General features: G+C 71.5%; 330 protein-coding genes, 4 tRNA genes, 1 other RNA gene and 9 pseudogenes (1 of these 344 only partly in view). 193 read left to right on the top strand and 151 right to left on the bottom strand.

The window, feature by feature from the left end; translation table 11 throughout:
* From IE242_RS15185 to IE242_RS15195, 3 genes are all read right to left on the bottom strand, one after another.
* On the bottom strand, positions 1-720 hold the 5' portion of the coding sequence (locus IE242_RS15185; RefSeq protein ID WP_189859381.1) for a sensor histidine kinase. The gene continues 543 nt to the left of window position 1, outside the view; 720 of the gene's 1,263 nt are visible here — the first part of the coding sequence; its start codon is at positions 718-720; the stop codon falls past the left edge of the window.
* Between the two features lie 141 nt (positions 721-861).
* Positions 862-1,140, bottom strand: coding sequence for a PspA-associated protein PspAA (pspAA, locus tag IE242_RS15190; protein ID WP_189859383.1), 279 nt, complete (start codon positions 1,138-1,140; stop codon positions 862-864).
* A gap of 40 nt (positions 1,141-1,180) precedes the next feature.
* Positions 1,181-1,984, bottom strand: coding sequence for a PspA/IM30 family protein (locus IE242_RS15195; protein WP_189859943.1), 804 nt, complete (start codon positions 1,982-1,984; stop codon positions 1,181-1,183).
* 312 nt (positions 1,985-2,296) lie between these two features.
* Here IE242_RS15195 and IE242_RS15200 point away from each other — a divergent pair, with 312 nt between their 5' ends.
* From IE242_RS15200 to IE242_RS15210, 3 genes are all read left to right on the top strand, one after another.
* Entirely contained in the window at positions 2,297-2,926 is a 630-nt protein-coding gene (locus IE242_RS15200) for a DUF3043 domain-containing protein (RefSeq protein ID WP_189859385.1), read from the top strand.
* An 83-nt stretch (positions 2,927-3,009) separates the two neighbouring features.
* A complete protein-coding gene (locus tag IE242_RS15205; RefSeq protein ID WP_189859387.1) occupies positions 3,010-3,759 on the top strand; it encodes a class I SAM-dependent methyltransferase in 750 nt (249 codons plus the stop codon).
* A 99-nt stretch (positions 3,760-3,858) separates the two neighbouring features.
* Positions 3,859-4,944, top strand: a complete 1,086-nt coding sequence (locus tag IE242_RS15210; RefSeq protein WP_189859389.1) for a S1C family serine protease — start codon at positions 3,859-3,861, stop codon at positions 4,942-4,944.
* A 67-nt stretch (positions 4,945-5,011) separates the two neighbouring features.
* On the opposite strand, the gene IE242_RS15215 is transcribed toward IE242_RS15210, so the two are convergent.
* On the bottom strand, positions 5,012-5,224 hold the full coding sequence (locus tag IE242_RS15215) for a hypothetical protein (protein WP_189859391.1): 213 nt from the start codon (positions 5,222-5,224) through the stop codon (positions 5,012-5,014).
* A gap of 125 nt (positions 5,225-5,349) precedes the next feature.
* Between IE242_RS15215 and IE242_RS15220 the strand changes: the two genes are divergently transcribed.
* A complete protein-coding gene (locus tag IE242_RS15220; protein WP_189859393.1) occupies positions 5,350-6,552 on the top strand; it encodes a bifunctional adenosylcobinamide kinase/adenosylcobinamide-phosphate guanylyltransferase in 1,203 nt (400 codons plus the stop codon).
* A 2-nt stretch (positions 6,553-6,554) separates the two neighbouring features.
* Here IE242_RS15220 and IE242_RS15225 read toward each other — a convergent pair whose 3' ends face one another.
* Positions 6,555-7,502: a class I SAM-dependent methyltransferase gene (locus IE242_RS15225; protein ID WP_189859395.1), complete on the bottom strand. Its 948-nt coding sequence runs from the start codon at positions 7,500-7,502 to the stop codon at positions 6,555-6,557.
* A gap of 144 nt (positions 7,503-7,646) precedes the next feature.
* Between IE242_RS15225 and cobT the strand changes: the two genes are divergently transcribed.
* The 9 genes from cobT to IE242_RS15270 all read left to right on the top strand — a co-directional run bounded on the left by cobT (position 7,647) and on the right by IE242_RS15270 (position 20,816).
* On the top strand, positions 7,647-8,774 hold the full coding sequence (gene cobT / locus IE242_RS15230) for a nicotinate-nucleotide--dimethylbenzimidazole phosphoribosyltransferase (protein ID WP_189859397.1): 1,128 nt from the start codon (positions 7,647-7,649) through the stop codon (positions 8,772-8,774).
* A gap of 93 nt (positions 8,775-8,867) precedes the next feature.
* A complete protein-coding gene (locus tag IE242_RS15235; RefSeq protein ID WP_189859399.1) occupies positions 8,868-9,653 on the top strand; it encodes an adenosylcobinamide-GDP ribazoletransferase in 786 nt (261 codons plus the stop codon).
* 238 nt (positions 9,654-9,891) lie between these two features.
* Positions 9,892-11,442 carry a leucyl aminopeptidase gene (locus IE242_RS15240; protein ID WP_189859401.1) on the top strand — a complete coding sequence of 517 codons (1,551 nt, stop codon included), beginning with the start codon at positions 9,892-9,894 and terminating at the stop codon, positions 11,440-11,442.
* A 246-nt stretch (positions 11,443-11,688) separates the two neighbouring features.
* On the top strand, positions 11,689-13,077 hold the full coding sequence (gene lpdA, locus IE242_RS15245; RefSeq protein ID WP_189859403.1) for a dihydrolipoyl dehydrogenase: 1,389 nt from the start codon (positions 11,689-11,691) through the stop codon (positions 13,075-13,077).
* A gap of 81 nt (positions 13,078-13,158) precedes the next feature.
* Positions 13,159-15,009, top strand: coding sequence for a 2-oxoglutarate dehydrogenase, E2 component, dihydrolipoamide succinyltransferase (gene sucB, locus IE242_RS15250; protein WP_189859405.1), 1,851 nt, complete (start codon positions 13,159-13,161; stop codon positions 15,007-15,009).
* Positions 15,010-15,295: 286 nt separating this feature from the next.
* Complete coding sequence (locus IE242_RS15255) at positions 15,296-15,937, top strand: GntR family transcriptional regulator (RefSeq protein WP_189859407.1); 642 nt, start codon at positions 15,296-15,298, stop codon at positions 15,935-15,937.
* 280 nt (positions 15,938-16,217) lie between these two features.
* Positions 16,218-18,920 (top strand): pyruvate dehydrogenase (acetyl-transferring), homodimeric type, encoded by a 2,703-nt coding sequence (gene aceE / locus IE242_RS15260; RefSeq protein ID WP_189859409.1) that lies wholly within the window; start codon positions 16,218-16,220, stop codon positions 18,918-18,920.
* Between the two features lie 337 nt (positions 18,921-19,257).
* The gene (locus IE242_RS15265; protein WP_189859411.1) at positions 19,258-20,298 is read left to right on the top strand and encodes a helix-turn-helix transcriptional regulator; all 1,041 of its coding nucleotides are present in this window, start codon (positions 19,258-19,260) and stop codon (positions 20,296-20,298) included.
* On the top strand, positions 20,298-20,816 hold the full coding sequence (locus IE242_RS15270; protein ID WP_189859945.1) for a DUF4240 domain-containing protein: 519 nt from the start codon (positions 20,298-20,300) through the stop codon (positions 20,814-20,816). The genes IE242_RS15265 and IE242_RS15270 overlap by 1 nt, the downstream gene beginning before the upstream one ends.
* 87 nt (positions 20,817-20,903) lie before the next feature.
* On the opposite strand, the gene IE242_RS15275 is transcribed toward IE242_RS15270, so the two are convergent.
* The gene (locus IE242_RS15275; RefSeq protein ID WP_189859947.1) at positions 20,904-21,839 is read right to left on the bottom strand and encodes a peptidoglycan recognition protein family protein; all 936 of its coding nucleotides are present in this window, start codon (positions 21,837-21,839) and stop codon (positions 20,904-20,906) included.
* 246 nt (positions 21,840-22,085) lie between these two features.
* Between IE242_RS15275 and IE242_RS15280 the strand changes: the two genes are divergently transcribed.
* The 4 genes from IE242_RS15280 to IE242_RS15295 all read left to right on the top strand — a co-directional run bounded on the left by IE242_RS15280 (position 22,086) and on the right by IE242_RS15295 (position 26,609).
* The gene (locus IE242_RS15280) at positions 22,086-23,276 is read left to right on the top strand and encodes a MarP family serine protease (RefSeq protein WP_189859413.1); all 1,191 of its coding nucleotides are present in this window, start codon (positions 22,086-22,088) and stop codon (positions 23,274-23,276) included.
* A gap of 40 nt (positions 23,277-23,316) precedes the next feature.
* Entirely contained in the window at positions 23,317-24,042 is a 726-nt protein-coding gene (locus tag IE242_RS15285) for a TetR family transcriptional regulator (protein ID WP_189859415.1), read from the top strand.
* Positions 24,043-24,166: 124 nt separating this feature from the next.
* A complete protein-coding gene (locus tag IE242_RS15290; RefSeq protein WP_189859417.1) occupies positions 24,167-25,105 on the top strand; it encodes a TIGR01777 family oxidoreductase in 939 nt (312 codons plus the stop codon).
* A 130-nt stretch (positions 25,106-25,235) separates the two neighbouring features.
* Positions 25,236-26,609, top strand: a complete 1,374-nt coding sequence (locus tag IE242_RS15295; RefSeq protein WP_229858954.1) for an NAD(P)/FAD-dependent oxidoreductase — start codon at positions 25,236-25,238, stop codon at positions 26,607-26,609.
* Between the two features lie 70 nt (positions 26,610-26,679).
* Here IE242_RS15295 and IE242_RS15300 read toward each other — a convergent pair whose 3' ends face one another.
* The gene (locus tag IE242_RS15300) at positions 26,680-28,158 is read right to left on the bottom strand and encodes an NsdA family TPR-like regulatory protein (protein ID WP_189859421.1); all 1,479 of its coding nucleotides are present in this window, start codon (positions 28,156-28,158) and stop codon (positions 26,680-26,682) included.
* A 320-nt stretch (positions 28,159-28,478) separates the two neighbouring features.
* Here IE242_RS15300 and lipB point away from each other — a divergent pair, with 320 nt between their 5' ends.
* The 4 genes from lipB (at position 28,479) to IE242_RS15320 (ending at position 31,732) form a co-directional block, all read left to right on the top strand.
* Complete coding sequence (lipB, locus tag IE242_RS15305; RefSeq protein ID WP_189859423.1) at positions 28,479-29,276, top strand: lipoyl(octanoyl) transferase LipB; 798 nt, start codon at positions 28,479-28,481, stop codon at positions 29,274-29,276.
* Between the two features lie 156 nt (positions 29,277-29,432).
* A complete protein-coding gene (lipA, locus tag IE242_RS15310) occupies positions 29,433-30,398 on the top strand; it encodes a lipoyl synthase (RefSeq protein ID WP_189859425.1) in 966 nt (321 codons plus the stop codon).
* A gap of 279 nt (positions 30,399-30,677) precedes the next feature.
* The gene (locus IE242_RS15315) at positions 30,678-30,881 is read left to right on the top strand and encodes an SCO2195 family GlnR-regulated protein (RefSeq protein WP_189859427.1); all 204 of its coding nucleotides are present in this window, start codon (positions 30,678-30,680) and stop codon (positions 30,879-30,881) included.
* Positions 30,882-31,030: 149 nt separating this feature from the next.
* On the top strand, positions 31,031-31,732 hold the full coding sequence (locus IE242_RS15320; protein WP_189859429.1) for a DUF4191 domain-containing protein: 702 nt from the start codon (positions 31,031-31,033) through the stop codon (positions 31,730-31,732).
* Between the two features lie 179 nt (positions 31,733-31,911).
* On the opposite strand, the gene IE242_RS15325 is transcribed toward IE242_RS15320, so the two are convergent.
* Complete coding sequence (locus IE242_RS15325) at positions 31,912-32,379, bottom strand: RDD family protein (RefSeq protein ID WP_189859431.1); 468 nt, start codon at positions 32,377-32,379, stop codon at positions 31,912-31,914.
* Positions 32,380-32,577: 198 nt separating this feature from the next.
* Here IE242_RS15325 and glnA point away from each other — a divergent pair, with 198 nt between their 5' ends.
* Positions 32,578-33,987, top strand: coding sequence for a type I glutamate--ammonia ligase (gene glnA, locus IE242_RS15330; protein WP_189859433.1), 1,410 nt, complete (start codon positions 32,578-32,580; stop codon positions 33,985-33,987).
* A 266-nt stretch (positions 33,988-34,253) separates the two neighbouring features.
* Here the strand turns inward: glnA and IE242_RS15335 are convergent, their stop codons facing one another.
* The 15 genes from IE242_RS15335 to IE242_RS15405 form a co-directional block, all read right to left on the bottom strand.
* Positions 34,254-34,445, bottom strand: a complete 192-nt coding sequence (locus tag IE242_RS15335; protein WP_189859435.1) for a hypothetical protein — start codon at positions 34,443-34,445, stop codon at positions 34,254-34,256.
* A 254-nt stretch (positions 34,446-34,699) separates the two neighbouring features.
* Complete coding sequence (locus IE242_RS15340) at positions 34,700-35,974, bottom strand: tyrosine-type recombinase/integrase (protein WP_189859437.1); 1,275 nt, start codon at positions 35,972-35,974, stop codon at positions 34,700-34,702.
* An 80-nt stretch (positions 35,975-36,054) separates the two neighbouring features.
* Positions 36,055-36,294 carry a helix-turn-helix transcriptional regulator gene (locus IE242_RS15345; protein WP_189859438.1) on the bottom strand — a complete coding sequence of 80 codons (240 nt, stop codon included), beginning with the start codon at positions 36,292-36,294 and terminating at the stop codon, positions 36,055-36,057.
* Positions 36,295-36,724: 430 nt separating this feature from the next.
* Positions 36,725-38,203, bottom strand: a complete 1,479-nt coding sequence (locus IE242_RS15350) for an AICE element replication initiation protein (protein ID WP_189859440.1) — start codon at positions 38,201-38,203, stop codon at positions 36,725-36,727.
* 2 nt (positions 38,204-38,205) lie between these two features.
* Entirely contained in the window at positions 38,206-39,054 is an 849-nt protein-coding gene (locus IE242_RS15355; protein WP_189859442.1) for a bifunctional DNA primase/polymerase, read from the bottom strand.
* A gap of 87 nt (positions 39,055-39,141) precedes the next feature.
* Complete coding sequence (locus tag IE242_RS15360) at positions 39,142-39,630, bottom strand: hypothetical protein (protein ID WP_189859444.1); 489 nt, start codon at positions 39,628-39,630, stop codon at positions 39,142-39,144.
* Between the two features lie 12 nt (positions 39,631-39,642).
* Entirely contained in the window at positions 39,643-39,831 is a 189-nt protein-coding gene (locus IE242_RS15365; protein ID WP_189859445.1) for a hypothetical protein, read from the bottom strand.
* On the bottom strand, positions 39,822-40,088 hold the full coding sequence (locus IE242_RS15370) for a hypothetical protein (RefSeq protein ID WP_189859447.1): 267 nt from the start codon (positions 40,086-40,088) through the stop codon (positions 39,822-39,824). The genes IE242_RS15365 and IE242_RS15370 overlap by 10 nt, the downstream gene beginning before the upstream one ends.
* Before the next feature lie 149 nt (positions 40,089-40,237).
* Positions 40,238-42,325, bottom strand: coding sequence for a cell division protein FtsK (locus IE242_RS15375; RefSeq protein ID WP_189859449.1), 2,088 nt, complete (start codon positions 42,323-42,325; stop codon positions 40,238-40,240).
* Between the two features lie 88 nt (positions 42,326-42,413).
* Positions 42,414-42,611, bottom strand: coding sequence for a DUF6257 family protein (locus IE242_RS15380; protein ID WP_189859451.1), 198 nt, complete (start codon positions 42,609-42,611; stop codon positions 42,414-42,416).
* 79 nt (positions 42,612-42,690) lie between these two features.
* Positions 42,691-43,068, bottom strand: coding sequence for a DUF6251 family protein (locus IE242_RS15385; protein WP_189859453.1), 378 nt, complete (start codon positions 43,066-43,068; stop codon positions 42,691-42,693).
* Positions 43,052-43,399, bottom strand: a complete 348-nt coding sequence (locus IE242_RS15390; RefSeq protein WP_189859948.1) for an RRQRL motif-containing zinc-binding protein — start codon at positions 43,397-43,399, stop codon at positions 43,052-43,054. Before IE242_RS15390 ends, IE242_RS15385 begins: the two co-directional genes overlap by 17 nt.
* A complete protein-coding gene (locus IE242_RS15395) occupies positions 43,399-44,265 on the bottom strand; it encodes a protein spdB (protein WP_506417245.1) in 867 nt (288 codons plus the stop codon). Before IE242_RS15395 ends, IE242_RS15390 begins: the two co-directional genes overlap by 1 nt.
* The gene (locus IE242_RS15400) at positions 44,262-44,708 is read right to left on the bottom strand and encodes a Pycsar system effector family protein (protein ID WP_189859455.1); all 447 of its coding nucleotides are present in this window, start codon (positions 44,706-44,708) and stop codon (positions 44,262-44,264) included. The genes IE242_RS15395 and IE242_RS15400 overlap by 4 nt, the downstream gene beginning before the upstream one ends.
* Positions 44,705-44,974 (bottom strand): DUF6284 family protein, encoded by a 270-nt coding sequence (locus IE242_RS15405; protein ID WP_189859457.1) that lies wholly within the window; start codon positions 44,972-44,974, stop codon positions 44,705-44,707. Before IE242_RS15405 ends, IE242_RS15400 begins: the two co-directional genes overlap by 4 nt.
* 478 nt (positions 44,975-45,452) lie before the next feature.
* On the opposite strand from IE242_RS15405, the gene IE242_RS15410 reads away from it, so the two are divergent.
* Together IE242_RS15410 and IE242_RS15415 are read left to right on the top strand one after the other, a co-directional pair.
* Positions 45,453-46,241 carry a GntR family transcriptional regulator gene (locus tag IE242_RS15410; RefSeq protein WP_189859459.1) on the top strand — a complete coding sequence of 263 codons (789 nt, stop codon included), beginning with the start codon at positions 45,453-45,455 and terminating at the stop codon, positions 46,239-46,241.
* 3 nt (positions 46,242-46,244) lie between these two features.
* Positions 46,245-47,000 (top strand): glycosyltransferase family 2 protein, encoded by a 756-nt coding sequence (locus IE242_RS15415; protein WP_189859461.1) that lies wholly within the window; start codon positions 46,245-46,247, stop codon positions 46,998-47,000.
* On the opposite strand, the gene IE242_RS15420 is transcribed toward IE242_RS15415, so the two are convergent.
* The gene (locus IE242_RS15420) at positions 47,001-47,561 is read right to left on the bottom strand and encodes a hypothetical protein (RefSeq protein WP_189859463.1); all 561 of its coding nucleotides are present in this window, start codon (positions 47,559-47,561) and stop codon (positions 47,001-47,003) included.
* A gap of 1,263 nt (positions 47,562-48,824) precedes the next feature.
* Here IE242_RS15420 and IE242_RS15425 point away from each other — a divergent pair.
* The 3 genes from IE242_RS15425 to IE242_RS15435 all read left to right on the top strand — a co-directional run bounded on the left by IE242_RS15425 (position 48,825) and on the right by IE242_RS15435 (position 52,301).
* The gene (locus tag IE242_RS15425; RefSeq protein ID WP_189859465.1) at positions 48,825-49,430 is read left to right on the top strand and encodes an NYN domain-containing protein; all 606 of its coding nucleotides are present in this window, start codon (positions 48,825-48,827) and stop codon (positions 49,428-49,430) included.
* Positions 49,431-49,514: 84 nt separating this feature from the next.
* Positions 49,515-50,945, top strand: a complete 1,431-nt coding sequence (locus IE242_RS15430) for a DNA sulfur modification protein DndB (RefSeq protein WP_189859467.1) — start codon at positions 49,515-49,517, stop codon at positions 50,943-50,945.
* A 30-nt stretch (positions 50,946-50,975) separates the two neighbouring features.
* Positions 50,976-52,301, top strand: a complete 1,326-nt coding sequence (locus IE242_RS15435; protein ID WP_189859468.1) for an SRA domain-containing endonuclease — start codon at positions 50,976-50,978, stop codon at positions 52,299-52,301.
* A 3,166-nt stretch (positions 52,302-55,467) separates the two neighbouring features.
* Here the strand turns inward: IE242_RS15435 and IE242_RS15440 are convergent.
* The 4 genes from IE242_RS15440 to IE242_RS15455 form a co-directional block, all read right to left on the bottom strand.
* Positions 55,468-57,114 carry a hypothetical protein gene (locus IE242_RS15440; RefSeq protein ID WP_189859469.1) on the bottom strand — a complete coding sequence of 549 codons (1,647 nt, stop codon included), beginning with the start codon at positions 57,112-57,114 and terminating at the stop codon, positions 55,468-55,470.
* Positions 57,115-57,514: 400 nt separating this feature from the next.
* Positions 57,515-59,167 carry a hypothetical protein gene (locus tag IE242_RS15445; protein ID WP_189859471.1) on the bottom strand — a complete coding sequence of 551 codons (1,653 nt, stop codon included), beginning with the start codon at positions 59,165-59,167 and terminating at the stop codon, positions 57,515-57,517.
* A 207-nt stretch (positions 59,168-59,374) separates the two neighbouring features.
* The gene (locus IE242_RS15450; RefSeq protein WP_189859473.1) at positions 59,375-59,683 is read right to left on the bottom strand and encodes a hypothetical protein; all 309 of its coding nucleotides are present in this window, start codon (positions 59,681-59,683) and stop codon (positions 59,375-59,377) included.
* 408 nt (positions 59,684-60,091) lie between these two features.
* Entirely contained in the window at positions 60,092-60,400 is a 309-nt protein-coding gene (locus tag IE242_RS15455) for a hypothetical protein (protein ID WP_189859475.1), read from the bottom strand.
* Between the two features lie 175 nt (positions 60,401-60,575).
* Here IE242_RS15455 and IE242_RS15460 point away from each other — a divergent pair, with 175 nt between their 5' ends.
* The 8 genes from IE242_RS15460 to IE242_RS15495 all read left to right on the top strand — a co-directional run bounded on the left by IE242_RS15460 (position 60,576) and on the right by IE242_RS15495 (position 69,019).
* Positions 60,576-60,935, top strand: coding sequence for an arsenate reductase family protein (locus tag IE242_RS15460; protein ID WP_189859477.1), 360 nt, complete (start codon positions 60,576-60,578; stop codon positions 60,933-60,935).
* Positions 60,936-61,222: 287 nt separating this feature from the next.
* A complete protein-coding gene (gene glnII / locus IE242_RS15465) occupies positions 61,223-62,251 on the top strand; it encodes a glutamine synthetase (RefSeq protein ID WP_189859479.1) in 1,029 nt (342 codons plus the stop codon).
* A gap of 101 nt (positions 62,252-62,352) precedes the next feature.
* Complete coding sequence (locus IE242_RS15470; RefSeq protein WP_189859481.1) at positions 62,353-63,276, top strand: DUF6891 domain-containing protein; 924 nt, start codon at positions 62,353-62,355, stop codon at positions 63,274-63,276.
* Between the two features lie 327 nt (positions 63,277-63,603).
* Entirely contained in the window at positions 63,604-64,221 is a 618-nt protein-coding gene (locus tag IE242_RS15475; RefSeq protein ID WP_189859483.1) for a winged helix-turn-helix domain-containing protein, read from the top strand.
* Positions 64,222-64,283: 62 nt separating this feature from the next.
* Positions 64,284-65,297 carry an SDR family oxidoreductase gene (locus IE242_RS15480; protein WP_189859485.1) on the top strand — a complete coding sequence of 338 codons (1,014 nt, stop codon included), beginning with the start codon at positions 64,284-64,286 and terminating at the stop codon, positions 65,295-65,297.
* Between the two features lie 112 nt (positions 65,298-65,409).
* Positions 65,410-66,696, top strand: coding sequence for a sensor histidine kinase (locus IE242_RS15485; protein WP_189859486.1), 1,287 nt, complete (start codon positions 65,410-65,412; stop codon positions 66,694-66,696).
* On the top strand, positions 66,681-67,334 hold the full coding sequence (locus IE242_RS15490) for a LuxR C-terminal-related transcriptional regulator (RefSeq protein ID WP_189859488.1): 654 nt from the start codon (positions 66,681-66,683) through the stop codon (positions 67,332-67,334). Before IE242_RS15485 ends, IE242_RS15490 begins: the two co-directional genes overlap by 16 nt.
* 137 nt (positions 67,335-67,471) lie before the next feature.
* Entirely contained in the window at positions 67,472-69,019 is a 1,548-nt protein-coding gene (locus IE242_RS15495) for a DUF1996 domain-containing protein (RefSeq protein WP_189859490.1), read from the top strand.
* Positions 69,020-69,122: 103 nt separating this feature from the next.
* Here IE242_RS15495 and IE242_RS15500 read toward each other — a convergent pair whose 3' ends face one another.
* Positions 69,123-69,533 (bottom strand): hypothetical protein, encoded by a 411-nt coding sequence (locus tag IE242_RS15500; protein ID WP_189859492.1) that lies wholly within the window; start codon positions 69,531-69,533, stop codon positions 69,123-69,125.
* 126 nt (positions 69,534-69,659) lie between these two features.
* Between IE242_RS15500 and IE242_RS15505 the strand changes: the two genes are divergently transcribed.
* Both IE242_RS15505 and IE242_RS15510 read left to right on the top strand, forming a co-directional pair.
* Complete coding sequence (locus IE242_RS15505) at positions 69,660-72,785, top strand: alpha-N-acetylglucosaminidase (protein WP_189859494.1); 3,126 nt, start codon at positions 69,660-69,662, stop codon at positions 72,783-72,785.
* Between the two features lie 92 nt (positions 72,786-72,877).
* The gene (locus IE242_RS15510; RefSeq protein WP_189859496.1) at positions 72,878-73,576 is read left to right on the top strand and encodes a TetR/AcrR family transcriptional regulator; all 699 of its coding nucleotides are present in this window, start codon (positions 72,878-72,880) and stop codon (positions 73,574-73,576) included.
* Between the two features lie 13 nt (positions 73,577-73,589).
* Here the strand turns inward: IE242_RS15510 and IE242_RS15515 are convergent, their stop codons facing one another.
* The 8 genes from IE242_RS15515 to IE242_RS15550 all read right to left on the bottom strand — a co-directional run bounded on the left by IE242_RS15515 (position 73,590) and on the right by IE242_RS15550 (position 88,519).
* A complete protein-coding gene (locus tag IE242_RS15515) occupies positions 73,590-73,946 on the bottom strand; it encodes a 5-carboxymethyl-2-hydroxymuconate Delta-isomerase (protein WP_189859498.1) in 357 nt (118 codons plus the stop codon).
* 66 nt (positions 73,947-74,012) lie between these two features.
* The gene (locus IE242_RS15520) at positions 74,013-75,638 is read right to left on the bottom strand and encodes a SpoIIE family protein phosphatase (protein ID WP_189859952.1); all 1,626 of its coding nucleotides are present in this window, start codon (positions 75,636-75,638) and stop codon (positions 74,013-74,015) included.
* 73 nt (positions 75,639-75,711) lie between these two features.
* Positions 75,712-81,105, bottom strand: coding sequence for a pullulanase-type alpha-1,6-glucosidase (gene pulA, locus IE242_RS15525; RefSeq protein WP_189859500.1), 5,394 nt, complete (start codon positions 81,103-81,105; stop codon positions 75,712-75,714).
* Positions 81,106-81,219: 114 nt separating this feature from the next.
* The gene (locus IE242_RS15530; RefSeq protein WP_189859502.1) at positions 81,220-82,938 is read right to left on the bottom strand and encodes a carbohydrate-binding module family 20 domain-containing protein; all 1,719 of its coding nucleotides are present in this window, start codon (positions 82,936-82,938) and stop codon (positions 81,220-81,222) included.
* Positions 82,939-83,260: 322 nt separating this feature from the next.
* Positions 83,261-84,940, bottom strand: a complete 1,680-nt coding sequence (locus IE242_RS15535) for a glycoside hydrolase family 13 protein (protein ID WP_189859504.1) — start codon at positions 84,938-84,940, stop codon at positions 83,261-83,263.
* Positions 84,941-85,169: 229 nt separating this feature from the next.
* A complete protein-coding gene (locus tag IE242_RS15540; protein ID WP_189859506.1) occupies positions 85,170-86,081 on the bottom strand; it encodes a sugar ABC transporter permease in 912 nt (303 codons plus the stop codon).
* A gap of 13 nt (positions 86,082-86,094) precedes the next feature.
* Positions 86,095-87,096, bottom strand: a complete 1,002-nt coding sequence (locus IE242_RS15545) for a carbohydrate ABC transporter permease (protein ID WP_189859508.1) — start codon at positions 87,094-87,096, stop codon at positions 86,095-86,097.
* A gap of 154 nt (positions 87,097-87,250) precedes the next feature.
* Positions 87,251-88,519, bottom strand: a complete 1,269-nt coding sequence (locus tag IE242_RS15550) for an extracellular solute-binding protein (RefSeq protein WP_189859510.1) — start codon at positions 88,517-88,519, stop codon at positions 87,251-87,253.
* Between the two features lie 523 nt (positions 88,520-89,042).
* Between IE242_RS15550 and IE242_RS15555 the strand changes: the two genes are divergently transcribed.
* Together IE242_RS15555 and IE242_RS15560 are read left to right on the top strand one after the other, a co-directional pair.
* The gene (locus IE242_RS15555) at positions 89,043-90,077 is read left to right on the top strand and encodes a LacI family DNA-binding transcriptional regulator (protein ID WP_189859512.1); all 1,035 of its coding nucleotides are present in this window, start codon (positions 89,043-89,045) and stop codon (positions 90,075-90,077) included.
* 223 nt (positions 90,078-90,300) lie between these two features.
* Positions 90,301-91,182, top strand: a complete 882-nt coding sequence (locus IE242_RS15560) for a phosphatase PAP2 family protein (protein WP_189859515.1) — start codon at positions 90,301-90,303, stop codon at positions 91,180-91,182.
* On the opposite strand, the gene IE242_RS15565 is transcribed toward IE242_RS15560, so the two are convergent.
* From IE242_RS15565 to IE242_RS15590, 7 genes and pseudogenes are all read right to left on the bottom strand, one after another.
* Entirely contained in the window at positions 91,133-94,135 is a 3,003-nt protein-coding gene (locus IE242_RS15565) for a bifunctional [glutamine synthetase] adenylyltransferase/[glutamine synthetase]-adenylyl-L-tyrosine phosphorylase (protein ID WP_189859517.1), read from the bottom strand. The genes IE242_RS15560 and IE242_RS15565 overlap by 50 nt on opposite strands.
* Before the next feature lie 212 nt (positions 94,136-94,347).
* Positions 94,348-94,596 (bottom strand): hypothetical protein, encoded by a 249-nt coding sequence (locus IE242_RS15570; RefSeq protein ID WP_189859519.1) that lies wholly within the window; start codon positions 94,594-94,596, stop codon positions 94,348-94,350.
* Positions 94,597-94,730: 134 nt separating this feature from the next.
* Positions 94,731-95,651 carry a helix-turn-helix domain-containing protein gene (locus IE242_RS15575; protein ID WP_229858955.1) on the bottom strand — a complete coding sequence of 307 codons (921 nt, stop codon included), beginning with the start codon at positions 95,649-95,651 and terminating at the stop codon, positions 94,731-94,733.
* A gap of 495 nt (positions 95,652-96,146) precedes the next feature.
* Positions 96,147-96,290, bottom strand: a pseudogene (locus IE242_RS37715) (NADP oxidoreductase); the annotation flags it as partial.
* 170 nt (positions 96,291-96,460) lie between these two features.
* A pseudogene (locus tag IE242_RS15580) lies at positions 96,461-97,131 on the bottom strand (nucleotidyl transferase AbiEii/AbiGii toxin family protein).
* Positions 97,128-97,475, bottom strand: a complete 348-nt coding sequence (locus IE242_RS15585) for a transcriptional regulator (RefSeq protein WP_189859523.1) — start codon at positions 97,473-97,475, stop codon at positions 97,128-97,130. Before IE242_RS15585 ends, IE242_RS15580 begins: the two are co-directional and overlap by 4 nt.
* A gap of 297 nt (positions 97,476-97,772) precedes the next feature.
* A complete protein-coding gene (locus tag IE242_RS15590; RefSeq protein ID WP_189859525.1) occupies positions 97,773-97,973 on the bottom strand; it encodes a dehydrogenase in 201 nt (66 codons plus the stop codon).
* 38 nt (positions 97,974-98,011) lie between these two features.
* Here IE242_RS15590 and IE242_RS15595 point away from each other — a divergent pair, with 38 nt between their 5' ends.
* Both IE242_RS15595 and IE242_RS15600 read left to right on the top strand, forming a co-directional pair.
* The gene (locus IE242_RS15595) at positions 98,012-98,737 is read left to right on the top strand and encodes a hypothetical protein (protein ID WP_189859527.1); all 726 of its coding nucleotides are present in this window, start codon (positions 98,012-98,014) and stop codon (positions 98,735-98,737) included.
* A gap of 975 nt (positions 98,738-99,712) precedes the next feature.
* Entirely contained in the window at positions 99,713-100,804 is a 1,092-nt protein-coding gene (locus IE242_RS15600) for a toll/interleukin-1 receptor domain-containing protein (RefSeq protein WP_189859528.1), read from the top strand.
* A gap of 510 nt (positions 100,805-101,314) precedes the next feature.
* Here the strand turns inward: IE242_RS15600 and IE242_RS15605 are convergent.
* A complete protein-coding gene (locus IE242_RS15605) occupies positions 101,315-101,836 on the bottom strand; it encodes a hypothetical protein (RefSeq protein ID WP_229858956.1) in 522 nt (173 codons plus the stop codon).
* Between the two features lie 169 nt (positions 101,837-102,005).
* On the opposite strand from IE242_RS15605, the gene IE242_RS15610 reads away from it, so the two are divergent.
* The 4 genes from IE242_RS15610 (at position 102,006) to IE242_RS15625 (ending at position 104,569) form a co-directional block, all read left to right on the top strand.
* The gene (locus tag IE242_RS15610; RefSeq protein ID WP_229859002.1) at positions 102,006-103,097 is read left to right on the top strand and encodes a helix-turn-helix domain-containing protein; all 1,092 of its coding nucleotides are present in this window, start codon (positions 102,006-102,008) and stop codon (positions 103,095-103,097) included.
* Between the two features lie 13 nt (positions 103,098-103,110).
* Positions 103,111-103,692, top strand: coding sequence for an HD domain-containing protein (locus IE242_RS15615; RefSeq protein ID WP_189859532.1), 582 nt, complete (start codon positions 103,111-103,113; stop codon positions 103,690-103,692).
* Positions 103,693-103,916: 224 nt separating this feature from the next.
* Positions 103,917-104,171, top strand: coding sequence for a type II toxin-antitoxin system CcdA family antitoxin (locus IE242_RS15620; protein WP_189859534.1), 255 nt, complete (start codon positions 103,917-103,919; stop codon positions 104,169-104,171).
* Positions 104,168-104,569 (top strand): DNA-binding protein, encoded by a 402-nt coding sequence (locus tag IE242_RS15625; RefSeq protein WP_189859536.1) that lies wholly within the window; start codon positions 104,168-104,170, stop codon positions 104,567-104,569. The genes IE242_RS15620 and IE242_RS15625 overlap by 4 nt, the downstream gene beginning before the upstream one ends.
* 69 nt (positions 104,570-104,638) lie before the next feature.
* On the opposite strand, the pseudogene IE242_RS39195 reads toward IE242_RS15625, so the two are convergent.
* Positions 104,639-104,725 (bottom strand): annotated as a pseudogene (locus IE242_RS39195) (glutamine synthetase); the annotation flags it as partial.
* Between the two features lie 240 nt (positions 104,726-104,965).
* Here IE242_RS39195 and IE242_RS15630 point away from each other — a divergent pair.
* Positions 104,966-105,412 carry a VOC family protein gene (locus IE242_RS15630; RefSeq protein WP_189859538.1) on the top strand — a complete coding sequence of 149 codons (447 nt, stop codon included), beginning with the start codon at positions 104,966-104,968 and terminating at the stop codon, positions 105,410-105,412.
* 101 nt (positions 105,413-105,513) lie between these two features.
* On the opposite strand, the gene glnA2 is transcribed toward IE242_RS15630, so the two are convergent.
* On the bottom strand, positions 105,514-106,875 hold the full coding sequence (gene glnA2 / locus IE242_RS15635) for a gamma-glutamylpolyamine synthetase GlnA2 (RefSeq protein ID WP_189859540.1): 1,362 nt from the start codon (positions 106,873-106,875) through the stop codon (positions 105,514-105,516).
* Between the two features lie 319 nt (positions 106,876-107,194).
* Between glnA2 and IE242_RS15640 the strand changes: the two genes are divergently transcribed.
* Positions 107,195-108,388, top strand: coding sequence for a globin domain-containing protein (locus tag IE242_RS15640; RefSeq protein WP_189859542.1), 1,194 nt, complete (start codon positions 107,195-107,197; stop codon positions 108,386-108,388).
* Positions 108,389-108,429: 41 nt separating this feature from the next.
* Here IE242_RS15640 and IE242_RS15645 read toward each other — a convergent pair whose 3' ends face one another.
* Positions 108,430-108,879: an RrF2 family transcriptional regulator gene (locus tag IE242_RS15645; protein ID WP_189859544.1), complete on the bottom strand. Its 450-nt coding sequence runs from the start codon at positions 108,877-108,879 to the stop codon at positions 108,430-108,432.
* 220 nt (positions 108,880-109,099) lie between these two features.
* Between IE242_RS15645 and IE242_RS15650 the strand changes: the two genes are divergently transcribed.
* The 4 genes from IE242_RS15650 (at position 109,100) to IE242_RS15665 (ending at position 113,202) form a co-directional block, all read left to right on the top strand.
* The gene (locus tag IE242_RS15650; protein ID WP_189859545.1) at positions 109,100-109,753 is read left to right on the top strand and encodes a thioredoxin-like domain-containing protein; all 654 of its coding nucleotides are present in this window, start codon (positions 109,100-109,102) and stop codon (positions 109,751-109,753) included.
* Positions 109,754-109,824: 71 nt separating this feature from the next.
* Positions 109,825-110,451 carry a DUF305 domain-containing protein gene (locus tag IE242_RS15655; protein ID WP_189859956.1) on the top strand — a complete coding sequence of 209 codons (627 nt, stop codon included), beginning with the start codon at positions 109,825-109,827 and terminating at the stop codon, positions 110,449-110,451.
* A gap of 161 nt (positions 110,452-110,612) precedes the next feature.
* Positions 110,613-112,367 (top strand): NAD+ synthase, encoded by a 1,755-nt coding sequence (locus IE242_RS15660; RefSeq protein ID WP_189859547.1) that lies wholly within the window; start codon positions 110,613-110,615, stop codon positions 112,365-112,367.
* A gap of 229 nt (positions 112,368-112,596) precedes the next feature.
* Entirely contained in the window at positions 112,597-113,202 is a 606-nt protein-coding gene (locus IE242_RS15665) for a GAF and ANTAR domain-containing protein (RefSeq protein ID WP_189859549.1), read from the top strand.
* Between the two features lie 105 nt (positions 113,203-113,307).
* Here the strand turns inward: IE242_RS15665 and IE242_RS15670 are convergent, their stop codons facing one another.
* From IE242_RS15670 to IE242_RS15695, 6 genes are all read right to left on the bottom strand, one after another.
* Positions 113,308-114,057, bottom strand: a complete 750-nt coding sequence (locus IE242_RS15670; RefSeq protein WP_189859551.1) for a GAF and ANTAR domain-containing protein — start codon at positions 114,055-114,057, stop codon at positions 113,308-113,310.
* The gene (locus tag IE242_RS15675; protein WP_189859553.1) at positions 114,054-114,788 is read right to left on the bottom strand and encodes a GAF and ANTAR domain-containing protein; all 735 of its coding nucleotides are present in this window, start codon (positions 114,786-114,788) and stop codon (positions 114,054-114,056) included. Before IE242_RS15675 ends, IE242_RS15670 begins: the two co-directional genes overlap by 4 nt.
* 180 nt (positions 114,789-114,968) lie before the next feature.
* Positions 114,969-116,198 carry an MFS transporter gene (locus tag IE242_RS15680; protein WP_189859555.1) on the bottom strand — a complete coding sequence of 410 codons (1,230 nt, stop codon included), beginning with the start codon at positions 116,196-116,198 and terminating at the stop codon, positions 114,969-114,971.
* A 133-nt stretch (positions 116,199-116,331) separates the two neighbouring features.
* Positions 116,332-117,372, bottom strand: a complete 1,041-nt coding sequence (locus IE242_RS15685) for an endonuclease/exonuclease/phosphatase family protein (protein WP_189859557.1) — start codon at positions 117,370-117,372, stop codon at positions 116,332-116,334.
* Positions 117,373-117,644: 272 nt separating this feature from the next.
* Positions 117,645-118,274: a TetR/AcrR family transcriptional regulator gene (locus IE242_RS15690; RefSeq protein WP_229858957.1), complete on the bottom strand. Its 630-nt coding sequence runs from the start codon at positions 118,272-118,274 to the stop codon at positions 117,645-117,647.
* 99 nt (positions 118,275-118,373) lie between these two features.
* Positions 118,374-119,960: an MFS transporter gene (locus tag IE242_RS15695; protein ID WP_189859559.1), complete on the bottom strand. Its 1,587-nt coding sequence runs from the start codon at positions 119,958-119,960 to the stop codon at positions 118,374-118,376.
* Positions 119,961-120,158: 198 nt separating this feature from the next.
* Between IE242_RS15695 and panB the strand changes: the two genes are divergently transcribed.
* From panB to IE242_RS15710, 3 genes are all read left to right on the top strand, one after another.
* Positions 120,159-121,082: a 3-methyl-2-oxobutanoate hydroxymethyltransferase gene (panB, locus tag IE242_RS15700; protein ID WP_229858959.1), complete on the top strand. Its 924-nt coding sequence runs from the start codon at positions 120,159-120,161 to the stop codon at positions 121,080-121,082.
* A 208-nt stretch (positions 121,083-121,290) separates the two neighbouring features.
* Complete coding sequence (locus IE242_RS15705; RefSeq protein WP_189859561.1) at positions 121,291-122,328, top strand: ATP-binding cassette domain-containing protein; 1,038 nt, start codon at positions 121,291-121,293, stop codon at positions 122,326-122,328.
* The gene (locus IE242_RS15710; protein ID WP_229858961.1) at positions 122,325-123,188 is read left to right on the top strand and encodes an ABC transporter permease; all 864 of its coding nucleotides are present in this window, start codon (positions 122,325-122,327) and stop codon (positions 123,186-123,188) included. Before IE242_RS15705 ends, IE242_RS15710 begins: the two co-directional genes overlap by 4 nt.
* Before the next feature lie 35 nt (positions 123,189-123,223).
* On the opposite strand, the gene IE242_RS15715 is transcribed toward IE242_RS15710, so the two are convergent.
* Together IE242_RS15715 and IE242_RS15720 are read right to left on the bottom strand one after the other, a co-directional pair.
* Positions 123,224-126,580: an AfsR/SARP family transcriptional regulator gene (locus IE242_RS15715; protein ID WP_189859563.1), complete on the bottom strand. Its 3,357-nt coding sequence runs from the start codon at positions 126,578-126,580 to the stop codon at positions 123,224-123,226.
* A gap of 43 nt (positions 126,581-126,623) precedes the next feature.
* Positions 126,624-127,169, bottom strand: a complete 546-nt coding sequence (locus tag IE242_RS15720; protein ID WP_189859565.1) for a Uma2 family endonuclease — start codon at positions 127,167-127,169, stop codon at positions 126,624-126,626.
* A 138-nt stretch (positions 127,170-127,307) separates the two neighbouring features.
* Between IE242_RS15720 and IE242_RS15725 the strand changes: the two genes are divergently transcribed.
* Positions 127,308-128,108: a site-2 protease family protein gene (locus IE242_RS15725; RefSeq protein WP_189859567.1), complete on the top strand. Its 801-nt coding sequence runs from the start codon at positions 127,308-127,310 to the stop codon at positions 128,106-128,108.
* A gap of 10 nt (positions 128,109-128,118) precedes the next feature.
* Here IE242_RS15725 and IE242_RS15730 read toward each other — a convergent pair whose 3' ends face one another.
* From IE242_RS15730 to IE242_RS15740, 3 genes are all read right to left on the bottom strand, one after another.
* Positions 128,119-128,301, bottom strand: a complete 183-nt coding sequence (locus tag IE242_RS15730; protein WP_189859569.1) for a hypothetical protein — start codon at positions 128,299-128,301, stop codon at positions 128,119-128,121.
* A gap of 115 nt (positions 128,302-128,416) precedes the next feature.
* The gene (gene npdG / locus IE242_RS15735) at positions 128,417-129,151 is read right to left on the bottom strand and encodes an NADPH-dependent F420 reductase (protein WP_189859571.1); all 735 of its coding nucleotides are present in this window, start codon (positions 129,149-129,151) and stop codon (positions 128,417-128,419) included.
* The gene (locus IE242_RS15740) at positions 129,138-130,274 is read right to left on the bottom strand and encodes a sialidase family protein (protein WP_189859573.1); all 1,137 of its coding nucleotides are present in this window, start codon (positions 130,272-130,274) and stop codon (positions 129,138-129,140) included. The genes npdG and IE242_RS15740 overlap by 14 nt, the downstream gene beginning before the upstream one ends.
* A gap of 111 nt (positions 130,275-130,385) precedes the next feature.
* On the opposite strand from IE242_RS15740, the gene IE242_RS15745 reads away from it, so the two are divergent.
* Positions 130,386-130,988: a hypothetical protein gene (locus tag IE242_RS15745; RefSeq protein WP_189859574.1), complete on the top strand. Its 603-nt coding sequence runs from the start codon at positions 130,386-130,388 to the stop codon at positions 130,986-130,988.
* 18 nt (positions 130,989-131,006) lie between these two features.
* On the opposite strand, the gene IE242_RS15750 is transcribed toward IE242_RS15745, so the two are convergent.
* Positions 131,007-131,231 (bottom strand): hypothetical protein, encoded by a 225-nt coding sequence (locus tag IE242_RS15750; protein ID WP_189859576.1) that lies wholly within the window; start codon positions 131,229-131,231, stop codon positions 131,007-131,009.
* Positions 131,232-131,306: 75 nt separating this feature from the next.
* Between IE242_RS15750 and map the strand changes: the two genes are divergently transcribed.
* Positions 131,307-132,164, top strand: coding sequence for a type I methionyl aminopeptidase (gene map, locus IE242_RS15755; RefSeq protein WP_189859578.1), 858 nt, complete (start codon positions 131,307-131,309; stop codon positions 132,162-132,164).
* Positions 132,165-132,353: 189 nt separating this feature from the next.
* Positions 132,354-133,019, top strand: a complete 666-nt coding sequence (locus IE242_RS15760) for a biliverdin-producing heme oxygenase (RefSeq protein ID WP_189859580.1) — start codon at positions 132,354-132,356, stop codon at positions 133,017-133,019.
* An 18-nt stretch (positions 133,020-133,037) separates the two neighbouring features.
* On the opposite strand, the gene IE242_RS15765 is transcribed toward IE242_RS15760, so the two are convergent.
* Positions 133,038-133,727, bottom strand: coding sequence for a PhzF family phenazine biosynthesis protein (locus tag IE242_RS15765; protein WP_189859581.1), 690 nt, complete (start codon positions 133,725-133,727; stop codon positions 133,038-133,040).
* Positions 133,728-133,774: 47 nt separating this feature from the next.
* Between IE242_RS15765 and IE242_RS15770 the strand changes: the two genes are divergently transcribed.
* The 3 genes from IE242_RS15770 to IE242_RS15780 all read left to right on the top strand — a co-directional run bounded on the left by IE242_RS15770 (position 133,775) and on the right by IE242_RS15780 (position 136,856).
* Positions 133,775-134,902 (top strand): FecCD family ABC transporter permease, encoded by a 1,128-nt coding sequence (locus tag IE242_RS15770; protein ID WP_189859583.1) that lies wholly within the window; start codon positions 133,775-133,777, stop codon positions 134,900-134,902.
* Entirely contained in the window at positions 134,899-135,732 is an 834-nt protein-coding gene (locus tag IE242_RS15775) for a heme ABC transporter ATP-binding protein (protein WP_189859585.1), read from the top strand. The genes IE242_RS15770 and IE242_RS15775 overlap by 4 nt, the downstream gene beginning before the upstream one ends.
* Positions 135,733-135,836: 104 nt before the next feature.
* Positions 135,837-136,856, top strand: coding sequence for an SCO2278 family lipoprotein (locus IE242_RS15780; protein ID WP_189859587.1), 1,020 nt, complete (start codon positions 135,837-135,839; stop codon positions 136,854-136,856).
* A gap of 18 nt (positions 136,857-136,874) precedes the next feature.
* On the opposite strand, the gene IE242_RS15785 is transcribed toward IE242_RS15780, so the two are convergent.
* Positions 136,875-137,606 carry a bifunctional DNA primase/polymerase gene (locus tag IE242_RS15785; RefSeq protein ID WP_189859589.1) on the bottom strand — a complete coding sequence of 244 codons (732 nt, stop codon included), beginning with the start codon at positions 137,604-137,606 and terminating at the stop codon, positions 136,875-136,877.
* Positions 137,607-137,850: 244 nt separating this feature from the next.
* The gene (locus tag IE242_RS15790; RefSeq protein WP_189859591.1) at positions 137,851-138,495 is read right to left on the bottom strand and encodes a TetR/AcrR family transcriptional regulator; all 645 of its coding nucleotides are present in this window, start codon (positions 138,493-138,495) and stop codon (positions 137,851-137,853) included.
* 120 nt (positions 138,496-138,615) lie between these two features.
* On the opposite strand from IE242_RS15790, the gene IE242_RS15795 reads away from it, so the two are divergent.
* On the top strand, positions 138,616-138,795 hold the full coding sequence (locus IE242_RS15795; protein WP_189859593.1) for a DUF6243 family protein: 180 nt from the start codon (positions 138,616-138,618) through the stop codon (positions 138,793-138,795).
* Positions 138,796-138,798: 3 nt separating this feature from the next.
* On the opposite strand, the gene IE242_RS15800 is transcribed toward IE242_RS15795, so the two are convergent.
* Genes IE242_RS15800 through IE242_RS15810 form a run of 3 tightly spaced genes read right to left on the bottom strand, consistent with a single transcriptional unit; the run spans position 138,799 to position 142,369 of the window.
* Positions 138,799-139,809, bottom strand: coding sequence for a small ribosomal subunit Rsm22 family protein (locus tag IE242_RS15800; protein WP_189859595.1), 1,011 nt, complete (start codon positions 139,807-139,809; stop codon positions 138,799-138,801).
* 47 nt (positions 139,810-139,856) lie between these two features.
* Positions 139,857-141,044: a serine hydrolase domain-containing protein gene (locus IE242_RS15805; protein ID WP_189859596.1), complete on the bottom strand. Its 1,188-nt coding sequence runs from the start codon at positions 141,042-141,044 to the stop codon at positions 139,857-139,859.
* Positions 140,993-142,369, bottom strand: a complete 1,377-nt coding sequence (locus IE242_RS15810) for a multidrug effflux MFS transporter (RefSeq protein ID WP_189859598.1) — start codon at positions 142,367-142,369, stop codon at positions 140,993-140,995. The genes IE242_RS15805 and IE242_RS15810 overlap by 52 nt, the downstream gene beginning before the upstream one ends.
* A 118-nt stretch (positions 142,370-142,487) precedes the next feature.
* Here IE242_RS15810 and IE242_RS15815 point away from each other — a divergent pair, with 118 nt between their 5' ends.
* Entirely contained in the window at positions 142,488-143,495 is a 1,008-nt protein-coding gene (locus IE242_RS15815; protein ID WP_189859600.1) for a Gfo/Idh/MocA family protein, read from the top strand.
* 24 nt (positions 143,496-143,519) lie between these two features.
* Here IE242_RS15815 and IE242_RS15820 read toward each other — a convergent pair whose 3' ends face one another.
* Complete coding sequence (locus IE242_RS15820) at positions 143,520-145,199, bottom strand: alkaline phosphatase D family protein (protein WP_189859602.1); 1,680 nt, start codon at positions 145,197-145,199, stop codon at positions 143,520-143,522.
* 142 nt (positions 145,200-145,341) lie between these two features.
* Between IE242_RS15820 and IE242_RS15825 the strand changes: the two genes are divergently transcribed.
* A complete protein-coding gene (locus IE242_RS15825; RefSeq protein ID WP_189859603.1) occupies positions 145,342-146,100 on the top strand; it encodes an SDR family oxidoreductase in 759 nt (252 codons plus the stop codon).
* Positions 146,101-146,476: 376 nt separating this feature from the next.
* Here the strand turns inward: IE242_RS15825 and IE242_RS15830 are convergent, their stop codons facing one another.
* Positions 146,477-146,803 carry a nuclear transport factor 2 family protein gene (locus tag IE242_RS15830; RefSeq protein WP_189859605.1) on the bottom strand — a complete coding sequence of 109 codons (327 nt, stop codon included), beginning with the start codon at positions 146,801-146,803 and terminating at the stop codon, positions 146,477-146,479.
* A gap of 200 nt (positions 146,804-147,003) precedes the next feature.
* Between IE242_RS15830 and IE242_RS15835 the strand changes: the two genes are divergently transcribed.
* Both IE242_RS15835 and IE242_RS15840 read left to right on the top strand, forming a co-directional pair.
* The gene (locus IE242_RS15835) at positions 147,004-147,561 is read left to right on the top strand and encodes a DoxX family protein (protein WP_229858963.1); all 558 of its coding nucleotides are present in this window, start codon (positions 147,004-147,006) and stop codon (positions 147,559-147,561) included.
* Between the two features lie 209 nt (positions 147,562-147,770).
* Positions 147,771-148,064, top strand: coding sequence for a MazG-like family protein (locus IE242_RS15840; RefSeq protein ID WP_189859964.1), 294 nt, complete (start codon positions 147,771-147,773; stop codon positions 148,062-148,064).
* A gap of 313 nt (positions 148,065-148,377) precedes the next feature.
* On the opposite strand, the gene IE242_RS15845 is transcribed toward IE242_RS15840, so the two are convergent.
* Together IE242_RS15845 and IE242_RS15850 are read right to left on the bottom strand one after the other, a co-directional pair.
* Positions 148,378-149,325 carry an aldo/keto reductase gene (locus tag IE242_RS15845; protein ID WP_189859607.1) on the bottom strand — a complete coding sequence of 316 codons (948 nt, stop codon included), beginning with the start codon at positions 149,323-149,325 and terminating at the stop codon, positions 148,378-148,380.
* Positions 149,326-149,601: 276 nt separating this feature from the next.
* Positions 149,602-150,486: an NAD(P)-dependent oxidoreductase gene (locus IE242_RS15850; RefSeq protein ID WP_189859608.1), complete on the bottom strand. Its 885-nt coding sequence runs from the start codon at positions 150,484-150,486 to the stop codon at positions 149,602-149,604.
* 67 nt (positions 150,487-150,553) lie between these two features.
* On the opposite strand from IE242_RS15850, the gene IE242_RS15855 reads away from it, so the two are divergent.
* Positions 150,554-150,961: a MerR family transcriptional regulator gene (locus tag IE242_RS15855; RefSeq protein WP_189859609.1), complete on the top strand. Its 408-nt coding sequence runs from the start codon at positions 150,554-150,556 to the stop codon at positions 150,959-150,961.
* 192 nt (positions 150,962-151,153) lie between these two features.
* On the opposite strand, the gene IE242_RS15860 is transcribed toward IE242_RS15855, so the two are convergent.
* The 3 genes from IE242_RS15860 to IE242_RS15870 form a co-directional block, all read right to left on the bottom strand.
* A complete protein-coding gene (locus tag IE242_RS15860) occupies positions 151,154-151,495 on the bottom strand; it encodes a hypothetical protein (protein ID WP_189859610.1) in 342 nt (113 codons plus the stop codon).
* 152 nt (positions 151,496-151,647) lie between these two features.
* A complete protein-coding gene (locus tag IE242_RS15865) occupies positions 151,648-152,844 on the bottom strand; it encodes an outer membrane protein assembly factor BamB family protein (RefSeq protein WP_189859611.1) in 1,197 nt (398 codons plus the stop codon).
* A gap of 168 nt (positions 152,845-153,012) precedes the next feature.
* Positions 153,013-154,218, bottom strand: coding sequence for an epoxide hydrolase family protein (locus IE242_RS15870; protein ID WP_189859612.1), 1,206 nt, complete (start codon positions 154,216-154,218; stop codon positions 153,013-153,015).
* A 647-nt stretch (positions 154,219-154,865) separates the two neighbouring features.
* Between IE242_RS15870 and IE242_RS15875 the strand changes: the two genes are divergently transcribed.
* The 8 genes from IE242_RS15875 to IE242_RS15910 all read left to right on the top strand — a co-directional run bounded on the left by IE242_RS15875 (position 154,866) and on the right by IE242_RS15910 (position 162,106).
* Positions 154,866-155,417 (top strand): O-methyltransferase, encoded by a 552-nt coding sequence (locus tag IE242_RS15875; RefSeq protein WP_189859613.1) that lies wholly within the window; start codon positions 154,866-154,868, stop codon positions 155,415-155,417.
* 30 nt (positions 155,418-155,447) lie between these two features.
* A complete protein-coding gene (locus IE242_RS15880; protein ID WP_189859614.1) occupies positions 155,448-155,771 on the top strand; it encodes a hypothetical protein in 324 nt (107 codons plus the stop codon).
* Positions 155,771-156,139 (top strand): hypothetical protein, encoded by a 369-nt coding sequence (locus IE242_RS15885; protein WP_189859615.1) that lies wholly within the window; start codon positions 155,771-155,773, stop codon positions 156,137-156,139. Before IE242_RS15880 ends, IE242_RS15885 begins: the two co-directional genes overlap by 1 nt.
* The gene (locus IE242_RS15890) at positions 156,139-157,593 is read left to right on the top strand and encodes an FAD-binding oxidoreductase (RefSeq protein WP_189859616.1); all 1,455 of its coding nucleotides are present in this window, start codon (positions 156,139-156,141) and stop codon (positions 157,591-157,593) included. The genes IE242_RS15885 and IE242_RS15890 overlap by 1 nt, the downstream gene beginning before the upstream one ends.
* A complete protein-coding gene (locus IE242_RS15895; protein WP_189859617.1) occupies positions 157,590-158,363 on the top strand; it encodes an SDR family NAD(P)-dependent oxidoreductase in 774 nt (257 codons plus the stop codon). Before IE242_RS15890 ends, IE242_RS15895 begins: the two co-directional genes overlap by 4 nt.
* 165 nt (positions 158,364-158,528) lie before the next feature.
* Entirely contained in the window at positions 158,529-159,491 is a 963-nt protein-coding gene (locus tag IE242_RS15900) for a GNAT family N-acetyltransferase (RefSeq protein WP_189859618.1), read from the top strand.
* A 55-nt stretch (positions 159,492-159,546) separates the two neighbouring features.
* Positions 159,547-160,386 (top strand): ester cyclase family protein, encoded by an 840-nt coding sequence (locus tag IE242_RS15905; protein WP_189859619.1) that lies wholly within the window; start codon positions 159,547-159,549, stop codon positions 160,384-160,386.
* Positions 160,387-160,450: 64 nt separating this feature from the next.
* Positions 160,451-162,106 carry an FAD-dependent oxidoreductase gene (locus IE242_RS15910; protein WP_189859620.1) on the top strand — a complete coding sequence of 552 codons (1,656 nt, stop codon included), beginning with the start codon at positions 160,451-160,453 and terminating at the stop codon, positions 162,104-162,106.
* A gap of 57 nt (positions 162,107-162,163) precedes the next feature.
* On the opposite strand, the gene IE242_RS15915 is transcribed toward IE242_RS15910, so the two are convergent.
* Positions 162,164-162,652, bottom strand: coding sequence for a MarR family winged helix-turn-helix transcriptional regulator (locus IE242_RS15915; RefSeq protein WP_189859621.1), 489 nt, complete (start codon positions 162,650-162,652; stop codon positions 162,164-162,166).
* A 118-nt stretch (positions 162,653-162,770) separates the two neighbouring features.
* Here IE242_RS15915 and IE242_RS15920 point away from each other — a divergent pair, with 118 nt between their 5' ends.
* The 7 genes from IE242_RS15920 (at position 162,771) to IE242_RS15950 (ending at position 172,316) form a co-directional block, all read left to right on the top strand.
* The gene (locus tag IE242_RS15920; protein ID WP_189859622.1) at positions 162,771-164,324 is read left to right on the top strand and encodes an FAD-dependent monooxygenase; all 1,554 of its coding nucleotides are present in this window, start codon (positions 162,771-162,773) and stop codon (positions 164,322-164,324) included.
* A gap of 120 nt (positions 164,325-164,444) precedes the next feature.
* Positions 164,445-165,416, top strand: coding sequence for a methyltransferase (locus IE242_RS15925; protein ID WP_189859624.1), 972 nt, complete (start codon positions 164,445-164,447; stop codon positions 165,414-165,416).
* A gap of 114 nt (positions 165,417-165,530) precedes the next feature.
* On the top strand, positions 165,531-166,508 hold the full coding sequence (locus IE242_RS15930) for a quinone oxidoreductase family protein (RefSeq protein ID WP_189859626.1): 978 nt from the start codon (positions 165,531-165,533) through the stop codon (positions 166,506-166,508).
* A gap of 189 nt (positions 166,509-166,697) precedes the next feature.
* The gene (locus IE242_RS15935) at positions 166,698-167,675 is read left to right on the top strand and encodes a quinone oxidoreductase family protein (RefSeq protein ID WP_189859628.1); all 978 of its coding nucleotides are present in this window, start codon (positions 166,698-166,700) and stop codon (positions 167,673-167,675) included.
* Positions 167,676-167,901: 226 nt separating this feature from the next.
* A complete protein-coding gene (locus tag IE242_RS15940; RefSeq protein ID WP_189859630.1) occupies positions 167,902-169,467 on the top strand; it encodes an MDR family MFS transporter in 1,566 nt (521 codons plus the stop codon).
* A gap of 195 nt (positions 169,468-169,662) precedes the next feature.
* On the top strand, positions 169,663-170,703 hold the full coding sequence (locus IE242_RS15945) for a methyltransferase (RefSeq protein WP_189859632.1): 1,041 nt from the start codon (positions 169,663-169,665) through the stop codon (positions 170,701-170,703).
* On the top strand, positions 170,613-172,316 hold the full coding sequence (locus IE242_RS15950) for an FAD-dependent oxidoreductase (protein WP_373299527.1): 1,704 nt from the start codon (positions 170,613-170,615) through the stop codon (positions 172,314-172,316). Before IE242_RS15945 ends, IE242_RS15950 begins: the two co-directional genes overlap by 91 nt.
* A gap of 96 nt (positions 172,317-172,412) precedes the next feature.
* Here the strand turns inward: IE242_RS15950 and IE242_RS15955 are convergent, their stop codons facing one another.
* Positions 172,413-174,008 (bottom strand): FAD-dependent monooxygenase, encoded by a 1,596-nt coding sequence (locus IE242_RS15955; protein WP_189859636.1) that lies wholly within the window; start codon positions 174,006-174,008, stop codon positions 172,413-172,415.
* 244 nt (positions 174,009-174,252) lie between these two features.
* Here IE242_RS15955 and IE242_RS15960 point away from each other — a divergent pair, with 244 nt between their 5' ends.
* The 17 genes and pseudogenes from IE242_RS15960 to IE242_RS16035 all read left to right on the top strand — a co-directional run bounded on the left by IE242_RS15960 (position 174,253) and on the right by IE242_RS16035 (position 189,674).
* A complete protein-coding gene (locus IE242_RS15960; protein WP_189859638.1) occupies positions 174,253-174,702 on the top strand; it encodes an anthrone oxygenase family protein in 450 nt (149 codons plus the stop codon).
* On the top strand, positions 174,699-175,268 hold the full coding sequence (locus IE242_RS15965; RefSeq protein WP_189859640.1) for a PNPOx family protein: 570 nt from the start codon (positions 174,699-174,701) through the stop codon (positions 175,266-175,268). The genes IE242_RS15960 and IE242_RS15965 overlap by 4 nt, the downstream gene beginning before the upstream one ends.
* Positions 175,265-177,145 (top strand): asparagine synthase (glutamine-hydrolyzing), encoded by a 1,881-nt coding sequence (gene asnB / locus IE242_RS15970; RefSeq protein ID WP_189859642.1) that lies wholly within the window; start codon positions 175,265-175,267, stop codon positions 177,143-177,145. The genes IE242_RS15965 and asnB overlap by 4 nt, the downstream gene beginning before the upstream one ends.
* Positions 177,146-177,491: 346 nt before the next feature.
* Complete coding sequence (locus IE242_RS15975) at positions 177,492-179,408, top strand: AfsR/SARP family transcriptional regulator (RefSeq protein ID WP_268249466.1); 1,917 nt, start codon at positions 177,492-177,494, stop codon at positions 179,406-179,408.
* Between the two features lie 343 nt (positions 179,409-179,751).
* A complete protein-coding gene (locus tag IE242_RS15980; protein WP_189859646.1) occupies positions 179,752-180,123 on the top strand; it encodes a TcmI family type II polyketide cyclase in 372 nt (123 codons plus the stop codon).
* Positions 180,120-180,551 carry a cupin domain-containing protein gene (locus IE242_RS15985; RefSeq protein WP_189859648.1) on the top strand — a complete coding sequence of 144 codons (432 nt, stop codon included), beginning with the start codon at positions 180,120-180,122 and terminating at the stop codon, positions 180,549-180,551. Before IE242_RS15980 ends, IE242_RS15985 begins: the two co-directional genes overlap by 4 nt.
* Positions 180,548-181,828 (top strand): beta-ketoacyl-[acyl-carrier-protein] synthase family protein, encoded by a 1,281-nt coding sequence (locus IE242_RS15990; RefSeq protein WP_189859650.1) that lies wholly within the window; start codon positions 180,548-180,550, stop codon positions 181,826-181,828. Before IE242_RS15985 ends, IE242_RS15990 begins: the two co-directional genes overlap by 4 nt.
* Positions 181,825-183,093 (top strand): ketosynthase chain-length factor, encoded by a 1,269-nt coding sequence (locus tag IE242_RS15995; RefSeq protein WP_189859652.1) that lies wholly within the window; start codon positions 181,825-181,827, stop codon positions 183,091-183,093. Before IE242_RS15990 ends, IE242_RS15995 begins: the two co-directional genes overlap by 4 nt.
* A gap of 41 nt (positions 183,094-183,134) precedes the next feature.
* On the top strand, positions 183,135-183,398 hold the full coding sequence (locus IE242_RS16000) for an acyl carrier protein (RefSeq protein ID WP_189859654.1): 264 nt from the start codon (positions 183,135-183,137) through the stop codon (positions 183,396-183,398).
* Positions 183,398-183,853 (top strand): annotated as a pseudogene (locus IE242_RS37720) (SRPBCC family protein); the annotation flags it as partial. The gene IE242_RS16000 and the pseudogene IE242_RS37720, both read left to right, overlap by 1 nt.
* A gap of 24 nt (positions 183,854-183,877) precedes the next feature.
* Positions 183,878-184,594: an SDR family NAD(P)-dependent oxidoreductase gene (locus tag IE242_RS16005; RefSeq protein WP_229859006.1), complete on the top strand. Its 717-nt coding sequence runs from the start codon at positions 183,878-183,880 to the stop codon at positions 184,592-184,594.
* A 29-nt stretch (positions 184,595-184,623) separates the two neighbouring features.
* A complete protein-coding gene (locus IE242_RS16010; RefSeq protein WP_189859655.1) occupies positions 184,624-185,373 on the top strand; it encodes an SDR family NAD(P)-dependent oxidoreductase in 750 nt (249 codons plus the stop codon).
* 1 nt (position 185,374) lies between these two features.
* Entirely contained in the window at positions 185,375-185,701 is a 327-nt protein-coding gene (locus IE242_RS16015; RefSeq protein WP_189859656.1) for an antibiotic biosynthesis monooxygenase family protein, read from the top strand.
* Positions 185,698-186,042: an antibiotic biosynthesis monooxygenase family protein gene (locus IE242_RS16020; RefSeq protein WP_189859658.1), complete on the top strand. Its 345-nt coding sequence runs from the start codon at positions 185,698-185,700 to the stop codon at positions 186,040-186,042. The genes IE242_RS16015 and IE242_RS16020 overlap by 4 nt, the downstream gene beginning before the upstream one ends.
* 2 nt (positions 186,043-186,044) lie before the next feature.
* On the top strand, positions 186,045-187,304 hold the full coding sequence (locus IE242_RS16025) for a cytochrome P450 family protein (protein ID WP_189859659.1): 1,260 nt from the start codon (positions 186,045-186,047) through the stop codon (positions 187,302-187,304).
* A 69-nt stretch (positions 187,305-187,373) separates the two neighbouring features.
* Complete coding sequence (locus tag IE242_RS16030) at positions 187,374-188,177, top strand: SAM-dependent methyltransferase (protein ID WP_189859968.1); 804 nt, start codon at positions 187,374-187,376, stop codon at positions 188,175-188,177.
* Positions 188,178-188,183: 6 nt separating this feature from the next.
* Positions 188,184-189,674: a peptide MFS transporter gene (locus IE242_RS16035; protein ID WP_189859662.1), complete on the top strand. Its 1,491-nt coding sequence runs from the start codon at positions 188,184-188,186 to the stop codon at positions 189,672-189,674.
* Between the two features lie 87 nt (positions 189,675-189,761).
* Here IE242_RS16035 and IE242_RS37725 read toward each other — a convergent pair.
* From IE242_RS37725 to IE242_RS16055, 5 genes and pseudogenes are all read right to left on the bottom strand, one after another.
* Positions 189,762-189,881, bottom strand: a pseudogene (locus IE242_RS37725) (glyoxalase/bleomycin resistance/dioxygenase family protein); the annotation flags it as partial.
* A gap of 98 nt (positions 189,882-189,979) precedes the next feature.
* Positions 189,980-190,384: RNase P RNA component class A (gene rnpB, locus IE242_RS16040), an RNA gene on the bottom strand.
* Between the two features lie 118 nt (positions 190,385-190,502).
* Positions 190,503-191,294: pseudogene (locus IE242_RS39200) on the bottom strand (DMT family transporter); the annotation flags it as partial.
* Positions 191,295-191,313: 19 nt separating this feature from the next.
* Positions 191,314-192,147, bottom strand: coding sequence for an AraC family transcriptional regulator (locus tag IE242_RS16050; protein ID WP_189859664.1), 834 nt, complete (start codon positions 192,145-192,147; stop codon positions 191,314-191,316).
* A gap of 29 nt (positions 192,148-192,176) precedes the next feature.
* Positions 192,177-192,755 carry a Uma2 family endonuclease gene (locus IE242_RS16055; RefSeq protein ID WP_189859666.1) on the bottom strand — a complete coding sequence of 193 codons (579 nt, stop codon included), beginning with the start codon at positions 192,753-192,755 and terminating at the stop codon, positions 192,177-192,179.
* Positions 192,756-192,918: 163 nt separating this feature from the next.
* Between IE242_RS16055 and IE242_RS16060 the strand changes: the two genes are divergently transcribed.
* The 4 genes from IE242_RS16060 to eda all read left to right on the top strand — a co-directional run bounded on the left by IE242_RS16060 (position 192,919) and on the right by eda (position 195,893).
* Positions 192,919-193,689, top strand: a complete 771-nt coding sequence (locus tag IE242_RS16060) for a MerR family transcriptional regulator (protein ID WP_189859668.1) — start codon at positions 192,919-192,921, stop codon at positions 193,687-193,689.
* Positions 193,686-194,285 carry a hypothetical protein gene (locus IE242_RS16065; RefSeq protein WP_189859670.1) on the top strand — a complete coding sequence of 200 codons (600 nt, stop codon included), beginning with the start codon at positions 193,686-193,688 and terminating at the stop codon, positions 194,283-194,285. Before IE242_RS16060 ends, IE242_RS16065 begins: the two co-directional genes overlap by 4 nt.
* 73 nt (positions 194,286-194,358) lie before the next feature.
* Positions 194,359-195,159: a peroxide stress protein YaaA gene (gene yaaA, locus IE242_RS16070; RefSeq protein ID WP_189859671.1), complete on the top strand. Its 801-nt coding sequence runs from the start codon at positions 194,359-194,361 to the stop codon at positions 195,157-195,159.
* Positions 195,160-195,224: 65 nt separating this feature from the next.
* Complete coding sequence (gene eda, locus IE242_RS16075; protein WP_189859673.1) at positions 195,225-195,893, top strand: bifunctional 4-hydroxy-2-oxoglutarate aldolase/2-dehydro-3-deoxy-phosphogluconate aldolase; 669 nt, start codon at positions 195,225-195,227, stop codon at positions 195,891-195,893.
* Here the strand turns inward: eda and IE242_RS16080 are convergent.
* The 3 genes from IE242_RS16080 to IE242_RS16090 are packed head-to-tail and all read right to left on the bottom strand — an operon-like array spanning position 195,868 to position 198,780.
* On the bottom strand, positions 195,868-197,148 hold the full coding sequence (locus IE242_RS16080) for a bifunctional RNase H/acid phosphatase (protein ID WP_189859675.1): 1,281 nt from the start codon (positions 197,146-197,148) through the stop codon (positions 195,868-195,870). The genes eda and IE242_RS16080 overlap by 26 nt on opposite strands.
* 16 nt (positions 197,149-197,164) lie before the next feature.
* Positions 197,165-197,908 (bottom strand): zinc ribbon domain-containing protein, encoded by a 744-nt coding sequence (locus IE242_RS16085; RefSeq protein WP_189859970.1) that lies wholly within the window; start codon positions 197,906-197,908, stop codon positions 197,165-197,167.
* The gene (locus tag IE242_RS16090) at positions 197,905-198,780 is read right to left on the bottom strand and encodes a Nif3-like dinuclear metal center hexameric protein (protein WP_189859677.1); all 876 of its coding nucleotides are present in this window, start codon (positions 198,778-198,780) and stop codon (positions 197,905-197,907) included. Before IE242_RS16090 ends, IE242_RS16085 begins: the two co-directional genes overlap by 4 nt.
* A 219-nt stretch (positions 198,781-198,999) precedes the next feature.
* Here IE242_RS16090 and IE242_RS16095 point away from each other — a divergent pair, with 219 nt between their 5' ends.
* Both IE242_RS16095 and IE242_RS16100 read left to right on the top strand, forming a co-directional pair.
* Positions 199,000-200,415, top strand: a complete 1,416-nt coding sequence (locus tag IE242_RS16095; RefSeq protein WP_229858968.1) for a hypothetical protein — start codon at positions 199,000-199,002, stop codon at positions 200,413-200,415.
* Between the two features lie 44 nt (positions 200,416-200,459).
* Positions 200,460-200,636 carry a hypothetical protein gene (locus IE242_RS16100; protein ID WP_189859679.1) on the top strand — a complete coding sequence of 59 codons (177 nt, stop codon included), beginning with the start codon at positions 200,460-200,462 and terminating at the stop codon, positions 200,634-200,636.
* A 70-nt stretch (positions 200,637-200,706) separates the two neighbouring features.
* Here IE242_RS16100 and IE242_RS16105 read toward each other — a convergent pair whose 3' ends face one another.
* Positions 200,707-201,570 (bottom strand): MaoC/PaaZ C-terminal domain-containing protein, encoded by an 864-nt coding sequence (locus IE242_RS16105; protein ID WP_189859681.1) that lies wholly within the window; start codon positions 201,568-201,570, stop codon positions 200,707-200,709.
* A gap of 240 nt (positions 201,571-201,810) precedes the next feature.
* Here IE242_RS16105 and IE242_RS16110 point away from each other — a divergent pair.
* A pseudogene (locus tag IE242_RS16110) lies at positions 201,811-202,041 on the top strand (ABC transporter ATP-binding protein); the annotation flags it as partial.
* Positions 202,042-202,123: 82 nt separating this feature from the next.
* A pseudogene (locus tag IE242_RS16115) lies at positions 202,124-202,272 on the top strand (DNA-binding response regulator); the annotation flags it as partial.
* Here IE242_RS16115 and IE242_RS16120 read toward each other — a convergent pair.
* Positions 202,257-203,729, bottom strand: a complete 1,473-nt coding sequence (locus IE242_RS16120; RefSeq protein ID WP_189859683.1) for an MFS transporter — start codon at positions 203,727-203,729, stop codon at positions 202,257-202,259. The pseudogene IE242_RS16115 and the gene IE242_RS16120 overlap by 16 nt on opposite strands.
* 178 nt (positions 203,730-203,907) lie before the next feature.
* On the opposite strand from IE242_RS16120, the gene IE242_RS16125 reads away from it, so the two are divergent.
* Positions 203,908-204,558: a class I SAM-dependent methyltransferase gene (locus tag IE242_RS16125; RefSeq protein ID WP_189859685.1), complete on the top strand. Its 651-nt coding sequence runs from the start codon at positions 203,908-203,910 to the stop codon at positions 204,556-204,558.
* 21 nt (positions 204,559-204,579) lie between these two features.
* On the opposite strand, the gene IE242_RS16130 is transcribed toward IE242_RS16125, so the two are convergent.
* Positions 204,580-205,272: a hypothetical protein gene (locus tag IE242_RS16130; protein WP_189859687.1), complete on the bottom strand. Its 693-nt coding sequence runs from the start codon at positions 205,270-205,272 to the stop codon at positions 204,580-204,582.
* A gap of 148 nt (positions 205,273-205,420) precedes the next feature.
* On the opposite strand from IE242_RS16130, the gene IE242_RS16135 reads away from it, so the two are divergent.
* Both IE242_RS16135 and IE242_RS16140 read left to right on the top strand, forming a co-directional pair.
* A complete protein-coding gene (locus tag IE242_RS16135; protein WP_189859689.1) occupies positions 205,421-206,413 on the top strand; it encodes an N-acetylmuramoyl-L-alanine amidase in 993 nt (330 codons plus the stop codon).
* 169 nt (positions 206,414-206,582) lie between these two features.
* The gene (locus IE242_RS16140) at positions 206,583-207,449 is read left to right on the top strand and encodes a DUF5336 domain-containing protein (RefSeq protein WP_189859691.1); all 867 of its coding nucleotides are present in this window, start codon (positions 206,583-206,585) and stop codon (positions 207,447-207,449) included.
* A 78-nt stretch (positions 207,450-207,527) separates the two neighbouring features.
* Here IE242_RS16140 and IE242_RS16145 read toward each other — a convergent pair whose 3' ends face one another.
* The 3 genes from IE242_RS16145 to IE242_RS16155 are packed head-to-tail and all read right to left on the bottom strand — an operon-like array spanning position 207,528 to position 211,178.
* Positions 207,528-208,310 carry a hypothetical protein gene (locus IE242_RS16145; protein WP_189859693.1) on the bottom strand — a complete coding sequence of 261 codons (783 nt, stop codon included), beginning with the start codon at positions 208,308-208,310 and terminating at the stop codon, positions 207,528-207,530.
* Positions 208,297-209,886 (bottom strand): substrate-binding domain-containing protein, encoded by a 1,590-nt coding sequence (locus IE242_RS16150; protein ID WP_229858970.1) that lies wholly within the window; start codon positions 209,884-209,886, stop codon positions 208,297-208,299. Before IE242_RS16150 ends, IE242_RS16145 begins: the two co-directional genes overlap by 14 nt.
* Positions 209,883-211,178: a hypothetical protein gene (locus IE242_RS16155; RefSeq protein WP_189859695.1), complete on the bottom strand. Its 1,296-nt coding sequence runs from the start codon at positions 211,176-211,178 to the stop codon at positions 209,883-209,885. The genes IE242_RS16150 and IE242_RS16155 overlap by 4 nt, the downstream gene beginning before the upstream one ends.
* A 176-nt stretch (positions 211,179-211,354) precedes the next feature.
* On the opposite strand from IE242_RS16155, the gene IE242_RS16160 reads away from it, so the two are divergent.
* Entirely contained in the window at positions 211,355-211,642 is a 288-nt protein-coding gene (locus tag IE242_RS16160; protein ID WP_189859698.1) for a hypothetical protein, read from the top strand.
* Between the two features lie 51 nt (positions 211,643-211,693).
* Here the strand turns inward: IE242_RS16160 and IE242_RS16165 are convergent, their stop codons facing one another.
* Genes IE242_RS16165 through IE242_RS16175 form a run of 3 tightly spaced genes read right to left on the bottom strand, consistent with a single transcriptional unit; the run spans position 211,694 to position 214,916 of the window.
* Positions 211,694-212,767, bottom strand: a complete 1,074-nt coding sequence (locus tag IE242_RS16165; RefSeq protein WP_189859700.1) for a prenyltransferase/squalene oxidase repeat-containing protein — start codon at positions 212,765-212,767, stop codon at positions 211,694-211,696.
* A complete protein-coding gene (locus IE242_RS16170; RefSeq protein WP_189859702.1) occupies positions 212,764-213,498 on the bottom strand; it encodes a class I SAM-dependent methyltransferase in 735 nt (244 codons plus the stop codon). The genes IE242_RS16165 and IE242_RS16170 overlap by 4 nt, the downstream gene beginning before the upstream one ends.
* On the bottom strand, positions 213,492-214,916 hold the full coding sequence (locus IE242_RS16175) for a glycosyltransferase family 4 protein (RefSeq protein WP_189859704.1): 1,425 nt from the start codon (positions 214,914-214,916) through the stop codon (positions 213,492-213,494). The genes IE242_RS16170 and IE242_RS16175 overlap by 7 nt, the downstream gene beginning before the upstream one ends.
* A 225-nt stretch (positions 214,917-215,141) precedes the next feature.
* Between IE242_RS16175 and IE242_RS16180 the strand changes: the two genes are divergently transcribed.
* The 8 genes from IE242_RS16180 (at position 215,142) to IE242_RS16215 (ending at position 224,086) form a co-directional block, all read left to right on the top strand.
* A complete protein-coding gene (locus IE242_RS16180; RefSeq protein WP_189859705.1) occupies positions 215,142-215,774 on the top strand; it encodes a TetR family transcriptional regulator in 633 nt (210 codons plus the stop codon).
* 365 nt (positions 215,775-216,139) lie between these two features.
* The gene (locus IE242_RS16185) at positions 216,140-217,372 is read left to right on the top strand and encodes an SCO2321 family membrane protein (RefSeq protein WP_189859707.1); all 1,233 of its coding nucleotides are present in this window, start codon (positions 216,140-216,142) and stop codon (positions 217,370-217,372) included.
* On the top strand, positions 217,369-218,070 hold the full coding sequence (locus tag IE242_RS16190; protein WP_229858973.1) for an SCO2322 family protein: 702 nt from the start codon (positions 217,369-217,371) through the stop codon (positions 218,068-218,070). Before IE242_RS16185 ends, IE242_RS16190 begins: the two co-directional genes overlap by 4 nt.
* 5 nt (positions 218,071-218,075) lie before the next feature.
* Positions 218,076-219,212, top strand: coding sequence for an energy-coupling factor transporter transmembrane component T (locus IE242_RS16195; protein WP_189859709.1), 1,137 nt, complete (start codon positions 218,076-218,078; stop codon positions 219,210-219,212).
* On the top strand, positions 219,209-220,936 hold the full coding sequence (locus IE242_RS16200) for an ABC transporter ATP-binding protein (RefSeq protein WP_189859711.1): 1,728 nt from the start codon (positions 219,209-219,211) through the stop codon (positions 220,934-220,936). Before IE242_RS16195 ends, IE242_RS16200 begins: the two co-directional genes overlap by 4 nt.
* Entirely contained in the window at positions 220,936-221,754 is an 819-nt protein-coding gene (locus tag IE242_RS16205; RefSeq protein ID WP_189859713.1) for an ECF transporter S component, read from the top strand. Before IE242_RS16200 ends, IE242_RS16205 begins: the two co-directional genes overlap by 1 nt.
* Before the next feature lie 216 nt (positions 221,755-221,970).
* The gene (locus tag IE242_RS16210; RefSeq protein WP_229858974.1) at positions 221,971-222,387 is read left to right on the top strand and encodes an aggregation-promoting factor C-terminal-like domain-containing protein; all 417 of its coding nucleotides are present in this window, start codon (positions 221,971-221,973) and stop codon (positions 222,385-222,387) included.
* A 67-nt stretch (positions 222,388-222,454) separates the two neighbouring features.
* The gene (locus IE242_RS16215) at positions 222,455-224,086 is read left to right on the top strand and encodes a DUF8823 domain-containing protein (protein ID WP_229858976.1); all 1,632 of its coding nucleotides are present in this window, start codon (positions 222,455-222,457) and stop codon (positions 224,084-224,086) included.
* Here the strand turns inward: IE242_RS16215 and IE242_RS16220 are convergent.
* The gene (locus IE242_RS16220; protein WP_189859715.1) at positions 224,025-226,073 is read right to left on the bottom strand and encodes a bifunctional glycosyltransferase 87/phosphatase PAP2 family protein; all 2,049 of its coding nucleotides are present in this window, start codon (positions 226,071-226,073) and stop codon (positions 224,025-224,027) included. The genes IE242_RS16215 and IE242_RS16220 overlap by 62 nt on opposite strands.
* A 289-nt stretch (positions 226,074-226,362) precedes the next feature.
* On the opposite strand from IE242_RS16220, the gene IE242_RS16225 reads away from it, so the two are divergent.
* Positions 226,363-227,040 carry an O-methyltransferase gene (locus IE242_RS16225; RefSeq protein ID WP_189859716.1) on the top strand — a complete coding sequence of 226 codons (678 nt, stop codon included), beginning with the start codon at positions 226,363-226,365 and terminating at the stop codon, positions 227,038-227,040.
* A gap of 30 nt (positions 227,041-227,070) precedes the next feature.
* On the opposite strand, the gene IE242_RS16230 is transcribed toward IE242_RS16225, so the two are convergent.
* Positions 227,071-227,466: an FHA domain-containing protein gene (locus IE242_RS16230; protein WP_189859977.1), complete on the bottom strand. Its 396-nt coding sequence runs from the start codon at positions 227,464-227,466 to the stop codon at positions 227,071-227,073.
* Between the two features lie 104 nt (positions 227,467-227,570).
* Here IE242_RS16230 and IE242_RS16235 point away from each other — a divergent pair, with 104 nt between their 5' ends.
* Positions 227,571-227,993: a DnaJ family domain-containing protein gene (locus IE242_RS16235; protein ID WP_189859718.1), complete on the top strand. Its 423-nt coding sequence runs from the start codon at positions 227,571-227,573 to the stop codon at positions 227,991-227,993.
* Between the two features lie 36 nt (positions 227,994-228,029).
* Here IE242_RS16235 and IE242_RS16240 read toward each other — a convergent pair whose 3' ends face one another.
* From IE242_RS16240 to IE242_RS16250, 3 genes are all read right to left on the bottom strand, one after another.
* Entirely contained in the window at positions 228,030-228,401 is a 372-nt protein-coding gene (locus IE242_RS16240) for a hypothetical protein (protein WP_373299525.1), read from the bottom strand.
* Positions 228,402-228,415: 14 nt separating this feature from the next.
* Entirely contained in the window at positions 228,416-229,093 is a 678-nt protein-coding gene (locus tag IE242_RS16245) for a hypothetical protein (protein ID WP_189859722.1), read from the bottom strand.
* Positions 229,094-229,248: 155 nt separating this feature from the next.
* Positions 229,249-231,324, bottom strand: a complete 2,076-nt coding sequence (locus IE242_RS16250; protein ID WP_189859724.1) for an MDR family MFS transporter — start codon at positions 231,322-231,324, stop codon at positions 229,249-229,251.
* Between the two features lie 196 nt (positions 231,325-231,520).
* On the opposite strand from IE242_RS16250, the gene IE242_RS16255 reads away from it, so the two are divergent.
* On the top strand, positions 231,521-232,687 hold the full coding sequence (locus tag IE242_RS16255; RefSeq protein WP_189859726.1) for a peptidoglycan-binding domain-containing protein: 1,167 nt from the start codon (positions 231,521-231,523) through the stop codon (positions 232,685-232,687).
* Between the two features lie 48 nt (positions 232,688-232,735).
* On the opposite strand, the gene IE242_RS16260 is transcribed toward IE242_RS16255, so the two are convergent.
* Together IE242_RS16260 and IE242_RS16265 are read right to left on the bottom strand one after the other, a co-directional pair.
* Positions 232,736-233,407: an HAD family hydrolase gene (locus IE242_RS16260; protein ID WP_189859728.1), complete on the bottom strand. Its 672-nt coding sequence runs from the start codon at positions 233,405-233,407 to the stop codon at positions 232,736-232,738.
* Positions 233,408-233,675: 268 nt separating this feature from the next.
* Positions 233,676-234,257, bottom strand: coding sequence for a TMEM165/GDT1 family protein (locus IE242_RS16265; RefSeq protein WP_189859730.1), 582 nt, complete (start codon positions 234,255-234,257; stop codon positions 233,676-233,678).
* A 467-nt stretch (positions 234,258-234,724) separates the two neighbouring features.
* Here IE242_RS16265 and IE242_RS16270 point away from each other — a divergent pair, with 467 nt between their 5' ends.
* Together IE242_RS16270 and IE242_RS16275 are read left to right on the top strand one after the other, a co-directional pair.
* The gene (locus IE242_RS16270; protein WP_189859732.1) at positions 234,725-235,369 is read left to right on the top strand and encodes an HNH endonuclease family protein; all 645 of its coding nucleotides are present in this window, start codon (positions 234,725-234,727) and stop codon (positions 235,367-235,369) included.
* A gap of 86 nt (positions 235,370-235,455) precedes the next feature.
* The gene (locus IE242_RS16275) at positions 235,456-237,099 is read left to right on the top strand and encodes an alkaline phosphatase D family protein (protein ID WP_189859734.1); all 1,644 of its coding nucleotides are present in this window, start codon (positions 235,456-235,458) and stop codon (positions 237,097-237,099) included.
* Here the strand turns inward: IE242_RS16275 and IE242_RS16280 are convergent.
* Positions 237,089-237,271 (bottom strand): hypothetical protein, encoded by a 183-nt coding sequence (locus tag IE242_RS16280; RefSeq protein ID WP_189859736.1) that lies wholly within the window; start codon positions 237,269-237,271, stop codon positions 237,089-237,091. The genes IE242_RS16275 and IE242_RS16280 overlap by 11 nt on opposite strands.
* 228 nt (positions 237,272-237,499) lie before the next feature.
* Between IE242_RS16280 and IE242_RS16285 the strand changes: the two genes are divergently transcribed.
* The gene (locus tag IE242_RS16285) at positions 237,500-237,940 is read left to right on the top strand and encodes a DoxX family protein (RefSeq protein ID WP_189859738.1); all 441 of its coding nucleotides are present in this window, start codon (positions 237,500-237,502) and stop codon (positions 237,938-237,940) included.
* A 126-nt stretch (positions 237,941-238,066) separates the two neighbouring features.
* Here the strand turns inward: IE242_RS16285 and IE242_RS16290 are convergent, their stop codons facing one another.
* The gene (locus IE242_RS16290; RefSeq protein WP_189859740.1) at positions 238,067-238,768 is read right to left on the bottom strand and encodes a superoxide dismutase family protein; all 702 of its coding nucleotides are present in this window, start codon (positions 238,766-238,768) and stop codon (positions 238,067-238,069) included.
* A 258-nt stretch (positions 238,769-239,026) separates the two neighbouring features.
* On the opposite strand from IE242_RS16290, the gene IE242_RS16295 reads away from it, so the two are divergent.
* The gene (locus IE242_RS16295) at positions 239,027-239,650 is read left to right on the top strand and encodes a DedA family protein (RefSeq protein ID WP_189859742.1); all 624 of its coding nucleotides are present in this window, start codon (positions 239,027-239,029) and stop codon (positions 239,648-239,650) included.
* 1 nt (position 239,651) lies between these two features.
* Here the strand turns inward: IE242_RS16295 and IE242_RS16300 are convergent, their stop codons facing one another.
* On the bottom strand, positions 239,652-239,897 hold the full coding sequence (locus IE242_RS16300; protein ID WP_189859744.1) for a DUF2277 family protein: 246 nt from the start codon (positions 239,895-239,897) through the stop codon (positions 239,652-239,654).
* A gap of 50 nt (positions 239,898-239,947) precedes the next feature.
* On the opposite strand from IE242_RS16300, the gene IE242_RS16305 reads away from it, so the two are divergent.
* Positions 239,948-240,862 (top strand): ketopantoate reductase family protein, encoded by a 915-nt coding sequence (locus IE242_RS16305; protein ID WP_189859746.1) that lies wholly within the window; start codon positions 239,948-239,950, stop codon positions 240,860-240,862.
* Between the two features lie 192 nt (positions 240,863-241,054).
* The gene (locus tag IE242_RS16310) at positions 241,055-241,411 is read left to right on the top strand and encodes a DUF8825 domain-containing protein (protein WP_189859748.1); all 357 of its coding nucleotides are present in this window, start codon (positions 241,055-241,057) and stop codon (positions 241,409-241,411) included.
* Here IE242_RS16310 and IE242_RS16315 read toward each other — a convergent pair.
* Positions 241,408-242,052, bottom strand: coding sequence for a TetR/AcrR family transcriptional regulator (locus IE242_RS16315; protein ID WP_229858978.1), 645 nt, complete (start codon positions 242,050-242,052; stop codon positions 241,408-241,410). The genes IE242_RS16310 and IE242_RS16315 overlap by 4 nt on opposite strands.
* A gap of 111 nt (positions 242,053-242,163) precedes the next feature.
* Between IE242_RS16315 and IE242_RS16320 the strand changes: the two genes are divergently transcribed.
* On the top strand, positions 242,164-242,895 hold the full coding sequence (locus IE242_RS16320; RefSeq protein WP_229858979.1) for a YqeB family protein: 732 nt from the start codon (positions 242,164-242,166) through the stop codon (positions 242,893-242,895).
* Positions 242,896-242,973: 78 nt separating this feature from the next.
* Positions 242,974-243,198, top strand: coding sequence for a hypothetical protein (locus IE242_RS16325; protein ID WP_189859750.1), 225 nt, complete (start codon positions 242,974-242,976; stop codon positions 243,196-243,198).
* Between the two features lie 3 nt (positions 243,199-243,201).
* Here IE242_RS16325 and IE242_RS16330 read toward each other — a convergent pair whose 3' ends face one another.
* Positions 243,202-243,426 (bottom strand): cold-shock protein, encoded by a 225-nt coding sequence (locus IE242_RS16330; protein ID WP_189859752.1) that lies wholly within the window; start codon positions 243,424-243,426, stop codon positions 243,202-243,204.
* 132 nt (positions 243,427-243,558) lie between these two features.
* Here IE242_RS16330 and IE242_RS16335 point away from each other — a divergent pair, with 132 nt between their 5' ends.
* Complete coding sequence (locus IE242_RS16335) at positions 243,559-243,969, top strand: hypothetical protein (RefSeq protein ID WP_189859754.1); 411 nt, start codon at positions 243,559-243,561, stop codon at positions 243,967-243,969.
* Between the two features lie 117 nt (positions 243,970-244,086).
* Here IE242_RS16335 and IE242_RS16340 read toward each other — a convergent pair.
* Positions 244,087-244,161 (bottom strand) — tRNA-Val (locus IE242_RS16340).
* Positions 244,162-244,416: 255 nt separating this feature from the next.
* Between IE242_RS16340 and IE242_RS16345 the strand changes: the two genes are divergently transcribed.
* The 4 genes from IE242_RS16345 to IE242_RS16360 all read left to right on the top strand — a co-directional run bounded on the left by IE242_RS16345 (position 244,417) and on the right by IE242_RS16360 (position 247,866).
* Complete coding sequence (locus IE242_RS16345) at positions 244,417-245,235, top strand: DUF4097 family beta strand repeat-containing protein (protein ID WP_189859756.1); 819 nt, start codon at positions 244,417-244,419, stop codon at positions 245,233-245,235.
* Positions 245,236-245,504: 269 nt separating this feature from the next.
* Entirely contained in the window at positions 245,505-246,815 is a 1,311-nt protein-coding gene (locus tag IE242_RS16350) for a hypothetical protein (RefSeq protein WP_229859010.1), read from the top strand.
* Between the two features lie 29 nt (positions 246,816-246,844).
* On the top strand, positions 246,845-247,075 hold the full coding sequence (locus tag IE242_RS16355) for an FmdB family zinc ribbon protein (protein WP_189859760.1): 231 nt from the start codon (positions 246,845-246,847) through the stop codon (positions 247,073-247,075).
* A 110-nt stretch (positions 247,076-247,185) separates the two neighbouring features.
* Positions 247,186-247,866 (top strand): DedA family protein, encoded by a 681-nt coding sequence (locus IE242_RS16360; RefSeq protein ID WP_189859762.1) that lies wholly within the window; start codon positions 247,186-247,188, stop codon positions 247,864-247,866.
* Positions 247,867-247,897: 31 nt separating this feature from the next.
* Here IE242_RS16360 and IE242_RS16365 read toward each other — a convergent pair whose 3' ends face one another.
* Genes IE242_RS16365 through IE242_RS16375 form a run of 3 tightly spaced genes read right to left on the bottom strand, consistent with a single transcriptional unit; the run spans position 247,898 to position 252,401 of the window.
* On the bottom strand, positions 247,898-248,701 hold the full coding sequence (locus IE242_RS16365) for an HAD family hydrolase (RefSeq protein ID WP_189859764.1): 804 nt from the start codon (positions 248,699-248,701) through the stop codon (positions 247,898-247,900).
* A complete protein-coding gene (locus IE242_RS16370) occupies positions 248,701-251,193 on the bottom strand; it encodes a phosphoribosyltransferase (protein WP_189859766.1) in 2,493 nt (830 codons plus the stop codon). The genes IE242_RS16365 and IE242_RS16370 overlap by 1 nt, the downstream gene beginning before the upstream one ends.
* A 41-nt stretch (positions 251,194-251,234) precedes the next feature.
* Positions 251,235-252,401: an HpcH/HpaI aldolase/citrate lyase family protein gene (locus IE242_RS16375; RefSeq protein WP_189859768.1), complete on the bottom strand. Its 1,167-nt coding sequence runs from the start codon at positions 252,399-252,401 to the stop codon at positions 251,235-251,237.
* Positions 252,402-252,626: 225 nt separating this feature from the next.
* Here IE242_RS16375 and IE242_RS16380 point away from each other — a divergent pair, with 225 nt between their 5' ends.
* Positions 252,627-253,508 carry a TerD family protein gene (locus IE242_RS16380; RefSeq protein WP_189859770.1) on the top strand — a complete coding sequence of 294 codons (882 nt, stop codon included), beginning with the start codon at positions 252,627-252,629 and terminating at the stop codon, positions 253,506-253,508.
* Positions 253,509-253,534: 26 nt separating this feature from the next.
* Here IE242_RS16380 and IE242_RS16385 read toward each other — a convergent pair whose 3' ends face one another.
* The 6 genes from IE242_RS16385 to IE242_RS16410 form a co-directional block, all read right to left on the bottom strand.
* Positions 253,535-254,272 (bottom strand): TerD family protein, encoded by a 738-nt coding sequence (locus tag IE242_RS16385; protein WP_189859772.1) that lies wholly within the window; start codon positions 254,270-254,272, stop codon positions 253,535-253,537.
* Positions 254,273-254,393: 121 nt separating this feature from the next.
* Complete coding sequence (locus tag IE242_RS16390; protein ID WP_189859774.1) at positions 254,394-255,536, bottom strand: DUF475 domain-containing protein; 1,143 nt, start codon at positions 255,534-255,536, stop codon at positions 254,394-254,396.
* A 49-nt stretch (positions 255,537-255,585) separates the two neighbouring features.
* Positions 255,586-256,161 carry a TerD family protein gene (locus IE242_RS16395; protein ID WP_189859776.1) on the bottom strand — a complete coding sequence of 192 codons (576 nt, stop codon included), beginning with the start codon at positions 256,159-256,161 and terminating at the stop codon, positions 255,586-255,588.
* Positions 256,162-256,393: 232 nt separating this feature from the next.
* The gene (locus tag IE242_RS16400) at positions 256,394-256,969 is read right to left on the bottom strand and encodes a TerD family protein (RefSeq protein WP_189859778.1); all 576 of its coding nucleotides are present in this window, start codon (positions 256,967-256,969) and stop codon (positions 256,394-256,396) included.
* Positions 256,970-257,080: 111 nt separating this feature from the next.
* Positions 257,081-257,539 (bottom strand): peroxiredoxin, encoded by a 459-nt coding sequence (locus tag IE242_RS16405; protein WP_189859780.1) that lies wholly within the window; start codon positions 257,537-257,539, stop codon positions 257,081-257,083.
* Between the two features lie 461 nt (positions 257,540-258,000).
* Positions 258,001-258,438: a DUF3052 domain-containing protein gene (locus tag IE242_RS16410; protein WP_189859782.1), complete on the bottom strand. Its 438-nt coding sequence runs from the start codon at positions 258,436-258,438 to the stop codon at positions 258,001-258,003.
* A gap of 437 nt (positions 258,439-258,875) precedes the next feature.
* On the opposite strand from IE242_RS16410, the gene aceE (IE242_RS16415) reads away from it, so the two are divergent.
* Entirely contained in the window at positions 258,876-261,623 is a 2,748-nt protein-coding gene (gene aceE / locus IE242_RS16415) for a pyruvate dehydrogenase (acetyl-transferring), homodimeric type (protein WP_189859784.1), read from the top strand.
* A gap of 271 nt (positions 261,624-261,894) precedes the next feature.
* On the opposite strand, the gene IE242_RS16420 is transcribed toward aceE (IE242_RS16415), so the two are convergent.
* Both IE242_RS16420 and IE242_RS16425 read right to left on the bottom strand, forming a co-directional pair.
* Positions 261,895-262,200 carry a small hydrophobic protein gene (locus tag IE242_RS16420; protein ID WP_189859983.1) on the bottom strand — a complete coding sequence of 102 codons (306 nt, stop codon included), beginning with the start codon at positions 262,198-262,200 and terminating at the stop codon, positions 261,895-261,897.
* A gap of 223 nt (positions 262,201-262,423) precedes the next feature.
* Positions 262,424-264,040, bottom strand: a complete 1,617-nt coding sequence (locus IE242_RS16425; RefSeq protein WP_189859786.1) for an MFS transporter — start codon at positions 264,038-264,040, stop codon at positions 262,424-262,426.
* A 446-nt stretch (positions 264,041-264,486) separates the two neighbouring features.
* Between IE242_RS16425 and IE242_RS16430 the strand changes: the two genes are divergently transcribed.
* Together IE242_RS16430 and IE242_RS16435 are read left to right on the top strand one after the other, a co-directional pair.
* A complete protein-coding gene (locus tag IE242_RS16430; protein ID WP_189859788.1) occupies positions 264,487-265,704 on the top strand; it encodes an alpha/beta hydrolase in 1,218 nt (405 codons plus the stop codon).
* 76 nt (positions 265,705-265,780) lie between these two features.
* Positions 265,781-266,638 (top strand): DUF4429 domain-containing protein, encoded by an 858-nt coding sequence (locus IE242_RS16435; RefSeq protein ID WP_189859790.1) that lies wholly within the window; start codon positions 265,781-265,783, stop codon positions 266,636-266,638.
* A gap of 60 nt (positions 266,639-266,698) precedes the next feature.
* Here the strand turns inward: IE242_RS16435 and IE242_RS16440 are convergent, their stop codons facing one another.
* Together IE242_RS16440 and IE242_RS16445 are read right to left on the bottom strand one after the other, a co-directional pair.
* Entirely contained in the window at positions 266,699-267,724 is a 1,026-nt protein-coding gene (locus IE242_RS16440) for an aldo/keto reductase (RefSeq protein WP_189859792.1), read from the bottom strand.
* Positions 267,721-268,215: a MerR family transcriptional regulator gene (locus IE242_RS16445; RefSeq protein ID WP_189859794.1), complete on the bottom strand. Its 495-nt coding sequence runs from the start codon at positions 268,213-268,215 to the stop codon at positions 267,721-267,723. The genes IE242_RS16440 and IE242_RS16445 overlap by 4 nt, the downstream gene beginning before the upstream one ends.
* A gap of 95 nt (positions 268,216-268,310) precedes the next feature.
* Here IE242_RS16445 and IE242_RS16450 point away from each other — a divergent pair, with 95 nt between their 5' ends.
* Together IE242_RS16450 and IE242_RS16455 are read left to right on the top strand one after the other, a co-directional pair.
* Entirely contained in the window at positions 268,311-268,790 is a 480-nt protein-coding gene (locus IE242_RS16450) for a GNAT family N-acetyltransferase (RefSeq protein ID WP_189859796.1), read from the top strand.
* Positions 268,791-268,799: 9 nt separating this feature from the next.
* Positions 268,800-269,621, top strand: a complete 822-nt coding sequence (locus tag IE242_RS16455) for a serine hydrolase domain-containing protein (RefSeq protein WP_189859798.1) — start codon at positions 268,800-268,802, stop codon at positions 269,619-269,621.
* On the opposite strand, the gene IE242_RS16460 is transcribed toward IE242_RS16455, so the two are convergent.
* Complete coding sequence (locus IE242_RS16460; protein WP_229858980.1) at positions 269,587-270,069, bottom strand: ATP-binding protein; 483 nt, start codon at positions 270,067-270,069, stop codon at positions 269,587-269,589. The genes IE242_RS16455 and IE242_RS16460 overlap by 35 nt on opposite strands.
* An 83-nt stretch (positions 270,070-270,152) precedes the next feature.
* Between IE242_RS16460 and IE242_RS16465 the strand changes: the two genes are divergently transcribed.
* The 4 genes from IE242_RS16465 (at position 270,153) to IE242_RS16480 (ending at position 277,245) form a co-directional block, all read left to right on the top strand.
* Positions 270,153-271,001 carry a helix-turn-helix domain-containing protein gene (locus IE242_RS16465; protein WP_189859800.1) on the top strand — a complete coding sequence of 283 codons (849 nt, stop codon included), beginning with the start codon at positions 270,153-270,155 and terminating at the stop codon, positions 270,999-271,001.
* Positions 270,961-271,161 (top strand): DUF397 domain-containing protein, encoded by a 201-nt coding sequence (locus IE242_RS16470; RefSeq protein WP_189859802.1) that lies wholly within the window; start codon positions 270,961-270,963, stop codon positions 271,159-271,161. Before IE242_RS16465 ends, IE242_RS16470 begins: the two co-directional genes overlap by 41 nt.
* A 553-nt stretch (positions 271,162-271,714) precedes the next feature.
* Entirely contained in the window at positions 271,715-276,577 is a 4,863-nt protein-coding gene (locus tag IE242_RS16475) for a ricin-type beta-trefoil lectin domain protein (RefSeq protein ID WP_189859804.1), read from the top strand.
* A gap of 2 nt (positions 276,578-276,579) precedes the next feature.
* On the top strand, positions 276,580-277,245 hold the full coding sequence (locus IE242_RS16480) for a hypothetical protein (protein ID WP_189859806.1): 666 nt from the start codon (positions 276,580-276,582) through the stop codon (positions 277,243-277,245).
* Between the two features lie 67 nt (positions 277,246-277,312).
* Here IE242_RS16480 and IE242_RS16485 read toward each other — a convergent pair whose 3' ends face one another.
* The gene (locus IE242_RS16485; protein WP_189859986.1) at positions 277,313-277,984 is read right to left on the bottom strand and encodes a pirin family protein; all 672 of its coding nucleotides are present in this window, start codon (positions 277,982-277,984) and stop codon (positions 277,313-277,315) included.
* 88 nt (positions 277,985-278,072) lie between these two features.
* Here IE242_RS16485 and IE242_RS16490 point away from each other — a divergent pair, with 88 nt between their 5' ends.
* From IE242_RS16490 to fabF, 5 genes are all read left to right on the top strand, one after another.
* Positions 278,073-279,293, top strand: a complete 1,221-nt coding sequence (locus tag IE242_RS16490; protein ID WP_189859808.1) for a PucR family transcriptional regulator — start codon at positions 278,073-278,075, stop codon at positions 279,291-279,293.
* An 89-nt stretch (positions 279,294-279,382) separates the two neighbouring features.
* Positions 279,383-280,333 carry an ACP S-malonyltransferase gene (locus IE242_RS16495; protein WP_189859810.1) on the top strand — a complete coding sequence of 317 codons (951 nt, stop codon included), beginning with the start codon at positions 279,383-279,385 and terminating at the stop codon, positions 280,331-280,333.
* A gap of 17 nt (positions 280,334-280,350) precedes the next feature.
* Positions 280,351-281,418 carry a ketoacyl-ACP synthase III gene (locus IE242_RS16500; protein WP_189859812.1) on the top strand — a complete coding sequence of 356 codons (1,068 nt, stop codon included), beginning with the start codon at positions 280,351-280,353 and terminating at the stop codon, positions 281,416-281,418.
* An 82-nt stretch (positions 281,419-281,500) separates the two neighbouring features.
* A complete protein-coding gene (locus IE242_RS16505) occupies positions 281,501-281,749 on the top strand; it encodes an acyl carrier protein (RefSeq protein WP_004931691.1) in 249 nt (82 codons plus the stop codon).
* Positions 281,750-281,910: 161 nt separating this feature from the next.
* Entirely contained in the window at positions 281,911-283,182 is a 1,272-nt protein-coding gene (gene fabF / locus IE242_RS16510) for a beta-ketoacyl-ACP synthase II (protein WP_189859814.1), read from the top strand.
* A gap of 109 nt (positions 283,183-283,291) precedes the next feature.
* Here fabF and IE242_RS16515 read toward each other — a convergent pair whose 3' ends face one another.
* Entirely contained in the window at positions 283,292-283,786 is a 495-nt protein-coding gene (locus IE242_RS16515) for a DUF3145 domain-containing protein (protein WP_189859816.1), read from the bottom strand.
* Positions 283,787-284,079: 293 nt separating this feature from the next.
* Here IE242_RS16515 and IE242_RS16520 point away from each other — a divergent pair, with 293 nt between their 5' ends.
* A complete protein-coding gene (locus IE242_RS16520) occupies positions 284,080-284,982 on the top strand; it encodes an SGNH/GDSL hydrolase family protein (RefSeq protein ID WP_189859818.1) in 903 nt (300 codons plus the stop codon).
* A 22-nt stretch (positions 284,983-285,004) separates the two neighbouring features.
* Positions 285,005-285,991: an aldose epimerase family protein gene (locus IE242_RS16525; protein ID WP_189859820.1), complete on the top strand. Its 987-nt coding sequence runs from the start codon at positions 285,005-285,007 to the stop codon at positions 285,989-285,991.
* Between the two features lie 37 nt (positions 285,992-286,028).
* Here IE242_RS16525 and IE242_RS16530 read toward each other — a convergent pair whose 3' ends face one another.
* On the bottom strand, positions 286,029-288,554 hold the full coding sequence (locus tag IE242_RS16530; protein WP_189859822.1) for a glycoside hydrolase family 3 protein: 2,526 nt from the start codon (positions 288,552-288,554) through the stop codon (positions 286,029-286,031).
* Between the two features lie 122 nt (positions 288,555-288,676).
* Here IE242_RS16530 and IE242_RS16535 point away from each other — a divergent pair, with 122 nt between their 5' ends.
* Positions 288,677-289,264 (top strand): TetR/AcrR family transcriptional regulator, encoded by a 588-nt coding sequence (locus IE242_RS16535; protein ID WP_189859824.1) that lies wholly within the window; start codon positions 288,677-288,679, stop codon positions 289,262-289,264.
* A 104-nt stretch (positions 289,265-289,368) separates the two neighbouring features.
* A complete protein-coding gene (locus IE242_RS16540) occupies positions 289,369-290,661 on the top strand; it encodes a pyroglutamyl-peptidase I (RefSeq protein ID WP_189859826.1) in 1,293 nt (430 codons plus the stop codon).
* Positions 290,662-290,694: 33 nt separating this feature from the next.
* Here IE242_RS16540 and IE242_RS16545 read toward each other — a convergent pair whose 3' ends face one another.
* Both IE242_RS16545 and IE242_RS16550 read right to left on the bottom strand, forming a co-directional pair.
* Positions 290,695-291,510: an EI24 domain-containing protein gene (locus tag IE242_RS16545; RefSeq protein WP_189859828.1), complete on the bottom strand. Its 816-nt coding sequence runs from the start codon at positions 291,508-291,510 to the stop codon at positions 290,695-290,697.
* A 61-nt stretch (positions 291,511-291,571) separates the two neighbouring features.
* Positions 291,572-292,390, bottom strand: coding sequence for a hypothetical protein (locus IE242_RS16550; protein ID WP_189859988.1), 819 nt, complete (start codon positions 292,388-292,390; stop codon positions 291,572-291,574).
* A 254-nt stretch (positions 292,391-292,644) separates the two neighbouring features.
* Here IE242_RS16550 and IE242_RS16555 point away from each other — a divergent pair, with 254 nt between their 5' ends.
* The gene (locus IE242_RS16555) at positions 292,645-293,835 is read left to right on the top strand and encodes a serine hydrolase domain-containing protein (protein WP_189859830.1); all 1,191 of its coding nucleotides are present in this window, start codon (positions 292,645-292,647) and stop codon (positions 293,833-293,835) included.
* A gap of 72 nt (positions 293,836-293,907) precedes the next feature.
* On the opposite strand, the gene IE242_RS16560 is transcribed toward IE242_RS16555, so the two are convergent.
* The gene (locus IE242_RS16560; protein WP_189859832.1) at positions 293,908-294,930 is read right to left on the bottom strand and encodes an NADP-dependent oxidoreductase; all 1,023 of its coding nucleotides are present in this window, start codon (positions 294,928-294,930) and stop codon (positions 293,908-293,910) included.
* A gap of 132 nt (positions 294,931-295,062) precedes the next feature.
* Here IE242_RS16560 and IE242_RS16565 point away from each other — a divergent pair, with 132 nt between their 5' ends.
* Complete coding sequence (locus IE242_RS16565; protein WP_189859834.1) at positions 295,063-295,497, top strand: MarR family transcriptional regulator; 435 nt, start codon at positions 295,063-295,065, stop codon at positions 295,495-295,497.
* 52 nt (positions 295,498-295,549) lie between these two features.
* On the opposite strand, the gene IE242_RS16570 is transcribed toward IE242_RS16565, so the two are convergent.
* On the bottom strand, positions 295,550-296,353 hold the full coding sequence (locus IE242_RS16570; RefSeq protein ID WP_189859836.1) for an SCO2400 family protein: 804 nt from the start codon (positions 296,351-296,353) through the stop codon (positions 295,550-295,552).
* A gap of 280 nt (positions 296,354-296,633) precedes the next feature.
* Here IE242_RS16570 and IE242_RS16575 point away from each other — a divergent pair, with 280 nt between their 5' ends.
* The 8 genes from IE242_RS16575 to IE242_RS16610 all read left to right on the top strand — a co-directional run bounded on the left by IE242_RS16575 (position 296,634) and on the right by IE242_RS16610 (position 307,096).
* Positions 296,634-297,797 carry a mandelate racemase/muconate lactonizing enzyme family protein gene (locus tag IE242_RS16575; RefSeq protein ID WP_189859838.1) on the top strand — a complete coding sequence of 388 codons (1,164 nt, stop codon included), beginning with the start codon at positions 296,634-296,636 and terminating at the stop codon, positions 297,795-297,797.
* A gap of 31 nt (positions 297,798-297,828) precedes the next feature.
* Positions 297,829-298,833, top strand: coding sequence for a zinc-dependent alcohol dehydrogenase (locus IE242_RS16580; RefSeq protein WP_189859840.1), 1,005 nt, complete (start codon positions 297,829-297,831; stop codon positions 298,831-298,833).
* 219 nt (positions 298,834-299,052) lie between these two features.
* Complete coding sequence (locus tag IE242_RS16585) at positions 299,053-300,021, top strand: glycosyltransferase family protein (protein WP_189859842.1); 969 nt, start codon at positions 299,053-299,055, stop codon at positions 300,019-300,021.
* 200 nt (positions 300,022-300,221) lie between these two features.
* Positions 300,222-301,334, top strand: a complete 1,113-nt coding sequence (chvE, locus tag IE242_RS16590; RefSeq protein ID WP_373299526.1) for a multiple monosaccharide ABC transporter substrate-binding protein — start codon at positions 300,222-300,224, stop codon at positions 301,332-301,334.
* 32 nt (positions 301,335-301,366) lie between these two features.
* Positions 301,367-302,917, top strand: a complete 1,551-nt coding sequence (mmsA, locus tag IE242_RS16595; protein ID WP_189859846.1) for a multiple monosaccharide ABC transporter ATP-binding protein — start codon at positions 301,367-301,369, stop codon at positions 302,915-302,917.
* Positions 302,914-304,155 carry a multiple monosaccharide ABC transporter permease gene (mmsB, locus tag IE242_RS16600; protein ID WP_189859848.1) on the top strand — a complete coding sequence of 414 codons (1,242 nt, stop codon included), beginning with the start codon at positions 302,914-302,916 and terminating at the stop codon, positions 304,153-304,155. The genes mmsA and mmsB overlap by 4 nt, the downstream gene beginning before the upstream one ends.
* Before the next feature lie 62 nt (positions 304,156-304,217).
* On the top strand, positions 304,218-305,372 hold the full coding sequence (locus tag IE242_RS16605) for an aldose epimerase family protein (protein ID WP_189859850.1): 1,155 nt from the start codon (positions 304,218-304,220) through the stop codon (positions 305,370-305,372).
* 152 nt (positions 305,373-305,524) lie between these two features.
* Positions 305,525-307,096, top strand: a complete 1,572-nt coding sequence (locus IE242_RS16610) for a pyridoxal phosphate-dependent aminotransferase (protein WP_189859852.1) — start codon at positions 305,525-305,527, stop codon at positions 307,094-307,096.
* Positions 307,097-307,117: 21 nt separating this feature from the next.
* Here IE242_RS16610 and IE242_RS16615 read toward each other — a convergent pair whose 3' ends face one another.
* Both IE242_RS16615 and IE242_RS16620 read right to left on the bottom strand, forming a co-directional pair.
* Positions 307,118-308,554: a family 43 glycosylhydrolase gene (locus IE242_RS16615; protein ID WP_189859854.1), complete on the bottom strand. Its 1,437-nt coding sequence runs from the start codon at positions 308,552-308,554 to the stop codon at positions 307,118-307,120.
* On the bottom strand, positions 308,536-309,555 hold the full coding sequence (locus tag IE242_RS16620; protein ID WP_189859856.1) for an arabinan endo-1,5-alpha-L-arabinosidase: 1,020 nt from the start codon (positions 309,553-309,555) through the stop codon (positions 308,536-308,538). Before IE242_RS16620 ends, IE242_RS16615 begins: the two co-directional genes overlap by 19 nt.
* A 297-nt stretch (positions 309,556-309,852) precedes the next feature.
* Between IE242_RS16620 and IE242_RS16625 the strand changes: the two genes are divergently transcribed.
* Complete coding sequence (locus IE242_RS16625; RefSeq protein ID WP_189859858.1) at positions 309,853-310,263, top strand: ATP-binding protein; 411 nt, start codon at positions 309,853-309,855, stop codon at positions 310,261-310,263.
* 18 nt (positions 310,264-310,281) lie between these two features.
* Here the strand turns inward: IE242_RS16625 and IE242_RS16630 are convergent, their stop codons facing one another.
* The 7 genes from IE242_RS16630 to IE242_RS16660 all read right to left on the bottom strand — a co-directional run bounded on the left by IE242_RS16630 (position 310,282) and on the right by IE242_RS16660 (position 317,606).
* A complete protein-coding gene (locus tag IE242_RS16630) occupies positions 310,282-311,190 on the bottom strand; it encodes a sulfite exporter TauE/SafE family protein (protein WP_189859860.1) in 909 nt (302 codons plus the stop codon).
* A gap of 108 nt (positions 311,191-311,298) precedes the next feature.
* Positions 311,299-311,757: an RrF2 family transcriptional regulator gene (locus tag IE242_RS16635; protein ID WP_189859862.1), complete on the bottom strand. Its 459-nt coding sequence runs from the start codon at positions 311,755-311,757 to the stop codon at positions 311,299-311,301.
* Between the two features lie 93 nt (positions 311,758-311,850).
* The gene (arfA, locus tag IE242_RS16640) at positions 311,851-313,362 is read right to left on the bottom strand and encodes an arabinosylfuranosidase ArfA (protein ID WP_189859864.1); all 1,512 of its coding nucleotides are present in this window, start codon (positions 313,360-313,362) and stop codon (positions 311,851-311,853) included.
* Positions 313,363-313,443: 81 nt separating this feature from the next.
* Positions 313,444-314,412, bottom strand: a complete 969-nt coding sequence (locus IE242_RS16645) for an arabinan endo-1,5-alpha-L-arabinosidase (protein ID WP_189859866.1) — start codon at positions 314,410-314,412, stop codon at positions 313,444-313,446.
* Between the two features lie 31 nt (positions 314,413-314,443).
* Positions 314,444-315,313, bottom strand: coding sequence for a carbohydrate ABC transporter permease (locus tag IE242_RS16650; protein WP_189859868.1), 870 nt, complete (start codon positions 315,311-315,313; stop codon positions 314,444-314,446).
* Positions 315,310-316,251 (bottom strand): carbohydrate ABC transporter permease, encoded by a 942-nt coding sequence (locus IE242_RS16655; protein WP_189859869.1) that lies wholly within the window; start codon positions 316,249-316,251, stop codon positions 315,310-315,312. Before IE242_RS16655 ends, IE242_RS16650 begins: the two co-directional genes overlap by 4 nt.
* Positions 316,248-317,606, bottom strand: a complete 1,359-nt coding sequence (locus IE242_RS16660) for an extracellular solute-binding protein (protein ID WP_189859871.1) — start codon at positions 317,604-317,606, stop codon at positions 316,248-316,250. The genes IE242_RS16655 and IE242_RS16660 overlap by 4 nt, the downstream gene beginning before the upstream one ends.
* A 276-nt stretch (positions 317,607-317,882) precedes the next feature.
* Here IE242_RS16660 and IE242_RS16665 point away from each other — a divergent pair, with 276 nt between their 5' ends.
* From IE242_RS16665 to IE242_RS16675, 3 genes are read left to right on the top strand one after another with little or no spacing between them, the layout of a single operon-like run.
* A complete protein-coding gene (locus IE242_RS16665; RefSeq protein ID WP_189859873.1) occupies positions 317,883-318,530 on the top strand; it encodes a toxin-antitoxin system, toxin component family protein in 648 nt (215 codons plus the stop codon).
* On the top strand, positions 318,527-319,765 hold the full coding sequence (locus IE242_RS16670) for an MAB_1171c family putative transporter (protein ID WP_189859875.1): 1,239 nt from the start codon (positions 318,527-318,529) through the stop codon (positions 319,763-319,765). The genes IE242_RS16665 and IE242_RS16670 overlap by 4 nt, the downstream gene beginning before the upstream one ends.
* Entirely contained in the window at positions 319,762-321,165 is a 1,404-nt protein-coding gene (locus tag IE242_RS16675) for an FAD-dependent oxidoreductase (RefSeq protein WP_189859877.1), read from the top strand. The genes IE242_RS16670 and IE242_RS16675 overlap by 4 nt, the downstream gene beginning before the upstream one ends.
* A 49-nt stretch (positions 321,166-321,214) precedes the next feature.
* On the opposite strand, the gene IE242_RS16680 is transcribed toward IE242_RS16675, so the two are convergent.
* From IE242_RS16680 to IE242_RS16690, 3 genes are all read right to left on the bottom strand, one after another.
* Positions 321,215-322,075 carry an SMP-30/gluconolactonase/LRE family protein gene (locus tag IE242_RS16680; protein WP_189859879.1) on the bottom strand — a complete coding sequence of 287 codons (861 nt, stop codon included), beginning with the start codon at positions 322,073-322,075 and terminating at the stop codon, positions 321,215-321,217.
* Positions 322,072-322,845 carry an IclR family transcriptional regulator gene (locus IE242_RS16685; RefSeq protein WP_189859880.1) on the bottom strand — a complete coding sequence of 258 codons (774 nt, stop codon included), beginning with the start codon at positions 322,843-322,845 and terminating at the stop codon, positions 322,072-322,074. Before IE242_RS16685 ends, IE242_RS16680 begins: the two co-directional genes overlap by 4 nt.
* 131 nt (positions 322,846-322,976) lie before the next feature.
* A complete protein-coding gene (locus IE242_RS16690) occupies positions 322,977-323,129 on the bottom strand; it encodes a hypothetical protein (protein WP_189859882.1) in 153 nt (50 codons plus the stop codon).
* Positions 323,130-323,388: 259 nt separating this feature from the next.
* On the opposite strand from IE242_RS16690, the gene pgfA reads away from it, so the two are divergent.
* From pgfA to IE242_RS16735, 9 genes are all read left to right on the top strand, one after another.
* The gene (gene pgfA / locus IE242_RS16695; RefSeq protein ID WP_189859884.1) at positions 323,389-324,336 is read left to right on the top strand and encodes a cell envelope lipid trafficking protein PgfA; all 948 of its coding nucleotides are present in this window, start codon (positions 323,389-323,391) and stop codon (positions 324,334-324,336) included.
* A 339-nt stretch (positions 324,337-324,675) separates the two neighbouring features.
* Complete coding sequence (locus IE242_RS16700) at positions 324,676-325,824, top strand: glycosyltransferase family 4 protein (protein WP_189859886.1); 1,149 nt, start codon at positions 324,676-324,678, stop codon at positions 325,822-325,824.
* 341 nt (positions 325,825-326,165) lie between these two features.
* Positions 326,166-326,876, top strand: a complete 711-nt coding sequence (locus IE242_RS16705) for a class I SAM-dependent methyltransferase (RefSeq protein ID WP_229859014.1) — start codon at positions 326,166-326,168, stop codon at positions 326,874-326,876.
* Positions 326,873-331,324, top strand: a complete 4,452-nt coding sequence (locus IE242_RS16710) for an alpha-(1->3)-arabinofuranosyltransferase domain-containing protein (RefSeq protein ID WP_189859888.1) — start codon at positions 326,873-326,875, stop codon at positions 331,322-331,324. The genes IE242_RS16705 and IE242_RS16710 overlap by 4 nt, the downstream gene beginning before the upstream one ends.
* A complete protein-coding gene (locus IE242_RS16715; protein ID WP_189859890.1) occupies positions 331,321-332,676 on the top strand; it encodes a condensation protein in 1,356 nt (451 codons plus the stop codon). The genes IE242_RS16710 and IE242_RS16715 overlap by 4 nt, the downstream gene beginning before the upstream one ends.
* Positions 332,673-333,449 (top strand): class I SAM-dependent methyltransferase, encoded by a 777-nt coding sequence (locus tag IE242_RS16720; RefSeq protein ID WP_189859892.1) that lies wholly within the window; start codon positions 332,673-332,675, stop codon positions 333,447-333,449. Before IE242_RS16715 ends, IE242_RS16720 begins: the two co-directional genes overlap by 4 nt.
* 91 nt (positions 333,450-333,540) lie before the next feature.
* The gene (locus IE242_RS16725; RefSeq protein ID WP_189859992.1) at positions 333,541-333,768 is read left to right on the top strand and encodes a Trm112 family protein; all 228 of its coding nucleotides are present in this window, start codon (positions 333,541-333,543) and stop codon (positions 333,766-333,768) included.
* Positions 333,769-333,856: 88 nt separating this feature from the next.
* Positions 333,857-334,777, top strand: coding sequence for an FkbM family methyltransferase (locus tag IE242_RS16730; protein WP_189859894.1), 921 nt, complete (start codon positions 333,857-333,859; stop codon positions 334,775-334,777).
* Complete coding sequence (locus tag IE242_RS16735) at positions 334,662-335,258, top strand: hypothetical protein (protein WP_189859896.1); 597 nt, start codon at positions 334,662-334,664, stop codon at positions 335,256-335,258. The genes IE242_RS16730 and IE242_RS16735 overlap by 116 nt, the downstream gene beginning before the upstream one ends.
* Before the next feature lie 69 nt (positions 335,259-335,327).
* Here the strand turns inward: IE242_RS16735 and IE242_RS16740 are convergent, their stop codons facing one another.
* Positions 335,328-336,218 carry an ATP-grasp domain-containing protein gene (locus tag IE242_RS16740; RefSeq protein WP_189859898.1) on the bottom strand — a complete coding sequence of 297 codons (891 nt, stop codon included), beginning with the start codon at positions 336,216-336,218 and terminating at the stop codon, positions 335,328-335,330.
* 151 nt (positions 336,219-336,369) lie between these two features.
* Between IE242_RS16740 and IE242_RS16745 the strand changes: the two genes are divergently transcribed.
* Positions 336,370-337,443: a MerR family transcriptional regulator gene (locus IE242_RS16745; RefSeq protein ID WP_189859900.1), complete on the top strand. Its 1,074-nt coding sequence runs from the start codon at positions 336,370-336,372 to the stop codon at positions 337,441-337,443.
* Positions 337,444-337,478: 35 nt separating this feature from the next.
* Here IE242_RS16745 and IE242_RS16750 read toward each other — a convergent pair whose 3' ends face one another.
* Complete coding sequence (locus IE242_RS16750; protein WP_189859902.1) at positions 337,479-338,195, bottom strand: FadR/GntR family transcriptional regulator; 717 nt, start codon at positions 338,193-338,195, stop codon at positions 337,479-337,481.
* A 200-nt stretch (positions 338,196-338,395) separates the two neighbouring features.
* Here IE242_RS16750 and IE242_RS16755 point away from each other — a divergent pair, with 200 nt between their 5' ends.
* From IE242_RS16755 to IE242_RS16770, 4 genes are all read left to right on the top strand, one after another.
* Entirely contained in the window at positions 338,396-339,799 is a 1,404-nt protein-coding gene (locus IE242_RS16755; protein WP_189859904.1) for an SLC13 family permease, read from the top strand.
* Between the two features lie 57 nt (positions 339,800-339,856).
* A complete protein-coding gene (locus IE242_RS16760; protein WP_189859906.1) occupies positions 339,857-341,338 on the top strand; it encodes an acyl-CoA synthetase in 1,482 nt (493 codons plus the stop codon).
* Positions 341,331-342,689, top strand: a complete 1,359-nt coding sequence (locus IE242_RS16765; protein WP_189859908.1) for a carboxyl transferase domain-containing protein — start codon at positions 341,331-341,333, stop codon at positions 342,687-342,689. The genes IE242_RS16760 and IE242_RS16765 overlap by 8 nt, the downstream gene beginning before the upstream one ends.
* 198 nt (positions 342,690-342,887) lie before the next feature.
* Positions 342,888-343,925: a rod shape-determining protein gene (locus tag IE242_RS16770; protein ID WP_189859910.1), complete on the top strand. Its 1,038-nt coding sequence runs from the start codon at positions 342,888-342,890 to the stop codon at positions 343,923-343,925.
* Positions 343,926-344,627: 702 nt separating this feature from the next.
* Here IE242_RS16770 and IE242_RS16775 read toward each other — a convergent pair.
* The 3 genes from IE242_RS16775 to IE242_RS16785 form a co-directional block, all read right to left on the bottom strand.
* Positions 344,628-344,701 (bottom strand) — tRNA-Ile (locus IE242_RS16775).
* A 182-nt stretch (positions 344,702-344,883) separates the two neighbouring features.
* A tRNA-Asn gene (locus IE242_RS16780) sits at positions 344,884-344,956 on the bottom strand.
* A 5-nt stretch (positions 344,957-344,961) separates the two neighbouring features.
* Positions 344,962-345,034 (bottom strand) — tRNA-Asn (locus tag IE242_RS16785).
* A gap of 241 nt (positions 345,035-345,275) precedes the next feature.
* Between IE242_RS16785 and IE242_RS16790 the strand changes: the two genes are divergently transcribed.
* The 4 genes from IE242_RS16790 to IE242_RS16805 all read left to right on the top strand — a co-directional run bounded on the left by IE242_RS16790 (position 345,276) and on the right by IE242_RS16805 (position 351,024).
* Entirely contained in the window at positions 345,276-345,587 is a 312-nt protein-coding gene (locus tag IE242_RS16790; protein WP_189859911.1) for a YtxH domain-containing protein, read from the top strand.
* A gap of 162 nt (positions 345,588-345,749) precedes the next feature.
* Positions 345,750-347,204, top strand: coding sequence for an FGGY family carbohydrate kinase (locus tag IE242_RS16795; protein WP_189859913.1), 1,455 nt, complete (start codon positions 345,750-345,752; stop codon positions 347,202-347,204).
* 152 nt (positions 347,205-347,356) lie between these two features.
* Complete coding sequence (locus tag IE242_RS16800; RefSeq protein ID WP_189859915.1) at positions 347,357-349,090, top strand: ABC transporter ATP-binding protein; 1,734 nt, start codon at positions 347,357-347,359, stop codon at positions 349,088-349,090.
* Entirely contained in the window at positions 349,090-351,024 is a 1,935-nt protein-coding gene (locus tag IE242_RS16805; RefSeq protein WP_189859917.1) for an ABC transporter ATP-binding protein, read from the top strand. Before IE242_RS16800 ends, IE242_RS16805 begins: the two co-directional genes overlap by 1 nt.
* Before the next feature lie 1,009 nt (positions 351,025-352,033).
* Here IE242_RS16805 and IE242_RS16810 read toward each other — a convergent pair.
* The 5 genes from IE242_RS16810 to IE242_RS16830 all read right to left on the bottom strand — a co-directional run bounded on the left by IE242_RS16810 (position 352,034) and on the right by IE242_RS16830 (position 359,271).
* Complete coding sequence (locus IE242_RS16810) at positions 352,034-353,356, bottom strand: RNA polymerase sigma factor (protein WP_189859919.1); 1,323 nt, start codon at positions 353,354-353,356, stop codon at positions 352,034-352,036.
* A 154-nt stretch (positions 353,357-353,510) separates the two neighbouring features.
* Complete coding sequence (gene dnaG, locus IE242_RS16815) at positions 353,511-355,433, bottom strand: DNA primase (RefSeq protein WP_189859921.1); 1,923 nt, start codon at positions 355,431-355,433, stop codon at positions 353,511-353,513.
* A 107-nt stretch (positions 355,434-355,540) separates the two neighbouring features.
* Positions 355,541-356,806 carry an NAD(P)/FAD-dependent oxidoreductase gene (locus tag IE242_RS16820; RefSeq protein WP_189859923.1) on the bottom strand — a complete coding sequence of 422 codons (1,266 nt, stop codon included), beginning with the start codon at positions 356,804-356,806 and terminating at the stop codon, positions 355,541-355,543.
* A 244-nt stretch (positions 356,807-357,050) separates the two neighbouring features.
* Complete coding sequence (locus IE242_RS16825) at positions 357,051-358,412, bottom strand: deoxyguanosinetriphosphate triphosphohydrolase (RefSeq protein WP_229858982.1); 1,362 nt, start codon at positions 358,410-358,412, stop codon at positions 357,051-357,053.
* Positions 358,413-358,497: 85 nt separating this feature from the next.
* Complete coding sequence (locus IE242_RS16830) at positions 358,498-359,271, bottom strand: sirohydrochlorin chelatase (protein WP_189859926.1); 774 nt, start codon at positions 359,269-359,271, stop codon at positions 358,498-358,500.
* Positions 359,272-359,549: 278 nt separating this feature from the next.
* Here IE242_RS16830 and IE242_RS16835 point away from each other — a divergent pair, with 278 nt between their 5' ends.
* Together IE242_RS16835 and IE242_RS16840 are read left to right on the top strand one after the other, a co-directional pair.
* Complete coding sequence (locus tag IE242_RS16835; protein ID WP_189859996.1) at positions 359,550-360,230, top strand: SanA/YdcF family protein; 681 nt, start codon at positions 359,550-359,552, stop codon at positions 360,228-360,230.
* A gap of 106 nt (positions 360,231-360,336) precedes the next feature.
* Positions 360,337-362,433 carry a molybdopterin oxidoreductase family protein gene (locus IE242_RS16840; RefSeq protein ID WP_189859927.1) on the top strand — a complete coding sequence of 699 codons (2,097 nt, stop codon included), beginning with the start codon at positions 360,337-360,339 and terminating at the stop codon, positions 362,431-362,433.
* Between the two features lie 2,047 nt (positions 362,434-364,480).
* Here IE242_RS16840 and IE242_RS16845 read toward each other — a convergent pair.
* From IE242_RS16845 to IE242_RS38835, 3 genes and pseudogenes are all read right to left on the bottom strand, one after another.
* Complete coding sequence (locus IE242_RS16845) at positions 364,481-364,723, bottom strand: hypothetical protein (protein ID WP_189859928.1); 243 nt, start codon at positions 364,721-364,723, stop codon at positions 364,481-364,483.
* Positions 364,720-364,968 (bottom strand): hypothetical protein, encoded by a 249-nt coding sequence (locus IE242_RS38830; protein WP_189859998.1) that lies wholly within the window; start codon positions 364,966-364,968, stop codon positions 364,720-364,722. Before IE242_RS38830 ends, IE242_RS16845 begins: the two co-directional genes overlap by 4 nt.
* 159 nt (positions 364,969-365,127) lie before the next feature.
* Positions 365,128-365,751: pseudogene (locus tag IE242_RS38835) on the bottom strand (ATP-binding protein); the annotation flags it as partial.
* On the opposite strand from IE242_RS38835, the gene IE242_RS16860 reads away from it, so the two are divergent.
* The 5 genes from IE242_RS16860 to IE242_RS16880 form a co-directional block, all read left to right on the top strand.
* Positions 365,641-366,519 (top strand): helix-turn-helix domain-containing protein, encoded by an 879-nt coding sequence (locus IE242_RS16860; RefSeq protein ID WP_229858983.1) that lies wholly within the window; start codon positions 365,641-365,643, stop codon positions 366,517-366,519. The pseudogene IE242_RS38835 and the gene IE242_RS16860 overlap by 111 nt on opposite strands.
* Positions 366,520-366,522: 3 nt before the next feature.
* Entirely contained in the window at positions 366,523-366,714 is a 192-nt protein-coding gene (locus tag IE242_RS16865; RefSeq protein ID WP_189859929.1) for a DUF397 domain-containing protein, read from the top strand.
* A 307-nt stretch (positions 366,715-367,021) separates the two neighbouring features.
* Positions 367,022-367,543, top strand: coding sequence for a hypothetical protein (locus IE242_RS16870; protein ID WP_189859931.1), 522 nt, complete (start codon positions 367,022-367,024; stop codon positions 367,541-367,543).
* Between the two features lie 81 nt (positions 367,544-367,624).
* Positions 367,625-368,467, top strand: coding sequence for a DUF4097 family beta strand repeat-containing protein (locus IE242_RS16875; protein WP_189859933.1), 843 nt, complete (start codon positions 367,625-367,627; stop codon positions 368,465-368,467).
* Positions 368,468-368,576: 109 nt separating this feature from the next.
* Positions 368,577-368,882, top strand: a 306-nt coding sequence (locus tag IE242_RS16880; RefSeq protein WP_229858984.1) for an ATP-binding cassette domain-containing protein, incomplete at its 3' end; no start/stop codon positions are given.

Consider the following 368,882-nt stretch of genomic DNA (forward strand, 5'->3'; position numbering starts at 1 on the left):
CTCGCGGACGTGCGCGAGGGCCTCCTTGGCCTGGTCGGGGCGCTTGTCCATGACGTGGGCGGCCACCCCCGCCTGCACGTTGACCAGCGCGATGTGATGGGCGACGACGTCATGCAGGTCCCGGGCGATCCGGAGGCGCTCCTCGGCGACCCGTCGGCGGGCCTCCTCCTCACGGGTGCGTTCGGCCCGGTCGGCGCGTTCCCTTATGGCGTTCACGAAGGCCCGGCGGCTGCGGACCGCGTCCCCGGCCGCGGCGGCCATGCCGGTCCAGGCGAAGAGGCCGAGGTTCTCCTGGGCGTACCAGGGCAGCGGCCCGGCGAGCATGGCGACACCCGTCAGGACCACCATGGTGAGCAGGCCCACCCGCCAGGTGGTGGGGCGGTCGGTGGCGGACGCGACGGTGTACAGGGCGACGACCACGGACATCGCCAGCGGGGCGCGGGGACCGCCGGTGGTGAACTCGGCGAGGGCGAACACCACGGTGACGGCCAGCACGGGCACGGGCGAGCGGCGCCGCAGGATCAGTGCCGCCGCGGCGAGGACCATGAGCGCCAGACCGAGCGGTTCGGGCGTACGGGCGCCCCACTTCGCGCCGGCCTCCGCGTGCGGGTCGACGAACGAGCCGACGATCATGCAGACCAGGACACCGGCCGCCAGAACCGCGTCCGGCGCCAGAGGGTGCGCCCTGAGCCAGGACCTGACGCGCTGGAAGGTGCTCACGACTGCTTACGGTACGGGGTCGTCACAGGCGGCGGTGCGGAAGTACGGGCGCCCGGGCGGCCTCGTCCCCGGGATCTCCGGCCGGGAATCGGCACGCACAGGCCGGTCCGCGGCTCTTCCCTCCGTCAGCCGCCCCGGCCGTCAGCCCGGGATCAGTCCGTCACCCTGCAGCAGCTCCCTGACCTCGTCCAGGGTCGCGTCCGGCGACGGCAGGATCAGCTCGGACGGCTCCAGGGAGTCGTCCGGCAGCGGTGTGCCCAGCTCACGGACCTTGTCCAGCAGGGCATGGAGCGTACGGCGGAAGCCTGGACCGTCACCGCCCTCCATCTCCGCGAGCAGTTCGTCGTCCAGCTTGTTCAGTTCGGCGAGGTGGCCGTCGGCCAGCCTCACCTGCCCCTCCCCCATGATCCGTACGATCATGTCGCCCTCCTGAAGGCGTGGGAATCCGTACCGTGACCGGTCACTGCTTGTCGAAACGCGGGGTGTCCTGCTGCTGGGGCTGTGCCTGGGCCTGACCCTGGCCCGTGCCGCCCTCGATCGCCTGCTGCCCGGCCGTGGTGCCCCCGGCCAGCTCGGCCTTCATGCGCTGCAGCTCCAGCTCCACGTCCGTACCGCCGGAGAGCCGGTCCAGCTCGGCCTGGATGTCGTCCTTGTGCATCCCGGTCGGGTCGTCCAGGGCACCGGAGGCGAGGAGCTCGTCGATGGCGCCGGCCCGGGCCTGCATCTGGGCCGTCTTGTCCTCCGCGCGCTGGATGGCGAGGCCGACGTCGCCCATCTCCTCGGAGATACCGGAGAACGCCTCGCCGATCCGGGTCTGTGCCTGGGCCGCGGTGTACGTGGCCTTGATGGTCTCCTTCTTGGTGCGGAAGGCGTCCACCTTGGCCTGCAGCCGCTGGGCGGCCAGGGTGAGCTTCTCCTCCTCGCCCTGGAGCGTGGCGTGCTGCGTCTCCAGGTCCGTCACCTGCTGCTGGAGCGCCGCACGGCGGGAGAGCGCCTCGCGGGCCAGGTCCTCACGGCCCAGCGCGAGCGCCTTGCGGCCCTGGTCCTCCAGCTTGGAGGACTGCGACTGGAGCTGGTTGAGCTGGAGCTCCAGGCGCTTGCGGGAGGTGGCCACGTCGGCGACGCCGCGACGCACCTTCTGGAGCAGCTCCAACTGCTTCTGATACGAGTAATCAAGGGTTTCGCGCGGGTCCTCGGCCCGGTCAAGGGCCTTGTTCGCCTTCGCGCGGAAGATCATCCCCATACGCTTCATGACACCGCTCATGGGCTTCGCGCGCCCCCTTCTGACCGACTCCAGCTCCAGCGACTGCAACAGAACCAACGGTACGGGTTCTGCATCCATTACCGCACTGTTCGGGGACGGATGCGCTCCTCCCCAAGGACGACTGCGGACGGCACCGATCCGGCGCAGGGAGGACATGTCTCCCGGGTACGCATACGGGACGGGTCCCGGAAACGCTCAGGTTTCCTCCTGTTTCCCCGTGCCTCCCCGTGCGTTTCGTGTGGGACATGGCCGCTTTCGTCCCCTTTACAGACGTCCGGTGTTGCCGGATCGTTCCCCACCGGGCTGGGGTCCATGCGGGCGCACCCCGTACCCTTGGTTTTTGTGTTCCGTAGCCGTGCCAAGGATGAGAAGGCCCAGGCCGCCGCACAGGCGCCGGTGACCGACTCCAAGCAGACCCGCGACCCGCAGGCCCCCAAGGGCCGCCCCACGCCGAAGCGCAGTGAGGCCCGTACGCAGCGCCGCAGCGTCGCCAACACGCCGACGACGCGCAAGGAGGCCGCCAAGCGCAACCGCGACGAGCGGCGTGCCGCGATGGAGCGGCAGCGCCAGGCGCTGGCGAGCGGCGACGAGCGCTATCTGCCCGCGCGCGACAAGGGCCCGGTGCGGAAGTACGCGCGCGACTTCGTGGACTCGCGGTTCGCGATCGCGGAGTGGTTCCTGCCGATGGCCGTGGTCATCCTCGTACTGAGCATGGTGCGGGTGCCCGCGCTGCAGAACGTCGCGCTGCTGCTGTGGCTCTTCGTGATCGTCCTGATCGTCGTCGACTCGGTCGTCACCGGCATCCGGCTGAAGAAGCAGCTGAACACCCGCTTCCCGAACGAGAACAAGCGCGGCGCCGTCGCCTACGCGCTGATGCGCACCCTTCAGATGCGTCGCCTCAGGCTGCCGAAGCCGCAGGTCAAGCGCGGAGAGCGGCCCTGAGCGCAACGTCTTTCGCCCAGGGCGCGGCGGACACCGGGGCCGGCGGCTGGGACCGGCTGCGCGAGACGGTACGGCAGGAGCTGGTGACCCGGCAGCTCGACGAGCAGATAGCCGGGCGGTTCCCGGTCGGGCAGCGGCTGCGGGTGCTGGACGTGGGCATGGGCCGGGGCGCGCAGGCGCTGCGGCTGGCGCGTGCCGGGCACGCGGTGACCGGCGTCGAGCGGGATCCGCAGATGGTCGCGGTCGTCCGTGAGGCGCTCGCCGCGCAGCCGGAGGGCGTCCGCGGCCGGGTCCGGGTCGTCGAGGGCGACGGCCGCGACACGGGCGTGCACTTCCTGCCGGGCAGCTTCGACGTGGTGCTGTGCCACGGTGTGCTGATGCACATCGAGGAGCCGGACCCGCTGCTGGCGGGCCTGGCACGGATGCTCGCCCCCGGCGGGCTGCTCTCGCTCCTCGTGCGCAACGGGGACACCCCCGCCCTGCGGCCGGCGCTCACCGGTGACTGGGCGGGGACACTGGCCGCCCTGGACACACCCGCGCACACCCCCAGGATCCCGGCGGCGCCCGAACACGGTGAGTCCCCGTCACGGCCGGGGCTCGAGGTGTGGGCGGACCGGCTGGGTTCGCTGACGGCCACGCTCGCCGGGATCGGGGCGCCCCTGCACACCTGGTACGGGGTGCGGGTCTTCACGGATCTCACGGCGGGCGGCACGGCGCTTCCCGGAACGCCCCAGGACATGGTCGCGCTGCTCGCGGCGGAGGACCGGGCGGGCCGGACGGACCCGTACCGGCGGGTGGCGGCGCTGCTGCACCTGTGCGGGGTGCGGGGCTGACGTCCCCGGGGGCGCCGGGAGGTCCCGCGGCGTTCCCGCGGCGCCCGTTCGGGCGCACATCCCGTGCCCGGACCGCCGCCGCACGGTGAGACTCGGGCCATGGACGTATCCGTGTGCCCGCCCCGCCCGCACGCCCTCCGGCCGCTGGCCCCCGTGACCGTCGCCGCTCTCCTCCTCCTCTCCGGCTCCGGGTGCTCCGGCGACCGGGCGCCCGTCACGCGGGACGGCGCGACCACCGCCCGGGCCGCCGCGCCCCGGGCGGCCAACGGGCTGGAGGACGACTACCGCAAGGTGGTCGACGACGTGCTGCCCTCGGTCGTGCAGATCCAGGCGAGCGACGACCTCGGGTCGGGGGTGGTGTACGACGGCAAGGGGCACATCGTCACGAACGCGCACGTGGTGGGCGACGCGCGGACGTTCCGGGTGACGACGGCCAACAGCGGGGACGTGCTCAGCGCGCGGCTCGTGTACGCGTACCCCGAGCAGGACCTCGCCGTGATCCGGCTGAACGACGTGCCGGACGGGCTGAAGGCGGCGTCCTTCGCCGACTCGTCCGGAGTCGACGTGGGCCAGATCGTGCTCGCCATGGGGTCACCGCTCGGGCTGTCGTCCAGTGTGACGCAGGGGATCGTGTCGGCCACCGGGCGCACGGTGACCGAGAGCAGCTCGGGCGGGGGCACGGGGGCGACCATCCCGAACATGGTGCAGACGTCCGCGGCGATCAACCCCGGCAACAGCGGCGGTGCCCTCGTCGGCCTCGACGGCCGGGTCATCGGCATTCCCACGCTCGCCGCGACCAATTCCGGGCTCGGCGAGGGCGCGGCGCCCGGGATCGGTTTCGCCATCCCCTCGTCCATGGTGCGGACGGTCGCCGACCAGATCGTCAAGCACGGCCGGGTGACCGACTCGGGCCGGGCGGCGCTCGGCATCACCGGCCGTACGCTCGTCGGCGGCGACTACCGGCCCGTCGGGGTGGCCGTCGTCTCGGTGGAAGGGGGCGGCGCGGCCGACAAGGCCGGTCTCAGGGCCGGAGACGTCATCACGGCGCTGGACGACACCGACATCACCACCTTCACATCCCTCTCCGAGGCCCTGGCCGGCAAGCGTCCGGGCGACCGGGCGGCCGTCTCCTATCTGCGGGACGACGACAAGAGGACGGCCGAGGTGACGCTCGGGGAGCATTAGGCGCGATGCGGGCCCGCGCGGCCCGGGTCCGCCGCTCCACGAGCGGCGGACCGGGCAGCCCGTCGCCCTACGCGTTCTCCGCGTGCAGGCTCATCGGCCCGTAGATCTCCGTGGTGTCCTCGTACAGCCGGACCTGGTCCGCACCGCCTTCCAGCAGGGCCTTCCAGTGCTCGCCGATCCAGGACTCCGCGTCCCCCTGAGTGGTGAACTCCTCGGGCTGCACCGCGGGCTGGACCTCCGTCCCGTCGGCCTTCTCGAACCGCCACGTCCATGCCGCCATGTGAGCCTCCGTAAGTACCGGCCCGGCGCCGGAGGCGGTGCCGGGCAAGATCCGGTTCCTGTCCGAAGCCTAGTCGGACGCGCAAGACCTGCGAGGACTCGGCGGGACACGAGAAAATCAGCCGCGTGGAACTGACACTGCTCGGCACCGGCGCCCCCGCGGGACTTCCCCGCCCCGACTGTCCCTGCGCGGCCTGCGCGACCGCCCAGGGCACCGACGCCCGGGCGGCGACCGCGCTGCTGGTGGACGGGACGCTGCTGCTCGATCTGACGCCCGGTGCCGCCCTCGCCGCCGCCCGCTCCGGGCACACCCTGGCCGGCGTACGGCAGGTGCTGCTCTCGCATCCGCACGAGGGGCCCGCGGTCGAGGTCCCGGCGGGGCTGCCGCAGCCGGGGCGGGTGCCGGACGGGCGGGAGCTGGCGCTGATGAGCGGGCACCGGGTGCGGGCGCTGGCGTTGGACGCGCCGGGGACGGGGTACGCCGTGACGGGACCGGACGGGCAGCGGCTGCTGTACCTGCCGCCGGGGGCCGCGCCGGCCGGACTGGAGGAGTGGCCGTCCGAGCCGTACGCGATGGTGCTGCTGGACGTGATCGGGCGGCCGGACGCGCTGGCGCGGCTGCGGGCGGTGGGGGCGGCCGGCCCCACCACCGACGTCATCGCCGTGCACCTCGACCACGACGTGCCGCCGGGCGCCGAGCTGCGCCGCCGGCTGGCCGCGGCCGGGGCACGGGCCGTGCCGGACGGCACGACGCTGGACGTGGGCGCCTACGAGGACGTCCCCGACGTACCGCGGCGCACCCTCGTGCTGGGCGGGGCGCGCTCGGGCAAGTCGGTGGAGGCGGAGCGGCGGCTGGAGGCGTTCCCGGACGTGCTCTACGTGGCGACGGGCGGCACCCGGAACGGGGACGGCGAGTGGGCGGCCCGGGTCGCCGCGCACCGGGAGCGGCGGCCTGGCTCCTGGCGCACGGCCGAGACCTGCGACCTCGTACCGCTGTTGAAGGAGGACGGGCCGCCGCTGCTGATCGACTGTCTGTCGCTGTGGCTGACCGACGCGATGGACTCCGTGGGCGCGTGGGACGACGCCGAGTGGGCCGACGGCGGCGAACGCTCCCTGCGGGCGCGGGTGCGGGACCTCACCGAGGCCGTGCGGCAGACCCGCCGCACGGTGGTCACGGTGTCGAACGAGGTGGGGTCCGGGATCGTGCCCGCCACCGCCTCCGGGCGCCGCTACCGGGACGAACTCGGGCGCCTGAACGCGGCGTTCGCGGCCGAGTGCGAGCACGTGCTGCTGGTGGTGGCGGGCCAGGCGCTGCCGCTGCGCGGCTGACGTCACGCCGGCCGGCGGGCGAGGACCCGGTAGGCGTTGGAGAAGCGGGTGCGGCGCAGCAGCGGGGCGAGGGCGTGGTCCAGTGCCGTGGCGATGACCAGCAGCGGGACGCGGACCCAGGGCGGGGCAGGGTGCCGGCGGGCGAGAGCCAGGGAGAGGGCGCCGGTGAGGTCGTACGGGACGTGGGGTCCGCCGCGGTCCACGGCGACGATCGCGCAGCCGGCGGCCGCCAGCTCGGCCAGCAGGTTGGGCAGCGGCAGCAGGTGCAGCCGGCGCGGCTGGTCGTACGCCGCCCACCAGCGGCCGAGCAGCGCGCCGAACAGGCAGCCGGGGTCCGTGAGCTCGATCAGCAGGTGGCCGCCGGGGCGCAGGACGGTCAGCGCGGCGCGGAGCTCCGCACGCGGGTCGGGGCAGTGGGCCAGGTGGTGGAACATGCTGACCACGTCGTAGCGGCCGCGCAGCCGTCCGGTGACGGCCGGGTCGGTGAGCGTGCCCCGGTGGGCCTCCTCGACGCGTCCGGCCTCGCGGGCCCGTTCGACGCGCGGAGTCGGGTCCAGCCCGTCGAAGCAGGTGTACGGGTGCACCTGCCTGGCCTCCTCCGGGAAGTGCCCGTGCCCGGTGCCGACGTCGAGCCAGCTCTCGGGCTCGGCGTCCGGCGGCACCGCGCGGGCGGCGGCGCGGAGGGCGGCGGGGCGGTGGCCGCCGTGCGGACGGCGGAGGTGGAGGGCCAGAACGTCGGCGGTGAGCCGGGGGTTCTGGAAGGCGTGCGAGCACTCCCGGCACTCGTCCACCTCGAAGACGCCCGGAGCGCGCCGTACCGGGTCGGACGTACGGACCCGGGTGCGCAGCCGGGTGGAGCCGCACCAGGGACAGTCGTCCCGGCGTGGCTCACGGAACTGGTCCGCGGACGGGTCGGGCCGGGTCGGGGCGGGTCGCGGGGCGGTGGGCATGGGCGACTCCCTGCGGGGCAATGGCGAGCAAAACGGAACGTATGGGATGGCGATCATGGGTGCAACGACGTCCCGCAGCCGTGCCGCCGAAGTGACGCCGGTGTGACGCCGCCGCGTTCGACCGCGGCCGGTACTGTTCGGCGAATGAGCTCGCTGAATCTCGACGACTTCACCGATCTGATCGAGCGCCCCGACGGCGGGGTGCGCCGCGACGCCGAGGCGCGGCGGGAGCGGCAGACCGTGCCGCCCGGAGCGCTGGGGCGCCTCGACGACCTGGGCGAGTGGCTGGCGGCGGCGCAGTCCGCCGTACCGGTGCGGCCGATCACCCGTCCCCGGGTGGTGCTGTTCGCGGGTGATCACGGGATCGCCGCGCGGGACGTGTCCGCGCGGCCCGCGGGCACGGCGGTCCGGCTGGTGCGGGCGGTGCTCGACGGGACCAGCCCCGTGGCGGTGCTGGCGCGGCGGCTCGACGTGCCGGTGCGTGTGGTGGACATGGCGCTGGACTGCGACCCCGGGGAGCTGCCCGCGGACGTCGTGCGCCACCGGGTGCGCCGGGGTTCCGGGCGGATCGACGTCGAGGACGGGCTGACCGCCGAGGAGGCGGAGGCGGCGTTCCGGGCGGGAGTCGCGGTCGCGGACGAGGAAGCCGACTCCGGTACGGACCTGGTGGTGCTCGGCGATGTGAGCGTGGGCGGCACCACGGCGGCGGCCGTGCTGGTCGCCGCCCTGTGCGGCACCGACGCCTCCGTGGTCACCGGGCGGGGCGGGCGGCCCATCGACGACCTGGCGTGGATGCGCAAGTGCGCGGCCGTACGGGACGCCCTGCGGCGGGCCCGCCCGGTCCTCGGGGACCAGCTCCAGCTGCTGGCGACGGTGGGCGGGGCCGATCTCGCCGCGGCGACGGGCTTCCTGCTCCAGTGCGCGGTGCGCAAGACACCGGTGGTCCTCGACGGCGTGGTGTCGGCCGCGTGCGCGCTCGTCGCCCAGCGGATCGCCTTCCGGGCCCCGGACTGGTGGCTGGCCGGCCAGCGCAGCGGTGAGCCGGCCCAGGCCAAGGCCCTGGACCGGATGGCGATCGAGCCCCTGCTCGACCACGGCGTGAGCGTCGGCGAGGGCACGGGCGCGCTGCTGGCCCTGTCCCTCGTCCAGGCGGCGGCCGCCCTGGCGGCGGAACTCCCCGAACGGGAGGCCGAGGGCGGCGGGGACGGCGAGGACGGCGAGGACGCGGAGAAGCCCGGCGACGAGGCGCACGCGGACGCGGGCGGGAGCTGACACCCGGGCACCGAGGGATAGCCGGGCGCGAGGGTGCCCGGTGCGGGCACGGCCGCCGGAGCCGTCCCCGCGATCGCCGGGTAACCTGCGCCGGTGCGCACCACCCCCCTCCTCGACGGACTCCGCTTCGCCTTCGGCACCCTCACCGTGCTGCCCGTTCCGCTGACCCGCTGGGACCGCGGGGCCGCGCGGGCGGGGATGCTGTGCGCGCCGGTGGCCGGGGTGGTCGTCGGGCTCGGGGCCGCCGGGCTCGGCGCGGTGCTGCTCCTCCTCGGCGCCGGTCCCCTGCTCGCCGCCGTGGCGGCCGTCGCCGTGCCCGCCGTCCTCACCCGCGGCCTCCACCTCGACGGTCTCGCCGACACGGCCGACGGCCTCGGCAGCAACAAGCCCGCCGACGACGCGCTGCGCATCATGAAGCGGTCCGACATCGGCCCCTTCGGCGTGATCACCCTGGTGCTCGTGCTGCTCGCGCAGGTCGCCGCCCTCGCGCAGGCGTACGGCACCTCGTGGGCCCACGGCGCCCTCGCGGCCGTCCTCTCGGCGGCCGCGGCCCGGCTCGCCCTCACCCTGGCCGCGCGCGCGGGGGTGCCCCCGGCACGGCCCGAGGGGCTCGGCGCGGCGGTCGCGGGCACGGTTCCCGTAGGGGGCGCGCTGCTGGTCGCGGGCGCGGTCGCCGTGGCGGCGGCGGTCGCGGGCGGCGCCCTCTCCGGGACGTACGGTGCGGTGCGGGCGGTCTGCGCGGTCGTACTCGCCTGCGCCGCGGCCGAGTTGCTGCTGCGGCACTGCACACGCCGCCTCGGCGGAGTGACGGGTGACGTGTTCGGCGCGCTGGCGGAGACCGCTGCGACGGCTGCGCTCCTCGTGCTGGCGCCGGGCTGACGGAGCCCCCCGTCAGACAGCCGTTCGGCACGAACGCGCAGGCGAACGGGCCCGATCCGGCACGCAGGGCCTAGGCTCGTCCTTGGCACCCCAGGACCGGCAGAAGCCCTTGCGCAGTACCGATTCCCCCGGCCCGGCCGGGACTGCCGCACTTGGCGGATCTAGGGTCTCCCCCAGGGCCGGTCGACCCCATCCGTTCGGCCACCAGCAACTCAATCGGAAGCGAGATTTCACCACCGTGACTGCTCTCACTCTCAGCACCGCCGCCGCGTCCGGCCTCCGGGCCGACGCGATCGTCGTCGGTGTCGCGAAGGGCTCTGCATCCGGGTCCGGGGACCTGGTCGTCGCACCGGGCGCCGAGGCCGTGGACCAGGCGTACGACGGCAAGCTGGCCGATGTCCTCAAGACCCTCGGCGCCTCGGGCGCCGAGGGTGAGGTGACGAAGCTGCCCGCGCCGTCCGGCTTCAAGGCGCCGCTCGTGGTGGCGGTGGGCCTGGGGGCGGAGCCCGAGAAGGACGCCTCCTACGAGCCCGAGGCGCTGCGCCGGGCGGCCGGTGCCGCGGCCCGGGCGCTGACCGGCTCCAAGAAGGCCGCGTTCGCGCTGCCGGTCGGGGACGCGGGCGACCTCGGCGCGATCGGCGAGGGCGCGCTGCTCGGCGCGTACGTCTGGGACGCGTACAAGGACAAGGGCGACGCCAAGGCCAAGAACGGCAAGGCGAAGAACGGCAAGGGGCCGCTCGCCGAGGCGACGCTGCTCGGCGCCAAGCCGCGCGACCGCGCCCACAAGGCCGCCCTCGAGCGGGCCGTCACCGTGTCCGAGGAGCTGAACCGGGCCCGCGACCTGATCAACACCCCGCCGAACGACCTCAACCCCGAGGCGTTCGCCGCGATCGCGCAGGCCGCGGCCAAGGAGCACGGCATCAAGGTGCAGGTGCTCGACGAGAAGGCCCTCGCCAAGGGCGGCTACGGCGGCATCCTCGGCGTCGGCGCCGGCTCGTCGTCCGCGCCGCGCCTGGTGAAGCTGTCGTACACCTCCTCCAAGGCGAAGAAGCACCTGGCCTTCGTCGGCAAGGGCATCACGTACGACTCGGGCGGCATCTCGCTCAAGCCCGCCGGGCACAACGAGACGATGAAGTGCGACATGAGCGGTGCCGCCGCCGTGTTCGCCGCGGTCGTGGCCGCCGCGCGCCTCGGCCTGGAGGTCAACGTCACGGGTTACCTGGCGCTCGCCGAGAACATGCCGTCCGGCTCGGCCACCCGCCCCGGCGACGTGCTGCGCATGTACAGCGGCAAGACCGTCGAGGTCCTCAACACCGACGCCGAGGGCCGGCTGGTGCTGGCCGACGCGCTCACGAAGGCCTCCGAGGAGAAGCCGGACGCCATCGTGGACGTGGCCACGCTGACCGGCGCGATGATGCTGGCGCTCGGCAGCCGCACCTTCGGGATCATGGCGAACGACGACGCGTTCCGCACCGCCGTCCACGAGGCCGCCGAGGAGGTCGGCGAGGCCGCCTGGCCGATGCCGCTGCCGGAGCACCTGCGCAAGGGCATGGAGTCCGCGACCGCCGACATCGCCAACATGGGCGAGCGGATGGGCGGCGGCCTGGTCGCCGGCCTGTTCCTGCGCGAGTTCGTCGGCGAGGGCATCACCTGGGCCCACCTCGACATCGCGGGCCCGGCCTTCAACGAGTCCGGCCCGTTCGGCTACACGCCGAAGGGCGGCACGGGCTCGGCGGTGCGCACCCTGGTGCGGCTGGCGGAGCTCACGGCGGCGGGCGACCTGGGCTGAGGTCCGTTCCGTTTGTGTCACACGGCCCCGGGCGCCCGCCGCCCGGGGCCGTTTCGTCCCGCTTCGGCGGGCGCGTGGGGCGTCTCACACCCGGGCCCCACGTCTCGTACGCCTCCGACAAGTGCAAAGATGGGGCACGGCAGGACAGGGCCCCACCCCAGGGCCGAAGCAAAAAAGCGGCCGGACACCAGCCGCCGCCCGGTCACTGGAGACCGGCGTATGGCGCACATGCATGGAGGACGTGACGTGGCGAACGACGCCAGCACCGTTTTCGACCTAGTGATCCTCGGCGGTGGCAGCGGTGGTTACGCCGCGGCCCTGCGCGGGGCGCAGCTGGGCCTGGACGTCGCCCTGATCGAGAAGGACAAGGTCGGCGGCACCTGCCTGCACAAGGGATGCATCCCCACCAAGGCCCTGCTGCACGCGGGCGAGATCGCCGACCAGGCCCGCGAGAGCGAGCAGTTCGGTGTGAAGGCCACCTTCGAGGGCATCGACGTCCCGGCCGTCCAGAAGTACAAGGACGACGTGATCTCCGGCCTGTACAAGGGCCTGCAGGGTCTGATCGCCTCCCGCAAGGTGACCTACATCGAGGGTGAGGGCCGGCTGTCCTCCCCCACCTCCGTCGACGTGAACGGCCAGCGCATCCAGGGCCGCCACATCCTCCTCGCCACCGGCTCCGTGCCGAAGTCGCTGCCGGGCCTGGAGATCGACGGCAACCGCATCATCTCCTCGGACCACGCCCTCGTCCTGGACCGTGTGCCGGAGTCCGCGATCATCCTCGGCGGCGGTGTCATCGGCGTCGAGTTCGCCTCCGCGTGGAAGTCCTTCGGCTCCGACGTCACGATCATCGAGGGCATGAAGCACCTCGTCCCGGTCGAGGACGAGAACTCCTCCAAGCTTCTTGAGCGCGCCTTCCGCAAGCGCGGCATCAAGTTCAACCTCGGCACCTTCTTCCAGAAGGCCGAGTACACCCAGAACGGCGTCAAGGTCACCCTCGCCGACGGCAAGGAGTTCGAGGCCGAGGTCCTGCTCGTCGCCGTCGGCCGCGGCCCGGTCTCCCAGGGCCTCGGCTACGAGGAGGCCGGGGTCGCCATGGACCGCGGTTACGTCCTGGTCGACGAGTACATGCGCACCAACGTCCCGACGATCTCCGCGGTCGGCGACCTGGTCCCGACGCTGCAGCTCGCGCACGTCGGCTTCGCCGAGGGCATCCTCGTCGCGGAGCGGCTGGCCGGCCTGAACGCCGTGCCGGTCGACTACGACGGCGTGCCGCGCGTGACCTACTGCCACCCGGAGGTCGCCTCCGTCGGCATCACCGAGGCCAAGGCCAAGGAGATCTACGGTGCGGACAAGGTCGTCGCCCTGAAGTACAACCTGGCGGGCAACGGCAAGAGCAAGATCCTGAAGACCGCGGGCGAGATCAAGCTCGTCCAGGTCAAGGACGGTGCCGTGGTCGGCGTCCACATGGTCGGCGACCGTATGGGCGAGCAGGTCGGCGAGGCCCAGCTGATCTACAACTGGGAGGCGCTCCCCGCCGAGGTCGCCCAGCTGATCCACGCCCACCCGACGCAGAACGAGGCGCTCGGCGAGGCCCACCTGGCCCTGGCCGGCAAGCCGCTGCACGCGCACGACTGACCCTCGGTCGACGGTCGCGACGAGTTCGCGACGCCCCGCGACGACACAGACTTCCGCAATTCGTTAGGAGCAACAGAAACCATGGCGGTTTCCGTAACCCTTCCGGCGCTCGGCGAGAGCGTCACCGAGGGCACTGTCACCCGCTGGCTGAAGGCCGAGGGTGAGCGCGTCGAGGCCGACGAGCCGCTGCTCGAGGTGTCGACCGACAAGGTCGACACCGAGATCCCCTCGCCCGCCTCCGGTGTCCTCGCCTCCATCAAGGTCGCCGAGGACGAGACCGTCGAGGTCGGCGCCGAGCTCGCCGTCATCGACGACGGCACCGGCGCCCCGGCCCCGGCCGAGGCCCCCGCCGCCCAGGCCGCTCCGGCCGCCCCGGCCCCGACCGAGACGGCCGCCCCGGCCGCCCAGACCCCGGCCGCCCCCTCCACCGAGCAGGCCGCCCCGGCGCCGGCCCCGACCGCCGAGGCCGCCTCCGGCGGTGGTTCCGCCGAGGGCACGGACGTCGTCCTGCCCGCGCTCGGCGAGTCCGTCACCGAGGGCACCGTCACCCGCTGGCTCAAGGAGGTCGGCGAGTCCGTCGAGGCCGACGAGCCGCTGCTCGAGGTCTCCACGGACAAGGTCGACACCGAGATCCCGGCGCCCGCCTCCGGCGTGCTGCTCGAGATCGTCGTCGGCGAGGACGAGACCGCCGAGGTCGGCGCCAAGCTCGCCGTCATCGGCCAGCCGGGTGCCGCGCCCGCCGCCGCTCCGGCCGCCCCGGCTGCCGCTCCGGCCGCGCCCGAGGCTCCGGCGCAGCCCGCCCCGGCCCCGGCTCAGCCCGCCGCCCCGGCCGCCCCCGCCGCTCCGGCTCCGGCCGCCCCGGCTCCGGCCGCCCCGGCGGCTCCGGCCCCGCAGCAGGCCGCCCCGGCCGCCGCCGCCCCGGCTCCGGCGCAGCCCGCCGCCCCGGCCCAGGCCCCGGCCGCTCCGGCCGCCGCCCAGCCGGTGGACGACGGCGCGTACGTGACCCCGCTGGTGCGCAAGCTCGCCGCCGAGAACGGCGTCGACCTGGGCGCCGTCAAGGGCACGGGCGTCGGCGGCCGCATCCGCAAGCAGGACGTGCTCGCCGCCGCCGAGGCCGCGAAGGCCGCCCCGGCTCCGGCCGCCGCCCCGGCTGCCGCCGCTCCCGCCGCTCCCGCCGCCGCGAAGAAGGCCCCCGTCCTGGAGGCCTCCCCGCTGCGCGGCCAGACCGTCAAGATGCCGCGCATCCGCAAGGTCATCGGCGACAACATGGTCAAGGCGCTGCACGAGCAGGCCCAGCTGTCCTCCGTCGTCGAGGTCGACGTCACGCGGCTGATGAAGCTGCGCGCCCAGGCGAAGGACTCCTTCGCGGCCCGTGAGGGCGTCAAGCTCTCCCCGATGCCGTTCTTCGTGAAGGCGGCGGCCCAGGCGCTGAAGGCCCACCCGGCCATCAACGCCCGGATCAACGAGGCCGAGGGCACGATCACCTACTTCGACACCGAGAACATCGGTATCGCGGTGGACTCCGAGAAGGGCCTGATGACCCCGGTCATCAAGAACGCCGGCGACCTCAACCTCGCCGGTATCGCCAAGGCCACGGCGGAGCTGGCGGGCAAGGTCCGCGCCAGCAAGATCTCCCCGGACGAGCTGGCCGGCGCGACCTTCACCATCAGCAACACCGGCTCGCGCGGCGCGCTGTTCGACACGATCATCGTGCCGCCGAACCAGGTCGCGATCCTCGGCCTCGGCGCCACGGTGAAGCGCCCGGCCGTCATCGAGACGGAGGAGGGCACGGTCATCGGCATCCGCGACATGACCTACCTGACGCTCTCCTACGACCACCGCCTGGTGGACGGCGCCGACGCGGCCCGCTACCTGACGGCCGTCAAGGCGATCCTGGAGGCGGGCGAGTTCGAGGTCGAGCTCGGCCTGTAACAGGCGCGCAGGGTTCGTCCCTGGGTTCGTCTCTTCGTACGGTGCCCCGTCCGGAACTCTCCGGGCGGGGCACCGTCGTACGGCCACGTCACGGCCATGTCGGTGTTGGCGAGGTCTTGGCGAAAAGCACCGTATTGGGACTGTGTCGGGGGCGTGTAAGCCTCGTCTCACCTGCGCCGGGGCGCCTCCGTGCGCCCCTCCGCGACGGCCGTACGGCCTTATTGTCTAAAGGTCAACGCCCCGGGGGCGGTAAGCCCCTTCCGGCTCTTCCGGCTAAGGAGCCCTCATGACCGCGCCCGTCGTCCACTCGCTGCGCGAACAGATCCGCGAGCACATCGTGGAGGGGATCGTCAGCGGGCGCTGGAAGCCGGGCGAGCGGATCGTCGAGCGACGGATCGCGACCGAGCTGGAGGTCAGCCAGACCCCCGTACGGGAGGCGCTCAGGGAGCTGGAGTCCCTGCGGCTGATCGAGTCGGCGCCCAACAAGGGCGTCCGGGTGCGGAATCTGACGGCGGCCGACCTGGAGGAGTCGTACCCGGTGCGGGCCGGCCTGGAGGCCATCGCGGCGGAACTCGCGGCGGAGCGGCTGGCCGAGGACTGCTCGGCACTGGAGCCGCACGTCGCCGCGCTGTACGAGGCGGACCGCAGGGCGGACGGCACGGGCCAGGTCCGGCACACGGTGGCGTTCCACCGGGAACTGGTGCGGGCCGCCGGGAACTCGGTGCTGCTGCACACCTGGGAGGGCCTCGGCATCGAGGTGTTCACGGCCCTGTCCATCCGCTGGCTGGGCACGGTCCAGCAGTCGTACGCCGAGGAGCACGAGGAGCTGGTGGCCGCGTTCCGCCGCCGGGACCCGCGGATCGCGGAGCTGGTGAAGGCGCACGTGCTGGGATGCGCGCCCCGTACGGGCAGCGAGCCGTCGTCGTAACCCGCAAGGGTGCGCAAGAGCGCTTCCCCGCTCAAACGGGCCTCTCACCTGCGAAAACCAAGGGAAATTGCGGCACGGGGTGCCCTTTTCAAAGGCACCGCGTGCCGACTTTCTCGTGATCAAGAAGTTTTCACCGTCAACCCTTTGATCGATCATCGATCAGGGAGTTACAGTCCTCGACGGGCTCCGACCAGAGCCCTCGCCCTGTCCTGCCAAAGACCAAGGGCACCCCCACCCCTTACCGATGAGGGAACCCCCCTCCGCACCGGAAGGCGGCGCAATGACCGACCCCAACGCCATCCAGCCGAGCGAGCTCGACCAGCTCCCTGACCGCGATCCCGAGGAGACCGCCGAGTGGCAGGCCTCCCTGGACGCCGTCACCAAGGCGGCCGGCCCGCACCGTGCCGCGTACCTGATGCGCCGCACGCTGGAGCGCGCCGAGCGGGGCGGCCTGGCGCTGCCGAAGCTGCTGGAGACGGACTACCTCAACACCATCCCCACCGCCGCCGAGCCGGCCGTGCCCGGTGACGAGGCGATGGAGCAGCGGATCACCGCGTGGAACCGCTGGAACGCGGCCGCGATGGTGACCCGCGGCAGCAAATACGGCGTCGGCGGCCACATCGCCACCTTCGCCTCCGCCGCGTGGCTGTACGAGACGGGCTTCAACCACTTCTTCAAGGGCAAGGAGGGCGACGGCTCCGGCGACCAGCTGTACATCCAGGGCCACGCCTCCCCCGGCATCTACGCCCGCGCCTTCCTCGACGGCCGGCTGACCGAGCAGCACCTCGACAACTTCCGGCAGGAGGCCGGCGGCAACGGCCTGCCCTCCTACCCGCACCCGCGCCGCCTCCCCTGGCTGTGGGAGTTCCCGACGGTGTCGATGGGCCTCGGCCCCCTCTCCGCCATCTACCAGGCGCGCTTCAACCGCTACCTGACCGCCCGCGGCATCAAGGACGTCTCGTCCTCCCACGTGTGGGCGTTCCTCGGCGACGGCGAGATGGACGAGCCGGAGTCGACGGCGGCACTCGCCCTCGCCTCCCGCGAAGGCCTGGACAACCTCACCTTCGTCATCAACTGCAACCTGCAGCGCCTCGACGGCCCGGTCCGCGCCAACTTCAAGATCGTGCAGGAGCTGGAGGCCCAGTTCCGCGGCGCCGGCTGGAACGTGATCAAGACGCTGTGGGGCACGGCCTGGGACGAGCTGCTCCAGCTCGACACCACGGGCGCCCTGGTCCGGCGCCTCCGCGAGGTCCCGGACGCGCAGGTGCAGACGTACCAGACCCGCGACGCCGCCTACATCCGCGAGGACTTCTTCGGCAAGGACCCGGCGCTCGCCGAGATGGCGAAGCTGCTGAGCGACGACAAGATCCTCGAGTGTTTCCACTTCTCGCGCGGTGGTCACGAGGCCCGCAAGGTGTACGCGGCCTACAAGGCGGCCGTGGAGCACAAGGGCGCGCCGACCGTGATCCTGGCCCAGACGGTCAAGGGCCACACCCTCGGCACCGGCTTCGCGTCGAAGAACGCCAACCACCAGATGAAGAAGCTGTCGGTGGACGAGTTCAAGGCGATGCGCGACCTGCTCGAGCTGCCCATCCCGGACAGCGCCTTCGTCGACGGCCAGGTCCCCTACGGCCACCCGGGCGCGAACTCCCCCGAGGTCCGCTACCTCCAGGAGCGCCGCGCGGCCCTCGGCGGCCCGGCCCCGGCCCGCCGCACGCACGCGGTGGCACCCCTCCCCGCCCCCGCCGACAAGGCCTTCGCCGCCTTCGACAAGGGCTCCGGCTCGCAGAGCATCGCGACGACCATGGCCTTCGTACGCCTGGTCAAGGACCTGGTACGCGACAAGGAGACCGGCAAGCGCTGGGTGCCGATCGTCCCCGACGAGGCGCGCACCTTCGGCATGGAGTCGCTCTTCCCGTCCCTCGGCATCTACTCGCCCAAGGGCCAGACGTACGAGCCGGTCGACCGCGACCAGCTGATGTACTACAAGGAGGCCAAGAACGGCCAGATCCTCAACGAGGGGATCACCGAGGCCGGTTCGATGGCCGACTTCATCGCCGCGTCCACGTCGTACGCGACGCACGGCGAGACGATGATCCCGTTCTACATCTTCTACTCGATGTTCGGCTGGCAGCGCACGGCCGACCAGATGTGGCAGCTCGGCGACCAGCTCGGCCGCGGCTTCCTGGTCGGCGCCACGGCCGGCCGTACGACGCTGACCGGTGAGGGCCTGCAGCACGCGGACGGCCACACGCCCGTCATCGCGGCGACGAACCCGGCCGCTCTGACGTACGACCCGGCGTTCGCGTACGAGGTCGCGGCGATCGTCAAGGACGGTCTGCGCCGGATGTACGGCGAGGCGGCACCGGGCGAGGACCAGGACGTCTTCTACTACCTGACCGTCTACAACGAGCCGCTGCCGCAGCCCGCGAAGCCGCAGGGCCTGGGCATCGACGAGGGCATCGTCAAGGGCCTGTACCGCTTCAACACGGCGGAGTCGGCGGGCGTGGCCGTACCGGCGAACGCCCCGCGCATCCAGCTGCTCGGCTCGGGCACGGCGATCCACTGGGCCCTGAAGGCGCAGAAGCTGCTCGCCGAGGAGTGGGGCGTGGCGGCCGACGTCTGGTCGGCGACGTCCTGGACCGAGCTGCGCCGGGACGCCATGGAGGCGGACGCGGCGCTGCTGCGGGGCGAGGAGCGGGTGCCGTACGTGCGGCAGGCGCTCCAGGGCGCCGAGGGCCCGGTCCTCGCTGTCTCCGACTACATGCGCCAGGTCCCGGACCAGATCGCCCAGTGGGTCGAGCAGGACTGGGCCTCGCTCGGCACGGACGGCTTCGGCCTCTCCGACACCCGCGACGCGGCCCGCCGCCACTTCGGCGTCGACGCCGAGTCGATCGTCGTCGCGGCGCTGGCCCAGCTGGCCCGGCGTGGCGAGGCCAAGGCGACGGCGGTGAAGGAGGCGCGGGAGCGGTACGGGCTGTGACTGTGACTGTGGCTGTGGCTGTGGCTGTGTGACGGTCGTCGGGGCGGCGGGGCGGCGGGGTTTCCTCGCCCCCGCCGCCCCTTCCCGTCCCACCCCTGGGAGCTGCGCCCCCAGACCCCGCTGTCGGCCTGAACGGCCTCGTCCTCGAACGCCGGACGGGCTGGAATCAGTCATTCCTCCGGCGTTCGAGCAGCGGAGGCGGGGCACGGAGCGCCGATGGGGGTCTGGGGCGCAGCCCCATAGCCGGGTCGAAGGGGCGCAGCCCCTGGTGATGGGACGGGTAGGGGCGGCGGGGGCGAACTCCCCTCCCCGTGCGCACACCCGGCATCATGACCCCATGCGTGCTGCCCGCCTCATCAAGATGGTGCTGCTGCTCCAGTCGCGGCCCTCCATGACCGCCGCCGAGCTGGCCCGGGAGCTGGAGGTGTCCGAACGCACGGTCACCCGGGACGCGCAAGCGCTGTCGGAGGCCGGGGTGCCCGTGTACGCGGACCGGGGCCGGGCCGGCGGGTACCGGCTGATCGGCGGCTACCGCACCCGGCTCACCGGCCTCGCCCGCAGCGAGGCCGAGGCACTGTTCCTGTCCGGCGTTCCGGGGGCACTGCGGGAGATGGGGCTCGAGGACGCCGCCTCCGCCGCCCGGCTCAAGGTGTCCGCCGCCCTCCTGCCCTCCCTGCGCGACGCCTCCCGGACGGCGTCCCAGCGGTTCCACCTGGACGCGCCGGGCTGGTTCCGGGAGCCGGAGACCCCCGCCCTGCTGCCCGCGGTCGCGGACGCCGTGTGGGACGACCGGGTCGTGACCGCCCGCTACCGGCGCGGCGAGGCCGAGGCCGAGCGCTCCCTCGAACCGTACGGACTCGTCCTCAAGGCCGGCGTCTGGTACCTGTGCGCGCGGGTGCCGGAGCAGGGCTCCTTCCGGGTGTACCGCATCGACCGGTTCACGGCGGTCGCCGCCCTCGACGAACGCTTCACCCGTGACGAGGATTTCGCGCTGCCGCGGTTCTGGGAGGAACGGGCCCGGCAGTTCGCGCGGTCCATTCTGCGCGCGGAGGTCGTGGCGCGGCTGTCCCCGGACGGGGTACGCAGACTGCAGTACGCCCTCGATCCGGAGTCGGCCCGTGAGGCGCTGGAGGCCGCGGGCCCCGCCGACGGACGCGGATGGGTGACCGTCACCCTCCCCGTCGAGTCGGAAGATGTCGCGCACACGCAGCTGACGGCCCTGGGGCCGGAGGTCGAGGTGCTGTCCCCGGGGACTCTGCGCGAGCGGTTCGCGGCGGACGCGGCGCGCCTCGCGGAGCTGTACCGCCCCTACCGCCCACAACAAAACACCGCACTCCAGGTGCGCCCCACCCCTGCAGGCCCGATGCTGGAGCCGTGATGGACGAGACGGAGTTCTGGGAGCTGGTGGACTCGACCCGGGAGGCCTCCGGGGGCGACCCCGAAGAGCACGCCGACCTGCTCGTCGAGCGGCTCGTCCAGCTGGACCCGGACGCCGTGCTGGACTTCGCCCGGCACTTCGAGTCCCGCTACAACCGGGCGTACACCTGGGAACTGTGGGGGGCCGCCGCCGTGCTGCTCGACGGGGCGAGCGACGACGCCTTCGACTTCTTCCGGTGCTGGCTGATCGGCCAGGGCCGGGAGGTCTTCGAGCACGCCGTGCACGACCCGGACTCCCTCGCCGACCTCCTGGACGACTTCGACGAGGAGTTCGACGGGGACGGCGAGGAGCTGGGGTACGCGGCGGACGAGGCATACGAACAGCTCACCGGCACCGTCGCCCCGGACCTCGGCATTCCGTCCGCACCGCCCGAACCGCAGGGCACGGCTCTGGACTTCGAGGACGACTCCGTTCTCGCGGAGCGCTACCCCAAGCTCTGGGAGCGGTTCAGGTCCTGACTCCGGTACGGCGGTACGGCGACACCGCGACGTCAGGGCGCGGACCTTGACGAAGTCTGTGCGGCGCCCACGGCCTTCCTGTCACGGTCACAACCTGCCCTGCAGCCGGGCCGCGGTCTCTCTGATCTCCGGCAGGCGGGCCGCCAGGGCGGCGCCCGGGCAGCTCGTCATATAGCCGTCGCTGTGGCCCGCGAGGGCGGGCAGCAGGGCCTCGGTGCCGGCTGCGTACCGGCTGCGGTCGTTGCTGGAGACGAGACGGACACGGGAGCGCGGGTCGATGTCCGACAGGCCGAGCTTCCAGGCGGCGAGGGCGGCGATCGCGTCGGTCATCTCCCGGGGCACCGGCACGCCCTCGGTGAAGCTGCCGATGGCCGCTATGCCCGCCGTGCGGTGGTTGAAGCCCTGGGTGTGGGCGCCGGTGACGGGCCGTTCGACGCCGCCGGCGCGGCCCTCGTAGATCGTGCCGCAGCGGTCGACGAGGAAGTTGTAGCCGATGTCGTCCCAGTCCCGGGGTCCGGTCTGGCCCGCGTACAGGTGGTCGATGATGCGGGGCACGTCCGCGCAGTCGTATCCGTTCGGGGAGTCCGTGTGGTGCACGAAGACGGCGACGACCCGGTCGTCGTACCGCGCGGGCGGCGGGCGGCCATGGCGTGCGCCGTCGCCCAGCCAGCCGGACCTCGGTACGACCGGCGGCCGGGCGGCCTGGTGGACGGAGGCGGGACGGGCGGCGACGGGGCGGGCGGAGCCGGCCACCACGCGGTCCACGCCGACGGCACACAGCAGCAGTCCGGACACGGCCGCCAGTCCGGGCAGACAGCCGAGCACGACGAGGACGGCGCGCGGGACACGTGACAGCCGTCCGGCGCCTGGCCGGCGTCCCGCCCTGCCGCCACGTACGGCGCTGCCGCCGCGCACGGTTCCGCCACTGTCCACGGTCCTGCCGCCGCGTACGGCGACGGGCGGTTCCGCCCATGCGCGCTCCGGCCCCCGTCGCCTCCGCCGCGGCTGTCCGCGGCGCGCCATCCGGAAGACGCGCATATCACCACTTTGCCCCGGTTCCTCCGCTCACGCGATGTGTGGCGTGCCTCCCCCTTGGAACCGACGTCCGGGTCCGGCACGTTTTCTCCTGTGTTCGCTCCCTTGCGTACGGACGAGCCGGACGACGTCTCGGTGGCCTCCGCCTGAGACGCTCCGGCCGGGGTACCGGATCACCGGGCCGCCCCACCCGTACCAGGGGACCCGACAGGCCCGAGAGGAAAGGCGGCCGGAGTGGACGTACTCGACATCCTGCTGTTGCTGGTGATCCTGGCGTACGCGGCGTCCGGTTACCGGCGCGGTCTGGTCGCCGGCTGCGTCTCCCTGGCCGGATTCGTGGGCGGTGCCGCCCTCGGCGTGTGGATGCTGCCCTGGGTCCTGGAACTGGTGGCGGTGACGCCGGGAACAGCCGCCGCGACGGTCGCGGCCGTGCTGACGGTCCTGGCCCCCGCCGTGGTCGCGCACGAACTGGCGGGGCGGCTCGGCCTGCGGCTGCGCGGGGAACTCGACCGCGGCCCGCTGCGGGTGGCCGACGGGGTGGGCGGGGCCGCGGCCAACACGGTCGCCGTCCTGGTCGTCGCATGGGTGGCCGCGAGCGTCCTCGCCGCGTCCTCGTCCCCGCTGATCACCCAGGCGATCCGCGGCTCGTCACTGCTCGGCGCCGTGCAGAACACCATGCCGGACACCACCCCCGCCTGGTTCTCGCGGGCCACCTCCGCCCTCACGGAGGCGGGCTTCCCGCAGGTGTTCAACCCGTTCGAGACCGAACCGTCGGCGGGCGTCGCCGAGCCGTCCGGCGACAGCGTCACCCCGAGCGCGACGGAGGCCGCCCAGCGCAGCACGGTCAAGATAGAGGGCTTCTCCGGCACCCAGGGCCGCGAGGGCAGCGGCTTCGTGTACGCGTCCCAGCATGTGATGACGAACGCCCACGTGGTGGCGGGCATCGACGAGCCGACCGTGCGCGTCGGCGGCGTGGGACCGGCGTACGAGGCCCGGGTCGTGCTGTTCAACCCGGACAAGGACGTCGCGGTCCTGCACGTCCCGGCGCTGAACGCGCCCGTGCTCCGCTTCGACGACACCGCCGAGCGCGGCGACTCCGCGGTGGTCGCCGGCTATCCGGAGGACGGCGGCCTCGACCTCCAGGCGGCCACGGTCGCGAACCGCATCAACGCCACCGGCCAGGACATCTACGCCTCGGACACGGTCACCCGCGAGATCTACTCCATCCGCTCCACCGTGCGCCCCGGCAACTCCGGCGGCCCGCTCCTCACCACCGAGGGCCGGGTGTACGGGGTGGTGTTCGCCCGCTCCACCTCGGACAGCGGCACGGGGTACGTCCTGACGGCGGCCGAGGTGGCGCCCGAGGCCCAGCGGGCGAGGAACGCCACGAACCCGGTGGACACGGGCGAGCTGATCACGTCGTAGGCCCGGAAGCGGTTGTTCCGTCCCGTCGTACGCTGCTCCAGTGACCACCCAGCCCACTCCCGTACCGCCAGGTCCCGAGCCCACCACCGGCACCACGCCCACCACCGGCACCACCCCCTCTCTGACCGAGCGCCGCAAGGCCGCGACACAGCTCGAGATCGCGCGGGCGGCCGCGGCGCTGTTCCGGGAGCACGGGCCCGACGGCACGACGGCGGAGGACATCGCGCGCCGGGCCGGGGTCGCGCCCCGCACGTTCTACCGGTATTTCCGCAGCAAGCAGGACGCCGTGGCCCCGCTGCTCGCGGCGGGCGGGGACCGCTGGCGCGCCCTGCTCGCCGCGGCCCGGCCGGACGCGGCTCCGCTGCCGGAGACCCTGGAGCGGGCGGTCCGGGAGGCACTGTCCGTCCCGGAGGGCCACACCGGTGAGGGTTTCCACCAGACACGCGCGCTGCTGCGGGCGGCGGCCGGCGACCCGGCACTGCGCGCGGTCTGGTACCGCGTCAACCGGGAGTCCGAGGAGCGGCTGGTCCCGGTGGTGGCCCGGCTGCTCGGCGCCGGCGCGGACCCTCTGTACGTCCGCCTGACCGCCGCGGTCGCCACGGACGCGATCCGGGTCGCCCTGGAGAGCTGGGCGGCGACGGACGCGCCGCTGGAGGGCCCGGGCTCACCGGCCGAAGTGGCGGCGCGCTGTCTGCGCCACCTCCTCACCGGCAGGACCGCCGGAACGACGGCCGGAACGACCGAACCGCCGGCACAGCACCGATGACGGAGCCGGGCACAGAACCAGACACAGAACCGGACGCCGGACCTAGCACGGCAACCAGCACAGCATCCGGCGCCACCGCCGCCCGCCCGGTGCGCCCGGCGCCCCGGCCCGGCAGGATGGGTCCATGAAGGCTGAGGCTGAGGGCGGGACCGACGGACAGCTCCCTCCCGGTTCCCGTGTCGCCGTCGCCGGGGCGTCCGGGCTGATCGGTTCGGCGCTGGTCCGCTCGCTGCGGGCGGACGGGCACGAGGTGGTACGGCTCGTGCGGCGGGCCCCCCGCGCGCGGGACGAGGTCCGCTGGAACCCGGAGGAGCGGCGCGTGGACTCCGCGGGGCTCGCCGGATGCGCGGCGGTGGTGAACCTCGCCGGCGCCGGGGTGGCGTCACGCCGCTGGACGGACGCGTACAAGGCGACGATCCGCCGCAGCCGGGTCCTGGGTACGGCCGCGCTCGCCGAGGCCCTGGCCTCGCTCGACACACCGCCGCGCGTGTTCGTGAACGGCAGCGCCATCGGCTTCTACGGCGACACGGGCGACCGCGCGGTCGACGAGTCGGCGCCGCCCGGTGAGGGCTTCCTGCCCTCGGTGTGCGTGGAGTGGGAGGAGGCGACGGCTCCGGCGCGGGAGGCCGGGATCCGTACGGCGTTCGCCCGGACGGGGCTGGTGGTGGCCCGGGGCGGCGGGGCGTGGGGGCCGCTGTTCCCGCTGTTCAAGGCGGGGCTGGGCGGCCGGATGGGCAACGGCCGCCAGTACTGGAGCTTCATCTCGCTGCACGACGAGGTGGCGGCCCTGCGGCACATCGTCGACACCCCGGCACTGTCCGGGCCGGTGAACCTGACGGCTCCGGAGCCGGTGACCAACCGCGAGGTGACGGCGGCCATGAGCCGGGTGCTGCACCGTCCGGCCCTGTTCACGGTGCCGTCCCCCGCCCTGCGCCTGGTCCTCGGCGAGGTGGCGGGCGACGTCCTGGGCAGCACCCGCGCGGTCCCGGCCAGCCTTCTCGGATCGGGCTTCACGTTCGCGTTCCCGGGGGTGGAGGACGCGATCCGGGCGGCACTGCGCTGAGTCCCGTGGCCCGGCCGGCTCACGGTCCTGGCATATGACAAACCAGAGCCGAACTCAAGTATTCCGCACGCCTGTTGGGGGCATGACGTCTCCAGCACTCCAGCAGCCGCGCGACCCTCGGGAGGGGCACGTGCTTGAGTCGGTGCACCAGACGGAAGAGGCAGACGTCGTGGTCGTGGGAGCCGGAGTGGCCGGCCTCGCGGCCGCCCACCATCTGGCGAGAGCCGGGCTGGCCGTCGCGGTACTGGAGGCCGCTCCAGGGACCGGCGGCCGGATGAGCACGGAGAAGGTCGACGGCTTCCGGCTCGACCGTACGGCCCCGCTGCTCTTCACCTCGTACCCGGAACTGCGCCGCACCCCGGCGCTGGCCCCCCTGGCCCTGCGCTCCTTCTCGCCGGCCGTCCTGCTGCACGCGGACGGCCGGCTGCATGCCGGCCCCGCCGCCCCCGCCCACGCCCGGAGCGCGCGGGGCGCCCTCACCGCCGTACGCGCTCTCGCAAGCGTCCCGCGGCTGCCCCGTACGCAGGGCGCCGTCCGTGCGCCGCGCCCCGGTCCCCTCGGTTCGGCCGCGGACCAGTCACGGCTGGCCGTCGCCCTGGCCCGGCTGGCCGCCGCACCGCCCGAGCGCCTCCTCGCCCGTCCGGAGCTCCCCGCCGCGCAGGTCCTCGGGGCCCGCGGCTTCCCGGCGCGCTCCGTCGACGGGCTGCTGCGCCCCCTGCTCACCGCGCTGCTCGGCGACCCCGCGCTCCAGACCTCCAGCCGCCGCGCCGACCTGGCCCTGCGCGCCTTCGCGACCGGCCGTCCATGTCTGCCGGAGGGCGGCGCGGACACCGTCCCCGACCTCCTCGCCGCCGCGCTCCCGCCGGGCACGGTGCGGACCGGCGTACGCGTCCTGTCCCTCAGCACCACCTCGGTGACCACCGCGGAACACGGCACACTCGCCTGCCGCGCCGTGCTGCTGGCCACCGGCGCCCGCGCCGCCGCCGGACTCCTTCCCGGGCTGCGCGTGCCCGGCTTCCACCCGGTGACGGTCCTGCACCACACCACCGACGACCCGCCCCCGCTCACCGAGCCGGCGCTGGTCCTGGACGCCGACCGCAGCGGGCCGGTGTCGCACACGGCGGTCATCAGCCAGGTCGATCCCTCGCGCGCCCCCGCCGGCCGGGCGCTGATCTCGTCGACCGTGCTGGGCACGCCCCCGGCCGCGGCCCATCTGGACGCCACGGTCCGCGCCCAGCTGGCCCGGCTGTACGGCACGTCGACGGCCCGCTGGCAGCTCCTCGCCGTCCACCACGACGCCGAGGCGGTCCCCGCGATGCCCCCGCCGCACGACCCGCACCGCCCGGTACGGATCCTGGCGGGCCTCTACGTGTGCGGGGACCACCGTGACTCCGGCACCGTCCAGGGCGCCCTGCACTCGGCCCGGCGGGCCGCCCACGCCGTCCTCACGGACCTGGACGCCCGGCCGGCCGCGCTGGAGGAGTGCCTCGACGCGGCCGCGTGAGCGGACACGGAACGGGCGCCCGCGCGGCCTCTCGGCCACCCGGGCGCCCGCCCGCCGTACGACTGTCCCGCTACCCGAGCGCCGCGACCCGGTCCCGGTACGTGCGCACGGGCGCCGCGTCCCGGTACGGCTCGAGCCTGCGCTCGAAGTCGCGTACGTACTCGATCGCGCGCACCGACCTCATCTCCGTGGCCTGCGCCGCGGCCTCCGCGCCCAGCTGGCAGGCCTGGTCGAGCTCACCGAGCCCGAGCCGGGCCGAGGCGAGGACGACCCGGCAGAACAGGCGGCTGCGGGCATAGGCGGGCGCACGCAGCTGCAGCGAGCGCTCGGCGTGCTGGGCCGCGGCCCGGTACTGCTGGAGGTCGCGGTGGCAGTGCCCGAACTCGTCGGCGAGCTGTGCCTCGTCGAAGAACCGGGCCCAGTACGGCACGTCGTCCTCCGTCCGGGCCGCCTCCAGGGCCCGCTCGGCCCGGACGAGGGCGGCGGTGCAGGCGCGCACCTCGCCCAGTACGCCGTGCCCGCGGGCCTCGACGGCGTGCAGCAGGGCCTGCACGACGGACGGCGCAGAGGAGCCGACGCCCTGCTGGGCCACGCGCGCGAGCTGCACGGCCTCGCGTCCGTGCCCGAGGTAGACCGCCTGCCGGCTCATCGTGACGAGCACATAGCTGCCGTACATCCGGTCCCCGGCCGCCTGGGCGAGCCTGAGCGCCTGGACGAAGTACCGCTGGGCGAGCCCGTGGGCGGCGATGTCGTACGAGGTCCAGCCGGCCAGCCGGGTGAGGTCCGCGGCGGCGCCGAACAGCCGGCGGCCGGTCTGCTCGCCGTACACGCCGCGGAGCATCGGCTCGGCCTCGTGCTCCAGGTAGCGCACGAGGGCCTGGCGGGCGTGGCCGCCGCCGTAGGCGTGGTCGAGCGCGCGGAACAGTTCGCCCACGGACCGCAGGGCGGCGATGTCACCGGCGGTGACCCGCTGGCCGGGGCCGCGCTCGGTCTGGCTGCGCTGCCGGGGCAGGGGCACCGCCGGTCCGAGCGCGGCCGGGGACTTGGGAGCCGCGGGGCGGCCCTGGGCGGGGATGCGGGCGGGGCCGGGGTCGCCCCGGCCGACGCGGTCGTCGGCGCGGCCGATCAGCCAGTCCCGGCTGGGGACGACGAGTCCGGCCGGGGTGAACGCGATCTTGCGGAGCTCGGCGTGGCTGCCGGAGTCCTTGCGCCACAGCCCGCTGACGATGTCGACGGCCTCCTCGGGTCCTGCGGCGAACTCCAGGCCCGCGTACACGGGCGCGCAGGCGTCCAGTCCGAGGTCCTGTGCGGTGAGCCGGCGGCCGAGCCGTCGGGTGAACACCTCGGCGATGAGCGCGGGCGTCGTGCCCCGGGGCTGCTGGCCGCGGAGCCATCGGGTGACCGATGTCTTGTCGTATCTCAGATCGAGTCCGTGTTCGAGGCCGAGCTGGTCCACACGACGCGCTAGCCCCGCGTTGGAGAACCCCGCTTCTGCGATGAGAGCGGCGAGCTGACGGTTGGGAGTGCGCTGCGCGGGTCGTTCCGTCATCTGCGGTGCGGTCTCCTGCCTTCCTGTACTTCGGCGAGGTGTCTGGAGCGCATGTGAGCAGCCCTTTTTGCCCTCTGAACGGCGCGAATGTAGCGGAGCGTGAGCATCCGATCGCACATTCCGCCGTCCATTCATCCGATCGTGTGAGGATTGGCCACACGGCTGACGGGATTCGGCCGGGCGTACAGTGGCGTGGGCGCAGAACGCGCCTGACGCAGCAGTCGATCGCAGCGGATTGCAGTTGATCGCGGTTGATCGCACGGGGATCTCGACCGATCGCCCGCGATCGCGAGCAGTGCTTCCAGGGAGGCGCGTTTACGGTGAGTGAGCTCCGGTTCGTCCGCATGGGGTTCGGTGCCCAGGCCGTCGAGTACCAGGACGCGTGGGACGAGCAGCGCCGGGTGCACGCGGCGCGGTTCGCCGACGAGATCCCCGACACGGTGCTTCTGCTGGAGCACCCGCCGGTCTACACGGCGGGCCGGCGCACGGCCGACGAGGAACGCCCCCTGGACGGAACGCCGGTCATCGACGTGGACCGCGGCGGCAAGATCACCTGGCACGGCCCCGGCCAGCTCGTCGGCTACCCGATCCAGAAGCTGCCGCGCCCGGTGGACGTGGTGGCCCATGTGCGGCGGCTGGAGGAGGCCCTGATCCGCACCTGCGCGGAGTTCGGCCTGGAGACCACCCGGGTCGAGGGCCGCAGCGGGGTGTGGGTGCTCGGCGACCCGGTGGAGCGGCGCCCGTCGCTGGGCGGTCTCTCGCTGGACTTCGACCCGCGGCTGCAGGACGAGGAGTTCGACCCGCGCCTCAACGGGCCGGAGTACGCCCCGTCCAACGCCGGCCAGCGCCGCGAGGACCGGAAGATCGCCGCGATCGGCATCCGGGTCGCCAAGGGCGTCACGATGCACGGTTTCGCCCTGAACGTGAACCCGGACAACGCCTGGTTCGACCGGATCATCCCGTGCGGCATCCGCGACGCGGGCGTCACGTCCCTCGCCAACGAACTGGGCCGCGACGTCACCATCGAGGAGGTCCTGCCGGTCGCCGAGCGCCATCTGCGGGACGTCCTGGAGAACGCCGAGCTCAAGCCGCGCGAGATCGAGCGCGCCTCGGCCTGAGCCGGGCCGGGGGCATTCCCCGCGCCGCGGGGAATGCCCCTCACCCGCCCGAAGTTGCCTCAAGGGGCGCTGGCGGCCGGCACCCGGCCGCCCTGCCGCACAATCAACGGGCGTACGCTGAGGTACGCCCATGAATCGAAGCTACAGGGAGCCGATGTGTCCGCAGTCGCACCCGACGGACGCAAGATGCTGCGCCTGGAGGTCCGGAACGCCCAGACCCCCATCGAGCGCAAGCCCGAGTGGATCAAGACCCGGGCGAAAATGGGTCCCGAGTACACCAAGATGCAGAACCTCGTGAAGAGCGAGGGGCTGCACACGGTCTGCCAGGAAGCCGGCTGCCCCAACATCTACGAGTGCTGGGAGGACCGCGAGGCGACCTTCCTCATCGGCGGCGACCAGTGCACCCGGCGCTGCGACTTCTGCCAGATCGACACCGGCAAGCCCGAGGCGCTCGACCGTGACGAGCCGCGCCGCGTGGGCGAGTCCGTCGTCACGATGGACCTGAACTACGCCACGATCACCGGTGTCGCCCGCGACGACCTGCCCGACGGCGGCGCCTGGCTGTACGCCGAGACCGTGCGCCAGATCCACCAGCAGACCGCGGAGCGCGAGGGCGGCCGCACGAAGGTCGAGCTCCTCGCCCCGGACTTCAACGCCGTCCCGGAGCTGCTCCAGGAGGTCTTCGCCTCCCGCCCCGAGGTCTTCGCGCACAACGTCGAGACGGTTCCGCGGATCTTCAAGCGCATCCGCCCCGGCTTCCGCTACGAGCGCTCCCTGAAGGTGATCACCGAGGCCCGCGACTACGGCCTGGTCACCAAGTCGAACCTGATCCTCGGCATGGGCGAGACCCGCGAGGAGATCAGCGAGGCGCTGCGCCAGCTGCACGAGGCCGGCTGCGAGCTGATCACCATTACGCAGTACCTGCGCCCGAGCGTGCGCCACCACCCGGTGGAACGCTGGGTCAAGCCGCAGGAGTTCGTGGAGCTGAAGGAGGAGGCCGAGCAGATCGGCTTCTCCGGTGTCATGTCGGGCCCGCTGGTGCGCTCCTCGTACCGGGCCGGCCGGCTGTACCAGATGGCCGTGGAGAAGCGTGGCGCGTACGTCGCCTCGCAGGCCGTCTGAGCGGACGCGCGCGGCGGCCTGGATGGCATTGCGTGCCACTTCCCTTGTGTGAACCTGAGCACAGGGAACACCGGGCGGCAGTGGCCTGGAGGACGCGGTCCCGTCCGTCCCCGCAGTTGGGGGCGTCGTCGGGGCCGCGTCGGCGTTCGGGGACGCCGACGCAAACCTTCATTCGCGTTTGACCGGTCGGTCACGTCCTGGTAACACCAATCAGTGACCCTGGTTTCACAGCTTGTACAAACTTGGTCAGAGCTGCCATCCCGAGGGGGGACCTCCATCATGCAGGCCGCGCCTGTTCGCGCCACCGCCATTCCTTCGTTCACCGATGCACTGCGTGCCGTCGAGTCGCTGCTGATGAGCAGCGGCCAGCGCACCGCCCGCCGCAACGCCTGGACCTCCGTCATGGAGGACCGCCGCCGCGCCAAGGACCGGGTCGAGGCCCAGCGCGTCCTCGACGCCGCCGTGGCCTCGCGTCTGCCGTAACCCCCGTGGCACCGCACCGGCCGGGCTCCCCGTGCGGCCGTACGTGCCCGCCGTGATCACCATGATCACCGCCGCCGCGACCGCCACGGTCGCCGTCCCATCCGGCACCGCCTTCGTCCCCGCCTCCCGGGCCACGTAGACTTCGTGACATGGCGAGGAAGGACAACGCAGCGGACGCTGCGAACCCCGGGCGACTCAAGCAGATCGCCCTGACCTACAAGATGACCCGCAAGGCCGACAAGAAGATCGGTCTTGTACTCGCGGCTGTCGCAATCTGCATTTTCGGTGTCTTCCTCGCGATCGGTTTCCTGGTCGGTCACCCGGTCTACCTCGGGATCGCCGGCTTCCTGTTCGCCTTCCTCGGAACGGCGATCGTCTTCGGGCGCCGGGCCGAGCGGGCCGCCTTCGGGCAGATGGAAGGCCAGCCGGGTGCCGCGGCGGCGGTGCTCGACAACATCGGCCGCCAGTGGACGACCACGCCGGCCGTCGCGATCAACCGCAGCCAGGACGTGGTGCACCGCGCCGTGGGCCGGGCGGGCATCGTGCTGGTCGCCGAGGGCAACCCGAACCGGGTGAAGAGCCTGCTGGCCGCCGAGAAGAAGAAGATGGCCCGCATCGTGGCGGACGTGCCGGTGCACGACCTGGTCGTCGGCACCGGCGAGGGCCAGGTGCCGCTGAAGAAGCTGCGCACCACGATGCTCAAGCTGCCCCGCGTCCTGTCGGGCCCGCAGGTCACGGTCACCAACGACCGGCTGCGCGCGATGGGCGACCTGATGAGCAACATGCCGCTGCCGAAGGGTCCGATGCCCAAGGGCATGCGGATGCCGCGGGGTGGCCCGAAGACGCGCTGACACCACCGAGACCGTTCCTCGTACGGGGCGTCCGGGACCGTGAGGTTCCGGGCGCCCCGTCTGCATGTCCCGTTCCGTTCCGGGCGCCCCCTCGGCCTACGGCGTCGGTTCGGCCTACGGCGTCGGTGCGCGGGGACGCGTCCGCGTGCGAGGAAGGGGGGCCGGTCGCCGTACGGCGGTCAGATACGCACTTCCACCGTGCGCGCGAGGCGGTCGTGGAGGCCACGGCCGTCGCGGTCCCAGACGAGGGCCGGGATCGCCAGGCACAGCAGGACCGTGCGGATCAGGGCTCGCAGCGGGCTGACCGTGCCGGTGCCCTCGCTGACCACTCTGAGGCCGAAGAGGCGCTTGCCCGGGGTGAAGCCGATCGTGCCGACCGTGAGGACGTGGAGCACGAAGAAGATGAGCAGGGCCCAGTTGCCGGTCGCCTGGCCGTAGCCGTCCGTGATGAGACCGTATGCGATCAAGAGGCACAGGCCCCAGTCCACGGCCAGGGCACCGAGACGCCGGCCGGGGCGGGCGACGGAGCCGGGCCCGGACTCCGGCAGCCCCAGCTGCTCACCGCGGTAACCGAAGTCGACACCCGCTTGCTCCGCGGCCGCGCGCGGGCCGGACAGCCACGATCCGATTGCTTCCCTCTTGTCCACCCGTCCACGGTACTGCGCACGCACTCGTCGGCCCGCAGGCGGGTCGCCGGGGACGCGCTCCGGTTAACTTGGGCGAAACAAATGGGTCACGCCCGAGAAATCACCCGTACCTATGGTCGGGACCAGCGTGTGCCACCGCACTGGCCGCACGAACGAACTACCACCCCGGCACGGACGGCCGGGAGTAGGAGGAGCTGGATGTTCCAGAACGCCGACGAGGCCAAGAAGTTCATCGCGGACGAGGACGTCAAGTTCATCGACGTCCGGTTCTGCGACCTGCCGGGCGTGATGCAGCACTTCACGGTGCCGGCTGCGACCTTCGACCCGGCCGAGGAGCTGGCGTTCGACGGTTCCTCCATCCGCGGCTTCCAGGCCATCCACGAGTCCGACATGGCGCTCCGCGCCGACCTCTCCACCGCGCGCGTCGACCCGTTCCGCCGCGACAAGACGGTCAACATCAACTTCTTCATCCACGACCCGATCACGGGCGAGCAGTACTCCCGTGACCCGCGCAACGTGGCGAAGAAGGCCGAGGACTACCTCGCCTCCACCGGCATCGCCGACACCGCGTTCTTCGGCCCCGAGGCCGAGTTCTACGTCTTCGACAGCGTGCGCTTCAAGACCGCCGAGAACGAGTCGTACTACCACATCGACTCCGAGGCGGGCGCCTGGAACACCGGCGCGCTGGAGGACAACCGCGGCTACAAGGTCCGCTACAAGGGCGGTTACTTCCCGGCCCCGCCGGTCGACCACTTCGCCGACCTGCGCGCCGAGATGTCCCTGGAGCTGGAGCGGTCCGGTCTGCAGATCGAGCGCCAGCACCACGAGGTGGGCACCGCCGGCCAGGCCGAGATCAACTACAAGTTCAACACGCTGCTCGCCGCCGCCGACGACCTCCAGCTCTTCAAGTACATCGTGAAGAACGTCGCCTGGCGCAACGGCAAGACCGCGACCTTCATGCCGAAGCCGATCTTCGGCGACAACGGCTCGGGCATGCACGTCCACCAGTCCCTGTGGAGCAACGGCGACCCGCTGTTCTACGACGAGGCCGGTTACGCGGGCCTGTCGGACATGGCCCGCTACTACATCGGCGGCATCCTCAAGCACGCCCCGTCGCTGCTGGCCTTCACCAACCCGACGGTGAACTCCTACCACCGCCTGGTGCCCGGCTTCGAGGCCCCGGTGAACCTGGTGTACTCGCAGCGCAACCGCTCCGCGGCCATGCGCATCCCGATCACCGGTTCCAACCCGAAGGCCAAGCGCGTGGAGTTCCGCGCGCCCGACTCCTCCGGCAACCCGTACCTCGCCTTCTCGGCCCTCCTCCTCGCCGGCCTCGACGGCATCAAGAACAAGATCGAGCCGGCCGAGCCGATCGACAAGGACCTCTACGAGCTGGCTCCCGAGGAGCACGCGGGCGTCCCGCAGGTCCCGACCTCGCTCGGCGCCGTCCTGGACGCGCTCGAGGCCGACCACGAGTTCCTGCTCCAGGGCGACGTCTTCACGCCCGACCTGATCGAGACGTGGATCGACTACAAGCGCACCAACGAGATCGCCCCGCTCCAGCTGCGCCCGCACCCGCACGAGTTCGAGCTCTACTTCGACGTGTGATATCGCCCCAGGTCGGAGCGGGTAACCGCTCCCCTGGGCCGTCTGTGGGCCGTCGGCCGTATCTCCCCGCTGCGGGAGGCACGGCCGGCGGCCTTTCGCATACCCGTGTCACGGCCGCACGGCGAGCAGATGCGACGAGCACGGGCTGCCTGCCCCCAGGGACTGTCCGATGGGTCGCTCATCGCAGCGCGTCGGGCGCTCCCTTGTACCGACTTGCGATTCCTGCGACCCGCCGGACAGTGCCCGGGAGCCAGCACGCCGCGAGATCAGCCGTTGGCCTGTTCCGCAGCGGACTTAACCTGCTGGGTCTTGTCGACCATTTCCTTCGCGGTCAGCGCTTCTTGGTCTTTTTGACCTGCTTGGGCGTCCACGCGCCTCGGTGGAGTTGGCATCGGGAATAGCCGATCATCGCTGGCTTCTTGCACGGCTTGCCGGACTTGGTCTGCGTCGATCCGCACTTGACTTGCTTGCCCATTTGTCCTCCCGCCCCGTCGGTACGCTGGGTGCATTGTCAGGAGCATGTAGGGCAGTTGGCCGCTGTCTCATTCATTTCGGCAGAATCAGGACCTTACGCGGCCGAAAACCCGCGTTGTCGTCACCCAGCAGTCCGAGCTACGGCGATGTCGGCTTGGGCCCATCTAACGAACATGCCGTCGACCGTGCTGACCGCCTCTTCGGGAGGCACAGCCGCCGGCCGTTCGATCGGGCCCTCTCAGGCCGCTGCAGCTGGCGGGCTGTCGCTCCCACCCTTCCCGGCATCAGCGTCCACGCTGAAAACGGCGTCGATGGCCCTGCGCGCCCGGTCCTGGCTGTTCGGCATCAGGTGCGTGTACGTCCGTAGGGTGAAGCCCGGGTCCGAGTGCCCGAGGTATTCAGCGAGTGCTTTGATGTTCTCTCCTGCGTCCAGCAGCACCGAGGCGTAGTAGTGCCGCAGCGCGTGCATGCCATGCTCGCGCGACTGACTGAACCGCTCCCCCTGGCTCCGCTCCGGGATGACGCCGGCGGTGACCAGAGCCGGTTTCCAGAGGTACATGTTGAAGTAGTTGCGGTTCATCGCCTTGCGCTCCCGCGAGTAGAACAACAGCGGCGCCGTGACCGGAGGGCCGTCCGGCGTCTTCCACGGCAACGTGATCTCGGTGGGCGGTCGGCGAGTGATGTGCGCGGCGAGCGCATGCGACACCACGTCGGGCAGCGGTACATCGCGGAACTTGCCGCCCTTGGGCGGAGCGAACACCATGTTCGGGCCGATCAATTTGACCTGCCTGACGACGTGCACCACTCCCCCGACGAAGTCGACTTCGTCCACGGCAAGCCCGAAAATCTCGCCTTGCCGCAGGCCGCACCCGGCGCCGACGTCGACCATCGTCGCGTACTGCTCGGGGAGCCCGCTACGAACGGCGAACACCCGGTCACGGGTCCACGGCTTGACCTTCCGCGGATCCAGCTTGGGAGCCCTGACGGAACCCGCCCGGCAGGGATTCTTGGCGATGAGCCCGTCATCGACCGCCGCACCGAACACGGCTGAGACGTTCGCGAACACGGTCCGCTGGTATGACGCTGCCATTCCGGAGTCCTTTAGAGCCCGCGCCCAGGTACGGATATGGGTGGGCTGGAAGCCGTTCACGGGCCGGGTGCCGATGTACGGGAAGGCGTGCAGTCGGAACCGCAGCTCCATGTTCACGATGGTGGAAGGGTCCGTGGTCTGAGAGGCCAACCACTGAGTGGCGAACTCCTTGAACGTCACCTTGCCCGCTGACGGGTCCACGTACTGGCCACGCGTCATGTCAGCCGCGATCTGCGTCAGCCACGCCTCGGCGAGACGCTTCTGCTTGTCCGGGAAGGACTTGCTGCGCTCGGTCCCGTCCGGCGCTACGTAGCGGGCGCGGTACCGCATGCCCGTGCCGTAGCGGTCGGTCCGTACGCGTCGAGTCTTGCCGTCGGCACCGGCTTCCGTCTTGTACCAGCGGTCTTGGATGTGGCCTGCCACGTGGCGGCGGTCCTCTCTACAGCAAGCAGGAGGGGGAGCCGCTGTGTGCGGCTCTCCCTCCTGCTTGGGTGGTTGTTCGGTTAGGCGGCGTTTCGGCCGGCGGTCTTGCGTTGGGCTACGTAGGCGCGTACGTCGGCGGGGTCGTAGCGGAGGTGCTTGCCGACGCGGAAGCCGGGCGGGCCGGTGCGCTTCTTACGCCACTGGTAGACGGTCTCCTTGGGCACCTCGAACATGTCGGCGATGTCGTCGGGGGTGAGGTACCGATCGGGGAGACCGCCCCGAAGCATGGCGCGGGGGTCGGGGTCCTTCGGTTGTGCCATAGGAACTCCAGGCGAGAGGCATGGCCGCGTGTGTCCGAGGTGGGGATTTCTGCGTCACCGCGTCATCTGCGTCATTCGCACGTCTGACCTGCGGTGACGAGTGACGCAGAGATTCCGCGGGTGCGTCACCGGTGACGCAGGCTCTCGTCACCGGGTGACGCAGGTGACGCGAGGTGACGCAGCCACCGCCCCTCTGCGTCACCGCTCTTTCAGCAGGCCGCAGGCCGACTACCGGCCGTGGGTGACGCAGGTGACGCAGCGTCTCTTTCCTTCGGACAAAGGAGGGGGGTGTCTGTTGTGGTGCGCAGCTCAGAGCGTGAATGGGGAGCCGCTTCGCGGCGCGACCTCGCAGGGCGGCGCCGCCGCCGAACAGCAAGAAGAGCACGCCTGGCCGGGGTGCTCTTCTTGCTTGTACGGGCGGTGACGCCGGTCAGAACGCCGGTGCCTGCTCATGCGGGGGCGCCGGGACCGGGGGCCGGACCATTTCGATGTACCGGGCGGTCTTGGTGCGGCCCCAGTCGATGAGGACGCCCCGAGCGGCGAGGGTGGGCTGAAGGCGCTTGAGGCGGTCGGAGAGCACCTTGCCGGTGGTCGGCCAGCCTTTGGGTAGGGGGCGGCAGTCCTCGCCGCTGTAGAGGCCGGTGAGGTGGTGCAGCCACTCGGCGGACGTCATCCTCTGCTCGGTGCCCGGGTCGATGCCGGCGGCGTGCTTGAGTACGGTCTGCGCCAACAGGTCGCCCTCAATGACGTCGTCGTTGAGGTCGTCCAGGCTGGCCCGGTAGGCGGCCAGCGCTCCGAGGCCGGTGGCCGCGTCGAGCTGGGCGCACAGGTGGGCGAAGTCGGCCATGCGCAGGTCGGTGGGGATGTCCGCCTCCGCGGCCCGCACCTGGACGGTGAGGTCCAGGAGGGAGCCGAGGATGACGGGCAGGGCTTCCGCGTACTCCGCCCACAGTTCCGCCTCAGTGCGCCGGGTGCGGGGGCGTTCCAGGCGCAGCGGGAGCAGGCGTTCGGCGAGGTCGGGACGGATGACGCCGACGTCGATGCCGGTGAGCAGCAGCGGGCGGCGGTAGCGGGCGCGGACCACGTCGCCGTCGGTGTACAGGGCGCGCTTGACGGTTTCGGCGCCGGTGACGATGCAGCACATCGCGTCGGAGAGGTCCGGGCCGAGGTGGGAGAGGTTGTCCAGGGCGGTGACCCATCCGGCGGCCACGGCCGCGATCAGGTTTTCCTCGTCCTTCGGGGCCCGGCGCAGGTCGCCGCTCATGCCCTCGATGATCCGCACGAGCATCCGCCCGCCGGTGGACTTGCCCGCGCCCTGCGGGCCGGTGAGGAAGGGGGCGGGGACGGGCACGGACGGCCCCAGGCAGCCGATGAGCCAGGCGATGGCCAGGCACTCGGTCTCGGCGTTGGCGAAGTTGCACAGTCTCATCAGCAGGTCGATGCCCTTGCCGTCGGTGTCCTTGGCCGGCAGGGGGAGTTCCCCGGTGAGCTGGGTGCGGCGCCAGCACACCTCGCGCGGGTCGGGGATGGCGATGTCCCAGCCGGTGGGGTGGATGCGGACGGAGCGGCCGTCGTCGCGGCCCAGGTCCAGCCAGGTTGCGCCGTCGAATCCGGGGGCGACGCGGATGTGCACGGGCTGCACGTCCTGGCTCATCGCGAGTGCCTCGATCAAGTCGAGCGCCTCCTTCAGGGCAGTGCCGTTGAACACGCCCAGTCCGTCGTTGAACAGGCCGACCATGAGTTCCTGCCGATGGCTTCCCGAGGTGCCCTGAGAGCGGATCGGACGGGCCACGGGGTGGCCGTTCCTCTGCGCGAACACGGTCCCGTCGGCGGTCCGGAAGTAGCGGAAGTGCGCTTGCGCGTAGTCGGCGATGACGTCGCGGGCGGGGGTCTTGTCGTCGTCGGACACGGTCACAGTCCCAGCGCGGTACGGGCGTTGGTCCACGCGTCGGTGCAGTGCCGGACGGTCTCGCCCTTGGCCTGCGCGGCGGTGAACAGTCGCGTCACGTGGGCGTCGGTGAGGCAGCCGCACCGGCCGTGTGTGGACAGCACCGCGAGGAACGTCCGGTACACGGTGGCGTGGACCGTGCTGCGGGCCTCGGTGATGCGCTGTTCGGCCATGGCGATGCCCCGGGCGAGGTAGGCGGGCGTGCGGTGCGGGCACTCCCCGGTGCTGCCCCGGGCGGGCACGGCGATGGCCTGCGGCACCGGCCGGGCCGTGGCGGGGTCTTTCACGGCCAGCGCAAGCACGGTGTCGGGCAAGGCGGTCGTGGTGCCGGTGCCGAAACCGAGCCACCGGACGTAGGACATGGACGACTTGATGTCCACGCCGGGTCGAACCGCGTTGCGCGAGGTCATGGCGCCCCGGTAGATCCAGTGCTCACCGCGCGTCGTCGGCACGATGCGCGTAGCGGGCAGGTGTTCGCGGGCCCAGGCGATGGCGGCAGCGTTGTCGAAGTCGACCACGGTGAGCCCGGCGCCGCCGGGGTGATAGGCAACGGACACGGCTTCACGCCACGCGGGCGCCCATGCGGCGGAGGCGATGACTACCGGGTCGGTGGTGGCGGCGGCCCAACCGTGGCAGACGCCGGGGCACCGGCACGGCCCGGCGGTCTTCATGGTCGGCCGACCACCGCAGGCGTTGTCCGCGCAGGCGGGGCAGTTCCCGAACGGCAGCTTGCCTCGCCGCAGGGGCAGGACTGGCAGTCCGGCGGCGGCGAGTTGCAGCGCCACTCGCTGGATGCGGGTGGGTTGGGTCATGCTGAAGGTCTCCAGTTCCTCGTAGGGGTGCTGGCGAGCAAGGGCGGCCCCGGGTCTTTGGCGAGATGGGGGCCGCCCTTGGCCTTGCTACTGGTTCTTGGCCCAGTGGGCGTACTGCTGGCGGACGTAGCCGCGGGCGTATCCGGCGGCACTGCCGGACACGGGGTTGCCGGTCTGCGCCTGGTCCCGGTCGAGCAGATACAGCGCCGCCGCTACGGCGGCCTCGGTGGCGTCGCCGTGGTGGTCGCCAGGTTCGTCCAGCAGCGCGATGCGGTCGAGCACCGCGGCCTTGCGCAGGTAGAAGTCCCGGTCCAACTCGGTGAAGCATCCGGCGGCGGCGAGTGTGCGGGCGGTCCAGCCGATCTCACTCACGATGCTCGGGGCGAGCGCGTATGCCTCGTCTGGGGTGGGCCACGGTGCCGGTGCGGGGCGGTGGTCAGCGGAGACGTAGAGCCGGTGCCGGTCGGCGTCCCGGGTGGGGTACTGGCGCACGGTGCCGGTGGCGAACGCGGTGCCGAGTGCGGTGGTGATGCGGTCGGCGTCGGCGGGGTCGCAGATGACTCGGATCTCGAACACGCTGCTCCTTGTTCAGGGGGTGGGAATGGCGTGGACGACGGCGGTGGTCAGTTCGTTGATGGGCTCGGAGGCGCCGGTGGAGGCGAGGAAGAAGCCGAACATCACGGCGGTGAACGCCGCGCCGGCGCTGAGGCTGTGGTTGCGCAGCAGGAAGAACAGGACGAGTCCGAAGAGGAAGACGAGCGAGACGGTCACGGCCATGTGGGGAACTCCCGGTCGCGGTGGTGGGGGTGGGGTCGGGTGCCGGCGCGGTGGATGTCGCGGCCGGTGTTGAGCAGGCGGCGGCCGGTGCGCAGCCGGTAGCGGTGTCCGTGGCAGCGGCGGCACAGCTTGACCGTGCGGCGGGCGGGCCGGACACCGGTGCCGGAGCACTTGCGGCACCGGGCGAACGGCTGCACGGCACACAACACTGCGTAACCAGCGGAGATCAGGAAGATGGCGAGGCTAGCGAGAGCCACCAGGGCTCACATCCCTTCGCAGGGCGGTTTCAGGGTGTTTCCGCAGGCAGGCCGCTAGACGCTAGTTGCCTGATCAACGGCCATGCGGGGCGCTAGTGGAGGTGCTAGACCTAGCGGTGGCGGCTGCTAGGTCTAGCAGTGCTGCTGGGCTAGGCGGCGGCCCGATCGGCGTTACGCCGGGTGATGGCGGCGGTAAGGTCGGCGCGCTTGATGCCGCGCCGGTTGGCGCCCTCGCCGTCGTCGGTGGTGCCCCACACCTGGCCCGGCTTGATGCCCCAGGGCTTGAGCGCGGCGGTGACGTTCTCGCCCGCCCATCCGGCGTAGGTGTCGGGGTGGGCGGCACTGAGGCGGGCGGCGATCCGCTCGCACCACACCGCCTTCTCGTCGTCGGCGATGACGTCCAGGACGTCGGCGAGGATGTCCGAGCCGGTGCCGGACTTCTCCGGGCCCTTGCCAACGGCGTGCCCGGTGACGTTGCCGTACTCCTCGCGGGCCTGGCGGGCGCGGGCGACGATGCGTTCGGCGGCGACCGCGTCGACGAACGCGGAGGCCACGATGCGGGGGTCGTCGCCCTCGCCGGCCATCCAGCAGATCCCGCGGTCGGAGCGGGAGAACATGGTGGCCCGGTACCCGGACTTGTACATCGACGTGCCCAGCACCATGTCGTTGGCGGGCTGCCCCATCACCTTCAGGCAAAACCGCAGCACGGCATTGGCGCTGATGCCGGTGGGCAGCGACTTGGCGTCGGGGCGCTGGGTGCCGAACATGGCCACGATGCCCAGGGCCGGACCGCGCTTGGTCAGGTCGGTGCAGATGGCCTCGATCTCCTTGCCGTACTCCTCGTGCTCGAAGGGCACCTGGCACTCGTCGAACCCGGCCACGATCGGATGCAGCCCCAGGCTCTTGTCGCTGGCCAGTTCCGGGGTGACCTTGGATTCCGGGCAGCGGGAGCGGGGCAGCGACTTGATGACCTTGGCCCGGCGGCGCAGTTCCTCCTTCAGCTCCCGCAGCGACTGGACGACGTATTCGATGTCGTCGTCCTCCTCGCCGGCGCGGTAGCGGTGGCAGACCGGCTCCAGGGCGCCGAAGTCGCCGGTGCCCTTGAAGTCGAACGCGTAGAGCTCCGCGCGTGGGTCGAGGGCGGCGATGAGCAGCAGCAGCCGCATGAGGAAGGTCTTGCCCATGCGGGGGATGGAGCCGACGACGACGGAGGCGAACATGAGGGTGACGGCGACGTCGCGCATGCGCTGGTCGTTGCCGAACACCACCGGCTTGAACAGGTCCACCGTCCCGGTCTTGGCGAGTGGCCAGGCGGGCTTGGTGGTCTCGTTCATCGGCTTGTCGCCCACCCACAGCACCAGGCGTCCTTCGTGCTGTTCGGGGTCGGGGGCGGGCCACACGCAGCCGGTCTTGCGGCGCAGCCCGGAGGCGAGCGGCTTGCGGGCCTCCATGATGTCCTCGGGTGTCACGCCGTAGGGGAGATCGAGGTCGGCGCGGTAGCCGGGCCCGTCGCGCACGATCTCGGAGACGAACCGCAGGCCGTTCATGTCCCCGCCCTTTTTGATCGCGGCTGTGATCTTGGCGTTGCCGATCGAGTCCAGCCCGCGCAGCACGATCGAGCCGGTGAGCTTCTGCACCTCGGTCTTCAGCACCGCCGGACCGACCACCGGGGCGTCCGGCTGCTGCCCGCCCAGCCCCAGCAGCAGCACCCCGCCGGCGGCGAACGCGTACAGATAGGCAGGGGCGAGGACATAGAGGTAGAGGGCGAAGCCGACGCCGAAGACGGCCGCGACCAGGGCGACCAGGCCGCGCAGCCGGATGCGTCCGGCACGGAGGCGGGCCAGGCGCATGTACTCCTCGACGTCCTCGGTGCGCACCGCGAACGCCCGCAGGGGGGCGGCCTCGCGGTCCCACACCCACCGGTTCGTCGCGGCCACGAACCGGCACGCGCCCCGCGGCGCCATCAGGGCGAGGCGGCCGGCGTACACGGGGATGCGCACCCCGTGGTAGAGGGCGGCGTAGCCGACGTGGGCGCCGGTGTGACGGGCGGTGGCGGCGAAGTCGCGCCGGTTGGTGAGCCATCCGGCGAGGACCGGCTTGCGCTTCTCGATGCGCACCTTCGGCTCCGGCAGCGCCGGATTGTCGACCGCGACCGGCGCGGCCGGGGCGTCGTCATCGGAGGTGGGGGCGGGGGTGGGCACGGGGCGCAGGTGCGGGCCCGTCGTGCTGTCCGTCATGCTGGGTACTCCCTGCTACTCAGATGGGTGGTGAAGGGCCCGGGGGCGGCCTGTTTCCTTGGCCGGGACGACCGCCCCCGGGGCGTTGCTACTTGCTCTTGCTGGCGCGTTCGGCGCGCTTGCGGGCCTGCTCCTCGATCCGTTCGACCTTGCGCTGAAGGTCGCTCTGGTCGACTCGGCCGCCGTTCTGGCGGTCGTCGGCGAGGCCGCGCTTGGCCATCCGGGCGACGTACCAGGCGACCTTGGTCTTCTCGCCGGCGGTCAAGCGGAGTCGTTCGCTGCTCACGGTGGTCTCCCGTTCCGGGCCGGGCTGTCCGGCTCCCGACGGCCCCGGACCGCACCGGGTCCGAAACCGCGGGGAACCGTCAGCGTCGGCGGCGGGCGCGGCGGACGGTGTCGGCGGCGCGCTTGCCGTCCTTGCCACCGACCGAGCGGACGACGGTCACGACACCCCAGGCGCATACGGCCGCGAGGAACGCGAGCAGGGCGAGGTTGGCGGCCATCGCGGTGAGCGCGCCGACCAGCAGCGGGCCGAAGTAGACCCCGGCCGCCACCGCCCCGGCGCCGACGCCGGAGCCGAGCGCGATGCGCTGCACCGTGCGGTCCGGCGGCGCCTGGTGCACGTGCTGGTGGATGATCTGCGGCCCGCCGTACTGCTGCGGCGGGGCCGGACGGTGGTCGGTGTAGGTGTAGGTGCCGTCCGGGAGCTGGACGACCCGGGGCACCTCAGGCAGCGACTCCATCGCAGGTCCCTTCTGGATAGGCGCACGGCACGCACGTGCCGAGCGCGGCGGGGATGACGTAGCCCGCATCGCGATGGCAGGCGGGGCAGGTACGGCGGGCAGCGTTCGCCTTGGCCAGGGCCGCCCGCCGGGCGGGGGTCATGGGCCGGACCGGCTTGGCCAGGTCGACCCGGTACAGGTAGGCGACCAGCGGCCCCCGCTGGCGGCGGGGACGCTGCAGCTCGGCGGCCACGGGCTGACCGCCGGGCCGCAGTCCGCGGGCGCGGAGTTGGCGGCGGGTGGCGTAGCCGTCCGGGGCGAGGCGCCACCGGTATACCGGCAGCGCGCCCATCAGGCCACGCGCTTCCACGCGGCCCGCAGGCGGACTTCAGAGGCGGAGTGGCCGGCCGCCCGGAAGCGGGCGGCCATCTCCCGGTAGGACAGGGCCGGGGTCTGGCTGTGGCGGATTCTGTCGACCAGCGCGTCCAGCTCCGCATCGGTGAGCGCGGGCGCCGCCTCCAGCGCGGGCACCGGCTCGGCGGGGCCCCACACGGGGAGTTCCCAGCGGGGTGTGACGCCGGGTGTGACGGGGGTCGTCACGCTGGTCAGCGCCCTGCCGGTGTCCTCGCCGTCCCGGGCCGTCGCCAGGGTCGACCAGGCCCGGGAGAGGGTTTGTGCGGTCTTGGCCTGGACGCGTGCGACGCGCGCCCCAGCGGCCGTCACGGCCGTCAAGCGGGTCTCCTCGGTGGCTGCTTCGGCGCGGAGCCGGGCGCGGGCCACGGCCGCCTCGTCCCGGGCCTCCTGCTGGATGCCGCGGATCGAGTCGAGCGCGGACGGGGTAAGCGCGGTGCGCTCCCACAGCCCGTGCACCAGCCACAGCGCCTTGGCCGCCAGCGGCAACCAGGCGACGGCCAGCCATGCCCCGGCGGAGCCCTCGGCGGTCAGCGCGTGCGCGACCAGAACCCCGGTCGCGATGAGGCCGAAGGACCAGCCGACGGCGGTCACGGCGTTGCTGTGGTCGCCCTGCGCCGCCAGGCGGCGTTCGTAGGCGAGAGTAGCCAGCCAACCGCCGTCGATACCGAGCCCGACGACCACGGCGACCGGCCACGGCACCGCCGTGCCCAGCCACATGACGACCACGGCCAGGGTGAGGACCATGGACACGGCCGTCATGGCGACGGCGGGCAGCACGGTCTTGGCGCTTGTCTGGGCGGTCACAGCGCACCCCCTGCGGTGAGCAGGGCGGCGAGGATGAGCAGCGCGCCCCCGGCGCATGTGAGGTCGACCGCGCGGCGCAGGCCGGTGAACTTGGCGACCGCGAGCCGGGACAGACCCGCGATGTCGGCCGCCAGGTCCCCGGCAACCGCCTCGTGGATCTCCTCGGCGGTGAGGGTGGCCCACAGCGGGAAGCCGTGCTGACCGCGCAGGTTCGGCCGGGTCGAGCGCAGCAGCATGCCGGCCGCACCGACCAGCAGCGCCATCCCGAGCCCGCCCACCACCATGGCGGGCAGGTTCAGGGGCGCGTCCTTGGCGACGGTCCAGGCGCCCGCCAGAACCGCGCCGACGAACGCCAGCAGCAGCCCGGTCTTGGTGTCGGTCCGCGCGATCTCCGCCTTCACCTCGGCGTGCGCGGTCATCAGGTTCCGGTCGGCGGCGCTCATGCAGCACCCCCGGGCAGGCTCGCGGCGGCGGTGCGGTTGATCAGCGCAACCCGCGCGGCCAGCGCCCGCCGACGGGCGCGGCGGATGCGCCGCTCGTCCAGCTCGGTCGGGATGCGGTCCAGCGTGGCGATCTGCGCGTCCAGCAGGTCGACGTCCGCGAGGACGACGGGCATCTCCCGCTCGATCGCGTCCAGCTCCGCGGCCGTCGGCTCCATGAAGTCGGCGAACGCGGTAACAACGTCCTGAACAGTGACGATGTGTTCCATTGGGTCGTGTTCCTCTCCAAGGGTGAACGGCCCGAACAGCGCCCCCGGTGTTCCAGCACCGGGGGCGCGCGCCATTGAAGTCGGAAGGTCCGGCTCCCCTCAGCGCTGCTCGTGCGAGACGAGCAGCGGAGGCAGCCGGCCGCCGTTGTCGAAGCACGGCGGCGAGGCGTGGTGATGTGCTGTCTCCTTCGGGAACACGGGCTCCCGTTTCAGGCGTATGGAGACGTGACCTCTCGGTCTAAGCCCTCCGGGAGTGCAAAGGGCCCCGGGTCCCTCGCCCCCGCGTACGCGGGGCCTCATGACCCCCGAAGGGGCCCTTTAAGTGCAGGCAAAACAGGGCAGGAAGCCCTACAAGACTTCCTGTCCTCAGCTCCTCTTTAGGAGTTGCCACGACTATGACGTACCGGCATTGAGTCGTCAACTCCTCTTGAGGACTTATCCTGTACAGGCACCCCAACCGAGGGACGGTGGAGACCGAATGGCCAAGGCGTATGAGCGCATCGCTGACGACCTCAGGCAGCGCATCCGCGCAGGTGAGTGGGGTCCGGGCGAGCGTCTGCCGGCCGAGACCAAGCTTGCGGAGGACTTCCGCAAGAGCCTGCCCACCCTGCGCCAGGCGCTCGGCGTTTTGCAGGCGGAAGGGCTGATCGAAAAGCAGCACGGCCGCGGCAACGTGGTCCGTAAGGCTCGCCGTCCGGTGACGCGGACCAACGAGCGTCACCAGTGGGAAAAGGACCGGGCCCGGCAAACGCTCGAAGAGCGGCAGCAGACCGGGGCCACCGAGCGAGACACGGGTCTGACCATCTCTGACCTGGTCTTCAGCGCTGAGTTCAAAGAGATCGAAGCAGATGAGGATCTGGCCGAAGCCTTCGGCGTGCCGGTCGGCACGCGTCTACTCGAACGCGTCTATCGCACTCGGTACCGCGAGGAGGACTCGCCGTTCAACGTCAGCCGGTCCCGGCTGCTCTACGAGACGGCGGCCGCCAACCCAGACCTACTCGACCCGGACAACGAGCCGTGGCCCGGGGGTACTCAGAATCAGCTCCATACCGTGGGCATTGAGGTGGACCGCGTCGTCGAGCGCGTGACGGCCCGCCCCCCGACGTTTGAGGAGACCGAAGAGCTGGAACTGACCGCGGGTGTCGCCGTCATGGTTTTGCGGAAGACGAGTATCGACACGGACGGCCGTGTCGTGGAGGTGGCCGACGTGACGCTGCCAGGAGACCGAACCGTGCTGGAGTTCACCACGCCTTTGGTCAGGTGGTGACGCATGACCGAGACCATCACCGTCATCACGGCCGTGCACGCACCCGGAGCCGAGTATCTGCCGGACGCGTACAAGTCGCTCACCGAGCAGGAGATGCCGGCCGGTTGGGAGTGGCAGTGGGTCATCCAGGAAGACGGCGAGACGGATGCTGTCGCTCCCTTCGTGCCCGATGACGAGCGGGTGAGCTTCGGGCAGGGGCGAGCTGGCCGAGCGGCCATGGCGCGAACGGTGGGCCTTGCGCGTGCGCGCGGCCGGTACGTCAAGGTGCTCGATGCCGACGACATGCTGACGCCGGGCACCCTCGCGCGCGACATCGCCGCCCTCTCGGGCGCCAGCATCGGGTGGACCACGTCCCGTGTCCTCGACCTCTTGCCGGACGGTTCGACGGTGGGCTTCGACCAGGACCCACCGGCCGGCCCCATCGAGCGTGGAACCGTCCTCGAACACTGGAGGGCTCACGACTACCGCGCCCAGGTCCATCCCGCCACGTTGTGCGTGCGGAGGGATCTCCTCATGGCCCTCGGCGGATGGATGGCGCTTCCGGCGTCGGAGGACACGGGGCTCCTGCTCGCGCTCAATGCCGTCTCCCGCGGGTGGTTCAACGCGGAAACGGGGCTCCTCTACAGGAAATGGCCGGGACAGGTGACCAGCCAGGCAGCACACGTGCACGAGGGTGAGCGGTCCGCCCGCATGGCAGTCATCGGTGCGCGAGCGGAGATCCTGGCGGAATGCACGGGATGGCGCTTCGAGGGCGAGTGATCAGTCGTCCGACTGCCGACGGGTGGGCGGGAGCACGAGGCCTCGCGCACTGTGCTCCTCTGCCTGGAAGGCGCCTCTGACTCCGAGGTCGTTCCTCGCAGCCTCATGGAACTTGTTGATCGCTTGGAACACGGTCTCATGCAGCGCGCGCCACTCATCCAGCGTGCCATCTGTCACGCCCCGCGCTCGCCAATCGATCGCATGAACCGCGTCACCGAGGTCGTGCGCAGCTTCAACGACACCGTCCTCAGCAAGCAGCATCACCCGCTCAAACGCACGGCCGCGGTGGATCACCGTATCCGCTAGTGCAAGCGCCAGTTCCTGCTCGGTCTTTTCCATGACCCGCATCCCGTGGCGCTCCTCGTAAAGCGCTACGGACGCGTATATGGAGGTCCGGACGCGGTCAACGTACTCGGCGTACGCGTCGAGCTTCCGCTCGTCCCACCGTGTCAGCATCGTGTACTGCGTCCGCTGACGCTCCATCCGGTGATTGGTGAAGTGCGTCGTTAGCCCGCCCAGCAACACAGCAGCGATCGTGACGAGCTGCCCCAACAGATCCACGGGCCCCACCCCCTGCCTCAGACCCAGCGAGGATCATAGGGGCTCGTGTGCGCTGTGGGCCATGCGTCGTCGATGAGCACCCTGGGACCACAAAACAGTGTGCCGGTGCGGTACAACTTCCCCTACGTTCATCAAGGCTTGCTTCGCTCGCGGTCGGCCGTCCTCAGCTGCGAGCGCCGACCGCCCTCTACCTGGGACTCTTGGCCCGGTGACGCAGGGAACGCCCGTGGGGAACCGTCGCCGCGATCCGGCCTTGAAGGGGAAAACGCTTCAGCCACCGTAGGACCGTAAAGCGCACGAGCATGAAACACCCCATCAAAACCAACAGGCCCGGGCCGCTCAACGAAGTCGGGATCGATCCAAGGACCGAGGGGCCGCGCACGCGCGGCGGCGCTGTCCGTCCGTCGCCACCGCTCAGCGGCCAAGAACCCAGCACCGTGCCATGGGGTACAGGGGATTGCCGCACAGCAGGTCACAGACGCTTTGTGGTAGCGAAAAGGCCGGATCGCGGCGGCGGTTCCCAGCGGGCTACCTCGCTACCGGGTCCGGGGCCCCGTGGCTGGGGCGGTCGGCTCCGCGACTTCAACGGTCAATGCATGGGTATCAATTGACCACGATGTTCTGGCAGCGTTCGACTCAGGAGCGTCACCAGTCGGTGACGGCCGGGCCACTCAACCCGTCACCCGGTTCCCTGACCAGGTCCGATCCAAGGCGGGGATGGCTACAGATGAACCTCCAACGTGACCACCGGCCAGCTCGTCGGTAGCTACCATGTCGAGAAGCCGGCGCTGCCAACAGCAGTGTTGTTTGCTACTCTTCAGGTATCAACACCCCGCAGTGAAGGCTAGCCAAGCTAGCGCGCTGCGTATTATTGCCCCGGGGAGCCGCAAGGCTCCCCGTATTTTTTTGCCCAGCACCATCTATAACGCTCGGCACTGACCATTGCTCCGGACATCCCGCCATGAAGCAGCATTCAAACCCGAGATGTTACGCTCCGTGAGCATACATGCGCTCCTTGCGCATAGGGCGCGTCGGCCCGCTCCGTTGAGTAGCGGACTATCCCCACGGTCAAATCTTGTCATGCACACGCCATCAAGGGTGAGTGAAGGGGCCGCTAGGCTTCTGGCTCGGGACGAGTGCGATCCAACAAAAAAACCGCCAGGCTATTTTTTCGGGTACAGTGGTCAACGTTCGGCGGCTCGTCCTCATGCACTCGAGCCCCGCAGGAAGCCCCATGGGGAGAAGGGCAGGTCCGAGGTGTTAGTGCGAGCACGAGTCTTCGTCGACTTCTGGAACTTCCAGCTGGGCTGGAACGGTGCGGCAGGCTCGGGGGTGAACTGCGACTGGAAGCGACTGCCTAGAACGCTGGTCACCGCAACTCAAGATCTTCTGGCAACCACTGGAAGCAACGTGACCGTGTCGCTCGAGGAGACTCTCGTGCACGCTTCGGTCAACGAAGCGACTGAGAAGCCGCTCCAGAACTGGCTGACCAACTTCCTCGATCAGCAGCCCAGCTACGACGTGAAAGTGCGAACACGTCGCCCGAGGCCTCGAAAGGTCTACTGCCGCTCTTGCCAGACCGAGACGAGCAAGTGCTCGAGCTGCGGGGAGCCCTTCATCTCCAACGGTGAGAAGGGCGTGGACGCAGCTCTTGTCACTGACCTCTTGTCCCTCGCCTGGCAGCGTGCCTACGACGTTGCAATTCTCGTTTCCGGAGATGCCGACTACGTGCCGGCCGTCGAGTATGTGCAGAGTCAAGGACTCAAGGTCATCAACGCGGTCTGGGCCTCCAAAGGGCATGACCTGCGCAACGCCTGCTGGGGCAGCTTCCGGCTGGACGACCAGGTCGCTGCGTTGACGCGGAGCTAAGTTCTCCCGTGGGACGGCTCGACTCTCACCTCCCAGACTGAGAGTCGAGCCGTTGCAGCTCGGGGCTACATGAAGGGTGAGTACATGACGACCCAATCCAGTGATCCCACGGTTGGCGCAGCTGCAGAGGCGCTTCGAGACGGGTCTATTTCCATTCCCGCGAAGTTTGAGGCAATCGGCTTTTTGTCCAACGCCGGAACCATGCGCAAGATCACCTTCACGATCCCATTCAAGCAGGTAGCTGATCAACTCACCTTCGATCGCCTGTTGGAGCGCCACGATTTCGACGCGGAGAGCCTCACAACTCCTGGTCAGCGAGACATTAGCGAGAAACACGCAGAAAAGATCACTGCGTTCTTGCTTGAGACGGATCGACCGTATCTTGGAACGCTAACTATCGCAATGCCTGAAAGTCAAGTGGATATTGAAGTCCTGCAACCCATTGCGAAGCATGTCTCACTCGTGAAATTGGTCGTCCCCGTAACAAGCGAAAACCCGATCGTTGAGGACGGTCAACACCGAGTAAGGGGCTTGACTGACGCTTGGCGTAAAATCGCGAGTGATCCATTCTCGGAGAAATATGCTCACGCGCGCCGTACTCTAGAAAGCAGTAGCATTGAGATGACCCTTTTGCTGGAGGGTGAGCCATCCGTGCTATCCACCATCTTTGTCAAGATGGCGAGTACGCGTCCGATCAGCGCTAGCTTGATTGCAATTATGGATAGCAGTGCCGTGCAAAATCGGCTTGGTCAGCAAGTGACACGTAAGAGCCGCTACCTATCGGATCGCACTGCTTACCTCGGCGCCAAAGCAGCACAGAAGTTGGCTGCCTCCAAAGGGAAAAAGTATGACCCACTATACCCTGCTGCTGCGGTGAGGTCTGCTGCTGCTGCTATTGCTGGTGTGGGTGTACGAGACCGAACCCCCGACCAACGCGAAGATATTTTGGTTCAAATCTTCTCCCGGCGAGCGAAGCAGGAGGGATGGCCACTAGATAAAGTCATTGAGGTTACCGCTGACGAGATCGTCGCAGACCTTGACTATGCATTCACGCGCATCCCCGGATGGAATAGGATGGCTGCAGACGAGCTGTCGGCTTCAGAGTTCAAGGCCGAATATGTACATTCATCTGCGGCAGGTCTTCATGTGATTGCAAACGTCATCGCAGCCGCCAAACTCGCTGGACTTGGAACTCGGCGTGTAATCGATGAACTCGCGAAGTTGCCTTGGCGTCGAGATGACCTACGCGAGGTGACTGTGGATGGGGAGGTAACGAAGGTCCATGAGCTGTTCGAGGACACACTGGTTCGCACAGCATTCGATGTAAAGACTGGTGATTATAGGGCCGGTCAAGCGGGTGCCACACGCGGAGCCTACGAGGAGGCTATCCGTAAGGTGATCGGCGCTCTCGCTAGTAACTCCGAGGAAATGGCAACTATGCAAGCGCAGCCTGTTCAATTCACACTTGGGCTTGTGTCTGCCGGCCGTGGCAGGCCACGAAAAAAGCAGGCTTGACTCTAGTTCTTCTTCAACCCTGGGGGGGTTATGGCCACGTGGCTCTTGACCTGCAATCCTAATGTCTTCGACCTTCAGCGTTTCCGCAACGATGGGCATGTCCTCACATCGTGGACGATCTCCCAATACAAGAGAGACGTGGCCGCCGGCGACCAATTCGTGCTGTGGATGTCCGGGGTTAATGCTGGCGTCATCGCCCGCGGCCACTTCACTGGCGGGGCAACTCGCGGTATGCAAGAAACTGCTTACTGGGCGAGTGATCCAGGTGAAAAGGACTACGTTCCGCTAGAAGTCGATCAATGGCTCAATCATCACGTACCTAAAAATCAGCTTGCTGCTGATCCCCGAATGGTCCGCGCGACCATCCTCACCATGCCTGGTGGGCGTAATCCTCACAAATTGAACGCTGAACAGTGGGAGGCGATCCTCGAGGCCATTAGTAGTTCGAAAGATGAGGATTCCGAGTGGTATCTGAAACCCGGGGACGAAATTCGACGAGTTGACCTACACAAGCGTTACGGCGGGAGCTCCCAGAACGGCATCAGCCCATCCGGGAAGACGAAGAATATCCTCATCTTCACGGCAGCCAGCTCGGGTCACCAGCACGGTTACTTTGATACGTGGAACGAGGACGGGACCTTCCACTACACGGGCGAAGGTCAAGTCGGCGACCAAGAGATGATCCGGGGTAACAAGGCCATCTTGGAGCATCGTGAGACCGGCAAGCGACTGCGCTTGTTCGACGGTGCCCGGGGAACGGTGCGTTACCTCGGGGAGTGGGTTCTCGACCCAGACTGCCCATACTCCGAAGGTGAGGCGCCGGCGACCGGTGGAGGTCCCCTGCGCAAGGTCATTCGTTTTCACCTGGTACCGGTCAAAACCACAATCACCGCTCCTGAGGTTGGTGTCGGACAAGACTATGTAGCACCAGACGAAAGCGTTGCCCCGGTGTCAGCGACGCTGAGCGCTCCGGACCCTGACCTAGTGGGGCGAAACCTGTCAGCGCACCGACGGCTGCAAAACGCTCTGGCTGAGGAAGCCGAGCAATGGGGCTTCACAGCCTTGTCTCCAGACGTGTCCGACCCCAGTTTCGATATTGCTTGGCGGGACCGCGAAGGTCGAGTGACTGTCTGTGAGGTCAAGTCGCTGACGACTGCCAACGAGACTCGTCAACTTCGGGCAGGCCTCGGGCAGGTCCTCGACTACCAGGACCAGCTACGCGACCGTGTATCGGAGGTATCGGCGGTCCTGTGGGTCGAGCGGGAACCTTCCGAGGGAAGATGGGTCAACCTATGCCGACGAGTCGGCGTCACACTGGCGTGGCCGGGCCAGGAGCGCTTGGTCTTCCAAGCCTGACCGGAAGAAGGCTGAACAACAGAGCCATCAGAAGGCCCGCTCCATGACCTCTGCGGTACAGCAGCCAAGTACAGCAACCACCGCAACCGCGACCAGCCGTCACCGGCTCCAAGCAACTTTCTGACCAGCCGGAAAGACCTCAGCGCCCTCCCCGCCCGTGGTTCGCATCGAGAGGGCCAGGGCCCCAGCACAGAGGCTCGTACCTACTCTAGGAACGAGCCTCTCACCATGCGGTACAGCAGTTCCGCCGACGCATTAAGAAGCATTCTGCAGTGCGTGCCCATGCTCATGCTCCACTTGCCACACATTGTAAATTGACCTTAGCCGGCACCCCTGATCACCTGAAACACCCACTTCGCCGCTATCCTCACCGCATCGACAGCAATCCATTATTCGATTCCTGAGATGATTCGGTTTGGCGATATTTCCCCCGAGTTCCTAACCTTGCCGGCTTGACATAGCACCATCTTCCAGATGGAGTACGCGGAGATTAAATCTGCATCGAAGGTCTCTGTCTCGCCACCTTGAGGCATCTCGTCAGCAGACATGAAAGGCATATGCCCCTCGCGGCGCAGTTGCCTCAAGACGGCCTGCTCCACTTGCCAGGCATCCGCTCCAGACTGGAATTCCTCGCGCTTGAAGAGGACCCAGCCTTGGCGGGCGTGATCTGAATATCTCCTGTTCCGCGCCGCCGAACCCGCGATACCTATCTTCACCGCTCCCAACGGATGCATAAGAACATAGACGTGGGCAGGAGCCGCATAGTCGAATCCAGAGACCGCACAGTATCGACAACCAGTCCCTTTTCTAACTTTACTCCAAACGGGTGTTACTTCCCGCCCACAGGTTACACAGATACAGCGCCAAGGCTTCTCTGAACCGGGATAGGGGCCCTGTGGGATGAACCCGGCTTCCCGCATCTTTCTATCCGCATCCACTGGATCCACAGTGTGGCCAGCGCAATACTTACACCCCGCTCGTCTCACACGAACGTCGCTGAGCCGTGGATTCACTCGGCGTTGGCACTTCGTACATACACACCGCCACGGTTTACCCGCTCCCGGATACGGAGATTCCGGCTCTAGGCCTGCACTTCGCATCACCTGAATCGCCTCGTCTGCAACGACTATCATTCCGGCACAGAATTTGCAGCCATGGCCTTTTCGAACAGTGCCAAGCATGGGAGTAACCGTGTTCCCGCATGACTCGCAGAGGCATTTCCACGGCCTACCAGAACCTGGATAGGGGACCTGCGGTATCAGCCCCCTTGAGAGCATCACCAGTCTGGCATCATTTTCCGAGAGAGTTTTCTTCTTTCTCATCCTCTCCCGTCCACAAATTCTACATCCCCTACCGTTCTTGACGGTGGCATACATCGGTGACACCACGTGACCGGATGCTGCGCAGATGCTTCGCCATGGGCGAGCCGAACCCGGATATGGCTCTTGCGGAATAAGACCAGCTTCACGCATAACTCGTTCCGCTTCAACAGGGATCACCACCTGTCCCGCGCAGAAGCGACAGCCACCGCCAGAGCGAATGTTTGAATACATGGGAGTTACACGGTTGCCACAATTCACGCATACGCATGGCCAGGGCTTGGTTACAAGACCAGGGTAGGGTTCTTCCGGCTCAAGACCGGCCGCCCGCATCACTCTCTCGGCCTCGGAAGGATCAATCACGCGGCCCGCACAGAACTTGCATCGCTTTCCAGCCCGGACGGTGCTCAGCGTGGGACTAGGCTCTTTTCCACATCTCACGCACCTACATCTCCACGGCTTCCCCGCCCCAGGGTAGGGGTCCAATGGGATAAATCCGCCAGCGCGCATTTCCTGCTCGGCCTTGGCAGGTTCCAAGACTCTCCCAGCACAGAACTTGCACCCACCTCCGGCACGCACGTTAGTGAGTATCGGTGTGACTGTCTTCCCGCAGACAGTACAGATGCACTGCCATGGCTTACTTACGCCTGGATACGGAACCTGCGGCTCCAGTCCTGCTTTACGCATCTCTTGCTCAGCCTTGGCGGGTTCCAAGACTCTTCCAGCACAGAACTTGCACCCACCTCCGGCACGCACATTGCTGAAGGTGGGTGTAATCGAGTTTCCACACGCTGTACAGATGCAGTGCCAGGGTTTCTTAGACCCTGGGTACGGCTCCTGCGGCGTCAACCCCACGCTCAGCATTACTTGAGCAGCCTCTTCGTGCGAATACCTCATTTGTGCCGCACCAGGAACGCTTGCCTTCCCAGGCTGTTGCACTCGACTAGTACCTTTTCTACAGCGGCTGCACTGGCCAGGTCCTTGCTCCTCATGACCCCCCTAGGTCTCGTTCCGTCACGACGAGCTTAAACAATGCCTCTGACATCAAGCTCCGAGGCAGTATGGGCCGCTCCGGCAAGGCCACCGCTCGCGAGGATTCATGGCTGCACTCCACCAGGCCACCCGCCGCCGCCAGGTGTCTGCGGGTGACGGTGACTGGGACAGAACATGGCGCAGTTGGATGTATCGGCATATTACCGATTCTTCGAGCGGTCGGCTGTGAGCCTCTAGTGACACCTGAGGGTCCGTGGACTATCTGTGGACGGGTGAGCCCAGCCCCTGTCGGCAAGGAGCTTTGAGCTGCATACGAGCACTAGGCAGAAGAGTTTTCCGGAGTCGTGCGCACCTCAAGCCGACGCTGGTGAACTGTGCGACCGCACCGGCGACGTGGGGTGGCAATCTGCCCGTGAGACTGGGTCAAGGCGCGTCGCTCCCACGCGCCGGGAGCGGCATCAGGTGAGTATCTAACTGCGTGACCACGCCCACGAACAACGGCGAACAAGCCCGGACGTCCTGCGGACTATCAGCACAGGTAAAGGCCGCCCGAGCCCAAAAGCTGAGCCCAGACCCCAGTTGTTTCGGGACGAAGCGGCCGTCGGGCCGTCTGTGGGCCGTCCCAGGGCGGCCCACAACGACCAAGGACGACAGACAACAACAGCATCCGTGCTGGTCAGGACAGCAGCGCACGCAGTTTCCTGAGGCCGCTGAGCCTGGAGATCACTTCTTCGACGTGTGATATCGCCCCAGGTCGGAGCGGGTAACCGCTCCTCCCCTGGGCCGGCTGTGAACCGAAGGCCGGCTCTCCCAGCACGGGAGAGCCGGCCTTCGGCTGCCTCAGGGGGCCGTGCTCACTTCACGTCCACGTAGTCCTTGCGACTGTGGCTGTAGAAGTGCTGCGATTCGTCACCGTCGTACCTGGCCTGCCAGTCGCCGTCCTTGGCCGCCTTGAAGGTCCTTTTGAACTTGCCGTTCTTGTCCGTCACGGCGGTGCCGGCCTTGCTCCAGGTGGTCTTGCCCTTCGCGCGGAAGTAGATGTCGACCCGCGCGCCGGCGAACGCACCCCACTGCCCGTCGTACCAGTGCTTCTCGTTGAGCTTGCCGGCGATCGTGAGGGAGGCGCCCTTCTTGACCGGCTCGGGACTCGCGTTGAACTCCGGGAGGGCCGTCATGTCGCGGACTATGGTGTACGACTCCGGGGCGGGGCCGCCCGGGATCTTCTTGGTGCCGGAGTACTGGAACCGCCAGACACCCTCACCCGGGTAGGGCAGGTCCGCGACCTTGACCTTGCGGGAGCTGTCGCCCTTGGCCGCGGGGCTGTCGACGGTCTTCTTGGTGACCCAGGTCTTGGAGCCCGTCGCCTTGAACTGGAGCTTCACCTTCAGGGTCGTCTTGGCCGGGAGGTCGTAACTGTCGAGGACGCTCGACACCGTGACCTTCTTGTACCGGCTGACGGTGGCGTCGGGGATCCTGTGGAAGCCGGCGCTCGTCGTCGGGTCGGGGGTGTAGCGCGCGTACGCGGCCGGCAGCCATGGCGTCAGATGGACGGCGATCGCCTGCTGTCGGGTGCCGTAGATGGGAACCTGGGCGGTGAAGCGCCCGTCCTCCCCGGCGTAGAACTTACGTACGTTGTACACCGACATGAGCGTGCCGACGGGAACCGGCTGGGAGACGCCGTTGTGGTCGCGGTAGGTGGCCCGGCCGCTCAGCGGGACGTCCGTCCCGTCCGCGCCCCTCACCGTGGACGAGTCCAGCGTGATGGTGACCCAGGGCTTGTCGACCTCGACCTGGCGGGTCAGACCGTGCGCGGCGTCCTCGTCGGCCGGCCGGAGGACCACCGCGAAGTCGTCGCGCGACGGCGTCGACTTGTCCTCCTTCTCCGTGCCCGTGAAGGTGTAGGGCGTCTCGACATGGCCCGCGGCGTCGGTGGTCAGTTCCGTCTTCGCCGCGGTCGTCTCCAGCACCAGCCGGCCGTTCGCCATCGGCGTCTCGGAGTCGTCGCGCGGGTCGCGCAGCGTCGCGTCCCCCTTGATGGTCACCGTCCTGTTCACCAGGTCCGGGTCCCCGATCACCTCGAACGTCTTGACCAGCGGGATCAGGCGGTAGTCGAGGACCGCCTCGTCCTTGTGGAGGATCGTTTCGCCTTCGGTGCCGTCGTACTCGACGTCCACCGCGTACCGGCCCAGGTCCGCCAGACGCAGCGGGGAGGTTCTGACGACGGTCACATGGGGTTCGTCCCAGTCGACGTCATCGCCCTCGTCCGCCCAGTCGAGCTCGGTGATGGTCGCCACCGGGGTGTCGGTGCCCGGCTCGCGCAGGAACACCTTCAGGTCCTTCGGCAGCTTCCTCGTACCGAAGTCCAGGAAGACCGCGTTCTCGCTGGTCCGGACCGATGGACCCGACGGAAACGGATCGGCCGCCTGTGCCGCCGCCGGAACCGCGAGCACGCCACCGAGCGCGCCGAGCGTGCACAGCACCGAGAGGGTGCGTTTTCTCATGTGTTCCCCCCAGGGAATCAGAATTCGAACAACCCTCCAGACCTCTGGAAGGGCTGGAGGGTTGTAGGGGGACTAAAGCGCGTGTTGGACGGGTGTTCGCCGGGTGTTCACCGAGGTGCGTGAACGGGTGCGGTTCGGGCCGTACGGGAGGGTGTCGCCGGCCGCCGTTGCGCTGCTGCGGACCGGACGGTGCCCCGTCACCACCCTGAGGGCGGTGACGGGGCACCGTCGTCTCACCTCGCACCAGCACCAGCACCAACGAGATCGCCCCGCTCCAGCTGCGCCCGGGAGAGCCGGCCTTCGGCTGTCGGCTGTCGGCTACCGATCCTCAGCGGCGGCCGAGACAGGCCACGTCGTCGGTGAGGGCCGTCAAGGTGCTGTCACCTCATGCGGACCGTGCTCACTTGACGTCCACGAAGTCCAGGCGGCTCTGACCGTAGAAGTGAAGATAGTTGTCGCCGGCGTACCTGGCCTGCCAGTCTCCGTCCTTGGTCGCCTTGAGGGTCTTCGTGAACTTGCCGTTCTTGTCCGTCACGGCGGTGCCGGCCTTCTTCCAGGTGGTCTTGCCCTTCGCGCGGAAGTAGAGGTCGACCCGCGCGTCGGCGAACTTCTGCCACTTCCCGCTGAAGTCGTTCTTCTCCTCGAGCTTGCCGGTGATCTTGAGGGAGGCGCCCTTCTTGACCGGCTCGGGGCTCGCGTTGAACTCCGGGAAGGCCGTCATCGAGCGGGACACCATGTACGACTCCGGGGCGGGGCCCGCCGGGATCTGCTTGGTGCCGGGGAACTGGAACCGCCAGACGCCCGCGCCCGGGTAGGGCAGGTCCGCGGCCGTGACCGTACGGGAGCTGTCGCCCTTGGCTGCGGGACTGTTGATGGTCTTCTTGGTGACCCAGGTCTTGGAGCCCAGCGCCTTGAACTGAAGGTTCACCTTCAGGGTCGTCGGGGCCGGGATGTCGTAACGGTCGAAGACGGCCGACACCGAGATCTTCTTGTAGCGGCTGACGGTGACGTCGGGTTGCCTGTGGAAGCCGGCGCTCGTCGTCGGGTCCGGGGTGACGTACGCGTACGTGGTGGGCACCCATGGCGTGCCATGGAGGGCGATCGTCTGCCGTTGGGTGCCGTAGACGGGGACCTCGGTGGTGAAGCGTCCGTCATCCCCGGTCTTGAAGCTGCGTACTTCGTACACCGACATGGGCGTGCCGACGGGAACCGGCTTGGAGACGCCGTTGCGGTCGCGGTAGGTGGCCCGGCCGCTCAGCGGGACGTCCGTCCCGTCCGCGCCCCTCACCGTGGGCGAGTCCAGCGTGATGGTGGTCGAGGCCTGGTAGACCTCGACCTGGCGGGTCAGACCGTGCGCGGCAGCCGCGCCGGCCGGCCGGAGGACCACCGCGACGTCGTTCTGGTACGTCGACGTGTCGTGCTTCTCCGTGCCCGTGAAGGTGTAGGACGTCTCGACATGGCCCGCGGCGTCGGTGGTCAGTTCCGTCTTCGCCGCGGTCGTCTCCAGGACCAGTCGGCCGTTCGCCATCGGCGTCTCGGAGTCGTCGCGCGGGTCGCGCAGCGTCGCGTCCGCCGTGACGGTCACCGTCCTGTTCTCCAGGTCCGGCTCCCCGCTCACCTCGAACCTCTTGACCTGCGGTATCAGGTGGTAGTCGAAAACCGCCTCGTCCTTGTGAAGGATCGTTTCGCCCCCGGTGCCGTCGTACTCGACGTCCACCGCGTACCGGCCCAGGTCCGCCAGGCCCAGCGCGGAGGTTCTGATACCGGTCTCACCGGGGTCGTCCTGGCAGGACGGCATGCAGATGTCCTCGTCCTGCAGGACGTCGAACTTGGTGATGGTCGCCACCGGAGTGTCGGTGCCCGTCTTGCGCAGGAGCACCTTCAGGTCCTTCGGCAGCTTGGTCGTACCGAAGTCCAGGAAGATCGCGGTCTCACTGGTCCGGACCGAGGGGCCCGACGGATACGGATCGGCCGCCTGTGCCGCCGCCGGAACCGCGAGCACGCCACCGAGCGCGCCGAGCGTGCACAGCACCGAGAGGGTGGGTCTTCTCATGTGTTCCCCCCAGAGAAAGCAACAATCGATCAGCCCGTTCAGACCTGCGGAGGGGCCGGAAGGTTGTAAAGACGACGAAACCGAGCGTTGGACGGGCGTTCGCCGGGCATTCGCCGTCTGTGCCGAGGTGCGTGAACGGGTGCGCATTCCAGGGAGGCGGGCGGAGTCCCGCCACCACTCTGAGGGTGGTGGCGGGACTCCGTCGTCTCACCTCCCGCTCTTCTCGCGCTCCTGACGGCGGGCCTCCAGAGGCCGTTCACGGCGGTAACGGCGCTCCCACTTGGCCTGGCGGTCACGGCGGTCGCGATACGCGCGGTAGGTGGACGGCATGCTCTGCGCACCGCCCGCCCCGGAACCGGAGCCGGACCCGGACGAGGACCTCTTCGACGCCTCGTCGCGGGTGCGGCCGTACTGGAGGTACACGAACAGAAGGGCCACCGCGGCGAGCCAGTAGATGTGATTGCCGAAACCCAGGACGACCAGGATCAGGGTCGCTGTGAGGACCAAGGTGGCCATGACGGGCCTCCCTCCTCGTGGGCGTGGTGATGACTGAACGTGATGACTGAACGTAATGACGTGGCTGTTGACGGATGCTGACAGATGCTGATGGGTACTGACGGATGCTGGTCGGTGCTGGGGACGAGACGTCCGCCGTCAGTGTGTCGAGAGTAGTCCGGCTCCTGGGAAGTGGCGCCTGTCCTGCGGGAAGCGTGCCGGGCGGCTCGGTCCCGCCTGTCCAGGATGCTCGCCCGATGGCTTCCCGCGCATCCGAATTTGCGGCGCGTCCGCTTCCGCCGAGGGACGGTCGACCGTGGGAGCGCTTACACGGAGTCACGGAACGCGGCGGTGCCGCCCGCCCCCACGGGGCGGACGGCACCGGAACGGTCTGACGGACGGGTCGGCTGCCGGGCCGGCCGAAGCCCCTCAGCGGCTGTAGCGCATCAGCGCACGGACCATGTGGCAGGTCGTGTCCGACGGCGGGTGGACGCCGATGAGTTCGGCCGTGCTGCGGATGGTCTCGTTGCGGGCCTGGTTGGGGACGTAGACGCCGGAGTCCAGCAGGGCGATGGCGAGGCGCATCGCCTTCAGGCGGCGGTTGTGCGTGATGTACCACTCGCGGGGACGGCCCGGCGGCAGCGGGCTCTTCTCCACGGGTGTGTACGGAAGGTCGAGCAGGACCGGCCTCTTGGCCGTGGACTGGGTGGGCAGCGGCTTGAGTGCGGCAGCGGGCACAGGCATCCTCCTGTCGCGGTCAGGGAGCCGCCGGACCCCCGGCAACTCCCTCGAACACTGCTTCAATTTTACTGCCCACCACTGACAATCGCCCCTGGCCAGAGGCACTTTGGGGGACTGTGACAAGGGCGGGTGTGACAGGGGTGGCGCCCGGTGTTTCCCGTACCGTGTGGGCATGGAGATCTGGATCAATCCGGCCTGCTCGAAGTGCCGCAGCGCGATCGGCCTGCTGGACGCGGAGGGCGCCGAGTACACCGTGCGCCGGTATCTGGAGGACGTGCCGGGCGAGGACGAGATCCGGGACGTTCTCGCGCGCCTCGGGCTGGAGCCGTGGGACATCACCCGGACACAGGAGGCCGCCGCGAAGGAGCTCGGGATGAAGGAGTGGCCCCGCGACGCCGGCTCCCGGGACCGGTGGGTGCGGGCGCTCGCCGAGCACCCGAAGCTCATCCAGCGGCCGATCATCACCGCCGACGACGGCAGCGCGGTGGTGGCGCGCACGGAGGAAGCGGTACGGGACGCCCTGTCCCGGTGAGCGGTGAGCGGTGAGCGGCGGGCGGTGAGCGGTCGTCCGGGGCGGTCCAGCGGCGGCGGGGCCGCCCGCGTCCATCGCATACGAGCGGCCGCCCAGCCCCGCACGGGATCTCACGGTGTCGCCCCACCCCGGGAAGTCGCAGGTAACACGGCCTTCACACATGGGCAACGGGCGGGAAACCGCCCGTTGACAAGCTGCGGGCATCCCACGCGGCGCCCCAGTGCCGCAGCGCCGCCGCAGGCACCCGCGCGACTGCGACCCGCAGACCCACCGAAGGATGTGGCCCCGTGACGTTCAAGGCTGAGTACATCTGGATCGACGGCACCGAGCCGACGGCCAAGCTCCGTTCCAAGACGAAGATCCTGGCCGACGACGCCAAGGGCGCCGAGCTGCCGATCTGGGGCTTCGACGGGTCCTCCACCAACCAGGCCGAGGGCCACGCCTCGGACCGCGTGCTGAAGCCGGTGTTCACCTGCCCCGACCCGATCCGCGGCGGCGACGACATCCTCGTGCTGTGCGAGGTCCTGAACATCGACATGACCCCGCACGCGTCCAACACGCGGGCCGCGCTGACCGAGGTCGCCGAGAAGTTCGCCGCGCAGGAGCCGATCTTCGGCATCGAGCAGGAGTACACCCTCTTCCAGGACGGCCGTCCGCTGGGCTTCCCGGCCGGCGGCTTCCCCGCCCCGCAGGGCGGCTACTACTGCGGTGTCGGCGCGGACGAGATCTTCGGCCGGGACGTCGTCGAGGCCCACCTGGACAACTGCCTGAAGGCCGGTCTCGGCATCTCCGGCATCAACGCCGAGGTCATGCCGGGCCAGTGGGAGTTCCAGGTCGGTCCGCTCTCCCCGCTGGTGGTCGCCGACCAGCTGTGGGTGGCCCGCTGGCTGCTCTACCGCACCGCCGAGGACTTCGGTATCTCCGCCACCCTCGACCCCAAGCCGGTCAAGGGCGACTGGAACGGCGCCGGCGCGCACACCAACTTCTCCACCAAGGCCATGCGCGAGGGCTACGACGCGATCATCACCGCGTGCGAGTCGCTCGGTGAGGGCTCCAAGCCGCTCGACCACGTCAAGAACTACGGCGCCGGCATCGACACCCGCCTCACCGGTCTGCACGAGACGGCCCCCTGGGACAAGTTCTCCTACGGCGTCTCCGACCGCGGCGCCTCGGTCCGCATCCCGTGGCAGGTCGAGAAGGACGGCAAGGGCTACATCGAGGACCGCCGCCCGAACGCCAACGTCGACCCCTACGTCGTGACGCGCCTCCTGGTGGACACCTGCTGCTCCGCGCTGGAGAAGGCCGGCCAGGTCTGACCCGCTCCCCCGCTTCCCGAAGGGGCGCCCACCGGCTTGGTGGGCGCCCCTTCCGTGTCGTACGTGACCCCGTTGTCAGTGGGGCGTGCCAGGGTGAGCACATGGAGAACGACGGGGCTCTCGCCATCAAGGTGGAGACCGAGAACTGGCAGACGCACACCCGCACTTCGCCGGAGGAGCTGCGGGAGCTGGTGTACCGCATCGGGGGTGAGCACGACCGGTGGCTGGTCGTGCAGCGGATACCCGACATACCCGACGTCTTCGTCCAGGTGTGGCACGAGGAGGGCGGCGACGCCTACCAGTTGGAGTACCGGGACGGGCGGGACCGCTTCTTCGGTACGGTCGTCACGCATCCGGAGCACGTGGCCGAGGCCATGACCGGCTGGGCCCGGCGGGCGGACGGCTGGGAGGCCGGGTTCGAGTGGACCGCACTCGACCACGACCCCCCGGAAGACGTGCCGGAGCTTCCGGACGATGTGCGCGAACAGGTGGAGGAGCACACCCGCACCCTGCTGGCCTGCGGCTACGGCACCCGCGCCCAGCTGGCCGAGGCCGCCGAGCACGTCCTGGTGGACGGTGACGACCGGCCCGTGTCCCCGGCCCAGGCACGGCGGCTCGTCGACCGGTTGTGGCTGGAGCGGCTGGCCGAGCAGGAGACATGGGAGGGGACCACCGACCCCGAGCGCCTCACCCGGGCCTTCGCGACACTGGAGGCGAGCGGCATCACCGCCAGGGAGAACTTCACCTGCTGCCGTAGCTGCGGCACCAGCGAGATAGGCGCCGAGCGCGAGGACGCGCGCGGGTTCGTGTTCTTCCACTCGCAGTGCACCGAGGGAGCGGCCGCCGGTCATGGACTGTGGCTGCTGTACGGCGGGTTCGACGGATCGGCCGGCACCACGGCGGCGGTCGGCCGGGAGGTCGTGGCGGCGCTCACCGAGGCCGGGCTGTCCGCGCAGTGGGACGGCGATCCCGGAGACGCGATCACGGTCACTCCGCTGACCTGGCACAGACGACTGGTCGGGTAGGGAGGTTGTCGCCCTTGTCACGCCGCGAGGGCGTCCACTCAGTGAGAGGAGTCTCCCGGCCCGCCCCCGGTGTCTGCTTCAATGGGGCCATGGCCAGCTTCCGGAAGTACCTCGCGACGGGTCGCCATGACCTCGAGCCCTTCTGGCCTTCCCGTCAGCACCACGACTTCGACCGGGTGTGTTGCCGCGCGACGAACGCGCCGGCCCGCTGAAGCCGTACACCCCGGCCTTCGGCCCGCGCGCACGACGTACGTCCCGGCGAGCCCGACCACGAATCGCGGCCGTCGCCCTTCCGTCGAACCCCTCGCGCGAAAGAGCTGACCTCTCATGGCGACCACCCGTCCCCTCTCCACCGCCGCCCTGACCACCGCTCCCCTCACCGCCCCCGACTCCTCCCCCGCCCCCGGCTCCGCACGGCACCGGCTGCGCGCCGTCGACCGGGACGAGGCGGTACAGGTCGCGGACTTCCTGCCGCCGGGCACCACCTGGCTGCCCGCACCCCAGCACACCCTGCCCACGCTGCCGGGTCATCCGCCGATGATCGGCTACCTGGTGCTCGTACCGGCCGACCAGCAGCCGCCCGCCCTGCCGCCCGCCCTGCCGTTCGCGGTGCCGGACCGGCCGGAGACCGACGCCGAGGGCGAGAGCGGCGACTCCCTCGTCCGTGTCGACTCCGCGCAGCGCACCGCCGAGGTCGACGGACGGCCGCTGGACCTCACGTACCTGGAGTTCGAGCTGCTCGCCCACCTGGTCGCGCACCCGAACCGGGTGCACACCCGCGATCACCTGGTCACCACCGTGTGGGGCTACGGACATGTGGGCGACGGCCGCACCGTCGACGTCCACATCGCCCGGCTGCGCCGCAAGCTGGGCACCGAACACCGCAGGACGATCCAGACGGTACGGCGGGTGGGGTACAAGTACACGCCGCCGACCGGCCGTTGAGGGAATCTCCTGACAGCAGATTCCCGTTCCGTACCGGCCGCCGCTCGGGCAGAGTCGGTGTCATGAGCGGTAGGAGACTTCTGGCGCTGGGCGGGACGGAGTTCGCGGGCCGTGCCGTCGTCGAGGCGGCACTCGCCCGCGGCTGGGACGTGACGGTGTTCCACCGGGGGCGGCACCCGGCGCCCCCCGGTGCGCGGTCGCTGACAGGTGACCGCACCGCCCCCGGCGGGCTCGCGGCGCTCGCCGGCACCCCGGGCGAGTGGGACGTCGTCGTCGACACCTGGTCGGCGGCGCCACGGGCCGTACGGGACGCGGCACGGCTGCTCGCCGGCCGGGCCGGCCGGTACGTGTACGTGTCGAGCTGCTCCGTGTACGCCTGGCCGCCGCCCGCCGGGTACGACGAGAGCGTGCCCCTGGTGGAGGGCGCGTCGGCGGACGCCGGGCAGAGCGACTACGCGCGCGACAAGCGGGGCGGGGAGCTGGCGGCGCTGGAGACCTTCGGCGAGGCCCGCTCGCTGCTCGTGCGCGCGGGTCTGATCCTCGGCCCGTACGAGAACATCGGCCGCCTCCCGTGGTGGCTGACACGCCTGGCGCGCGGCGGCCCGGTGCTGGCGCCGGGGCCACGGGACCTGCCCGTCCAGTACGTGGACGTCCGCGACCTCGCCGAGTGGATCCTCACGGCGGCGGAGGCAAGGCTGAGCGGTCCGTACAACCTGGTGGGCCCGCGCGGCCGTACGACGATGGGGGCGCTCCTCGACGCCTGTGTACGGGTCACCGGCGGCGCGGCCGAACTTCGCTGGACCCCGCCCGAGGTGCTCGCAGACGCGGGGGTCGAACCGTGGACGCAGCTGCCGGTGTGGGTGCCGCCGGACAGCGAGCTGCACGGCGCCCTCCACGCCGTGGACGTCTCCCGGGCCGTACGGGACGGGCTCCGCTGCCGGCCGGTGGCGGAGACCGTGGCCGACACGTGGGCCTGGCTGCGGGGTCTGGGCGGCGTCGCGCCCCAGCGCCCGGACCGGCCGCCGGTCGGTCTCGACCCGGCGGTGGAGGCGAAGGTGCTCGGCGCCCACGGGTGACGGTGCGGGGTGCGGCCGGCGCCACCCCCCGGTGCGGGGTGCAGCTGGCACCACCCCCGGTCCGGGCCCCATCCCCAGTGTTTCCGGCCGGTCGCTCGGCCAGACTGACGGCATGAACATCGACAACACGGACAGCGGTCGCCCGCGTACGGGGGTACGGGGCGTGGCGACGGCCGCCGGGCGGGGGCTCGTGCTGGCCTTGGTCTCGCTGCCGGCGTCGGTCCTCTGCTTCTGTCTCTCCCTGGTGTCCATCGCGCTGATACCGATCGGCGTCGGCATCGTCACCACGCCCTGGGTGCTGTCCGGGGTGCGGACGTACGCGAACTGGCGGCGGGTCGTCGCGGCGGAGTGGGGCGGGGTACGGATCCCGCCGGCGTACCGGCCGATACCGGAGGACGCGAACCCCTGGGCGCGCACCTTCGGCATGCTGCGGGACCCGGCGACGGGGCGGGATCTCGTCTGGCTGCCGGCCGACATGACGGCGGGGTTCGTGACCGCCCTGCTGCCGGCGGTGCTGGTGCTCTACCCCTTCGAAGGGTTCGCGCTGGCGGCCGGGCTGTGGCGGGTGTTCACGGACGGCAGCGACGGCATCGGGTACTGGTACGGCTTCGTGCCGGTGTCGGGCCCGGTCAGCGCGCTGGCCGCGGCGGCGCTCGGCGCGGTCCTGCTCGTGGTCGCGTACGTCCTCGCCCCGCGCCTGCTGCACGCCCACTTCCTGCTCACCCGGGCCGTGCTCGCCTCCGGCCAGAACCAGCTGGCCGAGCGCGTCCGCGTCCTCACCGAGACCCGGCGCGACGCCGTGGACGCCTCCGCCGCCGAGCTGCGCCGGATCGAGCGGGACCTGCACGACGGCGCGCAGGCGCGGCTGGTCGCCATGGGCATGGACCTCGGCACCGTCGAGGCGCTCCTCGACAAGGATCCCGAGCAGGCCAGGCGGCTCCTCGCGCAGGCCCGGCAGTCCTCCGCCGAGGCGCTGACCGAGCTGCGCGACCTGGTGCGCGGGATCCACCCGCCGGTGCTCGCGGAGCGCGGGCTCGGGGACGCCGTACGGGCGCTGGCGCTGCGGCTGCCGGTCGCCACCGAGGTCACCGTGGAGCTCGACGGCCGCCGTGCCGACGCGCCCGTCGAGTCCGCGGCCTACTTCGCGGTCAGCGAGGCGCTCACCAACGCGGTCAAGCACTCCGGCTGCGACCGGGTCTGGGTCGACCTGCACCACACCGGCGGTGTGCTGCGGGCCACGGTCACCGACAACGGCAAGGGCGGCGCCCGGATCGGCGCGGGCACGGGGCTGGCGGGCATCGAGCGGCGACTGGGTACATTCGACGGCGTCCTGGCCGTCAGCTCGCCTGCGGGCGGCCCCACCCTGGTCACCGTGGAGATCCCTTGCGCGTTGTCCTAGCCGAGGACCTGTTCCTGCTCCGCGACGGGCTGGTCCGGCTGCTCGAGGCGTACGGCTGCGAGATCGCCGCCGCGGTCGAGAGCGGTCCCGAACTCACGCGGGCCCTGGCCGAGTTGCGGCCGGACGTCGCCGTCGTCGACGTCCGGCTGCCGCCCTCGCACACCGACGAGGGCCTGCAGTGCGCCCTGCAGGCCCGGCGGGAGCGGCCGGGCCTGCCGGTGCTGGTGCTCTCCCAGCACGTGGAGCAGCTGTACGCGCGGGAACTGCTCGCCGACGGCACGGGCGGGGTCGGGTATCTGCTGAAGGACCGGGTGTTCGACGCGGAGCAGTTCGTGGACGCCGTACGGCGGGTCGCCGCGGGCGGGACGGCGATGGACCCGCAGGTGATCCAGCAGCTGCTGGCGCGGCGCCAGGCGGACGACCGGCCGCTCGCCCGGCTCACCCCGCGTGAGCTGGAGGTGCTGGAGCTGATGGCGCAGGGCCGCTCGAACACGGCGATCGCGGAACGCCTCGTCGTGACGGAACGGGCCATCGCCAAACACACCTCCAATATCTTCGCCAAACTGCGACTGGAGGTGTCGGACGACGACAACCGGCGGGTGCTCGCGGTGCTCGCCTATTTGGATCACGGCCGCTGAACGGCGGTCGGAGATCCGCGTCTTCTCAAAATACTCCCGGAGCTCCTGAACACCACACCAGCCCCGTGCGTATGGGAGGGAGCCGCTTCACTCCTGTCGGGCGCCTCGCTGCCCCGCAAGGAAGTCAGAGGAGTTCCATGGGACGCAACACACGAAAACGCCGTTCGCCGCTGGCCGTGCGGGCCGTGGCCGCCTCCGCGGCGCTGGCCGTCGCGGGGGGCGGGCTGGTCTGGGCGAACTTCTACGCCTCGGCGGGCGAGTCGAGGTCCCCGGACCGGAACAGCACGCGCGCCGACACCACACAGGTGGCGACGATCGACTGCCCCGACGTCGGCCAGCAGCTGACGAGCGTGCCGGAACGCGCGCGGACGGGCGTCGACAAGGAGCTGGCGCTGCTGGACGAGCAGATCACCGAGGCCTACGCGCGTCTCGCGTCCACGCGGAACGCCCAGGCCGGTGACGCCGGCTTCGTACAGAACGCGATCCTCGGCCCGCTCAAGTCCAAGCGGACGGCGGCCATCGAGCGGATAGCGATCAACATCAAGCGCGTGGGCGGATCCGCTCCGGGCGGGCTCGACCGGCTCGCCGGCTGTACCGGGAAGACGGTGGAGCAGCCGGCCACCGACGCCGGTGAGGGCCAGGGCGGTCAGGACGACGGGCAGGGGCAGGACCAGAATCAAGGCCAGGACGGCGGTCAGAACGACGACGGTGGCCAGAACGACGGCGGCCAGGACAACGGCCAGGGCCAGGTCGGCGACAACGGCAACGGCGCCGCCGGCCCGTTCGCCGAGGACTTCGTCGACATCACCACGGTGCAGCCGAACGTCCAGAAGATCCGCACCCGGCGCGGCGGCTCGTCCGGCACCTTCACCACGACCTGCGGCGTCAACGAGAACAAGCTGTTCAACACGGACAACCTGATCGTGGCACCCGGCGTGGACAACGGTGCCCACCACACCCACGACTACGTGGGCAACCAGGGCAACGACGCCTTCGCCAGCGACGACGACCTCGCCGCCGCCGAGACCTCGTGCCAGAACCAGGGCGACAAGTCGACGTACTACTGGCCGGTCATCCGTGTCCAGGACGGCACCGCCGAGTTCGACGCGAACGAGCAGGGCGGCGGCGCGGAGGGCAACGTCGGGCGGATCGTGCAGGCCGAGCGCGCCGAGATCAAGTTCGTCGGCAACGCGCGCAGCAAGGTCGTCGCGATGCCGAAGTTCCTGCGCATCATCACCGGTGACGCGAAGGCCTTCACCAACGGCACCGCGAACGCCAACTCGGGCTGGACCTGCACCGGCTTCACGGACCGCGTGCTGACGGACAAGTACCCGCTGTGCCCCGACGGCAGCCAGGTGGTCAGGACCTTCGACTTCCAGAGCTGCTGGGACGGCCAGAACATCGACAGCGCGAACCACCGCTCCCACGTGGCCTTCGCCGACCCGAACACGGGCGCCTGCCCGCAGGGGTTCCAGGCCATTCCGCAGCTGACGATGAACCTGGTCTACGACGTGCCGCGGCCGGTCATAGAGAACGGCCAGATCCAGCAGCCGTTCGCGGTGGACGGATTCCCGGAACAACTGCACAAGCCGATCACCGACCACGACGACTTCATCAACGTATTCGACGAGAACCTGATGAACCGCATGGTCAACTGCATCAACAGCGGCAGGAAATGCAAGTGATCCACAGGTGATTCGCCGAGGTACGGAAAGGCGGTGGCGGGATCTCCCGCCACCGCCTTTCTGCCTTTCTGCCTTTCCGTCTCTCCGTCTCTCCGCCTTCCGCTCATCCGTGACCGGAGTGGTGTGAGGCCCCTTCCTCCATGTTCCCGCCCAGCCGGCCGCGCAGTGCCGTGACCACCTTCGTCCCGCCGACGGCGACCCACTTGCGGCCGACGAGGTAGTGGCCGCCGTAGTCCTTGGCCGCGTTCAGCCACTCACGCTGGCCGCGGTCGGTGGCGAAGGTGGCGAGAACGAACTTCCCGTCGGTGTTCCTGCAGATCGCCTGGCGGATCTCGTCGGCGTCCGTCTGCATGTCCGGTGTGCAGCCGGCCTCGCCCGCCAGGTGCTCCAGGCTGCCCGTCGCCGTCTCGGGCACCCGCGCCCCGCCGTCGTCCGAGCCGCCGCATCCGGCCAGTGCCAGCAGGGCCGCGACCGCCCCGGCAGCCACCGCCGAAGTCCTGCGCGTCAGTGTCATGCGTACCTACCTCAGGTGTCTCCGCGCCATGAGCGGCGACATGAACTCGCCAGCTCCGTACGCACCGTTGAGCACGGACGGCCGTCCCGTTAGCGTGCCGCATCTGTCGACACAGGGGGCACACAGATGAACTGTCCGTCGCGACGCACGGTGCTGGGCTCGGCCGGTGCCATCGGCCTCGGAACCACCCTGGGACTGATGGCTCCGGCCCACGCCGCAGGGAGCCCCCGCAGGGGCCCCGCCTTCGATACGGCTCCCGCGCGCTCCGCGCTCAATCGGCTGCTGCCCGGGCACGCCGACCAGTTCGTGCTCCGGCTCGTCGGGAGGCGGGGCGCGGGCGACCGGTTCCGGGTGACCGGCACCACCGGGCGCATCCAGGTGTCCGCGACGACCCCGGCGACGCTCCTCACCGGGGTGCACTGGTACCTGAAGTACGTGTGCGGGGCCCACCTCGCCTGGAACGGCGACCAGCTCGACCTGCCGCGCCGCCTGCCCGCGCCCGCACAGCCCCTGGAGCGGTCCACCGCGCTCCCCCACCGCTTCGCGCTCAACGACACCAACGACGGCTACACGGCCCCGTACGCGGACTGGGCGTACTGGGAGCGCGAGATCGACCTCCTCGCCCTGCACGGCTGCAACGAGGTGCTGGTCATCGCAGGTATGGAGGCCGTCTACCACCGCGTACTGAAGGACTTCGGGTACTCCGACGCCGAGGCGCGCGCCTGGCTGCCCGCCCCCTCGCACCAGCCGTGGTGGCTGCTGCAGAACCTCTCCGGGTACGGCGGCCCGCTCTCCCCCGAGCTGATCGACAAGCGGGCGCGGCTGGGCCGCCGTATCGCCGACCGGCTGCGCGAGCTCGGCATGGCGCCCGTGCTGCCCGGCTACTACGGGCATGTGCCCAAGGAGTTCGTGGAGCGCAACGGCGGCGACGCGCACGTGGTCCCGCAGGGCGTCTGGCACGGCTTCGAGCGCCCCGACTGGCTGGACCCGCGCACCGACGCCTTCGCGCAGGTGGCCGCCTCCTTCTACGCCCACCAGAAGGACGTCTTCGGCGAGGCGGCCCACTTCAAGATGGACCTGCTGCACGAGGGCGGCACGGCCGGTGACGTGCCCGTGCCGGACGCGGCGCGCGGCGTGGAGCGGGCCCTGCACGCGTTCGAGCCCGACGCCACCTGGGTCATCCTCGGCTGGCAGGAGAACCCGCTGCCCGAGCTCCTCGACGCCGTCGACAGGTCGAGGATGCTGATCGTGGACGGGGTCTCCGACCGGTACACGAGCGTCACCGACCGGGAGCGCGACTGGGGCGGCACTCCGTACGCGTTCGGCACGATCCCCAACTTCGGCGGGCGGACCACCATCGGCGCCCGCGCCCACCTCTGGGAGGAGAAGTTCTTCGCCTGGCGGGACAAGCCGGACAGCGCGCTGGTCGGCACCGCGTACATGCCGGAGGCCACCGACCGGGATCCGGCCGCGTTCGAGCTGTTCTCGGAGCTGGCGTGGGCGGAGGAGCGGATCGACCGGGCCGAGTGGTTCGCGTCGTACGCGGTCTTCCGGTACGGCGGGCGGGATCCCGAGGCGCGCAAGGCGTGGCGGGCGCTGCACGACACGGCGTACCAGCAGCACGCCGTGGAGCGCAGCGACCCGCACGACTCACTGTTCTGCGCCCGCCCCGACCTCGCCGCGAACCGCGCCGCCGAGTACGCGCCGCGCGCCCTCACCTACGACCCCGGCCGCTTCGACGCCGCGTTCGCCGGGCTGCTCGGCGTGGCGGGCGGTCTGCGGCGCAGCGCCGCCTACCGGTACGACCTGGTGGATGTGGCCCGGCAGGCGCTCGCGCACCGCAGCCGCCAGTACCTGCCGCAGCTGCGGGCCGCGTACCAGCGCAAGGACCTCGACACCTTCCGCCGCCTGGCCACGCTGTGGCTGAGGCTGATGCGGCTGTCCGACGAGGTGACGGGCACCGACCCGGCCTTCCTGCTCGGTCCGTGGATCGACGACGCCCGGCGCATGGCCACGAACGACGCCGAGCGCGCCGAGTTCGAACGGACCGCGAAGGTGCTGATCACGGTGTGGGGCGGGCGGGCCACCTCCGACGCGGGCAATCTGCACGAGTACGGCAACCGCGAGTGGCAGGGCCTGATGGCCGACTTCTACGTGCCGCGCTGGCAGAAGTGGCTGGACGCGCTGGAGGACGCGCTGGTCACCGGCACGGCGCCGGAGGCGGTGGACTGGTTCGCGGTCGAGGAGCCGTGGACGCGGGAGCGCAAGGACTATGCGCTGCGGCCGGTGGGCGACGCGTACCGTACGGCCGCGCGCGTGCGGGATGTCCTCGCGAAGGCGCCGTACCAGGGCACGCTGACCGTGACCGCCGAGCCGGCCGCCTTCCCGCCCGGCGGGGACGCGCGGGTCACGGCCGTGTTCCGCAACGTCAACGGGTTGCGGGCGACCGGGCGCGTGGACTTCGCCCTCACCGGCATCGACGCCGAGCCGGAGGGGCCCGCCTCGCTCCCGTCCGTGCCCGCCGCCGGGTCGGGGACCGTCCGCTGGCGGGCGAGCGCGCCGGGCACCCCGCTCGACGAGCCGCTGCGCCCGCTGCCGTACACGCTCACCGTCCAGTACGGGCCGCGCGGCGAGGAGCGGGTGGAGAGCCGGTTCGAGGGCACGCTCTTCGAGGCGGGGCCACTGGCCGAAGGCTGGCGGACGTACACGAACAACGGCGCCGTGTTCGGGCAGTTGGAGGACCGGTTCGCGATCGACGGGGCGGGCGCCGACCTGTGGAAGGGCACGACGGAGTTCGGGACCGTCTACCGGGAGGGGGCGCTGGGCGACGGGGCGGTGGTGACGCTGCGGGTCGACTCCCAGGCGGCGACCGGGAGCTGGGCCCGTGCGGGGATCGTCGTGCGCAACGCCCTCGGTACACCCGGTTCGCCGGGCTTCCTCAACCTGGCCGTCACGCCCGCCAACGGCGTCGTGCTGTCGTACGACTCGACCGGTGACGGCACGCTCGACACCTACCGGCGGATCACCGGGATCAAGGTGCCGGTGCTGCTGCGGCTCACCCGGGCCGGCGGTTCGTACACCGGCGCCTGCTCGACCGACGGCGGGTCGGCCTGGCGGACGGTGGCGACCGTGACCGTGCCGGGTGCGGCGGCCGGGGCGCAGGACGTGGGGATGTTCATGAGCGCCACGAACGGCGGGTCCGGGGCGCGCGGGACGGTCGGCTTCAGCGGATGGGACATCGCCGCTTCCTAGATCGCGCGAGGTGCGGAAAACGTGGTCGAGTTGTGAACGAACTAGGTGGGACCGGCCCGTTGAGGGCCGGTACCGGTCGGTAAAGTGTTCGCATGACCACCGGTGTTCGTCGAAGAATGGGTGTCGAGGAGCGGCGGCGGCAGTTGATCGGCGTCGCCCTTGAACTGTTCAGCCAGCGCTCGCCCGACGAGGTGTCGATCGACGAGATAGCCGCGGCCGCGGGCATCTCACGGCCGTTGGTCTACCACTACTTCCCCGGCAAACTCAGCCTGTACGAGGCCGCGTTGAAGCGGGCGTCGCAGGAACTGGCGGAGCGTTTCATCGAGCCGCGGGAGGGCCCGGTCGGCGCGCGGCTGCTGCGGGTGATGCACCGCTTCTTCGACTTCGTCGACGAACACGGCCCCGGTTTCTCGGCGCTGATGCGCGGCGGCCCGGCGGTCGGCTCGTCCCGGACCAACGCGCTCGTCGACGGGGTGCGCCAGGCCGCGTACGTGCAGATCCTCGCGCACCTGGAGGTCGAGAAGCCGCCCGCCCGGCTGGAGCTGGTGGTCCGTTCCTGGATCTCGCTCGCCGAGTCGACTGCGCTGCTCTGGCTGGACGGGCGCCGCGTCCCGCGCGGCGAGCTGGAGGTCCAGCTGGTGAACGACTTCGCGGCGCTGGCGGCGGTGGCCGCGGCGTACGACGAGGAGATGGCGGCGCTGGTGCGCCGTATCATCGCGGGCGAGCCGGCCGACGGCCCGTTCGCCGCCCTGTCGGCCCGCCTCGTGGCGCTGGGCGCACCGCCCGCCTGACCGGACCTCCGGATCAGCCCTCGAACTTCCGGTAGGACGCGTCCAGGTCCCGTACCTCGGCCGACGCGTGCAGCATCAGCCCGTCCGCCGGCTTGATGTGGCCGCGCAGCAGCTCCAGTACGCCCTCGGTGAGCTTCGCCTTGGTCTCCTCGGTGCGTCCCGCCAGCAGTCCCAGCGTCACATGCACGACGGCGTGCCCGTCGGCGTCGCCGCCCACGGTGGTGTCCTCGGTCGGCCGGAACTGCGTCTTGCACGCCTCCAGTCGCGCGGCCGCCGTCTCGACCACCTCGGCGTGCAGCGCCTTGACGAAGGCGCGGCGGTCGAAGGTGTCGGCGAGCGCGGCGGAGTAGTCGACGGTGATCTGCGGCATGGGGACTCCTGTTCGGATGCGTCCTCGAGGGTTCCCGGAGCGGGCGTCCGGGACGGTGATCACACCCTAGTCGTCCAGCCGCAGCGCCAGCAGGGCGATGTCGTCCTCCCGGTCGCGGCCGAAGTGCCGCAGCAGCGAGTCGCAGAGCGCGCCCGTGCCGGGCGGGGCCGCGGCGGCCGCCGTGCGCAACTGCTCCATGGACACGGCGAGATCCGTGCCCCGGCTCTCTATCAGGCCGTCGGTGACCATCAGGAGCCGGTCGCCCGGCCCGAGCACGGTCTCCGTGGGCGCCGGCCGGTCGAGACCGAGGCCGAGCAGCGGTCCGGCCGCCCGCACATACTCGGCTCCCTCCCCGTCGCGCACGACGAGCGGTGCGATGTGGCCCGCGTTGGCGATCCGGGTGCGGCCGGTGGCGGGGTCGACCAGGACGAGGCAGACGGTGGCGGTGACCTCGGGGTGGTAGTGCTGGAGCATCCGGTCGAGCCGCCGGGCGAGCGCGCCGGGATCGGCCTCCTCGACGCAGTAGGCGCGCAGCGCGTGCCGGATCTCCACCATGACGGTGGCCGCGTCCAGCGAGTGCCCCACGACGTCACCGACCGCGGTGAGCACACCCTCGCCGGTGCGCAGGGCCGCGTAGAAGTCGCCGCCGATCTCGGTCTCGCGGGAGGCCGGCTCGTACCGTACGACGACGTCGACGCCCGGCAGGTCCGGCAATCGTTTCGGCAGGAAGCTGTGCTGCAGGGTGAGCGCCACATGCCGCTCCGCCTGGTACATCAGCAGCGGTTGCGCGGCGAGCGCGGTGGCCTGGGCGAGCCGGGCGACCAGGGCGGCGGTGCCCGGCGGCGGTTTGCGGTGCCGGCGCGTGGGCGTGGTCAGGCAGACGGCCGCCCGGCCGTCCCGGGTGCGCGTCACCACCATGCGCACGTCCTCACCGGCGTCGCGCGGGAAGAGACCCGGCGGCCACAGCGGCGCGGGCACGACGGTCTCGAACACCGAGCCGGCGGCCGCCGTCACCCGCCGCACCAGCCGGGCGACGGTCTCGCGCGCACCGCTCTCCGGCGGCGCCGCGGCGGCCCGCCCGCAGTGGATGCCGCTGTACACGTGTCCGCCCTCGCCGACGACGAACACGGCGGCCGGGCCGCCGGTGAGCCGGGCGGTGCCCGCGGCGGCGACCCGGGCGAGCTCGCTCGGGCTGTGCGCGGCCTGCACGGGAAGGATCGTCTCGGACAGCAGCGTCAGGTCCTGGGCGAGGTGCTCGGCGCCGCTGCGCATCCGGGCGCCGCGCAGGGCCGCCCGGACCACGGCCTGGATCTCCTCGGGTTCGGCGGGCACCGTCAGATACGCCTCGCCGCCCGCGTCCAGGCCCCGGCACCGGTCGCTGGGCGCGACGGCGGCGGCGGAGAAATGAACGACGGGCAGCGTGGCCATCAGCGGCAGCGCCTTGAGCCTGCGGCACAGTTCGAAGCCGCTCATATCGGGCAGCCCGACGTCGACGAGGGCCACGTCGGGCAGGGCGCCCGCGCGCAGCCGCAGGTCGAGTTCGAGGAGTGCCTCACCGGCGGTGGCGACGGGGACGACGAGGTGACCCGCCCGGCGAAGGACGGCGCCGAGCGCGCAGCGGCTCGCGGCCGCGTCATCGACGACGAGGATCGTGGTGTTCTTCTGGTCGGCCCGTTCGGCCCGTTCGGCCATGGAATCCACGCGGCTGGCCCCTGAGCTGAGGTGGTGCGGACCCCCTCGGGCCCGCACCACCCACGCTAGCGCCCTATCGGGCGCTCCGGGAGAACACAGCGACCGTCCTCGCCGGGACGCTGAATATGCCAGTCTCAGCCTCGTACGACGCGAATTTGACAGTGGCATCGGCGCCCGCCGCCTGCACCGGGTGCAGCGCGTACGACGTGCCGGCCAGCGCTGACACCTTCTGGTCGCGCCGTTCCGGCGTGGCGTTGAAGACGACGACGAGGTCACCCAGCTCCATGGTGATGACACCGGGCGTCTCGTCCTTCCCGGACAGCGGGAAGGACAGCTTCGACTGCACCTCGCCCGCCGTGTCCAGCGAGAAGGCGGACTCCGTCGTACGGATCCGCAGCAGGTCCTGGTAGGCGGCCGAGGCCCCCTGGATCTGCTCGCAGCCCACCTGCACCGAGCTCAGCAGCGGCTTGGCGTAGGACCACTTGGCCTCGTTGTCGGCCGCCGGGGGCAGACCGCGCCCGAAGCCGTTGCCGTCCCGGCAGTCCCAGTGGATCGCGTTGTACCAGTCGCCGCTGTCGTAGGAGTTGCGGTCCAGGGACTTGGAGCGCAGCAGGTCGGTGCCCGCCTGGTACAGGGCGGGGCCCTGCGACAGGGTGGCCGTCGCCTGGGCGAGGACCTGCATCCGGGCCCGGTCGTCCGCCGAGGTGTCCTTCGGCAGCTTGAAGGTCAGCGCGTCGAACAGGGACTCGTTGTCGTGGGCGTCGACGTAGGCGAGGGCGTCACCGGGTGCATCGGCGTATCCGGCGGGCGCACCGTTGTAGTCGACCTCGGACCCCTTGACCTCCCGGCCACTGGTGTCGGTGAAGGTGTACGACTTCAGGTTGCCGCTCAGCCCGACCTTGACGAGGTCCTGGTAGTGCAGCAGCCGCGCCTTCTGCTCGGCCTCCGTCCCGTTGTCCTTCGAGGAGTTGGGGTCGGTGTAGAGCCCCGAGGCGAAGCCCTGCACACCCGGGTCCTCGTCGAACGGTCCGCCGCCGCGCACGGCGTCACGGGCGCGGTCGGAGAAGGTGGCGACGCCCGTCCCGGCCATGTTCTTCTGCGTGGCCTGGACGAAGCGGGCGTCGTCGGCGACCTCGCCGAAGTTCCAGCCCTCGCCGTACAGGATGATGCTCTTCCCGTCGACGCCGTCCTTCTCCACGGTCAGCGCGTCGAGTGCCTTCCGCACGGCCACGATGTTGGCCTTCGGGTGGTGGCCCATCAGGTCGAAGCGGAACCCGTCGACCTTGTACTCCTTCGCCCAGGTGACGATGGAGTCGACGACCAGCTTGCCCATCATGGCGTTCTCGGGCGCGGTGTTGGCGCAGCAGGTGCTGGTCGCCACGGAACCGTCGGCGAGGAGCCGCTGGTAGTAGCCGGGCACCACCTTGTCCAGCACGGACGTGTCCGCCTGACCGCTGGAGGTGGTGTGGTTGTACACCACGTCCATGACGACCCGCAGGCCGTCCTCGTTCAGCGCCTTGACCATCTTCCGGAACTCGACCGTGCGCCGGGTGCCGTCGGGGTCGGTCGCGTAGGAGCCCTCGGGAACCGTGTAGTGGTACGGGTCGTAACCCCAGTTGTACGCGTCCTTCGCCGCGGCCTTCGCCACGCACTCCTGCTGCTTCTCGGAGTCGGCCGGGTAGGAGGCGAGGTCGCAGTCGACGACCGCCTGGTCCGCCTTGTTCTCGGGGATGGTGGCGATGTCGAAGGCGGGCAGCAGGTGCACGTACGACGTACCGGACTTCGCCAGCTCGCGCAGGTGCTTGGAGCCGTCGCTGTCCTTGTCGGTGAAGGCGAGGTAGGTGCCCCGGTGCTCCGCCGGGGAGGTCTTGTCCTCCACCGAGAAGTCCCGGATGTGCAGCTCCTGGATCTGGGCGTCCTTGAGCGGTACGGACTTGGGCTTGGCGAGGTTCGACCAGCCGCTCGGGGCCAGGGACTTGTCACCCAGGTCGACGACGAGGCTGCGCTCGGAGTCGGTGGTGAGGGCCACGGAGTACGGGTCGGTGACCTTGTTGGTGACGATCTTGCCAACGGTCGGCGCCCACACCTTGACGACGTACCGGTACGGCTTGTTCTTCCAGGACGGGGACCCGGTGACGGACCAGACGCCCGTACCGCCGTCTCTCCTCATGGCGACCGTCTTACCATCCAGCTCCAGCGACACGGACTGCGCCGTCGGCGCCCACACGGCGAGCGTCGGCCGGCCCTTGCGGTCGAACGTCGGCCCGAGGTCCGCGTCCGTCGCGTCGTACAGGTCGTCGAGCACGCCCGCGATCTGGACGCCGGTCGCCGCCAGCACGGCACCGTTCGCGGCCCGCTGTGAGGCCACGACCTGGCCTTGGAGCGCCTCGCGCACCCGGTCGCGGTCGCGCGGGTCGACGGTCCAGGCGGTGTACGCCTTCAGGTGCGGGAACTTCTCCTTCTGCGCGTCGGTGAGCTCGGACCTCGACAGCCGGAGCACCTTCGCGTCACCGGTCAGCGTGCCGTTCTCGACCGCTATCGAACCGTCGCGCGCGTACAGCAGCTGTGTGGAGGCGGCGCTCGGGCTGCCGTCCCAGGCGACCGTGTTCCGGTCGATCCAGACCGCCTTGGAGGTGGTCAGGTCCAGGGCCGCCGCACTGCCCGCGGGCTGCGGGAGCAGGTACTTCTCCTGACCGCTCAACAGCCACACCTCGTGGCCATTGGCCTTGAGGTCCAGCGCCTGGTCGCTGGGGAGGTCCTTCTCGTCGCCCTTGTGGATGATGTAGCTGAGGTTGGTGGCACCCTCGGTGAGCGGTACTTCGAAGACAGCGCCATAGGAGTCAGTCTTCACCGGTTCGAGGGGTTTCGACCAGTCCGTCGGGTTCGCCGCGCCGCCCCAGACGTGCAGTCCCCAGCCGTCGTAGTCCCCGTCGGCGCGGTGGTAGTGGAGGACGGCCTTGGACTTGTCCTGCTCGGGGTACTCGCCGGAGGGACGCTCGGTGAGTACGGTCTCCTTGCCCTGCTCGATCCAGACCTCGCCCGTCTTCGTGACGTCGATGGTCCGGTCCGCGGAGACGTCCTTGTTGCCGTCCTTGTCGATGACGAGGAAGCCGACGTTCGAGGCGCCCGGCTTCAGCTTGACGTAGGCGAAGGCGCCGTACGCGTCACGGCCGACGAAGGGGTGGGTCTCGGGCCAGGTGGTCGCCTCACCGTCGGCGAGGTCGCCCCAGGCGTACAGGCCCCAGTCGTCGTAGTCGCCGTCCTCGCGCTTGTAGTGGACGATCGCGTAGTCACGGGACGACGCGGTGGGGATCTCCTCGGCGGGCGGGGTGCCGGTGGTCGAGGCGGCCGTCGCGCTCGCCGTACGGCCCGCCGAGTCGACCACCACGGCCTTGTAGCGCAGGGCGGTGCCGGCCGGGACGTCCTCGCCGATGGTGTGGGTGACCTTGTACGGGGCGTGGTCGGCGGAGCCGAGCACCTGCCACTTGCCGTTGCCGGTCTGGGCGGCGAAGACGACGCGGTTGAGCTGCCCGCCGTCGACATCCGCCGTGAGCTCGACGGTGCCGGTGGCGCCCGCGTCCGGGGCCTTCAGGGTGACGGACGGCTTGGTGGTGGGCTTGCCCAGCTTGCCGGCCGCCTTGAACACGACCGACGATCCGGCCGGGACCGTGACGGTGACCTTCTTGTCCGAGCCGCTCTTCACGGAGGCGTCCGTGCCGTGGATGCCGCGGAACGTCATGCCCGCGGACCCGGTCTCGAACGTCGCCGTCTTCGCCTCGTCCGCGTTGTTGAAGGCGACGACGTACTCGGTGCCGGTCTTCGCGTCCGTACGGGAGAAGGCGTAGACGCCCGCTCCGTCGGCCGCGTACCGCTCCGTCTGGACGCCGTCGGCGAGGGCCGGGTTGGCCTTGCGCAGCTTGGCGAGCGCGGCGATCTGGCGGTAGAGCGGCGCCTTGGTGTCGTAGGCGTCCTCGGCGTGGGTGCGGTCGGTGCCGAGCTGGTCGTCGTCGAGGTAGTCGGCGACCTTCGAGGCGAACAGGGTCTGGCGGGAGTCCTTGTCGCCGCCCGCGCCGGTGAAGCCCTGCTCGTCGCCGTAGTAGATGACCGGGTTGCCGCGGCTGAGGAACATCAGCTCGTTGGCGAGCTTCGCCTTCTTCACCAGCTCGGCGTCGGAGGCCCCGGCGTCGTCCTGCTTGAGGAAGGTGCCGAAGCGGCCCATGTCATGGTTACCGAGGAAGGTGACCTGCTCGTACGCGTTGGCCTTGTCGGTCGTGTACTTGTAGTCGTCACCGAAGAGCGCGGCCAGCTTCTGGGCGCTGCCGCCCTGCGAGGCGTACGCGCGGGCCGCGTCCTGGAACGGGAAGTCCAGCGTGGAGTCGAGCCGGCCCTCGGTGACGTACGGCGCGGTGACGGACGTGTCGGCGGAGTACACCTCGCCGAACATGAAGAAGTCGTCCCGGCCCTTCTTCGCCGCGTAGGCGTCGAGGGAGGTGGCCCACTGGGTCCAGAACTCCATGTTGACGTGCTTCACGGTGTCGATCCGGAAGCCGTCGATGTCGAAGTCCCTGACCCACCGCTGGTAGATCTTCTCCATGCCCTCGACGACCTCGGGACGCTCGGTCCACAGGTCGTCCAGGCCGGTGAAGTCCCCGTACGTGGCGGACTCGCCGGCCCAGGTGGAGTCGCCGCGGTTGTGGTACATCGTCGGGTCGTTCAGCCAGGAGGGGACCTTGACGTCCTTCTTGGCGGCGGGCACGGACGGCGTGTACGGGAACGAGCCGGTGCCGACGGCCGGGAACTTCTCCTTCCCGTCCGCGTAGTCGGCGTCGTCGAAGGGCTCGCCGTCCTTCGTCAGGTACGGGAACGCGCCCTTCGAGAGGTACTCGTAGGACTTCTCCTCGTAGTCGACGACGTCGGCGGTGTGGTTGGTGATGACGTCGAAGAAGACCTTCATGCCCTTGGCGTGGGCCTTGTCGATGAGGGTCTCGAGGTCGTCGTTCGTGCCGAAGTGCGGGTCGACCTGGGTGAAGTCGGTGATCCAGTAGCCGTGGTAGCCGGCGGAGGCGTTCTCGCCGGTTCCCTGCACGGGCTGGTTCTTGAAGATCGGGGCCAGCCAGATGGCGGTGGTCCCGAGGTCCTTGATGTAGTCGAGCTTCCGGGTCAGGCCCTTGAGGTCGCCGCCCTGGTAGAAGCCCTTGTCGGTGGGGTCGTAGCCGGTGGCCAGGCGCGAACCGGTCAGACCACCCTTGTCGTTGGACGTGTCACCGTTGGCGAAACGGTCCGGCAGGACGAAGTAGAACTGCTCGCGGGTGAGCTCGTGGCGGGCGGACTCGGCCGCCAGCTTCGCGTCCGAGGGGGGTGCGGGCGGCCGGGGCGCGGCGAGCGCGGGCACGGCCGGGGCCAGCGTGGCGCAGAGCGCCGCGGCGACGGCTGCGGTCGCGGTTCTTCGCAGGGGCGGGCGTCTCACGGACTCTCTCTCCTGGTAGGGGCCTGACAGGGGTAGGGGAAGAAGCGTCCGCCCGGCGCCTGCCGGTGAGGGGCGCCGGGCGGCCGCGTGGCACAACAGGCCCGAGGGGGCCGGTCAGTTGCGCCAGGTGTCGTTCAGCGTCACCTTGCCGGAGGTCGGGACGGTGGCGGTGCGGTTGGCGCCGCTCTCCCAGGTGACGTTTCCGGCCGCGTCCTTGCGGATGTACTTGTACTCGAAGGACGTTCCGGCCGGGAGGTTCACGTCGAGCTTCCACACCGGGTACGTGGCCGGGTCGAGCTTGAGGGCGCTGCCGGTGTTCCAGTTGCCGAGGGCGGACTGGTTGCCGGTGACGTAGATGTTCTGGCCGAGCTGGGTGGTGGCGTTGACGGCGAACGAGGCGCCGGACTGCGGGTCGGGGTCGGTGCCGGGGTCGGGGTTGCCGCCGCCCTGGCAGGTGCGGGCGCCGGTGTGCAGGGCGAGCGCGGTCTGCGCGCCGAGGGTGGCGGTGAACTGCCCGGAGCCGTTGACCGTCACGGCCTTCCCGCTCTGCACGTCGCAGTAGTCGCCGGAGGGCAGCGAGGTCTGGAAGGTGCGGGTGAGCGAGGAGCCCTCGTGGTTGATCGCCACGTACGCCTTGGAGCCCCGGCCGAAGGCGATCTGGTCGCCGCCGTTGTCCCACCAGTCGGTCACGGCCTCGCCGCGCGCGGTGTTGCGGAAGGCGACCATGGAGGAGATCTCGTTCCAGGCGTGCTGGCACTTCCAGCCGTCGCTGTAGCAGGCGTTCACCTGGCCGCCGCTCGGCGGGCCGGCGTCCTTGTCGGACCACTCGTAGCCGGAGTGGACGTCGGGCGAGCCGTAGGGCCAGGCCAGCATGAAGACACTGGCGAGGGTGTAGTCGGCGCCGTTCTTGTAGTTGAGGGTGTCGCCGCCGCGCTCGGTGTCGTGGTTGTCGACGAAGACGGCGGACTTGCCGGACGCCATGTAGCCCCAGCTCTCGCCGAAGTTCTTGAGGTAGGCGAGGTTCTCGTTCTGGAAGACGCGCTTGAGGTCGCGGGCGTAGCGGAACTCCTGGACGTCACCGGTGCCCAGGTACTCGCTCGGCGAGACGGCCTCGCCCGCGCCGTATATCGCCTCCTGCTTCCAGTACACGCCGGGGTCGGTCAGCTTGCCCTTGATGGCGGCCAGGTCGGCGGCGGGCATGTGCTTGGCCGCGTCGATCCGGAAGCCGTCGACGCCGAGGGAGAGCAGGTCGTTGAGGTAGCCCGCGATCTTCGTGCGGACGTACTCCTCGCCGGTGTCGAGGTCGGCGAGGCCCACCAGCTCGCAGTTCTGGACGTTGGCGCGGTCCCCGTAGTTGCTGCCGATCTGCGTGGTGCAGTCGTTCATGTCGGAGGACGAGTACAGGCCGGGGTAGTCGTACTTGGTGTAGGAGGAGCCGCCCGTGCCGGTGCCGGAACCGGCCGACATGTGGTTGATGACGGCGTCGGCCACGACCTTCACCCCGGCCGCGTGGCAGGTGTCGATCATGCTCTTGAAGGCGGCACGGTCACCGAGACGCCCGGCGATCTTGTAGCTGACGGGCTGGTACGAGGTCCACCACTGACCGCCCTGGATGTGCTCCTGCGGGGGCGAGACCTGGACGTAGCCGTAACCGGCGGGGCCGAGGGTGTCGGTGCACGCCTTGGCGACCGAGTCGAACTTCCACTCGAACAGGACGGCGGTGACGTCCTTGGTGCCGGGCGGGGACGCGTAGGCGCTGCCCGTGGGGACGGCGAGTGCCACCGACGCGGCCGCCGCGAGGGCGAGCGCGCCGGAGAGGGTTCTGCTGGCCATGCGGGGGTCCTTCTCCGTTGAAGGTGCCCATGCCCATGGGGAGGGCAGAGCAGGTGCCAATGGGGAGGGCGTTGAAGGTTCTTGCTGCAACCTGACTGAAAACTTTCAGCCGACCGAACCGTACGAGCCACTGATGCACCGGTCAACCCTCTGGACACGCCTACTTCACCGGCCCGAAACGGCCGTCCGATAAGGGGCGTTGGTCCGCCTGCCACCTGCCATGACACCCCATACGACGACAGCAGGGACCCGCCACCCGGAACGGGCGGCGAGCCCCTGCAAACAGACGTAAGCCCTTGCCGTCAGACTGATTCAGTCATCCTCAGGCAGTCGTCCACCACACGGTGGTGTCCGCGGGCAGCTTCGCCTCGTCGTCCGCCACGGTCACCTCACCGCTGGACACCAGCACCCGGCCGTACGCCGGAATCTGCACGCCCTCGCCGGTGGTGTTCGCCACGCACACGAACTCCCCGCGGCGGAAGGCGAGCACGCCCTCGGGCGCCTTGAGCCACTCCACGGAGTCGCCCGCACCGAGATCGGCCTGCTCGCGGCGCACGGTGAGCGCGGTGCGGTACAGCTCCAGGGTGGAGTCCGCGACGCCGGTCTGCGCCTCGACGCTCAGCTCGCCCCAGCCTTCGGGCTGCGGCAGCCAGGAGCCGCCGTCGCCGAAGCCGTACGAGGAGCCGGTGCGGGTCCACGGGATCGGCACCCGGCAGCCGTCGCGGAAGCCGTCCTGTCCGGCGCCCCGGAAGTACGCGGGGTCCTGGCGCACCTCGTCCGGCAGGTCCACCACGTCGGGCAGGCCCAGTTCCTCGCCCTGGTAGACATAGGCGGAGCCGGGCAGCGCCAGCATCAGCAGGGTGGCCGCACGGGCCCGGCGCAGGCCGAGGTCGCGGTCGCCGGCGCTGCGGATCTGGGTGCCGAGGCCGGCCTCGTTGCCGAAGCGCGTGGCGTGCCGGGTCACGTCGTGGTTGGACAGCACCCAGGTGGCGGGGGCGCCCACCGGGCGCATCGCGTCGAGGGTGCGGTCGATGACGGTACGGAGCTCGGGCGCGTCCCAGTAGGTGCTCAGGTACTGGAAGTTGAACGCCTGGTGCAGCTCGTCGGGGCGCACGTAGCGGGCGGTGCGCTCGACGGTCGGGGTCCAGGCCTCGGCGACGAAGATGCGCTCGCCCGAGAACTCGTCGAGGACCTTGCGCCACTCGCGGTAGATGTCGTGGACACCGTCCTGGTCGAAGAACGGCATGACATCGTTGCCCAGCAGCTTGACCTGATCATGGGAACCCAGGTCGGGCAGGCCCTCGGCCTTGACCATGCCGTGCGCCACATCGATGCGGAAGCCGTCGACGCCCATGTCGAGCCAGAACCGCAGGATGGAGCGGAACTCGTCGCCGACCGCCGGGTGCTCCCAGTTGAAGTCGGGCTGCTCGGGGGCGAAGAGGTGCAGGTACCACTCGCCCGGGGTGCCGTCCGGTTCGGTGACGCGGGTCCAGGCGGGCCCGCCGAAGATGGACTCCCAGTCGTTGGGCGGCAGCTCGCCGTCCTCGCCCTTGCCGGGGCGGAAGTGGTACCGCTCCCGCAGCGGGGAGCCCGGCCCCTCGGCGAGGGCGCGCTTGAACCACTCGTGCTGGTCGGAGGAGTGGTTGGGGACCAGGTCGACGATGATGCGCAGGCCCAGCGCGTGGGCGTCGCGGATCAGCGCGTCGGCGTCCAGGAGGTTGCCGAACATGGGGTCGACGGCCCGGTAGTCGGCCACGTCGTAGCCGGCGTCGGCCTGCGGAGAGGCGTAGAAGGGGCTGAGCCACACGGCGTCGACGCCGAGGTCGCGCAGATACGGCAGCCGGGAACGTACACCCTCGAGGTCGCCCATGCCGTCGCCGTTGCTGTCGGCGAAGCTGCGCGGATAGACCTGGTAGATCACCGCGTCGCGCCACCAGTCGCGACGGGCGGCGACGGTCGCGAGTGCGGAGGTCGGGGCCGGTTCAACGGAATGCTGGCTCATGACGTCCTTGATGCGATGGGGGGGTCCCCCCGCTCGAGCGGAGCCGAGAGGGGGGAAGGGATGTGGACAACGGTGTCTCGGGTCGGGGTGACGAGGCGGCCGCGGTGGCAGCGGGGTCGGACGGTCCCTCTGTGCTCGAATGCGCGGAGGGCACCGCGGCCGCCACCCGCGCGCCGGGGCGCGCGGGAGCCTCGGACGGGCGGTCCCCAAGGGGATCGCCCCGGGGCCGTCAGCCCTTGGTGCCGCCCGCGGTGAGGCCGGTCACCAGGTTCTTCTGCACAAGGTAGAAGAAGGCGGAGACTGGGATGGCGACCAGCACGGCGGTCGCGGCCATGTACTGCCGCTGCGCGTCGTGCTCGCTGACGAAGCTCTGCAGACCGACGGCGAAGGTGTACTTCGTGTCGGACAGCATGAACACCGTGGCGAAGGCGACCTCGCCGACCGCGGTGATGAAGCTGTAGAAGCCGGCGACGGCCAGACCCGGCCGGGCGAGCGGCAGGATCAGCCGCGCGAACGTGCCGAAGGGGCTCAGTCCGTCGACGCGCCCGGCCTCGTCGATCTCGAACGGGATGGTGTCGAAGTAGCCCTTGAGCAGCCAGGCGCAGTACGGCACCGCGGTCGTGCAGTAGACGAGGATGAGGCCGAGGTAGCTGTCGATGAGCCGCAGCTCCGACAGGATCTCGTACATCGGCACCATCAGCACGGCCACCGGGAACATCTGCGTGACCAGCAGCAGCCACATGAACTTGCGGTAGCCCGGGAAGCGCATGCGGGAGACCGCGTAGCCGGTGGTGGCGGCGACGAGGACGCCGATGACGGTGGTGCCGAGCGACACGATGAGCGTGCTCACCAGCCAGTCGGAGAAGTTCGTCTCGGTCAGCACGAACGTGTAGTTGTCGAACGTCATCTTGCCGAAGATGCGTTCGGGGTGCAGATAGTCGTCCTTGTCGGGGCCGAGCGACAGGAAGACCAGCCAGGCGATCGGGAAGAGCGCGGCGAAGCTCGCCACGATCAGGATCAGGTGCGAGACGAGGGAGCCGGCGCGGCTGCGCTGCCCGCGTCCGCGCACCTTGCGCGGCGGGGTGGCCGCCGCGGGGGCCTGGTCCACCGGCGCGGCGGTCGGGAGGGTCGTGGTGCTCATGGGGACTCCTGCCTCAGATCGCGGACTGCTCATTGCGGTCCAGCCAGCGGCGGTAGACGGAGGTGAAGACGATCAGGATGGAGAGGAGGAGGATGCCGTAGGCGGCCGACTGCGCGTAGTCGCGCGGCTGCTGGCCGAAGCCCAGCTGGTAGGCCCAGGTGACGAGGATCTGCGCGTCGGGCGCGGTGTTGCCGAAGAGCAGGAAGATCACCGCGAACTGGTTGAACGTCCAGATCACACCGAGCAGCACCACGGTGGAGCTGACGGTCCGCAGGCCCGGCAGGGTGACGTAGCGGAAGCGCTGCCAGGCGTTCGCGCCGTCCATCTCGGCGGCCTCGTACAGCGTGGAGTCGATGGACTGGAGCCCGCCGAGCAGCGAGACCATCATGAACGGCACACCGCACCAGGTGTTCACCATGACCGCCGCGAACCGCTGCCAGAAGGTGTCCTCCAGCCACATCGGCGACGGCAGGCCGATCGAGTCCAGGAAGTTGTTGATGACGCCGGAGTCGGCGAGCATGAAGCGCCAGCCGAAGACGGTGACGAAGGTGGGCACGGCCCACGGCAGCACCAGGATCAGCCGGTACAGGGTGCGGCCGCGCAGCTTCTGGTTGAGCAGCAGCGCGAGGCCGAGGCCGATGACGTAGTGCAGGGTGACGCAGAGCACCGTCCAGACGATCGTCCAGATGAAGTGCGACCAGAAGCGGTCGTAGCTGGTCGGGCCCCACAGGATGTCGGCGTAGTTGTCGAGGCCGACCCACTCGTAGGTGGCCTCGATCTCGTTCACGCCGATGGTGCGGGCCGAGTTGAGGCTGTTGGCGTTGGTGAACGTCAGGTAGAGGCCCCGGGCCAGCGGATACAGGACGAGGCCGCCGATCACGACGACCACCGGGGCGATCATCGCGTACGCGTACCAGTACTTCTGGTAGCTCTGCTTGAGGCGCTGGAAGCGACCGCGGCGCGGGCCCGGCTCACCTCTCCGCTTGCCGGTCGCTCGGTCGATGGCGACTGTCATGGTTCGACACCTTCTGCATGTTCAGGGGTACGGCCCGGGGCGGCCGTGGGGAGCCCGGGTGCGCAACGGGGCGACGTGGTGTGTGCGGCACCCGGGCCGGAGGCCGCCGCATCGCTCCGCCCGGAGCCCGGGAGGGGGTGCGGCGGCCGCGTGATCACTTGCTGAAGTCCGGCACCAGCTTGGTGATCGCGGTCTCCACGTTGGCCAGGCCCTTGTCGAGGGACTCCTTGCCGCTGGCGATCTTCGGCAGCTCGTCGTCGAGCGGCGTCCAGAAGGAGCTGTACTCCGGCAGCGCCGGGCGCGGCTGGGCGGCGGAGAGCACCGTCTGGTAGCCGGCGATGCCCGGGTCGGCCTTCACCCGGTCGGTGTAGGCGTCATCACGGGTGGGCAGCGTGGAGTTCTTCAGGGCGATGGTCTCCTGGGACTTCGCCGAGGTCATGAAGTTCACCAGCTTCAGCGCCGCCTCCTGGTGCGCCTTGTCCGAGCCCGCGTACACGGAGAGGTTGTGGCCGCCGGTCGGGGCGCCCGCCTTCCCCGCGGAGCCGGCCGGGACGGTGGCGATGCCCAGGTTCTCCTTGTTCTTGAAGGCCGAGCCCTTGTAGAAGTTCGTGATCTCCCACGGGCCCTGGATGATCGAGGCGACCTTGCCGTTGTTGAACGCGTCCTGCTGGTGGGCGTAGGCGTCGGCGGTGGTGTCGGCCTTGTGCAGGCCCTTGCCGTCGAACAGGTCCAGCCAGGTCTGGTACGCCTTCTTGGCCTCGGCCGAGGCGACAGTGATCTTCTTGCCCTCGGCGTCGACCGTGTCGGTGCCCTCGCCGTAGAGGAACGGCTGCCCGTAGTAGCCCGCGGTGGAGCCCCAGTAGCCGTCGACGCCGGTCTTGTCCTTGATGGTGGCGGCGGCCTTCTTCAGGTCCTCCCACGTCTTGGGGACCTCGACGCCGGCCTTCTCGAACAGTTCCTTGTTGTAGACGAAGGCGAGGGTGTCGGTGACCAGCGGCACGCCGTACGTCTTGCCCTCGTACTTGGCCTGCTCGAGCAGGTTGGACTTGAACTTGTCCTGCTCGGCGAGGGCCTCCGTGCCGTCCAGCGGCAGGAAGTAGCCCTTCTTCGCGAAGGCGGGGGTCCAGCCGACCTCGGCGCGCAGCACGTCCGGGGCGCCCGAGGCGCCGGCGGCGGTGTCGAACTTGTTCTGCGCCTGGTCGAACGGGACGTTGACGAACTTGACCTTGATGTCCTTGTTCGCGGCCTCGAACTCCTTCACCAAGGCCTTGTACGTCGGCGCCTCATTGGTGGCGTTGGAAGTGTCCCAATAGGTGATGGTGACCGGACCGTCGGCACTGTCGCCGCTGTCGCTTCCGCCGCAGGCCGTCGCCGCGAGGGCGAAGGACGCCACCAGCGCGGTGGCCGCTATGCCACGCCGCATGAGATCTCCTTGAGGGTGAAAGCCCGTGTGATGCGGGGACCGGCCTGAATCCGCTCCCTGCCGTCTTGCCGACTGCGCCGATGGGGGTGCCCCCGTTCGAGCGGAGCCGAGAGTGGGGGAGGCCAGCGGGCGACGTGAACGTAACAGCGATGCAACCGTTGCGAAAGACCTTGCAGAAAAAAAGTGCAAGAAACGGCGACGGTTACCCTTCCGTGACCCCGTCGCAACCGCTCGAAAACCCCTACTTGCAGCCGCTCAGCACGGCCAGGGACACTTGTGCAAGACTCTGCAAGCTCTTGCCAAGGCTTTCCTGTGCGGGAATCATCACCCTGTCAGCGCCTTGCGGAAGGCGCCCCTTTCGTACGGGACCCACCCCGTCGCCGTACGGGAAGCAGGGACCTGACACCGATCAGAGACACGAGGGACCGCGATGACGCAGCAGCCCGCGACGGGCCGCACCCCCGCGCCCACCCGGCGACGGGCCGGTGGGCAAGCGGGCACCCGCCCGGTACAGTCCGGTGCCGTGACCACACGGCTTGCCGACATCGCGGCCCAGGCGGGGGTCAGCGAAGCGACGGTCAGCCGGGTGCTCAACGGCAAACCGGGCGTCGCCGCGACCACCCGCCAGTCCGTGCTGGCCGCCCTCGACGTCCTCGGCTACGAGCGGCCCGTACGGCTGCGGCAGCGCAGCGAGGGCCTCGTCGGCCTGATCACCCCCGAGCTGGAGAACCCCATCTTCCCGGCCCTGGCCCAGGTGATCGGCCAGGCGCTGACCCGGCAGGGCTACACCCCGGTCCTCGCCACCCAGACCCCGGGCGGCTCCACCGAGGACGAACTGACGGAGATGCTCGTGGACCGCGGGGTCGCCGGCATCATCTACGTCTCCGGACTGCACGCGGACACCACCGCCGACATGCAGCGCTACGAGCAACTGCGCGCCCAGGGCGTGCCCTTCGTCCTCGTGGACGGCTTCTCGCCGAAGGTCCAGGCCCCCTTCATCTCCCCGGACGACCGCGCCGCGATGAGCCTGGCGGTCACCCACCTGGTCTCCCTCGGCCACACCCGGATAGGCCTCGCCCTCGGCCCGAAGCGCTTCGTGCCCGTCCAGCGCAAGATCGACGGCTTCGTCCGCACCATGCAGGAGCAGCTGGGCCTGGCCCCCGAGACCATCGAGACCGAGCTGGTCCAGCACTCCCTCTACACGCTGGAGGGCGGCCAGGCCGCCGCCGCCGCGCTGATGGACCGGGACTGCACCGCGGTGGTCTGCGCGAGCGACATGATGGCGCTGGGCGCGATCCGCGCGGCGCGGCAGCGGGGCCTCGACGTCCCGAAGGACATCTCCGTGGTGGGCTTCGACGACTCCCCGCTGATCGCCTTCACCGACCCGCCCCTCACCACGGTCCGCAAGCCGGTCCCGGCCATGGGCCAGGCGGCGGTGCGCACCCTGCTGGAGGAGATCGGCGGCACCCCGGCGCCGCACAGCGAGTTCGTGTTCATGCCCGAGCTGGTGGTGCGCGGTTCCACCGCCTCCGCGCCCGGCGACCGGAATCGTCCCTGAGGACGGGATCGTCCCTGAGGACGGGATCGTCCCTGAGGACGGGATCGTCCCTGAGGACGGGATCGTCCCTGAGGACGGGATCGTCCCCGAGGAGGAGAGTCCCGGTCCTGGAGGGGTACGTGGGCATGAGGCCGCACCGCCCGCCCACTAAGGAGACCGCCTGTCCGGGACCCGACCAGGGGATGATCCGTGAGCGAAGTCTTATCTGGCAGACTCTGTGCCCATGAGTGAGACGACCGTGACGACATTGGAAGGCAGGGATCGGACCGCTCCCCGGCCCGTCACGGACGTCACCGGGCGAGGGGTCCTGGCCCGGCTGCGCACCCCCCGCCGCCCGCGCTTCTGGTTCGAGATCCTGCTGATCGCCGTGAGTTACTGGACGTACTCGCTGATCCGCAACGCGGTCCCGGAGCAGAAGGCCCAGGCGCTCGCCAACGCCGACTGGATCTGGAAGGTGGAGCACCACCTCGGGATCGCCGTCGAGAACACGGTCAACCACACCGTGAACTCGGTGAAGTGGCTGATCGTCGGCATGAACTACTACTACGCGACCCTGCACTTCGTGGTGACGCTGGGCGTCCTGGTCTGGCTCTACCGCAGCCATCCCGGCCGCTACGCCGCCACCCGCCTGGTGCTCTTCGCGACGACGGCGGTGGCCCTGGTCGGCTACTACTTCTACCCGCTCGCCCCGCCGCGCCTGATGACGGGCGGCGACTTCATCGACACCGTCCTGGTCCACGAGACCTGGGGCTCCATGGCCTCCGGCGACCTGAAGAACATGTCGAACCAGTACGCCGCGATGCCCTCCATGCACATCGGCTGGTCCCTGTGGTGCGGGCTGACCATCTTCGCGCTGGCCTCGGTGCCGTGGGTGCGGATCCTGGGCCTGCTCTACCCGGCGGGGACCCTGGTGGTGATCGTCGCCACCGCCAACCACTTCTGGCTCGACGCGGTGGGCGGCGCGCTCTGCCTGGCCTTCGGCTACGCGGTGGTCCGCGTCTGGTACGGCGCGCTGCCGCAGGGGCTGCCGCGGCAGGTGACCGCCGGGCCCGTGCTCACATCCCGTAGAACAGCGCCTCCACGACACCCCGAGCGCGCCGCGTGACCCTGCGGTAGTCGTCCAGCATGTCGCCCACGTGCCCGGGGCCGTACCCGAGGTAGCGGCCCACGGCGCCCAGCTCGCGCGCGTCCGAGGGGAACGTGTCGCCGGCCCGCCCGCGCACCAGCATCACGGCGTTGCGCACCCGGGTGGCGAGCACCCAGGCCTCGTCGAGCGTGGCGGCGTCCTCCTCGGAGACCAGGCCGGCGGCGCGTGCCGCGGCCAGCGCGGCCCGGGTCCGCGTGGTGCGCAGCCCCGGCTCCTCGGCCCCGTGGCGCAGCTGGAGCAGCTGGACCGTCCACTCGACGTCGGACAGCCCGCCCCGCCCCAGCTTGGCGTGGAGCGTCGGGTCGGCGCCGCGCGGCAGCCGCTCGGACTCCATCCGCGCCTTCAGCCGCCGGATGTCCCGTACGGCGTCGTCCCCGAGCCCGCGCCGCGGATAGCGCAGCGGATCGACCAGCTCGGCGAACCGCCGCCCCAGGTCCTCGTCGCCCGCGACGAACTCGGCCCGCAGCAGCGCCTGCGACTCCCACACCAGCGACCAGCGCCGGTAGTAGGCCTCGTACGACTTCAGGGTCCGTACCAGCGGCCCGGACTTGCCCTCGGGCCGCAGGTCCGCGTCGATCAGCAGCGGCGGGTCGGTGCTCGGGATCTGGAGCAGCCGCCGCATCTCCGCGACGACCGTGTTCGCGGCCCGCGCGGCCTCCTGCTCGTCGGCGCCCTCCCACGGCTCGTGCACGAACAGCACATCGGCGTCGGAGCCGTAGCCCAGCTCGTGCCCGCCGAACCGTCCCATGCCGATCACGGCGAAGCGGGTGGGCAGCGTGTCCCCGTAGTGCTCCCGCACCACGGCCCGCAGCGTCCCGGCGAGCGTCGCCGCCGTCAGGTCCGACACCGCGTCGCCGACCATGTCCACCAGCCGGCCGTGGTCGACGTCGCCCGGCGACCCGTCGGTGCCGTACGAGCCCACGATGTCCGCGGCGGCCGTACGGAACAGCTCGCGCCGCCGCACCCCGCGCGCGGCCGTGACCGCCTGCCGGGCCCCGTCGGCGCGCCCGACCGCGGCGAGTATCTCCTGCTCGAGCTGCGCACGCCCACGCGGCTCGAGGTGGCCGCGGCCACCGTCCCCGTCGCCCAGCAGCGCGACGGCCTCGGGAGCCCGCATCAGCAGGTCGGGGGCCAGTCGGCCGGCGGACAGCACGCGCGCGAGGTTCTCGGCGGCGGCCCCCTCGTCCCGGAGCAGCCGCAGGTACCAGGGTGTCCTGCCCAGGGCGTCGGACACCTTCCGGAAGTTCAGCAGCCCCGCGTCCGGGTCCGCCGAGTCGGCGAACCACCCCAGCATCACCGGCAGCAGCGTCCGCTGGATCGCCGCCTTGCGCGACACGCCCGACGCCAGCGCCTCCAGGTGCCGCAGGGCCGCCGCCGGGTCCGCGTACCCGAGGGCGACGAGCCGCTCCCGGGCGGCACCGGCGCTCAGCCGGGCCTCGCCGGGCGCGAGCTGGGCGACGGCGTCGAGCAACGGCCGGTAGAACAGCTTCTCGTGCAGCCGCCGCACGGCGGCCGCGTGCCGCTTCCACTCACGCAGCAGCCCGTCGACGGGTTCCGTGCGCAGCCCCAGCGACCGCCCGAGACGCCGCAGATCGGCCTCGTTGTCGGGCATGAGGTGGGTACGCCGCAGCCGGTGCAGCTGGATCCGGTGCTCCATGGTCCTGAGGAACCGGTACGCCTGGTCGAGCTGCTCGGCGTCGGCCCGCCCCACGTACCCGCCGTCGGCGAGCGCCCGCAGCGCGTCGAGGGTGGTGCCGCTGCGCAGGGAGGTGTCGGCCCGCCCGTGCACGAGCTGAAGCAGCTGCACGGCGAACTCGACATCGCGCAGGCCCCCGGGCCCGAGCTTCAGCTCCCGCTCGACCTCACCGGCGGGGATGTTCTCGACGACCCTGCGCCGCATCTTCTGCACGTCGGCGACGAAGTTCTCGCGCTCGGCGGCCTGCCACACCAGAGGGGCGAGGGTCTCGACGTACTCCGCGCCGAGCTGCGCGTCCCCGGCGACGGGCCGGGCCTTGAGCAGCGCCTGGAACTCCCAGGTCTTGGCCCACCGCTGGTAGTAGGCGAGGTGGGAGGCGAGCGTCCGCACGAGCGGCCCGTTGCGCCCCTCGGGCCGCAGGTTCGCATCGACGGGCCAGATGCTGCCCTCGACGGTCGACTGTGAGCAGATCCGCATCATGTGGGAGGCGAGCCGGGTGGCGGCCTTGATGGCTTTCTGCTCATCAGCACCCTCCGCGGGCTCACCCACGAAGATCACATCGACATCGGACACGTAGTTGAGCTCGTGTCCCCCGCACTTGCCCATCGCGATGACGGCGAGCCGGCACACCGCGGCGTCGTCCGGCGCGGCGCTCCGGGCGATGGCAAGCGCGGCGCGCAGGGTGGCGGTGGCGAGGTCGGCGAGCTCGGCGGCGGTCTGCGCGACGTCTATGGTCCCGCACACGTCCCGCGCGGCGATGGACAGCAGACACCGCCGATAGGCGACCCGCAGGGACACCGGATCCCCGGCCTCGGCGAGCCCCCGCTCGAACTCCTCCACCCCCGGGTGCAGATCCCGCGGCTCGTACGTGACGAGCGCCTGCCAGTCGTGCGGATGCCGGGCGAGATGGTCCCCAAGCGCCTCGGACGCGCCGAGCACCCCGAGCAGTCGGTCCCGCAGCGGCTTGGCCGCGATCAGCGTGTCCAGCAGCTGCCGCCGCGCCGTGGGCTCGGGCTGCGCCTCCAGCAGCCGTACGAGGCCGAGCAGCGCGAGATCGGGATCGGCGGTGGCACCGAGCGCCTCGAGCAGCACGGGATCGTTCCGTATACCGGCCAGCTCCGTGCTCTCCAGCAGCCGCTCGGCGGCCGACGGATCGGTGAAGCCGTGCCGCAGCAGCCGAGTGAAGGTACTGCTCCTGCGCCCCGGCGCCGTCATGGTCGGCCTCCTTGTCGGATCCGATCCGTGCGGTTCGTCGCTCCGTCGCTCCACACGTCCGGCTCACTGTCGGATCATGGTCGTACGGGCACGAGCCTAACTCCGGAGCCCGGAAGGAGCGGCGGGCATACCGGTGTCGCCGGCACGCTCGCCGACACGACCGGTCCGTCTGCCCCCGCTGTGCTGTTCGGCGCCACCCTGCCGGGGGAGGCTCAGCGGCTGCTCCGGCCGGTCCGCCTGCGCTCCCAGGCCTCCTGGACGAAGGAGACGATCATGCCGGACACCAGCCACACGGCGCCCACCAGCACCGACTCTCCCCAGGTCAGGGGCGCCAGGAAGTGCACGGCCACGACGATCGCCCCGGCGAGGACCAGGTCCCTGCCGATCGCCGCCGCACGCGGCAGCCAACGCCGCCGCGCCTGCTTCCCGGATCTGCCGCTCGTGCCCTGCTGCTCCGTCATGGCGCCTCAAGCTCCCCCGTGAGGTACGTCCCCCGTCGGCCACCGCCCCGAGCCGGGACCGTGGCCCACGCCGGATGAAGCGTACGCGCCCGTCCCGGGCATCGTCAGTGCTTCAGACGGGGGGAACCGAGGACCTACGCGGCGGCGAATCGCGGAGCACAGTCGCGACAGTGACCCGGCTCCGTCGAGCGGAAGGCACGCTCGCGGCCGTCGCAGGTCTGGAAGGGCGCCGGACGCGACGGTCGCGGCAGGTCGGGCAGATTAGGCAGATTAGGCAGATCACTCGACCGAGGCGCGGCGGCCGGGAGCGGCGGTGGGAGCAGCGCGGTGAGGCGGTGGGCCAGGAACGCGGTCGGGTGGCGCAGGGGCTCCACGGGCAGCGATGCGCTCAGGGTGCGCCGTACGTCGGCGGAGTCGACTCCTCGTTCCAGCCAGGCGTTCACGGCGGGCGCGAGGCGGTGGATGTCGCGCTCAGACAGGAGCAGCCGGGGGTCGTCCAGGCGGAGCCGTGCCAGCAGGGCGATGGCGGCGGAATGGTGGAAGGAGTCAGCGGCGGGGGCCGGGAGGAGGGGGAGGTGTCCGGTGGGGGTCGTACGTTCGGTGCGATCCGGTGCCGACGGCGTCGGTGTCTCTGCGGTGGGTGTTGCCGTGGGTGTTGTCGCCGTGGGAGTGACCGAGTGCGTGGGAGCCGCTGGTTCGGGCTCCTCGGGCTCAGGCGCCGTTTCGGAACGCGGGGCGGCCGGAACCGGCGTACCGGTGAAGGCAGGGTTGAGCCGGGGCTGGTTGTAGGAGATCGTCCGGGTCACGATCTGGCCGGACGGCATGCGCTCCCTGGTCCGGGCCAGATAGCCGTACGTCTCCAGCTCGCGCAGGGCGGCGGCGATCCTGGTCTCGCCCTCGGGAAACTTCGCGGCGAGCGCCTTGATGCCGACCGGGGTGCCCTCGGGCAGCGACTGGATGTGGGTGGCGAGACCGATCGCCGTCAGGGACATCTCGGGGTGCTGGGCGAGGTGGTTGCCCACCACGGTGAACTGCTCGGGATGACGTGCGGCCACGAGGCCAACTCCGTTCTTGGAACGGTGACGGTGGGAACGACCGGACCGGGCGCGCGGGGGCGCGCTAAGGTGCTGTTCAGCCATCGGGAAGGTCCTGCTTCCTCGGTGGTCAGGCCCTCGCTCCGGGATTGCCGTCCCGGCGGGGGCCGTCGCATGTGCGGTTGTCGGTGTCGGTGTCACCTCGCGAGGTGAAAGTCGTATCGCAAGGCGAATCTGGCCCGACCTTGCCCCACCAACTTCCTTGATCGCCAGCCCAGTCGGCGTGGCTCACCCGTTCGAGTGAGGGGGTCGGGTGGGGTGGGGTTTGGTTGGTTCTTTCCCCGGTTCTTACTTCTTTTAGCAGCGGGCACGACCGGGTCATCGACCTGCACGACCCGGCCGAACGCGACCTCACGAGATGCACACCGGATACACGCCTTCGAGGTCGACGACGGCACGCTCGCAGCACTCAGATCCACTATCGGAGAGCCCCGTGCCGCCTTCCGCTTCCTGACGGCTCGATCCCGCTGCGTACGCCAGCGGAGATGCGATCGCTTGTGTATCCGCTCCTTCGCCGACCCACAGCGCGATGACCAGCGCGGCGGTCGCTTCCAGGAGCTCCGCACCTTCGAAACCGCCGCCGACCAGGAGCTCACAGCCACGTGACGCGACGCGGCAAGGGCGTCGTTGACGACAGCCGACTGTGGCCGCTGCCGTTCGCGCTCGTTGATGTCACCTATGGATGTCAGTGGCCGCTGTCAGGAACATCCATCTGCTGCCTGAATTTTGGCAAGCCACTGACTACGCGTCCGCCTCGCACTGGAACCCAGTCAGTCGTCGTACGAGGTGTCCACTTCAAGCAGACGCTCGGCGATGTCGTCCGCCCACGCCTGGGCCCACCGGCGCAGCTCGGTGATCGCCTGTCCATCGAGGCCGTAGGCGCCGAACTCGCTGTCGTCGATCCAGTCCGCCCCGGCGAGGCGCGCTTGGAGGTCCGTGAGCTCGAAGCCGTCGCGGGCATGGCGACGGCCGAGCTCTTCGAGTTCGGGGTGGCTCCAGCGGTCGAAGGCTGCGTGAACGTCGATGAGGTCACGAGCGAGGCCACGGTCGGCCAGGGCTCGAACCTTGGTTCCGACGACGTCTTCGAGGGAGAGAACCAAACCGTATTCCGTCTCCACTGGTGGGCGCCAGAGGGCTTCCTTGAGCACATCGACCTCGCACTCCGCGCCGCTGGCCGGGTCGGTCACGACCAGCCGTGCGGACAGAGGATCCGTCTCCAGTGCGTGTACCTTCCAGCCTCGCTTCTCCAGTCCCGCGCGCACGGCGGCGGCGATCTTCTCCATACCTTCCGGGCTCTCGGTGGCGACGTCGAGATCCTGGCTGAGGCGATCGACGAGGCCGTGCGCCTGGACGGCATAGCGTCCGGTGAGCGCGAGGGGGTAGGGGTGCCTACGGCGAGGACGTCGGCAAGCAAGCGGCGATGCAGGTCGGTGAGGTTCACGCGACGGCCTGAGCGTGCGGATCCAGTTCGGCGAAGGCGGCTTCCCAGACGGCGCGGAGGTCCCGCCTGATCAGTGTGCGCAGGGTGGGCCACATGCTGATGAGCAGGTCCCGGTTGAGGTACTGGACCAGGTCGTCGTGGAGGCCCTCGGCAAGGACGATGCGGTAGCAGCTCATGCGCAGCCGCGGCTGGTCCAGGTCGAATTCGGTCAGTCCGGACCAGGCCAGGTGCAGCGGCAGTTTCACCACCCCATGAACAGGGCCGGCAAGCTCCGCCAGCTCACCGGGCAACCGCCGGGCGAACTTGGCTCTACGAAGCTCTGGGACGGAGAGTGGTGCGGCCATGCCCCGATTATCGCCCGAGGGCTGCGTGCACGGGTGACAACATCGAGTTTCCACGCCATGTCCTAGGTCATGGACTGAGGACACCCTGAAGAGCGGCCTCTCTGAGATCAATCCGAGAGGCCCTCCAGTGCTCTGCACCTGGTCACACGCAGTGCCCCGGCAGGATTCGAGCCAGTGACACCCGCTTTAAGAGTTCGATCTTCCATCGGCCCGGTCGGGGCTCGCCTCGTGAACCGGTGCCATACAGGGCTGCTGTGTGCTGCCGCCGTCCGGGGTCGTTGATGTCAGTGTTGGATGTCAGCGGAACAGCTCGGGCATCGGGCAAGCCTCCAGCGGCTCCTCCGGCCGGTCGGCCCAGCGCCACCAGGCATGCTGACCAGTGCACCTCAACAGTGTCCGGCAGATCCGCTGGCCATCGTCCTCCCGCTTGACGAGGACGAAGCCGCCGGACTTCAGGGACTGGCTGCACTCGGGACAGGCCGGTGCGTTGTCGGTCATGCGGCGCACCATAACGGAGCGACCGCTTAAATGCTCAGGTGGCGAACTGGACGCAGATGCACGACTGTCGCGGGGATGTCGATCGCGTCCCCGCGCTTCTGGAACGGGTGGAGCTCGGGGACAACGCCGATGCATGGGAGGAACTGGGATACCGGCTGGCCCTCGAACACGACCTCGTCTTCCCCGCCGGCTTTGCCGCCCTGCCGCGCCTGGTGCGTCTTGCGTCGAGGAGCGCACGGGCGCGTGGACTGGCTGGGACGATCCTGCGACGCGCGGCAGGACACCACGGCTGCGACGATCTGCTAGCGGACTGCGCCGACGCGATCGCGGAGTTTCGCGAGCTGCTCGACCGGCACCTGCAATCGCGGCCGGCCGACTACCTCGCGACCTTCCTCGATCTGCTCGCGGCCAAGGAGGAGTATCACTGGAGTGCCGTCCTGGGGGACTTCACGGATGACTTCTACCACCTGGCCTGCCCGCACTGCGCCGTGGAAGTGACGATCGCCATCGGGAACCACGGGCGCTATTCAGCGGTCCGCGACTGGCACCTGGGTGACGTGGACCGTCGCGGCCTGCTGCCGGCGTCCTCCGAGAAACTCTCCAGCATTGGCCGGTGGATGCACGAGACTGCCGTCCGCGATGGGCACGAGGCACTCGCCGACGGAGTCGCTCACCTCTTCGGCAGGGCCGAATGCCCACAGTGTGCCAGCGTGTTCAACATCGCGGACGAGTACACATCCGCCAACCGCCCCGTCCTGCTGTAGGCCACGGTGTACGGAAGTAAGCGGAAGGGGCTTGCGAGCGGAGCCACAGCCGGACTGCGGTGACGGTGTTAGTGGGTGCTGTGGAGCCACCGCAGAAGTCGGCACTCTGGTGGTCAGCACTGACGTAAGGCGAGTAAGCGAGCACTCACCGCTTTAGGAGAGAGGCTGGGTGATCTGGCGGTTGAGCAGCGGCTTCGTCGGCCGAGGGAGCGGGCGGGTACTCGACTGCGGGGCACCGGCGTTGACCGTGACTGACTCCTGCATCTGGCACGATTGTGGCACGAACCGCAGCCGACGACAGTCAGCCACGAGGATGGGTGCGCCGACCGATCAGGCGCGCGTGTGCCTCGCTGTGCCCCCACCGGCCTCAGCCACGCTGCCGATGGCGTCGACCGAGCAAGCCCCGACGGCCGACACGTGATTACAGTGCCAGTGCCTCAGCTTGGGAAACTAGGGTGATCTAGGACTTACCGCGGGGCTGACCTGCCGCAAACGGGTGTCGGCGCGTCGTAGCGACCCTGTTCCACGGTGATCTCGTGAATTCCGCCCTACCCGGCACGCGTCGTACGACATCGTTCCGAACTATCGACTGGAAGGTCACTGCGTCCCGGGACGGGGTGTGAGGTCGGGGATCTCCAGGAGCTGCTGCCGGTCGGCTGCGGTTGCGCTACTTAGCTGCCGTACGGCAATCACCGGGCGGACGTCAGGCGAGGCGTCGGCGCTCTCGAAGATACCGCTCTAGGAGTTCGGCCCGGGGGTGATCCACAGGCCATATACGGCAGACGGGTACCGCAGTGCGCTGGGGCCGTTGTTATCCGTGGTGGTGATGATGCCCTCCATCAACGTCAAATGCAGCGAGGTAGATCGCTCCTGGGCGCCTACCTGGGACATGAGTCGAGAGTTCATTCCGGGGTTGCGGCCGAGGCTGCTTAGAGAGAGCATGGAGGAAGCGGGCGATAATTCTAGGGGGATAACGTGGGGTCGGTCAAGCCGAAAGCTCATGGCGAACCTTTGCAGGGGTTGCAAGTCTTCATAAGTTATGCGCATGTAGATCGGGACGCCGTGCTTCGCATGGCAGGTTTTCTTAATCGGCTCGGCTTGGAGACCTGGCTGGACAGCAAGGATATCGCTGCTGGCGATTATATTGTAGAAGAAGTTGCTAGAGGGATTGAACAGGTTGATCTCTATGTAGTGTTTCTTTCTCGTGCCTCGCTGGCTTCGTCGTGGGTTCGGCATGAACTGAATACAGCGTTGACGCTCGAACTGCGGGGCAAAAAGCCTAAGGTTATCCCGGTCCTTCTGGAGAAGGTGGATCTGCCAGGGTCTCTGGTCAGCCGACTGTACGTTGATGCATCTAGGTCCCTGGAGGATGGCTTCGAGTCTTTGCGCCGTCTCGTTGTGGGACATGGAGAGGAACCTTCCCCTGGACCTGCTGCCGAGCGGCAGATGTGGATATCTAGCGCCCGCTTCTCACTCTATGCGGATACCGTAAAGACTTACGGCGGACTTTCCGCGGATCACACGCAAGACGAAGTCCGTGAAGAGGCTGTGCGACTTCTGACTGAACTTCGCAAGAAAGCCAATGGGATTCTCTTGAACTTCATCCCCGTTTCCGCGATTGATTTCTCTAATCCCGCATTCTCGTTCCCAAATGGCGAAATAACAGAGCGAATAGACGATTTGGGGGGTGAGCTTGTTGGGACGATCGGGAATCGCGCAGTTCTGGATGTCGACATAGTGAATCCGGATCCGAGTCTTTTGACTAAACTCGCCTCCGCAGCCCTGAAAGATTTGGGCGTTCTAAGTGTTGGGTATCAATTCTCCATAACGCCACCCGTGAACGAGTTGCCGCGGATGGTCTTGGAGAAGTTGCGCGATGATTATTCTATCCTCTCATGGGATCCGGATTCTGGGGCGGAAGTTGCACTTCCGGATGACATGAGGATAATTGTTAGTGCGTCACCCGGAAGTATCGGTATTCGGCTGGAGACTAAGTATCCATTCCAGCTTGAGCAAAGGGCGAATAGATTTTCCATCAATCAGTTCATGGAGTGGCTGCTCCCGTAGATTACGAGGCGTAATGGTCGGCGGAGCGGATAAGGTGGAGCTGCTTGGTTCGAGTGATCATGGTCCGGTAGGCTGGCAGCGCGTCGGGCGGTCTGTCCATGTGCCCGATAAGCGCGACGTTGGTGCCAAGATCTTCAAGGTTTGCGTCAAAGTGGCTGCCTATGGCCGTGGAGCTGACCGCCCCAGCCACGACGTGCCCTTCTCTGACGCTAGGCGGCTGCTTGCTGTGTACGCGGCTCGGGCCCCGGCCGGGCTGGAGCGGGGCGGAGACTGGAGCGCAGGCCCGGCCGGGGGCCGGGCCGCGCGTGGCGAGCGTCAGCGAGCCGCCTTGAACCAGTAGAAAAGCTTGTAACTCAATGCCTGTCTGAGTGGTGTGTCTTGTCTCGGTTGTTGCTTGACGCTGTGGCCTCACTTGATGCTTGACACCGCTGGCCTCGGCCTGGCTGTGCGGGTCGTGAATGACGCATCCCCGGTCACACGCCCCTTGCGGTGCCAGCGCAGTGGGGTAATTCAGGGACCTACTGTGCTGTCCGTCGTCGTCCGACGGTGCCGGGCTTCGGTGACCAGTTGCATGACGGCGTCCGGGCTGCCCAGCGCGCCGGGGCCGTTCATCGGGACGGGCCAGTACGAGCGCCGTTCATATGGCGCTGTGTACTGGGGATGCGGCACGCCGAGGTAGCAGCGCGGACCGAGAATCCTCACGTCCGGCAGGGCTCGAGCTGCCAGTGGCGATCGACTTGCGGCACTCGCCGGAACGAGGGCGTAGTAGAGCTGGGAGGTGGTGTCGGCGATGACCGGGCCGCCCCGCAGGAAGTCCGTGAGGTATGCGTCGATCGCGTCCGGGTCCGTGGTACCGACGGCAGCCTGCACCAATCGGGCCGAGAGGCGAATCGTGGTGAAGACACCACCGCATCGCAAGAGCGTGATGCCGCTGTTCGCCCATTCGTTTCGTGCCAGGGCGATGTCATCGGCTGCTGAGAGGAGCCAGTGGCTGACCGCCAGTTCTCGTTCGGCTCGGGTGTGCACCAGCACGCGGAGTGTCGGAATGGACCGCATCAGTGACGGCCTCCCTACTAGGCTCGGCCAGGGTGCATACGACGGTAGGGATCCGTGATCCAGCCTTGAAGTGACCGCGAGTACAGGTGGTTTGCTGCCAACCCCTGGGAACGGAGTTCCAGTGCGGCCGAGCTCTCGACAAACCCTGACCGGTGGTCGGGGAACGCAATCTCGCCCCCGCGCGGGTCTGATCTCGGGGTACGTTTTCAGGGTCATACGGGAACAGCAGGGCCTCACCCAGGAGGATGTGGCCGAGCGGCTGCAGGTGTCACCGGACACGATCGCGGGTTGGGAGAGCGGTCGACGGCCGCTCACCGCGGTACCCGTCGGGCAGATGCTCGTGCACCGTCACCGGCTGATGCGGCTGGGTATTCCACCGGCTCTGCTCAAGGCTCTGGAACGGGCCCTGGAAGCGGATGTCCTCCTTGCGAGCGCGCTCGATGAGCACGTACCCGTCGACGAGAGCCCGCTCGGCACCATGGTGATGCAGCGAGACCTCGTCGAGCTCCTCGCCTGGCCGCTCAACGGCGTACCGCCGCAGCCCGTCCGCGACCTCCCCGCGCCCCCGCGCTCGCGCCGGGGTCCCGCGCCCGCCGGACCCGAGCTGACCGCTGCCGACCGCGTCCGGTTCTTCGGCCGGCTGCGGCGGATCGCCGATGAGTCCCGCGGGGACGGGCGCTTCCTGCTCCGCCGCCAGGCCCTCTACCTCTCCGGATACGACAACGCGGCCGACACCGCCCAATGGCTGGCACAACAGCAGAGCACTGAGCGGTCGGGGGACTGGCTCACCCACTGGCTCAACTCACGCTCCGTGGCGGCCGTCGCCGCTCGCCGGGGCGACCGCGACCGCATGGGCCACTTCATCGACAGGGCCCTCACCGACGACGACGCAGGGGAGGCCGCGAACCTCAACTACTGGGCCTACTGGGTCGGCGAGACACCGCACCTCGAACTCTCCGACGACTTCATCGCCGCACCCACGCCCGGCCCTTGGCCCGGACACAAACTGCTCGCCCATCTCGCCCAGGGCCTCACGCCGCATCACGGGTATGCCGATCTCAACATCCACACCGTGTGGGCTCTCCTCCAAATCCGCTCCCACCTGCTGCGTTCCGGAGCCGCTGGCCGGGTCCTGCGCGATCGGATTCCGGTGATGTTGGATAGCCAGGAGGTCTCCCCGCGCGGGCGGCGGGAGCTCGACAGCATCCGATACGCGATCCGCCTCACCGAGGCGTGAGAGGAGTCCGACGGTGGCAGAAGATCTGGACGCAGTGGCGAGGTTTTTGTACGAGGCGGGCACGCTGAAGCACACCAGCCGCAGCGGTTGGTGGATGGCCGGCGTAAGGGACCCCGAGTCGGTCGCCGAACACTCCTGGCGCACCGCCCTGATCGCGACGATCATCGCGAAGCTGGAGGGCGCCGACCCGTCCCGCGCCGCGTTCCTCGCCGTGTGGCACGACTCCCAGGAGACCCGCACCGGCGACGTGAACTACCTCGGCAAGAAGTACTCCACCGAGGCCGACCCGCAGGCGGTCACCGCCGACCAGGTTGCGGGTATGCCGGAGGTTCTGGCCTCGGCGGTGCGTGATCTCGTCGCGGAGTACGAGGCGAAGGAATCCGCCGAGGCGATCTGTGCCCGGGACGCCGACAAACTGGAGTGCCTTATCCAGGGCGTCGAGTACAAGGCCCAGGGCTACGAGAACGCCCAGCGGTGGATCGACAACAGCCGCGGCCGGCTCGTCACCAAGACCGCAAACGAACTCGCCGACGCGGTCCTGGAGACCGGATCCCTCGACTGGCTGCGCATGGCCCTCGGCGAGAAGCAGAACTGATGTCAGCCGACGGCTGTCCACCACAGACCGACTCGGCGTATCACAGGGATTGTTGTGTCATTTTGACGAGAAGTCGAGTGAAGGTACTACTCCGGCGCCGCGGAGGCGCCCGGCACACCGTCGTCCACCGGCACTCAGGGCGTCCACCGGCTTCGGCGGGCGAAAAGCCCGTGCGCCGACGCGCCTCGGGCCCACCAAGGCGCATACCCCAGTATGCTCGCCACATGTCCGCTACGACCCGCATCACTGTCACGCTGCCCACCGAGCAGGTGGCCGAGCTCAGGAAGCTGACGGACAACGTCTCCGGCTACGTGGCCGAGGCCGTGGCCCGCCAGATCAGGCACCAGTTGCTCAGCGACGACCTGCGGCGCCACCAGGAGGAGCACGGCGCCTTCACGGACGAGGAGCTGGCGGAAGCCCGCGCCAGGATTCTCGACCCCGCCGGCCCCGGCCTCTCCGGTCGCCCGGACGTTGTGTGAGCACGCACTTCGAGACAGTCGTCCTGGACTCACAGGGACTGTCGGCCTGGGTCGCCCAGGACCGCAAGCTCCTGGCGATGCTCCAGGTCTTCCACGACATGGGAGCCGACTTCGTCATCGGCGCCAACACCATCGTGGAAGTCAGCCATGCGCGGGTGAATCTGCCGCGTCTCAACTGGACGCTCTCACGGGTCAAGGTCGAACCGGTCACCCAGCAGACGGCCAAGGCGGCGGCCGAGTTGCTCAAGACGGCGGGACTGCACGGCCACAAGTACGCCATCGACGCCACCGTGGCGGAAATGGCCATGCGCCAGCCGGGCCCGGTGGCCCTGCTGACGTCCGACATCGATGACATGAGCAGGTTGTGCGGGGATCACGTACGGCTCATCGGCCTGTAGTGACCCTCGGCATGAGGGCCGACGGTCATCAACCGTCGGCCCCGTCGCCGATCATGGGGTAACCCACCCCTACAGCACCGGCAGGTTCTTCCGCAGCTCGAACGCGGACATTTCGGATCGGTACTCCTCCCCCTCCCGCCGCTTGTTGCGCAGGAAGTGTTGTGGGCCCGAGAACACCGCATCCCATCGGCGTCTCTGCAGCACTGACAGCCATCCAGGCAGTTGTAACCGGATCCGCCGGACCCGTCGGATCAAGACCGTACGGCCCGAACCCAACCGCAGAGTCGGGAGGAGAAGCCGGCGGCACCGGACAGACCGTCGTCCTGGTGGTGGCGCTCCGGGGGCTTCATCGGCTTGGGTGGGCGGGACCGGCTCGCCTGATGCGGAGGAGCAGACATGCAGTACACACTCGAAGTGATCCCGTTGCCCGTCAGCGACATCGACCGGTCCCGCGACTTCTACCGGGACAAGGTCGGCTTCCACGTCGACATCGACCAGGAGGTCCTCTCGGGCATGCGCCTCGTCCAGCTGACGCCCCCGGGCTCCGGCTGCTCGGTCCTCCTAGCCCAGGACGCCTTCTGGGACGCGGCGCTGCAGGGCCCGAAGCCGCAGCCCGGCTCCTACCGGGGCCTCCAGCTGTGCGTGTCCGACATCAAGGCGGCGCGTGCCGAACTGCTCGACCGGGGTCTGGAGGTGTCGGAGCCGGTGGAGTACGCACCCACCGACGGCGCCACGTTCATGTACTTCACGGACCCGGACGGCAACGGGTGGGCGATCCAGGAGTACCGGCAGCGTGCGGAGAAGCCGCTGCACAAGCTGCTGACCGAGCTCGCGGAGCGCTAGCGGCGGGCCTCCGGCAGGAACACTGGCCCCCCCGGGAGACCCCGGCGGGGCCGGACGCCTGCGGGCGCGCCCGCGGGAGTGGCCCCGCGGGCGGCGTACGCCTACAGCACCGGCAGATTCTTCCGCAGCTCGAACGCCGTCACCTCGGACCGGTACTCCTCCCACTCCTGCCGCTTGTTCCGCAGGAAGAAGTCGAAGACGTGCTCGCCGAGGGTCTCGGCCACCAGGTCGCTGCGCTCCATCAGCGTCAGGGACTCGCCCAGGTTCTGCGGGAGCGGTTCGATGCCCATCGCGCGGCGTTCGGCGTCCGAGAGGGCCCAGACGTCGTCCTCGGCGCCCGGCGGGAGCTCGTACCCTTCCTCGATGCCCTTCAGGCCTGCGGCGAGGAGCACCGCGTAGGCCAGATACGGGTTCGCGCCGGAATCGAGCGAGCGGACCTCCACCCTCGCCGAGCCCGTCTTGCCCGGCTTGTACATCGGCACGCGGACCAGGGCGGAGCGGTTGTTGTGGCCCCAGCAGATGTACGAGGGGGCCTCGCCGCCGGCGCCCGCGGTGCGCTCGGAGCCGCCCCAGATGCGCTTGTAGGAGTTGACCCACTGGTTCGTCACCGCGGAGATCTCCGCCGCGTGCTTCAGCAGGCCCGCGATGAAGGAGCGGCCGACCTTGGAGAGCTGGTACTCGGCGCCCGACTCGTAGAACGCGTTTCGGTCACCTTCGAAGAGCGAGAGGTGGGTGTGCATGCCGCTGCCCGGGTACTCCGAGAACGGCTTCGGCATGAAGGTCGCCTGGACGCCCTGCTCCAGCGCCACCTGCTTCATGATCAGGCGGAACGTCATGACGTTGTCGGCGGTGGACAGCGCGTCGGCGTAGCGCAGGTCGATCTCCTGCTGGCCGGGGGCGCCCTCGTGGTGGGAGAACTCCACCGAGATGCCCATCGACTCCAGCATGGTGATCGCCGTGCGACGGAAGTCCATGCCGATGTTCTGCGGGGTGTGATCGAAGTAGCCGGAGTTGTCGGCGGGGGTGGGCACCGAGCCGTCCACCGGCTTGTCCTTGAGGAGGAAGAACTCGATCTCCGGGTGGGTGTAGAAGGTGAAGCCCAGGTCCGACGCCTTGGCGAGCGCTCGCTTCAGGACATAGCGCGGGTCCGCGAAGGACGGGGAGCCGTCGGGCATCAGGATGTCGCAGAACATACGGGCGGTACCCGGGGCCTCCGCGCGCCACGGCAGGACCTGGAACGTCGACGGGTCCGGCTTGGCGATCATGTCGGACTCGTAGACGCGGGCGAAACCCTCGATCGCGGAGCCGTCGAAGCCGATACCCTCATCGAAAGCCTGTTCAAGCTCGGCCGGTGCCACGGCCACCGACTTGAGGAAGCCCAGCACGTCCGTGAACCACAGGCGTACGAACCGGATGTCGCGCTCCTCGAGCGTGCGGAGCACGAACTCCTGCTGCTTGTCCATCTCTAGCTTCCACCCATCCTTGCTGGTCAGGCCCACTGCCCCGGATCACGGGAGAGGTCCGGCACCTGAGCATCCCACCACAACACCATTTCATGCGCGTTGCGCACCTTGATCGGCTGAGCGACCGCCGCTCGAACGCCCCGCGTACGACAGGTGTACGGCTCCGGTGTCCATCTTGCCCGCTCGCTCCCGGCTCTGTAATGGACGGTCCGCGGCGGCTCCCCTCACTTCCGATTTACGACGGTTTAATTTGCATCTGAGATGCAAGTTTCAATACCGTGTGAAGAAATCGCGGAGCAGTCGAGTCCGAGGAGTCCTCATGCTGTCCGAACAGTCCGCAGCCACTGTGCGCGCCACCCTTCCCGCCGTCGGGGGCGCCATCGGCGAGATCACCGAGCTCTTCTACAGCAGACTGTTCGACGCCCACCCGGACCTGCTGCGTGACCTGTTCAACCGAGGCAACCAGGCCGCCGGCACCCAGCGCCAGGCCCTCGCCGGCTCCATCGCCGCCTTCGCCACGTACCTCGTCGAGCACCCGGACGACCGGCCCGACGTGATGCTCGGCCGCATCGCCCACAAACACGCCTCCCTGGGTGTCGCCCCCGAGCAGTACGACGTGGTGTACGAGCACCTCTTCGCCGCCATCGCCGAGGTCCTCGGCGACGCCGTCACCCCGGAGGTCGCCGCCGCCTGGACGGACGTCTACTGGCTGATGGCGAACGCGCTGATCGCGATCGAGCGGCGGCTGTACGAGGAGAGCGGCAGCCAGGGCGTGGGCCGCGAGTGGGAGGTCGTCGGCCGCGTCGAGGACACGTCCGACGTGGTCGTCCTCGAACTCCGCCCGGCCGACGGCGAGCCCGCCCCCGCCCACCGCGCGGGACAGTACGTCTCCGTCCAGGTCACGCTCCCGGACGGGGCCCGGCAGATCCGCCAGTACAGCCTCGCCGGCGCGCCCGGCTCGGAGATCCGCCGGATCGCCGTGAAGCGGATCCACGGGGGCGACGGGCCTGACGGTGAGGTCTCGAACCACATCCACGCGCGCGTGCGGGTCGGCGACCGGCTGCACCTGTCCGCCCCGTACGGCGACCTCGTCCTGGACCAGGACGCCGGGGCGCCGCTGCTGCTCGCCTCCGCCGGTATCGGCATCACCCCGATGATCGCCATGCTGGAGCAGCTGGTGGCGAGCGGCCACGAGGCCCCGGTCACCGTCGTGCACGGCGACCGCTCCGCCGCCGAGCACGCCCTGCGCGCCGACCACGAGGCGTTCGCGGCCAAGCTCCCGGACGTCTCCGTGCACTTCTGGTACGAGCAGCCGGAAGCGGGCCACCCGGCCGACCGTACGGGTCTGGTCGACCTGTCCGGGCTGGACGTTCCCGCGGGCACGCGCGCGTACCTGTGCGGTCCGCTGCCCTTCATGCGCGCGGTGCGCTCCCAGCTGATCGACAAGGGTGTGGCACCGGCCGACATCCACTACGAGGTGTTCGGTCCGGACCTCTGGCTCGCCCAGGGCTGAACCGTCCGGACCATCCGGACCAAGCAGACCAACCGGACCGCCTAGACCGGCGGCGTCCGGGAGATGTCCAGCAGCAGCGAACCGGTCGGCCCGGCCACCATGTCCGCCACCGTCAACGGGTCCAGCGAGGCGAAGAACGCCTCCTGGGCCCGTCGCAGTGCGCCGCGCAGCCGGCACCCGGAGCTCAGCGGGCAGCCCGTCGGTCCCGTTCCCTCGCAGTCGACCACGTCACCCTCCCCCTCGAAGGCGCGCACGATCCGGCCGACCGACGCCGCACGGCCCTCCTCGGTGAGCGCGAGACCGCCGCCCCGGCCGCGCCGGGCGGCGACCAGGCCCATGTGCTGGAGTTCGGCCACGACCTTGGCGGTGTGCGTGTATGGGACGTGCATGTCCGCCGCGACCTCACGGGTCGTCGGGGTGGACCCGCCGTCCGCGACGGCGAGCCGCATCAGGACGCGCAGGGCGAGGTCGGTGGAGCGCAGCAGCCGCATGCTCCCTACCGTAGGTAATCCGCATCTGCGGTTCAAAATATCCGCGCGGCACTTGCCCGCCACCTGTCCGGTACTCGCCCGGAGTGTGTCCGGTACTCGCCCGGCGCCTGTCCGGCGCTCGTCCCCGCCGGGCCATTCCTGCGGCCACCCTGCAAATCAGGCCTCAGTTGACATTACGATCAGCTGACCCGACCGTCCCAGCCTCCCCGAAGGACTCAGCATGGGTTCCGCCAAGAAGAACTCCTCGACGCGCCAGGCGCGCATAGCGGAGATGCGCCGCGCCGAGCAGGCCCGTGAGCGCCGCAACCGCCTCCTCACGATCGGCACGAGCGTCGTCATAGTCGCCGGTCTCGTCGTCGGCGGGACCTTCCTGATCCGTTCCCAGTCGGACGACGGCGGCAAGGCGGACGCCTCCAAGGGCAAGTTCGTCACCGGCTCCGACGGCGTGAAGACGTGGGACGGCGAGCTGACCCAGAACCACGTCCAGAACACGGTGGACTACCTGATGAACCCCCCTGTCGGCGGCGACCACAATGCCGTCTGGCAGAACTGCAACGGCGACGTCTACACCGACGAGCTCAAGAACGAGCACGCCGTGCACTCCCTCGAGCACGGCTCGGTCTGGGTGACGTACAACGACAAGGCGCCCGAGGCCGACGTCAAGGCGCTCACCGAGCGGGTGAAGAAGACCCCGTACAGCCTGATGAGCCCGGTCGAGGACCAGAAGGACCCGATCATGCTGTCCGCGTGGGGCCACCAGCGCACGGTGAAGAGCGCGACCGACCCGGACGTCGACAAGTTCTTCGAGAAGTACCTCCAGGGCGAGCAGACCCCCGAGCCGGGCGCCCCCTGCACCGGCGGTGTCTCCAAGTGACCGCGGTCGGTGACGGCGGACCGGCACGGTGAACACGATGAAGCGGTGGGCATGATGAAGCGGTGGGCACGATGAAGCGGGGCGTCGGCTGGATCGCCGCCGGGGCCGCGGCGGTGCTCGTCGCGGCCGGTGCGGTCACATACGCGGTCGCCGCCGGCGACGATCCCTCCATCGAGGCACCTGCCAAGGACTCCGCGGACGCGGGCTTCGCCCGGGACATGTCGATCCACCACCAGCAGGCCGTCGAGATGTCGTACATCGTCCGCGACCGCACGGACGATGAGGATGTGCGGCGGCTCGCGTACGACATCGCGCAGACGCAGGCCAACCAGCGCGGCATGATGCTGGGCTGGCTCGACCTGTGGAGTCTGCCGAAGGCGTCGGCGGACCCGCCCATGACCTGGATGGGCATGGGCGACATGCCGGCGGGCGAGGACGGCGCCCTGATGCCCGGCATGGCGACCGACGCCGAGATGGAGAAGCTCGGCAGGCTGAACGGGAAGCAGGCGGAGATCTTCTACCTCCAGCTGATGACCGCCCACCACAAGGGCGGCATCCACATGGCCGAGGGCTGTGAGTCCAAGTGCACGGTCGGCGCGGCGAAGCGGCTCGCGGGGACCATGGTGCAGGGGCAGGAGTCGGAGATCCAGCTGATGGCGGACATGCTGGAGGAGCGGGGCGCGACGGCACGTCCGTAGGGGCGCCCGCACGCCACGCTTCCGAGCAGGGGGCGCCCGCGCGCTTCGAGCAGGGCGCCCGCACGCTTCGAGTGGAGCACCACAGCGCGAGGCGCACCGGGCGCGCCCGCCGTGGTGCGCCCCACGCCCCATTGCGTCGCTCTGACGATTAGACTGGGTGTGTGCCTCAACTACGCCTCGCCCTGAATCAGATCGACTCGACCGTCGGCGATCTCGCCGGGAACGGGGAGGCGATCGTCCGCTGGACCCGGCACTCCGCCGAGCAGGGAGCCCACCTGGTGGCGTTCCCGGAGATGGCGCTGACCGGGTATCCCGTCGAGGACCTGGCCCTGCGCTCGTCCTTCGTGGAGGCCTCCCGCGCGGCCCTGACGGCCCTGGCGGCGCGCCTCGCCGACGAGGGCTTCGGGGAGCTGCCGGTGATCGTCGGCTACCTCGACTGCTCCGAGACCGCCCAGCCCAAGTACGGGCAGCCCGCGGGCGCCCCGCAGAACGCCGCCGCGGTGCTGCACCGTGGCCGGGTGGCGCTGAAGTTCGCCAAGCATCACCTGCCGAACTACGGCGTGTTCGACGAGTTCCGTTACTTCGTCCCCGGCGACACCATGCCGGTGGTCCGCGTCCACGGCGTCGACGTCGCCCTCGCCATCTGCGAGGACCTCTGGCAGGACGGCGGCCGGGTGCCGGCCGCCCGCTCCGCCCGCGCCGGACTGCTGCTGTCCGTCAACGCCTCGCCGTACGAGCGCGACAAGGACGACACCCGCCTGGAGCTGGTCCGCAAGCGGGCCCAGGAGGCGGGCTGCACCACCGCCTACCTCGCCATGATCGGCGGGCAGGACGAGCTGGTCTTCGACGGGGACTCGATCGTCGTCGACAAGGACGGCGAAGTGGTGGCGCGGGCGCCGCAGTTCTCGGAGGGCTGCGTGGTCCTGGACCTGGACCTGCCCGCCGCCCTGGCCGACGCGCCCACCGGGACCGTCGACGACGGACTGCGCATCGACCGCCTGGTGATCTCCGAGGAGCCGCTGCCCGCGTACGAGCCGGAGCTGACCGGCGGGTACGCGGAGCGGCTCGACGACGACGAGGAGGTCTACTCGGCGCTGGTCGTGGGCCTGCGGGCGTACGCGGCGAAGAACGGCTTCAAGTCCGTCCTCGTCGGCCTGTCCGGCGGCATCGACTCGGCGCTGGTCGCGTCGATCGCCTGCGACGCGCTGGGCGCGCAGAACGTGTACGGCGTCTCGATGCCGTCGAAGTACTCCTCCGAGCACTCCAAGGACGACGCGGCGGAGCTGGCCCGGCGGACGGGGCTCAACTACCGCACCGTAGCGATCGAGCCGATGTTCGACGCGTACATGGGGTCGCTCGGCCTGACCGGTCTCGCCGAGGAGAACCTGCAGGCCCGGCTGCGCGGCACCCTGCTCATGGCGATCTCCAACCAGGAGGGGCACATCGTGCTCGCGCCGGGCAACAAGTCCGAGCTGGCGGTCGGGTACTCGACGCTGTACGGCGACGCGGTGGGCGCGTACGGGCCGATCAAGGACGTGTACAAGACGTCGGTCTTCCGGCTGGCGGAGTGGCGCAACCGGGCGGCCGCCGAGCGCGGCCAGACCCCGCCGATCCCCGAGAACTCCATCTCCAAGCCGCCGAGCGCCGAGCTGCGCCCGGGCCAGGTGGACACGGACTCGCTGCCGGACTACCCGGTCCTGGACGCGATCCTGGAGCTGTACGTGGACCGGGACAAGGGCGCCGACGAGATCGTCGCGGCCGGGTTCGACCGGGCGCTGGTCACGAAGACGCTGCAGATGGTGGACCGGGCCGAGTACAAGCGCCGGCAGTACCCGCCGGGCACCAAGATCTCGGTGAAGGGCTTCGGCAAGGACCGGCGCCTGCCGATCACCAACCGGTGGCGCGAACACGCGTGATCGCGCGGAGCCCGGTGCCCGCTCCCGGTCCCCCGGGCGCCTGCACCGGGCTTCGGCCGTGCCGTGCGGTTTGGCGGCGGCTTCGGCGGACATACGCATGGTTGGATGTGCCCTCCGGCAACGGCGGGCACCTGACCGCGGGATCGCTATGGCTGACGTGTCGTCCGCAGCGGAGACAGTGCTTCAGGCAGCCGCCGCCGTCGGTGGGGGTTCGGGGTTGCCCGAGCGGGTGGCGGAAGCACTGTGTGTGGGGCTGCCGGTGGACGCGGTGTCCATGTCGCTCCTGACGCATACGCCGGACAGGCAGTTGCTGCACGCGACCAACGCGGATGCCATGCGTCTGGAAGAGCTCCAGTTCGAACTGCAGGAAGGACCCTGCCTGACGGCCTCGGCGTCCGGCCGGCCGGTCGCCGTCGAGGATCTGCACGGGACCGTGACCCGATGGCCCCTGTTCGGAAGTGTGGCGCGAGAGCGGCTGCCGACGGTGGGATCGATCTACGCGTTCCCGTTGCTGGAGGGCGAGGTCTCCTTCGGATCGGCCAACCTGCTGCGGTACGCGGCGGGACCGCTGGGCAGGAGGACGGAGGCCGCCGCCCGGCTCGCGGTGCGCGCCGTGGCGCTGGTGCTGCTCACCGGGAGGCCCACCCCGGTGGGGCAGTCCGGCTCCCTGGCGGAGACCCACTGGCAGCGGACCCATCAGGCCGCGGGCGTCCTGGCCCAGCAGCTGGGCATCGGGGTGGACGAGGCGCTCGCACGGCTGCGCGCGGAGGCGTTCGGGGCCGGGCGGCCGCTGCCCGAGTTGGCGGAGGACATACTGACCCGTTATCTCCGCTGACGCGGTGCCGGCCGGCCGCGCCCGGTGCGTCCCCCGCTCCGTACCGCCCGTCCGACGCCGGTGACGCCGCCTTCCGGATCCGGCGGTACGGAGCGGGAGGCACCGTCAGCGTTTCCGTTGCGTGCGTGCGCGTATCTCTTCCGTGTCGATGTCGCCGTCGATGATCCGCCGGGACACCTCGTCGAGGCGGGCGTGTTGGTTGCGGGCGTAGGAGCGCATGAGCTGGAACGCCTCGTCCACCCGCAGCTGCCAGCGTTCGGCGAGGATGCCCTTGGCCTGCTCGATGATGATCCGGCTGGTCAGCGCGTTCTGCAGCTGAGCGCGCTCGACGTTGCGGTGCTCGATGGTGCGGTGCTGCAGGATGGCGATGGTGGCCACGTCCGCGAGGGTCTGGCCCAGCCTGGTGGCGCGCTCGCTCAGGTCCTGCGGGGCGGTGTCGAGCATGCACAGCGTGCCGATGGCCCGCCGGCGCAGCCGCAACGGCAGCACATGGGCCCGTACGAAGCCCATCTGCCGGGCCCGCGTGCCGAACGCCGTGACCTCACCGTCCTCCTCGCCGGAGACCAGCCGGACGTTCAGCAGCGGTTCCCCGGAACGGTAGCTGCTCGGGCCCGGGCCGTGCCTGGTCTGCGCGTCGAACAGAGCCAGCATCCGCTCGCCCTCGTCCGAGGCTGCCAGCAGGTGCAGGTCGTCGTGCGGATCCGCCAGCGAAATGCCGACCGCGGCCACGTCGAGGAACTCGACGCTGCGGACACACAGTCGGTGCAGGACGTCGATCAGGTCGAAGTCCTCGACGAGCGTGTCGACCGTGTCGAGGAAAGCGCGCAATGCTCCCTCCTGCTGCACCCCGGTCATGATGTTCCCTTCCCGCCAGACCGATCCGGCTTCCATCCGATGTCCCGAAAATGAATCCGCCTCGCGACCACGTCGCCCGCGACATCCAGTACCGGCTTGCCGTGCCGGTAGGCGTGGGCCCGCAGCAACAGCATGGCCTGCGGCAGGGAGACGCCCGCCTGCACGCTGATCATGCCCGTGGCCTGGTGCACCGACGCCCGGTAGAGCACGGAAGGGTCCTCCGACGTCGCCATGCCTTCCTGTCCGAGAGCGTTGTCCAGCACCATGGAGACCAACGCACCCGCGAGAATCAGTGCGTCGTCCATCGCCGTGTCGCTCAGCGGGCCCGGTGAGCGACGGTGCAGTGTCAGTACGCCCAGGCAGACCCCACCGACCAGGAGCGGGAAACAGAAGACCGCCCTGATCCGGAACCTGCGCAACTCCGGCAGCAGTTGCGGCCACCGGTCCGCGTCCACCCGGCCCACGTCCGGTTCCAGCACATGGCTGCCCGAGGCGAGCGTATCGAGGCTGGGTCCCTGGCCGAGGGTGAACTGGAGATCCTCCAGGCGCAGGCTCAGCCCCGGAGTCGCCCACACCGGCTCGCTGGGCTCGCCGTCCGGCAGCAGGGAGACGGCGACCCCGCCGACGCCCAGGACCTCGGCGCAGAACACCGGATCGCCGCCGATGAGAGCGGCGCCGCCACGGGGGCGCAGTCCGTCGAGCACCGCAGCCATCCCCGCGCTGGTGCTCACCGCACTCACCTGCTTCCACGCCCTGGCCTCGCCGTGGCCGCCCCGCCACGGAGGTTCCGTTCCGGCAGCCTATCCCGGTCCGGCGGCGGTCAAGCGGGCTGCGCGACGGGCGTTTTCAGGCATCTGTCCGGGTGCTGTACACCCGTCCACATGCCCGCGAAGGCGACCGGAACCCGTCCCTCAGCGCAGGCCCTTCTGAGCCGTCTCCTTCTCGGGCACGTGCGTGGCGATCAGACGGCCCCCGCCGGCCCGTACCGCCTCGCCCCGGCGTACGTCCACCGCGTACGCCGCCGCCGCGACGCCGAGACCCAGTACGGCGAGTGCCGCGCCGGCGACGGCCGGGGAGGTGACGCCGAAGCCGGCGGCGAGCACGAGGCCGCCGATCCAGGCGCCGCCCGCGTTGGCGAGGTTGAAGGCGGCCTGGTTGGCGGAGGAGGCCAGGGAGGGGGCGGCGGACGCCTTCTCCATGACCATCAGCTGGAGCGGGGAACCGGTGAGGAAGGCCGCCGCGCCGAGCAGGACCACCGCGAGCGCGGCCGTCACCCCGTTCCGCATCAGCAGCGGGAACAGCGCCAGCACCACCGCGAGGGAGACGAGCCCGCCGAACAGGGTGCCCCGCAGCGCGCGGTCCGCGAGCCGCCCGCCCAGCAGGTTGCCCGCGGTCGAGCCGACGCCGAACAGGGCCAGCAGCACCGTGACGCTCGTCTCCGCGAACCCGGCGGCGTCGGTCAGCATGGGCGTGATGTAGCTGTACGCGGCGAAGAGGGCGCCGAAGCCCGCGATGGTCGTGCCGAGGGCGAGCCAGACGGGCAGGGAGCGCAGGGCGGCCAGTTCGCCGCGGAGGCCGCCCGAGGGCGCGTGGGCGTGGTCGCGCGGGATCAGCAGGGCGAGGGAGGCGATGGCGGCCAGCCCGATGGCGCTCACCCCGAGGAACGTGGCGCGCCAGCCGAGGTGCTGGCCCATCAGCGTGGCCGCGGGCACGCCCACGATGTTGGCGACCGTCAGGCCGAGGAACATCAGCGAGACGGAGCGGGCCCTGCGCTCGGGCGCGACCAGGCCGGTGGCGACGACGGCGCCGACACCGAAGAAGGCGCCGTGCGGCAGTCCGCTCAGCAGCCGGGCGGCCAGCAGCCAGTGGTCGTCGGGGGCGAACGCCGAGAGCGCGTTGCCGACCACGAACAGCACCATGAGGGCGATCAGCACCGTGCGGCGGGACATCCGGGCCGTCACGGCGGCGAGCAGCGGGGCGCCGATCACGACGCCGAGCGCGTACGCCGAGACCAGGTGCCCGGCGGACGGGATGGAGATGCCCAGGTCGTCGGCGACGTCGGGCAGCAGCCCCATCATGACGAACTCGGTCGTGCCGATGCCGAAGGCACCCACGGCGAGGGCGAGCAGGGCCAGGGGCATGGGAACAGGCCTTTCAGGAGCAGGGTCCTACATCGTAAGTTCACGTGCGGAACAAACCCTGCCCGACGGACTATTCCAGCGGGTTGCGTGCCGGTTGCGATCAGATGTGAGCAGGCGCGTACGGCGGTGCCGCTCAGGATCCGTCGAGCTGGACCCGCGCCGCCACCGGCAGGTGGTCGCTGCCCGTCTCCGGCAGGGTCCAGGAGGCGACCGGCTCCACGCCCCTGACCATGATCTGGTCGATGCGGGCCATCGGGAAGGACGCCGGCCAGCTGAAGCCCATGCCGTCGCCCGCCGCGCCCTGGGTGGACCGCATCTGCGCGGTGACGGCGTTGAGGGCACGGTCGTTCATGGTGCCGTTGAGGTCGCCGAGCAGGACCACCCGCTCGATCGGCTCGTCCGCGATGGCCTCGCCGAGGGCGTCGGCGCTCTTGTCGCGCTGCCGCGCGGTGAACCCGGCCTCCAGCTTCACCCGCACCGAGGGCAGATGGGCGACGTACACGGCGACCTGCCCCTCGGGCGTCGTCACCGTCGAGCGCATGGCGCGCTTCCAGCCCAGCTCGATGTCGACGGCCTCGGTGCCGCTCAGCGGGTACTTGCTCCACAGCCCGACGGTGCCGACCACCTCGTGGTGCTGGTACGTCGACGCGAGCGCCTTCTCGTACACCGGCACCGCCGCCTCCGTCAGCTCCTCCAGCGCCAGCACGTCCGCGCCGGACGCGGCCACGGCACGGGCCGTGCCGGAGGGGTCGGCGTTGTCCGCGTTGACGTTGTGGGTGGCGACGGTGAGGTCGCCGCCGGTGCCGGCCTTGCCGGTGAGCAGCCCGCCGAACAGGTTCAGCCAGACGGCCGCGGGCAGCACCACGGCGATCAGCGCGGTCGCGGACCTCCGCAGCAGCGCGAGGAGCAGCAGCGGCGGGACGAAGACGCCCAGCCAGGGCAGGAACGTCTCGGTGAGGCTGCCGAGGTTGCCGTACCGGTTGGGGATCCGCGCGTGCAGCAGCATCACCAGCGCGAGGATCACCGCGCACACCGCGACCAGGATGCCGCGGCGCCAGGTCCGGGGGTCGCGCCGCCAGCCGTCCAGCAGACTCAGCAGGCGCCGGACCCGGGAGCCCTCGCGGCCCGTGCTCGTGCCGCCGCTGTCCGTCTCCGTCACGTACGCCTGCGCCATACCTGTCGCCTCACAACCTGCCGTGCACCTCGTCCCCTGCGCCTAGACCCTAGGGGATGATCGCCGTCGTTCCCGCCGCCCCGTGCGGCCGTACTCGCACGAGGACGAGCAACCCGGCGCCGGGAGTTCCGCATCGGCGGGAGCGGCGGGCACCTTGTGACGAAACGCGAACATCGTGAGGGCACCCGGTGACCGGACGGTGACGCCGCCCCGGCACATGCGCACAGGACGTCCACGGCACCGTGGGCGGGGCCGCGGGGAGGGGCGGGACGCTACCGGCCGGGCGGCCGCAGTCCCTCCAGGACCGTGTCGACGATGCGTTCGGACAGCCCCTCGTCGAGCGCGGCGTCGGGGCGCATGAGGGTACGGACCAGCATGGGGCCCACGAAGAGGTCGCCGAGCAGCTCGATGTCGACGTCGGCGCGGAGCTCGCCGTTCGCCACGCCCCTGCGCAGGACGTCGAAGGTGGTACGGCGCCGGGGCTCGATCACCATGGTGTGGTACGCGGCCCAGATCCGCGGGCTGCTCTTCATCTGGGCGTGGACGTTGTGCAGGATCGCCGAGGAACGGCTCATCAGACCGCGCCGGCGGAGCGACTCCAGCAGCACGACGAGGTCGTCGCGCACGGAGGTGCCGGGCAGCTCCGGGTCCGGGGGCTCGGCGGCGCGCAGGACGTCGACGAAGAGCTCCTCCTTGCCGCTCCAGCGACGGTAGATGGCGGCCTTGCCGACGCCCGCGGTACGCGCCACCCGTTCGATGGACAGCTCCGCGAGCGGTACGCCGTCCTCGAGGAGTTTCATCACGCCCTCGATGATGGAGCGCTCCACGGCCTCGCTGCGCGGGCGCCCCCGGGCGGGACCCCCGGTTCCCTCTGCCCTGACTCGGCTGCCGGCGGGGCTCACGTTCGACTCCGTCCCTCTCGTCGCGCTGCCTCGATTCTGCCTCGTCGCCGCCGGCGCCCGGGCACCGGGCCCGGCCCCGTACGACGGTCCGCAGCCGGCCTAGCGGTCCGCCGCGGCCGGCTCGCTCTCCTCCCGTCCCCCGGGCCGCTCCGGGTCCTTCCCTGGCAGGAACAGCGCCACCACCACCGCGCCCAGCAGGGCCACGCCCGCCCCGCACAGCGCGGTGATGTGCATCGCGTGCAGGAAGGCGTCGTGGGCCGGGCCGACCAGGTCCTCGCCCCGGGCGCCGAGCCGCGCGGCGAAGGCGAGCGTGGCCTCGATGGACTCGCCCGCCTCGTGCCGGGCGGCGGGCGGCAGGTCGTCCTCGATGCCCGAACGGTACGCCGCCGACAGCACCGAGCCGAGGACCGCGATGCCGAGGGCGCCGCCGACCTGGCGGAAGGTGTTGCTGAGCGCGGACGCCGAGCCGGCCTTCTCGCGCGGCAGGGCCTGCATGACGACGACGCTCACCGGGGTCATGATGTGCGCCATCCCGGTGCCCATGAAGAAGAAGACGAGCTCCAGGATCCAGATCGGCGTGTCCGCGTCCAGCGCGGTGAACGCGGCCAGGCACACCGCGACGGTCAGCAGCCCGGCCGTGCAGACCGCTCTGGTGCCGAACCGGTTCACGACCAGCCGGGCCCGCGGCGCGAAGACCAGCTGCGCCAGGGCCAGCGGGAGCAGCAGCAGACCGGTCTCGAGGGGTTCGTAGCCACGCACGCTCTGGGTGTAGAAGACGGAGAAGAAGGTCACGCCCATGAGCGCGAAGAAGACCAGCGCGATGGCGCAGACGGCGGCCGAGAAGACCTTGTTCCGGAAGTACGCGATGTCGATGGACGGATGGTCGCTGCGCTTCTCGTACAGGACGAACAGGGCGAGCACCACGATTCCGCCCACGATCGGCAGGAGCACGTCCACACGGGTGAAGTCGCCGTACTGGCCGCCCTCGATGATGCCGTACACCAGCAGGACGAGCCCGATGACGGACAGCAGGACGCCGAAGGGGTCGATGCGCCCGGGGGCCGGATCGCGGGAGTCCGGCACCAGCCACAGCATCAGGGCCAGCGCGACGACGACGATCGGCACGTTCACCAGGAAGACCGAGCCCCACCAGAAGTGTTCGAGGAGGACACCGCCGGTGATCGGCCCGATGGCGATGGCGAGGCCGACGCCGCCCGCCCAGATGCCGATGGCCTTCGGCTGCTCGTCCCGCTCGAACACGTTCATCAGGACGGCGAGCGTGGCCGGCATCACGAAGGCGGCGCCGAGACCCATCACCGCGCGGAACGCGATCAGCTCGCCCGGTGTGCCCGACCCGGCGGCCAGCGCGGACCCGATGCCGAACACCACGAGCCCGGCCATCAGCACCCGCTTGCGCCCGAGCCGGTCGCCGAGGAGCCCGGCGGTGAACAGCAGTCCGGCGAAGACGAGCGTGTAGGAGTTGATCGCCCACTCCAGCTCGCTCTGCGTGGCGCCGAGACCGGTCGGCGCCGGGGTGGCGATGGTCTTGATGGCGACGTTCAGGATCGAGTTGTCGAGCACCACGATGAGCAGGCTCAGCATCAGCACACCGAGGATCGCCCAGCGGCGCCGGTGCACCGCTTCGGGGACGCGCCGTCCGGCGGCGGGGGCAGCGGAAGTCGTCATGGGACCACGGTAGGCGATTTTCGATACGACACCGTCTCGTATCGGAATCCTTTGCGGGCTCTTCGGCTCCTTGGAGCCCCCTTTGACGTGACCCATCTCCCTGACCCCGGTCTGGTCGCACGTGACACGAGGTGCCACCATGGAAACGGTCCGGGGACGCCGTCAGGGCGCCTCGAGATGACAGAAGGAGCCGTTGCGATGACGCAGCTTCCGGCTGCCCAGAAGCAGGCCGAACAGGCCGAACAGGCCACGCAGTCCACCCAGCCCGCACCGTCCGCGCTGAAGCCCTCCGACGGCGGCAAGGCGCTGTACGGCGGCAAGAGCACCCGCCGCATCACCGTCCGCGACATCGCCGCCGCCAAGGAGCGCGGCGAGAAGTGGCCCATGCTCACCGCGTACGACGCGATGACCGCGTCCGTCTTCGACGAGGCCGGGATCCCGGTCATGCTCGTCGGCGACTCGGCGGGCAACTGCCACCTGGGGTACGAGACGACCGTACCCGTCACCCTCGACGAGATGACCATGCTCTCGGCCGCGGTCGTACGGGGCACCAAGCGCGCCCTGATCGTCGCCGACCTGCCCTTCGGCTCGTACCAGGAGGGCCCCGTCCAGGCGCTGCGCTCCGCGACGCGTCTGATCAAGGAGGCCGGGGCGGGCGCCGTCAAGCTGGAGGGCGGCGAGCGCTCCCACCGGCAGATCGAGCTCCTCGTGGAGTCCGGCATCCCGGTCATGGCCCATATCGGCCTGACCCCGCAGTCGGTCAACTCGATGGGCTACCGCGTGCAGGGCCGCGGCGAGGAGGCGGCCGCGCAGCTGCTGCGGGACGCGAAGGCGGTCCAGGACGCGGGCGCGTTCGCGGTCGTCCTGGAGCTGGTCCCGGCGGAGCTGGCGGCCGAGGTGACGCGCGCGCTGCACATCCCCACGGTCGGCATCGGCGCCGGTCCCGGCACGGACGCCCAGGTCCTCGTCTGGACGGACATGCTGGGGCTGACCTCCGGCCGCGTGCCGAAGTTCGTCAAGAAGTACGCGGACCTCCGCGAGGTGATGGCCGGCGCGGCCCGGTCCTTCGCCGAGGACGTCGTCGGCGGAACGTTCCCGCTGGAGGAGCACTCCGTCCACTGAGCCACCGCGGCACCGCAGCGGCCCGCCGGCCTTTCTCCGCCGGCGGGCCGTTCTCCGTCCTCCGGTCGGCGGGCCGTTCCCACCGTTCCCCGTGTCGTGTCGGTCACCTGTCGGCCCGCCGCCCCCCTGTCGGCCCGCCGCCCCCCTGTCGGCTGCTTGTCGGCGGACTGTCGGCGCTCTGTCGGTGTCTCCTGACACCGTCGTTCCCATGAAGCGAAAGCCCACCGACACACACACCGACGGCGCCCGGAGCGCCGTCACCGTTCGGGGCCTGGTCAAGCACTACGGGAAGACCAAGGCGCTCGACGGCGTCGACCTGGACGTGCGCGAGGGCACCGTCCTCGGCGTCCTCGGCCCCAACGGCGCCGGCAAGACCACCCTCGTCCGCTGTCTGTCCACCCTGATCACCCCCGACGCGGGCCACGCCACGGTGGCCGGCTACGACGTCGTACGGCAGCCCCGGCAACTGCGCCGCGTGATCGGGCTGACCGGCCAGTACGCCGCCGTCGACGAGAAGATCTCCGGCTTCGAGAACCTGTACCTGATCGGCCGGCTCCTCGACCTGTCCCGCCAGGACGCCCGCCGGCGCGCCGGCGAGCTGCTGGAGCGCTTCTCGCTCACCGAGGCCGCCAGACGCCCCGCCGGCACGTACTCCGGCGGTATGCGGCGCCGCCTCGACCTCGCCGCCTCCATGATCGGCAGCCCGGCCGTGCTCTACCTCGACGAGCCCACGACCGGCCTCGACCCGCGCACCCGCAACGAGGTGTGGGACGAGGTCCGGCGCATGGTCGGGGACGGGGTCACCGTGCTGCTCACCACCCAGTACATGGAGGAGGCCGAGCAGCTCGCCTCCGAGCTCACCGTCATCGACCGTGGCAAGGTCATCGCGGGCGGCCACATCGAGGAGCTGAAGGCCCAGGTCGGCGGCCGCACCCTGCGGGTCCGTCCGGCCGACCCGGCGGAGCTGCGCCCGCTGGCGGCCCTGCTCGACGACTCCGGCCTGACCGGTCTCGCCACCGCGACCGTCGACACCGAGAGCGGCACGCTGCTGGTGCCGGTCCTCAGCGACGAACAGCTCACCGCGATCGTCGGCGCCATCACCGCGCGCGGCGTCACGATCGCCTCCATCACCACCGAACTGCCCAGCCTGGACGAGGTGTTCCTGTCCCTCACCGGCCACCGGGCGAGCACCCCGCACCCGCAGGACGAGACCGGATCCGCCGGTCACGAGGAGACCGCCGCATGAGCACCAGGACGAACACCGTCATCGAGAAACCCGGCAGCGGCACGGGCGGCACCGCACCACCCCTCCAGGGCACCGCCGACGGCCGGATCGGGCTGCGCGCCCACGCCCGTCACACCGGCGCGCTGGTCCGCCGCAATCTGCTGTGGATCCGGCAGGACCCGGAGTCGATGTTCGACGCGGTCCTCATGCCGATCGTCTTCACCCTGCTGTTCGTGTACGTCTTCGGCGGTTCCATCGGACAGGCGCTCGGCGGCGGGCAGGACGAGTACGTGCAGTACGTCGTGCCCGGCCTGATGGCGATGATGGGCATGAACATCGCCATGGCCGTCGGCACCGGCTTCAACGAGGACTTCCAGAAGGGCATCATGGACCGCTTCCGGTCACTGCCCATCGGCCGGTCCTCGGTGCTGCTCGCCAAGATCGTGGTCGAGCTGCTGCGGATGCTGGTCGCCACGGCGATCCTGCTGGTCGTCGGCGTCCTCGTGGGGTTCGACATCACCAGCTGGACCGGGCTGGTGGCGTCCGTGGGACTGGCCGTCGTGTTCGGCTCCTCCGTGATGTGGATCTTCCTCACGCTGGGGGTGACCCTGAAGAACGCGCAGTCCGTGCAGGCGATGGGCTTCCTGGTGCTGATGCCGCTGCAGTTCGGCTCGTCGATCTTCGCGCCGACCCAGTCGATGCCCGGCTGGCTGCGGAACTTCACCGACTACAACCCGCTGTCCTCGCTGGCGGACGCCGCACGCGGGCTGATGTCGGGCGGGCCGGTCGCGCACGACCTGTGGGTGACCCTGGGCTGGTCGGTGGTGCTGACGCTGGTGATGGCGCCGGTGGCCATCCACAAGTACCGGACGAAGAGCTGACGTACACGGGACCGTGCCCCGGACACGGTCCGCCGTCAGATCAGGGCGCCGGCCTCCTCCAGCGACAGGCCGGCGCCCTCGGCGCGGGCCGCCTCGTACGCCGTGTCGTCCAGCACCTCCCGCACCGCGGCCTCGGCCTGCGCCCGGCACTCGATCTCCGACGGGCCGCGGAAGTGGCCGGGCGGCAGCAGCGCGTCGGCGGCGCCCAGGAGCCGGGCCGCGTCCCGCGCGCGGGCGCCGCCGTCCACGCCCGCGACGGCGATGGCGGCCACGGTGAGGTGGCTGGAGGCCATATGGGGCATGATCATCCGGCTGATCGGGTCACCGGCCTGCTCCATCGCCCGGCGCAACAGGACCAGGGACTCGGTGAAGTGCCCCTCCAGTGCCTCCAGCCAGGCCTCCACAGCGGTGATGAAACTCGTGAAGACCACGAAGTCGGCGGCCTCGAAGTCCGTCCTGATCAGCCGGATGTGTTCGCGCGCCGCCGCCAGTCGCCCGGTGCGCAGGAGCCAGATCGCCAGGAAGAGCCGGGCGGCGGGTCTGGCCTCGGTGTTGGTGTGGCTGTCCGCCACGACCTCGGCCAGCAGCCGCTCGCCCCGCTCGGCGTCCACGCCCTCGACGAGCGCGCTGCCCAGCCGGGCCTTCAGGACGCCCAGCTGCGCGCGGGCACCGAGCCGCTCGGCGAACTCCATGGCCCGCTCGTAGTCCGCGGCGGCGCCCTCGTACTCGCCCTTGCGCTCCTTCGCCTCGCCCCGTGCGGAGAGCGCCTCGGCCGCGCCCCAGGCGTCGTCGATGCCGAGGAAGAGCTCCAGCGCCTCGTCGGCGTCCCGGGTGGCGTCACCCGCCCAGTCGCCGCGGTTGGCGAGGAGATTGGCCCGCATGTGCAGGGCCTGGCCCAGCTCCCAGGTGTAGCCGAGCTCGCGGCAGCTGCGGACGGTCTCGTCGACCACCGTGCGCACGCGGTCCATGTCACCGCCGAGCAGCACCGCGTAGAACCACAGGAAGCCGGGGAGCCGGCAGGTCTGCGGCTGTCCGGGCCGGTAGGTGCCGGCGATCGTGCGCAACTTCTCCTTGGCCTGCGGGGTCTCCCAGCCCTTCAGGTCCATGTCCATGCAGGCGAGGTGGACGAGGTGCACACCGCGCCGGGCCTCGTCGAGAACCTCGGGACGCATGGGCGGCGGGCCGTCGGTGCAGCGTTCACGGAGATCGGGAACCGGGCGGGCGGGCCCGGCGAAGGGGTCGGGGCCGAGCGTCAGGACCTCGGTGGACCACTGGCGGGCCGTGGTGCGCAGGTCGCGCATCGTCCAGTACCAGCACAGCGACAGCACCAGGCAGAGCGCTTCCTGCTCGTCGCGCGCCTCGACGGCGTGCCGCAGGGCGGTGCGGATGTTGTCGTCCTCCAGCTCCAGCAGCGCGATGGCCTCGCGCTGGCGGGGGCCGCGCAGCAACGGGTCGGTGGTACGGGCCAGTTCGCGGTAGTACGTGAGGTGGGCGCGCTCGGCGGCGGCGCGGGCGCCGGACTCGTCGAGCCGCTCGCGCGCGTACTCGGCGACGGTCTCCAGGAGCCGGTAGCGCATCCCGCCGTCGGCCGAGGGGGCGGCCACGACCAGGGACTTGTCGACGAGCGACCCCAGCGCGTCCAGGGCGGCCGGGCCGCAGACGGCCTCGGCGGCGGCGAGGTCGCAGCCGCCGGAGAAGACGGAGAGCCGCCGCAGCACGTCCCGCTCGTCCTCGTCGAGAAGGTTCCAGGACCAGTCGACGACGGCGCGCAGGGTCTGCTGGCGGGGCAGTACGGTCCGGCTGCCGCCGGTGAGCAGCCGGAACCGGTCGTCGAGCCGGTCCGCGATCTGACGGAGCGTCATCATGCGCAGCCGGGCGGCCGCCAGCTCGATGGCGAGCGGGAGCCCGTCGAGCCGCCGGCATATCTCGTCGGCCGCCTCGGGGTCGTCCGCGACGGTGAAGCCGGGCCGGGCGGCGGCCCCGCGGTCGCCGAGCAGCCGCAGCGCGTACGGCTCCGCCAGCGGCTCCACGGGCCGCAGCAGCTCTCCCGGTACGCCGAGGGGTTCCCGGCTGGTGGCGAGGATGGTGAGTCCGGGGCACCGCTGGAGCAGCTGCTCGGCGAGCCGGGCGGCGGCCTCCACGACGTGCTCGCAGTTGTCGAGGACGATCAGCATGCGCCGTCTGCCGCAGTGCTCGACGAGCCGGCTGACGGGGTCGTCGTGCCGTTCGGAGACCGCCCGCATCTCCTCGGCGCCCGCGCCGCGCAGCACGGTCTCGCGGGCGCCGAGGGCGGTGAGGACGGCCTCCGGCACGTTCCCGGGATCGTCGACCGGCGCGAGCTCGGCCAGCCACACCCCGTCGGGCACCGCATCGGCGACGGCCTCCCCCGCCTCCTGCGACAGCCGCGTCTTCCCGGCCCCGCCCGGCCCCAGCAGGGTCACGAGCCGGGCCGCCGCCAGGTCACCGCGGATGGCCCCGATGTCGTCGTCCCGGCCGACGAAGGAGGTCAGCCGGGCGCGGAGGTTGCCGGGGCGGGGGCGGGACGGCGCACCGGGGACGGGCGGCGCCGGGGAGGCTCCCGGCGCCGCCCCGGCGGCGGTACCGGACGGCTCGGGAGGGGTGCCGGGCGACCGCGGGGCCGCACCGGGGACCGGCGGCACCGACTCCGACGCGGATTCGTTGAGCAGCTCCTCGTACACCGCGCGCAGTTCGGGGCCGGGGTCCGCGCCGAGCCGGTCCGCCAGCAGGCGGCGTACGTCCGCGTAGGCGGCCAGGGCCTCCGCCGGGCGGCCCGTGTCGCGCAGGGCGCGCAGGCGCAGGACCTGGAGGGGCTCGTCGAGGGGGTGGGTGTCGCAGAGGGCGGTGAGCTCGGGGAGGGACTGCTCGGCCCGGCCGAGGGCGAGGGCGGCGGTGAGGCGGGCGCGGCGGACGTCCAGCCGGCGCGCCTCGCGGCGGGCCGCCTCGGCCGTGCGGTCGGGGAGGTCGGCGAGGGCCGGGCCGTGCCAGAGGGCCAGGGCGTCGTCGAGGACGCCGGCCGCCTTCGCCGGGTCGCCGTCGGCCAGCGCGCCGATGCCCTCCCCGGCGAGCCGCTCGAAGCGGTGCAGGTCGATGTCGTCGGGGTGGGCGGCGAGCCGGTAGCCGCCCTCGGCCGACACCACCGTCTCCGCGCCGAGGATCCGTCGCAGCCGTCCGACGAGGGCCTGTACCGCGCCGGGCGCGTCGGCGGGCGGGTCGCCGTCCCACACCTCGTCGACCAGGACGGACACGGGCACCGTACGTCCCGCCCGCAGCGCGAGCACGGTCAGCAGGGCGCGCAGCCGCGCACCGCCGACGGGTACGGGTGTGCCGTCGGGGCGGAATGCCTGGGTGGTGCCGAGGACGCGGTAACGCACGGATCCATTGTCCCTGGGGGCCCGCCCGTACCGCCTCCGGGTTTCAGACCCGCATGAACTGGGAGGAGTCCAGGACGAGGGTCTGGTCGGCGACGGGGATCTCGATGGGGTCGCCGAACACGCCGGACTCCTCGTGCCGGTACTCACCGGCTTCGGGACGGGTCATGAGGGTCCAACGAGCGGTCAGCACGTCGACGACCAGGTATGCGGGGATGCCGCGGAGCGCGTAATGATCCGGCTTGGTGCTGTAGTCGCGCTTCACGCTCTCGGGAGACACGACCTCGACCACGAAGGGCAGCAGTGTTTCGTCGATCTCGCTCTTGTCCGTGCGCACCTGGTCCAGCGGAAGCGCCGAGGCGTCCGGCTCGGGCTTGTACCCCTCCCTCGGCGGGACGACCGCGAACTCACCCACCGGAGTCCAACCGGGCAGCCGTTCCTCGATCTGGTTCTCGATGCGCCGCTGAGTCGTCCTGTGCGCATGGGTGACCGGTACCGAAGTGAGCCCGTTCCTCGTCAGCCGGAGGCGCGCGCTTCTGGGGACCTCCATGGCTTGCTGCATGGACTCGACCCAGCTCTCGGCGATCGTCATGGCCACCTCCTCAGCCGACTCGATTACAGGGTATCGACTACCAGGAACCTCGGGCCCTCCGCAGGACGTTCCCCCCACACCACCGAGTACGGTCGACCCGCCCGCGCGCATTCCACACCCCATACCAGGAGCCCTCCCATGACCACCGCCATGTCCCGCCGGAGCGACCGGAGGATCAGCCCGGTCTTCCTCGGCATCGTCGCCGTCATGGCGGTCACGGGCTGGGCCACCTGGACCGGCTTCGCCGAGGAGCCCGGGGTCGCCGTCTTCCTGTTCGTGACGTCCGCGTGGATCGTCTCCCTCTGCCTGCACGAGTACGCGCACGCGCGCACGGCGCTGCACAGCGGGGACATCTCGATCGGGGCCAAGGGCTACCTGACGCTCAACCCGCTGAAGTACACGCACGCGCTGCTGAGCGTCATCCTCCCCGTCCTCTTCGTGATCATGGGCGGGATCGGTCTGCCGGGCGGTGCGGTGTTCATCGAGCGCGGCCGGATCCGGGGCCGGTGGAAGCACAGCCTGATCTCGGCGGCGGGCCCGCTGACGAACGTGCTGTTCGCCGTGGTCTGCACGGCGCCCTTCTGGCTGGGCGCGCTGGACGGCGTGCCGTTCGGCTTCCGGTTCGCGCTGGCGTTCCTGGCGCTGCTCCAGGTCACGGCCGCGATCCTGAACTTCCTGCCGGTGCCGGGCCTGGACGGGTACGGGGTGATCGAGCCCTGGCTGTCGTACAACGCGCGGCGGCAGATGGAGCCGCTGGCCCCGTTCGGACTGCTGCTGGTGTTCGCGGTGCTGTGGATCCCGGCGGTGAACGCCGTGTTCTTCGACGCGGTCGACGCGATCCTGCGCGGTCTCGGCGTCAGCGAGCTGGAGAGCTACTGCGGCCGGAACCTGTACCGCTTCTGGCAGGAGGACAGCGGCGTCTGCACCGTAGGCCTGTAGCTCTCCCGGATCAGCCCTGGGCCGCGGCCTTGCGCGCCTTCGCCTGGCGTACGTAGTACCAGGTCATGTTGGACGACAGGCCCGCGAGCAGCACCCACACGATGCCGAGCCAGCTGCCCTGGACGAACGAGACCACGGCGGCGGCCACGGAGAGCAGGCAGACGACCAGGGTGTACAGGGCGAGGCGGGGCATGGGAGGCGGCTCCTATCGACACCGTCCCGGCGGGGGACGGAACGGTCGGACGTAGTGGTACGGCCTCCAGTGTCCCCCATGCCCCGGTTCGCCTCGCACACCGGTCGGGTGTCGCTCACACGTCGGTGAGCCGCAGCCCCGCGTGGGCCTTGTAGCGCCGGTTCACCGAGATGAGGTTGGCGACCAGGGCCTCGACCTGGTGGGCGTTGCGCAGCCGCCCGGCGAAGATGCCGCGCATGCCGGGGATGCGGCCGGCCAGCGCCTGCACGATCTCCACGTCGGCGCGGACCTCGCCGAGGACCATCACGTCGGTGTCGATCTCGTCGGTCTCCGGGTCCTGGAGGAGGACGGCGGAGAGGTGGTGGAAGGCGGCCGTGACCCGGGAGTCCGGCAGCAGCGCGGCGGCCTGCTCGGCGGCGCTGCCCTCCTCCGGCTTCAGCGCGTAGGCGCCCTTCTTGTCGAAGCCGAGCGGGTTGACGCAGTCGACGACGAGCTTGCCGGTCAGCTCCTCGCGCAGGGACTCCAGGGTCTTCCCGTGCCCCTCCCACGGCACCGCCACGATCACGATGTCGCTGCGGCGCGCGGTCTCGGCGTTGTCGGCGCCCTCGACGCCGTGCCCGAGCTCCTCGGCGGCTGCCTGCGCCCGCTCGGCGGCGCGGGAACCGATGATCACCTTCTGGCCGGCCCGGGCGAGGCGGTACGCGAGGCCCTTGCCCTGCGGTCCGGTGCCGCCGAGCACGCCGACGACGAGCCCGGACACGTCGGGCAGGTCCCAGGGGTCCTTGGCGGGGGCCTTGGCGGGCGTCTGTGCGCTGCTGTCGCTGCTCTCAGTGCTCTCAGTAGAGGTCATGGGCCGACTCTACGTGCGCGGACCGTGGCGCCGGGTGTCCGGTTCGGGTGAGTGCCGTCACGGGGATCCGGCGGAAGGTGATCGTCTCGTACGCGCTGAAGTCGCCCGTCTCGTACAGCAGGCCGACGGTGGCGTCGTCGACGCGGACGAGGTCGGAGTACGCGGCGGGCAGCCCGTCCACGGTGTGGACCGGCCGCCAGGTGGTGCCGTGGTCGGTGCTGGCGCGGATCGTCATCAGGGCCCGGGCGCCGGGGTCGGCGGGGCCGGAGTACAGCAGCAGGTCCGGGTCGCGGAGCTGGAGGACGCTGCCCTCGACGACGGGTCCGGTCAGGCCCGCCTGCGGCCGGAAGGGCTTGACCAGGCTCGCGCCGCCGTCCCGCGAGTGGGCGTCGGCGCGGGTGCCGGGGGACGGGGAGTCGTTGCGGGTGTTGAGGTAGACGCGGCCGTCGGGGAGTTCGGCCGCGGTGGTCTCGTTGACGTTGACGTAGCCGTCGGTGTCGTCGTCGGCGTACCCGATGCGCCAGGTCTCCCCGCGGTCGTCACTGAGCAGGCAGTGGCCGCCGTTGTACCGGCCCTCGGTGCCGTCGTCCGTGCCGGTGGGCGGCAGGGAGTGGTTGGCGGGTACGACGACCCGGCCGGTGCGCAGCTGGAGGGCGTGGCCGGGCGTGGTGGCGTACCACCGCCAGGACGACCGCTTGACGTCCGCGGTGATCTCCCTCGGGGCGGACCAGGTGGCCCCCTCGTCGTCGCTGTGCCGCACCCACACCCGGCGCCCGTCGGCGGCGCTCACCTCGCCGCGGCGGATGGCGGTCTCGGTGGCGGCGGCCGCGTTGCGGACGTGGACGAGCAGGACGCGGCCGGTGTCGAGGACGACGGGGGCCGGGTTGCCCGCGAGATCGTCGCCGTTGCGTGCGGCGACCTCGAGCGGGCCCCAGGTGCGGCCGCCGTCCGTGGACCGCTTCAGCACGATATCGATGTGGCCGTGGTCGTCGCGCGAGTCGACCCGCCCCTCGCAGAGGGCGAGCAGGGTGCCGGACCGTGTGGCGACGACGGCCGGGATACGGAAGCTCGCGTACCCCTCCTGCCCGGCACGGAAGGGAACACTGGTCTCGATCTCGGTCATGCGGCTCTCCTCGGCGTGCGGGAACACGGTCGAGGGGCCCCTCTGCCCCGGCCGGGCGAATTCGCGGTGAACTCCGGGTCACGAGTGTCCGGTTGAGGCAGTATGCGCCGCATGGATGCCGTACGGGTCGCCCTGTTGCGCGACGTGCTCTCCGGGACCGAGTGGCCGGCGGCCACCCGGCGGTTCGCGGGGGCGCTCCGCGGGTCCGTCGCGTCGTACGGCGGCGGGCTGCTGCTGGTGGGCACGGCCGAGTACGAGCCGTGGCACCTGGCCGCGCACCTCGTCGACGAGGCGGCCTGGTCCGGCACCCCGGAACTCGCCCCGACGCTCGTACGGCACAGGGCGCTGCCCTCCGATCCGCCGCACCTCGCGGTGGGACTGGACCGCGTGGCGGCCGCCCGGCGGGGCGAGACGCTGCTCGTGGTGTCCCCGGCTGCACCGGGCGAGGCGCTGCTGGAGCGGGTGCACGACGCCCGGCGGGCCGGCGCGACGGTGCTCGCGCTCGGCAGCGGCGACCGGGACCTGGGCACGGCGGCGCACGAGTCGCTGACGGTGCCGCCGGACGCCGGACCGGACCTGGACACGGTGCAGCACCTGGTGAGCGCGGCGGCGGGCGAGAACTCCCTGCCCGCGCCACGGGGCCGGCGCCGGCTGCGGGACCGGCTGTCCCGGCTGGCGGACCAGCTGACGTCCCCGCCGCCCACACGCTGGTAGCGCGCCCGGGAGCGACGCTCAGTCGCCCTCCTGCCGCCGGCGGTCGTGCCAGCGCGGGTCCGTCTCCCACTCGTCGTTGCGCTCACGCGCGATGTCGATCGCGTGGGCGGCCTCCTCCGGGGACGTGTACGGGCCCATACGGTCCTTGCCCGGGCACTCGGGGCCCTCCTCGACCTTCCCGTGCTCCAGGCAGTAGTACCACTCGCCCGGCTTGCCGGCCTTGCGCTTCCTGAACAGGGCCATGCCCACCGCTCCTTCCGCCAGTCGCTCCAGTCGCCAGGAACATGGTCCCCCACACCCGCTGGTTAAACTCGCTACATGTCTGGCCAGTCGCTGCTCGCACCGGGGAAGCTCTCCCCCACCCGTACCGTTCCGGGACACATCCGCAGGCCCGAGTACGTGGGCAAGCCCGCTCCCACGCCGTACACCGGACCGGAGGTGCAGACCCCGGAGACGATCGAGGCGATGCGGATCGCCGGGCGGATCGCCGCGCAGGCGATGGCCGAGGCCGCCAAGCTGATCGCCCCGGGTGTGACCACGGACGAACTCGACCGGGTCGCGCACGAGTACATGTGCGACCACGGCGCCTACCCGTCGACGCTCGGCTACCGCAACTTCCCCAAGTCGCTGTGCACGTCGGTCAACGAGGTCATCTGCCACGGCATCCCCGACTCCACGGTGCTGCGCGACGGCGACATCATCAACCTCGACGTGACGGCGTACATCGGCGGCGTGCACGGCGACAACAACGCCACCTATCTCGTCGGGGACGTCGACGAGGAGTCGCGGCTGCTGGTCGAGCGCACCCGCGAGTCCCTGAACCGCGCCATCAAGGCGGTCAGGCCGGGCCGGCAGATCAACATCATCGGTCGCGTCATCGAGTCGTACGCCAAGCGCTTCGGGTACGGGGTCGTGCGGGACTTCACGGGGCACGGCATCAACTCGTCGTTCCACTCGGGCCTGATCATCCCGCACTACGACAGCCCGCACGCCACGACCGTGATCAAGCCCGGGATGACCTTCACCATCGAGCCGATGCTCACGCTGGGCACGCACGAGTACGACATGTGGGACGACGGCTGGACGGTCGTGACCAAGGACCGCAAGCGGACGGCCCAGTTCGAGCACACGCTGGTCGTGACGGACACGGGGGCGGAGATCCTCACACTGCCGTAGCCGCCGACCGTCCGCGCCATTACCGGATCCGAGCCCGCTCTGTCAAGAGAGCGGGCTTTTTCCGTGCGCGAAGGACCGATTCCGGGTAGCGTCTTTTACCGACAGAGCGTCGGGAAGGCGTTGACTTAGGTAAGCCTAACCATAGAAGATGCCAGTGGCTCTCGTCGCTCTTCCGGCTTGGAGGTCTGCATGCACCTGGACACGCCCGTCACGACGTTCTCGACTCTCATCCGCACCGCGTCCCACGAACAGCACACGGAGGCGGAGACCACGACGTTCATGGGCGATCTGCTCGGCGGCAGACTGGGCGTGGAGGCGTACGCCCGTTACACGGAGCAGCTGTGGTTCGTGTACGCGGCGCTGGAGAGCGGGGCGCGCGGTCTGGAGAACGACCCGGTCGCGGGGCCGTTCATCCGGCCCGAACTGATGCGCCTCGCCGCGCTGGAGCGGGACCTGGAGCATCTGCGGGGGCCCGGGTGGCGGTCGACACCGGCCGCGCTGCCGGCGACGCGGGCGTACGCGGACCGGGTCGCCGAGTGCGCACGCACCTGGCCGGGCGGGTACGTCGCCCACCACTACACCCGTTACCTCGGCGATCTCTCCGGCGGCCAGATCATCCGCGACAAGGCGGAGCGGACGTGGGGCTTCGCCAGGAAGGGCGACGGCGTGCGCTTCTACGTGTTCGAGGGCATCGCCAACCCGGCCGCGTTCAAGCGCACCTACCGCGAGCTCCTCGACCGGGTGCCCGCGGACGACCTGGAGAAGCAGCGGATCGTGGCGGAGTGCAAGCAGGCGTTCGCGCTGAACACCGCCGTGTTCCGGGCGCTGGGCGAGGAGTTCCCGCTGAGCGCGTGAGCCTCCCGGCGGTCACGCTCAGCGTTCGAGGACGACCCGTCCGCCCACCTCCACCCAGCCCCCCGGCTGCGGTGCGGTGAGGATCTGGGAGCCCGCGCCCTGCCGGATGTTCAGGGCGCGGCCCAGCCGGGCGGTGAGCAGCAGGGCCGCCGCGCCCGTCGCCTCGTCCTCGTCGATCCCCCCGGTGCAAGCACCGGCTCCACCGGAGCGGCTGTCGCCGCGCTCATCGATGCGGCCGGGGAACGCCCGGGCGCGGACCCGGCCCGCCGCCTCGTCCTCCCAGGCCCACGCGTAGATCCACTCGCCGGGCGGGGGCACCGGCAGCGCGTCCACCTCGGCCGCCGAGCCGTACCGGCGCAGGGTGCGCGGCGGCGCCCACTCCGGGCGGGCCTCGATCCAGCTGAACTCGCCGTCCTGCCGGGCGCCGACGACGCCTGCGGGCGTGACCAGTTCCGGGACGTCGAGCAGCCAGGCCGTGCCCACACAGGGGTGCCCGGCGAACGGCAGCCGGAGCGTCGGGGTGTAGATGTCGACGACCCCGCGCTCGGGGTCGTCCACGAACACGGTCTCGCTGAAGCCCAGTTTGGCGGCGAACTCCTGCCGGTCGGCGGGGTCCGGCAGCACCGAGCCCTCGCGGACGACACCGAGTTCGTTGCCGTGTCCGCCGCGGGGACCGCAGAACACCCGCAGCACGTCGTAACCAGTCACCCGCGCATTCAACACCACACCCGCGACACCACCTGTCAGGAAGCCGAATGACCGTACTGGACAAGCCGGCCGACCCCGTCGGGCCGGACGGACCGGCGGAGGACGCGCACACCGCGGAGCACGCGGAGCGCGCGAAACCCGGGGCACGGCGTGCCACGCCCCTCCTCCTCACCGCCGGTCTCGTCGCCGCGCTCCTCGTGCTCGTGCCCGTGGCCGCCGGGCTCGGGGCCTACCCGATCCCCACGGGGGACGTCCTGTCCTCCGTGACCCACCGGCTGGGCCTCGGCGGGGCGGCGCTGGACCGCGTGGCGGAGTCGGTGCTGTGGAACGTACGGTTCCCGCGCATCGTGCTCGCCCTCCTCGTCGGCGCCTCACTGGGCTGCGCGGGCGCGCTGATGCAGGGCGTGTTCGCCAACCCGCTGGCCGAGCCGGGCGTCATCGGCGTCTCCTCCGGTGCGGCGGTCGGTGCGGTCGCGTCCATCTCGCTGGGGCTCACCTTCCTCGGCAACTGGACCGTCTCCGTGCTCGCGTTCCTCGCCGGGCTCGCCACCGTGCTGCTGGTGTACGCGATGTCGCGGTCCGGGGGCCGTACGGAGGTCGTGACGCTCATCCTCACCGGCATCGCCGTGAACGCCTTCGCGGGCGCCCTGATCGGCCTGTTCATCTTCTTCGCGGACACCGCGGCGGTGAACCAGATCACCTTCTGGCAGCTCGGCTCGCTCGCCCAGTCCACCTGGCCGAAGGTGCTGGCGGTCCTGCCGTGCGCGGCCGTCGGACTCGCCGTCGCCCCGCTGTACGCCCGCAAGCTGGACCTGCTCTCCCTCGGCGAGCGGCCCGCCCGGCACCTCGGTGTGGACGTGGAGCGGCTGCGGCTGGTGCTGGTCCTCGTGATCGCGCTGCTGACCGCGGCCGCCGTCAGCGTCTCCGGGATCATCGGCTTCGTCGGGCTGGTCGTGCCGCATCTGCTGCGCATGGCGGCCGGGCCCGGGCACCGGTTCCTGATCCCGGGCAGCGCGCTCGGCGGGGCCGTCGTGCTGCTCGCGGCCGACCTCGCCACCCGTACCCTCGCCGAGCCGGCCGAACTGCCGCTCGGCGTACTGACCGCGCTCATCGGCAGCCCCTTCTTCTTCTGGCTGCTGCGCAGGACCCGCCGCAAGCAGGGAGGCTGGGCATGAAGTCACTGCGTCTGCGGGGGCGTACCGCCACCCCGCCCCCGGCCGCCGCGCCCGGCGAGGTGCTCGCCGAGGCCGAGGGCCTGCACGTCCGCCTCGGCTCCCGCGAGGTGCTGCGCGGTGTCGACGTCGTCGCGCGCGCGGGCGAGGTCCTGGCGCTCGTCGGGCCCAACGGCGCGGGCAAGTCGACCCTGCTGAGCGCCCTGGCCGCGGATCTGCCGGCCACCGCCGGGACCGTACGCGTCCACGGCCGCCCGGCCGACGGCTGGTCCGCGCCCGACCTCGCCCTGCGCCGCGCCGTACTGCCCCAGTCGGCGTCCCTGGCGTTCCCGTTCACGGTCGAGGAGGTCGTACGGATGGGCCGGGCGCCCTGGGCGCACCGGCCGGGCGCCGGCGACGAGGACGACCGGGCCGTGGCCGAGGCCATGGCCGCCACCGAGGTCACGGCGTTCGGGGCCCGCCCCTTCTCCGCGCTCAGCGGCGGTGAGCGCGCCCGGGTGGCGCTGGCCCGGGTGCTGGCCCAGCGGGCGCCGCTGCTGCTGCTCGACGAGCCGACCGCCGCCCTGGACCTGCGCCACCAGGAGCTGGTGCTGCGGGTGTGCCGGGAACGGGCGCGTGCCGGGGACGCGGTGGTCGTGGTGCTGCACGACCTGGGGCTCGCCGCGGCGTACGCGCACCGGGTGGCGGTCCTGCACGCGGGCCGGATCGCGGCCGAGGGCCCGCCGGAGGGGGTGTTCACGGACGGGCTGCTGTCCGAGGTGTACCGCCAGCCCGTGGAGGTGTTCCCGCACCCCCGGACCGGGGAGGTCCTCATCACCCCGAGACGCGACTGAGGTCACCGAGGTCACGGTGTGGCCGCTTCACCCGGTCCCGGCACTCGCGCCTCTCCTTCCCCCGGTAGGGTTCGCCTCCGGGAAGGGGAAGGTGAAGGAGCCTGATGAGCAGGGATCGCGGGGTTCTCAGCGGGCGGTTCGGACGTTTCGCCCTGGTGACCGCATCGGTGACCGTTCTGTCGTTGACGGCGAGCGGCTGTGTGGTCGTGCACGGCGAGCGGGAGATCGTTCCTGCGGCGACGCAGGCCGAGGCCGCCCGTGCGCTGAAGGACTTCACCACCGCGTACAACAAGGCCGACAAGGCGTTCGACCAGTCCCTGGACGCCGAGCGGGTGGCCGGCGCGCTCGCCGCCATCGACAGCGCCAAGCTGAAGGCGGGCAGCAAGGTCAGCCCGGACGGCAACGCGTCCCACGCGCCGCTGGAGCTGACCGACGCCGAGTTCACCATCCCGGAGAAGGCGGGCTGGCCGCGCTGGTTCGTCGCCGACGCGGACTCCAACAAGGGCGCGGAGGACGCCCGCTGGCTGCTGGTGTTCACGCGGGCGAGCGCCGACGACGTGTGGGCGGTGTCGTATCTGACGATCCTGAGCACCGACGACATACCGGAGTTCGAGAAGGACGAGGACGGGAACGCGCAGCCGGTCACCGCCGACGACGCGGCGCTCGCGGTGGCCCCGGGCAAGCTCGGGAAGGCGTACGTCGAGTACATGGACTCCGCCGACGACGGCGACTCCGCGGGCGGGGCCTTCGCACCCGGGAGGTACACCTCCGAGTGGCGGACGGAACGGAGAAAGAACGAGAGCAAACCGGGGCTCGCCCGGCAGTACATCGACGAGCCGCTCACGGGCGGCGCGTACGCCCCGGTGGGGCTGCGGACGAAGGACGGCGGGGCGCTGGTCTTCTTCGCCACGCGCCACTACGAGAAGCAGACCGCCCACCAGGGGGTCGACATCCCCGTCTCGAACGCGAACGTACAGGCGCTGCTGACCGGCGACGTGAAGTCCTCGCTGACGCTGGAGCGCGTCTCCAACCAGGCGGTGCTCGACCCGGCACGGACGGCGTCGGACCAGCAGGTGCGGTTCCTGAGCCGCGTGGACGGGCTCGTCGCCGCGAAGGGCGAGTAGGCAGGCGCTGCGGGTTCCTCAGCCCCGCAGCGGCCAGGCCGCCGAGGAGTGGTCCGCGTCCTCGCCCGCGTACCGGGAGCAGGTGTCGGTGAGGATCTCCAGCAGGCTGAGCGGGTCCGGCAGCGGGTGTTCGGGGCCGCGCACCCACCGGACCCCGAGATCGCCCGGCAGCCGGGCCGGCGGTACGAGGACGTACGAACCCCGGCAGTGCCAGCGCAGTCCGGGGTGCTCGTCCATCGTCTCGGGGTGGCAGTCCAGCTCGCAGGGCCACCACTCGTCCTCGTCCTCGGGGGTGCCGCGGGTGAGGGTGAAGAACAGCATGCGGCCGTCGCCGGTCTCGGCGACCGGGCCGACGTCGATCCCGGCGGCGAGGAGCCGCTCCAGGGCCTCGTACCCGGCTTCGAGGGGGACGTCGAGGACGTCGTGCACCATGCCGGTCGCGGTGATGAAGTTGGCCTGCGGCTGGTGGCGGGCCCATCGTTCGATCTGGGCGCGGTCGGTCGTGGACTGCGTCTGCCAGGCGAAGGAGACGGGGTGGCGGGCGGGCGTCGGACAGCCGACGCGGTCGCAGGAACAGCGGTAGCCGTCGACGGGGTGCGCGGCGGGCGCGAGCGGCAGTCCCGCGGCGGCGGTGGCCAGCAGCAGGGCCTCACGTCCGCCGTCCCCGGCGTCCTGCTTGAGGCGGCGACCGCGCAGCCACTGGGAGATCCTGCCCTGCCCGCCAGGGCGGCGGCCGAACTCAGCGCTCATGTATCCCCTCGCCTCGCTGTGGTGCGGACAGCATGCCTCATGGTCCCACCATCCTGCGCTCCCGGTGACCGGAGACCGCGTCCGGGGTGGGTGGGGCGGTGCCGCCGCCCAGGCAGCGATCAAGGGCTATTGAGCGCTTTGGCGGCATTTGCCGCACCGTTGCGGGTATCCACGGTCACCTTGGTCACACCTGACGCACACCGGTCGCACGGAGGCATGGAGCGGTCGCACAGAGTGGCGGCGATCAGCGGGGCGCCAGTCCGTGCAGCGCGTAGTCGACGAGGGCGTCCGTGTACTCATGGGAGATGGGGCCGGTGCGCTGGAGCCAGCGCTGGGCGAGCGGGGAGACGAAGAGTTCGAGCGCGATGCGCAGGTCGATCCCGGGCCGGATGTCACCGGCCTCCTGTGCCGTCTCCAGCCTCCGCACATACAGCTGGAGGCCGGGTTCGAGCAGCCGGGCGACGAACTCGGTGCTGACCTTCTCGTCGGCGACGCCCTCGGCGGCCAGGGCCCGGTAGGGCGCCTCGAACTTCGGGTCCAGCAGTTCGTCGACGGTCGCCCGCAGTACGTACTTGAGGTCGGCCGCGAGGTCTCCGGTGTCCGGCAGCCCGTGCTCCAGCGACTGCTCCCCGCCACGTCCGGCCGCGGCCTCGGCGGCCTGCTCGCTCGCCTGCGCGCCGAGGTCGAGGAAGGCCTCCAGCAGCACATCGGCCTTGGAGGACCACCACCGGTAGATCGTCTGCTTGCCGACCCCGGCGCGGGCGGCGATGCCCTCGATGGTCGTCTTCGGGTAGCCGACCTCCGTGACGAGGGCGAGGGCGGCGTCGTAGATCGCGCGGCGGGACTTCTCACTGCGCCGGGCGGCGTCGGGGGCGGGCTTCTGAACCATGTTCCTCAATTTATCAGTTGACAAGACGGTGCGTCTCGCCTGACCCTGTACGGGCAAGCAAGCGAGACGGTACGTATCGTCACGCAGCTGGGGGGACTCAGAGACGAGAAGGAGCACACCATGCCCCGAGGCGGAGCCGGAAACATGCTGGGTGTCGGCGGTACGCGCAGGAACCTCGGCCGCAAGGCCATGCGCGGCGGCAACCGGGGCGCCGGCATCGGCGGCGGCCAGGACCCGGCCGCCCAGAAACGCGAGCTGCTGCGCAAGCTGCAGGAGGGCCGCCGTACCGGAACCACGTGACGGTCACTCGTCCGTCGCCGGGGGCCACGCGTCCCCCCAGTCCGCGTCACGGGCCGCCCGGTAGAGCGGTCCGTGGCGCTTGGTGACCGTGGCGCGGCGCAGGGACGGTTCGGTCTCGCACAGGTCGAGGAGGACCTGGCCCTTGCGGATCTGGGGCCTGCGCACGATGCGGGACGCGGCCGGGGCGGGCGGGAAGCGGGTGGCGGCGACGTAGGCGAACTTCTCGTCCTCGTACGCCAGGGAACCGCCCTTGACCTGGCGGTGCAGGGAGGAGCGGCTCACCCGCGCGGAGAAGTGGCACCAGTCCTCGCCGGGCACTATCGGGCAGGTGGCGCTGTGCGGGCAGGGCGCCGCGACGTGGAACCCGGCGCCGATCAGCCGGTCGCGGGCCTCGATGACGCGGGCGTAGCCGTCGGGGGTGCCCGGCTCCACGATCACCACGGCCCGGCCCGCGGCCGCTGCGGCGTCCACCACCGAGGCGCGGTCGGCGTCGGTCAGCTCGTTGAGGACGTAGGAGACGGTCACGAGGGTGTCGGTGTCCGGACCGCCGAGGTCGAGCGCCGCTCCGATCCGGGCCCGCTTCCACTCCACGGCCCTCAGGTCCGGGTGGGCGGCGGCGATCTCCCGGCCGAGCGCGAGCGCGGGTTCCGCCCAGTCCAGCACGGTCACCGGCCGCCGTCCCGCCCAGGTGGCGCCGACGGCCCAGGTCGCCGCGCCGGTGCCGCCCCCGACGTCCACGTGGCTGCCCGGCACCCAGCCGGGCACCGCGTCCGCGAAGGCCGCGAGCGCCGAGCGCACCGCCTCGAACGTGGCCGGCATCCGGTACGCGGCATAGGCGACCACGTCGGAGCGGTCCCGTAGCACGGGCGCGTCCGTCGGCGTCCGTCCCCGGTAGTTGGCGATCAGCCGCTCGACGGCCTGCGCGGCGGCCTTCGGCGGCAGCCCGTCGAGCAGCCCGGCGAGGGCGTCACGCAGGGTCTCGGCGGTCTGAGCAGGGGAAACGGGGGTGGTCACCCGTCGATTCTCTCAGCTTCCGCGCACCGCCCGCGCCGACCGCTCCCTCAGCTCCCGCGCACCGCGCGCGCCAGCCGTGTCGCCGCCGCCGCGCGCGGCCCGTGGTCCGGGACCGGCCGGCGCCGGGGGTGCACCGCGTTGGCCAGCAGCACCAGGAACGTGTCCGTCGCCGGGTCCAGGACCAGGGACGTTCCCGTGAAACCGGTGTGGCCCGCCGCGCCGCGGCCCGCCAGCTCGCCCATGAACCGGGGCCGGTCGAGCAGGAACCCGAGGCCCGGCGGGGTGAACATCAGCTCGACGAAGCCGGGGCCGAGGATGCGGGCCGCACCGTACGAGCCGCCGGACAGCAGTGTCCGGCAGAACACCGCGAGGTCCCGGGCGGTGGCGAACAGGCCCGCGTGACCGGCCACCCCGCCGAGCGCCCACGCGTTCTCGTCGTGCACCTCGCCGCGCAGCATGCCCCGGTCCGCCTTCGCCCACGGCCGCCGCTGGTCCTCCGTGGCCGCCGCGCCCGGGCAGGGCCCGAAGCCCGTCGCCGTCATGCCGAGCGGGCGGGTGATGCCGTCGCGCACGAGGCCGTCCAGGGTGCGGCCGGTGACGCGCTCCAGCAGGTGCTGGAGCAGCAGCATGTTCAGGTCGGAGTAGCGGCGCGCCGTGCCCGGCCGCGCCGTCGGCGCCTCGGCGCGCAGCAGGGCGAGCCGGGAGGCGTCCGACGCGCACTCGTAGAGCGGGAGTTCGGGCCGCAGCCCGGAGGTGTGGGTGAGGAGCTGCCGTACGGTGATGCCGTGCTCGGCGGCCGCCCGGAACTCCGGCAGATACGTCCCCACCCGCGCGTCGACGCCGAGCGTGCCGCGCTCCAGCTGCTGCACCGCCGCGACCGTGGTGAACAGCTTGGTGAGCGAGGCCAGGTCGAAGGGCGTGGCGGGGGTGGCGGGCACGCGGTCGCCCGGCGGCAGTTCGACGCCCCGGCCCGTCGTCTCGTCGTACGACGCGTAGCCGACCGCCCAGCCCATCGCCTCCTCCACCGCGACGACCGGCCCGCGCCCGGCGACCACGACGGCGCCCGCGGCCCACGGGCTCCGTCCCGCCGTGCGGGCCCGCACCTCGCGTACGAGTGCCCGCAGGTGAACGGCGTCGAGTCCGGCCTGTTCCGGGCTGCCGGTGCGCAGTCGCGGTGGTGCGCTCAGCTCCCCGCTCCCTCCTCCAAGGCCGCACGGTTCTTCCAGGGACGGCACAGTGCCACGAAGCAGCCGACGGCGACCAGTACCGCGGCCAGCTGGACGACGGCCATCGGGACGGCGGTGTCCTCGCCCGCGATCCCGACGAGGGGCGAGGCGACCGCGCCGATGAGGAACGACGACGTGCCGAGCAGCGCGGACGCGGACCCGGCCGCGTGCCGGACGCGCAGCAGGGCGAGCGTCTGCATGTTGGGCAGGGTGATGCCCATCGCCGACATCAGCACGAACAGCGCGGCGGACACCGGCACGAGGCCCACCTCGCCGAGGACTCCGGTGGTCATCAGGAGCAACGCGACCGCGGCCACCGTGACGACGCCGAGGCCGACGGCGAGCACCCGTTCCAGGCTGACGCGGCCGACGAGGATCCGGCCGTTGACCTGGCCGGCGATCACCAGCCCGACCGAGTTCACCCCGAACAGCAGGCTGAACGTCTGCGGAGAGGCCCCGAAAATCTCCTGTACGACGAACGGGCTTGCCGATACGTAGGCGAACAGCGTGGCGAACGTGAACCCGCCCGCGAGCATGTACCCGGTGAAGACCCGGTCGGCGAGCAGCCCGCGCATCGCGCGCAGGGTCTCGCCGACGCCGCCCGCGTGCCGTTCGGCGGGCGGGAGCGTCTCCGGGAGCCGTGCCCAGACGACCGCGGTGAGCGCGACACCCAGCACGACGAGGACGACGAACACGCCCCGCCAGTCCGTCGCGCGCAGGATCTGCCCGCCGATGAGCGGCGCGACGATCGGCGCGACGCCGGAGATGAGCATGAGGGTGGAGAAGAAGCGGGCCATCGCCACGCCGTCGTACAGATCGCGGACGACGGCCCGGGCGATCACGATCCCGGCCGCTCCCGCGAGCCCCTGCACCAGCCGGAGGGCGACGAGTGTCTCGACGGTCGGCGCGACGGCGCACAGCGCGGTGGCGACGACGTAGACGGCGAGCCCGGCGAGCAGCGGCCGGCGGCGTCCCCACCGGTCGCTCATCGGCCCGACGACGAGCTGCCCGAGCGCCATGCCCAGCAGGCAGGCGGTGAGGGTGAGCTGCACCGTCGCGGCGGGCGCGCTCAGCGCCTCGGTGACCTCCGGCAGGGCCGGGAGGTACATGTCCATCGCCAGCGGGGGCGTGGCGGTGAGGCCGCCCAGGACGAGGGTGACGAGGAGACCGGTGCGGCGCGAGGCCCGCAGAGCGCGGTCACCGGCCGGCGTCCGTGTGTCTGCGCTGCCCCGCGTGTCTCTGCTGTCCCGTGTGTCTTTGGTGGTGTTCGATATGTGCTGCTTCGGATCTTCCTGACGTGCCTGGTCCCGCGTGGTACGGCCACGCTCGGGCATGAGCCCCTCCCTCTGAGATCGGTCCGCCACCTATGCTCTCAGTTCGAACTACGTGATCCATCACGGAAATACGTGCGTCAGAGGCGCTCCAGGGGAGACAGGGGACACAGGGGTGGGCATGAGCGGGCCGGTCGGCGAACGCGTGCGGTGGGGAATTCTGGCGACCGGCGGGATCGCCGCGACATTCACGGCGGACCTGGTGGACCTGCCGGACGCGGAGGTCGTGGCCGTCGCCTCGCGCAGCATGGACTCGGCGAAGGCGTTCGCCGAACGGTTCGGCATACCGCGTGCGTACGGCGACTGGGCCTCCCTCGCCGCCGACGAGGACGTGGACGTGGTGTACGTCGCCACCCCGCACGCGGCGCACCGGGCGGCGGCCGGACTGTGCCTGGAGGCCGGGCGGAACGTACTCCTGGAGAAACCGTTCACCCTGAACGCGCGCGAGGCGGAGGAACTGGTCGCGCTCGCCCGGCAGCACGGCGGCTTCCTGATGGAGGCCATGTGGATGTACTGCAACCCGCTGGTCCGGCGGCTGGCCGACCTGGTGCGGGACGGTGCGATCGGTGAAGTGCGCACCGTCCAGGCGGACTTCGGGCTCGCGGGCTCCTTCCCTCCCTCGCACCGGCTGCGCGACCCGGCCCAGGGCGGCGGCGCGCTGCTCGACCTCGGGGTCTACCCGGTGTCGTTCGCGCAGTTGCTGCTCGGCGAGCCCGCGGACGTGACGGCGCGAGCGACGCTCTCGGAGGAGGGCGTCGATCTCCAGACGGGGGCACTGCTCTCCTGGGAGAACGGTGCTCTCGCCCAGCTGCACTGCTCCATCGTCGGCGGCACGTCCACGTCCGCGTACATCACGGGCTCGCACGGCCGCATCGACGTGCCGTACGGCTTCTTCTTCCCTGAGCACTTCGTGCTGCACCGCGACGGGCGCGAGCCGGAGACCTTCAAGGCGGACCCGGCCGCCGGCCCGCGCAACAGCCTCAAGCACGAGGCCCTGGAGGTCATGCGCGCGCTGCGGGCCGGCGAGACCGAGTCCCCGCTCGTCCCCCTGGACGGCACCCTCGCCGTGATGCGGACACTCGACGCGATACGGTCGCGCGTCGGTGTCCGCTACCCCGGCGAGGAGTGACGCCAGGCCGCTTCGGCAGGGGGGTCACGCCGGCTCGAGCCCCGGGTTCCCCGCCTCGGTGACGAACGACGCCGCGGTGGTGATCGCCGCACCCGGCGTCGTCACCGCCGGCACCGTCTTGAAGTCGGCGCGGGCCTCGTCCGCGCCGAGGGCGACGGTCACATAGCCGCGCCGCCCGTTGTAGAACTTCATGTGCGGGTTGGCGGTCATGTACGTGTCCCAGTTGGCCGGCTTGTCGGAGCCGTCCCGGCCGCTGCTGATCGACGTGGTGACGATCTCCGTGCCGACGGTCCGCGACGACTGATCGGCGAAGTCGCGCTTGATGTCGAACGCGTAGTGGACGTGGACGTCGCCGGTCAGGACCATCAGGTTCTCGATCCCGGCGGCGTCCGCACCGGCGAGGATCCGCTCGCGCGAGGCCGGGTAGCCGTCCCAGGAGTCCATCGACAGCTTGTAGGTGTCACCGGTGGCGTTGCGCCGCTCGGAGAAGGTGACCTGCTGCGGGACGACGTTCCACACCGCGCGGGACTTCCGCCAGCCGTTCAGCAGCCACCGCTCCTGCGTGGCGCCGGTCATGGTGCGCGAGGGGTCCTCGGACTCGGGCCCGGAGTACTGCCAGCCGTCGCCGTACGCCTGGTCGGAGCGGTACTGACGGGTGTCGAGGATGTCGAACTGCGCGAGCCGGCCCCAGTGCAGGCGGCGGTAGAGCTGCATGTCGGACCCGTCGGGGCGCTGCGGGGTGCGCAGCGGCTGGTTCTCCCAGTACGCGCGGTAGGCGGCGGCGCGGCGCAGCAGGAACTCCTCCGGCGGCACGGAGTTCTCGGGGATGTCGCCCGCGTAGTTGTTCTCGGTCTCGTGGTCGTCCCAGGTGACGACGAAGGGGTGCGCGGCGTGCGCGGCCCGCAGGTCGGGGTCCGTCTTGTAGAGGGCGTACCGCAGGCGGTAGTCCTCCAGGGTCACCGTCTCCTTGTTGAAGAAGTCGGGGAGGGTGCGGTCGGTGTAGTTGCGGTAGCCGCCGACCGCGCTGACGGCGTACTCGTACAGGTAGTCCCCGAGGTGGAAGACCACGTCCACGTCGTCCTGCGCGAGGTGCCGGTACGCCGTGTAGTACCCGTCGTGGTACGCCTGGCAGGAGACGGCCGCGAGGGTGAGGGCGGAGGCGCGGCTCCCCTGGGCCGGGGCGGTGCGCGTACGGCCGGTGTCGCTGACGAAGCGACCGACGCGGAAGCGGTAGTAGTACGCGCGCCCGGCGTCCAGGTGCCCGACCTCGACGTGCACGGTGTGGTGGAACTCGGGGTGGGCGGTGGCGGTGCCGCGTCTCACCACCCGCCGGAAGCGCTCGTCGCGGGCGACCTCCCACTGCACGCTGATCCGCTGGGCCGGCAGTCCGCTGTCGGCCTGGTACGGCTTCGGGGCGAGTCGCGTCCACAGGAGCACCGAGTCGGGCAGCGGGTCACCGGAGGCCACGCCGAGCGTGAACGGGTCCTCGGTGATCTGGGCCGCGTCCAGTTCGGCGGCGCTCGCGGCACCGACGGCCGGGAGGTTCACGGCGAAGGCGAGCGCGGCGGCGGCACCGGTGGTGGTGAGGAACCGGCGACGGCCGAAGTGGCGGGCGACGGCCCGGAGTTCGGCGTCGTGCTGGGAGATGCGGCCGGGTGCAAAGGCGTGCGACGGCTGAGACGGCTGTTGGGCTGCGGGTGTCATCTGGCCCTCCCGTGATGGTGGTTGTACGACGCATTGGAAGGGCCAGGGTCGACGCCAGGCTGTCGCGTACACAACAGTCAGATGGCGGCCACATGAGTTCCGGATGGCGTGGTCTCGCCTACGCTGCGGCCCCATGGACGACATGCGGACTGCACAACCCAAGATCGCGGCCGTGACGGGCGCGGGTTCCGGTATCGGCCGCGCCGTGGCGCGCGAACTGCTCGACGCGGGCTGGTCGGTGGCGCTCGCCGGCCGGCGCGCGGAGCGGCTGGCGGAGACGGCGGAGGGGCACGCGGCGTCCCGGGCGTTGTGCGTACCCACGGACGTGACGCGCCCGGAGGAGGTGGCCGCCCTGTTCACCGCCGTGCGGAACCGTTTCGGGCGGCTGGACTTCCTGTTCAACAACGCGGGCACGTTCGGACCGGGCGGCGTCCCGGTGGAGGAGCTGGACTACGCGGCCTGGCGGCACGTGGTGGACACCAACCTCAACGGGGCGTTCCTGTGCGCGCAGGCGGCGTACCGGCAGATGAAGGAACAGGAACCGCAGGGCGGCCGGATCATCAACAACGGCTCGATCTCGGCGCACACCCCCCGCCCGCACTCGGTGGCGTACACGGCGACCAAACACGCGCTGACCGGCCTCACCAAGTCCCTGTCGCTGGACGGCCGTCCGTACGGCATCGCCGTCGGCCAGATCGACATCGGCAACGCGGCGACGGACATGACCGAGCGGATGCAGCGGGGCGTGCTCCAGGCGAACGGGCAGCTGGCGGCGGAGCCGGTGATGGATGTGGCGGACGTGGCGCGCACGGTGCGGCACATGGCGGAGCTGCCGCTGGAGGCGAATGTCCAGTTCACTACGGTTCTGGCCACGACGATGCCGTATGTGGGACGGGGTTAGCCCGGATGTGACCGATCGGTCGTGTCCGTTTCAACCTACACAAGAGGAATGCTCAACTCCGCGCCATTCCGGCACGTGAGGGACTTATGCTCAACATCCCTCCACCGGAGCTTCACACTTGGGGCGGCGCACTTCCGCCGTCGCGTCGCCACCGCACAGCCATCGCACGAGGACCACATCGAGGGGGGATGGCGGCAGTCGTTCCGCGGACCGGACCGGGGGCGGACCTCGCTCGGGACCGCGAGGTGTGCACCGGCCGCGGAACGGCTGCCGCGCACCGGACGCGATGTGCGGCAGCGGGGCGTACGGCGGTCAGGCATTCAAGGCGGTCCGGCCCTCAAGGTAAGGCTGTCAGGCCCTCAAGGCGGTCAGGCCCTCAGGCCCCGGCGGTTTCGAAGCGGCAGATCCTGCCGTCGTCGCCGACCGTGAAGTACCAGCGGGTGCGCATCTCGCCCCAGGTGTCGTTGCGGTAGCGGGCGATGAGGGCGCGACCGCCCCGGGACTCCTTGTCCACGTGGATATGGCCGCGGGAGGCGAAGATCTCCCGCTCGGTCCAGTCGTCGAGGTCGTGTTCCGAACCGTCGTCGGACATGGTCGCGCCGGGCGCGAGGAGTGCCCTGAACGCCTCGCGGTCATGGGCGTTCACGGCGGTGACGAAGGCACGCACCGCGGGGTCGCTCAGTCTGGCCACCTGGATCGTCATGCCTGTCAGCCTCACATCGGCATCGGGGCCCCGCCACCCGAAGGCCCGCCGAGGCACTCACCCGGCCGGCCACCCGGCCAGCCACCCGGCCAGCCACCCGATCGGCCGCGCGGGACGGTCGCGGAGGGGTGGTCGGTGGGACGGTGGAGACGCGGGGGAAGGAAGTGCAGGCCTTCATCCCCTCTGCCCCGGGAGTCACCGTGACCTCTTGCTTCGACCGACGCGATCTCGGACTGCTGCTGCTCCGCCTCGGCACGGGAGGCGTCCTCGCGGCGCACGGCACACAGAAACTCTTCGGCTGGTTCGGCGGGCACGGCCTCGAAGGCACGGGAGGCTGGATGGAGTCCATCGGCTACAAGCCGGGCAAGCAGAGCGCGCTGGCGGCGGGCCTCGCCGAGACCGGCGGCGGCGCGCTGCTGGCGCTGGGCCTCGCGACACCCGCGGCCGGCGCGGCCGCCGCGGGCGCGATGGCGGGCGCCGCCGCGGTGCACATGCCCAACGGGTTCTTCGCCCAGGAGGGCGGTTACGAGTACGCGGCGGCGCTCGGCCTGACCGCCACCGGCCTCGCGGTCACGGGCCCCGGCCGGCTGTCCCTGGACCACGCCAGCGGCCACGCCCTCAACCGCGGCTGGATGGTGCCGCTGGCCCTCGCGGGGACGGCGGCGGTGACGTCGCTGGTCGTGGGGGCGCGGAACAGACGGGTGCGACAGGAGACGGAGGAGAAGGCGGGGAAGCAGGATCCGCTGCCCGAGGGCTGAGCGAGCGTGACAGGCTGCGGCGCATGAGCGACAGCAGCCGGCCTCAGCGCCTCTCCTCCGACTTCCCCCACTCACCCAACTCTCCCAACTCGCCTGACTTTCCTGACTCTCCTGACTCTCCAGACCCTCTCGGCTCTTCCGGCTCTTCCGGCTCTTCCAGCCCTCTCGATTCTTCCGGCTCTTCCGGTTCTCCCGACCTCTGGACGTCCATAGCCCGCCTCCACTCATGGCTGGAGGAGCACCGCCCCGCCGACCGCGAGGACGCCCTGCTCCTCCGGGTGCTGAAGCTCTCGGAGGAGGTCGGCGAGGTCGCCCAGGCGGTGATCGGCGCGACCGGCCAGAACCCGCGCAAGGGCACCACCCACACCTGGGACGACGTACGGTCCGAGCTGTGCGACGTGGTCATCACCGCCCTGGTGGCCCTGCGCACCATGACCCCCGACGCCCGTGAGGTCTTCGGCGCGCATCTGGAGGGTGTGGTGAAGCGGTCGCTGGGCTCGTGACATCGGCACCATGGGCTGCGCCGGTTCCGCGATGTCGGTCAGTGGTCAGCCAGTGATCACCTCGTTGTCCGCGAGGCTCTCGGTCCGAGCCGTGACCGTGCCGCTCAGGGACTTGACCGTGTCGGCGATCGCGGAGGCGTCGGCTCCCGACTGCTCGGCCTGTCCGGCGAGGGAGTCGAGCGCGTACCCGGAGGCGTAGAACTGCTCGTACAGCTTCTTGTAGGCCGCGTGGTAGACGGCGTCGAAGGCGTCCGTCTCCAGGAACCGCTCCTTGAGGATGTTGCCGCCCAGGCCACAGTGGCGCGTCGGAGCGTCAGACGGTCTCGTCGAGCAGGCGCCGGTGCTCGTCGGGCAACCGCAGGCGGGCCCCGGCGAGGGCCTCGTCTAGCTGCCCGGGGGTGCTGACGCCGACGATGGGAGTGGCACCCGGCTTCCCCCCGATCAGCCAGGCCAGGACAACCTGGTTCCGGCTCACCCCGAGCTCCCCGGCCACCTTGTCGAGAGCCGCCAGCCGCCGTGACGTACCGGGGTGCTCGTAAGCCTCGGGAAGCGGCCGGTCCGAACGGGCGTAGAAGCCGTTCAGCAGGGCGGTGTACACCCACAGGGACAGCTCCGGCTCGCTGTCGACATAGTCGACGACCTCATCGGTGACCCAGGCGAACCGGTGGTCGACGCCGGGCACCGGCACGCCGGGACGGGGCTGGAGGTAGGAGTGCCGCAACTGAAGTGCGGTGTACCCCGCACGCCCAGTCTCGCGGGCGATCTGCCGGGCCCGCTCCACCCGCCACACAGGGTGGTTGGAACACCCCAGCCGTCCCACGGCACCCTCGGCGACCAACGCGCCGAAAGCCTCGACGGACTCGTCCAGCGAGACGCCCCGGTCCTCCATGTGAGCCCAGTACAGATCGATCCGATCGGTACCCAGCCGCCGCAGGCTGCCTTCGACACCGGCTCTGATCGCCGGTGCCGACAGCCCCTCCCGGTTGGCCGGCCAGTCACCGGGACCGACCGGCTCGGCACCCACCTTGGTGCTGATGTACACCTGCTCGCGCCGACCGGGCCGACGGGCCAGCCACCGCCCGACGAGCTCCTCGCTCTGCCCGCCGCGACCACTCGGGTCGGACCAGAAGGCGTAGCAGTCGGCGGTGTCTAGCATCGTCCCGCCGGCGTCGACGAACCGGTCGAGCAGACGTGACGACGCGTCGAAGCCGACCGTGGTGCCGAAGCCCATCGTGCCCAGCGCAAAGTGCACATCGGACATTGTCCAGTCCTTCCCGACGAGTGGAGGGGGCTCGCGCAGACAGGAAGGAACCTGCCGTGCGCGCTCGTCATCCTGGCGCTTCAAGTGCGCTCGAAGGCAAGCGGGGGAACGGAGACCGGCTCACTTGCCCACGCGGCCCGGGAACCGGCCCGCTCGATACAACGCCGCTGCTCCTGCCGAGAGGCCACCCGGCGCCGCGCGGCGCACGCCCGCACCGACGCCGAGGAGGCCGTCCCTGAAGCACGACGGACCGGTCGACCCGCGGCTCAGGGCCGGTCAGTCGGTGCTTGGCCTGCTGAACTCCTCGATCAGCACCGGATACTGCTCGCCGCCGTGTCCCGCGGCGATCGACCGGTCGGCCATCGCCTTGATCAGCCTCGGCAGTTCGGCATTGACGCCCACCGCCTCGCTCTCCTCGACGAGGTGCGCCATGGCCCGCGCGTCGGTCTCCAGGGCCGACACCTCGGCCGGGAAGGAGCCGCTGTCGATCTGCTCGGCGTACCCGGGCAGCCACTCGGCCACCCCGGCCGCGATCTGCCGCGCGAACGGCGCATACGTCACGGCGTCGACACCGGCCGTCCTGAGCAGAGCGGTGCCGTGCAGCCAGGCGTTCAGGACGCTCCACATCATGGTCAGACCGGCCACGTCGTACAGGGACGCCAGGCCATGGTCCGCGCCCAGATAGGTCACGGTACCGAGCGCGGCGAGTGCCGACTTGTGCGCTTCGAAGTCCGCCTCCGGTCCGCTCTGCAGAATCTCCGCCTCGGCGGTGCCGATCGTCGCCGGGATGGCCATGACGGCGCCGTCCAGGTAGCGGGCGCCTCGCTGTTCGGCCCACCGGGCGGTTGCTCGGGCCTGGGCCGAGTCGCCCGAGGTCAGGTTGATCAACGTCGCACCGTCGAGGTCGACGTCCTTCGCGCCGAGCAGCTCGCGCACGGCCTCGTAATCGGTGACGCAGATGATCGTCAGGGAGCCTGCCTCGATCGCATCGCCGACTGTCGGCGCCGGCCGCGCCCCTTGGGCCACCAGCCGGTCGGCCTTGGAGGCCGTGCGGTTCCACACGGTCGTTCGATGCCCGGCTTTCAGAAACGCCCCGGCGAGTGCCTGGCCCATCAGCCCGAGTCCGATGACTGTCACGGGTGTAGCGGTTTCGTTGGTCATGGCAGCATCGTCAACGTTGATACCGGTGTGAAGGTCAAGCGAGGTTTCCATGCGGACGGTGCGGACGATGCGGATCGGGGAACTGAGTCGCCGGACGGGCGTCAACGCCCACCAGTTGCGCTACTACGAGGCCCAGGGCCTGCTGGAGGCAGACCGCGGCGCAAACGGGTACCGCACATATGACGAGAGCGCCGTACTGCGGGTGAGACAGATCCGCCACCTGCTCGGTGCCGGACTGTCCTCCGAGGACATCGCGTACCTGCTGCCCTGTGCGGTCGGAGAGACCCCGGAGCTGCTCGGATGTCCGGAATTGCTGGCCGCGATGCGGTCACGGCTGCAGCGACTGGACGATCAGATGGCCACGCTCGCTCAGTCCCGCACCGCTCTTGCCGACTACATCGACGCGGCTGAGCGGATGGGCAACCAGACCTACCCGCCCTTCGACGGGGCCGACCCGGAGTCCGTCCCCGCCTGAACGGCCCGTCGCGACAGCCCACCCGGACCGGCGGACGGGCGTCCGAGGCGAGGAGGCCTCACCATGTCCCGCAGACGACGTCCGCGTGACCTCGGCCCTCACCGGGCGCGTCGACCACAACGAGGCGACCGTCATCGCTCACGCGGACCGTGCCGTCGGACATCTCGACGTCGTCGTCGCGGAAGGCGGGCCTCACAGCTCGCCGAGCACTCCGCGCCAGGTCCAGCCCGACGTGAGGACGGCGTCCCGCAGGGGGTTGCGCAGGTCCGCCGCGCTGAAGCGGAAGGTCTCCGTCGCTTCGAGGTCGCCGTTCTCCCCGCGCTGGACCGTGTAGTGGCGGGAGACGGTTCTGTCGGGCCCGCGCGTGTACTCCCCTGAGATCTTGAGCTCCGGCGGGTTCCCGATCCGGGTGACCTCCCATGATTTCTCGAGGGCGCGTACCTCGTGCTTCTCCGGGACCAGGCGCATCCGGATGCGGCCCGCCCGACTCAGCTGCGACTCGACGAAGATGACCTGCCAGGCGGGCTCCGCCATCCGCCACTCCGCCACCAGCAGTCCGACAGGACATGGGGATGCTGGGACGCGGTGGCCGTGAGGACCGAGCGGATCACCGCCCGCTTCTTCGCCCGGCACCTCTCGTGCCGCGCCGCAGGAGCCTCCCCCGTCGGGGCCGGGGCGGGACGATCTCACCAGTTCTCGTAGACGGCGACCGTGTGACCTCCGCCCTCGCCCGGAGCGTCGACCACGACGAGGCGGCCGTCGCCGGTCAGGTAGGTCGTGCCGTCAGGCGTCTCCATGTCGTCGCGGAAGGTGCGCACATCGGTCTCCTCGCCGTCCTCGGTGTCGAAGACGTGGAGATCCTCCTCCGTATTGCCCTTGCCGATGGGGTCGACCACGGCGCTGACACTTCCGTCGCGGGCCTGTACGGCCAGTACGTCGTCGTCCTCGAAACCGGCCGTCCACAGGTGCCGCCCGCTCTTCACCTCGAAGGCGGCGAGCTTGTCCCGGGTGCCGTAGCCGCCCGGCTGCTGGGTCCAGGCGATGAGCCGCTCACCGTCGAGCATGACGTAGGCATCCCCGTCATCGCGCGACTGGATCGTCCCGTAGCCGCGCTCCAGGGCGATCCGTCCCCGCACCTTCCCTTCCGGGGAGTACGACAGGATGGCGTGCATGCCGCGTGCGGCGTCCTCCTCGACCTGCAGCAGCAGCGGGTCGGCGGACAGCAGGCGGACGAACGTTCCGTCGGACCGGGCACCCGGCTCGCTGGTCCAGGTCCGCTCGCCGTCGTCGAGCCGGTGAGCGGTGAGCCGGAGCCCGGACTCACAGCCGAGGACGGTGAACGCCTGCTCCTCCGAGGCGTGCACGGCCCACGGGGCGCAGTCCTCGGGAGCGGCCACCTGCCAGCGGGGCGCGCCGGTGCGGGCGTCGAAGGCACGCACGGCACCGGTGTCGTGGGTGACCACCGTTCCGCCGGCGATCGCGACCATGTCGGCTTCCTGCTCCAGCACACCCGGCTCCGCCTTCAGCGTGCGGTGCCAGCGCTCCTCGCCGGTGGCGAGGTCCACCGCGGTGACGGTGTCGCAGCCGGTCTCCTCCTCGCCGTGCGCGATGACCCCCGTGCCGTCGGCGGTAGCGCGGCTGACGGCACAGACCTCGTCCCGGCCGGGAACCGCGAGGTTCCACCGCTTCTTCCCGCCATCCACCTCGTAGGCGGTGACGGCGTCGTACCGGATCCTGACCACGGTGTCACCCGTGAGCCAGCTGCCGTTGCCGTGCTCGGCCGCGCTCTGGTCCCGTGGTGCCTTCCACACCGTACGGACCCCGTCTCCGGGCAGATAGCCGCCGCTTTCCAGGATGCTGCCGACGACGATGCCGATGACCACCAGAGGGATCGAGCACCCTCCCAGTGTCGCCAGCCTGCGTCTCCACCCCGTGGTTCTGTCGCCCGCCCCGCTCACACCCAGCCCCCTTCTGCGCGAAAAAGGAGCGCATAGTACCGAGTGGGCGATCTTCACGGCAACGGCGACCGACGCGCGGCGCTGCCGGTGCCGTCAGCGGAGCGAACGGAAGCCCGCCCGGAGTTCCCTCACGAAGAGACCCGGCTGTTCCCAGGCCGCGAAGTGGCCGCCCTTGTCGAGCCTGTTGTAGTGGACGAGGTTCGGGTACGCCTGCTCCGCCCAGCTCTTCGGGGCCTGGTAGAGCTCGTCGGGGAAGACGCTCACGGCAGCCGGGACGGAGACGCCCTTGACGCTGAAGAACGGGGTACCGGTCTGGGCGTTCTCCCAGTACAGACGCGCGGCGGAGATCGCCGTGCCCGTCAGCCAGTAGAGCGTGACGTTGTCGAGGACATCGTCACGCGTGAGGCCTTCGGGCTGTCCGGCGAAGACCCGGGAGATCAGTTCCAGACTGGCCGCGTCATGGTCGAGCATGAAGGCCGCCAGACCGGCGGGCGAGTCGGCCAGCCCGGTCAGCGTCTGCGGACGCGACCCCATCATCAGGGCGTAGGCGACATGCTTGTAGAAGAACTGCAACTGTTCGACCGCGCGCCTTTCCTCTTCGGAGAACGACAGGCCGGAGGGCAGCGGCTCGCCGGCCGCGATCGCCTGCTCGATGGCGGGCGGAACCGCGCCGGGCATGTTGGTGTGGATGCCGAGGAGCCCCTTCGGCGCCTGCACACCCATGAGATCGGTGACGAGCGCGCCCCAGTCGCCGCCCTGCGCCACGTACCTCGTGTACCCCAGGCGCCGCATCAACTCGGCCCAGGCACGCGCGATGCGCTCGGGGTTCCAGCCGCCCGCGCTCGGCTTGCCCGAGAACCCGTGTCCGGGCAGCGACGGGATGACCACATGGAAGGCGTCCGACACGTCCGCGCCGTGGCCCGCGGGATCGGTCAGCGGCTCGATGATCTTCAGCTGCTCGATGATCGAGCCGGGCCAGCCGTGCGTCACGATCAGCGGCAGAGCGTTCTCGTGCCGCGAGCGGACGTGCAGGAAGTGAATGTCCAGTCCGTCGATCTCCGTGATGAACTGCGGCAGGGCCCTCAGCCGCGCCTCGATCTTGCGCCAGTCGTACTCCGCCGCCCAGTACCGCGCGAGTTCCCGCATCGTCGCGAGCTGCGTACCCTGCGACTGGTCCTTGACGGTCTCCCCGTCGGGCCAGCGGGTGGCCAGGATGCGTGCACGCAGATCTCCGAGTTCCGCATCGGAGAACTCGAAGGTGAACGGCCGGATGGCCGACGTTTCGTTGGTGACGGGCATAGGGGTCTCCTTCGGAATCAGTGAGCCGCATACCGTGCCGTTGCCCCGCCCTTCCGCCCTGCCGCGCTGTGGCGATGGCCGCTCGGCCAGGGACTCGAACCACAGATCCGGGCAGCGCCGTGCACACGCCGCCCAGATGCGTCGTGCTCGCGCCCGTGATGTCCGGTCTAGCACCCGGCTTCAGACCCGATAAGCCGCAATCGCGCCCGGAGCCCCGCACCCCACCCGCTGCGGTGCGGTCAGGCCATCGGTACGTCGCACAGTTCCCACGGCGCACAGTTCCCACGGCGCACAGGTCCCGTGGTGCTCCCGTGGTGCTGGGCTCGGAGAGCGACCAGGTATTCGTACGCGGATCGACCTGCAGGAGAACACCGTCCACGCCGAAGCGGATCGGCTGCCCGTGCTCCAGCCGGATCACCGCCTCCTCGGCCTGCTGATTGTCTCCTTCAGGTCCGTCCGTGCCTCCGTACGACGCCGCGCGCCGCAGGGCGAGCGATCCGTGCCCCTGACCCACCAGGAGCGGGTCTGGGGCGCCGCTGGAATCCCGCTCGGGACGGTGTCCAGGGCCGTCGCTCATGGCGGCGGGCATCTGTGACGCTCGGCCGGGAGACGTCGAATGTCTCGACACTCGTGACGGGGAGTTCCGCATGCCCAATGCCGTATCTTCCGCCGGTTCATCGGTCGGATGTTCCGCCGAGCCCTCCTGCGAAACCGCCACCGGAACCCTGCTGCGGCAGTTGGTGCTGGCTGCCGGACCGCTCAATGTGCTCCAGATCGGCTGTCCGGACGAGTCGTGCACCGCCGGGCTCGCGGCGGCCATGAGCGAGAACGGGCGGGGCCGGGTCATCTGCTGCGTGCCGGAGGCCCAACGCGCCGAGGCCGTCGCGGCCGCGGTCGAGAAGGGCGGACTCGGACAGTACGCCCAGGTACGGCTGGGCAGTCCCGAGCGGCTGCTGGCGACCGTGCCCGGACCGGTCGATCTGCTGCTGCTCGGTGGTCCGCCGGAGTCCTTCCTCGCGCTGCTGAAGCTGGTGGAGCCCAGGATGCTGCCGGGTGCCGTGGTGGTGGCTCACGGAGTGCGCGACGTGTCGGCGCGGTGCGCGGAGTTCCTCGCCCATGTCCGGCTCTCCGGCAGCGGCTATGTGTCGCTGCCCCTTCCCTTCGACGGCGGCGTGGAGATGGCCGTCCGCGCCGCCTGACGACTTCGCGCATGCACCTCCAGGAGTGCCATGTCCCCGCGTCCGTTCGACCCGGAGTTCCTGCCCGAAGGGCATCCCGACAAGATCGCCGTCCCGCCCCGCCGCACCGCCTCGGGCGCTGTGTGGCGGGTGCTGGTGCACTACCTCCTGCTGCCGTCGTACCGGGGACTGGTGGCCCTGGGCTCCATGCATGTGGCCGGGCTCTGGCATCCGGAGTCCGGTCCCCTGTGCGGTCCGCCGCAGCAGGACCCGCCCGGCTACAGGGTGTTTCGAGCCGGCCTTGAGAGGCGGCCGGAAGCCTGGCCGGGACATCCCACTCCGCCCGTTCCCCCGGAGAATCGAGGAGATCTGTGATGAGCGACGCACGGCTGGTCGGTACCTGGACCACGCAGTTGGACGACGACGGGAAGACGGTCCCCGGGCTCGTCTGCTTCTCCGCGGACGGCTCGGTCGTCTCCACCCAGCTCAACACGAAGAACATCGGCCTGGGGTCCTGGCGTACCACGGGCCCGGACAGTTTCGAGTACGGCTTCCACATCCTGGCCGCCGACCCCGAGGGCAACCACGTGGGGGAGGCGCATGTCCGGGTGTCGGGCGAGTTCGTCTCGGACACCGAGTGGCAGGGCACCGGCGGCGCCGAGTTCTTCGATCCGCAGGGCACCAAGCTGCGCGGGCACGCGGGCTCCAAGGTGACCGCCGGCAAGTACGGCGTCGACGACTGATGCGTGCGGCGGCGCTGCGGGACCGGCTCGACGGCGACCTGGTTCTGCCTCACGAGGCGGGCTTCGCTCTGGCCCGACAGCTCCAGAACACCGAGTACGACACGATCGAGCCGTACGCCGTCGCGTACTGCGCCTCCGAGCGGGATGTCGCACTGTGCGTGCGCCACGCCCGGGAGCACGGGGTGCGGGCGCACATCCGGGGCGGCGGCCACAGCTTCAACGGCTGGTCTACCGGTACGGGCCTGGTCGTCGACCTGTCCCGGATGAATCACGCCGTGGCCGAGGGGCCCGTGGTGCGGCTCGCGGCGGGTGTCCAGTCGCTGGACGCGCTGGACGCCCTGCGGTCCCAGGGGCGGCAGATCGTCACCGGGACGTTTCCCACGGTCGCCGCGGGCGGATTCCTGACCGGTGGCGGGATCGGCTGGCAGACGCGGAGGTTCGGACTGGGCAGCGACCGGATCACCGCGGCTCGCGTCGTGCTCGCCGACGGCCGGACCGTCCGCTGCTCGCCCACCGAGGAACCCGATCTCTACTGGGCGCTGCGCGGTGGCGGCGGAGGCACCTTCGGGGTGGTCACGGAGTTCGAGGTGCATCCGATCGACGCCCCCGTGATGACCGGCTTCGAGACGCTGTGGGCGTACGACGACGCCGTGGAGGTGCTGACGGCCTGGCAGGAGTGGGCCGTCGACGGCCCCGACGAGCTCGGCACCTCGCTGGTGGTGCTGCCGGGCATGTTCGGGCCCGGCGGGCGTCCCGTGGTCAAGGTCTGGGGTGTGCACCTGGGCCCGGACGAGACCTTGCGCGCCGGGCTGGACGAACTGGCGGAACGGGCCGGGAGCAAGCCGCTGAGCCGGACCGTCGGTGCGCGGGGCGGGTATGCCGAGGTGATGCACGAGGCGCTGTGCGGCTCGAAGACGGTGGCCCAGTGCCGTCGTACCGGAACCGGTCCCGAGGCTGAGGGGCACCGGCATCCGTACACCCGGCAGAGCTACCGGCTGACCGGCCGGGCCGCGACCCGGGCGGAGTCGGCGGCGCTCCTCGACGCCTGGGGTCCCGAGCTCGACGCGGCGGGCCAGGAGCGCTATCTGCTGTGCATCGCGCTGGGTGGTGCGGCGAGCCGGGTGCCGAGCACCGCGACCGCCTACGCCCACCGGGACGCACGGTTCCTGATCGGCTGTCAGTTCGCCTGCCGCGAGGTGGCGGCGGACCCGGCGGCGCCGACGCGGCTGACCGCGCTGGCGGACCGTGCGGCGACGGCACTCGAGCCGCTCGCCTGCGGCTCGTACATCAACTTCCCCAGCTCACGGGTGGACGGGGACTGGGAGACGGAGTACTTCGGCGCGAACCGTCTCCGGCTGCGCGCCGTGAAGCGGGCCTACGACCCGGAGGACTTCTTCCGGCACGCGCGGAGCATCGGCCACCGTGCCCCGACGACGACCGAGGTGGAGTCATGAGGACGGATCTGCAAAACAAGGTCGTACTGGTCACCGGCGCCTCCTCGGGCATCGGCCGGGCCACGGCCGTGGCGTACGGGGAGGAGGGCGCGAAGGTCGCGATCACGTACCACAGCGATGAGGACGGAGCCCGGGAGACGGCGCGGCTGGTGACCGAGGCGGGCGGGACACCGCTGGTGGTGCGCTACGACCTCGCGGACGAGCGGTGCATACGGGACGCGGTGGGGCGGGTCGCCGAGGAGTGGGGCGGCATCGATGTGCTGGTGGCCAACGCGGTGGTCTGGAGCGAGGCGATCCCGCGGCCCGGGCAGCCGGTGCCGCACTTCGAGGACGTACCGGCGAAGCAGTGGCAGGAAGTGCTGCGCACGTCCGTCGACGCCGTGTTCCACACGCTGCAGGCGGTGCTGCCGTGGATGCGCGGGCGGCCGTGGGGCCGGGTCGTGCTGCTCGGCGCGGGCCTCGCGGACACCGGCAAGGCCGGGGCGGGGGCGTACGGTGCGGGCAAGTCCGCGTATCTCGGGCTGATGCGCAGCCTGGCCTGGGAACTGGGACCCGACGGGATCCTGGTCAACATGGTGGTGCCGGGGCAGACCAGCACCGAGACCGTGCGGGCGCACGTGCCCCCGGGCTTCCTGGAGGAGAAGGGCAAGACCCTGCCGTCGGGCCGGATGTCCGCGCCCGAGGACGTGGCCCGGGCTGTCGTCTTCCTCGGCTCGGCCGCCAACGGCAACACCGACGGCGAGACGCTCCGCGTGACGGGCGGCGCCTGACGGGTCCGATCGGCGTCCCCCGTAGTACCCGTAGTACCGGGCCCCGTCGCCTTCCAGGCAGTCCTGGAGGGCGACGGGGCCCGTCCCGTTTCCGCGCCGGTGCGCGCGCCCGGTGTCGAGTTGTCCTCGACGGTGCTTCGAGAGGTCCGGGCCACCGTGTGGGGTATGGAGATTCGTAGCCTCGACGGCGATGAGCCGGCGACCGTCGCCGCGTTGCTTCCCGGGTTCCGGGAGACCATGAGCCTGGAGCTGCCCGGTGATCCACCGGTGACGGAGGCCCTGCTGGCGCGGTTGTTCCAGCGGCGGCACGGGACCGAGCGGATCGTGCTCGTCGCGTACGACGGCGGCACCCCGGCCGGGGTGCTGAAGCTCGGGCTCGACCTGGGGGATCCGAGCGGGCCGGGACACGGTTCGCTGTGGGTGTTCCCCGGCTTCCGGCGGCGTGGTGCCGGGCGGGCCCTGGCGGCCGCGGGGCTGGCGGCACTGCGGGAGCGGGGACGGGATCTGCTGCTGGCCGATGCTCCCAGGGCGGCGGCCGGTGAGCGCTTCGCGGCGGAGCTCGGCGCGGAGCTCATCGGCGAGAGCGTGCGCCATCGGCTGCGTCTGGCCGGGCCCGCCCGTGAGGTGATGCGGGCCGCGGCGGCCCGGCCGGTCCCCGGGTACCGGCTGGTGGCGTGGCAGGGGTCCTGCCCCGACGACCTGGTGGAGTCCTATGCGCGGGCCTGGAGCGCGCTGGAGGAACGGGTCAACGGCCAGGCCCGGGTGCGGCGTCCTGCCGCCGACGACGTACGGGCGCGGGAGGCCGAGGCGGAGCGGGCCGGGCATCTGCCCCATGTGGTGGCGGCGCTGCCCGAGCACGGCACCGCGATCGTCGCGTACGCCACCGTGTTCGTGCGCAGCGGTCCGATGGCGGACGTCGGCGAGACGCTGGTGCTGCCGCAGCACCGGCGGCGTGGTCTCGCCACCTGGCTGAAGGCCGAACTGCTGCTCGGGGCTGCCCGGGAGAACAGCCGGCTCGCGCTGGTCCAGGTCTTCAACGACACCGCCAACACGGCCGTGGTCGCGCTCAACCGCAAGCTCGGCTTCGAGGCCGACTCCCACTGGTCGACGTACGCGCTCAAGGCCTGAGCGGTCGCCCTCCCCCGATCCTCCCCTTGTTCAAGAGCCGAGCCGAGAGGACCCCATGACCACCGTGATCCCCGCCGGGCAGCGCACGCGCAACGCCGAGCTGGTCCGCGAGCTGTACGGGACGCTCTACCGCGAGCGCCGCCTCGAGGAGGCGGGCCGTTTCTTCCACGCCGACTGCGTCGAGCACGACCCGGCGGGCTGGCGGACATCCGACCGTGCGTTCCCGCAGCTGCGCGCGGACATCGACCACCTGGTGGCCGACAACGACCGGGTGATGCTCTTCGCGACCTGGACCGGACGCACCCGATCGGGCGCCGAACTCCGATTGCACACCGCCGAGTTGTACCGTCTGCGGGACGGCGGGGTCGCCGAGCACTGGAACGTGGTCGACCGGGACGTGCTCGCCGCGCACGGCCTGGACGTCGGGCCGGAACAGAGCGGCCGGCCGGCCGCCCCCGGTCTGCACGGCCCGCACAGCGACATCGAGCGGGCCAACGCGGACCTGGTCCTCGGCGCGTACCGCGACGTCTTCAGCGAGCACCGGCTGGACCTGGCCGAGCGCTACTACCACCAGGACTACCGGCACCACAACATGCGTACGGACGCGGTGCCGGACGGGCTCGACGCGTTCAAGGCGTTCTTCGCGGACAACATCGCCGCCTTTCCCGACCTGGTCACCACCGTGGACCACATCGTCGCCGCCGACGACCGGGTGATGGTCTTCGTCACCTGGACCGGCACGCTCACCGGCGCATGGAGCGGGGGCGGCCCCTCCGGGCTGCCGCTTCGGATGCGCACCTGCGACCAGTTCCGCATCGAGCGCGGCAAGGTCGCGGAGCACTGGGAGGTCGTGGACTACCTGGCCCTGGGGCGGGCCGGGCTGCCGACCCCGTGAGCAGGACCGACGTCCGTTCCGAAAGCCGATGTCCGAGGCCGACACCCCAGAGAGGGACTGTGCGATGACCACCGCTTCCGATCCTTCCGACAGCGCACCCGTACTGATCGTCGGCGGCAGCCTCGTCGGGCTGTCCACCGCCCTGTTCCTCGCCCGGCACGGGGTCCGGTGCACCATGGTGGAGCGCCATCCCGGCACCTCCGTCCATCCGAGGGCCGTCGGCTACTACCCCAGGACCGGGGAGCTGCTGCGTCAGGCCGGCGTCGAGGACGCGGCCGTACGGGAGGCGGCGGGGTTCGCCACCCACCGCACTCGTGCCGGGGTGACCTCGCTGGCGGGCGAGGTGCTGTTCAGCAAGGAGGAGCTGGAGGGCGACGACGACCTGGGCGACCTCACCCCCTCCCGGCTGCTCCTGCTGCCGCAGGACCGGCTGGAGCCTCTGCTGCGGGACCGGGCCGTGGAGCTCGGCGCCGACCTCAGGTTCGGTACGGAGCTGTTGTCCTTCACGGAGGACCCGGAGGGGGTGACCGCCGTCCTCGGTGACGACGCCGGCACCCGTACCTTCCGCAGTTCCTATCTGGTGGCCTGCGACGGGCCGCGCAGCACCGTGCGGGAGGCGCTGAAGGTGCCCCGGCAGGGGCGCGGGGTGCTGTCCCGGCATGTGAGCATCGCGTTCCGCGCGGATCTGCGCCCGGTGCTCGGGGAGCGCCGCTACAGCGTGGTCCATGTGAAGAATGACCAGGTCACCGGCATCCTCGTGCATGACGACACATTGACCGGGGGCACGCTGATCGTCGGGTACAGGCCCGAGGACGGCGAAAGCCTGGAGGACTTCACCGAGGGCCGCTGTGCCGAGCTGGTGAAGGCGGCCGTAGGAGCGCCCGGGGTCGAGGTGACGATCCGTTCGCGCTTCCCCTGGGACATGGCGGAGCAGGTGGCCGAGGGCTTCGTGCACGGGCGGGTGCTGCTCGCCGGGGACGCGGCGCATGTGGTGCCGCCGACCGGGGGTTACGGAGCCAACACCGGTATCGCCGACGCCCACAACCTCGCCTGGAAGCTCGCCCTGGTGGTCGACGGCGTCGCGGGTGCCGGCCTCGTGGAGACGTACGACGCCGAACGGCGACCCGTGGCGAGCTACACGGCCGAGCAGGGGTCCCTCCAGCTCGCCCTGCGTTCCGGCACCGCCACCCCGGAGCAGCGGGCCGCCGTCGCGGACGCCGTGACGGTGACGTCGGGCCAGGCGTACCGCTCCGCCGCGGTCGTCGCGGAGCCGGGCGGCGCGGATCTTCCCGTCGCCTCCGATCCGCGGGCGCTGCGCGGGGAGCCGGGGACCCGGGCGCCGTACGCGATGCTGTCGCGGGGCGCCGAACCCGTCTCCACGCTCGACCTGTTCGGGCGAAACTTCGTCCTGCTGACCGGGGAGCGCGGCCGCGAGTGGATCTCGGCCGCCGCCTCCGCCTCCGCCGGGCTGGGCCTGGAACTCGTGGCCCGCCGGGTGGTGCCGGGCACGGGCGGCGGGGCGGGCACGCTGGCCGACCCGGACGGCACCTTCTGCGAGCGCTACGGCGGTCTGCGCCCCGAGGGGGCGGTACTGGTACGGCCCGACGGTGTCGTCGCATGGCGGTCGCCGGGCGCGGACCCGGAGGGCGAGGAGACCGCGGTGCTCACGGCGGTACTGCGCGAAGTTCTCGCACGGGGATCCCGTACGGGGCAGAGGTAGCGGACCGGGGTCCGCGGCGGTCGTCGCCGCGGGCCCTTCCGTGCGCTCGCCGGACGGTCAGGCGGAGCCGGATTCGTGCTGCAACTCGCCCACGGAGTCCACGTACTTGATGAGCAGGCGGGCGAATTCGAGCCGCTCCTCCTCCGGCCAGTCCTGGGTGATGCGCTCGAAGGCCGCTCGCTGGTGGTGGCGGAAGCGGGCGAGCGTCTCGTGCCCCTCCGGGGTGAGCTGGAGGATCGTACGGCGGCCGTCGCGCTGTGAGGCCGCGCGGATCAGATAGCCGGCGGTGATGCAGTCCGAGACCATCCGGCTCGCCACGGAGGGGTCGACGGCGAGTCGCTCGCCCACGACACCGACGGTGATCTCCTGGCCCTCCTGGTCGGGCCCGTCCTGGACGATGTTGAGAACCAGCGTCCTCGTGAGGTCTTTGCGGGACACCTGCTTCTCGACGTTCAGCGCCTGCGCACGCCGCAGTCGGGAGAAGGCGGGGCCGACAGCGTCGAGCAGATCCGCTGCCCGCGGCGGGGGCTGGGTCGAAGTGTCCATGTCCCCATTCTAAGCGAGTTGATTACGGCAGGCGAGCATCTGTATGCTCTCAATCCACTGCATGACTTAAAGCATATACCTGCTGTCGAACATCTATCACCGTCCGTCGGAGGACCCCATGCCCCATCCCGTGCCCCCCGAGTCCGATCGCGGCTTAGAGATCGCCTACGACACCGACGTCGACTTCGACGTGCTGATCGTCGGCGGCGGCCCCGTCGGCATGCTGCTCGCCGCGGAACTCCGCATCGCCCGCGTCCGGGCCGTCGTGCTCGAACGGCTGCCCGAGCGCACCCCACACTCCAAGGCCTTCGGGCTGCACGCCCGCTCCCTGGAGTCGCTCGACCGGCGCGGCCTGCTCAAGCGGTTCCGTGAGGGCGCCCGCTCCTGGAACAACGGCCATTTCGCCGGCCTCGACGAGTGGGTCGACTTCTCCACCCTCGACAGCGCGCACGGCTACGCCCTGCTCTCCGAACAGACCAGGACCGAACGCCTGCTGGAGGAGCGCGCCGCCGAGTTCGGCGCCGAGATCCGGCGGGGCCACGAGGTCACCGCGGTACGCCAGGACGCCGACGGCGTCGAGGCCGAGGTGACCGGCCCCGACGGCACCTACACCGTGCGTGCCCTGTTCGCCGTGGGCTGTGACGGTGGTCGCAGCCTGGTCCGCCGGGAGGCCGGCATCGCCTTCCCCGGTACCGGCGGCCGGGTCACCGCCCGGCTCGGTGACGTGATCCTCGCCGACCGCGAGAACGCCCCCATGGGCATGGAGCGCACCGAACGCGGCCTGCTGTTCTGCGTGCCGCTCGACGACACCTACCACCGGGTGTCCACGTTCGACTTCGAGGCGGAGCGGGAGCCCGGCGCGGAGCTCACCCTGGACGAGCTGACCGCGAGCCTGCGCGAGATCTGGGGCAGCGACCTCGGTGCGCACTCGCCGCGCTGGCTCTCCGTCTTCACCGACTCCGCGTGCCAGGCCGACCGCTACCGCGAGGGTCGGCTGCTGATCGCCGGCGACGCCGCCCACACCCACTTCCCGGTCGGCGGCCAGGGCGTCAACCTCGGCCTCCAGGACGCCTTCAATCTCGGCTGGAAGCTCGCCGCCGCGGTGCACGGCTGGGCTCCCGAGGACCTGCTCGACAGCTACGACCGCGAGCGCCAGGCGCCGGCCCGCAAGGTGCTGGCCAACACCCGGGCGCAGATCGCGTTGATGAACCCGGACCCGTATGTCACCCCGCTGCGCGAGCTCTTCACCGACCTCATGCGCAAGGAGCAGGTGAACCGGTACCTCGCCGAGATGCTCAGTGGCGTCACCGTCCGCTACCCGATCGACGGCCCCGAGCACCGGCTGCTCGGCGACTTCGCCCGCGACCTGGAGCTGAACACCGAGGACGGCGTCCGGCCCCTGCCCAAGTACCTGAAGCGTGGCACCGGCGTGCTGCTCGATCTGACCGGCGACGCGCAGATCGGCCAGGTGTACGAGAAGTGGGCCGCGGGCGTTTCCTGGGCAGGCCGGCTCCAGCACGTCCGGGCGGAGTGCGCCCAGGAGCCGCAGCTGGCCGGTCTGCTGGTCCGCCCCGACGGCTATGTCGCCTGGGCCGCGGACCGGGACATGCCGGAGGCGGAACTGCGGGAGTCACTGACCGCAGCCGTCACCACCTGGTTCGGCACCGTCTGACGAAGGCTGAGATCGGCCGGAGGGCGGTACTTCCCTGCGGCCGACGTGACACCTTCCCCAGCCCCCACAGCTCGCACGCGAGAGGACGAAGTGAGCAAGCCGCCCTGGTCTCAGGAGTTGATGGAGAAGAGCGACCTGATCACCCCCATGGCCATCAGAGTGGCCGCCACTCTGGGACTGTCGGACCACATGGCCGCCGGGGCGGTCACAGTCGAGACGCTGGCCCGTGCGGCGGACGTGGACGCGACCGCTCTGGGCCGTCTCCTCGGCCACCTGGTGAACGCCGGGATCTACCGCCCGCTGCCCGAAGGAGGCTACGAGGCGACCGAGCTCGGTGCCCTGCTGCGCCACGACGTCCCGGAGTCGGGCCGTGACTGGCTCCGCCTGGACGGCCCGACGGGCCGGGGCGAGGCCGCGGTGTTCCGCCTGCTCGACGCGGTGCGCTCCGGTTCACCCGTCTACTCCGCGCTGTACGGGCGGGAGTTCTGGACGGACGTCGAGTCGGACGGCGCGCTCGCGGAGGCCTTCGCCCGGCGGATGGCGGCGAGCATGCGCTGGGTCGTCCCCGAGCTGCTGGCCCAGGGCGACTGGCAGGCCGTACGGCATGTCGTCGACGTGGGCGGCGGCAGCGGCGACCTGCTCGCGGCCGTGGTCGACGCCACCCCGGGCGCGCGGGGCACCCTGCTCGACCTGGAGGGGCCCGCGGCGGCGGCCGAGCGGGACTTCGCGGCCGCCGGCCTCCAGGAGCGCTGCCGTGCGGTGGTCGGCAGCTTCTTCGATCCGCTGCCCGCCGGCGGCGATGTGTATCTGCTGTCCAACGTCCTGCTCAACTGGCCCGACGACCGGGCGGCCGAGATCCTTCGGCGCTGCGCCGAGGCCGTCCGTCCGGGCGGCCGGGTCATGGTCCTCGAGGGCCTGCTCGACGTACAGACCGACCAGACCGATCTGGACCTGCGGATGCTCGTCTATCTGGGCGGGCGGATGCGCACCACCGACCAGCTGCGCGAGCTGGCGGCCGAGGCCGGGCTCTCGCTGCGCCGAGTGGTGGGCCTGGGACCGGTGCGCTCGCTCGTCGAACTCACACCGGCCTGATCCGGCTCGTCCCCATACCCGCACGCCGTAACGCACGCAGGAGAAACCCCTGTCGTGCACGCCGAGGAAATTTCCGTAGTGCACCCGAGAAACCCCAGAAAGAGGAGTACATCCATGCACATCGTCCGACACCACGAATTCGGCGCCCCTTCGGTGCTGCGGCTGGAAGAGGCCGACACCCCTGTCCCCGGTCCCGGCCAGGTGCTGATCCGCACCGAGGCGGTCGGGGTCAACTTCGCCGAGTGCCAGCGCCGTCAGGGCATCCCGGTCGGCGGTCCCGCCACCCTTCCCGGCTCGCCCGGCGGTGATGTCGCGGGCGTCGTGGAGCAGGTCGGCGACGGCGTCGACCAGGTGGAAGTCGGTGACCGGGTGGTCACCGGTGTCGCCCACGACGGATACGCCGAGTACGTCGTCGCCCAGGCCGGCTGGCTGTTCGCCGTCCCCGAGGGGATCGACGCCGGCCAGGCCACCTCGCTGCCCATCCCCGGCCAGACCGCTTACCACGTGATCGTCACGGCGGCGAAGCTCCAGCCCGGCGAGTCCGTACTGATCACCGCCGCCGCGGGCGGTATCGGCCATCTGCTGGTCCAGATGGCCAGGGCGCTCGGCGCGGGGCAGATCATCGCCGCGGCCCGCGGAGCGGAGAAGCTGGCCTTCGCCGCGTCGCTCGGCGCCGACGTCACCGTCGACTACGGCGAGGACGGCTGGGACGAGAAGGTCCGCGCCGCGACCGGCGGCCGGGGCGTGGACGTCGCTCTGGAGACCGTCGGCGGGGACATCCTCACCAAGTCCGTGAACCTCACCGCACAGTTCGGGCGGACGGTCGTGTACGGCGCTGCGGGTGGCGAGCTGCCGGCCATCGAGGTCGGCGACATCTTCGACAACCGCATCGTCATGGGCTTCAGCATGTGGGGCGTGATGGGCGAGAAGCCGGACGTCATGGCCAAGGGTGCCCGGGAGCTGCTGGACATGGTGGCCTCCGGCAAGGTCCGTCCCGTCGTCCACGCCGAGCTGCCGCTGAAGGACGCCGCGGCCGCGCACGAGCTGATGGAGTCGCGTTCCCAGCTCGGCCGTGTCGTGCTCATTCCCTGACCACCTCTCAGTCAATGCACCCAATCATCGATGTGCAGTTGACAAATGCGTGCTAGATAGCATGCAATAAAGAGGCACGACAGCATGTGACCGCTGTCGGCGCACCACTCCATGTAACCCGGATCCCTGGGCGGAGCCGCGCGACGATTCGTCCGCAGCTCGACAACACCTCCTAGTTGGGAGAACACCATGCGCATCGTCCGCCACTACGAGCACGGAGCTCCCTCGGTGCTGCGTGTCGAAGAGGCGGAGAAGCCGCAGCCCGGACCGGGCGAAGTGCTGATCCGCTCCGAGGCCGTCGGCGTCACGTTCGCCGAGGTCCAGCGCCGTCAGGGCATCCCGATCGGCGGCCACGCCACGCTGCCCGGCGCCCCCGGCGGCGATGTCGCCGGCGTCGTCGAGGCACTCGGCGAGGGCGTCACCAACGTCAGCGTCGGGGACCGTATCGTCGTCGACGTCGACCACAGCGCCTACGCCGACTACGTGACCGCCGACGCCGCCTGGGCCATCACCATCCCGGACACCATGGACGCCGCCGAGGCGACCCTGCTGCCCAGCCCGGCCCAGACGGCGTACCACGCCATCAAGGAGTCCGGTCAGCTCAAGCCCGGTGAGTCGATCCTGATCGACGCCGCCTCCGGGGGTGTCGGCCACATCGCCGTGCAGATCGCCAAGGCGATGGGTGCCGGCATGGTGATCGCCACCGCCAGTACGCAGGCCAAGCTGGACTTCGTCCGTGACCTCGGTGCCGACGTCACGATCAACTACACCGACGACGACTGGGACGAGCAGGTCCGGGCCGCGACCGAAGGCCGCGGCGTGGACGTGGTCCTGGAGACCGTCGGCGGCGACATCCTCACCAAGAGCGTCGCCCTCACCGCCCAGTTCGGCCGGCTGGTCTTCTACGGCTCGGCCAGCGGTGACATCCAGCCCGTCCACCCGCTGATGCTCAGCCGGATGAAGACCGTGGCCGGGTTCGCCCTCTACGCCATGCTCTACAACAAGCCCGAGGCCATCGCCGCGGGACAGCGCGACCTGCTCGACATGATCGCCACCGGCAAGGTGCGCCCGATCATCCACGAGCGGCTCGGCCTCGACGAGGCCGTCAAGGCACACGAACTGATGGAGGCCCGGGCCCAGCTCGGCAAGGTCGTCCTCGTCCCCTGACCCGGGACCGGCGACCCGCCGCCTCCGAGGACGTGGCCGGTCACGATCATCCCCCGCTCGGGGCCGGGCCACCCGCCGTACGGCACGAGAGGCACTCGTGCCGTACGGCGCACCCCACCACGGACCACAGCGATCCCCTGACGGATCCCACACCGCAGACGACGCCGGCCGGCCCCGGCCGGCGGGACGGGGATGGCACCCACTCCAGCCCGAAAGGCGAATCACCGTGCCCTCCCGCACCACCGGGACCGACAGCCCGCTCACCGCTGTCGGCTCCCCGCCCCGGACCCGCATCCGACCCGTCATCACCGCCTGCCTGCTGGCCGTCTTCCTGGCCATGCTGGACTCGCAGATCGTGGCCACCGCGCTGCCCCGCATCGTCGGGGACCTCGGCGGTCTCGACGTGTTCTCCTGGGTGACGACCGCGTACATCATCGCCGCCAGCGTCACCACGCCCGTCTACGGCAAGCTCGGCGACCTCTTCGGCCGGAAGAAGATCTTCCTGATCGCCGTCGCGGTGTTCCTCGCCGGCTCCGCGCTGAGCGGCGCCGCGCACTCGATGGACCAGCTCATCCTGTTCCGCACCGTGCAGGGCATCGGCGCCGGCGGTCTCTTCGTCTCCGTGCTCGCCATCATCGGGGAGCTGTTCAACCCGCGTGAGGCCGCCAAGTACTTCAACCTCTTCGGTATCGTCTTCGCGCTCGCCGCACTGGCCGGGCCCGCCGTCGGCGGCGCGCTCACCGACCTGCTGAGCTGGCACTGGGTCTTCCTGCTCAACCTGCCCGTGGGCATCGTGATCCTGGTGCTGGTCTCCACCTGTCTGCACCTGCCCCGCGCCGACCGGCCCGCGCACATCGACTACACCGGCTTCGTCCTGCTCAGCGCCGCGATCGTCGCGCTCACCCTGGCCGCGAGCTGGGGCGGAGTGAAGTACGCATGGCTGGACTGGCGGATCCTCGGGCTCGCCGCGGGAGCGGTGCTGCTCGCCGTGGCGTTCGTCGCCGCCGAGCGCCGCGCCGCCGAACCCGTCATCCCGCTGCACCTCTTCCGCGACTCCACCTTCAGCGTCAGCGTGCTGGTGAGCGTCGCGGCGGGCATCGTCTTCCTCGGCTCGGTCAACTTCCTGGCGATCTACATCCAGGTGGTGACCGGCGCCAGCCCCACCATGTCCGGTGTGGTGCTGCTGCCCATGATGTTCGGCCTGGTCGCCTCCTCCGTCATCAGCGGCACCGCGATCACCAAGACGGGGCGCTACAAGTGGTACCCCGTGCTCAGCATGGCCATCGGCATCGTGGGGGCACTGCTGCTGGCCACCATGGACACCGGGACCTCCCGTGCCGTGGTCATCGGCTACATGCTGGTCTTCGGCGTCGCCGCCGGACTGAACATGCAGGTGCTCACCATGGCCGCGCAGAACACCGCGCCCCGCGACGACATCGGCGCGGTCCACGCCACGGTGTCCTTCGCCCGGCAGCTGGGCACCACCGTGGGCATCTCCCTGTTCGCCTCGATCTTCTACAGCCGGCTCACCGAGGAGATCGCCGAGCGGACGCCCGCGGACGCGCTGCGCGGCATCGACCCCGACACGCTGAACTCGACCGAGACACTGGACCGGCTCACCGAGCCCGTGCGCAACGCCGTGGAGCAGTCGTACGCCGCCGCGCTCACGCCTGTCTTCCTCACCGCCGTACCGGTCCTCCTCCTGGGGCTGCTGGCCGCCCTGACGATGAAGAACCTCCCGCTGCGCGGCGAGGACCACCGGGGTCACGAGGTGGCCGCCGAGGAAAACTGACCACCCGTCACCTACTGACCGTGAGCCGCCCTCCCGCACGGGAGGGCGGCTCACGTACGTCGGCCTCCGTGCCCCGGCCACCCTTCAGCGCCCTTCGAGCCCGAATCGACGGCTCGCGACCATCGTCGGCACTGCACAGCCGTACGACGCAGGACCCAGGCCGAAGAACAGGCAGAGGCAGACCAGGAGGCTCGTGTGACAACGACCGAAGACCCGCAGACGGCCCCGGCGGTCGACCCCGGACCGCTGATCCGGCTGACCATTGCCGACTGCGCCGCCAAGGTGCTGCACAGCGCAGTGACCCTCGGCGTGTTCGGCGCGCTCGCCGGAAGTCCCGCCGACGCCGCCGAGTTGGCCCGGCGCACCGGCACCCACCACCGCATGGTCCCGGACTTCCTGGACGCCCTGGTCGGGCTCGGTCTGCTGGAGCGCACGGAGGGCCGCTACCGCAACTCCCCGCTGGCGCAGGCCTACCTGGTGCCGGAGTCCCCCTCCTACCTCGGCGGCTTCGTCGAGCTCACCAACGAGACGCTGTACGGCACCTGGGGCCGGCTCACCGAGGCGCTGCGCTCCGGCGAGCCCCAGCACCTCGACCCGGACAAGGGCGGCTTCGTCGGGGACCGGCACAAGGACCCCGCCAAGATGAAGCGCTTCCTGGCCGGGCTGGACGCGTACAGCGACCGGATGGGCGCCGAACTCGCCCGGCGCCTCGACTGGGGCCGCCATTCCTCATTCGTCGACCTCGGCGGCGCACGCGGCAACCTCGCGGCGGTACTGGTGCGGGCGCACGCGCATCTGCGGGCGACCTGCTTCGACCTGGAGCGGACCCGGCCGCTGTTCACCGAGCACATCGGCGGCCTCGGCCTGGCCGACCGGGTCGCCTTCGCCGGCGGCGACTTCTTCACCGACCCGATCCCGCCGGCCGACGTCGTCATCCTCGGCCACATCCTGCACGGCTTCGACGCCGCCCGGCGGCGCGAGCTGCTCGGCCGGGTCTTCGAGGCGGTGCGGCCCGGCGGCACGGTCCTCGTCTACGACCGGATGATCGACGACGACCGCAGCGACCCGGAGCGGCTGCTCAGCAGCCTGCACATGCGGCTGGTCAGCCCCGACGGCTCCGAGTACCGGGTCGCGGACTGCCGGGCCTGGCTGCGCGGGGCCGGCTTCACCGACGGCGACACACAGCCCCTGCTCGGTACCCACACCCTGGTCACCGCCCACAAGGAGGCAGCATGAAGCCGCACCGGACCCCTGTGCTCATCGTCGGAGGCGGGCTGACCGGACTGTCCGCGGCCGTCTTCCTCGCCCATCACGGCGTCCGCGCCACCCTGGTGGAACGCCACCCCGACACCTCCACCCACCCCAAGGCCCGCGCCATCAACCCGCGGACGATGGAGCTGTACCGCGCGGTCGGCATGGAGGAGCGGGTACGCGCCGGGCGTTCCCCGATCTCCGGCAACACCGATCTGGTGCACGTCGAGAGCCTCGCCGGCAAGGAACGCGTACGGATGCCCAGCGCGTCCCCGGAGGACATCGGGCGGATCAGCCCCACCCGGTGGACGCTGATCGACCAGAACCAACTGGAGCCGATCCTGCGGGAGCGGGCCGTCGAGGCCGGCGCGGACGTCCGCTTCTCGACCCGGGTCGACGCGATCCAGGAGTACGTGGAGGACGGGGCGGGAGTGCTGGTCGGCACCACCGACCTGGCCACCGGCACACGTTCACAGATCCACGCCGACTACGTGATCGCGGCGGACGGCAGTCGCAGCCCCCTGCGCGCGATGCTGGGCATCGGGGCGCACGGCCGGGGCACCATCACCAACCTCGTCAGCTTCTTCTTCGAGGCCGACCTGACCGAGGCGCTGCGCGGCCGCCGGATCATCGCGGCGTACGTCAACAACCCCGAGGTTCGCGGCACGATCATCCCGATCGACAACGACCGCCGCTGGGTCATCAACGTCTCCTTCTTCCCCGAGAAGGGCCAGCGCGCCGAGGACTTCACCGAGGAACGCTGCACCGCGCTGGTGCGGGCCGCGGTCGGGGTGCCCGATATGCCGCTGAAGATCGAGTCGGTGGACATGCCCGCGTGGGACATCTCCGCGCGCGTGGCGGACACCTTCGCGACCCGCCGGGTGTTCATTGCCGGTGACGCCGCCCATGTGATGCCGCCCACCGGGGCCTTCGGCGCCAGCACCGGCATCCAGGACGCGTACAACCTGGCCTGGAAGCTCGCCCTGGTGCTGTCCGGCACGGCCGGCCCCAAGCTGCTGGAGAGCTACGACGCCGAGCGGCGGCCGGTGGCCGAGGAGACCGTCCGGCAGGCGATGCTGCGGTTCGCGGTGCGGGAGGGCAAGCAGTACCAGGAGGTCGCCGACGAGCTGTTGGACGAGACGACCATGACGTTCGGGTACTGCTACCGCTCCGGGGCCTTCGCCCTGGAGGAGGGGGCACCCGACTCGATCGTGGAGGATCCTGCGCATCCTGGCGCGCGGCCCGGTGCGCGCGCCCCGCACTTCCAGCTCGACGGTCCCGATGGGCCGGTGTCCGTCATCGACCTGTACGGCGACGGGTTCACTCTGCTCGTGGACGAGCTGGCGGGGCGGTGGACCGGGGCGGTGGAGCAGGAGGCCGCGCGGCTCGGTGTCGGCCTGAAGGTCGTCCGCATCGGCCGTGGCACCAGGCTGTGGGACCAGGACGGGTCCTTCCGCCGCCGGTACGGCCTGCTGGCCGGCGGGGCGGTTCTGGTACGGCCCGACGGGTTCGTCGGCTGGCGTACGACCGCGGGGCGCGGTGGGCCTGTCGACCGCGCGGCGATCACGGCCCTGCGGGCGATCCTGGACCGGGTGTAGGCGTTCGCTGCCCCTGGAAGCGCGCTCCGCGCGTATCGAACGGCCGCGGTGCTCCGTCCCGGAGCGCCGCGGCCGTGGTGTGGGCGAGGGCGGAACCTACGACAGGCCCTGGGGGGCCGTGCGGTGCAGCACCGTGTCCAGGGTCGTCATCAGGGACTCGGCGGGGTGCTCCGGCAGGTCGGTGCCGCGCCAGGCGATGAAGCCGTCCGGGCGGAGCAGAACCGCGCCGGTGTCCTGGACGCCGTAGCGGGCGAGGAAGCGCTCGACGACCTCGGGGGGTTCCTCCGTGCCGACGCGGTGGAAGGACAGGCCGAGCGTCGCCGCCGGCTCCTGCCAGGCGGTGCCGTTCGGGCCGGCGAGGAGCCAGAAGTCGCCGTCGAGGAGGTCGTGGAGGGGGATCTCCTTGCCCTGCCGGACCAGGGGGAGGTGGGGAGCGCGGGTGCCGGGGCGGCCGCTGGGGGTGGTCGGGTCCTCGACCACGCCGGTGCCGTCGTCGCCGGCCTCGCCGATGACGGCGTCCGATCGGTACACGTGGCCGAACAGCACCGTCGTCTCGGGACGGTGCCGGGCCGCGGCCGCCTCGTCGAGGCCGCTGCGCTGGAGGTAGCGGATGACGCCCTGGTCGACGGTGAACTCCGCGACCGGCGCCCGTTCCTGCTCGTAGGTGTCCAGCAGACCGGGACCCGCCTCTCCGCGCAGCACCCGCGCGAGCTTCCAGGCCAGGTTGTGCGCGTCCTGGATCCCCATGTTGCCGCCGAACCCTCCGGTGGGCGGCATCACATGCGCACAGTCACCGGCCAGCAGCACCCGCCCGGAGCGGAAGCGGTCCGCCACCCAGGCGGCGATCTCCCAGCTCGTCGCCGACTCCACCGCGACCGGCAGATCGGGGACCCCCACAGCGGCCCGCACCAGCTCCACGCAGTCCTCGGTGCCGTAGGCGCGGTGGTCGGCCCCGGGCGGCAGGCTCGGCGCCAGCACCCAGCGGTCGGAGTCCGCGCCGCCGAGCTTGCCGAGTACCCCCTTGACGGTCGGGTTGCTGACGAAGCAGAGGAAGAAGGTGCGTCCTGCCACGTACGGGTCGAGGTCGGCGTGGAAGACGATGTTCATCTGCCGGCCGAACACTCCCGGCCCGTGCCGGCCGATGCCGAGCGATGTGCGGACCGGCGCCCGTGAGCCGTCGGCCGCGACCAGGTACCGCGCCCGCACGGTCCGCTCGGAGCCGTCGCCCAGGTCGCGCAGGACGGCCGTGACGCCGTCCGCGTCCTGGGTGAACTCCGTCATCTCGGTGGCGAACCGGATGTCCGCGCCGAGTTCCTCGGCCCGCTCCCGCAGCACCGGTTCGAGACGGTCCTGCCCGATCAGGGTCCAGCCGGTGGTGCCCACGTCGTTCGGGTCGTGGCGGAACGGGCCGTCGAATCGTCCGAGTTCGGCCCCGGTGAGCGACTCGGCCTGGAGGATGTCGCCGTACTGGGCGTGCGGGTTCTCCCGCGCCCGTACCGCGTCCTCCAGGCCGAGCGCGCGCAGCAGCTCCATGGTCCGCGGGCTCGCGGCCTGCGCCCGGGGGTGCGCTGAGATCTCCGCGTGCCGCTCCACCAGCAGCGGCCGGATGCCCTGCCGGGCGAGGAACAGGGCCTGGGCGAGGCCCACCATGCTGCCGCCCACGATGAGTACTTCGGTCGTCTCGTCCGCCATACCGGCTCCTCGAAGGTGTGGGAATGCGTCGGGTTTCGGCGGGCCGATGCAACACCCGGGACCTCGAACCGGGCTCGCGGCGCGGGCGAACGGAACGGGTGCGGAGGGGCACGCTCCCAGGCGGATTCGAGTGCCGTCCGAGGTACGGCTGACAGGTTCGAGCCGATGGCAGGCCCTGAAGAGGCCCGGAGCAGGCTGAGAACGGGTCCTGGGGACGCGCGGGGACCGAAGGAGGGCGGAAGCGGTGGTGGAGGCTTTGAGTGTGCTGGTGCTGACGGGCACCGGCCTGGTGGCGGGGGTGCTCTTCGCGGTCGCGGTGAGCGTGATGCCCGCGCTGATCGCGATGACACCGGAGCGGTACGTGTCCACGCACATCCTGCTCGGCAGGCGCTACGACCGGATCATGCCGTTCATCGTCACCGGCTCCACGGCCGTGGACGTGGGGCTCGCGATCCGGGCCTCGGGCGGCCCCCGGGCGCTGTTCGCGGTCGCCGCCCTGTGCATGGCCGGGGTGGCCGTGGTGTCGCAGACCCGGAACGTGCCGATCAACCGGGTGGTCAAGCGGACCCGGCCCGAGGACCTGGGCCCCAGCTGGCGCGATCCCCGTCCGGCCTGGCGCGGCTGGCATCTGGTGCGCACCTGCCTCGCGGTCGCGGGATGCGCGCTGACGGCCGCCGCGGTGGTGGTGTCGTGAGCCCCGTCGTCGTACGCGATCTGCCGGAGGGCGAGGAGCGGGCCACGGCCGACGCCCGGATGCGGGAGCTGCTGTCCGCGCCCGCGCCCGGTCCGATGGCCGAGCGGCTCGCGCTGCTGCACTTCACGGGGCGGCGCAGCGGACGGCCGTACACCGTGCCCGCCGGGGTGCACACCCTCGGCGGCGCGCTGGTGGTGGCGACCGGCAGCGGCTGGCGGCACAACTTCGCGGGCGGCTCGGCGGGCGAGCTGACCTGGCGAGGGCAGCGGCGGCCGGTGCGGTTCTCCCTGGTCGACGACGCGGAGCGCACCGCGCACGGCTATCTGGAGCTGTACCGCCGCTACGGGGAGGCGGCCCCGCGCCGGCTCGGCATCGCGGTACGCGGCGAAGGGGCGCCGGGGCTCGACGCGTTCCGGGCGGCCGTGACCCGGCACGGGCTGTCGTTCGTCGAGGTCACCCACCTCCCGGCCGGGAGCAGCGCCCCCGCATCGGACGCCTCCACACCAGACACATCCACTTCGCACGCCCCCACTTCACACGCAGCGAACGAGAGGACCCCACGATGAGCGGAATCGCCGGCTGGGTGGACTTCGAGCGGGACCTGACACCGGAGGCGCCCACCGTACGGGCCATGGCGGCGGCGCTCGCGCACCGCGGTCCCGACGGCTTCGGCGAGTGGATCGAGGGGCACGCCGCGCTGGCCCACCGGCGGCTCGCCCTGCTCGCCCCGGGGCACCCCGAGCAGGTGGCGCAGCCTGCCGTGGTCGAGTCGGAGGCCGGGAGCCCGATGGCCGTGCTGACCTTGGACGGGGCTGTCACCAACCACACCGAGCTGCGCCGTGAACTGGCGGCCAAGGGGCACCGGTTCACCGGCGGCGGCGACGCGGAGGTGGCACTGCACGCCTATCTGGAGTGGGGCGCCGCGTTCCCCGAGCGGCTGGAGGGCCTGTTCGCTCTGGCCGTATGGGACGTACGACGGCAGGAACTGCTGCTGGTGCGCGACCGGCTGGGGGTGAAGCCGCTGTGCTACTTCCTGACCCCGTCCGGGGTGGTCTTCGGCTCCGAGCCCAAGGCGCTGCTGGCCCACCCGGCGCTGCGGCCGGTGGTCGACGGCGACGGGCTCCGGGAGCTGTTCGCGCACAGCCGCAAGCCGGGTACCGGGATCTTCCGGGGCACGCGTGAGGTGCTGCCCGGCCACACGATGACCGTGCGCGCCCCGGGTACGGGTCACCGGCGGTACTGGTCGCTGCCCGCCCGGCCGCACACCGACGGCCCGGACACCACCGTCGCCACCGTGCGCCGGCTGCTGTCGGAGGCGGTGGCCACGCATCTGCGCGCAGACGTGCCGGTCGGCGCGATGCTCTCCGGCGGGATCGACTCCAGCGCGCTGACCGCGCTCGCGGCCCGCGAGCGGCGGGCGGCCGGGGGCGGGCTGCGGTCGTTCTCGGTGAACTTCTCCGGCTACGCGGAGAACTTCGAGCCGCACCCGACCATGCGCGCCACTCCGGACGCGCCCTACGCGGCCCTCGCCGCCGAGCACATCGGGACCGAGCACACCGAGATCCTGCTGGACACGGCGGCGCTCGCCGACCCGAAGACGCACGCCGCCGCCCTGCGCAGCCAGGACGCGCCGTCCCCGCTCGGTGACATGGACGTCTCGCTGCTGCTGTTCTTCCGGGCCCTGCGCGGCGCCGGGATCACCACCGTGCTCTCCGGGGAGACCGCCGACGAGGTGTTCAACGGCTACTTCTGGGCGTACGACCCGGACCACAGCAACTCCACGACCTTCCCGTGGGTCTCCTTCGAGCGCGGGCACGACGCCGCCGCGGGCGGTCTCGGCTGCTCGCTGGTGGACCGCACGCTCCGCAAGGAGCTGGACTTCATGGAGTACGCCGACCAGCACTACCGCGACGCGCTGACCGAGGTCCCGCACGTGGCCGGGGAGGGCCCCGCCGAGCGCAGGGCGCGCGAGGTCACCTATCTGGCACTGACCCGCTGGGCCCCGACCCATCTGGACCGGGCCGACCGGATGAGCATGGCGCACGGGGTGCAGCTACGCCCGCCGTTCTGCGACCGGGCGCTGGTGGAGTACGTGTACAACGTGCCGGCCGAGCTGAAGCGGGTGAACGGCCAGGAGAAGAGCCTGCTGCGGGCCGCCGTCGCCGATCTGCTGCCGGAGCGGGTGCTCAACCGGCCCAAGAGCGCCTATCCGACCGTCCAGGAGGCGGCCTACGGCGAGTTCGTGCGCCAGCGCTTCGGGGACGTGGCCGCGGACCGGGCGGCCCCGGTCGCGCCGCTGCTGGACGCCGAGGCGACCCGGGCGGCGCTGGGCGCGGCGGCGGCTCCGAGCGGCGCCTTCGCTTGGGTGGAGCGGGCGAGCATGGAGATGGTGCTCCAGCTCAACACCTGGCTGGCGGAGTACCGGGTCGAGCTGGCTCTGTGAGGGGTGCCGGACGCCACACTCCGGCAAGAAATGTGCACCTTGTCATCCATGTGCGTGAAGTAATAGAATGCCGAGACAATGAACGAGAATTCGGCATTCGGCCGGCCGGAGCGTGGAATTCGATATTCCACCTCCGGGCGCCCGCACGGTTTATGTCGAATTCAACTTCTTCTTCGGCGAAACCGTTTTCGAGGGTAAAGGAGAAGCCATTTTTCCATCTATCCATGCATGGGATGTTTCGCCCGAAAACGAGTGACGCAGGAAGGTGAACAACCGATGGCCGCCACCCCACACAGGCGGCGCACTCAGGGGGGATGCAGTGATAGAGATCGGTCTGCTGGGCTCCATGCGAGTACGTAGGAACGCAGAGGACGTCACACCGTCGGCTCCCAAACTGCGTCAGGTGCTTGCCCTGCTGGTGCTCAATGCCAACTCGCTGGTCAGCGTGGATCAGCTGTGCGAGGAGCTGTGGGAGGACCGTCCGCCGCTCAGCGCGCTGACCACCTTGCAAACCTACATTTATCAACTGCGCCGCAGACTGCTGCTGGCCACCGGACAGCACGGCGCGCCTTTCGGAACCCGTCCGCCGCACGGCTGCCCCGCACTCCTGACCAGAGTGGGCGGTTACGAACTGCGCCTGGACAACAAGCAGTCGGTGGACGCCTACCGGTTCGACCAGCTCACCGAACAGGGCATGGCACAACTCCGCCGCGGCGACGGGGACGAGGCCGCCCGCACCCTGAAGAACGCCCTTTCGCTGTGGCAGGGCAGAGCCCTCGTCGATATCAGCACCGGACGCCGGCTGTCGGCCTGGTCGACCCAGTTGGAGGAACGTCGTAAGAGCGTCCAGGAGCAACGTTTCTCCTTAGAGCTCGAACTCGGCCGCCACCACGCCGTGCTGGACGAGCTGTCCGAGGCCTTCCGCGCCCACCCCACCCACGAGGCGTTCGCCGGACAGCTGATGCGCGCCCTGCACCGCTGCGGACGCCGGCCGGACGCCCTCAACACCTTCCGCACCCTGCGCAGCCATCTCGTCGAGGAACTCGGCCTGGAACCCTCCGCGCAGCTCCAGCGGCTCCACCAGGAGGTGCTCGCCGACCGCGGCCACCTCAGAGGACCGGCCGCCACGGCCAAGGCGGACACCGCACCCGGCGGGCGCCGGCTCGCGCCCGGACCGGCCCAGCTCCCCGCCGACGTCGGTGACTTCGTCGGACGGGAACGCGAACTCGACCAGCTGGAGACCTTCCTCGGCGCGGACCGGGCCAGCACCGGCATGCGGGTCGTGGAGGTGCACGGCCCGCCCGGCGTCGGCAAGAGCGCCTTCGCCGTACGCGCCGCGCACCGGCTGCGCCCGCGCTTCCCCGACGGACAGCTCTTCATCGACCTGTCCACCGTCGGCGAGGGCTCCCAGCAGCTCGCCGACGTGCTGTCGGCCTGTCTCACCGCCTGTGGCATCCAGCGCGAGAAGCAGCCCGCCGGGCTCGACGAGCTGAGCCGGCTCTTCCGCAGCTGGACCGCGGACCGCCGGGTACTGGTCGTGGTCGACGACGTGCTCACCGCCTCCCAGGTCCGTGCCGTCCTGCCGGGCGGCTCCGGCTGCGCGGTGATCGCCACCAACCGCTACCGGGCGCACAGCCTCTCCACCGGCCGCAAGATCGTGCTTCCCGCCCTGTCCCCCGAGGAGTCCCTCCAGCTCTACGACCGGGTCGCCGGGGAACGCTCCCGGCAGGAGGACCCCGCCGCCGTGCAGGAGCTGATGGGGCAGTGCGAGGGACTGCCCCTGGCGATCAGGGCGGTGGCGGGCCGGCTCACCGCGCGGCCCGGCTGGTCGGCGGCCCGGCTGGCGCTGCGGCTGCGCGGCAACCACCGGGTGCTGCTCGAACTGCCCGCCGGGACCCAGTCGTTGATGGCCACGATGGCCGCCAGCCACCGGCATCTGCTCGCCCCCTCCCAGGAGCTGCTGCGCCTGCTGCTCCAGCGTGAGCGGCCCCGATGGAGCCTTGACGAGGTGGTGGCACGGCTGCGCCCCGGCATCGGTGACGCCGAGACGCTCCTCGAGTACCTCGTCGACGTCCATCTCGTCCAGGAACACCTGACCGCGGACGCCGAGCCCCTGTACTCCGTGCCCCGGCTCACCCGACAGGCCCTGATCCTGCTCCTGCGGGGCGCGCCCGCGAGTGACGTACCGAACGGCCGGACGGGCGCCGGCGGCCGCACCGGCGCCCACGTGACGCTGATGAAGACGGCGGGCGTCCGCCGGTAGAGCCAGGCATGCCGGTGGAACCGGCAACGCCGGGTGGGAAGATCTCCGCGACGGCCCGCCGCACCCCAGGTGCGGCGGGCCGTCGTGTTGTGCCGGCTGCTCCTCGCGTCGGCCCGTCGCGCTGCGTCCGTCGCCCTTCGCGCCGGCCCGTGTCGCGCCGTGCCCGGCCGCCTCCGCCCCTAGCCGCCGCGATCTGCCCGCCCCCACCCACCGAGCCGTCGCCGCCCCCCGCCCGGCCAGGGCCCCCGCACCGGGGCCGTCAGCGGTTCTCCAGGCGCCCTCGAGGGCGTCTCGACCCCCGCCGACCAGGGTGAACACAGAACCGACAAGCCGGGAGGACATCGTGCACCGAACGCTGATCGTGGCGAGGATGGACCTCGCCGACGCCGAGGGCGTCGCGCAGGTCTTCGCCGATTCGGACAGCACCGAACTGCCACATCTGGTGGGGGTGTCGAGGCGGACGCTGTTCGCGTTCCACAACCTGTACTTCCATCTGGTGGAGGCCGAGCAGGACATCGCGCCCAACCTGTACAAGGCGCGCAGCCACCCGCTCTACGAGGAGATCAACACCCGGCTCGGCCAGTTCATCTCGCCCTACGACCCCGGCTGGCGCGAGCCCAAGGACGCCATGGCCGTCCCCTTCTACTCCTGGACGCCTCAGCAGGGCCCGCGGACCAGCGCCCCGCGCTCGGCGAACCTGGGCGGTGCCCGATGAGCGCCCCCGCCACCACCAGGGTCTCCGCGAACGAGGTCGCCGCCAACACCAAGCGCGGCGGCGACATCCGCGTCACTCTCAGCCCCAGGACCGTGGGCTGCACCTCCGGCTTCGGCGGAGTGCTGCGACTGGCCCCCGGCCACCACGTCACCGAGCACTACCACCCGTACTCCGAGGAGTTCCTGCATGTGATCCAGGGTCGCCTGGAGATGACGCTGGACGGCGGCGCCCCGGTCGAACTCGGCCCCGGCGACTCATTGCTGGTGCCCATCGGGGTGCGCCACCGCCTGGTCAACACCGGGTCCGTACCGGCCGAGGCGGTCTTCCACCTCTCCCCGCTCGCACCGCGCCCCGAACTGGGCCACGTCGACACGGAGCAGCCGCTCGACGCGTCCGCGGGCAACCCCGATGTGGGAGCGGCCCGATGACAGCGTCGCACCGCCGCGCGGTGATCACCGGGGTGGGCGCCGTCGCGCCCGGCGGGATCGGGCGGGACGCCTACTGGGACCTGCTCACCGCCGGCCGCACCGCCACCCGCCGCATCAGCCTGTTCGACCCGGCCGGGTTCCGCTCCCAGGTCGCCGCCGAGTGCGACTTCGATCCGCTCGCCGCCGGACTCACCCCCCAGGAGACCCGCCGGATGGACCGGGCCGGCCAGTTCGCGGTCGTCGCCGCCCGCGAGGCCGTCGCGGACAGCGGCGTCGAACTGCCCGGCGCCGACCCGGAACGGGTCGCCGTGAGCATCGGCAGCGCCGTCGGCTGCACCATGGGCCTGGAGGAGGAGTACGCGGTCCTCTCCGACGGCGGCCGCGACTGGCTGGTCGACCACAGCTACGGCGTTCCCCACCTGTACGGCTACATGGTGCCCAGCACCCTCGCCGTCGAGGTGGCCCGGCAGGCCGGCGCCGAGGGGCCGGTCGCGCTGATATCCACCGGCTGCACCTCGGGCCTGGACGCCATCGGACACGGCGTCCAGCTGATCGAGGAGGGCACGGCCGATATCGTGCTCGCCGGCGCCACCGACGCCCCGCTGTCGCCGATCACCTCTGCCTGCTTCGACGCCATCAAGGCCACCACGGCCAACAACGACGACCCCGAACACGCCTCCCGGCCCTTCGACGGACGGCGCGACGGTTTCGTCCTGGGCGAGGGCTCCGCCGTCATGGTCATCGAGGAGCTGGAGTCGGCCAGGCGCCGCGGCGCCACCGTGTACGCCGAGATCCTCGGCTTCGCCGGCCGCAGCAACGCCTTCCACATGACCGGCCTCAAGCCCGACGGCCGGGAGATGGCCGAGGCCGTCCGGGTCGCCCTGGACCGGGCGCGGCTCGACGCCGGCGACATCGACTACATCAACGCGCACGGCTCGGGCACCAAGCAGAACGACCGGCACGAGACCGCCGCGTTCAAGCGCAGTCTCGGACAGCGGGCCCACGAGGTGCCGGTCAGCTCCATCAAGTCGATGATCGGGCACTCGCTCGGCGCCATCGGCTCCCTGGAGATCGCCGCCTGCGCCCTGGCCCTGCGCCACCAGGTCGTACCGCCGACGGCCAACCTGTCCACGCCCGACCCCGAATGCGACCTCGACTATGTGCCGGTGACGGCCCGCGAGCACCGCATGGACCGGGTGCTCAGTGTGGGCAGCGGCTTCGGCGGCTTCCAGACGGCGATGGTCCTGGGCCGGCCCACCCTCGGGGAGGCGGCATGAGCGCCTCCGGCATACGCCCCGGCCGCCGCGGCCGGTCCGTGGTCACCGGGCTCGGCGTGGTCGCGCCCACCGGGATCGGCGCCGCCCGGCACTGGGAGTCGGTGCTCGCGGGCAAGAGCGGCCTCGGCCGGATCACCCGCTTCGACCCGACCGGCTACCCCGTCCGGGTCGCCGGTGAGGTGCCCGGATTCCGGGCCGGTGAGCAAGTACCCGGGCGGCTCGTCCCGCAGACCGACCGCTTCACCCACTTCGCGCTGGCCGCCGCCGAGGACGCCCTCGCGGACGCCGCCGCCGACCCGGCGACCCTGCCGGAGTACGAGATGGCGGTGGTGACCGCCAGTTCCTCGGGCGGCACCGAGTTCGGACAGCACGAGATGGAGAACCTCTACCAGAAGGGCTCCTCGTGGGTCGGCGCCTACCAGTCCATCGCCTGGTTCTACGCGGCCACCACCGGCCAGGTCTCCATCCGGCACGGCATGCGCGGCCCCTGCGGGGTCATCTGCGGTGAGCAGGCCGGTGGCCTCGACGCCCTCGGTCAGTCCCGGCGGCTGCTGGACACCGGCTCCCGGCTCGTGCTCAGCGGCGGCACCGACGCCTCGCTGTGCCCGTACGGCCTGGTGGCGCAGATGTCCACCGGGCGGCTGTCCACCGAGGACGATCCCGCCCGCGCCTACCTGCCCTTCGACGCGGCCGCCTCCGGCTTCGTCCCGGGCGAGGGCGGCGCCGTCCTCGTCGTCGAGCAGGCCGACGCGGCACGCGCCCGCGGGGTCCCGGCCTACGGCGAACTGCGGGGCTACGCGGCCGGGTTCGACCCCACGGCGGACGGCACCGCCGCGCGGCACTCCGTGCTGGTGTCCGTCGTCCGGCGCGCCCTCGCCGACGCCGGGCTCGCCCCGGGCGACATCGACATGGTCTTCGCCGACGCCTCCGGCACACTCGCCGAGGACCTCGCCGAGGCCCGCGCCATCACCGAGGTCTTCGGCCCCGGCGGCGTACCGGTGACCGCGCCGAAGACCCTCACCGGGCGCCTGTACGCGGGCGGCGCCGCGCTGGACGTGGCGACCGCGCTGCTCGCCCTGAGCGCCGGTGTCGTCCCGCACACCGCGGGGCTCGGCCGGACGGCCCCCGGCTGCGAGATCGACCTCGTCCTCGACCGCCCCCGCCAGACCGACCCGCGTACCGCCCTGGTCCTGGCCCGCGGCCACGGCGGCTTCACCTCCGCACTGGTCCTCGGCGCCGGCGACCGCGACGCCCGCACCAAGTGACCGGCCCACCACCACCCACGACGTACGAAAGGCGGCTCCCCATGGCGGAGTTCACCCTCGACGACATCCGGCGGATCCTGCGCGCGAGCGCCGGCGTCGACGAGCAGACCGATCTGGACGGCGAGCACTTCGCCGACACCGCGTTCGTCGACCTCGGCTACGACTCCCTGGCCCTGCTGGAACTCGTCAACCGCATCGAGCGCGAGTACGGCATCCAGATCCCCGACGGTGACCTGGCGCACACCCAGACCCCGCGCGAGGCCCTCTCCTATGTCCACGCCCGGCTCACGGAGGCCCACGTCTGATGGCAGGACACACTGACAACGCGATCGTCGTCGAGGCACCGATGGACCTGGTCTGGACGATGACGAACGACGTGGCCGCCTGGCCGCGGCTGTTCAACGAGTACGCCTCCGCCGAGATCCTCGGCCAGGACGGCGACACCGTCACCTTCCGCCTCGCCCTGCACCCGGACGAGAACGGCACGGTCTGGAGCTGGGTCTCCGAGCGCACCCCCGACCCGGCCACCCGCACCGTCGTGGCCCGCCGGGTCGAGACCGGCCCCTTCGCGTACATGAACATCCGCTGGGAGTACGAGGAGGTGCCCGGCGGCGTACGGATGCGCTGGATCCAGGACTTCGCGATGAAGCCCGACGCCCCGGTCGACGACGCCGGGATGACCGCCAGGCTCAATCGCAACACCGCCGTCCAGATGCGGCTGATCAAGGCCAAGGTGGAGACCGCGGCCCGGGCCGGCCGGCAACTCCAGGGCAAGCGCGTCCTGGTGACCGGCGGCAGCCGCGGCATCGGGCGGGGCATCGTCCTCGCGGCGGCCCGGGCCGGCGCCGACGTCGTCACCTGCTACCGCACCCCCGGCACGGCCGTCGCCACCCTGGAGGAGGAACTGGCCGGTACCCCGGGCAAGCACCAGGTGCTGCGAGCCGACGCCGCCGACGAGACGGACGTGAACCGGCTGGCCTCCGCGTGCGAGGCGAGCCTCGGCGGACTGGACGCCGTCGTCAACAACGCCGCCACCTTCCGTCCGCAGCCGTACGCCGACCTCGGGCCCGCCGAGTGGGCCGCCACCCTCCAGGGCAACCTCACCGCCACCCACCTGGTCACCCAGCGCACCCTGCCGCTGCTCTCCGCCGGCTCCTCGGTGGTCAACATCGGCTCCACGGTCGCCTTCATCGGCATGGCCGGCGGCGTTCACTACACCGCCGTCAAGTCCGCGCTGGTCGGCATGACCCGCTCGCTGGCCCGGGAACTCGGACCGCGCGGCATCCGCGTCAACACGGTCTCGCCCGGCCGTATCGCCACCGAGGCGCTCGACGAACTGCCCGCCGAGGAGGCCGAGCGGCAGCGCGCCGCCTTCGCCTCCTTCACCGCGCTCGGCCGGCTCGGCACCGTCGACGACATCGCCCAGGCCGTGCTGTTCCTCATCAGCGACCACGCCGGCTACGTCACCGGCCAGAACATCCACGTCGACGGCTGCGTCTGAGCCGCGGCCCAGCCATGGAGGGATTCCCAGTGGAACTCGCACTGCACGGCAGGAAACTGCTCGTCACCGGCGGCACCCGGGGCATCGGGCGGGGCATCGTCCTCGCCGCCGCCCGGGCCGGCGCCGACGTCCTCACCTGCTACCGGCAGGAGAGCGAGGCCGTCGAAAGCCTGACCGCCGCGCTGAAGGAGACGGCCGGCGACCACCATGTGATCCGCGCGGACGTCGGCGACACCGCCGAGGTCGACCGCCTCGTCGGCGAGGCCAAGGACCGCTTCGGGCGGCTCGACGGGATCGTCAACAACGCGGGCGTGATCAGCCACATCCCGTTCGCCGACCTGCCCGCCGACGAATGGGCGCGGATCCTCGACACCAACCTCACCGCCGCCTACCGGATCATCCAGCAGGCGCTGCCGCTGCTCGGCGCCGGCTCTTCGGTGGTCAACATCGGCTCGCGCGGAGCCGCCGCGGGCATCCCGCTGCGCGCCCACTACACCGCCGCCAAGGCCGCCATGATCGGGCTGACCCGCTCCCTCGCCAAGGAACTCGGCCCGCGGGGCATCCGGGTCAACGTGGTCGCCCCCGGCGTCATCGAGACCGAGGCCTTCGCCACCATGCCCGCCGACCGCGCCGACGGACTGCGGGCCATGTACTCCCGCAAGACCGCGCTCGCCCGCCTCGGCACCGTCGAGGAACTCGCGGGCCCCGTGCTGTTCCTGCTCTCCGACGCCGCCGCGTACATCACCGGCGAGACCCTCAACGTCGACGGGGGGATCTGACATGCCCGAGCCCGCCGAGAAGGTCTTCCGGGTCATGCTGCGGATGCAGATCAAGCCCGGCATGGAGAACGACTTCGAGAAGGTGTGGCTGGAGGTCGGCGACTCGGTCACCACCCACCCCGCCAACCTCGGCCAGTGGCTGTCCCGCAGCACCGAGGAGGACGGCGTCTACTACATCGTCAGCGACTGGACGAACGAGCCGCTGTTCCGCGAGTTCGAGACCAGCGACCGCCATCTGGAGCACCGCCAGAAGCTGCACCCGTACCGCAGCGGCGGCTCCATGACGACCATGCACGTGGTCGCCGCCCTGTCCGGCGCCGCATCGTGACCGGTGGCGCCATCGAGGTGGTGCTCTACCACCTGAGCGACGACCCGGACCGGGTGCTGTCCGCGTACCACGAGGCCAGCCGCCGGATGACGGGTACCGCCGGCCTGCTCGGCAACAAGCTGCTGCACGCCGTCGGCGATCCGCGCTCCTATGTCGTGGTCAGCCGCTGGTCGGACTGGGAGGCGTTCACCGCCTGGGAGAGCGGCCCCGCCCACAAGGACCAGACCGCCCCGCTGCGGCCGCTGCGCGACACCGGCCGGGCCCGGCCCTTCGAGATCTACCGGGAGCTCGCCAGCTACGCGGGGGACCGGGCCACCGCCGATGTCACGGAAGGAGTCTGAGAATGGCACGCATCAGCGCCCGGCAGACCGCCCCGCCGATCGACCTGTTCACCCCCGCCTTCCACCAGAACCCGCACGAGGCGCTGGCCGAGCTGCGGCGCACCGCGTCCGCCGTGCCCGTGACGACACCGAACGGCCTGCGTACCTGGCTGGTCACCGGGTACGAGCACGCCCGGGCGCTGCTCGCCGACCCCCGGCTGAGCAAGGACATGCGAGTCGGCCGGGACCTCATCCCACGGAACTTCGCCGATCCCGACAGACAGCGGGAGTTCCTCGCGGAGTCGGGCGAGCGCAGCCAGTTCCCGCACGTCCTCAGCGTGCACATGCTGGACAGCGACCCGCCGGACCACACCCGGCTGCGCCGGCTCGTCGGCCGGGCCTTCACCGCGCGCCGGACCGAGTCCCTGCGGCCGCGCATCACCGAGCTCACCGACGAACTGCTGGACGCCATGGCCCGGCACGAGCGGCTGGACCTCATGGAGGCGCTGGCCTTCCCGGTGCCGTTCACGGTCATCTGCTGGCTGCTCGGTGTGCCCCCGGACGACCGGGCCGCCTTCCGCCGCTGGTCCAACCTGCTCGTCTCCGGCGCGGGCACCGACGAGGTGCGCGAGGCCAGCGCGTCGATGATCGCTTACCTGAGGGCGCTGATCGAGGCCAAGCGGGCCGAACCGGCCGATGACATGCTCACCGACCTGGTACACGCCCAGGACGCCGGCGACCAGCTGTCGTCCGACGAGCTGATCTCCATGGCGTTCCTGCTGCTGGTGGCCGGACACGAGACGACGGTCAACCTCATCGGCAACGGCACCCTGGCCCTGCTCACCCACCCCGGGGTGCGTCAGCAGCTCGCGGCGGACGAGTCGCTGTGGCCCGCGGCCGTCGAGGAGTTCCTCCGCCATGACGGTCCGGTCACCAACGCCACGTGGCGGTTCACCACCGAGCCCGTCGAGGTCGGCTCCGTGGTCATCCCCGAAGGCGAGTTCGTGACCATCTCGCTCGGCGCCGCCGGCCGGGACCCGGCCCGCTACCCCGACCCGGACCGCCTGGACATCACCCGCGCCCACACCGCCTCGGTCGCCTTCGGCCATGGCATCCATCACTGCCTGGGCGCCCCGCTCGCCCGGCTGGAGGGACAGATCGTCCTCAGCCGCCTCCTCACGCGCTTTCCCGGGCTGCGGCTCGCCGTGGACGTGGATCAACTGCGCTGGCGCAGCAGCCTGATGATGCGCGGCCTCGAAGAGCTCCCGGTGTTCACGGCGTGACCGCAGGCCCCGCCCCGCCCCGCCCCGCCCCTACTGGAGGAGACACCCGTGGAACGTCAGGACACCGAACTGGAACGCCCCGCCTGGGCCCCGCCGGAGGTCGACATCGACACCCCGAGCATCGCCCGGGTCTACGACCACTGGATCGGCGGCACCCACAACTTCCCGGTGGACCGGGAACTCGCCCGCAAGGTCGCGGCCGGCAACCCCGACCTCCCTGCCACCCTCAAGGCCAACCGAGCCTTCCTGCGCCGCGCGGTACGCGAGCTGTCCGCGCTCGGCATACGGCAGTTCCTCGACATCGGCTCCGGCATCCCGGCCGAGGGCAACGTGCACGACGTGGCCCTCGCTGCCCACCCGGACAGCAAGGTCGTCTATGTCGACATCGACCCGGTGGCCGTCGCGCACGGCCGGGCGCTGCTCGCCGACGAACCCAGAGCGGCCGTCTTCCAGGGCGACCTGTACAGGTCCCAGGAGATCCTGGACGCGGCGGACACCCGCCGGCTGATCGACTTCGACCGGCCGGTCGCGCTGATCCTCGCCGCCGTACTGCACTTCGTCCCGGACGGCGACGATCCGCTCGCCCTGGTGCGCCGGTACACCGAGCGGCTGGCACCCGCCAGTGCCCTGGTGATCTCGCACGCCGGCGCGGAGGAGGTGCCGAGGGCGGCGCCGGAGGCGGCCGAGCAGTACCGGGGTGCGGTGAGCCAGGTGATCTGGCGCGACAACCAGGAACTCGCCGCGCTGTTCGAAGGCTTGGAGCTCGTGGAACCCGGCGTGGTCCGCGCACCGCTGTGGCGTCCCGAACCGGCCGAGACCCCCGACCCGGGACTCGCGATGCTGGCCGGGGTGGCGCTCAAACCGGGCGGGTGACCTCCGGTGGACACGTCCCTCACCCCGTCGGACGCATCGCCGACGACCGCCCCCGTCACAGCGGTACGGGCGGGGAACGGCCGCCGGCCCGGCTTCGGCACCCTGCTCGCGGTCGACCTGTGGGAGCGGTTCAGCTTCTTCGGCATGGCGGCGATCCTGGTCCTCTACCTGACCGCTGCTGAGGCTCGCGGCGGCATGGGCATGGCGCCGCAGTCGGCCACCGCGATCTTCGCGGCGTACATGTCGCTCACCTTCATGGCCGGTCTGCCGGGCGGCTGGCTCGCCGACCGGGTGCTGGGCGCACGCCGGGCCGTGCTGCTCGGCGGTGTGCTCATCACCTGTGGCCACGTGGTGCTCGCGGTTCCGGTCACGGGCACGCTCTATGCCGGGCTGCTGCTGGTCATCGCGGGTACCGGCCTGGTCAAGCCGGCCATGGCGGCCATGGTCGCGGGGGTCAGCGGGGACGGGGAGGGCCGCCGCGAGGCGGCCTTCTCGCTCTTCTACATGTGCATCCAGATCAGTGCGCTCATCGCCCCCGTCGTCACCGGGCTGCTGGCGGAGCGCGTCGCCTGGCACCTCGGCTTCGCGTCGGCCGCCTTCGGTATGACGGCGGGGCTGATCCAGTTCGCCCTCGGCCTGCGCCGGTACGGCGACGTGGGCGCGCGTCCGCCCCGCCCGGTGCCGGGCCCCGAGGCCGCCGCGATGCTCCGGGGCGCCGTCTGGGCCGCGGGTACGGCGGGAGCGCTCCTGGTGGTGCCGGCAGCGTACGGACTGCTGCCTCTTCCCGCGGTGCTCGCCGTCCTCGGCCTGACCACGGTCACCCTCCCGTTCTGGTACCTGCGTTCACTGCGCCGGACCCACACACGGGAAGCGGGCCACCAGCGTCGTATCGCCGGATTCACCGCGCTGATGACCGCGTCCGCCGCATTCTGGATGATCTTCGCGCAGAGCGGCTCGGTGCTCAGCCTCTTCGCCGAGCGGCACACCGACCGGGATCTGCTCGGCTTCGAGGTCCCCGCCAGTTGGTTCCAGTCCGTGCACCCGCTCTTCGTCCTGCTGGTCGCCCCGCTCTTCGCTCGGCTCTGGCTGCGTGCCGGTCCCCGCGTCGACGTTCCCGTCAAGTTCGCGGGCGCGCTGATCGCAGCCGGTCTCAGCTTTCTGCTGATGGCCGTCGCCGCCCGGCTCGCCGAGCATGGCCCGGTCGGCCCGCAGTGGTTGCTGCTGGTGTACCTGCTCTACTCCTGCGGTGAGATCGCGCTCGCTCCGGCCGGTCTGGCGCTGGCCGCCGCGGTCGCACCGCCCGGCAGCACAAGCCGTCTGCTCGCGGTGAACGGCATGTTCGGTGCCGTGGGTGTGGTGGTGGGAGGCCAGCTGTTCCGGCTGACCGCCGTACTGTCGCCGACGGCCTACTTCCTGCTGCTCGGGTCCTTCGTACTGGCGGTCGGCACAGTGGTCGCCCTCGGCACTCCGCGGCTGCGCCGACTGCTCACGCCGTAGCGGGGCCGGCTGGCCGGCCGCATCGGCATGCCGCTGCGGCCGGCCAGCCGGTGCAGCATCCGTCCGCGCCGGTGTCGGGGCCGGTGCAGCGAGCCCCCCGTCCGTGAGCCGGGTGGTGGCGGCGTCGACCTGGTCGGTGGAGCCGGCCTCGACGCCGAGGCGGTCCAGACGGGTTTCCGCGCCGGGCTCGCCCTCGATCAGGACAACGGCGCTCAACTCGGCGCGAACCCCCTCGGCACACACCGGGCCGGGACATCGTGCGCCTTGACAGCCCCAGCCCTCATGGGTGCGCAATCGGAGAGCGGCAGACGAGTCGGGCTGTACGCCGGGTTCTGTTCCGAGGGGTCCTCGCGGACTCCTCGGCGACGGCCATCCATCTAGGACCGGCGTTGCCGCCGGCCTCCTGCGGTCTACCCGCGGACTCGGGCGGGCAGCCCTCGAACGTCCGCGCAGAGCGCTTGTTACGGCGCTCCTTTTGACCTTGCTCCGGGTGGGGTTTACCTAGCTGCCCAGGTCACCCTGGGCACTGGTGGTCTCTTACACCACCGTTTCACCCTTACCCAGCGCCTGAGCACTGGGCGGTTTGCTTTCTGTGGCACTGTCCCGCGGGTCACCCCGGGTGGCCGTTAGCCACCACCCTGCCCTGTGGAGCCCGGACGTTCCTCGGGAAGCCCCCTAGGGGGACTCCACGCGGCCGTCCGCCCGGCTCGTCTGCCGTGCCGACCATGGTACCGGGCGGGTGTCCCTGCTCGGTCCCGCCGCTGCCGTGGCCAGCACCGAGCCCGTCAGGATCAGCGCGAAGGCCGTCAGGACCGTCGGTGTCAGGGCCTCGTCCAGGAACAGGGCTCCCACCGCCACCGCCACCGCCGGGTTCACGTACGTGATGACCGTTGCCCGGGTCGGACCGATCTCCCTGATCAGCTCCAGGAAGGCCACGAACGCCACCGCCGTGCACAGCACCCCAAGGCCGGCGAGGGAGGCGAGGGTTTCGGCGGACGGGGGCGAGGTGGGCCAGGTGATCGCGGCGGGTACTGCGTACACCAGGGCGGCCAGTGTGAGGCACGCAGTTGTGAGCTGCAGCGAGGAGACGTTCTTCAGGTGGCGGGCGGCGATCAGCGGGGCGATCGCGTAGCCCAGCACCGTCAGCAGGACTTCCGCCAGCGAGCGCGCGTCGCCGCCGGTCAGGTGCGGGACCGTGAGGACCGCCACGCCCGCCAGGCCCAGGGCCAGGCCGGTCGCCCGGCGCGGGCCCAGCCGTTCCGTGGCGCCGAAGAAGCGGGCCAGGACCACGCCGACGATCGGCACGCCCGCGATCAGCAGGCCGGCGGTGGAGCTGGACAGGTGGCGTTCGGCGTCGGTGAGGGTGAACCAGGGGACGATGATCTCGATGCAGGCGAAGGCCAGCATGGGGCGCCAGTGAGTTCGGACGGTGTGGGGCAGGGTCCCGGTTCCGGTCCTCTGGCGTATCGCGAACGGGAGCAGGAGCGCCGCGCCCAGTGCGCAGCGCGTGAACACCACCATCGACGGGGAGAGGTCCTCCACCGCCACCTTGATCATCAGGTAGGGGATGCCCCAGACCACTCCCATCAGGGAGAACAGAAACCAGCCGCGTGCAGTCATGCCCGCAGGATCGGCCGCCTCAGTGCCGGGTGTCTTGAACGCTGTTGCGGTACGCCGCCGGGGTCACCCCCAGCACCCGGCGGAACCAGCGGGTCAGGTGCGCCTGGTCGGCGAAGCCCACCAGCGGGGCGACCTCGGCGGGGCGCAGTCCGGCTGCGAGGAGGCACTGGGCCCTGTTCACCCGGTACTGGGCCAGCCAGGCGTAGGGCGGTATCCCCATCGTCGTACGGAAGGCGCGGAGGAGCTGGTAGCGGGACAGGCCCAGGTCGGTGGCCAGGTCGGTGAGGGAGGGCGGGGTCAGGAGTTCGTCCGCCAGGCGGTCGCGTACGGCGTGGGCGAGGCGGGCGGCGCCGGGGAGCCTGTCGCGGGTGGCGCGGGCCGTGGAGTGGCGGTGGGCGAGGGCCGTCAGCAGCCAGGGGATGCGGGACTCGGCCTCCAGCGGGTCGGGGTAGGTGCTGAGGTCGGTGTGGGCGCGGCGCAGGGCCGCGGCCAGTTCCGGGTCGTCGAGGACGGGTTCGCGGAAGTGCGGGAGGCCGCCGCCGTCCGCGGTGCCGTCGGTCAGCAGGGGCGGGGCTGCGTACAGGGCGCGGTAGGCGTAGCCGTCGGGGGCGGCCGGGCCGCCGGTGTGCATCTCGCCGGGTTCCAGGACGACGATGGAGCCGGGGCCGGAGTAGATGCGGTCGCCGCGGTAGGCGATGACCTCCAGGCCGCCGGTCGTGACGCCGACGGTGAATTCGTCGTGGGCGTGCGGGGCGTAACGGTGCCGGTCGAAGCAGGCGGTGAGGAGGTCGAGGGGCGGGCCGCAGCGGCCGAGCCGTGCCCTGGTCCAGCGGGCCACTTCTTGTGCGGTCACCTTTGGTCCCCCTCCCCCGCTTCAGGGGATCAGAGGAAGTCGGCGGTGTCCAGGTCGAAGGAGAAGGGTTCGGGGAGGGGGATGGGCTTGCCGAAGGGGACGGTGCGATGTTCGCGGTAGTCGCCCTTTTCCGGATCGCTGAACAAGGTGATCGACGCGGCCTTGCGATCGACCAGCAGGTACAGCGGAACGACACCACGCGCGTAACAGCGGCGTTTGGCCTCACGGTCGGCCTGGGGCCTGGTGGAAGTGACCTCGACCACCATGGCCACGCCATCGCAGGGCATCCAGGAGTTGGCGGTCCGGTAGAGCCTGAGCCGACGCGGGGCGAAAGTGCCGTCCGGGATCACATGGTCCGTGGGCCAGGCACCTCCGCTGTCCACCTTCAAGCCTTTGTTCCCGGCGAACTGCATGTCGGTCCGGGATCGCCGGTACACCTGCATCAGGATCAGCTCGATGTAGTCCTCGTGCTCCCCGTCCGGCGGCGGTGTCACAACGATCTCCCCGTCGATCAGTTCCGCCCGGACCCCGTCCGGGGTGTCCAGGGCAAGGAAGCTCTCCAACAGGACGTCTTCCTGCGTGAGCGGCTCGTGGGCCATGGCAGTCATGTCACGCCCCTCCTTCTGTCGCTCGCCAGACTGGGACACCGGGAGATCACCTGTCCGAGAGGTCGGGAACCGTTCCCTCGATCGTGGCACACGGCACCGCGGGCCGTCAGGCACGCGCCGCCCGCTTGACCCTGCCGCAACGTCAACGTTTCTACTGTTCGGCATGCGGATCGGAGAGCTCGCCGCGGCCGTCGGTGTCACCACCCGGACAGTGCGGCACTACCACCACCTCGGGCTGCTGCCCGAACCGGAGCGGCGCCCGAACGGGTACCGCGACTACACACTGCGGCACGCCGTCGTCCTCGCCCGGATCCGGCGGCTGACCGAGCTGGGGCTCGGGCTCGCCGAGGTACGGGACGTGCTGGCGGACGAGGAGGGGCGGGAGCTGGACGAGGTGCTCGCGGAGCTGGACGAGGACCTGGCCCGGCAGGAGGCCGCCGTCCGGGAGCGGCGGGAGCGGCTGCGGAAGGTGAGGGAGGAGGCCGAGCAGGGGCGGCTGCCCGCGGAGGGGCCCGTTTCCGCCGAGCTCGCCGCCCTGTTCCGCGAGATGGGCGATACGTCGCCGCCCGGACCCGAGTCCCCCATGGCCGCCATGGACCGTGAAGTGCTCGCGCTGATCGAGACCACAGCGTCCCCGGGGGAACGGGAACGCATGCTCGCGTCGTTCCGGAGCGCGTTCGCCGTGCCGGGCGGCGTCGAGCGGGCGCATCGGGCGTACGCGCTGCTGGACGAGCTCGTCGACGCGGACGTCGATGATCCGCGGGTGGAGGAGGCGGCCCGGTTTCTCGTCGGCTCCATCCCGGAGGGGCTGGTGCCGGACGTCGGCGTCGACGAGGGGCACAGTTTCCTGCAGGCCCTCTACGCCGACTTCGCCCCGGCCCAGGCGGAGGTCGTCCGCCGTACGTTGCGGATGGTCGCGGAGGGCCGGCGATGAGGGCGATGAGGAAGTCCGCGCAGGTCGCGCTCATCCTCGTACGGCATGAGCTGTTGCTGCTGGTCAGTCTTGTGCGGTGGGTGGCGCGGCGGCCTCATGGCGCGGGGGAAGGGCGGGCCTTCGGGTATGCGCGCGGGCAGGGGGCCATGATGTTCGGCTTCGGGTTCGTGTGTGTCGTCGAGACCGTGGCGATGGCCGTGCTGCTGCGGGACTTTCCCGTCGTGCACTACGCCTTTCTCGTCGTCGACCTCTATACGGTCCTCATCGTCGTCGGGATGTACGCCGCCTCCGTGACCCGGCCGCACGTCCTCACCGGCACCGCCCTGCGTCTGCGCCGCTTCGCCGTCGTGGATCTGTGGGTGCCGCTCGCCTCCGTCGCCTCGGTACGGCGCGAGCTGCGCACCACGCACGAGAAGCGGGACGGTGAGCTCGATCTCGCCGTCGGCTCGCAGACCTCGGTCACGGTGGAGCTGGCGGAGCCCGTCGAGCACGTCACCTTCTTCGGCAGGCCCCGCCCCGTACGGCTGGTGCGGTTCCATGCCGATGACGCGAACGAGCTGGTGAGGGAGCTCACAAGGGTGCGCGCGGCGTCTTAGTGCGCGGAGGCCCGGCTTCCGTCACGCCGTACGCTGGCGGAGCCCCACCCGCCCCGTACAAGGAGAACCACCCGTGCTCGTGCTGCTGCCGCCGTCCGAAGGCAAGGCGTCGTCCGGCCGTGGCGCCCCGCTGGCGCTGGAGTCGCTCTCGTCGCCGGCCCTCACCCCCGCCCGCGAGGCCGTCCTCGGTGAGCTCGTCGAACTGTGCGCGGGGGACGAGGAGAAGGCGCGGGAGGTGCTGGGCCTGAGTGAGGGGCTGCGCGGCGAGGTCGCCAAGAATGCTGAGCTCAGGACCGCCGGGGCGCGGCCCGCCGGGGAGATCTACACCGGGGTGCTGTACGACGCCCTCGGCCTCGCCTCGCTCGACACCGCGGCCAGGCAGCGGGCGGCCCGCTCCCTGCTCGTGTTCTCGGGATTGTGGGGCGCGGTCCGCGTGACCGACCGTATTCCGTCCTACCGGTGCTCCATGGGCGTGAAGCTGCCCGGGCTCGGCGCCCTCGGCGCCTTCTGGCGTACGCCCATGGCGAGCGCGCTCCCCGAGGCCGCCGGGGACGGACTCGTACTCGACCTGCGGTCCTCCGCGTACGCGACGGCCTGGAAGCCGAAGGGTGAGGTCGCGGGGCGGACGGCAACCGTGCGGGTGCTGCACTCGCAGATCGTCGACGGGGTGGAGAAGCGGTCGGTCGTCAGCCACTTCAACAAGGCGACCAAGGGGCGGATCGTCCGCAGTCTGGTGAGTGAGGGCATCGCGCCCAAGGACCCCGCCGAGCTGGTGGAGGCGCTGCGCGATCTCGGGTACGTCGTGGAGGCCGAGGCGCCCGCCAAGGCGGGGAAGGCGTGGGCGCTGGATGTGGTGGTGACAGACATTCACTGACCACAGTCATTGCAGCATGCGCAACAGCCGTTGTGCATGCTGCTCGCCCTGTGCAGGATGGCGCCATGACGGACACCTCCCCTGCCACCTCCACCTCCCTCTCCGCCTCCGTACTGGACCTCGCCCCCGTCCTCCCGGTCGTCGTCGTGTCGGATCCCGCCCGCGCCGTACCGCTCGCGCGGGCGCTGGTCGCGGGCGGCCTGCCCGCGATCGAGGTGACCCTGCGGACGCCGGGCGCGCTGGACGCCATCCGGGCGATCGCGGCCGAGGTGCCGGAGGCCGTGGTCGGGGCGGGCACGGTCGTCTCCGCCGCGCAGGTCGGCGAGGCGGTCGCGGCGGGTGCGCGGTTCCTGGTCAGCCCAGGCTGGACGGAAGGGCTGGTGCGGGCCATGCAGGCGTCCGGGGTGCCGTTCCTGCCGGGTGTCTCCACCGCTTCCGAGGTGGTGGCGCTGCTGGAGCTCGGGGTGCGGGAGATGAAGTTCTTCCCGGCGCAGGCCGCGGGCGGTACGGCGTATCTGAAGGCGCTGGCCGGGCCGCTCCCCCAGGCGCGCTTCTGCCCGACCGGGGGAATCGGACCGGACTCGGCGCCGGACTACCTCGCCCTTCCCAACGTCGGGTGTGTGGGCGGCAGTTGGATGCTCCCGGCGGAGGCCGTCGCGGGCGGCGACTGGGCTCGCGTCGAGGCGCTGGCCCGGGATGCGGCCGCGCTCAGCGCAGGTGCGACGTGTCGTTGAGCAGCCGAACCGAAGCGTTCCCGTCCCCGTAGTACGCCACCGCCGACAGCGAGGCCGCCGACAGCTCCATACGGAAGAGGGACTCCGGGGGTGCGCCGAGGGCCAGCCGGACCAGGGTCTTGATCGGCGTGACGTGTGTGACGAGGAGGACCGTGCGGCCCTTGTACGCGGTCACGAGCTCGTCCCGGGTGGCGGCGACGCGCCGGGCCACGGCCGCGAAGCTCTCGCCGCCGCCGGTGGGTTCGGCGTCCTGCGAGGCCAGCCAGGCGTTCAGGTCCTCGGGATGGCGTTCGCGCACCTCCGCGAAGGTCAGCCCCTCCCAGGCACCGAAGTCGGTCTCCCGCAGGCCGTCCTCGACCCGTACGCCGAGGCCGAGCCGGGCCGCGACGATCCCGGCCGTCTGGCGGCAGCGGGCGAGCGGTGAGGAGGCGACCGCCTGGACGGTGCCCCGGGCCGCGAGGGCGGCGGCCACGCGTTCCGCCTGGTGGCGGCCGATGCCGGAGAGGGAGGGGTCCGATCCGCCGCTGCCCGAGAAGCGCTTCTCCGGGGTCAGCGGGGTCTCGCCGTGCCGGAGGAGTACGAAGGTGGCGGGGGTGCCGAGGTCGGGCGCGGGGCCGGTGGAGGCCACGTTGCGGGCGGCGCGGAGGTCGGCCTCGGCCTTGGCTGTTTCCGCCACGGCGGACGGACGGGCCCCGGCCAGCGCCGCCCGCGCCTTCGCCGCACCGGCCGCCGCGTCCCCGGGCGGGCCCGAGGGCTCGGGCACCGAGGACTGTGCCCGTTCCCGTCCCGCGCGCGGATCCAGGTCCGCCGTCGACGCCGACGGCGACCACTGCTCCCCGCGCGCCCCCGCGTCCATCGCCTCGTTGGCCAGGCGGTCGGCGTGCTTGTTCTGTGCGCGCGGGATCCACTCGTATGTGACGCGGGACGGCGGGAAGACGGCCGCCGCCTGCATGGCAAGGGGCCGGAGATCAGGGTGCTTGATCTTCCAGCGGCCCGACATCTGCTCCACGACGAGCTTGGAGTCCATGCGGACGTGGACCCGGACGGAGTCGTCGGCGTCCGGGGCCAGTTCGCGGGCCGCTTGCAGGCCGGCGAGCAGGCCCCGGTACTCCGCCACGTTGTTCGTCGCGACGCCGAGGTACTCCGCCCGCTCCGCGAGCGTCTCGCCCGTCCCCGCGTCCAGGACGACAGCGCCGTACCCCGCCGGACCCGGGTTGCCCCGGGAACCCCCGTCGGCCTCGACGACGAACTCCACTCCGTACGCCCTGCGCCTAGATGCCGGACTCGGCCGTACGCACCAGGATGCGGCGGCAGTTCTCGCAGCGCACCACCGTGTTCGGGGCGGCCGAGCGGACCTCGTTGAGTTCGGTGATCGCGAGCTCCTGGCGGCAGCCCTGGCAGGTGCGCTGGTACAGCTTGGCCGCGCCGATGCCGCCCTGCTGGCCGCGCAGCTTGTCGTAGAGCTTCAGCAGATCGGCGGGGACGGAACCGGCGATGACCTCGCGCTCCTTGGTCACCGCGGCGGCCTCGCCGTCGAGCTGCTCGAACGCGGTGTCGCGGCGGGCCGTCGCGTCGTCGATCTTCGACTGGACGGAGGCCACGCGGCCGGTCAGCTCGGTGACCCGCTCCTGCGCGGACTCACGGCGCTCCATGACCTCCAGGACGACGTCCTCCAGGTCGCCCTGGCGCTTGGCGAGCGAGGCGATCTCGCGCTGGAGGTTCTCCAGGTCCTTGGGGGAGGTGACGGCGCCGGAGTCCAGGCGCTGCTGGTCGCGGGCCGCGCGCTGGCGCACCTGGTCCACGTCCTGCTCGGCCTTGGTCTGCTCACGGGCGCAGTCGCCCTCCTCGGTCTGCGCGGCCACCAGCAGGTCGCGCAGCTGCGTGAGGTCCTTGGTCAGCGACTCGATCTCGGCGTGCTCGGGAAGCGACCGGCGCTTGTGGGCGAGCTGCTGCAGGCGTACGTCGAGGTCCTGCACGTCGAGGAGGCGGATCTGGTCGGCGGGCGCGGCGTTCAGTTGGGGGCTCCCGGGAAATCGGTGGTGATGGACGCCGCGTGGGCGGTCCAGGGGTCGGTGACCGTCTTGGAGACATGGACCCTGAGGTCCCAGCCGTGGCGGTCGGAGATCTCGTCGAGCTGGGCGGCGGCCAGCTCGCACCAGGGCCACTCGGTGGCCCAGTGCGCCGCGTCGAGCAGCGCGAGAGGAGTGTCGGCAGTGCTGTGAGCACTGCGGGCGCGGGCTTCCGACACCGGGTGGTGGCGCAGGTCCGCGGTCAGGAAGGCATCGACGCCCGCGGCCCGTACGGCGTCGAAGAGGCTGTCGCCGCTGCCGCCGCTCACGGCGACCGTGCGCACGAGCGCGTCCGGATCACCGGCTACGCGGATGCCCTGCGCGGTGGCGGGCAGCCGCTCGGCGGCCCGGGCGGCGAACTCCCGCACGGTCAGCGGGTGGTCCAGTGCGCAGACCCGGCCGAGGCCGCGGCAGCCGGTGGCGTCCGTGGGGTCCGGCACGAGGGGGCGCACGACCCGCAGGTCCAGGGCGCCGGCGAGCGCGTCGCTGACGCCCGGGTCGGCCGTGTCGGCGTTGGTGTGGGCGACGTGCAGCGCGACATCGTTCTTGATCAGGGTGTGCACGACGCGGCCCTTGAAGGTCGAGGCCGCCACCGTCGTCGTACCGCGCAGGTAGAGGGGGTGGTGGGTGACCAGCAGGTCGGCGCCGAGCTTCACCGCCTCGTCCGCGATCTCCTGGACCGGGTCGACGGCGAACAGCACACGGGAGACGTCCTGGTCGGGATCGCCGCAGACCGTACCGACCGCGTCCCACGCCTCGGCCCGCTCGGGGGGCCAGAGGGCGTCGAGCGCGGCGATGACTTCAGACAGACGGGGCACGGGGAAAAGGCTACCTGTCTTCCTCCGGTGCCCGGCCGGCCGTCGGTCACTTGACCAGTGGCGTCCCGCGATCGCCCGCTTCCCGGCCCCGGCAGCACACCGGTCCCTGTTTGCCCGGATGAATTGCGGTACGACCCTCCTTATGTGTGAAGCGGCTGCCCTGCCGGTTCCACGCCCGCGCGTACGAAAACTAGCGTCATAGCCGGAGGTGACCGAACGATGACGGTCTGTGCATCCACCGGGGCCGGGCTCGCGGACCCGTCCGGGCAGGGGGTACCCGCGCTCCCGGCCGCCGGGTACGGCGACGACCCGTACGCGGGGCACGGTGACGGCGGCCCCTACGCGGGGCACGGCGGCCACCCGTGCCCGCGGCCCGGATGCGTGATCAGCTCCGGCGGGACGTACGCCGCGCGCCTCGCCCACGCGGGGGGTGAGTCCTGGTACCCGGAGCGCTGGACCCTGGACGGCCCCGAGCCCTACGCGGTGCCGCTGCCCGCCGGCCAGCCGGAGGAGCCCGGTACCGAGGTGCACCCGATGGGCGACGGACGGGTGCTGGTCCACCGGGTCGCGAGCGGGCGGCACATGTTCTCGCTGCTGTACCCGGCCGGTCCCGGGACCGGCGAGCTGCCGCTCGGCGGGGTCGAGTGCTCGGATCCCTCGGCCGCGCTGTGGCTGCTGCCGCCCGCCCCGGGCGGGGAGCGGGCGTACGCCCTCGCCGCGGGCCCGCGGTCGACGGCGGTGTGGCTCGTGGTGGGCGGGGCGTTCGGTCCCGAGCAGCTGGCGGAGGTGCCCGGGCACTGCTCGGGCGGGGTGTGGCTGGACCGTACGGGACGGCTCCTCGCCCTCGACCGGCTGCTGGACGGCCGGACGAAGACGGTGGTGGTGGACCTGGAGCGGGCCGGCGAGGCATCCCCGCTGCTGCAGATCGCGGACCACAGCGACGACCGGCTGCTGCTCGCGGACCCGTACAGCGGGCTGCTCGTGATCCGCTCGGACGCGCCGTCGCCGGGCCGTGCCCGCCTCGGCTGGGGGGTGCTGGGCAGCGCGCTGCCGGTCCGCTTCCCGGAGTGCCTGCGGCTGCGGGACTGCGCGGTGCTGCCGTTCGCGATCCAGCCCGGGGAGGTGCTCACCCCGGAGAACTGCGCGGTGGCCCTGCGGATCGACAGCGCGGCCGGGAGCTGGGTGGGCACCTGGCGGCCGGGCGAGGGCCGGGTGCACCATCTGCCTCCGCCCGAGGGATGGTTGACGGGTTCCGGGCTGCTGACGAGGGACGGGGTGCTCGGTCTGCCGTACGCGACGAGGGCGGTGCCGTGCGGGGTGTCCTGGGTGGGGGTACCGGCGGGGGCGGGGGCCGTTGCGCCGGGGGCCTGCGCGGGCGGTGGTACGGCGCCGGTGCAGGCGTCGCCTCCCCTCTCGGTACCGGCTTCGGTTCCGGTACCGGCTGTCCCGGAGCCGGTCGCCCCGCGGCCGGTGCCGTTGCAGGAGGCGCCGCTGCGGGGGCGCGTGGGGCTGCCTGCGGCGAACAAACCCACCGCATCCGCCCCATCCACCGCATCCGCCGCGTACGTCGCATCCGCCGCCGCGTACGCCGCACCGCACATGGGCGGCGTCGGAACCCGCACGGAGGCCCGTTAAAATCACCCGCCTGTACGAATAATGCTGTTGGGGGACATTTACAGATGAGCGACGTGCACACCACGGAACCGCCCGCCGCCCACGCCGAGTCGCAGGCCCAGGACCTCCTGGGCCACGGACGGCACCGCGGCTCGGTCAGTGCCGAGGACGCCGAGGCGACACCGCGCGGACGGCACCGCAAGCCGGCCGAGCAGCACGAACCGGCCGAGTCGGCCGCCTGAGCCGGGCGGTACGGCGCACCGGCGCCCGGCCCCGCCCGTCGTGTTCGACGACGGGCGGGGCCGTTCCCGTTCACACGTGTTCGACGACGGTGTCGGCGAGCACCGGGGCGTCGCCCCGCTCGGCCGCCGTCACCGAGACCTGGACCGTGCCCTCGCCCCGCCGCCACATCCGGACGCGCAGGGTCTCGCCCGGGAAGACCACCCCGGCGAAGCGCGTGCCGTAGGCGCGGATCCGGGTCACGTCCCCGCCGAGCAGCGTGTCGACGACAGCCTTCAGCGTGATCCCGTAGGTGCACAGCCCGTGCAGGACGGGCCGCTCGAACCCGGCGCGCCGCGCGAAGGCGGGGTCCGCGTGCAGCGGGTTCCGGTCGCCGGAGAGCCGGTACAGCAACGCCTGGTCCTCCCGGACGGGCCGCTCGACCAGCCGGTCCGGCGGGCCCGACGGCAGGTCGGGCGGGCTGCCGGACGGGCCGCGCCCGCCGCCCCAGCCGCCCTCCCCGCGGACGAAGATCCGGGCGTCGTCCGTCCACAGCGGCCCGTCCGCGTCGGCGACCTCGGTGCGCAGGACGAGCACCGCGGCCTTCCCCTTGTCGTGGACGGCGGTGATGCGCGAGGTGGTGACGGCCCTGCCCGCGACGGGGATCGGACGGTGCACGGCGATCGTCTGGCCGCCGTGCAGCACCCGCGCCAGGTCGACGTCGACACCGGGCGCCGACAGGCCACGGATCACTCCGGGGGGCCCGCCGCCCGCGACGGTGGCGAAGGCGGGCAGGACGTGCAGCCGGGACTCCAGCGTGTAACGCAGTTCGCCGGGGTCGGTCGCGGGGACGCCGGCGCCGATGCCGAGGTGGTAGAGCTGGACGTCCTCGGGGGTCCAGGTGATCTCGGCGGTGCGGGGCGGGGCGTCAAGGGCCTTGGCTGCGTCGATGGGCATGGAGTTCCTTGTACCGCCCGGTCGCCGACGACCCCAGTGGCGGGTCCGGTGACATTTGTCCTGCCCGGCTCCGTACGAGCGCATCTGCCGCGGCCCGCCCCCGGGTCCGTATGCGTCGTGGCCATGACGAAGACAGACGGGACGCGGACGCCGGAGGCACCGGCCGTGTCCTTCACGGGGGCGGTCAAGTCGTACGGCGCCGTACGGGCCGTGGACGGCGTGGATCTGACCGTGGCGCGCCGGGAGACGGCCGCCCTCGACGTGGAGGCGCGGCACGCGTTCTGGGCGTCGATGCGGGCGTACGCGGAGCGCGGCCGCACCGTGCTGTTCTCCACGCACTACCTGGACGAGGCCGACGCGTACCCCGATCGCATCGTCGTCGTCGACCGCGGCCGGGTCGTGGCCGACGGCACCGGTGAGCAGCTGCGCCGGGCGGCGGGCGGGAATCTCGTCTCCGTCGACCTGGCGGGCCTCGGCGGACGCCCTGCCGCGTAGCTCGGACTGCTGCCCGGTGGCCCGACGTGGCGCTGCTGTACATCGCCTCCGCGGTCGGGCGACCGTCGCCGACATGGCCGCGAGGCTCCACCTCCCCCAGTCCACCGTGCGCAACTACCTCTCCTCCGCCATCGGCAAGACGGGCACCCGCAACCGCATGGACGCATGGAGGCGATGCGGGAGGCCCGCCATCAGGGTTGGCTCTGAGGCCGGCCCTGAGGCTGACGGAGCTGCCGCGGCAGCCACGCCAGCATCAGCAGCGTCGCCGCGAGCAGCACGGTCCCGCCCGTACGGAACACCAGCGCGTACCCGGCCGCGAGCGCCTCCGCCGACGCCGGACCGCCGCCCGCGGACGCCGTACCCGTACGGGACGCAGCGACGGTCGACATGACGGCCAGGCCCAGCGAACCGCCCATCGTGCGCGAGGTGTTGACCAGCCCGGAGACCAGTCCGGCGTCGCCCGGCGCCGCCCCGGACGTGGCGAGCGCGGCGAGCGGGGTCGACGCCAGGCCCGCGCCCGTCATCATCAGCACGCCGGGGATCATGATCGCGGTCAGGTACGCGCCGTCCGCCGTCATCGTCGACTGCCAGCCGAACCCGGCGGCGGACACCAGCATTCCGAGGACCACGACGTGCCGCGCCCCCAGCGTCCGCATCAGCCGCGGCGCGGTCTTGGCGCCCAGCACCACCGCCAGCGAACTCGGCATACTGGCGAGCCCGGCCTCCAGCGGGGTGTAGCCGAGCACGTTCTGCGCGTACAGCGTGATGAAGTACCACATGCAGAAGGTCACCGAGCCGGACAGGAACATCGCCGCGTTCGCCGACGCCACCGACCGCAGCCGCAGCAGTTTCGGCGGCATCAGCGGTGCCGCGGTGCGCGCCTCGACGGCGAGGAAGGCACCGATCAGTGCCGGTCCGGCGAGCAGCGGCACGAGCGCCGACGCCGCCGCCCAGCCCTCGGCCTCCGTCTGCACGATGCCGTAGGCCAGGGTCGCGAGACCGGCCGTCACCAGGACCGCGCCGGGGAGGTCGAGCCGCCGCCCGTCCCCGGCCCGGCTCTCCACGAGCCACCGGAGGGAGCCGGCCAGGACGACGGCCCCTACCGGCACGTTGATGAGGAGCACCCACCGCCAGGACAGGAAGTCCACCAGAACACCGCCGACCAGGCCGCCCGCGGCTCCGCCGCCCGCGCCGACCGCCATCCAGGTCGCTATGGCACGCGCGCGTGCCGGTCCCTCCGGTACGGCCGCGGTGAGGATGGTGAGCGTGGCGGGGGCGAGCACCGCGGCGCCCAGCCCCTGCGCGGCGCGGGCCGCGAGCAGCTGCCATCCGTCCTGGGCGAGCCCGCCGCCCAGCGACGCCAGCGTGAAGACGGCGAGCCCGACCAGGAACATCCGCTTGCGCCCGTAGAGGTCGCCGGCCCGCCCGCCGAGCAGCATGAAGCCGGCGAAGGCGATCGTGTACGCGTTCACCACCCACTGGAGTCCCGTGTCGCCGAGCCCGAGGTCGGTGCGCATGGAGGGCAGGGCCACATTGACGACGGACACGTCCAGGACGACGAGGAACTGCCCGGAACACGCGAGCGCCACCAGGAGCCAGGTGGGCGGCGGCATGATACGGCTGGGGGTACGGGTTTCTGCAGCGGCACGGAGCATGCGTGTCATGTTCTCAACGACGGTCGCTCATGGCACGGGACTTTCGCCGCACGCGGACTCGTCCTCGGGAACCAGGCCGGTCGCGTCGTGACCCCCGCCGCGGGCCCGGTCCGGGGGTAGGGCAGCATGGGCCGCCGTCCCGCCCCCATCCACGGCACGCACAGCACCCGCACGACGGAGGAACCCCATGCCCACAGCACCCGAGCCGGAGATCCTCGCCGCCTTCGAGGCCGCGAAGGGGTTCATGCCCGTACGGGAGGGCCTCGCGCTGTACGAGGCGGCCGTCGGCGCGGGGCGGCTGGGGCTGCCCCTCCTGGAGGTCGGCACGTACTGCGGCCGCTCCACGATCCTGCTCGCCGACGCGGCCCGCCGGTCCGGGGTCACCGCGATCACGGTGGACCACCACCGGGGCAGCGAGGAGCAGCAGCCGGGCTGGGACTACCACGACCCGTCCACCGTGGACCCCGAGGTGGGCCTCATGGACACGCTCCCCACGTTCCGCCGCACCCTGCGCAAGGCGGGTCTGGAGGACCACGTGGTGGCGGTGGTCGGCCGCTCCCCGCAGGTGGCGGCCTTCTGGCGGTCCCCGCTCGGCTTCGTCTTCGTCGACGGCGGCCACACCGACGAGCACGCCGGCGCCGACTACGAGGGCTGGGCCCCGCACGTGGCCGAGGGCGGGCTGCTGGTCATCCACGACGTCTTCCCGGAACCGGAGGACGAGTTCACCGGCCAGGCCCCGTACCGCGTCTACCTCCGGGCCCTGGACTCCGGCGCCTTCGAGGAGGTGTCGGCGACGGACTCGCTGCGGGTGCTGCGGCGGACGGGGGCCGGGATCTGACGGTACGTCGGCAGTACCGTTTCAGCGCACGAGCAGCCACACCGTGACCGCCACCAGCACGAGCATGAGCACGAGCGCTACGGCGGCGACCGGGGAACGCCGAGCCGGCGGTGGACGGAAGACCCCTCCCGCCGGCGGCGGGCCCATCACGTCCCGCGGGGCGCCGAGTTGCACCGGATGCGGGTCGACGACGGGTGCCACCGGTGTGCGCCACCGACCCGCGCCGTCGGCACCCACCGCCCAGGACTGGAGCCGCCCGTTCGCCAGTCGGCGCCACCGCTTCCCCCCGGCGTCCGTGAACTCGGCGGAACACAGCAGCGGAGAGGGCGGCGCCTCAGTGGCGGCAACCGGAGGAAGCTGCGTCCGGACCGTCCCACCGGCCGGCAGCAGCACGCTCTGCCGGCCCAGGGGCACCCCGTCATAACAGAGCGTCACCCCTTGCAACGGTTGATTGCTGGTGTTGGCCGCCTCCAGCCACCACTGCACATAGCCGTCCACGAGCGGCGACGGGCTGCTGGTCAGCGTCATCTGGAGCATCGACGGCTGGACCAGCGTCTCCCGCTCGTCGGCTTCCTGCTCCCGCCGCTCGACACGGCGCTCGCGTTCGGCGAGCCGCTCGGCCTGCCGGACGTTGTGGCGGTGTACGGCGACGCTCAGGGCGAGCGACGAGACACCCACCACGGCTCCGACGACCGCGATCACCACCTCCAGCACTCTCGTACTGTGCCCCGCGCACGCCCGTCCGGTCCATATCTCACCGGTCACTTCCCGCACAGAGATGTCACCGTTTCCCGCACGGGCACATCACCCGAGGAGCGCAGGCGCCCTGCGGGCCGCCGGGCCGGGTCGTATGGTGACTGACGTGTCGTACGTAGGACCGGACTTCGAACCGACCCCGCCCCGCCGCTCGTTCCTGCGGCGCCCGCTGACCGTCGCGGTGGCCGCGCTGGTGCCGGGTGCCCTGGCGGGATGGCTGCTGTGGCAGGCCACGGGCGCCCCTGACGCGGGGGGCGACGACGGTGGTACGGCGGCGGCGTCCGCGTCGTCGTCCGCGGCCACCGCACCGGCGTCCGGTGAGCCGACGGACCCGGGGACCCGCTCCTCGCCGGACAGGACGCCGACCGACGGCGGCAGGAAGCCGAGCGCCTCCGCCGGCAGCGCCTCTGCGCCCGTCGCCTCCGGTCCTCTCAAGGGCAAGGTCGTCGTCATCGATCCCGGTCACAACCCCGGCAACTTCCGGCACACCACCGAGATCAACCGCCAGGTGGACATCGGGACGAACAGCAAGGAGTGCGACACCACGGGGACGTCCACCAACTCCGGTTACGCGGAGGCCGACTTCACGCTGGACGTGGCGCGGCGGCTGCGTACCGTCCTGGAAGAGCAGGGCGTGACCGTGAAGTTCACGCAGGACGGCGACCGGGCGTGGGGGCCGTGCGTCGACGAGCGGGCGCGGATCGGGAACGAGGCGGGGGCCGACGCCGTGGTGTCGATCCACGCCGACGGGTCCGCGGCCGGCAACCGCGGCTTCCATGTGATCCTGCCGGGCGCCGTGCACGAGGGCGCCGCCGACACCCGGCCGATCACCGGGCCGTCCCGGGAGCTGGGCGAGCGGATCGCGGGCCGGTTCGTGGCCGTGACGGGCAGCGCGCCGTCCAACTACGTGGGCGGCGGCACCGGGCTGGACACCCGGACGGACCTGGGCGGTCTCAATCTCTCGACGGTTCCCAAGGTGTTCATCGAGTGCGGCAACATGCGGGACGGCCAGGACGCGGCGCGGCTGACCAGCGGCGCCTGGCGGCAGAAGGCGGCACAGGGCATCTCTGAGGGAATCGTGAGTTTCCTGCGCACGTAACGGGCGAGTCGTGATCAGCGCGTCGATCCCGGCGGACAGCCTCGTCAGGCGGGCGATAAGGTCGTCCTGTGACGAGGGGCCACCCCCGCGCTTCGCACCACGGCCCAGCCGGCGACATGGTGTCAGCGACGCCTCCACCGATGACGAGACGACTGACGAAGGACCTGAAGTGAATATCCGCTCCCTCACTAGAGGCGACGGCGTGGTGATCGGAGCAGCGGTATTGCTGTTCATCGCGTCGTTCCTCGACCTCTACTCGATCGACGGGGTTCCCGACAGCGTCGACCTGCCGAACCTTTGGGGCAGCGGGCCGGTCCTGCTCGGCGTGGTACTGGCCGGCATCATCGGTGCGGCGCTGGTCGTCGTCGCCCGGGGGCTGCCGCAGGCGCCGAAGGTCGCGGGTCTCGACCTCGGCCAGTTCGGCATCGCCTTCACGGTCTTCGCCGCGTGGAGCGCGCTCGGCAACGTCTTCGACCCGACCGGCGGCGCCGACAACCTCTCCAGCGGGGAGACCGGCGACGCGGGCACGGGCCTGATCCTCGCCCTCATCGCCACCCTGATCATGGCCGCCGCGGCCGTGGCCACCCCCCTCGTCCCGGCCCTCAAGGCCGCCCTCGTCGGTGCCCCCCGCCCGCAGAACCCGCAGCCGTACGGCGCGCAGCCGCCCGCCGGTTACGGCTACCCGGGCGCCCAGCAGCAGCCCGGCCAGCCCTACGGCGTCCAGCCGGGCCAGCCCGGTCAGCCGGGCCAGTCGTTCGGCGGCCAGCCGCAGCAGCCCCAGCCGCAGGGCCAGGCCCCGCAGGCGCAGCCGCAGCCGCAGCCGCAGCCCGCGCCGAGCGACTTCTCGCCGTTCTGGTTCGCCGTGCCGGTGCCGCGTCCGCTGTTCGCGGAGGACGGCTCCCAGAACACCATCGCCGAGCTCGCGCCGGGCACCTGGTACCTGGCCGTCGAGCAGCGCGGCCCGAACCTCGTCGCCCAGACGCAGGACGGCCGCCGCGGTGTCCTCCAGGACACCAGCGGGATCCAGCGCGGCTGACGCGCCGCCGCGCCGTCCGTCTCCGCATGCGCGGTACGGCCCCTCGCCCTCGTGGGCGGGGGGCCGTCGTCGTACGGCTCAGCGGAAGACCGCGACTGGGTTCAGCGTCAGCTCCCCCGTCTCACGGTTCCAGGTGTGGACCCTGGCGAGGCAGCGGGCCTGGAACTCCCCGTTGAGATAGTCCGGGTTCTGGCCTTCGAGGAGCCCGTCCGCCTCGCAGGGGATCCGCACCTGGGCGGGCGGTTCCCCACGGCCGTAGCGGGCGCACAGCACGATGTCGTCGTTGTCCAGCTTCTGTGCGCTGAACCGGCCGTTGACCAGCACGAATGCCGAGACGGCCGCGGCGGCGGACACGGGTGCCCGGTGGGCGTCGCCCCGGTCACGCAGATTCTCACCGAGCGCCCGGTTGGGGATGAGCAGCCCGGAGGCGAGGTCGACGTCCACGATGACGTCCTCCTTGCGCATCGTGTCCATGAGCAGCCGTATCACCGTGATGGGAGTGCTCGTCTGGACGTACTCGGTGACGCGCTGCCTGCTGGCCTCCCGGCCTGCCTCGACCCCGCCCAGGAACGACTTCGGCGACAGTGTGTTCTTGGTCGTGACGTTGGTCTCTTCGGCGACCTCCTGTTCCAGAGCGGCGGAGAAGCCGCCGAACTGGTAGAGGTTCATCACGCGCTCCCGGTGCAGGAAGAAGCACATGCCGTATCCCATGGTCCGGGCTCTGCCCCCGCGGCCTCTGCGCAGCCGGCCGAGGCGTGCCACCACGTACCGGAGCACCACGGCGAGGCAGCCGGCCGTCAGCGCCCAGACGACCAGCCACGGCCACCACAGGCCCCACCACTGACTGTCAATGACACCCACGGATCTCCTTGAACGCGTCGGACAGCGAGGAGCGGTTCGCGTCGACCATGCGGCCGCCGGTCGCGGTGGCGGCGCGCCGCAGGGCGGTGGCGTCGGCCTCGCCGAAATGGACGGGGAAGGTGGGCACTTCGGCGGCCTCGGTGCCGAGTGCGCGGTGGCGGCGCAGGAACTCCTCGTAGGCGATGCCCGCGTTGCTCTCGCCGTCCGTCATCAGCACGACGGCGACCGGCTGTCCGGGCTCCTCGCGGACGGCGGCGGCCGCGACGCGGTAGCCCCGGTCCAGTGCCGACCACACGGCGGTGGCGTCGTCGAACGCGCCCCCGGTGACGATCTCGTCGAGGGTCCGCAGGTCGGCGTCGCCGCGTACGGTCACGGTCCGCTCCTCCAGCACCCGGCCGCCGAACCGGACGACCGTGATCCGCTCGCCGCGGTGGAAGCGGGCGAACTTGCCGGTGGAGGTCTCGTCCGCGCCGCTGAGCCCCGCGAAGGCGGCCCGCAGCTGTGCCATCCGCTCGCCGCGCATGGACGTGGAGAAGTCGAGCAGGAACACCACCTGGTCGGCGGTCTTCCCCAGCGGATCGCCGTAGTCGGCGACGAGGCGCTCGACGATGGAGAGCCGGTCGGGGAAGGACAGGGCGTTGCCGACGGCCGCCCGCAGCCGCGGCTCGGGCCGGACGTCCTGGTTGACCGGGCGCCGGTGGGTCCGCTCCATCAGTTTCCGCTGCGCGTCGGCATCGAGCAGCCAGTCCGTCACCTCGCGGTACGCGGACCGCTTGCCGGGGTCGAGCAGCAGCAGCGGGAAGTCGGACAGCACCATGCCGTCCTCGGGATGCACGATCTCCAGGGGCTCGGCCGGCTTTCCCGTGGCGTTGAGGGAGAGCAGTTCGGACTCGTGGGCGATCAGCGCGTTGGCCTCGTCCTGGTGGTCCACGTAGGCGTCGATCAGATCGCGGGAACTGGCGCCGGTCAGGGTCTGGCCGGAGCGGAAGCCGCGCAGCCGGTCGCAGGACACGTCCTGTTCGCGCAGCGCGCTGCCGGTGCCGGCGGCCGCGGTGGCGACGCCGACGAGCGCGGCGCGCCCGGTGTCGCTGCGCCGCGGGTCGGCCATCCCGAACCGTACGGTGCCGTCGGCGGCGGCGTCCGCGATGTCCGCCCAGGTGAGGCGTCCGCCCGGGACCCGGGCCCGCAGCTCCTCCGCGATGTCCGGGGTCAGGCCGACGACGACGGGCGAGCGCATGATCGGTGTGGACTCGGGCCGGGCCACCCGGTCACCGGACGCCTGTCGCTCCTGGAGCCCCAGCAGGAAGGAGCGGTCCGAGGCGAGCCACGCGAGATCGTACGGGGAGTCCCCGGAGGCGGGCGGCTGTCCGGCGAGGCCGGCGGTGGCGTCGTACCTCATCTCCAGCTCGATCCCGGTGTCCTCCTCCAGCTCGTCCAGCAGCGGCTCGAGATCGGCGAGCTCGGGGCTGGCGAGGACCCGCAGGGTGACGTCGTCGTCCGAGGAGCAGGAGGAGGTGAGGGCGGCGAGGAGGGCCATGGCCAGCACGGCCGTCAGGACGCGCACCGGCCGCCTCACGGGGTGTCCCCCTCGGGGGGCGGGCAGTTGCCCACGTGGTTGATGATCTGTTCGAGGACGTCGAGGTCGGGTTCGAAGACCTTGGTCCGGTCGGGGTTCTCCGCCGGCACCTGGATGCCGTGCCCGCTCAGGTAGGCGTCGAGCTGTTTCCTGGTGTCGTCCTCGCCCTTGGCGCGCACCCGGAAGCCCAGCTCGACGGCGCGCTCGCGCAGCCGGTCGTCGTTGTCCATCACCTCGACCAGCCGGTCCCCCTTCTCCGTCAGGGAGATGAGCTGGGGTTCGGTGAGGGCGTAGGGCGAGGGGTAGAGCAGCACGCGCTCGGTGTCCTGCTCGCCGTGCTTGTCCTGGTAGGCGATCTGGTGGGCCAGGTACTGGTGCTCGTAGATCAGGGAGATGGGCGCGATGCTCTCGCCGAGGTCGGACAAGTAGCTGTCGGCCTGTTCGTCGGCCCACATGCCCTGGAGGTTGATGAAGGGCCTGATCCTCTCGGCGAGGGCGGTGACGCGGTCGCCGGCGCTCTGGGCGCTGCTGGTGTTCTCCGTGCCCGGCGTCCGGTTGCCGTTCGCGACGAAGGCGAGAATGCTCAGGTAGGTGCCCGCCGCGTTGGACTCGCAGACGTCGGAGGTGCGGACGAGGACGCGGCCGCTGTTGCTGTGGCTGCTGATGTCGTCGAAGCCGATGCCGTTCCAGGTGTCCGCGGTGCGGCCCGAGCCGTCCCCGGCGCCGCGCGGGCCGTCCACGCCGTCGAGCAGGTTCTGGAACTTGCGCATGTCCAGGTCGTAGTAGAGCGTCTCCCCGTTCCCCGCGGGCTGCGGGACCGCGACCCCGGCCCGCTCCAGGGTCTTCGCGTAGTCGCGGAAGGTGCCGAGGACCAACGGGGTGACGAAGGGACGCGACGATCTGACCGACCTCTTCTGCTGGTCCAGGACCAGCTTCGCCGCGGGCTGCCCGGACGGGAACACCACATCCATGCCGGCGAAGGAGTGCGTGGCGATGCCGCGGGAGCCGAGCCGGTGCACATCCACGCGGATGCCGTGCTCGCGCAGCAGCAGCCGCTGCACCTCGGGATCCCGGAAGAAGTCGGACTTGGAGGCCATCTTGGCCTCGATCGTGACGATCCGGTCGAACGGGCGCAGCGTGTTGCCCGTGATCGTCAGGGCCAGGAGCCCGGCCAGAGCGGCGGCCGACGCGACGAGGACATGGCCGGGGACCCTGAGGCGTCCCCCGCGGCGCGTGGCCAGTCTCGGTTCCTGGAAGTGCGTGGGTCTGTCGTCGGACACAGCATCGGACACGGTTCTCCTGCCCTCCCCCGGGGGCCAGGATCTTCCGCGACCACGGCGAACGCACGCTGCCGGAAGGGCCAACTCCATGCGTACGGGATGCGAACGGCCGTTTGAGTCGGGCGAGTTGAGGGGGCGGAGCGGGGCCGTCCGGGTTTTATCCAGCGTTCAACGGCAACACGGCGAGCATGTCTCCTCGATATCGCGGCAGCCAGGCAGGGAGGATCATCGCGGTCGTCGCGGACGTCATGGCCGCCGTCATCTTCCTGTGGATCCTGATGTACCTGCTGGACGCCAACGGCGCGAACGACTTCGTGCGGTTCGTCCATGACACGGCCCGCTGGCTCGCCGGCTGGTCCCACGACCTGTTCACCTTCGACGAGGAGTGGGCGCGGGTCGTCACCGGCTACGGACTCGCCGCGGTCGTCTACCTCGTCGTGGGCCACGCCATCGCGAACCGCACGCAGCGGTACTGAGCCGGGCGGCTCCCACCGCGCGGCCGTACGGCTTGTGCGGCCCGTACGGCGTCAGCCGTCGCAGCAGTCCGGGTCCAGCCCCCACGGCAGGCGGTCGCCGCCGAAGACCGCGCACGTGGGTTCGTCGCCGCCGAGGGCCGCCACGGCCAGCAGGAGCGAGCCGGCCGTCCAGGAGGTCAGCTCCTCGGGCCAGATCGCGCGGTCCTCGAAGACGTACCCCGTCCAGTACAGGCCGGAGACGTCGTCGCGCAGGTGCTGGATCGACTGGAGGATCTCCAGCGCGCGGTCGGACTCGCCCATCGCCCAGAGCGCCAGGGCGAGTTCGGCGGACTCGCCGCCCGTCACCCACGGGTTGGGGACCACGCAGCGCACCCCGAGTCCGGGGACGACGAAGCGGTCCCAGCCCTCCTCGATGCGGGACTTGGCCTCCGGGCCGGTCAGCGCGCCGCCGAGCACCGGGTAGTACCAGTCCATCGAGTAGCGGTCCTTGTCGAGGAACCGCTCGGGGTGACGCCGGATCGCGTGCCGCAGCGCGCCGGCCGCCAGCTCCCAGTCCGGCTGCGGCTCCTCGCGCTGCTCGGCGATGGCGAGCGCGCAGCGCAGGGCGTGGTGGATGGACGAGGACCCGGTGAGGAGGGCGTCGGCAGTGGCCGTGCCGTCGTCGTCCCGGCGCCAGCCGATCTGGCCGCCCGGCTGCTGGAGCGCCAGCACGAACTCGACCGCCGCGAACACGACCGGCCACATCCGCTCCAGGAACGTGTCGTCGCCGGTCGCGAGGTAGTGGTGCCAGACGCCGACGGCCACGTACGCGACGAAGTTGGTCTCGCGGCCGCGGTCGGTGACGTCGTGCGGGTCGCCGTCGGCGTAGGCCGCGTACCAGGAGCCGTCCGTGTTCTGGTGCCGGGCCAGCCAGGCGTACGCCCGCTCGGCCGCCTCGTGCTCCCCCGCCGCGTCCAGCGCCATCGCCGCCTCGACGTGGTCCCACGGGTCGAGGTGGTGGCCGCGGAACCAGGGGATCGCGCCGTCCTCCCGCTGCACGGCGAGGATGCCGCGCACGGTCCGGGCGGCCTCCTCGGCCGTGAGGACCCCGGGCAGGACGAGGTGCTCGGTGCGGGGGGTGGTCACTCGGCGTCCACGCGCGGCAGGTGCGGCTTGGTCGCGTACGCCACGAAGCTCTTGCCGATGAGGGGGTTGAGGGCCTGCTCGGCGACCTTCGTCACCAGCGGCTTCTTCATGATGTCCCAGACCAGGAGCTTGTGGTACGCCTTCACCGGCAGCGCCTTGTCGTTGTCGACGCCGAACGCGCACTTCAGCCACCAGTACGGCGAGTGCAGCGCGTGGGCGTGGTGGGAGCCGTACGGACGCAGGCCCGCCTCGCGCATCTTCCGCAGCAGCTCGTCGGCCTTGTAGATACGGATGTGGCCGCCCTCGACCTCGTGGTACGCGTCGGAGAGCGCCCAGCAGACCTTCTCGGGGCCGTAGCGGGGCACGGTGACGGCGATCCGGCCGCCCGGCTTCAGCACGCGCACCATCTCGGCGAGCACGCCCTTGTCGTCGGGGATGTGCTCCATGACCTCGGAGATGATCACGACGTCGAAGGAGGCGTCGGGGAACGGCAGCGCGAGGGCGTCGCCCTCCATCGCGGTGGCCGTCGCCCCGGCGGGGGCCTCACCGGCCTCCTTCATCGCCGCGAACCACTTGGCGACCTCGCGGATCTCCTCGCCGTTGCGGTCCAGCGCCACCACCTGGGCGCCGCGCCGGTAGCACTCGAAGGCGTGCCGGCCCGCCCCGCACCCGAGGTCCAGGACGCGGTCGCCCGGGGCGAGCGGGAACCGGGAGAAGTCGACGGTCAGCACGTGGCCCTGCTTTCGGGGTTGGCGGGGTAGGGATCGGCGTCGGTCACGGTCGCGGCTTCGGGTACGGGCGCGGGTGCGGATCCGGCAGCCGCGCGGGGTCTCGCGGTGCCCCCGGCCCGCGCGATCGCCTCGCGGTACCGGGCCACCGTGCCCTCCGCGGCCTTCGCCCAGGTGAAACGGGCCAGCACGCGCTCGCGTCCGGCCGCGCCGAGCCGGGCCCGCAGGTCCGGGTCCCCGAGCAGCCGGCCCAGCGCGGCGGCCAGCGCGCCCGCGTCGCCGGGCGGCACCGCGAGGCACGTCTCCCCGTCCGGTCCCGCGACCTCCGGGATGGCCCCGCCCGTGGTGGCGACCAGCGGCGTGCCCGTGGCCATGGCCTCCGCGGCCGGCAGCGAGAACCCCTCGTACAGCGAGGGCACGCACGCGACCTCGGCCGACCGCACGAGGTCGACCAGCTCGGCGTCGGAGATGCCCTTCACGAACGTGACGGCGCCGCCCAGCCCGTACCGTTCGATGGCCTGCGCGACGGGCCCGTCCTCGGCGCGCTTGCCGACGACGACGAGGTGCGCGCCGGGGTGCTCGGTGCGGACCTTGGCGAGCGCCTCGACCAGGAAGACCAGGCCCTTGAGCGGCACGTCGGCGCTGGAGGTGGTGACGATCCGGCCCGGTACCTGCGGCACGGACGGGTCGGGCGAGAACAGGTCGGTGTCGGCGCCGATGTGTACGACGTGGACACGGTCCCGCCGTACGCCGAGGTGGTCGACGATCTCCTGGCGGGAGCTGCCGGAGACGGTGAGCACCGACGGGAGCCGGCGCGCCACCCGCTTCTGCATGCGCGTGAACGCGTACCAGCGCCGGACGGACGCCCGCCGCTGCCAGGTCCCGGCCGCGTCCAGCTCCAGCTTCCGGTCCACGGTGATGGGGTGGTGGATGGTGGTGACGAGGGGGGCGCCGATGTCGCCGAGCAGGCCGTAGCCGAGCGTCTGGTTGTCGTGCACGACGTCGAACTCGCCTCGACGGGCGCGCAGATGGCGGCGGGCACGGAGGCTGAAGGTGAGCGGCTCGGGGAAGCCGCCGGTCCACATGGTCCCGACTTCCAGGGCGTCGACCCAGTCGCGGTACTCGTCGCGCTTCGGGGTACGGAAGGGGTCGGGCTGGCGGTACAGGTCCAGGCTGGGCAGTTCGGTGAGGGAGAGCCCGTCCAGGTCCTCGCCCTCGTCGAGCACGGGGTACGGCTGGGCGCCGATGACCTCGACCCGGTGGCCGAGCCGGACGAGCTCGCGGGACAGGTGCCGTACGTAGACGCCCTGGCCGCCGCAGAAAGGATTTCCCTTGTAGGTGAGGAGCGCTATGTCGAGCGGTCGCATGCCGTCGGCGGCAAGGCCCTCCGGGGAACCCGCCTGCCTGGCCTCAGCGGTCACTCTGGCCCCCTTCTCCCTGCACTGTCCCGCGAGGGTACGACGGTCGCTGATCTAGAACAAGTTTCAGACTTGATCGTTCGGAGGCTCCGAATCTACCGGCAGGTAGCTTTCGCTGTGAGCGGTGCACCGGGTGATTCGCGCCACCCCCGGACACGCTGCCATGCTGACTCGTCGCTCCCCCTCGCCGACTGTCACGAAACCGGACCCACGCCTTCGGAGGCCAAGGTGGAAGCCACTACCGCAGCCAGGACCGACAGCAGCATCACGCACCCCACCACGCCCCCGCTGACCGCGCGCCAGGAGGCCCGGCGGCGCCGCATCCTGCACGCGACCGCGCGGCTGGCGGGCCGGGGCGGGTTCGAGGCGGTGCAGATGCGGGCGGTCGCGGAGTCCTCGCAGGTGGCGCTCGGCACCCTGTACCGCTACTTCCCGTCCAAGATCCATCTGCTGGTCGCCGTCATGCGGGACCAACTGGAGCATCTGCACGGCACCCTGCGGAAGCGGCCGCCGTCCGGCGACACGGCGGCGGAGCGCGTCGCGAGCACCCTGATGCGGGCCTTCCGCGCACTCCAGCGCGAGCCGCAGCTGGCCGACGCCATGGTCCGCGCCCTGACCTTCGCGGACCGCGGCGTACGGGCCGAGGTCGACGAGGTCTCCCGCCGCACGACGGCGATCGTCCTGGACGCGATGGGCCGGGAGCACCCCACCCCCGCACAGCTCCGCGCGGTCCGCGTCATCGAGCACACCTGGCACTCGGCCCTGATCACCTGGCTCTCGGGCCGGGCCTCCATCGCGCAGGTCCGGGCCGACATCGAGACGGCGTGCAGGCTGATCGACCTGACGCCGGCGGACGACTGAGCGGTCAGGCACCTCGGGGCCGCCAGGAGTCCCCGGGCCGCCTCCGGGGCATGGACCCTGCGGGACCGCGCGCACCCTCCCGCCGCGGACGCACGGCCACCGCTCGGGGCCCCGGTTACGGGCCGGTACAGTATCCGGGTCGTCATCGCGCCCGTACGGGGGAAAGCCGGTACAAAACCGGCACCGACCCGCACTTTCGCACCGCAGTCCCGAACCGCTTGCGGTGAGCCGGACCGCCCCGGTGGGTACGTGACCGGCTCGCGCCACCGGCAGCCCGCCGTTGGCACCGTCGAGGAACGCGGAGCCGAGCCGCCCGGGGAGTCCCGTGCCGCCCGGCTCCCCGCAGGGAGAGGCACCCGCCGAGCATGAACGTTCGCCGCACCGCCGCGCTGCTGGCCGCCACCGCCGTCATCGGCACGGCGGCACCGGCCGTCGCCGACGATGCCGACACGTCCCCGTCGCCGTCGCCCTCGGTGGCGATACCGTCCGGGCTGTACGGCAGCACGGACCCCACGTACGACGGCGTCTGGCGCCAGTCGCTCGCCCTGCTCGCGCAGCACACCGTGGGTGTGAAGCCCGCGGCGGAGTCCGTGGACTGGCTGGTGGGGCAGCAGTGCGCCGAGGGGGCCTTCCCGGCGTACCGTGCCGACGCCATGGCGCAGTGCGACGCGAAGACGCAGGTCGACACGAACAGCACCGCGGCGGCCGTGCAGGCCCTCGCGGCGCTCGGCGGGCACGAGGCCGAGACGGTGCACGCCGTGCGCTGGCTGAAGGACGCCCAGAACGAGGACGGCGGCTGGGGCTACACCGCCGACGGGCCCAGCGACACCAACTCCACCTCCGTGGTCGTCGGCGCCCTCGCGGCCGTCGGCGACGACCCGGCGGACCAGCGCAGCAAGAAGGGCAACTCCCCGTACGACGCCCTGCGCACCCTCGCCGTGCCCTGCGGCAAGGACGACGGCGGCGCCTACGCCTACCAGCCGGACGAGAAGGGCGCCCTGACCGCCAACGCCGACGCCACCGCGGCCGCCGTGCTCGCGGGCCTCGGCAAGGGCTTCGTGGCCGAGGCCGGGAAGGCGGGCGGCAAGGCCGAGTGCGCCGACGGCGAGGACGTGTCCCCCGCGGACGCGGCCCAGGGCGGCGTCGCCTACCTCACCGGTGCGCTGGCGAAGGACGGCTACCTGAAGTCCGCCCTCGCGGGCGCCGAGGACCAGCCCGACTACGGCAACACCGCCGACGCGGTGGTCGCGCTCGCCGCCGCCGGGGCGAAGGACAGCACCGGCGAGCCCCTGGCCTGGCTGGAGAAGAACGCCCCCACCTGGGCGGTCCAGGCGGGCCCCGCCGCGTACGCCCAGCTGGTCTTCGCCGCGCACGCCACCGGCACCGACCCGCGCGACTTCGGCGGCACGGACCTGGTGGAGAAGCTGAACGCCACCGGCCCGGCGCCCGAGAAGGCCGAGTCGTCCGCCGCGTCCGAGGAGGAGAAGTCCGAGGACGACGGCTCCGTGTTCGGCGCCTGGTGGTACGTCGTCGTCTTCCTGATCGCCGGCGCCGGCATCGGCTTCCTCATCAGCGGCCGCAGGAAGCAGCAGCCGTGACCCGCCGTCGTACGTCCGTCCTGGCCTCGCTCCTCGCCGCGCTCCTCTCCGTGTTTCTCCTCGGGGGCGCCGGCGAGGCGTCGGCCACCGACTACCGCTACTGGTCGTTCTGGGAGCGGGGCGGGCAGGACGGTGCGTCGTGGACGTTCGCGACGCAGGGCCCGTCGACCGCGCGGCCCGCCGACGGTACCGTGCAGGGCTTGCGGTTCGCGGTCACCGCCAACGCGGGCGGCGCGGCGAAGCCGCGCGGCGCCACCGGCTTCGACGGGATCTGCGCCGGTACGCCGGAGCGGGCGGACCGCAAGCGGGTCGCCCTGGTCATCGACTTCGGCACGGCGGCGGACGCCCCGTCCGGGGAGACGCCCCCGAAGGCCCGCACCGCGTGCGCCCGCGTCCCGGAGGACGCCACGACGGCGGAGGCCCTCGCGGCGGTCGCGGGACCGCTGCGGTACGACGCCAGCGCCCTGCTGTGCGCCATCGACGGTTACCCGGAGACGGGCTGCGGCGAGCCGGTCGCGGAGGGCGCCAAGGGCGGCTCCTCACCGGAGTTCGACGACGAGTCCGCCGAGGAAGCCTCCGGCGAAGCGGGCTCCGCCGACTCCTCCACCGGCCCGTCCGCCGGCCTGTTCGTGGGCCTGGGCGCGGTCGCGGTGCTGGCCGCGGCGGCGGTGTGGCGGTCGAGGCGGCGCAGGAGCTGACGGGCATGGCACCTCGCCGCACCGTGCACCCCGGCGCCTGGTGGCTGTGGGCCCTCGGACTCGCCACCGCGGCCTCCCGCACCACCAATCCGCTCCTCCTCGGCCTGCTCCTCGCGGTCGTGGGGTACGTGGTGGCCACGCACCGCACGGACGCGCCCTGGGCCCGCTCGTACGCCGCCTTCGTCCGGCTCGCCCTCGCCGTCCTGCTGATCCGCCTGTTCTTCGCGGTGTTCCTCGGCTCACCGATCCCGGGCACCCACACCCTCCTCACCCTCCCGGAAGTGCCGCTGCCCGCGTGGGCGCAGGGCGTGCGGCTCGGCGGCCGGGTCACCGCCGAGGGCCTCGTCTTCGCCCTGTACGACGGGCTGAAGCTGGCCACGCTGCTGATCTGCGTGGGCGCGGCGAACGCCCTCGCCAACCCGGCGCGGCTGCTGAAGTCGCTGCCGGGCGCGCTGTACGAGGCGGGGGTGGCGGTGGTGGTGGCGATGACGTTCGCCCCGCATCTCGTCGCGGACGTGCGGCGGCTGCGGGCGGCCCGCCGGCTGCGCGGGCGCCCGGACCGGGGGCTGCGCGGGCTGGCGCAGGTCGCGCTGCCGGTGCTGGAGGGCGCGCTGGAGCGGTCGGTGGCGCTGGCGGCGGCGATGGACGCGCGCGGGTACGGCCGGACGGCCGAGGTGACGCCCGCGGTGCGCCGTACGACGGCCGCGCTGACGCTGGGCGGACTGCTCGGGGTCTGCGCGGGGACGTACGGCGTGCTCACCGCCGAGGGCGGCACCTACGGGCTGCCCGTGCTGCTCGCCGGGCTCGCCGCCGCGCTGGCGGGGCTGTGGCTGGGCGGCCGCCGCTCGCCGCGCACGCGCTACCGGCCGGACGCGTGGGGCGTCCGGGCGTGGCTGGTGTCGGGGTCCGGGGTCGCGGTGGCGGGGCTGACGGTCGCGTACGCCGCCCACGATCCGGCGGCGCTGCACCCGGGCGTCGTCCCCCTGACCGCCCCGGCGTTCCCGCTGTGGCCGGCGGCGGCGATCCTGCTGGGACTGCTGCCGGCGTTCACCGTGCCGGCCCCGCCCCCGCCCGGGTCCCGGCCCGCGCACGACGCGCCGAACCCACGCCCACGCCCACGCCCACGCAAGGAACCCGCATGATCCGCTTCGAGGATGTCTCCGTGACGTACGACGGGGCGGCCGCACCCACCGTCACGGGCGTGGACTTCGAGGTCCCCGAGGGCGAACTCGTGCTGCTGGTAGGCCCGTCCGGGGTGGGCAAGTCGACGGTGCTCGGCGCGGTGAGCGGACTGGTGCCGCACTTCACGGGCGGCACCCTGCGCGGCCGCGTCACCGTGGCGGGCCGCGACACCCGTACGCACAAGCCGCGCGAACTCGCCGACGTGGTGGGCACGGTGGGGCAGGACCCGCTCTCCCACTTCGTGACGGACACCGTCGAGGAGGAACTCGCCTACGGCATGGAGTCGCTGGGGCTCGCCCCGGACGTGATGCGCCGGCGGGTGGAGGAGACCCTCGACCTGCTGGGCCTCGCCGGCCTGCGCGACCGCCCCATCGCCACCCTCTCGGGTGGCCAGCAGCAGCGCGTCGCCATCGGCTCCGTCCTCACCCCGCACCCCAGGGTGCTGGTCCTGGACGAGCCGACGTCCGCGCTGGACCCGGCCGCCGCGGAGGAGGTGCTGGCCGTGCTCCAGCGGCTCGTGCACGACCTGGGCACGACCGTGCTGATGGCGGAGCACCGCCTGGAGCGCGTGGTCCAGTACGCGGACCAGGTGGCGCTGCTGCCCGCGCCGGGCGCGGCCCCGGTGCTGGGCACACCGGCGGAGGTGATGGCCGTGTCCCCGGTGTTCCCGCCGGTGGTGGGCCTGGGGCGGCTGGCGGACTGGTCACCGCTGCCGCTGACGGTCCGGGACGCCCGGCGCCGGGCGGGGGCGGGTCTGCGGGACCGTCTGTCGACGTTGGCGCCGGACGGTCCCTCGGCCGTCGGTGCGGCACCGTCCACCCCGCTTCCGCCTCTCCCCGAGCCGGCTGCCCCTCCCTCCCGCCGCACCGGCTTCCTGCGCAGACGGCGCGCCCTGCCGGAGACGGCGGCCCCCGCGCCCGGCGCCCCGGCCGCGCTCGCCGTCTCCCTCACCGTCCGCCGCGGCCACGTCGAGGCCCTGCGCGACGTGGACCTCACCGTCGCCCCGGGCGAGACCGTCGCGCTGATGGGCCGCAACGGCGCCGGGAAGTCCACGCTGCTCGGCACGCTCGTCGGCCTCGTGCAGCCGACCGCCGGAACGGTGCGCGTCGGCGGAGCGGTCCCCCACCGCACGGCCCCGCGTGACCTCGTACGCCGCGTCGGCCTCGTCCCGCAGGAACCGAGGGACCTGCTGTACGCCGACACGGTCGCCGCCGAGTGCGCGGCCGCCGACGAGGACGCCGGTGCCGCGCCGGGCACCTGCCGGGCGCTGGTGACGGGGCTGCTCCCGGGCGTGGACGACGACACGCATCCGCGGGACCTGTCGGAGGGGCAGCGGCTGGCGCTCGCCCTGGCGGTGGTCCTGACGGCCCGCCCCCCGCTGCTCCTGCTGGACGAACCGACCCGGGGCCTCGACTACGCCGCCAAGTCCCGCCTGGTCACCGTTCTGCGCACGCTGGCCGCCGAGGGCCACGCCATCGTGCTGGCCACGCACGACGTGGAACTCGCCGCCGAGCTGGCCCACCGGGTGGTGATCCTCGCGGACGGCGAGGTGGTCGCCGACGGGCCCACCGCGGAGGTGGTCGTCGCCTCCCCGTCCTTCGCGCCCCAGGTCACGAAGGTGCTGGCGCCGCAGAAGTGGCTGACGGTGGCGCAGGTGCGGCGGGCGCTGGAGGGGAACCGCTGATGCGTGCCGTGAACCGCTCCCGCCCCGTCCCCCTCGGCCCCCGCTCCCTCGCCGCGCTCGCGCTGGTGAGCGCGGTGGGCGTGGCGGCCTTCACCTGGCCGCTGCTCGCGGACCCCGGCGCGCAGGTGACCGCGCACGCGCAGGACGCACCCTGGCTCTTCGCGGGGCTGCTGGTGCTGCTCGTCGGTGTCGTCGGGGCGACGATCTCGGAGTCGGGGCTCGGCGCGAAGGCCGTGGCGATGCTCGGGGTGCTGGCCGCAACCGGCGCGGCACTGCGCCCGATCGGTGCCGGGACTGCCGGGATCGAGCCGATGTTCTTCCTGATGGTGCTCAGCGGACGGGTCCTCGGCCCCGGCTTCGGGTTCGTCCTCGGCTCCGTGACGATGTTCGCGTCCGCGCTGCTCACCGGGGGCGTGGGGCCCTGGATGCCGTTCCAGATGCTGTCGCTGGGCTGGTTCTCGATGGGCGCCGGGCTGCTGCCGGGGGCGGCGCGGCTGCGCGGGCGCGCCGAGCTGCTGATGCTCGCCGCGTACGGCTTCCTCGCCGCGTTCGCCTACGGCCTGCTCATGAACCTCCAGGGCTGGCCGTTCCTGGACACGCTCGCGTCGAGCGTGGCGTTCGACGCGGACGATCCCCTCGGCACCAAACTGGCCCGCTTCCTCGCCTACTGCCTGGCGACGTCCCTGGGCTGGGACCTCGGCCGGGCGGTGGTCACCGTCGTCCTCACCCTCACCCTCGGCGGCACCCTCCTCAAGGCGCTGCGCCGCGCCACGCGCAGGGCGGCCTTCGAGACGCCGGTCACGTTCGAGCCGCGCTGAGGGCGGCCCGGGGCGTGAGCCGCCCCACAGGGCATTGCGGACATCCGGGCACTCCTGTTTCTCTGGACGAGTCGCACGGCGCCGACATGCTCCCTCCCGAGCTCCGAGTCGCAGCGCCCCCGCATGTCCTCACCCCGCCCTTTCCGCGCAGCCAGGACATGCCCGCGGCCACCCCGTCCCCGAACGAACAGGTCCCCTGTGTCCCCTGTGTCCGCTGTGTCCGCTGTCTCCCTCGCCCGTCGCATCGCCTCCCCGAAGCAGGCCGTCGCCAGTGCCGCCCTGGCCGCCGCCACCGCCGGCGCCCTGCTCGCCGCCGCCCCCGCGCAGGCCGCGTCGGCCAGTCCCGCCGATGCCCGTGCGGTCGCCCAGAAGATGATCGCGGACAAGGCCCAGTACCAGTGCTTCGACCGCATCGTCGACCACGAGAGCGACTGGAAGGTCGACGCGACGAACGCCTCCAGCGGCGCCTACGGCCTCGTCCAGGCCCTGCCGGGCACCAAGATGGCCTCGGCGGGCACGGACTGGAAGACGAACCCGGCCACCCAGATCGAGTGGGGCCTGGACTACATGAACGACCGCTACGGCAGCCCGTGCGACGCGTGGAAGTTCTGGCAGGCCAACAACTGGTACTGACCGACGCCTTCCCGCCATCCTCGGCCCCGCGCTGAACGCCGCCTCCCCGCCCGGCGTCTTGGAACGCGTGGCCCCTGCCGAACCCGAACCCGGGGCGTGGCGGCACCGCCACCGCCTCCCCCTCCTCGCCACCCTGCCCGTGCTCCCGCTCTACGCGGTGTGGTGGCTGTTCCTCGCCACCGGCGGCGGGGACCTCGCCGCGCAGGAGGCGTGGGCGGACTTCGTCGCTCGGCACGGCGGGTCGGCGTACAGCCTGTTCTGGTACGGCGGGATGCACACCGCCAGCTACAGCCTCATATCGCCCTATCTGATGGCCGCCTGCGGGGTGCGCACGGTGACGGTGGTCTCCGGCCTCGCCGCCTCCTGGCTGGCGGCGGTCCTCGTGGGGCGGGCGGGCCTGCGGCGGCCCCTCGGTCCCGCGCTCCTCGCGTCGCTCGCGCTGTGGTGCAACGTCGCCTGCGGCCGGACGACGTTCGCGCTCGGCACCGCGCTGGGCCTGGCCGCCTGTGTGCCGCTGACCCGGATGCCACGGGAGCGGCGGGGGCGGCCGGTGGCACTCGCGGTGGTGTGCGCGGCGCTCGCGACCATGGCGAGCCCGGTGGCGGGGCTGTTCCTGGCCGTCGTGGGCGCCGGTTTCCTCCTCGTACGGGACTGGGTGCGGGCCGCCGCGCTGCTGGCGCCGCCCGCCGTCGTGGTCGGGCTGACCACGCTCCTCTTCCCCTTCACCGGTGAACAGCTGATGCCCGCGGCGCGGATCTGGCCGCCCGTGCTGCTGGGACTGACGGTGACGGCGCTCGCCCCGCGCGGCTGGCGGGTGGCGCGGTGGAGTGGGTTCGTGTACGCGGCCGGGACCGTGCTCGCCTATCTGGTCGCCTCGCCGGTCGGTACGAACGTCGAGCGGTTCGCCGCGCTGTTCGCCCCGGCGGTGCTGCTGGCCGCCCTGCTCACCGTGCGCGGAGTGCGCCGCGCTCTGCTGGTCGCGGTGCTCGTGTTCGCGCTGGTCTGGGTCGGCCGGAAGACCGCCGACGACCTGACGGAGTACACGGCGGTGCCCGCGTGGGCCGCCGAGACGCAGGGCGTCGTACGGGCCCTGGATCGGCTCGGCGCCGACCGCACCCGGGTGGAGGCCGTCCCGGCCCGCGACCACCGGGAGGCCACCGCGCTCGCCCCGCACGTGAACCTGGCCCGGGGCTGGAACCGGCAGCTCGACATGGAGCGCGGCCGTCTCTTCTACGACGGCACCTTCTCCGAGACCACCTACCGGGCCTGGCTGGACCACTGGGCCGTCGGGTACGTCGTCCTGCCGCTCGGCAAACCGGACGGGTACGCCCGGCAGGAGGCGGCCCTCGTGCGCAGCCGCCCGCCCTGGCTGGAGCCGGTGTGGCGGGACGCCCACTGGCAGGTGTACCGGGTGCGCGACGCCGTACCGCTGGTCTCCCCGCCCGCCACCGTCGTCCGCACCACCGGCGCCGAGGTACGGCTGCGGATGCCGCGCCCCGGCTCCGTGACCGTGCGGATCGCGTACTCGCCGTGGCTGCGCTCCGACGGCGGCTGCCTCGGCCGGGACGGCGACGGCGGCCGTGACGGCGACGGCGAGTTCACGCGGCTGACGGTGGCGGAGCCGGGCGAGTACCGGATCAGCTCGGAGTACGGTCCTTCGCGCCGGCCTCCTTCACCGGGCGCACGGGCTCGCTGCTGACCTCGGCCGCCTTCAGCACCGTACGCGCGCGCGGGCCCTGGAACAGGTACGTGAGCCCGAAGCCCGCACCGACCACGGCCGCGCCGCCCGCCGCGTCCAGGATCCAGTGGTTGCCGGTCGCCACGATCGCCGCGAACGTGAAGGCCGGATGCAGCAGGCCGAGCGCCTTCATCCACCACTTCGGCGCGACGATCGCGACCACCAGCCCGCACCACAGCGACCAGCCGAAGTGCAGCGAGGGCATCGCCGCGTACTGGTTCGTCAGCGCCGTCAGCGTGCCGTAGTCGGGCTGGGAGAAGTCCTGCGGTCCGTGCACCGTGTCGATGATCCCGAGGCCGGGCATCAGGCGCGGCGGGGCCAGCGGGTAGAGCCAGAAGCCGAGCAGCGCGAGCAGGGTGGCGAAGCCGAGGGCCGAGCGCGCCCAGCGGTAGTCGACGGGGCGGCGGGCGTACAGCAGGCCGAGGACCGTCAGCGGGAGGACGAAGTGGAACGAGGTGTAGTAGAAGTCGAAGAAGTTCCGCAGCCAGTCGATGCCGACCACCGTGTGGTTGACCCAGTGCTCGACGTCGAGGAAGAGGGCCTTCTCGATGGAGTGGATCTGCTCGCCGTGCGCCTCCGCGGTGGCCCGGCTGCTGGCCGCCGCGAGCCGAACCTGCTGGTAGGCGGCGTACGTGACGCGGATCAGCAGCAGTTCCATGAGCAGGTTGGGGCGGGTGAGGACGCGGCGCAGGAACGGCAGCAGCGGGACGGACTTCCACCGGGTGGGGACCGGGGCGGCGTAGTCGGTCGGTATCGGCGCCCTGTAGTAAGGCGAGGTGCGGGGGAGGAAGGGCACGACGAGGGCGGCGGCGAGGGCGGCCAGCAGCACGATGTTGTCGCGCAGCGGGTGCAGGGCCGCCATGTTCGGGACCATCATCTTCGCGGGCAGTGTCATGACCAGGACGACGGCGACCGGCCACATGTACCGGTCGGAGGCTCTGGTGCCGACCCGGCCGACCACCGCGAGCAGCACCCACAGCAGCTGGTGCTGCCAGGTGGTGGGCGACACGGCGACGGCGACACAGCCGGTGACCGCGACGGCCAGCAGCAGCTGCCCGTCGCGCGCGTACCGCACGGCCCGGCGCAGACCGAGGACGGCGACGGCCGCGCCCAGCGCCAGGTACAGCACGATCTCCAGCGATCCCGAGAGCCCGAGCCGCAGCAGCGCGCCGTGCAGGGACTGGTTCGCGAGGTCGTCCGCCGCGCCGCCGAGGCCGGCACCCGCGAGATGGTGCACCCAGTACGTGTACGAGTCGTGCGGCATCGCGGCCCAGGCGAGCGCGGTGCACGCGGCGAAGGTCACCCCGGTGGACGCGGCGGCCTGCCGGCGCCCGGTGAACCACAGCAGCGGCGCGAACAGCAGCACGGACGGCTGGAGGGCGGCCGCGACGCCGATGAGCACCCCACTGGCGCGCTCCCCGCGGACCGCGAAGCACCCGGCGAGCACGAGCAGGACGGGAATGATGCTGGTCTGGCCCAGGTGCAGGGCGTTGCGCACCGGCAGCGACAGCATCAGCAGGCTGACCGCGACGGGCGCGGCGAGCAGGGCCGTGCGCCGGGACACCGGCTGGGGCAGGGCGCGGGCGGCGATCAGTCCGAGGGCGACGACCAGCAGCAGCGTGCCGAAGGTCCAGCCCCAGCCGAGGGCCTGCTCCGCCGAGCGGGTCAGCGGTTTGAGGACGAGTCCCGCGAAGGGCGTGCCCGTGAACCGGGTCGAGTCGTACAGCGAGCCGCTCACGTGCAGCACGCCGTTCGGTCCGACCCAGGTCTCCAGATCCGTCAGCCGCTCGCCCTTGGGCGTGCTCAGCACCGCGGCGACCTGCCGCACCGCGAGGACGGCGGCGATCAGCCACAGCACCGCGCGGACCGTGCTCAGCCTGGTCGTCACCGTCGTCACCGCGCCCGCCCCCAAGGCATCGCCCGGTCTGCTCTGCTCCGCGTTCGCCACGCCCCGTCGGCCCTCCCGCCCCGTTTCGTCCCGTTGGTGTTCCTTGTGCGCACCCTAAGGAGCTTCCTAGAGAGTCGCACCGCCCCCGCCGTGAGACGCAGGCAACCCCATCTCCACCTGACGTCCGTCCCGCATTTGTCCGGATGACGATAGTCCGCGGCGGGTTGCCTTCACCCGCGGAGGCGCGACACACCTCCCATGACCGGGCGACAGCGGGACGTCCCCGGGTCTACGATCGGCCCGCGGAACTAGTTAGAGGATCTAACTAGCCAGACGAAAGGCATGGTGCATGAGCAGCAGCGACCCGCGGCTCTGGAACGACGTCGACGCCTACTTCACCACCCTGCTCTCCCCCGAGGACGAAGCGCTGACCGCCGCCCTGCGCGACAGCGACGCGGCCGGCCTCCCGCACATCAACGTCGCCCCCAACCAGGGCAAGCTGCTCCACCTCCTCGCCCTGGTCCAGGGCGCGCGCCGGATCCTGGAGATCGGCACGCTCGGCGGCTACAGCACGATCTGGCTGGGCCGCGCGCTCCCCGGGGACGGCCGGCTGATCAGTTTCGAGTACGACGCCCGGCACGCCGACGTCGCCCGCCGCAACATCGAGCGGGCGGGGCTCGGCGGGCAGGCCGAGGTGCGCGTGGGTCCCGCGCTGGAGTCGCTGCCGAAGCTGGCGGATGAGAATCCCGAGCCGTTCGACTTCGTCTTCATCGACGCGGACAAGGTGAACAACCCGCACTACCTGGAGTGGGCGCTCAAGTTGGCCCGCCCCGGCGCGCTGATCGTGCTCGACAACGTCGTACGGGGCGGCCGCGTCACCGACGCGGACAGCGACGCCCCGGACATCCGGGGCACCCGCGCCGCACTCGACCTGATCGCCACCCACCCGAGGCTGACCGGGACGGCGGTCCAGACGGTGGGCAGCAAGGGGTACGACGGCTTCGCGCTGGCGCGGGTGCTGGACTGACGACGACCGGCGGCCGGGCGCTGCACCGGCTCACCCCTCGTGGTAGAAGCCCACGTTGACGCTGCGGGGCCCGGTGCGGTCCTGGATGACCAGCTCGCCGCTGCTGCCGTGCGGCAGCCTGGCCGTGGCACCGTACGGCAGGCGCTGCGGCTGCACTCCGGTCAGCGCCAGGCTCACCTCGGAGGAGGGGTCGGCCTGCGAGCCGCGCAGCCAGGTCACCTGCCAAGTGCCGTCGGGGGCACACAGGAACTCCAGGTGGACCCGGGAGACGAACAGCCAGTCGTCGGGCGTCACGAGACGGCACGCGGCCTGGTCGCGGCCCACCCGGAGCACGGCGCCCGGGTCGCTGGGCGCGTCGGCCATCAGCATGCCCGCCGTCGCCCCGGCGTCCGCCCCGGAGACCGAGGCCATGGTGAGTTCCAGCACGCGTGCTCCTTCGATGGTCGCCACGCGGGGCCCCCTCGGCACACCGCGGCCGCATGATAAGGCGCGGCCTCGGCCACATGTGCGGTTCCGGGCACAATGGACACATGACCGAGCGCAAGCCACCTGGTGTCAGCTTCGAGTCCTTCGTCGACAAACAGATCCGTGACGCGCAGGCCCGCGGGGAGTTCGCCGCGCTGCCGGGCGCGGGCAAGCCGCTGCCCGACCCCGACACGCCGTACGACGAACTGTGGTGGGTCCGGAAGAAGATGGCCCGCGAGGGGCTGGCGGTGCTCCCGCCCTCGCTGGCCCTGCGCAAGGAAGCCGAGGACGCGCTGGCGGCGGCCCTGTCCGCGCCCGCCGAACGGCTCGTACGGAAGATCGTCACCGAGATCAACACCAAGATCCGCGACATGATGTTCAAGCCCCCGCCGGGCCCGCCGCTGGGCCTGAAGCCGTACGACGTGGAGGACGTCGTACGGCAGTGGCGGGAACGCCGGGAGGCCGCGCGCGACGACGAGGCGGAGTGATCGCAGGATCGCCGGGCGCGCGGTGCGGATCCTCCGCTACAGCTTCAGCAGCCGCTCGGCCAGCTCACGGTAGTCACGCAGGGCGAGGCGCAGCTGCTCGGTGTCGGCGGCGGACGGCCCGCCCTCGCCCGCGGTCTGCCAGGACGCGCGCAGGGTGCGGCTCCGCTCGGTCACGGCCTCGGTGAACCGGGAGGCGATCTCCTGGAGCACGCGGTCCGCGTCCTCCACGGCGTCCCGGGGCCCGTCGACGAACCCGCTGACCGTGTGCTGGAGCCGCAGCCCGTACTTCTCGGACTCCTCGCGGGACAGCAGCGGGGCCTGGTGGGGTTCCTCGGCCCCGATGGCTCCGGTCGTGCTCGCGGTTCCGGTCGTGCCAGTGGTTCGACCGGCCCTGACGTCGTCAGTCATCCTCATCGACCCCCTCAACTCTCCTTCGGGTGACGCCTGTTGAACGACCACGGCATGCCGTTGCGTGAGCTGTGGCGCGAGCTGTGGCGCGCGCCATGGCCCTCCGTGGCCGTGCGGTGGGTGGTGGAGTTCCGGTGGCCCGGGGCCACCAGCTCCTCGAACAGCGCGCGGGCCTCGACGAGGGCCGTGCGCATCTCCTCCGTGCCCGCGCGGCTCCCGTCGCCGTTCGCCGGGGAGTTCGCGACGCGGTGCACGCGCCGGTAGCCGTGGACGTGGTGCGCGTGGTGCACGGAGAGCGCGTCGAGCTGTTCGTCGTAGCGCCCGCCGTCGGGGAAGCCGCGCGCACCGGCCACTTCGCCGAGCAGCCGGTCGGCCTCGGCGAGGGCCTCCCGCGGCGAGTCGACGAAGCGTTCCTGGACCGCGGTCCAGCGGACCTCGTACCGCTCGCGCTCCGCCGGTTCCAGCGGCCGCGGCTGAAGCGAGCCGTGCCGTTCGACCCGCTCGGCGAGCTCGGCCTCGGCGGCCTTCGTGTCGCCGTCGTGCCGGGCGAGCGCCCGGTCGTACTCGGGCCCGAAGCGGCGCCGCAGCCCGCGGCCGCCGTGGGCCCCTCGGTCGCGCAGGGACAGGACGGCCGCGATGACCACCACGGCCGCCACGATCACGATCAAAGCGATGATCACGCCTGTGGACATGGATGCCTTCCGGGGTTGTCGACCCAACGGGCCTGTTTCCGCACCGAGTTGCCCGGAAGTCCGCCCGTAAACTGTTTCTCCCGAAGGGCCCGGCACCCCGCCCCGCGGGCCCAGCACCCCGCCCCGCGGGCCCGGTACCCCGTGTGCCCCGCGGCCTAGGCGGCCTTTCCGTACGGCCGCTTCGACGCGTGCTCGTGCGGGCGTTCGTCGTCACAGCCGCCCATTTCGGCGCCGAGTTCGGCGACCAGCCGGACCAGGTCGGTGGGCCGGCCGGGACCCCACCAGTCGCCGAGCAGTTCGGCGAGGGACTCCTCGCGGGCCGCGGCCAGCCGGTCGGCGACCTCGCGGCCCCGCCCGGTCAGGGTCATGTCGACGCCGTCGCGCCGGGCGAGCCCGCGCTCCTCGACCTGCCGGGCCGCCGCCATCACGACGTCCAGCGGCACGGGGCTGCGCTCGGCCAGCACGGCGGGCTCCACCGAGCCCTCCCGCCTGATCCGCAGCAGCAGCCAGCTCGACCCGGGCAGCAGGTCCTGGCCGGCCCGCGCGGTGATCCGCTCGTAGATCTCCCGCCGCCCCTCCCGGGTCCCGAGCACGGACAGCGCCCGGACCACCTCGTCGTACGACGACCGTTCGACGGGGTTGGGGGCCAGCGTCTCCGAGAGGTCCGGCGCCGTCACCGAGCCCCGCAGCCGTTCCTCGCGCAGGAACCAGGAGAGGACGAAGGCGACGCACGCGACCGGGGCCGCGTACAGGAAGACGTCGGTGATCGACACGGCGTACGCGTGCTCGGCGGGCGCCCGCAGCCCGGCCGGCAACTGCGCGATGCCCCGCGGGTCCGTCTTCAGCGTGTCCGCGGTGACGCCCGGGGGCAGCGGCGCCCCGCCGAACGCCGACCGCAGCTCCGTCCCCAGCCGGCCCGCGAAGAGCGCGCCGAAGACGGCCACGCCGAACGAGGCGCCGATGGAACGGAAGAAGGTCACGCCGGAGGTGGCGACGCCGAGGTCCTCGTACGGCACCGCGTTCTGCACCATCAGCACCAGGACCTGGAGGACGAGTCCGAGACCGGCCCCGAAGACGAAGAAGGACGCGTTCAGAACGGTGGTGGTGCTGTGCTCGTCGAGCCGGGCCAGCAGCAGCAGACCGAGGGTGGTGACGGCGGCGCCCAGGACCGGGAACACCTTCCAGCGGCCGGTGCGGCTGACGATCTGCCCGGCGGTGGTGGACGCCAGCAGCGTGCCCACCACCATCGGCAGCATGTGCACCCCGGACATGGTCGGCGAGACGCGCTGGACCACCTGGAGGAACGTCGGCAGGTAGGTCATCGCCCCGAACATGGCGAAACCGACGACGAAGCTGATCACCGCGGAGAGCGTGAAGGTGCGGACGCGGAAGAGCTTCAGCGGCAGGACCGGCTCGGCGGCCCTCCGCTCCACGGCGACGAAGACGGCGGCCAGCGCCACGCCCAGCACCGCGAGCCCGATGATCTGCGGCGATCCCCAGCCCCAGGTGGTGCCGCCGAGGGTGGCGACCAGGATCAGGCAGGCGGCGACGCAGGCGATGAGCAGGCTGCCGAGGTAGTCGATGACGTGCCGGGTGGTGCTGACGGGGACGTGCAGGGCGACGGCGATCGCGGCGAGCGCGACGATGCCGATCGGCAGGTTGACGTAGAAGACCCACCGCCAGCTCAAGTGCTCGGTGAAGAGCCCGCCGAGCAGCGGCCCGAGCACGCTGGTCGTGCCGAAGACCGCCCCGAACAGCCCCTGGTACCGGCCTCGTTCGCGGGGTGTGACGATGTCCCCGATGATCGCCATGGACAGCACGATGAGCCCGCCGCCGCCGAGCCCCTGGAGCGCCCGGAAGCCGATCAGCTCGGGCATGTTCCGGGCCGCTCCGCACAGCGCGGAGCCCACCAGGAAGATGACGATCGCCGTCTGGAAGAGCCGCTTGCGGCCGTACTGGTCACCGAGCTTGCCCCACAGCGGGGTGGCCGCCGTCGCGGCCAGCAGATAGGCGGTGACGACCCACGAGATGTGGTCCATGCCGCCCAGGTCGCTGACGATGGTGGGCAGCGCGGTCGCCACGATCGTCTGGTCGAGCGCGCCGAGCAGCATGCCCAGCAGCAGGGCGCAGAGCGAGACAAGAACGCCGCCGCGGGCGACGCCAGGGGCGGCCGCGCCCGGCGTCGCCCGCGACGGGGAATCGGCTGCGCCTGCGGGGGTGCCCTTGGCCATGAAGACCTCCCGAGAGCCCGAGGGCCCCGTACGACTTCCTCTTCGGCTTCTGCTTCTCTTCCTCTCCCATCCTGGTCGGTGTGACCTGTTATGGCCTGTTGAGTCCTGCCGGACGCCGCCGTTCCAGGGGGCTCCCGGGAGATTCTGTGTGCAAGATCTGCATAATCTCTGAAGTCCGTACGGGGAGGGACCACGCGTGAGTGAGCGGAACGGCCATGCCGGTGAGCCGAGGGGACACGTCTGCCCGCAGTGCGCGGCGCCGCGTGCCCTGGACGGCACCCCGTCCTGCCCGTGCGGCACCCGAGCCTCCGACGCCCTCCGCGACGCCCGTACGGCCCAGGCGGCGGCCGCGGAGGACTTCGACCCGCTGCGCATCCGTCCGTACGTCGAACTGGACGGCGCGGCCGGAGGCGGACCGGAGGAGCCCGGAGGCGCCGGAGCCACCGGCGCACCCGGGATGACAGCGACGCCCGGAGCGCTCGGAACACCTGGGGCACTCGGGACACCTGTGGCACCCGGAGCACCCGGGACACCCGCAGAGCAGGCACCCGCGCGCATGCCCGACGAGGCACCCACGATCTCCATGCCGATGGCGGCGGGCACGACCCTGCCCGACTCGGCCGACCTACGCCTCTTCGACAAGCCCGCCCCGGGCACCGGCGCCGGGACGCGCACGCCCACCCCGCCCGCCGCCGGGACGCGCCCGGCTCCGGACGGCAGGCACCCGGCTCCGGCCGGCGCACGGCCCGGACGCCGCAACCGCGTCGTGCTCGCCGCCGCGGGCGCCGTGACCGTCGTACTGGCGGTCGCCGGTTTCGTCAGCGGCATGTTCTCGTACGACACGCCGACCCGGGAGGCGGCGCTGCCCGACGGCCTGCGGGCGAGCGTGCCGGACGTCACGTCGTCCGAGGAGGACGCGTCCGAGGTGGCGCCGTCCACGAGCGCGACATCGGCGGCGCCCGCCACGGACAGCGCCTCCCCGTCCGCCGACGCCGGTCCGAGCGAGTCCCCGTCGGCGTCGGCCGGCACGTCGGCGTCACCGTCCCCCTCGGCCGCGCCCGAGCGGACCACGTCCGCGCCGAGCCCGTCCGCCACGGAGACTGCCGAGTCCGAGGACGTGGCCGACGCCGAGCCCGCACCCATGGTCCTGCGACGCGGCGACGACAACCCCGAGGTGACCGAACTCCAGTTGCGGCTGCGTCAGTTGGGCCTCTACCGGAACGACATCGACGAGAGCTACGACCGCAACGTCGAGGAGGCCGTCCGCCGCTACCAGTGGCACCGCGGCATCCAGAACGACGAACGGGGCGTCTACGGCCTGCCGACCAGGGAGCGCCTGGAGTCGGAGACGACGGAGCCGTGAGCGACCGCGTCCCGTGAGGGCGCGGCGACCCGCCCTTCCGCCGGAGGTTCAGCCGGAAACGACCGTGATCCGCATCTCCCCGCCGGCGGCACCCTCGACCCGTACCCGGGTGAGGTCGGCCACCCAGGCGTCCGGCCGGTGGACGCCCGCCCGCGGCCCGACGCCGACGACCCGCATCCCGGCGGAGCGCCCTGCCGCGATCCCGGCCCCGGAGTCCTCGAAGACCAGGCAGTCCGCGGGGTCGACGCCCAGCTCGGCGGCGCCCTTGAGGAATCCCTCGGGGTCGGGCTTGCTCGCCCCGACGGACTCCGCGGTGACCCGCACGTCCGGCAGGGGCAGTCCCGCCGCGGCCATGCGCGCGGTGGACAACGCCACGTCCGCGGAGGTGACGAGCGCGTGCGGCAGTCCGGCGAGGGAGGCGAGGAACGCGGCGGCACCCGGGATCTCCACGACGCCGTCCATGTCCGCGGTCTCCTCGGCGAGCATGCGCGCGTTGTCCGCGTGGTTCTGCGCCATGGGCCGGTCCGGCAGCAGCACCGCCATCGAGGCGTATCCCTGCCGTCCGTGGACGACCTTCATGACCTCGTCGCCGTCCAGCCCGTGCCGGTCGGCCCAGCGGCGCCAGATGCGCTCCACGACGGCGTCCGAGTTGACGAGGGTGCCGTCCATGTCGAGGAGGAGGGCGCGGGCGGTCAGAACGGTGGTGTCCGTCATCGTCATGCTCCAGGACGGGCTGGGGGGCCGGCCGGGCGCGGCCCCGGAGGGACAAGGTGGTCCCGCCCGCCGGTCAGGGAGTGCGGGCGGGAGCCACTTTGTTCCTCCACGATACAAAACGAGTCCGGCACTGCGCCAGGGCCCCCGCCCAGCACCGCGCCGACGACCCCCCGTCCGTACGCCGGCACGTCCGTACGCCCGCACCTCTGTACGTCTGTACGTCCGCATGAACCGACCGGCTAAGCGGTCCGCATGTCCGCATGAACCGACCGGCTCAGCCGGCCACCGCCTCGTACAGACTCCACACGCCCAGCGCCAGCATCACCAGCGCCGCGATCTTGGTGATGAGCGCCAGCGGCACCCGCTTCATCAGGGCCTTGCCGCCCACGATGCCGATACCGGCCACCGCCCACAGCGCGAGCACCGCGCCGAGGCCGACGGAGAGGGGGTCCTCGTAGCGGGCCGCGAGGTTGGCCGTCATGATCTGCGTGAGGTCGCCGAACTCGGCGACCAGGATGAGCATGAAGCCCGCCCCCGAGACCTTCCAGAAACTCTGGTCCTCGGGCTTGCGGATCTCACCCTCGCCCTCGTCCTTCTTCATCAGGAGCACGGCCGCGCCGCCGAGGAAGAGCACGCCGGTGATCGCGGAGACGATCTGTCCGGGCAGGAGCGTCAGCACGCTGCCGGCCGCGACGGCGAGCACCACGTGGACGAGGAAGGCGGCGGCGACACCGGCGAAGACGTACGAGGCGCGGTAGCGCGTCCCGAGCACGAGGCCGGCGAGCGCGGTCTTGTCGGGGAGCTCGGCGAGGAAGACGACGCCGAAGACGAGCGCCGTGACGCTGAGACTGATCACTGTTCCTCAATCGGTCGGGGCTGCCCCGCCGAGAGAACCGTCCACTGACGCGACACCTCGGCACGGCAGCACACGGGTCCCGCACCAGCGGGTGCGGGGGCCACCCATACCGGGCGGCACGGGCGGTGCACTGCTTGCCGAAGGTCTCGCTGGCCGACCCCGTCACGAGGCCTGCCTCCGGGCGCCGGCTCAGACAAGCTGAGCAGTGTGTCGACGGTCCGGCGAAGAGCTACTCCCCTTCTGCGCCGTCCATGGTACGCGACGGCTCCGCCCCCCGGAAAAACCCGCGGACCCGTACAACCCGCAGCCCGCGAACCCGTGCACCCCGCGAAACCCGTGCACCCCGAGGTCTTGTCGTGTCATGTACGTGTCATTAACTTCTCACCGGACGCTCATCCCCACGCAACGGAGCACGGCCAGCATTCCGTTGCCCGCACCCAAGTCCCCCCATCCCCAAGGGAGTTAGCATGCGCAAGTTCTACGCGCGTCGACGTCTCAGTGTACTCGCCGCCGTCATCGGACTGGCGACCATGACGGGTCTGTTCAACGCCCCCACCGCCGCCGCCGCGCTGCCCACCCCGGTGAGCGCCGCCACGGCCCGCTCCTACCTCGCCTCGCTCACCGTGGCGACCGAGGACCGCACCGGCTACAACCGGGACCTCTTCCCGCACTGGATCACCATCAGCGGCGCCTGCAACACCCGCGAGACCGTCCTCAAGCGCGACGGCTCGAACGTCGTCACCGACTCCGCCTGCGCCTCCACCAGCGGCAGCTGGTACTCGCAGTACGACGGCGCCACCTGGACCGCCGCCTCCGACCTGGACATCGACCACCTGGTGCCGCTGGCCGAGGCCTGGGACTCCGGCGCCGACTCCTGGACGACCTCCCGGCGCCAGGCGTTCGCCAACGACCTGACCCGCCCGCAGCTCATCGCCGTCACGGACAACGTGAACCAGGCGAAGGGCGACCAGGACCCGGCCACCTGGATGCCGTCCCGCACCGCGTACCGCTGCACGTACGTCCGCGCCTGGGTCCAGGTGAAGTACTACTACGGCCTCTCGGTGGACTCCGCCGAGAAGTCGGCGCTGACGAACTACCTGTCCGCCTGCTGAATCGTTCCGCCGAGGTTCTCCCGGAACCTCCCCGCTCCCCTCCGTCGCCCCGTACCGTACGGGGCGACGGAGGAGGGTGACCGCCGATGACGAAGCTGCGCCTGGGGCCACTGCTGAGGTACGCGGACGGCGACTCCGCGACCGTGTGGATCGAGACGAGCCGTCCCTGCACGGCCGAGGTGCGCTGCGCCGACGGCGCCCGCGGCGACACCCGGACCTTCCAGATCGCCGGCCACCACTACGCGCTGATCCCGGTCACCGGTCTCACCCCGGGCGCGGCGACGGCGTACGAGGTGCTCCTCGACGGCGCCCCGGTCTGGCCCCTGCCCGACTCGCCCTTCCCGCCCGCCACGATCCGCACGCCCGACGGGGACCGGGACGGCGTCCGCGTCGCCTTCGGCTCCTGTCGCTGGGCCGCCCCGCCCGCGTACGAGAAGGACCCGGTCGGCCCCGACGCCCTGGACACCCTCGCCGCCCGCATCGCCGCCGACCCGGCGGCCGAGCGCCCGGACGTCCTGCTCCTGCTGGGCGACCAGGTGTACGCCGACGAGACCTCCGAGGCCACCCGCCGCTGGCTCGCCGCCCGCCGCGACCTCGCCGAGCCCCCCGGCGACCAGGTCGCGGACTACGAGGAGTACACCCGCCTTTACTACGAGTCCTGGCTCGACCCGGAGGTGCGCTGGCTGCTCTCCACCGTCCCCACCTGCATGATCTTCGACGACCACGACGTGATCGACGACTGGAACACCAGCGCCGCCTGGCTGGCCGACATGCGGACCACCCCGTGGTGGCGGGAGCGGCTGCTGAGCGGGCTGATGTCGTACTGGGTCCACCAGCACCTCGGCAACCTGCCGCCCGCCGAACTGGCCGCCGACCCGGTGTACGCCGCCGTACGGGCCACGCCGGACGGCACGGACGCGCTGCGCGCCCACGCGGCCCGCGCCGACCAGGCCCCGGACTCGGTCCGCTGGAGCTACCGGCGGGACTTCGGGCGCGTGCGCGTGCTGATGGTCGACACCCGGGCGGCGCGCGTCCTGGACGAGGACAGCCGGTCGATGCTGAACCCGGGCGAGGAGCGCTGGCTGCGCGCCCAGGTGCTGGACGACCCCGGCGCGTACGACCACCTCCTCATCGGCACCTCGCTGCCCTGGCTGCTGCCCCACCTGGTGCACGACGCCGAGGCCTGGGACGCCGCCCTGTGCCGGGGCGAGCGGGGGGAGCGCTGGGCGCGGTTCGGCGAGAACCTGCGCAGGGCGGCGGATCTGGAGCACTGGGCCGCGTTCCCGGAGTCGTTCGAGTCGCTGGCGGCGCTCATCGCCCGGGCGGGCTCGGGCGACGGCGCCCCCGCGACCGTCCTCGTCCTCTCCGGCGACGTCCACCACGCGTACGTCGCGGAGCCCTCCTGGCCCACGGGGAAGGCCCCCGCCGCACGGGTCCTCCAGCTGACCTGCTCCCCGGTGCACAACTCCATCCCGCGCTCCATGCGCCTCGGCTTCCGCTTCGGCTGGAGCCGCCCGGGACGCGCCCTGGGCCGCTGGTTCGGCCGGCACGGGCGGGGTGCCCGGCCCTCCATCGACTGGCGGCGCACGGGCGGCCCCTGGTTCGGCAACCACCTGATGACCCTCACCCTGCGCGGCCGCTCGGCCCGCCTGCGACTCGACCGGGCCCGGGAGTCCCGGGGCGGCACGGCCTCCCTGGAGACGGTGACGGAGTCGGAGCTCAGCACCTGAGGACCGCGGCGGGCACGGTGGGCGTGACGGTGGCGGTGGCGGTGCGGCGGTGCGGCGGTGCGGCGGTGCGGCGGTGCGGCGGTGCGGCGGGAAACGGTCGCGGGGGCACGCCGTGGCGCACCTGCGCTTCCTTGCGCACCGACCGCCCCCGGGAGCGCGCTGATTCAGTCACGTCGGCCGGCACCCTCACGACACTTGGGAGCGCTCCCACGTGCGCCGGTGCCCTGGCCGGGAGTTCAAGTGGGGGCAAAATCCTGGCCGAATGTTGAACTTGCAAGCAACATTCTGGGCTCCCTACCGTTTGTCGCACGATCGCCGACGCGACCGCCCCCTTGTGAAGCCCCACGAAGCCGGCCTGCCCACGGGCCCGCCGGCCCGCCGGACCGAAGGAGTCCCCCACATGTCCGGACGCCTCAACAGCGCCCAGCCCTACGCCCTCGGCCTGTTCCGCATCGTCATAGGCCTGCTTTTCACCTGCCACGGAGCCGCCAAGATCTTCGGGGTGCTCGGCAGCACCACCCCGGAGGTGGGCAGCTGGCCCACCTGGTACGCCGCCGTCATCGAGCTCGTCGGCGGCATTCTGGTGCTGCTCGGCCTGGGCACCCGCGCGGCCGCGTTCATCTCGTCGGGCGCCATGGCCTACGCCTACTTCAAGGTCCACCAGCCCGCGGCCCTGTGGCCCATGGAGAACGGCGGGGAGGGTGCCGCCCTGTACTGCTGGGCGATGTTCCTGCTGATCTTCACGGGCTCCGGCGCGTTCGGGCTCGACCGGCTCTTCGAGGGCCGCTCGGCCTCGGCCGCGGACACGCCCGCCGCCGAGGAACGGCCCGTCACCGCCTGACCCCGCGCACCGCCGCCGCGGCGCCCGCCCCCGTGGCGGCGGGCGCCGCGCACGCGTGCCCTCCGCCGACGTCCTCCGTCTCCGCCTCCGCTTGCGTCTTCCGTCTTTGGTCTTTGGTCCGCGGCCTTACCGCGACCACCAGAACGACCCGGCCGCCGGCCCGGCCCAGCCGTACGGCACGAGCCCCTCCCCCGCCCAGCCGTACGGCACGACCCCCTGCCCGACCGAGCCGTACGCCGCGGCCGCCGGCCCGGCCCACCCCATCGGCACGGTGTCCTGCCCGGTGCGCCCGAACGGCCCCGCATCCTGCCCGGTACGCCCGAACGGCACCGTCAGGCAGCCGACCCGCGCCCCGGAGTCCCCGGGCCTGTCGTGCAGCACCAGGGACGACGCCTCCCCGGGCCGGAACTCCCAGTCGTGCCGCACCGTCGCCTCGCCCGCACCCCGGTCGTCGGCCGTGAAGTCCAGCCACACCTCGTTGTCGGCGGCGGCGTCCGGCGGCTGGTGCTGGTAGTGCCCTCCCGAGGACTCCGGATCGGTCCCGCAAGGCTTCTGGTGCACATGGGCCCCGTACGTGTGCCCGGCCCGCAACCCCGTGACCCGCAGCCGCACGGTCGTCGCGCCGCCCGCTCCCGTCCGCTGCTGCACCTCGATCGAGGAACCCTCCGGGACGAGGGTCCTGTCGTACGTCACCGCCACCGGCGCGGAAGTGCCGGGCGGCGCGAAGGTCGCGGTGCTCCGCTTCCAGTACTCACCGCCACTGTCCGTCGTACCGCCCAGGCCCGTCACCACGGCCGCGGTGAGGGCGACGGCCATGCCTGCCACCATCTCTGTCCTCTCCTCCACTGCTCCACTGCGCTTGCGCCTCTGCTCGGCCCCCGCTTCTCGTTGGTACGCCGCCGGGAGGCCGTCCGCCTCCCGGGACGGCAGACGGGTGAACGGGACATCACGGGCACAATCGCCCCCTGTGGACCCTCTGTCACACCCGGGGCGTACGCTGTCTGGCTGTCACTGGGCCGCCCTGCCGTCTCTTCCGGCGACACGAACATGGCCCGCGGGGGAGTCGGGGGAGTCTGGGAGTTGTCGGTGCTTGAGAGCGTGGGGTCGCTGACGGCCAGTCCCTGGATCTACGCCGTGGTGGCCGCCTCCGTCCTCCTGGACGTGTTCCTCCCGGTCCTCCCGAGCGGCGTCCTCGTCATCACGGCCGCGACGGCGGCAGCGGCGGGCACGGCCGGAACGGCGACGCAGACCGCCGCCCTGCCGGACGCCTTCGCCCTGCTCGCCCTTCTCCTCTGCGCGGCCACGGCATCGGTACTGGGCGATCTGGTGGCCTATCGCGTCGGCCGCCGGGGCGGCGAGCGCCTGGACCGTGCCATCGCCCGCTCCCGGCGCCTCTCCCACGCGCAGGAACGTCTCGGCACGGCCCTCGCGCGGGGCGGCGGCGCCCTGGTCGTCGTGGCCCGCTTCGCCCCCGCGGGCCGCTCGGTGGTGTCCTTCGCCGCCGGCGCCGCCCGCCGCCGCGTCCGCGACTTCCTCCCCTGGTCGATCCTGGCCGGTCTCGCCTGGGCCGCCTACGGCGTCGCCCTCGGCTACTTCGGCGCCCACTGGCTGGGCGCGACCTGGATCGCCACGGCGATCTCGCTGGCGGCCCTGTTCGGGGCGGGCGCGGGAGCGGCGTACCTGATCCGCAGGCCGCGCCCGGGGAGCTGACTCAGCGCGCGGACGTTCCGTCCGGGGCGGCCGCGCCCCTCCCCCGCACCTCCAGCCCCGCCAGCAGCTCCGCGGTGGCCGCCGCGACCGCCTCCACCGCCCGGTCGAAGACCTCGCGGTTGTGCGCGGCCGGGGCCCGGAAGCCGGACACCTTGCGGACGTACTGCAGGGCGGCGGCCCGGATCTCCTCCTCGGTGGCCTCTTCGGGGAGAACGGGCGGGCGCAGGGTTTTGATACTCCGGCACATGTTCCCAGTGTCACCGACGACATTCGGCAAACAGAACAGAGGGGAAGACCATGACGAACGACCGGCTGACGGTGGCGGTGCTCGGCCCAGGAGGTGTCGGCGGCCTCCTCGCGGCACTCCTCTCGCGCGCGGGGAACCGGGTGATCTGCCTGGCCGGCCCCGAGACGGCCCGTGCCCTGGACGACCACGGCCTCCGGGTGCGCAGCGGCCCCTTCGGCGACTTCACGGTCCGCGTCGAAACGGCGACGGAGCTGCGCGAACCCGTGGACGCGTGCCTGACGGCGGTGAAGCACACGACGCTCGACGCGGCCCTGACCCGCGTACCGGCGCGGGCCCTGGGCGACGACGGCCTCGTCGTACCGTTCCTGAACGGCGTCGAGCACCCGGAGCGGCTCCGGGCCGACTACGGCCCCGACCGGGTGGCACCCGCGGTCATCCGCGTCGAGTCGACCCGCGTGGCCCCCGGCGTGATCGAGCACGGCAGCCCCTTCGTGGAGGTCGACCTGACCGGCGACAGGCTGCCGACCGCACGCCGCACGTCCCTGGCGGCCCTGGCGGGAGCACTGGAACGGGCGGGCGTGAGCACCCGGACCCTGGACGGCGAACCGGCGGTGCTGTGGGCGAAGATGGCGTTCCTCGCCCCGCTCGCGCTGCTCACCACGCGGTACGGCCGCACGGTCGGCGACATCCGCACCCGCCACCGCGCCGAACTGACGGCCCTGGCCGAGGAGATCGCGGCGGTGAGCCGGGCGTGCGGCGCCCCCGTGGACCCCGCCGAGGCCGTCCGCCGCTACGACGGCTTCCCGCCCGCCACGAAGACGTCCATGCAGCGCGACGCCGAGGCGGGCCGCCCGCTGGAGCTGGACGCGATCGGCGGCGCCGTGCTGCGCGCCGCCCAGCGCCACGGCGTACCGGTCCCGGTGGCGGACCGGCTGGTACGGGAACTGAGGGAGGCGGGTCACTGACGTCGGCCGTCGGCGCGGACGTCTGGCGGAAGACTGTCGGGCTGCCTGCCGGGAGCCTGGTGAGCTGCCTGCCGGGAGCCTGGCGGGCTGCCTGCCGGGCTCCCGGCGGGTACGCGCCACGGGCCCGACGTGAGCCCGCCATGTAGCCGAAGGAAGTCGCATCAGAAAATCGAACAGGCGTAGCATTACCGCGTGGCTGAGACCTACGACTTCCCAAGTGATCTCCTGGCCGGGCAGGAGGAACTGCATCAGGTCCGGGCCGAGCTGCTGGCCCTGCTGCGGCGGCTCCCCTGGTCGGTCGAGCCGCTGGACGGCTTCCACGACGACAACGGCTGGCGCAAGGTGGAGCGCCCGGCCTCCCCGGGCTGGACCGCCGACGAACAGGCCGAGGTGGAGAAGCTGCGCCGGCGCGAACGGGAACTCGCGGTCTTCGTGACCTGCCACCGCTTCTGGGAGGAGGTCACCGGCCAGGACAAGGTCGACGCCCGGATGCGCCTGAAGCACGCCCACGAGCGGCCGGAGCCACCGGAGGCGGCGCGGGAGGACTAGCCCCCTGCCCCTCGCTCAGGACAGGCGGCAGACGGCCGCAGGAAGCGCTGGAGGATCAGACGCAGAGTGGAGCGCTGTTCGGCCGGATCGAAGGACGGGTCGGTGGCGGCGCTGGTGTAGAGCGCGGCGATGAGAGCCATGACCCAGGCCGCGGTGCCGTCCGGCTCCAGGCCGGGGTCGATCTGCCCTGCCGCGGCCGCGTTCCGCAGCAGAGTGCTGATGGTGGACCTCTCCTCGTCGTTGTCACGGCTCAGCAGCGCCTCGAGCTCGGGGTCGCGGTAGGCCTGGATCATCGCCTCCATGACCAGGGCCGGAACCAGCGGCTCGGCGGAGGGGGCGGCGAGAAGGTCGACGGTGTCCAGAAGGGCGGCCCACGGGTCGTCGGCGGCTCGGGCGGCGGCGAGACGCTCGGACTTGCCGACACCGCCGTCGTCGCGCTGGTCATCCTCGAAGACGGCATGGAAGATCGCGCGCTTGTTCGGGAAGTAGTGGAACAGGTTGCCCGCGCTCATACCGGCGGCCTTGCAGATCTCCGCCGTGGTGGTGCGCTCGAAGCCCTTGGCGGCGAAGATCTGGGCCGCGGCGTCGACGATGTGCCGGCGCCGCGCCCGGTGTCTGGCCGGGTCGACCGTCCTCACCATCGCGGCCCCTTCTGCTCGACTCCCGGACGTGCGCATACTAGGCGACCAATAATAGACCGAGCACTCGGTCTATTATTGTGGCAACGTCAGGAGACGAGGGGGATCGTGACCATGACCACGAGCATGCGCAAGGCGCGCGGGCAAGGCCCACAGAGCCACCGGGTCACCGTGCTCAGCCAGTCCACCTGGACCACTCTGGGTATCTATGCCGGATTCGTACTGGCGGGGGCGGGTCTCGGCTGGCTCGTCAGCCCCCTCGCCCACTGGCTGGTCACACTGCCGTGGGCACCGCTGCAGGGACCGGCCGAGCTCCTCGCGTCGCTCCCCGCCGCGGTACCGGCCACCGCGGGTTCGGCGGCCGGGCTGGTCCTCGGACTCGTCGCCCAGCACGAGCAGTTGGCGATCCGTCTGTCGGACGACCGGGTCGTCCTCACGAGCAAAGGCCGGGAGCGGACGTTCTCGCACGACGCCGTCGCCACGGTGTTCCGGGACGGCGGCCGGCTCGTCCTGCTCGGCCACGACGGCGGCGAGCTCACCCGGCAGGAATGCGACCTGAACGCCGACCGCGTCGCCGACGCCTTCACCGGCCACGGCTACGCGTGGGCGGACACCGACCCGCACAAGGACGAGTTCCGCCGCTGGGTCCCGGCCACTCCCGGACTCCCCGAGGGCGCCGACGCCCTCCTCACGGCCCGCCAGAAATCACTGGAGAAGAACGGCGCCTCCGACGAGGATGTCCGGGAACTGCGCGAGGAACTGGCCCGTCTCGGCGTCGTGGTGAGGGACGAGAAACGACGCCAGTACTGGAGAACCTTCCGGCGGTCGGACCCGATCGCGGAATGAACCCCCGGTGGAGGGACGCCCGGCCTTCGGCAGGGACACTCGGCCTTCGGCGGCGACACGACAGGAGATGCCCGGTTCATGAGCCCCGGATCACGTCGCGCGGCCGGCGCGGCGAGCGCGCTGGTCGGCCTCACTGTGGCGGTCTGGCTGGCCCTCGGCCCGCCAGCGGACTGGGAGGGCGGTATGAGGTGGTTACGTCACGGCTTGGCGTTGGCGTCCCTGGGAGTCATCGTCCTCGCCTCCCGCTCGATGTTCCCCGACACCCGGAAGGGCACGGAGGAGGACCGGCCAGGACGAGTGTGAAGGTCAGGCAGGCCGGGGCACGATGCTCACCGCGCGGTAGTCGTACCCGTCCTGTTCGAAGCCGGGAGCTTCCCAGGTGAGGTCCACCCGCTGCCCGGGAGACAGTGTGCGGAACCCGGCTGCCTGGATGTCGGAGTAGTGGCCGAAGCAACCGCCGGGAGTCTCGGGGGAGTCGAGCACACCCCACCCCTCTTCGTCGCTCCACTCACGGACAGTCGCAGTCACCATGACCGAAGCCTACGGCCTACAAGCCCCGTCCCCTCCGACGCGTCCTCGGTACCTCGGCCCGGTCCAAGTACTCGGACGGAACTGAGTACGTGCACGCTGGTCGGCCACGAGGCGATCAGAAACGCTTGTGCCATGGAACGACGACCGCTGAGACCGGTTCCCGAACTGTTGACGGCCCTCGCGCTGGCCGGGGTGACACTGGCGGCATGGGCCGCCTGGCTGGGCTGGGACCAGCACCGTGACGTGCACAGTGACGGCACGACGACCGGCCCGTACGAGGCGTGGCAGGTGATCGGACTGGTGCTGACCCTGCTGGCGCCGTTGTACTGGGCGGTGTCGCGGCGCTACGTCGCGGGCGCCGTGGCCGGCATCCCGGTCGGCCTGACCGTTGCCGCCTATGCCGACTGGTCGGACGACTCCAGCGGCCTCTTCATGGTCGGCGTGGGGATGGTCATGGTGGGAAGCCTCGCCGCGACCGCCGTCGTCTCCGCCGTGATCGCCGCTGTGGGACGAGCAGGTCCCCCGGCAGCCGCCGCCGGGTAGGAGGTCGTGATCACTCGCCCTCCGGCCGCGGAAGCACCGGGCCCGGCTGCCGAAGACCAAGGCCCAGGTCTCCGGGTTCTCACCCGCTGACCTGGGCCTTTTTCGTGTCCTTCGGACTGGTGGGCGCGGACGGTTTCGAACCGCCGACATCCTGCTTGTAAGGCAGGCGCTCTACCCCTGAGCTACGCACCCAGAACGAGTCGACAGCCTACATTGCCCGAGGGTGTGTCCTGCAAACCTGTGCCGTAAGCACCGCGCGGCGGGGTGGGGGCGGGGGATAACCCCACCTCCGATCCGGGAGCGGGCCGGATCCCTCTGGACCCGGCCGGTCCGTAACGTCGAGTGCGTCGAAGCGGAACTCGTCACAGGTTCCTCGATCTCACAGACCAGCGGTTCAGCGGTGCAACCGTTCAACAGTCGCGGTGCGACGGTTCAGGGGGAGATTTCATGGCTCGTACAGTGCGTGCCCGGGCGGTCGCCGTCGCCGGAGTCGTCGCGGTGCTCATGGGGAGCGTCGCCGCGTGCGGTGCCGACGCCTCGGACGACAGTGCGCCGGAGCAGCGGTCCTTCGCCCTCCAGGGCCGCACCCTCACCGTCGACTCCGACGACTCCGCGCTGGAGCTGGTCCCCGCCGATGTGGACGAGGTGAAGGTGACCCGGTGGTTCGAGGGGCGTGTCGTCCTGGGCGGTGATCCCGAGGTCAGCTGGGAGATGGCGGACGACCGGCTCGAACTGCGTCTGAGGTGTTCGGGACTGGTCGCCGACTGTGCGGCCAGGCACCGTATCGAGGTGCCCCGTGGCGTCGCCGTCACCGTGCGGGACGGGGACGGGAGCGTGACCGCCAAGGGGTTCGAGGAGGCACTGAACATTCGTACCGGGGACGGGTCGGTGCGGGTCTCGGACAGCAGCGGGCCGCTGGAGGTGCGTACGGGGGACGGGTCCGTGCGCGTCTCGGACAGCAGCGGGTCACTGGAGATGCACTCCGGGGACGGTTCCGTGCGCGCGGAGGGAATCGAGGCACGCAGCGTCAGGGCCAGTACGGAGGACGGGTCCGTCAGGATCGAGCTCGGGGTCGTGCCGGACGTGGTGGAGGCACGCAGCGGCGACGGCTCCATAGATGTCGGGCTGCCGCGTGACACGTACCGGGTGACGACCGAGAGCGCCGACGGCTCCGTCGACGTTTCCGTGCCCCGCGACGAGTCCAGCGACCACGTGGTCACCGCCCGGACGCAGGACGGCTCGGTCAGGGTGCGCACGGCGAACTGAACGGCCCGTGTTTTCGTCTTTGCCGGGTGGGAGAATGACATCGGGCAGGGCGGATCACAGCACGGGAGAGGGATGTGACGGCGACACCTTCACAGCCGTACACGCCGTTCGCGCCGAGCGCGCGCCACAAGTCCAGCGGTATCCGTTTCCGCAGCAACCGGTCCGGTGGCGCCCGTGCCGCCAGTGACCGTTCCGGCAGCCCCGGTTCCAGCAGCCCCCGTCCCAGCAGCGCCCGTTCCAGCAGCGCCCGTTCCAGCAGCGCCCGTGATCTGCTGTTCCTTGCCGCCGCCGTGCCCGCCCTCGCCGTCCTCGCCCTGCCCGCGGCCTTCACGGGCGGCGGGACCCGGCGGTGGTTCGGGGGGCGGGCCGAGAACCAGCGGGCCGAGGCACAGGCCGCGAAGGACGCCGCCGCGGCCGCGTTCTACGAGCTCGACACCGCCCAGCGCGATCTGCGGATCTCCATAGAGACGATCACCGCCGTCGACGACTCCCCCGACGCCCGCCGCGCGGTCTCCGGCTTCGAGGCGCTGGGGCGGCGGATCGACGAGGCCAGCCGCCGCTACATCGACGCCGTCGACGCCCACGACCTGGACCGGGACGGCCTGGAGGCCTCCGCCGCCGCGCGCGCCCGGACCGAGCTGACCGCCGCGAAGGACGAGCTCGGGCGGGTGAAGGAGGAGCTGGACCGTTTCGCCGCAGGGCTCGGGCCGCTCCTCGGCAAGGCCGAGACCCAGCTGGCCCGGCTCGCCCCGGCCGTCGAGCGGGCCCGCCAGGCCCTCCTCGCCGCCACCGACGCCCTGGACTCCGTACGGGGCTCGGGGCTCAAGGCCGACGACCTCGCCGCCCGGCTCGCCGCCCTCGCCCCCGAGCTGACCAAGCTCAACCAGGGCGCCGGACAGCACGGCGTGCCGCAGACCCTGGAGCGGGCCGACCGCGTCGTACGGGAGGCCGAGGCCGTGCGTGCGGAGGCCGAGCGGCTGCCGGAGCGGGCCGCGGAGATCGACCGCCGGCTGGTGTCGCTGCGCACCCGGGCGCAGGCCCTGACCACCCGGTCCGAACAGGTGGAGCCGGTACTGAGCGAACTGCGCCGGCGCTTCGCCGCCGCGTGCTGGCAGGACCTGCAGAACGTGCCGGAGCAAGCGGCGCGGAGCGTACGGCAGGCCGAGGGGAAGCTCCGGGAAGCGCGGGCCGCGCGGGACGAGCAGCGCTGGCCGGACGCGACCGCCCTGCTGTCGACGGTACGGGCGCTGCTGAACTCCACGGACGAGGCCGTCTCCGCGGCGGGCGACCGGCTGCGGCGGCTGAACGCCGTACAGAAGGACCCGCAGCGGGAGATCGAGCGCACCCGGTTCGCGATCCGCGACGCCCAGCGGCTGGCCATGACGGGCCGTGCCACTCCCGATCCGCGGCACGCCCGCCCGCTCGACGACTCCGTCGCCCGGCTGGAGCGCGCGATCACCACACTGCAGGGGCGGCACCCGGACTACTGGCACTTCCTGACGGAGACGGAGGCGGTGCGGACGACCGTGGCGCGGGTCGTGACCCGGATCCGCGAGGACCGGGGCTCCGGGGCCTCCTGAGCCCCGATGAGGCCCGCTAACCTGTGCGCATGCCTCGCTATGAGTACCGTTGCCGGACCTGCGGCGACACCTTCGAACTGAGCCGTCCCATGGCGGAGTCCGCCGCGCCCGCGGACTGCCCCTCCGGTCACACCGACACGGTGAAGCTCCTGTCGACGGTGGCGGTGGGCGGATCGGCGTCGGGTCCGGCCGCCGCGTCCCGTCCGGCCGGTGGTGGCGGCGGCGGTGGCGGTTGTTGTGGTGGGGGCTGCTGCGGCTGAGGGCGAGCCGGAACGACCGGGACGAGCCGAGCGGGCCGGAGCGAGCCGCGGTGAACCGAGCGAGCTGAATCCTCAGCTCCCCTTCAGCTTCGCGTTCCTACCGTGGCCCCATGACAGTCATGGCGGCGGAGGCCGGCCCCGCACCTCAGTGGATCAACAGCCTCATGGACACGCTCGGCGCGCCCGGCGCCGGGCTGGCCATCGCGCTGGAGAACCTGTTCCCGCCCCTGCCCAGCGAGGTCATCCTGCCGCTCGCCGGGTTCGCGGCGAGCACCGGGCAGATGAACCTGCTCGCCGCCCTCCTGTGGACCACCGCCGGCTCGGTCGTCGGTGCCGTGGCGCTCTACGGTCTCGGTGCGCTCCTCGGCCGTGACCGCCTCGTCGCCGTCGCCGCCCGCCTCCCCCTCGTGAAGGTCGCCGACATCGAGAAGACGGAGGCGTGGTTCCTCAAGCACGGCACCAAGGCGGTCTTCTTCGGCCGGATGATCCCGATCTTCCGCAGCCTGATCTCCGTGCCGGCCGGTGTCGAGCGCATGCCGCTGCCCGTGTTCACCCTCCTCACCACGCTCGGCAGCGCGATCTGGAACACGATCTTCGTCCTCGCCGGCTATCTCCTCGGCGAGAACTGGGCGGAGGTGTCGTCGGTCGTCTCCGCCTACTCGAAGGTCGTGCTGGTCGGCGCCGTCCTGGCGGTGCTGGCCTTCGTGGCCGTGCGGGTGTTCAAGAAGGGGCCCGGCTCGCGCCGCCGTGACGGGAGCGACACGACCGCCACCCCTGCCGGCAGGCCCTGACGCCACCCCCTGCCGGCAGGCCCTGACACCCCTACCGGCAGGCCTTGAGGAACTCCCGCAGTATCCGCTCCCCCGCGGCCACCCCCCGTTCCGGCAGCGGGGTGACCGTGGGCGCCACCCAGCCGGTCTCGGCCAGCTCGCCGTGCCCCGGACGCCAGCCGCGGTCCGCCGCCAGCAGCAGATCGGCGTCCAGCAGGGAGTCCCCGGCCGCGAGCGTCAGCCCGGCGCCGGTGCGCCGGGCCACCTCCCGCATCGCCGCGCTCTTGGTGAGCGGCTTCGGTACGACGTAGATCTTGCGGCCCTGGAGCGAGACCGTCCAGCCGCGGTTCTCGGCCCAGACCGCGAGCTCCTTGACCCAGTCCTCGGGCAGCAGTTCACGCTCGACGACGAGATACGCGAACAGGTCCTCCGCCACCCGGTGCTTGCGCACCCAGAGCGGGTCGGCGGTGGCCTCCATGCGGGCGCGCACCTCGTCCAGCGGGGCGCACTCGTCGGCGAGGCGGGACAGCACCCGCGCGTGCCAGTCCGGGTCCGAGACGCCGTCCACGAGCAGATGACCGCCGTTCGCGCAGATCGCGTACGCCGGCGCGGGACCCGGCAGGTTGATCCGCCCGTACTGCTCGCGCGTCCGGGTCGTGGTCGGCACGAACACCGCCGCGTCCCCGAGTTCGGCGAGCAGTGCGGCCGAGGCCTCCGTCATGTACGACAGCGGCTCGCTGCCGTACACCTCCACGCACAGCAGCCGCGGTGCCTCCGCGTCCGGCGCGGTGAGCGCCAGCGCGGCGGACGAGTAGATGAGCGTACGGTCGAGGTCGCTCGCCACCAGGACGGCCATCAGACGGCCACCGCCTTCCCGTCGGCGCCGGTGGCGCCCCGTGTGTACTGAGGGTGGATCAGTCCCACACAGGTGTACGGGAGACCGTCGACCTCCTCCACCGGCACCCCGCGCTGTTCGGCCAGCAGACGTACGTGGTCCAGGTCGGCGCCCGCCCCGGTCCGGGCGAGGATCTTCCAGGGGACGCGGCGCAGCAGGACGCGTGTCGTCTCGCCGACGCCCGGCTTGACGAGGTTGACGTCGTGGATGCCGTACTCCTCGCTGATCCGCTCGACGGCCGCCCAGCCCTCCCAGGTGGGGGTGCGGTCGGCGGAGAGGAGTTCCTTGGCCTTGGCGTCCACCTCGTCGGCGACCTCGGTGAACCGGGCGGAGACGGCGTCCAGGAAGTCGTTCGAGACGTCGGCGCCGGCGAGTTCGCGGTAGAACTTCGCGCCGTGGAAGTCGTCCGGGCCGACCAGGTCCGCGCGCAGCACGGTGCGCGAGACCAGGCCGGAGACCGTGGAGTTGAGGCAGGCGGAGGGGATGAGGAAGTCCTCGCGGGTGCCGTAGGTGCGCACGCAGGCGCCCGGGTCGGCGAGGACCGCGATCTCCGGGTCGAAGCCGGTGATGCCGTCGGACGCCTCGAAGTCCCGGACCGCCGCCGCGAGTTCCCGCGTGATGGCGCCCTTGCCGGTCCAGCCGTCGACGAACACGACGTCGGCCGGGTCGTACCGCTTCGCCAGCCAGCGCAGCGCGTTGGCGTCGATGCCCCGGCCGCGGACGATGGAGACGGCGTAGTGCGGCAGGTCGAACCCGTGCCGGTGCCGGGCCCAGCGGCGCATCAGGACGCCGACAGGCGTGCCCGCGCGCGCGAGCGAGACGAGCACGGGCCGCGACGACCGCCGCGCCCGCTCGGCAAGCACGGTCTCGGTGACGACGCCCACCGCCTGGGCGATCCGTGCGGCGGAGACGTCCAGGGCGCTGCGGAAGAGCGCCTGGTACCGCTCGCTGGGCTGGTACTCCACCGGCAGCGACTCCGCGTAGTGCGCGCCCCCGCGCTGGATCGCCTCCTCGCGCTCCTCGGTCGGCGCCTCCAGGGTGACGTCCGAGAGGTCCTGCAGCAGCCAGCCGACCTCGTCGGGTGCGTACGAGGAGAAGGCGGGGCCGCGGAGGGGCTCGGGCAGCATGGAGGGCCTTTCGGGAGCATGCGCGGGGGCGTGCGGAGGCGCGGGGACGTACGACGGGACGACCGCGAGCAGGACGTGCGGGACATGTGCGGCCAGCCGGGCCACGAGACCGTCGGGGGCGTGCAGGGCGGGGGTGTCGGCGGCCGAGTCGACGACGGCGACGACCGCGTCGAAGCCGGCACCCGCGACGTTGTAGGCGTAGCGCTCGCCGGGGCCGTCGGCGGGGTCGTCGTGGGCGGGGAAGACGATGCGGCTGCGGATCGCGTAGCCCGGGTCGTCGACCGCGAGGACGGGTGAGCGGGTGGTGGTGGAATAGCGCACCTCGGCGCCGGTGCCGCCGATCTGCCGTTCCAGCTCCACGGCGAGCCGCAGCGGCGCGTACATCAGCTCCTCGAAGCCGAGCACGAGCACACGTCTCGCGTCCGCCGGCAGGGCGTCCCCGATGCGGGCGGCCATGGCGGGCAGGGCGCTCTCCAGGGCCGTACGGTGCCGGGGGGTGAAGCCGTGGCGTCCGCCGTCGGGGAGGCCGCGGGGCCAGTCCAGCTCGACACGGGTGACGCGCGGTGCGGCACCGTCCGGGACGGACACACCGGCAGCGGCTCCGCCACCGGCCGCCGCCTCCTGCTCAGCCACCAGCGCCTGCCCCTTCTCCAGCACCCCCTCCGGCAGCCGTACGGTCCCCGAGGCCGCCGTCACCAGGTCCACGCGGGCGCCGATCTCGCGCGCGAACTCCGTAAGGCGCCCGAGGTCCGCCGCCGACCGCATGTCGACCAGCGCCACGATCACGTACCGCCCGCGCGGATAGCGGCCGTGCAGCTCGCGGATGGTGTTCAGGACGGTGTTGCCGGTGGAGAACTCGTCGTCCACCAGCACCAGCGGGCCGTCGCCCGCGAGCAGCGCCGGGTCCTCCGGCAGCAGCAGATGGGAGGTGGCGTGGGAGTGGGACTCCTCGAAGCCGCCGGCCCGGGCGACACCCTCGACGGGCCGCCGGGTCGAGTGCAGGCAGGGCGCGAGGCCCACGCCGTCGGCGACCGAGTGGCCGAGGCCGGTGGCCGTCTCGGCGTACCCGAGGACGACGGCCGCGGCCGCCTCCTCGTCGCCGAGCAGCTCGCGCACCCGGCGGCCGAGGGCGACGCCGTACCCGTACACGACGGACGGCGACTGGGGCACGTGCTTGCCGAGCACGTTGGACACCAGCAGGTGCGCACGCTTGGGGTTGCGTCTCAGCGCGAGTCCCAGCAGGTCGCGCAGCCGGTCGTCACCGGCCAGTTCGACACCGAGCCGCTCGGCGACCCAGTTCCCGGTCCAGACCTCGTTCTTGTTCATCGATGTCTTCGTCAGAGCTTTCCTCGTCGGAGCTTTCTTCGTCAGACCCTGAGCCCCGCCGCCAGCAGTTCCACGAAGCCGATGTCCTCGCCGGCGACGCCGAAGACCTCGGCGCGCTGCAGCACGCGCTCGGCCCAGGCGCGGTGCGGCTTCACCTCGTTCATCTTGTTCGTGTACGCGGACCGCAGGACGCCTCCGCCACCGCGCTCGGGCCGGAGGATGTCCTGCGCGTCGCTGAACTCCTCGTGGCTGACCACGGACAGGGCGTGCACGGGGAGCACGTGCGAGGGGTGGATGCAGGTCTTGCCGAGGAGGCCGTTCGCCTGGTCCAGGGCGACCTCCCGCAGCAGGCCGTCCATCGCGTGTTCGAGCAGCGTGTCACGGAGGTCCACGGCCCGCTGCTCCCGGAAGGGGCTGTGCCGCAGCTGCGGTTTGAACATGCGCTCCGAGACACGGAAGTACTCCCACACGGGCCCGGTGACCGTGAAGCCGGTACCGTCCGCCCGCCCGAGGACGTTGACCACGTCCGCGATCACGGAGGCCACGATCTGCACGTCGTACGCGGTCATGTCGGGCGCCCGGCGCAGCGCGTACGAGGAGCAGAAGTCGGTGACGCCGAGGCGGAGCGCGAGCACCCGGTCGCGGTACTTGTCGACCGTGCGGAAGATGCCCTGCAGGGCCGCGGCGCGGGTCTCCAGGTACAGCAGGTCGGGCGACTCCAGCACGGGCATCGCGAACAGCCGCCGCCCGCAGGCGGCCTCGGCCGCGGTGAGCGCCTCCAGGAAGGGCACGCCCCGCTCCTCGGTGAACTTCGGCAGCACGAACCCGGACAGCAGCCGTACGTCCGCGCCGAGCCGCCGTACGAGGTCCGGTATCTGCTCGGGGGTGCGGACCCGGATGAACAGCAGGGGCAGTTCGGCGCCCGGCCTGGCGGCGAGGTCGGCGAACTGCCGGACGAGGTTCTCCTCGGCGCCGGGAACCTCGCCGTCGTCGATGGAGTCCTCCAGGCACAGCACCATGGAGACCACGCCGCGTCCGGCCTGTTTGATCACGTCGTCGGCCAGCCGCGGCCGGGTGGCCGGGCTGTAGAGAGTGGCCCCGAGGGCTGCCGCGAGCACGCGGGCCGGGGAGTCGGCGGTGAAGACGGCCGGCTCCCGGTGGAAGAGGCGCTGACGCTCCTCAGGGGCGAGATGCCCGAAATGACGCATATAAATCCCTGTGCGGCTGGTCGGCCGGTCGAACGAGTGGCCGGTAATAGTACGTTCGGTTCCCTGTCGGTAGTTCCCGCAGCGCATGAAATCCCGGTTACGCGGGCCTGCACAGCCCTGCCGCGGGCCTGCCCGCCCGGGTCGCGCCCGTCAGCCCGGCCCGGGCCTCCGGAAGTACCTCTACCCGCGTTGTCGTGACCAGGACCGACAGGGCAGGATGACCGCATGACGCACGCGATGCTGAAGGGATCGAACGTCCCGCTGGACGTCACGGCGGTGCGCGCCGTACTGCGCTGGACGACCGGACAGGGCGTCCCGGACGTCGACGCCTCGGCGCTGCTCCTCGGCTCCGACGGCCGCGTACGGTCCGACGAGGACTTCGTCTTCTACAACCAGCCGCGTCATCCTTCCGGCAAGGTCTGGCGGCTCGGCAAGAAGCGCGTCGCCGAGGGCCTGACGGACACGATCCAGACGGATCTGGCCGGTGTCGAGCCCGCCGTCGGACAGATTCTGCTGGTCGCCTCGGCCGACGACGTCACCTTCGACCGCGTACGGTCCCTGCGCATCCTGCTGTACGACGCCACCGTCGCCGACGCGGAGCCGCTGGCCTACTTCGACATCACACCGGAGACCGGCGAGGAGACCGCGCTGATCTGCGGGGAGCTGTACCGGCGCGGCGGCGGCTGGAAGTTCCGCGCGCTCGGCGAGGGCTACACCAACGGTCTGCAGGGGCTCGCGGTGGACTACGGGATCTCGGTGGACGAGACCGAGGCGGCCGCCACCGCCCCGGCCTCCGAGACCCAGGTCCCGGACGTCTCGGTACCGCTGCCGCCGGAGCAGTCGACGGCCGCGGTGCCCGCACAGCCGGCGGCGTACGGCTACCCCCTGGCGCCGCCGGCCCCTCCGGCCCAGCCGCCCGCCCAGCCCGCGTACGGCTACCCGCAGCCGACGGGCCAGCACACGAGCCCGCCCGCGTACGGCTATCCGCACCCCCAGCAACCGCCCGCGACGGCGGCCCCGGCCTACGGCTACCCGCAGGCGACGAGCTCGCTACCGGACCCGGACTTCGAGCTCCCGCCCCAGGGCCCGCAGTTCATCGGCCGCTAGGGGAAGGCACCCCGCCGGACACGGCGTCAGCGCTCGGCCTTCGACTTGTAGCCACGCCCCCACTGCAGTCCCCACCCGTACAACCGGTCCAGCTCCCCCTGGAAGCCGTACACGAACTTCACCTCGCGGCGGACGACGATCTCGCCCTTGACGTTCTCGATCATCACCACCGCGCAGGAGCGCGCCTGCGGCTGGCGCTCGTCGAGGCTGACCTCGATCCGCGGACCGTTGCTCGGATAGAGCGTGACGGCGGCCTGGGTGCGGTCGAAGGCCGGGGTCTGGTCGTAGATGTAGACGAACACCAGGAGCCGCTTGATGTCGTCCCGGTGGTCGAGGTTGACGTAGACCGTCTCGCCGGACCCGGAGCCGAACCGGTCGTCGCCGCTGAGCTTCACGTACGGCGGGGCGTTGGTGTCGCCCAGAAAGCCGCCGAGCGGCTGCACCACGCCCTTGCTGCCGTCCTTGAGCTCGTACATGACACCGAGGTCGAGGTCCACGTTGACCATGCTCTGGGTGTGGCCCTGGACCTCCTGCGGCCTGAGTGCCTGGAAGGGATGGCGCAGCAGGCTGGCGCGCCTGGGGCCGCCTATGTCGGAGGTGCGCATCCGCCAGGACAGGTTGATGCGCAGATGGCCGGTCTCGGCGCCCTGTTTGGTGAGCGAGATCCGCTGGTTCCGCTTGGTGAGCTCGATCGCGTTGGTCGCCGCGTTGCCGGCGTCGTACTCGGCCGCTCGGCCGCCGCGCAAACTGTCCAGGAAACCCATCTTCCGCCCCCCACCCCGCTGTCCGTCTGTGTCCTGTATAGGCGGTGACGCCGCGGGGCGGCCACCGAGGACTGCTCCTCGGTGGCCGCCCCGCACGAAGCGTTCCTCACCCGGGACGGGTTCACACCCCGGAGGAGATCTCCGCCTTGGAGGACTCGGCGTTCCCCTCCGCGGCCGCCAGCCTCTTGTTGCGGCGGACGGAGGACCAGAAGGAGGCGCCGATCAGGACCACGCCGATCAGGCCGGTGATGATCTCGTTGATCTCGTACTGGATGGTGACCAGCAGAATCACGGCGAGGGCGCCGATCGCGTAGTGCGCGCCGTGCTCGAGGTAGACGTAGTCGTCGAGGGTGCCCTGGCGGACCAGGTAGACGGTGAGCGAGCGGACGTACATGGCGCCGATACCCAGACCGAGCGCCATCAGCACGATGTCGTTGGTGATGGCGAAGGCACCGATGACGCCGTCGAAGGAGAACGACGCGTCCAGGACCTCCAGGTAGAGGAACATGAAGAAGGCGGCCTTGCCGGCCAGCCTGACGGCCGAGACCGGCTTGCCCTGGCGCTTGGCGGCTTCCTCCTCCTCGTGCTCGCGCTCCTCCTCTTCCTCCAGCTTGTCCTCAAAGAAGCCGGACAGACCGCCCACGACCATGTAGGTGATCAGGCCCGCGATGCCGGAGAGCAGAACCGTCTCCGCCTTGTCGACGTGGGCGCCGCCGTGCTGGTGGGCGTGGGCGGCGAAGGTCATCGAGGTGATCAGCAGCACGATCAGGGCGATGCACGCCGACAGCATGTCGATCTTGCCCAGCTTGGCCAGCGGCCGCTCCAGCCAGGCGAGCCACTTGTGCTCGCGCTCCTCGAACACGAAGTCCAGGAAGATCATCAGCAGGAACATGCCACCGAACGCCGCGATCGCCGGATGCGCGTCGGTCACGTACTGCTGGTACAGGTCCTTGTCGGTGAGGGCGAGGTCGACGGCGTCGATCGGGTTCAGCTGCGCGCTGATGGCGACGATGACGACGGGGAAGACCAGCCGCATACCGAAGACCGCGATCAGAATGCCGATGGTGAGGAAGATCTTCTGCCAGAAGGCATTCATCTTCTTCAGAATTCCGGCGTTGACCACCGCGTTGTCGAAGGACAGCGAGATCTCGAGGATGGACAGGATCGCCACGATGCCGAAGGCCGCCCACCCCCCGTAGAACACCGCTGCGACCAGGCCGAGCGCGGTGACCGCGAACGACCAGCCGAAGGTTTTCAGTACCACTGGCTACCCAATCGTATGTGTACGGGGTTCCCCCGCGCCGTGCGCGGCTTTACGAAACATTGACCCCGAAGTCTAGAGCGATGCCCCGAAGGCCCGACGCGTACCCCTGTCCGACAGCACGGAACTTCCACTCGCCGCCATGGCGGTAAACCTCGCCGAAGATCATCGCGGTCTCGGTGGAGGCGTCCTCGCTCAGGTCGTAGCGGGCCAGTTCCTGCCCGTCGGCCTGGTTGACGACCCGGATGAAGGCGTTGCTGATCTGCCCGAAGGCCTGGCCGCGCTCGTCGGCGGCATGGATGGAGACCGGGAAGACGATCCGGTCGCAGTCCGCCGGCACCTGCGACAGGTCGACCACGATGGACTCGTCGTCGCCGTCGCCCTCACCGGTGAGGTTGTCACCGGTGTGCTCCACGGAACCGTCCGGGCTCGTGAGGTTGTTGTAGAAGACGAACCACTCGTCGCCGAGGACCCGGCCGCCGCCGCACAGCAGGGCGCTGGCGTCCAGGTCGAAGTCGGCGCCCGTGGTGGTGCGGACGTCCCAGCCGAGCCCGATCATCACCTTGGTGAGATTCGGTGCGGCCTTGGAGAGGGAGACATTGCCTCCCTTGGCGAGCGTGACGCCCATGGTGCTGGTCCTCCCCGCGTGGATCTGTTCTTCTTGCTTCGGCTTCGTTCGACCCTGTCCGGTTTTTCCCTGGTTCCGTTCGGTCTGCCGCTTCCGGGTTTGCGCTTCGCTCCGGCGCAGCATCCTGCCGAGAGCACGTCCGGCGCCGCACTCGACGAAGTCGACGAGAGTCGATGGAATCGACAGATCGACGGGGTGCGGCGCCGGACGGAACGTGCCTCGTACAGGACGGTCAGACGTTCACTCCGAAGTCCTGGGCGATGCCGCGCAGGCCTGACGCGTATCCCTGCCCGATGGCGCGGAACTTCCACTCCGCACCGTGGCGGTAGAGCTCGCCGAAGACCATGGCGGTCTCGGTGGAGGCGTCCTCGGAGAGGTCGTAACGGGCGATCTCGGCGCCGCCCGCCTGGTTGACGACGCGGATGAACGCGTTGCGCACCTGGCCGAAGGACTGCTGGCGGTTCTCGGCGTCGTAGATGGAGACCGGGAAGACGATCTTCTCGATCTCGGCCGGGACGCCGGCGAGGTCGACCTTGATCTGCTCGTCGTCGCCCTCGCCCTCACCGGTGAGGTTGTCACCGGTGTGCTCGACCGAGCCGTCGGGGCTCTTGAGGTTGTTGAAGAAGATGAAGTTCTGGTCGTTGCCGACCTTGCCGGAGGCGTCCAGCAGCAGGGCGCTGGCGTCCAGGTCGAAGTCGGTGCCGGTCGTGGTGCGGACGTCCCACCCCAGACCGATGATGACCGCGGTCAGGCCCGGGGCCTCCTTGGTCAGGGATACGTTGCCGCCCTTGCTGAGGCTGACTCCCACGAGTCCTCCCATTGGTGTCCAGGGGCGGAAGCCCCGTCGTGCGTGCCATCAGATCAACGTGTCGATCCTAGTGACGGGTTCCCGCCCGTCGCAGGCCCTGAGACCGAAGAATCACAGGGTGTCGAGGGCCTTGACGTACTCGTCGATGTCGCGGGCGTTCGGGAGGTCGTTGACGACGCTCCACCGGACGACGCCCTCCTTGTCGATGATGAAGGTGCCGCGGACCGCGCAGCCCTTGTCCTCGTCGAAGACGCCGTACGCGCGCGAGATCTCGCCGTGCGGCCAGAAGTCGGAGAGCAGCGGGTACTCCAGGCCCTCCTGCTCGGCGAAGACGCGCAGGGTGTGGATGGAGTCGTTGGAGACGGCGAGCAGCTGGGTGTCCTCGTTGACGAACGTCGGGAGGTTGTCCCGGAGCTCGCACAGCTCGCCGGTGCACACGCCGGTGAAGGCGAACGGGTAGAAGAGCAGCACCACGTTCTTCGCGCCGCGGTAGTCCGAGAGCTTCACGGTGGCGCCGTGGTTGTCCTTCAGCTCGAACTCGGGAGCCTTCTCCCCGACCTGAATCGCCATGATCGTGCGTTCCCTTCCGTCTGTCCGTTCCGGCCGATGACCACCCTACGCAGCGGTCTGCCCACCTCATGGAGGGGCCACCCCCCGAGACGGACGGTGGTCGGGGGAACGGGAACGGGAACGGAAGGATCAGCCGGCCGGGCGACCGGCGGCGGCCCGGCGGCCGAGGCACGGCATGCGGGCCGAACGGGAACCCGGGCCGGCGGGACGCCGGCCCGGTGTACATGCTGCGGGCCGTACAGGCGCCGCAGCCACGGCCTCAGCCACACACAGCCCGGCCGCCGCGCACGGGCTCACGGAGACCGGGGCACGACCCTGCGAAGCGGCCGGGAAGGACCACGGAGCACACCGCGAACCGGTCCACGACGCGGGCGTCCCGGGGGCCGCTCGGGGCACGGCCCAGGGGCCGGGCAGGGCCGGGGCTCAGCAGCCCCGGTGTGCCCGGCCCGCCCGGCGGAGCGTCACCGCTTCGCCTTGGCCGCCTTCGGGGTCACCAGCCGGCTGCCGCTCCAGTCCTTGCCGACGCTGACGCTCTTCGACGCGGACAGGCCGGCGGTCGTCGCGGCCTCCGAGATGTCGCTCGGCTCCACGTAGCCGTCGCGGCCCGTCTTCGGCGTCAGCAGCAGGATCGAGCCACCCTCTTCGATGTACGTGGTGGCGTCCACCAGCACATCCGTCAGGTCGCCGTCATCGTCGCGGAACCACAGCAACACAGCATCGGCCACGTCGTCGTAGTCCTCGTCGACGAGCTCGCCGCCGATGACGTCCTCAATGGCCTCGCGGAGCTCCTGGTCGACGTCGTCGTCGAAGCCGATCTCCTGGACCACCTGCTCGGGCTGGAACCCCAGCCTCGCGGCAGGGTTCGTCCGCTCCTCCGCGTGGTCCGCGGTCGCGCTCACGGGTTGCCTCCTGATCATGTTCGGGTGGGGTCTCCCCCGGGGAAGTTCAGCCACGCGCGTACGCGAAGCATTGGCCGTAGTCCACACGGGCGGGACGGATCGCGCAAGTACCCAGCCTTCGAGACCGCCGAAACGGTGACGATCCCGGCCGTGTCACCGCAACTCCCATCATGGAATTCCATCCAAGGGTGCCGCATGCCACACCGTTCTGCCCGGTTTGCGCATTCGGTAGTCATCCGAGGGTACGAGAACCGAATGCCTTTGCGAAATGCGTCACAGAGTGGACGTATCGTTGCGTTTTGCCGGGCCCGCCCCGGTGACCGCGCGAACGTTTCCCTTACCCCACGGTAGAGATGACGTGCGCCTTCCCGAGGTACACGATGGGAAACGGTGCAAGGCACAGCCGAACAGTGCCCCTCTGACAGTGAAGGAACAGCGTGGTTTCCGGAGCCGATCGCAATCCGATCATCATTGGCGGCCTTCCGAGCCAGGTCCCTGACTTCGACCCCGAGGAGACACAGGAGTGGCTCGACTCGCTCGATGCCGCCGTCGACGAGCGCGGCCGTGAGCGGGCCCGTTATCTGATGCTCCGGCTGATCGAGCGGGCCCGCGAGAAGCGCGTGGCCGTGCCCGAGATGCGCAGCACGGACTATGTCAACACCATTGCCACCAAGGACGAGCCGTTCTTCCCGGGCAACGAGGAGATCGAGCGGAAGATCCTGAACGCCACCCGGTGGAACGCCGCCGTGATGGTGTCCCGTGCCCAGCGTCCAGGCATCGGGGTCGGCGGTCACATCGCCACCTTCGCCTCCTCCGCCTCGCTCTACGACGTGGGGTTCAACCACTTCTTTCGTGGCAAGGACCGGGGCGACGGCGGCGACCAGGTCTTCTTCCAGGGCCACGCCTCCCCCGGCATCTACGCCCGCGCGTACCTCCTCGACCGGCTCAGCGAGAAGCACCTCGACGGCTTCCGGCAGGAGAAGTCGAAGGCGCCGTACGGCCTGTCGAGTTATCCGCACCCGCGGTCGATGCCCGACTTCTGGGAGTTCCCGACCGTGTCGATGGGCCTCGGCCCGATCGGCGCCATCTACCAGGCCCGGATGAACCGGTACATGGAGGCCCGCGGGATCGCGGACACCTCGAAGAGCCATGTGTGGGCGTTCCTCGGCGACGGGGAGATGGACGAGCCCGAGTCGCTCGGGCAGCTGAGCATCGCCGCCCGGGAGGGGCTGGACAACCTCACCTTCGTCGTCAACTGCAACCTCCAGCGCCTCGACGGCCCGGTACGCGGCAACGGCAAGATCATCCAGGAGCTCGAGTCGGTCTTCCGCGGTGCCGGCTGGAACGTGATCAAGCTGGTGTGGGACCGCACCTGGGACCCGCTGCTGGCCCAGGACCGCGACGGCGTGCTGGTCAACAAGATGAACACCACGCCGGACGGTCAGTTCCAGACCTACGCCACCGAGACCGGCGCGTACATCCGCGACCACTTCTTCGGCGACGACCACCGGCTGCGCGCGATGGTCGAGAACATGACCGACGCGCAGATCCTGCACCTCGGCCGCGGCGGCCACGACCACCGGAAGATCTACGCGGCGTACAAGGCGGCCGTGGAGCACAAGGGCCAGCCGACGGTCATCCTGGCCAAGACGGTCAAGGGGTGGACGCTGGGCCCCAACTTCGAGGGGCGCAACGCCACGCACCAGATGAAGAAGCTGACGGTCACCGACCTCAAGCACTTCCGCGACCGTCTGCATCTGCCGATCTCGGACAAGGAGCTGGAGTCCGGCCCGCCGCCGTACTACCACCCGGGCCGGGACACGGAGGAGATGCAGTACATGCACGACCGGCGCAAGTCGCTGGACGGGTACGTCCCGGCGCGTGTCGTACGGGCGAAGCCGCTGCCACTGCCCGGTGACAAGACGTACGCGAGTGTGAAGAAGGGCTCGGGTCAGCAGTCCATCGCCACCACCATGGCGTTCGTCCGACTGCTGAAGGATCTCATGCGGGACAAGGAGATCGGCAGGCGCTTCGTGCTGATCGCGCCCGACGAGTACCGCACCTTCGGCATGGACTCGTTCTTCCCGAGCGCGAAGATCTATAACCCGCTGGGCCAGCAGTACGAGTCCGTGGACCGCGAGCTGCTCCTCGCCTACAAGGAGTCGCCGACCGGGCAGATGCTGCACGACGGCATCTCCGAGGCGGGCTGCACGGCCTCGCTGGTCGCGGCGGGCTCGGCGTACGCCACCCACGGCGAGCCCCTCATCCCGGTCTACGTCTTCTACTCGATGTTCGGTTTCCAGCGCACCGGCGATCAGTTCTGGCAGATGGCCGACCAGTTGTCGCGCGGTTTTGTTCTGGGTGCGACGGCCGGCCGTACGACGCTGACCGGTGAGGGGCTCCAGCACGCCGACGGCCACTCCCAGCTGCTCGCCTCGACGAACCCCGCGTGCGTCGCGTACGACCCGGCGTACGGCTTCGAGATCGCGCACATCGTGCAGGACGGTCTGCGCCGGATGTACGGCAGCGACGACGAGCACCCCCAGGGCGAGGACGTCTTCTACTACCTCACCGTCTACAACGAGCCCATCCAGCACCCGGCCGAGCCGGAGAACGTCGACGTCGAGGGCATCCTCCAGGGCATCCACCGCATCGGCGCGGGCACGGCGGGCGAGATCCCGGCGCAGATCATGGCCTCCGGCGTGGCCGTGCCGTGGGCGCTTCAGGCGCAGCGGCTCCTCGCCGAGGACTGGAACGTCCGGGCGGACGTCTGGTCGGCGACCTCCTGGAACGAGCTGCGGCGCGAGGCCGTCGCCGCGGAGGAGCACAACTTCCTCCACCCCGAGGAGGAGCAGCGCATTCCGTATGTGACGCGGAAGCTGAGCGGCGCGGAGGGCCCGTTCGTGGCCGTGTCCGACTGGATGCGCAGCGTTCCCGACCAGATCGCGCGGTGGGTGCCCGGGACGTACGCCTCGCTGGGCGCGGACGGCTTCGGCTTCGCCGACACGCGGGGCGCGGCGCGCCGCTACTTCCACATCGACGCCCAGTCGGTCGTGGTGGCGGTGCTGACGGAGCTGGCGCGTGAGGGGAAGGTGGACCGGTCGATGCTGAAGCAGGCCATCGACCGGTATCAGCTGCTGGACGTGACGGCGGCGGATCCCGGCGCGGCCGGAGGGGACGCGTAGCGCCGTGCCGTAGGGGTGACGGCCGGCGGGCGTCCGCGGGTTGTCGGTGGCCGGTCGCGCCCCATGGCGGAGCCGCATGCCGATACGGTTCCGCGCCCCTGGGACGGGGCGCTGCGCGCCCGTCCCCCCGCGGTGCGGCCGCCTGTCGACGCAAGCCCTGCCGGCCCGCGTCGAGAAGGGCCCCTCGGCCGTAGCCGAGGGGCCCTTCTCGCCCGGCATCGCACCTCCCCAGGCTCCCCGTGCCGAGCGGCCCTTCCCTCACTCCCGCAGGTCAGAAGACTCCGTAGCCGGAAGATGCGGCCCCGATGAGCGCGACGATCGACAGGACGGTGACGATGGCGCCCAGCACCACGGCGATCAGTGCCGGGACGGAGGCCCCGCCGTTCCAGCTGCGTCCCATGGCCAGCCAGCCGCAGACGACCGCCACGGGCCCGAGGACGATGCCCAGGACGAAGAATCCCGCGATCGCGCAAATGGCTCCGATGATCCCCAGGGTCGCGCGATCCGGCCCGCTCCGTGACCACGTCCGGCCACGTGAGCGGGGGTACCTGCGCGTGCTGTTGCCGAAGCCCGCCATCATCAACTCCCAGAACATCGCTGTCAGTTCGGGTTCGTGATGTCGCGGGTACCCCCGCTTTTCCGCCTCGAACCTGTTCGCGCACTGTCCCCTCCGGCAGCACACCGCAGGACCGGCGGCGTCCCCTGTCGTACGACCATGTCGTACGAGGACCCGGCCTACTGTGACCTGCGGCGCCCCGGGAAGCGAGGGTTCGCCGCGCCGCGTCACCCTGATCGGCGAACTAGATGTGCGCGGCGCCCGCGCCCGCCGCGGCGTTCTCCCCGCGCTTGGTCAGGAACGACACCAGGACGGCGACGGCCGCGACACCGGCCGCGACGAGGCAGGCGAGTCCCATACCGGACATGAAGGTGTCGTGCGCGACAGCGGTGATCTTGGCGGCGAGCGCCTCCGGCGTGCCCTCGGGGACCGGTGCGATGCCCTGCTGCACGGCCTCCGCGGCCTGGTGCACCTCGGTCTCGCCGAGCTTCGGCAGGCCGGCGTCCACCCAGTTGCCCGCGAGGTCGTTGTCGACCTTGGACGCCATCACGGCGCCCAGCACCGCCGTACCCAGACTGCCGCCGACCTGCATGGCGGCCTGCTGGAGGCCACCGGCCACACCGGACAGTTCCAGCGGCGCGTTGCCGACGATGACCTCGGTCGCACCGACCATGACCGGTGCGAGACCGAGACCCAGGACCGCGAACCAGACCGACATCGTGAAGCTGCCGGTGTCCGCCTCCAGCGTGGACATGCCGTACATGGCGATCGCGGTGAGCGCCATGCCGCCGGCCAGCGGTATGCGCGGACCCAGCTTGGTGATCATCGCGCCCGCCGCCGGCGAGCCGACGATCATCATGGCGGTGAGCGGCAGCAGATGCAGGCCGGCGTCGACCGGGCTCATGCCGTGCACGTTCTGCAGGTAGAAGGTGACGAAGAACAGGCCGCCCATGAAGGCGATGGCCATCAGGACCATCAGCACGACACCCGCCGACAGCGCCACCGACCGGAACATCGCCAGCGGGATCAGCGGCTCCCTCACCTTGGTCTCCCAGAAGGAGAACCCGGCGAAGCCCACGACGGACAGGAGGACGAACGTCCACGTCTTCGCGTCGCCCCAGCCCCACTCAGGGGCCTTGATCAGCGCCCAGACCAGGCAGAACATCGCCCCCGACAGCAGGACGATACCGAGGATGTCGAACGAGCGCGGAGCGTTCTCGGCGCGGTGGTCGAGCAGGATCCACACGCCGAGGACCACGGCGAGGACGCCCACCGGCACGTTGATGTAGAAGACGGACTGCCAGCTGACGTGCTCGACGAGGAAACCGCCGAGGATCGGGCCGCCCGCGGTCGAGGCGCCGATGACCATGCCCCAGATACCGATGGCCATGTTGAGCTTCTCGGCCGGGAAGGCGGCCCGCAGCAGCCCGAGCGCGGCCGGCATCAGCAGCGCGCCGAACAGACCCTGCAGGACACGGAAGACGATGACCGCTCCGATGCCCTCGGACAGCCCGATGGCCCCGGAGGAGGCGGCGAAGCCCGCCACGCCGATGAGGAAGGTCTGCCGGTGACCGAACCGGTCGCCGAGCTTGCCCGCGGTGATCAGGGAGACCGCCAGGGCGAGGAAGTAGGCATTGGTGATCCACTGGAGCTGGGACCAGCTGGCGCCCAGATCCTTGCCGATGGCCGGGTTGGCGATGGCCACGATGGTGCCGTCCAGGGCCACCATCATCACCCCCACGGCCACGGTTATCAGGGTCAGCCAGGGGTGCCCGCGCAGCCCTGAGACCGGTGGCCGGACCGACGGGGAGACTGCCTTGTCCCCCGGCCCCGTCGTGTCGATGGTGGTCTGACTAGTCATGACCCCGAGGCTAATGAGAGCCACTGACACTTGGCGAACCATTTCACAAGCCGGTAACTGTCACATCACTCCCCCCTTGGCCGATCTGCACGCACCGTACGGAGACCGGGGCGAGCGGCCCTTCCTTCCCGGTCCATGGTCCACCAAGCAGCGGAAGAAGGTGCGCCACGAGACACCGGGAGGCCGCTCGGACCGTCGCCGGACGCGAGGGCCGGGACGTCGACGCCGTCCGCGGACCGGCCGCCGTGCATCTCCACACCCCGGGACCTGCGTTGACCAGGCCGTGGCCTAGGGGCCGAGACGGACGGCGGGGACGCACGGGCCGAGGTCCCGGGGCGTACGAGGCGTCGGTGCCGGTAGGGAAATGTGCAACTCGCGCGTGCGAAACGTGATGTTGCTCACCTGGTTAACGCGAGACCTGTTCGTTCTCCTAGTGTGTCCTCTCAGTGACTTCCTTCGACGCCTCCCCCCAACTCAACGTCTGGCGCGCACTGCTCGCGTTGGCCGTGGTGTTCGTGATGCTCGCGACCACCGGCTGGACCGCCATCCGCGCCCATCGCGGGGCCTCGCCCCTGCAGACGTCGCTCTCCGCGTGGCAGCACGGCCGGATAGACGGCCGTGCGCTGCCGGACCCCCGTTCCACCCCGGGCCATGTGGCGCATTTCTTCGCCTCGCTCACCGAGTCGCAGCGCCTCCGCCTCACCCACCGCTATCCGCTCGCGGTCGGCAACATGAACGGCGCTCCCCCCGAACTGCGCTACCGGGCCAACCGCGTCGCGCTCGACCAGCAGAGACAGGCCGAGGAGAAACGCACGCACGACGCCCGGCTGTCCGAGCTCGGCCAGTACGAGGCGGGCCGCCGGATGCACCGCTTCGCGGACCTCATGCGCGGCGACCGGCAGATCCTCGCCTTCGATCCCCAGGGCTCGGGCCGCGTCGCCGAGGTCTTCGGCGACCTCGACGGGGCCGAGCGCGTCTCGGTGGTCGTGCCCGGCGTCGACACCGACGTGCTCACCTTCCAGCGGTCCCACCGCGCGTACTCGGCACCCGTCGGCATGGCACGCGCCCTGTACGGGGCCGAGCGCGCGGCCGACCCCGCGACCCGTACCGCCGTGATCGCCTGGGCCGACTACACCGCGCCCAGCGGGCTCGGCATGGAGGCCGCCACCGCGCTGCGCGCCGAGCAGGGCGCGGAACGGCTGAACGCGCTGGTGCGGGGGCTGCCCGGCACCGCGCCGGTCGCGCTGTACTGCCACAGCTACGGCTCGGTGGTGTGCGGCGTCGCCGCGTCCGGACTGCCGCGGCGGGTGGCCGACATCGCGGTCGCGGGCAGCCCCGGCATGCGTGCCGAGCGGGCCTCCCAGCTGCACACCCCGGCCCGGGTGTGGGCGACGCGGGACGCCGACGACTGGATCCAGGACGTGCCGTACCTGGAGGTCGGCGGGCTCGGCCACGGCGCCGACCCGGTGTCGGCGGCGTTCGGGGCGCGCGTGCTGTCGGCGGACGGCGCCGAGGGGCACGCCGGCTACTTCGCACCCGGCACGGAGAGCCTGCGCAACTTCGCCGAGATCGGGGTTGGCGCATATCGCGCGGTGCGCTGCGCGCACGCCGAACGCGAGGATGACGCCTGCCGTCAGGGTTTGTCCTCGGCCACCGCCGCCTGACGCGCGTAGAAATCGAAGGAATGAAGGCCGACCTGAGGAGGGGACGAAGACGCGCCTCACGCATACGATGAGCCGCATGGGTGATGTACTGGCCGGATTTCATGCCGCCTGGGAGTTCGAGTCCGACTCCGTGCTCATCCGCTTCGAACGGGGAATCCGCACGCCGAAGCTGTTCCAGGCCCTCGGTGAACGCCGCATCCCCTTGGAGGCGATCGCGGGAGTCACGCTGACACCGGGGAGGCGCGGGACCGTGGTCCTGCGCGCCGAGCCACGGCCGGGCGCCGATCCGCTGATGGACGCCGCGGCGGGGCAGCTGAAGGAGATGTGCGATCCGTACCGCCTGGTACTGCCGGCCGAGCGCGAGACCCTCGCCGAGTACTACGCGGACGAGCTGCGGGCGCGGCTGCCCCGGACGGACGGCCCGGCGGAGCGCCAGCTCGTGGCCGCCCCCGAGGCGCCACGACAGTTCAAGGCGTACGACGCGAAGGCCTCCTTCGACGGCACGGCCGTGACCTTCCGCTGGTTCTGGACGGGGGCCTCCTCGGCGAAGTGGAAGGCCGGCGACCAGACCTTTCCGGTCACCTCCCTGAGCGGCGTCGAGTGGCGCTCGCCGGAGGTGTTCGAGGGCCATCTGCGGCTGCTGCGCCGGAACTCGGCGACGCCGCCGCCCGCGCAGGCCGACGCCGACCCGGCCGCCGTCGTGTTCGGGCTCGGCTACGGCCCGGTGCACGAGTCGCTGCCGTTCGCCGCCGCGGTGCTGGCCGCGGTCCGCGCCGCCGGTCCGGCGCCCGCGGTCGAGCAGGCCGCGGCCCGTCGCCGCGACCCGGCCGACATCGCCGACCGCATCCGCCATCTCGGTGAGCTGCACCAGGCGGGGCTGGTGACGGACGAGGAGTTCACGACGAAGAAGGCGGAGCTCCTGGCGGAGCTGTAGCGGCACGGGGATACGGGGCGCGGGCTCCCGGCCGATCGCCGGAAGCCCGCTTTCCATGTCCTACTCCCGGCCCGCCGACGAGAACGCCATGTCCGCGTACCGGTCGCCCGCCACCTCGGCCGCGATGGGCTCCAGCAGCGCGAGGTCCTCCTCGCCGAGGACGATCCGGGTCGCCGCGACGTTCTCCTCGACCCGGCCGCGCCTGCGGGTGCCCGGGATCGGTACGACGGGCAGGCCGTGGACCCGCGCCCGCTGCTGCACCCACGCCAGCGCGACCTGGCCGAGCGAGATCCCGTGGGCCTCGGCGACCGCGCGGACCGGCTCCAGCAGGGCCGCGTTGGCGGTCGCGTTCTCCCCGGTGAACCGGGGCTGCTGGCGGCGGAAGTCGCCGGCCGTGAGGTCCTTGTCGGCGTTGGCGAAGGCCCCGGCGAGGAAGCCCCGGCCGAGCGGCGAGTACGGCACGAGGGCCACGCCCAGCTCCCGGGCGGCCGGCACGACACCCGCCTCGATGTCCCGGCTGAACAGCGACCACTCCGACTGCACGGCGGCGATCGGGTGCACGGCCTGCGCGGCCCGCAGCTCGTCGCCGGTGACCTCGCTCAGCCCGAGGTGCTTCACCTTGCCCTCGCGGACCAGCTCGGCCATGGTGCCGACGGTCTCCTCGATGGGGACGTTCACGTCCCGGCGGTGCATGTAGTACAGGTCGATCACGTCTACGTCGAGGCGCTTCAGGCTCGCCTCGACGGCATCGCGGATGTACGGCGCGTCGTTGCGGATGACGCGCCGGGTCGGGTCGTCCGGCGGAATGGCCAGGGCGAACTTCGTGGCGATGACCACCTCGTCCCGGTGCGCCTTGAAGAACGGCGACAGGAACCGCTCGTTCTCCCCGGCACCGTACGCGTCCGCCGTGTCGTACAGGGTGACGCCGAGTTCCAGCGCCCGCTCCAGGGTGGCCCGCGACTCGTCCACGTCCGAGGGGCCGTACGCGAAGCTCATGCCCATGCAGCCGAGGCCCTGGACGCCGGTCTCGGGGCCGGCCTCCCCCAGCCGCACGGTGTCGATGGCGTCGACGTTCTTCTCGGTCATCGGGTCCTCTCCCACGCCAGGGCCCGCCCGGCGTCCGCGTAGAAATCGATCTTCCGGTCCAGCACGGCCAGGGTGTCCTGGAGCTCGGCGATCCGCGCCAGCACGTCCTCCCTGGTCGCCTTCAGCAGCTCGAACCGCTCGCCGTAGGTGTGGTCGCCCTCACGGACGAGCTCCGCGTAGCGCACCATGTCCGCCACCGGCATACCGGTCAGCCGCAGCTTGCCGACGAGGTCGAGCCAGTCGAGGTCCCGGTTGCGGTAGCGGCGCTGGCCGGTGTGCGAGCGGTCGACGTGCGGCATCAGCCCGATGCGCTCGTACCAGCGCAGCGTGTGCGTCGTGAGGCCGGTGAAGGCGGCGACCTCGCTGATCGTGTAGAGGTCCTCACCGTCCGGACGCCGGTCGGCGCGCGGCGGGCCCGCACAGCTGTCGGTCCTGGCCTCGGTCGTGGCCTCGACCCTGATCCCGGTTCCAGTGGTCTCCGTCACCGTCATGACCCCAACGCTAGAACGTTGGAGTGCACTCCAAGCAAGCGGAATCCGGTGATATTGCGGTGACGTGAACGAGGCCGGTGGCTACCGTGCGGATCATGACACGTATACGCCGTGCCACCCCCGAGGACGCAGCGGAAGTGCTCCGGCTGCGCCAGGTGATGATCGACTCGGTCCACTCCGGTACCCCGTCCACGGACTGGCACGCGCTGTCCCTGCCGACCCTGCGCGCCCGGCTCACCGACCCGGACGGCTCCTTCGCCGCGGTCGTCGTCGACCACCCCGACCGGTCCGGCGCGCTCGCCGCGCTGGCCGCCGGGACGCTGGAGTACCGGATCGGGCGCGCGGACAACCCGCACGGCGTCGTCGGCCACGTCTTCAGCGTCGCCACCGACCCGGGGACGCGCCGCCGGGGCTACGCCCGCGCCTGCATGGGGGGCCTGCTGGAGTGGTTCCGCGAACGGGGCGCGGTCCACGTCGACCTCAACGCCTCCGCCGAGGCCGAGCCGCTGTACGCCTCCCTGGGCTTCGTACGCAAGCCCGACCCCTCCATGCGGTTGCACCTGCGGTCCACTTAGGCTCGGGGCATGTCCTTGCAGAGCCTGTCGCTGATCGAGAACTGGCCGGTCCCCACCGCCGCGGCGGCCGTCGTACGGGCGGACGGCACGGTCGTGGGGTCGTACGGCCCGACCGGCCACCGTTTTCCCCTCGCCTCGGTGACCAAGCCGCTCGCCGCGTACGCCGTGCTGGTCGCGTACGAGGAGGGGGCGATCGAACTGGACGAGCCGGCGGGCCCGCCCGGGGCGACGGTCCGCCACCTGCTCGCGCACACGTCGGGCCTCGCCTTCGACGAGCACCGGGTCACGTCCGCGCCCGGGGAGCGGCGACTGTACTCCAACGCCGGGTTCGAGCAGCTCGGGGACCACGTGGCGAAGGCGACGGACATCCCGTTCGCGGAGTATCTGCGCCAGGCGGTGCTGGAGCCGCTGGGGATGACGTCCACGACCCTCGACGGCTCCCCCGCCAAGGACGGCGTCTCGACGGTCGACGACCTGGTCCGCTTCGCCGCCGAGGTGCAGGCCCCCCGGCTGCTCGACGCGCGCACGGTCGCCGAGGCGATGACGGTCCAGTACCCCGGCACGAAGGGTGTCCTGCCGGGGTACGGGCACCAGAACCCCAACGACTGGGGGCTGGGGTTCGAGATTCGGGACGGGAAGTCGCCGCACTGGACGGGGACCTCGTCGTCGCCGCGGACGTTCGGGCATTTCGGGCAGTCGGGTACGTTCCTATGGGTCGACCCGGATGCGCAGATCGCCTGCGTAGCCCTCACCGACCGCGCTTTCGGGCCGTGGGCGATCGAGGCGTGGACGCCGTTCACGGACGCGGTGCTGGGGAAGCTGCGCGGCTGAGGAAGTCGGGGACGGTCGGCGGTTTGGCCAGGCACTCGAACCACACGGTCTTGCCGCTGCCGTCGGGGTGCGGTTCCGCGCCCCAGCGGTCGGTCACGGCTTGGAGGAGGAGCAGGCCACGGCCGGTCTCGGCTTCGTCCGAGGCGTCCATGTTCTCGGGTGCCGGAGCGGGCAGGCGCCTGCAACTGTCGGCGACCTCCACCCGCACTGCACCCGGACGCAACAGGAAGCACATGCGGCAACGGCGACCGGGTACGTGCCGGACGACATTGCCGACGAGCTCGGTGAGCGCCAGTTCGGCTGCGTCTGCGACCTCCAGCAGATCAGCGGCAGCGAGGTGCAGGCGGAGGATGCGGCGCAGATGCCGGGCCGAGTGTTCGCTGAGTACGAATCCTGCTCGGTACCTCGACTCGAAGTCCGTCCCTTGCGGACGAATTGTGTGATTCACGTCACCAGCGTGCGACGGATTGATTACTCTCGGCTACGCAACGAACCGAACGCCAAGAGGCGTTGGAGGCCGGAGGTACAGCCGTGGCCAACATCCAGTCGCTCGACCCCAGCGCTTCACCACTCGACTACTACGGCTGGGAACTGCGCCGCCAGCGCGAGGCGCATGGCCTCAAGCAAGGACAGCTCGGCGACATCATTTTTTGCACTGGGTCTCTGATCGGGCAGATCGAGACGACGAAGAAGGTGCCCACTCGCGACTTCTCCGAGCGGGTGGACGCCGCGCTCGGCACGGACGGGCTGTTCTCCCGGCTGATCGGCCTGGTGCTGCGCAGCCAACTGCCGAGTTGGTTCCAGCCGTTCGCGGACATGGAGGCGAAGGCTGCCTACCTCTCCTCGTATCAGGCGCAGGTGGTGTACGGACTGTTGCAGACAGAGGAGTACGCACGCACCGTCCTCGCCACCGGGTTGCCGGATGATCTGGACCGTTTGGTGGCCGCCCGAATGGAGCGCCAGCGCATCCTGGAGCGCGAGCGACCGCCGCTGTGCTGGGTGGTCCTGGACGAAGCCGTACTGCACCGGCCGATCGGCGGCCCTGATGTCATGCGACGCCAACTCGCCCACCTGTTGAGGTTCACAGGTCACCGGTGGATGCACGTACAGGTGTTGCCGAACGCGGCCGGTCAGCACTCAAGCCTGGACGGGGCGTACACCGTGATGCGCTTCGACGACGACCCGGACATCCTCTACACGGAGGACCTGATCTCCGGTCACATGACGGCCAATCCCGACACCATCAGGGAGGCTTCGCTCCGTTACGCTCGCTTGCAGGCCGCCGCCCTCTCCCTGGATGACTCGGCGGTACTGATCGCCCGCGTAATGGAGGAGCGCTATGGAGACCAGTTCCGTCCCGAGGAACGCACAGTGGCGTAAGTCCAGCTACAGCGGCAGCACAGGCGGCGAGTGTGTCGAAGTCGCCGACGGCTGCCCCACCGCTGCCGTACCGGTCCGCGACAGCAAGAACCCGTCCGGGCCGGTCATCACCTTCACCGCAGACGCCTGGCAGGCGTTCGTCGACAACCTGCGGCGGTAGTCGCTCGTCACACCTGCGTAAGCGAGGTCGACTTTCGGTCAACATCCGCCTGATAAGCATCGCTCTACCCACCTGGCTTCATAGTGGACAGACAGGTAACTCCTGTCGTGAACACAGCATTTGTGCTCGCCGAGGCGAGAGCTCCTCATGAGCTCTTCTACGCCACAGGTCTCAGAGCGCCGAACCCACCCCTTGCTGAACACTCTTGGCCTCCGCCTAAGGTGACCACCGCATGCATGGCGGATCTTGACCACTCCGCCACGACGCATGCGCATCATTCGGCGGCCGGGGGAACAGCGCCGCCAGGGGGAGGGCTGAACCGACATGTCGCCACATAGGCTCATTGCGCACGCCGCCTCGGTCGGCGCCGTCTGCCGTTCCTGCCTCCGCGCCGGAACAGCGGGCTGATCCTCGCGCATCACCCCAGCCTCTTCTGACGGGTACCCCCGCCTGCCCTCATTCGCCATGAAGGGATGCTCTCTTGCGCCTTGGACCAGGGTTGTTCAGACCCAGATCACGACGTTACAGATTCCTCACCCCCGCCATCACATCCGTGGCCGCGTTGGCCGTCCTCGGCGGCCTGGCCGCCCAGCCGGGCGTGATCAGTCCACGGACCGAACCGGCGAGTGACACCTCCAACTGGTTCGAGGAGACGGCCGCCGAGGAGCTGCGGCAGGACCAGTGCCTGATGGCCGATGTGCTGCGCCTGGGCGGTCCGTCCATGGCCGCGGTCGCGCAGGACGGCCTCAACCAGACGCCGGAGCGGCTTCATGTGCTGGCCAACCGGGAGCACTGGACGGACACCCCGCTCGCCACGTCGTTCGAGAAGGACAAGGACGCGGCGCGCCAGGAACTGGACGTGCTCAACGCCCAGCGCGACGTGTGGGAGAAGCCCCTCAACGGGCTGGAGACACCCGGTGGCTTCACTGTCGCCGACTTCCACGACGCTCCTGGCGGACCGGGTGACGACGAGGGGGACTTCTACGACCAGACCGGTCTCAGCAAGTGGACCGCCGACCGGTTCTGGATGAGCGACTACGACCTCTACGAGGACCCCACACCCGAGGCCGACGAGCAGACGGTCAAGGCCGTCAAGGACCTCGGCACTCCGCTGTACGACAAGGAGTACGACCCGAGCCTTCCCCCCGAGGAGCAGGACCGTGCCTACGAGGAGGGGAGGGCTTTCGACCACCTGGCGAACTGGTCCCTGGAGCCCACGGGCGTGGACGACGCCCGGATCTTCCTCGCCTCCGGAGGCTTCCCCCGCACCGCTGCGCAGCCGGGCACGGCGGAGTACCGCATCGCGGTCGAGGACCTGAAGACCCGGTTCGCCTCGTGTGCGTGGCGTGACCCGATCGACCCGAACAAGGTGCTGAGCGGTCTCTACGACACCGCCGCCGAGGAGTGGCAGCAGGAGATCGCCTCCCAGGCCACGCAGCGCAACCAGATCGTCGACGCCAACGAGAACGCCGTCAAGGCGCTCGCCGCCGGCGCGAAGGCCCTGGGCGACCTGCTGGGCCACTCCTGGGCCGCCGACCACCTCGCCCGCTGGCAGGACTACTGGTCCTCCGGCGGCATCGGCCACATCGGCTACGCCTCGTCGGTGATCCAGGTCTACGGCGCGAACGGCAAGTGCCTGGAAGCCGCCGGCGGCGGCACGGCCAACGGCACCGCAGTGCAGCTGTACACGTGCAATGGCTCGCTGGCACAGGACTGGGGGCTCGAAGGCACCTCCGGGGCGCTCACCCTGTGGAACAAGAAGTCCGGGAAGTGCCTCGACGTCTCCAGCAACAACTCGGCGAACGGCACGAAGATCCAGCTCTGGACGTGCAACGAGTCCCCGGCGCAGACTTGGGACTACAACGTGCGCGCCACCACGCCCCTGAAGAACGTCGGCACGGGCAAGTGCCTGGACCTGCACACGTACGACCAGGGCCAGGACGCACAGCTGTACACGTGCAACAACACCAACCCGCAGAAGTTCACCATCAAGCCGTCCGGCTTCACGGGCACCCTCCCGCCGACGGCCCAGTTCACCCAGGCCAAGGCCGGCATCGTCAGCACCCGGGCGGGGGCGGCGAAGCAGCTCGCCGTCCTCAAGGCGCAGGCCGCCGCGGCGAAGAACGCGGCCGCCACGTCCGACTCCGCCGAGCAGGCCGCCTACGCCATCGCCGACGCCAATGGCGCCCCGCGCGGCCGTGGTCTGCTCGTCGGCCAGCAGAAGGCACAGGTCACCAAGGGCGCGGCCGCCGCGCTGGAGGCGATGGTGAAGGCCGGTGAGACCGCCGAGGCCGCCACTCGCGCCTCCGCCGGGGACAGCCTGACCATCGCGCAGCGGGCACTGGCCCAGGCCGCGCAGTCGAAGGCGGAGTTCCGCAAGGAGGCCGCGCACATCGCGGAGCTCCAGGCCAAGGCCGCCGCCGAGTCGGCCAAGGACCACCGCGACAACGCCAAGAAGGACAAGGAGACTGCCGAGGCCAAGCTCGCCGAGGCCCTGAAGGCCGAGGGCGACGCCAAGGCGGCCGCCGCCGACGCCCACGCCAAGCGGCTCGAGGCGGAGGCGGAAGAGGCCACCGCGAAGAAGGAGAAGGAGACCGCCGAGGCCAAGCAGGCCGAAGCGGCCCGGCACAAGGAGAACGCCCAGGCCGAGGCGGCGAACGCGAAGGAGGCCAAGGGCAAGGCCGAGGCCGCCGAGGCCACCGCGGTCGAGAAGAAGAACGCCGCGGAGGACGCCCGCGACAAGGCCCGTGATCTGCGGGACGACGCGTGGGACGCCGAGCAGAAGGCCGAGGCAGCGCGGGCGAAGGCGGACGCGAAGGAGGCCTACGCCCAGGCTCACGAGGCCGACAGCAACGCCCAGGACTCCAGGGCGGCCGCGGACCAGGCGGACGCGCACGCGAGCGACGCCGAGGCAGCGGCCCAGCGGGCCCGCTCCGAGGCCGATGCCGCGACGCAGGCAGCTGCCGACGCAGACGCCGCCGCCACCCGCGCCGAGGCGGCCGCCAAGCGGTCCCGTGCCGCCGCCGACGACGCCGAGGCCGCGAAGCTGAGGGCGGACGCCGCGGTGAAGACCGCGACCTCCGCCGTGGCGGACGCGATCGACGCCGCCGAGCACGCCTCCTCCGAGGCCGATGCGGCGGTCAAGATGGCCGAGGAGGCGGAAGCGCAGGCCAAGACCGCCAAGGCCCACGCGGACGAGGCGAGCAAGCAGGCCGCCAACGCCCTGGTGGCGTCCGCGAAGGCCGCGGGCTACGCCCACGTCACCGCCCAGGCCGCCGTGGACGCCGGCAACGCCGCCGCCCAGGTCGCCAAGCCCGCCAACGACGCCATCCAACTCGGCTCCCCCTACGTCACCACCGACTCGGCCGCGAGCCTCGTCGTCCTGACCGGGCAGGCGTCGAAGACCATCGCCGAGCAGCAGAAGGCCGTCGCCGACGCCCACGCCAAGAACGCACAGCAGGAGGCCGCCGCCGCCAAGGCGTACGCCGACCAGGCGCAGGGCGACGCCAAGGCCGCCTACCAGTACGCGGCGAACGCCGCCGGGTACGCGGCGGACGCCCGGGGCTACGCGAAGGAGGCCCTCGACTACGCCGCCGACGCCGCCACCGCCGCGTCCAAGGCCTCCGCGTCCCTGAGCCGCACTCTCGAATACCAGCGCCAGGCCACGGAGGACGCGGCCGCCGCCGACCGGGCGGCCGGGCGCGCCGAGGGCTACGCCGAGGACGCGCGGGCCTCCGCCGACCAGGCCGCCCTCGACGCCTCCGCGGCCCGCGCGGCCGCCGCCGAGGCGGAGCAGGCCGCGAAGGACGCCCGGGCGGCGGCCGACCGCGCCGACGCCGCGGCGGACGCGGCCGAGGAGGCGGCGAAGGACGCGCAGAAGTACGCCGAGGAAGCGCAGGAGGCCGCGGAGTCCGCCGCGCGCAAGGAGGCCAACCAGCAGATCTCGACCGGCGCCGGTACGGGCATCGGCGGCACGTTCTTCGTCGTCGACGAGGACAGCCTCAAGGTCACCGACGCCAAGCAGGACAACCCCTGTGAGCTCCCGCCGGGATTCGGTACGAGCTGCACCGTCACCTTCACCTACACGTTCGACGTGACGGTCGACTTCTACCTGTGCACCAACCCCGACGTCCCCGCGACCCAGTCCGGATGCCCCACGGCGGACACGGTGCTCCTGGCATCCGAGCCCTACAAGGGCCTGAAGAAGAAAGTGACCTACACCTTCACCCAGGCCGACATCCTCAAGGGCCTCATCGAGACCTACCTCAGGATCGGCAAGGAACTGCTGATCCAGGACTTCGTGGACTGCTGGCACGGCAGTGTCAGCGGCTGCGCCTGGGCGGCCTCCAACTTCATCCCCGGCAAGGCGCTCGGCAAGATCGCCGAGGGTATCCACGCCCTGAACGCCGCGATGCACACCGGGGTCGGGGTCCGGGACGCGTTCAATGCGCTGAAGGCCCTGGACCTGGACGCCGCGAGCCTCGCCAAGATCGAGGGTTCGGTCAACGTCTACGAGGACGTGGTCACCGCCTGCCGGGTCAACAGCTTCCCGGGCGGTACGCAGGTCCTCATGGCGGACGGCTCCCGCAAGGCGATCCGGGACGTACGGCTCGGTGACCTGGTGCTCGCCACGGACCCCGCGACCGGGCGGCCGGCCGCGCAACCGGTGACCGACACCTTCCGGCACGACACGCGGTGGCTGGTCGACATCACCGTGGCCGACGGGGTGCTGACCAGCACGGCGGGCCACCGGTTCTACGTCGACGGACGTGGCTGGACCCAGGTCTCCGATCTGCGCGTGGGCGACCGGCTGCGCACACCGGACGCTGCGTTCCGGGCCGTCACGGCGCTCCGGGACCGGACGGATGCGGCTCCCCGCGAGGTGTTCGACCTGACGGTCGACGGGCCGCACACGTTCTACGTCGGCACCGGGGGGACCCGTCCGCAGGACGTCCTCGTCCACAACTGCACCAACATCATCGCCGACGAGGGCATCGAGGGAGCTCACACCCTGGAGCAGCACGTCAACCTCAACGATGCCCAGATGGCAGCCAAGGCGAATGCGTCGCAGAACGGCATTGCGACGAGGTGGACCGACAAGGCGACCGCCGCGGAAGCCGTCGACCGGGCCATGCGAGAGTGGATGATGCAGCCCGGCAAGGCCGACGAGCTGGCGACGTGGAAGGACAAGCAGGCTCGGCGGATCGGGAAGGGCATCCTTTTCGATCCGAGGAAGGATCTGAAGACCATCCGCTGGACCGTCAAGGGCATGGGCGACTCCCTCGGCAAGAAGTGGGTGCGGAACGGCCCGCAGGGAGTGGCCGCCGGCAACACCGTGGTCATCCAGCTGAAGTACGTGGGTAAGTCCCACCAACCCACAAAGTACGTCGTCTACACCGCCTACCTGGAGGGATGACCATGGCAGCGGACATCGGGCTGTCGTGGCTGGCCGCGCAGTGCGAGGACCTGGAGTACCTCCCCGTGGAGGAACTCGACTGCCTCGTCGAGCAGGGGCCGCTCGCGGCCGTGCTGCGTATCGCGGCGAGGTCGGTGACGGACCTGGACAGCCCGGCGGCCCTGCAACTGGGCAAGGATGTCCAGCTTCTGCTGCGCTCCCCGTTCCCGGACGAGACGATCCGCACGCTGTGGCTCGGTGCCACCGACGACAGCTTCGACCCGGCCAGGGACGGCGTGGACGCGCGTACCTGGCTGCAGAGGATCGAGGGGGCTTGGCTAGCCGCGGAGCGCCGGGCCGACCCCGCGTTCGTTCCGCCGTCCGCCGCTCCCGTGACGGACAAGCAACTGCGACGTCTCGTTCTCCAGGTGATCCACCTGGTCGCCGGTGACCTGACGAAGGCAGCCGAGGAGTCGATCTACCCGCTCCCGTTGCCGGGCCTCGTACCGGCGCTGGAGCGGACGGTCGTCGAAGTCTGCGCGGACCTCGGCTACAGACTGTTCCTGCGCGCCGTGAAGTCGTACTTCGTGGCGATCGACAAGAGCACATGTGACGCGTTCGTCGCGCTCGCCAAGCGGTTCGGTCATCCGGAATCGCTGGTGACGGTGGACATGAACTGCCGGGACTAGCCACTGCTCGGCCGTGGGCCCGCACCCTTCTCCGAGGGTGCGGGCCCACGCCATGCCGCGAAGTCGCTCACGCCACCGCACTCGCTCCGTCGGCCATCTCCCACACCATCACCTCGGCGTCCGCCCGGCCCGTCATCTCCAGGCCCTTCTCGCCGACGATCCGCACCGCGTCCCCGGCCCCCAACACCACGCCTGCCAGGTCCACTTCACCACGCACCACATGCACGTACACATACGGAGCGGACAGCACCCCAGTCCGCGCCCCCGCCCCCAACCTCCACACCCGCAACACCGCCCCCGCCTCAGGCACCCCATACGGCACGGCGTCGCCAAGGCCACGGACGATTTCGTACGCGGGAACACCCCCGACCTCCCGCGGCGCCAGCCACATCTGCACGAACACCAGCGGCACATCCCCGTCATTGCGCTCGACGTGCCGGACCCCACCCCCCGCGCTCAACCGCTGCACGTCCCCGGGCCGCACCCGTGTCTCCCGCCCCGTCGAGTCACGGTGGGTCAGCTCCCCCTCGACCACCCACGTCACGATCTCCGTGTGGCTGTGCGCGTGCTCGTCGAAGCCCGCTCCCGGAGCCAGGCGTTCCTCATTGCACGCCAGAATCGCACCGAAGCGGACGTTGTCCGGGTCGTAGTGCGGGCCGAAGGAGAAGGCGTGCCGGGACTCGATCCCGGCTGCCGGGTCGCCTCCGGGGTAGCGGTCAGCGGCGCGCCGTACGTCCATCACGGACTCCACGGTAAACCCGCCCGGTAACGCCGTGTACAGGCCCCGGCTCCGCATGCCCCCGTCCGGATGAGGCAGTCTTGTCCCCGTGCCCGAACCCGAAACCAGCAACTCCGACCCCCACCAGCGCGCCGCCCGTCAGCACGACAGCCATCCACACGCCGCGACGCTGAAGCGACTCGAGAAGTCGTCCGGACGCCTCGCCGCGCAGGCCATCGCGCGCATGGACGAGACGCTGCCGTGGTACCGGGCGATGCCCCCCGAGAACCGGTCGTGGATCGGGCTGGTCGCGCAGGCCGGTATCGCCGCCTTCACGGAGTGGTTCCGGCATCCCGATGCCCCGCAGGCCATCTCCACCGATGTCTTCGGGACCGCCCCCCGCGAGCTGACCCGGGCCATCACCCTGCGGCAGACCGTCGAGATGGTGCGCACCACCATCGAGGTCATGGAGAGCGCCATCGACGAGGTGGCGGCGCCCGGTGACGAGTCCGTGCTGCGCGAGGCGCTCCTCGTGTACGCGCGGGAGATCGCCTTCGCCACGGCCCAGGTGTACGCGCAGGCCGCCGAGGCACGCGGTGCCTGGGACGCGCGGCTGGAGTCGCTCGTCGTGAACGCGGTGCTGTCCGGAGAGGCCGACGAGGGGGCCGTGTCCCGGGCCGCCGCGCTCGGCTGGAACTCGCCGGATCATGTTTGCGTCATTCTCGGCACGGCGCCCGACGGCGACAGCGAGCTGACCGTGGAGGCGATCCGCAGGGCCGCCCGGCACGCCAAGCTCCAGGTGCTCACCGGGGTGCTCGGGACCCGGCTCGTGGTGATCGCGGGGGGCAGCGACGACCCGTTGCAGGTGGCCAAGTCCCTGATCGGGCCGTTCGCTGCGGGGCCCGTGGTGGCCGGGCCGATCGTGCCCGATCTGCTGGCCGCGACCCGGTCCGCGCAGGCCGCGGCGGCCGGTCTGAAGGCGTGTTCGGCGTGGCAGGACGCGCCCCGCCCGGTACTGGCGGACGATCTGCTTCCGGAGCGCGCGATCGCCGGTGACCCCAGCGCTCGCGAGCAGCTGGTGGAGGAGATCTACAGACCGCTGGAGGAGGCCGGGTCGGCACTGCTGGAGACTCTCAGCGTCTATCTTGAGCAGGCGTCGAGTCTGGAGGGCGCCGCCCGGATGCTCTTCGTCCATCCCAATACCGTGCGCTACCGGCTCCGACGTGTGACAGACGTCACCGGCTGGTCGCCCTCCGATGTACGGTCCGCGTTCACACTGAGGATCGCGCTGATCCTGGGGCGTCTGGTCGATGGAGATCCTCAGGCCTAAGGTTTTGTCGGGGCTCCACAAAACCCCTCCGTGTTCTTCGTCCCTGTCCCCACGGGCGGCTTCGGCCGTCCCCAAGAGAGAGTGTGAGAGTGCTCGTACTCGTCGCTCCCGGCCAGGGCGCCCAGACGCCCGGCTTCCTGACCCCCTGGCTCGACCTTCCCGGTGCCGCCGACCGCCTCGGCGCGTGGTCGGACGCCATCGGTCTGGACCTCGCCCACTACGGCACAGAGGCCGACGCGGACGCCATCCGTGACACCGCCGTGGCGCAGCCGCTGCTGGTCGCGGCCGGTCTGCTGTCCGCCGCGGCACTCGGTGACATCGCCGGGATCGCGCCCGGCGCCGTCGCCGGGCACAGCGTCGGCGAGATCACCGCGGCCGCGTTCGCGGGCGTCCTGGACGACACGGCCGCCCTGACCCTCGTACGCAGGCGGGGCCTGGCCATGGCCGAGGCCGCCGCGGTCACCGAGACCGGTATGTCGGCGCTGCTCGGCGGCGACCCGGAGACGACCGTCCCGCACCTGGAGAAGCTGGGCCTGACCCCGGCGAACGTGAACGGCGCCGGCCAGATCGTGGCCGCCGGTACCCTGGAACAGCTGGCCGCGCTGGAGGCGGACAAGCCCGAGGGCGTCCGCCGCGTGGTGGCGCTCAAGGTCGCGGGCGCCTTCCACACGCACCACATGGCCCCCGCGGTCGACGCGCTCGCCGAGGCCGCCAAGGGCCTGACGCCCGCCGACCCGGCCGTCACCTACGTGTCCAACAAGGACGGCAAGGCCGTCGCCACCGGGGACGAGGTGCTGTCCCGGCTGGTCGGGCAGGTCGCCAACCCGGTGCGCTGGGACCTGTGCATGGAGACCTTCAAGGAGCTCGGTGTGACCGGGCTGATCGAGGTGTGCCCCGGCGGCACGCTCACCGGTCTCGCCAAGCGCGCCCTGCCCGGTGTGCAGACCGTCGCCCTCAAGACCCCCGAAGACCTCGACGCCGCCCGCGAGCTGATCGCCGCCGCGTCGTCGACACCTGCCGCTGACGCGGCGGGCGCCTGACAAGGAGCCCGAGAAGCATGTCGAAGATCAGGCCCGGCAAGGGCGCCCCGTACGCGCGCATCCTCGGTGTCGGCGGCTACCGCCCGACCCGGGTGGTGCCCAACGAGGTGATCCTGGAGAAGATCGACTCGTCCGACGAGTGGATCCGCTCCCGCTCCGGCATCGAGACCCGGCACTGGGCCTCCCCCGAGGAGACCGTCGCCGCGATGTCCATCGAGGCGTCCGGCAAGGCGATCGCGAACGCCGGCATCTCACCCGAGCAGATCGGCGCGGTCGTCGTCTCGACCGTCTCGCACTTCAGCCAGACCCCGGCCGTGGCGACCGAGATCGCCGACAAGCTCGGCACGGACAAGGCCGCCGCGTTCGACATCTCGGCCGGCTGCGCGGGCTTCGGCTACGGGCTGACGCTCGCCAAGGGCATGATCGTCGAGGGCTCCGCCGAGTACGTCCTCGTGATCGGCGTGGAGCGGCTCAGCGACCTGACCGACCTGGAGGACCGGGCCACCGCGTTCCTCTTCGGTGACGGCGCGGGCGCGGTCGTGGTCGGCCCCTCCGACGAGCCGCACATCGGCCCGACCGTGTGGGGTTCCGAGGGCGACAAGTCCGAGACGATCAAGCAGACGGTGCCGTGGAACGAGTTCCTCCCCCACTCTCGGCTTCGCTCGAGCGGGGGGACCCCCACCGGCGACGTCTCCACCCTGCCGCTGGACAGCGCGGGCAACGTCAAGTTCCCCGCGATCACGCAGGAGGGCCAGGCGGTGTTCCGCTGGGCCGTGTTCGAGATGGCGAAGGTCGCCCAGCAGGCGCTGGACGCGGCCGGGATCAGCCCGGACGACCTGGACGTCTTCATCCCGCACCAGGCCAATGTGCGGATCATCGACTCGATGGTGAAGACACTCAAGCTGCCGGAGCACGTCACGGTCGCCCGTGACATCCGCACCACCGGCAACACCTCGGCCGCCTCGATCCCGCTCGCTATGGAGCGGCTCCTGGCGTCCGGCGAGGCGAAGAGCGGCGACACCGCGCTCGTCATCGGCTTCGGGGCGGGTCTCGTGTACGCCGCGACGGTCGTTACCCTCCCCTAGGCACTCCGTGCCGGACAAGGTCACACGGTCCGGTACGGGAACCACCGCCACACCCTCTGGACAATCAAGAAGGAGCGCCACCATGGCCGCCACTCAGGAAGAGATCGTCGCCGGTCTCGCGGAGATCGTGAACGAGATCGCCGGCATCCCGGTCGAGGACGTCCAGCTGGACAAGTCCTTCACCGACGACCTGGACGTCGACTCGCTGTCCATGGTCGAGGTCGTCGTCGCCGCCGAAGAGCGCTTCGACGTCAAGATCCCGGACGACGACGTCAAGAACCTCAAGACGGTCGGCGACGCGACCGACTACATCCTCAAGCACCAGGCCTGATCCCCGGATCGGCCCGGGCCACGGCACCAGGCCCGATCCGTGATCCCCGGATCCGGCCGGGCTGCGGCACCGGGTCCGGTCCCACGGCCGGTCCGGTGCCTTGCCCCGCCACCCGGCGGTGGCGCCGTACGAATCCTCAATCCGTTGGAGAAAGAATTCCCGTGAGCTCGACCAATCGCACCGTGGTCGTCACCGGTATCGGCGCAACTACACCGCTGGGTGGCGACGCTGCCACGACCTGGGAGGGCCTGGTCGCCGGACGTTCCGGTGTCCGCCCCCTGACGCAGGACTGGGCCGCCGAGCAGGCGGTCCGTATCGCCGCGCAGATCGCCGTGGAGCCGACCGAGGTCATTCCGCGGCCGCAGGCCCGCCGCCTGGACCGCTCGGCGCAGTTCGCGCTGATCGCGGCCAAGGAGGCCTGGGCCGACGCCGGTTTCGAGGAGAAGGCCACCGAGAACGGCGAGGTCGACCCCGCCCGGCTCGGCGCGGTCATCGCCTCCGGCATCGGCGGCGTGACGACCCTCCTCGACCAGTACGACGTGCTGAAGGAGAAGGGCGTCCGCCGGGTCTCCCCGCACACCGTGCCGATGCTGATGCCGAACGGCCCGTCCGCCAACGTGGGTCTGCTCGTCGGCGCCCGCGCCGGTGTGCACACCCCGGTCTCCGCCTGCGCGTCGGGCGCCGAGGCCATCGGCTACGCCGTCGAGATGATCCGCACCGGCCGCGCCGACGTCGTCGTCGCGGGTGGCACCGAGGCGGCCATCCACCCGCTGCCCATCGCCGCGTTCGGCAACATGATGGCGATGTCCAAGAACAACGAGGACCCCGAGGGCGCCTCGCGTCCGTACGACACGGCCCGCGACGGCTTCGTCCTCGGCGAGGGCGCCGGTGTGATCGTGCTGGAGTCCGCCGAGCACGCCGCGAAGCGCGGTGCCCGCGTGTACGCGGAGGTGGTCGGCCAGGGCATCTCCGCCGACGGCCACGACATCGTGCAGCCGGAGCCCGAGGGCCGCGGCATCTCGGACGCGCTGCGGCACCTGCTGGCGAGCACCGATCTGGACCCGGCCGAGATCGTGCACGTCAACGCGCACGCCACCTCGACGCCGGCCGGTGACGTCGCCGAGCTGAAGGCCCTGCGCAAGGTGTTCGGCGACGACACGGACCACATGGCGGTCTCGGGCACGAAGTCCATGACCGGCCACCTGCTGGGCGGCGCGGGCGGCGTGGAGTCCGTGGCGACGATCCTCGCGCTGTACCACCGGATCGCCCCGCCGACGATCAACATCGAGAACATCGACCCGGAGGCCGAGGCCAACGCCGACGTCGTCCGCGGCGAGGCCCGCAAGCTGCCCGTCGAGGGCCGCATCGCCGCCCTGAACGACTCGTTCGGGTTCGGCGGGCACAACGTCGTCCTGGCGTTCCGCACCATCTGAGGACCGGCCGCACGGCCGTCGTGACATGAGGAGGCCCCCACCGCCCGGTGGGGGCCTTCCGCTTGCTCCGGGAGGGCTCCGCTCGTCCTGGGAGGGCCCGGCGCGGTCCTCAGACCACCTGGTGCAGCCAGCGCACCGGGGCACCCTCGCCGGCGTAGCGGAAGGGCTCCAGTTCGTCGTCCCAGGGCTTGCCGAGGAGGCGGGCGATCTCGGCCTCCAGGTCGGTCTCACCGCGCTGGGAGCGGACCAGGGCGGCGCGCAGCCGGTCCTCGGGGATCAGGATGTCGCCGTGGATGCCGGTGACCGCGTGGAAGATGCCCAGATCGGGGGTGCAGCTGTAGCGCTCGCCCTCGGCGGTCGGGCACGGCTCCGCGGTGACCTCGAAGCGGAGCAGATGCCAGCCGCGCAGCGCGGAGGCGAGCTGGGAGGCGGTGCCGGCCTCGCCCTGCCAGGAGAACTCCGACCGCCAGGTGCCCGGTGCCGCGGGCTGCCGGATCCAGTCCAGGCTGACACGCGTGCCGAGGACTCCCGCCACGGCCCACTCCACGTGCGGGCAGAGTGCGCGCGGCGCGGAGTGCACGTACAGGACTCCACGTGTCGTCACCGGGGCCTCCCGACTTGTAACTTAACGGAACGGGGAGCGGCAGGGCAGCCACGTGGCGAGGCTACCGTGCGACGGGGCAAGGAGTGTGACGTACCGTCGGAGCCGATGCCGGGAAACGACGAGGTTTCACCCGGCGGGACGTGTGAGCGGGTTTCCGGCGGGGGCCGGGGGTGTCCCCCGGTAAGGGGGCCGTCCGGAGGGACCCGTGCTGACCGGGCGGAACGGCCCGGAGGCTACCGACAGTGACGAACGGGCCGGGTGACCGCGCCGTATACGAACAAGGGGACCTGCGGATGCGGACACGACGCCACCGGGTGCGGGCGGTGCTCGCGGCCGTGACGGCGGCCCTGCTGGGAGCGGCCGGCTGCGGCGGCACGGGCGGCGACTCGCCCGCCCCGGACGGCACCACGGCGACGGCGAGCCCTTCCCCCTCCCCCACGCGCGCGTGGGACCGTACGCCGCGGTCCGTGGCGGCCGTCGGGGACTCCATCACCACGGGCTACGACGCGTGCTCGGTCCTCGCCGACTGCCCGAAGGTGTCATGGGCGACCGGCGGCGACAGCAGGGTGGACAGTCTCGCCGTACGGCTGCTGGGCGCGGCCGGAGCCGCCGGCCGCAGCTGGAACCTCGCGGTGAGCGGGGCGCGGATGGCCGATCTGCCGGACCAGATGGCGAAGGCGGCGGCACGGCGCCCGGAGCTGGTGACCGTGCTGGCGGGCGCGAACGACGCGTGCCGCCCCACGACGGACGCCATGACGCCGGTGGCGGACTTCCGCGCCTCCTTCGAGGACGCCCTGGAGACGCTGCGGGAGGAGGCGCCGAAGGCACAGGTGTACGTGGCGAGCGTGCCGGACCTGAAGCGGCTGTGGTCCGTGGGCCGCGTCAACCCGCTCGGCAAGCAGGTGTGGCAGCTCGGTATCTGCCCGTCGATGCTGGCCGATCCGGACGCCCTGGACGCGGCGGCGAGCAAGCGGCGCGACACGGTGCGGGACCGGGTGGAGGCGTACAACGCGGTGCTGGAGGAGGTGTGCGCGAAGGACCGGCGGTGCCGCTTCGACGGGGGCGCGGTGTTCGCGTACCGCTTCGGGGGCTCCGAACTCAGCCCGTGGGACTGGTTCCATCCGAGCGTCGAGGGGCAGGCGCGGCTCGCGGAGATCGCGTACCGCGCGGTCACGGCCCGCGAGGAGCCCTCCTGACACGGTGGCCTAGAGTTCGATCATGAGTGAACTTTTCGGCACACTTCCCGACGGCTCCCCGGTGCACCGCTGGACCCTGGAGCGCGGCGGGACACGGGTGCGGGTGCTGACGTACGGCGGGATCGTGCAGTCGGCCGAGGTGCCGGACCGGCAGGGCCGGCCCGCGGACGTGGTGCTGGGGTTCCCCGGTCTCGACGGCTATCTCGCGCACCCCGAGCCGTACTTCGGGGCGCTGGCCGGGCGGTACGCGAACCGCATCGCCGGCGGCCGCTTCACCCTGGACGGCCGCACCCATGAGCCGGCCCGCAACACCCCGCCCCACTCGCTGCACGGCGGCGAGCGCGGCTTCGACAAGCGCGTGTGGGAGGCCGAGCCGGTCGAGGGCGGGGTGCGGCTGTCCCGGATCAGCCCGGACGGCGAGGAGGGCTTTCCGGGGCGGCTCACGGTCTCCGCGACGTACACGCTGGACGAGGACGGCGGCGCGCTGCGGATCGCGTACGAGGCGACGACGGACGCGCCGACCGTGGTCAACCTGACGAACCACTCCTACTGGAACCTGGCGGGGGCGCGGTCGGGGCCCGCGGGCGGGCACCGGCTCCGGCTGGACGCCTCACGGGTGACGGCCGTGGACGCCGACCTGATCCCGACGGGTGAGCTCACCGCGGTCGAGGGCACGCGCTTCGACTTCCGTACGGAGCGGGAGGTGGGCTCCGGGTACGACCACAACTTCGTGCTCGACAAGGGCGTGACGGACACCCCCGCCGAGGTGGCCGAGCTGTACGACGCCGGGTCCGGGCGGGTGCTGACCGTGGCCACCACCGAGCCCGGGCTCCAGCTCTACACCGCCGACCACCTCGCCCCCGACCTGCCGTACGTGCCCGGCGCCGGGATCGCCCTGGAGACCCAGCACTTCCCCGACGCGCCGAACCGGCCGGAGTTCCCGAGCACGGTGCTGCGGCCCGGCGGGGTGTACCGGTCGGAGACCGTGTACGGGTTCTCCGTGCGCTAGCGGCGGTGGCCGGGCGCGCGGCGGGCTGCCTGCCGCCTCACGCCTCCACGGGCGCCGTCAGGCGGCGGTCGGCGGCCGAGCGGCCCGCCTGGACCTCGTACGCGCCCTTCACCCGCGTCCAGGCGCCGGTGCCCTCGTCCCAGATCTCGAAGGCGCGGTCCGGGAGCTCCACGACGGCCTCGGCACGCTCCCCCGGGGCCGCCTCGACGGCCGCGAACCCGGCGAGCCGGCGGGCCGGGCGGCCGGCCCCGGGCTCGGCGGGCGCGAGGTAGACCTGGACGACCTCGCGGCCCGCGCGCCCGCCGGAGTTGCGGACGCGGACGGTCACGGCCGTGCCGGTGACCTCGATCGACTCGTACTCCCAGGCGGTGTAGCCGAGGCCGTGCCCGAAGGCGTACGACGGGGTGCGGCCCTCCTTCTCCCAGGCCGTGTAGCCGATGAACACGCCCTCCGTGTAAGGGAGTTCGCCGTCCTCGGGCACCACCCGCGTGACCGGGGCGTCGGCCAGCGAGCCCCAGGTGGTGGGGAGCCGGCCGCCCGGCTCGTGGGCGCCGGTGAGGACGTCGGCGAGGGCGGCGCCGCCCTCCTGGCCGGGAAACCAGGTGAGGAGGACCGCGGCGACCTCGTCCCGCCACGGGAGTTCCACCGGCGAGCCGGAGTTGACGACCACGACCGTGTTCGGGTTGGCGGCCGCGACGGCGCGCACCAGGTCGTCCTGGCGGCCGGGCAGCCGCAGGTCCGTGCGGTCGAAGCCCTCGGACTCGACGCGGTCGGTGGTGGCGACCACGACCACGGCGGTGCCGGCGGCGCGGGCGGCCTCGACCGCCTCGGCGATCAGCTCGTCGGCGTCGCGCTGCGGCTCCTGGTGGCAGAGCGCGAAGCCGATCACCTTCAGCGGGATGTCCTCGGGGAGCGCGACGACGTACGTCAGGGAGACCTCGACCGGCTCGCCGGCCGTCAGTTCGGCCTGGGCCCGGGGCACGGGGGCGCCGAAGAACGCCTCGAAGGGGTCGTCCTTGGCGGGGCGCTGGACGTCGTCGTAGTACGTCGTGCCGCCGATGGTGAGGGTGAAGGAGCCCATGCCCTTGACACCGAAGGTGTGCGGGCCGCTCTCGCGCGGGGTGAACGTGCCGGTCAGCTCGACGGTGTGCAGGCGGTCGTGCGTGACGCCTTCGGGGAGGTCGTCGCCCATCCACTGGATCTGGCCGTTGGGTGCCGAGCCGGTGCCGATGACCGTGCCGTCGGCGGCGCGGCACACCGCGTGCAGCTCGAAGCCCTGGTCGGCGACGGCGAGCTCCTCGTTGGGGTCCGCGCCGAGGGCGTAGGTGAGGGTGCCCTCGGGGAGGGCGGCGGTGAGCCCGTCGAGCGGGGAGACGATCCGGGCGGGGAAGACGGTGGCGGAGCCGCCGCCGAGGACGCGGGCGTCGCGGGCGGCGGCGCCGATGAGCGCGACCGTTCCACCGGGCTTCAGGGGCAGGGCGGGGGTCCCGTCGCGGGCCTCGTCGCGGGCCTCGTCGCGGGTCTCGTTGCGGACGAGGACGAAGGAGCGGCGGGCGATCTCGCGGGCCAGGGCCTCGCCGTCGACGGTGGCGGGGAGGTCGGTGACGGCCGGATCGGCGCCCTCGAGGATGCCGACCCGGGCGGCGAGCCGGAGGACGTTGCGCACGGCCTCGTCCACCTTCGCCTCCTCGGCCTCGCCGTCCCGTACCGCCCGGGCGAGGGCCTCGCCGTACACGGTGCGCGGGCCGGGCATCGCGACGTCGAGGCCGCCCTCGATGGCGCCGACGGTGGAGCGGGCGGCCATCCAGTCGGAGACGTTGAAGCCGTCGAAGCCCCACTCGCCGCGCAGGATCTCGTTCACCAGGTAGCGGTGCTCGGTCATCGTCGTGCCGTTGACCGTGTTGTAGGCGGTCATGATGCCCCAGGGGTGGGCGTTCTCGACGATGGCCTCGAAGGGGGCCAGGTAGAGCTCGCGCAGGGCGCGCTCGGAGACGAGGTTGTCCACCGTGAAGCGGTCGGTCTCGGCGTCGTTGGCGACGAAGTGCTTCACCGTGGTGCCGACGCCGCCGGACTGCACGCCCCGCACATAGCCGGTGCCGATCCGCCCGGTCAGGTACGGGTCCTCGCTGTACGCCTCGAAGTGGCGGCCGCCGAGCGGCGAGCGGTGCAGGTTGACGGTGGGCGCGAGGAGGACGTGGACGCCCTTGCGGCGGGCCTCCTGCGCGAGCAGCACTCCGGCCCGGCGGGCGAGCTCCGGGTCCCAGGTGGCGGCGAGCGCGGTCGGGGAGGGCAGCGCCACGGACGGGTCGTCGGCGGTCCAGCGCACGCCCCGTACACCGATCGGGCCGTCCGACATGACGAGCGACTTCAGGCCGATCTCGGGGAGCGCGGGCAGCGTCCACATGTCCTGTCCGGCGAGCAGCCGTGCCTTCGCGTCGAGGTCCAGCCCGCGCAGGGCGGCCTCCACAGCTGCCTCGCGGGCCTCCCGGGCCTCGTCGGCCGAGGTGACGGGGGTTTTCCCGGACTGCGGAGAGTCGGTGGTCTGCGGGCGGGGGTGCGCCATTGGCGGTGCCTCCTCGTCGAAGCGGTGACGTCCGTGCGTGCCTCCATCCTGCACCCGACACCTGTAACTTGGTAGGTTTCGTTATTTCGCCGTTATATATCAGGTGAAGGGGAGGCACCCGTTTGCCGTACGGTGACGCCATGAGCACCAGGGCCAGAAGTGAGGAACGGCGTGCCGAGATCGTCCGGGCCGCTCTGGAGGTGATCGCCGAGCGCGGCTACCGGGGCGCGAGCATGGCCGCGGTAGCCGAGCGGGTCGGGCTCACCCAGCAGGGCCTGCTGCACTACTTCCCCACCAAGGACGCGCTGCTCGTCGCGGTGCTGAAGGAGCGGGACCAGTGGGACGCGGTGCCCGACAGCCCGTGGCGGCTCGATCTGCTGGCCTCGCTCGTCGAGTACAACGCCATGCGGCCCGGCATCGTGCAGACCTTCTCCGCGCTGCTCGGCGAGAGCGTCACGGAGGACCATCCCGCGCGCGCGTACTTCACCGAGCGGTACGGGAGGGTGCGCGCCACCATGACGGAGGCGCTGCGGTCCGAGCACGGGGAGCGGCTGCCGGGCGGGCTCACCCCGGAGCGGGCGGCTGTGCTGCTCGTGGCCGTGATGGACGGGCTGCAGTACCAGTGGCTGCTGGACCCGGAGGCGGTGGACATGCCGGAGGCGTTCCGGGACTTCCTGGGGCTGCTGGGCGGGACGGGCGAGTCCGGCTGAGTCCCGGCCGGCCGCTCCCGCACCGCCCCATGGCATACGCCGCCGCGGTCACGCGATACTGCCGCCGTCCCCCACGACACGGCGACAGAAGGGGCCGGATTCCCTTGACCTCCCTGCGGGTTCGAATCGGCATACTCGGCATGGCCCTGATTACCGGCTTCGCGGCACCGGTGACGGCTTCGGCGACGACCGCGGCACCCTCCTCCACCGTCGAGGAACTGCGTCTCGACCGGGCCGCGCCCCAGGAGATCCTGCGACGCTCCGGGTTCGACGATGTGGCACCGGACTTCACCCGGTCGCTGGCGAAGGCGCGGTCGTACGCGCAGGCCCAGCGGGTCGCCGAGCGCGAGGGCGCGCGGCTGTGGCGGAGAGCCGTGGACCGGGCGCAGGGGCGCGAGCCGCTGCGCGGAGACATCAGCAAGGACGACGACCGGCCGCTGTACTGGGCCCGGCTGGGCATGACGCGCGCGCTACGGAGCTGGGAACCCGGCTTCGGGCTGACGGACGCCCAGCGGAACCGGCTCCTGGAGGCGGTGGAGCGGACCTCGCGCGGGCAGGACTCCCTCCGCTACCCGCGCGCGAAGGGTGTGCAGCGGATCCTGGTCACCGGCTTCGACCCGTTCACCCTGGACCGGGACGTACGGATCTCCAACCCGTCCGGCGCCACCGCGCTGGCCCTCGACGGGACGACGATCCGGACGGCGGACGGTCCGGCGCGCATCGAGACGGCCGTCTTCCCGGTCCGCTGGGACGACTTCGCCGACCGTGAGGTGGAGCGGGCGCTGCGGCCGGTCCTGCCGCACGTGGACCTGTTCACGACGGTGAGCCAGGGCCGGGTCGGCCGCTTCGACGTCGAGCGCACCAACGGCGCCTGGCGGGGCGGTTTCCCCGACAACGCGAACGTCTCCCGCACGGAGACCGTCCCCGTCACCGACCCGGCCTCCCAGCCGCAGTGGACGTCCACGACCCTGCCGTACGCGGACGTCGTGGCCGCGGACACGGGCCGTTTCCCGGTGTACGACAACACGGGTGTCACCGAGATCCCGGCGGGCGGGACCGAGCCGGTCGTCCGGCCGGAGGGGCCGACGCCCGGCTCCACGGCCCGTGCCGGGGGCGGCGGCGACTACCTGTCCAACGAGATCGCGTACCGTGCGACGCTGCTGCGCGACCGGCTGGGGCTGCACGACGCGCTGCCGGGCGGGCATGTGCACACACCGGTCCTGCAGTTCGGGACGGGCAACACGGATCCGGCGACCGGGACGGTGACCGATCCGCAGTTCGTACGGAACCGGCTGGACATCATCGCGCAGACGCGGGCGATCGTGCGGGTCGCGGCCGAGGCCTCCGGCGGGGGCGGCGGGCGGTTCCACGCGACGGACGACATCAACTGCTGCTGACCGGTCCGTACGGGACGCCGCCGGGCCCGCGGCTCAGGCGGCCGGAGCCCCTTCCTGGTCGCCGTCCCGGCTGCGGCCGGACTCCTCGTCGCCGACCTCCCGGGTCTCCTCGCCGAGCAGGTCGCGGGCCATCAGCGTGGCGCCCGCGACCGCGCCCGGCATCAGGAAGACGGCGACGAACGGGACCAGGAAGGCGAGGCCCAGCGGGGTGCCGAAGCTCCAGACCAGCGCCTTGCGGGAGCGCAGCAGGGCCAGGCGCTCCCGGAGTTCGACGCTGCGGCGCTGGAGGGCGACGGCCGTGAGCTCCTCGGTGAGGAAGAACCCGGTGACCATGAAGCCGATCACGGGGACGACGGTCTGCCCGGCGACCGGGATGAACCCGAGCGCGAAGAGCAGGACGCTCCACACCGCGGCGCGCACGACGATACGGAGGCTGTCGCGGGCCGAGATCCACAGGTCGCGGGCGAGTGACAGGCCCGAGTCGGGGGCGGTGCCGTCCGGGGAGACGTCGCGGTCGACCTTCTCCGAGAGGCTCTCGTAGAAGGGCTGGCCGACGAGCAGGGTCGTCGCCGTGAAGGTGACCACCGAGAGCAGCAGGCCGAGGGCGAACAGGACGACGGTCAGGAACCCGCGGAAGAGGCCCTGCCAGGGGTCGGCCCAGTCGTCGGCGAACGGCGTCGCCCAGCCGACGAGGTCCTGGCCCCACAGGGCGAGCGCGACGAGGGCCGCCCCGTACAGCACCAGCGTGATCAGGCCCGGGAGCAGCGAGAAGCCATACTGCTTCCCGTGCCCGGCCACCCATCGCTGGCCGCGGAGCAAGTACGTGAATCCCACCCGTAGATCGCGCATGGGGTGCACTTTAGCCGGGGTGGGAGTGCGTTTCCCCCGTCACCCTGGGCGGCTCCCTCCGTCACGCCGGTGCCACGGCCACCACCACGCCCTGTTCGGCCGCCGGAGACATCGCCGCCTGCACCCGTACCGCCGCCGCCCGGGCGAACCGGCCCGCGCGGGACGCCGTGCCGATCAGGAGGGGCTGGAGCTGTTCCAGGCCGGCGACCACCATCTCCTCGCCCGCGATCAGCACCGGGCGGGCCGCCTTCGTGGTCGCGGCCGCCGCCTCGGTGAGGTCGGCGAGCGGGGGCAGGGCGGCGCGGACGACTCCGGCGCCGGCGGCCGCCGCGCGTTCCGCGAGGGCCAGCTGGAGGGGCATGAGGGGGGCCAGCGCCGTGGTCAGCGCGTCGGCGATGCGGCGCAGTTCGGGCGCCGAGTCGCGCAGGATCTCGGCGGACGCGCGGATCAGCGGCGTCAGGGCCAGCAGCGCGCCCGCGGCCAGCCCGGCGGCGGCCGGGACGATCGGCGAGGTGGCCTCCACCAGTTCACCGAGGGCGTCCGCCGCCTCCTCCACCGCGGGCTCCACGGCATCGAGGACCGGGAGCAGGTTGTCGCCCAGCGCCGTGAGCAGGGCCTGGGCGGGCTCGCTCACGGGGTGGACCGCCAGGGGCGCGCCGCTGGTGCCGAGCCGGGTCAGCGTGTCCACGATCCGGTAGAAGGCCTCCTGCGCCTGCGGGGACGCGCTGGCCTCGGCCAGATCCGCCGTGGTCTGGCTCAGGACGCGCAGCACCTCGGCGCCCGAGCCGGCGCGCGGATCGAAGGTGTTGACCGCGATCTTCGTGATGTTCCCGGCCGTGTCGAGGAGCTGGCCGGTGATCTCGGTGGTGCTGCGTGCCATCCGCAGCATGTCTTCCCTGCTGGGCATGCCGGGGATGCCGGGGAGCGACGGTATCGGGGACATGGGCCCTCCTCGCCTCGCGCGAAGCCTCACCTGTGCCGTACCTGTGCCGTGCCGAAGTGCGAACCGCCCCCAGCATGCCCTGTCGGCTCCGCCCGGCACGTCCCGTTCGAGGCATTCGTGACCGCATCGCCCTCTTGTTGCGCGGGAGTCGAACAGGTAGACCTCGCCCGTGAGGGCCATGAGGAGTGGGGATGACACAGCGAACTGAGGAGAGCTCCGGGACGGGTACCGGAGCGGGCACCGTCCACGGCACGGTCGCCGAGGGCTTCGAGGCGGTGCGCGAGGAGTTCACCGCCGTGGTCGCCGGGCAGCGGCCGGACTACGAGGGCCAGTTGTGCGCGTACGTGCACGGGCGGCGGGTCGTCGACCTGTGGGCGGGCCCGGACACCGGCGCGGACACCCTGTACGGCGTGTTCTCGTCCACCAAGGGCGCCGCCCATCTCGTGGTGGCGCTCCTCGTCCAGGACGGCATCCTCGACCTCGACCGCGAAGTCGCGCACTACTGGCCGGAGTTCGCGGCCGAGGGCAAGGGCGCGGTGACCCTGCGGCAGCTGGTGACGCACCGCGCGGGGCTGGTCGGCCTCGACGCCGGGTTCACCGAGGCGGAACTGGCCGACGACCGGATCATCGCCGAGCGACTGGCCGGCCAGCGCCCGTACTGGCGCCCGGACGCGGCCTTCGGCTACCACGCGCTCGTCATCGGCGCGCTGACCGGCGAGGTGGTGCGGCGGGCGACCGGCCGGACGCTCCAGGAGGTCTACGAGGAGCGGGTGCGCGCCCCGTACGGGCTGGACTTCTTCCTGGGCCTCCCCGAGGAGCACGAGCCCCGCTTCCGCTCCGTGCAGCCGATGGTGCCGACCCCGGAGGAGCAGGCGGTCCTCGACGCCGCTCCGACGGGCCCCCACACCCTCACCTCCATCGCGTTCAACGCGCACGTGCCGGACCCGGGCGAGCTGGTGGACCACGCCAACTCCCGTACCGTGCGCGCCAAGGGACCGGCGTCGGCGGGCGGCGTGGCCTCCGCGCGCGGGCTCGCCGGGATGTACGCGGCGGCGGTCAGCGAGGTGGACGGGCGCCCGCCGCTGCTGAAGCCGGACATGGTCGCGGAGGTCGGCCAGATCCACTCGATCGGCCTCGACCTGGTGATGCGCGCCCCCAAGGCGTACGGCCTCGGCTTCCAGGCGACCGCCGAGAACTGGTACCCGTTCCTCGGCGCCGGCGCGTTCGGGCACAGCGGCGCGGGCGGCGCCCAGGCCTTCGCGGACCCGCGCAGCGGCCTGGGGTACGGCTACACCCGGCGGCGGATGGCCTTCCCGGGCGGGGCGGCGCCGGAGAACGCACGGCTGGTGAAGGCGGTGCATGCGGCGGCGCTGACGCGCTGACCCTCGTAACCGCGAGAGGTCCGTACCCCCGGGTAACAGGGGTGCGGACCTCTCGCGGTTACGGCCGGCCGGTCAGAGCTTGACGATCATCTTGCCGGTGTTGTCGCCGCGCAGGACCCCGAAGAACGCCTCCAGCGTGTTCTCGACGCCCTCGACGACGGTCTCGCGGTACTTCAGCTCACCGGAGCGCACCCAGGGGCCGACCTCCTGGAAGAACTGCGGCTGCAGGTCGTAGTGGTCGCCGACGAGGAAGCCCTCGATGCGGCCGCGGGTCTGGATGAGACGGGCGAGGTTCTTCGGGCCGGGGGCCGGCTCGGTGTTGTTGTAGACGGAGATCATTCCGCAGACCGCGATCCGGCCGTCCCGGTTGAGGGAGCCGATGGCGGCCTCGAGGTGGTCGCCGCCGACGTTGTCGAAGTACACGTCGACACCGTCGGGCGCGGCCTCGCGGAGCTGCTCGCCGACGGAGCCGTTCTTGTAGTTGAAGGCCGCGTCGAAGCCGTACTCCTCGACGAGCAGCTTCACCTTCTCGTCGGACCCGGCGGAGCCGATCACCCGCGAGGCGCCCTTGAGCTTCGCGATCTGGCCGACCTGGCTGCCCACGGCACCGGCGGCGCCGGAGACGAAGACGGAGTCGCCCTCCTTGAACGAGGCGGTGCGCAGCAGTCCGGCGTAGGCGGTCAGGCCGGTCATGCCGAGCACGCCCAGGTAGGTGGAGAGGGGCGCGGCCTCCGGGTCGACCTTGACGGCCTGCTTGCCGTCGAACGTGGCGTACTCGCGCCAGCCGCCGAAGTGGAGCACGTGGTCGCCGGGCGCGATGCCCTCCGCGTTCGACGCGACGACCTCGCCGACGGCCCCGCCCTGCATGACCTTGTTCAGCTCGAAGGGGGCGACGTACGACTTGGCCGCTGACATCCTCCCCCTCATGTACGGGTCGACGGAGAGGTACTTGTTCCGTACCAGGACCTGGCCGGGGCCGGGCTGCCGGATCTCCGCCTCGACCAGCGCGAAGTCCTCGGGCTTCGGCCAGCCGACGGGGCGGCTGAGCAGGTGCCATTCACGGCTGGTGGTGGGGAGGGCCGGGGTGTCGGACATGAGGGCGCCTTTCCTGCGTCGTACTACGTCGTACTGCGTGGTACCTACGTTGTACCCGAAATACTTCACAACCTGAAACAACCATGCGCCTGAAAATTTCAGCATGTCAAATAAGCCGGTAGCCTGGTGCCCATGGCCACGCACAGACGTCCACCGGTCGACCCCCTCACCCTGGAGGTGGTCGAGCTCATCGGCACCGTCGTGGCCCGCTATCACGAGGAATACGAGGAGGCCGCCGCCGAGCACGCGCTGACCGGCGCCCAGGCGCGGCTGCTGAGCCTGCTCTCCCTGGAGCCGCTGCCCATGCGGCGGCTGGCGCAGAAGCTGAAGTGCGAGCCGTCGAACGTGACCGGCATCGTGGACCGGCTGGAGGCCCGGGGGCTGGTGGAGCGGCGGCCGGACCCGAACGACCGCCGGGTGAAGCTGGCGGCGGCCACCCAGGAGGGCCGCCGGATCGCGAAGGGGCTGCGGGAGTCCCTGGACTTCGCGCGGGAGCCGCTGGCGGCCCTGTCCGAGGAGGAACGGCTCGGCCTGCGGGAGCTGCTGCGGAGGATGCTGTCGGCCTAGCCGAGACCTGGCCGAGACCTGGCCGAGGCCTGGATCCCGAGGCCGGCGAAGGTCATGCGCACCACCACAGGAACCGGTCGCACGTTTCCGAAGGCGACGGGTCCGGGGGCGGCTCCTCGGACGTGGGGCCGGAGCTCGGGGCCGTGGATGCCCCGGGGGCGGAGGTGGCTCCCGGCGCCGGGGACGTACGGCCCGCCGCGGCGCCTCCGGAGGGCGGCCGCCCCGCCCGGTCACCGTCCTGTCCTGCCTGCTCCTCGGCGCCGCTCTGGGAGTCCTCCTCCCGCACCGCCTCTTCCTGCTCGGTCCCCGCGCCCGTGGGCGAGCGCCCGTCCGACGGGGACGCCGAGCCGCCGTCCGGAGCGGTGGAGGCGTCCGCGGCCACGCCGACGGCGGCCGTGGTGCCGTCCTGCGGGGACGGCGCCTCCGCGGCGGCCGGGGACTCCGCCGGGCCGCCGTCCGCCGCCGTCGTCGTCGTGCCGGGATGCGAGCCCGGTGCCTCGACGCCGAGTTCGGCGAGGCTCAGTCCGCCCGCCGCGAGCAGCAGCCCCGTACCGATGAACAGGACCCGGCGGCGGCGCCGGCGATGGGCGGCCGCTTTGCGATCGCGTCGACCGGCACGGGTATCGCCCCCGACGCCTCCGGTACCCCCGACGCCTCCGGTACCCCCGACGCTTCCGGAACCTTCGGCGCTCCCGGAACCTTCGGCGTTCCCAGCGCTCCCGGCGTTCCCGGCACTCCCGGACGGGCGCGCACCGTCGTCCACCGTGTACGCGCGGAACTCATCGGCCTGGGCGCCGCAGCCCGGGCAGGAGAGGGCGCCGTTGAGGTGCCGTCGGCACGGGTGGCAGTAGTTCATGACGCGGGGAGACTAGATGCTTCTCATGGCATTCCCCTGGAAGCCGCTGTGAATGTTGTGTAGGGAAGCACCTGTTCCGGTATGGGAGTTGAGGGCGTGCTCGCCCCTGCCGCAACCGTTATGCGTGCGACCCATTGACACTCCCCCGGCACCGTCCTTACTGTCACGCCAGCATTTCGAACGCATGACGAAATCTCGAACATGCCCGGACGGGCCACACGAGCACAACGAGCCGTCGCAGGGCCGCACAAGCACCGACGAAGCAGCGAGGGACACTGCCGTGCGCATCACCGGAATCAGCACACACGTGGTCGGGACACCCTGGCGCAACCTGACCTACGTCCAGGTGCACACCGACGAGGGGCTCACGGGGGTCGGCGAGACCCGGATGCTGGGACACACCGACGCTCTGCTCGGTTACCTGAAGGAGGCCGAGGCCAACCACATTCTCGGCTCGGACCCGTTCGCTGTCGAGGACCTCGTCCGCCGGATGAAGTACGGCGACTACGGGCGGGCCGGCGAGATCGTGATGTCCGGCATCGCCGTGATCGAGATGGCCTGCTGGGACATCAAGGGCAAGGCCCTCGGCGTACCGGTCTGGCAGCTGCTCGGCGGCAAGGTCACCGACAAGGTCAAGGCGTACGCCAACGGCTGGTACACCACCGAGCGCACCCCGGAGGCGTACCACAAGGCCGCCCAGGGGGTGATGGAGCGCGGGTACCGGGCGCTGAAGATCGACCCGTTCGGCACCGGGCACTTCGAGCTCGACCACAAGGAGACCCTGTACGCGGTCTCCCTGATCGAGGCCGTACGGGACGCCATCGGGCCCGAGGCCGAGCTGATGCTGGAGATGCACGGCCGGTTCTCGCCGGCCACCGCCGTACGGCTCGCCCACGAGCTGGCGCCCTTCAAGCCCGCGTGGCTGGAGGAGCCGGTGCCGCCGGAGAACCTCAAGGCGCTGGAGAAGGTGGCCGCCAAGGTCGACATGCCGGTCGCCACGGGTGAGCGCATCCACGACCGGATCGAGTTCCGTGAACTGTTCGAGAGCCAGGCCGTGGACATCCTCCAGCCCGATGTCGGCCACATCGGCGGCATCTGGGAGACCCGGAAGCTGGCCGCGACCGCCGAGACCCACTACATGCTGGTCGCGCCGCACAACGTGGGCGGGCCCGTGCTGACCGCGGCCTCCCTCCAGGTCGGCTTCACCTCCCCCAACTTCAAGATCCTGGAGCACTTCAACGACTTCGCGGACGCGGAGATCAAGAAGGTGATCAAGGGCGCGCCCTACGTGGACCCGGAGGACGGCTGCTTCCACCTGTCCGACGCGCCCGGCCTGGGTGTCGAGCTGGACGTGGACGCGGCGGCCGAGTTCCCGCAGCAGCAGGCCCGGTTCGACCTGTGGGCCGACGGCTGGGAGCAGCGCAAGCCGAAGGCCACGAAGTGAGCACCGCCGTCGTCACCCCCGGAGGGGCCCCGTGAGCACCGCCGTCGTCATCGACGCGCCGGGCGAGCACCGGCTCGTCCCGCACGAGCCCCGGCAGCCGGAGGCCGGCGAGGCGCTGGTGCGCGTCCACGCCTCCGGCATCTGCGGCAGCGACCGCGAGGTCTACCAGGGCAACCGGCCCGAGGGGTATGTGCGGTATCCGCTCACACCGGGCCACGAGTGGTCCGGGACCGTGGAGGCGGTCGGGGCCGGAGTGCCTTCGACTCTTGTAGGCCGCAAGGTCGTCGGCGAGGGCTTCCGGAACTGCCAGGTGTGCGACCGCTGCCATGCGGGCGACACCACGCTGTGCACGGCCGGGTACGAGGAGACCGGGTTCACCCAGCCGGGTGCGATGGCCTCCACGCTGACGCTGCCCGCCCGTCTCCTGCACGTTCTGCCCGACGACGCCGATCTGACGGCCGCCGCGCTGCTGGAGCCGGCCGCCTGCATCGCGGCCGCCGCGCTCAAGGCGAACGCGCGGCCCGGGGAGCGGGTGGCCGTGGTGGGCACCGGGACGCTCGGGGTGTTCGCCGTTCAGTTCCTGAAGGCGGCCAGCCCGGCCGAGCTGCTGGTCGTCGGCACCCGCCCGGACCGCTCGGCGCTCTGCAAGGGGTTCGGCGCCACGGACTTCCGGACCAAGGACCAGGAGCTGCCCGGCGACTTCGACGTGGTCATCGAGACCGCGGGGTCGGCGGACGCCGCCCGTACCGCCGCGGGGCTGTTGCGGCGCGGCGGGCGGCTGGTCCTCACCGGGATCCCCGCGCCGGGCGCCCAGGGACTCGACCCGACCGACCTCGTCGTACGGCAGCTGGAGGTGCACACCGTGTTCGGCGCGCCGCCCGAGGCGTGGGCGCACACGGTGCGGGTCTTCGGGGCCGGGCTCCTCGATCCGCTGCCGCTCGTCACCCATGAACTGCCGCTCGCACAGTTCGCACAGGCCATCGAGCTGGTGGGGGCCGGCGACCCGAAGGTGGGCAAGGTCCTGCTGCGGCCCTGACCCCACCGAGGCCCCCACCGCACAGCACACAGCACCACCACGAGCCGTGCGCCGGTACGGAGACCCTGACGCTCCGTACCGGCGTACGCCCAGCGCCACCGCACCCGGCACCCCGCACCTCGCGCCCCGCACTCCGCTACCGCACGGTTCGCGCCTTGATCCGCGAACTCCGTCCGAAATCACGAACATGCCGAGCATGCCGAACCTGAAGGACAACCTGTGACCGACGCTTCCGCCACGGCACCCCGTCGACCCGGCGAGCAGGCGCTCGCCTCGCTCGGTCTGGACGCGCCCGCCCTGTCCCCCGCCGACGCCTCGTCGCACAGCTTCCCCGGAGGCGGCCGCTGGCGCACCGAGATCCCCTCGTGCGAGGGACCCGAGGCGCTGTCCGTGGTCCTCAAGGAGTCCTCGCGGCTCGATGTGCCGATTCACCGGATCAGCCAGGGCAGCGGTGTGTGGATGCTGACCGACGCCGAGATCACCGAGATGGTCGAGGCCACCGCCGAACGCGACATCGAGCTCTGCCTGTTCACCGGCCCGCGCGGCACCTGGGACATCGGCGGCTCCACCCGGACCGACTCGGGCGGGGCGGGTCTGCGTGCCCGGGGCCACGACGCGGTCGCGGGCTGTGTCGAGGACGCGGTCCGCGCCACCGAGCTGGGCGTGAAGTGCCTGCTCGTCGCCGACGAGGGCGTACTGTGGACGCTGCACCGGGCCCGCACCGCCGGGATCATCCCCGCCGACACCACGCTGAAGGTGTCGGCACTGATCGGCCCGGTCAACCCGGCCTCGTTCGCCGTGTACGAGAACCTCGGCGCCGACTCGATCAACGTGCCCAGCGATCTGACGCTGGATCACCTCACCGAGATACGCCGCGCCTCCGGCACCCCCATGGACATGTACGTCGAGGCCCCCGACGACCTCGGCGGGTATGTGCGCATGTACGAGATCGCCGAGCTGATCCGGCGCGGTGCGCCGATCTACCTCAAGTTCGGGCTGGCCAAGGCCCCCGGGATCTACCCGTACGGGCACCACATGCGCGAGCTCACCCTGGCCACCGCCCGGGAGCGGGTGCGGCGCGGCCGGCTCGCCCTGGACCTGCTGCAACGGCACGGCGTGGACAACGACATGGCGCCCCTCGGTTCGCGGCTGCCGGGCGAGCTCAAGCGGTTCGACGTGCCCGCGTGACCAGGGTGCGACGTGGCCCCGCCACCGCGGTGCGACGTCCTTCATAACGTTCGAACAAAGGTCCCTGCGCAGAAGCAGACACAGCCGCACACGATCCCACACACTCTCCTCGGTCTCCCCCGTACCGCACGGAGCGCCTCCCCCGCTCCGCCCCGCATCACCGCCGACCGAGCCGGCCCACCACATCAAGGATGATGATTATGCGCAACCGCCGAGCCGCATTCGCCGCCCTGGCCTCCGCCGCCTCACTCGCCCTCACCCTCTCCGCCTGCGGCCAGGACAGCGAAGGCGGCAGTGAGGAGGGCAAGGGCGGCGCGGACGGCGCCACCATCGGTGTCGCCATGCCCACCAAGTCCTCCGAGCGCTGGATCGCCGACGGCAACTACGTCGTCGACACCCTGGAGTCCAAGGGCTTCGAGGCCAAGCTGGTCTACGGGGAGGACGACCCCGACCAGCAGGTCTCCCAGATCGAGAACCTGATCACGCAGGGCGTGGACGCCCTGATCATCGCGGCCATCGACAACAAGTCGCTGAACAACGTGCTCCAGCAGGCCAAGGACGCCGACATCCCGGTGATCTCCTACGACCGGCTGATCCTCAACACGGACAACGTGGACTACTACGCGTCGTTCGACAACGAGAAGGTCGGCGAGCTCCAGGGCAACTACATCGTCGAGAAGCTCGGCCTGAAGGACGGCAGCGAGAAGGGCCCCTTCAACATCGAGCTGTTCGCCGGCTCCAACGACGACAACAACACCCGCTACTTCTTCGGCGGCGCGATGAGCGTCCTCCAGCCGTACATCGACAAGAAGCAGCTCGTCGTCCGCTCCGGCCAGACCGAGCTGACCCAGGTCACCACCCTGCGCTGGGACGGCGGCACCGCCCAGAAGCGCATGGACGACATCCTGACCTCGGCGTACAAGAGCGAGCGGGTCGACGCGGTGCTCTCGCCGTACGACGGCATCTCCATCGGCATCCTGTCCGCCCTGAAGTCGGACAGCTACGGCACCAAGGACAAGCCGCTGCCGATCGTCACCGGCCAGGACGCCGAGCTCGCCTCGGTCAAGTCGATCATCGACGACCAGCAGTCGATGACCGTCTTCAAGGACCTCCGCGAGCTCGCCAAGGTCGCCGTGAACATGGTCGAGGCCTCGCTCGACGGCAAGGAGCCCGAGCTCAACGACAAGGAGACCTACGACAACGGCTCCAAGGTCGTGCCCGCGTACCTGCTCGAGCCGGTGAGCGTCGACAAGGAGAACTACCAGAAGACCGTCGTCGACTCCGGTTACCTCAAGGAGAGCGACCTCAAGTAACCGACGGCACCGAAGGATTGGAAGGCACGACCATGGCGGGACCCGTCCTGGAAATGCGCTCGATCGTCAAGACCTTTCCCGGCGTCAAGGCGCTGTCGGACGTCACACTGACCGTCCGGAAGGGCGAGGTCCACGCCATCTGCGGGGAGAACGGCGCCGGCAAGTCGACCCTCATGAAGGTCCTCTCGGGCGTCCACCCGCACGGCACCTACGAGGGGGACATCCTCTTCGAGGGGGAGGTCTGCGCGTTCAAGGACATCAGGGCCAGTGAAGAGCACGGCATCGTGATCATCCACCAGGAACTGGCCCTGGTGCCCTACCTCTCCATCGCGGAGAACATCTTCCTCGGCAACGAGCACGCGCGGCGCGGCTTCATCAACTGGAACGACACGCTGAAGCACGCCACCGAGCTGCTCCGCCGCGTCGGCCTCGACGAGCACCCGGAGACCCGCGTCGCCGACATCGGCGTGGGCAAGCAGCAGCTCGTCGAGATCGCCAAGGCGCTGTCGAAGAAGGTGAAGCTGCTCATCCTCGACGAGCCGACGGCGGCGCTGAACGACGAGGACAGCGGCAAGCTGCTGGACCTGATCCTCGATCTGAAGGACCAGGGCATCACCTCGATCATCATCTCCCACAAGCTGAACGAGATCCGCCGGGTCGCCGACTCGGTGACGATCATCCGCGACGGGCACACCATCGAGACGCTCGACGTGGCGGCCGAGGAGACCACCGAGGACCGGATCATCAGCGGCATGGTGGGCCGTGACCTGGAGAACCGTTTCCCCGAGCGGTCGCCGCACCAGCCGGAGGAGGGTGCCGCGCCCGCCCTGGAGATCCGCAACTGGACCGTGCACCACCCGATCGACCAGCAGCGCAAGGTGGTCGACGACGTCTCGATCCAGGTGCGGCGCGGGGAGATCGTCGGTATCGCGGGCCTGATGGGCGCCGGGCGCACCGAGCTCGCGATGAGCGTGTTCGGGCGCACCTACGGCCGGTACACGGGCGGCACGGTCCTCAAGGACGGCACGGAGATCCGTACGAAGACCGTGCCCGAGGCGGTGAAGCACGGCATCGCGTACGTCACCGAGGACCGCAAGCACTACGGCCTCAACCTCATCGACACCATCAACCGCAATATCTCGCTCAGCGCGCTGGGCAAGGTCGCCAAGGCGGGTGTGGTCGACGAGCACGGGGAGCGGCAGGTCGCCGAGGGCTTCCGGAAGTCCATGAACATCAAGGCGCCGACCGTGTTCGAGCCGGTCGGCAAGCTGTCCGGCGGCAACCAGCAGAAGGTCGTCCTCAGCAAGTGGATCTTCGCGGGGCCGGACGTGCTGATCCTGGACGAGCCGACGCGCGGTATCGACGTCGGCGCCAAGTACGAGATCTACACGGTCATCGACCAGCTGGCGGCCGAGGGCAAGGCGGTCGTCTTCATCTCGTCCGAGCTGCCCGAGCTGCTCGGCATGTGCGACCGCATCTACACCATGGCCGCGGGACGGCTCACCGGTGAGTTCTCGCGGGCCGAGGCCTCACAGGAATCGCTGATGCGTCAGATGACGAAGGACAAAGAGGTAACCCGATGAGCACGGACGTGACCGCCAAGACGCCGGCCCCGGCGCCGCCCGGCAAGGGCGGCGCGGCGAGCGGAGGCCTGCTGAACCTGGTGCTGGACGGCATGCGCCGCAACATGCGGCAGTACGGCATGCTGATCGCCCTCGGGCTGATCGTGGTGCTGTTCGCCGTCTGGACCGAAGGCGACCTGCTGCTGCCGCGCAACGTCTCCAACCTGGTGCTGCAGAACAGCTACATCCTGATCCTCGCGATCGGCATGATGCTGGTCATCATCGCGGGGCACATCGACCTGTCGGTCGGATCGCTCACGGCGTTCGTCGGCTCGATCGCCGCCGTGTTCATGGTGAAGAACGATCTGCCGTGGCCGCTGGCCGTGCTGCTGTGCCTGGCCGTCGGCGCGGCCGCGGGCGCGGCACAAGGGTTCTTCATCGCGTATCTCGGCATACCGTCGTTCATCGTGACCCTGGCGGGCATGCTGGTCTTCCGCGGCGCGACCGAGATCTTCCTGGAGGGCCAGACCCTCGGCCCGTTCCCGGAGGGTCTGCAGAAGGTCGCCAACGGCTTCCTGCCCGAGGTCGGCCCGGAGACGAACTACCACAACCTGACCCTGCTGCTCGGCATCGCGCTGATCGCTTTCGTGGTGCTCCAGGAGATCCGTGACCGCAAGCGGCAGCGGGAGTTCACCCTCGAGGTGCCGCCCACGAACCTGTTCGTGCTGAAGCTGGTAGCCATCTCCGCCGCCGTGCTCGTCGTCACGCTGCTGCTGGCCAGCTACAAGGGCGCCCCGATCGTCCTGCTGATCCTCGGCGTGCTGGTCGTCGGCTTCGGCTACGTCATGCGCAACGCGATCATCGGCCGCCACATCTACGCGATCGGCGGCAACCTGCCCGCGGCCAAGCTGTCGGGTGTGAAGGACAAGAAGGTCACCTTCCTGGTCTTCCTGAACATGGGCATGCTCGCGGCCCTGGCGGGTCTGGTCTTCGCCGCCCGCTTCAACGCGGCCTCGCCCAAGGCCGGCCTCAACTTCGAGCTGGAGGCGATCGCGGCCTCGTTCATCGGCGGCGCGTCGATGAGCGGCGGCGTCGGCACCGTCCTCGGCGCGATCATCGGTGGTCTGGTTCTGGGCGTGCTGAACAACGGTATGAACCTCGTCGGCATCGGCACCGACTGGCAGCAGGTCATCAAGGGCCTGGTGCTGCTGCTGGCGGTCGGGTTCGACGTGTGGAACAAGCGCAAGGTCGGTTCGTAAGTTTCGGACGAGGGCCCCGCCAGAAGGCGGGGCCCTTCTTCTACGCAGGAGAGCCGTAACAGATGGACATGAACAGACGCACGGTCATAGCGGGAGCGGCGGCCGCCGGTATCGCGGCGGGCACGATCGGTGCGGCGGGCACGGCCCACGCCGGGGGAGGCAGGAAGCCGGTGAAGGAACTCTTCGGAAAGCTCGCGGACGGCACCAAGGTGTACCGCTGGTCGCTGGAGAACGGCGGGACGCGGCTGAAGGTCCTCTCCTACGGCGGGGCCGTGCAGTCCCTGGAGATCCCGGACCGGCGCGGGCGGTACGCGAACGTCTCCCTCGGCTTCGACAACCTCGACGACTACGTCGCGAAGAGCCCCTACTTCGGCGCCCTGATCGGCCGCTACGGCAACCGCATCGACAAGGGCCGCTTCACCCTCGACGGCACGGCGTACCAGCTCTCCGTCAACGACGGCGAGAACAGCCTGCACGGCGGCGCCCAGGGCTTCGACAAGCGCGTGTGGGACGTGGAGCCGTTCACCAAGGGCTCCGACGTCGGCCTCCACCTGCACTACACGAGCGTCGACGGCGAGATGGGCTACCCGGGCACGCTCAAGGCGAAGGTGACGTACACCCTCACCCGCGCCGGCGACTGGCGCATCGACTACGAGGCCACCACCGACAAGGCCACCGTCGTCAACCTCACCAACCACGTCTACTGGAACCTGGCCGGCGAGGGCAGCGGCACGATCGAGGACCACGAGCTGTCGATCGCCGCCTCCCGCTACACCCCCGTGAACTCCGGCCTCATCCCCACCGGTGAGCTGGCGAAGGTCGCGGGCACCCCCTTCGACTTCCGCCGCGCCAAGACGGTCGGCGAGGACATCCGCGTCGCCCACCAGCAGCTGCTGTACGGGCAGGGCTACGACCACAACTGGGTGCTCGACAAGGGCATCACATCCCGTCCCGAGCACGCCGCGACGCTGCGCGACCCGCGGTCCGGTCGTACGCTGCGCATCGCCACGAACGAGCCCGGCCTGCAGTTCTACTCCGGCAACTTCCAGGACGGCACCCTGGTCGGCTCCGGCGGCCGCGTCTACCGGCAGGGCGACGCCCTCTGCCTGGAGACGCAGCACTTCCCCGACTCGCCGAACCAGCCGTCGTTCCCGTCGACGGTGCTGCGGCCGGGTCAGACGTACCGGACGACGACGGTGCACTCGTTCGACGCCTGACAGCACCATCACGCCGGACACGTTTTCTTCACAACAGTTGAACGGCGTCACGTCGGCCTCCGTATGCAAGGGCGGCCCGTGCTCCCCCGCACGGGCCGTCCAGGCACGACGGGCCCGGTTCCCCCCACCGGGTCCGCCCACACGGAGGTCCCATGGCCGGCAACGTCACCTCGCTGTTCCGCGGCACCGCAGCGCACAGCCCGTCGATGGCGGCGCTGACGCGCGAGGGGGGCGAGGGCGCCGGGCCGGTCGACTTCTGCATCCCGTGCAACCCGTACTTCCCCACCCCGGCCATGTTCGACGAGCTGGCCGGCCGGCTGCGCGAGATCATCACGTACTACCCGAGCAGCGCCGACACGATCACGGCCGAGCTCTGCAACCTCCTCCAGCTGCCGCCGCAGTGCGTGGCGATGGGCAACGGCTCGACCGAGCTGATCACCTGGATCGACCATCTCCTCGTCCGGGAGTCCCTCGCCGTCGCCGTCCCCACCTTCGGCCGCTGGACCGACCAGCCGATGGAGACCGGCAAGCGCGTCGACATGTTCCCGCTCCAGGAGTCCAGCGGCTTCGCCCTGGACCTCGCGCAGTACGCCGAGTTCATCCGCGCCCGCGGCACCCGCGTCGCCGTGCTCTGCAACCCGAACAACCCCGACGGCGGCTTTCTGCACCGGCACGCGGTGGTGCAGTTCATGGACGCGATGGCCGACCTGGACCTGGTCGTCGTCGACGAGTCGTTCCTGGAGTTCGCCGACGCCGAGGCCGAGCCGAGCGTCGTCAAGGAGGCGGTGATGCGCCCCAACGTCATCGTGCTGCGCAGCCTCGGCAAGAACTTCGGCCTGCACGGCATACGGTTCGGTTACCTGGTGGCGAACCCCGCGCTCGCCGGGAAGATCCGCTCGATGCTGCCGAAGTGGAACCTCAACTCCTTCGCGGAGACCGTGGTGTTCATGCTCAAGGAACACGGCGCCGAGTACCTGGAGAGCCTGCACCAGGTGCGCCGGGACCGCCTCGACATGGCCCGCCGGCTCTCCGCGCTGCCCGGTCTGACGGTCTACCCGTCCCAGGGCAACTTCCTCTTCGTGCGCCTGCCCGTGGGCGCCGAGGGCACGGTGGTCCGCGACCGGCTGCTCACCGAGCACCGCGTCCTGGTCCGCGAGTGCGGCAACAAGATCGGCTCGTCCAGTCGCTTCCTGCGGCTCGTCGTCCGGCCCGAGGTGGACGTGCGACGCCTGGTGTCCGGCCTGGAGTCGGTGCTGTACGGGACCGGGAGGGGAGCCGTCGTACCCGAGCCTGCCACCGGGACCGGCTACAGCTCGGGTACGGCGGCCGTGGACCGGCTGATGAGCGGGACGAACGGCGCGGGCGCCCAGGGCCTCGCCGCGCAGGCCGCGTCACTGCCGGCACCCGGGCCCCTGCCGTCGGTGCCCATGCCCGCGCCCGTACCCGCGCCACCCGTACCCGCGCCACCCGTACCCGCGCCACCCGTACCCGCGCCGCCGGTGCCCGTGCCCGCGCCTGTCGCCGTACCCGCGGCCGCGATGCCGGGCATGTCACCCGCCGCGGCCGCCGGCCTCACCCCGGCCGCCCAGACGGGCATGCCCGGCATGGCCGCCGCGGCCGCGAACCGCCGCGCGACGGGAGCCGCCCAGGGCCTCACGGCCGCCCAGGTCCGCGGCCGCACCCAGCCGGAGCCGGTGGGGTGGCCGCAGGCCGGGTCGCTATGAGGGGGAGTTTCGCGGTAGCCGTCACACGGCCCGCAGCGCCCACTGCTGACACGCGTTGTTCAGCCACGACCACTGCCGTACGTCGGTCCCGTCGGCCGTGCCGCAGTCCGCGACGTCCGCGACCTTCCCCGTCGCCTGGTTGACGATCCGCACGTATCCGCTGTCCGTCGCCACGAACCGGAACCGCTGGCACGTGTTGTTCAGCCACGACCACTGCCGCAGATCCGCACCGTCCGCCGCCGAACAGTCGGCGGTGTCCAGCACCTTGCCCGTGGCCACGTTCACCAGCCGGTGCGTGTCGTCGCCTAGGTCCTCCAGACGCCACCGCTGGGGGTTCGCGCCGTTGCAGGCCCACTGCCGGACGTTCGTCCCGTCCGCGGTCGCCCCGTTCTCGACGTCCAGGCACTTCCCGCTGTTGCGGTTGACGACCGTGTACGTGGTGGACGCGGTGGACGGCTCCCCCGAGGGACCGTTCTGGGCCGCGCCCAACCGCACCGGCATACCGAAGTTCGGCGTGCCGTCCGAGTTCCAGCTGAACTTCTGGGCGCGTGTGGTGCGCCCGTTGTCGCAGCCGTCACTCGCGCTGTCGTTGGCGTGGTACACGATCCAGCTCTCACTGCCGTCCGGCGAGGTGAAGAAGCCGTTGTGCCCGGGCCCGTAGACGCCGTTCGCGTCACTGCGCTGGAAGACGGGCGTGGACTTCTTCGTCCAGGAGGAGGCGGAGAGCGGGTTGGAGCCGGTGAGCTCCAGCTGCCCGAGCTTGTAGTCCGGGGTCCAGCACCCGCTCGCCGAGTAGATCAGGAACGTCCGGCCGTTCCGCTGGAGCACCTCCGCGCCCTCGTTGACGGTCCCGCCCTGCCGCTCCCAGTCGTACGTCGGCGTGGAGATCGTCGAGAAGGACCCACTGACCGTGTACGGGTTGGACATCGGCGCGATGACGAGGTTCTGCGTCCCGCCGCCGCTCGCGCTGCCCAGCAGGTACAGGCGCCCGCCCACGTTCAGCACGCTCGCGTCCAGCATCCAGGAACTGTTGAGCGTGGACTTGAAGGTGTACGGGCCCATGGGGTCGGAGCCCGCGCTCTCCAGGACGTGGCTGCGCTGGGTGGGGTTGTAGTCGGAGACGTTCTGCCCGGCCGTGAAGTACAGGTACCAGCGGCCGTTCAGGAAGTGCAGCTCGGGCGCCCAGATGTTGCAGCACCGCGAGGCCGCGTCACCCTTCCACACCTGCACGCTGGGTGCGGTGGCGAGCCCGGCCAGCGTGGTCGACTTGCGCATGGTGATGACGTCGGTCCAGCTCGTCGTCACCATGTAGTAGCTGCCGTCGTGGTACGAGATCCAGGGGTCGGCGCCCTTCACCGACTTGACCGGGTTCGTGAACGAGGCCGCGCTCGCGGACGGCTGGCCCAGGGAGAGGGCGAGGAGCAGCGCGGCCAGCAGGGTCAGTACGCGACGGGCCATCCGCTGCTCCAGTTCAGGAGGTTGACACCGAGCTTGGGCGTGCCGTTGTCGTTGCCGTCGTAGTAGTGGTAGACGATCAGGTCGCCGTCGACGTCCTTGAGGATCGACTGGCCGCCGGGACCGATGACCCTGCCGTGGGACTCCAGCACCGGGGTGCCGCCGTTGTCGGTCATCGCGACACCGTTCTTGTCGTGGTACGGCCCGGTGACGGAGGTGGCGCGGCCGACCTTGACCTTGTACGTGGAGCTGGTGCCGGCGCAGCAGGTGTCGTACGAGGCGAAGAGGTAGTAGTAGCCGTTGCGCTTGACGATGTAGGGGGCCTCCACCGCCTTGGTGCCGGTCGGGCGGGACGCCAGCGAGTAGCGCGTGGTGTTGGACGAGAGCTGCTTGCCGGTGGACGGGTTGATCTGGATCATCTTGATCCCGCTCCACCAGCTGCCGAAGGACAGCCACCACTTGCCGTCGTCGTCGACGAAGAGGTTCGGGTCGATGGCGTTGTAGTCGGTGGACGAGCTGGAGGTGTACACGACGCCGTAGTCCGTCCAGCTCCCCGGCTGCCCGGTCGTCGAACCGGCCAGCCCGATGGCCGACTTCTGCGAGCCGAACGACGACACGGAGTAGTACATGAGGTACTTGCCGCCGTGGTACGAGATGTCCGGCGCCCAGGCCTCCGGCACGGACGAGTACGTCGACCACCAGCTCGGCCGCGTCGAGAAGGCGTCCGCGCCCGCGCTGAACGCGATCCGGTTGGTGGACGACTTGCTCGAGATACCGCCGCCGGTGGCGTACAGCAGGTACTGGCCGGAGGAGGTGCGGATCATCGTGGGGTCGTGGACGACCGTCGATCCGGTGACGGTACCGGGGTTCGGGTACGCGCTCGCCGTACCGGGGACGAGGGCGAGCAGAACGGCCGCGGGGACGGCGAGGAGAGCGGTTCTCCGGGACGAGCGGGATGAGCGGGGCCCGCGGGACGTGCGGGAGGTGAGGGATGTGCGGCTCACGCGGAACCTCCTGGGGAGGATGGGGAGTTCGTCCGGGATATCGAACGGTGGCCGTTCTGTCGGACGTTTGCGTGCCCCGCAACGTAGAGTCGAAGCGCTTCCGCGTCAACGCTTCTCACATACGTAACTCCGCGCCCTGTCCGTCGACTTCACCCCGATCACCACCTTGACCACCACACCGGGCAACAACCGCCCGGAAGGATTCGTTCAGTGATCGCGATCGCACAATTCCGGCCTTACTTCATCCCCACGCGATCCTTCGGTTACGGATCGGCCGGACCCGGATAGCGTGGATATATGCGGCTGAGCGGCCTAGAGGGTCCCGAAACGGTCTTGTTGAAACGGCACTTCACCGAAGCGAACGTGTCCGTCCTGCGCGCCATGGTCGAGGACAGGGCTGCCGCCGAGGGACTGGCCGGAGTGCGTCTGGGCGAGTTCACCCTGGCCATCAGCGAGATCGCCGACAACGCGATCGAGCACGCGGGCGGCCGCGGCCATCTGGAGCTGCGGCGCCGGGCGGACGAGCTGGAGTGCCGGATCACCGACAACGGCCCCGGCTTCACGCCCGCGATCCCCGAACTCCTCCCCGGCCTCGACGACAGCCGCTCCGGCCGCGGTCTCTGGCTCGCCCATCTGGTCACCGACCGGCTCACCATCGCGGCGGGCACGTCGGGAGCCGCGGTGACCCTGGCGATGCGCCTGCACTGAGCGGTCCCCGACCGGTGCTCAGACCGCCGCGGGCTGCGGCTCCTCGGCCGCCGGCCGCTCCGCCTTCTCCCTGAGGTGGGCCCGGATCGAGTACGTGAGCGCGGCGGCCCACAGCGCGCACAGCAGGACGTACACGGCCGTGGTGAGCGCGCCCGGCGCGTCGATCCAGTCGCTGCCGAGCAGCGTACGGACGTTGGTGAGGACGATGACGCCGCCGACCGCCGAGCCGAGGACGCGCGGCGGGACCAGCCGCACCAGCCAGGCCGCGACCGGCGCCGCGATCATCCCGCCCAGCAGGAAGGCCAGCACCCACACGAAGTCGATGCCCTGCGAGCCGAGCGAGAACAGGAAGCCGAGGCCGGCGGCGATCGCGACCAGGAACTCGCTGGTGTCGATCGACCCGATCACCTTGCGCGGCTCCATCCGCCCGCTGGCCAGCAGCGCGGGCGTACCGACCGGCCCCCAGCCGCCCCCGCCGGTCGCGTCCAGGAACCCGGCGACCAGCCCGAGCGGCGACAGGAACCGTTTCCGCAGCGGCTTGCCCACCTTGTCCTTCGGCAGCCCGCGCAGGGTGAAGCGGGACATGACGTACACGCCGAGGCCGAGCAGGATCAGCGACATCACCGGCTCGGCGACCGCCGTGGAGAGGTTCGACAGCACGGTCGCGCCCAGGAAGGCACCGAGCGCACCGGGCACGCCGATCTTCGCGACGACCTTCCAGTCCACGTTCCCGAAACGCCAGTGCGCCGCGCCCGACATCAGCGTGGTGCCGATCTCGGCGAGGTGGACCGTGGCCGACGCGGCGGCCGGGTTGGTGCCCATGGCGAGCAGCAGCGTGGTCGAGGTGACGCCATAGGCCATGCCCAGGCTGCCGTCCACCAGCTGGGCACCGAGCCCCGCCAACGCGAGCAGTACCAGCGTGCGCATCAATCCGTCCCGTCTTCCCTGGTTTTCCGACCGGATCAGTAGGAATTCGCCGGGGCCGACGTTAAGGGCTGAAGCTGTGGAGCAGCTGAGAGCGTTGACGCGAGCGCGTCAGGGGTTCTCCCATGACGCCGGTTCCGCCGCCAGGTCCCGTACGGGCCCGGGAAGGGCGTCCGCCGCGATGTCCGCGAGCGTGACGCCCTCCAGGATCCGCCGCACATTGGCCCGCACCGCGATCCACAGCGGCAGCAGCGGCGCGGCGGGACCGGTGTACGTGAGCTGGGTGGGCCGCTCACCGCGGACGGACACGATCGGCCCGTCCACGGCGCGGATGACGTCGGCGACGGTGATGCCGTCGGCGGGCCGGGCCAGCCGGTAGCCGCCGCTGCCGCCGCGCCGGCTGCTGACCAGCCCGCCGCGCCGCAGATCGCCGAGGATCCCCTCCAGGAACTTGTGCGGGATGTCCTGGGCCAGGGCGACGGCCTCCGCCTTCACCGGGCCGTCGTCCTGCCGCACCGCCAGTTCCAGCATCGCCCGTACCGCGTAGTCCGCCCGTGCCGAGATCCTCATGGGGTCATTGTGGTCCGTGGCGGACCGGGGCGGTGAACCGGGCCGTGACCGGGGCGGCGGGCCGGGCCTCGACCGGTCACGGCGGGAGCGCCGCTAGCGCAGGCGGATCACGTTCCAGGACAGCGGCTCCAGTGCGGCCTTCAGCGTGCCGTCCGTCAGGGCCGTGCCCTCGACCGCGTGGGGGGCGACCCGCTCGGGGTCGTCGAGGGTGTTGCGGGCGTCGGGGTCGGCGTCCGCGAGGGCGCTGTGCTCGACGACCGAGGACAGGCCGAGGCCGTTGAGCGCGACCTCGAGCGGCAGGGTCTCGGTGCGGCTGCGGTTGACCGCGAAGACGGTCACCGAGCCGTCCTCGGCCCGGACGGCCGTGGCGTGCAGCAGGTCCGCCTCGCCGTACTTCTTCGTCTCGTACGTCGGGGAGTCCACCCGTACGTCGAGGACCTCGCCGCGCCCGTACTTCGAGGCCTGCGCGAACGGGAAGAAGGTGGTCTGCCGCCAGGCCGGGCCGCCCGGCTCGGTCATGATCGGGGCGATGACGTTGACGAGCTGGGCGAGGCAGGCGACCGTGACGCGGTCGGCGTGCCGGAGCAGCGCGATCAGGAGGGAGCCGAAGACGACCGCGTCGGTGACGCTGTAGCTGTCCTCCAGCAGGCGCGGGGCCTCCGGCCAGTCGAGCGGGTTCTCCTCGGTCTCCTTCTGGTGGGGCAGCAGGTACCAGACGTTCCACTCGTCGAAGGAGAGGTTGATCTTCTTCTTGGACTTGAGGCGGGCGCCGATGTGGTCGCAGGTGGCGACCACGTTCTCGATGAAGGACTCCATGTCCACCGCCGAGGCGAGGAAGGAGTCCACGTCGCCGTCGACGGGCTCGTAGTAGGCGTGCAGCGAGATGTAGTCGACGAGGTCGTACGTCTCCTTCAGCACCGTCGCCTCCCACTCGGCGAAGGTGTCCATGGACTGGCCGGAGGAGCCGCAGGCGACGAGTTCGAGGCCCGGGTCGATCTGGCGCATGGCGCGGGCCGTCTCGGCGGCGAGGCGGCCGTACTCCTCGGCGGTCTTGTGGCCGGTCTGCCAGGGGCCGTCCATCTCGTTGCCGAGGCACCAGAGCCTGATGCCGAAGGGGTCCTTGTCGCCGTGCTCGATCCGGAGGTCCGACAGCGCCGTGCCCGCGGGGTGGTTGGCGTACTCCTGCAGCTCCAGGGCCTCCGCCACGCCGCGCGTGCCGAGGTTGACCGCCATCATCGGCTCCGCCTGGGGGCCGATCTTCTTCAGGAACGCTATGTACTCGGACAGGCCGAAGCGGTTGGTCTCCGTGGAGCGCCAGGCCAGGTCCAGGCGGCGGGGGCGGTCCTCGACGGGGCCGACCGAGTCCTCCCACTTGTAGCCGGAGACGAAGTTGCCGCCGGGGTAGCGGATGGCGGTGACGCCGAGCTCCTTGACCAGGTCCAGCACGTCCTGGCGGAGGCCGGCCTCGTCGGCGGTGGGGTGGTCCGGTTCGAAGATGCCGGTGTAGACGCAGCGGCCGAGGTGTTCCACGAAGGAACCGAAGAGGCGGGGGTTGACATCGCCGACGGTGAAGGCGGGGTCGAGGGTGAAGCGGGCGGTTCGCATGGGCGCCTTTCGAGGTGGGTGGTTCTTGTCGTGATCGCGGCTACAGGTGCGTTGTGGCTGGTCGCGCAGTTCCCCGCGCCCCTAGAAAACCTCTGGCCAGCCGGTCTTCGTCCAGTGCAGGCGGTTCAGGCCCAGCTTCGGCGTGCCGTCGTCCTCGGCGTCGTAGTAGTGGTACGCCAGCCAGTCCTTGCCCCGGTCCTCGAAGACCGACTGGCCGCCCGTGCCGATGTACCGGCCGTGACCCTCCAGCACCAGGTCGCCGCCGCCCTCCAGCAGGGGCTTGCCGGTGCTGTCGACGTACGGGCCCTCGATGTCCGTGGAGCGACCGACCTTGATCTTGTACGTGGAGTTCACGCCCGAGCAGCACGCGTCGTACGACGCGAAGAGGTAGTAGTAGCGGCCGTGCTTGACGATCTCCGGGCCCTCGACCGCGTACGGGGCGTCGGGGCGGGTGGCCAGGTGGTGGACCGTCGCGTCCTCGGCCGCCTTGCCGGTCCTCGGGTTCAGCTCGACCATGCGGATGCCCGTCCAGTACGAGCCGAAGGCCATCCACAGCCTGCCGTCGGCGCGGATCACCGCCGGGTCGATGGCGTTCCAGGTGTCGGTGGTCTCGGAGGTGAACACCTTGCCCTGGTCGGTCCAGGTGCCGGGAAGGCCCGTACGGGAGGTGGCGACGCCGATCGCCGAGTGGTTGGTGCCCCAGGACGAGACGGCGTAGTAGAGCCAGTAGCGGCCGTCGCGGTAGGAGATGTCGGGGGCCCAGGGGTCGCCGGTGTCGTTGTACTCGTACCACCACTCCGGCGGCTCGGCGAAGGCGTTGCCCGCGTCGTCCCAGTGGACGCGGTCCTTCGAGGTGCGGGCGCCGATGACGCCGCCGGTGGAGTAGGAGACGTAACCGCCGTTCTTCAGGCGGATGACGGTGGGGTCGTGGATGATCTCCTGGCCGGTGATCGGCTGGGGGTCGGGGTAGGTGACGTCCGCCTGGGCGGTGCCCGGGAGCAGGGCGACGACAGCCGCGGCGAGCGGCGCGGCGAGTCTGAGGCGCTTCAAGTGGGGTCTCCTCGTTACTCGGTGGGTGCCGTCACTGGCCGGCCAGGCCGGTGTGCGCGACGCCCGCCACGATCTGGCGCTGGAAGAAGACGAAGACGATGATCAGGGGCAGGCCCGCCGTCAGGCCGCCGGCCATGAGCTGGGCCCACTGGATGCCGTAGGAGTTCATGACGGTCGCGATGCCGTTGGGCATGGTCATCAGGTCGGGGTTGTTGGTGACCATGTACGGCCAGAGGAAGTTGTTCCACGAGCTGATGAAGGTGAAGATGCCGACCGCCGCGAGCGAGGGGCGGGACAGCGGCAGGATGACCGTGAAGAAGACCCGCCAGCGGCCGGCGCCGTCGATGAAGGCGGCCTCCTCCAGTTCGCGCGGGACGCCCTGGAAGAACTTGTAGAGGATGTAGACCATCGCGGCGGGCGCGCACTGCGGCAGGATCATGCCCCAGTAGGTGTCGACCATCCCCATCTGCTGGACCGTGGTGAACAGCGGGACACCGAGCACGGCCGGGGAGATCATGAGTCCCGCCATCACCACGCCCATCAGGGCGCCCTTGCCGCGGAACTCGGTGCGGGCGAAGCCGTATCCGGCCAGGGCGCTGACGAACAGCACGATGACGGTGACGCAGACGGAGACGACGAGCGAGTTCACGAACCAGTTGGTGATGTTGCCGTTCTCGAAGATGGCCGACCACGCCTGGCCGGTCCAGTCCTTGGGCAGCCAGTGCGTCGGCACCTCGACGGCCTCGGTCTCCGACTTCAGGGAGGTGAACAGCGCCCAGGCCAGCGGCGACAGGATCACCGCGGAGACGGCGACGCCGAGCAGGGTGAGCACGATCTGGCTGGGCGTCCAAGGCCTGCGGGTACGGGACTTGACGCGTATCTGTGCGGCGGTGCTGCTCATCGGCCGCCCTCCTCACGGTTGCGCAGCAGCCACATCCGCGCGAGGGCGACGGCCGCGATGAGCACGAAGAAGATGATGGACATCGCGGAGGCGTAACCCACGCGGTAGCTGGTGAAGCCCTCTTCGAGGGTGTACTGCACGAACGTGCGGGTCGAGTCCTCCGGTCCGGGGGCGAAGTCCATCATCACGACGGCCTGGTCGAAGACCTGGAGCGAGGCGAGGATCTGCAGGGCGATGACGAGACCGGTGATGTTGCGCAGCATCGGCAGCGTGATGTGGACCATGCGGTGCCAGGCGTTGGCGCCGTCCAGCTTGGCGGCCTCGTACAGGTGGGCGGGGATGCCCTGGAGCGCGGCGAGGTAGAGCAGGAAGCTGAAGCCGACCGTCCACCACAGGGTGGTGATGACGATGGCGAGCATGGCGTACGACTTGTCGGTCAGCCACGGCGTCTCGAGGCCGAAGACGTGGTTGATCATGCCGTTGCCAGGGTTGAACAGCCACTGCCACAGGTTGGCGGCGACGGTGGACGGCAGCAGGAACGGCAGGAAGAAACAGAGCCGCCACAGCCACTTCCCGCGCTCGATGTGGTGGGCCAGCATCGCGAGGAGGAAGGCGAGGACCGTGATGCAGGGCACCACGAGCAGCGTGAACCAGGCGCTGTGGCCGAGCGCGTCCCACATCAGCGGGTCGTCGAGGGCCTCGCGGTAGTTGTCGAGGCCGACGAAGCTCGCGCCGTCGCCGGAGATGTTGGCGTCGGTGAAACTGAGGTAGAGGCCACGCAGCAGCGGCCAGATCACGAAGAGCGCGAACAGTGCGAGGAACGGGGCGACGAACCAGCCGCCGTGCTGGAAGCCCTGTTTGCGGCGGACGGTCGCGGTGGGCGCGGCGGTGTGCGCGCGGGCCGGGCGGATGACGGTCTCAGCGCTGGTCGTCGTCATGCGACCGCACCTCCCTGCGCGGCGGTTCTGCCGTCCATGGGGTTCTTCATGGCGAGGAGCGTGGTGAGCGCGCCCTTCATCCGGCGGGCCACGGCCTCCGGCCTGGCGGAGCCCGTCGTCGAGGAGACGACGATGGGGCCGACGCGCTGGGCGAGGATGCCGGTGGACCCGGCGAACCACACCTTCGGCTCGGTGGCCTGGTGGTCCATGGCCGTGACGTACTCGTTCTGCGGCTGGAGCTCCTGGTACGCGGCCGAGGACAGGGTCGGCGTGTACGCGGGGATGTGGCCGCCGGCCGCCCACTGCCGGGCGTGCTGCACGACGTAGGCGGCGAGCCGGTGCGCGGCCTCGTTGGCGGCTCCGCCGCGGTCGGACTGGTGCGGCAGCACGAAGGAGTGCGACTCGGCGTGGGTGGCCGGCTTGCCGAAGACGGGCGGCAGCGGGGTGGCGCCGTACTCGACCTTCGCGGTGTCGAAGACCGGCACCGACCAGTTGCCCTCCCAGCAGAAGGGGGAGCCGTTGACGAACTGTTCGGCGCCCGCGGCGCCGCCGTAGCCCGGGTCGGCGTACCCGTCGGCGATGTGCCGGCGCAGGAACTCCAGGACCTGGGTGGCCTTGTCGGTGTCGAAGGTGACCTCGGTGCTGGAGTCGTCGAACCAGGTGCCGCCGAGCTGGGTGTAGAAGGCGACGAAGAACCACCACTGGAAGTTCTGGTCGTTGTGCCACAGGCCGATGGTCTGCAGCCCCTTCTTGGTGGCCTTCTTGGCCTCCTTCAGCACGTCGAACCACTCGTCGGTGGAGGTGACCTGCACGAGCTTGCCGTCGTCGCCGAGCAGGCCCGCCTTCTCCAGCACGTCCTTGCGGTAGAAGCAGAGCTGCACGTGGATGTCGAGCGGCAGGGCGTACAGCTTGCCGTCGATGACGGCGCGCTTCCACAGCTCGGGGTTGAAGTCCTCTTCCCGTACCCCGTACTTGGCGAGCAGGCCGAGGTCCCAGGGGTCCAGGAGGCGGCCGGGGGAGAAGCCGGTGACCCGGCCCAGATGCATGACGCCGAGGTCCGGGGCCCGGTTGCCCGCCGCCGCCATGGCCAGCTTGGTGTAGAAGGGGCTGCCCCACTGGAGGGTGGAGTCCTTCACGTCGATGCCGGGGTTGTCCTTACGGAAGGAGTCCAGCATCGCGATCATGTTGTAGCCGTCGCCGCCGCTGAAGAGGTTCCAGTAGCGGACCCGGGCGTCCGCGCCGGAGGCGAGCGCGTCGGCGCCCTTGCCCAGAGCCGCGAAGCCGAAGCTGCCCGCGACCGCCAGGCCGCCCGCCGCGGCCAGAAGTTGCCTGCGATTCAGGCCAGGTCGTCCCATGCCCTGCCCTTACGTTCGAAGTGGTGTTCCGTGCTGTGACGCTTCGCCGCCCAATCTCCGCGTGACGCCGCGTTCGGTATTTCGGATAACGCCCGTAACTTCGAACGGGACCGTAAAGTCGGCAGACCTGGGCGTCAATGCTTCGGACAGAACTTTCGAAAGGCTGTGGTCGTTTCCGGTTGAACAACGGTCGCCGGATCGCATGACGGAGGCACATGCGGACGCGTAGTCTCGAACGGCCTGCTGTGCGGCGGTCAAGGGGACAAGGGGGGCGCGATGGACATCGCGGGCGCGTGGAAGAAGGCGGCACGAACCGCCCGGGCGCTGCGACGCCGGCGCCGCACCGGCCTCGCCATGCGCGAACTGACCGACCGGCTCGCCGATGCCCTGCGGGCCAGACCCCGGCCCCCGGCCGGCGTCCGGGAGCTGTGCCGGGCCCTGTGCGAGGAGATGGCCGCACGCCAGGGCGGCCGGCCCGTCGAGCTGCGCTTCGAACGGTTCCCCGACGAGCTCGACGTCACCGGGCTGTGGGTGGAGCTGCGGGACTTCGACCTGATCATCGTCGAGGAGCGGGCCGAGGCGGTGCAGCAACTGGTCATCCTGGGCCATGAGTTGTGGCACCTGCACGCCGGGCACGGGCACCGTCCCGGCGCGCGGACGGCCGGGGTCCGGGCACTGGCCGAGGAGATCGGCAAGCGGGACACCACACTCTGCCCCGGGCTGTCGGCCGCACTGGAGCGGGGCGGCGCCCCCGTCGCCGCCCGCAACGGCTCGCGGGAGCGGGACGAGGCCGAGGCGGACGACTTCGGGCATCGGCTGGCCACCCTGGTCCGGCCCTACCTCGACGGCCACGGCTCCGGCCCGCCGCCCGGACCCGTGCAGCGGTCCCTGGGCTACCTCGGGAAGAGCAGGGGGAGACAATGACCCTCACGCATCTTGCGCTGGACGCCTCCGACACCTTGGGCGGCATCTCCGTCTCCTTCTGGCTGCCCATCGCCGCTCTGTCCGTCGCGCTGGTCATCAAGCTGCCCAACCTGGTCAAACTGTGGCGGGACCCGATGCTGCGGGCCGTGGGCGTCCTGCTGCTGTTCGCCTGCGCCGTCTTCGTCTTCGCTTCCCCGTCGATGATCGGCTGGACGAACCGCGTCACCGGCATACCGAACTTCGCCGCCCCGCTCGTGTACTCCCTCCTCACCGCGCTGTGCGCGTCCTGGCTGCTGCTGATCGTGGCCTGGCGCAACGGGCTGTCCGACCGTTCGGCCGCCACACGCCGCACGGCCCGGTGGGTCGTCCTCGTCTACGCGGGGGTGGTCGTCGCCCTGTGGGTGCTCTTCGTCCTCGCGGACGTCCCCGTGGAGCGCCGCCGGGACCTGGACACGTACTACGCCACCACGCCGTTCATGCGCGAGGGGATCCTGCTCTACCTGGTCGCGCACACCGTGGCCTGCTCGATCACGGCACGGCTGATCTGGAACTGGGTCCGCACCGACGGCCTGGACGCCTGGCTGCGCTGGGGCCTGAGGCTCCTGGGCATCGGCTACGCGTCCAACCTGCTCTTCGGCACGGCCAAGCTCACCGCCGTCACCGCCCGGCTGACCGGGCACGACCTGGACCGGCTGAGCACCGACCTGGCACCGTCGGCCGCGGCCGTGTCGGCCACCCTGGTCGCGGTGGGCTTCATCCTCCCGCACGCCGGACAGTACCTGCACGAACGCTGGCGGGTCCGGCTCGGCCACCGCCATCTGCGGCCCCTCTACCTGCTGATGCGCGGCGTGAACGCCGGCAGTGCGCCGCCCGTTCCGCGGGCCACCGCGGAGATGCGGCTGATCCGCCGCGAGACGTTCATCCGCGACACCCTGCTCCAGCTCTCCCGGCACCTGGACGAGGATCTGCGCAGGCGGTCGTACGACGCGGCCCTCGGCCTCGGGCACGAGCCGGACCGGGCCAGGGCCCTGGCCGCCGCCGTCACGGTCCTGGACGCCGTCGCCGCCCGCGAGCGGTCTCCGGAGACCGACAGCGCCTCCCCGCCCTCCGGCCCCGAGACCGCCTACCTGTTGCAGGAGATCCGGGCCGTGTCCCAGGCTCTGCGCCACCGCCCCGACGTCGAGGCGGTGCGGGCCCGGGCGACCTCCTCCGGCAGAGAGAAAACGCACGTATGACAGAACGCACCACCCCCGCCAGAACCGCCGTCGTCCTGGGGGGATCCCATACCGGCATGCTCGCGGCCCGCGCCCTGTCCGCGGTCGCCGACCGGGTCACCGTCGTGGAACGCGACGCCCTGCCCGCCGGTCCCGAACCCCGCAAGGGGCTGCCCCAGGCACGGCACGCCCACATGCTCTGGTCGGGCGGGGCACAGGCGGTCGAACGGCTGCTGCCGGGGATCACCGGGACCCTCCGCGACGCCGGGGCGAACCGGCTGCCGGTCACCACCGACATGGTCGTACTGGGCCCCCGCGGCTGGTTCCGGCGCTGGGCCGAGTCCCACCATGTGCTTCTCGCCGGGCGCGACCTGCTGGACGCGACGATCCGTGCGCGCGTCCTCGCCGACGAGCGGATCGACGTCCTCGACCGGACCGAGGCGGTCGGCCTGACCGGGACCGCCGCCGCCGTCACCGGCGTACGCGTCCGCCCCCACCAGGGACCCGAACGCACCCTCCGCGCCGACCTGGTCGTGGACGCCTCGGGGCGCGGCTCCCGGGCCGCGCACTGGCTGACCGGCCTCGGGCTGCCCGAGCCCGAGCGGCGCGTGGTCGACTCCGGCCTGGCCTACGCCAGCCGGCTCTTCCGCGCACCCGAGGCGGCCCGGAAGCACTTCCCGGTCGTCAACGTGCAGCCCGACCCGCGTGCCGGCGGGCCCGGCCGGGCGGGCTTCCTGCTGCCCATCGAGGACGGCCGGTGGATCGTCACCCTGTCCGGCACCCGCGGCGGCCGGCCCTCCCCCGACACCGACGACTTCGCCCGTTTCGCCCGCGAGGAGCTGCGGCACCCGGTCATCGGCGAGCTGGTCGAGCGCGCCGAGCCGCTGAGCGACGTGGCGTACACCCGCACCACCGTCAACCGCCGGTACCTGTACGAGCGGATGCCGGCCTGGCCGGAGGGCTTCGCGGTGATCGGCGACGCGCTCGCCGCGTTCAACCCGGTCTACGGGCACGGCATGGCGGTCGGCGCCCAGAGCGCGGAGCTCCTCGGGGAGGTCGTGCGGCGGTACGGATGGGGCGCGCCGGGGCTGGCGCGCCGGGTCCAGCGGGCCATGACCCGGCCGATCGGCGCGGCCTGGGACCTGGCCGTCGGCCAGGACATCTTCTACCCGGGCGCGGCCGAGGGCGGGATCACCCGCAGGGACCGGCTCCTGGCCGCGTACGTCGACCGTCTCATGCTGACCGCCACCGGCAACGGGCGCATCGCCCGCCGGGTGACCGACGTGACGTCGCTGGAGCGGGGCGCGGCCGTCCTGCTGACGCCGCCGGTCCTGCTGGCTGCGGTGGCGGGCCCGCTGAAGCCCGCCCTCGACGGACCGCCCCTCACCGTGTGGGAGCGCAAGGCGGCAGGACTGCCGTGACCGCCGGGTGCGGGGCGGGGTGCCGTCAGGCCCCCGCCCGGACCCGGCGTCAGCCCGCGAACGCCGGCTGCGGCAGCCCCCGGCCCGCTCCCGGCAGCACCAGCAGCGATCCGGCGAGCGGGTGCGGGGCGTCGAGCCCGGTCCGGGCCGTCGTGATGTACAGGTCGGTCAGGTCCGCTCCGCCGAAGGCGCACGCCGTCACCCGCGGCACCGGCAGGTCGACGACCCGGTCGAGCCTGCCGTCCGGGGTGTAGCGGCGTACCGCCGCGCCGTCCCACAGGGCGACCCACACACATCCGTCCGCGTCGACGGTGAGGCCGTCGGGGTAGCCGGCGCCCTCCTCGATCTCCGCCAGCGGACGGCGGCCGGTCACCCGGCCGGACCCGTGGTCGAAGTCGAAGACGTCGATCCGCCGGGTGGGGGTGTCGATGTAGTACATCAGCCGTCCGTCGGGGCTCCAGCCGGTGCCGTTGCTCACCGTCACGTCGTCCAGGACGGTCTCGACGGTCCCGTCCCCGGTGACCCGGGACAGCGTGCCGCCGCCCGGCGCCTCGTCGTAGCGCATGGTGCCCGCCCACAGCGAGCCGTCGGGGGCGACGGCGGCGTCGTTGGCGCGGCGGCCGGGGACCGGCTCGCGGTGCAGCCAGCGGAAGGAGTCGTCGGGGCCGAGCAGCCCGATCCCGTCCCGCAGGTTCAGCACCAGCCCGCCGCCCGCGCGCGGCTTGACGGCGCCGATGTGCTGCTCGGTGCGGCGGACGGACCGCCGTCCGGTCACCGGGTCGTAGGTGTGCACGCGGGAGTTCAGGATGTCGATCCAGAGCAGCCGGCCGGCCGCCGCGTCCCACGTCGGGCCCTCGCCGAGTTCCGCCTCGGCGCGTACCGCCACCTCGTACGTCATGTCCGTCGTCATACCGCACTCCTGTGTCCGAGCCGTTCCGACAACTGTGCCGCACCCTTGGCTGCGAGCTGCTCCAGCTCCACGCGGCGCTCGTCGCTCCAACGGATCATCGGTACGGAGATGGAGAGCGCGGCGACGACGCGTCCGGTGCGGTCGCGGACCGGCGCGGCCACGCAGGAGACGTCGGGGTTGGACTCGCGGCGCTCCACCGCGATGCCGCGGTCGCGGATCTCGGCGAGTGCCTCGCGCAGGGCGGCCGGATCGGTGATGCTGTTGGGCGTCATCGCGGGGAGCTCGGCGTCGTCGGGGACGCGGGCGGTGAGCTCCGGCTCGGGGAGGGACGCGAGGAGCATCTTGCCGACCGAGGTGCAGTGCGCGGGCAGCCTGCGTCCGGCGGCGGACACCATGCGGACGGCGTGCGTGGAGTCCACCTTCGCGATGTAGATGACGTCGGTGCCCTCCAGGATCGCCACGTGCACCGTCTCGTCGCAGGTCTCCGCGACGGACCGGGCGACCTGCTGGCCCTCGGCGGCGAGGTCGAGCTGCTCGGCGTACCGGCTGCCGAGCTGGTACGGGCGCACACCGAGCCGGTAGCGTCCCGGCTGCCCCGGCACCGGGACGATGTACGACCGGGCGGCGAGCGTGGTGACCAGCTCGTGCACGGTGGTGCGCGGCAGCTGGAGCCTGCGCACGATGTCGGGGGCGGAGAGCGTGCCGTCCCCGTCCAGGAAGAGCTCCAGTATGTCGAGAGCCCGGGTCACGGCAGGTACGAGGCGTCCCACGACCGGCCCCCTCCCTTATGTTCGAAATTTCAACAGACGATCGGCATGACGAACACAGGCTAGTCAGACTTCACTCGCCCGGGCAATGGCCGGGAACCCTCACCCGGGAACCCTCACCTCCGGGTCGCGGCTCAGCGCTCCCCGCCTGCGGTCTCGTACGTGATCAGCGGGGTGTTCGGCTGGTCCGGAGCCGCCTCCAGCCGGGCGAGGACACCGAACGCGGCACCCACGGCGAGTGCGGCGGCGGCCGCGACGGTGAGCGCGGCGGCGAGCAGTCGGGACATCGCAGGGTCAGCCTTTTTCCGTCGGGAAGCCGTCGAGCGGTCGTCGAGAGGCCGTCGAGAGGCCGCCGAAAGGCCGCCCCCACCCGGACCTCCGCGCTCACCAGACCCCTGACCCGGCCCAGTCTCGACACGCCATTGACACCCCGTCAAGGGTGCGCCTACGTTCCCGGCCCGTACCGCATGCGCTCTCGTCCCTCGGCGCCGACCCGGACGTCCCTTGTGCGCGCGTCGCGCCGCCCCACGTCACTGGAGTGCCCGGATGCGCCGTCATGCCACACCCTTCTCGCTCGTGCTTCTCGGTCTCGGCACGTTCCTGCTCGTCCTCGCGCCGCTGCTCGCGTGGTACGTGACGCCGCGCGTCGCCGTGAACCCCGTCGACGTCGACACCACCGCCGTGTACACGGGCACCGGCAGCGTCTTCGACGCCGGGCGGCTGAGGACCGTGCCGGGCCGGCACATCACCGTCACCCAGCGGGTGCGCGGTGACGTCGCCGCGAGCGAGCGCAGCGGGCACGCCGCCGTCTGGGACGTCGTCACCACCGTCGACACCGACGAGACGCTGCCCGCGGCCGACCCGCACGACGCCCTGGACCTCACCCCACACCGCTGGGTCAGCGACCGGCGGACCAACCGCCCCGTGCACTGCTGCGGCGAGCAGCCGTACATCGAGGGCGAGGCCTATCTGAAGTTCCCGTTCGACGTGCAGAGGCGGCCCTACCGCTGGTGGGACAACACCCTCGGGGCGCCGGTCGTGCTCCGGTACCAGGGCGTGGAGAAGGTCCGCGGGTACGAGGGTTACCGGTTCACCGGCAGCGTCCCCGCGACGCGGACCGGTAGCCGGCCGGTGCCGGGCAGGATCGTGGGCGCGCCGGACCGCCCGCAGGTCCTCGCCGAGGAGTGGTACGCCAACCACGGCATCGAACTGGTCGTCGACCGAACCACCGGAAGGGTGCTCCACGCGCAGACCGGCCCCCGCCGCACGCTGCGTGCGCCCGGTGCGCACCGGGACGCGGCGGTCCTGCTCGACAGCCGGAAACTGGCGTTCACACCCGCAACGCAAAGGGCCGCCGTCGCCCAGGCGCAGCGGGACGGCGAACGGCTGCGCCTGCTGGGGCGTACGGTGCCGTTCGGCGCCGCCGTGGCCGGATCCGCGCTGGCCGTGGCGGGTGCCGTTCTGGTGATACGCGGACGTCGGCGCCCCGGGTGATCCGGGCCCTTCGCAGCTTTGCTCACTATATGATGAGGCGTCACGTCCAAAAAGCCGGAATTCATCACATCGGTGAGTAGCGGCTTCCCGGCGCTGGGCGAAAACTGTCCACTCCGCCGAGCACAGCCGCCTCACCTCCGCAGAGCACGACGAGCAGTCACCCCACGGACGACGAGTACTCCCCCACGCACGACAAGCAGTCACCCCCACGGACCGCCGAGGGTCCGGCCCGCTCCACCCCGCGTCACCAGGCTCCGACCACTCCACCGATCCACCGATCCGCACCGCGCCCCTCCCCCCACGCTGGGTCCCGCCCCCCGAGACGAGTTGGAGCACTCAATGCCCCAGCACGTGCCGTTCTCGCTGCTCGAGGCGTTTCCACGCAGCGCGCAGCACCCGGCGCACCCCCCACAGCCGCGCCGCATCGTCTTCCTCGCCCGCCGGGACCTCGGCAACCCGGCGGCAGGCGGATCCGAACTGCTGGTCGACCGGCTGGCCGGCGGGCTGTCCCGGCTCGGCCACCAGGTGACCCTGCTGTGCGGCGGCCCGGCGGCGTTCCGCGAGTACCGGGTCGTGTCGGCCGGCGGCGATCTGAGCCACTATCTGCGTGCCCGGCCCGCGTTCGCCCGCCAGGTCGGCACCTGCGACCTGCTGGTCGAGGTGTGCAACGGCATGCCGTACCTGGCGCCCCTGTGGCACCGCGGACCGACGCTCTGTCTCGTCAACCACGTCCACACCGATCTGTGGCGGATGCGGTTCGGCGGGCCGCTCGCGCCCGCCGCGCGCGTCGGCCGAAGACTCGAGCACTGGGCGCTGGCGGGCGTGCAGCGCCGCAATCTGCTGGTCGCCGTCTCCCCGTCGACGGCACACGCGCTGCGGGCGATCGGCGTGGACCGCGAGCGGATCAGAGTGGTGCACAACGGGGTCGAGGAACCGGGCCCGCGGGCCGAGCGGTCGCCCGAGCCGCTGTTCGTGGCGGTGGGACGGCTCGTGGAGTACAAGCGGATCGATCTGCTGCTGCGGCTGTGGGAGCGCGTGCGGCCGGTGACGGGAGGGCAGCTGGTGATCGTGGGAGACGGCCCGGAGCGGGCCCGTCTGGAGCGGCTCGCGGGCCCGGACGCGACCTTCGCCGGCCATGTGCCCGAGACGGAGAAACACCGGCTGCTGTGCGCCGCGTGGCTGCTGGTGCACCCCTCCGCGGTGGAGGGGTGGGGCCTGGTGGTCACCGAGGCCGCGGCGCGCGAGACACCCACGGTCGGCTTCGACGTGCCCGGCCTCCGGGACTCCGTGGTGGACGGCGAGACGGGTGTGCTGACCCGGGGCGAGTCGTCGTTCGCCGCCGCCTGGTGCGCCCTCGCCCTGTCCGCCGAGCGCCGCGCCCTCATGGGCAAGGCGGCCCGGGAACGCGCCGCCGGCTACCGCTGGAACCACACGGTCCGCCAGTTCCGGGCGGTGGCGTCCGAGGCGGTGAGGAGCTGGTCGCCGTGACGGCGCCCTCGGGGGCGGAACGGACGAACGGGCGGTGGCAACTCCGGGCCGCCGCGGGCTCCGGTCGGCGGCCCGCCGGTTGGCGATTGCCCGGTTGGCGGTCGCCCGGCCGGTGGTTGTCCGGCTGGTGGGTGTCCGGTTGGCGGGTGCCCGGCCGACGGTTGCCCGGCCGCGCGCTGCCCGACCGGCAGCCGCCCGACTTGCGGCTGCCCGGCCGACAGCTGCCCGGCTGGCGGCTGCCCGACCGGCAGACACCCGGCTCCCAGACGCCCGACCAGCAGTCACCCCACCGTCGGCCACCCCACCGGCAGTCACCCCACCGCCGGCCGAAAGACCCCTCCCTGCGGCGCTCGGTCGTCCTCCTCCGCGCCTTCCTGCGCGAGCAGGACGACCCGGCGCGCTGCTACGCCGTGCTCGCCCGGGACGCCGCCGACCAGGTCGAGGCGTACGGCGGGCCGGTGCGGGGCCGTACGGTCGTGGATGTCGGCGGGGGCGGCGGGTACGTCACGGCGGAGCTCCGGCGGCGCGGAGCGTACGCGTACCTGTTCGAGCCGGATGTGCGGGAGCTCGGGGCGGAGCCGCCCGAGGGGGCCGTGCTCGCGGACGGGTATCTGCTGCCGCTGGCCGACGGCGTCGCGGACGTCTGCTTCTCCTCCAACGTGCTGGAGCACGTCGCCGACCCGCAGATCCTCCTCAGCGAGCTGGTGCGGGTGACCCGGCCCGGCGGGCTGATCTATGTGTCGTTCACCAACTGGCTGTCCCCGTGGGGCGGTCACGAGTGGTCGCCCTGGCACTACCTGGGCGCCGAGCGGGCCCGCGCCCGCTACCGGCGCCGTACCGGCCGACCGGCCAAGCACACCCTCGGCGAGAACCTCTTCGCCGTGCACATCGGACCCACCCTGCGGCAGGTGCGCGAGCGCGACGACGTCACGGTCGTGACGGCGCGCTCCCGCTACGCGCCGTTCCTCGCCCGGACCGTCGTGAAGGTGCCGGTCCTGCGCGAGTTCGCCACATGGAACCTCCTCCTCATTCTCCGGCGGTGTCCAGCATGACGAACACGGTCCAGGCTCCCCCTCCCACGCCGGTCCGCCCCGCGGGGCCCGCCGCGCGCCCCGGCGAGGGCCCGCGGTCGCGTCGCTGGCTGCTGGGGTTCTGGGCCGTGGTGTTCGTCCTGTTCCTGGTCGTGTCGCCCGGGCGGATGACGTTCGAGACGAAGCTCGGCGTGGCGCTCGACCCGCTGCAGTTCCTGTCCGACCTGGAACAGCTGTGGCACGACCGGGGCGGCTTCGGCGGGATCGCGGACCAGTACATCGGCTACCTCTGGCCGATGCTGCCGTACTACGCGCTGTGCGACCTGCTGCATGTGCCGGTGTGGCTCGCGGAGCGGCTGTGGCTGTCGCTGGTGGTGACCGTCGCCTTCTGGGGGGCGCTCCGGCTGGCCGAGCGACTGGGAATCGGCAGTCCGGCCTCCCGGCTGCTCGGCGCGGTGGCGTACGCGCTGTGGCCGACGTTCACGATCGTGGTCGGCTCGACCTCGGCGGCCGTGCTGCCGGGCGCGTTCCTGCCGTGGGTGCTGCTGCCGCTGACGGACGAGCGGTACAGCGCGCGGGTCGCCGCCCTGCGCTCGGCGCTGATCATCCCCTTCATGGGCGGCGTCAACGCGGCGTCCACCCTCGCGTCCCTGCTCCCGGTCGGCCTGTACCTGCTGTCCCGCCCGCGCGGCCCCCGCCGCCGCAAGCTGATCGCCTGGTGGGCGCCCGGGGTGATCCTCGCGACGGCGTGGTGGGTGATACCGCTGCTGCTGCTCGGCGCCTACGGCGAGAACTTCCTGCCGTACATCGAGACAGCGCAGACCACGACGGCCACCATGTCGGCCACCGAGGTGCTCCGCGGCGCCGGGAACTGGGTGGCGTACCTCCACTTCGGCGAGGCGTGGCTGCCCGCGGGCTGGACCGTCGCCTCCTCGGTCATCGTGATCGTCTGTTCCTCGCTCGCCGCCGGACTCGGTCTCGCGGGGCTCGCCCGGCGGGACATGCCCGAGCGCCGGTGGCTGGTGCTCACGGTGCTGACCGTCGCGGTCGTCACCCTCGCCGGGTACGGGGGCGTGTTCGGGGGCCCGCTCCACGAGACGGTGCAGGGCCTGCTGGACGGCGCCCTGGCGCCCTTCCGGAACATCTACAAGTTCCAGACCGGACTGGCGCTCGCCCTGGTCCTGGGGCTCGCGCACCTGGTGGGCGTGGCCGGCCGGACGCCCAAGACCGAGCGGACGCACAAGGCCGGGCGCGGGACCGCGCGCGGAACCCGGCGGGTACGCGGCCGGCGCTTCGCGCCGCTGGTGGCCGCGGTCCTGGTGCTGCCCGGGCTGCTGTGGCCGTACCTCAACGGGTCGATCCTCCAGCCCGGCTCCTTCCAGGAGCTGCCCCGGTACTGGCGGACGACGGCCGACTGGCTCGCGGACCACTCGCCCGACTCCCGCGCCCTGGTCGTCCCCGCCGCCGCGCACGGCCTCTACACCTGGGGCTCCCCCATCGACCAGCCACTGGACGTGCTCGCGAAGTCCCGTTGGGCGCAGCGCGACTTCGTGCCCTTCGGCACGCCCGGCAACCGGCGCGCCATGGACGCGGTCGAGCAGGCGCTGCTGACGGGCGGTGAGGTCCCGGGCCTGGCCGACTACCTGAGCCGCGCGGGCCTCCACTACGTGGTCGTACGCAACGACCTGGACCCGGACCAGATCGGCGCCGTACCGACGACGACCGTGAAACGGACCCTGGAGCAGTCCGGGTACGAACGGGTGACGGGCTTCGGGCCGATGACGACCGGCGGGCGGATCGCGGAGGGCACCCCGTTGCAGGTCGAAGGGCTGTACCCGCGCCTGCGCGCCGTGGAGGTCTACCGGCCGCCCGAGGGCACGCCCCGCCCCGGCCGGGCCGGGCTGAAGCCGGTCGCGGACACGGCCGTCGTCTCCGGCGGCCCCGAGGCGCTGCTGCCGCTCGCCGCCGGTCCCGCGGTGCGCGGCCGGCCCACCGTGCTGACCGGCGACGCCCACCCCGGTCTCGGCGTCCCCGCCGTACAGGTGACCGGTGACGGGCTGCGCCGCGCGGACACCCGCTTCGGCCTGGTGAACGCCAACACCTCGTACACGTACACCCCGGCCGAGCGGAACCCCGAGGGCAGCCTCCAGGACCCCGGCAGGGAGCCGCGCCAGATCCTCCCCGTGTCGGGCATCGAGCACCAGACGGTCGCCGAACTGCGCGGCGCCCGCACGGTGACCGCGTCGACCAGCGGCAACTGGCTGTTCCACCTCCCCCAGTACGACCCGGTGAACGCCTTCGACGGCGACCCGGACACGGCGTGGGCGGAGGGCGCGCCGGGCTCGGCGGACGGGCAGTGGCTCCGGATCGGGTTCGACGGCCTCCAGGACGTCCCGGACACGTTCACGGTGACGCCGCTGCCGCAGGACGGGGTGCGGTCGGCGCCGGTCCGGGTGCGGGTGGAGACCGCGCGCGGCGCCGTCACCAGCTTCCTGCGGACGGACGGCTCGACGCAGCGTGTCCGGGCCCGCGCCGGTACGACGGACTGGCTGAAGCTCACGATCGTGGAGTCGGAGGAGCGGCGGGCCGGGGTGGCCGGCGCGGGCTTCTCCGAGATCGCCATCCCGGGCGTACGGGTGACCCGCGTGCTGCGGCTGCCCACCGACGCCGCGCGCTCCGCCGCCCCCGGCGAGGTCGTCTCCCTGCACCGCGCCGCCGATCCCACCGGTTTCTCCCCGACGGGCACCGAGCCCGGACTGCACCGGCGCTTCACGGTCTCCGAGGCGGGCCGTTACCAGGTGCGGGCCACCGCCGTACCGGTGCCGGGCCCGGAACTCGACCGGCTGCTGTACGAGGTGGCGCCCGAGCGGCGCGCCGGGGTCACCGCGGCCGCGGACTCGACGGCGGCCCTCGGCCCGGGCCTCTCCCCCCGCAACCTCACCGACGGCGACCTGACGACGGCCTGGATCGCGGGCGACCGCCCCACGATCCACCTCGGCTGGTCCGGCCGGAAGAAGATCGACAGCATCGTGCTCGCCCCGGCGGGCGGTCTGTCGGCCCGTGCGACGCGGGTGGAGATCAGCTCGCCGGACGGCGCCGCGGTCGCCGCCGTGGACGAGCACGGCTGGGCCCGCTTCCAGCGGATCACCACCGACCGGCTCGACATCACGATCACCGACACCGAACGACTCACCCTGCACAACCCGGTCGCGGGCGACGACCTCCAGCTCCCGGCCGGACTGGCGGAGGTGTACCTCCCGGCACTCACCGAGGGCCAGCGGACCCCGTGGCCGCCGGGGGACCGCGCGTTCTCCCTCCCCTGCGGGCGCGGCCCGGTGCTCACGATCGACGGCGACCCGTACGAGACGGGCGCGCGGGGCACCGTACGGGACCTGGCCGAGCGGCGCGGCGTCGAGGTGACGCTCTGCCGGGGCGGCCGGCAGGACGCCGAGGTGCAGTTGGAGGGGAGCGCGCACCGGGTGGAGTCCGCGGACGCCGGCCCGCTCGCGGTGACGGACGTGACACTCACGCGCGGCGACGTGACGGAGGCCTCGGCCACCGGTGCCGGTGCCGGTCCCGGTGCCGCTGCCGATGACCGGGAGCTGCGGATACGGGACTGGCTCGGTGACCGCCGTGAGGTGACGGTCGGCCCGGGGGTGGCCTCGTACCTGACGACGTACGAGAACGTGAACAACGGCTGGAAGGCCACCCTGGACGGCCGCGAGCTCACTCCGCTGCGGCTCGACGGCTGGCAACAGGGCTGGTACGTCCCGGGCGGCACGGGCGGCACGGTCGAGCTGTCGTACGAACCGGCCACCGTGTACGAGGCCGGGCTGCTCGGCAGCGCCGTCGGGCTGGCCGCGCTGATCGGCGCGGTGCTCTGGCGGCGCCGTTCGCCCAACCCCGACGCGCCGCAGCCCGTGCCGCCGGAACCCGGTGTCCGGCTGGGCACGGTGGCGCTGACGCTCGCCGGAGTCATGATCGCCGGGCTGCTCGGGCTGGTGGTGCCGGTGCTGGCGCTGCTGGCGTGGAGGCGGCACGCGCTGCTGGTGCCGCTCGCCTTCCTGGCACTCGCCGGGGCGGGGGTCGCCGCCGCCACCGGGGCCGGTGAGCCCCCGGCCGCCGGGGAGGGCGCGTTCGGGCCGGTGGCTCAGGTGCTGGCGGTGCTCGGGCTGTTCGCGGGGCTGGTGAGCGTCGGGAGGCGGGCGCGGCCGGCGGCCGAGGGGCCTCCGGCCGACGGGGCCTCCGGTGACGGGGCCTCCGGCACCGGCACCGGCACCGGCACCGGTCCAGATGATGCCGGTTCGACGCTGCCCTACGGGATACCGCCTGTACCGCCCGCAGGGCCCGCCCCACCGCCCGGCTCGGAGGCATCGACGGAGCAGCTGCCGCCGCCGCGGCCGCAGCGGCCGGAGAAGGGTGACGGCCCGGAGAAGGGCGACAGCCCGGAGAAGGGTGAAGGCGCATGACCGCTGTGGAACACCCCGCGCGCAACGGCACGGGCGGTCCCGTGCGGCCACCGGCCCGCGTCCCGTTCCCCGTGGTCGACGAGGTCACCCGGCACTGTCTCCAGGAGGAGGTGCCGGAGACGGTCCACATCGAGGTCCATCTGCCGGGCCGCCTGGACCCGGTCCGGCTGGGAGCCGCCTTCACCGAGGCGCTCCACCGCCACCCCCGCAGCCTGATGCGGGAGGCGCCGGGGCCCTGGTACCGCCGCCGCTACGAGTGGGAGCTGAGGGCGGACCCGGACGTCGACCTGGTGACGTACGTGCCGTACGGCCCGGACGCGCTGCGCGACGCCCGGACGAGGGCGCTGGCCGAGGCCCCGCCGCTGTCGGCGGCGCCGCCGCTCCGCGTGGAGGTGGTCGAGGGAGCGGCCGGCCGTGCCCCGGGGTCCCCGTACGCCGCGGGCGGCGACGGCACCGTCCTGCTCCTCACCCTCAACCACACCGCCCTGGACTGCCCCGCCTGCCTGCGCGTCCTCGCCACCGCCGCGGAGCTGTACGGCGGCCGGGACAACTCCCCCGCCACGCCGCCGGCCCGGCCGGCGGGCCCGGCGGGCCCGCCGGAGGTCGACGGCCCGTCCGTCTGGGCCCCGCCCGCCCGGGTGGCCCACGGCACCCCCGAGCCCGCCCCGGCCGCGGGCAACGGCCTGCTCGTCGCCGAACTCGCCGTGCCCCGCCGCCCGGAGGGCTCCCCGTACACCGTGAACGACCAGCTCATGGTCGCCACGGCCCTGATGATCGCCCACTGGAACCGGGAGCACGGCGCCCGCCCCGCGCCCCTGCGCATCTCGATGCCGGTCGACGACCGCCCCCGCAACGCGGACATGCCGATCGGCAACGGCACCCGCCTGCTGGAGGTGCCTTTCGCGCCCGACGAGCTCGACCCCGCCCGCGTGGGCGAGCTGCTGCTCCGTACGGCCGGGCGCACCCGCGTCCTGAAGTCCCTGGCCCGGCCCCCGCTCGGCCACACCGCCGCCCTGCTGACCGCCCCGGTCGTGCCCGTGGCCTGGCGGGGCGCGCTCACCCGCGGACTGCGCCGGGCGGCCGCGCCCTGGACGTCGACCACCCTGCTCAGCAACATCGGCCGCGTCCCGTACCCGCTGGACTTCGGGGAGGACGCCGGCCGCGCCCGCGCCGTGTGGTTCTCGGCGCCGGCCCGGATGCCGCGCGGCCTCACCGTGACGGCGGCGTCCACCGCGGACCGCCTCCATCTGGCCCTGCGCTGGTCGCGGGCGCTGCTCGGACCCGGCGACGGCGCGCGGCTGCGCGACCTCTTCGAGCGCTTCCTGCACCTCACCGGGGAGGGCTCGCCGTGAGCGCGACCACGAACAGGACCACGAGCACGGCCACGACCGCGAGCCCGGCCACCCCCGAACGCGACGGCCTGCGGGGCTTCTACGAGAACCCCGCCGTCCCCGTCGCCTCCGGCACCGCCCGCAGCATCCGGCAGGCCCGCATGCTGGCCGCCGCCCTCGGCCCGGCCACCGCGGGCGTGAGGACCGTCCTGGACATGGGATGCGGCGACGGCACGGCGGCCGCCACCGCGGCGCCCCTGCTCGCCGGTCACCGCATCATCGGCGTCGACTGGTCGCAGGACGTCCTGCGCCGCGCCCGCACCCGGCTGCCGTACGTGGTGCGCGGCGAACTCAGCGACGGCGGGCTGCCGTTCGCCACCGCGGGCGCCGACGCCGTGCTGTTCAGCGAGGTCGTCGAGCACCTCGTCGACCCGGACGGCGCCCTGGAGGAGATCCACCGGGTGCTGCGCCCGGGCGGCCACCTGATGCTGTCCACGCCCAATCTCGCCGCCTGGTACAACCGCGCCCTGCTGCTGGCGGGCGTGCAGCCCGTCTTCTCGGAGGTGAGCCTGCGCGCGGTCCACGGCCGTCCGGGCACCGAGGTGGTGGGCCATCTGCGCCTGTACACGGCCCGCGCGCTGCGGTCGTTCGTGGCCGCGTCCGGCTTCGAGGTCGTACGGCTGCGGGGGGCGCCCTTCCACGGCGTACCGCGTCCGCTCCGGCCGCTGGACCGGCTGGCCTGTGCGCTGCCGTCCGTCGCGTCGCTCCTGCTGCTGCACGCGCGGAGGTCCTGAAATGGGACGGGGCACACTCGCCCCCGCCCGGCCGAGAAGCCGCCACCCCATGAGAAGCCGCCACCCCATGAGGAGCCGACACCCCATGACGATGCACCCCGACGACCCGCTGCTGAAGATCCTGGCGTGCCCGCTCGACAAGGGCCCGCTGCTCCTGCTCGTCCAGCGGGAGGCGCCCCGCGCGGCGGAGGCGCTCTACAACCCGCGGCTGCGCCTCCGTTACCCCATCGTCGACGGCATCCCGCAGTTGCTGCCGTCCTCGGGCGAACAGGTGACCGAGGACGAGCACGAGGAACTGGTCCGGCGGACGGCGTCCTGACGCACCGCGACACGCCGCGACACGCCGCGACACGCCGCTGTACCGGCGGTGTCGGCATACCCGTCCCGCCGGCGCGGCAGAAAGCCTTATGACCCTGGCCGCCCGGCTCGCCCCCCACCTGCCCGAACGCCTGGTCGCCGCGGCGGCCGGGTTCGTCTATCCGCGCTTCGAACCGGAGCTCGCCAGACTCGGCGACCTCTGCCCGCCCGGCTGCGGCACGGCCGTGGACGTCGGCGGCTGGTACGGCCCCTGGACGCGCCGCCTGTCCCGGCGGGCCCGGCAGGTGGTCACCGTCGAACCGGTCCCCCGGCTGGCCCGGCTCCTCACCGCGGCGGCCCCCGCCAACGTCCGCGTGGTCGAGGCCGCCGCCTCGGACCGCACCGGCACCGCACGGCTGTGGCTGCCGCCGGGCGACGACGGCGAGCGGGGCGTGTCGTCCCTGCTCCGCCGGGACATCCACGCCCGCGCGCTGCCGGTTCCGCTGGTCACCCTGGACGGGCTGGGGCTGCGGGACGTCGGCTTCATGAAGATCGACGTGGACGGCGGCGAACCGGCGGTCCTGCGCGGCGCGCACGGCATCCTGACCCGTGACCGCCCCGTGCTCTTCGTCGAGCTGGAGTCCCGTATCCAGCCGATCGCCCCGGTCGTCGACCTGCTCGCCGGGCTCGGCTACGCGGGCTGGGTCCTGCCGGGCCGCACCTGGCTGCCGCTGGACCCGACGGCCCTGGAGACCCACCAGGCGAGAGTGTCGTACGTGGCGACGCAGGGCCTGGTCCGCCGGACACTCCCCTTCCGCGGCCTGTGGGGCCCCCGGTACGTGAACTCGGTGCTGTTCCTGCCGGACGGCCGCCGCCCGGCCGCACCGGCACCGGCTCTGCGCCACCATGGGGGCCATGCCCTCCGCCGCGAAGCCCCCCGCCGGGCCGTTCACCCCCCTCGACCTCCAGCTCGTCCTGCTGCGCCGCATGGCCGACCACAACCCGGAACTGGTGGCGGACGCCCGTCGTGAACTGGGCGTCTCGATCACCGACATGCGCGAGGCGAACAAGCGCTGGCAGGCGATGCTCCGCTCGCCCCGCTCCCGTCCGGCGGCGGCATCGCGGTACCGCTCGATCCTGGGCGCACCGGAGTCGGTGACCCCCCGGACGATCGGCGACCTGGAGTGCGAGGCCCTGCGCTGGCCGCTCCCCCTCTGGCCGGACCTGCGCTTCGAGGTGATGCTCGCCCCGAACGGCGCCGTCTGGAACGAGTGGCTCGTCCGCGCCCCGGACGCCCCCGGCCCGGAGCTGCGCACCCTGGCCGACCTCACCCCCTGGTCCTGCACGGTCGACGAGGCCGCCCGCGCCTTCGCCCCCGCCCGCCCCCTGGAGGGCACCGCTCCCACGCGGTTCGGGCTCTCCTTCACGGCACCGGACGAGGAGGGCGTACGGCGGGAGTGCGTGGCGGAGTTCACGTGGGGGCTGCTGCAGCGGGTGGCGGTCACCGGCTGACGGCGAAGGCCCTCACCACGCACCCGTCACGCACCCGTCACGGGCCCGCGGCCCGGCCTGACACACCCGTCACACGCCCGCGGCCCGGCCTATCGCCTCCGCCACGGCCCGCACCGACTCCGGGTGCAGCCAAAGGAACAGGTTCGGCTCGATCAGCTCCAGCTCCATCACGCACGGCCGCCCGTCCTCCCCGTCCACGAGGTCGACGCGCGCGTACAGCAACCCGGACGCTCCTCCCGGCACGGCGGCCAGCGCCCGATCGGCGACGGCGAGTTCGGCGCCGGTCGGCTCCCACACCCGCAGGTCCGGGTGGGGCATCTTGTCGGCGTCGTACGGTGTGCCCGGCGTGAGCACGGCGCCCTTCCGGCTGGCGTGCAGCAGCCGGCCCCCGTAGAACTGCAGGGCCCGCTCCCCGGTCGTGTCGATGCCGGTGAGGTAGGGCTGCACCATCGCCGTGAACTTCTCGGCGTGCATCCGCTCGATCTGCCGTACGGCGGCCTCCCGCTCCCCTGCCGCGTACCGCGCCGCGAACCGCGCGCCCGCCCCGGAGGTGGGCTTCACGACGTACTCGCGGTCCTCCGGCAGCTCGACGGGGTCGCCGGGTGCGATGTACCGGGTGGGCACGACGGGCACCCCGGCGTCCGCGAGCTCCCCGAGGTAGCGCTTGTCGGCGTTCCAGCGCACGATGTGGGCCGGGTTGGCGAGCCGGGTCGCCCTCGCGCACCGCTCGGCCCAGTCCGCGAACTCCTCGGCCCGCCAGCTGTAGTCCCAGGTGGACCGTATGACGGCGAGGTCGTACGCACCCCACTCGGCCTCCGGGTCGTCCCAGTGCACGACCTCGGCCACGGCTCCGGTCTCGTCCACCGCCCGCGCCAGCACCGGCAGATCACTGTCCTTGTGCCCGTCGGCGCCGGGGTCGTAGGTGACGAGCGCTATGCGGGAGGGGGCGGTGCGGGCCACAGGGTCTCCATCCTCGTACAAATGTCCAGGCCGGTGGTGCCCGCGCAGGCTAACAACGATCTCCGCGACCGCCGCAACACATTTGGCGTTGACCTTCCCCTTCGGTGAAGCCGCAGCATCGAGGGCGAACGAGGAACACCGGGGGGAACCCATGAGCATGCTGACGATCGGCGCCTTCGCGAAGGCGAGCCGGCTGTCGCCGAAGGCCCTGCGCCTGTACGACGAGCTGGACCTGCTGCGGCCGGCCCGGGTGGACCCGGACACCGGTTACCGCTACTACGCGGCCGGGCAGTTGGAGCGGGCCCGGCTGGTGGCGTGGCTGCGGCGGCTCGGGATGCCCCTCGCGCGCATCCGGCACGTCTGCGCGCTGGACGGACCGGCCGCGGCCCGCGAGATCCGGGCGTACTGGGCGCGGGTCGAGGCCGAGACGGCGGCACGCCGGGACCTGGCGGCGTTCCTCGTGGACCACCTTTCCGAGACGTCCGAGGAGGACACCGCCATGCTGGAACTCCGTTACGCCTCGCTCTCCGACACCGGCCTGGTGCGCCCCGCCAACCAGGACACGGCCTACGCGGGCACCCGCGTACTGGCCGTGGCCGACGGCTTCGGTGCCACCGGGGCGCCCGCGAGCACGGCCGCCGTGGAGGCGCTGAAGGTCCTGGACCGCGAGACGCTCCCCGCGGGCAGCGTGCTGAACCTGCTGGAGGACGCCGTGCAGGGGGCGACGCGGGCCGTACGGGACGTCGCGGGCACCGAGGAGGAGGGCACGACCCTGACGGCCATGCTCTGGACCGGCTCGCAGCTCGCGCTCGTCCACATCGGCGACTCGCGCGCGTACGTGCTCCGCGACGGCGCGCTCTTCCAGATCACCCACGACCACACGCTCGTCCAGTCGATGATCGACGAGGGCCGCCTGACGCCGGAGGAGGCCGCCGCGCATCCCCAGCGCGCCCTGCTCCTCAAGGGCCTCTACGGCGGCGACGCCGTCCCGGCGCCCGACCTGCGCCTCCAGGACGCCCGCCCCGGCGACCGCTACCTGCTCTGCTCGGACGGCCTGTCCGCGGTCGTCCCGACGGAGGAGATCCGCGCCGTGCTCGCCTCGGTGCCCGCTCCCGACACGGCGGTCCAGGCCCTGGTGAACCGGGCGAACGAGGCGGGCGGCCCGGACAACGTGAGCTGTGTGGTGGCTGACGTGGTGGAGGTGGGGCAGGCGGGGCAGAACTGACCGGACCGACCCCGTCGCGGCACCGGGCCCGCTTCCTACCGCTCCTCCCGCTCCTCCTCCGGGTCCCAGTCCAGCAGCCGCACCTTCGCCACCGTCCGCACATGACGGCGCATCGCGGCGGCCGCCCGCTTCGGCTCCCGGCCGGCGACGGCGTCGAGGATGGCCCGGTGCTGGGCCAGGGAGCGGTGGGGGCGGCCCGGCTGGCGCAGGGACTCGGTGCGGCTCTCGGCGATCTGCTCGGCGATGGAGCGCATGAACTCGGCGAGCAGACCGCTGTGCGCCGCCGCCGTCACCGCCGCGTGGAACAGGCGGTCGCCCTCCACCCCGTGCGCGCCCTCCTCGATCTCCCGCTCCATGTGCGCGAGCGCGGACCGGATGGCGGCGAGATCCTCCTCCGTACGGCGCTCGGCGGCGAGTTCGGCGAGCTTGGTCTCCAGGGCCTCCCTGGCCTCCAGCACGTCGGGCAGGCGCCGCCGGCGTTCGACGAGCTGCTCCACGGGCTCGACGTCGAGGCTGTCGCGGACGAGATACGTCCCGCCGCCGTGCCGCGCCTCCACCAGGCCCTGCACCTCCAGGACCACGATCGCCTGCTTCACCGAGGCGCGGCTGACGCCGAGGCGCTGGGCGAGGTCGCGCTCGGGCGGCAGGCGGTCCCCGGCGCGCAGCCCGCCCTCGGCGACGTACTGGCGCAGACGGTCGAGCACCTGCTCGTAGAGGCGCTGCTTCGTCATGGGACGCAGGGCGTCGGTCACGGGGTCCCCCCTCTCCTCGGGAGCGTAACACCGCGCCCATGAGTGGCCGAGTGGCTGAGCCAATTTCCGCGTGACCCCTTGACCAGCTTCCGCACCGGGTCCACGCTGACCGGCCAGTACCCCGAATTGGCTCAGCCACTTGGCCAATGGCTGCGCCCACGATGCCCCGACCGCTCCGGGACCCAACGACGGGAGCCCGTATGTCCCCCGAACTCATCTCGATCCTCGTGCTCGTCGTGGTGTTCGTCATCGCCACCACGCGCTCGGTCAACATGGGCGCCCTCGCCTTCGCCGCCGCCTTCGGCGTGGGCGGGCTCGTCGCCGGACTCGACGCGGACGGCGTCTTCGCCGGCTTCCCCGGCGACCTGTTCGTCGTCCTCGTCGGCGTCACGTACCTCTTCGCCATCGCCCGCGCCAACGGCACCACCGACTGGCTGGTGCACGCCGCGATCCGGCTGGTGCGCGGGCGGGTCGCGCTCATCCCCTGGGTGATGTTCGCCCTCACCGGCGTGCTGACCGCGATCGGCGCGGTCAGTCCGGCCGCCGTCGCGATCGTCGCACCCGTCGCGCTGAGCTTCTCCGCCCGGTACGGGATCAGCCCGCTGCTGATGGGCACGATGGTCGTGCACGGCGCGCAGGCCGGGGGTTTCTCACCGATCAGCATCTACGGCTCGATCGTCAACGGCATCGTCGAGCGGGAGCGGCTGCCCGGCAGCGAGATCACGCTCTTCCTGGCCTCCCTCGTCGCCAACCTCGTCATCGCGGGCGTCGTGTTCGTCCTCTTCGGCGGGCTGAAGCTGTGGGCGCGGGGGACCGTGACCACCGACCGGGGCGACGGGAACGCGACAAGCACCGGCACCGGCGGAGGAGCCACCGACACCGGCAGAGACACCGCCGGCACCGGCAGGGGCTCCGGCGGGACCCGCGCCGCCACGGTCACCACCACGGCCCCCACCACCACAGCCCCCTCCACTCCGGCCCGCGCCGAGGACGCCCCCGGCACCCGCCTCACCCCCGCCCGCGCCGCCACCCTCGCCGCCCTGGTCGCCCTGGTCGTCGCCGTCCTCGGCTTCGATCTCGACGCGGGCCTCGCCTCGATCACCCTGGCCGTGCTGCTGAGCGCCGTCTGGCCGGCGGACAGCCGGACCGCGGTCGGGCAGATCGCCTGGCCCACGGTGCTGCTGATCTGCGGTGTCCTCACCTACGTCGGCGTCCTGGACGAGATGGGCACCATCACCTGGGCCGGCGAGGGCGTCGGCGGCATCGGCGTCCCGCTGCTGGCCGCGGTGCTGCTCTGCTACATCGGCGCGCTCGTCTCGGCGTTCGCCTCGTCGGTGGGCATCATGGGCGCGCTGATCCCGCTGGCGGTGCCGTTCCTGGCGCAGGGCGAAATCGGCGCAATCGGCATGGTGTCGGCGCTCGCCGTGTCGGCGACCGTCGTGGATGTAAGCCCGTTCTCGACAAACGGCGCCCTCGTGCTCGCCGCGGCACCGGACGTCGACCGTGAGCGTTTCTTCCGGCAGTTGATGGTGTACGGAGGGATCGTGGTCGCGGTGGTGCCCGCGGCGGCCTGGCTGGTGCTGGTCGTGCCCGGCTGGGGATGACCTCGGACTGTTCCACGAACCGCCTCACGAACTGTGATCGACGAAGGAGTACGACGCGTGTCCCCTCTCTTCCCGGCCCTGGCCGGCGACCTCCCGGCCACGGCCGACCGGCCCGCCCTGCGGTTCGGCGCGCACTCCCTGACGTACGGGCAACTCGCGGCGGCCGCCGGTGCGTTGGCCGGCCGGATCAGGGGCGCCGACCGTGTCGCCGTATGGGCGACGCCCACACTCGAGACGGCGGTCGCAGTCGTCGCCGCGCTGCTGGCGGGAGTGCCCGCCGTCCCGCTCAACCCCAAGTCGGGCGAGAGCGAGCTGGGGCACATCGTCAAGGACAGCGCCCCGGAACTGATCCTCACCACACCGGGCAGCGACCTCCCCTCCACCCTCGATCAGTTGACGCGCATCGACGTCGACGTGCACGCACCGGGCGAGAACCCGCCACCCACGGACCTCGCCCCCGGCCACCCCGCCCTCGTCGTCTACACCTCCGGCACCACCGGCCCGCCCAAGGGCGCCGTCATCCCGCGCCGGGCGATCGCCGCCACCCTGGACGCGCTGGCCGACGCCTGGCAGTGGACCGGCGACGACGTGCTCGTCCACGCGCTGCCGCTCTTCCACGTCCACGGACTGATCCTGGGCACCCTCGGCCCGCTGCGGCGCGGCGGCTCCGTACGGCACCTGGGCCGGTTCGACACGGCGGGCGTGGCCCGGGAGCTGACCGAGGGCGCGACCATGCTGTTCGGCGTGCCGACGATGTACCACCGCCTCGCGGAGGCCCTGCCCGGCGAGCCCGCGCTGGCCGCGGCGCTGGGCGGGGCGCGGCTGCTCGTCTCCGGCTCGGCCGCGCTGCCGGTGCACGACCACGAACGCATCACCGCGGCGACCGGGCGGCGGGTGATCGAGCGGTACGGCATGACGGAGACGCTGATGAACACGAGCGTGCGCGCGGACGGCGAGCCGCGCGCGGGCACCGTCGGCGTCCCGCTGCCCGGCGTGGAGCTGCGGCTGGTGGAGGAGGACGGCACGCCCGTCGCGGCGTACGACGGGGAGACCGTCGGCGAGATCCAGGTGCGGGGGCCGAACCTGTTCACCGAGTACCTGAACCGGCCGGACGCCACCGCCGCCGCGTTCACCGCCGACGGCTGGTTCCGCACCGGGGACATGGCGGTCCGCGACCCCGACGGATACGTCCGGATCGTCGGCCGCAAGGCCACCGACCTGATCAAGAGCGGCGGTTACAAGATCGGGGCCGGGGAGATCGAGAACGCCCTCCTCGAACACCCCGCCGTCCGCGAGGCCGCCGTCACGGGCGAGCCGGACGACGATCTGGGCGAGCGCATCGTGGCCTGGGTGGTGCCCGGTGAGCAGCCGCACGACACGCTCGCCGCCGAGCTGACCCGGCACGTGGCCGACCGCCTCGCCCCGCACAAGCGGCCCCGCACCGTGCGCTTCCTCGGCTCCCTCCCCCGCAACGACATGGGCAAGATCATGAAGCGGGCCCTGAAGGACGCCCACGAGGACGTCGCCGGCCATGGCTGAGCGCCTGTCCGCCCGCGAGATCGTCGCCCTGGTCACGGACGACTTCACACCGCTGCCCGCACCCGTCGCCGGGCACCGGTCCCCCGACGGCCCCCTCGGCTGGGCGGGCTACGGCGCCGCGCGTGCCCGTGCCGCCGCGCGCACCGGCGAGGAGGAGTCCGTCGTCTGCGGGCGCGCGGTGATCGGCGGTACGGCGGCGGTGGTGCTCGCCTTCGAGTTCGGCTTCCTGGGCGGATCGCTGGGGACCCGCACCGGGGACCTGCTGGAGGCGGCGCACGAGTACGCGCGCGAGCAGCGGCTGCCGGTCGTCCCGCTCGTCGCGACGGGCGGCAGCCGGATGCAGGAGGGCATGCGCGCGCTGGTCCAGCTCCAGCGCGTGGCCCGGCAGTCGGCCCTGACCCGGGCGGCGGGACTGCCGCAGATCGCCGTGGTGCGCGATCCGACGACGGGCGGCGGCTGGGCCACGCTGGGCGCGGGCGCCGACGTGGTGCTGGCGCTGCCGGGCGCCCAGGTGGGCTTCGCCGGCTCCCGGGTCCGCCCGCCGGACGCGGACCCGGCGGCGTACACGGCCGAGGCGCAGGTGGCGGCGGGCGCGGCCGACGCGGTCGTACGGCCCGAAGAACTGCGCGAGACGCTGGCGCTGTGGCTGGCACTGCTCGACCGGCCGTCCCCGCGGCCCGCGCCGCCACCACCGGCGCCGCTCGGCCGGACGGCCGGGCTCCCGGCCACCGGCTGGGAGGCCGTGGCCCGCGCCCGCTCCCTCGAACGCCCGCGCGCGGAGGCCTACCTGGACGCCTACTTCACCCGCCGCGCGGCCATCGGCGGCGACCGCTGCGGCGGCACCGACCCGGGCATGCTGTGCGGCTTCGGCGAGCACGAGGGGCGGACCGTCGCGTACGCGGCCCAGGACGGGACCGCGACCCGGCCCGCCGGGTACCGCACGGCCGCCCGGCTGATCCGCCTCGCGGGCCGGCTGGGCATACCCGTGCTGACCCTGGTGGACACGCCGGGCGCCGCCAACGACGCGGAGGCCGAGCGGCAGGGCGCGGGCGGGGCCATCGCGGACCTGTTCGAGGCGGTCGCCACCGCCCGTACACCGGTCACCACGCTGGTGATCGGCGAGGGCGGCTCGGGCGGGGCGCTCGCGCTGGCCGCGCCCGGCAACACCTGGGCGACCCCGGACAGCTACTTCTCCGTGATCGCCCCCGAGCTGGCCGCGGCCATCCTCAAGCGCCCCGAGGACCAGGTGCGCGCCACGGCGGACCAACTCCGGGTGAGACCCCAGGACTTGGTGGACCTGGGCATCGTCCGGGGCATCACCGGGCCGGCCTCCCCCCGGCCGCCCGGCTGATCCCGCGCCGGACCGGGAGGGGCACGCCGCCGCGCCGCCCCTGCCGCGCACGCTCCCCGCCGGCCGCGGTGGAATCACCCGTCCGGCGGCACCCCATCCGGCCCTCCGCGGAAGGCGTCCCGCGCGCGTGCCCCGCACGATGCAAGGGAGACCGCAACTCACGGCCCGTCACGGTCTGTGCACTCGGGAGGAACCGCCATGACCGCCAGTCTGGACCAGCTGCGCCGCTGCCATTTCGCCGTCGATCTGGGCGCGGCCCGGAGCCGCGTCTACATCAAGGGCGCAGGACTCGTCGTCGACCAGCCGAGCGTGGCCGCCGTGAACACGAGGACCGGTGCGCTGATCGCGGTGGGCGAGCTGGCCGAGCGGATGACGGGCCGTACGCCCGACTACATCCGTGTGGTCCGGCCCGTCTCGGGCGGCAGCGTCGTCGACATCGAGATGGCCCAGCGCATGCTGCGCCAGCTGATCGGCGACAAGATGCGCCGTACGCTGCGCCGCAAGCCCTTCCTGCGCGGGGCGGCCTGCACTCCGCACGACGCGGACCCGCTCGCCCGGCGGGCGACGATCGAGACGCTGGTCGGCCTCGGCGCCCGGCGGGTGGAGCTCGTCGACACGCTCATCGCGGCGGCGGTCGGCTGCGAGCTGCCGGTCGAGCGCCCGGAGGCCACCATGGTCATGGTCTGCGGCGCGGCCGCCACCCAGCTCGCCGTGCTCTCCCTCGGCTCGATCGTGACGGCCCAGCGCGTCCCGGTGGGCGGCGAGGCCGTCGACCACGCGATCGTGCAGCACCTGCGCCTCCGGCACGACCTCCAGTTGCCCAGCCAGTCGGTACGGCCGCTGCAGGTCGCCCTCTCCGGGAACGGGCTCACCGCGCAGGGGCCCGCCTTCACCGACATCCACGGGCGGGATGTGGCGACCGGGCTGGCCCGTTCCGTCCGGGTGAACACCGCGGCCGTGCGGGACGCCATCCAGACCCCGCTGACCGCGGTGCTCGACGGCGTCGGCAAGGTGCTCCGGGAGTGCCCGCCCGACCTGGTCGCCGACCTCGCCGACCGCGGCATCGTGATGGTCGGCGGCAGCGCGCTGCTGCCGGGCCTCGACCAGATGCTGCGGCAGGCGACGGGCATGCCGGTGCACATCGCCGAGCGTCCCGACGTCTGCGCGATCGAGGGCCTCGGCGCCATGCTGGAGGGCCGCATCCAGCCGCTGGAGCTGCACACGCTGACGGGCTGAGCCGACGGGCCGGGCCGGCCGGCCCGGATCACTCCCCCGCGCCCGCCGCGGGCCGGTCACCCTGGTGCCCTGTGCCGCACATCCTGCGTACGTCCGCATACGTCCCGCGCGCGTCCTGGCTGTCCCGGCCGCCCCTGCGGCATGCCCCGCCCACCCCGCCGTGCGATGCCCCGGCGTACGTCAGTAGGGCAGCACCCGCCCCGAGGGCGTCCGCCGGTCGATGGTGGTGTCGCGCGGAGCGGAAGGCCGACGGCTGGTCTGGATACGAATCCGGTGGTTCATGACGGCCTCCCGATGCTGTGCCCGATATATCCCTGCGCTTGGTGCGTCCGTGTGTCCCATACGTGTCCGTGTCGGTGTGCGACCAACCCCCTCGCCGCCGCGACCTGGCACATCGTGCCCACGATCGTGCCCACGATCGTGCCCACGGAGGCACTCCTCATTCCTCCACGGAGGGAGTCGTCCGCCTTCGCCCCGCTTCCCGCGGTAGGGGCCGGGGAGGGGCGCAGGCCCCCTCACAGGCCCTCGTGGAGGCGTCACGGCGGCCGTCCCGCCGACGGTGTGACGCGTGTCGCAGTCGGCCCGTCCACCGGTCCCGTGCCGCGCACACGGCCCCGGAAATAGCTGCGCCCCGACTGGTGGAAACCAGTCAGGGCGATGCGATGTGGCAGTACACATCGTTTCTGCACGGGAGGCGCAGGGTGGGGCGGGTGGGACTCGAACCCACGGCCGACGGATTATGAGTCCGCTGCTCTAACCGGCTGAGCTACCGCCCCGATACGGCGCGCCGCGCACATTTGTGCGCGCCGTCTGCCGCAGCATAGCCGCTCATACGATCTCCTGCTTCGGATGGTCGGCTTCACCTGCCCACCAGGACTTCACCAGGGGCCCAGCGGTTCCACCGGGACAAGGAAGACGACATGAAAAAGGACCCCTCAAGGGGTCCTTGTTCGGGCTGCTCCCCCGACTGGACTCGAACCAGTAACCTGCCGGTTAACAGCCGGCTGCTCTGCCAATTGAGCTACGGAGGATCGAGCTCCCCCGACTGGACTCGAACCAGTAACCTGCCGGTTAACAGCCGGCTGCTCTGCCAATTGAGCTACGGAGGAATGCCTCGGTGCATCGAACGTACCTACCTGGGTATCCGCCAGGGGGCGCTCGCTCGCTGCGACACATACATTAGCGCAAGCAGGGGGGTGCTCCGCCAATCGGTACTCCTGTGCGACGGCTCCGACGTGCGGACCGGCTGTTCCACGAGTGCCGCAGCTGTACGCAGGACCGACCAGAACCGACGCAGACGCATACGCAACCGAGGCAGACTCACTCGCAGACGCAAGGAAGGTGGCCGCCATGCTCTACCGGCTCACGTTCGTCGCCGGACTGGCCCTGGGCTACGTGCTGGGCACGCGGGCCGGGCGCGAGCGCTACGAGCAGCTGAAGAAATCAGCCCGGCAGATCGCGCAGAACCCCGCGGTGCGCAACACCGCCGAGTCGGCGGCCCAGCAGGGGCGCACCTTCGCGGGCAAGGCGTACCACGCGGTGAGCGAGAGGGTCGGCGACCGCATGCCCGACTCGGTCGCCGGCCGGGTGCGCACGCTGCGCGAGCGCCACGCGGGCGCGGGCGCCGGCGGTCAGGACGACTGGGGAACCAGCAACACCTGACGGCAGCAACACCTGACGGCAGGCCAGGGGGCCGGCAGCACCTGGCCCCCGGGCACACGGACAGGCACGGACAGCGGGGCACCGGGCGATCACCAGGTCGGCCGGTGCCCCGTACCGTTCCGGCGGCACGTCCACCTCTTCCCGTGCGGCAGAATTTCCGCCATGGGGATAGTCGCCGGGTTGGACAGTTCGCCTGATTTCACACGTATCGTCGTCTGCGACACGGACACGGGGGCCGTGCTCAGGCAGGGGTACGCCGCGCATCCGCTGGAGAAGACGGCGAGCGGTGGCCGCCCCTCCGACGTCGATCCGCAGGCGTGGCTGCTCTCCCTGGGCGAGGCGGCCGGCGGAGGGCTGCTCGAGGGCGTGCAGGCGATCGGGGTCTCGGCGCAGCAGAACGGGCTGGTCCCCCTCGACGCGCAGGGCAACACCGTGCGGCCCGCGCTCGTCGGCGGTGACAAGCGGGCGCAGGTCGCCGCGGCCGACCTGGTCGACGGGCTCGGCGGGCGGCAGGCCTGGGCCGAGGCCGTGGGGTGCGTACCGCAGGCGCAGCAGCCCGTGACGAAGCTGCGCTGGCTGGCGCGGACGGAGCCGGAGAACGCGGCGCAGACGGCGGTGCTGCTCCAGGCCCACGACTGGCTGGTGTGGCAGCTGCTGGGGCGGCCCGTGAGACGGACCACGGACCGGGGCGGGGCCTCCGGTACGGGGTACTGGTCGGCGGCGGCCGGCTCGTACCGGACGGATCTCGTCGAGCTGGCGCTCGGGCACCAGGCGATGGTGCCCGAGGTGCTCGGGCCCTCCGAGGCGGCCGGTACGACCCCGGAGGGGCTGCTGATCTCCGCCGGGACCGGCGAGACCATGGCCGCCGCCTTCGGGCTGGGCATCGGGCTGGGGGACGCGGTGGTGTCGCTGGGCGCCTCCGGGTCCGTGATGGCCGTGCACCCCGAGGCACTCGTCGACTCCAGCGGGATGATCACCTCACTGGCCGACGCCACGGGCATGCACCTGCCCGTCGTGACCACCCTGAACGCCGTACGGACCCTGCGCGGCACCGCCGAGCTGCTCGGGCTGCCCGATCTGGAGAGCCTGTCCGACCTGGCGATGAAGTCGACGCCGGGCTCCCACGGGCTGGTGCTGCTGCCGTATCTGGAGGGCGAGCGCACGCCGAACCTGCCGCACACCGCGGGCACGCTGACCGGGCTGCGGCGGGAGTCGATGAAGCCGGAGCACCTGGCGCGGGCCGCGTTCGAGGGCATGCTGTGCGGGCTCGCGGACGCGCTGGACGTGCTGCGCGGGCGCGGGGTCGACGTACGGCGGGTCTTCCTGCTGGGCGCGGTGGCGGAGCTGCCGGCCGTGCAGGCGGCGGCGCCCGCGCTGTTCGGGGCGCAGGTGGTCGTGCCGCAGCCCGGCGACTACGCGGCGGTCGGCGCGGCCCGGCAGGCGGCCTGGGCGCTCGGCGTCTCCCAGGGCACCCTCGACCCGCACACCCCGCCGGCCTGGCGGGGCGCGCCGGCGCAGGTCCTGGAGCCGGGCGAGGAACTGGCCGTGGGCCAGGCGGTGCGCCAGCAGTACGTGTCGGTGCGCGAGCAGACGCATCCGGGGGCGTTCGGGGCGTAGGGCGCCGGGCGGCGGCGCAGGCAGAAGGACCGAGGCATCACCAAACCTTGGTCCCCTCTTGGATTAATCGGTTGAGGTAACGCGGGTGGAGTGTTCGACGATGGGGGCTGGTGCATCCAGCCCCTGTCCCTGTCGACGACGAGAGACCTCGCGTGCTCATAAGACTGCTGCGGACCTATCTGAGTCCGTACAAAAAACCCATAGCGGTCCTGGTGCTGCTGCAGTTCGTGCAGACGTGTGCCAGCCTCTACCTGCCCACGCTCAACGCCGACATCATCGATGAGGGCGTGGTGGCGGGCGACACCGGTTACATCCTGTCCTTCGGCGGCGTGATGATCGGCGTCTCGCTCGTCCAGGTCGTGTGCAACATCGGCGCCGTGTACTACGGCGCCCGTACGGCGTCCGCGGTCGGCCGGGACATCCGGGCGGCCGTGTTCGACCGAGTGCAGTCGTTCTCCGCGCGTGAGGTCGGTCACTTCGGGGCGCCCTCGCTGATCACGCGGACCACGAACGACGTCCAGCAGGTGCAGATGCTGGCCCTGATGACGTTCACGCTGATGGTGTCGGCGCCGATCATGTGCGTGGGCGGCATCGTGATGGCGCTCGGCCTCGACGTGCCGCTGTCCGGGGTGCTGCTGGCCGTCGTGCCGGTGCTCGGCATCTCGGTGAGCCTGATCGTGCGGCGGCTGCGTCCCCTCTTCCGCACCATGCAGGACCGGCTCGACACCGTGAACCGGGTGCTGCGCGAGCAGATCACCGGCAACCGGGTGATCCGCGCCTTTGTCCGGGACGCCTACGAGAAGAAGCGCTTCGGGGGCGCCAACGCCGAGCTGACGGAGGTGTCCCTCGGCACCGGGCGGCTGCTCGCGCTGATGTTCCCGATCGTCATGACGGTGGTGAACCTGTCGTCCATCGCGGTCGTGTGGTTCGGCGCCCACCGGATCGACAGCGGCGGGATGCAGATCGGCGCGCTGACGGCGTTCCTCGCCTACCTCATGCAGATCGTCATGTCCGTGATGATGGCCACCTTCATGTTCATGATGGTGCCGCGCGCGGAGGTGTGCGCCGAGCGCATCCAGGAGGTGCTGGGCACCGACAGCAGCGTCGTCCCGCCCACCGCGCCGGTCCGGGAGCTGCGGCGGCACGGGACACTGGAGATCCGTGGCGGCGGCTTCCGCTACCCGGGTGCCGAGGAACCGGTGCTGAGGGCCGTCGACCTGCTCGCCCGGCCGGGTGAGACGACCGCGGTCATAGGGTCCACGGGCAGCGGCAAGTCCACCCTGCTGGGGCTGGTGCCGCGGCTGTTCGACGCCACCGAGGGCGAGGTGCTGGTGGACGGCGTGGACGTGACGACGATCGACCCGGCGCTGCTGGCGCGGACGGTGGGGCTGGTGCCGCAGAAGCCGTACCTGTTCGCGGGTACCGTCGCCAGCAATCTGCGGTACGGCAATCCGGACGCCACCGACGAGGAACTGTGGCACGCGCTGGAGGTGGCGCAGGCGAAGGAGTTCGTGACGGGCCTGGAGCAGGGGCTGGACTCCCCGATCGCGCAGGGCGGCACGAACGTCTCGGGCGGCCAGCGCCAGCGTCTGGCGATCGCCCGCACCCTGGTCCAGCGACCGGAGATCTACCTCTTCGACGACTCCTTCTCCGCGCTCGACTACGCCACGGACGCGGCGCTGCGCGCGGCGCTCGCCCGCGAGACCTCCGAGGCGACCGTGGTGATCGTCGCCCAGCGGGTGGCGACCATCCGGGACGCCGACCGGATCGTGGTCCTCGACGAGGGCCGGGTCGTGGGCACGGGACGGCACCACGAGCTGATGGCGGACAACGAGACGTACCGGGAGATCGTGCTCTCCCAGCTCACGGAAGCGGAGGCTGCCTGATGGCCGGGCCGGTGGGACGGATGATGGCCGGGACCGGCCCCGATCAGCGGTCCATGGACTTCAAGGGGTCCGGCAAGCGGCTGCTCGCGCAGTTCCGCCCCCAGCGGACCACCATGCTGGTGATGCTGGCGTGCGCCGTGCTGAGCGTCGGACTGTCGGTCCTGGGCCCGTGGATCCTGGGCCGGGCGACGGACCTCGTCTTCGCGGGTGTGGTCGGCCGGCAGATGCCCGAGGGCGCCACCAAGGAGCAGGTCCTCGCGTCCATGCGGGAGCGCGGGGACGAGGGCGTCGCCGACATGCTGAGCGGCACGGACTTCACGCCCGGCGAGGGCATCGACTTCGGGGCGGTCGGGAACGTCCTGCTGCTCGCGCTGTGCGTGTTCGCGGGAGCCGGGCTGCTGATGGCGGCGGCGACCCGGCTCGCCAACCGGGCCATCAACCTCACGGTGGGCCGGCTGCGCGAGGACCTGCAGGCGAAGCTGTCCCGGCTGCCGCTGTCGTACTTCGACCAGCGGCAGCGCGGCGAGGTCCTCAGCCGGGCGACGAACGACATCGACAACATCGGCCAGACGCTGCAGCAGTCGCTCGGCCAGCTGGTGAACTCGCTGCTCACCATCGTGGGCGTGCTGGTGATGATGTTCTGGGTGTCCCCGCTGCTGGCGCTGGTCGCGCTGGTGACGGTGCCGCTGTCGTTCGTCGTCGCCACCCGGGTCGGCAAGCGCTCGCAGCCGCACTTCGTGGCGCAGTGGCGGACGACGGGGGCGCTCAACGCGCACATCGAGGAGATGTACACCGGGCACACGCTGGTGAAGGTGTTCGGGCGGCAGGAGGAGTCGGCGAAGCAGTTCGCGGAGGAGAACGAGCGGCTGTACGAGGCGGGCTTCAAGGCCCAGTTCAACAGCGGGGTGATGCAGCCGCTGATGATGTTCGTCTCGAACCTGAACTATGTGCTGGTGGCGGTGGTCGGCGGGCTGCGGGTGGCGTCCGGTGCCCTGTCGATCGGCGACGTCCAGGCCTTCATCCAGTACTCCCGCCAGTTCTCGATGCCGCTGACGCAGGTCGCGTCGATGGCGAACCTGGTGCAGTCCGGCATCGCGTCTGCCGAGCGGATCTTCGAGCTGCTGGACGCGGAGGAGCAGGGGCCGGACCCGCTGCCGGAGGCGGCGGCGCGTCCCGGGGAGCTGCGCGGGCGGGTGGCGCTGGAGAAGGTCTCCTTCCGCTACGACCCCGACAAGCCGCTGATCGAGGACCTGTCGCTGACGGTGGAGCCCGGGCAGACGGTGGCGATCGTCGGCCCGACGGGAGCCGGCAAAACGACGCTGGTGAACCTCCTCATGCGCTTCTACGAGGTCACGGGCGGCCGGATCACGCTGGACGGCGTGGACGTGGCGAAGATGTCGCGGGACGAGCTGCGGGCGGGGATCGGGATGGTCCTCCAGGACACCTGGCTGTTCGGGGGCACGATCGCGGAGAACATCGCGTACGGCGCGTCGCGGGAGGTCACGCGCGGGGAGATCGAGGAGGCGGCGCGGGCGGCGCACGCGGACCGGTTCGTCCGGACGCTGCCGGACGGGTACGACACGGTGATCGACGACGAGGGGACGGGGGTGAGCGCGGGCGAGAAACAGCTGATCACGATCGCGCGGGCGTTCCTCTCGGACCCGGTGATCCTCGTCCTCGACGAGGCGACGAGCTCGGTCGACACCCGTACGGAGGTGCTGATCCAGAAGGCGATGGCGAAGCTCGCCCACGGGCGGACGTCCTTCGTGATCGCCCACCGGCTGTCCACCATCCGGGACGCGGACACGATCCTGGTCATGGAGAACGGCTCGATCGTGGAGCAGGGGGCGCACGAGGAGCTGCTGGCGGCGGGCGGGGCGTACGCACGCCTGTACAAGGCGCAGTTCGCGCAGGCGGTGGCGGAGGTGGACTGAGCCCAGGAGTCTCTGGCCCAGAGGTCTCTCGCCCCCGCCGCCCCTACCCGTCCCATCCCTGGGGGCTGCGCCCCCAGCCCCCGCTGTCGGCCTGACGGCCTCGTCCTCAAGCGCCGGACGGGCTGAGACCAGCCCGTCCGGCGCTTGAGACGCCGCGTGAGGCACGGTCTCGGGCGGAGCCCTGGCCGGGTCCGCGGCCGGAGCCCGGGCCTGGGCTCAGTCCCGGTCCAGGGCCGGCCGGATCCCATGCCTCGGGCACACGAAGTAGGTGCCCTGGGGCCGGACTGCCGGTGGGGTTTGCGGCGCAGCGCCGGTGCCGGTCCGAGGTGCAGCCCGGTGGGGCCCTGGGGCGCAGCCCGGGGCCTCGTGGGGCCTGGGGCGCAGCCCGGCGGGGCCCGGAGTGCAGCCCGGGTGGGATCCGGAGCGCAGCGCCGCAGGGCCCGGAGCGCAACCGGTGCGGCCCGGGGCGGGGCCCAGCGGGATCCGGAGAAACAGCCCGGCGGAGCCCGGGGTGCAGCCCAGGTCGGACCCTGGGCGCAATCCTGCAGGGCCCCCGAAGCGCAGCCCCGCCGGATCCGACGCAGCCCAGCAGGGCCCGGAGCGCAACCGATGCAGCCCGGGGCATGGCCCAGCGGGATCCGGAGCACAGCCCGGCGGAGCCCGGGGCGCAGCCCGGCGCGATCCCGAGCGCAGCCCAGGTCGGATCCTGGGCCAATCCTGCAGGGTCCCCGAAGCGCAGCCCCCGCCAGATCCGATGCAGCCCCGCAGGGCCCGGAGCCAGCCCGGCAAGATCCCCAGCGCAGCTCGGCGGGATCCCGAGGCGCAGCCCGGTGGGGCCAAGAGCGCAGCCCAGGTCGGATCCTGGGCGCAATCCTGCAGGGCCCGGAGCGCAGCCCAGCGGGGCTCGGGGCGCAGCCCCCAAGCGGGTCCGGGGCGCAGCCCCCAAGCGGGTCGAAGGGGCGCAGCCCCTGGGGATGGGACGGGTAGGGGCGGCGGGGGCGAGGATCCCTCAGTCCAGGTAGCCGCGCAGCTGGTCCGCGAACGCGTGGTCCCTCAGTTTGTTGAGGGTCTTGGACTCGATCTGGCGGATGCGTTCGCGCGTCACGCCGAAGATGCGCCCTATCTCCTCCAGCGTGCGCGGGCGGCCGTCCACCAGGCCGTACCGGAGCTGGACCACCTTGCGTTCGCGTTCCCCGAGCGTCGACAGGACCGCTTCCAGGTGTTCGCGCAGGAGCAGGAACGCCGCCGATTCGACAGGGCTCGTCGCGTCGCCGTCCTCGATCAGGTCGCCGAGGGCCACGTCGTCCTCCTCGCCGACGGGGGCGTGGAGGGACACCGGCTCCTGGGCCAGGCGCAGGACCTCGCTGACCCGCTCGGAGGGCAGGTCCAGGTGCGCGGCCACCTCCTCCGGGGTGGGCTCGTAGCCGCGTTCCTGCAGCATGCGGCGCTGGACGCGGACGACCCGGTTGATCAGTTCCACCACGTGGACGGGGACGCGTATCGTGCGGGCCTGGTCGGCCAGGGCACGAGACATGGCCTGGCGGATCCACCACGTGGCGTACGTGGAGAACTTGTAGCCGCGCGCGTAGTCGAATTTCTCGACCGCCCGGATCAGGCCCAGGTTGCCCTCCTGGACCAGGTCCAGCATCGTCAGGCCGCGCCCCACGTACCGTTTGGCGACCGACACCACCAGGCGCAGGTTCGCCTCGATCAGGCGGCGCTTGGCCATGCGGCCCATCACGACCAGCTTGTCGAGGTCCGAGGCCAGTTGGGTGTCCAGGTCGGGCGTGCTGCCCAGCTTCTCCTCCGCGAACAGGCCGGCCTCCACGCGCCGGGCCAGTTCGACCTCCTCGGCGGCCGTGAGGAGGGGGATGCGGCCGATCTCCCGGAGGTACTGGCGGAACAGGTCGGAGGACGGGCCGCTCGTCTCGGTACGGGTGCGCGGCGGATCCACGGGTTCCACGGGGTCCGGTGCCTCTGTCGTGTCCGCGGCGCCCGCGGGCGGCTCCTGCTCGTCGAAGTCCGGCGGTGGTCCCTGCGGCTCCGCGTCGGGGTGGTGCACGGCGCGGCTCTGCGCGGGCACCGCCGAGATGGCGTCGGTCTCCGCGTCGAGCTCCGTACCGTCCGTACTGATGTCGGTCTGGGTGAGGGTCTGGGTCTGGGTCTGCACGGGGGCGACCTCCAGGAATGTCGCTGCCCCAGCGTGCGGCAGCGGTACGTCGGGGATGGCGTCGCCGGCCTCGCCGACAGCCGTCCCGTAGTCAGTGAGCGGAACCGCGGGGATCACGGACCCGTCGGGGACGGGTCGGCCGCGCTCCGAGGACTCAGGCACCGGAACCCAGTGTGGAGTACGACACATCGCCGCCACGAGGGGCGTGCGGTGACTTTTTGAGTCCGGTCCGTGACCACCTGGTTACCCTGACGTACGGGTACGCAGCCGCCCGCGGGTGAAACACCTTGAATGGCGGACGGCTGGGACGGGGGCCCTACAGCGCTTCCGCGCCCCGCTCCCGCAGCGCCTGGTCGTACTGCTGGAGGACCCACAGTTCGTTCTGCACGGCGGCGAACTCGGCCGGGTCGGCGTGCTGGCCGAGCCGGGTCAGGGCGCTCTGGACGTCGCGGACGCGCCGCTCGACGGCCCGGCGGCGGACGGTGACGAGCTGCTCGCCCGCGTACGCCTCGTCGACCGTCTTGCGCAGGATCGCCTCCACGGCCAGCTCCGTGACCATGGCCCGCACCGTGTCGTCCGGGGCGGCCTCGCGCACCTGGACCAGGTACTCCTGCGGGTCGCGCGTCCCGTACTCGGCGCCGCCCGCGTCCAGGATGGCCTGGCGCACGGCGGCGTACGGCGCGGCGGTGAACTCGTCGACCCCGTACGCGTCGAAGGCCGGGGAGACCAGCTCCGGGCGCTGGAGGGCGAGTTTCAGCAGTTCGCGCTCGGTGGCGTACACGGGGTTGCGGAGGGTCAGGGACGGGCCCGGGGAGGCCGGGCGGGGGGCCGCCTCGTACTGCGCGTACTGTGCGTGCTCCCCGCGCGTCCGGGAGGACGACGGCGCGGGCCCGCGGCCGCCGCGATCGCGCGCCCAGCGCGCCAGCTGGGCGACCCGTCTGACCACGAACTGCGTGTCGAGGATGCCGAGCATGCCGGCGAGCTGCACGGCGACCTCGTGCTGGGCGCCGCTGTTCTTGATGCGGGCCACGACCGGGGCCGCCTCGTCGAGCGCCGCGGCACGCCCGGCGGGGGTGTCGAGGTCGTAGCGGGCGACGATCTGGCGGAGGGCGAACTCGAAGAGGGGGGTGCGTGGCTCGACCAGGTCCGCGACCGCCTCATCGCCCTTGGCCAGGCGCAGGTCGCAGGGGTCCATGCCGTCGGGCGCGATGGCGATGTACGTCTCGGCGGCGAACTTCTGGTCGTCCTCGAAGGCGCGCAGGGCCGCCTTCTGGCCGGCCGCGTCGCCGTCGAAGGTGAAGATGACGCGTGCGCTGCCGTTGTCCATCAGCAGGCGGCGCAGGATCTTGATGTGCTCGCCGCCGAAGGCCGTGCCGCAGGTCGCGATGGCCGTGGTGACGCCCGCGAGGTGGCAGGCCATGACGTCGGTGTAGCCCTCGACGACGACCGCCCGGCTGGCCTTGGCGATGTCCTTCTTGGCGAGGTCGATGCCGTACAGGACCTGCGACTTCTTGTAGATCGCCGTTTCGGGGGTGTTCAGGTACTTGGGGCCGTTGTCCGCCTCGTACAGCTTGCGGGCGCCGAAGCCGACGACCTCGCCGCCGATGTCGCGGATGGGCCACATCAGGCGGCCGCGGAAGCGGTCGATGGGGCCGCGGCGGCCCTCCTGGGAGAGGCCGGAGAGGATCAGCTCCTTGTCGCTGAAACCCTTGCCGCGGAGGTAGCGGGTGAGGTGGTCCCATCCTTGCGGGCTGTAGCCGACGCCGAAGTGCTCGGCCGCCGCCTGGTCGAAGCCGCGCTCGGCGAGGAAGGCGCGGCCGGTGTCCGCCTCGGGGCTGGTGGCCAGCTGCTCCGCGTACCACTGGGCGGCCAGCTTGTGCGCCTCGACCAGGCGGATGCGCTCGCCGCGCTGGTGGGCGGGGTTGTAGCCGCCCTCCTCGTAGCGCAGGGTGATCCCGGCCTGGGCGGCGAGGCGCTCGACGGCCTCCGAGAAGGACAGGTGGTCGACCTTCATCACGAACGTGATGGTGTCGCCGCCCTCCTGGCAGCCGAAGCAGTGGAAGAGGCCCTTGCTGGGGCTGACCTGGAAGGACGGCGACTTCTCGTCGTGGAAGGGGCACAGGCCCTTGAGGTTGCCGCCGCCCGCGTTGCGCAGCTGGAGGTACTCGGACACCACGGCGTCGATCGGGACCGCGTCCCGTACCGCCTTCACGTCCTCGTCGTTGATCCGTCCTGCCACGCGTGAATTCTACGGGGGTCCACTGACATCTCCGGGATGCCTGCGGGGCACCTGCCGGGCACCTCCGGGGTGCGCTGCCGCACCCCGGGCACGGTGCCGGCCGGCCGCTACGGGACCAGGCTCTCCAAGGGAACGCGCGGGTCCGCGAGCCTCTCCTGCTCCACCTGGACCCCGGCGCGGATCAGGCTCTGGATCGTCTCTGTGACGTCCCACACATTCACGTTCATCCCGGCCAGCACCCGGCCCTCCCGCACCCAGAACGCGATGAACTCACGCTTCGCCGCGTCCCCGCGGATCACCACCTCGTCGTACGTGCCGGGCGGCGCCCACCCGCTGTACTCCATCCCCAGGTCGTACTGGTCGGAGAAGAAGTAGGGCACGCGGTCGTAGCTGACGTCCCTGCCGAGCATCGCGCGGGCCGCGGCCGGGCCGCCGTTGAGGGCGTTGGCCCAGTGCTCGACGCGCAGCCGCCGGTCGAACAGCCGGTGCGGGAAGGACGCCACGTCGCCGGCCGCGAAGATGTGCGGGTCGGACGTGCGCAGCCGCTCGTCCACCGCGATGCCGCCGCCCCGCGCGCGGTCGGCCAGTTCCAGGCCCGCCGCCTCGGCGAGGGCGACCCGGGGTGCCGCGCCGATCGCGGCGAGCACGTCGTGCGCGGGGTGCTCCTCGCCGTCGTCCGTGCGGGCGGCGAGCACCATGCCGTCCTGGCCGACGATCTCCGTCAGCCGGGCGCCGAAGTGGAAACGGACGCCGTGCTCGCGGTGCAGCTCGGCGAAGAGGGTGCCGATCTCGGGGCCGAGGACGCCGTGCAGCGGGGTGGGCTCGGGCTCGACGACGGTGACCTCGGCGCCGTACGTACGGGCCGCCGCCGCGACCTCCAGGCCGATCCAGCCGGCGCCCGCGATCACGATGTGGCCGTTGTCCCGGCCGAGCGCGGCGAGCACGCCCTTCAGGCGCTCGGCGTGGGCGAGCCGGCGCAGGTGGTGGACGCCCGCGAGGTGGGTGCCCGGGATGTCCAGGCGGCGGGGTTCCGCGCCGGTGGCGAGCAGCAGCTTGTCGTAGTGGACGAGGGTGCCGTCGTCGCCGAAGCGGACGGTCCTCGCGACGCGGTCGATCGCGTCGACGGTCTGGCCGAGGTGCAGCTCGACGTCGTTGCGCGCGTACCAGGACGGCTCGTGCACGAAGACGCTGTCGCGCTCGTCCTTGCCGAGCAGGAAGCCCTTGGACAGCGGCGGGCGTTCGTAGGGGTGGTCACGCTCGTCGCAGATCAGTATCACGCGCCCGGTGAAGCCCTCCGCGCGGAGCGTCTCGGCCGCCTTGGCGCCGGCCAGTCCTCCTCCGACGATGACGAATGTCTGATCCGCGTCGACCACTTGATGCCTCCTGCGGGGGTGTAGGGGTGGCCCCCAGTTCGAACTGTGCGCGTGTCACCGCGGACGTCACGCCGGACGCCGCGGCGGATGTTCCCTGCGAGCGTCCCGCACGGAGCGTGGCGCGGGAAGGGGTTGTGGCCCGATCAGGCCACGGAGGGTCACATTCGTCCCTCTTCGGAGTCGCTCACGGCACACGAAACCACAGAGATCACCTACTGCGCATGGGTCGTACGGCCCACGTCGATCACACGGGCCGCGTGAGCCTCGCGTGCAGTGAGCGCGCCGACGCGTCGGTGAGGGAGGCGATCTGGTCGACGATCACCCGCTTGCGGGCACGGTCGTCGGGCGCCTGTGCGAACAGCGCGCGGAACTGCGGCTCGAGGCCGGCGGGCGCCCGGGCGGTGAGCGCCTCGGCCAGTTCGGCGACGACGATCCGCTGGTCGGCGCGGAGCCGCTCCTGCTCGGCGCGCTGCATCACGTACAGGTCGGCGACGGCCTTGAGCACGGCGCACTCCAGACGGGTCGCGCGCGGTACGACGAGCTCGGCGGCGTACCGGGTGAGGCGCCCACCTCCGTACGCGGCCCGGGTGGCGCCCTCCGCGGCCAGGCAGAAGCGGCCGATGAGCTGGCTGGTGGCGTCCTTGAGCCGGGCCTGCGCGACGGCCGAACCGTCGTAGCCGTGCGGCCACCACTCCTGGTCCAGCAGCCGGTCGAGGGCCTCGGCGAGTTCGGCGGTATCGGTGCCGGCCGGGACGTAACGCCCGACAGCCACGGCGAAGACCGCCTGCCGTTCGGGCTCGGCGTGCAGACAGCCCGGGTCGATGTGCCCGGCGTGCAGGCCGTCCTCGACGTCGTGCACCGAGTACGCCACGTCGTCCGACCAGTCCATGATCTGTGCCTCGAAGCAGGTGCGGTGGCCGGGGGCGCCCTCGCGGACCCAGTCGAAGACCGGCCGGTCGTCCTCGTACACCCCGAACTTGGGCGACGCGGGGTCGCTGGGGTGGGCGCCGCGCGGCCAGGGGTACTTGGTGGCGGCGTCGAGGGTGGCGCGGGTGAGGTTGAGGCCCACGCTCACGGGTTCACCGGAGGCCGGGTCGGTGGTGAAACGCTTCGGCTCGATCCGGGTGAGCAGGCGCAGCGACTGGGCGTTGCCCTCGAAGCCGCCGCAGTCCTCGGCGAACTCGTTGAGGGCCTGTTCGCCGTTGTGCCCGAAGGGCGGATGACCGAGGTCGTGGGAGAGACAGGCCGCCTCGACGAGGTCCGGGTCGGAGCCGAGGGCGGCACCGAGCTCGCGGCCGACCTGCGCGCACTCCAGGGAGTGGGTGAGCCGGGTGCGGGGGCTGGCGTCCCAGGCCGGGGTGCGCGTGCCGGGCGTGACCACCTGGGTCTTCCCGGCCAGCCGGCGCAGCGCCGCGGAGTGCAGGACGCGGGCGCGGTCGCGCTGGAAGGCGGTGCGGCCGGGGCGTTTGTCGGGTTCGGCGGCCCAGCGTTCGACGTCGGCGTCGTCGTAACCGCCGGGGGCGACGTGGTGTTCGTTCGTCCCGTTCGTCCTTTTCACCCAGTTCGCCCCGTCCGTCTGGTGCTCCTGGGGTGCGATACCTGCCATATACCGACAGTAGACGCCGTGGCCGTCGAACGGGACGTGGCGATCCGGCCGGGCGGAGGGGGGCGGTCCGGTCCGGCGGCGTACGTCAGGCCGATGCCAGGGCCGGTTCCGCGGCGGAGCCGGCCCTCGTCGTCGCGAGGGCCTCGTCGTAGCGGTGGAGGACCAGGCGGGCCAGGGCCGGGTGGGCGCCGAGCGGGGCGGCGGCGACACCGGGGGCCGCCTCGGCGCACTCGGTGGCGAACCGGCCGGGCGCGGTGAAGTACGAGGCGACGGCGACCCGGTGACGGCCCCGGGCGGCGAGGGCCCGTACGGCCTCGGGCACGGTGGGCGCGGCGGCGGAGGCGTACGCGGGGACGACCGGGACGCCGAGACGGTCGGCGAGGAGCGCGGCCGTGCGGCCGGTGTCGGTGGCCGCGTCGGGGTCGCGCGATCCGGCGGCGGCGAGCACGACCCCGCTCGCCGCGCGCTCGGCGTCGGTCGCCGGGGGCCGCCACCCGGCCGCCACGAGCCGCTCGTGGAGCGTCTCGACGAGCAGCGGGTGCGGGCCGAGCGGCGCCGCGAACCGGGCGCGGACCCCGGAGGCGGCCGCGATCTCCGGGATGTCCCGCTTGACGTGGTAGCCGCGGCTGAGCAGCAGCGGTACGAGCACGGCCGCCCGGTCCCCGAGGGAGGCCAGGCCGGCGAGGGTGTCGGGGAGCAGGGGCGCGTTCAGCTCGATGTGCCCGAGATGCACGGGCAGCCCGGGCCGCTGCCCGCGCACCCGCTCGATCAGGGCCCGTACGGTCGACAGCGCGCGGGGGTCGCGGCTGCCGTGCGCCACGAGGACGAGGGCGGGGGATGCGGGGCTGATCCGGTTCATGGACCGATCCTCGGGACACCAGGTTGCTGCTCCGTTGCACGGGCGTCACGGGTGTTTTCCGGGGGTTCACCGCGGGGGGACACGCCCTGTGAGGGGCGGTGACCTGAGGCTTCACGGTCCGGACGTGAGGCTGGTCACGTGCGTGCCCGGGGAGAACCGGATCTTCGAAGGCGGCGTCTTCGTTGGCCGAGGCGGACGGCACGACGAACGCGACGGACGCGACGGACACGACGGACACGACGGACACGACGGACACGACGGAACCGGGGGCCCACACCATGCATCTGCCGCGCATCCGTGCACATGCCCGCTCCCGCACCGTACAGCGGCGGGCCGTGCAGGCGGTGATGCTGCTGTGCGTGCTGGCGCTGCTGCCCTCGGCGTGGCTGTTCACGGCGACCTCCGACCGGCTGCGGACCGCCGAGGACGTGCCGCGCACCGACGTCGCCGTGGTCTTCGGCGCGGGCCTGTGGGACGGCGAGCCCTCCCCGTACCTCGCCCGGCGGCTGGACGCGGCGGCGCGGCTGTACCGCGAGGGACGCGTCGAGGTGCTCCTCGTCACCGGTGACAACAGCCGTGCGGAGTACGACGAGCCGGACGCCATGCGCGCCTATCTCACCGACCACGGCGTGCCGGACGCGCGCATCGTCAGCGACTACGCGGGCTTCGACACCTGGGACTCGTGCGTACGCGCCCGGAAGATCTTCGGTGTCGACGAGGCCGTCCTGATCAGCCAGGGCTTCCACATCCGCCGTGCGGTGGCCCTGTGCGAGCAGGCGGGTGTGCGGTCGTACGGCATCGGGGTCGCCGACCGGCACGACGTGACCTGGTACTACGGGGCCGCCCGGGAGATGTTCGCGGCGGGCAAGGCGGCCCTGGACGCGGTGCTGGAGCCGGACCCCCACTTCCTGGGACCGGAGGAACCGGGGGTGGAACGGGCACTGGCCGAGGCGCGGTGAAGTCCTCGGTTCCTCACGTCGGCGTCCCTCCCGCCGGGAGATCCCCGTCCCGGCCGCGTAACGGACGGCGCCCCGCCGCGTAACACACCCCCCGCACGCTGGGCTTATGCAGCAGACTCCGGCGACGCCCACCCACTGCCCGTACTGCGCCCTGCAGTGCGGGATGAATCTCACGCCCGCGCGGGAGGGGGGCGTCGCGGTGGTCGAACGCCCGGACTTCCCGGTGAACCGGGGCGCGCTGTGCGGCAAGGGCCGTACGGCGGCCGCGGTGCTCTCGGAGCGGGTACGGCTGACCTCCCCGCTGGTACGGAAGGACGGCGTCCTCACGCCCGCCGGCTGGGACGAGGCACTGGACCGGGTCGCCGAGGGGATGTCCCGCGCGCGGACGGAGCACGGCCCGGACGCCTGCGGCGTCTTCGGCGGCGGCGGGCTGACGAACGAGAAGGCGTACGCGCTGGGCAAGTTCGCGCGGATCGTGCTCGGCACCTCGCAGATCGACTACAACGGGCGGTTCTGCATGTCGTCGGCGGCGGCCGCGGGCGGGAAGGCGTTCGGGCTGGACCGGGGGCTGCCGTTCCCGCTGGAGGACATCCCGAGGACGGGCTGCGTCATCCTCGTCGGCTCGAACATCGCCGAGACCATGCCGCCCGCGCTGCGCTACCTCACCGAGCTGAAGGAGAACGGCGGCCGGCTGATCGTCGTCGACCCGCGCCGGACGCGTACGGCGGAACAGGCCGACCTGCACCTCGCGCCCCGGCCGGGGACGGACCTCGCCCTCGCGCTCGGCCTGCTGCACCTGGTGGTGGCGGAGGGCCGCACGGACGACGACTACATCCGGGAGCGGACGAGCGGCTGGGAGGAGACCCGGGCGGCGGCCATGGCGCACTGGCCGGAGTACGTGGAGCGGATCACGGGTGTCTCGGTCCCCGAACTCCGCGAAGCCGTCCGGCTGTTCTGCGAGCCGGAGCACGCCATGGTGCTCACCGCGCGCGGACCCGAGCAGCAGGCCAAGGGCACGGACACGGTGGGCGCGTGGATCAACCTGTGCCTGGCGACGGGCCGCGCGGGCCGCCCGCTGTCCGGCTACGGCTGCCTCACCGGCCAGGGCAACGGGCAGGGCGGCCGCGAACACGGGCAGAAGGCCGACCAGTTGCCCGGCTACCGCAAGCTGACGGACCCCGAGGCGCGGCGGCACGTGGCGGAGGTGTGGGGCGTCGACCCGGACTCGCTGCCCGGGCCGGGCCGTAGCGCGTACGAACTCCTCGACGCGCTGGGCAGGGACGTACGGACACTGCTGCTGATGGGCTCCAACCCGGTGGTCTCGGCACCGCGCGCCGCCCACATCGAGGAACGCATCCGCTCGCTGGACTTCCTGGCGGTGTGCGACGTGGTCCTCTCGGAGACGGCGGCCCTGGCGGACGTGGTCCTGCCGGTCACCCAGTGGGCCGAGGAGACGGGCACGACGACCAACCTGGAGGGCCGCGTGCTGCTGCGCCGCCGGGCGGTCACCCCGCCGGAGGGCGTCCGCAGCGACCTGTACGTCCTGCACGAACTGGCCACCCGGCTGGGCGTGGAGAAGGGCTTCCCGACCGATCCCGAGGAGGTCTTCGAGGAGCTGCGCCGGGCGAGCGCGGGCGGGATCGCGGACTACTCGGGGATCACCTATCGGCGGCTGGCGGAGGAGGACGGGGTGTTCTGGCCGTGTCCGGCGCCGGCCGGCAGGAACACTCCTCCGGCCCACCCGGGCACGCCCCGCCTCTTCCTGGACCGCTTCGCGACGGACGACGGCCGGGCCCGCTTCGCCCCCGTCTCCCACCGCCCGATCGCCGAGGAGCCCGACGACGAGTACCCGGTGCTGCTGACCACCGGCCGCGTCGTCGCCCAGTACCAGTCCGGCGCCCAGACCCGGCGCGTCGACGAGCTGAACGCCGCCGCGCCCGGCCCCTTCGTCGAGCTGCACCCGCGGCTGGCGGAACGGCTCGGCGCGTCGGAGGGCGACCCGGTGGCGGTGGTGTCGCGGCGCGGACGCGCGGTCGCCCCGGCCCGCATCACGACCACCATCCGCCCCGACACGGTCTTCATGCCGTTCCACTGGCCGGGCGAGGGCCGCGCCAACACGCTCACCAACCCCGCGCTGGACCCGACGTCGAGGATGCCGGAGTTCAAGGCGTGCGCGGTGCGGGTGGAGGCGGTACGGGGGTGAGCCGGGCGCCCGGCGGGGTCGCTCACCGCCGGGCGGCGCATGGCGGGCAGAACCGAGCTCCACGGGCCCCATGGATTACATCGATTAAGCACGACGCTTACGACGCTGCTTGAACTTTGTTCTTCCGCTTCGCCTGCTGTCACCCGTCCTGCCTCTCGAAAAGTGACCTTGGGGCGCTCCTGCTACATTCCTGAGTCATTCTCCGACGGTTTCTTCAGCGCGGGGCGGAACATGTCATTCATGCCGGTGTTACCGGTGCACGGATTCCAAGCACAGTCGCTTCTTGATCAAGATCGAATGGCGACGGTATGGCTGGTCTCGGACGAGCGCGGAAGAATTGCCGTCCTCACCATCGGCCACCGAGTATTCGCCAGTGAGCAGGAACAACTCAGCTACTTCACATGGGCTGACACGCTGTATCGGGCGGCGGCGTCCCCGTACATCGCTGACGTGCTGGCTTACGGCGTAACCGACGACGGAAGACCCTACGTGGCAGCGACGACCGGCGCTCAGACCCTGGCCGATCAACTGGCGAGTGACCCGCTTTCCCCCGCTGCGGCCCATCGGCATGGGATCGACTTGTGCGATGCACTCTTGGCGGCACACTCACTCGGACTCGCCCATGGGGCCGTTCGTCCCTCAACGATCCTTCTACTTCAAGACCGTGCTGTGCTCGCTGGATTCGGCACAACCGCACCAGGCCTCACAACTTCAATCGCTCTCGACATGTTCACGCCTCCGGAATTCATGGCGAGTGCCTCCCAGGGAGCAACCACGGCAAGTCCGGCAGGCGACATCTACAACCTCGCCGCCACCCTGTACCTGTCGCTCGGCGGCCGACTGCCATGGGCCGACGCACCGGCCGACATGCTGTTGCGGGATCAGCGCCTGGCGGACATCCCAGGTGTCCCTCCTCAGCTGCTCGACATTCTGCGGGCGACACTCTCACCGGATTCGGCTCAACGCCCCACAGCCGTCGTGTTCCGCCGCTTTCTGCTGGCGCTGCAGCCTGGGATCGAAGATCCGGTCACCCGGTCTGTCGCACCGGGAGCCCTGCAGCCTGGAGGAGTTCGGCGGATCGCCAGCCTGGCCGTGGACGAGTTGACGACCAGTATCGCCGGGGCCGTAGGGGGTGCTGTGGGGGGCGCGGCGGCAGCTGCCCTTCTCCCCGCCCAGCCGACGGCGCCACCCCCGCCAGCGCCGGCTCCCCCTGGCCCACCGCCCGCCGTACCGCCTGCCCCAGCCGCTGCTCCCCCTCCGCCAGCCGCTGATACGGCCGGCAGCCTTTCGGGGATCGCATCCAGCATGGCCACCAAGGTTGTGGTTGCCGTGGCAGTGGGCGCTGTCATCGGCGGCGGAGTCTACGCCTACAAGGCTTCCGACAGCCTGTCTTCTACGGGAGGCGTCTCCCAGCCACACCCCTCTGCGGGCTCACCGAGAGGAGACCGCGCAGAACTGGCGGGCCAATATTCCCTCAAGCGACAGTCGATCACCCCTCCCTCCGCTCCCCGCCTCGATTCGCACCTGTGGGAAGCAGCCGATTCCGCTGGCAAATATTGGGATAGGAATGGAACTACCATAAAAAAGCTCGGTACATGCACCCGATCGGCGTGTAGGTACCAGCTGGGGATCTGGACTGGCAAACACGGGATGCTCGAAATAATTCCAAAAGCGGGAGGAGGCCTCAGCCGCACAGCAACGATTTGCAATGAAACGGTGTGCTCGACCTACACGATCCACCCAGAGAAGATAAAGTCCGGCAAAGTCTCTTCCTTCACCTTGGAATGGGTCGCGCTCAGGAGCAGTTCCCGCCGCGACCCTCTCACTATCACGCAGATCTTCGGCGCCACTCGCCGAAGTGGATAGGAGTTTGCACTACCGCCATCCGAGCTCCGTCACCATGATCAGCATGTGATCGAACTTTCGCAGCGGCTCTTGCACTCTTCCCCGCTTTGACGCGCCCCGGCCGCCTCAGCCCATTAGCCAGGGCGGCCGAAGTGTGTCGCATCAAATGCAGTGGCCCGACGGCCCCGCCCAGTCCCTCACCTCACAGCCCGGGAATTAACCTCACCACGGTCACGGTCAGCACGGACCCGGAGACGTAATAGAGCACTATGGCGCCGAGGACGGTCGCCTCCCGCCGGTCCCGTTCTCCCCTCACCGCGGTCGATCCACATCCGTACGGATCACGACCGATGGTTCGCCCCATGGCCTCCCTGAACGCTTCGGCGTTCCTCATCTTGGCGAGGGCGTCGTCGGCGGGCGGTGCGTAGGTGATGCGGTAGCTCAAGCGACGCCCCGCCTCTCGGCCTCGTCCGCGGCGAGCTTCTTCAGCAGCGCGTCCGCCGCCGGGTCGGGCACGGCCTCCAGCATCCAGTGCCGCATGACGGCGTGGATGTCGTGCACCCCGGCGTCGTCGACGGCCCGGTCGAACTCCGCCCGCCGTTCCTCGGGCAGCGCGGCCCGGATGTCGGGGATGCTGTTGGGCACCTCCACTTCGACGCCGTTGACGAAGGTCTTGAGTGGCTCGGCCATCGTCGTCCTCCTGGGAGACCGGGTTTCGCTGGGCTCACGCTCACCGTAGTGGGCGGCGGGTTCCTGCCGTACGACATCCAGTTCGCACCACACGGACTTGCCGACCGTGAGTGTGGACACGCCCCAGCGGTCGGCGACCTCCCGCACGATCAGCAGCCCGCGCCCGAACGTGTCCGCGTCCGCGGCGAGCCGCAGGTGCGGCAGGCGTTCGCCCCTCGGGTCGGAGACCGCGATGCGTACGGCGCGCTCGGTGAGGGTGAGTTCCACGCGGAAGAGGCGGTCGCGCAGGCGCCCGTGCGTGACGGCGTTGCCCGCCAGCTCGGACACCAGCAGTGCGGTGTCGGCGGCTAGTTCGGGATGACCCCACTGGGCGACGAGGCGGTGGGCGCGGTGGCGGGCGAGGGTGACGCTCTTGGGGAGTGGGGTGTAGTCGAGGCGGTCGTACTGGACGGGGGGTTCTGCGGGGGCGGCCATACCGCGCACCTCCGGGCAGGGGCGAGCAGCGCCGGATGACAACTGGCGCCGCTCTGCGATCAGTTCGTCACCGAAAGTAGGAGCGCCGTCACGCTCATCGCAAGCGCCTCCCGGAGGAATTCCTCCGTTCGGGGTTTGCGGGGCCGGTTCGCAGCGGGCCAGACTGACGGCGAGCCGATGCCAGGAGGCAGCACCGACGTGACCGCCAGCCAGCCGATGCAGGGCAACAGCACCTCCTCCGTACTGGGCCGCCGCCTCGGCGCGGAGCTCGTCAAGCTGCGCACTGCGGCCGGCCTCACACAGACCCATGCGGCCAAGGCACTGACCGCGTCCACAACGAAAGTCGCCAAGATGGAGCGCGGTTGGGTCCCCATGCGTGACCCGGACCTCAGAGCGCTGTGTGAGCTGTACGAGGTCCGTGACCTGCGTGTCATCAGAGGACTCCTGGACCTGGCCCGGATCGACCGGGAGCGGCGCAAGGCCAAGGGCTGGTGGGACGATTACGCAACCCTGGGCGACATGCAGGAGTACGTGTCACTGGAGAACGCGGCCACCGCCATCAAGGCCTGGCAACCGTCCTTCATTCCTGGACTGCTCCAAACGCCGGACTACGTACGCGCTTCGAGAAAAGCGCAGACAGCCGGAGACCCGGCGGAGGACGAGGAATTCGTTGCGGCACGCCTGACACGCCAGCAACGCCTCGTGGACGATTCTCCCCTCACCCTGCGCGCGGTTATCTATGAGTCTGCACTGCGTAATCTCCCCGCCGACGCGGCGACGGCCCGGGGACAGATCGATCACCTCGCGAAGGTGGCCGAGCAGCCCAATGTCACTTTGCTGATCCACCCCTTCAGTACCGGCCCCCAGGTCGGACTGAACGGATCGTTCAACGTCATGTCATTCGCCGAGCCCGGGGCCATGGACGTCGTGTACCTGGAGCTTCCGCTCAGCCGCCTTTGGATCGAGGGAGGTGAAGACACCGCGGCCTATAACGAACTGTTCGAGGCGATCGCCGCGCGTTCATTGAGCAAAGACGAATCCGTCTCGCACCTCCACCACCTTCGTAAGGAGCTATGAGCCATGCGCGACTTCCAGTACCAAAAGTCCAGCTACAGCGACCCCCAGCGCGAGTGCGTCGAAATAGCCACCAACATCCCCGGAACAGTCGCCATACGTGACTCGAAGAACCCGACAGGCCCCTTCATCCAGGTGCGACCGGCCACCTGGTCGGCCTTCCAACGCTCCCTGCTCGCAGGCCGGCCGAATACCTGAGTCGTTCCTGCCCGGAGGTTGGTCAGTGCCGTACAGAGGGCGTACCAGTGGGTCACCGATCACCGCGACATCCTGGAACGAGCACTGCGCTGAGCACGCGGCACCCGAGTGGCACCACGAGGTGTCATCGAGAGCCACCATGACGCCATCATCCACCTGGAGGCGGCCGGGGGCTCGCGCGCCACCCCTCCGGTCCAACTCGGCACACGCACGTACACGCAGGTCAGGGAGGGCGCACGTCGACTCCCCGCATACTCGTCCACCCAACCGCTTGCGCATGGCACCAGAATGGCGCCACTATGGCGTCATGGACCTCACGCCCTACGTCGACACCCTCCGCCGCGAACTCGCGGTGGCCGCCGAAGCCGGAGGAGACGAAGCCCGCGAGCTGGCCGAGCGGCTCACCGCCCCCCTGGAGTCGGCGGCTCGCCTGACCCTGCTCAACGCGCTCTCCGCGGCGATGGACGAGGTCACCCGCGACCTCGCCCCCGGCTCGGTCGACGTACGGCTGCGCGGACTCGACCCCGAGTTCGTGGTGACACCACCGCCCACCGACAGCGGCACCGCCGCGGAGCCGGCCGCGCCCGTCGAACCGCTCATGGCACAGGCGGCGCCCGCCGACGGCGACGAGGGCGGCACCGCCCGCGTCAACCTGCGCCTGCCGGCCCACCTCAAGGCCCGCGCCGAGGAAGCCGCGGGCCGCGAGGGCCTGTCGGTCAACGCGTGGCTGGTGCGGGCCGTGTCCGCCGCGGTCGACGGCGGCACCCGGACGCGCACGACGCAGACGACCCAGAGCATCGGACAGAGCTTCACGGGCTGGGTGCGCTAGCCGCGCCCGTCCCACACCGCTTCACCCACATCACGTCCCACCTGCGGGGACGGCCCAAGGACTCAAGAGGACGGGACAGCCATGCCTTCTTTCGACACTCCCGAACCGATTTCGGTCACCGCCCGCGTGGACGCCGGTTCCATCCGGTTCACCGCGAGCGACCGCCCCGACACGGTCGTCAAGGTCCGGCCCCGCGATCCGGAGCGGGACAAGGACGTACGGGCCGCCGAGCAGACCGAGGTCACCTACGCGAGCGGCGTGCTGACCGTCACGACGAAGCACCGCCGCCTCATCGGGCCCAGCGGCGTCGTGGATGTCACGGTCGACCTGCCCACGAGCTCGCGCATCGACATGACCGGCGCCTGGGCCCAGCTGCTCGGCGAGGGCCGGCTCGGCGAGGTCCGGGTGAAGACCTCGGTCGGCGACATCCGCCTCGACACCACGGGACCGGCGGAACTGAACGCGTCGCACGGCCAGATCACCGTGGACCGGATCGACGGCAGGGCCGAGATCACCTGCAGTACCGGCGAGGTGCGTGTCGGCACCATCGACGGCCCGGCCGTCCTGAAGAACTCGAACGGCACCACGACCGTCGGCGCCGTGACCGGTGAGCTGCGGCTGAGCGGCGCCAACGGCGGCATCGACATCGCTCGCGCCGAGGCGTCGGTCACCGGCACCTCCACCAACGGCCACCTCCGCGTCTCCGAGGTCTCGCGCGGCGAGGTCCAGTTGGAGACCTCCAACGGCTCCATCGAGATCGGCATCCGCGAGGGCACCGCCGCCTGGCTCGACGTCACCTCCAACCGCGGGCAGGTACGCAACAGGCTCACCACGTCCGACGCCCCGGAGCAGGCCGAGGAGACCGTCAAGGTCCGCGCAAGGACCAACTGGGGCAACATCGACATCCTCCGCGCCAAGGCCTGACCCCGGACCGGCCGTCCTCGCCCCACCCATTCCCCCGGCCACTTCCCCCTTCACCCTTCCCCATTCAGCCTTCAGCCTTCAGCCTTCATCCTTCGAACGGGAGGACTCCATGCCTTCATCTGTCATGTCCACGTCCAGGCAGGGTGACGGTCACCCGTCTCCGGCCGCCGTCTCCGCCGTCGGTCTGCGCAAGTCGTACGGCGACAAGACCGTCCTCGACGGCATCGATCTGCACATCCCGGCCGGGTCCGTGTTCGCGCTGCTCGGGCCGAACGGCGCCGGCAAGACCACCGCCGTGAAGATCCTGTCCACGCTCGTCTCCGCCGACGGCGGGCAGGTCCAGGTGGCGGGCCACGACCTCGCCGCCGACCCGCAGGCGGTGCGCGCCGCGATCGGCGTCACCGGGCAGTTCTCC

Source organism: Streptomyces poonensis (genome assembly GCF_014650915.1).
Lineage (GTDB): Bacteria > Actinomycetota > Actinomycetes > Streptomycetales > Streptomycetaceae > Streptomyces > Streptomyces poonensis.

Bases quoted from the DNA above. Each gene is read 5' to 3' on its own strand.
- IE242_RS16525 (WP_189859820.1), top strand. From the start codon at position 285,005: ATGAGTGAACTTTTCGGCACACTTCCCGACGGCTCCCCGGTGCACCGC.
- IE242_RS15415 (WP_189859461.1), top strand. From the start codon at position 46,245: ATGACCGAGACCATCACCGTCATCACGGCCGTGCACGCACCCGGAGCC.
- IE242_RS15535 (WP_189859504.1), bottom strand. From the start codon at position 84,940: ATGAGCCAGCATTCCGTTGAACCGGCCCCGACCTCCGCACTCGCGACC.
- IE242_RS15410 (WP_189859459.1), top strand. From the start codon at position 45,453: ATGGCCAAGGCGTATGAGCGCATCGCTGACGACCTCAGGCAGCGCATC.
- IE242_RS16305 (WP_189859746.1), top strand. From the start codon at position 239,948: ATGACGAACGACCGGCTGACGGTGGCGGTGCTCGGCCCAGGAGGTGTC.
- IE242_RS16670 (WP_189859875.1), top strand. From the start codon at position 318,527: ATGACCCTCACGCATCTTGCGCTGGACGCCTCCGACACCTTGGGCGGC.
- IE242_RS16570 (WP_189859836.1), bottom strand. From the start codon at position 296,353: ATGAACTACTGCCACCCGTGCCGACGGCACCTCAACGGCGCCCTCTCC.
- IE242_RS15270 (WP_189859945.1), top strand. From the start codon at position 20,298: ATGGACGAGACGGAGTTCTGGGAGCTGGTGGACTCGACCCGGGAGGCC.
- IE242_RS16285 (WP_189859738.1), top strand. From the start codon at position 237,500: ATGTCCGGACGCCTCAACAGCGCCCAGCCCTACGCCCTCGGCCTGTTC.
- IE242_RS16830 (WP_189859926.1), bottom strand. From the start codon at position 359,271: ATGAACCGGATCAGCCCCGCATCCCCCGCCCTCGTCCTCGTGGCGCAC.
- IE242_RS15195 (WP_189859943.1), bottom strand. From the start codon at position 1,984: ATGAGCGGTGTCATGAAGCGTATGGGGATGATCTTCCGCGCGAAGGCG.
- chvE (WP_373299526.1), top strand. From the start codon at position 300,222: ATGCGCAACCGCCGAGCCGCATTCGCCGCCCTGGCCTCCGCCGCCTCA.
- IE242_RS16240 (WP_373299525.1), bottom strand. From the start codon at position 228,401: ATGACTGACGACGTCAGGGCCGGTCGAACCACTGGCACGACCGGAACC.
- IE242_RS15560 (WP_189859515.1), top strand. From the start codon at position 90,301: ATGAGTGAGACGACCGTGACGACATTGGAAGGCAGGGATCGGACCGCT.
- IE242_RS15695 (WP_189859559.1), bottom strand. From the start codon at position 119,960: ATGACGACTTCCGCTGCCCCCGCCGCCGGACGGCGCGTCCCCGAAGCG.
- IE242_RS16290 (WP_189859740.1), bottom strand. From the start codon at position 238,768: ATGGTGGCAGGCATGGCCGTCGCCCTCACCGCGGCCGTGGTGACGGGC.
- IE242_RS15830 (WP_189859605.1), bottom strand. From the start codon at position 146,803: ATGACGATCCAGGTGGCCAGACTGAGCGACCCCGCGGTGCGTGCCTTC.
- IE242_RS16425 (WP_189859786.1), bottom strand. From the start codon at position 264,040: ATGACTAGTCAGACCACCATCGACACGACGGGGCCGGGGGACAAGGCA.
- IE242_RS16345 (WP_189859756.1), top strand. From the start codon at position 244,417: ATGGCTCGTACAGTGCGTGCCCGGGCGGTCGCCGTCGCCGGAGTCGTC.
- panB (WP_229858959.1), top strand. From the start codon at position 120,159: ATGACGCAGCTTCCGGCTGCCCAGAAGCAGGCCGAACAGGCCGAACAG.
- IE242_RS15760 (WP_189859580.1), top strand. From the start codon at position 132,354: ATGCACCTGGACACGCCCGTCACGACGTTCTCGACTCTCATCCGCACC.
- IE242_RS16550 (WP_189859988.1), bottom strand. From the start codon at position 292,390: ATGGCACGCAGCACCACCGAGATCACCGGCCAGCTCCTCGACACGGCC.
- IE242_RS16105 (WP_189859681.1), bottom strand. From the start codon at position 201,570: ATGCCCATCGACGCAGCCAAGGCCCTTGACGCCCCGCCCCGCACCGCC.
- IE242_RS15450 (WP_189859473.1), bottom strand. From the start codon at position 59,683: ATGGCCACCTTGGTCCTCACAGCGACCCTGATCCTGGTCGTCCTGGGT.
- IE242_RS15545 (WP_189859508.1), bottom strand. From the start codon at position 87,096: ATGACAGTCGCCATCGACCGAGCGACCGGCAAGCGGAGAGGTGAGCCG.
- IE242_RS16205 (WP_189859713.1), top strand. From the start codon at position 220,936: ATGCGTGCCGTGAACCGCTCCCGCCCCGTCCCCCTCGGCCCCCGCTCC.
- IE242_RS16025 (WP_189859659.1), top strand. From the start codon at position 186,045: ATGGCACGCATCAGCGCCCGGCAGACCGCCCCGCCGATCGACCTGTTC.
- IE242_RS16445 (WP_189859794.1), bottom strand. From the start codon at position 268,215: ATGACGGTGACGGAGACCACTGGAACCGGGATCAGGGTCGAGGCCACG.
- IE242_RS16520 (WP_189859818.1), top strand. From the start codon at position 284,080: ATGCGGACACGACGCCACCGGGTGCGGGCGGTGCTCGCGGCCGTGACG.
- IE242_RS15655 (WP_189859956.1), top strand. From the start codon at position 109,825: ATGAAGCGGGGCGTCGGCTGGATCGCCGCCGGGGCCGCGGCGGTGCTC.
- IE242_RS15705 (WP_189859561.1), top strand. From the start codon at position 121,291: ATGAAGCGAAAGCCCACCGACACACACACCGACGGCGCCCGGAGCGCC.
- IE242_RS16635 (WP_189859862.1), bottom strand. From the start codon at position 311,757: ATGAGGATCTCGGCACGGGCGGACTACGCGGTACGGGCGATGCTGGAA.
- IE242_RS16790 (WP_189859911.1), top strand. From the start codon at position 345,276: ATGCTCTACCGGCTCACGTTCGTCGCCGGACTGGCCCTGGGCTACGTG.
- IE242_RS15565 (WP_189859517.1), bottom strand. From the start codon at position 94,135: ATGACGGCGCCGGGGCGCAGGAGCAGTACCTTCACTCGGCTGCTGCGG.
- IE242_RS16095 (WP_229858968.1), top strand. From the start codon at position 199,000: ATGACGGTCTGTGCATCCACCGGGGCCGGGCTCGCGGACCCGTCCGGG.
- IE242_RS16545 (WP_189859828.1), bottom strand. From the start codon at position 291,510: ATGCGCGATCTACGGGTGGGATTCACGTACTTGCTCCGCGGCCAGCGA.
- IE242_RS16630 (WP_189859860.1), bottom strand. From the start codon at position 311,190: ATGCGCACGCTGGTACTGCTCGCGTTGGCGGGGCTCGGTGCCCAGCTG.
- IE242_RS15645 (WP_189859544.1), bottom strand. From the start codon at position 108,879: ATGCGGCTGCTGCGCTCCACCGACCTCGCCCTGCGCGTCCTGATGCGG.
- IE242_RS16360 (WP_189859762.1), top strand. From the start codon at position 247,186: ATGACAGTCATGGCGGCGGAGGCCGGCCCCGCACCTCAGTGGATCAAC.
- IE242_RS15365 (WP_189859445.1), bottom strand. From the start codon at position 39,831: ATGGCCGTGACCGTCTCGCTCGTCTTCCTCTTCGGACTCGTCCTGTTC.
- IE242_RS16765 (WP_189859908.1), top strand. From the start codon at position 341,331: ATGGCTGAGCGCCTGTCCGCCCGCGAGATCGTCGCCCTGGTCACGGAC.
- IE242_RS16450 (WP_189859796.1), top strand. From the start codon at position 268,311: ATGACACGTATACGCCGTGCCACCCCCGAGGACGCAGCGGAAGTGCTC.
- IE242_RS16320 (WP_229858979.1), top strand. From the start codon at position 242,164: ATGACCACGAGCATGCGCAAGGCGCGCGGGCAAGGCCCACAGAGCCAC.
- IE242_RS16100 (WP_189859679.1), top strand. From the start codon at position 200,460: ATGAGCGACGTGCACACCACGGAACCGCCCGCCGCCCACGCCGAGTCG.
- IE242_RS15320 (WP_189859429.1), top strand. From the start codon at position 31,031: ATGGCGAGGAAGGACAACGCAGCGGACGCTGCGAACCCCGGGCGACTC.
- IE242_RS15390 (WP_189859948.1), bottom strand. From the start codon at position 43,399: ATGGGCGCGCTGCCGGTATACCGGTGGCGCCTCGCCCCGGACGGCTAC.
- IE242_RS16795 (WP_189859913.1), top strand. From the start codon at position 345,750: ATGGGGATAGTCGCCGGGTTGGACAGTTCGCCTGATTTCACACGTATC.
- asnB (WP_189859642.1), top strand. From the start codon at position 175,265: ATGAGCGGAATCGCCGGCTGGGTGGACTTCGAGCGGGACCTGACACCG.
- IE242_RS16355 (WP_189859760.1), top strand. From the start codon at position 246,845: ATGCCTCGCTATGAGTACCGTTGCCGGACCTGCGGCGACACCTTCGAA.
- IE242_RS15905 (WP_189859619.1), top strand. From the start codon at position 159,547: ATGACCACCGTGATCCCCGCCGGGCAGCGCACGCGCAACGCCGAGCTG.
- IE242_RS16875 (WP_189859933.1), top strand. From the start codon at position 367,625: ATGCCTTCTTTCGACACTCCCGAACCGATTTCGGTCACCGCCCGCGTG.
- IE242_RS15775 (WP_189859585.1), top strand. From the start codon at position 134,899: ATGAAGTCACTGCGTCTGCGGGGGCGTACCGCCACCCCGCCCCCGGCC.
- IE242_RS16420 (WP_189859983.1), bottom strand. From the start codon at position 262,200: ATGGCGGGCTTCGGCAACAGCACGCGCAGGTACCCCCGCTCACGTGGC.
- IE242_RS16700 (WP_189859886.1), top strand. From the start codon at position 324,676: ATGCCCCAGCACGTGCCGTTCTCGCTGCTCGAGGCGTTTCCACGCAGC.
- IE242_RS15540 (WP_189859506.1), bottom strand. From the start codon at position 86,081: ATGAGCACCACGACCCTCCCGACCGCCGCGCCGGTGGACCAGGCCCCC.
- IE242_RS15510 (WP_189859496.1), top strand. From the start codon at position 72,878: ATGACCACCGGTGTTCGTCGAAGAATGGGTGTCGAGGAGCGGCGGCGG.
- IE242_RS16870 (WP_189859931.1), top strand. From the start codon at position 367,022: ATGGACCTCACGCCCTACGTCGACACCCTCCGCCGCGAACTCGCGGTG.
- IE242_RS16250 (WP_189859724.1), bottom strand. From the start codon at position 231,324: ATGGCCAAGGGCACCCCCGCAGGCGCAGCCGATTCCCCGTCGCGGGCG.
- IE242_RS15435 (WP_189859468.1), top strand. From the start codon at position 50,976: ATGGCCACGTGGCTCTTGACCTGCAATCCTAATGTCTTCGACCTTCAG.
- IE242_RS15430 (WP_189859467.1), top strand. From the start codon at position 49,515: ATGACGACCCAATCCAGTGATCCCACGGTTGGCGCAGCTGCAGAGGCG.
- IE242_RS15495 (WP_189859490.1), top strand. From the start codon at position 67,472: ATGGGACGCAACACACGAAAACGCCGTTCGCCGCTGGCCGTGCGGGCC.
- IE242_RS15210 (WP_189859389.1), top strand. From the start codon at position 3,859: ATGGACGTATCCGTGTGCCCGCCCCGCCCGCACGCCCTCCGGCCGCTG.
- IE242_RS15820 (WP_189859602.1), bottom strand. From the start codon at position 145,199: ATGACACCCGCAGCCCAACAGCCGTCTCAGCCGTCGCACGCCTTTGCA.
- IE242_RS15930 (WP_189859626.1), top strand. From the start codon at position 165,531: ATGCACATCGTCCGACACCACGAATTCGGCGCCCCTTCGGTGCTGCGG.
- IE242_RS15725 (WP_189859567.1), top strand. From the start codon at position 127,308: ATGACCACCGCCATGTCCCGCCGGAGCGACCGGAGGATCAGCCCGGTC.
- IE242_RS15385 (WP_189859453.1), bottom strand. From the start codon at position 43,068: ATGGAGTCGCTGCCTGAGGTGCCCCGGGTCGTCCAGCTCCCGGACGGC.
- IE242_RS15225 (WP_189859395.1), bottom strand. From the start codon at position 7,502: ATGCCCACCGCCCCGCGACCCGCCCCGACCCGGCCCGACCCGTCCGCG.
- IE242_RS16300 (WP_189859744.1), bottom strand. From the start codon at position 239,897: ATGTGCCGGAGTATCAAAACCCTGCGCCCGCCCGTTCTCCCCGAAGAG.
- IE242_RS38830 (WP_189859998.1), bottom strand. From the start codon at position 364,968: ATGGCCGAGCCACTCAAGACCTTCGTCAACGGCGTCGAAGTGGAGGTG.
- IE242_RS16755 (WP_189859904.1), top strand. From the start codon at position 338,396: ATGTCCCCCGAACTCATCTCGATCCTCGTGCTCGTCGTGGTGTTCGTC.
- IE242_RS15585 (WP_189859523.1), bottom strand. From the start codon at position 97,475: ATGGCCGCACCACTCTCCGTCCCAGAGCTTCGTAGAGCCAAGTTCGCC.
- IE242_RS15215 (WP_189859391.1), bottom strand. From the start codon at position 5,224: ATGGCGGCATGGACGTGGCGGTTCGAGAAGGCCGACGGGACGGAGGTC.
- IE242_RS16325 (WP_189859750.1), top strand. From the start codon at position 242,974: ATGAGCCCCGGATCACGTCGCGCGGCCGGCGCGGCGAGCGCGCTGGTC.
- IE242_RS15785 (WP_189859589.1), bottom strand. From the start codon at position 137,606: ATGAGCGCTGAGTTCGGCCGCCGCCCTGGCGGGCAGGGCAGGATCTCC.
- IE242_RS15620 (WP_189859534.1), top strand. From the start codon at position 103,917: ATGTCCGCTACGACCCGCATCACTGTCACGCTGCCCACCGAGCAGGTG.
- IE242_RS16380 (WP_189859770.1), top strand. From the start codon at position 252,627: ATGACGCACGCGATGCTGAAGGGATCGAACGTCCCGCTGGACGTCACG.
- pgfA (WP_189859884.1), top strand. From the start codon at position 323,389: ATGCGCCGTCATGCCACACCCTTCTCGCTCGTGCTTCTCGGTCTCGGC.
- mmsA (WP_189859846.1), top strand. From the start codon at position 301,367: ATGGCGGGACCCGTCCTGGAAATGCGCTCGATCGTCAAGACCTTTCCC.
- IE242_RS15790 (WP_189859591.1), bottom strand. From the start codon at position 138,495: ATGGTTCAGAAGCCCGCCCCCGACGCCGCCCGGCGCAGTGAGAAGTCC.
- IE242_RS15440 (WP_189859469.1), bottom strand. From the start codon at position 57,114: ATGAGAAAACGCACCCTCTCGGTGCTGTGCACGCTCGGCGCGCTCGGT.
- IE242_RS16435 (WP_189859790.1), top strand. From the start codon at position 265,781: ATGGGTGATGTACTGGCCGGATTTCATGCCGCCTGGGAGTTCGAGTCC.
- IE242_RS16260 (WP_189859728.1), bottom strand. From the start codon at position 233,407: ATGACGATGACGGACACCACCGTTCTGACCGCCCGCGCCCTCCTCCTC.
- IE242_RS16735 (WP_189859896.1), top strand. From the start codon at position 334,662: ATGCCCTCCGCCGCGAAGCCCCCCGCCGGGCCGTTCACCCCCCTCGAC.
- IE242_RS16200 (WP_189859711.1), top strand. From the start codon at position 219,209: ATGATCCGCTTCGAGGATGTCTCCGTGACGTACGACGGGGCGGCCGCA.
- IE242_RS16840 (WP_189859927.1), top strand. From the start codon at position 360,337: ATGCAGCAGACTCCGGCGACGCCCACCCACTGCCCGTACTGCGCCCTG.
- IE242_RS15910 (WP_189859620.1), top strand. From the start codon at position 160,451: ATGACCACCGCTTCCGATCCTTCCGACAGCGCACCCGTACTGATCGTC.
- IE242_RS16125 (WP_189859685.1), top strand. From the start codon at position 203,908: ATGCCCACAGCACCCGAGCCGGAGATCCTCGCCGCCTTCGAGGCCGCG.
- IE242_RS15870 (WP_189859612.1), bottom strand. From the start codon at position 154,218: ATGCCCGTCACCAACGAAACGTCGGCCATCCGGCCGTTCACCTTCGAG.
- glnA (WP_189859433.1), top strand. From the start codon at position 32,578: ATGTTCCAGAACGCCGACGAGGCCAAGAAGTTCATCGCGGACGAGGAC.
- arfA (WP_189859864.1), bottom strand. From the start codon at position 313,362: ATGCGAACCGCCCGCTTCACCCTCGACCCCGCCTTCACCGTCGGCGAT.
- IE242_RS16270 (WP_189859732.1), top strand. From the start codon at position 234,725: ATGCGCAAGTTCTACGCGCGTCGACGTCTCAGTGTACTCGCCGCCGTC.
- IE242_RS15880 (WP_189859614.1), top strand. From the start codon at position 155,448: ATGTCCCCGCGTCCGTTCGACCCGGAGTTCCTGCCCGAAGGGCATCCC.
- cobT (WP_189859397.1), top strand. From the start codon at position 7,647: ATGAGCTCGCTGAATCTCGACGACTTCACCGATCTGATCGAGCGCCCC.
- IE242_RS16485 (WP_189859986.1), bottom strand. From the start codon at position 277,984: ATGGACGTACGGCGCGCCGCTGACCGCTACCCCGGAGGCGACCCGGCA.
- IE242_RS16650 (WP_189859868.1), bottom strand. From the start codon at position 315,313: ATGAGCAGCACCGCCGCACAGATACGCGTCAAGTCCCGTACCCGCAGG.
- IE242_RS15515 (WP_189859498.1), bottom strand. From the start codon at position 73,946: ATGCCGCAGATCACCGTCGACTACTCCGCCGCGCTCGCCGACACCTTC.
- IE242_RS15795 (WP_189859593.1), top strand. From the start codon at position 138,616: ATGCCCCGAGGCGGAGCCGGAAACATGCTGGGTGTCGGCGGTACGCGC.
- IE242_RS15740 (WP_189859573.1), bottom strand. From the start codon at position 130,274: ATGACCGAGATCGAGACCAGTGTTCCCTTCCGTGCCGGGCAGGAGGGG.
- IE242_RS16275 (WP_189859734.1), top strand. From the start codon at position 235,456: ATGACGAAGCTGCGCCTGGGGCCACTGCTGAGGTACGCGGACGGCGAC.
- IE242_RS15860 (WP_189859610.1), bottom strand. From the start codon at position 151,495: ATGGCGGAGCCCGCCTGGCAGGTCATCTTCGTCGAGTCGCAGCTGAGT.
- IE242_RS15825 (WP_189859603.1), top strand. From the start codon at position 145,342: ATGCGGACTGCACAACCCAAGATCGCGGCCGTGACGGGCGCGGGTTCC.
- IE242_RS15875 (WP_189859613.1), top strand. From the start codon at position 154,866: ATGCCCAATGCCGTATCTTCCGCCGGTTCATCGGTCGGATGTTCCGCC.
- IE242_RS15345 (WP_189859438.1), bottom strand. From the start codon at position 36,294: ATGGCACAACCGAAGGACCCCGACCCCCGCGCCATGCTTCGGGGCGGT.
- eda (WP_189859673.1), top strand. From the start codon at position 195,225: ATGACGGACACCTCCCCTGCCACCTCCACCTCCCTCTCCGCCTCCGTA.
- IE242_RS15810 (WP_189859598.1), bottom strand. From the start codon at position 142,369: ATGCCCGAGCGTGGCCGTACCACGCGGGACCAGGCACGTCAGGAAGAT.
- IE242_RS16665 (WP_189859873.1), top strand. From the start codon at position 317,883: ATGGACATCGCGGGCGCGTGGAAGAAGGCGGCACGAACCGCCCGGGCG.
- IE242_RS16065 (WP_189859670.1), top strand. From the start codon at position 193,686: ATGAGGGCGATGAGGAAGTCCGCGCAGGTCGCGCTCATCCTCGTACGG.
- IE242_RS16195 (WP_189859709.1), top strand. From the start codon at position 218,076: ATGGCACCTCGCCGCACCGTGCACCCCGGCGCCTGGTGGCTGTGGGCC.
- IE242_RS15985 (WP_189859648.1), top strand. From the start codon at position 180,120: ATGAGCGCCCCCGCCACCACCAGGGTCTCCGCGAACGAGGTCGCCGCC.
- IE242_RS15670 (WP_189859551.1), bottom strand. From the start codon at position 114,057: ATGACCGGGGTGCAGCAGGAGGGAGCATTGCGCGCTTTCCTCGACACG.
- IE242_RS15470 (WP_189859481.1), top strand. From the start codon at position 62,353: ATGGAGAACGACGGGGCTCTCGCCATCAAGGTGGAGACCGAGAACTGG.
- IE242_RS16605 (WP_189859850.1), top strand. From the start codon at position 304,218: ATGGACATGAACAGACGCACGGTCATAGCGGGAGCGGCGGCCGCCGGT.
- IE242_RS15315 (WP_189859427.1), top strand. From the start codon at position 30,678: ATGCAGGCCGCGCCTGTTCGCGCCACCGCCATTCCTTCGTTCACCGAT.
- IE242_RS16530 (WP_189859822.1), bottom strand. From the start codon at position 288,554: ATGGCGCACCCCCGCCCGCAGACCACCGACTCTCCGCAGTCCGGGAAA.
- IE242_RS15630 (WP_189859538.1), top strand. From the start codon at position 104,966: ATGCAGTACACACTCGAAGTGATCCCGTTGCCCGTCAGCGACATCGAC.
- IE242_RS16235 (WP_189859718.1), top strand. From the start codon at position 227,571: ATGACCGAGCGCAAGCCACCTGGTGTCAGCTTCGAGTCCTTCGTCGAC.
- IE242_RS16730 (WP_189859894.1), top strand. From the start codon at position 333,857: ATGACCCTGGCCGCCCGGCTCGCCCCCCACCTGCCCGAACGCCTGGTC.
- IE242_RS16865 (WP_189859929.1), top strand. From the start codon at position 366,523: ATGCGCGACTTCCAGTACCAAAAGTCCAGCTACAGCGACCCCCAGCGC.
- IE242_RS15520 (WP_189859952.1), bottom strand. From the start codon at position 75,638: ATGGCCGAACGGGCCGAACGGGCCGACCAGAAGAACACCACGATCCTC.
- npdG (WP_189859571.1), bottom strand. From the start codon at position 129,151: ATGACCTCTACTGAGAGCACTGAGAGCAGCGACAGCAGCGCACAGACG.
- IE242_RS16770 (WP_189859910.1), top strand. From the start codon at position 342,888: ATGACCGCCAGTCTGGACCAGCTGCGCCGCTGCCATTTCGCCGTCGAT.
- IE242_RS15730 (WP_189859569.1), bottom strand. From the start codon at position 128,301: ATGCCCCGCCTCGCCCTGTACACCCTGGTCGTCTGCCTGCTCTCCGTG.
- IE242_RS16455 (WP_189859798.1), top strand. From the start codon at position 268,800: ATGTCCTTGCAGAGCCTGTCGCTGATCGAGAACTGGCCGGTCCCCACC.
- IE242_RS15480 (WP_189859485.1), top strand. From the start codon at position 64,284: ATGAGCGGTAGGAGACTTCTGGCGCTGGGCGGGACGGAGTTCGCGGGC.
- IE242_RS16160 (WP_189859698.1), top strand. From the start codon at position 211,355: ATGTCTCCTCGATATCGCGGCAGCCAGGCAGGGAGGATCATCGCGGTC.
- IE242_RS16555 (WP_189859830.1), top strand. From the start codon at position 292,645: ATGACACAGCGAACTGAGGAGAGCTCCGGGACGGGTACCGGAGCGGGC.
- IE242_RS16505 (WP_004931691.1), top strand. From the start codon at position 281,501: ATGGCCGCCACTCAGGAAGAGATCGTCGCCGGTCTCGCGGAGATCGTG.
- IE242_RS16405 (WP_189859780.1), bottom strand. From the start codon at position 257,539: ATGGCGATTCAGGTCGGGGAGAAGGCTCCCGAGTTCGAGCTGAAGGAC.
- IE242_RS16470 (WP_189859802.1), top strand. From the start codon at position 270,961: ATGGAGACCAGTTCCGTCCCGAGGAACGCACAGTGGCGTAAGTCCAGC.
- IE242_RS16315 (WP_229858978.1), bottom strand. From the start codon at position 242,052: ATGGTGAGGACGGTCGACCCGGCCAGACACCGGGCGCGGCGCCGGCAC.
- IE242_RS15355 (WP_189859442.1), bottom strand. From the start codon at position 39,054: ATGACCCAACCCACCCGCATCCAGCGAGTGGCGCTGCAACTCGCCGCC.
- IE242_RS16565 (WP_189859834.1), top strand. From the start codon at position 295,063: ATGGCCACGCACAGACGTCCACCGGTCGACCCCCTCACCCTGGAGGTG.
- IE242_RS15290 (WP_189859417.1), top strand. From the start codon at position 24,167: ATGAAGGCTGAGGCTGAGGGCGGGACCGACGGACAGCTCCCTCCCGGT.
- IE242_RS16060 (WP_189859668.1), top strand. From the start codon at position 192,919: ATGCGGATCGGAGAGCTCGCCGCGGCCGTCGGTGTCACCACCCGGACA.
- IE242_RS16225 (WP_189859716.1), top strand. From the start codon at position 226,363: ATGAGCAGCAGCGACCCGCGGCTCTGGAACGACGTCGACGCCTACTTC.
- IE242_RS16330 (WP_189859752.1), bottom strand. From the start codon at position 243,426: ATGGTGACTGCGACTGTCCGTGAGTGGAGCGACGAAGAGGGGTGGGGT.
- IE242_RS15770 (WP_189859583.1), top strand. From the start codon at position 133,775: ATGACCGTACTGGACAAGCCGGCCGACCCCGTCGGGCCGGACGGACCG.
- IE242_RS16625 (WP_189859858.1), top strand. From the start codon at position 309,853: ATGCGGCTGAGCGGCCTAGAGGGTCCCGAAACGGTCTTGTTGAAACGG.
- IE242_RS16805 (WP_189859917.1), top strand. From the start codon at position 349,090: ATGGCCGGGCCGGTGGGACGGATGATGGCCGGGACCGGCCCCGATCAG.
- IE242_RS15890 (WP_189859616.1), top strand. From the start codon at position 156,139: ATGCGTGCGGCGGCGCTGCGGGACCGGCTCGACGGCGACCTGGTTCTG.
- pspAA (WP_189859383.1), bottom strand. From the start codon at position 1,140: ATGATCGTACGGATCATGGGGGAGGGGCAGGTGAGGCTGGCCGACGGC.
- IE242_RS16675 (WP_189859877.1), top strand. From the start codon at position 319,762: ATGACAGAACGCACCACCCCCGCCAGAACCGCCGTCGTCCTGGGGGGA.
- IE242_RS16725 (WP_189859992.1), top strand. From the start codon at position 333,541: ATGCACCCCGACGACCCGCTGCTGAAGATCCTGGCGTGCCCGCTCGAC.
- IE242_RS15500 (WP_189859492.1), bottom strand. From the start codon at position 69,533: ATGACACTGACGCGCAGGACTTCGGCGGTGGCTGCCGGGGCGGTCGCG.
- IE242_RS15475 (WP_189859483.1), top strand. From the start codon at position 63,604: ATGGCGACCACCCGTCCCCTCTCCACCGCCGCCCTGACCACCGCTCCC.
- IE242_RS15935 (WP_189859628.1), top strand. From the start codon at position 166,698: ATGCGCATCGTCCGCCACTACGAGCACGGAGCTCCCTCGGTGCTGCGT.
- IE242_RS15925 (WP_189859624.1), top strand. From the start codon at position 164,445: ATGGAGAAGAGCGACCTGATCACCCCCATGGCCATCAGAGTGGCCGCC.
- IE242_RS15200 (WP_189859385.1), top strand. From the start codon at position 2,297: ATGCGGGCGCACCCCGTACCCTTGGTTTTTGTGTTCCGTAGCCGTGCC.
- IE242_RS15915 (WP_189859621.1), bottom strand. From the start codon at position 162,652: ATGGACACTTCGACCCAGCCCCCGCCGCGGGCAGCGGATCTGCTCGAC.
- IE242_RS15265 (WP_189859411.1), top strand. From the start codon at position 19,258: ATGCGTGCTGCCCGCCTCATCAAGATGGTGCTGCTGCTCCAGTCGCGG.
- IE242_RS15710 (WP_229858961.1), top strand. From the start codon at position 122,325: ATGAGCACCAGGACGAACACCGTCATCGAGAAACCCGGCAGCGGCACG.
- IE242_RS15405 (WP_189859457.1), bottom strand. From the start codon at position 44,974: ATGGAACACATCGTCACTGTTCAGGACGTTGTTACCGCGTTCGCCGAC.
- IE242_RS15460 (WP_189859477.1), top strand. From the start codon at position 60,576: ATGGAGATCTGGATCAATCCGGCCTGCTCGAAGTGCCGCAGCGCGATC.
- IE242_RS16440 (WP_189859792.1), bottom strand. From the start codon at position 267,724: ATGACCGAGAAGAACGTCGACGCCATCGACACCGTGCGGCTGGGGGAG.
- IE242_RS15815 (WP_189859600.1), top strand. From the start codon at position 142,488: ATGAGCGGGCCGGTCGGCGAACGCGTGCGGTGGGGAATTCTGGCGACC.
- IE242_RS15445 (WP_189859471.1), bottom strand. From the start codon at position 59,167: ATGAGAAGACCCACCCTCTCGGTGCTGTGCACGCTCGGCGCGCTCGGT.
- IE242_RS15255 (WP_189859407.1), top strand. From the start codon at position 15,296: ATGACCGCGCCCGTCGTCCACTCGCTGCGCGAACAGATCCGCGAGCAC.
- IE242_RS15720 (WP_189859565.1), bottom strand. From the start codon at position 127,169: ATGACGATCGCCGAGAGCTGGGTCGAGTCCATGCAGCAAGCCATGGAG.
- IE242_RS15900 (WP_189859618.1), top strand. From the start codon at position 158,529: ATGGAGATTCGTAGCCTCGACGGCGATGAGCCGGCGACCGTCGCCGCG.
- IE242_RS15275 (WP_189859947.1), bottom strand. From the start codon at position 21,839: ATGGCGCGCCGCGGACAGCCGCGGCGGAGGCGACGGGGGCCGGAGCGC.
- IE242_RS16660 (WP_189859871.1), bottom strand. From the start codon at position 317,606: ATGGGACGACCTGGCCTGAATCGCAGGCAACTTCTGGCCGCGGCGGGC.
- IE242_RS16835 (WP_189859996.1), top strand. From the start codon at position 359,550: ATGCATCTGCCGCGCATCCGTGCACATGCCCGCTCCCGCACCGTACAG.
- IE242_RS15530 (WP_189859502.1), bottom strand. From the start codon at position 82,938: ATGGCCAGCAGAACCCTCTCCGGCGCGCTCGCCCTCGCGGCGGCCGCG.
- IE242_RS15845 (WP_189859607.1), bottom strand. From the start codon at position 149,325: ATGTCCGATGTGCACTTTGCGCTGGGCACGATGGGCTTCGGCACCACG.
- IE242_RS15850 (WP_189859608.1), bottom strand. From the start codon at position 150,486: ATGACCAACGAAACCGCTACACCCGTGACAGTCATCGGACTCGGGCTG.
- glnA2 (WP_189859540.1), bottom strand. From the start codon at position 106,875: ATGGACAAGCAGCAGGAGTTCGTGCTCCGCACGCTCGAGGAGCGCGAC.
- IE242_RS16480 (WP_189859806.1), top strand. From the start codon at position 276,580: ATGGCAGCGGACATCGGGCTGTCGTGGCTGGCCGCGCAGTGCGAGGAC.
- IE242_RS16365 (WP_189859764.1), bottom strand. From the start codon at position 248,701: ATGGCCGTCCTGGTGGCGAGCGACCTCGACCGTACGCTCATCTACTCG.
- IE242_RS16710 (WP_189859888.1), top strand. From the start codon at position 326,873: ATGACGAACACGGTCCAGGCTCCCCCTCCCACGCCGGTCCGCCCCGCG.
- IE242_RS16825 (WP_229858982.1), bottom strand. From the start codon at position 358,412: ATGGCAGGTATCGCACCCCAGGAGCACCAGACGGACGGGGCGAACTGG.
- IE242_RS16395 (WP_189859776.1), bottom strand. From the start codon at position 256,161: ATGGGCGTCACGCTCGCCAAGGGAGGCAATGTCTCCCTCTCCAAGGCC.
- sucB (WP_189859405.1), top strand. From the start codon at position 13,159: ATGGCGGTTTCCGTAACCCTTCCGGCGCTCGGCGAGAGCGTCACCGAG.
- IE242_RS15780 (WP_189859587.1), top strand. From the start codon at position 135,837: ATGAGCAGGGATCGCGGGGTTCTCAGCGGGCGGTTCGGACGTTTCGCC.
- IE242_RS16610 (WP_189859852.1), top strand. From the start codon at position 305,525: ATGGCCGGCAACGTCACCTCGCTGTTCCGCGGCACCGCAGCGCACAGC.
- IE242_RS15550 (WP_189859510.1), bottom strand. From the start codon at position 88,519: ATGCGGCGTGGCATAGCGGCCACCGCGCTGGTGGCGTCCTTCGCCCTC.
- IE242_RS15680 (WP_189859555.1), bottom strand. From the start codon at position 116,198: ATGCCCCTGGCCCTGCTCGCCCTCGCCGTGGGTGCCTTCGGCATCGGC.
- IE242_RS16245 (WP_189859722.1), bottom strand. From the start codon at position 229,093: ATGTCCACAGGCGTGATCATCGCTTTGATCGTGATCGTGGCGGCCGTG.
- IE242_RS16560 (WP_189859832.1), bottom strand. From the start codon at position 294,930: ATGTCCGACACCCCGGCCCTCCCCACCACCAGCCGTGAATGGCACCTG.
- IE242_RS15955 (WP_189859636.1), bottom strand. From the start codon at position 174,008: ATGGCGGACGAGACGACCGAAGTACTCATCGTGGGCGGCAGCATGGTG.
- IE242_RS15400 (WP_189859455.1), bottom strand. From the start codon at position 44,708: ATGAGCGCCGCCGACCGGAACCTGATGACCGCGCACGCCGAGGTGAAG.
- IE242_RS15505 (WP_189859494.1), top strand. From the start codon at position 69,660: ATGAACTGTCCGTCGCGACGCACGGTGCTGGGCTCGGCCGGTGCCATC.
- IE242_RS15685 (WP_189859557.1), bottom strand. From the start codon at position 117,372: ATGGCGCAGGCGTACGTGACGGAGACGGACAGCGGCGGCACGAGCACG.
- IE242_RS16745 (WP_189859900.1), top strand. From the start codon at position 336,370: ATGAGCATGCTGACGATCGGCGCCTTCGCGAAGGCGAGCCGGCTGTCG.
- IE242_RS15745 (WP_189859574.1), top strand. From the start codon at position 130,386: ATGGATGCCGTACGGGTCGCCCTGTTGCGCGACGTGCTCTCCGGGACC.
- IE242_RS15895 (WP_189859617.1), top strand. From the start codon at position 157,590: ATGAGGACGGATCTGCAAAACAAGGTCGTACTGGTCACCGGCGCCTCC.
- IE242_RS16120 (WP_189859683.1), bottom strand. From the start codon at position 203,729: ATGACACGCATGCTCCGTGCCGCTGCAGAAACCCGTACCCCCAGCCGT.
- IE242_RS15885 (WP_189859615.1), top strand. From the start codon at position 155,771: ATGAGCGACGCACGGCTGGTCGGTACCTGGACCACGCAGTTGGACGAC.
- IE242_RS15375 (WP_189859449.1), bottom strand. From the start codon at position 42,325: ATGACGGACAGCACGACGGGCCCGCACCTGCGCCCCGTGCCCACCCCC.
- IE242_RS16690 (WP_189859882.1), bottom strand. From the start codon at position 323,129: ATGTCCCGACTGCTCGCCGCCGCGCTCACCGTCGCGGCCGCCGCCGCA.
- IE242_RS15975 (WP_268249466.1), top strand. From the start codon at position 177,492: ATGCGAGTACGTAGGAACGCAGAGGACGTCACACCGTCGGCTCCCAAA.
- IE242_RS15855 (WP_189859609.1), top strand. From the start codon at position 150,554: ATGCGGATCGGGGAACTGAGTCGCCGGACGGGCGTCAACGCCCACCAG.
- IE242_RS15650 (WP_189859545.1), top strand. From the start codon at position 109,100: ATGGGTTCCGCCAAGAAGAACTCCTCGACGCGCCAGGCGCGCATAGCG.
- IE242_RS15300 (WP_189859421.1), bottom strand. From the start codon at position 28,158: ATGACGGAACGACCCGCGCAGCGCACTCCCAACCGTCAGCTCGCCGCT.
- IE242_RS15640 (WP_189859542.1), top strand. From the start codon at position 107,195: ATGCTGTCCGAACAGTCCGCAGCCACTGTGCGCGCCACCCTTCCCGCC.
- IE242_RS16370 (WP_189859766.1), bottom strand. From the start codon at position 251,193: ATGAACAAGAACGAGGTCTGGACCGGGAACTGGGTCGCCGAGCGGCTC.
- map (WP_189859578.1), top strand. From the start codon at position 131,307: ATGTCTGGCCAGTCGCTGCTCGCACCGGGGAAGCTCTCCCCCACCCGT.
- IE242_RS15570 (WP_189859519.1), bottom strand. From the start codon at position 94,596: ATGACGGAGCAGCAGGGCACGAGCGGCAGATCCGGGAAGCAGGCGCGG.
- IE242_RS15485 (WP_189859486.1), top strand. From the start codon at position 65,410: ATGAACATCGACAACACGGACAGCGGTCGCCCGCGTACGGGGGTACGG.
- IE242_RS15995 (WP_189859652.1), top strand. From the start codon at position 181,825: ATGAGCGCCTCCGGCATACGCCCCGGCCGCCGCGGCCGGTCCGTGGTC.
- mmsB (WP_189859848.1), top strand. From the start codon at position 302,914: ATGAGCACGGACGTGACCGCCAAGACGCCGGCCCCGGCGCCGCCCGGC.
- IE242_RS16655 (WP_189859869.1), bottom strand. From the start codon at position 316,251: ATGACGACGACCAGCGCTGAGACCGTCATCCGCCCGGCCCGCGCGCAC.
- IE242_RS15750 (WP_189859576.1), bottom strand. From the start codon at position 131,231: ATGGCCCTGTTCAGGAAGCGCAAGGCCGGCAAGCCGGGCGAGTGGTAC.
- IE242_RS16500 (WP_189859812.1), top strand. From the start codon at position 280,351: ATGTCGAAGATCAGGCCCGGCAAGGGCGCCCCGTACGCGCGCATCCTC.
- IE242_RS16375 (WP_189859768.1), bottom strand. From the start codon at position 252,401: ATGCGTCATTTCGGGCATCTCGCCCCTGAGGAGCGTCAGCGCCTCTTC.
- IE242_RS16615 (WP_189859854.1), bottom strand. From the start codon at position 308,554: ATGGCCCGTCGCGTACTGACCCTGCTGGCCGCGCTGCTCCTCGCCCTC.
- IE242_RS16715 (WP_189859890.1), top strand. From the start codon at position 331,321: ATGACCGCTGTGGAACACCCCGCGCGCAACGGCACGGGCGGTCCCGTG.
- IE242_RS16185 (WP_189859707.1), top strand. From the start codon at position 216,140: ATGAACGTTCGCCGCACCGCCGCGCTGCTGGCCGCCACCGCCGTCATC.
- IE242_RS16335 (WP_189859754.1), top strand. From the start codon at position 243,559: ATGGAACGACGACCGCTGAGACCGGTTCCCGAACTGTTGACGGCCCTC.
- IE242_RS16055 (WP_189859666.1), bottom strand. From the start codon at position 192,755: ATGACTGCCATGGCCCACGAGCCGCTCACGCAGGAAGACGTCCTGTTG.
- IE242_RS16680 (WP_189859879.1), bottom strand. From the start codon at position 322,075: ATGACGACGGACATGACGTACGAGGTGGCGGTACGCGCCGAGGCGGAA.
- IE242_RS16000 (WP_189859654.1), top strand. From the start codon at position 183,135: ATGGCGGAGTTCACCCTCGACGACATCCGGCGGATCCTGCGCGCGAGC.
- IE242_RS15990 (WP_189859650.1), top strand. From the start codon at position 180,548: ATGACAGCGTCGCACCGCCGCGCGGTGATCACCGGGGTGGGCGCCGTC.
- IE242_RS15920 (WP_189859622.1), top strand. From the start codon at position 162,771: ATGCCCCATCCCGTGCCCCCCGAGTCCGATCGCGGCTTAGAGATCGCC.
- aceE (WP_189859409.1), top strand. From the start codon at position 16,218: ATGACCGACCCCAACGCCATCCAGCCGAGCGAGCTCGACCAGCTCCCT.
- IE242_RS16385 (WP_189859772.1), bottom strand. From the start codon at position 254,272: ATGGGTTTCCTGGACAGTTTGCGCGGCGGCCGAGCGGCCGAGTACGAC.
- IE242_RS16015 (WP_189859656.1), top strand. From the start codon at position 185,375: ATGCCCGAGCCCGCCGAGAAGGTCTTCCGGGTCATGCTGCGGATGCAG.
- IE242_RS15590 (WP_189859525.1), bottom strand. From the start codon at position 97,973: ATGACCGACAACGCACCGGCCTGTCCCGAGTGCAGCCAGTCCCTGAAG.